Origin of the sequence: Streptomyces sp. NBC_01384, from assembly GCF_045040035.1 — a bacterium.
In the GTDB taxonomy this organism is placed as follows: Bacteria; Actinomycetota; Actinomycetes; order Streptomycetales; family Streptomycetaceae; genus Streptomyces.
Genome location: NZ_CP109559.1, coordinates 6,127,036 through 6,588,408, shown reverse-complemented (window position 1 = coordinate 6,588,408; position 461,373 = coordinate 6,127,036). Strand labels below are relative to the sequence as shown.

The 461,373-nt window shown below is 70.2% G+C and carries 403 protein-coding genes, 7 tRNA genes, 10 pseudogenes and 1 riboswitch (2 of these 421 cut by a window edge); of the genes and pseudogenes, 184 read left to right on the top strand and 236 right to left on the bottom strand.

Features of this window, described 5'->3' with window-relative positions; all coding sequences use genetic code 11:
- Positions 1-321: the start of an acetyl-CoA C-acetyltransferase gene (locus OG747_RS30285; protein ID WP_405882536.1), read on the bottom strand. 882 nt of this gene lie to the left of the window's left edge; 321 of the gene's 1,203 nt are visible here — the first part of the coding sequence; it begins with the start codon at positions 319-321; its stop codon lies beyond the left edge, outside the window.
- Positions 322-468: 147 nt separating this feature from the next.
- On the opposite strand from OG747_RS30285, the gene mce reads away from it, so the two are divergent.
- The 7 genes from mce (at position 469) to OG747_RS30250 (ending at position 10,320) form a co-directional block, all read left to right on the top strand.
- Positions 469-909 (top strand): methylmalonyl-CoA epimerase, encoded by a 441-nt coding sequence (mce, locus tag OG747_RS30280; RefSeq protein WP_405882535.1) that lies wholly within the window; start codon positions 469-471, stop codon positions 907-909.
- 266 nt (positions 910-1,175) lie between these two features.
- Positions 1,176-5,027, top strand: coding sequence for a polarized growth protein Scy (gene scy, locus OG747_RS30275; RefSeq protein WP_405882534.1), 3,852 nt, complete (start codon positions 1,176-1,178; stop codon positions 5,025-5,027).
- Between the two features lie 183 nt (positions 5,028-5,210).
- Positions 5,211-6,146: a cellulose-binding protein gene (locus OG747_RS30270; protein ID WP_099920630.1), complete on the top strand. Its 936-nt coding sequence runs from the start codon at positions 5,211-5,213 to the stop codon at positions 6,144-6,146.
- A 183-nt stretch (positions 6,147-6,329) separates the two neighbouring features.
- Positions 6,330-7,280 carry an ABC transporter ATP-binding protein gene (locus tag OG747_RS30265; protein ID WP_405882533.1) on the top strand — a complete coding sequence of 317 codons (951 nt, stop codon included), beginning with the start codon at positions 6,330-6,332 and terminating at the stop codon, positions 7,278-7,280.
- 2 nt (positions 7,281-7,282) lie between these two features.
- The gene (locus OG747_RS30260; protein WP_405882532.1) at positions 7,283-8,053 is read left to right on the top strand and encodes an ABC transporter permease; all 771 of its coding nucleotides are present in this window, start codon (positions 7,283-7,285) and stop codon (positions 8,051-8,053) included.
- Positions 8,054-8,239: 186 nt separating this feature from the next.
- On the top strand, positions 8,240-9,478 hold the full coding sequence (locus OG747_RS30255; protein ID WP_405882531.1) for an ABC transporter ATP-binding protein: 1,239 nt from the start codon (positions 8,240-8,242) through the stop codon (positions 9,476-9,478).
- Positions 9,475-10,320 (top strand): ABC transporter permease, encoded by an 846-nt coding sequence (locus tag OG747_RS30250; RefSeq protein ID WP_405882530.1) that lies wholly within the window; start codon positions 9,475-9,477, stop codon positions 10,318-10,320. The genes OG747_RS30255 and OG747_RS30250 overlap by 4 nt, the downstream gene beginning before the upstream one ends.
- A 57-nt stretch (positions 10,321-10,377) precedes the next feature.
- Here the strand turns inward: OG747_RS30250 and OG747_RS30245 are convergent, their stop codons facing one another.
- A complete protein-coding gene (locus OG747_RS30245; protein ID WP_405882529.1) occupies positions 10,378-10,710 on the bottom strand; it encodes an ATP/GTP-binding protein in 333 nt (110 codons plus the stop codon).
- Positions 10,711-10,929: 219 nt separating this feature from the next.
- Here OG747_RS30245 and OG747_RS30240 point away from each other — a divergent pair, with 219 nt between their 5' ends.
- The gene (locus OG747_RS30240; protein WP_405882528.1) at positions 10,930-11,958 is read left to right on the top strand and encodes an LLM class flavin-dependent oxidoreductase; all 1,029 of its coding nucleotides are present in this window, start codon (positions 10,930-10,932) and stop codon (positions 11,956-11,958) included.
- A 270-nt stretch (positions 11,959-12,228) separates the two neighbouring features.
- Here the strand turns inward: OG747_RS30240 and OG747_RS30235 are convergent, their stop codons facing one another.
- Positions 12,229-12,621, bottom strand: coding sequence for an SCO5389 family protein (locus OG747_RS30235; RefSeq protein WP_101400700.1), 393 nt, complete (start codon positions 12,619-12,621; stop codon positions 12,229-12,231).
- 300 nt (positions 12,622-12,921) lie between these two features.
- On the opposite strand from OG747_RS30235, the gene nucS reads away from it, so the two are divergent.
- Positions 12,922-13,593: an endonuclease NucS gene (gene nucS, locus OG747_RS30230; RefSeq protein ID WP_405882527.1), complete on the top strand. Its 672-nt coding sequence runs from the start codon at positions 12,922-12,924 to the stop codon at positions 13,591-13,593.
- Between the two features lie 62 nt (positions 13,594-13,655).
- On the opposite strand, the gene OG747_RS30225 is transcribed toward nucS, so the two are convergent.
- The 3 genes from OG747_RS30225 to OG747_RS30215 form a co-directional block, all read right to left on the bottom strand.
- A complete protein-coding gene (locus OG747_RS30225) occupies positions 13,656-16,205 on the bottom strand; it encodes an ATP-binding protein (RefSeq protein ID WP_405882526.1) in 2,550 nt (849 codons plus the stop codon).
- Positions 16,206-16,474: 269 nt separating this feature from the next.
- A complete protein-coding gene (locus tag OG747_RS30220; RefSeq protein ID WP_261707178.1) occupies positions 16,475-16,798 on the bottom strand; it encodes an STAS domain-containing protein in 324 nt (107 codons plus the stop codon).
- A 199-nt stretch (positions 16,799-16,997) separates the two neighbouring features.
- Complete coding sequence (locus OG747_RS30215; RefSeq protein WP_405882525.1) at positions 16,998-17,846, bottom strand: 3-hydroxyacyl-CoA dehydrogenase family protein; 849 nt, start codon at positions 17,844-17,846, stop codon at positions 16,998-17,000.
- Positions 17,847-18,254: 408 nt separating this feature from the next.
- Between OG747_RS30215 and OG747_RS30210 the strand changes: the two genes are divergently transcribed.
- Positions 18,255-18,827: a cob(I)yrinic acid a,c-diamide adenosyltransferase gene (locus tag OG747_RS30210; RefSeq protein ID WP_405882524.1), complete on the top strand. Its 573-nt coding sequence runs from the start codon at positions 18,255-18,257 to the stop codon at positions 18,825-18,827.
- A 45-nt stretch (positions 18,828-18,872) separates the two neighbouring features.
- Here the strand turns inward: OG747_RS30210 and OG747_RS30205 are convergent, their stop codons facing one another.
- Positions 18,873-19,136 (bottom strand): hypothetical protein, encoded by a 264-nt coding sequence (locus tag OG747_RS30205; RefSeq protein ID WP_405882523.1) that lies wholly within the window; start codon positions 19,134-19,136, stop codon positions 18,873-18,875.
- A gap of 514 nt (positions 19,137-19,650) precedes the next feature.
- Between OG747_RS30205 and OG747_RS30200 the strand changes: the two genes are divergently transcribed.
- Entirely contained in the window at positions 19,651-21,492 is a 1,842-nt protein-coding gene (locus OG747_RS30200) for a glycosyl hydrolase family 18 protein (RefSeq protein WP_405882522.1), read from the top strand.
- 64 nt (positions 21,493-21,556) lie between these two features.
- Here OG747_RS30200 and OG747_RS30195 read toward each other — a convergent pair whose 3' ends face one another.
- The 27 genes and pseudogenes from OG747_RS30195 to OG747_RS30065 form a co-directional block, all read right to left on the bottom strand.
- Positions 21,557-22,003 (bottom strand): DUF2550 domain-containing protein, encoded by a 447-nt coding sequence (locus tag OG747_RS30195; RefSeq protein ID WP_405882521.1) that lies wholly within the window; start codon positions 22,001-22,003, stop codon positions 21,557-21,559.
- A 160-nt stretch (positions 22,004-22,163) separates the two neighbouring features.
- A complete protein-coding gene (locus tag OG747_RS30190) occupies positions 22,164-22,538 on the bottom strand; it encodes a F0F1 ATP synthase subunit epsilon (protein ID WP_405882520.1) in 375 nt (124 codons plus the stop codon).
- Between the two features lie 133 nt (positions 22,539-22,671).
- Complete coding sequence (gene atpD, locus OG747_RS30185) at positions 22,672-24,108, bottom strand: F0F1 ATP synthase subunit beta (protein WP_405882519.1); 1,437 nt, start codon at positions 24,106-24,108, stop codon at positions 22,672-22,674.
- Positions 24,108-25,022 (bottom strand): F0F1 ATP synthase subunit gamma, encoded by a 915-nt coding sequence (locus tag OG747_RS30180; protein ID WP_405882518.1) that lies wholly within the window; start codon positions 25,020-25,022, stop codon positions 24,108-24,110. Before OG747_RS30180 ends, atpD begins: the two co-directional genes overlap by 1 nt.
- A 21-nt stretch (positions 25,023-25,043) precedes the next feature.
- Entirely contained in the window at positions 25,044-26,633 is a 1,590-nt protein-coding gene (gene atpA / locus OG747_RS30175; protein ID WP_405882517.1) for a F0F1 ATP synthase subunit alpha, read from the bottom strand.
- Between the two features lie 124 nt (positions 26,634-26,757).
- Entirely contained in the window at positions 26,758-27,582 is an 825-nt protein-coding gene (locus OG747_RS30170; protein ID WP_405882516.1) for a F0F1 ATP synthase subunit delta, read from the bottom strand.
- The gene (locus tag OG747_RS30165; protein WP_405882515.1) at positions 27,579-28,121 is read right to left on the bottom strand and encodes a F0F1 ATP synthase subunit B; all 543 of its coding nucleotides are present in this window, start codon (positions 28,119-28,121) and stop codon (positions 27,579-27,581) included. The genes OG747_RS30170 and OG747_RS30165 overlap by 4 nt, the downstream gene beginning before the upstream one ends.
- A gap of 41 nt (positions 28,122-28,162) precedes the next feature.
- A complete protein-coding gene (gene atpE, locus OG747_RS30160) occupies positions 28,163-28,393 on the bottom strand; it encodes an ATP synthase F0 subunit C (protein ID WP_405882514.1) in 231 nt (76 codons plus the stop codon).
- A 74-nt stretch (positions 28,394-28,467) separates the two neighbouring features.
- Positions 28,468-29,289: a F0F1 ATP synthase subunit A gene (gene atpB, locus OG747_RS30155; RefSeq protein ID WP_405882513.1), complete on the bottom strand. Its 822-nt coding sequence runs from the start codon at positions 29,287-29,289 to the stop codon at positions 28,468-28,470.
- A 225-nt stretch (positions 29,290-29,514) separates the two neighbouring features.
- Positions 29,515-29,928, bottom strand: coding sequence for a hypothetical protein (locus OG747_RS30150; protein WP_405882512.1), 414 nt, complete (start codon positions 29,926-29,928; stop codon positions 29,515-29,517).
- Positions 29,929-30,212: 284 nt separating this feature from the next.
- The gene (locus OG747_RS30145) at positions 30,213-31,583 is read right to left on the bottom strand and encodes an MraY family glycosyltransferase (protein ID WP_405882511.1); all 1,371 of its coding nucleotides are present in this window, start codon (positions 31,581-31,583) and stop codon (positions 30,213-30,215) included.
- A 126-nt stretch (positions 31,584-31,709) separates the two neighbouring features.
- Entirely contained in the window at positions 31,710-32,951 is a 1,242-nt protein-coding gene (gene glyA / locus OG747_RS30140; RefSeq protein WP_405882510.1) for a serine hydroxymethyltransferase, read from the bottom strand.
- 131 nt (positions 32,952-33,082) lie between these two features.
- The gene (locus tag OG747_RS30135; RefSeq protein WP_405882509.1) at positions 33,083-33,748 is read right to left on the bottom strand and encodes a protein-tyrosine-phosphatase; all 666 of its coding nucleotides are present in this window, start codon (positions 33,746-33,748) and stop codon (positions 33,083-33,085) included.
- Positions 33,745-34,392, bottom strand: a complete 648-nt coding sequence (locus OG747_RS30130; RefSeq protein WP_405882508.1) for an L-threonylcarbamoyladenylate synthase — start codon at positions 34,390-34,392, stop codon at positions 33,745-33,747. Before OG747_RS30130 ends, OG747_RS30135 begins: the two co-directional genes overlap by 4 nt.
- A 53-nt stretch (positions 34,393-34,445) precedes the next feature.
- Entirely contained in the window at positions 34,446-35,291 is an 846-nt protein-coding gene (gene prmC / locus OG747_RS30125; protein WP_405882507.1) for a peptide chain release factor N(5)-glutamine methyltransferase, read from the bottom strand.
- A 50-nt stretch (positions 35,292-35,341) separates the two neighbouring features.
- Positions 35,342-36,418, bottom strand: coding sequence for a peptide chain release factor 1 (gene prfA, locus OG747_RS30120; RefSeq protein WP_405882506.1), 1,077 nt, complete (start codon positions 36,416-36,418; stop codon positions 35,342-35,344).
- 173 nt (positions 36,419-36,591) lie between these two features.
- Entirely contained in the window at positions 36,592-36,813 is a 222-nt protein-coding gene (rpmE, locus tag OG747_RS30115; protein WP_010984345.1) for a 50S ribosomal protein L31, read from the bottom strand.
- Between the two features lie 237 nt (positions 36,814-37,050).
- A complete protein-coding gene (locus OG747_RS30110; protein ID WP_405882505.1) occupies positions 37,051-38,214 on the bottom strand; it encodes an LCP family protein in 1,164 nt (387 codons plus the stop codon).
- A 211-nt stretch (positions 38,215-38,425) separates the two neighbouring features.
- A pseudogene (locus tag OG747_RS30105) lies at positions 38,426-38,917 on the bottom strand (FG-GAP repeat domain-containing protein); the annotation flags it as partial.
- Positions 38,886-39,044, bottom strand: coding sequence for a hypothetical protein (locus OG747_RS30100; protein ID WP_405882504.1), 159 nt, complete (start codon positions 39,042-39,044; stop codon positions 38,886-38,888). The gene OG747_RS30100 and the pseudogene OG747_RS30105, both read right to left, overlap by 32 nt.
- Before the next feature lie 170 nt (positions 39,045-39,214).
- Positions 39,215-41,320 (bottom strand): transcription termination factor Rho, encoded by a 2,106-nt coding sequence (gene rho / locus OG747_RS30095; RefSeq protein WP_405882503.1) that lies wholly within the window; start codon positions 41,318-41,320, stop codon positions 39,215-39,217.
- Between the two features lie 386 nt (positions 41,321-41,706).
- On the bottom strand, positions 41,707-42,639 hold the full coding sequence (thrB, locus tag OG747_RS30090; protein WP_405882502.1) for a homoserine kinase: 933 nt from the start codon (positions 42,637-42,639) through the stop codon (positions 41,707-41,709).
- A 433-nt stretch (positions 42,640-43,072) separates the two neighbouring features.
- On the bottom strand, positions 43,073-44,131 hold the full coding sequence (thrC, locus tag OG747_RS30085; RefSeq protein WP_405882501.1) for a threonine synthase: 1,059 nt from the start codon (positions 44,129-44,131) through the stop codon (positions 43,073-43,075).
- Positions 44,132-44,137: 6 nt separating this feature from the next.
- Entirely contained in the window at positions 44,138-45,430 is a 1,293-nt protein-coding gene (locus OG747_RS30080; protein WP_405882500.1) for a homoserine dehydrogenase, read from the bottom strand.
- Between the two features lie 185 nt (positions 45,431-45,615).
- The gene (gene lysA, locus OG747_RS30075; RefSeq protein WP_405882499.1) at positions 45,616-47,007 is read right to left on the bottom strand and encodes a diaminopimelate decarboxylase; all 1,392 of its coding nucleotides are present in this window, start codon (positions 47,005-47,007) and stop codon (positions 45,616-45,618) included.
- A gap of 7 nt (positions 47,008-47,014) precedes the next feature.
- Entirely contained in the window at positions 47,015-48,127 is a 1,113-nt protein-coding gene (nrtL, locus tag OG747_RS30070) for an ArgS-related anticodon-binding protein NrtL (protein WP_405882498.1), read from the bottom strand.
- A gap of 137 nt (positions 48,128-48,264) precedes the next feature.
- Entirely contained in the window at positions 48,265-48,876 is a 612-nt protein-coding gene (locus OG747_RS30065) for a response regulator (protein WP_405885756.1), read from the bottom strand.
- A 181-nt stretch (positions 48,877-49,057) separates the two neighbouring features.
- Between OG747_RS30065 and OG747_RS30060 the strand changes: the two genes are divergently transcribed.
- Both OG747_RS30060 and OG747_RS30055 read left to right on the top strand, forming a co-directional pair.
- Positions 49,058-49,129 (top strand) — tRNA-Arg (locus OG747_RS30060).
- Between the two features lie 238 nt (positions 49,130-49,367).
- Positions 49,368-50,117 carry a hypothetical protein gene (locus OG747_RS30055; protein ID WP_405882497.1) on the top strand — a complete coding sequence of 250 codons (750 nt, stop codon included), beginning with the start codon at positions 49,368-49,370 and terminating at the stop codon, positions 50,115-50,117.
- A gap of 107 nt (positions 50,118-50,224) precedes the next feature.
- Here OG747_RS30055 and OG747_RS30050 read toward each other — a convergent pair whose 3' ends face one another.
- The 10 genes from OG747_RS30050 to OG747_RS30005 form a co-directional block, all read right to left on the bottom strand.
- Positions 50,225-51,598, bottom strand: a complete 1,374-nt coding sequence (locus tag OG747_RS30050) for a tyrosine-type recombinase/integrase (protein ID WP_405882496.1) — start codon at positions 51,596-51,598, stop codon at positions 50,225-50,227.
- The gene (locus tag OG747_RS30045; RefSeq protein WP_405885754.1) at positions 51,595-51,765 is read right to left on the bottom strand and encodes a helix-turn-helix transcriptional regulator; all 171 of its coding nucleotides are present in this window, start codon (positions 51,763-51,765) and stop codon (positions 51,595-51,597) included. Before OG747_RS30045 ends, OG747_RS30050 begins: the two co-directional genes overlap by 4 nt.
- The gene (locus OG747_RS30040; RefSeq protein ID WP_405885752.1) at positions 51,765-53,075 is read right to left on the bottom strand and encodes a replication initiator; all 1,311 of its coding nucleotides are present in this window, start codon (positions 53,073-53,075) and stop codon (positions 51,765-51,767) included. Before OG747_RS30040 ends, OG747_RS30045 begins: the two co-directional genes overlap by 1 nt.
- A 166-nt stretch (positions 53,076-53,241) precedes the next feature.
- Entirely contained in the window at positions 53,242-53,490 is a 249-nt protein-coding gene (locus tag OG747_RS30035; RefSeq protein WP_405882495.1) for a SpdD protein, read from the bottom strand.
- A 25-nt stretch (positions 53,491-53,515) separates the two neighbouring features.
- Positions 53,516-53,710: a hypothetical protein gene (locus OG747_RS30030; protein WP_405882494.1), complete on the bottom strand. Its 195-nt coding sequence runs from the start codon at positions 53,708-53,710 to the stop codon at positions 53,516-53,518.
- Positions 53,711-53,725: 15 nt separating this feature from the next.
- On the bottom strand, positions 53,726-53,917 hold the full coding sequence (locus OG747_RS30025) for a mobile element transfer protein (protein ID WP_030673588.1): 192 nt from the start codon (positions 53,915-53,917) through the stop codon (positions 53,726-53,728).
- Positions 53,918-53,929: 12 nt separating this feature from the next.
- Complete coding sequence (locus tag OG747_RS30020) at positions 53,930-54,556, bottom strand: DUF2637 domain-containing protein (protein ID WP_405882493.1); 627 nt, start codon at positions 54,554-54,556, stop codon at positions 53,930-53,932.
- An 88-nt stretch (positions 54,557-54,644) separates the two neighbouring features.
- Positions 54,645-56,024, bottom strand: a complete 1,380-nt coding sequence (locus OG747_RS30015; protein WP_405882492.1) for an FtsK/SpoIIIE domain-containing protein — start codon at positions 56,022-56,024, stop codon at positions 54,645-54,647.
- Entirely contained in the window at positions 56,024-56,380 is a 357-nt protein-coding gene (locus OG747_RS30010) for a hypothetical protein (protein WP_405882491.1), read from the bottom strand. The genes OG747_RS30015 and OG747_RS30010 overlap by 1 nt, the downstream gene beginning before the upstream one ends.
- Positions 56,381-56,557: 177 nt before the next feature.
- On the bottom strand, positions 56,558-57,346 hold the full coding sequence (locus tag OG747_RS30005) for a GntR family transcriptional regulator (protein WP_010985167.1): 789 nt from the start codon (positions 57,344-57,346) through the stop codon (positions 56,558-56,560).
- Between the two features lie 107 nt (positions 57,347-57,453).
- Between OG747_RS30005 and OG747_RS30000 the strand changes: the two genes are divergently transcribed.
- The 6 genes from OG747_RS30000 to fxsT (OG747_RS29975) all read left to right on the top strand — a co-directional run bounded on the left by OG747_RS30000 (position 57,454) and on the right by fxsT (OG747_RS29975) (position 62,494).
- On the top strand, positions 57,454-57,861 hold the full coding sequence (locus tag OG747_RS30000) for an NUDIX hydrolase (protein ID WP_037644753.1): 408 nt from the start codon (positions 57,454-57,456) through the stop codon (positions 57,859-57,861).
- Positions 57,862-57,907: 46 nt separating this feature from the next.
- Positions 57,908-58,336: an ATP-binding protein gene (locus OG747_RS29995; protein WP_405882490.1), complete on the top strand. Its 429-nt coding sequence runs from the start codon at positions 57,908-57,910 to the stop codon at positions 58,334-58,336.
- On the top strand, positions 58,330-58,677 hold the full coding sequence (locus OG747_RS29990; RefSeq protein WP_405882489.1) for a hypothetical protein: 348 nt from the start codon (positions 58,330-58,332) through the stop codon (positions 58,675-58,677). The genes OG747_RS29995 and OG747_RS29990 overlap by 7 nt, the downstream gene beginning before the upstream one ends.
- Positions 58,674-59,051, top strand: coding sequence for a hypothetical protein (locus OG747_RS29985; RefSeq protein ID WP_405882488.1), 378 nt, complete (start codon positions 58,674-58,676; stop codon positions 59,049-59,051). Before OG747_RS29990 ends, OG747_RS29985 begins: the two co-directional genes overlap by 4 nt.
- A 624-nt stretch (positions 59,052-59,675) precedes the next feature.
- Positions 59,676-60,056, top strand: coding sequence for a hypothetical protein (locus OG747_RS29980; RefSeq protein ID WP_405882487.1), 381 nt, complete (start codon positions 59,676-59,678; stop codon positions 60,054-60,056).
- Entirely contained in the window at positions 60,053-62,494 is a 2,442-nt protein-coding gene (gene fxsT / locus OG747_RS29975) for an FxSxx-COOH system tetratricopeptide repeat protein (protein ID WP_405882486.1), read from the top strand. Before OG747_RS29980 ends, fxsT (OG747_RS29975) begins: the two co-directional genes overlap by 4 nt.
- A 162-nt stretch (positions 62,495-62,656) precedes the next feature.
- On the opposite strand, the gene OG747_RS29970 is transcribed toward fxsT (OG747_RS29975), so the two are convergent.
- The 5 genes and pseudogenes from OG747_RS29970 to OG747_RS29950 all read right to left on the bottom strand — a co-directional run.
- Positions 62,657-62,736 (bottom strand) — tRNA-OTHER (locus OG747_RS29970).
- A 13-nt stretch (positions 62,737-62,749) separates the two neighbouring features.
- Positions 62,750-63,853: an IS110 family transposase gene (locus OG747_RS29965; protein WP_405882485.1), complete on the bottom strand. Its 1,104-nt coding sequence runs from the start codon at positions 63,851-63,853 to the stop codon at positions 62,750-62,752.
- Positions 63,854-64,078: 225 nt separating this feature from the next.
- Positions 64,079-64,240 (bottom strand): annotated as a pseudogene (locus OG747_RS29960) (transposase); the annotation flags it as partial.
- A 901-nt stretch (positions 64,241-65,141) separates the two neighbouring features.
- Entirely contained in the window at positions 65,142-65,537 is a 396-nt protein-coding gene (locus OG747_RS29955; RefSeq protein ID WP_405882484.1) for a hypothetical protein, read from the bottom strand.
- A 115-nt stretch (positions 65,538-65,652) separates the two neighbouring features.
- A pseudogene (locus OG747_RS29950) lies at positions 65,653-65,988 on the bottom strand (site-specific integrase); the annotation flags it as partial.
- 261 nt (positions 65,989-66,249) lie between these two features.
- Here OG747_RS29950 and OG747_RS29945 point away from each other — a divergent pair.
- The 12 genes from OG747_RS29945 (at position 66,250) to sbnA (ending at position 85,939) form a co-directional block, all read left to right on the top strand.
- Positions 66,250-68,058 (top strand): HSP90 family protein, encoded by a 1,809-nt coding sequence (locus OG747_RS29945; protein ID WP_405882483.1) that lies wholly within the window; start codon positions 66,250-66,252, stop codon positions 68,056-68,058.
- On the top strand, positions 68,055-70,136 hold the full coding sequence (locus OG747_RS29940; protein WP_405882482.1) for a hypothetical protein: 2,082 nt from the start codon (positions 68,055-68,057) through the stop codon (positions 70,134-70,136). Before OG747_RS29945 ends, OG747_RS29940 begins: the two co-directional genes overlap by 4 nt.
- A gap of 83 nt (positions 70,137-70,219) precedes the next feature.
- Entirely contained in the window at positions 70,220-70,600 is a 381-nt protein-coding gene (locus OG747_RS29935; RefSeq protein ID WP_405885750.1) for a type II toxin-antitoxin system VapC family toxin, read from the top strand.
- Positions 70,601-70,701: 101 nt separating this feature from the next.
- On the top strand, positions 70,702-70,836 hold the full coding sequence (locus tag OG747_RS29930) for a hypothetical protein (protein ID WP_405886104.1): 135 nt from the start codon (positions 70,702-70,704) through the stop codon (positions 70,834-70,836).
- 73 nt (positions 70,837-70,909) lie between these two features.
- Positions 70,910-71,143 carry a hypothetical protein gene (locus OG747_RS29925; RefSeq protein ID WP_405882481.1) on the top strand — a complete coding sequence of 78 codons (234 nt, stop codon included), beginning with the start codon at positions 70,910-70,912 and terminating at the stop codon, positions 71,141-71,143.
- A 678-nt stretch (positions 71,144-71,821) separates the two neighbouring features.
- Positions 71,822-73,468, top strand: coding sequence for a M1 family metallopeptidase (locus OG747_RS29920; RefSeq protein WP_405882480.1), 1,647 nt, complete (start codon positions 71,822-71,824; stop codon positions 73,466-73,468).
- 334 nt (positions 73,469-73,802) lie between these two features.
- Complete coding sequence (locus OG747_RS29915; protein WP_405882479.1) at positions 73,803-75,755, top strand: N-acetylmuramoyl-L-alanine amidase; 1,953 nt, start codon at positions 73,803-73,805, stop codon at positions 75,753-75,755.
- Between the two features lie 769 nt (positions 75,756-76,524).
- Positions 76,525-79,194 (top strand): Pls/PosA family non-ribosomal peptide synthetase, encoded by a 2,670-nt coding sequence (locus OG747_RS29910; protein ID WP_405882478.1) that lies wholly within the window; start codon positions 76,525-76,527, stop codon positions 79,192-79,194.
- Between the two features lie 18 nt (positions 79,195-79,212).
- Entirely contained in the window at positions 79,213-82,542 is a 3,330-nt protein-coding gene (locus OG747_RS29905) for a non-ribosomal peptide synthetase (RefSeq protein WP_405882477.1), read from the top strand.
- Positions 82,543-82,565: 23 nt separating this feature from the next.
- Positions 82,566-83,570, top strand: a complete 1,005-nt coding sequence (locus OG747_RS29900; protein ID WP_405882476.1) for a TauD/TfdA family dioxygenase — start codon at positions 82,566-82,568, stop codon at positions 83,568-83,570.
- Complete coding sequence (sbnB, locus tag OG747_RS29895; protein ID WP_405882475.1) at positions 83,567-84,637, top strand: 2,3-diaminopropionate biosynthesis protein SbnB; 1,071 nt, start codon at positions 83,567-83,569, stop codon at positions 84,635-84,637. The genes OG747_RS29900 and sbnB overlap by 4 nt, the downstream gene beginning before the upstream one ends.
- Positions 84,638-84,850: 213 nt before the next feature.
- Positions 84,851-85,939: a 2,3-diaminopropionate biosynthesis protein SbnA gene (gene sbnA, locus OG747_RS29890; protein WP_405882474.1), complete on the top strand. Its 1,089-nt coding sequence runs from the start codon at positions 84,851-84,853 to the stop codon at positions 85,937-85,939.
- A 138-nt stretch (positions 85,940-86,077) separates the two neighbouring features.
- On the opposite strand, the gene OG747_RS29885 is transcribed toward sbnA, so the two are convergent.
- Positions 86,078-86,212 carry a hypothetical protein gene (locus OG747_RS29885; protein ID WP_405882473.1) on the bottom strand — a complete coding sequence of 45 codons (135 nt, stop codon included), beginning with the start codon at positions 86,210-86,212 and terminating at the stop codon, positions 86,078-86,080.
- A 128-nt stretch (positions 86,213-86,340) separates the two neighbouring features.
- Positions 86,341-87,471, bottom strand: a complete 1,131-nt coding sequence (locus tag OG747_RS29880; RefSeq protein WP_405882472.1) for a Ku protein — start codon at positions 87,469-87,471, stop codon at positions 86,341-86,343.
- Between the two features lie 123 nt (positions 87,472-87,594).
- Here OG747_RS29880 and ligD point away from each other — a divergent pair, with 123 nt between their 5' ends.
- Positions 87,595-88,476, top strand: a complete 882-nt coding sequence (gene ligD / locus OG747_RS29875) for a non-homologous end-joining DNA ligase (protein ID WP_405882471.1) — start codon at positions 87,595-87,597, stop codon at positions 88,474-88,476.
- Between the two features lie 109 nt (positions 88,477-88,585).
- On the opposite strand, the gene OG747_RS29870 is transcribed toward ligD, so the two are convergent.
- Positions 88,586-89,389, bottom strand: a complete 804-nt coding sequence (locus OG747_RS29870; RefSeq protein WP_405882470.1) for a nuclease-related domain-containing protein — start codon at positions 89,387-89,389, stop codon at positions 88,586-88,588.
- 97 nt (positions 89,390-89,486) lie between these two features.
- Between OG747_RS29870 and OG747_RS29865 the strand changes: the two genes are divergently transcribed.
- From OG747_RS29865 to OG747_RS29825, 9 genes are all read left to right on the top strand, one after another.
- Positions 89,487-89,993 (top strand): dual specificity protein phosphatase family protein, encoded by a 507-nt coding sequence (locus tag OG747_RS29865; RefSeq protein WP_405882469.1) that lies wholly within the window; start codon positions 89,487-89,489, stop codon positions 89,991-89,993.
- A gap of 171 nt (positions 89,994-90,164) precedes the next feature.
- Positions 90,165-90,929 (top strand): hypothetical protein, encoded by a 765-nt coding sequence (locus tag OG747_RS29860; protein WP_405882468.1) that lies wholly within the window; start codon positions 90,165-90,167, stop codon positions 90,927-90,929.
- Positions 90,930-91,051: 122 nt separating this feature from the next.
- A complete protein-coding gene (locus tag OG747_RS29855; RefSeq protein WP_405885749.1) occupies positions 91,052-92,302 on the top strand; it encodes an ATP-binding protein in 1,251 nt (416 codons plus the stop codon).
- A gap of 101 nt (positions 92,303-92,403) precedes the next feature.
- Complete coding sequence (locus tag OG747_RS29850) at positions 92,404-92,901, top strand: SH3 domain-containing protein (RefSeq protein WP_405882467.1); 498 nt, start codon at positions 92,404-92,406, stop codon at positions 92,899-92,901.
- A gap of 94 nt (positions 92,902-92,995) precedes the next feature.
- Positions 92,996-94,387, top strand: a complete 1,392-nt coding sequence (locus tag OG747_RS29845; protein WP_405882466.1) for an FtsW/RodA/SpoVE family cell cycle protein — start codon at positions 92,996-92,998, stop codon at positions 94,385-94,387.
- A complete protein-coding gene (locus OG747_RS29840; protein WP_405882465.1) occupies positions 94,384-95,841 on the top strand; it encodes a penicillin-binding transpeptidase domain-containing protein in 1,458 nt (485 codons plus the stop codon). The genes OG747_RS29845 and OG747_RS29840 overlap by 4 nt, the downstream gene beginning before the upstream one ends.
- A 43-nt stretch (positions 95,842-95,884) precedes the next feature.
- Positions 95,885-96,367 (top strand): DUF3291 domain-containing protein, encoded by a 483-nt coding sequence (locus OG747_RS29835; protein ID WP_405882464.1) that lies wholly within the window; start codon positions 95,885-95,887, stop codon positions 96,365-96,367.
- Between the two features lie 86 nt (positions 96,368-96,453).
- Positions 96,454-97,494, top strand: coding sequence for a permease (locus OG747_RS29830; protein WP_405882463.1), 1,041 nt, complete (start codon positions 96,454-96,456; stop codon positions 97,492-97,494).
- Entirely contained in the window at positions 97,491-98,267 is a 777-nt protein-coding gene (locus OG747_RS29825) for a TIGR03943 family putative permease subunit (RefSeq protein ID WP_405882462.1), read from the top strand. Before OG747_RS29830 ends, OG747_RS29825 begins: the two co-directional genes overlap by 4 nt.
- A gap of 266 nt (positions 98,268-98,533) precedes the next feature.
- Here the strand turns inward: OG747_RS29825 and OG747_RS29820 are convergent, their stop codons facing one another.
- A complete protein-coding gene (locus tag OG747_RS29820) occupies positions 98,534-99,640 on the bottom strand; it encodes a ferritin-like domain-containing protein (protein WP_405882461.1) in 1,107 nt (368 codons plus the stop codon).
- A 138-nt stretch (positions 99,641-99,778) separates the two neighbouring features.
- Here OG747_RS29820 and OG747_RS29815 point away from each other — a divergent pair, with 138 nt between their 5' ends.
- The 4 genes from OG747_RS29815 to OG747_RS29800 all read left to right on the top strand — a co-directional run bounded on the left by OG747_RS29815 (position 99,779) and on the right by OG747_RS29800 (position 103,237).
- On the top strand, positions 99,779-100,708 hold the full coding sequence (locus tag OG747_RS29815; protein WP_405882460.1) for a diiron oxygenase: 930 nt from the start codon (positions 99,779-99,781) through the stop codon (positions 100,706-100,708).
- Between the two features lie 206 nt (positions 100,709-100,914).
- Complete coding sequence (locus tag OG747_RS29810) at positions 100,915-101,640, top strand: TetR/AcrR family transcriptional regulator (RefSeq protein ID WP_405882459.1); 726 nt, start codon at positions 100,915-100,917, stop codon at positions 101,638-101,640.
- Between the two features lie 25 nt (positions 101,641-101,665).
- Positions 101,666-101,974 carry a hypothetical protein gene (locus OG747_RS29805; protein ID WP_405882458.1) on the top strand — a complete coding sequence of 103 codons (309 nt, stop codon included), beginning with the start codon at positions 101,666-101,668 and terminating at the stop codon, positions 101,972-101,974.
- Between the two features lie 102 nt (positions 101,975-102,076).
- A complete protein-coding gene (locus tag OG747_RS29800; protein WP_405882457.1) occupies positions 102,077-103,237 on the top strand; it encodes an NlpC/P60 family protein in 1,161 nt (386 codons plus the stop codon).
- Between the two features lie 170 nt (positions 103,238-103,407).
- Here OG747_RS29800 and OG747_RS29795 read toward each other — a convergent pair whose 3' ends face one another.
- From OG747_RS29795 to OG747_RS29735, 13 genes are all read right to left on the bottom strand, one after another.
- The gene (locus OG747_RS29795; protein ID WP_405882456.1) at positions 103,408-104,646 is read right to left on the bottom strand and encodes a tyrosine-type recombinase/integrase; all 1,239 of its coding nucleotides are present in this window, start codon (positions 104,644-104,646) and stop codon (positions 103,408-103,410) included.
- 89 nt (positions 104,647-104,735) lie between these two features.
- Positions 104,736-104,981 (bottom strand): helix-turn-helix domain-containing protein, encoded by a 246-nt coding sequence (locus OG747_RS29790; protein ID WP_405882455.1) that lies wholly within the window; start codon positions 104,979-104,981, stop codon positions 104,736-104,738.
- A gap of 445 nt (positions 104,982-105,426) precedes the next feature.
- Positions 105,427-106,908: an ATP-binding protein gene (locus OG747_RS29785; RefSeq protein ID WP_405882454.1), complete on the bottom strand. Its 1,482-nt coding sequence runs from the start codon at positions 106,906-106,908 to the stop codon at positions 105,427-105,429.
- Positions 106,901-107,743 (bottom strand): bifunctional DNA primase/polymerase, encoded by an 843-nt coding sequence (locus OG747_RS29780; RefSeq protein ID WP_405882453.1) that lies wholly within the window; start codon positions 107,741-107,743, stop codon positions 106,901-106,903. Before OG747_RS29780 ends, OG747_RS29785 begins: the two co-directional genes overlap by 8 nt.
- Positions 107,744-107,894: 151 nt before the next feature.
- Positions 107,895-108,455 carry a hypothetical protein gene (locus OG747_RS29775; protein WP_405882452.1) on the bottom strand — a complete coding sequence of 187 codons (561 nt, stop codon included), beginning with the start codon at positions 108,453-108,455 and terminating at the stop codon, positions 107,895-107,897.
- Positions 108,456-108,474: 19 nt separating this feature from the next.
- The gene (locus OG747_RS29770) at positions 108,475-108,957 is read right to left on the bottom strand and encodes a hypothetical protein (RefSeq protein ID WP_405882451.1); all 483 of its coding nucleotides are present in this window, start codon (positions 108,955-108,957) and stop codon (positions 108,475-108,477) included.
- Between the two features lie 205 nt (positions 108,958-109,162).
- On the bottom strand, positions 109,163-111,280 hold the full coding sequence (locus tag OG747_RS29765) for an ATP-binding protein (RefSeq protein WP_405882450.1): 2,118 nt from the start codon (positions 111,278-111,280) through the stop codon (positions 109,163-109,165).
- A 102-nt stretch (positions 111,281-111,382) separates the two neighbouring features.
- Positions 111,383-111,700 carry a hypothetical protein gene (locus OG747_RS29760; protein WP_405882449.1) on the bottom strand — a complete coding sequence of 106 codons (318 nt, stop codon included), beginning with the start codon at positions 111,698-111,700 and terminating at the stop codon, positions 111,383-111,385.
- Between the two features lie 2 nt (positions 111,701-111,702).
- Positions 111,703-111,888 carry a hypothetical protein gene (locus tag OG747_RS29755; RefSeq protein WP_405882448.1) on the bottom strand — a complete coding sequence of 62 codons (186 nt, stop codon included), beginning with the start codon at positions 111,886-111,888 and terminating at the stop codon, positions 111,703-111,705.
- On the bottom strand, positions 111,888-112,760 hold the full coding sequence (locus OG747_RS29750) for a protein spdB (protein WP_405882447.1): 873 nt from the start codon (positions 112,758-112,760) through the stop codon (positions 111,888-111,890). Before OG747_RS29750 ends, OG747_RS29755 begins: the two co-directional genes overlap by 1 nt.
- Positions 112,757-113,206: a Pycsar system effector family protein gene (locus tag OG747_RS29745; protein WP_405882446.1), complete on the bottom strand. Its 450-nt coding sequence runs from the start codon at positions 113,204-113,206 to the stop codon at positions 112,757-112,759. The genes OG747_RS29750 and OG747_RS29745 overlap by 4 nt, the downstream gene beginning before the upstream one ends.
- The gene (locus tag OG747_RS29740) at positions 113,203-113,469 is read right to left on the bottom strand and encodes a DUF6284 family protein (RefSeq protein ID WP_405882445.1); all 267 of its coding nucleotides are present in this window, start codon (positions 113,467-113,469) and stop codon (positions 113,203-113,205) included. The genes OG747_RS29745 and OG747_RS29740 overlap by 4 nt, the downstream gene beginning before the upstream one ends.
- A 132-nt stretch (positions 113,470-113,601) precedes the next feature.
- Positions 113,602-113,766, bottom strand: a complete 165-nt coding sequence (locus tag OG747_RS29735; protein ID WP_405882444.1) for a hypothetical protein — start codon at positions 113,764-113,766, stop codon at positions 113,602-113,604.
- Between the two features lie 819 nt (positions 113,767-114,585).
- On the opposite strand from OG747_RS29735, the gene OG747_RS29730 reads away from it, so the two are divergent.
- Complete coding sequence (locus OG747_RS29730; protein WP_364559779.1) at positions 114,586-115,248, top strand: NUDIX domain-containing protein; 663 nt, start codon at positions 114,586-114,588, stop codon at positions 115,246-115,248.
- On the top strand, positions 115,245-115,658 hold the full coding sequence (locus OG747_RS29725) for an NUDIX hydrolase (protein WP_405882443.1): 414 nt from the start codon (positions 115,245-115,247) through the stop codon (positions 115,656-115,658). Before OG747_RS29730 ends, OG747_RS29725 begins: the two co-directional genes overlap by 4 nt.
- A 52-nt stretch (positions 115,659-115,710) precedes the next feature.
- Here OG747_RS29725 and OG747_RS29720 read toward each other — a convergent pair whose 3' ends face one another.
- Positions 115,711-116,013: a hypothetical protein gene (locus OG747_RS29720; RefSeq protein ID WP_364559785.1), complete on the bottom strand. Its 303-nt coding sequence runs from the start codon at positions 116,011-116,013 to the stop codon at positions 115,711-115,713.
- 35 nt (positions 116,014-116,048) lie between these two features.
- Entirely contained in the window at positions 116,049-116,540 is a 492-nt protein-coding gene (locus tag OG747_RS29715; RefSeq protein ID WP_364559788.1) for a nucleoside-diphosphate kinase, read from the bottom strand.
- Between the two features lie 202 nt (positions 116,541-116,742).
- Here OG747_RS29715 and OG747_RS29710 point away from each other — a divergent pair, with 202 nt between their 5' ends.
- Positions 116,743-116,979, top strand: a complete 237-nt coding sequence (locus OG747_RS29710) for a hypothetical protein (protein ID WP_405882442.1) — start codon at positions 116,743-116,745, stop codon at positions 116,977-116,979.
- Positions 116,980-118,515: 1,536 nt separating this feature from the next.
- On the opposite strand, the gene OG747_RS29705 is transcribed toward OG747_RS29710, so the two are convergent.
- The 5 genes from OG747_RS29705 to OG747_RS29685 are packed head-to-tail and all read right to left on the bottom strand — an operon-like array spanning position 118,516 to position 124,253.
- Entirely contained in the window at positions 118,516-119,769 is a 1,254-nt protein-coding gene (locus OG747_RS29705) for a styrene monooxygenase/indole monooxygenase family protein (RefSeq protein WP_405882441.1), read from the bottom strand.
- 24 nt (positions 119,770-119,793) lie between these two features.
- Complete coding sequence (locus OG747_RS29700; protein WP_405885747.1) at positions 119,794-120,429, bottom strand: GTP-binding protein; 636 nt, start codon at positions 120,427-120,429, stop codon at positions 119,794-119,796.
- Positions 120,430-120,466: 37 nt separating this feature from the next.
- Complete coding sequence (locus OG747_RS29695) at positions 120,467-120,874, bottom strand: DUF742 domain-containing protein (RefSeq protein ID WP_075028888.1); 408 nt, start codon at positions 120,872-120,874, stop codon at positions 120,467-120,469.
- Positions 120,871-121,374 (bottom strand): roadblock/LC7 domain-containing protein, encoded by a 504-nt coding sequence (locus OG747_RS29690; protein WP_405882440.1) that lies wholly within the window; start codon positions 121,372-121,374, stop codon positions 120,871-120,873. The genes OG747_RS29695 and OG747_RS29690 overlap by 4 nt, the downstream gene beginning before the upstream one ends.
- Positions 121,371-124,253, bottom strand: a complete 2,883-nt coding sequence (locus tag OG747_RS29685) for a nitrate- and nitrite sensing domain-containing protein (protein ID WP_405885746.1) — start codon at positions 124,251-124,253, stop codon at positions 121,371-121,373. The genes OG747_RS29690 and OG747_RS29685 overlap by 4 nt, the downstream gene beginning before the upstream one ends.
- A 416-nt stretch (positions 124,254-124,669) precedes the next feature.
- Between OG747_RS29685 and OG747_RS29680 the strand changes: the two genes are divergently transcribed.
- Positions 124,670-125,488 (top strand): hypothetical protein, encoded by an 819-nt coding sequence (locus tag OG747_RS29680; protein ID WP_405882439.1) that lies wholly within the window; start codon positions 124,670-124,672, stop codon positions 125,486-125,488.
- A gap of 66 nt (positions 125,489-125,554) precedes the next feature.
- On the opposite strand, the gene OG747_RS29675 is transcribed toward OG747_RS29680, so the two are convergent.
- From OG747_RS29675 to OG747_RS29660, 4 genes are all read right to left on the bottom strand, one after another.
- Positions 125,555-126,073, bottom strand: a complete 519-nt coding sequence (locus OG747_RS29675) for a MarR family winged helix-turn-helix transcriptional regulator (RefSeq protein ID WP_405882438.1) — start codon at positions 126,071-126,073, stop codon at positions 125,555-125,557.
- A gap of 283 nt (positions 126,074-126,356) precedes the next feature.
- The gene (lon, locus tag OG747_RS29670; RefSeq protein WP_405882437.1) at positions 126,357-128,783 is read right to left on the bottom strand and encodes an endopeptidase La; all 2,427 of its coding nucleotides are present in this window, start codon (positions 128,781-128,783) and stop codon (positions 126,357-126,359) included.
- A gap of 225 nt (positions 128,784-129,008) precedes the next feature.
- Positions 129,009-129,206, bottom strand: a complete 198-nt coding sequence (locus tag OG747_RS29665) for a hypothetical protein (RefSeq protein WP_405882436.1) — start codon at positions 129,204-129,206, stop codon at positions 129,009-129,011.
- Between the two features lie 49 nt (positions 129,207-129,255).
- Positions 129,256-130,191: a rhomboid-like protein gene (locus tag OG747_RS29660; protein ID WP_405882435.1), complete on the bottom strand. Its 936-nt coding sequence runs from the start codon at positions 130,189-130,191 to the stop codon at positions 129,256-129,258.
- A gap of 474 nt (positions 130,192-130,665) precedes the next feature.
- On the opposite strand from OG747_RS29660, the gene OG747_RS29655 reads away from it, so the two are divergent.
- From OG747_RS29655 to OG747_RS29640, 4 genes are all read left to right on the top strand, one after another.
- Positions 130,666-131,343 carry a spermidine synthase gene (locus OG747_RS29655; RefSeq protein ID WP_405882434.1) on the top strand — a complete coding sequence of 226 codons (678 nt, stop codon included), beginning with the start codon at positions 130,666-130,668 and terminating at the stop codon, positions 131,341-131,343.
- Positions 131,344-131,456: 113 nt separating this feature from the next.
- The gene (locus OG747_RS29650; RefSeq protein WP_405882433.1) at positions 131,457-132,194 is read left to right on the top strand and encodes a response regulator transcription factor; all 738 of its coding nucleotides are present in this window, start codon (positions 131,457-131,459) and stop codon (positions 132,192-132,194) included.
- A 181-nt stretch (positions 132,195-132,375) separates the two neighbouring features.
- On the top strand, positions 132,376-133,431 hold the full coding sequence (locus OG747_RS29645) for an ATP-binding protein (protein ID WP_405882432.1): 1,056 nt from the start codon (positions 132,376-132,378) through the stop codon (positions 133,429-133,431).
- A gap of 282 nt (positions 133,432-133,713) precedes the next feature.
- Positions 133,714-137,547, top strand: a complete 3,834-nt coding sequence (locus OG747_RS29640; RefSeq protein ID WP_405882431.1) for a multifunctional oxoglutarate decarboxylase/oxoglutarate dehydrogenase thiamine pyrophosphate-binding subunit/dihydrolipoyllysine-residue succinyltransferase subunit — start codon at positions 133,714-133,716, stop codon at positions 137,545-137,547.
- 107 nt (positions 137,548-137,654) lie between these two features.
- Here OG747_RS29640 and fxsT (OG747_RS29635) read toward each other — a convergent pair whose 3' ends face one another.
- The 8 genes from fxsT (OG747_RS29635) to OG747_RS29600 all read right to left on the bottom strand — a co-directional run bounded on the left by fxsT (OG747_RS29635) (position 137,655) and on the right by OG747_RS29600 (position 151,578).
- Positions 137,655-140,666 carry an FxSxx-COOH system tetratricopeptide repeat protein gene (gene fxsT / locus OG747_RS29635; RefSeq protein ID WP_405882430.1) on the bottom strand — a complete coding sequence of 1,004 codons (3,012 nt, stop codon included), beginning with the start codon at positions 140,664-140,666 and terminating at the stop codon, positions 137,655-137,657.
- A gap of 140 nt (positions 140,667-140,806) precedes the next feature.
- A complete protein-coding gene (locus tag OG747_RS29630; RefSeq protein ID WP_405885744.1) occupies positions 140,807-142,294 on the bottom strand; it encodes an aKG-HExxH-type peptide beta-hydroxylase in 1,488 nt (495 codons plus the stop codon).
- Complete coding sequence (locus OG747_RS29625; protein WP_405885742.1) at positions 142,294-143,502, bottom strand: FxsB family cyclophane-forming radical SAM/SPASM peptide maturase; 1,209 nt, start codon at positions 143,500-143,502, stop codon at positions 142,294-142,296. The genes OG747_RS29630 and OG747_RS29625 overlap by 1 nt, the downstream gene beginning before the upstream one ends.
- Positions 143,503-143,699: 197 nt before the next feature.
- A complete protein-coding gene (fxsA, locus tag OG747_RS29620; protein ID WP_405882429.1) occupies positions 143,700-143,891 on the bottom strand; it encodes an FxSxx-COOH cyclophane-containing RiPP peptide in 192 nt (63 codons plus the stop codon).
- 27 nt (positions 143,892-143,918) lie between these two features.
- Positions 143,919-147,311: an SAV_2336 N-terminal domain-related protein gene (locus OG747_RS29615; RefSeq protein ID WP_405882428.1), complete on the bottom strand. Its 3,393-nt coding sequence runs from the start codon at positions 147,309-147,311 to the stop codon at positions 143,919-143,921.
- A 7-nt stretch (positions 147,312-147,318) separates the two neighbouring features.
- Positions 147,319-148,452, bottom strand: coding sequence for an AAA family ATPase (locus OG747_RS29610; protein ID WP_405882427.1), 1,134 nt, complete (start codon positions 148,450-148,452; stop codon positions 147,319-147,321).
- A gap of 217 nt (positions 148,453-148,669) precedes the next feature.
- A complete protein-coding gene (locus OG747_RS29605) occupies positions 148,670-151,072 on the bottom strand; it encodes a trypsin-like peptidase domain-containing protein (protein ID WP_405882426.1) in 2,403 nt (800 codons plus the stop codon).
- Positions 151,069-151,578, bottom strand: coding sequence for a CU044_2847 family protein (locus OG747_RS29600; protein WP_405882425.1), 510 nt, complete (start codon positions 151,576-151,578; stop codon positions 151,069-151,071). Before OG747_RS29600 ends, OG747_RS29605 begins: the two co-directional genes overlap by 4 nt.
- A 170-nt stretch (positions 151,579-151,748) precedes the next feature.
- On the opposite strand from OG747_RS29600, the gene OG747_RS29595 reads away from it, so the two are divergent.
- Positions 151,749-151,931, top strand: coding sequence for a DUF6104 family protein (locus OG747_RS29595; RefSeq protein ID WP_005312030.1), 183 nt, complete (start codon positions 151,749-151,751; stop codon positions 151,929-151,931).
- Positions 151,932-152,005: 74 nt separating this feature from the next.
- Here the strand turns inward: OG747_RS29595 and OG747_RS29590 are convergent, their stop codons facing one another.
- The gene (locus tag OG747_RS29590; RefSeq protein ID WP_405882424.1) at positions 152,006-152,833 is read right to left on the bottom strand and encodes a hypothetical protein; all 828 of its coding nucleotides are present in this window, start codon (positions 152,831-152,833) and stop codon (positions 152,006-152,008) included.
- Positions 152,834-153,080: 247 nt separating this feature from the next.
- On the opposite strand from OG747_RS29590, the gene OG747_RS29585 reads away from it, so the two are divergent.
- A complete protein-coding gene (locus OG747_RS29585; RefSeq protein WP_405882423.1) occupies positions 153,081-154,094 on the top strand; it encodes a DUF4097 family beta strand repeat-containing protein in 1,014 nt (337 codons plus the stop codon).
- Between the two features lies 1 nt (position 154,095).
- Complete coding sequence (locus OG747_RS29580) at positions 154,096-155,259, top strand: helix-turn-helix transcriptional regulator (protein WP_405882422.1); 1,164 nt, start codon at positions 154,096-154,098, stop codon at positions 155,257-155,259.
- Positions 155,260-155,376: 117 nt separating this feature from the next.
- Here the strand turns inward: OG747_RS29580 and OG747_RS29575 are convergent, their stop codons facing one another.
- From OG747_RS29575 to OG747_RS29560, 4 genes are all read right to left on the bottom strand, one after another.
- The gene (locus OG747_RS29575) at positions 155,377-155,958 is read right to left on the bottom strand and encodes a Clp protease N-terminal domain-containing protein (RefSeq protein ID WP_405882421.1); all 582 of its coding nucleotides are present in this window, start codon (positions 155,956-155,958) and stop codon (positions 155,377-155,379) included.
- Complete coding sequence (locus OG747_RS29570; protein WP_010984411.1) at positions 155,958-156,167, bottom strand: helix-turn-helix domain-containing protein; 210 nt, start codon at positions 156,165-156,167, stop codon at positions 155,958-155,960. The genes OG747_RS29575 and OG747_RS29570 overlap by 1 nt, the downstream gene beginning before the upstream one ends.
- A 170-nt stretch (positions 156,168-156,337) precedes the next feature.
- Complete coding sequence (locus OG747_RS29565) at positions 156,338-157,303, bottom strand: zinc-binding dehydrogenase (RefSeq protein WP_405882420.1); 966 nt, start codon at positions 157,301-157,303, stop codon at positions 156,338-156,340.
- A gap of 414 nt (positions 157,304-157,717) precedes the next feature.
- Complete coding sequence (locus OG747_RS29560; protein WP_405882419.1) at positions 157,718-158,941, bottom strand: NADP-dependent malic enzyme; 1,224 nt, start codon at positions 158,939-158,941, stop codon at positions 157,718-157,720.
- 542 nt (positions 158,942-159,483) lie between these two features.
- On the opposite strand from OG747_RS29560, the gene OG747_RS29555 reads away from it, so the two are divergent.
- The 3 genes from OG747_RS29555 to OG747_RS29545 are packed head-to-tail and all read left to right on the top strand — an operon-like array spanning position 159,484 to position 162,203.
- Positions 159,484-160,443, top strand: a complete 960-nt coding sequence (locus OG747_RS29555; protein ID WP_405882418.1) for an ABC transporter substrate-binding protein — start codon at positions 159,484-159,486, stop codon at positions 160,441-160,443.
- A gap of 33 nt (positions 160,444-160,476) precedes the next feature.
- Complete coding sequence (locus OG747_RS29550; RefSeq protein ID WP_405882417.1) at positions 160,477-161,406, top strand: amino acid ABC transporter permease; 930 nt, start codon at positions 160,477-160,479, stop codon at positions 161,404-161,406.
- A complete protein-coding gene (locus OG747_RS29545; protein WP_405882416.1) occupies positions 161,403-162,203 on the top strand; it encodes an amino acid ABC transporter ATP-binding protein in 801 nt (266 codons plus the stop codon). The genes OG747_RS29550 and OG747_RS29545 overlap by 4 nt, the downstream gene beginning before the upstream one ends.
- Before the next feature lie 305 nt (positions 162,204-162,508).
- Here the strand turns inward: OG747_RS29545 and OG747_RS29540 are convergent, their stop codons facing one another.
- Positions 162,509-163,297: a class I SAM-dependent methyltransferase gene (locus tag OG747_RS29540; protein ID WP_405882415.1), complete on the bottom strand. Its 789-nt coding sequence runs from the start codon at positions 163,295-163,297 to the stop codon at positions 162,509-162,511.
- Between the two features lie 110 nt (positions 163,298-163,407).
- Here OG747_RS29540 and OG747_RS29535 point away from each other — a divergent pair, with 110 nt between their 5' ends.
- Positions 163,408-164,037, top strand: coding sequence for a CGNR zinc finger domain-containing protein (locus tag OG747_RS29535; RefSeq protein ID WP_405882414.1), 630 nt, complete (start codon positions 163,408-163,410; stop codon positions 164,035-164,037).
- Here the strand turns inward: OG747_RS29535 and sodX are convergent.
- Entirely contained in the window at positions 163,941-164,375 is a 435-nt protein-coding gene (gene sodX / locus OG747_RS29530; protein WP_405882413.1) for a nickel-type superoxide dismutase maturation protease, read from the bottom strand. The two genes, OG747_RS29535 and sodX, sit on opposite strands and share 97 nt — an antisense overlap.
- A gap of 144 nt (positions 164,376-164,519) precedes the next feature.
- Between sodX and sodN the strand changes: the two genes are divergently transcribed.
- Positions 164,520-164,915, top strand: coding sequence for a superoxide dismutase, Ni (sodN, locus tag OG747_RS29525; protein ID WP_023546844.1), 396 nt, complete (start codon positions 164,520-164,522; stop codon positions 164,913-164,915).
- Between the two features lie 165 nt (positions 164,916-165,080).
- On the opposite strand, the gene OG747_RS29520 is transcribed toward sodN, so the two are convergent.
- Both OG747_RS29520 and OG747_RS29515 read right to left on the bottom strand, forming a co-directional pair.
- Positions 165,081-165,899, bottom strand: coding sequence for a class I SAM-dependent methyltransferase (locus OG747_RS29520; protein WP_405882412.1), 819 nt, complete (start codon positions 165,897-165,899; stop codon positions 165,081-165,083).
- Positions 165,896-167,233 (bottom strand): helix-turn-helix transcriptional regulator, encoded by a 1,338-nt coding sequence (locus tag OG747_RS29515; protein ID WP_405882411.1) that lies wholly within the window; start codon positions 167,231-167,233, stop codon positions 165,896-165,898. Before OG747_RS29515 ends, OG747_RS29520 begins: the two co-directional genes overlap by 4 nt.
- Before the next feature lie 104 nt (positions 167,234-167,337).
- Here OG747_RS29515 and OG747_RS29510 point away from each other — a divergent pair, with 104 nt between their 5' ends.
- From OG747_RS29510 to OG747_RS29485, 6 genes are all read left to right on the top strand, one after another.
- The gene (locus tag OG747_RS29510; protein WP_405882410.1) at positions 167,338-167,799 is read left to right on the top strand and encodes an ATP-binding protein; all 462 of its coding nucleotides are present in this window, start codon (positions 167,338-167,340) and stop codon (positions 167,797-167,799) included.
- On the top strand, positions 167,793-168,269 hold the full coding sequence (locus OG747_RS29505) for a hypothetical protein (protein WP_405882409.1): 477 nt from the start codon (positions 167,793-167,795) through the stop codon (positions 168,267-168,269). Before OG747_RS29510 ends, OG747_RS29505 begins: the two co-directional genes overlap by 7 nt.
- Positions 168,270-168,297: 28 nt before the next feature.
- Complete coding sequence (locus tag OG747_RS29500) at positions 168,298-169,413, top strand: hypothetical protein (protein WP_405882408.1); 1,116 nt, start codon at positions 168,298-168,300, stop codon at positions 169,411-169,413.
- Positions 169,410-169,766: an ASCH domain-containing protein gene (locus OG747_RS29495; RefSeq protein WP_405882407.1), complete on the top strand. Its 357-nt coding sequence runs from the start codon at positions 169,410-169,412 to the stop codon at positions 169,764-169,766. The genes OG747_RS29500 and OG747_RS29495 overlap by 4 nt, the downstream gene beginning before the upstream one ends.
- Positions 169,767-170,000: 234 nt before the next feature.
- Positions 170,001-170,441, top strand: coding sequence for an NUDIX domain-containing protein (locus OG747_RS29490; protein ID WP_405885741.1), 441 nt, complete (start codon positions 170,001-170,003; stop codon positions 170,439-170,441).
- A gap of 725 nt (positions 170,442-171,166) precedes the next feature.
- Positions 171,167-173,764 (top strand): ATP-binding protein, encoded by a 2,598-nt coding sequence (locus tag OG747_RS29485; RefSeq protein WP_405882406.1) that lies wholly within the window; start codon positions 171,167-171,169, stop codon positions 173,762-173,764.
- Between the two features lie 465 nt (positions 173,765-174,229).
- Here OG747_RS29485 and OG747_RS29480 read toward each other — a convergent pair.
- Positions 174,230-174,457: pseudogene (locus OG747_RS29480) on the bottom strand (hypothetical protein); the annotation flags it as partial.
- Positions 174,458-174,554: 97 nt separating this feature from the next.
- Here OG747_RS29480 and OG747_RS29475 point away from each other — a divergent pair.
- The 7 genes from OG747_RS29475 (at position 174,555) to OG747_RS29445 (ending at position 179,073) form a co-directional block, all read left to right on the top strand.
- Positions 174,555-174,731 carry a hypothetical protein gene (locus tag OG747_RS29475; RefSeq protein WP_405882405.1) on the top strand — a complete coding sequence of 59 codons (177 nt, stop codon included), beginning with the start codon at positions 174,555-174,557 and terminating at the stop codon, positions 174,729-174,731.
- A 108-nt stretch (positions 174,732-174,839) separates the two neighbouring features.
- Positions 174,840-175,187: a GntR family transcriptional regulator gene (locus OG747_RS29470; RefSeq protein WP_405882404.1), complete on the top strand. Its 348-nt coding sequence runs from the start codon at positions 174,840-174,842 to the stop codon at positions 175,185-175,187.
- On the top strand, positions 175,184-176,197 hold the full coding sequence (locus OG747_RS29465; RefSeq protein WP_405882403.1) for a DUF1648 domain-containing protein: 1,014 nt from the start codon (positions 175,184-175,186) through the stop codon (positions 176,195-176,197). Before OG747_RS29470 ends, OG747_RS29465 begins: the two co-directional genes overlap by 4 nt.
- A gap of 185 nt (positions 176,198-176,382) precedes the next feature.
- Complete coding sequence (locus OG747_RS29460; RefSeq protein WP_405882402.1) at positions 176,383-176,808, top strand: helix-turn-helix transcriptional regulator; 426 nt, start codon at positions 176,383-176,385, stop codon at positions 176,806-176,808.
- Between the two features lie 10 nt (positions 176,809-176,818).
- Entirely contained in the window at positions 176,819-177,235 is a 417-nt protein-coding gene (locus tag OG747_RS29455; RefSeq protein ID WP_405882401.1) for a VOC family protein, read from the top strand.
- A 138-nt stretch (positions 177,236-177,373) separates the two neighbouring features.
- A complete protein-coding gene (locus tag OG747_RS29450) occupies positions 177,374-178,228 on the top strand; it encodes a hypothetical protein (protein WP_405882400.1) in 855 nt (284 codons plus the stop codon).
- A 20-nt stretch (positions 178,229-178,248) separates the two neighbouring features.
- Positions 178,249-179,073 carry a VOC family protein gene (locus tag OG747_RS29445; RefSeq protein WP_405882399.1) on the top strand — a complete coding sequence of 275 codons (825 nt, stop codon included), beginning with the start codon at positions 178,249-178,251 and terminating at the stop codon, positions 179,071-179,073.
- Between the two features lie 27 nt (positions 179,074-179,100).
- Here OG747_RS29445 and OG747_RS29440 read toward each other — a convergent pair whose 3' ends face one another.
- The 4 genes from OG747_RS29440 to OG747_RS29425 form a co-directional block, all read right to left on the bottom strand.
- Positions 179,101-179,340 carry a hypothetical protein gene (locus OG747_RS29440; protein ID WP_405882398.1) on the bottom strand — a complete coding sequence of 80 codons (240 nt, stop codon included), beginning with the start codon at positions 179,338-179,340 and terminating at the stop codon, positions 179,101-179,103.
- Positions 179,341-179,426: 86 nt separating this feature from the next.
- Positions 179,427-180,044 carry a GNAT family N-acetyltransferase gene (locus OG747_RS29435; protein ID WP_405882397.1) on the bottom strand — a complete coding sequence of 206 codons (618 nt, stop codon included), beginning with the start codon at positions 180,042-180,044 and terminating at the stop codon, positions 179,427-179,429.
- A 245-nt stretch (positions 180,045-180,289) separates the two neighbouring features.
- The gene (locus tag OG747_RS29430; RefSeq protein ID WP_405882396.1) at positions 180,290-181,342 is read right to left on the bottom strand and encodes a family 2 encapsulin nanocompartment cargo protein polyprenyl transferase; all 1,053 of its coding nucleotides are present in this window, start codon (positions 181,340-181,342) and stop codon (positions 180,290-180,292) included.
- A 137-nt stretch (positions 181,343-181,479) separates the two neighbouring features.
- Positions 181,480-182,886: a family 2B encapsulin nanocompartment shell protein gene (locus OG747_RS29425; protein WP_405882395.1), complete on the bottom strand. Its 1,407-nt coding sequence runs from the start codon at positions 182,884-182,886 to the stop codon at positions 181,480-181,482.
- A 267-nt stretch (positions 182,887-183,153) separates the two neighbouring features.
- Here OG747_RS29425 and OG747_RS29420 point away from each other — a divergent pair, with 267 nt between their 5' ends.
- The 3 genes from OG747_RS29420 (at position 183,154) to OG747_RS29410 (ending at position 185,217) form a co-directional block, all read left to right on the top strand.
- Positions 183,154-183,387, top strand: a complete 234-nt coding sequence (locus OG747_RS29420; RefSeq protein WP_405882394.1) for a hypothetical protein — start codon at positions 183,154-183,156, stop codon at positions 183,385-183,387.
- Positions 183,388-183,587: 200 nt separating this feature from the next.
- Positions 183,588-184,178, top strand: a complete 591-nt coding sequence (locus OG747_RS29415) for an N-acetylmuramoyl-L-alanine amidase (protein ID WP_405882393.1) — start codon at positions 183,588-183,590, stop codon at positions 184,176-184,178.
- Between the two features lie 151 nt (positions 184,179-184,329).
- Positions 184,330-185,217 (top strand): 1-aminocyclopropane-1-carboxylate deaminase/D-cysteine desulfhydrase, encoded by an 888-nt coding sequence (locus OG747_RS29410; protein WP_405885739.1) that lies wholly within the window; start codon positions 184,330-184,332, stop codon positions 185,215-185,217.
- A 16-nt stretch (positions 185,218-185,233) separates the two neighbouring features.
- On the opposite strand, the gene OG747_RS29405 is transcribed toward OG747_RS29410, so the two are convergent.
- Positions 185,234-186,829 (bottom strand): Na+/H+ antiporter, encoded by a 1,596-nt coding sequence (locus tag OG747_RS29405; protein WP_405882392.1) that lies wholly within the window; start codon positions 186,827-186,829, stop codon positions 185,234-185,236.
- Between the two features lie 61 nt (positions 186,830-186,890).
- On the opposite strand from OG747_RS29405, the gene OG747_RS29400 reads away from it, so the two are divergent.
- The 3 genes from OG747_RS29400 (at position 186,891) to OG747_RS29390 (ending at position 189,042) form a co-directional block, all read left to right on the top strand.
- Positions 186,891-187,151 carry a UBP-type zinc finger domain-containing protein gene (locus OG747_RS29400; RefSeq protein ID WP_405882391.1) on the top strand — a complete coding sequence of 87 codons (261 nt, stop codon included), beginning with the start codon at positions 186,891-186,893 and terminating at the stop codon, positions 187,149-187,151.
- A gap of 308 nt (positions 187,152-187,459) precedes the next feature.
- On the top strand, positions 187,460-187,873 hold the full coding sequence (locus OG747_RS29395; protein ID WP_054228129.1) for an anti-sigma regulatory factor: 414 nt from the start codon (positions 187,460-187,462) through the stop codon (positions 187,871-187,873).
- Positions 187,874-187,890: 17 nt separating this feature from the next.
- Positions 187,891-189,042 carry an RNA polymerase sigma factor SigF gene (locus OG747_RS29390; protein ID WP_405882390.1) on the top strand — a complete coding sequence of 384 codons (1,152 nt, stop codon included), beginning with the start codon at positions 187,891-187,893 and terminating at the stop codon, positions 189,040-189,042.
- A 127-nt stretch (positions 189,043-189,169) separates the two neighbouring features.
- On the opposite strand, the gene OG747_RS29385 is transcribed toward OG747_RS29390, so the two are convergent.
- Positions 189,170-189,619: a hypothetical protein gene (locus OG747_RS29385; protein ID WP_405882389.1), complete on the bottom strand. Its 450-nt coding sequence runs from the start codon at positions 189,617-189,619 to the stop codon at positions 189,170-189,172.
- Between the two features lie 217 nt (positions 189,620-189,836).
- Between OG747_RS29385 and OG747_RS29380 the strand changes: the two genes are divergently transcribed.
- Together OG747_RS29380 and OG747_RS29375 are read left to right on the top strand one after the other, a co-directional pair.
- On the top strand, positions 189,837-190,805 hold the full coding sequence (locus OG747_RS29380) for a diacylglycerol/lipid kinase family protein (RefSeq protein WP_405882388.1): 969 nt from the start codon (positions 189,837-189,839) through the stop codon (positions 190,803-190,805).
- Positions 190,806-191,124: 319 nt separating this feature from the next.
- A complete protein-coding gene (locus OG747_RS29375; RefSeq protein ID WP_006380970.1) occupies positions 191,125-191,382 on the top strand; it encodes a WhiB family transcriptional regulator in 258 nt (85 codons plus the stop codon).
- Between the two features lie 180 nt (positions 191,383-191,562).
- On the opposite strand, the gene OG747_RS29370 is transcribed toward OG747_RS29375, so the two are convergent.
- Positions 191,563-193,029: a sensor histidine kinase gene (locus OG747_RS29370; RefSeq protein WP_405885737.1), complete on the bottom strand. Its 1,467-nt coding sequence runs from the start codon at positions 193,027-193,029 to the stop codon at positions 191,563-191,565.
- Between the two features lie 435 nt (positions 193,030-193,464).
- Entirely contained in the window at positions 193,465-194,106 is a 642-nt protein-coding gene (locus OG747_RS29365; RefSeq protein ID WP_405882387.1) for a TetR/AcrR family transcriptional regulator, read from the bottom strand.
- Positions 194,107-194,202: 96 nt separating this feature from the next.
- On the opposite strand from OG747_RS29365, the pseudogene OG747_RS29360 reads away from it, so the two are divergent.
- Positions 194,203-194,301 (top strand): annotated as a pseudogene (locus tag OG747_RS29360) (short-chain dehydrogenase); the annotation flags it as partial.
- Between the two features lie 130 nt (positions 194,302-194,431).
- On the opposite strand, the pseudogene OG747_RS29355 reads toward OG747_RS29360, so the two are convergent.
- Positions 194,432-195,202, bottom strand: a pseudogene (locus OG747_RS29355) (SIS domain-containing protein); the annotation flags it as partial.
- 156 nt (positions 195,203-195,358) lie between these two features.
- Between OG747_RS29355 and nagB the strand changes: the two are divergent.
- On the top strand, positions 195,359-196,144 hold the full coding sequence (gene nagB, locus OG747_RS29350) for a glucosamine-6-phosphate deaminase (RefSeq protein ID WP_405882386.1): 786 nt from the start codon (positions 195,359-195,361) through the stop codon (positions 196,142-196,144).
- 160 nt (positions 196,145-196,304) lie between these two features.
- Here nagB and OG747_RS29345 read toward each other — a convergent pair whose 3' ends face one another.
- The 4 genes from OG747_RS29345 to OG747_RS29330 all read right to left on the bottom strand — a co-directional run bounded on the left by OG747_RS29345 (position 196,305) and on the right by OG747_RS29330 (position 201,612).
- Entirely contained in the window at positions 196,305-197,873 is a 1,569-nt protein-coding gene (locus tag OG747_RS29345; RefSeq protein WP_405882385.1) for a glycoside hydrolase family 3 protein, read from the bottom strand.
- A 9-nt stretch (positions 197,874-197,882) separates the two neighbouring features.
- Positions 197,883-198,728: a carbohydrate ABC transporter permease gene (locus OG747_RS29340; RefSeq protein WP_405882384.1), complete on the bottom strand. Its 846-nt coding sequence runs from the start codon at positions 198,726-198,728 to the stop codon at positions 197,883-197,885.
- The gene (locus OG747_RS29335; RefSeq protein WP_405882383.1) at positions 198,725-199,714 is read right to left on the bottom strand and encodes a carbohydrate ABC transporter permease; all 990 of its coding nucleotides are present in this window, start codon (positions 199,712-199,714) and stop codon (positions 198,725-198,727) included. The genes OG747_RS29340 and OG747_RS29335 overlap by 4 nt, the downstream gene beginning before the upstream one ends.
- Positions 199,715-200,325: 611 nt before the next feature.
- On the bottom strand, positions 200,326-201,612 hold the full coding sequence (locus OG747_RS29330; protein WP_405882382.1) for an extracellular solute-binding protein: 1,287 nt from the start codon (positions 201,610-201,612) through the stop codon (positions 200,326-200,328).
- Positions 201,613-202,081: 469 nt separating this feature from the next.
- On the opposite strand from OG747_RS29330, the gene OG747_RS29325 reads away from it, so the two are divergent.
- From OG747_RS29325 to OG747_RS29285, 9 genes are all read left to right on the top strand, one after another.
- Positions 202,082-202,846 (top strand): GntR family transcriptional regulator, encoded by a 765-nt coding sequence (locus tag OG747_RS29325; RefSeq protein WP_405882381.1) that lies wholly within the window; start codon positions 202,082-202,084, stop codon positions 202,844-202,846.
- A gap of 320 nt (positions 202,847-203,166) precedes the next feature.
- The gene (locus OG747_RS29320; protein ID WP_405882380.1) at positions 203,167-203,430 is read left to right on the top strand and encodes a DUF3311 domain-containing protein; all 264 of its coding nucleotides are present in this window, start codon (positions 203,167-203,169) and stop codon (positions 203,428-203,430) included.
- Positions 203,427-205,037: a monocarboxylate uptake permease MctP gene (gene mctP, locus OG747_RS29315; protein WP_405882379.1), complete on the top strand. Its 1,611-nt coding sequence runs from the start codon at positions 203,427-203,429 to the stop codon at positions 205,035-205,037. Before OG747_RS29320 ends, mctP begins: the two co-directional genes overlap by 4 nt.
- A gap of 172 nt (positions 205,038-205,209) precedes the next feature.
- Entirely contained in the window at positions 205,210-205,716 is a 507-nt protein-coding gene (locus OG747_RS29310; RefSeq protein WP_405882378.1) for a GNAT family N-acetyltransferase, read from the top strand.
- 87 nt (positions 205,717-205,803) lie between these two features.
- Positions 205,804-205,896: riboswitch (cobalamin riboswitch) on the top strand.
- A gap of 140 nt (positions 205,897-206,036) precedes the next feature.
- Positions 206,037-208,448, top strand: a complete 2,412-nt coding sequence (locus OG747_RS29305; RefSeq protein WP_405882377.1) for a ribonucleoside-diphosphate reductase subunit alpha — start codon at positions 206,037-206,039, stop codon at positions 208,446-208,448.
- Between the two features lie 2 nt (positions 208,449-208,450).
- The gene (locus OG747_RS29300; protein WP_405882376.1) at positions 208,451-209,458 is read left to right on the top strand and encodes a ribonucleotide-diphosphate reductase subunit beta; all 1,008 of its coding nucleotides are present in this window, start codon (positions 208,451-208,453) and stop codon (positions 209,456-209,458) included.
- Positions 209,459-209,911: 453 nt separating this feature from the next.
- Complete coding sequence (locus tag OG747_RS29295; protein ID WP_405882375.1) at positions 209,912-211,996, top strand: putative Ig domain-containing protein; 2,085 nt, start codon at positions 209,912-209,914, stop codon at positions 211,994-211,996.
- Between the two features lie 169 nt (positions 211,997-212,165).
- Positions 212,166-212,624 (top strand): hypothetical protein, encoded by a 459-nt coding sequence (locus OG747_RS29290; RefSeq protein WP_405882374.1) that lies wholly within the window; start codon positions 212,166-212,168, stop codon positions 212,622-212,624.
- Positions 212,625-212,847: 223 nt separating this feature from the next.
- Positions 212,848-213,810, top strand: a complete 963-nt coding sequence (locus OG747_RS29285; protein WP_405882373.1) for a GlxA family transcriptional regulator — start codon at positions 212,848-212,850, stop codon at positions 213,808-213,810.
- A gap of 78 nt (positions 213,811-213,888) precedes the next feature.
- Here OG747_RS29285 and OG747_RS29280 read toward each other — a convergent pair whose 3' ends face one another.
- The 10 genes from OG747_RS29280 to OG747_RS29235 form a co-directional block, all read right to left on the bottom strand.
- The gene (locus OG747_RS29280) at positions 213,889-215,259 is read right to left on the bottom strand and encodes a cytochrome P450 (RefSeq protein ID WP_405882372.1); all 1,371 of its coding nucleotides are present in this window, start codon (positions 215,257-215,259) and stop codon (positions 213,889-213,891) included.
- Positions 215,256-216,362 (bottom strand): epi-isozizaene synthase, encoded by a 1,107-nt coding sequence (gene cyc1 / locus OG747_RS29275; protein WP_405882371.1) that lies wholly within the window; start codon positions 216,360-216,362, stop codon positions 215,256-215,258. Before cyc1 ends, OG747_RS29280 begins: the two co-directional genes overlap by 4 nt.
- A 307-nt stretch (positions 216,363-216,669) precedes the next feature.
- Positions 216,670-217,320, bottom strand: a complete 651-nt coding sequence (gene def, locus OG747_RS29270) for a peptide deformylase (RefSeq protein ID WP_405882370.1) — start codon at positions 217,318-217,320, stop codon at positions 216,670-216,672.
- Positions 217,321-217,484: 164 nt separating this feature from the next.
- Positions 217,485-218,465: a tetratricopeptide repeat protein gene (locus tag OG747_RS29265; RefSeq protein ID WP_405882369.1), complete on the bottom strand. Its 981-nt coding sequence runs from the start codon at positions 218,463-218,465 to the stop codon at positions 217,485-217,487.
- Between the two features lie 153 nt (positions 218,466-218,618).
- Positions 218,619-219,905, bottom strand: a complete 1,287-nt coding sequence (locus OG747_RS29260) for an HD-GYP domain-containing protein (RefSeq protein WP_405882368.1) — start codon at positions 219,903-219,905, stop codon at positions 218,619-218,621.
- Positions 219,902-221,389: an HD-GYP domain-containing protein gene (locus OG747_RS29255; protein WP_405882367.1), complete on the bottom strand. Its 1,488-nt coding sequence runs from the start codon at positions 221,387-221,389 to the stop codon at positions 219,902-219,904. Before OG747_RS29255 ends, OG747_RS29260 begins: the two co-directional genes overlap by 4 nt.
- 169 nt (positions 221,390-221,558) lie before the next feature.
- Positions 221,559-221,861, bottom strand: a complete 303-nt coding sequence (rsrA, locus tag OG747_RS29250; protein WP_405882366.1) for a mycothiol system anti-sigma-R factor — start codon at positions 221,859-221,861, stop codon at positions 221,559-221,561.
- Positions 221,858-222,541 carry an RNA polymerase sigma factor SigR gene (sigR, locus tag OG747_RS29245; protein ID WP_405885735.1) on the bottom strand — a complete coding sequence of 228 codons (684 nt, stop codon included), beginning with the start codon at positions 222,539-222,541 and terminating at the stop codon, positions 221,858-221,860. Before sigR ends, rsrA begins: the two co-directional genes overlap by 4 nt.
- 317 nt (positions 222,542-222,858) lie before the next feature.
- Positions 222,859-223,542, bottom strand: a complete 684-nt coding sequence (locus OG747_RS29240; RefSeq protein ID WP_405885733.1) for an alpha/beta family hydrolase — start codon at positions 223,540-223,542, stop codon at positions 222,859-222,861.
- 37 nt (positions 223,543-223,579) lie between these two features.
- Positions 223,580-224,395 (bottom strand): SOS response-associated peptidase, encoded by an 816-nt coding sequence (locus OG747_RS29235; protein ID WP_405882365.1) that lies wholly within the window; start codon positions 224,393-224,395, stop codon positions 223,580-223,582.
- A 50-nt stretch (positions 224,396-224,445) separates the two neighbouring features.
- On the opposite strand from OG747_RS29235, the gene OG747_RS29230 reads away from it, so the two are divergent.
- The 4 genes from OG747_RS29230 to OG747_RS29215 all read left to right on the top strand — a co-directional run bounded on the left by OG747_RS29230 (position 224,446) and on the right by OG747_RS29215 (position 228,181).
- The gene (locus OG747_RS29230; RefSeq protein ID WP_405882364.1) at positions 224,446-225,168 is read left to right on the top strand and encodes a M50 family metallopeptidase; all 723 of its coding nucleotides are present in this window, start codon (positions 224,446-224,448) and stop codon (positions 225,166-225,168) included.
- A 173-nt stretch (positions 225,169-225,341) separates the two neighbouring features.
- Positions 225,342-226,682 (top strand): 3-phosphoshikimate 1-carboxyvinyltransferase, encoded by a 1,341-nt coding sequence (aroA, locus tag OG747_RS29225; protein WP_405882363.1) that lies wholly within the window; start codon positions 225,342-225,344, stop codon positions 226,680-226,682.
- Positions 226,683-226,698: 16 nt separating this feature from the next.
- Complete coding sequence (gene rsgA, locus OG747_RS29220; protein WP_405882362.1) at positions 226,699-227,709, top strand: ribosome small subunit-dependent GTPase A; 1,011 nt, start codon at positions 226,699-226,701, stop codon at positions 227,707-227,709.
- A 148-nt stretch (positions 227,710-227,857) separates the two neighbouring features.
- On the top strand, positions 227,858-228,181 hold the full coding sequence (locus tag OG747_RS29215) for a DMT family transporter (RefSeq protein WP_405882361.1): 324 nt from the start codon (positions 227,858-227,860) through the stop codon (positions 228,179-228,181).
- 7 nt (positions 228,182-228,188) lie between these two features.
- Here OG747_RS29215 and OG747_RS29210 read toward each other — a convergent pair whose 3' ends face one another.
- The 4 genes from OG747_RS29210 to OG747_RS29195 all read right to left on the bottom strand — a co-directional run bounded on the left by OG747_RS29210 (position 228,189) and on the right by OG747_RS29195 (position 232,694).
- Positions 228,189-230,012 carry a dipeptide ABC transporter ATP-binding protein gene (locus tag OG747_RS29210; RefSeq protein WP_405882360.1) on the bottom strand — a complete coding sequence of 608 codons (1,824 nt, stop codon included), beginning with the start codon at positions 230,010-230,012 and terminating at the stop codon, positions 228,189-228,191.
- The gene (locus OG747_RS29205; RefSeq protein WP_405882359.1) at positions 230,009-230,950 is read right to left on the bottom strand and encodes an ABC transporter permease; all 942 of its coding nucleotides are present in this window, start codon (positions 230,948-230,950) and stop codon (positions 230,009-230,011) included. Before OG747_RS29205 ends, OG747_RS29210 begins: the two co-directional genes overlap by 4 nt.
- Positions 230,947-231,933, bottom strand: a complete 987-nt coding sequence (locus tag OG747_RS29200; protein ID WP_405882358.1) for an ABC transporter permease — start codon at positions 231,931-231,933, stop codon at positions 230,947-230,949. The genes OG747_RS29205 and OG747_RS29200 overlap by 4 nt, the downstream gene beginning before the upstream one ends.
- Positions 231,934-232,076: 143 nt before the next feature.
- Positions 232,077-232,694: a TetR/AcrR family transcriptional regulator gene (locus OG747_RS29195; protein ID WP_405882357.1), complete on the bottom strand. Its 618-nt coding sequence runs from the start codon at positions 232,692-232,694 to the stop codon at positions 232,077-232,079.
- A 316-nt stretch (positions 232,695-233,010) separates the two neighbouring features.
- Here OG747_RS29195 and hisN point away from each other — a divergent pair, with 316 nt between their 5' ends.
- A complete protein-coding gene (gene hisN, locus OG747_RS29190) occupies positions 233,011-233,811 on the top strand; it encodes a histidinol-phosphatase (protein ID WP_405882356.1) in 801 nt (266 codons plus the stop codon).
- A gap of 232 nt (positions 233,812-234,043) precedes the next feature.
- Positions 234,044-234,445 (top strand): cyclic nucleotide-binding/CBS domain-containing protein, encoded by a 402-nt coding sequence (locus tag OG747_RS29185; protein WP_405882355.1) that lies wholly within the window; start codon positions 234,044-234,046, stop codon positions 234,443-234,445.
- 111 nt (positions 234,446-234,556) lie between these two features.
- On the opposite strand, the gene OG747_RS29180 is transcribed toward OG747_RS29185, so the two are convergent.
- Complete coding sequence (locus tag OG747_RS29180; RefSeq protein WP_405882354.1) at positions 234,557-236,017, bottom strand: catalase; 1,461 nt, start codon at positions 236,015-236,017, stop codon at positions 234,557-234,559.
- Between the two features lie 144 nt (positions 236,018-236,161).
- Between OG747_RS29180 and OG747_RS29175 the strand changes: the two genes are divergently transcribed.
- Complete coding sequence (locus OG747_RS29175; protein WP_405882353.1) at positions 236,162-236,578, top strand: Fur family transcriptional regulator; 417 nt, start codon at positions 236,162-236,164, stop codon at positions 236,576-236,578.
- 119 nt (positions 236,579-236,697) lie between these two features.
- On the opposite strand, the gene OG747_RS29170 is transcribed toward OG747_RS29175, so the two are convergent.
- The 4 genes from OG747_RS29170 to OG747_RS29155 form a co-directional block, all read right to left on the bottom strand.
- Positions 236,698-236,771: transfer RNA gene (locus tag OG747_RS29170), tRNA-Met, on the bottom strand.
- Positions 236,772-237,095: 324 nt separating this feature from the next.
- Entirely contained in the window at positions 237,096-238,937 is a 1,842-nt protein-coding gene (locus OG747_RS29165) for a sel1 repeat family protein (RefSeq protein WP_405882352.1), read from the bottom strand.
- Positions 238,938-239,202: 265 nt separating this feature from the next.
- Positions 239,203-239,276, bottom strand: a tRNA-Met gene (locus tag OG747_RS29160).
- Positions 239,277-239,330: 54 nt separating this feature from the next.
- Complete coding sequence (locus tag OG747_RS29155) at positions 239,331-242,303, bottom strand: UPF0182 family protein (protein ID WP_405885731.1); 2,973 nt, start codon at positions 242,301-242,303, stop codon at positions 239,331-239,333.
- Between the two features lie 163 nt (positions 242,304-242,466).
- Between OG747_RS29155 and OG747_RS29150 the strand changes: the two genes are divergently transcribed.
- On the top strand, positions 242,467-243,009 hold the full coding sequence (locus OG747_RS29150; RefSeq protein ID WP_405882351.1) for a PPA1309 family protein: 543 nt from the start codon (positions 242,467-242,469) through the stop codon (positions 243,007-243,009).
- Between the two features lie 108 nt (positions 243,010-243,117).
- Here OG747_RS29150 and OG747_RS29145 read toward each other — a convergent pair whose 3' ends face one another.
- From OG747_RS29145 to OG747_RS29130, 4 genes are all read right to left on the bottom strand, one after another.
- Positions 243,118-244,215: a PDZ domain-containing protein gene (locus OG747_RS29145; RefSeq protein ID WP_405882350.1), complete on the bottom strand. Its 1,098-nt coding sequence runs from the start codon at positions 244,213-244,215 to the stop codon at positions 243,118-243,120.
- An 81-nt stretch (positions 244,216-244,296) separates the two neighbouring features.
- On the bottom strand, positions 244,297-244,524 hold the full coding sequence (locus tag OG747_RS29140; RefSeq protein WP_405886103.1) for a hypothetical protein: 228 nt from the start codon (positions 244,522-244,524) through the stop codon (positions 244,297-244,299).
- A 149-nt stretch (positions 244,525-244,673) separates the two neighbouring features.
- The gene (locus OG747_RS29135; RefSeq protein WP_405882349.1) at positions 244,674-245,135 is read right to left on the bottom strand and encodes a molybdenum cofactor biosynthesis protein MoaE; all 462 of its coding nucleotides are present in this window, start codon (positions 245,133-245,135) and stop codon (positions 244,674-244,676) included.
- A 234-nt stretch (positions 245,136-245,369) separates the two neighbouring features.
- Positions 245,370-246,485 carry an SDR family oxidoreductase gene (locus OG747_RS29130; RefSeq protein WP_405882348.1) on the bottom strand — a complete coding sequence of 372 codons (1,116 nt, stop codon included), beginning with the start codon at positions 246,483-246,485 and terminating at the stop codon, positions 245,370-245,372.
- Positions 246,486-246,676: 191 nt separating this feature from the next.
- Between OG747_RS29130 and OG747_RS29125 the strand changes: the two genes are divergently transcribed.
- Both OG747_RS29125 and OG747_RS29120 read left to right on the top strand, forming a co-directional pair.
- A complete protein-coding gene (locus OG747_RS29125) occupies positions 246,677-248,107 on the top strand; it encodes a zinc-dependent metalloprotease (protein ID WP_405882347.1) in 1,431 nt (476 codons plus the stop codon).
- Positions 248,104-248,631, top strand: coding sequence for an NUDIX hydrolase (locus OG747_RS29120; RefSeq protein ID WP_405882346.1), 528 nt, complete (start codon positions 248,104-248,106; stop codon positions 248,629-248,631). Before OG747_RS29125 ends, OG747_RS29120 begins: the two co-directional genes overlap by 4 nt.
- A 91-nt stretch (positions 248,632-248,722) precedes the next feature.
- Here the strand turns inward: OG747_RS29120 and OG747_RS29115 are convergent, their stop codons facing one another.
- The 4 genes from OG747_RS29115 to OG747_RS29100 all read right to left on the bottom strand — a co-directional run bounded on the left by OG747_RS29115 (position 248,723) and on the right by OG747_RS29100 (position 252,597).
- Complete coding sequence (locus tag OG747_RS29115) at positions 248,723-249,478, bottom strand: AIM24 family protein (RefSeq protein ID WP_405882345.1); 756 nt, start codon at positions 249,476-249,478, stop codon at positions 248,723-248,725.
- A 16-nt stretch (positions 249,479-249,494) separates the two neighbouring features.
- Complete coding sequence (locus tag OG747_RS29110; protein WP_405882344.1) at positions 249,495-250,175, bottom strand: AIM24 family protein; 681 nt, start codon at positions 250,173-250,175, stop codon at positions 249,495-249,497.
- A 10-nt stretch (positions 250,176-250,185) separates the two neighbouring features.
- On the bottom strand, positions 250,186-251,865 hold the full coding sequence (locus OG747_RS29105; RefSeq protein WP_405882343.1) for a TerD family protein: 1,680 nt from the start codon (positions 251,863-251,865) through the stop codon (positions 250,186-250,188).
- Positions 251,866-252,000: 135 nt separating this feature from the next.
- Positions 252,001-252,597: a M48 family metallopeptidase gene (locus tag OG747_RS29100; RefSeq protein WP_405882342.1), complete on the bottom strand. Its 597-nt coding sequence runs from the start codon at positions 252,595-252,597 to the stop codon at positions 252,001-252,003.
- A gap of 216 nt (positions 252,598-252,813) precedes the next feature.
- On the opposite strand from OG747_RS29100, the gene OG747_RS29095 reads away from it, so the two are divergent.
- Genes OG747_RS29095 through OG747_RS29085 form a run of 3 tightly spaced genes read left to right on the top strand, consistent with a single transcriptional unit; the run spans position 252,814 to position 255,891 of the window.
- Positions 252,814-253,995, top strand: a complete 1,182-nt coding sequence (locus tag OG747_RS29095; RefSeq protein WP_405882341.1) for a TOMM precursor leader peptide-binding protein — start codon at positions 252,814-252,816, stop codon at positions 253,993-253,995.
- Positions 253,988-255,364: an ABC1 kinase family protein gene (locus OG747_RS29090; RefSeq protein WP_405882340.1), complete on the top strand. Its 1,377-nt coding sequence runs from the start codon at positions 253,988-253,990 to the stop codon at positions 255,362-255,364. The genes OG747_RS29095 and OG747_RS29090 overlap by 8 nt, the downstream gene beginning before the upstream one ends.
- Before the next feature lie 41 nt (positions 255,365-255,405).
- Positions 255,406-255,891 (top strand): hypothetical protein, encoded by a 486-nt coding sequence (locus tag OG747_RS29085; protein WP_405882339.1) that lies wholly within the window; start codon positions 255,406-255,408, stop codon positions 255,889-255,891.
- Positions 255,892-255,967: 76 nt separating this feature from the next.
- Here the strand turns inward: OG747_RS29085 and OG747_RS29080 are convergent, their stop codons facing one another.
- From OG747_RS29080 to OG747_RS29060, 5 genes are all read right to left on the bottom strand, one after another.
- Positions 255,968-256,192, bottom strand: coding sequence for a hypothetical protein (locus tag OG747_RS29080; protein WP_405882338.1), 225 nt, complete (start codon positions 256,190-256,192; stop codon positions 255,968-255,970).
- Positions 256,193-256,310: 118 nt separating this feature from the next.
- Complete coding sequence (locus OG747_RS29075) at positions 256,311-256,634, bottom strand: hypothetical protein (RefSeq protein WP_405882337.1); 324 nt, start codon at positions 256,632-256,634, stop codon at positions 256,311-256,313.
- Positions 256,631-256,999 carry a WhiB family transcriptional regulator gene (locus tag OG747_RS29070; RefSeq protein ID WP_054228178.1) on the bottom strand — a complete coding sequence of 123 codons (369 nt, stop codon included), beginning with the start codon at positions 256,997-256,999 and terminating at the stop codon, positions 256,631-256,633. The genes OG747_RS29075 and OG747_RS29070 overlap by 4 nt, the downstream gene beginning before the upstream one ends.
- Before the next feature lie 175 nt (positions 257,000-257,174).
- Positions 257,175-257,459 (bottom strand): hypothetical protein, encoded by a 285-nt coding sequence (locus OG747_RS29065; protein WP_405885729.1) that lies wholly within the window; start codon positions 257,457-257,459, stop codon positions 257,175-257,177.
- 210 nt (positions 257,460-257,669) lie between these two features.
- Complete coding sequence (locus tag OG747_RS29060) at positions 257,670-259,865, bottom strand: ATP-dependent DNA helicase UvrD2 (protein ID WP_405882336.1); 2,196 nt, start codon at positions 259,863-259,865, stop codon at positions 257,670-257,672.
- Between the two features lie 226 nt (positions 259,866-260,091).
- Here OG747_RS29060 and OG747_RS29055 point away from each other — a divergent pair, with 226 nt between their 5' ends.
- Positions 260,092-260,349, top strand: a complete 258-nt coding sequence (locus OG747_RS29055) for a glutaredoxin domain-containing protein (protein ID WP_405882335.1) — start codon at positions 260,092-260,094, stop codon at positions 260,347-260,349.
- Between the two features lie 66 nt (positions 260,350-260,415).
- On the opposite strand, the gene OG747_RS29050 is transcribed toward OG747_RS29055, so the two are convergent.
- The 6 genes from OG747_RS29050 to OG747_RS29025 all read right to left on the bottom strand — a co-directional run bounded on the left by OG747_RS29050 (position 260,416) and on the right by OG747_RS29025 (position 270,907).
- A complete protein-coding gene (locus OG747_RS29050) occupies positions 260,416-260,595 on the bottom strand; it encodes a hypothetical protein (protein WP_405882334.1) in 180 nt (59 codons plus the stop codon).
- Between the two features lie 120 nt (positions 260,596-260,715).
- On the bottom strand, positions 260,716-261,666 hold the full coding sequence (nudC, locus tag OG747_RS29045; protein ID WP_405882333.1) for an NAD(+) diphosphatase: 951 nt from the start codon (positions 261,664-261,666) through the stop codon (positions 260,716-260,718).
- Between the two features lie 119 nt (positions 261,667-261,785).
- Positions 261,786-263,198, bottom strand: coding sequence for a dipeptidase (locus OG747_RS29040; RefSeq protein WP_405882332.1), 1,413 nt, complete (start codon positions 263,196-263,198; stop codon positions 261,786-261,788).
- A gap of 10 nt (positions 263,199-263,208) precedes the next feature.
- Entirely contained in the window at positions 263,209-266,799 is a 3,591-nt protein-coding gene (locus tag OG747_RS29035) for a UvrD-helicase domain-containing protein (RefSeq protein ID WP_405882331.1), read from the bottom strand.
- 122 nt (positions 266,800-266,921) lie between these two features.
- Positions 266,922-270,293 (bottom strand): ATP-dependent helicase, encoded by a 3,372-nt coding sequence (locus tag OG747_RS29030; RefSeq protein ID WP_405882330.1) that lies wholly within the window; start codon positions 270,291-270,293, stop codon positions 266,922-266,924.
- Between the two features lie 248 nt (positions 270,294-270,541).
- Positions 270,542-270,907, bottom strand: a complete 366-nt coding sequence (locus OG747_RS29025; protein WP_405882329.1) for an MGMT family protein — start codon at positions 270,905-270,907, stop codon at positions 270,542-270,544.
- 186 nt (positions 270,908-271,093) lie between these two features.
- Here OG747_RS29025 and OG747_RS29020 point away from each other — a divergent pair, with 186 nt between their 5' ends.
- The 3 genes from OG747_RS29020 to OG747_RS29010 all read left to right on the top strand — a co-directional run bounded on the left by OG747_RS29020 (position 271,094) and on the right by OG747_RS29010 (position 277,265).
- Complete coding sequence (locus tag OG747_RS29020) at positions 271,094-273,892, top strand: lysylphosphatidylglycerol synthase domain-containing protein (protein WP_405882328.1); 2,799 nt, start codon at positions 271,094-271,096, stop codon at positions 273,890-273,892.
- A 155-nt stretch (positions 273,893-274,047) separates the two neighbouring features.
- Complete coding sequence (locus OG747_RS29015; RefSeq protein WP_405882327.1) at positions 274,048-275,592, top strand: alpha/beta hydrolase; 1,545 nt, start codon at positions 274,048-274,050, stop codon at positions 275,590-275,592.
- 116 nt (positions 275,593-275,708) lie between these two features.
- Positions 275,709-277,265: an alpha/beta hydrolase gene (locus tag OG747_RS29010; RefSeq protein ID WP_405882326.1), complete on the top strand. Its 1,557-nt coding sequence runs from the start codon at positions 275,709-275,711 to the stop codon at positions 277,263-277,265.
- A 152-nt stretch (positions 277,266-277,417) separates the two neighbouring features.
- Here OG747_RS29010 and moeZ read toward each other — a convergent pair whose 3' ends face one another.
- The 7 genes from moeZ to OG747_RS28975 all read right to left on the bottom strand — a co-directional run bounded on the left by moeZ (position 277,418) and on the right by OG747_RS28975 (position 286,264).
- Positions 277,418-278,596: an adenylyltransferase/sulfurtransferase MoeZ gene (moeZ, locus tag OG747_RS29005; RefSeq protein ID WP_405882325.1), complete on the bottom strand. Its 1,179-nt coding sequence runs from the start codon at positions 278,594-278,596 to the stop codon at positions 277,418-277,420.
- A 63-nt stretch (positions 278,597-278,659) separates the two neighbouring features.
- Positions 278,660-279,409, bottom strand: a complete 750-nt coding sequence (locus OG747_RS29000) for a spherulation-specific family 4 protein (RefSeq protein ID WP_405882324.1) — start codon at positions 279,407-279,409, stop codon at positions 278,660-278,662.
- On the bottom strand, positions 279,397-280,356 hold the full coding sequence (locus OG747_RS28995) for an NAD-dependent epimerase/dehydratase family protein (RefSeq protein ID WP_405882323.1): 960 nt from the start codon (positions 280,354-280,356) through the stop codon (positions 279,397-279,399). Before OG747_RS28995 ends, OG747_RS29000 begins: the two co-directional genes overlap by 13 nt.
- A gap of 204 nt (positions 280,357-280,560) precedes the next feature.
- A complete protein-coding gene (locus OG747_RS28990; protein ID WP_405882322.1) occupies positions 280,561-281,679 on the bottom strand; it encodes a hypothetical protein in 1,119 nt (372 codons plus the stop codon).
- Complete coding sequence (locus OG747_RS28985) at positions 281,679-283,490, bottom strand: DUF3492 domain-containing protein (protein ID WP_405882321.1); 1,812 nt, start codon at positions 283,488-283,490, stop codon at positions 281,679-281,681. Before OG747_RS28985 ends, OG747_RS28990 begins: the two co-directional genes overlap by 1 nt.
- A gap of 198 nt (positions 283,491-283,688) precedes the next feature.
- Positions 283,689-285,266 carry a DUF3152 domain-containing protein gene (locus OG747_RS28980; RefSeq protein WP_405882320.1) on the bottom strand — a complete coding sequence of 526 codons (1,578 nt, stop codon included), beginning with the start codon at positions 285,264-285,266 and terminating at the stop codon, positions 283,689-283,691.
- Positions 285,267-285,274: 8 nt separating this feature from the next.
- On the bottom strand, positions 285,275-286,264 hold the full coding sequence (locus OG747_RS28975; protein ID WP_405882319.1) for an alpha/beta fold hydrolase: 990 nt from the start codon (positions 286,262-286,264) through the stop codon (positions 285,275-285,277).
- A gap of 183 nt (positions 286,265-286,447) precedes the next feature.
- Between OG747_RS28975 and OG747_RS28970 the strand changes: the two genes are divergently transcribed.
- The 4 genes from OG747_RS28970 to OG747_RS28955 all read left to right on the top strand — a co-directional run bounded on the left by OG747_RS28970 (position 286,448) and on the right by OG747_RS28955 (position 288,321).
- Positions 286,448-286,669, top strand: a complete 222-nt coding sequence (locus OG747_RS28970) for a hypothetical protein (protein ID WP_405882318.1) — start codon at positions 286,448-286,450, stop codon at positions 286,667-286,669.
- Between the two features lie 198 nt (positions 286,670-286,867).
- A complete protein-coding gene (locus tag OG747_RS28965; RefSeq protein WP_405882317.1) occupies positions 286,868-287,509 on the top strand; it encodes a TetR/AcrR family transcriptional regulator in 642 nt (213 codons plus the stop codon).
- Positions 287,510-287,645: 136 nt separating this feature from the next.
- Entirely contained in the window at positions 287,646-287,873 is a 228-nt protein-coding gene (locus tag OG747_RS28960; protein WP_365443291.1) for a DUF3107 domain-containing protein, read from the top strand.
- A 178-nt stretch (positions 287,874-288,051) separates the two neighbouring features.
- Positions 288,052-288,321 (top strand): hypothetical protein, encoded by a 270-nt coding sequence (locus OG747_RS28955; RefSeq protein ID WP_405882316.1) that lies wholly within the window; start codon positions 288,052-288,054, stop codon positions 288,319-288,321.
- Between the two features lie 229 nt (positions 288,322-288,550).
- On the opposite strand, the gene OG747_RS28950 is transcribed toward OG747_RS28955, so the two are convergent.
- On the bottom strand, positions 288,551-289,339 hold the full coding sequence (locus OG747_RS28950; protein ID WP_405882315.1) for a ferritin-like fold-containing protein: 789 nt from the start codon (positions 289,337-289,339) through the stop codon (positions 288,551-288,553).
- 463 nt (positions 289,340-289,802) lie between these two features.
- Here OG747_RS28950 and OG747_RS28945 point away from each other — a divergent pair, with 463 nt between their 5' ends.
- Entirely contained in the window at positions 289,803-292,322 is a 2,520-nt protein-coding gene (locus OG747_RS28945; protein ID WP_405882314.1) for a DEAD/DEAH box helicase, read from the top strand.
- A gap of 191 nt (positions 292,323-292,513) precedes the next feature.
- Here the strand turns inward: OG747_RS28945 and OG747_RS28940 are convergent, their stop codons facing one another.
- Together OG747_RS28940 and OG747_RS28935 are read right to left on the bottom strand one after the other, a co-directional pair.
- Positions 292,514-294,559, bottom strand: a complete 2,046-nt coding sequence (locus OG747_RS28940; RefSeq protein ID WP_405882313.1) for an NAD(+) synthase — start codon at positions 294,557-294,559, stop codon at positions 292,514-292,516.
- A complete protein-coding gene (locus OG747_RS28935) occupies positions 294,556-295,515 on the bottom strand; it encodes an SMP-30/gluconolactonase/LRE family protein (protein WP_405882312.1) in 960 nt (319 codons plus the stop codon). Before OG747_RS28935 ends, OG747_RS28940 begins: the two co-directional genes overlap by 4 nt.
- 159 nt (positions 295,516-295,674) lie before the next feature.
- Between OG747_RS28935 and OG747_RS28930 the strand changes: the two genes are divergently transcribed.
- Together OG747_RS28930 and OG747_RS28925 are read left to right on the top strand one after the other, a co-directional pair.
- The gene (locus OG747_RS28930) at positions 295,675-296,127 is read left to right on the top strand and encodes an Lrp/AsnC family transcriptional regulator (RefSeq protein ID WP_405882311.1); all 453 of its coding nucleotides are present in this window, start codon (positions 295,675-295,677) and stop codon (positions 296,125-296,127) included.
- Positions 296,128-296,289: 162 nt separating this feature from the next.
- Positions 296,290-297,159, top strand: a complete 870-nt coding sequence (locus tag OG747_RS28925; protein ID WP_405882310.1) for an alpha/beta fold hydrolase — start codon at positions 296,290-296,292, stop codon at positions 297,157-297,159.
- Between the two features lie 90 nt (positions 297,160-297,249).
- Here OG747_RS28925 and OG747_RS28920 read toward each other — a convergent pair whose 3' ends face one another.
- Positions 297,250-298,146: an NYN domain-containing protein gene (locus OG747_RS28920; RefSeq protein WP_405882309.1), complete on the bottom strand. Its 897-nt coding sequence runs from the start codon at positions 298,144-298,146 to the stop codon at positions 297,250-297,252.
- Positions 298,147-298,372: 226 nt separating this feature from the next.
- Here OG747_RS28920 and OG747_RS28915 point away from each other — a divergent pair, with 226 nt between their 5' ends.
- Complete coding sequence (locus OG747_RS28915) at positions 298,373-298,525, top strand: hypothetical protein (protein WP_095936476.1); 153 nt, start codon at positions 298,373-298,375, stop codon at positions 298,523-298,525.
- 150 nt (positions 298,526-298,675) lie between these two features.
- On the opposite strand, the gene OG747_RS28910 is transcribed toward OG747_RS28915, so the two are convergent.
- The 3 genes from OG747_RS28910 to OG747_RS28900 form a co-directional block, all read right to left on the bottom strand.
- A complete protein-coding gene (locus tag OG747_RS28910; RefSeq protein WP_405882308.1) occupies positions 298,676-299,281 on the bottom strand; it encodes a MarC family protein in 606 nt (201 codons plus the stop codon).
- A gap of 184 nt (positions 299,282-299,465) precedes the next feature.
- Positions 299,466-300,323: a PHP domain-containing protein gene (locus OG747_RS28905; protein WP_405882307.1), complete on the bottom strand. Its 858-nt coding sequence runs from the start codon at positions 300,321-300,323 to the stop codon at positions 299,466-299,468.
- A gap of 322 nt (positions 300,324-300,645) precedes the next feature.
- Positions 300,646-301,287: a DUF6758 family protein gene (locus tag OG747_RS28900; RefSeq protein ID WP_405882306.1), complete on the bottom strand. Its 642-nt coding sequence runs from the start codon at positions 301,285-301,287 to the stop codon at positions 300,646-300,648.
- A 162-nt stretch (positions 301,288-301,449) separates the two neighbouring features.
- Here OG747_RS28900 and OG747_RS28895 point away from each other — a divergent pair, with 162 nt between their 5' ends.
- Positions 301,450-302,703, top strand: coding sequence for an MFS transporter (locus OG747_RS28895; RefSeq protein ID WP_405882305.1), 1,254 nt, complete (start codon positions 301,450-301,452; stop codon positions 302,701-302,703).
- Between the two features lie 101 nt (positions 302,704-302,804).
- Here OG747_RS28895 and OG747_RS28890 read toward each other — a convergent pair whose 3' ends face one another.
- Positions 302,805-303,389: a suppressor of fused domain protein gene (locus OG747_RS28890; protein WP_405882304.1), complete on the bottom strand. Its 585-nt coding sequence runs from the start codon at positions 303,387-303,389 to the stop codon at positions 302,805-302,807.
- A gap of 584 nt (positions 303,390-303,973) precedes the next feature.
- Between OG747_RS28890 and OG747_RS28885 the strand changes: the two genes are divergently transcribed.
- Both OG747_RS28885 and OG747_RS28880 read left to right on the top strand, forming a co-directional pair.
- The gene (locus OG747_RS28885) at positions 303,974-305,086 is read left to right on the top strand and encodes a magnesium and cobalt transport protein CorA (RefSeq protein WP_405882303.1); all 1,113 of its coding nucleotides are present in this window, start codon (positions 303,974-303,976) and stop codon (positions 305,084-305,086) included.
- 43 nt (positions 305,087-305,129) lie between these two features.
- On the top strand, positions 305,130-305,675 hold the full coding sequence (locus tag OG747_RS28880; protein WP_405882302.1) for a hypothetical protein: 546 nt from the start codon (positions 305,130-305,132) through the stop codon (positions 305,673-305,675).
- A 47-nt stretch (positions 305,676-305,722) separates the two neighbouring features.
- On the opposite strand, the gene OG747_RS28875 is transcribed toward OG747_RS28880, so the two are convergent.
- Complete coding sequence (locus tag OG747_RS28875) at positions 305,723-306,481, bottom strand: hypothetical protein (RefSeq protein ID WP_405882301.1); 759 nt, start codon at positions 306,479-306,481, stop codon at positions 305,723-305,725.
- 247 nt (positions 306,482-306,728) lie between these two features.
- Here OG747_RS28875 and OG747_RS28870 point away from each other — a divergent pair, with 247 nt between their 5' ends.
- Genes OG747_RS28870 through OG747_RS28860 form a run of 3 tightly spaced genes read left to right on the top strand, consistent with a single transcriptional unit; the run spans position 306,729 to position 309,818 of the window.
- Entirely contained in the window at positions 306,729-308,066 is a 1,338-nt protein-coding gene (locus OG747_RS28870; RefSeq protein WP_405882300.1) for a magnesium transporter MgtE N-terminal domain-containing protein, read from the top strand.
- Entirely contained in the window at positions 308,056-308,640 is a 585-nt protein-coding gene (locus OG747_RS28865; protein WP_405882299.1) for a DUF1003 domain-containing protein, read from the top strand. The genes OG747_RS28870 and OG747_RS28865 overlap by 11 nt, the downstream gene beginning before the upstream one ends.
- A gap of 44 nt (positions 308,641-308,684) precedes the next feature.
- Complete coding sequence (locus OG747_RS28860; protein ID WP_405882298.1) at positions 308,685-309,818, top strand: Mrp/NBP35 family ATP-binding protein; 1,134 nt, start codon at positions 308,685-308,687, stop codon at positions 309,816-309,818.
- A gap of 91 nt (positions 309,819-309,909) precedes the next feature.
- Here OG747_RS28860 and OG747_RS28855 read toward each other — a convergent pair whose 3' ends face one another.
- The 5 genes from OG747_RS28855 to sigE form a co-directional block, all read right to left on the bottom strand.
- On the bottom strand, positions 309,910-310,566 hold the full coding sequence (locus OG747_RS28855; RefSeq protein WP_405882297.1) for a hypothetical protein: 657 nt from the start codon (positions 310,564-310,566) through the stop codon (positions 309,910-309,912).
- Between the two features lie 213 nt (positions 310,567-310,779).
- Entirely contained in the window at positions 310,780-311,250 is a 471-nt protein-coding gene (locus OG747_RS28850; protein WP_405882296.1) for a sec-independent translocase, read from the bottom strand.
- 210 nt (positions 311,251-311,460) lie between these two features.
- Positions 311,461-313,170 carry a trypsin-like peptidase domain-containing protein gene (locus tag OG747_RS28845; RefSeq protein ID WP_405882295.1) on the bottom strand — a complete coding sequence of 570 codons (1,710 nt, stop codon included), beginning with the start codon at positions 313,168-313,170 and terminating at the stop codon, positions 311,461-311,463.
- A 144-nt stretch (positions 313,171-313,314) separates the two neighbouring features.
- Entirely contained in the window at positions 313,315-314,295 is a 981-nt protein-coding gene (locus OG747_RS28840) for an anti-sigma factor family protein (protein WP_405882294.1), read from the bottom strand.
- Positions 314,292-314,993, bottom strand: coding sequence for an RNA polymerase sigma factor SigE (gene sigE, locus OG747_RS28835; RefSeq protein WP_405885728.1), 702 nt, complete (start codon positions 314,991-314,993; stop codon positions 314,292-314,294). The genes OG747_RS28840 and sigE overlap by 4 nt, the downstream gene beginning before the upstream one ends.
- A gap of 263 nt (positions 314,994-315,256) precedes the next feature.
- Between sigE and OG747_RS28830 the strand changes: the two genes are divergently transcribed.
- Positions 315,257-315,955 (top strand): O-methyltransferase, encoded by a 699-nt coding sequence (locus OG747_RS28830; RefSeq protein WP_405885727.1) that lies wholly within the window; start codon positions 315,257-315,259, stop codon positions 315,953-315,955.
- Positions 315,956-316,100: 145 nt separating this feature from the next.
- Here the strand turns inward: OG747_RS28830 and OG747_RS28825 are convergent, their stop codons facing one another.
- Positions 316,101-316,268, bottom strand: coding sequence for a DUF3117 domain-containing protein (locus OG747_RS28825; protein ID WP_003966491.1), 168 nt, complete (start codon positions 316,266-316,268; stop codon positions 316,101-316,103).
- Between the two features lie 144 nt (positions 316,269-316,412).
- Positions 316,413-316,577, bottom strand: coding sequence for a hypothetical protein (locus tag OG747_RS28820; protein ID WP_405882293.1), 165 nt, complete (start codon positions 316,575-316,577; stop codon positions 316,413-316,415).
- A 64-nt stretch (positions 316,578-316,641) separates the two neighbouring features.
- Here OG747_RS28820 and OG747_RS28815 point away from each other — a divergent pair, with 64 nt between their 5' ends.
- Positions 316,642-317,445: an enoyl-CoA hydratase/isomerase family protein gene (locus tag OG747_RS28815; RefSeq protein ID WP_405882292.1), complete on the top strand. Its 804-nt coding sequence runs from the start codon at positions 316,642-316,644 to the stop codon at positions 317,443-317,445.
- Between the two features lie 106 nt (positions 317,446-317,551).
- Here OG747_RS28815 and OG747_RS28810 read toward each other — a convergent pair whose 3' ends face one another.
- Together OG747_RS28810 and OG747_RS28805 are read right to left on the bottom strand one after the other, a co-directional pair.
- On the bottom strand, positions 317,552-318,133 hold the full coding sequence (locus OG747_RS28810; RefSeq protein ID WP_405882291.1) for a DNA-3-methyladenine glycosylase I: 582 nt from the start codon (positions 318,131-318,133) through the stop codon (positions 317,552-317,554).
- Positions 318,130-318,480 (bottom strand): DivIVA domain-containing protein, encoded by a 351-nt coding sequence (locus OG747_RS28805; protein ID WP_405882290.1) that lies wholly within the window; start codon positions 318,478-318,480, stop codon positions 318,130-318,132. The genes OG747_RS28810 and OG747_RS28805 overlap by 4 nt, the downstream gene beginning before the upstream one ends.
- A gap of 177 nt (positions 318,481-318,657) precedes the next feature.
- On the opposite strand from OG747_RS28805, the gene folP reads away from it, so the two are divergent.
- A complete protein-coding gene (folP, locus tag OG747_RS28800; RefSeq protein WP_405882289.1) occupies positions 318,658-319,518 on the top strand; it encodes a dihydropteroate synthase in 861 nt (286 codons plus the stop codon).
- A 51-nt stretch (positions 319,519-319,569) separates the two neighbouring features.
- On the opposite strand, the gene OG747_RS28795 is transcribed toward folP, so the two are convergent.
- Both OG747_RS28795 and dapE read right to left on the bottom strand, forming a co-directional pair.
- Entirely contained in the window at positions 319,570-320,328 is a 759-nt protein-coding gene (locus OG747_RS28795) for a TIGR00730 family Rossman fold protein (RefSeq protein WP_405882288.1), read from the bottom strand.
- 107 nt (positions 320,329-320,435) lie between these two features.
- Positions 320,436-321,515 carry a succinyl-diaminopimelate desuccinylase gene (gene dapE, locus OG747_RS28790; protein WP_405882287.1) on the bottom strand — a complete coding sequence of 360 codons (1,080 nt, stop codon included), beginning with the start codon at positions 321,513-321,515 and terminating at the stop codon, positions 320,436-320,438.
- Positions 321,516-321,612: 97 nt separating this feature from the next.
- Between dapE and OG747_RS28785 the strand changes: the two genes are divergently transcribed.
- Together OG747_RS28785 and OG747_RS28780 are read left to right on the top strand one after the other, a co-directional pair.
- The gene (locus tag OG747_RS28785) at positions 321,613-322,611 is read left to right on the top strand and encodes a heavy metal transporter (protein WP_405882286.1); all 999 of its coding nucleotides are present in this window, start codon (positions 321,613-321,615) and stop codon (positions 322,609-322,611) included.
- 347 nt (positions 322,612-322,958) lie between these two features.
- The gene (locus OG747_RS28780) at positions 322,959-323,405 is read left to right on the top strand and encodes an ATP-binding protein (RefSeq protein WP_405882285.1); all 447 of its coding nucleotides are present in this window, start codon (positions 322,959-322,961) and stop codon (positions 323,403-323,405) included.
- Between the two features lie 82 nt (positions 323,406-323,487).
- Here OG747_RS28780 and OG747_RS28775 read toward each other — a convergent pair whose 3' ends face one another.
- Both OG747_RS28775 and fdxA read right to left on the bottom strand, forming a co-directional pair.
- A complete protein-coding gene (locus OG747_RS28775; RefSeq protein WP_405882284.1) occupies positions 323,488-324,582 on the bottom strand; it encodes a bifunctional succinyldiaminopimelate transaminase/glutamate-prephenate aminotransferase in 1,095 nt (364 codons plus the stop codon).
- Between the two features lie 133 nt (positions 324,583-324,715).
- A complete protein-coding gene (fdxA, locus tag OG747_RS28770) occupies positions 324,716-325,036 on the bottom strand; it encodes a ferredoxin (protein ID WP_018089397.1) in 321 nt (106 codons plus the stop codon).
- Positions 325,037-325,176: 140 nt separating this feature from the next.
- On the opposite strand from fdxA, the gene OG747_RS28765 reads away from it, so the two are divergent.
- Both OG747_RS28765 and OG747_RS28760 read left to right on the top strand, forming a co-directional pair.
- Positions 325,177-326,280 carry a GNAT family N-acetyltransferase gene (locus OG747_RS28765; protein WP_405882283.1) on the top strand — a complete coding sequence of 368 codons (1,104 nt, stop codon included), beginning with the start codon at positions 325,177-325,179 and terminating at the stop codon, positions 326,278-326,280.
- A gap of 17 nt (positions 326,281-326,297) precedes the next feature.
- Positions 326,298-327,149: a transglutaminase-like domain-containing protein gene (locus OG747_RS28760; RefSeq protein ID WP_405882282.1), complete on the top strand. Its 852-nt coding sequence runs from the start codon at positions 326,298-326,300 to the stop codon at positions 327,147-327,149.
- Between the two features lie 139 nt (positions 327,150-327,288).
- On the opposite strand, the gene OG747_RS28755 is transcribed toward OG747_RS28760, so the two are convergent.
- From OG747_RS28755 to mshB, 7 genes are all read right to left on the bottom strand, one after another.
- Positions 327,289-327,903 (bottom strand): response regulator, encoded by a 615-nt coding sequence (locus OG747_RS28755; protein WP_405882281.1) that lies wholly within the window; start codon positions 327,901-327,903, stop codon positions 327,289-327,291.
- A complete protein-coding gene (locus OG747_RS28750) occupies positions 327,900-329,075 on the bottom strand; it encodes a sensor histidine kinase (protein ID WP_405882280.1) in 1,176 nt (391 codons plus the stop codon). Before OG747_RS28750 ends, OG747_RS28755 begins: the two co-directional genes overlap by 4 nt.
- Positions 329,072-329,812: an ABC transporter permease gene (locus tag OG747_RS28745; RefSeq protein WP_405882279.1), complete on the bottom strand. Its 741-nt coding sequence runs from the start codon at positions 329,810-329,812 to the stop codon at positions 329,072-329,074. Before OG747_RS28745 ends, OG747_RS28750 begins: the two co-directional genes overlap by 4 nt.
- On the bottom strand, positions 329,809-330,735 hold the full coding sequence (locus tag OG747_RS28740) for an ABC transporter ATP-binding protein (RefSeq protein ID WP_405882278.1): 927 nt from the start codon (positions 330,733-330,735) through the stop codon (positions 329,809-329,811). Before OG747_RS28740 ends, OG747_RS28745 begins: the two co-directional genes overlap by 4 nt.
- 136 nt (positions 330,736-330,871) lie before the next feature.
- The gene (locus OG747_RS28735; protein ID WP_405882277.1) at positions 330,872-333,124 is read right to left on the bottom strand and encodes a hypothetical protein; all 2,253 of its coding nucleotides are present in this window, start codon (positions 333,122-333,124) and stop codon (positions 330,872-330,874) included.
- A gap of 160 nt (positions 333,125-333,284) precedes the next feature.
- Positions 333,285-333,704 (bottom strand): DUF6113 family protein, encoded by a 420-nt coding sequence (locus tag OG747_RS28730; protein WP_405882276.1) that lies wholly within the window; start codon positions 333,702-333,704, stop codon positions 333,285-333,287.
- Positions 333,701-334,627 carry an N-acetyl-1-D-myo-inositol-2-amino-2-deoxy-alpha-D-glucopyranoside deacetylase gene (gene mshB / locus OG747_RS28725; protein WP_405882275.1) on the bottom strand — a complete coding sequence of 309 codons (927 nt, stop codon included), beginning with the start codon at positions 334,625-334,627 and terminating at the stop codon, positions 333,701-333,703. The genes OG747_RS28730 and mshB overlap by 4 nt, the downstream gene beginning before the upstream one ends.
- Before the next feature lie 291 nt (positions 334,628-334,918).
- On the opposite strand from mshB, the gene OG747_RS28720 reads away from it, so the two are divergent.
- Positions 334,919-335,422 carry a hypothetical protein gene (locus OG747_RS28720; protein ID WP_405885725.1) on the top strand — a complete coding sequence of 168 codons (504 nt, stop codon included), beginning with the start codon at positions 334,919-334,921 and terminating at the stop codon, positions 335,420-335,422.
- 734 nt (positions 335,423-336,156) lie between these two features.
- On the opposite strand, the pseudogene OG747_RS28715 reads toward OG747_RS28720, so the two are convergent.
- From OG747_RS28715 to OG747_RS28705, 3 genes and pseudogenes are all read right to left on the bottom strand, one after another.
- Positions 336,157-336,336, bottom strand: a pseudogene (locus OG747_RS28715) (hypothetical protein); the annotation flags it as partial.
- A 73-nt stretch (positions 336,337-336,409) separates the two neighbouring features.
- A complete protein-coding gene (locus OG747_RS28710) occupies positions 336,410-337,291 on the bottom strand; it encodes a helix-turn-helix domain-containing protein (protein ID WP_405882274.1) in 882 nt (293 codons plus the stop codon).
- Between the two features lie 199 nt (positions 337,292-337,490).
- The gene (locus OG747_RS28705; RefSeq protein ID WP_405882273.1) at positions 337,491-337,976 is read right to left on the bottom strand and encodes an ATP-binding protein; all 486 of its coding nucleotides are present in this window, start codon (positions 337,974-337,976) and stop codon (positions 337,491-337,493) included.
- Between the two features lie 31 nt (positions 337,977-338,007).
- On the opposite strand from OG747_RS28705, the pseudogene OG747_RS28700 reads away from it, so the two are divergent.
- Together OG747_RS28700 and OG747_RS28695 are read left to right on the top strand one after the other, a co-directional pair.
- Positions 338,008-338,214 (top strand): annotated as a pseudogene (locus OG747_RS28700) (transcriptional regulator); the annotation flags it as partial.
- A complete protein-coding gene (locus tag OG747_RS28695; protein ID WP_405882272.1) occupies positions 338,211-338,417 on the top strand; it encodes a DUF397 domain-containing protein in 207 nt (68 codons plus the stop codon). The pseudogene OG747_RS28700 and the gene OG747_RS28695, both read left to right, overlap by 4 nt.
- A 69-nt stretch (positions 338,418-338,486) precedes the next feature.
- On the opposite strand, the gene OG747_RS28690 is transcribed toward OG747_RS28695, so the two are convergent.
- On the bottom strand, positions 338,487-338,681 hold the full coding sequence (locus tag OG747_RS28690) for a hypothetical protein (protein WP_405882271.1): 195 nt from the start codon (positions 338,679-338,681) through the stop codon (positions 338,487-338,489).
- Between the two features lie 176 nt (positions 338,682-338,857).
- On the opposite strand from OG747_RS28690, the gene OG747_RS28685 reads away from it, so the two are divergent.
- The gene (locus tag OG747_RS28685; protein WP_405882270.1) at positions 338,858-340,999 is read left to right on the top strand and encodes a prolyl oligopeptidase family serine peptidase; all 2,142 of its coding nucleotides are present in this window, start codon (positions 338,858-338,860) and stop codon (positions 340,997-340,999) included.
- A gap of 162 nt (positions 341,000-341,161) precedes the next feature.
- Here OG747_RS28685 and OG747_RS28680 read toward each other — a convergent pair whose 3' ends face one another.
- From OG747_RS28680 to OG747_RS28660, 5 genes are all read right to left on the bottom strand, one after another.
- Positions 341,162-342,202 carry an ABC transporter ATP-binding protein gene (locus tag OG747_RS28680; RefSeq protein ID WP_405882269.1) on the bottom strand — a complete coding sequence of 347 codons (1,041 nt, stop codon included), beginning with the start codon at positions 342,200-342,202 and terminating at the stop codon, positions 341,162-341,164.
- Positions 342,195-343,196: an ABC transporter ATP-binding protein gene (locus OG747_RS28675; protein ID WP_405882268.1), complete on the bottom strand. Its 1,002-nt coding sequence runs from the start codon at positions 343,194-343,196 to the stop codon at positions 342,195-342,197. The genes OG747_RS28680 and OG747_RS28675 overlap by 8 nt, the downstream gene beginning before the upstream one ends.
- Before the next feature lie 4 nt (positions 343,197-343,200).
- Entirely contained in the window at positions 343,201-344,208 is a 1,008-nt protein-coding gene (locus OG747_RS28670; protein ID WP_405882267.1) for an ABC transporter permease, read from the bottom strand.
- Positions 344,201-345,124 carry an ABC transporter permease gene (locus OG747_RS28665; RefSeq protein WP_405882266.1) on the bottom strand — a complete coding sequence of 308 codons (924 nt, stop codon included), beginning with the start codon at positions 345,122-345,124 and terminating at the stop codon, positions 344,201-344,203. The genes OG747_RS28670 and OG747_RS28665 overlap by 8 nt, the downstream gene beginning before the upstream one ends.
- 75 nt (positions 345,125-345,199) lie before the next feature.
- Positions 345,200-346,837: an ABC transporter substrate-binding protein gene (locus OG747_RS28660; RefSeq protein WP_405882265.1), complete on the bottom strand. Its 1,638-nt coding sequence runs from the start codon at positions 346,835-346,837 to the stop codon at positions 345,200-345,202.
- Between the two features lie 182 nt (positions 346,838-347,019).
- Here OG747_RS28660 and hemC point away from each other — a divergent pair, with 182 nt between their 5' ends.
- Positions 347,020-347,955, top strand: a complete 936-nt coding sequence (hemC, locus tag OG747_RS28655) for a hydroxymethylbilane synthase (protein ID WP_405882264.1) — start codon at positions 347,020-347,022, stop codon at positions 347,953-347,955.
- A 70-nt stretch (positions 347,956-348,025) separates the two neighbouring features.
- Here hemC and OG747_RS28650 read toward each other — a convergent pair whose 3' ends face one another.
- Together OG747_RS28650 and aroA (OG747_RS28645) are read right to left on the bottom strand one after the other, a co-directional pair.
- Positions 348,026-349,243, bottom strand: a complete 1,218-nt coding sequence (locus OG747_RS28650) for a beta-ketoacyl-[acyl-carrier-protein] synthase family protein (RefSeq protein WP_405882263.1) — start codon at positions 349,241-349,243, stop codon at positions 348,026-348,028.
- 133 nt (positions 349,244-349,376) lie between these two features.
- Positions 349,377-350,612, bottom strand: a complete 1,236-nt coding sequence (gene aroA / locus OG747_RS28645; RefSeq protein ID WP_405882262.1) for a 3-phosphoshikimate 1-carboxyvinyltransferase — start codon at positions 350,610-350,612, stop codon at positions 349,377-349,379.
- Between the two features lie 372 nt (positions 350,613-350,984).
- On the opposite strand from aroA (OG747_RS28645), the gene OG747_RS28640 reads away from it, so the two are divergent.
- Positions 350,985-352,856, top strand: coding sequence for a glycoside hydrolase family 3 protein (locus OG747_RS28640; protein ID WP_405882261.1), 1,872 nt, complete (start codon positions 350,985-350,987; stop codon positions 352,854-352,856).
- Positions 352,857-352,968: 112 nt separating this feature from the next.
- Positions 352,969-353,601, top strand: coding sequence for a hypothetical protein (locus OG747_RS28635; RefSeq protein ID WP_405882260.1), 633 nt, complete (start codon positions 352,969-352,971; stop codon positions 353,599-353,601).
- A gap of 16 nt (positions 353,602-353,617) precedes the next feature.
- Here OG747_RS28635 and OG747_RS28630 read toward each other — a convergent pair whose 3' ends face one another.
- The 4 genes from OG747_RS28630 to OG747_RS28615 all read right to left on the bottom strand — a co-directional run bounded on the left by OG747_RS28630 (position 353,618) and on the right by OG747_RS28615 (position 360,046).
- A complete protein-coding gene (locus tag OG747_RS28630) occupies positions 353,618-353,995 on the bottom strand; it encodes a hypothetical protein (protein WP_405882259.1) in 378 nt (125 codons plus the stop codon).
- Between the two features lie 143 nt (positions 353,996-354,138).
- Complete coding sequence (locus OG747_RS28625; RefSeq protein ID WP_405885723.1) at positions 354,139-357,876, bottom strand: ABC transporter ATP-binding protein; 3,738 nt, start codon at positions 357,874-357,876, stop codon at positions 354,139-354,141.
- 83 nt (positions 357,877-357,959) lie between these two features.
- Positions 357,960-359,054, bottom strand: a complete 1,095-nt coding sequence (locus tag OG747_RS28620) for an esterase-like activity of phytase family protein (protein WP_405882258.1) — start codon at positions 359,052-359,054, stop codon at positions 357,960-357,962.
- Positions 359,055-359,107: 53 nt separating this feature from the next.
- On the bottom strand, positions 359,108-360,046 hold the full coding sequence (locus OG747_RS28615) for a serine hydrolase (protein WP_405882257.1): 939 nt from the start codon (positions 360,044-360,046) through the stop codon (positions 359,108-359,110).
- 544 nt (positions 360,047-360,590) lie between these two features.
- On the opposite strand from OG747_RS28615, the gene OG747_RS28610 reads away from it, so the two are divergent.
- The 3 genes from OG747_RS28610 to OG747_RS28600 all read left to right on the top strand — a co-directional run bounded on the left by OG747_RS28610 (position 360,591) and on the right by OG747_RS28600 (position 364,627).
- A complete protein-coding gene (locus OG747_RS28610) occupies positions 360,591-361,208 on the top strand; it encodes a hypothetical protein (protein ID WP_405882256.1) in 618 nt (205 codons plus the stop codon).
- A gap of 94 nt (positions 361,209-361,302) precedes the next feature.
- Positions 361,303-363,630, top strand: a complete 2,328-nt coding sequence (locus tag OG747_RS28605; RefSeq protein WP_405882255.1) for a glycosyltransferase family 39 protein — start codon at positions 361,303-361,305, stop codon at positions 363,628-363,630.
- A gap of 193 nt (positions 363,631-363,823) precedes the next feature.
- Positions 363,824-364,627: an endonuclease I family protein gene (locus OG747_RS28600; RefSeq protein ID WP_405882254.1), complete on the top strand. Its 804-nt coding sequence runs from the start codon at positions 363,824-363,826 to the stop codon at positions 364,625-364,627.
- A 119-nt stretch (positions 364,628-364,746) separates the two neighbouring features.
- Here the strand turns inward: OG747_RS28600 and OG747_RS28595 are convergent, their stop codons facing one another.
- From OG747_RS28595 to OG747_RS28580, 4 genes are all read right to left on the bottom strand, one after another.
- A complete protein-coding gene (locus OG747_RS28595; protein WP_405882253.1) occupies positions 364,747-365,958 on the bottom strand; it encodes a globin domain-containing protein in 1,212 nt (403 codons plus the stop codon).
- 241 nt (positions 365,959-366,199) lie between these two features.
- Complete coding sequence (locus OG747_RS28590) at positions 366,200-367,882, bottom strand: thiamine pyrophosphate-binding protein (RefSeq protein ID WP_405882252.1); 1,683 nt, start codon at positions 367,880-367,882, stop codon at positions 366,200-366,202.
- Positions 367,879-368,883: an agmatinase gene (gene speB / locus OG747_RS28585; protein WP_405882251.1), complete on the bottom strand. Its 1,005-nt coding sequence runs from the start codon at positions 368,881-368,883 to the stop codon at positions 367,879-367,881. Before speB ends, OG747_RS28590 begins: the two co-directional genes overlap by 4 nt.
- Before the next feature lie 177 nt (positions 368,884-369,060).
- Complete coding sequence (locus tag OG747_RS28580) at positions 369,061-370,542, bottom strand: sodium:solute symporter (protein ID WP_405882250.1); 1,482 nt, start codon at positions 370,540-370,542, stop codon at positions 369,061-369,063.
- A 203-nt stretch (positions 370,543-370,745) separates the two neighbouring features.
- Here OG747_RS28580 and OG747_RS28575 point away from each other — a divergent pair, with 203 nt between their 5' ends.
- A complete protein-coding gene (locus tag OG747_RS28575) occupies positions 370,746-372,281 on the top strand; it encodes a PucR family transcriptional regulator (protein ID WP_405885721.1) in 1,536 nt (511 codons plus the stop codon).
- A gap of 98 nt (positions 372,282-372,379) precedes the next feature.
- Complete coding sequence (locus OG747_RS28570; RefSeq protein ID WP_405882249.1) at positions 372,380-373,165, top strand: phosphatase; 786 nt, start codon at positions 372,380-372,382, stop codon at positions 373,163-373,165.
- Between the two features lie 183 nt (positions 373,166-373,348).
- On the opposite strand, the gene OG747_RS28565 is transcribed toward OG747_RS28570, so the two are convergent.
- The 4 genes from OG747_RS28565 to OG747_RS28550 form a co-directional block, all read right to left on the bottom strand.
- Positions 373,349-374,332, bottom strand: a complete 984-nt coding sequence (locus tag OG747_RS28565; RefSeq protein WP_405882248.1) for a cation diffusion facilitator family transporter — start codon at positions 374,330-374,332, stop codon at positions 373,349-373,351.
- Positions 374,333-374,349: 17 nt separating this feature from the next.
- Positions 374,350-375,222 (bottom strand): acyl-CoA thioesterase II, encoded by an 873-nt coding sequence (tesB, locus tag OG747_RS28560; protein ID WP_405882247.1) that lies wholly within the window; start codon positions 375,220-375,222, stop codon positions 374,350-374,352.
- 60 nt (positions 375,223-375,282) lie between these two features.
- Positions 375,283-376,440 (bottom strand): acyl-CoA dehydrogenase family protein, encoded by a 1,158-nt coding sequence (locus tag OG747_RS28555; RefSeq protein WP_405882246.1) that lies wholly within the window; start codon positions 376,438-376,440, stop codon positions 375,283-375,285.
- Positions 376,441-376,542: 102 nt separating this feature from the next.
- Positions 376,543-377,133 carry a TetR/AcrR family transcriptional regulator gene (locus tag OG747_RS28550; protein ID WP_405882245.1) on the bottom strand — a complete coding sequence of 197 codons (591 nt, stop codon included), beginning with the start codon at positions 377,131-377,133 and terminating at the stop codon, positions 376,543-376,545.
- 98 nt (positions 377,134-377,231) lie between these two features.
- Between OG747_RS28550 and OG747_RS28545 the strand changes: the two genes are divergently transcribed.
- Genes OG747_RS28545 through OG747_RS28530 form a run of 4 tightly spaced genes read left to right on the top strand, consistent with a single transcriptional unit; the run spans position 377,232 to position 382,940 of the window.
- Complete coding sequence (locus tag OG747_RS28545; protein WP_405882244.1) at positions 377,232-378,848, top strand: carboxyl transferase domain-containing protein; 1,617 nt, start codon at positions 377,232-377,234, stop codon at positions 378,846-378,848.
- A 14-nt stretch (positions 378,849-378,862) separates the two neighbouring features.
- Positions 378,863-380,797 (top strand): acetyl-CoA carboxylase biotin carboxylase subunit, encoded by a 1,935-nt coding sequence (locus tag OG747_RS28540; RefSeq protein WP_405882243.1) that lies wholly within the window; start codon positions 378,863-378,865, stop codon positions 380,795-380,797.
- Positions 380,794-381,768: a hydroxymethylglutaryl-CoA lyase gene (locus tag OG747_RS28535; RefSeq protein ID WP_405882242.1), complete on the top strand. Its 975-nt coding sequence runs from the start codon at positions 380,794-380,796 to the stop codon at positions 381,766-381,768. Before OG747_RS28540 ends, OG747_RS28535 begins: the two co-directional genes overlap by 4 nt.
- An 11-nt stretch (positions 381,769-381,779) precedes the next feature.
- Positions 381,780-382,940, top strand: coding sequence for an acyl-CoA dehydrogenase family protein (locus OG747_RS28530; RefSeq protein ID WP_405885719.1), 1,161 nt, complete (start codon positions 381,780-381,782; stop codon positions 382,938-382,940).
- 29 nt (positions 382,941-382,969) lie between these two features.
- On the opposite strand, the gene OG747_RS28525 is transcribed toward OG747_RS28530, so the two are convergent.
- Together OG747_RS28525 and OG747_RS28520 are read right to left on the bottom strand one after the other, a co-directional pair.
- Positions 382,970-383,167: a DUF397 domain-containing protein gene (locus OG747_RS28525; protein ID WP_405882241.1), complete on the bottom strand. Its 198-nt coding sequence runs from the start codon at positions 383,165-383,167 to the stop codon at positions 382,970-382,972.
- Positions 383,164-383,994: a helix-turn-helix domain-containing protein gene (locus tag OG747_RS28520; RefSeq protein WP_405882240.1), complete on the bottom strand. Its 831-nt coding sequence runs from the start codon at positions 383,992-383,994 to the stop codon at positions 383,164-383,166. The genes OG747_RS28525 and OG747_RS28520 overlap by 4 nt, the downstream gene beginning before the upstream one ends.
- A 221-nt stretch (positions 383,995-384,215) precedes the next feature.
- Here OG747_RS28520 and OG747_RS28515 point away from each other — a divergent pair, with 221 nt between their 5' ends.
- The 6 genes and pseudogenes from OG747_RS28515 (at position 384,216) to OG747_RS28490 (ending at position 391,498) form a co-directional block, all read left to right on the top strand.
- A complete protein-coding gene (locus OG747_RS28515; RefSeq protein ID WP_405882239.1) occupies positions 384,216-385,268 on the top strand; it encodes an ABC transporter substrate-binding protein in 1,053 nt (350 codons plus the stop codon).
- Between the two features lie 511 nt (positions 385,269-385,779).
- Positions 385,780-386,238, top strand: a pseudogene (locus tag OG747_RS28510) (siderophore-interacting protein); the annotation flags it as partial.
- Between the two features lie 197 nt (positions 386,239-386,435).
- Positions 386,436-387,902, top strand: coding sequence for a lysine decarboxylase DesA (desA, locus tag OG747_RS28505; protein ID WP_405882238.1), 1,467 nt, complete (start codon positions 386,436-386,438; stop codon positions 387,900-387,902).
- A 4-nt stretch (positions 387,903-387,906) separates the two neighbouring features.
- Positions 387,907-389,178 carry a lysine N(6)-hydroxylase/L-ornithine N(5)-oxygenase family protein gene (locus OG747_RS28500; protein WP_405882237.1) on the top strand — a complete coding sequence of 424 codons (1,272 nt, stop codon included), beginning with the start codon at positions 387,907-387,909 and terminating at the stop codon, positions 389,176-389,178.
- A complete protein-coding gene (locus OG747_RS28495) occupies positions 389,175-389,729 on the top strand; it encodes a GNAT family N-acetyltransferase (protein WP_405882236.1) in 555 nt (184 codons plus the stop codon). The genes OG747_RS28500 and OG747_RS28495 overlap by 4 nt, the downstream gene beginning before the upstream one ends.
- Positions 389,726-391,498, top strand: coding sequence for an IucA/IucC family protein (locus OG747_RS28490; RefSeq protein WP_405882235.1), 1,773 nt, complete (start codon positions 389,726-389,728; stop codon positions 391,496-391,498). The genes OG747_RS28495 and OG747_RS28490 overlap by 4 nt, the downstream gene beginning before the upstream one ends.
- Before the next feature lie 87 nt (positions 391,499-391,585).
- Here the strand turns inward: OG747_RS28490 and OG747_RS28485 are convergent, their stop codons facing one another.
- Positions 391,586-393,184: a beta-N-acetylhexosaminidase gene (locus OG747_RS28485; RefSeq protein WP_405882234.1), complete on the bottom strand. Its 1,599-nt coding sequence runs from the start codon at positions 393,182-393,184 to the stop codon at positions 391,586-391,588.
- 73 nt (positions 393,185-393,257) lie between these two features.
- Between OG747_RS28485 and OG747_RS28480 the strand changes: the two genes are divergently transcribed.
- Positions 393,258-394,127 (top strand): DUF4429 domain-containing protein, encoded by an 870-nt coding sequence (locus OG747_RS28480; protein WP_405882233.1) that lies wholly within the window; start codon positions 393,258-393,260, stop codon positions 394,125-394,127.
- A 69-nt stretch (positions 394,128-394,196) separates the two neighbouring features.
- On the opposite strand, the gene OG747_RS28475 is transcribed toward OG747_RS28480, so the two are convergent.
- On the bottom strand, positions 394,197-395,762 hold the full coding sequence (locus OG747_RS28475) for a purple acid phosphatase family protein (protein WP_405885717.1): 1,566 nt from the start codon (positions 395,760-395,762) through the stop codon (positions 394,197-394,199).
- A gap of 164 nt (positions 395,763-395,926) precedes the next feature.
- Here OG747_RS28475 and OG747_RS28470 point away from each other — a divergent pair, with 164 nt between their 5' ends.
- The gene (locus tag OG747_RS28470; RefSeq protein WP_405882232.1) at positions 395,927-396,184 is read left to right on the top strand and encodes a hypothetical protein; all 258 of its coding nucleotides are present in this window, start codon (positions 395,927-395,929) and stop codon (positions 396,182-396,184) included.
- Positions 396,185-396,255: 71 nt separating this feature from the next.
- Positions 396,256-398,073, top strand: a complete 1,818-nt coding sequence (gene glmS / locus OG747_RS28465) for a glutamine--fructose-6-phosphate transaminase (isomerizing) (protein ID WP_405882231.1) — start codon at positions 396,256-396,258, stop codon at positions 398,071-398,073.
- Positions 398,074-398,254: 181 nt separating this feature from the next.
- Here glmS and OG747_RS28460 read toward each other — a convergent pair whose 3' ends face one another.
- The gene (locus OG747_RS28460; RefSeq protein WP_405882230.1) at positions 398,255-398,824 is read right to left on the bottom strand and encodes a GPR1/FUN34/YaaH family transporter; all 570 of its coding nucleotides are present in this window, start codon (positions 398,822-398,824) and stop codon (positions 398,255-398,257) included.
- 176 nt (positions 398,825-399,000) lie between these two features.
- Positions 399,001-399,528 (bottom strand): universal stress protein, encoded by a 528-nt coding sequence (locus tag OG747_RS28455; protein WP_405882229.1) that lies wholly within the window; start codon positions 399,526-399,528, stop codon positions 399,001-399,003.
- Positions 399,529-399,945: 417 nt separating this feature from the next.
- Here OG747_RS28455 and OG747_RS28450 point away from each other — a divergent pair, with 417 nt between their 5' ends.
- From OG747_RS28450 to OG747_RS28430, 5 genes are all read left to right on the top strand, one after another.
- Complete coding sequence (locus OG747_RS28450; RefSeq protein WP_405885716.1) at positions 399,946-400,326, top strand: hypothetical protein; 381 nt, start codon at positions 399,946-399,948, stop codon at positions 400,324-400,326.
- 378 nt (positions 400,327-400,704) lie between these two features.
- Complete coding sequence (locus OG747_RS28445) at positions 400,705-401,940, top strand: helix-turn-helix domain-containing protein (RefSeq protein ID WP_405882228.1); 1,236 nt, start codon at positions 400,705-400,707, stop codon at positions 401,938-401,940.
- Positions 401,941-402,080: 140 nt separating this feature from the next.
- Entirely contained in the window at positions 402,081-402,683 is a 603-nt protein-coding gene (gene orn, locus OG747_RS28440) for an oligoribonuclease (RefSeq protein WP_405882227.1), read from the top strand.
- A gap of 129 nt (positions 402,684-402,812) precedes the next feature.
- Positions 402,813-402,885, top strand: a tRNA-His gene (locus tag OG747_RS28435).
- Positions 402,886-402,997: 112 nt separating this feature from the next.
- Positions 402,998-403,504: a GNAT family N-acetyltransferase gene (locus OG747_RS28430; RefSeq protein WP_405882226.1), complete on the top strand. Its 507-nt coding sequence runs from the start codon at positions 402,998-403,000 to the stop codon at positions 403,502-403,504.
- A gap of 2 nt (positions 403,505-403,506) precedes the next feature.
- On the opposite strand, the gene OG747_RS28425 is transcribed toward OG747_RS28430, so the two are convergent.
- Positions 403,507-404,340 carry a serine/threonine protein kinase gene (locus OG747_RS28425; protein WP_405882225.1) on the bottom strand — a complete coding sequence of 278 codons (834 nt, stop codon included), beginning with the start codon at positions 404,338-404,340 and terminating at the stop codon, positions 403,507-403,509.
- 36 nt (positions 404,341-404,376) lie between these two features.
- Positions 404,377-405,432 (bottom strand): LacI family DNA-binding transcriptional regulator, encoded by a 1,056-nt coding sequence (locus OG747_RS28420; RefSeq protein WP_405882224.1) that lies wholly within the window; start codon positions 405,430-405,432, stop codon positions 404,377-404,379.
- Positions 405,433-405,837: 405 nt separating this feature from the next.
- On the opposite strand from OG747_RS28420, the gene OG747_RS28415 reads away from it, so the two are divergent.
- From OG747_RS28415 to OG747_RS28400, 4 genes are all read left to right on the top strand, one after another.
- Positions 405,838-407,172 (top strand): extracellular solute-binding protein, encoded by a 1,335-nt coding sequence (locus tag OG747_RS28415; RefSeq protein ID WP_405882223.1) that lies wholly within the window; start codon positions 405,838-405,840, stop codon positions 407,170-407,172.
- 233 nt (positions 407,173-407,405) lie between these two features.
- Complete coding sequence (locus OG747_RS28410) at positions 407,406-408,428, top strand: carbohydrate ABC transporter permease (RefSeq protein ID WP_405882222.1); 1,023 nt, start codon at positions 407,406-407,408, stop codon at positions 408,426-408,428.
- Positions 408,429-408,440: 12 nt separating this feature from the next.
- On the top strand, positions 408,441-409,349 hold the full coding sequence (locus tag OG747_RS28405) for a carbohydrate ABC transporter permease (RefSeq protein WP_266413721.1): 909 nt from the start codon (positions 408,441-408,443) through the stop codon (positions 409,347-409,349).
- Between the two features lie 123 nt (positions 409,350-409,472).
- Positions 409,473-410,909, top strand: a complete 1,437-nt coding sequence (locus OG747_RS28400) for a GH1 family beta-glucosidase (protein WP_405882221.1) — start codon at positions 409,473-409,475, stop codon at positions 410,907-410,909.
- Between the two features lie 83 nt (positions 410,910-410,992).
- On the opposite strand, the gene OG747_RS28395 is transcribed toward OG747_RS28400, so the two are convergent.
- Positions 410,993-411,427, bottom strand: coding sequence for an ATP-binding protein (locus OG747_RS28395; protein ID WP_405882220.1), 435 nt, complete (start codon positions 411,425-411,427; stop codon positions 410,993-410,995).
- A gap of 245 nt (positions 411,428-411,672) precedes the next feature.
- Here OG747_RS28395 and OG747_RS28390 point away from each other — a divergent pair, with 245 nt between their 5' ends.
- From OG747_RS28390 to OG747_RS28375, 4 genes are all read left to right on the top strand, one after another.
- On the top strand, positions 411,673-412,554 hold the full coding sequence (locus OG747_RS28390; protein WP_405882219.1) for a Scr1 family TA system antitoxin-like transcriptional regulator: 882 nt from the start codon (positions 411,673-411,675) through the stop codon (positions 412,552-412,554).
- A gap of 11 nt (positions 412,555-412,565) precedes the next feature.
- Positions 412,566-412,763, top strand: a complete 198-nt coding sequence (locus tag OG747_RS28385; protein ID WP_405882218.1) for a DUF397 domain-containing protein — start codon at positions 412,566-412,568, stop codon at positions 412,761-412,763.
- A 28-nt stretch (positions 412,764-412,791) separates the two neighbouring features.
- On the top strand, positions 412,792-412,998 hold the full coding sequence (locus OG747_RS28380) for a DUF397 domain-containing protein (RefSeq protein WP_405882217.1): 207 nt from the start codon (positions 412,792-412,794) through the stop codon (positions 412,996-412,998).
- 68 nt (positions 412,999-413,066) lie between these two features.
- Entirely contained in the window at positions 413,067-414,179 is a 1,113-nt protein-coding gene (locus tag OG747_RS28375; RefSeq protein ID WP_405882216.1) for a hypothetical protein, read from the top strand.
- A gap of 185 nt (positions 414,180-414,364) precedes the next feature.
- Here OG747_RS28375 and OG747_RS28370 read toward each other — a convergent pair whose 3' ends face one another.
- Complete coding sequence (locus tag OG747_RS28370) at positions 414,365-414,709, bottom strand: winged helix-turn-helix domain-containing protein (RefSeq protein WP_405882215.1); 345 nt, start codon at positions 414,707-414,709, stop codon at positions 414,365-414,367.
- On the bottom strand, positions 414,706-415,173 hold the full coding sequence (locus OG747_RS28365) for a hypothetical protein (protein ID WP_405882214.1): 468 nt from the start codon (positions 415,171-415,173) through the stop codon (positions 414,706-414,708). The genes OG747_RS28370 and OG747_RS28365 overlap by 4 nt, the downstream gene beginning before the upstream one ends.
- 786 nt (positions 415,174-415,959) lie before the next feature.
- On the opposite strand from OG747_RS28365, the gene OG747_RS28360 reads away from it, so the two are divergent.
- Entirely contained in the window at positions 415,960-416,691 is a 732-nt protein-coding gene (locus tag OG747_RS28360; RefSeq protein ID WP_405882213.1) for a class I SAM-dependent methyltransferase, read from the top strand.
- 17 nt (positions 416,692-416,708) lie between these two features.
- Here OG747_RS28360 and OG747_RS28355 read toward each other — a convergent pair whose 3' ends face one another.
- From OG747_RS28355 to OG747_RS28345, 3 genes are all read right to left on the bottom strand, one after another.
- Entirely contained in the window at positions 416,709-418,190 is a 1,482-nt protein-coding gene (locus OG747_RS28355) for a cellulose binding domain-containing protein (protein WP_405882212.1), read from the bottom strand.
- 184 nt (positions 418,191-418,374) lie between these two features.
- Entirely contained in the window at positions 418,375-419,751 is a 1,377-nt protein-coding gene (locus OG747_RS28350) for an ATP-binding protein (RefSeq protein ID WP_405882211.1), read from the bottom strand.
- Complete coding sequence (locus tag OG747_RS28345) at positions 419,748-420,449, bottom strand: response regulator transcription factor (RefSeq protein WP_405882210.1); 702 nt, start codon at positions 420,447-420,449, stop codon at positions 419,748-419,750. The genes OG747_RS28350 and OG747_RS28345 overlap by 4 nt, the downstream gene beginning before the upstream one ends.
- A 119-nt stretch (positions 420,450-420,568) precedes the next feature.
- On the opposite strand from OG747_RS28345, the gene OG747_RS28340 reads away from it, so the two are divergent.
- The gene (locus OG747_RS28340; protein ID WP_405882209.1) at positions 420,569-421,141 is read left to right on the top strand and encodes a hypothetical protein; all 573 of its coding nucleotides are present in this window, start codon (positions 420,569-420,571) and stop codon (positions 421,139-421,141) included.
- A gap of 129 nt (positions 421,142-421,270) precedes the next feature.
- Here OG747_RS28340 and OG747_RS28335 read toward each other — a convergent pair whose 3' ends face one another.
- Positions 421,271-422,203 (bottom strand): spermidine synthase, encoded by a 933-nt coding sequence (locus OG747_RS28335; RefSeq protein ID WP_405882208.1) that lies wholly within the window; start codon positions 422,201-422,203, stop codon positions 421,271-421,273.
- A gap of 120 nt (positions 422,204-422,323) precedes the next feature.
- Positions 422,324-422,755, bottom strand: coding sequence for a hypothetical protein (locus tag OG747_RS28330; protein WP_405882207.1), 432 nt, complete (start codon positions 422,753-422,755; stop codon positions 422,324-422,326).
- Between the two features lie 300 nt (positions 422,756-423,055).
- On the opposite strand from OG747_RS28330, the gene OG747_RS28325 reads away from it, so the two are divergent.
- Positions 423,056-424,513, top strand: coding sequence for a hypothetical protein (locus OG747_RS28325; RefSeq protein WP_405882206.1), 1,458 nt, complete (start codon positions 423,056-423,058; stop codon positions 424,511-424,513).
- A 32-nt stretch (positions 424,514-424,545) separates the two neighbouring features.
- On the opposite strand, the gene OG747_RS28320 is transcribed toward OG747_RS28325, so the two are convergent.
- Positions 424,546-425,142 (bottom strand): histidine phosphatase family protein, encoded by a 597-nt coding sequence (locus OG747_RS28320; RefSeq protein WP_405882205.1) that lies wholly within the window; start codon positions 425,140-425,142, stop codon positions 424,546-424,548.
- Positions 425,143-425,403: 261 nt separating this feature from the next.
- Here OG747_RS28320 and OG747_RS28315 point away from each other — a divergent pair, with 261 nt between their 5' ends.
- The 7 genes from OG747_RS28315 to OG747_RS28285 all read left to right on the top strand — a co-directional run bounded on the left by OG747_RS28315 (position 425,404) and on the right by OG747_RS28285 (position 432,107).
- A complete protein-coding gene (locus tag OG747_RS28315; protein ID WP_405882204.1) occupies positions 425,404-426,417 on the top strand; it encodes a phosphatase PAP2 family protein in 1,014 nt (337 codons plus the stop codon).
- A complete protein-coding gene (locus OG747_RS28310; RefSeq protein ID WP_405885714.1) occupies positions 426,368-427,576 on the top strand; it encodes a hypothetical protein in 1,209 nt (402 codons plus the stop codon). The genes OG747_RS28315 and OG747_RS28310 overlap by 50 nt, the downstream gene beginning before the upstream one ends.
- Positions 427,567-429,171, top strand: a complete 1,605-nt coding sequence (locus OG747_RS28305; protein ID WP_405882203.1) for a hypothetical protein — start codon at positions 427,567-427,569, stop codon at positions 429,169-429,171. Before OG747_RS28310 ends, OG747_RS28305 begins: the two co-directional genes overlap by 10 nt.
- Positions 429,168-430,502 carry an AAA domain-containing protein gene (locus OG747_RS28300; protein WP_405882202.1) on the top strand — a complete coding sequence of 445 codons (1,335 nt, stop codon included), beginning with the start codon at positions 429,168-429,170 and terminating at the stop codon, positions 430,500-430,502. The genes OG747_RS28305 and OG747_RS28300 overlap by 4 nt, the downstream gene beginning before the upstream one ends.
- Positions 430,503-430,607: 105 nt before the next feature.
- Complete coding sequence (locus OG747_RS28295) at positions 430,608-430,994, top strand: hypothetical protein (RefSeq protein WP_405882201.1); 387 nt, start codon at positions 430,608-430,610, stop codon at positions 430,992-430,994.
- Positions 430,995-431,320: 326 nt separating this feature from the next.
- Positions 431,321-432,043: a bifunctional DNA primase/polymerase gene (locus OG747_RS28290; RefSeq protein WP_405882200.1), complete on the top strand. Its 723-nt coding sequence runs from the start codon at positions 431,321-431,323 to the stop codon at positions 432,041-432,043.
- A tRNA-Lys gene (locus OG747_RS28285) sits at positions 432,034-432,107 on the top strand. The genes OG747_RS28290 and OG747_RS28285 overlap by 10 nt, the downstream gene beginning before the upstream one ends.
- Positions 432,108-432,525: 418 nt before the next feature.
- Here OG747_RS28285 and OG747_RS28280 read toward each other — a convergent pair.
- Positions 432,526-433,968, bottom strand: a complete 1,443-nt coding sequence (locus tag OG747_RS28280) for a M6 family metalloprotease domain-containing protein (RefSeq protein WP_405885712.1) — start codon at positions 433,966-433,968, stop codon at positions 432,526-432,528.
- Between the two features lie 473 nt (positions 433,969-434,441).
- Between OG747_RS28280 and OG747_RS28275 the strand changes: the two genes are divergently transcribed.
- Positions 434,442-436,346, top strand: coding sequence for a putative bifunctional diguanylate cyclase/phosphodiesterase (locus OG747_RS28275; RefSeq protein WP_405882199.1), 1,905 nt, complete (start codon positions 434,442-434,444; stop codon positions 436,344-436,346).
- Between the two features lie 138 nt (positions 436,347-436,484).
- Here the strand turns inward: OG747_RS28275 and OG747_RS28270 are convergent, their stop codons facing one another.
- Positions 436,485-437,582: an LLM class flavin-dependent oxidoreductase gene (locus OG747_RS28270; RefSeq protein WP_405882198.1), complete on the bottom strand. Its 1,098-nt coding sequence runs from the start codon at positions 437,580-437,582 to the stop codon at positions 436,485-436,487.
- Positions 437,583-437,880: 298 nt separating this feature from the next.
- Here OG747_RS28270 and OG747_RS28265 point away from each other — a divergent pair, with 298 nt between their 5' ends.
- The 4 genes and pseudogenes from OG747_RS28265 (at position 437,881) to OG747_RS28250 (ending at position 440,140) form a co-directional block, all read left to right on the top strand.
- Positions 437,881-438,861 (top strand): D-2-hydroxyacid dehydrogenase, encoded by a 981-nt coding sequence (locus tag OG747_RS28265; RefSeq protein WP_405882197.1) that lies wholly within the window; start codon positions 437,881-437,883, stop codon positions 438,859-438,861.
- 20 nt (positions 438,862-438,881) lie between these two features.
- Positions 438,882-438,983: pseudogene (locus OG747_RS28260) on the top strand (L-cystine ABC transporter ATP-binding protein YecC); the annotation flags it as partial.
- A gap of 216 nt (positions 438,984-439,199) precedes the next feature.
- Positions 439,200-439,958, top strand: coding sequence for an IclR family transcriptional regulator (locus tag OG747_RS28255; protein ID WP_405882196.1), 759 nt, complete (start codon positions 439,200-439,202; stop codon positions 439,956-439,958).
- Positions 439,959-440,066: 108 nt separating this feature from the next.
- Positions 440,067-440,140, top strand: a tRNA-Lys gene (locus tag OG747_RS28250).
- A 33-nt stretch (positions 440,141-440,173) separates the two neighbouring features.
- Here OG747_RS28250 and OG747_RS28245 read toward each other — a convergent pair.
- From OG747_RS28245 to OG747_RS28190, 12 genes are all read right to left on the bottom strand, one after another.
- The gene (locus OG747_RS28245; RefSeq protein ID WP_405882195.1) at positions 440,174-442,798 is read right to left on the bottom strand and encodes an amino acid adenylation domain-containing protein; all 2,625 of its coding nucleotides are present in this window, start codon (positions 442,796-442,798) and stop codon (positions 440,174-440,176) included.
- Between the two features lie 20 nt (positions 442,799-442,818).
- Positions 442,819-443,658, bottom strand: a complete 840-nt coding sequence (locus OG747_RS28240) for a mycofactocin-coupled SDR family oxidoreductase (RefSeq protein ID WP_405882194.1) — start codon at positions 443,656-443,658, stop codon at positions 442,819-442,821.
- On the bottom strand, positions 443,655-444,368 hold the full coding sequence (locus tag OG747_RS28235; RefSeq protein WP_405882193.1) for a thioesterase II family protein: 714 nt from the start codon (positions 444,366-444,368) through the stop codon (positions 443,655-443,657). Before OG747_RS28235 ends, OG747_RS28240 begins: the two co-directional genes overlap by 4 nt.
- A 117-nt stretch (positions 444,369-444,485) precedes the next feature.
- The gene (locus tag OG747_RS28230; protein WP_405882192.1) at positions 444,486-445,778 is read right to left on the bottom strand and encodes a M18 family aminopeptidase; all 1,293 of its coding nucleotides are present in this window, start codon (positions 445,776-445,778) and stop codon (positions 444,486-444,488) included.
- A gap of 6 nt (positions 445,779-445,784) precedes the next feature.
- Positions 445,785-451,400: a MupA/Atu3671 family FMN-dependent luciferase-like monooxygenase gene (locus tag OG747_RS28225; protein WP_405882191.1), complete on the bottom strand. Its 5,616-nt coding sequence runs from the start codon at positions 451,398-451,400 to the stop codon at positions 445,785-445,787.
- A gap of 23 nt (positions 451,401-451,423) precedes the next feature.
- Positions 451,424-454,684, bottom strand: a complete 3,261-nt coding sequence (locus tag OG747_RS28220) for a type I polyketide synthase (protein WP_405882190.1) — start codon at positions 454,682-454,684, stop codon at positions 451,424-451,426.
- Complete coding sequence (locus tag OG747_RS28215) at positions 454,638-455,912, bottom strand: MFS transporter (RefSeq protein WP_405885710.1); 1,275 nt, start codon at positions 455,910-455,912, stop codon at positions 454,638-454,640. Before OG747_RS28215 ends, OG747_RS28220 begins: the two co-directional genes overlap by 47 nt.
- A gap of 326 nt (positions 455,913-456,238) precedes the next feature.
- Positions 456,239-457,993, bottom strand: a complete 1,755-nt coding sequence (locus OG747_RS28210) for an AMP-binding protein (RefSeq protein WP_405882189.1) — start codon at positions 457,991-457,993, stop codon at positions 456,239-456,241.
- A gap of 26 nt (positions 457,994-458,019) precedes the next feature.
- Complete coding sequence (locus tag OG747_RS28205) at positions 458,020-458,514, bottom strand: DUF3592 domain-containing protein (RefSeq protein WP_405882188.1); 495 nt, start codon at positions 458,512-458,514, stop codon at positions 458,020-458,022.
- A 203-nt stretch (positions 458,515-458,717) separates the two neighbouring features.
- Positions 458,718-459,329 carry a lytic polysaccharide monooxygenase gene (locus OG747_RS28200; RefSeq protein WP_405885708.1) on the bottom strand — a complete coding sequence of 204 codons (612 nt, stop codon included), beginning with the start codon at positions 459,327-459,329 and terminating at the stop codon, positions 458,718-458,720.
- Positions 459,330-459,481: 152 nt separating this feature from the next.
- Positions 459,482-460,663, bottom strand: a complete 1,182-nt coding sequence (locus OG747_RS28195) for an SPFH domain-containing protein (protein ID WP_405882187.1) — start codon at positions 460,661-460,663, stop codon at positions 459,482-459,484.
- A 292-nt stretch (positions 460,664-460,955) separates the two neighbouring features.
- A protein-coding gene (locus OG747_RS28190; protein WP_405882186.1) for a peptidoglycan-binding protein crosses the window boundary here: on the bottom strand, positions 460,956-461,373 show its 3' end. 530 nt of this gene lie beyond the right edge of the window; the window shows 418 of its 948 coding nt (coding positions 531-948); its start codon lies off the right edge, out of view — the gene reads right to left on this strand; the stop codon is at positions 460,956-460,958.

Sequence of the window (461,373 nt, the reverse complement as noted above, 5' to 3'; positions counted from 1 at the left end):
GATGAGCTGGTCCGCGAGCGCGATCGCGTCGAGCCCGGACAGGCACACCTTGTTGATCGTGAGCGCCGGGACGCTCATCGGGATGCCCGCCTTGACGGCGGCCTGGCGTGCCGGGATCTGCCCTGTCCCGGCCTGCAGCACCTGCCCCATGATGACGTACTGCACCTGGTCGCCGCCGATACCCGCACGGTCGAGGGCGGCCTTGATCGCGAAGCCACCGAGGTCGGCTCCGGAGAAGGACTTCAGCGAGCCGAGCAACCGTCCCATCGGGGTGCGGGCACCCGCGACGATCACGGAAGTCGTGCTGTTCGTTCCAGACATGAGGTGCGATCCCCTTCCAGCTTGTGACAGCTGAGGAGTGAACGAGGGTTTACTTGAATGTACTGAGCGGTAGGCCACCCGTCATCCGGCTGTCGGTGTGATCGCGCGCACGTTGCGTAACCGCCGCGAGAGCGCTGCACTGACTCCATGCTGACGCGAATCGACCACATCGGGATCGCCTGTTTCGACCTCGACAAGACTGTCGAGTTCTACCGGGCGACGTACGGCTTCGAGGTGTTCCACTCCGAGGTCAACGAGGAGCAGGGCGTGCGCGAGGCCATGCTCAAGATCAATGAGACCTCGGACGGCGGTGCCTCCTACCTCCAGCTGCTCGAACCGACCCGCGAGGACTCCGCCGTCGGGAAGTGGCTGGCGAAGAACGGTGAAGGCGTCCATCACATCGCGTTCGGAACAGCGGATGTCGATGCCGATGCCACCGACATCCGGGGCAAAGGCGTACGAGTCCTCTACGACGAGCCCCGACGCGGCTCCATGGGGTCCCGAATCACCTTCCTCCACCCCAAGGATTGCCACGGTGTCCTGACAGAACTGGTCACTTCGGCGGCTGTTGAGTCACCTGAGCACTGACCTCCGTATATCTGGGCCGGTAGGGTTGGGGGCGGCCGCTGCCATTTCGGGGTGGCCGAGGGCCCGTCCGAACGACGGGCCCTGAGGTCATGCCGCCCTCAGGGCGGCGTGGCCAAGGGCCGGGGTCCAGGTTTCGGGGGACGAGCGTCGGGGCGGCAGCCCGTGCTCCGCTGTTGATCTGACACCATTCCCCGGGGGTCCCGTTCGGCCGATGGACGGGGCTCGTTTGGAGAGACTTGCGACCAGGGGACGGATGGGACCGCGCAGTGCGGGGCTACGAACGCCAGGAGCGAGAGCCGGCGGCTGACGTCGACCACCTCTCTCGGTTCGAGGCCGAGATGGAACGGCTGAAGACCGAGCGGGAGAAGGCCGTCCAGCACGCCGAGGACCTCGGCTATCAGGTCGAGGTGCTGCGCGCCAAGCTGCACGAGGCGCGCCGCAGTCTGGCGACCCGGCCTGCCTACGACAGCGGCGGCGACCTCGGCTATCAGGCCGAGCAGTTGCTCCGTAATGCCCAGATCCAGGCCGATCAGCTGCGCGCCGACGCCGAGCGCGAGATGAGCCAGGCCCGGGCGCAGACGCAGCGCATCCTCCAGGAGCACGCCGAGCAGGCCGCCCGCCTGCAGGCCGAGCTGCACCAGGAGGCGGTCGCGCGCCGCCAGCAGCTCGACCAGGAGCTGGCGGAGCGCCGCCAGACCGTCGAGTCGCACGTCAACGAGAACGTGGCGTGGGCCGAGCAGCTGCGCGCCCGCAGCGAGCAGCAGGCCCGCCGGCTCCTGGAGGAGTCGCGTGCCGAGGCCGACCAGGCGCTGAGCGCCGCCCGCGCGGAGGCCGAGCGGGTCGCCGCCGAGGCCCGTCAGCGGCTGACGAACGACGCCGAGTCGGCCCGCGCTGAGGCCGAGGCGCTGCTGCGCCGGGCCCGCACCGACGCCGAGCGGCTGCTGAACGCGGCCTCGACGCAGGCGCAGGAGGCCACCGACCACGCCGAGCAGCTGCGCAGCTCCACGGCGAACGAGTCGGACGCCGCCCGCCGCCAGGCCACCGAGCTGAGCCGGGCCGCCGAGCAGCGCATGACGGCGGCCGAGTCGGCACTGCGCGAGGCGCGGGCCGAGGCGGACAAGGTCGTCACCGAGGCGAAGGACGCCGCGGCCAAGGCCCTGTCGAGCGCCGAGTCGGCGAACGAACAGCGCACGCGGACGGCGAAGGAACAGGTCGCCCGGCTGGTCAGCGAGGCCACCAAGGAGGCCGAGACCACCAAGTCCGAGGCCGAGCAGGCCGTCGCGGACGCCAAGACCAAGGCCGAGAAGATCGTCGCGGAGGCCGAGGAGACCGCCCGCAGTCTCACCGCCGAGGAGACCGCCTCCCAGCTCTCCAAGGCGGCCCGGACCGCCGAGGACGTTCTCGACAAGGCGTCCGAGGACGCCAAGGCGACCCGGAAGGCGGCGGCCGAGGAGGCCGAGCGCATCCGCACCGAGGCGGAGTCCGAGGCGGACCGGCTGCGTGCCGAGGCGCACGACATCGCCGAGCAGCTCAAGGGCACGGCGAAGGACGACACCAAGGAGTACCGCGCCAAGACGGTCGAGCTGCAGGAGGAGGCGCGCCGGCTGCGCGGCGAGGCCGAGCAGCTGCGCTCGGACGCCAATGCCGAGGGCGAGCGGATCCGCAGCGAGGCCCGGCGCGAGGCCGTCCAGCAGATCGAGGAGGCGGCCAGGACCGCCGAGGAGCTGCTCGCGAAGGCCAAGGCGGACGCGGACGAATTCCGGAACACGGCCACCACCGACAGCGAGCGCGTGCGCACCGAGGCCATCGAGCGCGCCACGACGCTGCGCCGCCAGGCCGAGGAGACCCTGGAGCGCACCCGCAAGGAGGCCGAGCGCAACCGCGAGGAGGCCGTCGAGCTCTCCGAGACGATCAAGGCGGAGGCCGAGCGGGCCGCCGAGGGGCTGCGCGAGGAGACCGAGCGGGCCATAGCGGCCCGCCGGGCGGAGGCCGCCGAGGAGCTGACCCGGCTGCACACCGAGGCCGAGCAGCGGCTCGCCTCGGCCGAGCAGGCGCTGAGCGACGCACGGGCGGAGTCCGAGCGGATCCGCCGCGAGGCCGCCGAGGAGACGGACCGGCTCCGTTCCGAGGCCGCCGAGCGGATCCGCACCCTGCAGGCGCAGGCCGAGGCGGAGGCGGAGCGGCTGCGCAACGAGGCCGCCGCGGATGCCGCCGCGTCGCGGGCCGAGGGCGAGAACATCGCCGTACGACTGCGGTCGGAGGCCGCGGCGGAGGCCGAGCGGCTCAAATCGGAGGCCCAGGACAGCGCCGACCGGGTACGGGCGGAGGCCCAGGCCGCGGCCGAGCGGCTGGCCATCGAGGGCGCGGAGACGCTGGCCGCCGCCCAGGAGGAGGCCGCCCGGCGCCGCCGCGAGGCCGAGGAACTCCTCGGCTCCGCGCGCCAGGAGGCCGACCAGGAGCGCGAGCGGGCCCGCGAGCAGAGCGAGGAGCTCCTCGCGTCCGCCCGCAACCGTGTCGAAGAGGCTCAGGCCGAGGCCGTACGGCTGGTCGAGGAGGCCGACCGGCGCGCGACCGAGATGGTCTCGAACGCCGAGCAGACCGCGCAGCAGGTGCGTGACTCCGTGGCGGGGCTGCACGAGCAGGCCCAGGAGGAGATCACGGGCCTGCGCAGTGCCGCCGAGCACGTGGCGGACCGGACCAGGACCGAGGCGCAGGAGGAGGCGGACCGGGTCCGCGCCGACGCGTACGCGGAGCGGGAGCGGGCGTCCGAGGACGCGAGCCGGATCCGGCGCGAGGCGGCCGAGGAGACGGACGCCGCCAAGTCGCTCGCGGAGCGCACGGTTTCGGACGCGATCGCCGAGTCCGAGCGGCTGCGTTCGGAGGCTGCCGAGCACGCCCAGCGGGTACGCACCGAGGCCTCCGACACCATCGCGAACGCCGAGCAGGACGCTTCGCGCACCCGTGCGGACGCCCGGGAGGACGCGAACCGGATCCGTTCGGACGCGGCCACGCAGGTGGACACGCTCATCAACGAGGCGCGCTCCGAGGCGGAGCGGCTGACGAACGAGACCAACGCCGAGGCCGAGCGGGTTCGCGCGGAATCCGTGGCCAAGGCCGATCAGCGGATCTCGGAGGCGACCGGGGACGCGGAGCGGCTGCGCGCCGAGGCCGCCGAGACGGTCGGTTCCGCGCAGCTGCACGCCGAGCGGATCCGCACCGAGTCCGAGCGGCTCAGGGCCGAGACCGAGGCGGAGGCCGAGCGGCTCACCTCGTCGGCGCGCGAGGAGGCGGACCGGACGCTGGACGCGGCGCGCCGGGAGGCCAACAAGCGGCGCTCCGAGGCGGCCGAGCAGGTCGACACCCTCATCTCCGAGACGGCGTCCGAGGCCGACAAGCTGCTCTCCGAGGCGCAGCAGAGCGCGCAGAAGACCACGGCGGACGCCGAGGCGCAGGCCGACAGCATGGTGGGCGCCGCACGCAATGAAGCCGAGCGGCTGGTCTCCGAATCGACCGTCGAGGGCAACTCCCTTGTGGAGCGGGCTCGTACGGACGCCGACGAGCTGCTGATCGGCGCGCGCCGGGACGCGACCGCCATAAGGGAGCGGGCGGAGGAGCTGCGCGACCGCATCACCACCGAGATCGAGGAGCTGCACGGGCGGGCCCGCCGCGAGTCGGCCGAGGCGATGAAGACGGCCGGCGAGCGCTGCGACGCGCTGGTGAAGGCCGCCGAGGAGCAGCTCGCCGAGGCCCAGGCGAAGGCGAAGGACCTGGTCTCGGAGGCCAACTCCGAGGCGAGCAAGGTACGCATCGCCGCGGTCAGGAAGGCGGAGGGGCTCCTCAAGGAGGCCGAGCAGAAGAAGAGCTCGCTCATCGCGGAGGCGACGGAGATCAAGGCCGAGGCCATCCGCGAGGCGCGGGCCGCGGTCGAGGAGGGCAAGCGCGAGCTGGAGGTGCTGATCCGCCGCCGCGAGGACATCAATGCCGAGATCTCCCGTGTCCAGGACGTCCTGGAGGCGTTGGAATCCTTTGAGGCCCCGTCCGGCAACAAGGACGGTGGGGTCAAAGCGGGCGCTGCCGCCGGCGCGACACGTTCGAGTGGCAAGTCGTCGGAGGGCTAGCCAGAAGCACCCATTCCGTGCTTTGTGCGGACCTTTGTCACAGGTCCTGGCAAGCCCTCTGACAGTTAGCCACCCAAAAGGAGTCTCATTCTCCAGATCAAACACGCATCCGCTCGATGACACACCGCTTTGGCCCCTAGGATTCCCCCTATCACCTCACCGGTCTCATTCGACAGGAACCCCATGAGCGACACTTCCCCCTACGGCTTCGAGCTTGTGCGGCGTGGGTACGACCGCGCTCAGGTGGACGAACGCATTTCGAAGCTCGTCTCCGACCGTGACAGCGCTCTGGCCCGAATCACTGCTCTCGAAAAGCGCATCGAGGAGCTCCACCTCGAGACGCAGAACGCCCAGGCCCAGGTCAGCGACGCGGAGCCGTCGTACGCGGGTCTCGGCGCACGCGTCGAGAAGATCCTCCGCCTCGCCGAGGAGGAGGCGAAGGATCTGCGCGAGGAGGCCCGTCGCGCGTCCGAGCAGCACCGTGAGCTCGCCGAGTCGGCCGCCCAGCAGGTCCGCAACGACGCAGAATCGTTCGCTGCGGACCGCAAGTCCAAGGCGGAGGACGAGGGCGTCCGGATCGTCGAGAAGGCCAAGAGCGACGCCTCGCAGCTGCGCCAGGAGGCGCAGAAGGACGCGCAGTCCAAGCGCGAGGAGGCGGACGCCCTCTTCGAGGAGACCCGTGCCAAGGCCGCGCAGGCCGCCGCCGACTTCGAGACGAACCTCGCCAAGCGCCGCGAGCAGTCCGAGCGCGACCTGGCCTCGCGCCAGGCCAAGGCCGAGAAGCGCCTCGCGGAGATCGAGCACCGTGCGGAGCAGCTCCGTCTGGAGGCCGAGAAGCTGCGCACGGACGCCGAGCGCCGCGCCCGCCAGACCGTCGAGACGGCCCAGCGCCAGGCCGAGGACATCGTGGCCGACGCGAACGCCAAGGCCGACCGCATCCGCTCGGAATCCGAGCGCGAGCTGGCGGCGCTGACGAACCGTCGCGACTCGATCAACGCGCAGCTCACGAACGTCCGCGAGATGCTCGCGACGCTCACGGGCGCCGCGGTGGCCGCCGCGAGCACGCCGGCCGAGGACGAGCCGATCTCGCGTGGGGTTCCGGCCCAGCAGACCCGGTAGTTCCGGTAGTAGTTCCTGGCATCGGCTGCGGCCCGCACCCTCCTCGGGTGCGGGCCGCAGCCGTACGTACGAGACCGGTGGCGCGCGCAGCCCCCACGGCGCAGCGGTCGAACTCGGTGAACAAGCGGCGAACACCTGCCCGCTCAAGTGGCACGGCCCCACGCGTCGTCCTACCGTGACCGCATGATCGAGCTCGAGGGGCTGACCAAGCGGTACGGCGAGAAGGTGGCGGTCAACCATCTGACCTTCACCGTCAGACCCGGCATCGTGACGGGGTTCCTCGGACCGAACGGCGCGGGCAAGTCCACGACCATGCGGATGATGCTCGGCCTCGACCGTCCCACCGCGGGTGACGTACGGATCGACGGGAAGCACTACGACCACCTCAAGGACCCGTTGAAGTACATCGGCGCCCTGCTGGACGCCAAGGCCATGCACGGCGGCCGCAGTGCCTTCAACCACCTCCTCTGCCTCGCCCAGAGCAACGGCATCCCCACGGCACGCGTGCACGAGGTCCTGGACACCGTGGGCCTCACCACGGTCGCCAGGAAGAAGGCCAAGGGCTTCTCGCTCGGCATGGGCCAACGGCTCGGCATCGCGGGCGCGCTGCTCGGCGACCCGCGGATCCTGATGTTCGACGAGCCGGTGAACGGCCTCGACCCCGAGGGCATCCACTGGATCCGCAACCTGATGAAGTCGCTGGCCGCCCAGGGCCGTACGGTCTTCGTCTCCTCGCACCTGATGAGCGAGATGGCGCTGACCGCCGACCACCTCGTCGTCATCGGCCAGGGGCGGCTCCTCGCCGACACCTCCATGGCCGACTTCATCCAGCAGAACTCCCGCAGTTACGTCCGTATCCGCTCACCCCAGCGCGAGCGGCTGCTCGACATACTGCACGGCGCCGGGATCACGGTCGTCGAGACGGGCAGCGGGATGCTGGAAGTGGACGGCTCGAAGTCCGAGCACATCGGCGAGCTGGCCGCGCAGCACCAGATCGTGCTGCACGAGCTCAGTCCGCAGCAGGCCTCCCTGGAGGAGGCGTTCATGCGGCTGACCGCGGAGTCGGTGGAGTACCACGCACACACCGAGGCCCCGCCCCAGGAGTGGGGCGACGGCTGGAACAAGGAGACCTGAGCATGGCGGCGACCCAGGTCCTCAAGTCCGAGTGGACCAAGATCCGGTCCGTCGCGTCCACCGTCTGGACGCTCAGTCTGGCCGCGGTGGTCACGATCGCGCTCGGCATCCTGATCTCGCTGCTGTCGAAGAACGAGTTCGACAAGATGAGCGAGAAGGACCGGCTCTCCTTCGACCCGACGTTCATCAGTTTCGCGGGGATGAGCCTCGGTCAGCTCGCGATGATCGTGTTCGGGGTGCTCGTCGTCGGCAACGAGTACAGCACCGGAATGATCCGCACCTCGCTGGCCGCGGTCCCGCAGCGCGGCACGTTCCTCTTCGGCAAGATCGCGGTGGCGACGGGGCTCGCCCTCGTCGTCGGCATGATCACCAGCTTCATCGCCTTCTTCCTGGGACAGGCGGCGCTCGGCACGCACAGCGCGTCGATCAGCGACTCCGGAGTGCTGCGCGCGGTGATCGGCGGCGGGCTCTACATGACGCTCATCGCGGTCTTCTCGATGGGCGTCGCGACGATGCTGCGCAGCCCGATGCTCTCGCTCGGCATCCTGATGCCGTTCTTCTTCCTGATCTCCAACATCCTCGGCGCGGTCTCCGCGACCAAGAAGATCGGCCGCTATCTCCCCGACCAGGCCGGCAGCAAGATCATGCGGGTGGTGACCCCGATCGGCGACGACACCCCGTACGGGCCCTGGGGCGGCCTCGCGATCATGGTGCTGTGGGTGGTCGCGGCACTCATCGGCGGCTACGCCCTGCTCAAGAAACGGGACGCGTAGCGACGGGTACCTGACAAACACAAGGATGCAGGTAAGACGCCGAGTAAGACCCTTACTCGATCTCTCCCCCGCGTGACCTGCACACTTTTACTTTCTCTTGAGTGGAACCGTCAGCGCCCCGATATCCTCCTAACCCTTACGGGGGCGTGTGCCCCGACGTCCTGAACCTTTCGATGGGTGCGGAGCATGATCGAGGCAGTCGGCCTGACGAAGCGCTACGGCGCCAAGACGGCCGTGTACAACCTTTCCTTCCAGGTGCGGCCGGGCGCCGTCACCGGCTTCCTCGGGCCCAACGGCTCGGGCAAGTCGACGACGATGCGGATGATCCTCGGCCTCGACAACCCCTCCTCGGGGCAGGTGACCATCGGCGGCTTCCCCTACCGCAAGCTGCCGAACGCGCCCCGCCAGGTCGGCGCCCTCCTCGACGCCAAGGCCGTGCACGGCGGCCGGCACGCCCGCAACCACCTGCTCTGCCTCGCCCAGCTGTCCGGCATCCCGGCCCGGCGCGTGGACGAGGTCCTCGGTGTCGTCGGACTCCAGGACGTGGCGAAAAAGCGCTCCAAGGGATTCTCGCTCGGCATGGGGCAGCGCCTCGGCATCGCGGCCGCCCTCCTCGGCGACCCCCAGGTGCTGCTCTTCGACGAGCCGGTCAACGGCCTCGACCCCGAGGGCATCCTCTGGGTCCGCAACCTGATGAAGGCGCTCGCGGCGGAGGGCCGTACGGTCTTCGTCTCCTCGCACCTGATGAGCGAGATGGCGCTGACCGCCGACCACCTCATCGTGATCGGCCGCGGCCAGCTGCTCGCCGACCAGAACATCAAGGACTTCATCTCGCACAACTCCGCCGACTTCGCCCGGGTCCGCACCCCGGAAACGGAGCCGCAGCAGCGCGAGAAGCTGACGGCCGCCCTCACCGAGGCGGGCGGCCAGGTGCTGCCCGAGCAGGACGGCGCGCTGCGCGTGATGGGCCTGCCGCTCCCCCGTATCAGCGACCTCGCACACTCCGCCGACGTACGCCTGTGGGAGCTGTCGCCGCACCAGGCCTCGCTGGAGGAGGCGTACATGCGGATGACTCAGGGCGCCGTCGACTACCGCTCGACCATCGACCAGAAGGCCGGACTCCAGCAGGAGCTGCCGCCGGGCGCCATGCCGCCGCCGCAGCTGCCGGTACCGGGACAGGGCCAGCCCGGCTGGTACGCCCCGCCGCCTCCCCAGCAGGGCGGCCGGCCGTTCGCGATGCCGCAGGGCGCACCGCAGGCGGGCCCGTACGGCGCTCCGGCCGCGCCCGGCGCCACGGACGCCAACCCGTACGCCCGGCCCGCGTCCCAGGCCTCCGCACAGCCGCCCGCGGCCCCTGCCGCGCCCACTGAGCCTGCCGCCCCCGCCGCCGCTCCCGACCTGACCAAGCCCGAGGACGCCCGATGAGCACGCCCCAGCCCCCGATGCCGCAGCAGGCCGCCGGTGCCCCCAACTGGCAGGCGGCGCCCGGCACTTCGTACGCCTCGCCGATCCCGATCACCCGCACCCACCTCGGCCACGCGCTCAACTCCGAGTGGACGAAGATCAAGTCGGTGCGTTCCACGATCTGGACGCTCGGCACCTTCCTGCTGCTGGTGATCGGCATCGGCTTCCTGGTCGCCGCGCAGACCCGGGACTCCGACTTCAGCGACGTGCCATACACGATTCCGGCCTTCTTCGGGCTGATCCTCGGCCAGATCTGTCTGATCACGCTGGGCGTCCTGGTGGTCTCGTCCGAGTACGGCACGGGCATGATCCGGACCACCTTCACCGCCTCGCCGCAGCGGTACCGGGTGCTCACCGCCAAGCTGATCATCTTCTTCGCGGTGGCGTTCACCGTCTCGGTGTTCTCCATCGTCCTGGTCGGCCTCATGACCTCGGCCATGCACGGCGGTTCCTCGAACGTCTCGTGGGGCGGCACGGTCATCAAGGGCGCGCTGTACGTCTCGCTGCTCGGGGTTCTCTCGCTCGCGGTGGGCTCGATGCTGCGGCACTCGGCGGGCGCGATCACCACGATGCTCGGTGTCGTCCTGGTGCCCTCGATCCTGCCCGCGTTCCTGATGATGTCCCAGAGCATGCGCACGATCGGCGAGAAGATGCAGGAGTACGCCGCTCCCAACGCCCTCGCCAGGATCTTCGCGCTGAACAGCGAGAACGGGAACGGCGGCGCGCAGCTCGGCCTGCTCGCCGGGGTGACGGCGGCGGCGATCGCCGGTGCGTACGTCCTGCTGGAGCGCCGGGACGTGTGAGGTCGCCCCGCCCCGCCCCGACCTGACCTGACCTGACCTGACCTGACCTGAAGTCGCCTAGAACCTGGGCGCGTTACGGGACCGCTGCACCCGCGAGGTGCGGCGGTCCTTCGCGTTCCAGCAGGCCTTGTGCCAGTGGCGGCGTTCGTCGACGCCCGAGTGCTCGGGCCAGGCCACCACGTGCGGGAGGCCGGAGGGGATCATCTGGTCGCAGCCCGGGCAGCGGTAGGTCTTGCCCTCGGCGCTGGCGCCCGCCACATGGCGCACGCTCCACTCCTCGCCCCGCCAGCTCTCCGTGGACTGCCAGCCGCCGTACCGCCCGGAGCGGTCGTCTTCCGCACTCGGGCCGGAGGAGTCGGAACCCTTGGGACGGTTGCGACGCGGGGACACAGGACACCTCACGGAGCTGTACAGGGGGCAGGGTCTTCTCCAGCCTACGCGGAGCAGACAGGGGTAGTCGTACTCCACCAACCCCCACAGATTGCCCTCCCGTCGGCCCATTCTGCAGACAATCCGCAAATCTCTCCGACAAGCCGTGTCCTCGGCACGTGTCGGGCGGTTATGCCGGTGGGGGAGCTCCGCGTCGGAGCCGAGGAAGCGGGAAGCACCATGCACGTTGGAAGTTTTGTACTGGCGGCCCAGTTCCCGGGCCAGGGTCAGGGGGAGGCCCTGCACCGCGCGGTACGCACCGCCGAGGTCGCCGAGGAGGCGGGGCTCGACGCGGTGTGGCTGGCCGAGCACCACTTCGTACCGTACGGGACCTGCCCGTCGGCCGTCACCCTCGCCGCCCTGCTGCTCGGCCGCACCCACCGCCTCCGCGTCGGTACGGCGGTGAGCGTACTGCCCACCGTCCACCCCGTGGCCCTCGGCGAGCAGGCCGCGCTGCTGCACGTGACGTCCGGCGGCCGCTTCACGCTCGGCGTGGGGCGCGGCGGGCCCTGGGTGGACCTGGAGGTCTTCGGCTCAGGACTGGAGGCGTACGAGAAGGGGTTCCCGGAATCACTCGATCTGCTGGTGCGCTGGCTGCGCGAGCCGTCCGTGGCGGGCCTGGGCGAGCGGTTCAGGTTCCGCGAAGTGCCCGTCGTACCCCGGCCGTCGGAGGCGCTGAGCGGCTCCCCCGACCCCGAGGTCGTCGTCGCCTGCACCTCACCGGCGAGCGTACGGCTCGCGGCCGAGCGCGGGCTGCCGATGCTCCTCGGGATGCATGTCGGTGACGAGGAGAAGGCCGAAATGGTGGCCCTGTGGCGGCAGCATGCGCGTGTGGCGGGCCGCCCGGCCGACGAGATCTTCGGCGCCGCCCATGTCTCGGCCGGGGTCTGCCAGATCGCGGACCGCCGCACCGACGCCGTCGAGGCGCTCCTCAAGGCGATGCCGGGCTGGCTGAAACAAGGGCTGGACGCGCATGTGACGGTCGACGGCCGCGCCCGCGCGATGCGCGACCCGCTGGCGTACACCGAACTGCTCTGCGGGCTGCACCCCGTGGGCACGCCGCGCCTGTGCGCCGACCGCCTCGCGGCGACATCGGAACGCACCGGTATCTCCCGCTTCGCCCTCCTTGTCGAGGGCTCGGGCGACCTGGCGGCGACGGAGGAGAACGTACGGCGGCTGGGCGCCGAGGTGCTCCCCCACCTCGGCTGAGCCGGGTGACGGGGGTGGTACGGGCCCCGGGTGAGGGCGAGGGCGCCCCGGGCCCGGTTGAAGGTCCCCAGGGCCCCGTACGGGTGCCTCGCGGGCGAACGGCCCCCATCCGGAGGAGGGGCGCCAGAACCCCAACGAGCCTCCCCCACAGCCGAGTTGTCCCGCCCCGCGTCCCGCTGTCGGCTCGGCGAACCCGTGGGGGCCTGCCGCCCCGTACAAATGCACCTCCCGCGTACGGAGCGGCAAGCGATGCGGCATCAAGGCGCCACGTCAGCAGTCTCGGAACTCCGGCGACTGGTTCAGCAGCTGACTGCGCACCGAGGTGAAGCGTGCCAGCGTGTCGTCCACTGAGGCGTCCAGTGGGAACACCGCCACCCGATGGCAGTTCTGGAAGGCCAGCCGCACACCGAAGTGCCGCTGCAGCGCGCCGCGTATCGCGTCACTCGCGAGCGCACGCAGCAGCTGGCCACGCGCCTGCTCGTCCGGCGGAGGCGTCTGGTTGTCGGCGAAGTTGCCGCCGTCCACCTTCAGCTGAGCCACCAGGGAGCTGATCATCTCCCATGCGTAGGGCAGGGAGGTCCGGACGCAGTCGACGAATTCAGCTTCGTCGACCTCGCCTCGCTCGGCCTTTTCGAGTAGGGCCGGTGAGACGTCGAGCGACATGGGTTCTCCTCTCGCACCCCCAGACCTCGGGGGTTGCCGGACAGGTACGGGAATTCGCGATATCGAACACTCTCAGTACATGCATCGCGACCTCCCGTTTATACGGTAAGCAGCGGACCGTGACGGCACCAGGAGAATGCGCACATAGCGAACTCTCAGTAGGCACACAATCAGCCACGACCGAACAGGCGTCTTTCAGGATCAAAGGGGTGGGCCCGCAGGGCCCTCGGTTGAGGGTGGTGGTGGGAGACGGGCGGGCGAATCGCGTGGACCTCTGCCCGTCGAGTAGCGTTGCCGACCATGCGTCTCGTCATTGCCCGCTGCTCCGTTGACTACGCGGGCCGGCTCACCGCCCATCTCCCGTCGGCCCCCCGCCTCATCCTGGTGAAGGCGGACGGCAGCGTCTCGATCCACGCGGACGACCGGGCCTACAAGCCCCTCAACTGGATGTCGCCGCCCTGCACCCTGAAGGAGGGGTCCGGCGACGAGGAAGGTGTCTGGACCGTCATCAACAAGGCGGGCGAGAAACTCATCATCACGATGGAGGAGATCCTCCACGACTCCTCGCACGAACTCGGCGTGGACCCCGGCCTGATCAAGGACGGCGTGGAAGCGCACCTCCAGGAGCTCCTCGCCGACCGCATCGAAACCCTCGGCGAGGGCTACACGCTCATCCGCCGCGAGTACATGACGGCCATCGGCCCCGTCGACATCCTGTGCCGCGACGCCGAGGGCCAGACCGTCGCCATCGAGATCAAGCGGCGCGGCGAGATCGACGGCGTGGAGCAGCTCACCCGCTACCTCGAGCTGCTCAACCGCGACCCGCACCTCGCGCCGGTCCGCGGCATCTTCGCCGCCCAGGAGATCAAGCCGCAGGCCCGGGTCCTCGCCACGGACCGCGGCATCGGCTGCACCGTCCTGGACTACAACGGGCTGCGCGGCATCGAGGACGACAAACTGCGGCTGTTCTGACCCGACGACAGGAGGGAGGGCCGGGTCCGCGTCGGACCCGGCCCTCCCTCTTGTCACACTCCTCAGATCACCGAGCCACCCGGCGACCCGGCGGCGCCGCTGCTCGCCGGGACGCTCGCCGCGCTGCTCTGCGGCGCGCCGGCGGTGGTGCTCGCCGGGATGCTGGAGGCGGGGCCGCTGGCGGAGTTCGACGTGGTCGGCGTCGTCGACGGGGTGGGTGAGGCGGAGGGGGACGGCGATGTCGTAGAGCCCGTCGGGCTCGTCGACGAGGACGGACTCGTCGACTTCGAAGGCGTCGGCGACGGGCTCTTGGACGGCGACGTCGAAGCCGACTTGGACGGCGACGTCGACGTACCGCCACCCGACTTCGTCCCAGTCGGGTTGTCCGACGGCTGCCGGCTCGTGCCGGCCGGCGGTGTCGGGTCGTCCGAGGTCCCGTACGTGCCGTCAGGGCCCGGATCCGTCGGCACGGTCACCACGCCCGTGTCGCTGCCGCCGCCCTTCTTGGCCTTGTCCGCGCCCAGGCTGTCGTCCTGGCCGCCCTGGCTGGCCGAGGGGTTGACGCCGACCTTCTCGGACGGGGTGTCGTTGTTGTTGTTCGAGGTCGCGCCGAGCGTCACCACGGTGCCGAGCACGGCGGCGAGGAGCGCGCCCGCGCCCGCGGCGACCAGGTTGCGCCGGGTGCCGCTCACCAGCCGTCCGGCGACGCTCACCCGCTTCGACGCCAGGCCCGGTTCGACCCGGTTGGTGACCAGCGTCGAGGCCTCCCCGGCCGGGGCGGGCAGGCCGAACGCGGCCGGTACGCCACCGGGCGGCGACGCCGACTCCTCGTGCCGCGCGTCGGGCACCTCCTCGCCCGCCGCCGTACGCCCGCCGGGCAGGACGGCCCCGGAGCGGTCGGCGACCAGCGCGAGGGCGCGGCGGCCCGCGACGGTGCCGCGCTTGTCGGCGAGGGCGCCGCGCAGCCCGATGGAGGCCTCCAGCTCGGCGCGGGCCCGGTCCAGCTGGCCGTCGCAGAGCGCGAGGATGCCCAACTCGTGGTGGAAGTAGGCCTGTTCGCCCACGTCATCGGCGAGCCGGGAGGCCTCGGCACCGGCCCGCAGCGCCCGCTCCCAGGCACTCCAGTGCAGCCCTCCGGCGAACGCGGGCGCCGCCGTGCGGGCCAGCTGCACGGCGATGCTCTCGTCCTGCTCGTCGAGGGGCGGCGTGGTGAGCGGAACCAGGACGGTGAGCGCGGCGAGCACGGCGTCGGCCTCGGCGCAGACCCGCTCCGGGGTGACCGAGGGGTGCCCGGCCCACCAGGTGTAGTGCCGGGCCGCGGTACGGGCCTGCTCCTCCAGCCCGTCGGCGTATCCGGCGGCCTCCAGCTGGGCCTGCACGCCGGCCGCGAGCCGGTAGCGGGAGCCGACCGGGGAGACCAGCGCGCAGTTCGCCAGCTCGGCCAGCGCGGCGTCGGCGTGGGTGTCGTCCACGAGGGCGGGCAGATGCGTCTGGTGCGGCACCTCACCGCCGAGGGCGACCGCGAAGCGCAGGGTGGCGCGGGCCCACTCGCTGAGCCGGGAGGCGAGCAGCGCGGCGGGCGCGGCCCCTTCGGCGAGCGAGGGCAGCGGTACGTCATGGCCGACGCCGGTGTCGAAGGGCGCGTCGACCGGCACGTCGACCGGGGCGTCCTGGAAGACGCCGAACTCGTCGAAGGCGTCCTCGTCGGCCTGCATCTGGTCGCGATGTCGCAGCAGCGCCCCGGCCTGCATGAAGCGCAGCGGCAGGCCCTCGGACTCGAACCAGAGGTCGCCCGCCCAGTTGGACTCCTCCTCGGTCAGCACGCGGCCGACGGCCCGTTCCAGGAGCTCCAGACCGCCGCTGCGGTCGAGTCCGCTGAGGAACACCTCTTCGAGGAGGGAGTCGGTGGACGGCGCGGGGACGTCGGGGGTCGCGGCGATGAGGAAGGCGCACTCGGGTGTGGCGTCGAGGAGTTCGTCGAGCGCGCCGCCTCCGATCTCCACGTCGTCGAGGACGACGACCGCGCCGATGCCGTGGACGAGTTCGAGCAACTCGTCCCGTTCCGGCCGGTGCAGGGGCGCGTTGTAGACGGCGGCGAACAGGTCGTGGAGCAGGTCGCTCGCGGTCCGCCGGTATCCGGACAGGCGGACGACGCCGTCGGGGGCGAGGTCGGCGCAGTCCTCGGCGACGGCTTCGAGCAGGCTGGTGCGGCCTGAGCCGGCGGGACCGGTGAGGCGTACGGAACGGCCGCGCGCCAGCAGGCGGACGAGCCGCTCGCGCTCCTCCTGGCGTTCCAGGAGCGGCAGCCGGGGCTGGGCCGGTCCCGGCGGTACGGGCGGCTGAGCGGCGCGGGCCAGTTCGGCGCGCTCGGTGGCACTGAACTTCGTGGGCCGCTGCGGCCGCTCTCCCGGCGGGCAGGCCTCTATCTCGCTGCCGTCGACGGGGTTGACAGTGAGCAGGAAGTCGCCCGAGACGAGCTGGACGGTACGGGCGAGTGCGGGCGTGTGCTGACCCAGGTCGGCGGTGAGCGGATCGCGTGGCGGGCGCGAGCGAGGCGCCTGGCCGTCGTCGTCATGGCCGTACTTTTCGGGTCCCGGGTTGATCGGTTCCATGTTCCAAGCCCCCCAAAAGCGTCGTGTGCGAGTTCTGTCGCCGGGAGTCCGGTGACAGGACCCAGGCCCCTCCCGGCCTTGCTGCACACCGCGCTGTCGCTTCTGGTCCGGTGCCCGCCCGTAGGGTTTCGGGTGGCGGGCAGCCGAACCCTAAACCTTTGCACAGTATCTACGAGCAGCCGGGGTACCGCGCCGTCCGAGACGTCACAGTCTCGTGAGGATTGCGCGCGAGGTGCGTTTCGTACGCTGTTCAGGACGCGTACGCCGGGTCATACCCGGGGCAGTGATTCGACCCCGATGCCGCCCTCGATCGCCAGGATCCGGTGCAGTCGGGTGGCCACCAGCAGGCGCTGCATCTGCGGTGGTACGCCGCGCAGCACGAGCCGTCGGCCGCACCGCCCGGCCCGTCGGTGGGCCCCCATGATGACACCGAGGCCGGTGGCGTCCCAGGAGTCCAGCTCGGACAGGTCCAGCACCAGGTCGCCGGCTCCGTCGTCGACGGCCGAGTGCAGGACCGTACGGGCGTCCGCCGCGCTGCGTACGTCGAGGCGGCCCCCGACGACCAGTTCGGCGTGGTCGCCCCTGATGTACATATGCGCTCCCCGAGAGTGCGTCTCGTACGCTGCGTCAGTCTGCGTTTTGCGTGTGCACCGTCTGACTGCCTTGAGGCCGCAGAGGTTGCCGTCTGTGAGCGAACCGATACCGAATTCACCTCATGGGGTGACACCCCAGAGGCACGTGCGGTTTCCGCGACGGATGATGCTTGATTCAGTGCGTGATGCAGTGCGTGATTCAGTGCTTGTAGAAGCCCTGCCCGCTCTTGCGCCCGATGTCACCGGCATCAACCATCCGGCGCATCAGCTCCGGCGGGGCGAACTTCTCGTCCTGGGTCTCGGTGTAGATGTTGCCGGTGGCGTGCAGGAGGATGTCGACGCCCGTGAGGTCGGCCGTGGCGAGGGGGCCCATGGCGTGACCGAAGCCCAGCTTGCAGGCGAGGTCGATGTCCTCGGCGGTGGCCACGCCGGACTCGTACAGCTTGGTGGCCTCGACGACGAGCGCCGAGATGAGGCGGGTCGTCACGAAGCCGGCCACGTCACGGTTGACGACGATGCAGGTCTTGCCGACGGACTCGGCGAACTCCCGCGCGGTGGCGAGGGTTGCGTCGCTCGTCTTGTAGCCGCGCACCAGCTCGCACAGCTGCATCATCGGCACGGGTGAGAAGAAGTGCACACCGACGACCCGCTCGGGGCGCTCGGTGGCCGCGGCGATCTTGGTGATCGGGATGGCGGAGGTGTTGGAGGCGAGCACGGTGTCGTCCCGCACGATCTTGTCGAGCGCGCGGAAGATCTCGTGCTTGACCTCAAGCTTCTCGAAGACGGCCTCGACGACGACGTCCGCGTCGGCGACGGCGTCGAGGTCGGTGGTCGCGGTGATCCGGGCGAGCGCGGCATCGGCGTCGTGCGCCTCCAGCTTGCCCTTGCTCACGAACTTGTCGTACGAGGCCTTGATCCCGTCAAGGCCACGCGTGAGCGCCTCGTCGGTGACATCCCGCAGAACGACGTCCCAGCCCGCCTGCGCGGACACCTGGGCGATACCGGACCCCATGAGCCCGGCTCCGATGACGGCGAGCTTCCCTGCCACTGTGCGACTCCCCTGACGCGCTGTTTATATCTGCTTCTCGGGCGGACACTAGCGCTCGTGAGGGCCCGTGTGACCCCTAAGTAATGCGTGTCACGGTCTCACGCCCTGAGACGGTCGTCACGTCTCGACCGACGGACTTGGAGATCCTCCCCCGGCCGGAGCCGAAGGAATTCCGGCCTCGGCGGTCGGGGCGTCAATCCCCTGCGGTTTCAAGCTGGTTGGCGCTTCGCGGACCGAATGCCGAGGTCTCCACGACCTGTGACCCGCATACCCGCAGACGGGTCACGTCGTTGTTCGAGCCCGAGGTTCCACACGGCCCGGGAGCGTGCGGGATGAGAGATGCAGAGGCGCCGAAGGAGTGCTCAGTCATACGCCGGCGCCCGTCCTGAGACCGTCTAAATTGGCCTCATGGTCAATCTGACGCGCATCTACACCAGGACCGGCGACCAGGGCACCACCGCCCTCGGCGACATGAGCCGGGTCGCCAAGACCGATCTGCGGATCTCGGCGTACGCGGACGCCAACGAGGCGAACGCGGTGATCGGGACGGCGATCGCGCTGGGCGACCTCGACGAGGAGATCGTCACGGTCCTCACGCGCGTGCAGAACGACCTCTTCGATGTCGGGGCGGACCTGTCGACGCCGGTGGTCGAGGCCCCGAAGTTCCCGCCCCTTCGCGTCGAGCAGTTCTACATCGACAAGCTGGAGGCGGACTGCGACCGCTTCAACGACGAGCTGGAGAAGCTCCGCTCCTTCATCCTGCCCGGCGGCACACCCGGCGCGGCGCTGCTGCACCAGGCGTGCACGGTCGTACGCCGGGCCGAGCGGTCGACGTGGGCGGCCCTGGAGGTCCACGGCGACATCATGAATCCGCTGACCGCCACCTACCTCAACCGGCTCTCCGACCTCCTCTTCATCCTCGCCCGCACGGCGAACAAGGAGACCGGGGATGTGCTGTGGGTGCCGGGCGGGGAGCGCTGACCACCAGGGCGGCTGGGACCACTAGGACTGTGGGGACTATAGGGACTACAGGGAGTGCGGGGACTCCTCCAGTACGCCGTCCGCGGTGAGGCGCAGCGCCGCGCTCAGGTCCCGGTCACATCCCGCCGCCCGCCGCCCGCCGCCGCAAGGTGAGGTGCGGGCCTCGTCCAGCTCGGGTGCGCCCTGCGGGCCCGAGAGCTGGATGCGTACGCTCGGCCGCCGTTCGTCGAAGCCGTCCGCCGGGTGCAGCGACACGTGCACCAGGTCGCCGTACACGCGCGGCGCCCCGCTCTCGCAGAGCATCCCCATGCACAGCCGGTACGAGGAGTCCTGGCCGTAGGGGAGGTCGTCCGCCCCGCCAGGTCACGGAGACCTCGGGGACGACCGCGAGCGGCTCGCACGCCTGCGGCTTCCCGCCGCAGGCCGTCAGTGACCAGAGCACCGCACCGACGGCACCGACCGTCAGAAACGGCCGCCTGACCAGCGTGCCGCCCTGTTCCCCCGCCCGGACCCGATGCCGATGGACGCGTTCGCGGCGAAGCCCGTACGGGAGCCGAGTTCGTTCGGACAGGGCGGAGGCGACGGTGAAGACCCACGTCAGCCGTCCGCCGAGGAAGCTGGAGCTGCGCGGCCGGGTCCAAGCCGCCGTGCCCGCACAGGAGTTGGGGGTCCGACCCGACGCGCGGGCGCACTGGTCCAGACCTATTGACCTATGGTCCAGACCTTTCTATTCTCGCCGCACCGCGCTTAGCCATGCCCACGACATCCCTCCCTCGCCAAAGGGGCGCGCCGGAGGCGAAACAAACAAAAGAGGAGAGGCAGCATGCGCTTCAGAACCAGAGTCCGACAGCGAACCGTGGCAGGGCTCACCACTCTGCTGCTTCCGCTCGCCGCCCTCGTCGGGCTCGCGAGTCCCGCCTCGGCGGCCACGTCCGCGACCGCCACGTACACCAAGACCCAGGACTGGGGTACGGGCTTCGAAGGCAAGTGGACGGTCACCAACACCGGTACCACCAGCATCAGCTCCTGGACGATCGCGTGGGACTTCCCCTCCGGTACGTCCGTCACCTCCGCCTGGGACGCGGACGTCACGTCCTCCGGCACCCACTGGACGGCCAAGAACAAGTCCTACAACGGCACCCTCGCCGCGGGCGCCTCCGTCTCCTTCGGCTTCAACGGCGCCGGTACCGGCTCGCCCTCCAACTGCACGCTCAACGACGGGAGTTGTGACGGCGGGACCACCGTGCCCGGCGACAACCCGCCCTCCGCGCCCGGCACCCCGACCGCCTCCGCGATCACCGACACCTCGGTGCAGCTGTCCTGGAGCGCGGCCACCGACGACAAGGGCGTCAAGAACTACGACGTCCTGCGTGACGGCACCAAGGTCGCCACCGTGACCACGACCTCGTACACGGACACCGGTCTGACCGCCGGCAGCGACTACTCGTACACCGTCCAGGCCCGTGACACCGCCGACCAGACCGGTCCGGTGAGCGGCGCGGTCGCCGTGCACACCACCGGCGGCACCACCACTCCCCCGCCGTCCTCCGGCTCCGCCGTCAAGCTCGGCTACTTCACCGAGTGGGGCATCTACGGCCGCAACTACAACGTCAAGAACCTGGTGACGTCCGGCTCGGCGGCGAAGATCACGCACATCAACTACGCCTTCGGCAATGTCACCGGCGGCAAGTGCGCGATCGGCGACTCCTACGCCGACTACGACAAGGCGTTCACCGCCGACCAGTCGGTCAGCGGCGTGGCCGACACCTGGGACCAGCCGCTGCGCGGCAACTTCAACCAGTTGCGTGAGCTGAAGGCCAAGTACCCCAACCTCAAGGTCATCTGGTCCTTCGGCGGCTGGACCTGGTCCGGCGGCTTCGCCGAGGCCGCCGCCAACCCGGCCGCCTTCGCGCAGTCCTGCTACGACCTGGTCAAGGACCCGCGCTGGGCCGACGTCTTCGACGGCATCGACATCGACTGGGAGTACCCGAACGCCTGCGGGCTCTCCTGCGACACCAGTGGCGCGGCCGCGTACAAGAACCTGATGGGGGCCCTGCGCGCCAAGTTCGGCGGCAACAACCTCGTCACCGCGGCCGTCACCGCCGACGGCACCTCCGGCGGCAAGATCGACGCCGCGGACTACGCGGGCGCTTCGCAGTACGTCGACTGGTACAACGTGATGTCGTACGACTTCTTCGGCGCGTTCTCCCCGCAGGGCCCGACCGCCCCGCACTCCCCGCTCACCTCGTACAGCGGCATCCCGACGCCCGGCTTCACCACGGCCGACGCGATCGCCAAGTACAAGGCGAAGGGCGTGCCCGCGAGCAAGCTGCTGATCGGCATCGGCTTCTACGGACGCGGCTGGACGGGCGTCACCCAGGACGCGCCGGGCGGCACGGCGACCGGGCCCGCGGCGGGCACGTACGAGCAGGGCATCGAGGACTACAAGGTGCTCAAGACGTCCTGCCCGGTCACCGGCACGATCGCCGGGACGGCGTACGCGCACTGCGGCAGCAACTGGTGGTCCTACGACACCCCGGCGACCATCGGTACGAAGATGGCGTGGGCCAAGAGCCAGGGGCTGGGCGGCGCCTTCTTCTGGGAGTTCAGCGGGGACACCAGCAATGGCGAGCTGGTGAGCGCCATCAACAGCGGACTGGGCTAGAAGTCACTCCACCGGGCGTCACGCCACATTGACGCTCCCCCGGACAGTGAGTAGATGCGGCCTTTCAGGCCACATTCACTCGCTGTCCGGGCGGGGCTGCCTCCAGCCACGCGAGGAAACCGGTCAGCGCGTCCTCGCTCATCGCCAGTTCCAGGCGCGTGCCCCGGTGGACGCAGGCGAGGATGATCGCGTCGGAGAGCAGCGCGAGCTCCTCCTCGCCGTCCGGGGTACGACGGCCGGCCACCTCGATCGCCGAGCGTTCCAGGACACGGCGTGGGCGGGGGGAGTACGAGAAGACGCGGTACCACTCGATGCGGTCGCCGTTGTAGCGGGCGACGCCGTAACCCCAGCCTTTGCCGTTGGGGTCGCTCTTCTCCGGGACGTCCCAGCGCAGGCTGCAGTCGAAGGTGCCGCCGGAGCGCTGGATCAGCCGGCGGCGGAGGCCGAAGACGAACAGCCCCACCAATACGAGCGCCACTACCAATCCGCACACAGTCAGAGCGAGGACCATCGACACCGACCTCCTCGTCTCCTAGGTAACGGAAAAGAAAAAACCTCCGCATTTGCCTCAGCCGCGACGGGGGCCGGAGTCATCCGGTCCCCGCCGCGGCTGAGGCAAAGCATCACACGACACTCCCCCAGTGCCTAAAGGGCCTGGGAGGTACCCCCAGTCAGCGAGCCGACACCGCTCGCAGTCGGACGTCCGCGCGACGCTCGGCGGACTCGTCGCCCTCCGCCTTCGCGCGCTCGAGCTCCCGCTCCACGCGCTGGACGTCGATCTCGTCCGACAGCTCGGCGATCTCGGCCAGCAGCGACAGTTTGTTGTCGGCGAACGAGATGAAACCGCCGTGCACCGCGGCGACGACCGTTCCACCATCACTCGTACGAATGGTCACCGGGCCCGACTCCAGCACACCGAGCAGCGGCTGGTGACCGGGCATGACGCCGATGTCGCCGGACGTGGTACGCGCGACGACCAGGGTGGCCTCGCCGGACCAGACACTGCGGTCCGCGGCGACGAGCTCGACATGCAGCTCAGCAGCCAAGGTGGGCTCCTCGGGTCACCACCCGGCATGGCCGCCGGGTGTTGGGTCAAAGTCTAATGGGCGTACGGAGGGGGACGGACCGCACCCCGCGAGGTGCGCTCCCGCCCCCCTCAGTACGAACAGGGGACTCGCGTCAGGAGACGCCGAGTTCCTTGGCGTTGGCCTTGAGGTCCTCAATGCCACCGCACAGGAAGAACGCCTGCTCCGGGAAGTGGTCGTACTCGCCGTCGATGATCGCGTTGAAGGCCACGATCGACTCCTCCAGCGGGACGTCCGACCCGTCGACGCCGGTGAACTGCTTGGCGACGTGGGTGTTCTGGGACAGGAAGCGCTCCACGCGACGGGCACGGTGGACGGTGAGCTTGTCCTCCTCGCCCAGCTCGTCGATACCGAGGATCGCGATGATGTCCTGGAGGTCCTTGTACTTCTGGAGGACCGACTTGACGCGCATGGCGGCGTTGTAGTGGTCCGCCGCGATGTAGCGCGGGTCCAGGATGCGGGACGTGGAGTCCAGCGGGTCCACGGCCGGGTAGATGCCCTTCTCGGAGATCGGACGGGAAAGAACCGTCGTCGCGTCGAGGTGGGCGAAGGTGGTGGCCGGGGCCGGGTCGGTCAGGTCGTCCGCGGGGACGTAGATCGCCTGCATCGAGGTGATCGAGTGACCACGGGTCGAGGTGATGCGCTCCTGGAGGAGACCCATCTCGTCGGCCAGGTTCGGCTGGTAACCCACCGCGGAGGGCATCCGGCCGAGCAGGGTCGAGACCTCGGAACCGGCCTGGGTGAAGCGGAAGATGTTGTCGATGAAGAACAGCACGTCCTGCTTCTGCACATCGCGGAAGTACTCCGCCATGGTCAGACCCGCGAGGGCCACGCGCAGACGGGTGCCCGGGGGCTCGTCCATCTGACCGAAGACAAGGGCGGTCTTGTCGATAACCCCGGAGTCCGACATCTCCTCGATGAGGTCGTTGCCCTCACGGGTGCGCTCACCGACACCGGCGAACACGGAGACACCGTCGTGGTTGTTGGCGACGCGGTAGATCATCTCCTGGATGAGCACCGTCTTGCCGACACCGGCACCACCGAACAGACCGATCTTTCCACCCTTGACGTACGGGGTGAGAAGGTCGATGACCTTGACGCCGGTCTCGAACATCTCGGTCTTCGACTCGAGCTCGTCGAAGCGCGGGGCCTTGCGGTGGATGGACCAGCGCTCGCCCGTGTACTTCTCGTCGGAGTTCAGCACGTCACCGAGGGTGTTGAACACCTTGCCCTTGGTGAAGTCGCCGACCGGGACGCTGATGCCCGCGCCGGTGTCGGTGACCGCGGCCTGGCGGACCAGACCGTCGGTGGGCTGCATGGAGATCGTGCGGACCAGGCCGTCACCCAGGTGCTGGGCGACCTCCAGGGTCAGGATCTTCTTCTCGCCGGCGTTGGCCGGGTCGGCCACCTCGACGTGAAGGGCGTTGTAGATGTCCGGCATCGCGTCGACGGGGAACTCCACGTCGACGACCGGGCCGATGACCCGGGCGACGCGGCCCGTGGCAACGGCCGTCTCAGAAGTCGTCGTCATTACTTGTCACTCCCCGCGGTCGCGTCGGCAAGGGCACTGGCGCCACCGACGATCTCGCTGATTTCCTGGGTGATTTCGGCCTGGCGGGCCGCGTTGGCAAGACGGGAGAGCGTGTTGATCAGCTCGCCCGCGTTGTCGGTCGCCGACTTCATCGCGCGGCGGGTGGCGGCGTGCTTGGAGGCAGCCGACTGGAGCAGCGCGTTGTAGATCCGGCTCTCGACGTAGCGCGGCAGCAGGGCGTCGAGGACGTCCTCCGCCGACGGCTCGAACTCGTACAGCGGAAGGATCTCGCCCTTGGGCGCCTCCTCCGCAACCTCTTCGAGGCGTAGCGGCAGCAGGCGGCCGTCGACCGCCGTCTGCGTCATCATCGAGACGAACTCGGTGTAGACGATGTGGAGCTCGTCCACGCCGCCGTTCGCCGTCTCCTTCTCGATGGCCTCGATCAGCGGAGCCGCGACCTTCTTGGCGTCCGCGTAGGTGGGCTCGTCGGTGAAGCCCGACCACGACTGCACGACCGCGCGCTCGCGGAAGTTGTAGTGGGCCAGACCCCGGCGGCCGACGATGTACGTGTCGACCTCCTTGCCCTCCGCCTCGAGGCGCGCCGTCAGCTGCTCGGCGGCCTTGATGGCGTTGGAGTTGAAGGCGCCGGCCAGTCCGCGGTCGCTCGTGAGGAGCAGCACCGCGGAACGGGTCGCCGTCTCCGCCTCCGTGGTCAGCGGATGCCTGGTGTTCGAGCCGGTACCGACCGCCGTGACCGCGCGGGTGAGCTCGGTCGCGTACGGCGTGGAGGCCCTCACCTTGCGATGCGCCTTGACGACGCGCGAGGCGGCGATCATCTCCATCGCCTTGGTGATCTTCTTGGTCGCGGTGACGGATCGGATGCGACGCTTGTAGACCCGGAGCTGGGCTCCCATGAGTCAGGTCCCTTCCTTACGTCACTTGGCCGCGGCCGGAACGTCTTCGCCGAGCAGCTTGCCGTCCGAGGTCTCGAACTGCTTCTTGAAGTCCGCGATGGCGTCCGCGATGGCGGTGAGGGTGTCGTCCGACATCTTCGCGCCCTCCTTGATGGAGGTCATGAGGCCCTGCTCCTTGCGGTGCAGGTACTCCAGGAGCTCCTTCTCGAAGCGGCGGATGTCGGCGACCGGTACGTCGTCCATCTTGCCGGTGGTACCGGCCCACACGGAGACGACCTGGTCCTCGGTCGGCATCGGCTGGTACTGAGCCTGCTTGAGCAGCTCGACCAACCGCTGACCGCGCTCCAGCTGGGACTTCGACGCGGCGTCCAGGTCGGAACCGAAGGCGGCGAACGCCTCCAGCTCACGGTACTGGGCGAGGTCCAGGCGGAGTCGGCCGGACACCTGGCGCATCGCCTTGTGCTGGGCGGAGCCACCGACGCGGGAGACCGAGATACCGACGTTCAGGGCCGGACGCTGGCCGGCGTTGAACAGGTCGGACTCCAGGAAGCACTGGCCGTCGGTGATGGAGATGACGTTGGTCGGGATGAACGCCGACACGTCGTTCGCCTTGGTCTCGACGATCGGCAGACCCGTCATCGAACCGGCGCCCATCTCGTCGGAGAGCTTCGCGCAGCGCTCCAGCAGACGGGAGTGCAGGTAGAAGACGTCACCGGGGTAGGCCTCGCGGCCCGGCGGGCGGCGCAGCAGCAGGGACACGGCGCGGTAGGCGTCGGCCTGCTTCGAGAGGTCGTCGAAGATGATGAGGACGTGCTTGCCCTCGTACATCCACTGCTGACCGATGGCCGAACCGGTGTACGGCGCCAGGTACTTGAAGCCGGCCGGGTCGGACGCCGGGGCGGCGACGATGGTCGTGTACTCCAGCGCGCCGGCATCTTCGAGGGCGCCACGCACGGAGGCGATGGTCGAACCCTTCTGACCGATGGCGACGTAGATGCAGCGGACCTGCTTCTTCGGGTCGCCGGTGCGCCAGTTGTCGCGCTGGTTGATGATCGTGTCGACGGCCAGGGCGGTCTTGCCGGTCTGACGGTCGCCGATGATCAGCTGACGCTGGCCGCGGCCGATCGGGGTCATCGCGTCGACGGCCTTGTAGCCGGTCTCCATCGGCTCGTGCACCGACTTGCGGACCATGACGCCCGGGGCCTGCAGCTCGAGGGCGCGGCGTCCGGTGGTCTCGATCTCGCCGAGGCCGTCGATCGGGTTGCCGAGCGGGTCGACGACGCGGCCGAGGTAGCCCTCGCCCACGGCGACGGACAGCACCTCACCGGTGCGCTGCACCGGCTGGCCCTCCTCGACACCGCTGAACTCGCCGAGGATGACCGCACCGATCTCGCGCTCTTCCAGGTTCAGCGCGAGACCGAGGGTGCCGTCCTCGAACTTCAGCAGTTCGTTCGCCATGGCCGAGGGCAGACCCTCGACCTTGGCGATACCGTCGCCGGCGACGGTGACCGTACCGACCTCCTCGCGCGAGGCCGCGTCCGGCTTGTACGACTGGACAAAGTTCTCCAGCGCGTCCCGGATCTCCTCCGGCCGGATCGTGAGCTCCGCCATCTGGGTTCCCTGCTCTCCTTGTTGGGCCCGAAGTTTTCTTGGGGGGTCTGGGGTCAGCCCCCAGGAATCCTCTGCACGGCCCAACCAGGGCCGTAAGTACTACGTGGTAACGCGTATTGAGTTGCTACTGGCCGACGATGCGGCGGCGGGCGTCCTCAAGCCGGTCCGCGACGGCGCCGTCGATGACCTCGTCGCCGACCTGCACCCGGATCCCGCCGATGACCTCGGGGTCCACGTCGAGGTTGAGGTGCATCGGGCGGCCGTAGAGCTTCGCCAGGGCGGCGCCGAGGCGCTGCTTCTGTCCGTCGCTCAGCGGGACCGCCGAGGTGACGACGGCGACCATGCGGTTGCGGCGCTCGGCGGCGAGCTTGGACAGGGACTCGAGTCCCGCCTCCAGGCTACGTCCCCGGGGCACTGCCACAAGGCGCGTCACCAGACGCTCGGTCGTCGCCTTGGCCCGGCCGCCGAGCAGGCTGTGCAGCAGCTCGCTCTTGGCCGCCTTCGAGGCGGTGCGGTCGGTCAGCGCGGCGCGCAGCTCGGTGCTCGAAGAGACGATCCGGCCGAACCGGAACAGCTCGTCCTCGACGTCGTCGAGCGTGTTCGCCCGCTGGGCGGCCGTGAGGTCGGCGATGCTCGCCAGCTCCTCCAGCGTGTCCACCAGGTCACGCGACTGCGACCAGCGCGAGCGCACCAGGCCGGCCACCAGGTCCGCGGTCGGCCCGCCGACCTGGCCGCCGAGCAGGCGCTGGGCCAGCTCGGCCTTGGCCTCGCCGGGCTGCGCCGGGTCGGTGAGGACCCGACGCAGCGAGACCTCGCGGTCGAGCAGCGCGGTGACGGCGGCCAGCTCGTCGGCGAGCTGGACGGCGTCCACGGACGTCGAGTCCGTCAGCGCGTCGAGACGCTCACGGGCTGCTGCGAGGGCCTCGCGGCTCGCTCCGTGTGCGGTCATCGAGCCGCCTCGGCCTTCTCCTCGAGGTCCTCGAGGAAGCGGTCGATGACGCGGCTCTGCCGGGCGTGGTCCTCGAGGGACTCACCGACGAGCTTGCCGGCCAGGTCGGTGGCGAGCTTGCCCACGTCCTGACGCAGCGCCTGCGCGGCGGCCTTGCGGTCGGCCTCGATCTGCGAGTGACCCGCGGCGATGATTTCCTCACGCTGCCGCTGGCCTTCCGCGCGCATCTCGGCGATGAGCGTGGCACCCTGCTCCTGCGCCTCCTGGCGCAGACGCGCGGCCTCGTGCCGGGCCTCGGCGAGCTGGGCCTTGTACTGCTCCAGCACGCTGTGGGCTTCGGTCTGAGCGGCCTCGGCCTTCTCGATACCGCCCTCGATGGCCTCGCGGCGCTCCTCCAGAACCTTGTTGATGTTCGGGAGGAGCTTCTTGGCGAGGAAGCCGAAGACGATGACGAAGGCGATCAGGCCGATGACAAGCTCGGGGATCGGCGGGAAGAGAGGGTTCTCCTTCTCGGCCGCCAGAATGAGCAGCTGGCTCATGTCAGTGCCTTTCGTCTAGTGGGCTGTCGCTGATCGGTGGATCAGGTGCCGTAGACGAACGGCATGACCAGACCGATGAGGGCGAGCGCCTCACAGAAGGCGAAGCCGAGGATCTGGTTGGCGCGGATCAGACCGGCGGCCTCAGGCTGGCGGGCGAGCGCCTGGGTGCCGTTACCGAAGATGATGCCGACGCCGACGCCGGGGCCGATCGCCGCGAGGCCGTAACCGATCGAGCCGAGCGAACCGCCGACGGCGGCAAGGGTCTGGGACATGCCAGTTCTTCCTTTTCTTTACGGACCGGTGGGGGTTGGCCACCGGACGAGTGCGGGGTCGGAGGGGGCGGCGCTCAGTGGTGCTCGGCCAGCGCGCCCTGGATGAAGGTGCAGGTCAGGAGGACGAACACATACGCCTGCAGGGCCTGGATGAACAGCTCGAAGGCGGTCATGATCAGCACCATGATGAACGAGACGCCCGCGTAGGCGATCCCGATGCCATTGAGCAGGTACCAGCTGGCGATCGTGAACAGCAGCAGCAGGGTGTGGCCCGCGAACATGTTCGCGAACAGTCGCACCGCGTGCGTGAAGGGCCGGACGATCAGGTTCGAGAGGAGCTCGATGAACATGGCCAGCGGGAGAACCGCGCCGAGCGATTTGTCGTAGCCGGTGAAGTTCTTGAACGCACCGACGAATCCGTGTCGCTTGAAGGTCAGCGAGACCCAGGTGATGTAGACGATCGCCGCGAGGACCGCCGGGTAGGAGATGATCGCCGTCACCGGGAACTGGGCGACCGGAACGATCGACCAGAGATTCATCATCCAGATGAAGAAGAACAGCGAGACGACCAGCGGTACGTACTTCTCGCCCTCCTTCTTGCCGATCGTCTCGTAGACGACACCGCGGCGGATGAAGTCGTAGCCCGTCTCGGCGACCATCTGCAGCTTGCCGGGGACGACCTTCGGCTTACGGAAGGCGGCCCAGAAGAAGCCGACAACGACGATCGAGCCGAGCAGCGCCAGCAGCATCGTCTTGTTGAAGTACAAGTTGCTGTCCCCGTCCCCGAGGAGGGGCTTGAACAGGAACGAGTGCAGGCCGGGAGCCGGGAAGCCACAGCCGTCGAAGATGTGGCAGTCGGTCTCGAAGGCGAGCACCTGCGTCGGGTCAGCACTCACCGCGGGCTCCTTCAGCGTGGCGCATAGGTACGGCAACCTCGTTGTGTCGGCGCGGCGCGCAGCCGCGGTTCGGCACTGGACTGGTGTTACGGATGTGGGGGCGGCTGTGGGGCATCAAGCCTCGCGATTGAGCAGGCGTCAGCTCAGATGCCCGCGCCCGCGATGCCGCAGTTGGCACCGGACGATAGCAGGATCTCTTGCGCGCTCTTATCCCGGCCCTACCCCTCACGACGAGTGCCCCGACTTCTCGGGCTCGACGTAGAGGATCTTGGCCTTCATATGAGCACGCGTCTGCGCGACGATCCAGATGATGGTGTCGGCGAGCAGCGTGAACGCGAAGGCCCTGGGGTTGAACAAGGTGGTGTGCTTGAACGCGGCCATGAAGATGAAGAGCAGAAGGATCTGCGCCGCGAAGAGCATCAGGCCCATCGCCTGGAAGAGATGCGGAAGCGATTTGGCAGTGCGCTGCAGTACGTAGAGCCCGATTCCCATGAAGAGGATCACGATCAGCGTCGCGACGACTGCCCCAATGGCTCCCTTGCCGCCGGCGACCACACCACTGACGACGGCGGCAATCGCGCCGACGGCAGCTGTGGGCACAGCGGCCTGAAGGAGAATCCGGGCGTCATTGGACGGCATGGCGGCAACTCCGCTTGCTTCGGGGGCAGGGTGTCGTCATGGACGAGCGTAGTCCCGGGCTGAGAGAGAACCTCGCGCCAAGGGGCCGTCTCATTGCGGTCCCTCGGCTCTGTCCCGGGTTCTCGTGAACCGTATCACAAACTATTTGATGCGGTCTTTACCTAGAAGGTGTGCTCGCCGTCACACATGAGACTGAACATGCGCGTTTGTGCAAGATCAGGGGCAACTTGTCTGGTATTAAGGCGGTTTGCCAATGATCCCTCTTGCGGAATTCTTACTTTGCGTCAGCGTGAAGATTCCGCTTTGCGCCGATCCAGGAAGCGCGCACGGGTGCCAATCGCCGTCGCCCCGTTGACTCCTGAGACACCCGCGGCGACCGGGGCACGGTGCTCGCGGACGCCCTCTTGCGGCTCCTGAGCCGCCTGCGCCTCGTACGCGACGGCCGCCTCCATGGCCGCCTCGGCCTCGGCCACCAGGGCGGCCCTGCGACGGCGGCGGTAGCGCGGCGGGACGAGGCTCTCGGCCCAGCGCGGGGCACGCGGCGTGAAGCGCGGCAGCAGGAGCAGCACAAGACCCACCGCGCTGAGCGCGGCGATGCCGAGCACGATCCACATGGACGCCGAGTTCACCGAGAAGGCGAGGGTTCCGAAGGCGATCAGCGCCGACCAGAAGTACATGATCAGGACGGCCCGGCTGTGCGAGTGCCCGACCTCCAGGAGGCGGTGGTGCAGGTGGCCGCGGTCGGCGGCGAAGGGCGACTGGCCGCGCCAGGTGCGCCGCACGATGGCGAGCACCAGGTCGGCGGCCGGGACCGCGATGATCGTCAGCGGCAGCAGCAACGGGATGTAGACGGGCACCATCTGGTGCACGGTGTTGCGCTCCGAACCGGAGAACAGGTTCATCGCGTCGGGGTCGATCTGCCCGGTGATGGAGATCGCGCCGGCCGCCAGCACCAGGCCGATCAGCATCGAGCCGGAGTCGCCCATGAAGATCCGGGCGGGGTGCATGTTGTGCGGCAGGAAGCCCAGACACATGCCCATGAGGATCGCCGCGAAGAGGGTCGCCGGGGCGGCGGCCTCGATGCCGTAGCTGTACCAGATGCGGTACGCGTACAGGAAGGACGCGGCGGAGGCGATGCACACCATGCCGGAGGCGAGGCCGTCGAGGCCGTCGACGAAGTTCACGGCGTTGATCGTGATGACGACCAGTGCCACGGTCAGCAGGGTGCCCTGCCACTGGGTGAGCGCGACCAGGCCGACACCCGGGATGGGCAGCCACAGGATCGTCAGACCCTGCATGACCATCACACCCGCGGCGATCATCTGGCCGCCGAGCTTGATCAGGGCGTCGATCTCGAACTTGTCGTCCAGGACGCCGATCAGCCAGATCAGGGCCGCGCCGGAGAGCAGGGCGCGCGGTTCGTTGGAGTTCGAGAAGACCGCGTTGAGGTTCCGCAGGTGGTCGGCGACCAGCAGGCCCGCGCACAGGCCGAAGAACATCGCGATGCCGCCGAGCCGCGGCGTGGGTTCCCGGTGCACGTCACGTGCCCGGATCTGCGGCATGGCTCCGGCCACGATCGCGAATTTCCGTACCGGCCCTGTCAGCAGATACGTCACCGCGGCCGTGATACAGAGCGTCAGCAGATATTCACGCACGGGCTTCCCCACAGGTCTCGCTGGCCATCTCAGCCCCACACCCTAGCGATGCGCACATATGGTTGGGGACTTCCGGGTAGCGACGATGGTTGCACGAGTGGCTGTGCACACGAGTGCGCGTCCCCCTCACTCGTCCGGATAGGGCGGAAATCTTCCGGTCAGCTCCCGCACTTCTTCACGTGCTCGCTTGCTGTCGACCTCGTCCCGCAGCACCGCCGCGAACAGCTTCGCGACCTGCGCCATCTCGGCCTCGGCCATCCCCTGCGTGGTCAGCGCCGCCGTACCGAGGCGCAGGCCACGGGCATCGCCGTGAGGCAGCACACAGGTGTCGAGGACCATCCCGGCAGCGGCGAGACGGCCGCGCGCGCTGCGCCCGTCGACACCGAGCGGTGCCGTGTCCGCGACCAGCAGATGGGTGTCGGTGCCCCCGGTGGTGAGGGCGAGCCCCTCCGCGGCCAGAGCCTCCGCGAGGGCTTTCGCATTGGCGACCACCTGATGGGCGTACGCCGTGAAGGCGGGCGTGGCCGCCTCGCCGAACGCGACGGCCTTGGCGGCGATGGTGTGCATCTGGGCGCCGCCCTGGGTGAACGGGAAGACAGCCCGGTCGACGCGCTCGGCCAGCTCGCTTCCGCACAGGATCATGCCGCCGCGCGGCCCGCGCAGCACCTTGTGCGTGGTGGCGCAGACGACATCGGCGTACGGCACCGGATTGGGCGCCGCTCGCCCGGCGACCAGCCCGATGGGATGGGCGGCGTCGGCGATGAGATAGGCACCGACCTCGTGGGCGATCTCCCGGAAGAGCGCGTAGTCGATGTGCCGAGGATAGGAGATCGACCCGCAGACGACGGCTTTCGGCCGATGCGTACGAGCCAGCGCGCGCACCTGCTCGTAATCGATGAGCCCGCTCTCCGCGTCCACCCCGTACCCGACGAAGTCGAACCAGCGGCCGGAGAAGTTCGCGGGCGACCCGTGCGTGAGGTGACCGCCGAACGGCAGCCCCATGGCCAGCACGGTGTCACCGGGGCGCAGCAGGGCGGCGTACGCGGCGAGCATGGCCGAAGACCCCGAGTGGGACTGCACGTTGGCGTGCCGGGCGCCGAAGAGGGCCTTGGCGCGTTCCATGGCGAGGCGCTCGGCGACGTCGACGATCTCGCAGCCGCCGTGATAGCGGGCGCCGGGATACCCCTCGGCGTACTTGTTCGCCAGCGGCGACCCCAGCGCGGCCAGCACGGCCGGCGAGGTGAAGTTCTCCGCCGCGATCAACTGCAGCGTCGTCGACTGCCGCTCCAGCTCCCCGATCAGGATCTCGGCGAGCTCAGGGTCCTGCCGAGGCAGAACATCCGCTTCCAGCGTTTGTGCGACCGGCATGGTGGACTCCGGACCTCGGCGGGTGCGATATGTCCAATGTAGAACCGGGACTGGTGGGACGCCCGGTATTGACCGGTGGGACGCCCCGGTATTGCGGCCTGCCGAGCCGCTGCCACGCGCACACCCCCGCGTCAGGCCCGCGCCCGCACCCCCGTCAGCGCCGTCACCACCGGGTCCAGCGCCTCGTTGATCTCGTCCCCGATCGAACGGAAGAACGGCAACGGGGCGCCGTACGGGTCGAAGACCTCGTCCGCCTCCGCCGTGGGGGCCAGCAGCCACCCGCGTAGAGCGGCGGCCGCCCGGACCAGGGCGCGGGCACGCTCGACCACGCCGTCCTCCAGGGGCGGGAGCGTCGCCGTGTCTATAGCGCGCACCAGTCTCGTGAACTCCTTGAGGGTGAAGGTGCGCAGGCCCGCAGAGTGGCCCATGGAGATGACCTGGGCGCGGTGGTCGCGGGTGGCCGTCAGGACCAGGTCGGCTCGGATGACGTGGTCGTCGAGGAGTTCGCGGCCGACGAAGCCGGAGGCGTCCGCGCCGAAGTCGGCGAGGACCGTCTCGGCGTTGGCCTCCATGGGCGCGCCCTCGTGCCCCCACGTACCCGCGCTCTCGACGATCAGGCCACCCCACAGGGGGTCGCCGAGCCGGTCCGCGAGCGCGTGGCGGGTCAGCCGCTCGGTGATCGGCGAGCGGCACACATTGCCGGTGCTGACGTGGAGGATGCGGAAGGACCCCCTGGGGGACCCATGGGTCCCCGTGATCCCCGTGCCTATGCCACGCCCCGCGTCAGGGGCTGTCAATTCGCCACCTCGAGGTCGGGTACGACCTTCCGGAGCTCCTCCGCCGACAGGGCACCCGCGCGCAGCAGGACCGGCACCTTGCCGGTGACGTCGACGATCGAGGAGGGAACGTTTGCGGGGGTCGGACCGCCGTCCAGGTACACGGAGACGGAGTCGCCGAGCATCTCCTGCGCGGCGTCACAGTCCTCCGGCGCCGGGTGGCCCGTGAGGTTCGCGGAGGAGACGGCCATCGGGCCGACCTCCGTGAGCAGTTCGATGGCGACCGGGTGCAGCGGCATACGGATGGCCACCGTGCCCCGGGTGTCCCCCAGGTCCCACTGCAGGGACGGCTGGTGCTTGGCGACGAGGGTGAGGGCGCCCGGCCAGAACGCGTCCACGAGCTCCCAGGCCATCTCGGAGAAGTCCGTGACGAGGCCGTGCAGGGTGTTCGGGGAGCCGATGAGGACGGGGGTGGGCATGGTGCGGCCCCGGCCCTTGGCCTCCAGGAGATCGGCGACGGCCTCCGAGGTGAACGCGTCGGCGCCGATGCCGTACACCGTGTCCGTCGGGAGGACGACCAGCTCGCCACGGCGGACGGCGGACGCGGCCTCACGCAGACCGGTGATGCGGTCGGTCGCGTCGTTGGTGTCATATCGCCGTGCCATTTAGCGGGCCTCCTCGTACACGTACTGCTGGCGGGGGAACGGGATGCGCGTACTCACGGCATCGCCTTGCGGGCGGTCGCGAACCGCGGCCGGTTGTTGAGGTCCGGGTGGTCGGCCGCGTCGGCCCAGCCCCGCTCCTCGGTGAAGATCCACGGCACCTGCCCGCCCTGGGTGTCGGCGTGCTCGATGACGACGACGCCGCCGGGACGCAGCAGCCGGTGCGCGGTGCGCTCGATGCCGCGGATGAGGTCGAGTCCGTCCTCCCCCGAGAACAGGGCGAGTTCGGGATCGTAGTCCCGTGCCTCCGGCGCCACGTACTCCCATTCCGTGAGCGGGATGTACGGCGGGTTGGAGATCACCAGGTCCACCTGGCCGTCGAGGTCGTGGAAGGCGTCCAGGGCGTTTCCCTGGCGCAGGTCGACCCTGGACCCCTCGACGTTCTTGCGCGTCCACTGGAGGGCGTCCTCGGACAGCTCCACGGCGTGTACGCGGGAGCGCGGGACCTCCTGCGCGAGGGCGAGCGCGATGGCGCCCGAGCCGGTGCAGAGGTCGACGATCAGCGGCTCGACGACATCCATCGCCCGTACGGCGTCTATGGCCCAGCCGACGACGGACTCCGTCTCCGGGCGCGGGACGAACACCCCGGGACCCACCTGGAGTTCCAGGTAGCGGAAGTAGGCGTGTCCGGTGATGTGCTGGAGCGGCTCGCGGGCCTCACGGCGCGCGGTCACCTCCCAGTAGCGGGCGTCGAAGTCCGCGTCCTTGACGGTGTGCAGCTCGCCCCGCTTCACGCCGTGCACGAAGGCGGCGAGCTCCTCCGCGTCGTTGCGCGGCGAGGGCACGCCGGCGTCGGCCAGCCGCTGGGTGGCCTGGGCCACTTCCGCGAGCAGCAGGTTCACGCTGGTCCTCCGGGGCTGAGCTGTTGTCGTACGGCTTACAAGTACAGCCTTTACGCGGCCGCGAGCTTCGCGGCCGAGTCGGCGTCGACGCAGGCCTGGATGACCGGGTCGAGCTCGCCGTCGAGCACCTGGTCCAAGTTGTACGCCTTGAATCCGACGCGGTGGTCCGAGATGCGGTTCTCCGGGAAGTTGTACGTACGGATCTTCTCGGAGCGGTCGACGGTGCGGACCTGGCTGCGGCGGGCGTCCGCGGCCTCCCGCTCCGCTTCCTCCTGCGCCGCGGCGAGGAGCCTGGAGCGCAGGATACGCATCGCCTGCTCCTTGTTCTGCAGCTGGCTCTTCTCGTTCTGGCAGGAGGCGACGACTCCGGTGGGAAGGTGCGTGATGCGCACCGCGGAGTCGGTCGTGTTGACGGACTGGCCGCCGGGCCCGGAGGAGCGGTAGACATCGATGCGCAGATCGTTCGCGTGGATCTCGACGTCGACCTCCTCGGCCTCGGGCGTGACCAGCACACCGGCCGCGGAGGTGTGGATGCGGCCCTGCGACTCGGTCGACGGCACGCGCTGCACGCGGTGCACCCCGCCCTCGTACTTCAGCCGCGCCCAGACACCCTGACCCGGCTCGGTGGCGCCCTGGCCGCCCTTGGTCTTCACGGCGACCTGGACGTCCTTGTAGCCGCCGAGCTCGGACTCGGTGGAGTCGATGATCTCGGTCTTCCAGCCGACGCGCTCGGCGTAGCGCAGGTACATGCGCAGCAGGTCGCCGGCGAACAGGGCCGACTCGTCGCCGCCCGCGCCCGCCTTGATCTCGAGGATGACGTCCTTGTCGTCGCTGGGGTCGCGCGGGACCAGCAGCAGACGGAGCTTCTCGGTGAGCTCCTCGCGCTGCTTGTCCAGCTCCTTGACCTCGGCGGCGAAGTCGGGGTCGTCGGCGGCGAGCTCCTTCGCCGTCTCGATGTCGTCCCCGGTCTGCTTCCAGGAGCGGTACGTCGCGACGATCGGGGTCAGCTCGGCGTAGCGCTTGTTCAGCTTGCGCGCGTTGGCCTGGTCGGCGTGGACCGACGGGTCAGCGAGCTTCTTCTCCAGATCGGCGTGCTCGCCGATGAGTTCCTCGACCGCCTCGAACATCTCCGGCTCCAATGGACTGTCCCCAGCTCCATGATGGGCTCGGGGACGTAGGTAAGACATGGGGGTCCCCCCGGCTCGAGCGAAGCCGAGAGTTGGGGGAGGGGGCTGCACCGCAAAGCGCCGGTCCCGGCGCCCCCGTGCCGGGGACGCCGAAGACCGGCGCTGTGGGCTCGCTACTTCTTGGCAGCGGCAGCCTTGCCGAAGCGGGCCTCGAAGCGGGCCACGCGGCCACCGGTGTCGAGGATCTTCTGCTTGCCCGTGTAGAACGGGTGGCACTCGGAGCAGACCTCGGCACGGACGGTGCCGCTGGAGATCGTGCTACGGGTGGTGAACGACGCGCCACAGGTGCAGCTGACCTGCGTCTCGACGTACTCGGGGTGGATGTCGCGCTTCAAGGTGTCTCCTAGTTTCGGGAGGGCGCCGGGTCGCCACCGCGGATTGCGGGAGCGTGAACCGGAGCCGACGTACCAGTCTGCCAGGACTGGGCGCATCCCCCAAAACCGGGGGGATGGATTATCTATTCCCCGGCCTGTGCACGAGGGGCCTCCGGGGCCCGTGCAGGGGGTTCCCCGGGCCTGTGTACGGGGCTCGGAGCGGCCTCGGACGGGCCTCGGACCGGCCTCCGTACGGCTTCAGGACCCGCTGACGACGCCCTTCGCGGTGCCCGTGGCCGTGCCCTTGGTGGCCGCCTTCGGGATCGCCTGGTCGTCCTTGAGGGCCTTCCAGACCAGCTTCGCCTTGGCCTCGTCGACGAGGACCCGGTTGGCGTTCGCGCTGTCGTACTGCACCGGCATCGTCACCATGTTCATGTGCGACGAGCTGATGCCCTTGAGGCCGTTGGCGAAGGACGCGAGGTCCCTGACGGAGCCGAGGTCGGAGTCGGTGGTGACGGTCTTGGTGGCGGTGTCGGCGAGGTCGTACAGCTTCGTGGGGCTGGACAGGAGGCCGATGTGCTTGACCTGGTTGACCAGGGCCTTGATGAACGCCTGCTGGAGCTGGATGCGGCCGAGGTCGGAGCCGTCGCCGACGCCGTGCCGGGTGCGGACCAGGCCGAGCGCCTGCCGGCCGTCGAGCGTGTGCGTGCCGGCCTTGAGGTTCAGGTGGCTGTCGGCGTCCTTGATGTCCTTGGTCGTGGTGACCGGGACACCGTCGAGGTCGTCGATGAGCTTCTGGAAGCCGCTGAAGTCGACCTCGATGTAGTGGTCCATGCGGACACCGGTCATGGACTCGACGGTCTTCACGGCACAGGCGGCGCCGCCGGTGGAGTACGCGGAGTTGAACATCACGCTGGTGGCGGCGTCGTGGGTGACACCCTTGGCGTCGGTGCAGGAGGGGCGCGGGACGAGGGTGTCCCGGGGTATGGAGACCACACTGGCCTTCTTGTGGCCCTCGTATATGTGCACGATCATCGCCGTGTCCGAGCGGGCGCTGCCGTCGTCGGTGCCGCCGCCGAGGCTCTTGTTGCTGCCGGAGCGGGTGTCGGAGCCCAGGACCAGGATGTTCTCGGAGCCGTTGTCGACCTTCAGCGGCCGGTCGGTGCCGAGGGCCTGGTTGATGTCGACGGTCTTGAGGTTGCTGTTGAGCTTGAAGTACAGGATCCCGACGCCGGTGCCCCCCAGTACGACGATGCCCGCCGCGGTCCAGGCCGTGATGAGCAGGGCCTTGTTTCGGGTGCTGCGGGTCCTCCGGCGGCGGCCCTTCGCGCGGTGACTCGGGACGCTCGTGCCGGGCTCGCCCGGTGTGCCGGGTTCGGGATCGCCCGGTGTGCCGGGTTCCGGCATGCTCTCGGCAGGCATGTGCTCCTCTTGTCCTCGTTGCGGTCGGTTACCCCCTGCTTTCAGGGCCAAGCCCGGTCCATCGGCGTGACGCATACGGCCTCATGGCCACTCCGTACGGTCAGACGGGGAAACTGGGCAAAGGGTTGCACAACGCAGCGTGCCCACCACGTGGTGCGGTGGGCACGCTGCGTGACCGGCGAGTTCGGGGGAACCCCGCTCACCTGCGATGTCAGCCGAAGATGTCGTACTGCTTCAAATCGGTACCGATGGTGATCCTTGTGGCAAAGATCTCACTGGTGGCCTTGCCGGTGCCCGGGTACAGGTAGAGCGCGCCGGCGGGCGTACGGGCCAGGAAGTCGGCCTTGCCGTCGCCGGTCACGTCGCCGACCGCGTCGAAGGCGTTGTAGCCGCCCCAGGCGCGCACCTTGATACGGCTGGAGAACGCCCCGCTGCCCGCCTTGCCCCTGCCCTTGTAGAGGTACATGTACGAGCCGGTCTTACTACGCGCGATCAGGTCGGCCTTGCCGTCGCCGGTGAAGTCGCCGTGGCCGCGCAGGACGTTGCACTGGTTCCAGCCGGAGCCGACCTTGACGCGGGCCCAGAAGGTGCCGTTGCCGTTGCCGGGGTAGATCCACAGGACGCCGCCGGAGTCGGCCGAGAGGAGGTCGGGCAGGGCGTCGCCGGTGACGTCACCGGGGGCGACGATGCGGGTGCGGGCTCGGCGAGGAACTGCTCGCCTTGGCGACCGGCGTCGGCTGCGCGGTGGCGGCGTTCGCGGACGACATCAGGAGCGCACCGCCGACGGCGGCGGCCGGGGTCGCCGCCGCGACAGGCACGGCGATGCGCATCCGGCGTCTGTGACGACCGCGCCCGGACATCGACGTATCCACTCAAGTCCCCCCTGAGACTCATACGTTGAAAGAGAGCGCCGTCGTACATGTGTCCCAGGCAGCACAAAGGGCCGCCCCCGTCATCTGCGTGACGGGGGCGGCCCTTGGCGTTACTGACCCTGCTGACCTCAGTCGTTGCCGTTGCCCGGCATCGGCGTCGTCTTCTGGATCTGCAGCAGGAACTCGGCGTTCGACTTCGTCTGCTTCATCTTGTCGAGCAGCAGCTCGATCGCCTGCTGCTGGTCGAGCGCGTGCAGCACGCGACGCAGCTTCCAGGTGATGGCGAGCTCGTCGCTGCCGAGCAGGATCTCTTCCTTACGCGTACCGGACGCGTCGACGTCCACCGCCGGGAAGATGCGCTTGTCGGCGAGCTTCCGGTCGAGCTTGAGCTCCGCGTTGCCGGTGCCCTTGAACTCCTCGAAGATCACCTCGTCCATGCGGGACCCGGTGTCGACGAGCGCGGTCGCGAGGATGGTCAGCGAGCCGCCGTCCTCGATGTTGCGCGCGGCACCGAAGAAGCGCTTCGGCGGGTACAGCGCGGTCGAGTCGACACCACCGGACAGGATGCGGCCGGAGGCCGGGGCGGCGAGGTTGTACGCACGGCCCAGACGCGTGATCGAGTCGAGCAGCACGACGACGTCGTGGCCCAGCTCCACGAGGCGCTTGGCGCGCTCGATGGCGAGCTCGGCGACCGTGGTGTGGTCCTCGGCCGGGCGGTCGAAGGTCGAGGAGATGACCTCGCCCTTGACCGACCGCTGCATGTCGGTGACCTCTTCCGGACGCTCGTCGACCAGGACGACCATCAGGTGGCACTCGGGGTTGTTGTGCGTGATCGCGTTGGCGATCGCCTGCATGATCATGGTCTTGCCGGTCTTCGGCGGGGCCACGATCAGACCGCGCTGGCCCTTACCGATGGGCGCGACAAGGTCGATGATGCGGGTGGTCAGCACACCCGGGTCCGTCTCCAGGCGGAGGCGGTCCTGCGGGTACAGCGGCGTCAGCTTGTTGAACTCCGGGCGGCCACGGCCGTGTTCGGGCGCCATGCCGTTGACGGAGTCCAGGCGCACCAGCGCGTTGAACTTCTCGCGGCGCTCGCCCTCCTTGGGCTGACGGACCGCGCCGGTGACGTGGTCGCCCTTGCGCAGGCCGTTCTTGCGGACCTGGGCGAGGGAGACGTACACGTCGTTCGGGCCCGGCAGGTAGCCGGACGTACGGATGAACGCGTAGTTGTCGAGGATGTCCAGGATGCCCGCGACGGGGATCAGGACGTCGTCGTCGGCGAGCTGCGGCTCGTTGGTGGCGAACTCCTCACGGCCACGACGGCCACGACGGTCGCGGTAGCGCCCCCGACGGCCGCGACGGCCGCCATCGAAGTCGTCGTCGTCCTGCGGCCCGTTGTCGCGCGGCTGGCGATCCTGACGGTCCTGACGACCGCCGCCCTGCTGCTGACGGTCCTGGCGGTCCTGACGCTCCTGGCGCTGCTGGCCGGCGCCGCCCTGGCCCTGGCCCTGGCCCTGGCCCTGGCCCTGAGCCTGGCCCTGAGCCTGACCCTGCTGCTGCTCGTCGCTCTTGCCACCGCGGCGGTCGCGGTCACGGCCGCCCCGCTCACGGTCACCGCGCTCGCCGCGGTCACGGCGGTCCCTGCGGCCCTGCCGGCCGTCGGCGCCGTCACCGGCGTCGGCCCTGACGTCGACGGAAACCTCGGCGGCGACCTTCGGCTCGCTCTGCGCCTCGGCGACAGTGCTGGTCTGCGGATCGGGGCTGCCGGCCTCGGCAACGGCACGACGACGACGGCGCTCACTGGCGGGAGCGTCGTCGCTGGCCGGCTGGCCGGGGATCTCGATCTGCTGCTGGGCCACGGCCTTCTCGGCGGCGGGCTTCTCGGCGGCCTTCTTCTCGGCGGCCGGAGCTGCGTCATCGCCGGTACGGGCCTTGGAGGTGGCCCGGCGCTTCGGCTTGGTCTCGGCGGCGGCCTCGGCCTTGGCCGGGGCTCCCCCGCCCGCCTGCGCCTCCTTGATGACCTCGATCAGCTGGCTCTTGCGCATCCGCGCGGTGCCCCTGATACCGAGGCCGGACGCGACCTGCTGCAGCTCGGCCAGCACCATGCCGTCGAGGCCGGTACCGCGGCGCCGCCGGGAGCCGGCACCGGAGGCAGGCGCGGCAGAGGCGTCCGTGGCGGGCGCGGCAGCGGTCTCCTCGACACGTGCGCCCATCAGATCGGTGGTGTCGCTCACGAAGGGTCCTTCCCTGGAGCGGACGTCGGCCTGTCTGGCTCGGCGACCGGTTGTGCTGTCCGGCTTCGGTCCTTGCTGTGTGGACCGTGCCGGGGCGGTGGTCCGCCAAAGAGGCGGAAGAGATATCTGGTGATGACGATTCCGGAGCCGTGGCACTGAATTGCGGTGTCATCGGCACGGTCACGCCGGTTTCCGGAGCGTGCTCAGCACTGCTCAGCGCATAGCACCCAATGCATGGCACAAAGCAGTTTGGGAGGCTCCCGGAAGAATGGTTGTCCCGGACGGGGACACGAAGCACCTCGCCATGGTGGGGTCGGGTGCAGACTTGAGGTTAACACTACCGGATCCAACAAACATTCCCCCTCTCCAAATCCGGCAACCGCGCGCTATTGATGGACACCCGCCGGGGCGAGTGGCAGTACGCACGCTCCCGCGGCGTCGAGGTCCAGCCGATTGGCGGCCCAGCCCTGACCTGCGAGATGAGCGACCTTGTCGGCGGATTCCTCATCCGCGAGGGCGAGGACCGTGGGGCCCGCGCCGGAGATCACCGCGGGGATGCCGTCGGCGCGCAGTCGCTCCACCAGCGCCGCGCTCTCCGGCATGGCCGGGGCGCGGTACTCCTGGTGCAGCCGGTCCTCGGTGGCGGGCAGCAGCAGCCCGGGGCGCCTGGTGAGGGCCTCGACGAGCAGTGCGGCGCGGCCCGCGTTGGCGGCGGCGTCGACGTGCGGCACGGTGCGCGGCAGCAGACCGCGCGCGGTCTCGGTCAGGACCGGCTTTCCGGGGACGAAAACCACCGGAACGATGGAATCGGCGGGGTCCATCCTGATCGCCCGCGCGGCGCCGGCCTCCATCCAGGAGAGCGTGAAACCGCCGAGCAGACAGGCCGCGACATTGTCGGGATGGCCCTCGATCTCGGTGGCGAGCTCAAGCAACGCGGTGTCGTCGAGCTTGCTGTCGCCGCCTATGGTCACGGCACGCGCGGCGACGATTCCGGCGCAGATGGCGGCCGAGGAGGAGCCGAGGCCCCGCCCGTGCGGGATGCGGTTGGCGCAGACGATCTCGAGGCCGCGCGGTTGTCCGCCCAGCAGATCGAAGGCGGTGCGCAGGGAGCGTACGAGGAGGTGACTCTCGTCACGGGGCAGTGTCTCACTGCCCTCACCTGCGATGTCGATATGCAGCCCGGAGTCGGCCACCCGGACGACCACGTCGTCGTACAGCCCCAGTGACAGGCCGAAGGCGTCGAAGCCCGGCCCGAGGTTGGCGCTGGTGGCGGGGACGCGCACCCGGACGGCGGCGGCGCGGAACGCTGGACCGGCCATCGCTCGATGACTCTCCTTGAGCTGCGTGATGTACGAGATTGTCGATGTACTGCGAGATGTACTGCGGGATGTTCTGCGGGATGGACTACGAGACGGCTTCGATGAACTGCGACGGACTGCGATACGTACGGAAGACCCGGAGGCCGCAATGACTGCAATGACGGCGCGGCACCGCGGCATATGCGGCGGGCGGGTTCAGTACAGCCTATCGAAGGAAGGTTCTGTGGCGACATAGGGCGCACAGGAGGCGCACGATGCGTGTCGTAAGCCCCCCGTGCACCCCCTGTCGGGTTGCCGTAGGGATGGCCGCGGAGGTGGGCGGTTTCGGCCGACTTTCCGGCACCTTCCGCCCGCCTTTGGCTACCACTGACACTGCGCTGACGTGCTACTGACAGGCCCCGCCGTCCCGCCGGCGGGACGGCGACAGGCGGTTTTACGCCAGTCCGAGCCGCTCCGCCGCCGTGGCCGCGTCCACGGGAACGGTGACCGGCTGTGGGGCGCCCGCGACGGCCCAGTCCGGATCCTTGAGCCCGTTTCCGGTGACCGTGCAGACGATCGTCTGGCCGGGGTCGACCTTGCCCTGCTCGGCGGCCTTCAGCAGACCGGCGACGGAAGCGGCGGACGCGGGCTCCACGAAGACACCCTCCTGCGCGGCCAACAGCCGGTAGGCGCGCAGAATCTCACGGTCCGTCACCTCGTCGATGAAACCGCCCGATTCGTCTCGCGCGGCCAGCGCGAACTTCCACGAGGCGGGATTGCCGATGCGGATCGCGGTGGCGATGGTGGACGGGTCCTTGACCACCTCGCCGCGCACGATGGGCGCGGAACCGGAGGCCTGGAAACCCCACATGCGCGGGGTCCGCTTGGCGATGCCGTCGGCGGCGTACTCCGTGTAGCCCTTCCAATAAGCCGTGATGTTGCCCGCGTTGCCGACCGGCAGTACATGGATGTCGGGCGCGTCGCCGAGCATGTCCACGATCTCGAACGCGGCGGTCTTCTGGCCCTCGATGCGCACCGGGTTGACCGAATTGACCAGCGCCACCGGGTAGTTGTCGGACAGCGAGCGCGCCAGCGTCAGACAGTCGTCGAAGTTGCCGTCGACCTGGAGGATCTTCGCGCCGTGGATGAGGGCCTGGCCCATCTTGCCGAGCGCGATCTTGCCCCGCGGGACGAGGACGGCGGACACCATTCCCGCCCGTACGGCATACGCGGCGGCGGAGGCGGAGGTGTTACCGGTCGACGCGCAGATGACGGCCTTGGCACCCTCCTCCTTGGCCTTCGAGATGGCCATGGTCATACCGCGGTCCTTGAAGGACCCGGTCGGGTTGGCGCCCTCCACCTTCAGGTGGACCTCGCAGCCCGTGCGCTCGGAGAGCACCTGCGCGGGCACAAGCGGCGTACCGCCCTCACGGAGCGTGATGACCGGCGTACTGTCGGACACCGGCAGCCGGTCCCGGTACTCCTCGATGATTCCGCGCCATTGGTGGGTCATTGCTGGTTACTCTCCTTCAACCCGCATGATGCTGGCGACACCCCGCACGGTGTCGAGGCTGCGCAGCGCCTCGACGGTCCCGCTCAGGGACGCGTCGGACGCACGGTGGGTGACGACGACGAGGGAGGCCTCGCCGTCCTTCCCCTGCTGACGCACGGTATCGATGGAAACCCCGTGCTCGGCGAAGACGGTGGCCACCTGGGCCAGAACACCCGGTTTGTCGGCCACGTCGAGGCTGATGTGGTAACGGGTGACGACCTCGCCCATGGGCGAGACGGGCAGGGCGGCGTACGCCGACTCGCCGGGCCCGGTCGAGCCACTGAGCTTGTTGCGACAGACGGCGACGAGGTCACCGAGCACGGCGGACGCGGTGGGGGCGCCGCCGGCGCCCGGCCCGTAGAACATGAGCTGACCGGAGGCATCCGACTCGACGAACACGGCGTTGTACGCGCCGCGCACGGAAGCGAGGGGGTGGCTCAGCGGAATCATGGCGGGATGCACGCGCGCCGTCACGGACCCCCCGTCGGCGGCCCGCTCACAGATGGCGAGCAGCTTGATGGTGCAGCCCATGTTCTTGGCGGAGGCGAAGTCGGAGGCGGTGACCTCGGTCATGCCCTCGCGGTAGACGTCGTCGAGCCGCACGCGCGTGTGGAAGGCGATTCCGGCGAGGATGGCGGCCTTGGCGGCCGCGTCGAACCCCTCGACGTCGGCGGTCGGGTCGGCTTCGGCATAACCGAGCGCGGTGGCCTCGTCGAGGGCTTCCTGATAACCGGCGCCCGTCGAATCCATCTTGTCGAGGATGAAATTCGTCGTCCCGTTGACAATCCCCATCACTCGATTGATCTTGTCACCGGCGAGGGACTCGCGCAGCGGCCGGATCAACGGAATGGCCCCGGCGACGGCGGCCTCGTAATAGAGGTCCTTGCCGTGCTCATTGGCGGCGGCGTGCAGGGCGGCGCCGTCCTGGGCGAGGAGCGCCTTGTTGGCGGAGACGACGGAGGCGCCGTGCTCGAAAGCGGTGGTGATGAGGGAGCGGGCGGGCTCGATACCGCCGATGACCTCGACGACGACGTCGATGTCCCCGCGTTTGACGAGGGCGGTGGCGTCGGTGGTGACGAGCTCGGGGTCGATGCCCTCGCGCACTTTGGAGGGCCGGCGGACGGCCACGCCGGCCAGTTCGACCGGGGCCCCGATCCTGGCCGCGAGGTCGTCGGCGTGCGTCGTCATGATGCGCGCCACCTCTGAGCCGACAACCCCACAGCCCAGCAGCGCCACCTTCAGCGGACGCGTACGCATCATCCGACCTCGTTTCCTCATACCGTCTACGGTTGGACCAGTCTCACTCACCGGACGGGGGTTTCTATCCCTGGTCCGGATCGTGAGACATCTATTTCATTTTTCTGCCAGGTGGACGCAGGAGATCTTCCACCTGAGTCATATGACGTCACGCGACGTCATGCGAAGTCATGCGAAGTCATATGACGTCATCCGACATCGAGACGCAGGAGGTCCTCCTCCGTCTCCCGGCGGACGATGACCCGGGCCGCACCCTCACTGACCGCGACGACGGGCGGACGCAGGGCGTGGTTGTAGTTGCTGGCCATGGACCGGCAGTAAGCACCCGTGGCGGGTACGGCGATGAGATCGCCGGGGGCCAGGTCGGAGGGCAGAAAGGCATCCTTGACCACGATGTCCCCGCTCTCGCAGTGCTTGCCGACGACGCGGACGAGCATCGGCTCGGCCTCGGAGGTGCGCGAGACGAGGGCGACGCTGTACTCGGCGTCGTACAGCGCGGTCCGGATGTTGTCGGACATGCCGCCGTCGACGGAGACATACGTCCGCAGCCCGTCCAGCGGCTTGATGGTGCCGACCTCGTAGAGCGTGAAGGCGGTCGGCCCGACGATGGCGCGCCCCGGCTCGACGGAGATCCGAGGCGTCCGCAGCTTGGCGGCCTCGCACTCGCGCGTCACGATCTCGCTCAGCGCCTTGGCGATCTCGTGCGGCTCGCGGGGATCGTCGTCACTCGTGTAGGCGATGCCGAGACCACCACCGAGGTCGATCTCGGGCAGCTCGACCCCGTGCTCGTCACGAACGGCGGCCAGCAGCGACACGACGCGCCGGGCGGCGACCTCGAACCCGGCCATGTCGAAGATCTGCGACCCGATGTGGCTGTGGATGCCGACGAGTTCCAGCCCGTCGAGGGAGAGCGCGCGTCGTACGGCCTCCGCGGCCTGCCCGTCGGCGAGCGCGATCCCGAACTTCTGGTCCTCATGGGCGGTGGCGATGAATTCGTGGGTATGCGCCTCCACACCCACCGTCACCCGGATCTGCACACGCTGCCGCTTGCCGAGGGACCGGGCGATGTGGGCGACGCGGACGATCTCCTGGAAGGAGTCGAGGACGATCCGCCCGACACCGACCTCGACGGCGGTGGTGATCTCCTCGGCCGACTTGTTGTTGCCGTGGAAGGCGATGCGGTCGGCGGGCATCCCGGCGGAGAGGGCGGTGGCGAGCTCACCACCGGAGCACACATCGAGATTGAGCCCCTCCTCGTGCAGCCACCGCACGACGGCGCGGGACAGGAAGGCCTTCCCGGCGTAGAAGACGTCGGCGTCGTGCCCGAAGGCGGTACGCCAGGCCCGCGCACGGGCCCGGAAGTCGGCCTCGTCGAGGAAGTAGGCGGGGGTGCCGAACTCTTCTGCGAGCGTGGTGACTTCGACCCCGCCGACGCTGACGACTCCATCATCCGTACGGCTGACGGTGTGCGCCCAGACCTTGGGGTCGAGGGCGTTGAGGTCGGCGGGCGGCGCGAAGTAGTGGCCCTCGGGGAGGACATCGGCGTGACGGGGCCCGGCGGGGTGTGCGGAACGGCTCATTCTTCTCTCACAGATAGTCGGGTGCGCTGATGCCGAGCAGGGACAGGCCGCCGGCCAGCACCGTCCCGGCGGCTTCGGCGAGCGCGAGCCGGGCGCGGTGGGCGGCCGAGGGTTTCTCGTCACCGAGCGGCAACACGGTGTGCTGAAAGGCGAGGAGGGCGTCGGCGACGGTGACAAGATGCCGAGCGAGCCGGTCGGGCGCGCGATGGACGGCAGCCTGGGTGAGCACGGCCGGGTGATGCGCGAGGGCGCCCACGAGATCGTCGCTGCCGTCGCTATGGGGTACGTCACCGGGGGCGCCGCTGTAACCGAGCGCGGCGGCGTTGCGGCCGAGAGCCCGGGTACGGGCGTGGGCGTACCGGACACGGAAGAGAGGGTTGCTCTCACGCTGGACGAGGTGATCGGCACTGATCCGCGGCCGGTCATGGGGTGCGGGGTGGAGCAGGGCCCAGCGGGCGGCGTCGGGGCCGAGGGGGGCGGGGTCCTCGGGGGCGGGCACGGGCCGGAGGGTCACGGGGTCGGCGTGCGGGGGCTGGGCGTGGGGCCCCTTGGCGGGCGGCGGCTCGGCGGGCTGGACGTTGGCAGTGTGCTGTACCCCTGCGGCGTTCTGCACCCCCGCCGTGTTCTGCACCTCTGCCGTGTTCTGCACCACTGCGATGTGCTGTACCTCTGCGCGGCCGCCCTGGGTGGCGACGATCCGCACGAGTGCGTCGGCGACGACTTCGGCCCGGATGTCGTACGGGATCCACAGCGGGACGATCTGCCCGGCGAGGGTGTCGCCGTGCCCGTAGGAGTCCCTCTGGATGTGGATGTCGCGTACGAGGGAGGGGACCGCACTTCCCCCGAGCCGAATATTGAGGAACCCGGGCCCGGTGATCGCGACGTCGGCGACACCGTCGGTACGGGTGAGATGGGGCCGCAGGATCTCGGCGACCTGGAGAGGCGGCCGCCCGGCGGCCCGCGCCAGCTGCAGGGCGATGTTGGTGGCGTAGTCCCCGCACCCGCCCGGCCCCGGCGGCGTCACCACCGCCCGTACCGGCACGGCCACACTCAGCTCCCCCTCGTCCACGGCACGACGCACCGCGCGCAGCACGTTACGGGAGAGCTCGACGGGGGTCACGGGACAAGCGTAGGGGAGAAGGGGGGTGGGTAGGCGAGCCGATTTGGCAGGGGTCCGGGATGTGGACGGGGGTGCCCGCGGCGGCTGGCCAGGGGGCGGGGCGCTCCCATTGACCGACTGCGACTGGCCCGGTCATCTCAGTGGCCGGCGCGCTGGGTCTCCTCAGCACCGAACTCCTCCGGACCGAACCCCTCCGGGGGAAATACGTCAGAGGGAAAGGTCTCCGGGGAAAATCCCCCCGCATCGAGGGCCCCTTCAAACGGCGCCTCGCGATCGTCACCACCACCGCCACCCCGGCGCCCCCCTCCACCTCCGCTCCCTCGCCGCTCCATCAACTCGCGTACGAGCCGCACGAGTTCGGCAGGCTCGAAGGGCTTGGCGAGAAACGCGTCAACGCCCACATCAAGCCCACTCTCGACCTCGTACTGAGTGCAGGCGCTGACGATGACGAGGGGAAGATTGCGGGTCCGCGGATCGGCACGCAGCCGGGCGGCGGTGCGCAGCCCGTCGAGCCGAGGCATGACCACGTCCAGGGTCACGACATCGGGCCGCACGTGATGCACGACGTCCAGGCATTCGGCACCGTCGGCCGCGGTCACGACCTCGATGCCCTCCAGCTCGAGGTTGACCCTGATCAGCTGCCGGATGACCTTGTTGTCGTCCACAACAAGCACCCGGCCGGACGCGCCTGGCACAACTCGAGAGTAGGTCCGCGCCGGCCACGGCGTCCGGGTTTTCCCTACTCCCACCCCCACGCGGGGGTCCCAGGCATCGGGTGGGGTCCCGCACCAGATGCCCGAGGGAGGCCCCCGAGGCCGGCTCGTCTCCCCCTCCCCAGAACACCGCCCCTCCCCCACATAAAACCGTGCCAGTCACCCCCGAAAGAGCTGGTAGGGTTCTACCCGTCGCCGCGAACACCGCGCCCGACACGCCCCCGTAGCTCAGGGGATAGAGCAACGGCCTCCGGAGCCGTGTGCGCAGGTTCGAATCCTGCCGGGGGCACCCTGTAAGAGGTGCCCAAAGACCCCGTCACCAGCGGAAACGCTGAGGCCGGGGTCTTCGCGTATGTGCAGGCGGACGCAGCCCGAAGCGGCCGTATGTCGGGGTCCGTGGACGAGGCGTGGACGAGGCGTGGACGGGATCTTGGGACATGGCCGCAGGTCACTGTCGGATTCCAGAGACGGCCGGCGAACGCGACCTCCCCGGTATCGTGCCCCGCTCGGCTGCTTAGATCATCGGCATGACGGACTGGTCTCGGCTCCACCACGCCTACGGCACGGCAGAAGACGTCCCCGGCCTGCTTGACGCAGTGGGCCCGGACACGCAGGACCCCAGCTGGGACAAGCTCTGGTCCCGGCTGTGTCATCAGGGCACCGTCTACTCGGCGAGCTACGCGGCCTTGCCCGCTCTGACGGAAATGGCGCGTCAGTGGTCAGCGGTGGACCGGAGGGCGCCCCTCTACCTGGCCGGCTCCATTGTGGCCAGCACAGATCAGCCGTACGGCGATGAGGATCCCCAAGTCACCTACGCCCCCCAGATATCCGACCTGACGCAACTCACCGAGGAAGCCCTACAGGACCCAGGACTTGCCGACGACCCCACGAATTACGTCGACTTGCTGGGCACACTGCTGAGTTTCCAGAGCGTCGAGATCTGGGGCGAGCAGCTCGACGGGCTGAACGATGAGGAGTACGAGGTGCCCTGCCCCTCGTGCAGCGCGGAGAACTTCATAGCCTTCGGCAAGTACGGCTTCTTCTCAACCACCGACAGCATGTACATGGAGCCTTCCACCACGGCGAGGCAAGTGCCGCTGCGACCTCAAGCCCCCGCAGCTTTGGAAGGGCTCGCCCAAAGGCTCTACTCCCGCGCACTCTCAGACGGCCATCCGGACATCGCGCGTAAATTGACCCACGTCTTCGGTGACGCGCAGTGCGCCGAGTGCGATGCGATCTTCAGCGTCGAGGAAGCCATCGTCTCCCGGTGGGGCTGATGACACTGTGGTCGCCAAGCGCCACAAGTCGAACCGATGGAGTCCGCCCGGGAACAGCGAAGCCCCTGAACAAAAGTCCAGGGGCTTCAATCTTGGGACAGGCCGTGTCACTCGTATTCGCGAAGCAGGGCCTCAATACGCCGGTTGGCTACGTCCTGCCGCCCATCGAGACACTTCGCGTAGCGGGTCAGCAGGACCTCAACGCTGTTGCCGGCGCGCTCGGCCACCTCGGTGGGGTCGACGCCAGCGTTGAGCCAGGTCGACAGCGCCGAGTGCCGAAGATCGTACGGACGACTTGCAAGCGGTGAGGCCGCAGCAGGCGGCGGGAGAGCGAGGAGCCGAGCTTCCTGCCAGACGCGGTAGTAGGTGGAGGACGGGACGACCGAGCCCTTCTCGCTGAAGAAGAGCCGCCCGTCATCCGCCGTACCGAAGGTGGCCAGGTGCTCGCGAAACACGGCTACGAGGTGAGGCGGGATAGGTACCCGCCTGACGTCCTCGGACGGTCGATTCTTGAGCCCTCGGTCGTCGTGGGTCTCCCCCGAGTCGGTCCACTGCTTGCCGACCGACGGACGAGTCCGATGGAGCAAAGCCGATCCCCAGCCATGCTCGGGAAGGACTAGATCCGTCTCAACGAGGCCGACCGCCTCAGCCGGCCGAAGACCGCCGAAGTACATGGCAGCGAAGAGACCCACCAGGCGCCGACCACGAGCACGCCGGTAGCCGCCCACGTAGGAGACGGCCGCCAGAAGATTGCGAGCCTGCTCAGGGTTCGCGACAACGCGAGGGTCGACCTGGTTGGAGATCTTCGGTTTCTGCCAGCGGACGGCCGTAATCGGGTTCTCGCGCAGCTCCCCCAGGTCAACCGCGTAATTGGCTGCATTGACGAGCGTCCGCCGCTTGCGCCGCACGGTTTCGGCTGCCGCGGCCGTGCCGTCGAGCTTGAGTTTCAGCGAGTCCAGCACCGCACGAGCCGTGGCTGGCTCAGCGAGATCGGCGAGCGGCCGCGACGCCTTCGACACCCAGTGAAGGACGTTCCGCACATCGTCCGGGACGTCTCGGTCGTCGGGACCCGGCAGTACGAAGGCCCAGTTGCGGAGCGCTCTACGGATTGCCTCGTCAGACGGCCGTCCAGCTCGATCGTCAAGGAGCTCCACGGTGACGCTGGTAAGCGATTCGTTGATGCCGCTCCGCGTATTCGGGGCGGCATGAGGCCACTTCATGGCGAGGTACCTGAGAGCGAAGTCGTACCAAGACACGGCCGACTTCTTCTGTTCCATCGAGGCCGGGAGGCCGGACTCCCTATCGAACTCCTCGCCGTCGCGCATCGCCCGCATGAGCTTCGTCCGGTAGTGATCGGCAAGCGCCTTGGTGCGGAAGGAGTCGGAGAAGACGTTGCCCGCCACAGACCAGCGGACGCCGTATGAGGGCGTTTTGGTATCGCGCTTGCGCACGGCCCAGACCTTCACGTCGAGAGACTTCACGCCGCGGCCTCCAGCTGTCGCAGCCACGTGGTGAAGTCACTCCGCCACAGTCGGAGCTCCCCGTTGGGCAGCTTGAAAGCTGCCGGCCCATATCCCAACTCACGCCAGCGGTAGAACGTCCGGCGAGAGACTCCGCCCAGTTCTTCCAAGACTTGGCGGACGGTCATCAGCTCGTCGCGACGCGGGTCCACGTCGGTTCTCCTTCCGTGCCAGGGGCGGGTTCGAGGGATGCGGCAAGCCAGGCTTCGGCGGAGGACAAGCCGGTTCCGGCGAAGACCCAGTGCGAGAGGACAAGGGTCGTGTCGGGCTCGGTCTCGGTGGCTGTTGCGGCTTGGGCGCGGCGCCATTCGGCGCGGGCGGTACGCAGAGCGCCGAGGGTGGTGGAGTAGCGGCGGGACTTGGTGGAGAAGTGGCCGCGGAAGCCGAGCATGTGGGCCCAGGCGCGGAGCCGGAGGTCTTCCAGGTCCTTGCGTGCGCCGAGGGTCCAGGCGGTGCGGATCAGTCGGCGAGCGTGGTCGGTGATGTCGAGCTGGGCCAGTTCGGCGAGGAACTTGAGGGGGCGGTCGAGAGCTCCCGTGGCGGTCTCGGCGCCCTTGGTGGCGTACTTGGCGATGCAGGAGGCGACGGCCCGCTCTGTCAGCTCCTGGCCGCCGTCGAAGTCAGCGGAGCGGATGGTGCGGACGTCGAGTTGGCGGCCGAAGGTGAAGGTGTGGGCGCGTCCGTCGATGACCGGGCCGTCCACGCGGACGTGAGCAGCGGCGACGCGTATGGCATCGGTGAGCAGCTCGGCGGTGGCCCAGGCCGGTGGCGAGGTGTCGCCGCCCTCGGGGCCGTCGATGCGGATGACGGCGTGGAAGTGGACCGCTCCGCGCTTCTGGTACTCGGCGACCTTGGCGAAGGACACCCGGGCGTACCGGCGGAACGCGCGCTGTGAGAGTCCGGCCCGCTTGGCGACCTCGCGGCGCAGGTAGGTGGAGAAGCGGCGCCAGAGCGGACCAGCGTGGGCATTCCAGAGGACGGCCGCGTCGTAGTCGTAGGTGTCTGGGTTGAGCGGGGTGCCGAGCGCGGCGTCGTCCTGGTCGTGGAGGACGCCGCAGCGGCAGCGGCGGACTGAACCGGCCGAGCCGGAGGGGCGGTTGTGGACGGGGCCGAAGCTGGGTGCGGTGAAGGTGGCGAAGACGCGGGGGTGGGCGGCGACGCGTTCCGGGATGCCCTTGCCGCCGCGCAGGCCGGAGGTGATCAGGTGGAAGGTGTCGCGGCGGTAGACCTCGGCGCAGGCCGGGCAGCGGGTGGTGCGGCGGTTGTTGCAGCGGACCAGGAGGTGACCAGCCGGGAGGCTGGAGGAGTCGAGGCGGTGGAGGAGGTTACCGATCTCGCCGGTGCGGGTGTTCACGCCGTACTCGGTGCGGTGGCCGTCGAGGCGGATCGGGTGGGTGCAGCCGCCGAGTCCGGAGAGCTGGCGGAGGATACCGGGCAGGGTGCCGTGCTGGGCCAGCTTGGCGAGTTCGGGCAGTGGGGGCGGGGTGGGGCGGGTGAAGATGGCGTTCTCCTTCTGGCTGGCTTGCTGCGCTGGTCAGGAGGGATGAGCCCCGGGGCGGTGGATGCTTGGCCGTGTCGAACCGCCCCGGGGCATCAGGCGCCGTTCAGCGCCGGTGGTGGTCGCGGAGCATCGAGCGCAGGACCACGGCGGCGATAGCGACCGAGATGGCCGTGACGGCGACGGCGGCCAGGAGTGCGGTCAGGACGACTCCGCCGACGAGGACGGCCGCGACCGCTCCGGGGCTGATGGAGATCTGCGGGAGCGTCGTGCGTGGTACGGGGGCCGGATCGGCCGGGGCGTGGGTGTGTGCGGGCGGCGGCGTCGGGTTGTCGGGGTACTTGGGCAGGAACACAGCGAAGCTCTCCTTATCTACTCGTCTAGTCATGTGAGCCGTTGACAATGCCCACGCCGGAACGCGTGCCGGAGTCGATGGCTGGGGCCATGAAGGTGTGCGAGAGCAGGAAGCCGAACAGGGCGATCACGACGACGATCCAGGTGCGGACACCGAGGAAGTTGATCGCTCCCCAGGCGATGAGGCCGAGCACGAGAACGAGCGGCAGGCTGACGGTCACGGGGGTCAGGTCCTTTCAGCGGACGGGGCAGCGGTGGGTGCGGGCGGCCAGTTCGGCGGCGGCGCGGCTGTCGTAGTCGGCAGAGAAGCCACAACGCGGCGCGGTGCAGGCGGCGGTGTGCTTCTCACGGCCCCGGCCGTCGTAGGACGTGCCGACCTGAACGGGGCCGATGCGGGTGACGGAGCGGAAGCGGCGGTTGGCGGTCACGCGGATCTCCTTTCAGAGCTGAGCGGCGATGACGTCGGCCATGGGGGCGGGGACGCCGAGTCGGGCGCGGAGCGTCGGGGTGTCGATAACCGCTCCTGTACGGGTCCGGTGCTCGGCGGCGACCTTTCGGGCGTGCTCGACCAGGGCAGCCGGGACGGATACGGCGGGCGGAGCAGGGGGCGGTTCGGGTGTCGGTTGCGCGGGGAGCTCCGGGGCGGGATCGGGCGCGTCCTCCTGGTCGTGCACGTCCTCGGTGTCCTCGTGCGGGGCCGGACCTGGGGCCGAGTGGGCGAGGAGGGTTCCGCCGAGGAAGGCGACCGCGGGCCAGCCTGCGACGAGGATGCGGAGCCATGCCGGCACTTGGTCCAGGTCGAGGAGTCCGGCGGTGGCGACGTTGGCCCCGAGGGAGGCGGTGAGTGCGATGACGAACCAGCACCACCCAGCCGCTTTCGTGTCGCCGGTCCGCAGTCGGCGCCAGGCGGCGACGAGCAGCAGGTCGACGGAGATGGGATACGCCCAGGCCTTCCATCCGTCCTGACCGGCCGCCGAGGCGACGTCATGGAGGTGGGCGAAGGACAGTGCTGCGGCGATGAGCGCTTGGACGAGTACCGCGTCGATACGGGCCAGTTGGGCGCGCATGCTGCGGCTCCTTCCGGATTCAGGCATGGCAGGGGTAGGGAGTTGGCGCGAGGCGGTCACGCCGACCGGGATGGGGAGGGGGCGAGTGTCAGTCTGTGACGGGGCGCGGCTGGAGTACCGGGGTCGTCGCCGTCTCGACGGGGCGTTCGGGCACGTCGGGCCGGAAGCGCTTGAGCGCGGGCAGGTCGGGCACCAGGTGGGCCGACTCACGGCAGATCTCGGCGGCGTCACTGAGGGAGAGGTACGGGGTGCGGATGCGGGACCAGCCGCCGGAGGTGTCACCGGCCACGGCCAGGTCGGGCCGTTCGGGAGCGATGGCGCACGCGGCGGAGACCGCTTCGGGGGCGATGTCGCCGAGCGCCATCTTGGCGGAGGCTTCGTCGTTGACGCGGTGGCAGACGCGGCCGGTCAACTGGGCCCGGAGCATGGTCGCTCCCTTGCCCAGTTCGGAGCCGAACCGCTGCCCGCAGACCTCCAGGTAGATACCGGCGGCGCGGCCGAGCTGGGCGAGGCGGATGAGTTGGGTGACCATCTCGTCGCGCCGGTCCTCGTCCTTGCGGGTGGCGACGAGGAAGAGTTCGGCCACCTCGTCGACGAACAGCATGATGGGCACGGGGCGTTCATGCTCGGGCAGTCCCCAGATGTCGGAGGTGATCTCCTCGTCGGGGGCGTCCGGCGCGATCCCTTGCCGGGCCTTGATCAGGTCGTATCGGTCCTCCATTTCCTTGACGAGCACCGGCAGCAGCTCGGCCGCCTGCTCCGGGTCGGTGGCCAGTGCCGAGAGCCGGGCGGCAAACGGTGCCAGCTCCACACCGCGCTTGCAGTCGATGCCGACCAGGGCGACGGGTTGCGGGGCGAGTCCGGTGACGAGATGCCGCAGGTACATGGACTTGCCGGACAGCGTTGCGCCGAGGGTCAGTTGGTGAGGAACGGTCCGGTAGTCCCGTACGAACGGGGTGGCGTCCTCCCGCAGCGCCACGGGCACCTTGAGGAACCCGGACACGACCTTGCGTGGCATCCGGACCCGCCGCAGGACATCGAAGCCGACGAGCCGCAGTTCGACCACACCGGGCTTGACGGTCGTGACGTACACGGCGTGGACGCCCCAGGCGTGCCGCAGCCGTTCGGCCGAGGCGGCGACGTCGGCGGGTTCCTGCCCGGGGGCGAGCCGCAGGCGAAGCCGTAACCCGGTCGAGGTGGGCCGGATGATTCCCCGACGCGGCGGTACGGGGCGTATCTCCCGTCGGGTTGTGGCCTTGACCGCCAGGACCCGCAGCCGGGAGGGAGCGACGGTCAGGCCGCAGGCCTCCATGACGGAGCTGTAGGAGCTGAGCAGCCGGGCCGTGGATATCGGGAGGCCGACCGTGGACCAGTAGACGCCGGGGTGCTTGGCCCGGGTGTAGGCAGCCCCGCCGCCGAGCGCGGCGACAGGACCACTCACCTCCAGAAGCGTTGCCAGATCGGTCATCAGGCCGTGGCCCCCATGGCGGCCGGGAACGCGGCCGGGGTGACGGCGGCGGAGCGGTAGGCGATGCCGTGCCGCTGCTGGCCGTTGAACACGCTCTCCCAGGGCCGGGCCACGAGCCCCGGCAGCGAGATCGGAGCGCCGAGCGCGAGCCCCTCGGAGACCCCGCTCTCCGGAACGGTGACCTTGATCAGGGAGGACTCCCCTTCCTCGATGTAGACGACGCCGATCGTCATCAGGGCCTCGCCGGTGTTGATGTCCTTGGCGATCTCGCCGGTCTGCCGGTCGCGGACCTTGGGCTCGGGCGCCTCGGTCAGCAGGATCGTTGCGGCCGAGGTCTCCACACGGATGGTGCGCAAGAGTTCTTCCTATCTACTCGTCTATACAAGGTGCAGCCTTCGAACCCGCTCTCCGGGAACGACGACCACCCTGCCACACAACTTGCCCACTCGTCTATACGAGTATGCCTGTTGGCGTGTACGAGTTCCGGGAAGCGGCCCCGCGCACCACCGCGGATCACCCGTTCCTCGCGCCGATCACGTCGCCGGGAGCTGGTACGACAGGACGTACGCGTCCGCCGCCATGACCGTGTCGCAGACCTCCACGGCCCGCCCCTCGGTGTCATACGCGGTGCGGATCAGGTGGATCACGGGCACGCCGGAGGCCAGCCGGAGCGTCTTGACCTCGGACGGCGAGGGCATCCGGGCCCGGATCTCCTCCTCAAAGTGGTCGAGTCGGTGTCCGAGTTCCTCAAGGCGAGCGTAGATGCCGCCGGGGCCGGGGTTGGGCTCGGCGATCGGGGTGTCCCGGGCGATGTCGAGCGGGAGGTACGAGGTGGCGAACTCGACCGGACGACCGTCGAGCAGATAGCGGCGCCGGCGGGCGAGCACGCGCCGCACGGAGCCGAGCCGGGTGGAGATGTCCTGGCTGGCCTTCTCCTCCTTGACCTCCAGGCTGTCCACCTGCGGGTGACTTCCGGCGGCGTCGGCCTCGACGATGAACGCGGACTTCCCCTGTTCGCGGTGGCGCCGGGCGAACCGGTCGGAGGCGAGCCGCCGCACAGGTGGCCGTGGTCGTACGAAGACGCCTTTCCCGTGCTCGGCATGGACGAGCCCCTCGCCCTGGAGGATGGAGAAGGAGTTCCGGACGGTCATCCGGGACACTCCGTAGTGCTCGACGAGCTCAGCTTCCGAGGGGAGCTTTTCGCCCTCCTTGAATCGCCCACGGTCGATGGCCTCGCGCAGCTGGTCGGCGATCTGCCGGAACACCGCACGATCGCTCGTGGGGTCCAGGTCGCCGAGCAGACTGGTCGGGAGTGAGGTCACGAGTACTCCTTTAGGTATCTAGACGAGTGGGCGAGTGTTGTTGCTACGGTGGAGAGCCTAGCCATCCGAGAAGGCCGAGGAACGTGACCACTGACCGCCCGCACTCCGTGAGCGTTGCCGGAGTCATTGTCGACGACCAGGGCCGAGCCCTGCTGATCAAGCGTCGCGACAACGGTCACTGGGAACCCCCGGGTGGCATCGTCGAGCGGGAGGAAACCCTCCCCGAGGCGCTTCAGCGCGAAGTCCTCGAAGAAACCGGAATCAAGATCGCGCTTCCCGCGACCCTCACCGGCGTCTACAAGAACATGACGGGCCTGATCGTCTCGCTGGTCTTCCGATGCGAGGCCGCCGACGGCACACCCACCACCGGGGACGAGACCTACGCACTGCGCTGGGCCACCCGCGAAGAAGTCACCGAACTCGCCGACGAGGCGTACGCGATCCGCGTCCTGGACGCACTCGACGCGGCGTCCCCGCCGGCCATCCGCGCCCACGACGGCGTGAAACTCGTCTAGCCCGAACCCGCTGCACATGGCGGCCTACCAGCACGAAGGAACTTGTATGCACGAGTATACGAGCACGGCGCGGGTCTGGGGACTCACTTGCCCAGGTTTCCCTGAAGAGGTCAGCAGGGCCCGCCGCTGGACGCGCGACATCTTGCGCGGCTCACCGTTAGCCGAGGACGCCGAACTGATTGTGAGCGAGCTGAGCGCGAACGCGATCCTGCACACCGCCAGCGGACAGCAGTCGGGCAGCTTCCATCTGGCCCTCGCGGTCTCCTCCCAGGTCGTCGCCCTGTCAGTCACGGACGACGGCGGCACCCGGACGGCGCCGAAGGCCGAGCATGCCCACCAGGACGCCACACACGGGCGAGGCCTCGGCATGGTCAGCGCGATCGCACACCGGGTCGTGATCCACGACAGCCAGGCCGGCCACACAGTCACCGCGGAACTCTTCACGAGCGCCCGCCGGGGAGGCCACCCGTGCTGACGTCGACCACTCCCGAGGACTTAGCCGCAGCGGGGCAGGGCGGCGCGTACCGCTGCTGGGCCACGGCCTACCCGCTGCACGAGACCAGCTCCATCCCCCTGGGAGCGCACGATGCGACGAGCCCACGCCTGGCGCTGCGGTGGCTTCGCGAACGCACGAGGAACGTCACGGACCAACTCGACATGGCATACGCCCAGCCGGGCCGCTACTGGCTCAGGGACGAGGCCGAGCACGAACGAGCCCTCGCCTACCTGACCACAGGCACGGCCTACCAACTCACCCTGCACGACGAGAACACGCGCTACGTCCTCGTGGCCTACCCGCCGGGAGCGACCTCGTGAACGGATACACCCGCGGCTTCTGGTGCGAATGCTGGACCGAAGACCTCACCGAGACGCGACAGCCGACCTTCCGCGGCTCCTTCGACGCCCACTCGGCCGGACAGGCAGACCGCTGGATAGCGATCGCACTGCGCACCATCACGCCAGCGCTGGACTCCAGAGCCTCAGACGAAGCCTGGGAGTGGCTGTACGAGGGCCGCATCGAGACGAGGAGAGCTCTCCTGTGCTCGGAGCCCTGCACGGTCACCATCAACCAGGGCGGCACACGCATCACTTGGACGGCCCGACCAGCGCTCTTCCTACCCCTGGCGCACCGTCGAAGCCTTGAACTTCCTTCCTGCGCATACGACTTCAAGCCCTACACCGAGTACTGAGTTACAACTTTCTCTACTGGTTCAAGGGCGGCTCGCTCCGCTCCCCGCGCGCGGCCCGGTCCCCGGCCGGGCCTGCGCTCCTGTCTCCGCCCCGCTCCAGCCCGGCCGACGCCCGTGCCGCGCGCACAGCGATCAACCGCTTGCCCTGAGACAAGGGGTACGTCGTGGCTCGAGGGCAGTTGGCTCCACGACCGGCCTTGAAAGTCACAGGCGAGCCCAGTCGCTATGAAAGTACGCCGACAACGCTCGGCCGGAGTAGGGGGCCGTGACGCGTCGAAGCAACGTGGCTGAGGCCGCCACGGGGTTGCTGGAAACACACGTGGCGGGTGCTCGTTCGACGCACCCACCATCGTGGCTGACTTTCGGTGGCTGATGCCAGAACTGCGCTTCTATTTGTCCACGCCCCATCCCCAACCACACAGGACACGGGCCAAGGCCACTTTGCCGACCGCGCGCTTCCGTCCGCCCCAACGGATTTTCCGCGCACCCGGCGCACTGGGGTACAAGGGCCTATCCTGGGGCGCGCAAATGCTTGGGGATGTTCCGTAACAGACGAGTCCGTGACGGGGGTTGGGCATATTGAGTGCGGAGATTGCGCAGTGGGTACAACAGGCCGCGCCTGCCGTGACGGCGGCAGTGAGCGCTTACGGGGCGGCAGTGCTGACCCGGGCGGAGGGCGCCGCCGCCGACGTCACGGTTGGTCTCGGGCAGCGGATTCTCCAGGCAGTGTGGCGACGCCGGGGCGAGGCGGGCCGGGCCGAGCTGGAACGCGTGGTGGACGAAGCCGCCGACGAACAGGACGACACATACACCGCGGCAGTACTGAGCAGGCTACTCAAGCACGCGTTGCAGGACGACCCCGAGCTGCGGAAGGAACTGGCCGCCATGCTACCCATCCCGGCCGCGGGCACGGTCAACATCACGGCTTCCGGCGAGCGCTCGATCGCCGCCCAGCGCATCGGCACCGCGATCACAGGTGACGGTCACGCCCCGCCACGGCCATGAGTTCGGACGACACCGTGTCCAGGCTGCGTATCGAGACTGCCGGGCACCGGTCGATAGCGGCCGAGCAGATCGGCAACGCCTTCACGGGGAACGTGCTGCTGCCCGTCGAGGCGCTGCACGCGCCGGAGAAGGTCACGGCGGCCCCGAACACCTCGAACCTGCCCCCAGCTGGCCTCTGCCTGGGACGTGAAGAAGAGCTGGCCTGGCTGCGCCGCGTCCTGTCTGACCAGCGGGAAGGTGCCATCACCCAGAGCGGGGCGATACACGGGCTCGGCGGGATCGGCAAGAGCACCCTCGCCCTGCACTACGGCCATCGCCACCGCGGCGACCACACCCTGATCTGGTGGATCAACGCGGCGTCCCCCGACGAGATCGAAACCTCCCTCACCAGCCTCACGCACACGCTGGTTCCCGTATGGGCCGCCAAGGCAGAACGCTCTGCCCAGGTGGCTTGGGCGATGCAATGGCTGACCTGGCATCCAGGCTGGCTGCTGATCTACGACAACGTCGAGGACCCCCACGACCTCGCCCCGTACACCGGGGCACTGCACCAAGGGCACCACCTGGCCACCAGCCGCCGCACCCTCGGCTGGCCCGACAGTGCCCCCACACTGGCCCTGGGAACCCTCGACCCTGACGACGCCACCACCCTGCTGTGCCAGCTCGTCTTCAAGGACACCGCTCCCACCCCCCGGCAGCAGGCCGAGGCCCGCGCCCTAACCTCCGACCTGGGACACTTTCCTCTGGCGATCAAACAGGCTGGCGCCTACCTCGCCCAGAATCGCGGCATCAGCCTCGCCGCCTACCGGCGCCGCCTAGGCACCAAACTCGGCAAGACCGCCCACGGCATCGACGCCGAACGCACCATCGCCCGCATCTGGCACGTCACCCTCCAGGCCCTGGAGGGTGATAACCCGCTGGCCGTCGAAGTGCTGTCCACCGCCGCCTGGCTCGCCCCCGACGACATCCCGCACACCCTGCTGACCCCGCCCGATACCGACCCGGACGACACCGCGGAAGCCATCGGCACCCTGGCCGCCTACAGCATGGTCACCGACACAGGCACCACCGTCAGCATCCACCGCTTGGTCCAAACCGTCCTACGCATCCCAGAGATCACGGACGCCAGCCAGCTGTCCCGGCACCTCCGAGGACGCGACCACGCCGAGCAAACAGTCCTCCATCACCTGGCGCCACCTCCGGGCCAGGACAGCACCACCGAAGGCCAATGGGACGCCCTCACACCCCACCTAGTCACCCTTGCGGCCACCACCCCGCCAGGACACCACAACACCCCACTCACCGACGCGTATAACACCGCTGCCTACCGTCTCCACCAGCAAGGCCACACAGCCCGCACCATCCCCTTGTACGAGAGCGCCCTCGCTCAGCGCGAGCAGGTCCTTGGCCACACGCACCCAAGCGTCCTGATCACCCGCAGCAACCTCGCCAGCGCCTACAAATCGGCGGGGGATCTGGAGCGGGCCATCCCCCTGCACGAGACCACCCTCGCCCAGCGCGAGCAGGTCCTCGGCGACACCCACCCCCGCACCCTGGTCAGCCGCAACAACCTCGCCCACGCCTACGAGGAGGCAGGGGATCTGGAGCGGGCCATCCCGCTGTACGAGACCACCCTCGCCCAGTGCGAGCAGGTCCTCGGTGACACCCACCCCGACACCCTGGTCAGCCGCAACAACCTCGCCCACGCCTACGAGGAGACGGGGGATCTGGAGCGGGCCATCGCCCTGTACGAGACCACCCTCGCCCAGTGCGAGCAGGTCCTCGGTGACACCCACCCCCACACCCTGACCAGCCGCAACAACCTCGCCGGCGCCTACACGGGGGCGGGGGATCTGGAACGCGCCATCCCGCTGTACGAGACCACCCTCGCCCAGCGGGAGCAGGTCCTCGGTGACACCCACCCCGACACCCTGGTCAGCCGCAACAACCTCGCCAGCGCCTACAAATCGGCGGGGGATCTGGAGCGGGCCATCGCCCTGTACGAGACCACCCTCGCCCAGTGCGAGCAGGTCCTTGGCGACACCCACCCCCACACCCTGACCAGCCGCAACAACCTCGCCGGCGCCCACACGGGGGCGGGGGATCTGGAACGCGCCATCCCCCTGTACGAGACCACCCTCGCCCAGCGGGAGCAGGTCCTCGGTGACACCCACCCCGACACCCTGGTCAGCCGCAACAACCTCGCCCACGCCTACGAGGAGGCAGGGGATCTGGAGCGGGCCATCGCCCTGTACGAGACCACCCTCGCCCAGTGCGAGCAGGTCCTTGGCGACACCCACCCCCACACCCTGACCATCCGCAACAACCTCGTCAGCGCCCGTGAGGCTGCCAAGGCCGTACAGCAACCAGATGCAGCAACCTCAGCATCCGCCGCCGACCTTCTGCATTCGCCAGACACTGCCACGCAACCGGAATGACCCTCAGAAACCGATCCAGATAGAGCTACGGATCAGAACGTGCCCGTACCCCTGCCGTGCCCGATCACCCGGTAACTGACGGGGAACCACAGTGGTTGACGGTCAGCACACATGAGAACGGCCCCCGAACGAGTTACCTGGTCAGGGGCCGTTCATCTGCGGTGGGTGTGGGATTTGAACCCACGGTGGCATCACTGCCACAACGGTTTTCAAGATCGTGTACCACTTGACTCGTCCATTAAGACTCCGCCGACCTTATCTTGTTGCCTCTCGCCCGTCCTCGCTGAAATTAGCCATGAAGTCCAGAAGGGAAGCTCGACCGTCTGCCTCGAAAAGAGGATACTGCGGAAAGTGTAGGTGATTTGCTTCGATTCCCGAGGATCGGTAGAGAGCTTGAACGTTCATTCCATGAAGCTCAAGGACACGGGTGCGTTCGTCGAAGCGCATGCGGGTGAGCACGATGGTGTGCAGGGCGTTGTTCGCGGCCCGGTCGCCGCCGCGGTTGAGGCGGTGGCGGTGGGTGCGGCCGGACGAGGCCGGGATCGGAGCGACCCCGGCCAGGTGCGCGAACGCACTCTCGGACCGCATCCGTTCCGGGTTGTCCCCGGCCGAGGCCAGCAGCTGCCCCGCAGTCTCGGGCCCGACGCCGAACAGCTCCAGCAGCGCGGGGGCGGCCTGCTTAACCAGCGGGCCGATCTCGGTGTCCAGCTCGGCAATCTCGGCGTCCAGCGCCTGGTGACGGCGGGCGAGCCGCCGCAGTGACGCCCGGGTCGCCGCCAGCGGGCGGGACAGGTCGTCCCCGGGCCGCAGGCGGGCGAGCGTGCGTATCAGCGCGGCCCGCTCCAGCCCCGCGACCTGCTCGCGCAGCATCGCCGGTGCCGAGACCAGAAGGCCGCGGATCTGGTTCATCGCCTGGGTGCGGGCCTTGACCGCGCTGCGGCGGGCGATCCGCAGCACCCGCACCGCCTCGACCACACCGTCCCGGCTCTTGGGGATGCCGGTGGCCCGGCCGGACAGCACGGCCGTCGCGGCAGCGTACGCGTCGATCGGGTCCGACTTGCCCTTCATCCTGCGCGTTTTGCGGTCCGGGCGGTCCACGTCGACGACAGTGACGCCGGCGGCGGTCAGGACCCGGGCCAGCTCCGCTCCGTAGGCACCGGTGCCCTCCACTCCGATCGCGGTGACAGTGCCGTGGCCGCGCATCCAGTCCAGCAGGTCCCGGTAGCCGCGGATGGTGGCGGGGAACTCCCGGTCGGCCAGGCGCCGCCCGATCTGATCGATCACGGCGGCGTGGTGGGTCAGGCCGTGGGTGTCGACTCCGCCGGTGATCTGCGGGCCGTCGTGCGTCATGCTGGTCATGTCCGTCCTTGCGAGTCCGTTCCGAGGGCGGCACGCGCCGGTCGGGCGGGTGGACAAGACAGTGACGGGGCTTCTGGACCAAGCTCCTATAAGGTCACAAACGCCCGTCCGGCCACGTGCGTGGTGACGCCCGGCGAGCCGACAAATCCCAAACAGGACAGTCGAGACGTCAGTCAGTCGGAGGGTCAGACCCACCCGCAGCGTCACCACGTCACATCCTCACTGTCAGTCGGGGTTCGGGAGGGCGTGCAGCCGTTCGATCGCGTCCGTGATGAGGTCGGTCCAGGGCCAGTGGGCCGCGAACCTCAGGTACTGTCGGCGGGCGGTGGTGACGAGTTGGGTCGCGGTGGAGAACAGCCGCAGGCGCAGGTGTCGGGGCTCCCACCTGCGGGCAAGCCTTGACCGACGGGCCTCACGCCCAACTGAACGGCGTTGCTACTCGGGCGCCAGTACTACACCATCTTTCCCTTTTCTTCCGTGACGTCCCGTCCTCCCATTGGGCCCATCGTCCCCATCGATCCCGTCTCTCCCGGCCCGCGCGTCCGTCCCCTTTCTGCCCGGCGGGCCGGTGGGGCCGGGCGGACCGGGGGGACCGGAGCGGCCTGGCGGACCGGAAGGGCCCACCTCGACGCCGTGCGTCTGGAGCTCGACGTTCCGTGCCCACATATCGTCGATCTGCATTTGATGGGCGACGAGCGCGCCCGACTGTGCGACAAGCGCGACGATCAGGGCGGCACCAAGCACGAGGGGGCGCCACTTAAGCAGTTTCTCTTTTACGTTTCTCACATTATCCCTCACGCTACGCGACGGAAAGGTGTAAATGGCAAGGAGTGGACAAGGCTGTCCTCCTCGTCGCGCGCCTGCCCCAGAGCGACCCCGAACGCCGCGAGCTTGTCGATCACCGCACGAGGCACTGAAGCCCGTCATCGAGGCGAAGCGCGAGCGAGGGTGAGCGCCGCCCAAGGCCCCGAGGCGGCACTAGAGGCTGCTCGACCGAGGGCCGTCCTGCGGAAGTTGATGGAGGAAGGGCGACTCGCACCACTAGCGCACCAGATCCCGCGGGGGACGGTGGAACGGTAGGGGCTAAGGGGCTCGCGGACGCGTTCCCTACGCGCGGCATACGCGCTCGTCCGCGGGGTACCGGTGCTGGTTCCGCGCGGTTCGTCGTGTATTGCCGGCCGCAATCGCAAGTTACCCCGTCCGGTTATACGCTGGTTGAACATCCAGGCGTGACGGAGGAAATGCCCGAGAGAGCCCATCCTTGACGTCCCCATTGTGACCGTGGGGCTCAGCTGTGCTGGGTGACGGTGACGGTGACGGTAGGCCTTGGAGTGGCAACAGCGTCCTTGCCGTCCTTGCCGTCCTTGCCGTCGCTGCCGTCCTTGCCAGGCCTCCCCTCCTGCCCGTTCCTCCCCTCCTGCCCGTTCCTCCCATCCTGCCCGTTCCTTCCTACCGGGCCAGCAGGGCCGGCCGGACCCGACGGGCCTGGCGGGCCGGAGGGGCCGGCTACGACGCTTTGTGTCTCGAGGTCGACGTGCTGTGCCCGCAGATTGTCGATCTGCGTGTCCTGGGCGATGAGCACAGCCGACTGCGCGACGAGCGTGGTGATAAGCACCGCACGGAGCACAAGGGGGCGTGGGGGCCTACGCATACGCATACGCAGCATTTCGTTTATCTTTCTCACGTCATCTCTTTCGCTGTGTGACGGCGAAAGTGTAAAAGGCCAGGCGTCGGAGAAGGTGAACCTCCTCGTCGCGTGTCCGTTCCGGGACGACCCCTAGCTGGGCCGTATCGCCGTCTTCTTCCAGCGCCTTTGTGATCTTCGCGTTGGCCGCTTCTTCGTGGCCATCGATGCAGCCGTGGTAGCGGCGGTGGATCACCTCGGGAGAGTTGCCGACCCGCCGGGCTACCTCGGCGATCGGCACCCCCGCATTCAGCCACCGTGTGATGCAGGCGTGGCGCAGGTCGTACGGGCGCCCGGCCAACGGCGAGTCGACGCGGTCAGGTGGGAGTGCGTACTCCCGCGCTTCCTCCCACACCCGCCAGTAGGTAGAAGAGCCGACCACGCCCCCACGTTCGTTGCCGAACACTCGCCCTTCCTTGGCCGTGCCGAACGCGTCCAGGTGAGCCCGCAGGGCAACCGGAGCGGTGTGGCAGGTCCGTTCGTCGAACCAGCGGGCCGGAGGGCGACATGTGGACGCGGATCGCGCGAGGCCGACCGGACGGGTGGACGGGTGGATGGACGGTGCGGGCGGACCCGGTGATCGGACCCGGTGATCGGACCCGGCGATCGGACCCGGCGATCGGACCCGGCGATCGGACCCGTGGACGATATTCGTTCTGCAGTGTCAGTCCCCGGCCCTAAGGTGCTAGCCAGTCCAGAACGGGGAGAGTCCGTGAACCAAACCTTCCGCGTCGATCTGCGCGGGATCGTCGACCTGTTGAGCCACCACCTCTACACCAGCCCGCAGGTATACGCCCGCGAGCTGCTGCAGAACGCGGTGGACGCGATCACCGCCGCACATGGTCCCGACGCGGCCGCTCGGAAGTCCGGCCGGATCGTCATCTCATCCGCCGACTCCACCGACTCCACCGGCGACGGATCACTGACCGTCAGCGACAACGGAATCGGGCTGTCCGAGGTGCAGGTCCACGAGTTGCTGGCCACCATCGGCCGCAGCTCCAAGCGGGACGAACTCGGGTTCGCCCGGCACGAGTTCCTGGGCCAGTTCGGCATCGGACTGCTGTCCTGCTTCATGGTCTCGGACTCCATCGAGGTGACCACCCGCCGTGCGGACGAGCCCACCGTGCTGTGGCACGGCAGCTCCGACGGCAGCTACACAGTGCGCCCGGCCACGTCCGGGGAAGAGCGCGCCGAGCCGGGCACCACGGTCACCCTGCGCCCCCGCCCCGGCTGCGAACACCTGCTCACCCGGGACGCCGTCACCGAGCTGGTGACCCACTACGGTGCCCATCTGCCGCACACCGTCACCGTGGACGGCGTGCGGATCACCGGTGGCCCCGCGCCCTGGGACCGCCTTGAGAACGAGGATCCGGCACAGCGCCGCGCACGGCTGGAGGCCTACTGCGAGCGGGTCTTCGGCTTCACCCCCTTCGACATGGTGGACCTGGCCGCCGCCGAGGCGGGCCTGCGCGGCGTCGCCTTCGTCCTGCCGATGCCCGCCAATCCGGCGGTGCCCGCCGCGCACCGCCTCTACCTCAAGCAGATGCTGCTGTCCGAGGGCGCCGAGCGGCTGCTACCGGAGTGGGCCTTCTTCGTACGCTGCGTCGCGGATACCGCGGAACTCCGCCCCACCGCGAGCCGGGAAGCCCTCTACGAGGACTCACTGCTGGAGAACACCCGCGACACGCTCGGCGACGGACTGCGTGCGTGGCTGGTCCGCCTCAGCCGGCAGGACCCGGCCCGGCTGCGCGAGTTCCTGCGTGTTCACCACCTGGGCGTGAAGGCACTGGCGCTGCACGACGACGAGATGCTCCGGCTGGTCACGGACTTCTGGCCGATGGAGACCAATGTCGGCCCGCTGACCCTCGCCGAGTTCCGGGAGCGGTACGGCGTGCTCAGGTTCACCCCGCTGGTGGACGAGTTCCGTCAACTGGCCCCCGTCGCGGCGGCCCAGGGCCTCGCCGTCGTCAACGCCGGTTATGTGTACGACGCCCAGATCATCGACCGGCTGGTCACGGTGGACCGGGAGCTGGAGGCCGAGACGCTGCGCGCGGCCGATCTGACCACGCACCTGGAGCGGCTGACCGCCGCCGAAGAACAGGCCATCGCCCCCGCCCTCGCCGCATCGGACCGCGTCCTGGCACGGCTCGGCTGCGACCTTCTCGTACGGTCGTTCGAACCGTCCGGACTCCCGGCTCTCTATCTGCTCGACGACGACACCGCGTTCCAGGTCGACCTGCGTGGGGCCGCGGAGCAGGCGGACGACGTCTGGGCGTCGATCCTCGGCAGCTTCCAGACCACCGAGGACCCCCGCCCCCGCCTCGTGCTCAATCACCGCAACGCACTCGCCCGCCAAGTGCTGGCGCTGGACGACGCCGAACTGCGTGCGACCTGTCTGGAAGGCCTGTATGTGCAGGCGCTGCTGCTCGGACACCATCCGCTGCGCCCGACGGACACCGCCGTCCTCAACCAGTCCTTCCTCGGCCTCATCGGCCGCGCCGTCGCCGGAGGTGCCCGGTGAGCCACACCGAACAGGAGCTCCGCAAGCTCTACCAGGACACCTTCAGCATGCCGAGGGGCGCGGCGAAGTTCGCGGCGCTGGAGGAGGTGGTGCGTCACGCGGACGCGCTCGGTCTGGTGGAGTTCGCCTTCGATGTACGAATGCAGGCGACCTCGGTGTTCCAGCACAGCTGGGTCCCGGCCAAGGCGCTCCTCTCCTACTCCTGGTGTCTCGCGGCGTACGACCGTGAGCCCGAGCGCTTCGGAGCGCGGGCCGAACACAAGTTGCTGTGGAACATCAAGTGGATGATCTACAGCGTCCACCAGTTCCCGGAGATCCCGCTGCAGCGCGCCTTCGACCTGCTGGACGACATGGAGCGCCGCTACCGGCGCGGCGGCCACAGCATGCACGCCGTGCTGCAGCACCGCGGCCTGATCGCGGAGAGCGTGGGCGAACTGGAGCAGGCCCAGGACTTCTACGAGCAGATGGCCCGCACCCGGCGTGACTCGCTGTCGGACTGCTCGGGCTGTGTCCCGAGCAGTCAGGTGCGCACCCTGGTCGCGCTGGGCCGTGACGAGGAGGCGATACGGATCGGGGAGCCGGCCCGCACCTCGTTCTGCAGCGAGCAGCCCCAGTGGATCAACTCCGAACTGCTGCTGCCGTACGTACGCACCGGCCGTGGGGAGAAGGCGCTCGAGGCCCACCGCAGTGCGTACCGGCGGATCCGCGACAATCCACACCACCTGGCCGAGCTCGCCCTGAATCTGCTGTTCTGCGTGCACACCGGCAACCCAGGCCGCGGCCTCGACCTGATCGAGCGCCATCTGTCCTGGCTGGACCGTGCCCGGACGCCGCTGGCGGAAGTGGAGTTCGCGGCTGCGGCGGTGGCCGTCCTGACCGCGCTGGAGAACCAGGGCGAGGGCGAGCTGCCCCTGCGCTTCCCGGCCGCGGAGGGCCGGCGCCGCCCGGACACCACCGTCACCGCCCTCGCCGCCGAACTCCGGGAAAGGGCACTGGGCTGCGCGGCACGGTTCGACACCCGCAACGGCAACGACTACCAGAGCAACCGGATCCGGCGGTGGATGGCGGCCGGGCCGATCGGTGAACCCGTACCCATGTCCGTGTTCTCCACACGGGCGCACACGCGCGGCGGCGAACGCGTCCGAGGACTGATCGAGCAGGTGGCCGCCTCAACCGCCGCAGGTGACGCGAAGGGCGCGGCCCGCGCGCGGCTCGCCGCGGCCGAAGCCCTGCTGGAGACCGAGCGCCCGGCGGAGGCGGTGGAAGCGGCGGAGGAGGCGATCCGCGAACTGGAACGCCTCGGCATGGCCGAGGACGCCACCCGCTGCGAGGTGCTGCTGGCCCGCGCCTACAAGCAGGACGGCCATCGGGGCGAGGCCGTCCGCCGACTGCGTGAGCTGCTGGAGAAGCAGCACGGGGAAGTCCCTGGGTCGCCCGACCGCCCGGAATGGGAGGTCACGCTCGGCGAGTGGCTGGGGTATGGCCCAGAGGCGTCACGCTGGTACTCCTCGGCGGCACGGGGCTTCGCCGCCTCCGGTCGCACCGCGGAGCGGCTGTCCGCGCTGCGGCAGGCGCTGCTGCGCAACCCCGCCCCCGCGGCGGTGGCCGAGCTGCTGGCCGAGGCGGAGTCCGCACTGGCCGAGCCGCACACGCCGGTCGGGACGAGGGCCGGGCTTCTGCACGCCTGCGCCCGGATGCTGTACCGCGACGGGCGGCTGGCGGAGGCCGCGACGCACCTGTCGACCGCCCGCGGTCTCCTCATAGGGCCTTCCGCCGCGCAGTCCGCCGAGACCGCGGAACTGCTCGGCGAGATCCTGACCGCACTCGCGGGCGTCCATCTGCGTCTCGATGCCCCAGGCGCCGCGGAGGAGGCGGCCCGCGCGGCACTGGACCTCCTGACGGACTCGGACTCCGACGACCCCTGGAACGGCACCCGCTGGAACGCGGTCGTGGTACTGGTCCGATCCCTGCGGGCACGCGGCGCGGGGACCGAGGCCGAGCAGCTGATGGCCGACCATGGGCTGGACGAGGAGGATCTGAAGGAGGACCTGGACGAGGGGGACGGCTGGGACGGCTGACCGTTCACACCGGCTGACCGTTCGACCGACTGCCCGGGGATCCGGCCGCGTGAAGAACATGAACCGCAGTCCCCGGCGGCACCCTGGTCCTCGACAGCGAGGGACTGGCCAAGGCCGTCCTGCGCGACCGCACGGTCACCGGCCGGCTCGCCCTGGCCCGCGCCGACGACCTGCGCGTGATCACCTCCGCGGCCACCCTCGTCGAGGTGATCCACCCTCGCATCAACCGCCCCGCCCTGGAATGGACCCTCTCCCGCCTCGTCGTCGAACCGGTCACCGAGCCCATCGCCCGCCACGCCGCCACCCTCCTCGCCGACGCCGGACTGCACGGCCACAAGTACGCCGTCGACGCCATGCTCAGCGCCACCGCGCCGGCCGCCTCCGGCCCGGTCACGATTCTCACCTCGGACCCCGAGGACCTCACCGCCCTGTGCGGCGGACGCGTCACCGTCATCAAGATCTGACGAGACAACGCCCAAGCGCGATTCGTTCCGAGCCGCACACCTACATGTTGAAGGCGTAGCGGGCCTCGGGCTCATCGTCGCCGGGAAGGTCGCGCAGGATCATGCCCCGCTGGACCTTGTCGACGCTGGACCTCACCGTCGGCGCGACCCAGGTATACGCTCAGATTGTGCGCGGTGGGCAGGGCGCGGACCTGTACGACGTCTTCCTCAAGGACTACGCGCCCGGGAAGTGGTGAGCCACCACTTCTCACGTAGGCCCTGGCGTCCGCCGGGTCTCCGGCTCTGATGAGCGCCGCGCAAGGAGTTCTCATGAGCAGTTCACACGACATCGATCCGCGCGCTTTCGAAGATCCGCGCAACGTCTATCCGACCGACGAAGAGTTCTACGCGAGCGGACGCCCGGCCCACCCCGCACTGCCGGAGGACCGGCCACGTGGAGGCGGGGCCGCCACGCCGCTGAGGCACCGGGGGACGTGGGCTACTGTCGCGCTCGTCGTCGGCATCATCCTGCTGGTCCTCGTCGGGATCGCATTGTTCCCGTGAGTGATCGCGAGTGATCGAGAGTGACCGAAAGCCGCCGTCACGAATGAGGTGGTGCGCATCTCACCCCACACAGACATAGGACACGTTCTCATCCAAGGAGTCGCCCGTGCTCCTTCCGTCGGTCGTGGACCATCTGTCGGCAGGGTCCGTCCGACGAACCACACGTGAGGGTCTCCAACGCTAGGACCTGCTGCGGCGTCGGGGAGCCAAGGGGTCGCGGAGCCTTCTGCGCAGGTTCGAATCCTGTCGGGGGCACTCCGGAACAAGGCTCTGGCCAGCAGAAATGCCGGTCAGGGCCTTTTGGGCCTGCCAATTCCCGCAAGGCCAACGGCTCGTGCGCACCCCTTCCTCCAACAGTGCCCGGTCCCTCCCCGCGCTTATGTCTGCCGCGCGAGCGTATCGACGCCGATATGTGAGGAAATGCGTCACTATGAGGATCTCGTGCTGACATAGTGCGGCCATGGAGATCCACGACCGCCGGCGGCCGACTCGGTCGTGCTGCCGGAAGTCGCGTGCGTCAACCGTCCCGCAGTCGCATGCGTCGACCGGCCGGCAGCCGCATCCATCGGCCGTTGAGCAGCCGTGTGCGCCGGGCGTTGCCCAGCCGTGTGCGTCGGCCGATGAGCAGCCGTGTGCCCTGCCGATCCGTGCATCCCGCGACGCCCACCGGTTCCTCCGGTGAAGGCGTCATTCACGCGGTCCCCACAGGAACCGGCCCGGAGGGGGCGCCCCCGCCGTGGCCTCCGCGGCCTCAGTGACCTCAGTGACCTTCGTGGCCCCCGTACCCGCCGTACGGCCCTCGCCCTCGCCCTCGCCGGTGCCGCCGGCATCACCGGTGCCGCCGTCCTCGTCGGCGCCCTCCCCCACGGGGACCACGGCTCCCCCGCCCACCCCGGCACCCCCGCCGCCGGCCCCTCCGCCGCCCTGTCCGGCGCGGCCCCGTCCCCCGGCGCCCCGGGCATCGGCGACCCGCTCCTGCCGCTCGACGGCAACGGCGGCTACACGGTCCGCCGCTACGCGCTCGCCTTCGACTGGCGGGCACCCAGGACACCCTTCGACGCCGGCACCACCATCAGCGCCACCGCCACGCAGGCCCTGTCCCGCTTCGACCTCGACTTCGCGGGCAACACGCTGCACACGGTCACCGTCGACGGCGCTCCGGCGACCGCCGTACGCGACGGCGACGAACTCGTCGTCACTCCCGCGAAGCCGATCCCCCAAGGCAGCGCTTTCACCGTGCGGATCGCCTACACCGCCGACCCGACGCAGCGACGGCACCGCGGCGACGCGATCGGAGACTACGGCTGGGTGCCCACGCCCGACGGCACCGTGCTCTATCCGCAGCCCAACGGCGCCAAGATGATCTTCCCGGCGAACGACCACCCGAGCCTGCGGGCGCCGGTCACCTTCCGCATCACCACTCCACCGGGCCTCAGCGCGGTGGCCAACGGCCGGCTCGTCGAGCGCGTCCGGCGGCCCGACGGACGGGTCCGGTGGACGTACGACTCCGAACAGCCGGTCGCGGCGCAGCTGGTCCAGATGGCGATCGGGAAGTTCACGTTCGCCGAAAGCACCGGCCCGCACGGGCTGCCCGTCCGGGACGTGGTCCCGGACGGCCTGGTCACCGACACCGAGGCGTACCGCTCGCTCACCCCCGAGCACCTGGCCTGGCTGGAACGGCGGCTCGGCCCGTACCCCTTTCGCCGCTACGGCGTGCTGGTGGGGGACACCGACCTGCCGGTGGCGCTGGAGACGCAGTCGCTGTCCCTCGTGCCGAGGGGCGACCTGCAGGGTGACCGGGTCGACGCCGAGCGCGACCTCGTGCACGAGCTGACCCACCACTGGACCGGCGACAGCGTGGCCATCCGGCGGTGGTCCGACCTTTGGCTGAGCGAGGGGCACGCCCGTTTCTACGAGCGTCTCTACTCCGACGCGCACGGCGGCGACAGCATCGAGTCCGCGATGCGGGCGGCGTACGAGCAGCACGACCGGTGGCGTCACGACGACGGGGCGCCCGCCGAACCCAGCACCGAGGCGACCCTGTTCAAGCGGATGCGGTACGACGGTTCGGCGCTGGTGCTCTACGCCCTCCGGGAGAAGGTCGGCGAGGGGACCTTCGAGAGGATCGAGCGGTCCTGGGTGACGAAGTACCGGGGCCGGGCCGCCGGCACCCGGGACTTCGTCGCGCTCGCCTCCGAGGTCGCCGGCGAGAACCTGAACCCGTTCCTGACCCCGTGGCTGTACGGGGCCCACACCCCGCCCATGCCGGGGCACCCCGACTGGCAGGTGGACCCGGTCCAAGAGGCCCAGGAGGCCCAGGACTGAGCCATCACGCCGCCGAAGCCTGACCGCACCGCGCCGAACGAGGGGACTTGCGCTGCGGTACGGGGGCTTGCCCTGAGGTACGGGGGCCTTCGGCGACTCCGCGCCGGGGCGGACGTTCTGCCGCCGACCGGGTGGCCTCTGCCGGACTGCTGGGCCACACCGGTGACGCTTGGCGCGACGTGGCGTGTCGGGCACGGAAACGTACGAGAGGTGATGCAAAGGGCAACTCCTTTGTCCTGCAATGCGACGAGCATGATTGGAGACCCTTGCGATGAGAAGACGTGTCGCCCCCCGTGTCCCCAACGCCGTACGCGGGCGCCGCCGGACAGTCCGAATGACCGCGTCGGCGGCGCTCCTGATGCCGCTGCTGGCCGGCCCGGCGGCCTGTGCCGGCGGGACGGCGGCCGACCGGCACCTGCAGAACGCCTTCACGGACGCCGCGGACGAGTACCACGTGCCGCGAAGTGTGCTCATGGGCGTGTCCTACCTGCAGTCGAGATGGGACTCCCGGCCGGGTAGACCGAGCGTCGTCGGCGGCTACGGGCCGATGCACCTGGTGGACGCCCTCCAGGCCAAGACCCGGACACCGGCTCCGACGGAGTCGCACCGCGGGAGCGCCCGGCCGCCCGCGGCCGCGGCGGGGCCGTCGGCCTCACCCGGGGAGAACTCCTCGGGCAGCCGCTCCGCGCAGCCGGCGGACCTGCGGCGGGCCGCACGCCTGATCGGGGCCCCGGCGGGGCGGCTGCGGACGGACGCCGCCGCCAATGTGCGTGGGGGTGCGGCACTTCTGGCGGAGACGCAACGACAGCTCGGCAAACCGCTCAGCGCCGACCCGGCGGACTGGTGGGAGGCGGTGGCGCGCTTCCCGGGCACGGACGACACCGAGTCGGCGGCGACGTACGCGAACGACGTCTTCGCGGTGATCCGCAAGGGCGCGCGCCGCACCACCGACGCGGGGCAGCAGGTCACCCTCCCCGCCAGCCCGGGCGTGCGCTCTGACACCTCCGGCCCGCAGGGCGCACGGCGGCCGAAGGAGGTCGAGTGCCCTGCGGAGCTGTCCTGCGACTGGCTCGCCGCGCCGTACGTCCAGTTCGACGACAACGGCGACTACGGCAATCACGACCTGGCCGACCGGCCCCGGGACGAGAAGATCGAGTACATCGTCATCCACGACACCGAGGCGGACCTGCCGTCCATGCGCAAGACCGTGCAGGATCCGACGGAGGTGTCGTGGCACTACTCGATCCGCTCCAAGGACGGCCACATCACCCAGCACATCAGGACCAAGGACGTGGCCTGGCACTCCGGGAACCAGTTCGTGAACGCCCGCTCGATCGGCATCGAGCACGAGGGATTCCTCAGGCAGCCGGACGCCTGGTACACGGAGGAGATGTACCGTGCCTCGGCCCGCCTGGTGCGCTATCTGGCGAAGAAGTACGACATCCCGCTCGACCGGCAGCACATCTTCGGCCATGACAACGTGGCAGGTCCGACCGCCTCGTCCATCCCCGACATGCACGACGACCCCGGCCCCTTCTGGGACTGGCGGCACTACTTCGACCTCCTCGGCGCGCCCCTGCGTGCCACGGCCGGACCGGACAGCGACCTGGTGACCGTGCTGCCGGACTTCGCCACCCACAAGCCGGTGTTCACGGGGTGCACCAAGAGCGGTGTGGAGTGTGCGCCGCACGGCTCCAGCGCCGTCCGTCTCCACACCGAGCCGGACGAGCGCGCCCCACTGATCCAGGACCCGGGCCGGCGCCCGAACGGCGACGACTCCACGGAGGACGTCAACGACCTGGGGTCGCGGGTTTCCGCCGGCCAGACCTACGCGGTCGCCGGGCGCAGTGGCGACTGGACGGCGATCTGGTACCTGGGCCGGGAAGCGTGGTTCAGGAATTCGAAGACGCACCCGACGGCCGTCGGTGCGAGCGGCCAGTTCGTCACTCCGAGGGACGGCTTGAACGAGATCCCGGTGTACGGGCGTGCCCTCCCGGAGAAGGACGCCTACCCGGCAGAAGTGCCGCAGCAGCACCAGTCTCCGCTGCCGTACAACCTCCTCGCGGGCCAGCGGTACGTGGCACAGTCCCGCCCCGTCGGTTCCTACATCGACAGGTCGTCCTTCAGCGACACACCGGGCCTGGTGGTGAAGGGCCAGGAGGAGTACTACGAGATCCAGTTCGGCCACCGGATCGCCTACGTCCGGGCGAACGACGTGGACGTGGTGCGCGTACCGGCCGCGGCGACAGCGCCGTCGGAGCACGCGGCGCCCCCTCCCCGGCGGTGACAGGGCCGAAGCCGGAGGCCGCCTCCAGGGCCGCCGGTGGCCGATCCGCATAGAGATCATCCCCTTTGGCGACCCGGCTGCCCCGTACGCGCGTGGGTGATGGAGAGTCTGGTGCGCGACGGGTTGGGGGAGTTGAGGGGAGTTGTTTCGGCCGGTGGCACCGGTGGTACCGGAGGCGCCGACGCGGTCGCGGGGTGGCGGCCGGAGGCGCTGTGCGGATCGCGAGGTGTCAGCCAGGCGCTCGAAGCCCTCGCCCGCGGCATCCCGCACCGCATCACCCGCGGAGGCGTCGAGTCCTCCGAACGGCGGGGCCGCCCCGCCGGACCATCGAACGCGCCATGGCCCGGCCCTTCCCCGTACGTCGTGTCCAGGCGCTTGTGCGGGCTTCTTGCGCACGGCTCTGTCCCGGCTCAGGTACACGCCACTCGTATGCAGTAAGGCGTGACCCGCGCGCAGTTCATCGCCTTCCCATTGGGCGGAATCGTGGAGGAGGAAGGAAAGCGGGTGGCGAGGGCTCCGTATTGCCGATGCCGGGCGTCGGACAGCGAGACCCCCTGGCTCCGTCGAGAGCCACTGCCGCGCCAACGCGATCGAGTTCGAGTGGCAGGCGCGACGGTGGACAGCTAAGACTGAGGCAACGGTTTTGTGACCGGACAACAGATCGCAACCTCATGACTTCCGGATTACTCGCTCCGGCCATCGAAAAGTATGAGTGCAGGGCGTCGACCGTAAAGTCCGGCGGCGCTCGAAAGTTCCTCAAGGAGCTCGTATGGAGGAGAAATCCGTCGAAGTCCTGATGCCCGGCCCGGGTGAATCTGCGAGCGCCAAGCGCAGCTCCACCGGCTCGGAGACCGGCATCGAGAGAGACCTCGCCGAGGTGCTGGCTGACGTAATATGCGTCGAACGAGTGTCGGTCGACAGCCACTTCTTCGACGACCTCGGTGCCAACTCGTTGGTGATGGCCCAATTCTGTGCACGGGTCAGAAAGCGGGCGGACCTTCCCTCGGCGTCGATGAGGGACATCTACCGGAACCCGACGATCCGAAGCCTGGCGACGGGACTCGCGGACGCCGCGCCCACCCCTGCCGAGTCGTCGGTCCCGGCGCCGTCGGCGCCGTCCGAGGTGGTGACCCCGTCCGGCACAGGGCGGTACGCCCTCTGCGGAACGCTGCAGTTCCTGCTTTTCCTGGGATATTCCTTCCTCGCCGGCCTCGTCACCGACCGGGGCTATACATGGGTCTCCGCCGGCTCGGATGTGATCGGCATCTACCTGCGGTCGCTGGTCTTCGGCGGCGTCTGCTTCGTCGGTCTGTGCACTTTCCCGATCGTGGCCAAATGGCTCCTCGTCGGACGGTGGAAGCCGCGTGAGTTCCCGGTCTGGGGACTGACCTATCTGCGCTTCTGGACCGTCAAGGTGCTGATCCACGCCAACCCGATGATCTTCTTCGTCGGCAATCCCCTGTACGTGCTGTACCTGCGAGCCCTGGGCGCACGGATCGGCAAGGGGGTCACGATCCTCTCGCACAACGTTCCGGCCTGCCCCGATCTGCTCACGATCGGCGCCGGCACGGTGATCCGCAAAGACTCGTTCCTCCTCTGCTACCGGGCGCACGCCGGCCGTATCCAGACGGGCCGGGTCACCCTTGGCCGCGATGTGTTCATCGGCGAGAAGACCGTGCTCGACATCGACACATCGATGGGCGACGGGGCGCAGCTCGGTCACACGTCCACGCTGTACAGCGGCCAGGCGGTCCCGGACGGCCAGCGCTGGCACGGATCCCCGGCACAGCTCACGGAGCAGGACTACGTGAGGATCGGGCCGGCCAAGTGCGGCACGCTGCGCCGGGCCGGCTTCGGCCTCGTCACCGTGCTTCAGCTGCTCTTCCTCTACGTGCCGCTGACGGTCGGGGGTGCGTACATGCTGCTGACCCTGGTTCCGGCGCTGCGCAACCGGCTGGGCCCGGGCTCGGTGGGGTTCACCTCGCCGGCTCTCTACGTCGACGCACTGATCCTGTCCTTCGTGCTGTTCTTCGGCCTCGTCGTCGTGGGCCTGGCCGTACTGTGCACCGTTCCGCGTCTGATGAACCTTTTCGTCAAGCCGGACAAGGTCTATCCGCTGTACGGCTTTCACTACTCGATGCACCGTGCGATCGGGCGCATGACCAACGTGAAGTTCTTCAAATGGCTGCTCGGTGACAGCTCCTACATCGTCCACTATTTGCGCGGCCTCGGATACGACTTGTCCCGGGTCGAGCAGACCGGGTCGAACTTCGGCACGGAAGTGCAGCACGAGACCCCGTATCTGGTTTCCGTCGGCAGCGGAACGATGGTCGCCGACGCGCTCTCCATCGTCAACGCCGACTTCTCCAGTACGTCCTTCCGGGTGTCCCGGGCCTCGATCGGGCCACACAACTTCCTCGGGAACAACATCGCCTTTCCCTCAGGGGCCAGGACGGGCGAGAACTGCCTCCTCGCGACGAAGGTGATGATTCCGCTCGACGGCGAGGTACGTGAGGGGGTGGGCCTGCTCGGCTCTCCGTGCTTCGAGATTCCCCGGTCGGTCGAGCGCGACTCCCGGTTCGACCATTTCCGGACCGGCGACGAGTTGCGCCGCAGCCTCGCCGCGAAGAACCGCTACAACATCCGCTCGATGGTCTTCTTCCTGCTCGTACGGTGGCTGCACTTCTTCGTACTCACGGTGGTCGGCCTCGCGGACGTCGATCTGTACGATTCTTACGGTCATGTAGGGATCGCCGTGTTCCTGGTGTTCAGCCTTGGCTTCACCGCTGTCTACTTCGTACTGGTGGAGCGCTGCATCGCGGCATTCCGCATGCTGCGACCGCAGTTGTGTTCCATCTACGACCCGTACTTCTGGTGGCACGAGCGCCTCTGGAAGGTGCCTGACGAATACCTCGACATTTTCAACGGCACCCCTTTCAAGAACGTGATCTGGCGGATGCTGGGTGTCCGGATCGGCAGCAGGGTCTTCGACGACGGCTGCTATCTGACGGAGCGGACGCTCACCACCATCGGGAACGACTGCACGCTCAACGCGGGAAGCAAGATCCAGTGCCATTCGCAGGAGGACGGCACCTTCAAGTCCGACCGCAGCACGATCGGCGTCGGCTGCACCCTCGGTGTCGCCGCCCACGTCCACTACGGCGTGACGATGGACGACGGCGCGGTGCTCGCCCCCGACTCCTTTCTCATGAAGGGCGAGGAAGTCCCGGAGCGCGCTCGATGGGGCGGAAACCCCGCCGCGGAGATGCGAGGCGCCCCCTATCAGCCGGCCGCGTCGGCACCGGAGGCCCGGCGGGACCGCCTCGGTCAGCAAGCCCGACCGGCTGAACAGCACGGTCGGCCCGTAGATCTGCCGAGAAACCCACGCCGACTGTGGCGCCGCCCCGACCGGCGGACCACAGCGCCGTGGCGACCGTGAGTGGACGGGGAAGATTCGATGGGAGTACACGTGGAAGCCGACCGGGAGTTCTGGCGCGGTGAGCTCGTAGCCGGTGGATTCACCGCGATCCCGCGGTGGACGCTCCATCCGGTTTCGGGCGTCGCCGACCATGAGACGACGGTCCGGGAAGACGTCGTAGGGCCGCTGCGGCGGCTGGCCGAGGATCTGGCGGTGCCGCTCGACTCGGTGCTGCTGGCCGCGCATGCCAAGGTGCTCGCCGCGCTGTCCGGTGAGCGCGAGGTCGTGTCCGGCTACGTCGCCGCCGACGGCGGCCGGCCGCTGCCCTGCAGGCTGACGACCGAACCCGGCACATGGCGGACGCTGCTGCTGAACACCCGTCACGTCGCATCGGAACTGCTGTCGCACCAGGACTTTCCGGTCGACGACCTCAGGCGCGAGCTGGGGCTGACCGAACCACCGTTCGAGACCGTCTTCGATCCGGGCGGCGTCGGCGGAGAGCTGGCCGAGGACACCGTGTTGTGGGTGGGGTTCTCGCGGCAGGGCGGCCGGCTCGTGCTGCGGCTGCGGTACCGGACCGACGTGCTCGACGCGGACTGCGCTGCCAGGATCGCCGGTTATCACGTCACCGCGCTCGCGCTGATCGCCGCCGATCCGGATGCCGAGCACAGGCTGCAGAGCCTGATCAGTGCCGAGGAGCTCCACTTCCAGCTCGAAGGGCTCGCCGGACCGCGCCGGGAGCTGCCGGACCGCCGGTTGCACGAGCTGTTCGAACAGCGGGTGCGGGCACACCCGGACGCCGTCGCGGCCGTACACGGTGAACGGCGGTGGACCTACCGCGAGCTCAACTCCCGCGCCAATCGGCTGGCACGCGCTCTGCTCGCACGGGGGCTGCGCCGGGAAGGTGTGGTCGCGGTCGTGACCGAGCGCAACCTGGACTGGCTGGCCGCCGTCCTGGCGGTCTTCAAGGCCGGGGGCGTGTACCTGCCCATCGAGCCGCATTTCCCGTCCGGTCGCATCGCCACCACGCTCTCTCGCGCCGAGTGCGCCCTCGTGCTGACCGAACACGGCAGCACCACCACCCTCGACCACGCCCTCGCATCCCTGCCCGGGACCGGAACGGTCTTCATCGACACGGCTTACGCGCAGGACCATGCCGACGATGATCTGGGCCTGCCCGTCGCAGCGGACCAGCTCGCCTACATCTATTTCACCTCCGGCTCCACCGGGGAGCCCAAGGGCGCGATGTGCGAGCACGCGGGCATGCTCAACCACGTCTACGCCAAGATCGACGACCTGGAGCTCGGCGAGGGACAGGTGGTCGCCCAGACCGCACCCCAGTGCTTCGACATCTCCCTGTGGCAACTGGTGTCCGCCCTCCTGGTCGGGGGGCGGACCCTGCTGGTGGAGCAGGAGGTGATCCTGGACGTCCAGCGGTTCGTCGACAAGATCGTCGAAGGCCGGGTCGCCGTCCTCCAGGTCGTCCCTTCCTATCTGGACGTCGTCGTGTCCTTCCTGCGGCAGCACCCCCGCGAGCTGCCGGACCTGCGGTGCGTGTCGGTCACCGGCGAGGCGCTGAAGAAGGAGCTCACGCAGCGCTGGTTCGCCGCCCAGCCCGGGATCAAGCTGGTCAACGCCTACGGGCTGACCGAGACCTCGGACGACACCAACCACGAGATCATGGACCGCGTGCCCGACGGAGACCGGGTCCTGCTGGGTCCCGCGGTCAACAACGTGCACGTGTACGTCGTCGACGAGCACCTGACCCCGGTGCCGCTCGGCGCCCCCGGCCTGATCGTCTTCTCCGGCGTCTGCGTCGGCCGCGGATACGTCAATGACCCCGAGCGCACCCGACAGGCCTACCTGGCCGATCCGCACCGTAAGGGCGCCCGGCTCTACCAGGGCGGCGACTACGGCCGCTGGCAGCCCGGAGGCAAGCTGGAGTTCCTGGGCCGCCGGGACACCCAGGTGAAGATCCGTGGCTTCCGGATCGAGATCGGTGAGGTCGAGAACACCCTGTTGCGGGTGGCGGGGGTGCGCGACGGTGCGGTGGTGGTCGCCGAGCGGGCCGATCAGAGCAAACACTTGGTGGCGTTCTACTCCGGCCCGCGGCCACTCGAAGCCGACGTCCTGCCGGCCCGGCTCGGTGAGTCGCTGCCCGAGTACATGGTCCCGTCGGTCTTCCACTGGCGGGAAAGCCTGCCGCTGACCGCCAACAGCAAGATCGACAGGAAGACCTTGCAGGCGCTCGCCGGCGAACTCGACGTCGTCCAGGACGACTACCACGCGCCGAACACGCCGACCGAACAGCAGTTGGCGGCCGCGTGGGCGAAGGTGCTCGGCATCCCGCAGCACCGGATCGGACGGCTGGACCACTTCTTCGACCGGGGCGGCACATCGCTGTCGGCGGTGAAACTGGCGATCACCCTGGACCGTGCGGTGTCCCTCAAGGACGTCACCCGTCACCCGGTCCTCGCCGATCTGGCCGGGCTGGTCGACGGCAGGTCCGAGCGGCGCTCCGAGCTGGTGCACCCGCTGTCGGAGTCGGACGGCGCGCAGGCCGGGGCCCTGGTGTGCTTCCCGTACGCCGGCGGCAACGCGGTGAACTTCCAGCCGATGGCCAGGGCACTGCCGGACGGCGGGCCGGCGGCCTACGCCGTCGAACTGCCCGGTCACGACGTGGCCGCCGAGCGCGAGCCGTTCGCGCCGATGACCCAGGTGGTCGAACAGGTCGTCGCCGAGATCATCCGGCGTGGCCTGACCAGAGTCATGCTGTGGGGCCACTCCTCGGGTACCGCGCCCGCCCTGGAGACGGCCAGAAAGCTGCAGGAGCGCGGGGTGGACGTCCAGCGGGTGTTCCTCGGCGCGCAACTGCCCGGTGACGCCGCCGACCGGCGCGCCACCATCGACGAGCTGACCGGGTTGAGCAACGCCGAGATCGCCGCGAAACTGAGCGCGGACGGTGGGTACACCGAACTCGGTGAGCTGGATGCGCCGCACGCCGAGCACATCGGTGCCGCCTACCGGCACGACTGCGTGTCCGCGCACCGCTATTTCGCCGACGCCCTGGACAGCCCGCCGACGCCGAAGCTGTCCGCGCCGGTCACCGTGGTCGTCGCGGCCGACGATCCCAGCACGGCGGACTACCCGCGCCGGTACCGCGACTGGCAGCTCCTGGCCGAGCAGGTCGAGCTGCACGAGCTCGCCGACGGCGGCCATTACTTCCTGCGCACCCGTCCGACCGAGGCGGCACAGGCCGTACTACGCGCTGCCGAATTGTCCGCTTCTTCCGAAGTGGCTTCCTCCCAGGTGGCTTCCTCCCAAGTGGCCTCTTCCCGAATGGCTTCTTCCCGAGTGGCTTCCTCCTGAGTGACAACCGAAAGGAAATCGAGATGTCGTCCATTTCCACGGCGTCGCTGGTCGACGTGGAACTCAAACCCGGCAAACCCCCGCTCCTGCGGGCCGAGGCCACCGGTGGCACGCCGAGCTGGGCAGCCGAGCACCGGGACGCGCTGCGCGCTGTCGTCGCCGAACACGGCTGCGTCCTGGTCCGCGGCCTCGGGCTGCGCGACGCGGCCGAGACCGGCGCCGTCTTCTCGAGCCTGGCCACCGGTCTGATGACCGACAAGGAGGTCTTCGCGCCCCGGCGGACCTACTCCGACGGTGTGTACTCCTCGACGAAGTGGCCGCCGAACCAGCCGATGTGCATGCACCACGAACTGAGCTACACGCTCGAGTTCCCCGGCCTGATGATGTTCGCCTGTCTGAGCGCGCCCACCGACGGCGGGGCGACCGCGGTGGCCGACGCACCGACCGTGCTCGACGCGCTGCCCGCCGAGTTGACCGAGCGTTTCGAGCGGGAGGGCTGGCTGCTCACCCGCAGCTACAACGACGAGATCGGGGCGTCCGTCGCCGAGGCGTTCGGCACCGAGGACCGTGGCGCCGTCGAGAGCTACTGCCGCGCCAACGCCATCGCGTTCGAGTGGGGGCCCGACGGTGGGCTGCGCACCAGACAGCGCCGCAGCGCCGTGGTGCGTCACCCGGTCACGGGACAGCGCTGCTGGTTCAACCAGATCGCGTTCCTCAACGAGTGGACGATGGCCCCCGAGGTGCGTGAGTACCTGCTGGACGTCTACGGCCCCGACGGGCTGCCGTTCAACACCCGCTTCGGCAACGGCGACCCGATCGGCGAGGACGTCGTGCAGCTGCTCAACAACGTCTACGAGGCCATCACCGAACGCGAGCCGTGGCAGGCCGGCGACCTGATGCTCGTCGACAACGTCCGCACCGCGCACAGCAGGGAGCCCTTCGAGGGACCGCGCGAAGTGCTCGTCGCCCTGGCCGACCCGGTCCGTCTGGCCGACTGCTCTCCGACCGTCGAGGTGACCGCAGCATGACCACCATCGGTTCCACCGCAACGCGGTCCGCGATGGCCGCACCGATCACCGTGCCACCGTTCGCGGTGATCTCCGGTGCCCAGGTCCAGCGCGCGCTGCACGGACGCGAGAAGCAGATCGTGGAGTTGGTCGAGGCCACCTACCAGGTGCACGGCGCCGGTGATTCGGTGAACCCGCCGTCGTACTTCCTGCGTTTCCCCGACCGCCCCTCCTCCCGGATCATCGCGCTGCCCGCCTCGGTCGGCGGGGACGTGCGGGTGGACGGCCTGAAGTGGGTCTCCAGCTTCCCGGAGAACGTGGCGGCCGGGTTCCCGAGGGCCTCGGCCGTGCTGATCCTCAACGACCACGACACCGGCTACCCGTTCGCCTGTCTGGAAAGCTCGATCATCAGCGCCACCAGGACGGCCGCGTCGGCAGCGGCGGCGGCCGACCTGCTCAGCCGCGACCGGCCGCGACCGGCGCGTGTCGGGTTCTTCGGGGTGGGCTTGATCGCCCGCTACATCCACACCTTCCTGGCCGGCACCGGCTGGTCGTTCGACGAGATCGGCGTGCACGACCTGTCCGCCGACAGCGCGGCAGGCTTCCGGTGCTACCTGGAGCAGTCGGGCACCACCGGCCGGATCACCGTGCACGACAGCGCCGAGCAGTTGATCCGAAACAGCGACCTGGTCGTCTTCGCCACCATCGCCGGTCAGCCGCATGTCAGCGACCCGTCATGGTTCGCACACCACCCGCTGGTGCTGCATGTGTCGCTGCGCGACCTCGCGCCGGAGATCCTGCTCGCCTCGACCAACATCGTCGATGACATCGAGCACTGCCTGAAGGCCGACACCTCGCCGCATCTGACCGAGCAGCTCACGGGCAACCGGGACTTCGTGCACGGCACGTTGGACGACGTGATGGCCGGGCGGGTGACGGTGCCGGCGGACCGGCCGGTGGTGTTCTCGCCCTTCGGCCTCGGGGTGCTCGACCTCGCGGTCGGCAAGTACGTCTACGACGAAGTGGTCCGCTGCGGGGAGTTGCGCGTCGTCGACGACTTCTTCCACGAACTGAGCCGGTACGGATGAGCCGGCCGACAGCGCAGGGGGCTTGCGCAGGGCTGATCCCAGGAGAGATCACCGGTCAAGTCGCCGCGGATCGGGCCGCACGAGACAGCGGCCGCTGGCGCAGGGCCCCGTCCGGCTCGGTTGGACACGGGCTTGCGCCCGCACAAGCCAGAAGCCCGCCCATGGTCGGACGGACATTCCGAAAGTGCTCTGCTCCAGATAGAGGAGACCGTCGTGCCCGTCATTTCCGTTCCCCACGCCTACAACGAAGAGGATCTCTATGTCGACCTTCGGTCGATCTTCGGGCACTCGCTCTTCCTGAAGTGTGAGGGCTTCAACTTCGCCGGCTCGATCAAGTTGAAGGCCGCGATCGAGATGGTCGAGGCCGCAGAGCGGGATGGAGTCCTGACGCCGGAATCGATCCTGGTCGAGTCCTCGTCCGGCAACCTCGGCGTGGCGCTGAGCATGATCGCGGCGAGCAAGGGCTACCGGTTCCTGTGCGTGACGGACTCCCGCGGCAACCTGTCGACCAGGATGATGATGGAGGCGTTGGGCAGCCAGGTGCACATGATCGCCGGGCAGGAGGCCAACGGCGGTTATCTCGGCGCGCGGATCGACTACGTCCGCGCGCTGTGCGCCTCCGACGAGCGGTACGTGTGGCTCAGCCAGTACACCAATCCGAGCAACTGGAAGGCGCACTACCGCAAGACCGCGCCGGAGATCGCCCGCCAGTTCCCGCGGCTGGACGTGCTGTTCGTCGGGGCCGGCACCACCGGGACCCTGATGGGCTGCGCGCGCTACTTCCGGGAGTGGCACCGGCCGGTGCGGATCGTCGCGGTGGACAGCGTCGGCTCGGTGTCCTTCGGCGGTCCGCCGGGCCGCCGGATGATTCCCGGCCTGGGGATGAGCATGCGCCCGCCGCTGCTCGACGAGTCCTATGTGGATGAAGTGATGCGTGTCGAGGAGGCGGACACCGTCCGTACCTGCCATCGTCTGGCCAGGCGCGGATTCCTGTTCGGCGGCTCCACCGGCACGGTGGTCAGCGGCGCGACGGACTGGCTGGCCCGGCATGACGCACACGAACTCACCGCGGTGGCCGTCGGCCCGGATCTCGGCGAGCGCTACCTCGACACCATCTACCAGACCAGTTGGCTGCGGGATCTCTACGGCGACGACGTGCTCACCCCCGACGAGGTGGCCGCCGGTTCCTGGGCAGCCTCCCCCGCGCCATCGACACGCTGGGGCCGACGGTTGGACCTGAAGCCCGGTGACCTGGACCTCAACGGCAACCAGCGCCATCAGCTCCAGGATCGTAAGTCCTAGGTGCTCCGTCCACGGTCTGAGAGACGCCGATGAAGGGGCCGACCGGTCCGGCCCCGGAGAGGAGGATGCCGAGGACGTCGAAACGGTGACGGGCGGGCGGCGCCGCGTCCATGGCCGCGCGCGGGGGGGGCGAGGCCATCAAGTGACCGTGGCCTGCCACCGGATGGATGTCGCGGGAATTCCCGAGATCACTTCCACCGCTCGCGGCAGCCCGGCTCGGGCGCGGGTGATGTCGTACGACATGGTCGTCGCGCCCCGCCGGTTCGCGGTCATGCGTTGCGGCGTACGGGGTGAACCATACGAGTAATGGGGCCCGGGATCTTACGGGCCCGCAGGTGCGCCCGTTTCGGACAGGGGGCTGCTGGAGCGGGCCGCACACGCCATCGACGGCCCCGGAGTGATCAGGCCGAGGCGCGCTTGCGCGGGGTGGCCTTCCTCGTGGTCGCCTTCTTCGCGGCCGTTTTCTTGGCCGTCGTCTTCTTGGCGGTCGTCGTCTTGGCTGTGGCTGCCGCTGCCGTCTTCTTGGCGGTGGTCTTGGTGGCCGAGGTCCTGGTGGCCGACCGGCCCGTCGACTTCGCCGTCGACTTCGCCGCCGTCTTCCTCGCCGCCGTCTTCCTCGTGGTCGACGTGGACTTCTTCCCGCCGACCTCCTTGGGAGCCGTACGCGCCGACTTACGGGCCGGCAGCGGGGTGACCCCGGCGGGCTCGCCGCGCTCCTCGCCGGGCTCCTCACCGGTCTTCTCGCCCCGGGACTCCTTGGCCGCGCGCACGCTCTTCTCCAGCGCGGCCATCAGGTCGAGCACCTTGCCGCCGGGCTTCTCCCCGGCGGAGGGCGCGGGCGCGAGCTCGCCGGAGGCCTTGGCGGCGATGAGTTCCTCAAGGGCCTCGCGGTAGTCGTCGTGCAGATCGGTGAGGTCGACCTCACCGAGGGTGTCCATGAGTGCGTCGGCCAGGTCGAGTTCCTTGTCACGGACGGTCACGCCGGTATCCGGGGCGACCTCGTCCGTGGCACGGATCTCGTCCGGCCAGAGCAGCCCGTGCATGGCGATCACGTCGTCCACCACCCGCAGCATGCCGAGCCGCTCCCGTCCGCGCAGCGCGAACTTCGCGATGGCGACCTTCTGACTGCGCTTGAGGGCCTCGCGCAGCAGGACGTACGGCTTGGTCGCGGGGACACCGTTCACGGACAGGTAGTACGCGGTGTCCATCTGCAGCGGATCGATCCGCTCGGCCGGTACGAAGGCCACGATCTCGATCGTCCTCGCGGTCGGGATCGGCAGCGAGGCCAGGTCCTCGTCCGTGACCGGGATCAGCGTGCCGTCCGCGTCCTCGTACGCCTTGCCGATCTCACCGGTGGTGACCTCGTGGTCCTCCAGTTCGCAGAACTTGCGGTACCGGATGCGGCCACCGTCGTCCAGGTGGATCTGGCGGAAGGAGACCGAGTGGCTCTCCGTCGCGTTCACGAGCTTGATCGGGATACTGACCAGGCCGAAGGAGATGGCGCCGTTCCAGATGGATCGCACGTGCAGCACCTTCCTGACTGAGACGGATGCGTCGGGTGCCCTTGAAAGCCAGGCTAAACGGGTGTTTGCCGCATCACCTCCGCAAGCAGCCAATAAGGCATCTTCGCCCTGATTTCATGCGACTCTCGACGCATGACGCCGATCACGGAGGTGGAGGGGCGGCGGCTCGCGCTCACCAACCTGGACAAGGTGCTGTACCCCGCGACCGGCTTCACCAAGGGTGAGGTGCTGCACTACTACGCGACGGCCGCCGAACCCATGCTGGCGCACCTCCGCAACCGGCCCGCCTCCTTCCTCCGCTACCCCGACGGGCCGGACGGGCAGGTCTTCTTCACCAAGAACGTGCCACCCGGCACACCCGACTGGGTCCGGACTGCCGAGGTCCCCCGGTCGGAGGGCCCCGCGCGCATGGTTCTGATCCAGGACCTCGCGAGTCTGATGTGGGCGGCAAACCTCGTCACGGAGTTCCATACGCCCCAGTGGCAGGTGGACGCGCCCGGTCTGGCCGACCGGCTCGTGTTCGACCTCGACCCGGGGGCGCCCGCGACGGTCGTCGAGTGCTGTGAGGTCGCGTTGTGGCTGAGGGAGCGGCTCGGGGCGGACGGGATCGAGGCGTACGCGAAGACGTCCGGGTCGAAAGGGCTGCATCTGCTGGCGGCGCTGGTGCCGGCGCCGTCCCGGGACGTCAGTGCGTACGCCAAGAGTCTGGCCGTGGAGGCGGAGCGGGCGCTGCCCGCCCTCGTCACTCACCGGATGACGAAGAGCCTGCGGCCCGGGAAGGTGTTCGTCGACCACAGCCAGAACGCCGCGCGCAAGACCACGGCGACTCCGTACACGCTGCGGGCCCGGCCCGCACCCACCGTGTCCGCCCCTGTCACCTGGGACGAGGTCGCCGGCTGTTCGGATGCGGAGGGGCTCGTTCTCTACGCCGGGGACATCGCTTCACGGCTGGAGCGGTACGGCGACCTGCTGGGCCCCCTGCTGGACCCCGCCCAGGCGCACGCCTTGCCGTAGCCCCAGCCGTTCCTCGCGGACGGGCCGGCCGGTGCGGGCCTGCACGCCCAGCCTCGGCCCAGGGGCGTGGGGAACTGCGGGACGGGTAGGGGCGGCGGGGGCGGGCAAATCACACCCTCAGCCAGGTGTGGCGGTCGCGGGCCATGGCGTGCAGGGCCTCCACGTCCGCCGGTTTCAGGACGCCGCCCAGGCGGGACAGCGACGCCAGGTCGGTGTCCTGGAGGACGCGGACCTCGCGGAGCGGGGTCAGGACGTCGAGGTCGGCGGGGCCCGCCAGGGCCAGCACGGGGTGGACCTCGGCGGTCAGGGCGTACGAGGCCCGGTCGGCGTCGGCGCGGACCTGGCGGAGCAGCGGACGGGGCTCGCGGCGGCCGACGGTGACCATGGGGTCGGTGACGAGGACCCGCTGTTTGCGGGCGTACAGCGCCCACAGGGCGAAGAGGCCACCGGGGCCGATGAGCAGGTGGTGGAGGCGGTCGCCGCCGGGGAGTGGGATCGAGTGCAGGGTGTGCCAACCCGCGCTTTCCATCCGGTCCAGGGCCTCGCCCACCGTCTGCTCGGCAGCGAGCAGACGGCGCCGCGGGTCGGGACGCAGCCGGTGCGCGGGGCCCGGGTCGCGGTCGAGGTCGATCACCAGTGCCTCACCGGGCCGGTTCGGCGCGAGGTCGTCGTCCGGGTGGAGGGTCAGCCGGGCCAGTTCGGCCGGGGTGGGGACGGGCGGTGGCCCCACTGTCACGGGACCCGTCAGGAACGGGCCGAGCGCGTCGAGCACGTCCTCCCGCCGGTCCTCGCTGAGCAGATTGACGCGGGCTGCCTCACGGTCGTACCAGGCGACGCTCCTCCCGTCGGTCAGGCACACGTACAGGCGCTCCTGCCCGTGGCGCCAGGTAGGTATGACACGCAGTCCGTTCATGCACCACCACCCCACGACCATGGGAACAGTCGGGGTGCTCCAGGGGCAAGAACCCGGTTACCTTTGTGAGGAGTTGGGGGAGTTGTGGGAGGCGCTGTTGCGGACTCGCAGAAAGCAACCCGAGGTGCCCGCTCCGGACAGCCCGTGGAGCGAGATCGTGCCTGGCCTGTGGATGGGCGGGCACGCCTTCGCGGGGCACTCCGGCGAGCCGGAATTCGCGGTCGTACGGAATGAGTTCGACCTGGTCCTGACGTTGCTGCGGCTGCCGGGGCACGGTCCGGACCCGGGTGTCGAGCACCATGTGTGGCCGATCCCGGACGGCCCCCTGGACGGGACGCAGCTTGCGGGCGTGATCCGTCTGGCCCGGGCCGCGGACGACGCGCTGGAGGACGGGCGCCGGGTCCTCGTCCGCTGCTATCACGGCTACAACCGCTCGGGACTCGTCGTCGCACACGCGCTCGTCCTCGCGGGGCACAGCTCCGACGAGGCCATACGGCTGATACGGAGTCGCCGCTCCCCCTGGGCCCTGCACAATGAGCTGTTCGTGGAGTACCTGCGGTCCGGGCTGCCCACGGCCCGCCTCCTGGAGGAACTGGCCGAGTAGCCGAGCCGACGCGCGGCACAACGCGTAGCACGAGCGTCACGACCATCAGCACGACCAGGGGCACAAACAGAGGGTATCCCCGGCGATCTCTCGCGCGCACAAAAAGGACTTCCCTACGAATATGGCGTCTAAGGTGTACGGCGTCGGTTTCATCGAGACGCAGGGAGTGCAGTGACCCCCATCCGGCCCAGCCGTCTCGCGCTCGGGGCCCTCGTCGCCGTGCTGGCGGCCGTGGCGGGCTGTGGCGACTCCGGTGCCCTGCGCGGCGCGGGGGCGACGCCCACCGCCGTCGGCCCGGCCCGGCTGTGGCCCGAGCTGCCGCCCGCGTCGACGGCGGCTCTCGACTACGGCGAGGCGGACACCGAGACGGTCCAGGGCATCACGGCGCCGGGCGACGACCTCCACAAGGTGGACCCGGTCGCCGTGTTCCGCGCCGAGGTCGCCCGGCACCCGGCCGAGTACACCGCCGTCCACGCCCCGTACCGGGCGACGGCCCAGCAGCTCACGTACTGCACCGGCAAGGGCGCGCTCGGCGGGAAGTGCCCGATCCTCCAGGCCTACTACCGGGACCTCACCGGCGACCGGAAGGACGACCTGGTGCTCGGCATCCGCTTTCCGCGGAACCAGCTGGCTGTGCGCGTGTACGCCTTCGAGCACCACGAGCTGGTCCAGATCATGGGCACCGCGGACAGCACGATCAGCGTCGAGGTCGCGGGCCGGGACGTGATCATCCGTTCGCCCTCGACGCTGCCGGGTTACGAGTACCGCACGGTCTGGGCCTGGGACCCGCACCAGCACGCGATGCTGGCGACCCGCGACGAGATCCTCCGCGTGGGCACCCCCGGCCCGACTCCGCCGAGGCCCTCCCTCTCCCTCTCCCCCGCCCCCTCACCCTCACCCTCACCCTCCCTCTCCCCTTCACCGAGCAGCTCATGAGAGAGCCCCTCCCCCGCCGCCTCCGCCTCCGCCTCCGGACCTTCCGACGCCTCCGGTCCCTCCGCCGCCTCCCCGGCTGGACCGCCACCCTCACCTGGAAGGCCGCCGCCTTCATCACGGTGATGTGCTGCGGTCTCGCCGCCCTGCTCGGCGTCCTCGTGCATGTCTCGGTGACCCACCAGACCGTCGGCGAGGCCCGTGGCCGGGCGCTCGACCGGCTGACCGAGGTGACGGCGGAGTACGAGGCGGGCGACCGGCTGCCGCCCGGCGCGGGCATCGATCTGCCGGGGCTACCGGCCCAGCTGCGCGAGCTGGCCACGGACGGCCACCGCGGCACGATGGTCGGCGACAACGACCCGCACCCCACCATGTGGGCGGCCGGGCCCGCGAGCGGCGGACGGGCGCTCGCCGTGCAGCTCGACTACTCACAGGGCGCGCACGCCATCGAGGCCCTGGACCGGTCGATCGTGTGGTCCTCGGCGCTGGCGATCGGCGCGACGCTGCTGGTGGGGGCGTTCGCGGTGACGCGGGTGACCCGGCGGCTGCACGCGACGGCGCGGGTGGCCCGGCGGATCAGCGCCGGCGACCTGGACGCGCGCGTCAACGACCCGCGCGCCGTCGCCGACGCCCGTACGCAGGACCCGGCGCGTCCCCAGGACGAGGTGGCGGCGGTCGCCGGGGCCCTCGACACGATGGCGTCCTCGCTGCAGAGCAAACTGATGAGCGAGCAGCGCTTCACCGCGGACGTGGCGCATGAGCTGCGCACCCCGCTGACCGGGCTGCACGCGGCGGCCGAGCTGCTGCCGCCGGGCCGTCCGACCGAGCTGGTCCGCGACCGGGTCGCCGCGCTGCGCACGCTCACCGAGGACCTGCTGGAGATCTCCCGTCTGGACGCCGGGCGGGAGCGGCTGGAGCTGGACTCGGAGCCGCTGGTTCCGCTGGCCGAGCGGGTGGTGCGGGCGTCGGGCACCGAGACCGGGGTCCGGGTCGTGCGCGACACCCGGGTGGAGACCGACCGGCGCCGCCTGGAGCGGGTGCTCGGGAATCTGGTGGCCAACGCGCACAAACACGGCGCGGGGCCGGTGGTACTGACCGTCGACGGCCCGGTGGTGACCGTGCGGGACCACGGCGGCGGCTATCCGGCGTATCTGCTGGAGCACGGGCCGCAGCGGTTCCGTACGGAGGGCGGTTCGAAGGGGCACGGGCTCGGGCTGACGATCGCGCTCGGCCAGGCGGAGGTACTGGGCGCGCGGCTGGTCTTCGCCAACGCCCCCGACGGCGGCGCGGTGGCGACTCTGACGCTCCCTCAGTACGAGCAGGGCGGACCGGGAGATCTCGCGTCCCGCGAAGAAGGGCCAACCGGGGCACTCTGAGCGCCCGCACATCCCCGATGGCGCAGTGCGGCCTGCACCCGCCCGACCCCCCTCCTAATGTGGCGATTAGTCAGATTAACCACCTTTCCGGAGGAGCCTTCATGTCCCTGCGCCATACCCTCCCCTGCACCGGGACAGCGCTCGTCGCCGGCATGCTCATCGCGGTCGCCAGCGCCACCCCCGCCCTCGCCCACGCCCCCGCCCCCGCCCCCGCTCACGCCCTCGCCCTCGCTCACGCCCACGCCCACGCCCACGCCGACACCGACGGCGACTGGGACGACGACGGCCGGTTCGACGACGGCCGGTTCGACGACGACAGCGGGTTCGAGGACGGTCGGTTCGGTGACGACAGCCGCGACGACCGCCGCTTCGAGGGCCGGATCACCTCCCGCGACGGCCTCGCGCTGCACACCCGCCCGGACCGCGGCAGCCGGATCATCCGCATCGCGCCCTTCGGCGAGCGGGTCCACATCTTCTGCAAGACGTCCGGAGCGCGTGTCGGCGGCAACCCGATCTGGTACCTGCTCACCGACGGCACCTGGGCCTGGGGCGCGGCGCGCCACATCGACATCATCGGCCGGTCCCCGCGCTGGTGCTGAACCCATGACGGCCAAGCCCCGAGATATCCACCGGAACGGCCCGTTTGTGGCCACATAACAGGACATCAGATTCACCGCTTGCTACGTTCCGGGCATGATCCAGCCCGGAATGCCCGGACCCGGACCGGCCGGAACGGCCCTGGCGGCGGACCCACCCGCCCCCGCTGTCCGCCTGCCCCGGCGCCGTGGCATCGAGCTCACCCTCATCGTCATGGCCGTACTCCTGTCCGTGTACGGCTACTGCGCGGTCGGATTCGCCCGGCACGGCACCGTCCCGCCCGGCGCCGCGGTCTACGGTGCCGGGCTCGGTGTGCTCGCGCTCGTCGCCCACCTCGCGGTGCGGCTGCGGGCGCCGTACGCCGATCCGCTGCTGCTGCCCATCGCCGTCCTGCTCAACGGCCTGGGCCTGGTGCTGATCTACCGCCTCGACCTGGAGACCCCGGGCGACCGGGCCGCCCCCATCCAGCTCGTCTGGTCGACGCTCGGCGTCACGCTCTTCATCGTGGCCGTGCTCCTGCTGCGCGACCACCGCGTCCTGCAGCGTTACACATACGTCTCGGTTGTCACATCGCTGGGCCTCCTGGTCCTGCCGATCCTCTTCCCCGCCGTGAACGGCGCCCGGATCTGGATCCGGTTCGCCGGATTCTCCATCCAGCCGGGCGAGTTCGCGAAGGTGCTGCTCGCGGTCTTCTTCGCGGGCTACCTCGCGGCCAACCGCAACGCGCTCGCGTACGCGGGCCGCCCCGTCTGGCGGTTCAAGCGGCTCCAGCTCCCCACCGGCCGCGTCCTCGGACCGATCGTCGCGATCTGGCTGCTGAGCGTGCTGGTCCTGATCCTGGAACGGGACCTCGGCACCTCGTTGCTGTTCTTCGGCCTCTTCGTGATCCTGCTGTACGTCGCCACCGGCCGCAGCGGCTGGATCGCCGTCGGCCTGCCGCTCGCCTGCGTCGGCGCGGTGGCCGTCGGCTGGCTGGAACCGCACGTCCACTACCGGGTGCAGGACTGGCTGCACCCCTTCGCGTCCATCGACGCGGGCCAGGGACCGAACCAACTCGCCCAGTCCCTCTTCGCGTTCGCCGCCGGAGGCGTGCTCGGCACCGGCCTCGGCCTCGGCCACTCCATCCTCATCGGCTTCGCCGCCAAGTCGGACTTCATCCTGGCCACCGCGGGCGAGGAACTGGGCCTCTTCGGACTCTGCGCGATCTTCCTGCTCTACGGCCTCCTCGTGGAACGCGGCTACCGCGCGGGCCTCGCCCTGCGCGACCCCTTCGGACGGCTCCTCGCCATCGGCCTCGCCTCGATCGTGGCGCTCCAGGTCTTCGTGATCGCGGGCGGCGTGACCGGCCTGATCCCGCTGACCGGGATGGCGATGCCGTTCCTCGCCCAGGGCGGCTCCTCCGTCGTCACCAACTGGATCATCGTGGCGCTGCTGATCCGCATCAGCGACTCGGCGCGCAGCCAGTACGACGGGACGGCGGCGCCATGACCAAGTACATCCGCCGGGCCGCCGCCCTCTGTGCCGTGCTGCTGCTGGGCCTCCTGGTCAACGCCACCCGCGTCCAGGTCTTCCAGGCCCGGGCGTACGACGACAACCCGGCCAACCGCCGCCCGACGATCGCCCGTTACGGCCAGCCACGCGGCGACATCCTCGTCGGCGGCCGGCCGGTCACCGGCTCCAAGGACAGCGGCGAGCAGCTCCGCTACGAACGGACGTACACGGACGGCCCGTTGTACGCGCCCGTCACCGGTTTCGCCTCGCAGGTGTACGGGACGGCGTTCCTGGAGAACTCGGAGGACGACACCCTCTCCGGCACCGACCCGCTGCTCTCGCCGTTCCCCCTGTGGAACGACGCCACGCGCGCCCGGAACCCCGGCGGCAAGGTGGTCACGACGCTCAACCCCGCCGCACAGCGCGCGGCGTACAAGGGGCTCGGTTCGCGGCGCGGGGCGGTGGCCGCCATCGAGCCGGCCACCGGCAGGATTCTCGCGCTGGTCTCCACACCGTCGTACGACCCCGGGGAGCTGTCCGGGACGGGCACGGCGGTGGCGCACGCGTGGAAGCGGCTGAACGGAGCGGTGGACAAACCCATGCTCAACCGGGCGATCCGGGTGACCTATCCGCCCGGGTCGACGTTCAAGGTGGTGACGGCCGCGGCCGCGCTGGAGGCGGGGGTGGTGACGGACGTCGACACGTCGACCACCTCCCCGGACCCGTACCGGCTGCCCGGCAGCACGACCCGTCTGACGAACGAGGCGGACGGCTGCGAGAACGCCTCGCTGCGGTACGCCTTCGAGTGGTCCTGCAACACGGTCTTCGCCAAGCTGGGCGTGGACGTCGGGCTGCGCGACATGACCCGTACGACGGCGGACTTCGGCTTCAACGACCGGGGGCTGCGGATTCCGTTCTCGGTCGCGCCCAGCAACTTCGACACGGCTCTCGACAAGGCACAGCTGGCGCTCTCCTCCATCGGCCAGTTCAACACCCGGGCCACTCCCCTCCAGATGGCGATGATCTCGTCGGCCGTCGCCGACGGCGGATACGTCACATCGCCGTACCTGGTGGAGAAGACGACCACACGGGGCGGCCGTACGGTCCAGGCGACCAGTCCGCGCACGCTCCACCAGGCGATGAACCCGGTGACCGCCGCGCGGATGCGTGAGCTGATGACGGACGTGGTGACGGAGGGCACCGGCACCAACGCCGCGATTCCCGGGGCGACGGTCGGCGGCAAGACCGGGACCGCCCAGCACGGCATCGACAACCACGGGCTGCCGTACGCCTGGTTCATCTCCTGGGCCCAGGCGGACGGCGCCATGGAGCCCGCGGTGGCGGTCGCGGTCGTCGTCGAGGACGCGGCGGCCGACCGCGGGGACATCAGCGGGGGCGGGGACGCGGCGCCGATCGCCAAGGCGGTGATGAAGGCGGTGCTCGGGTTCTGAGACGGGGGTTGGGGTACTCATCGGGCCGACCTATCGTTCGGTCATGACCTCTATCACAGCCGCGTACGAACTCGCCCAGGTCAACATCGCCCGCCTCAAGGCCCCTCTGGACTCACCGCAGTTGAAGGACTTCGTGGAGGCACTCGACCCGGTGAACGCGGTCGCGGACGCGGCGGACGGGTTCGTGTGGCGGTTGCAGAGCGACTCGGGCAACGCGACGGACGTGGCTGTCTTCGGCGACGACTGGCTGGTCATCAACATGTCCACCTGGCAGGACATCAACACACTGACGGCCTTCATGTACCAAGGGCAGCACCGTGAGCTGCTGTCCCGCCGCCGGGAGTGGTTCGAGCGGCTGGAGGAGGCGGTCACCGTGCTGTGGTGGGTTCCGGCGGGGCACCGGCCGACGGTGGCGGAGGCGGAGGCGCGGCTGCTGCATCTGCGGGAGCACGGGGCGACGGAGTACGCGTTCACGTTGCGCAGGTCCTTTCCGGCGGGTCCTGCGGAAATGAGCGGCCCCGCCTGAACGGGCGTACTGATACGGGCGTATTTATGGGGAGGGGAACCCACCCACGAGATCCCAGCCCGTGCCCTGCCGGAGGTACCTCGCCCGTGAGCATCACCAAAGCGGCCCCGCCCGGGGCCGACCACCGCGACGCGGACGCACCGGACGGTCCACGGGAGCAGGCGGCCGCATCCCAGGGCTGGCAGTTCAACTCGCCGCTCGTCCTGATCATGCTGCTGCTCGTACTGGTGGTGGCACAGGGGCCGGTCCGCCGGGCGCTGTCCGCGCCGGTGATGCAGAGCTGGATGACCGTGTTCGTCGCGGTGGTCGTCCAGGCGCTGCCCTTCCTCGTGCTCGGTGTGCTGCTGTCGGCGGTCATCGCGGTGTTCGTGCCGCCGACTTTCTTCGCCCGGGCGCTGCCGAAGCGGCCCGCACTGGCCGTGCCCGTCGCGGGGTTGGCCGGGGCGGTGCTGCCGGGCTGCGAGTGCGCGTCCGTGCCGGTGGCGGGGGCGCTGGTACGGCGGGGGGTCACGCCCGCGGCGGCGCTGGCGTTCCTGCTGTCGGCGCCCGCCATCAACCCGATCGTGCTGACGGCCACCGCCGTCGCGTTCCCCCGCAATCCCGAGATGGTCCTCGCCCGGTTCGTGGCGAGCCTGCTCGTGGCCTGCGCGATGGGGTGGCTGTGGCAGCGGCTGGGGCGCGCCGACTGGCTGCGGCCGCCGGCCCGGCCCTCGCACGAGGGGCTCGGCAAGGGGGCCGCGTTCTGGGGGTCCGTGCGGCACGATGTGATGCACGCCGGCGGGTTCCTCGTCATCGGGGCGATGGCGGCGGCCACACTCAAGGCCGTCGTACCGGCGACCTGGCTGCACGCCGCCGCGGCCAACCCCGTGGTGGCGATCCTCGCCCTGGCGGTCCTCGCCGTGCTGCTGTCCATCTGCTCCGAGGCCGACGCGTTCGTCGTCTCCTCGCTGACCCAGTTCTCGCTGACGGCGCGGCTGGCCTTCCTCGTGGTGGGACCCATGATCGACCTGAAACTCTTCGCCATGCAGGCGGGCACGTTCGGCCGCGGGTTCGCCCTGCGGTTCGCGCCCGCCACCTTCGCCCTGGCCATCCTCGGCTCGGTCCTGGTCGGGACGGTACTGCTGTGAACCGGCAGGCACAGGCGGCGGTCCTGTTCCTCGTCGGCGCGGCGGTCCTGCACGCCGGGTTCACCGACCTCTACCTGCGATACGTCAAGGCGGGGTTGCGGCCGCTGCTGCTGGCCGCCGGGGTCGTACTGATCGTGGCGGCGCTGGCCACGGTGTGGTACGAGCGGCGGGGCGCGAAGGCTTCACAGGCTGAGGACCACGACGGACACGGGCACGGGAACGTGGCCGGGGAAGGCGACGACGGGCACGGACACGGGCACGCCCACCGGGAACCCCGTATCGCCTGGCTCCTCGTCCTCCCCCTCTTCGCCCTCATCCTGGTCGCCCCGCCCGCGCTGGGCTCCTACAGCGCCATGCACGCCGGTACGGCCCTGCAGGCGCCCCTCGCCTACCCGTCCCTGCCGGCCACCGACCCGCTCCCGCTGGGCGTCGTCGACTACGCGGGCCGCGCCGCCTACGACCACGGCCGCACCCTGGCCCACCGGCGGGTCGAGGTCACCGGCTTCGTCGCCCTCGCCAAGGACGGCACCCCCTACCTGGTCCGGATGGCCCTCAACTGCTGCGCCGCCGACGCCCAGCCGGTCAAGATCGGCCTGACCGGCCACATCCCGCCCGTCCTGCAGCCCGACACCTGGCTCCAGGTCACCGGCACCTACACCGCCAAGCAGACCAAGGACCCCGTCAACGAGGGCCGCATCCCGTTCCTCGACATCACCGAGGCCAAGCCGGTCCCGACCCCGCACGACCCGTACGACGAGAGCTGGAACAACTGACGACGAGGGTGGCCTAGGCGGCGCCGGGTGCACCGGGCGCGGATCTCCTCGTACGCCTGGGTGCGGTCCCGGAAGAGCGGGAACCAGCGTTCGCCGAAGGCGTCGCCGAGGGCCAGGCCCTCCAGGCCCCGACGGGCGGCGGGACGGTCCGAAGGCGGGGGGTGCGGGGTGGACGTCATGGGTCGATCATGTCGTTCGGCGTGGTGGGGAGGGTACGGTTCCACCGGAGTGGTGGGGCGGTGCTGTTCTACGAGGTCGCGGGGGGTCTACGAGGTCGCCCCTCTGTCGATCATTTCCTCGACTTCCGCCACGCGTTCCCTTTCCTCCGTCGCGAACCGCTCCTTGTCCAACCGCTCCGCGATCTCCTCGTCCTCGGCCATCAGCAGGTCGAGGTTGGAGTTGCCCATCTCGAAGACGCCCATGTCGACGTACGCCTGCTGGAGGCGTTCGCCCCACAGGCCGATGTCCTTGACGCAGGGAACGATCCGGCTGAAGAGCAACCGGCGGAAGAGGCGGAGGAATTCGGACCGCTCGCTGTATTCCTCTGCCTCGGCCTTGGGGATGCCGAAGTTTTCCAGGACCTCTACGCCGCGCAGCCGGTCCCGCATCAAATAGCAGCCCTCGATGACGAATTCCTCCCGTTCGCGGAGTTCCGCGTCGGAGAGCTGTTTGTAGTAGTCGCGCAGCGCCATCCGACCGAAGGCGACGTGGCGGGCCTCGTCCTGCATCACGTACGCGAGGATCTGTTTCGGGAGGGGCTTGTCGGTGGTGTCGCGGATCATGCCGAAGGCGGCCAGGGCCAGGCCTTCTATGAGGACCTGCATTCCGAGGTACGGCATGTCCCAGCGGGAGTCCCGGAGGGTGTCGCCGAGGAGGGACTGGAGGTTGTCGTTGATCGGATACAGCATGCCGATCTTTTCCTGCAGGAAGCGTGCGTAGATTTCCGCGTGGCGGGCCTCGTCCATGGTCTGGGTGGCCGAGTAGAACTTCGCGTCGAGGTCGGGGACCGATTCGACGATCCGTGCCGCGCAGACCATCGCCCCCTGTTCGCCGTGCAGGAACTGGCTGAACTGCCAGGACGCGAAGTGCCGGCGCAGCTCGCCCTTGTCCCGGTCGGTCATTTTCGCCCAGTACGGGGTCCCGTAGAGGGTCATCGCCTCTTCGGGGGTGCCGAGCGGGTCGTAGGGGTCGACTTCGAGGGTCCAGTCGATTCTTTTCCGGCCGTCCCACTGTTTGTCCTTGCCCTTCTGGTACAGGGCGAGGAGGCGTTCGCGACCGTCTTCGTACTCCCAGCTGAACCGTGCCGCCCCTGAGGCCGGTATCTGCCAGAGGGGGTCTCCCGGGTCCTTGGCGTACAGCTCATTCGTCGGCATACCTCGCAGGCTCACATGGGGTAGACGTGTCGTCAACAAGTCGCGCGCAGGGGATTGACGGGCTTGCTGACAAGCAGTCTCATAAGTGCTGACCGACGGTAACCCTTGTAGATCCCGTACGACGAGGTGGGAACAGTCATGACGACGGTGACGGAAGTGGATGTGCTGCGCGATGCGCTCGGTCTGCTCAAGGACCGGGAGCAGGTCGCCGCGCGGCTGCTCGACTCTGCCGCCAAGCACTCCTTCGACCCGGACAAGGAGCTGGACTGGGACGCGCCGCTCGAGGACGGCAAGTGGTTCTGGCCGCCGGAGCTGGTGTCGCTGTACGACACCCCGCTGTGGCAGCGGATGGGCGAGGAGCAGCGGCTGCTGCTCTCGCGGCACGAGGCCGCGGCGCTCGCCTCCCTGGGCATCTGGTTCGAGATCATCTTGATGCAGCTGCTGGTGCGGCACATCTACGACAAGGCGGCGACGAGTGCGCATGTGCGCTATGCGCTGACCGAGATCGAGGACGAGTGCCGGCACTCGAAGATGTTCGCCCGGCTGATCTCGCGCGGTGGCACGCCGTACTACCCGGTGAGCCGGGCGCACCTGAATCTGGGGCGGGTCTTCAAGACCATCTCGACCACGCCCGGGTCCTTCACCGCGACGTTGCTCGGCGAGGAGATCCTGGACTGGATGCAGCGGCTGACCTTCCCGGACGAGCGGGTGCAGACGCTGATACGCGGGGTCACGCGCATCCACGTGGTGGAGGAGGCGCGGCACGTGCGGTACGCGCGGGAGGAGCTGCGGCGGCAGATGGTGATGGCGCCGCGGTGGTCGCAGGAGTTCACGAGGGTGACGTCGGGGGAGTTCGCACGGGTCTTCTCGGTCGCCTTCATCAACCCGGAGGTCTACTCGAACGTGGGCCTCGACCAGCGGGAAGCCGTGGCACAGGTGCGGGCGAGCGGGCATCGGCGGGAGGTCATGCAGACCGGGGCGAAGCGGTTGACCGACTTCCTGGACGACATCGGTGTGCTGCGGGGGGTCGGGCGGCGGCTGTGGAAGTCGTCGGGGCTGCTGGCCTGAGGGCGCGACGCCGGGTGCCGGTGGCGGGTCGGGGGCGTGGCGGTACGTCGAGCCCGTCGCCGCCGGATCAGGCGTGGGCCGGGCAAGCGAGCCGCTGCTCGATCCGAACGTGAGCGACGGGCTTGCGACGTACCGCCACGACCCCTTCCGTGCGTACGCGGCTGCGGTTGAGCGGAGGCTTGTGTCCCGGCCGTTACGCTGCCGATATGACCTCGCAGGCTCCCACCCCCGCATACCGCCGGCTGAGTGTCGAGGAGCGGCGCTCGCAGCTCCTCGAGGCGGCGCTGTCCCTCTTCGCGCACCGGGCTCCCGAGGAGGTCTCGCTCGATGACGTGGCGGAGGCGGCCGGGGTGTCGCGGCCGCTCGTGTACCGGTACTTCCCGGGCGGCAAGCAGCAGCTGTACGAGGCCGCCCTGCGGTCCGCCGCGCAGGAGCTGGAGCACTGCTTCGCGGAGCCACCACAGGGGCCGCTGAGCGAGCGGCTGTCCAGGGCTCTCGACCGGTATCTGGCGTTCGTCGACCAGCACGACGCGGGGTTCACCGCGTTGCTTCAGGGGGGGAGTGTCGTCGAGACGTCCCGGACGACGGCCATAGTGGACGGCGTGCGGCGGGCCGCGGCGGAGCACATTCTGGATCATGTGGGCGTGAAGGATCCGGGGCGGCGGCTGCGGATGACCGTACGGATGTGGATCACGGCTGTGGAGGGTGCCTCGCTGAGCTGGCTGGACGGGGGCAAGGAGCCGCCGTTGGACGAGCTGCGGGACTGGCTCGTGGAGCAGTTCGTGGCGATGGTCGTGGTCAGTGCCGGGCGTGATCCGCAGACCGCGGAGGTGGTGCGGGCCGCGCTCGCCCTGGAGGCGAGGGAAGGGGCCGTGGGTGGGCTGGCCCGGGCGGTTCTTCCGGTGATCGGTGACGCCGCGCGGCTGCTGTGACGGGTGTGTTTGTGACACTGGTGGCGTGAAGAGCGAAGACACCCCCTTCGAGGGCGGCCCGCTGGACGGGCGTGTGCTGCCCGTCCTGCTCGGCCTGACCGGACACCCGCCGAAGGTGTACCGGGTTCCGGTTCCGGACGCCGAGGGCGGGCCGCCGACCGTGCTCGTCTATCGGCGGGTCCAGGCGCGGGTGAGCAAGCTGGGGCTCCATCAGGGGTGGAAGTACGCGTACGACCCCTCGGGCGACGCGGGGAGCGGCGGGCGGAAGTGGCCCTGGTCCAAGCCGGGCGCCAAGGGCGAGGGAGCCACGCCGGAGTCCCACGCCGACGAGTGACCTTCTTGGGCCAAGGCGGCCAGTCGGCGCGCTCTCGGGATGCGCTGCCCTGATCCTGCCGGTGCGAGGTGGAGATACCACCACAGCACCGGAGGTGATGACGTGTCAGGAAGGCTTCTGCGCCTGGTCTGTACGGCCGCGGTGACGGCCGGGGCACTGCTCGTGCCCGCGACCGCGCCTGCGGTGGCCGTCCCGGATCCCGGGCCCGAAGGACGTTCCGTGGCCGAGTTGCTGACGGACTTTCAGCGGCTGCACCGGGACGCCGAGCGCGCCACCGAGACGTACAACGCCACCGAGGAGAAGCTGAAGAAGCAGCGGGCCGAGGTCGACCGGCTCAACCGGAATCTCACCAAGGCCCGCCTGGCGCTGCACGACAGCCGCGACGAGGCGGGGCGGCTCGCCCGGCAGCAGTATCAGAACAGCGGCGAGATCTCGTCGTACGTACGGCTGCTGCTCGCCCGTGATCCGCAGCACGCGCTGGACGAGGGGCATGTGATCGGGCAGTTGTCCCGGGAGCGGGTCGAGACCGTGGACCGGCTGGTGAAGCAGGAGAAGGAGACCGATGCGCTGGCGCGCGAGGCCCGCAAGGCCCTCGACGGTCAACTCACCCTCGCGGAGCGGCAGCACAAGGAGCGGGACGAGGTGGGCGGGCGGCTGAAGTCGGTCGAGGAGCTGCTTGCCTCACTCAGCGCCGAACAGCTGGCCAAGCTGGCCCGGCTGGAGAAGTCCGGGCTGGCCGAGACCCAGCAGAAGCCGGTGACCTCGGGGGCGCCGAGCAGTGCGCGGCCGCCCTCGCGGGAAGGCGAGGAGGCGGTCCGGTACGCCGTACGGCAGCTCGGGAAGCCGTACGAGTGGGGGGCCGTGGGACCGGCCTCGTACGACTGCTCGGGGCTGACCTCCCAGGCCTGGGACCACGCCGGCCACCCCATCCCCCGCACCAGCCAGCAGCAATGGGCCCAGCTCCCCCGGATTCCACTGAGCGAGCTGCGCCCCGGGGACCTGGTCGTCTACTTCCCCGAGGCCACGCATGTCGCCCTGTACGTGGGGGACGGAATGGTCGTGCAGGCCCCGAGACCGGGAACGAACATCAAGGTCTCCCCCATCGCCGCCAACCCCCTGCTGGGCGCCGTCCGCCCGGATCCGACCGGCAGTCCCCTGCGCCACTACACACCGCCGAGCCTCTCGGAGGGGTTCAAGAAGACTGCCTCTCCAGGGGCACGGGGAATCGCGCGACCGGCCACGACCGCCCCGCACCCGAAGTAGACCGGGCAGCGCACCCGGAGGGACCGGGGCTCAGGCCCCGGTCACCGAGGCGAGGTACGCCTCCGTCTTCTCCGGCTCAGAGAAGTCATCCCACGGCCTCGCGGGCTCACTACCTGCTGGTTCTCCCCAACCAGCTTGCCCGAAAGGAGCCGTGGGCCGTCCCTGGGCCGTCAGACCGGGCGTTGGGCCTCGTCGTAGACGGTCGTGATCGCTGTGCGCGTGCGCTCCTGACTGCTCGGCATGAGATGAGCGTAGATCCGGAGCGTCAGCGCTGCATTGCTGTGTCCCAGGTACTCACTGACCGCCTTGATGTTCTCCCCGCCGTCCAACAGTGCCGACGCGTAGAAGTGCCTCAGCGCGTGCATGCCGTGCTCGCGCGCGGCGGCGTAACCCTCCTCCTTGGTTTCAGGTTCGGGAATGACTCCCGCCGCGACGAGAGCGGGTTTCCACGCTTCCTGGTTCAAGGAGGTGCGCCACACATGGCTGCCGCGCAGTGCGGTGAAGATGAGTCGCTTGGTCACCTTCGGACCGTCGACCGTCTTCCAGGGCAGCGTGATCTCAACCGGCGGGAATTGCTTCATGTGGGCCCGCAGTGCGTCGGCCACGGGCCCGGGAAGCGGCACGTCCCGCGTCTTGCCGCCCTTGGGTAGGGCGAACACGGGCTTACTCCGGCTGAGCTTGAGCTGCTGGACCACGTGAAGGGTGTCGGAGTCGAAGTCGATCGCGTCTACAGCTACCCCCAGGATTTCCCCCTGCCGCATGCCGCAGCCCGCCCCGAGGTCGACCATCGCCCGGTATCGCTCAGGCATCGCTGCCTGTACCCCGAACACCCGCCCCGCGGTCCACGGGACCACTCGCCGGGGGTCAAGCGCCGGCGGCTTCACGGAACGCGCGGATACGGGGTTGCGGCTCAGGTAGCCGTCGTCCACGGCGGCACTCAGGGCGGCGCGTACGTTTGCGTAAATGATCCGGCCGTACGAGCCGGGCACGCTTCCTTCGAGCGCTGCCACCCACTCACGGATGTGCTCCGGCTTGAACGACCCGAGCGGGCGAGAGCCGATGTGCGGGAAGGCGTGCAGCCGGAGTTGGGAGTTCATGGACTCGATGGTGTTCGGGTCCGCCCCGAGCGTCTTGAGCCACTTCTCGGTGTACTGCTGGAACGTCATCTTGGCCGCGCGCGGGTCGACGTACTGACCACTCGACATGTCCGCCTCGATGTCCTTCAACCACTGTTCGGCGAGGCGTTTCTGTCCATCCCGGAAGCTCTTGGACTTCTCGGTGCCGTCGGGGCCGATGTACCGGGCGCGGTAGCGCAGGCCGGTCCCGTAGCGGTCGGATTTGACCTTGCCGGTCTTGCCGGCGGGCGTGGTCTCGGTCTTGTACCAGCGGTCTTGGATGTGACCTGCCATGCGGTGGCGTTCCCTTCTGGGCATGGAGAAGCGAGGGCCACGGGTGTGGCCCTCCCTTGGGAAGCGGTGTGGTGCGGTGTCTGGTGCCGTCAGGCGGCGGCCTGGTCGGCGCTCTTGCGTTCGCTGACGTAGGCGCGGACGTCGGCGGGGTCGTATCGGAGGTGTTTGCCGATGCGGAAGCCGGGCGGGCCGGTCCGCTTCTTGCGCCACTGGTAGACGGTCTCGATGGGCACCTCGAACATCTCGGCGATGTCGTCGGGTGTGAGGTACCGATCGGGCAAGGCGCTACGGAGGGTCCTTCGGGGGTCGGGTTGAGCGGGATGGGATCGGCTCATAAGGGGCCTCGGCATCGAGTCGGGATGGCTCGGGGGCTTCTCTCGGTGCGCTTCTGTCCGAGGTTCGGATTTCTGCGTCACCGCGTCATCAGCGTCACTTGAGGCTCTGACCTGCTGTTTTGGGTGACGCGGAGGATGTGGGCTGCGTCACCGCTGCGTCATCGGCTGCGTCACCGGGTGACGCAGGTGACGCAGGATGACGCAGAGCCAGCCGTCTGCGTCATCGCTGTTGTCGCAGGTCAGCGGCCGTTTTCCGAGCCGGGTGACGCAGGTGACGCAGCGTCTTCCCTCTTAGGACAAAGAAGGGGCTGCCTGTTGTAGTTCGGTGCGCCTCACAGAGCGAAGAAGGGGCCGCTGCGCGGCGCGACCTTGGGGCGGCGTTCCGCCGAACAGCAAGAGGAGCACGTGCTCCTCTTGCTGTTCGCTTGAGCGTGCGGATCGCGGATCAGAACGCCCGCGTCTGCTCGTGGGGAGGCAGGGTTAGGACGACCGTGCGGGTCATTTCGAGGTAGCGGCCCGCCTTGGTGCGGCCCGAGTCGATGAGGACACCCCGGGCCGCCAGCGTCGGTTGGAGGCGCTTGAGGCGGTCGGAGAGGACTTTGCCCGTGGTCGGCCATCCCTTGGGCAGGGGACGGCCGTCCTCGCCGCTGTAGAGGCGGCTGAGGCAGGACAGCCACTCGGTGGAGGTCATCTGCTGCGCCGCGCCCGGCTCGATGGTGTCGGCGTGCCTGAGGACGGTTTGCGCGAGGAGGTCACCCTCGATCACGTCGTCGTTCAGGTCGTCCAGACTGGCCCGGTATGCGGGGAGCGCTCCGAGGCCGGTTGCTGCGTCGAACTGCGCGCACAGGTGCGCGAAGTCCGCCATCCGCAGGTCGGTGGGGGTCTCCGCGTCCACCGCGCGGACCTTGACCGTAAGGTCGAGGAGCGAGCCGAGGACCACGGGCAGGACTTCCGCGTAGTCCGCCCAGAGTTCGGCTTCGGTGCGGCGGACGCGGGGCCGCTCCATACGCAGAGGCAGGAGCCTCTCCGCTAGGTCGGGGCGGATGACGCCGACGTCGATGCCGGTGAGGAGCAGGGGGCGGCGGTAGCCGACGCGGAACACGTCTCCGTCGGTGAACAGGGCGCGCTTGACGCTCTCGGCTCCGGTCACGATGCAGCACATCGCGTCCGACAGATCCGGCGTCATGTGCGACAGGTTGTCCAGCGCGGTGATCCATCCCGCTGCCACCGCCGCAATGAGGTTCTCCTCGTCCTTCGGCGCTCGTCGCAGGTCACCGCTCATCCCCTCGATGATCCGGGTGAGCATCCGGCCTCCGGTCGACTTCCCCGCCCCCTGCGGCCCGGTGAGGAACGGTGCCGGTACCGGCACGGACGGCCCGAGACAACCGATCAGCCAAGCGATGGCCAGGCATTCGGTTTCGGCGTTGGCGAAGTTGCACAGCCGCATCAGCAGGTCGATGCCCTTGCCGTCGGTGTCCTTGGCCGGCAGGGGAAGTTCCCCGGTGAGCTGCGTGCGCCGCCAGCACACCTCACGCGGGTCGGGGACGAGGACTTCCCAGCCGGTGGGGTGGATACGGACGGACTTCCCGTCATCGCGGCCCAAGTCCAGCCACGTCGCCCCGTCGAAACCGGGAGCGACACGGATGTGCACGGCGTGCGTGTCCGCGTCCAACGCGAGGGCTTCGATCAAGTCCAACGCCTCCTTCATCGCCGACCCGTTGAACACGCCGCGCCCGTCCTTGAACAGGCCGACCATGAGTTCCTGCCGGTGGCTGCCCGTGGTGCCCTGCGAGCGCATCGGGCGGGCCACGGGGTGGCCGTTCTTCTGCGCGTACACGGTCCCGTCGGCGGTGCGGAAGTACCGGAAGTGGGACTGTGCGTAGTCCGCGATGACTTCGCGGGCGGGGTTCTTCTCGTCCTCAGACATGGCTCAGTCCCAACGTGGTCAGGGCGTTGGTCCACGCGTCGGTGCAGTGCCGGGGCGACTCGCCCTTGGCCTGTGCGGCGGTGAACAGCCGCGCGGTGTGGGCGTCGGTGAGGCAGCCGCACCGGCCGTGCGTGGACAGCACAGCGAGGAACGTTCGGTAGACGGTGGCGTGCACCGCCTCACGGGCATCGGTGATGCGTTGCTCCGCCATGGCGATGCCGCGATCGAGGTAGGTGGGCGTGCGGTGCGGGCACGCGCCGCCCCCGACCGGCGCGGGCACCGTGACGGCCACCGGTCGGACCGTGGCCGGCTCCTTCGCGGCCAAGGAGCGCACGACGTCCGGCAGGGCCGTCATGGTTCCGGTGCCGGGCCCGAGCCACCGGGCGTACTGCATGGACGACTTGACGTCCACGCCGGGCCGTACGGCGTTGGCGGACTGCATGACGCCCTGGTAGAGCCAGTGCTCACCCCGTGTCGTCGGCACGGTCCGGGTGACGGGCAGGCTCGCATGGGCCCACGCGATGGCGTCGGCGTTGTCGAGATCCACCACGGTGAGACCGGCGCCGCCGGGGTGGTACGCCACCCCAGCGGCTTCCCGCCACGCTCGCGCCCACGTCGGTGCGTTGATGACGCTGCGGTCGGTGGTGGCGGCGGCCCAGCCGTGGCATGGCGCCGGGCAGGTGCAGGGGCCGGGGGTCTTCATGTTCGGCCGGCCCCCACAGGCGTTCTTGGCGCAGGCCGGGCAGTTCCCGAACGGCACCTTCCCAGCCCGTAACGGCAACGGGGGCACGCCGTGGGCCGCGAGGCTGAGCGCGGTGCGCAAGTGCTCGCTCACGCCGCCACCTCCAGCCGGGGGGCGAGGGTGGCGAGGGCTCGCCGGATTTCGTTCGGTTGGGTCATGCTGGTTGTCTCCAGTTCCTGGGTTGGGTGCTGGTTGGCAAGGGCGGTCCCGGACTTTGGCGAGACGGGGGCCGCCCTTGGCGTAGCTACTGGTTCTCGGCCCAGACGGCGTATTCCTGGCGGACGTAGCCGCGCGGGTGGGCGAGCGTGGCCGGATGATCCGGCCAGTACGGGGCGCCGCTGTGGTCGCCCTCGCTGTCCTGGTCGACCTCGATGAGCCGGCGAGCGGCGTTGGCCGCGATCTCGTCGGTTCCGTTGCGGACGCCGTCGGCCGCGTACTCCAGCGCGATGCGGTCCAGCAGGGCGGCTTTGCGCAGCCAGTACTCACGGTCCACGTCGCCCCGGTGCGGGTTCTTGGCGAGCGTCCTGGCGGTGGAAGCAGTCCATGCGATCTCGTAGGTGATGCCGGGGGCGGTGGCGTAGGCGTCTTCCGGCGTGGGCCATGCTGTCGGCCCCGCCTCGGTCGCCTCGGGGGCGTCGTTGAGCAGCGCGGCGGGGTCGGGGTGGAAGGCTTTGGTGTAGAGGCGGACGCGGTGGCCGTTGTGGGCGGGGCGGCGCTGGATGGGGTCGCAGTCGAACGCGGCGGTCAACGCGCGGGTGATGGCCTGCTCGTCGGCGGGGTCGCAGATGATGCGGATGTCGAACACGGTTCTCCTCCGGGGGTGTTCAGCCGTGGAAGTGGCTGCGCTTGATGACGGCTTTGCGGATGTTGACCGTGCTGCCCTTGCCGCCGGTGATGGCGCGGGCGGGGGTGCGCAGGGCGAGGACGACGAGGGCGATCCAGATCAGTGCCCCGCCACTGAAGCCGGCGGCGGCGTTGATGACTTCGCCGATGCCGTATCCGGCCCCGGCGGACAGGGCGCCGCCACCGATGCCGGCGCCCATGAGGCGCTGCGCGACGGGGTCAAGGAGCGGGAGCGGGGTCAGGTCTCGGGGCGCGGGGGCGACGACGGCGGGCGGGGCGAGGTGCTTGGGCATGGGGACCAAGCGGCCGTAGGCGTCGGGCACCCACACCACCGGCTGACGCTCGGTGTACGGGTCCATGGCCACCGGCGCGGCAAGGTCGTAAGGGGCGAGGGGCTGGGGCTGGGGCTGGTGGATGGTCACGGCCCGTTCGGCGGGCAGGTGGCCGATGTTCTCGGGGTACATCCGGAATCCCTTCTCGGAACGGTTCAGGGAGGCGGGGACACCCCCTTGCGGGGGGGCGTGTGGAGGGGGTTTTCGGGGGTCTGACCTGCGGGCCTCCCTGCCTCCCTGATGGATCATTCGTGCAGCTCAGGGGCAGGGAGGCGGGTCAGGGAGGGGTTCAGGGAGTTCTCCCTGCCTCCCTGACCCGTCGGGGGTCGGCTCCCTGTCATCCGTCGGCGGAAGCGGAACCTTCTGTGTCGCGGTTGGCGAGGGCGCGGGTGAGGCGGTCGCGGCTGACGACCATGACGCCGTCGGACTTGTACGGCTCCGCGTCGGCGTCGTCCAGGACGCGCTTGAGGTCGATGAACGACCAGCCGCCGTAGGCGTCAGCGTTCAGGGTGGCGAGCCGGGCCAGGACGTCCTTTGTACGCACTCGGGGCGCGTCGCCGACCACGGCGGCGATGTCGACGAGCGGGTCGCGTTCCTCGCCCCGCTCGATGACGTGCAGGGTGGTGACCCCGTCACGCATTGCCTTGGCGCGGGCCGCGATCTCCTTCGCATCGTCGGTGCTGATGTAGTGCGTGCGCACCGTGATGGACGACTGCCCCTTGGGAATCTCGATGCCGTCCGAGGCGACGACCAAGGTGCCCTGGTCCAGCCCCGGGCGCAGCAGGTTCGGCGCGGCGCCGCCGTCAACGGCCTTGTCCCCCAGGGCCATACGGGCCTGCGACTCGGTGCCCAGGGCGAGCGAGGCGCGGGTGTGGGCGCCCTCGCGGACCAGCTTGGGAAGGTTCTGATCAGTCGGGTCCTGCGTGCCCTGCCACAGCAGCACGTTCACGGCCCGCCCCTGGTTGTGGATCTTCCGCGCGGCCATGAAGTACCGGGAGGTCGAGCTGGAGCCGCCGTAGGGCCGCTTGTCCTCGTCCTTGACCGGACACATGAACGCGACCTGCGCCTCGTCCACGATGACGATGAGCGGCGGGAACGTTGTTCCGGGCGGCGCCTGGATGCGGCGGTTCATCTCCTCAACGGCGTCTTCCACCATCTCGGTGACCTGGATGACGTGGTCATCGGTAGGCCCCTGGATGAGGCGGGTGGCGAGCCCGTCGAACATGGCCCAGTCGCCCACGCCCTTGAGGTCGCCCATCCAGAACTCGACCGACCGGTCCAGGGAGAGCCACAGGGCGATCGAGCGCAGGGCGGCGGTCTTGCCCTGGTTCGACAGACCGGTGATGAGCAGGTGGCGCTGGTAGACGCTCAGCGCGGCGGCGTCGCCGCGCAGGTCCTGACCCCAGGGGGCGCGGCCCTTGGTGTAGTCGGCGGTCATCGTTTCGTCGGTGACCAGCGGGGACGGGCCGATCGGCTGGTCCAAGGCCCCCGAGTCGGCGACCCACAGGCGGACCGTGCGGGCGGCCTCGGGGATGGTGATGAACACCTCGTGCTCGTGCCGGGTCAGGTTCTCTGCGAGCTTGCGCCGCTTGCCCTGCACCTCGTTCGTCGACACCCCCGAGGGCAGGGTGACGTCGACTTCCACGCCGTATCCGGCGATCCGGATCGGACCGAGCATCGAGGCGCCGGCGTCGCCCATCTCCTTGATGGCGTTGCGCAGCGCGGGTATTCCCAGGTCGCGCAGGGCCTTGACCACGATGGACGGGGTGATCGGCTCGCCCTCACCGGAACGGACGTTGGCGGGCAGGGCCCACTGGGGTGCGGCTTGCTGCTTGCTGCCGACGGTCCACAGGGCGAGCAGGGCGAGGAACGGGCCGATCGTGAGGGCCGGTCCCCAGACGACCTGCACGATCCGGATGAGCAGGGCGATGAAGTCGATGGTCGCCCGGAGTGGGGTGATGACGTCGGTGACGTCGTGGTTGTTGATGGCCATGACGACCCCGAGGGCGACCAGGACCCCGATGCTCACCCCGGTGCCGACCGCGAGGCCCTTGGCGGCCTCTACGGGCGAGTGGAGCAGGTCCATGCGGCGGTGGTGGCGGGCGGCGCGGAAGCGCTGCAACCGCTCCTCCCACTCCTCGGCCGCTTCCAGGTTCCCCGCGGCTTCGGCGGCGCGGATCATGCGCTCGTAGCGGGCTCCGGTCTTGCCGTCCCAGGTGCGGCGGGCCACGATCCGGCCCCCGTTGAACGTGTAGAGGCCGTGCCGGGCGATGGCGCGGGCGGTTGTCTTGGTGGTCTCGTGCGTGACCGCGGTCTTGACGGCGCGTCCGGAGCGCACCCACAGCGGCACCGCGGGCGCCGGCGGGGCATCGGGCACGACGGTCAGCACCGTGGGCGCCGGGTCGTCGGTCGGGGGGTCGGTGGGCTTGTGGAGGTGAACGACGTTCTCAGACATGCTGAGATTTCTCCTGACTGCCCCTTCGGGGCGGGAGTTGTGGAGGGCGCCGGGGTGGCCGTGTGGCAGGGGGCGGTCACCCCGGCGGGTTGTGCAGGCTGGTCAGAACCAGCGGGAAGACTTCTTCGCGGCCTTGGCGCGGGCGGCCTCAGTGATGAGGCGCTGGCGCTCGCCGTGCAGGGCGGTCAGCTCCGCGTTCAGCCGCATCTCAGCCGCCGAACCCGTGCTGTCCATCTGCTCCTCGGCACGGCACGTGCTGCGGCCGCGGGAGGCGCGGTAGGCGCCGCCGGCCAGCGCGCGGGCCATAGCGCGGCGCTCCGAGCCGTTCAGCGGCCACCACTCGCCCCGGCGGACGGCTTCCAGCTTCTTCTGTGTCTGCTGGATCTCGCGGTCCAGACGGCGGATGTCGGAGTTGGCCATGGTCATCCCCTCCTGGGGTAGGTGTGGCCGGCGGGCGGCTGGTCGCACCGGTTGGCGTACAGGGCGCGAGCGATGGTCTGTTCGAACTGGTCCGGCTCGCGGTCGGGGGGCAGGGAGTCGCCGAGTGCGGCCATCAGGCCTACGGTGCGGGCGCAGTCGTCGGCGGCGGTCTCGCGGCGGATGCTCATCAGGCGACCACGCGCTTCCACGCCGCCCGCAGCCGTACTTCGGATGCGGAGTGGCCGGCCGAGCGGAAGCGGCTGGCCATCTCGCGGTATGAGAGGGCGGGGGTTTCGCTGTGGCGGATCTCGTCGACCAGCGCGTCGAGCGCTTCGTTCGTGAGGGAGGGTGCCGCGTCCAGCGTGAACGTGGATACCGGTTCGGTGGGTCCCCAGACGGGCAGTTGCCAGCGGGGTGTGACGTCGGGTGTGACGCGGTTCGTCACGCTGGTCAGTGCCCTGCTGGTGTCCTCGCCGTCGCGTGCGGTCTCCAGCGTCGACCAGGCCCGGGAGAGGGTCTGTGCGGTTTTGGCCTGGACGCGTGCGACGCGGGCGCCGGCCTGCGTCACGGCCGTCAGCCGGGTCTCCTCCGTGGTGGCTTCGGCCCGCAGGCGGGCGCGGGCCACGGCCGCTTCGTCGCGGGCCTCTTGCTGGATTCCGCGGATCGCCCCGAGCGCGTTCGGGGTGAGTGCGGTCCGCTCCCACAGTCCGTGGACCAGCCACAGTGCCTTGGCAGCGATGGGCAGCCAGGCCACGGCCAGCCACGCGCCGGCAGACGCCTCGGCGGTGAGCGCGTGGGCGATCAGGACGCCGGCGGCGATCAGGCCGAAGGACCAGCCGACACCGGTGACCGCGTGGCTGTGGTCGCCCTGGGCGGCGAGGCGGCGTTCGTAGGCGAGGGTGGCCAGCCATCCGCCGTCGATGCCGAGACCGACGACCAGGGCGACCGGCCACGGCATCGCCGTGCCCAGCCACATCACCACCACGGCCAGAGTGAGCACCATGGACACCGCCGTCATCGCGACGGCGGGAAGCACGGTCTTGGTGGTCCTGCCGTTCATACCGCACCTCCGAGGGTGAGCAGGGCGGCGAGGATGAGCAGGGCGCCGACGGCGTAGGTGAGATCGATGGCGCGGCGCAGGCAGGTGAACTTGGCGACCGCGAGCCGCGCGAGTCCGGCGATGTCGGCGGCGAGATCGGCCGAGAGGGCGCCGGGGATCTCCTCGGCCGTGAGGGTCGCCCACAGCGGGAAGCCGTGCCGGCCGCGCAGGTTCGGGCGGACCGACCGCAGCAGCAGACCCGCCGCGACGACCAGCAGCCCCATACCCGCGATGCCGGCCGCGAGGGCGGGGCGGGTCAGGGGGAGGTCGTGCCCGACGGTCCACGTCCCGGCGAGGACGGCGCCGACGAACGCCAGCAACAGACCAGTCTTCGTGTCGGTGCGGGCGATCTCCGCCTTCACCTCCGCGTGTGCGGCCGTGAGGCTCTGACCCGTGGTGGCGCTCATGCCGCGCCCCCGGTCGCCTCGTCGGCGGTGCGGTTGGCGAGGATCCGCCACTCGGTGAGCACCCGCGCGAGGGCGCGGCGGACACGGCGGGTGTCGACCTCGTTCGGGGTGTGGTCCATGGCGATGATCTGCGCGTCGATCAGGTCGACGTCCGCCAGGATCAGCGGGAGCTCCGACTCGATCGCGGCGAGTTCCGCGTCCGTCGGCTCGTTCCAGTCAGCGAACGCGGTAACAGCTTCCTGAACAGTGACGATGTCCTTCATTGGGTCGTGTTCTCCCTAGTCGGTGGTACGGCCCGAAAGCGCCCCCCGGAGCGGCTACTCCGGGGGGCGTCTCGTTGATGGTGGAAGGCCGTGTGGGCTACACGCGGCGTGGTGGTGGGGCGAGTACGGGTCCTACTCGTCGTCGGTGTTCTCGGTCTTGCTGCTGGAGCCCATGACCACGTCGCCGTGGACGACGCCGCCGGACACGGCCACCTGGTCACCCAGGACCACGGATCCGCCGAACGTGATGTCGCTGTCGCCGAAGTTGAAGACGGCGCCGCTCTCGCTGTCGCTCATGTGCTTCTCCTCTGTGCGTGCCAGATGTGCAGCGGTCGGTCGGTGGTGTCGTTCAGCGGCGTTGGGCCACTAAGCAGACGGAGGCGAGGGGCTGACCCTCGCGAAGGTGCTGCGGAGCTCAGATCAGGCAATGCCAGTCACCACCCCGTGGGGCAGATCCGGGCAGGTCATCCGGCCCGACATGGGCGGTCGGGATGATGACCCGCACCCATCGACCACCCGAGTTCAGGTGGCTGGGCCGGCACTCTGTTGAGTTGTCAAGTAACAGGCACCCAGGGCGTCGAATACAAGCTCGTGTTGTACTCGATGCCAGGAAGCTACAACTTGATGTTGTATTCCCGCAAGGCCTGCGCTCCCGTAGGCTTGTTCCGATGTCTGAGACGACGACCAGCGAGCAGCCCGAGGGGCCACTGCCAGATGACTGGTGGACGACGGCTGACGTGCTCGCCTTCCTGAAACAGGCCGGCGCCCCGATCAGCCGCGCTACGTGGAACGCATATGTGTCTCGTGGTCAGGCGCCCGCAGCCGACCGGATGTTTGGCCGATCACCGGTGTGGCAGCCGGACTCGATCCGGAAGTGGCAAGCGGCCCGCCCTCGGCGCGGCTCCCACCACGGTGGGTGACCTCCTCTCTCGATGCCTCAAGTCAACATCGATCCAGGGGCGAAGACGACGAGGTGCAGGTGCAACCACGGTGCAACGACAGTGCACTTCGCGTGCCTTCAGGCCAACCTGTGGCTCACCAGCCATCTTTAAGCGGTCAGAGCCGCTCGCTAGACTCCACTACTCCACAATCGCGTGTTGTACGGGGGCGTCGCCGATGGATGTGGTCGACCAGTGGACGGGCCGTCATGCGACTGCTCTGCAGTTCGCGCTACGCATGAGCCACGACGAGCTAGCCTCTCGACTTGGCGTCGCTCGCCGAACCGTAGCCGCATGGCATGAAAAGGCAGACACAATTCTGCGCAATGAGCTACAACAGGCGCTCGATACGCTCTTTGAGCAAGCGCCCCAGTCTGCGAAAGTGCGCTTCGCACGTCGATTGCAAGAGGCAGACGCCGACGACATCGAGACCGCGAAGGAAGCAGCAGTTCGCCTGACTGCTGCAATTGCGGTCGTTCTACATGAGACCAGTGTCTTATTGGTCTGTCGTCGAGATTCCGAACCGAGTGGCATTTCATGGCAATTTCCGGCCGGCATTGTTAAGCCCGGAGCCGCCGCAGCAAATACTGCCGTGCGTGAAACACTCGCTGAGACGGGCGTACACTGCAAGATTCGAGAGAGTTTGGGAGACAGGATCCACCCACTCTCGAAGGTGCGTTGCGAGTATTTCTTGTGTGACTACCTAACTGGTGGGGCAGAGAATCGCGATGAAGAGGAGAACATCAGCGTACTCTGGTCACCTGCGAAGGATGTCACCAATTTTATTGCAACCGACACCATTTTCCCTCCCGTTCTGCGAGTCCTGAAAGGATTAACATGACAGAAGAAGAAAAGAACGAGTCCGCTCCAATTGCTGCGGCCATTATCGCCTCTGAGGGGCGCGTGCTAATGGTCCGCCGCCGCGTGAAAGAGGGGAAACTCTCGTGGCAATTTCCTGCCGGTGAAGTGGAAAAGGGAGAACGAGGCGACGAGGCCGCAGTGAGGGAGACGCGGGAAGAGGTCGGCGTTGAGGTCTCAGCGATCCGAGTTCTCGGGGAGCGAGTGCACCCAAACACCGGTCGAACCATGGTCTACGTCGCCTGTGAACTGAACGGGGATCAGACTGCGCAGGTAGTCGACACCGAAGAACTTGCTGAACTCGCATGGTGCGACCATGCTCTGCTCAACGAGTACGTCCCGTACCCGTTCTTTGAGCCGGTACAAGATTACCTAAACACAAAGCTCAAGTAGTAACCAAATAGGGCGCCCTGTACTCCCTACAGGGCGCCCTATTTTTCTGACCTCAGCGAAACTCTAGCAGTCCCGCAAACTTCATTTGGACTACCCCGTCATGGAACTTCTCGGGCAGCGGGACTCCCCCAAGCGACAGCTTGTCAACCGAGACCGCCTCCAGGGTATCCGAGGGCAACCGTTGGGAAATTTTGAGGCATTCCTCGGCATAACCGCGCGCTTCAGCAAGCCTACCCTCTGAGCGAAGTCGCTCAACGATCACGTAGGAATACTCCGCTGATCCACGGTCATCGCCAATGTTGCGACGCCTCTCGAATTCCGCCACCAGCTCATCGAGCTTTTCGACGTGAGTCACTGCTGCCCCATCTCCCTGGGTTGTTTTTGATAACACTAGAACGTAAACCGCTCGGCGAGAGTTTCATATGCGAAAAGTTCATCCGAGGAGAACCAAAGGTCAACCTCATACTTAGCCTCGTCTGAGTTACCCGAGGCATGGATCAAGTTAGCCACTACCTTACCCTCAGCCTCGGAATGCGCCTTGGAGGTGTGTGCAAAGTCGCCACGGATCGTTCCGATTGGAGCCTCGTTAGGGAACGTATTTCCTACGATCCGCCTCACGCTAGGAACGGCCTCAACCCCCTCAAGTACGAGGGCGATGACAGGGGCACGTTGCATAAATTCCGCGGTTGCTTCGTAGACGCTCTTCCCGAACCGCTCCTCCAGATCGAAGTAGTGCTTCCGGGTGAACTCTGCGTCCATCTGCTTCATTTTGACGCCGACCACCTTGAGGCCAGCATCTTCAAACCGCTGCAGGATCCTGCCCGCCAGGCCTCGTGCCACGGCGTCAGGCTTAAACAGGACGAGAGTTCGTTCGACAGCCACCGGGTTGGGCTCCTCTCCTGGATCTACGATGCAATGACAGTCCGACGCTCTTTGGCGCTAGCCCTCTCATGGCTCCAACCTGCAGCGTAGCGTCTCCAGTTAGTGATCCGCCTCAGAGCCTGCTCGCAATGGAGGAAGCGCTATGCCCATGTCTCACGCGGAAATCTTGGTACCGGCGGAGAGTGCTGGCGGTTCATGGAACATGCAATGGCAGCTCAAGTGTCCGGCCTGCGGCGACGGCGCGGTCGAACGAGCGGACGTCACTGGCGACCATGAGGCGGTGACCGTGCAGCCCGACCGAGACGACTACGAGAGCCCGCTGGGGACCCGTGGCGGATACCTCCGCGTCGATCTTGTGTGCGGCGACGGGCACGGCTTCGCCTTCATCATGGGCAACCACAAGGGGGCGGAGTTCGTCGGAGTCGTACCCCGCACGTGAACTGAGCCGAGCCCTGGCGTCCTCGCTCCGTCTCAGCTTCCGTCTCGTTCATCGCCGTACGCGGCCGTCCGAGAGGCGGTCTCTTCGACAGCTCAGCGCTCGCAGTCGCCCACGACTCGATGGACGCACGAAGGGAGGGCGGACGAGGGTCGCCCGCCCGGAGGGCGGTCCTTCGAGCCTTCCCAGGGCGGCTAACGGACCCCACGGCCGGCCCCCACCGATAGCGCTCCGGCAGCAGGCTTCCAAGTGGTCACATCGAGCCGACTTTTAGGGCTGCGCAGATCGGACGCTAACCGCTAACATGCTGCTCAGGTCAGGTTTTGTCCGCTAGCGACGCTGCTAACGTTAGCGTCATCACCGCTAGCATCGGCAGGCCGAGTGGCCACAGTACGACGATCCTGACTCGCCGCTCTCGTCGTCCAATTCGATATCTGACAGTGCAGCCCGATGCATTGCCAAGACATGCCGATGGCTTACGATGCAGTGAACGCACTAAGCCTCACCGAGACTCGCCAAGGCTCACTGAACCTCGACGAGCTGGGAGAGGCCAAGAAGGGCCCAACGCTGTGCAACCAGCGTCAGGCCCCTCAAGGGTGCCGCAGTCACGAGCCCGGCCGTCTTGCACTCGGCCGGGCTCACTGCTGCCCGTGCCGCACACGTCCGGAACTCTCTTCTGGTCAAGACCAGAACGACCGCACCACCGTGATGACCGCGATGATCACCGGCATCCAGTCGACCATCGCCTGCCTTATCGACAGGCGCTGCTCGCACCGTGCACAGTGATCACCCGGAGAAGACTCCTGGGCCACCTGGTACCCCTCCCTTCGATCCCAGTAGGGGCCCTGAGCTGCTGCTCAGGACTTCGCCTCACGCCGAGGCGAAAATCTCGGGCGGGACCTCCGGAAGGAAGCAGCCCCAAGCATAGGCCAGTTCACGTACCCCAAGGACCCGGGGGACCACAACTTCTGGGCTGCTACAGCAATCCAACCACTAGATGTGGGGATTGACGCGTAAATTCGCCTAGGGCCCGCGTGTCGCACACGAAAGCACACGTGCCGCAAATGCAGACTGGTGCGGCGCGTGCACTCATAGGGCGCAGCCCGCAAAGAGCGAGGTCAACGCGCCGAGGCGACACGCCTAGCAGCGGCTTACTCCGCGCATGACGCGGGCGCTGACCCAGGGCTAGCCCATACCCGCCTAGCCAACCGCGCCTCCGCATCCGCAACTTGCCACTCGAACGCGTGTTTGGCGCAACCTTTCGAAAGCAACTACCGTTGCCTGCCAGCCCTAGAGAGGGGCCGACGTGACCACCACCGCAGACAGTGCCACCATCACTGCCCCAGGCACGTACGGCGGCTGGTTCATCAGCCGATGAGACGTACGGCTCGACATCGTGGTGGGCATCCCCACTGGGCTGTGGGGATACCCACCACCTGCGGTGCGAAAAATGCTGGGCCGTCTGTGGGCCGTCCGAGGACGGCCCACGACGGCCGACAACAACCAATGACGACCGCCGGACCGCTGGTCAGGACCTCATCAGGCTCCGGCGACCGAGGCGAGGTACGCCTCCGTCTTCTCCGGCTCATAGAAGAAGTTCTCGAAGTCCGCCGGGTCGTTGAAGCCGTTGGCGAAACGATGGGCCACCGCCGGGATCTGACCAGCCGCGCCGATCAGGTTCAGGACGTGCTCCGGCGGCACGCCCAGCATGGCGTTCGTCCACTTCGTCACGTGCTGGGCCGTGTCCCAGTACCGGTCGAACGCGGACCGCATCCACGCCTCGTCGAACTCCTTGTCCTCGTGCTCGAGGATCGCACCGAGGTACGCCGCCGCGCACTTGGAGGCGGAGTTGGAGCCCTGGCCGGTGATCGGGTCGTTGGCGACGACCACGTCGGCGACGCCCAGGACCAGGCCGCCGCCGGGGAGGCGGCCGATCGGGTTGCGGACGGTGGGGGCGTAACGCCCGGACAGGGTGCCGCCCTCGTCGGTGAGTTCGACCTTGGTGGCCCGGGCGTACTCCCACGGCAGGAACTTCTCCATGAGTTCCAGGGTCAGGGAGAGGTGTTCGGCCGGGTCCTTGACGCCGGTGAAGGCGTCGACCGGGCCGCCGGGTATGCCCTCCCAGAAGAGGATGTCCGCGCGGCCGGACGTGGTGAGGGTGGGCATGACGAAGAGCTCACCGACGCCGGGGACCAGGTTGCAGCGGACCGCGTCGTAGTCGGAGTGCTCGGGGCGCGGGCCCAGGCCGTGGACGTAGGCGACGGCGAGGGCGCGCTGCGGCGACGCGTACGGGGAACGGGAGGCGTCCCGACCGAACATGGAGACCAGTTCGCCCTTGCCGGCCGAGACCAGGACCAGGTCGTACGTACGGGAGAAGTAGTCCAGGTCGGAGACCGCGGCGCCGTGGATGACCAGCTGGCCGCCGCGCTGGGCGAAGGTCTCCATCCAGCCGGCCATCTTCACCCGCTGGTCGACCGACTGCGCGTAGCCGTCGAGCCGGCCCACCCAGTCGATCGCGCGCTGCGAGGGACCCGGGTCGAAGGAGCCGGGGGCCGCGACCGAGACGCCGAGTCCCTCGATCTTCGGGGCCTGGGACTCCCAGAAGTTCAACTGGAGATCACGCTCGTGCTGGAGTGCCGTGTCGAACATGCACTGGGTGGACATCACCCGGCCGGTGCGGATCTCGTCCGCCGTCCGGTTCGACATCAGGGTGACCTCGTACCCGTGCGACTGGAGGCCGAGGGCAAGCTGGAGTCCGGACTGACCGGCTCCGACGACGAGTATCTTCCGCATGCGCGTCCTAACTCCGTGTACGTCTTATTCGGGGCTCACGTCGAGCGCGTGCCCCACCAGCGCGAGCAGGGTCTCGACGACCGAGATCCGGCGCCTGGCATCCATGATCATGACAGGTATGTGCGAGGGCACCGTGAGGGCCTCGCGCACATCCGCGGCGTCGAACCGCTCGCTGCCGTCGAAGTGGTTGACCGCGACGACGTACGGCAGTCCGCAGCTCTCGAAGTAGTCGAGCGCCGGGAAGCAGTCCTTGAGGCGGCGGGTGTCGGCGAGGACCACCGCGCCGATCGCGCCGCGCACCAGGTCGTCCCACATGAACCAGAACCGCTGCTGGCCCGGCGTACCGAACACATAGAGCACCAGGTCGTCGTCGAGCGTGATGCGGCCGAAGTCCATCGCCACGGTCGTGGTCAGTTTGTCCGGGGTGCCGGTGAGGTCGTCCGTCTCCTCGCTGGCCTGGGTCATCAGCGCCTCCGTCTGGAGGGGCGTGATCTCGGAGACCGCGGTGACCAGCGTGGTCTTGCCCGCGCCGAAGCCGCCCGCCACCACGATCTTCGTGGCGACCGGGGCGCGGGTGCGGTCCGTCTGCCAGGCCTGGAGGTTCTCGTCGGACTCGGGCACCGGCACCTGGGCCGGGGCCGGGGCCGGGGCCGACGGCATCGGAGCCGTGGCGGGGAAGGCCGTTCTCGGCGCGCCCTCAGAGACGACGGAGTCCATTCAGCACCCTTTCCAGCAGAGCGCGGTCCGGCTGTCCCGGGCCGTGACCTGTTCCGTACACGCGGATCTTTCCCTGGTCCGCCAGGTCGCTCAGGAGGACGCGGACCACGCCCAGCGGCATCCTGAGGAGGGCGGCGATCTCGGCCACCGTGCGCATCCGGCGGCAGAGTTCGACGATGGCCTGCATCTCGGGCATCACCCGGGTCGCGAGCGAGCCGTTGGTCAGCTCCTTGCGCTCCTCAGGTGCTTCGAGCGCCGCCACGAACGTCTCGACGAGCAGTACGTGCCCGAAGCGGGTGCGGCCGCCGGTGAGCGAGTAGGGGCGCACGCGGGCCGGTTTGCGGTCCCCGCCGCGTATGGGGAGCTTGGGCGCGGAGGAAGAACTCACTGGGCACTCCCCGTCGGCTCGGCTTCGAGTGACTGGCGTAGCTCGCTGTGGAGTTCGGGGGTCAGCACATGGCCGGCCCGGCCGACGAAGAGCGCCATGTGGTACGCCACCACGCTCATGTCGCAGTCCGGGGCGCCGTGCACGCCGAGCAGCGAGCCGTCGCTGATCGACATGACGAAGAGACTGCCCTCGTCCATCGCGATCATCGTCTGTTTCACCCCGCCCGCGTCCATCAGACTGGCGGCGCCGATGGTGAGGCTGCCGATGCCGGAGACGATGGTGGCGAGGTCGGCGGCGGATCCCTTGGGGCCGGTGGGGCGCGCCTCCGCCCCGGTGCGGACCTCCGCGTTCCTCCCGGGATCGGAGGAGAGCAGCAACAGACCGTCGGAGGAGACGACCGCGACCGACAGGAGGCCCGGCACCTCCTCGACGAGATTCGTCAGCAGCCAGTGCAGATTGCGGGCTTCACTGCTCAGACCGAAGGTACTGGGCGCGGTCAACTGCTTGCCTCCTCGACTGTGCCCCCCGATGCGTCTACTGCGTCCTGCGTGCGGTCAAACGCGGTGTTCTGTGCGGTGCCGTGTGCGGTGCCGTGTGCGGTGCTGCGCGCGGCGTCGTGCGCGGTGTTCTGTGCGGTGGGCGTCTGCGTCTGGGCCGTCTGTTCGGCGATCTCCGCCTCCACGTCGCGGCGGCCTTCCGTGGCACCCCGGTGGAAGCCGCCGAGCCGGCGCCGCAGCGCCTCGGCATCCACACCGCCGACGCGCGGCCGCGGGACCGGCGCGGGCGCCGAGATCTTCGGCGTCCGCTTGGGCAGGCCCTTGTCGGTGACCGGCTCCGGTTCCTCGTCCGCCACCCGTTCGTGGGCGTCGGGGCCGATGGCGTAGGGGTCGGCGGGGGTGGTCCGGGCGGGCGGGACGACGTCCGGGGCGAAGGGTGTCTCGGATGCGCCGGGCTCGTCCGGCGGGGCCACCGGTGCCAGGAGCAGCATGGTGGTCTCGGACGTCGTCGGCTCGGGGACGCGTACCGGCTCCTGCGCGGCGGCGTCCGCCCGTACGGCCTGCTCCGCGGCGGCGATCAGCGGGTCCTCGTCCCCGGCGGGACCGGACGGACTGGCCGGACTGGCCGAACCGGGCGGACCGGCGGGCTTCCTCGCCGTGAGGGCCGAGCGGCCGCGCAGGACGTTGGAGTTGGCCTCCGCGTCGGCGCCCGGGAGGGTGACCGAGGGGGCGACTCCGGGGACCGGCGTGGCCGAGGGGACCGTGACGGCGGGGGCGGTGGCGAGCAGGGTCTTCGGGAGGACGACCACGGCCGCGGTGCCGCCCTGCTTCTGCTCGCGCAGCTGCACGCGGACGCCGTGCCGGTGGGCCAGCCGGGCCACCACGTACAGCCCGAGCCCGAGGCCCTCGCCGCTCTCCTGGTCGTAGGCGTCGTCCGGATCGAACGCGGAGAGGCGGGCGTTGAGCTGGACCATCCGCTCGGCGGCCATGCCGATGCCCTCGTCCTGCACGGAGAGCATCACCTCGCCGCTCTGCAGCAGCCAGCCGGAGACCTCGACGGACAGGTCGGGCGGCGAGAACGACGAGGCGTTCTCCAGGAGCTCGGCCAGCAGGTGCGAGAGGTCGTCGGCGGCGAACCCGGCGAGGTGCGCGTGCGGCGGCAGCGCGGCGATGCGGACCCGCTCGTAGCGCTCGATCTCGCTGACCGCGGCGCGCACGACGTCGACGAGCGGGACGGGGCCCGCGTGGTGCTGGACGTGTTCATGGCCCGCGAGGACGAGCAGGTTCTCACTGTGGCGCCGCATGACGGTCGCGAAGTGGTCCAGCTTGAAGAGCGTGCCCAGGCGGTCCGGGTCCTCCTCGCGCTCCTCCAGACCCTCGATGACACCGAGCTGGCGCTCGACCAGGCCGAGGGTGCGCAGCGCGAGGTTGACGAAGGTGCCGTGGATGGTGCCGCGCACCTGCTCCAAGCGGGCGGCGGCGTCGGCGAGTTCGGCGCGCAGCTGGTCGCGCTCGTCGGCCATCAGCTGGCGCTGCCCGATGAGGTGCTTGCGGTCCGCCTCAAGGGTGGTGAGCCGCTCGTGGAACGCGGCGGCGTGCGTGTGCAGCGCGTTGACGGAGCGGACGACCTGGGCGAACTCGTCGTTGCGGCCGGTGAACTTGACCGGCTCCCCGGCCCCGGGGTCCGCGGCGAGGCGGGCCGAGCCGAGCCGCAGTACGGCCAGCGGGCGGGTGAGCGAGCGGGCCATCGCCATCGAGACGCCGACCGCGACCAGCATCAGGGTGCCGATGAGGGCGACGCGGATCTCCAGCGCGGTGACGTCGTCGTCGCGCAGCCGCTCCAGGGACTTGGTGCGGTGGTCGTTCAGGGAGGCCTCGGCGCCGCGCATCAGCTCGACGCGGGCGGAGAGCGCCGCGTCCACCTTCTTCGCGCTGGTGTCCAGCTCGGAGTCGGAGAGCGTCGGCTGGTCGGTGAGGTCGGTGAGGTACTTGTCGGCGGCTGTGACGTCCGGCCCCGTGACCGTGGAGTCGTACGAGGCCCTGGCGGCCTCGGGCGCCGTCTCACGGAAGTTCGCGAGGGCCGCCTCCGAGCGCAGCCGGGCCTGCTGGGCGGCGGCGCTGAGCACGTCGCGCTGCTTGGTGTCCGAGGCGGAGGAGCCTGTGACGGTGGTCGCCAGGCCGGTGACCGGGCTGATGACCGTCTGGGTGGTGACCGGGATGTTGAGCGCCGCGAGGAGCAGTCCGCGGGCGGCGGCGGACTGCTGGACGGCGGAGTCCAGCTCGGCGAGGGCGTGCGCACCGGAGCCCGCGCGGGGCGGCAGCTGCTCGGCCAGGTCCTCGGCGAGGCCGTGGAGATCGGTGATGACGGCGGAGTACGCCTCGTGCGCTTCGAGAGCGGTGCTCTTGCCGGTGAGCGCCGCTCTGCGGACGGTGCCGATGTCGTTCAGGTCCTTCAGCAGTACGGCGGGCGCGTCCTCGTCCGCCCGCAACTCCTCGACCTGCCGGTCGACCCGGGCGCTGCGCTGCTCGGAGGGTGCCTTGGACTTGGGCCGGCCCGCGGCGATGTACGAGGTGACGTCGTCGCGCTCGTCGGCCAGCGCGTGGGCGAGCGTCAGCGCCTGCTGGGTGCGCCCGGCGAGCGTCACCAGGTTCTGGGAGTCGTTCAGTTGTTCCGAGGCCGCCATGACCGTGGGGGCTCCGGCGCCGGCGATGGCGGCCGCGACGACCGCCACGGCGACGATCAGCCGATTGCGGACATGAGCGGGACGACCCCTGCCCGCGGGGGTCTCCCCCACGGCACCCGGCGTGCGCTCCGCGCCCCCGTCGGAGGCCGACTGCTTGCCTCCGGAGGCCGACTGCTTGCCTGTGCGCCGAGACCGCATCTTCTGCACCGGTGCTCGCATTCCTGACTCGTGTACCCAAGGGTGCGGGTGACGTTCCGTCAACTGGGGCGTCCACCCTCCCCCAAGCTCTCGACTTCGCTCGAGCAGGGGGTGCCCCCATCGGTTCCCGACCCTCCCAGTGCCGGTGGGCAGTGGTCCCGCATCATCCGGCCGGCCACCCGAAGGAGTGAACCCCGGACGGGAGTTGCCGGGCAAGTTCCTCTGGCGTGCGCGACCCCCTTGCGCGGCGGGTCGGTTGGACGTCGACGGCGCGCTTTGGCAGTATTCGCCGCCACGCCTTGCCGGAGTCGATCATTCCATGCCAAACCCGGCGGCTGAGCTGCGGCTCCGTACCCATCCTGCGACCGTTGCCAGGCTTTCGTGCACCTTGTGAAAGGGTCGTGCAGACTGGCCGAATGCGTACCGAACTCGTTTCCGAGCCGGGTGACCCGGCCCGCCCCAATGAGGACTTCGCATCAATCGGACTTCCGGCGTCAGGGCAGGGGGGATCACTGGTCGTCCTCGACGGCGTGACGCCCCCCGCGGGTGACGACGGCTGTCTGCATTCCGTCCCCTGGTTCTCCGCGCGCCTCGGCGGAGCCCTGACCGAACTGTCCGCTTCCCGCCGGGATCTGACCCTGGCGGAGATCCTTTCCCGGTCGATCCGGCGCACTTCCGAGGCCCACTCCGACACCTGTGACCTTTCTCACCCGCGTACGCCCCAGGCAACCGTGGTCCTCGCCCGGTGGTCCGCCGACCTCGTCGAGTACCTGGTCCTGTCGGACTCGGCCCTTTTGCTGGAGTCCCCCGCGGGCCTGGTCACACCGGTCCTGGACGACCGCCTCATCCGCGTCCCCCGCGCCTCCCTCGCCTCGGACGCGATCGCCGACGCGACCGTCCGCAACAAGGAGGGCGGCTTCTTCACGGCCGCCGCCGACCCGTCGGTCGCGGCCCGGGCGGTGACGGGCACGGTGCCCCGGGCCGAGGTCCGCGCCCTGGCCGCCCTGACGGACGGCGCGACCCGCTGGGTGGAGAAGTTCGACGAGGGCGACTGGGGCAGCCTGTTCACCGTCATACGCAAGGAGGGCGCACAGGCCCTCGTGGACCGCGTGCGGGCGCTGGAACGGGCGGACGCGGTGGAGCGGACGCGGCTGCGGCGGAGCAAGACGCACGACGACGCGACGGTGGTGTTCGTGGAGTGCGAGCACCGGGGCATCCTCACAGGACACGGGTGAACGGAGGCGTGCCCGCCGGGTCATTTCCCCCTTTGCCTCCCCTGACCGCCCCCTTTATTTCTTCATCTATCTCTCCATGCCGAGGTTCAGTTGGTGCAGCAGCCGTGCCAGTTCCTCGACCTCGTGGGGGTCCCAGTGGGCGAGCTGGCTGACGTAGCGGGCGCGGCGGGCCTCGCGTACCTGGCTGACCCGGCCGCGGCCCTCCTCAGTGAGGTGGACGAGCCAGGCGCGGCCGTCGGCGGGGTCCGGCTCGCGGGCGACCAGGCCGAGCTCCTCCAGTGCGCGCAGTTGGCGGGACATGGTGGCCTTGCCGACGCCGATGTAGGCGGCGAGCTCCGTCGCACGCTGGCGACCGCACTCGTCGAGGCGTACGAGGAGCCCGTACGCGGCGGACTCCAGGTCCGGATGGACCTCGCGTGCCATCTCCCCCTGGTTGGCGCGGGCGCGGCGCAGGAACACGGTCAACTCCCGCTCCAGGGACAGGAACTCCCGTTCCTTGCCGTCGTGCGCGGCGGGCCGGTCCACACCACTTCCCGACGCCTCGGCTTCGGCACCCCGTCCGTCACCGTTTCCGCCCTCGCGCACGCCAGACCCCTGACCCGGTTTCCCGATCCTGAAAGCTTCCGCCAAAACCAGCCGTTCCAGCAGCTCCGTCAGTATTTCGCAGGCGTATACCAACGGCATCCCCTGGTCACCCTTACCTCTTACCCCTTCCCGCGCCGACCGCCGACCGCCGACTTCTAGCCGCCGACCGCCGACGCCTTCCGACTCGGGGCTCGGCCACGGCGGTCCGGCCCCTCCCCGCAACAGGGCGAAGGCCCGGGCCTCCCTCACGGGACCCGGGCCTTCCCTCATCCGGCAACGTCCGTCACGCCGCTACCGGAACCTCCGCCGTCGCGCCGTTCGTCGCCGGCGACAGCGCCAGCTCCAGGACCTGGCGGACGTCCGTGACGGCGTGGACGTCGAGCTTCTCCAGGACCTCGGCAGGGACGTCGTCCAGGTCGGCCTCGTTGCGCTTCGGGATGATGACCGTGGTGACACCCGCCCGGTGCGCGGCGAGCAGCTTCTGCTTCACCCCGCCGATGGGCAGGACACGCCCCGTCAGCGAGACCTCACCCGTCATCGCCACGTCCGTGCGGACCAGCCGGCCGGACAGCAGCGAGGCCAGCGCCGTCGTCATCGTGACGCCCGCGCTCGGACCGTCCTTGGGGACCGCGCCCGCCGGGAAGTGGATGTGCACGCCCCGGTCCTTCAGGTCGCCGACCGGCAGTTCCAGCTCGGCGCCGTGCGAGCGCAGGAAGGAGAGGGCGATCTGCGCCGACTCCTTCATCACGTCACCCAGCTGACCGGTCAGGGTCAGACCGGCCGCGCCCGTCTCCGGGTCGGCCAGCGACGCCTCCACGAAGAGGACGTCACCGCCCGCGCCGGTGACGGCCAGACCGGTGGCGACACCGGGCACCGCCGTACGGCGCTCGGCCGGGTCCTGAGCGGACTCGGGCACGTGGTGCGGCCGCCCGATCAGCCCGCGCAGATCGGCGTCGGTCACCGTGAACGGCAGCTCCCGCTCACCGAGTTCGTGCTGCGCCGCGACCTTGCGGAGCAGCCGGGCGACGGCCCGCTCCAGGTTGCGTACGCCCGCTTCCCGGGTGTACTCCCCGGCGAGCTTGCGCAGCGCGCTCTCGTCGAGCGCGACCTCGTCCTTCTCCAGACCGGCCCGCTCCAGCTGACGCGGCAGCAGGTGGTCACGGGCGATGACGACCTTCTCGTCCTCGGTGTACCCGTCGAGCCGGACCAGCTCCATACGGTCGAGCAGGGCCTCCGGGATGGCTTCGAGCACGTTGGCCGTCGCCAGGAACACCACGTCGCTGAGGTCGAGCTCGACCTCCAGGTAGTGGTCCCGGAAGGTGTGGTTCTGGGCGGGGTCGAGGACTTCGAGCAGCGCCGCGGCGGGGTCACCGCGGAAGTCGGAGCCGACCTTGTCGATCTCGTCCAGCAGGACCACCGGGTTCATGGACCCGGCCTCCTTGATGGCGCGGACGATACGGCCGGGCAGCGCACCGACGTACGTACGCCGGTGTCCACGGATCTCCGCCTCGTCCCGTACGCCACCGAGAGCGACGCGGACGAACTTGCGGCCCATGGCGTGCGCGACGGACTCACCGAGGCTGGTCTTGCCGACACCGGGCGGACCGACGAGCGCGAGCACGGCACCGCCGCGTCGCCCGCCGACCACGCCGAGCCCACGCTCGGACCGCCGCTTGCGCACGGCCAGGTACTCGGTGATGCGCTCCTTCACGTCCTCAAGACCGGCGTGCTCGGCGTCCAGGATGCTCTTGGCGCCCTGGATGTCGTACTCGTCCTCGGTGCGCTCGTTCCACGGCAGTTCCAGGACGGTGTCGAGCCAGGTCCGGATCCAGCCACCCTCGGGCGACTGGTCGCTGGACCGCTCCAGCTTGTCGACCTCCTTGAGCGCGGCCTCGCGGACGTTCTCGGGGAGGTCGGCGGCCTCGACGCGGGTCCGGTAGTCATCGGACTCCTCGCCCTCCTTGGCGTCGCCGTTCAGCTCGCGCAGTTCCTTGCGGACGGCTTCGAGCTGGCGCCGCAGCAGGAACTCGCGCTGCTGCTTGTCGACGCCCTCCTGGACGTCCTTGGCGATGGACTCGGCGACATCCTGCTCGGCGAGGTGCTCACGCAGCTGCTCGGTGGCGAGCTTGAGCCGGGCCACCGGGTCCGTGGTCTCCAGCAGCGTGACCTTCTGCTCGGTGCTCAGGAAAGGCGAGTAACCGGAATTGTCGGCGAGGGTGGACACGTCTTCAATGGCCTGTACGCGGTCCACGACCTGCCAGGCGCCGCGCTTGCGCAGCCAGCTGGTGGCGAGGGCCTTGTACTCCTTGACCAGTTCGGTGACATGGCCGGGCAGCGGGTCGGGCACGGTCTCGTCGACCCGGGTGCCCTCGACCCACAGGGCGGCACCCGGACCGGTCGTCCCGGCGCCGATCTTCACGCGCCCACGGCCGCGGATCAGCGCACCCGGGTCGCCGTCGGCCAGGCGGCCGACCTGCTCGACCGTGCCGAGCACACCGGTGCTCGGGTACTCCCCGTCGATACGTGGCACCAGCAGCACCTTCGGCTTGCCGGGCTCCGTCCGTGCGGCGGCCTGGGCGGCCTCCACCGCGGCGCGGACATCGGCATCGTTCAGGTCAAGCGGGACCACCATTCCGGGCAGCACGACCTCGTCGTCGAGCGGCAGCACGGGCAGGGTGAGGGGGGCGGACTTCGTGGAGTCGGCAGCCATGATCTTCCTCTCGACAAGCAAGTTGAGCTATGCCGACTCAATGCTTGTGAGCCCCCGAATGTTCCCCACGGGGTGTTCGCTCTCAGCGATCGCCCCGTGACGGGGCGATGGCCCGCGATTTCCGCTGGTCCGCCTACGTGTACGTGTCGGAGGTGCACGTGTGAGGTGTGCCGGCACGCGCGTAGGTATCCGGCACACGTGTAGGTATAAGGCGCGGTCCTCCGATCATGTTCCGAGGCGTCGGGTGAATTCCTGCGCCAGTTCGTCACCGGCCGCGGTGACCGCGCGGGTGACCAGGGGGCCGAGGAAGAAGCGGTGCACGGACCCGGCGACCAGCTCGGCGTGGGCCGCGAGCTCGGCGGGACTGCGATCCGGGGCGGCCGCCCACTGCGCCAACCGCTTCCCCTGGTCACCCTTGGTCACCCTTGGCCGCTCCTGGCCGCTCCTGGCCGCCCCAAGACGCCGCGAGGCGCTACGCGGCGATGGCGCCGGGTGCCTGAGCGGTGCGGACGACGGCGGGGGCGCCGGGATTCCGGGCCGCCCCCGTACGCGCGCGCCTCCAGCCCCGTACCAGCGGCCAGGTCGAGACGCCGATCGCCAGGGACATCAGGTGCCCCCAGTCCGTCATCGGGTCGGTGAAGGCGAGCAGATCGCCGACGAGCATCCCGCCGAAGCCGATCAGCATCGGCCAGCGCAGCCACGGCGTCAGCAGCCCCGTCAGCGCGCCGAGGCTCGCGGCGACGCCAAAGCTGATGCCGTAGTCGAGGCGGTGCAGCGAGCTGTCGGGAAGGTGTCCCGCCAGTACCAAAAGCCCGACGGGCACCTCGGTGGCCAGCGTGGCCACGCCGTGCCCGAACAGGAAGACCCCGGCCGCCCGCAGCCCGCCTATCCGCCGCTCCAGAGCGGTCAGCACCAGCAGGAACCCGATCGCGTACGACGAGGTGACCCCGCCCACGATCCACAGCGCACTGGCCACCAGCACCAGTACCGGATTCCGTACGAGGTGCGCGACGTCCGTGCTGGAGCCCTGATGCAACGCGTGCACCAGGGACGGGTCCGCGTAGTCGGCCACCACCGAGGTGACGATGAGCACGGCCGCGTACCCGAAGGTGAAGGGCGTCCCGGTGGGGGTGGGGAACAGCCGCCAGGGGCGGAGGGAGCGCAGCGAACGAAGCCTGGCGCGGGCCCGTACGGCAGCCGGGGCCGATACGCAGGCCGGCACCGCGACGGGAGGCGGCACCGCGACGGGGGGCATACCGCCGCGCTGTCGCGGCATCCCGTCCAGCAGAAGCGTGCCCGTCTCCGGGTCCCTGGGCGCGGCATCGGCCGAGGAGGCCGCCGTGGCCGTAGCCGTGGCCGTGACCCTCGCGGTCGTGGCCGTTGCCGTCGCGGTCGTGCTCCGGTCCAAGATGAAGTGCTCCTTCCGTCTCCGCCCCACCCTTGGTGTCCTGGCGTATCGCTGTCTATGACCGACGCCACGTGCAAGGGGATTCATAGCAACCCGACAGGCGTGACCGGCGTCCGCGATCTCCACGTCCGCACGCACGTCCGAGCCGGTCCGTACGCGCGTCCGAGGGGAGCCCGAGGGCAGTCCGAGGGCAGTCCGAGGGCAGTCCGAGGGCAGTCTGGCGCCGAAGAGGTGACGAGCGCGGCAGCCGGTCGGAACAGCGCCGCAACGGACGGCCATGTCGACACGCCGGGGTCGAGACGCCGCCGCAGTTCGAACTGCCGTACCCCGCGGCCGCGATGGAGGCGGCATGGCCCGGCGTCCCCCAACAGCGCCGAGAGGGTCCGGTGTTTCCCTACGGGCACGGGCTGAATCTCCGGCCCCCTCAGAATTAATTCGGCTGCCCTTCCTGGTGAAACTGTCAGGATGGGAGTCATGACTGCCTCGTACGACATCCCTGTAGTCATCGATCGCCGAGAAGGCCCGTACGGTGAGGTCGTGTTGCGGCGGCACGGGGAGCTGCTGCAGATCATCGCCAACGGGTGCTTCCTGATGGACACCTCCGACGGCCGCTCGGAGCGGTTGCTCGTCGACGCCGCGTTGGACGCCCTGGACGGGCGGGCGGAGCCGAGTGTGCTGATCGGGGGCCTCGGCGTCGGGTTCTCGCTCACCCATGCCGCGGCGGACCCGCGTTGGGGGCGCATCACCGTCGTCGAACGCGAGCGGGCCGTCATCGAATGGCACCGCGACGGGCCGTTGGCACAGCTCTCCGCGGCGGCGTTCGCCGACCCGCGGACCGACATCGTGGAAGCCGACCTGCTCGCTCACGTCAATGAGATTTCCGCCACGTACGACGCACTGTGCCTGGACATCGACAACGGGCCCGACTGGACCGTCACCGAGGACAACGACGGCCTGTACGGACCGGCCGGACTGGCAAGCTGCGCAAGGGCGTTGAGGCCGGGCGGGGTACTCGCCGTGTGGTCGGCGCAGCCCTCTCCGGAATTTGAAGTTACCTTGCGGAATGCCGGATTCCGTCGGGTGCGTACCGAAGAGATCCCGGTTGCCCGGGGCGTTCCGGACGTCGTCCATCTCGCGATCAGGCCTGGATAGCCGAGCGAAGGTCACTGCCCGTACCCTGCTTCCCTGGCGCAGATGATTCAAGCGTCAAGCGCAGTCATGGGATCACCCCACGGATTCCGGAAAGCACACCTCAGGGGCGGGCGATGGAGCAGACCCACACATCCCACAACGGCACGGCGGCGACGCCGGGCGCTCAGCGCCGGGTGCTGGTGGTCGAGGACGACCCGACGATCGTCGACGCCATCGCGGCCCGCCTGCGAGCCGAGGGATTCCTCGTGCAAACCGCGGGCGACGGACCGGCCGCCGTCGACACAGCGGAGGCCTGGCAGCCCGACCTGCTGATCCTCGACATCATGCTGCCCGGCTTCGACGGCCTGGAGGTCTGCCGGCGCGTGCAGGCCCAGCGCCCGGTGCCGGTGCTGATGCTCACCGCGCGCGACGACGAGACCGACATGCTGGTCGGGCTCGGCGTCGGCGCCGACGACTACATGACCAAGCCGTTCTCGATGCGCGAGCTGGCCGCGCGCGTGCACGTCCTGCTGCGCCGGGTCGAGCGGGCCGTGGTGGCCGCCTCGACGCCGCGCACCGGGATCCTGCGCCTCGGCGAGCTGGAGATCGACCACGCGCAGCGCCGGGTGCGGGTGCGCTCGGAGGACGTGCACCTCACTCCCACCGAATTCGACCTCCTGGTCTGCCTGGCCAACACGCCGCGCGCGGTACTCTCCCGCGAGCAGTTGCTGGCCGAGGTCTGGGACTGGGCGGACGCCTCGGGCACGCGGACCGTGGACAGCCACATCAAGGCACTGCGCCGGAAGATCGGCGCCGAGCGGATCCGTACCGTCCACGGCGTGGGCTACGCGCTGGAGACCCCGGCTCCCTGAGCGGGGCCTCTTCAGGGACCTGTTTGAGGGGGCTGATCTCATGAGCGGACCGGAAGAGCGCGGAACCGGAACCGGAACCGGAGCCCGTGTCGGGGCCGGAGCCGGGACAGGAACCGGAGTCGGGCCCCCGACAGGAACCGGAGTCGAGGTCGGGACCGGGAGCGCGGGGTCCTGGGGCTCCGTGCGCCCGTTCTCGATCAAGACGAAGCTGGGCACGCTGGTCGTCGTCTCGGTCTTCATCACCACCGGTCTGCTGATGATCGCGGTGCGCACGCAGACGGAGCTGCGCTTCATCACGGTCTTCTCAATGATCGCCACACTGCTGATAACGCAGTTCGTGGCCCATTCGCTCACCGCGCCGCTGGACGAGATGAACGCCGTGGCCCGGTCCATCTCGCACGGCGACTACACGCGCCGGGTCCGCGAGAACCGCCGCGACGAGCTCGGCGACCTGGCGCAGACGATCAACCTCATGGCCGACGAGCTGGAGGCCCAGGACCGCCAGCGCAAGGAGCTCGTGGCGAATGTCTCGCACGAGCTGCGCACCCCCATCGCGGGTCTGCGCGCGGTCCTGGAGAACGTCGTGGACGGCGTCTCGGCCGCCGACCCCGAGACGATGCGTACGGCCCTGAAGCAGACCGAGCGCCTCGGCCGGCTGGTGGAGACGTTGCTGGACCTCTCCCGGCTGGACAACGGCGTCGTACCCCTGCGCAAGCGCCGTTTCGAGGTGTGGCCGTACCTGTCCGGCGTGCTCAAGGAGGCCAATATGGTCGCCTCCGCGCGCGCGGGCATCGCCTCGGGCTCCGGCGTCCACACCCGCACGGACGTCCATCTGCACCTCGACGTGTCCCCGCCGGAACTGACCGCGCACGCGGACCCGGAGCGGATCCACCAGGTCGTGGCGAATCTCATCGACAACGCGGTCAAGCACAGCCCGCCGCACGGCCGGGTGACGGTGAAGGCGCGGCGGGGCGACCTCCCGGAGTCGCTGGCCCTGGAGATCCTGGACGAGGGCCCCGGCATTCCGCAGTCGGAGTGGCACCGCGTCTTCGAGCGCTTCAACCGCGGCGGGGTGCCCTCGCCGCACGGCCCGGGCAGCGACGGCGGTACGGGCCTCGGGCTCGCGATCGCCCGCTGGGCGGTCGATCTGCACGGCGGACGGATCGGCGTGGCCGAATCCCAGCGGGGCTGCCGGATCCAGGTCACCCTTCCAGGGCTTCCATCTCTTCCAAGTTGACGTAAAGTTCGAACCGGAGCCACAAGATCCATCGGTGTCCCGTGCTCGTGGACACGTGTGATCAGGCAGAGGGCCGTGTGAGGCGTACCGCGACCCTGAATCGGCGTACCCGTTCCGGACCGGAACCCCGCTTGTTTCCCGCCATTTCCCTCCCCGAAACACGCTTTCTGATGTGACTTACGTGACGTTGGACCGGCCCGGCCTGACCTTCTCGGCCATGGAGGCGTAGCCTTTATTTCCGCTGTCCATAACCTTGTGAAGCGGAAGAGGGCGGTTGCCGCCGTGTCGCCACAGTCCCCCAGTAACTCGAGCATCTCGACCGATGACCAAGCCGCCGGGAAGAACCCCGCGGCCGCGTTCGGTGCGAACGAATGGCTCGTCGACGAGATCTATCAGCAGTACCTCCAGGACCCGAATTCGGTAGACCGAGCCTGGTGGGACTTCTTCGCCGACTACAAGCCGGGGGCTCCTGCCGCCTCGGCTCCGGCGGGTACTGCGGCCGCGGGGGCCGCAGGGACCACCACCCCGTCGGCAGCGCCTCCGGCCGCGCCCGCCGCGCCCGCGGCTCCTGTCGCGCCCGCAGCCCCGGCTCAGGCCGCTCCCGCGGCTCCTGTCGCCCCGGCGGCTCCCGCGCCCGCTCCTGCGGCTGCTCCGGTGCCGCCGAAGCCCGCTGCCGTCGCCCCGGCTCCCGCGAAGGCCGCCCCGGCCGCCGCCAAGCCGAAGGCCGAGCCCGCGACCGGGGCCCCCGAAGGCCCCGAGGTCGTCCCGCTGCGCGGGCCCGCCGCCGCGGTCGCGAAGAACATGAACGCCTCGATCGAGGTGCCCACGGCCACGTCCGTGCGCGCGGTCCCGGTGAAGCTGCTCTTCGACAACCGCATCGTCATCAACAACCACCTGAAGCGCGCCCGGGGCGGGAAGATCTCCTTCACCCACCTCATCGGCTACGCGATGGTGCAGGCCATCAAGGCCATGCCGTCGATGAACTGGCACTACGCGGAGAAGGACGGGAAGCCGACCCTCGTCAAGCCTCCGCACGTCAACTTCGGTCTCGCCATCGACCTGGTGAAGCCGAACGGTGACCGCCAGCTCGTCGTCGCCGGCATCAAGAAGGCCGAGACGCTGAACTTCTTCGAGTTCTGGCAGGCCTACGAGGACATCGTCCGCCGCGCCCGCGACGGCAAGCTCACGATGGACGACTTCACCGGTGTCACGGTCTCCCTGACCAACCCCGGTGGCCTCGGCACCGTCCACTCGGTCCCGCGTCTGATGCCCGGCCAGTCGGTCATCATGGGCGTCGGCTCCATGGACTACCCGGCGGAGTTCCAGGGCACCTCCCAGGACACCCTGAACAAGCTCGGCATCGCGAAGGTCATGACGCTCACGTCGACCTACGACCACCGGGTGATCCAGGGCGCCGCCTCCGGCGAGTTCCTGCGGGTCGTCGCGAACCTCCTGCTCGGCGAGAGCGGCTTCTTCGACGAGGTCTTCGAGTCGCTGCGCATCCCCTACGAGCCGGTCCGCTGGCTCAAGGACATCGACGCCAGCCACGACGACGACGTCACCAAGGCCGCCCGTGTCTTCGAGCTGATCCACTCCTACCGGGTACGCGGCCACGTCATGGCCGACACCGACCCGCTCGAGTACCGCCAGCGCAAGCACCCCGACCTCGACATCACCGAGCACGGCCTCACCCTGTGGGACCTGGAGCGCGAGTTCGCGGTCGGCGGCTTCTCCGGCAAGTCGATGATGAAGCTGCGCGACATCCTCGGCGTGCTGCGCGACTCGTACTGCCGCACCACCGGCATCGAGTTCATGCACATCCAGGACCCGAAGCAGCGCAAGTGGATCCAGGACCGCGTCGAGCGCCCGCACTCCAAGCCGGAGCGCGAGGAGCAGCTGCGCATCCTGCGCCGGCTGAACGCGGCGGAGGCCTTCGAGACCTTCCTGCAGACGAAGTACGTCGGCCAGAAGCGCTTCTCCCTGGAGGGCGGCGAGTCCGTCATCCCGCTCCTGGACGCCGTCATCGACAGCGCCGCGGAGTCCCGCCTGGACGAGGTCGTCATCGGCATGGCCCACCGTGGCCGCCTGAACGTCCTCGCCAACATCGTCGGCAAGTCGTACGCGCAGATCTTCCGCGAGTTCGAGGGCAACCTCGACCCGAAGTCGATGCACGGCTCCGGCGACGTGAAGTACCACCTGGGCGCCCAGGGCACCTTCACCGGCCTGGACGGCGAGCAGATCAAGGTCTCGCTGGCGGCCAACCCGTCCCACCTGGAGACGGTCGACCCGATCATCGAGGGCATCGCCCGCGCCAAGCAGGACGTCATCAACAAGGGCGGCACGGACTTCACGGTCCTGCCGGTCGCCCTGCACGGTGACGCGGCCTTCGCGGGCCAGGGTGTGGTCGCCGAGACGCTGAACATGTCGCAGCTGCGCGGCTACCGCACCGGCGGCACGGTCCACATCGTCATCAACAACCAGGTCGGCTTCACGGCGGCCCCGGAGTCCTCTCGCTCGTCGATGTACGCGACGGACGTGGCGAGGATGATCGAGGCCCCGATCTTCCACGTGAACGGCGACGACCCCGAGGCCGTCGTCCGCGTCGCTCGCCTGGCCTTCGAGTTCCGCCAGGCGTTCAACAAGGACGTCGTCATCGACCTCATCTGCTACCGCCGCCGCGGACACAACGAGTCCGACAACCCGGCGTTCACGCAGCCGCTGATGTACGACCTGATCGACAAGAAGCGCTCGGTGCGCAAGCTGTACACCGAGTCCCTGATCGGCCGCGGCGACATCACGCTCGAGGAAGCCGAACAAGCCCTCCAGGACTTCCAGGGCCAGCTGGAGAAGGTCTTCACCGAGGTCCGCGAGGCCGTCTCGCAGGCGGCCGAGGTACAGATCGCGGACCCGCGGGCCGAGTTCCCGGTGGCCATGCAGACCGCGGTCTCCCAGGAGGTCGTGAAGCGGATCGCCGAGTCCCAGGTCAACATCCCCGACCACGTCACCGTGCACCCGCGGCTGCTGCCGCAGCTGCAGCGCCGGGCGGCGATGATCGAGGACGGCACGATCGACTGGGGCATGGGCGAGACCCTCGCCGTCGGCTCGCTGCTCCTCGAGGGCACCCCTGTCCGTCTCTCCGGCCAGGACTCCCGCCGCGGCACCTTCGGCCAACGCCACGCGGTGCTGATCGACCGGGTCACGGGCGAGGACTTCACCCCGCTGCAGTACCTCGCGGACGACCAGGCCCGCTACAACGTCTACGACTCCCTGCTCTCCGAGTACGCGGTCATGGGCTTCGAGTACGGCTACTCGCTGGCCCGTCCCGAGTCCCTCGTGATGTGGGAGGCGCAGTTCGGCGACTTCGTCAACGGCGCGCAGACGGTCGTCGACGAGTACATCTCGGCGGCGGAGCAGAAGTGGGGCCAGACGTCCGGCGTCACGCTGCTGCTCCCCCACGGCTACGAGGGTCAGGGCCCGGACCACTCGTCCGCGCGCATCGAGCGCTTCCTCCAGATGTGCGCCCAGAACAACATGACGGTCGCCCAGCCGACACTCCCGTCGAACTACTTCCACCTCCTGCGGTGGCAGGTGCACAACCCGCACCACAAGCCGCTGGTGGTCTTCACCCCGAAGTCGATGCTGCGCCTCAAGGCCGCCGCGTCGAAGACGGAGGAGTTCACGTCGGGTCAGTTCCGCCCGGTGATCGGCGACGAGTCGGCCGACCCGGCCGCCGTCCGCAGGGTCGTCTTCTGCGCCGGCAAGCTGTACTACGACCTCGAGGCCGAGCGGCAGAAGCGCGGCGTCACGGACACGGCGATCATCCGCATCGAGCGCCTGTACCCCCTCGCGGGTGCGGAGCTCCAGGCGGAGATCGCCAAGTACCCGAACGCCGAGAAGTACCTGTGGGCCCAGGAGGAGCCGGCGAACCAGGGCGCGTGGCCCTTCATCGCCCTCAACCTGATCGACCACCTCGACCTGGCGGTCGGCGCCGACGTCCCGCACGGCGAGCGCCTGCGCCGCATCTCGCGTCCGGCGTCCTCGTCGCCGGCCGTGGGCTCGGCGAAGCGGCACCAGGCCGAGCAGGAGCAGCTGGTGCGTGAGGTGTTCGAGGCCTGAGCCTCTGAACCCGCCTGCCGAAGGGCCCGGCCCCCAGTCTTCGGACTGGGGGCCGGGCCCTTCGGTGCGCGAGGGGTTATGCGCACCCGGGGGCGGACACCCGGGGATCAGGTCGAGATGGGCTCGAAGTCCCAGTACGGGCGGTTGCGGGAGCGGGCCGAGATGGTGTGGACGTGCTGGGGGCCCAGGGTGGCGGCCAGGTCGGTGAGGGCTGCCTGTTCGACCTTTTCGGCCTGTTGACGGTCCCGCAGCCCGCGCAGGTCGGCGGCGAGGGCGATACGGGCCGAGAGGGTCAGCGGGTGGGTGCGCCCCAGGGACTCGGTGGCCCGGGTGACCGCGTCCTGGCTGAGCGCGGCGGCCGACTCGGGGTCGCCGATGAGGTTGCGCAGCGCGGCGGCGTCGATGGCGCAGCCGAGCGTCCAGGGGTGGTGCTCGCCGACCGCCGCGGTCATGTCGGCCAGCGCCTCTTCGATGACGACGTGCGCGTGGTCGCGTTCGCCGACGCTGCGCAGGACCAGGGCATGGTTGGCCCGTACACCGGCGATGTAGGGATGGCCCTCGGCGAGCATCACCTCGTAGCGGGCGATGACGGATTCGCCGAGCTCCCGTGCCTGGTCGATGTCGCCGTGCTCGCGCACGAAACAGGCGGTGGTGGCCGCGAACCTCAGCGTGTCCGGGTGAGTCTCGCCCAGCACGCGCTCACTGCGCTCCAGCACCCGGGCGAACAGCCGCCCCGCCGCCCGGCGGTCGCCGCTGCGGTACTGGCACTGGGCGAGGTTGTGTTCGGCGTCCAGAGTCTGCGGGCTGTCGTCGCCCATGACGATGCGGTGTTCGCGCAGGCTCTCCGTCTGGCTGGACGCCGCCTCCTGGTAGCGGCCCAGGAGCCGCAGATCCGTCGCGTACGAGATCCGCGAAGAGAGAGTCCAGGGGTGCCGGCCACGGAGGAACTGCTGTCGCGACTCCATGGTGCGCCGGTCGATGTCCAGGGCCTCCTCGTAGCGGCCGAGCAACCGCAGGGACACCGCCAGGTTGTTCTGCGCGCCCAGGGTGCGCGAGTCCTGTTCACCGAGAAGGTCGTGGTACGCCGTGAGAATCCACTGGCAGAGCTCCAACGCCTCGTCGTAGCGGGCCAGGCCCCGCAGGTCCGCGGCGAGACCGGTGGCGGCGCGCAGGTGTTCCAGGTCCTGGGGTCCGCGTTCCTCGCGCAGGTGCTCGACGGCGGCGCGCTCGATGGCCTCGGTGCGCTGGTAGTCGCCGACCGCGCGCAGCAGGTTGGCGTAGTGGTGGGTGAGTTCCCAGATCCGGGGGTGGTTCTCGCCGAGCAGCGTCCGCCAGGCCTCCATGGCCCGTTCGGCCAACTTGATACCCGCGTTGTACTCGCCCGAGATGTACATGTAGCGAAGACAGTTGAAGACCAGCCCCTGCACGGCGGAGTCCTTGCTCTGCAGCACGTCCGCGTACTTCAGGTGCGGCACGATCTCCGCGTATCCGGGCCACAGCCGGGTGTCCGTGGGGCGCCGCGGATCGGCGGCGGCGAGGGCCCGCCGCACCACGTCGACGAACTCGCGGCGGTCTTCGTCCGGCATGTCCTTGTGGACGATCTGGTGGACCATGCGGTGCAGGTAGAGAGACTCTCCGGAGGACGCGGTCTCGTCCGTGCCCGTCTCGTGGGACTCCAGGCGCACGACCGAGTACTGGCGGAGCTGGTTGATCGCCCTGTTCCACAGCAGCGGGTCGTTCAGGAGGCCCGCGATCTGCTCGGGCAGCTCGTCGTGCGGCATCTCCTTGAGGAGGCGTACGGGGATGAAGCCGGGGGCGAAGAAGGTGCACAGGCGCAGCAGGTCGACGGACTCCGGGACGGTGTCGCGGAGTTTGTTCAGCAGTATCGACCAGGCGGTCTGGAAGGCGACCGGGAAGTCCGCGGACACCTTGACGACGTCCCCGTCGATGCCGCCCTCCAGGAGGGCGATGTAGTCCTGCACGGAGAGGTCGGAGTCGTTGAGCCAGCCCGCCGTCTGGTCGAGGAGGAGGGGCAGGTCCTCCAGGGCCTCGGCCAACTGGTCGGCCTCGGGCTCGGTGAGCCGGGGCGCTCTGCGGCGGATGAAGGCCACCGACTCGTCGCGCGCGTAGACCGGTACCTCCAGCAGTTTGCTGTTGTGCTCGCTCCACTCCGGGTTGCGGGAGGTGATCAGGACATGGCCGGGACCGGTCGGTACGAGGTCCCAGATCTGGTCCGGTTCGTCCGCGCCGTCCAGGATGAGCAGCCAGCGGGAGTACGGCTCACCGCGACGCAGCGAGTCCCGTACCGCGCGCAGCCGTTCGCCGTACTCGGCCCCGGTGGACAGCCCCAACTGCGGTGCCAGTTCGGCCAGTCGGCGCCGGTAGGTGACCCGCTTCTCCGCGTTGACCCACCACACCACGTCGTACTCGGACCCGAAGCGGTAGACGTACTCGGCGGCGAGCTGTGTCTTGCCCACCCCCGACATGCCGTGCATGGTGACCACGCCCGCGCCGGCCTCGGCGCCCTGGAACAGGTGGTAGGCCTGGTTCAGCAGCCGCTCGCGGCCGGTGAAGCGGGTGTTGCGACGCGGCACGCCGCCCCATACCTCGGGCATGGCCGCCGGGAAGCGGGGGCCTCTCAGGGCGCTGTCCGCGGACTCGGGCAGCGGGTCGCCGGGCAGGTCGAGGCGTTCCAGGACGCGCCGTTCCGCCTCGTCGGCGCCCGTGTTGGTCAGGTCGACGGCGGCGAGCACCGCGGCGGCGCTGGGCACCGAGGCCGTGGTGACCGAGACGGCCGCGAAACGCGTCGGGTCGGGGACGACGACCTCGCGCAGGGCCGCGTTCCACTCCTCGTGGGTGCGCGGGCCGAGCTGGAAGTACCACTCGCTGACGACGACCAGGATCCGGCCCTCGGCGAGTTTCAGGTCGCGCAGCAGTTCGACGAGGGGAACCTCGGCCGGAGACTCCCACAGCAGGAAGTTGACGCGCAGGCCGCGCCGCTTCAGACGATCCCCGATCCAGGCCGCCCAGGCCCGGTTGAAACCGGCGAAGCTGATCGTGACGGTCTGCCTCGCGGCCCCCCTTTCGGTGGGCCCGACCGGCGTACGAGCTCCAGACATGCAGCGGCCTCCCCGCGCGTGATTTTAGAACCTGGGTGAAGCCCCGCGATAGGCACTGTCGGAAACCAGTCGCTCACTCCACGGTTCCTTTTCAAGCGACGATCTTGGCGCAAGGATCGCTCCACGTCCGGCAACCCGGATTATTCGGCGGGTGCATGACGCTGCGTCCACAGTGCGCGGGCCGCCCGGACGTACGCCGCCGCCCGTGCCGCCTGTCCGCGGGGCGCCGGATGCTCGGCCATCCGTTCGTACACCACGACCATCTGGTCGACGAACCGGCGCCCTTGCCCGGTGAGATCGCCCGATCCGACGAGGGCCGGCAGTACGGCGCCGACCTGCTCCCGGTAGCGGGCGTGCTGGGCCCAGGCGGAGTCCCGGTCGGCCGGGTGCGTACCGACGAGCGCGCGGCGCTGGAAGAAGTCCGCCAGGGCGAGGTGGGAGTAGGCACCTTGCAGCAGCCCGTCGTACGGGCGCGGATCGGGGCGCCAGGGCGCGAAGTAGCGTGCCTGGGGTCCGGCGTGATGGAGCGTCAGCATGTCGCTCAGCGCGGCGAGTTTGGTGTGCTGCAACTCGTGCACCAGGGTGGCCGCGAAGGTCGTGGGGCTGGGCGGGGTGCTGCTGAGGACGGCGCCGAAGGCCTCGCGCCGGGTGCCGCTGCAGCTGCCGGTGGTACGGCCGCCGGGAATCGAGCCGGGCGGCGCGGACAGCGGGACCAGACAGCGCAGCAGGGCTTCGGCCTCCGTGACGCGGTACTCGCCACCGAGCCGCAGCGCGGACGCGACGCCCGACCAGGAGTGCAGCCAGCGCTTGCGCTCGGCGTCGTCGAGGGTGACCGGCCCGCTCAGCGTGTGGTGACCGGGGGCGCCACGCGCGGTGCGGTACGGGTCGAGGTCGTCCAGCGGTACGGGGTCGGAGCCGGGCAGCAGGCCGGGCAGCGCGTGCGCGGGGGTCCAGGCGGCGGCGTCGGACCACGCGCCGAAACCGCTCTGCAGGCGCACGACGACGTCCGTCTCACCTGGTTGACGCAGGGTCAGGCTCTGGCGACGGTGGACGACGTCGACCGCGGTGTCGCCGGGCACGGCCGTGCGCAGCGTGCCCAGGGAGGGCAGCGTGAGCGCTCCGTCGCGTGCGCGCAGCCGTACCGCGTAGGAGAGCCCGGCACGGGCGGCGGCAACGGCGGCGAGGGCGCTGAAGTGGGCGAGGTCCTGGCTCGGTTCGCGCGTGTCCCGCTGCGCACGCGGCCCGTTCCCCGCGGCGAGCCCGCGCAGACACTGCCGGGCCCACGGTCCGACGAGGGGGTGCAGGAGGCAGGTGCGGACGGGTGAGAGCGTGGAGCCCCCGGCCGCGACGGCCCCCTCCGCCCCCGCTCCGGGGTACGCCGAAGACCACGGTCGGCCGGGCCTCGCCCCTCTGTCCGCCTCCTCCAGCAGCGCCCAGTCCTCCCGCAGGCGGACCTTGGCCTCGACGGGGCAGACCGCGGGGTCGGCCGCCTCGGCGGCGTCGAGCACCGCGCGCAGCAGGAGCAGCCGCCGGGTGTGCTGATCGCGTACCAGCAGCCCGAGGGTCTCGGGGCTGCCTTCGGTGCGGCCGAGTTCACCCAGGGCCTGCTCCGGGACCACCGGAAGGATCACAGGACACCCCCTTCGAAAGAGGCACGGGAGGAGGCGGGAGCGGTCGCGGCGAGCCGCCCGGCCACATGACGGATCAGGCGCTGCAGGTCACCGCAGTACACAGAGGGGTTGGCGAAGCCGTCCCCCGCCCGGTATCGATGCGCGTAGTGTCCGCCGCCGCAGACGGACAGCAGTGGACAGGCCCGGCAGCGCGCGGCCAGCGCGGTGGCGCCCGCCTGCCGGGCCGCGACACCGGGGTGGCGCAGTGCCTCGTCGAAGGGGTGGCGGAAGACGTCGAGGCCGGTCTGCGCGGCCCCCTCGTAGCAGGACTTGAGGGAGTCCACCTGTTCGATCGAGCCGTCCGTCTCCACGACCACCGCGTCGAACGGGGCCAGGCCCAGCGACTCCGTCGCGGCGGGCAGACCGAGCAGCAGGGCGATGCACTCCTCGAAGAGCCGCACCCGGGTCTCGCGCCGTCCGGCGCCCCACCAGCGGTCGAAGACGGCGCACAGCCAGTCGCCGTACGGGGCGCCCGTGGGCCGCCAATGCGGTGGCGGGGCCGACCAGTTGCCGTGCGGCAGCAGCAGGTCGAGGGCCGGTGGCCGCAGGGCGAGCAGGGACTCGTACGTCTCGACCGGGTCCGTCGCCGGGTCGACGACCGTGAGGATTCCGGCGTACGCCTCGGGGAAGCGGTCGGCGATCAGGCGGGCGCCTCGCGAGGCGGCGGGCCAGGACGGGCGGCCGGCGTGGTCGGTGCGCCGCGTGTTGTGGGCGGACAGGCCGCCGTCGAGGCTGATGCCGACGCGGATGCCGTGCCGGGCCAGGGTCGCGAGCCGCCGCTCGGTGAGCAGGGTGGCGTTGGTCTGGACGGTGGCGTGGACGGCGCGGGGGTCCGGGACCAGGTCGCGGACGCGGTCGGTGAGGCGGGCGAGCGTGTCCACGCCCGCGAGCAGGGGTTCGCCGCCGTGCAGGACGAGGGAGAGGGCCGTCAGGCCGTGCGCGCGGGCGTGCTCGGCGACGCGGTCCGCGGTGCGGTCCAGGACGTCGGGCGGGGCGGCGGCGGGGCGGGTGCGCCAGGTGTGGTCGGGGCCCTCGTAGAGGTAGCAGTAGCGGCAGGCGAGGTTGCAGCGGCCGTGCACCTTGACGATGAACTGCCGGAACGGGAACGGTGGTTCCGGCGCCCGGGGTGGGGCGGCGGCCGGTTCGGGTGCCGGGACGGAGGTCACCTCTTCAGACACTCCGCACCCCCATGCCGTACGGCCCGCGGTCCCGCGCCACGGCCCCCTGCCGTACGGGGCCGCATTCCCTGACGGGGCCCCGGCACAAACGCGACCCGATGGAAGTTGTCCGGTTCAACCGCCGGTCAGACCGGAACTGTCTTTCTCCAGGCGCGTACTGACCGCCTTTTCTTCTGCTCTCTGCGTCAGAAGGCGTTGTTGAACCCCCACAGCATCTCGCCCGGCTGCCCGGCCCGCTCTGTCAAATCCTCCAGCACCTCGGCCAGCACCGGGTGTTGGATCGTCCTCAGATCCGCCAGATCCAGCCCGAGCAGATCCAGCCCGAGCAGATCCGGGAACCGCTCCTCGGCACCCGGTGGTTCGTCCCGTACGTCCATGCCCTGCCCCTCGTGTATCGGCCTCGGTCACTCCAGCTCGGCCAGCCGCCGCGCCGTCTCCCCGGCCGTCGGCTCCCCCGTACCCACCGCACCCTCCGGCATCCTCGCCCACTCCGCCCGCGCCGCCCGATACTCCTCGCGGGCCGCGCGGGGGCGGGACGCCGCCTGGTAGGACATACCCCGCCAGTGGTGCGCCTGCGCACTCAACTCCACGGCTTCCTGACGGCGCCGGTCGGTTTCCGCCGCCTGCTCCGCCTCGCGCGCGGACTCCGCGGCGCCGCGGAAGGCGTCGACGGCCTCGTCGAGCCGCGCGGGCCGGCCCAGGCTCCGGTATGCCTCGAACTGGGCCTGGCCCAGTTCGAGTGAGCAGCGGGCGGCCAGCAGCGGATCGTCCGCCTCGGTCGCCTCGGCCGCCGCGAGCCCGAACAGGTGCTCGGCCTCGCGCAGGTCGACGCGGTCGCCCCGGGTCCGGTGGCGCAGCATCAGCGCCCTGCCGAGCAGCAGCAGGCGGTACGCCAGTTCGCCGCTGCCAGCCGGGGTCTCCGTACGGCAGTCGCGCAGGACCCTGATCGCCCGGGACAGCGACTCGCGCGTGGCGGCGCCGTTGTCGAGCACCGCCCGGCGCAGCAGTACCTCACCCCACTCGGCGAGGACGTCGGCGTGTGCGGGGGCGTCACGGGGCACCCCGCGCGCGGCCCGCTCGAAGTGGTCCGCGGCCTGCTGGAGCTCGCGCGGGTCGCCCGTCTCGGCGTACCGCGCCACCCGGATGCGCCCCGCGCGCACCCGCAGCGAGGCGCGCAGCCCCTGGTCGCGGGTGAGACCGAGGGCCTCGTCGACGCGGGTCTGCGCCTCGTCCAGCGCGCCGCCCGACTTCAGGATCGCGTCGACGAGGTCGAGGAGGATGCGGACGCGGTCGCGGGAGGGCTCGCCCGAGACGGGCAGGGTGGGCTCGGGGCCCGGTGCGAGGGCGTCGCTGAGCGAGTGGACGCCCTGTTCGGCGTAGAGGCGGGCCTGTTCGGGGTCGGCCGTGGCGCTGGAGAGGCGGAGCAGGACGCGGCCGTGGGCCAGCGGGAGTTCGGGCGGGCGGCTGCGCCGGTCGGGCCAGGCGTCGGCGAACGCCTCCAGCATGCCGACCGCTCCCTGCAGCAGCGCGCTGTCGCCGCCGAGCCGCCACTGGGCCTCCAGCGCGCGCACCCGTTCCAGGGTGAGCCGCAGGGCCTCGGTGGTCTCCAGCTCGGGTGCCGCGCAGGCGACGGCGTACTCACGGTCGGCACGGCGCAGCAGGTCGAGCGCGCCGTGCCGGTCGCCGCGCCGCCTGCGGTCGGTGGCGGCGGCGTACAGCACCCGGGCCAGCACGGCCCGTTCGCGCAGGGCGCGCGGGTGCGCGACGGCGCGCTCGGCGGCCGCCTCCGCCTCCCTCAGCAACTCCGCACCCCCCTGCACCTCCCACAGACGCAGCAGACAGTTGGCGTACTCGGCCCACAGTTCGGGGTCGGCACCGGCCGGCCGCTCGTGCTCGGTGGCGCCGCGCAGCAGCTGGACGGCGTCGATGAGGTCCTGAACCATGCCGTCCGTGTCGAACTGGGCGACCAGGGTCCGGGCGCGGATCACCGCCGTGTGCGTGGGCCGGTCGTCGGCCAGGTCCGCGCGCCCCCGGCCGCCGTAGGGCGCGAACTGCTCCGGCAGCGGCATGAAGCGCTCCAGGACGCGCGCGGCGACCTCGGCGAAGGGCTGCGGGACCAGGGCGGCGCCGCCGTTGTCGCCGTTGTCGCCGTTCTCGCCGGGGTAGGCGGCGCCCGGCGCGTACGGACGCCCGGAACCGCCGTCTCCGAGCTGCGCGAGCGCCAGGGCGGGGAAGTTGGGTCCGCCCTTGCCGAAGCGCTGCTCGATGTACTCGGAGCAGTGCTTGAGCACGAGCATGGCCTCGTCCCGGCCGAGCGGCGACAGGAGCGCCTCCTGCACGCCCGGCGCGAACTCGTACCACTGGGCGCCGTCCGCCCCGTACTCCTCCGCCTTGGCCCGTGAGATCAGGCCGCTGAGCAGCACCTCGGCCAGTTCGGACGGGCCGGAGTCGGGGAGCATGGTCCGCTGGACGAGCTGCATCACGGGCAGGCTGAGCGGCGCCGCCGCGAGGTAGCCGGCCAGCCGTCCGGCGGTCTTGGAGGCGTTGGAGCGGAAGCGGCTGACCAGTTCGAGCGCGGACAGCCGGCGCCCTGGACGGGCGGCCGCGGCGGGCGGGTGGTCCGGGCGCACCCAGCCGACCGCGCCGGCCACCGGACCGGCACCGGTCCCGGACAGCAGCCGCGCCCAGGCGCCGAGCGCGGTGGGCTCCGGCGGCAGCACCGGCACGGGGAGGGCGCCGCCGCGCGCGTCCGGCGGGCTGCCCGTCGGGAGGCGGACCTTCAGCGTGGCCGCGCCCGCGAGGCCCTCGCCGCGGGTCAACTCGCCGTACGACACGGACAGTCGGGTCCGGTTCCACATGCGCTGCGGCAGCGGCTGGAGTACGGCGGCGGGGCCCTGCCGGGACAGGTGGTACAGCAGCCGGTGGGCGTGGCCGCTGTGCCACAGCGGGCCCGCGCAGTCGCTGACCAGGAGGGTGATCCGGCGGCCCGTGGGATCGCTCAGCCGGTCCGCGGAGTGCAGTGGGGCGGCCCCCGCCTCCGGGCTGCGGCTGACCGCCGGTTCGCCGTCCGGGCCCTGGTGCAGATGGCTGACCTGGATGTCCCAGAAGGCGCCCAACTGGCCGAAGACCTGCTCCAGTTCGGCGAACATCCGGTCCCACACCCGCATCGAGGAGGACGCGTCCATCACCAGCTGGAGCGCCGCGTCGGCCCGGGTCACCCCGCGGAAGACGGGCAGCACCAGGCCCCCGGCGCGGGCGCTCAGCTCCGCCGTCGCCGTCTCGTCGAGGGTCGTGCGCAGCGGCGGCGCGGCGGTCCGATAGCCCTGCAACGGCCGCAGTGCGCGCTGGAGTTCGAGCGGGGAGGGGAACGCGGGCGCGGCGGGCACCCCCACCGGGAGCGCCGTCGCCCGGCCGGGGCCGCGCGTCCGCGCCCCGCCGCCCCGCGGCAGCGGGTACAGCGCCACCCGCCGGTCCGTCCCCGTGACCGGCGGCGCGGCGGCCCGCTCGGCGGGCGGCACCGGGGCGGTGTCGGGTGCCGTCGGGCGCTGCCCGGCGAAGTCGCGCCCGGCGGGCACGTCACCGGAGGGAAGCCCGCCGTCCTCCCCCGCCTCGGCGCCGTCCGTGGGGCGCGCCCAGCGGGCCAGCCAGAGCGCGTCGCACAGCTGGTCGGCGTCGGGATCGAGCCCGATCTGCCGCAGCCGGGCGACGAGTTCGGCGATGGGGTCGCCGCCGCTCCCCCCGAGGTCGGGCACGTCGGGAGGCAGGGAGGGTCCGTGGCGCGCCGCGGCGTCGGGCATCAGCACGTCACCTCGGGCGGTCGAGTCGCTGGATGAGCAGGTCCGCGAGCCGGTCCCGGCTGGGCGGGGCGGCCGCGTCGGTGAGGTAGATGGCGTTCAACAGCTGGTCGGCGGCGACCAGTTCGCTGCGCGAGCGCTCCAGGAAGTGGGTGATGAGGTCGTCCCCGGCGCGCGCCGCCTCCAGGCCGAGATGGGCCCGTACGAAGGTGGCAAGCCGCTGGTGGTCGGGCCGGCCCAGCTCCAGGTGGATGCAGCGGCGCATCAGCGGGGCCGGGAAGTCGCGCTCGCCGTTGCTGGTGAGCACCACGAACGGGAAGGCGCGGCAGCGCACCCGGCCGTCGCGCACCCGCGCCTTGGTGCCGTCGGCGGTGAGCACCTCGGCCTCGCCGCCGGGCAGCCGGTCGGCGATGCGCTCCAGCTCGGGGATGGCGAACTCGCCCTCCTCCAGCACGTTGAGCAGGTCGTTCGGCAGGTCGATGTCGCTCTTGTCGAGCTCGTCGATGAGCAGCACGCGCGGGGTGTCGGAGGGCAGCAGCGCGGTACCGAGGGGGCCGAGCCGGATATAGCTGCCGATGCCCTCGACGGAGCCGGGCGCGACCGCCCCGGGCGTCTGAGGTGCCTGCGGCGGCGTCTCAGGTGTCTCAGACGCCTCAGGTGTCTCAGGTGTCTCAGGCGCCCGATACGTCCGAGGTGCCCCGCCCGCCGCGATCTGCACGTCCTGGAGCCGGGCGATCGCGTCGTAGTGGTAGAGCCCGTCCTGAAGGGTGGAACGGCTGACGATGGGCCAGCGCAGCACCTGGCCGAGACCCAGTTCGTACGCCACCGAGTGCGCGAGCGTGCTCTTGCCCGCGCCGGGGCTGCCGGTGACGAGCAGGGGGCGGCGCAGATAGAGCGCCGCGTTGATCATCTCGAGCTCCTCGGCGCCCGGCCGGTGCAGTTCGGCCAGGTGCCGGTGCGCGCCGAGCCTGCGGTCCTGGGAACCGTCCCCGTCGCCGTTCGCGCCGCCGTTCCCCTCGCCGTCCTTCCCGGCCGCGTCCCGGCTCGCGAAGTCGCGCCAGGGGGGTGGGGCCGGGAGGCGGTCTATGCCGTCGTGGGGCTCACCGGCGCCGCGGTAGATGAGCCACTCGCTGGATTCGGTCATTGCCCAGTCCACCCAGTCCTCGTCGTCACTCGTCGCACCTCTCGGCGCGGACGACCATGGCGGTCCTCGTCACGCCCCTCGGCGCCGACGACCACGGCGGTCGTCGAACGTGCATCACGGTATCGACCCTCGCCACACCTCGTAAGGGCCTCGCCACACCTCGTAAGGGCCTCACCACACCTCGTGCGAGCCCGTCGGCGCGGCGCGCCTGGTGATCTCATGGCGCCTCCAACAGATCGCCCGTGCCGGGCAGCGGCCGGCGCGGATCGTCGTAGAACAGGGCGATGCCGTCGGCCCAGTACGTCTCCGCGCGGCCGGCCCGTACCCCTGCCCGCAGGGCCCGCACCAGCTCCGGGAGCCGCTCCGCGCTGCCCGCGCCCGCCACGGTGTCACCCGCCCTGCGATGGAACTCCCCGCACACGGCATCCGGCTTCCCCCGCCAGCGCCGCCACAGCGCGACCCCGAACCCTCCGTGCACGATCCGCACCAGCGCCACCGGATCGTCCTCGAACCGCTGGTCGCCGTAGCGGCAGAGCACCGGAACCGTTCGGTGCGGCAGCCCGCGCAGCGACTGCGCGGGCGGCACGGGTACCCGCAACCCGTCCTCACAGTCCAGAACTTCGGCTTCCGCCCCGTAGGAGTGGATCCACCGCCAGCGGGCCTCACGTTCGAGATGATCCTCGTCGCGGTCCTCACCGTGTCCCTCGCCGTGCCCCTCGCCATGCCCCTGCCCCGGTACGTGGCCCGGTACCTGGCCTTCTCCATGGTTCGGTACGTGGCCCCGCGCCCGGCTCTGCCCCTCGTCGCCCTCGTCGGCGGTCTGTTTGCTCCCGAAGGCGGCCGCGTCCTCCCCGTCGGGCAGCTGCTCGCGGTCGGCGCAGCGCACGACGACCGGCCGGTGGGCGCCGAGCGGCGGCTCGTCCGGATGGAGCTGCCAGGCGTCGACCTCCAGGCCGAGCAGCAGATGGGGCAGCGCGACCTGGAGGACGGCGGGCAACCCGGGCTCGTCGCAGCGGCGGAAGGCCTCCGCGAGGGGGGCCGCGAGGGTGGCGGGGAGCTCGGCCAGCGGGGTGCGCTCGGCCTCGTGCAGCCGTACGACCTCTCCGTTCGGGTGGGCCACCGAGACCCGCCAGTCGCAGCGGTCCGGTTCCCAGCCCCGCTGCACCAGTTCGAGCAGCGCGGACAGACCCGGCGCACGGTCGGCGCCGTGCGCCGGCGCTACCTCGGCTCCTCCGGCCGAGTCGGGTACGGCGTCCCGGCCGCCCGGCGCGTCATGGACCACGTCGACGGTGTCCCTGGCGTCCCTGACATCCCTGGCATCCCTGGCGTCGTACCGCCCGGGACCCGGCGGCCGCTGGTCCAGCCCCTGGAAGCGGTGCGGCAGCCGGAGCAGCTCGATGCGCCGCTGCGCGAGATCGCGCCGGTAGCGCAGACCGAGTCCCTCCGCGGCCTGCCGCACCCACTCCCACAGAGCCCGCTCCGCGCTCTGCGTGCCGGGCGCCACGAAGGGGCGCTCGGCGGACATCACGCGCATCGCGTAGTCGAGGACGAGTTCCAGCGCGCCGTCCTGGCGCGAGCTCTCGTACAGCGCCCCGAGGCCGTCGCGCCAGCCGCGCGGCGCCGGATGCGGGATCGCGGCCTGGCTGCCGAGGAGGGATTCGAGCAGACCGAGCAGGGCGCGGGTGCTGACCGGGGGCGGAAGGTCGGCGAGCCTGCCGAGCAACTGGGTCCGCTCGTCCGGACTCAGCGCCCGGCCGGGCCGGGCACCCAGCTGACCCTGGACGTCGGCCCAGGTGCTGCGATCGGAGTCGGGATGCCGCTGCCGGTCCCGGTGGTAGCGGTCGTGGGCATGGAAGACCGCCTGGTACACGTCGTCGTGCTCGGCCCGCACCCCGTCCGCCGGGACGGGCAGGGACCGTAACTGCTCCACCCCCGTGGAGGTGCCGCCCAGCCCCCGGTCCGCCTGCGACTTCAGGACGCCGACGACCTCCCCGCGTACGGGATCCACCACCGGCCCGCCGGAGACGCCGGGCGGCAGGACGTCGCCGCCCAGCCGTATCTGCTCGTCCGTGGACCAGCCGCCGAGGGTGCCCTGCACCGAACAGGTCCCGATCAGCCGGCGCAGCTCCCCGCCCACCACGGACCAGCCGGAGTAGAGGACGGTGGCCTCGCCGTAGTAGGACGCCGGGCGTTCGGTGATGTACGCGCAGTCGTGGTCGACGGGCTCGCGGAGCTGGACGAGCGCCAGGTCCGGAGACGGCCAGTTGCCCCGCGGGGCCCGCCCGGAGTGCCGGGCGAGGGCCTTCGAAAGAGCCTCCGGAGGAGTCTCCGGAAGGACCGTCGCCACCTCACCGGCGACGGCGGACGTACCGCGCCCCGGCCCGGTCTCGTAGACCACGGTGACCTCGCCCCCCTCCCCACTCCGTGCCACGTGTGCGCAGGTGAGAACCCAGTTCGGAGCGATGAAGAATCCGCTCCCGAGGAACGTGCCGGGTTCCTCCAGGTCATACCCGGCCCCCGCGCGATGGATGCGCACCGTGGCCGCCATGACGAGATCACGCAGCGCACGGTGAGCGTTCTCGGGGCCACCCGGTGCGCCCCGGGCGTGCCCGTCCGTCATGCCCGGCCCCCGACGGAGCCGTCGCCTGTGCCCCCGTGCGCCCGGGCGCCGGAGGACGCGCCCCCGCCACCACCGCCACCACTGCCGTCGGGGCCCCCGGGATCCGCGGGACGCACAGGGTCCCTGGTGTCCCTGGTGTCCCCGATGTCATCGAGGTCGGGTGGACCGCCGTTCCAGGTGAGCGTCACCGTGAGCCCGGCCTTGGCCTCGCCGTCCGCGAGGAGGCCGACCACCTTGCCGGCCTTCGCCGTCAGCTCGATCCCGAACTCGACGCTGACCTCGTCGGGCCGCACGGCGCGCAGCGGCGCCGCCAGCGAGCGCGCGACGCTCGTGATCACCGACTGCAGGCTCTCGACCTGCGCCTCCACCCGCTCACCGAACCCGACGTCCGTGAACGACAGCTCTCCGGACGGCTCCTCCAGCTCCTCGGCCCCCGATATCCGGGCCCACACCGGCGTCCCGTCCGGCATCTCGATCCGTGCGATCCGGGTCACTTCATCACCCATGACATCCCCCGTTTCCCCGTTCCCCCACGCCCCCGTGGTACCGCTCGTCGGTTGCCGCAGGGTAGCCGCAGGGGGGCGCCCGCGACAGAGGACCTCCGCGCTCCGTGCGCCCCCCACCTATCCTTTTCTTCCCACCCTTCCACTTCAATTTCACCGACGGAGCACCATCCATGTACTTCACCGACCGTGGCATCGAGGAACTGGAGAAGCGGCGCGGCGAGGAGGAGGTCACCTTCGAGTGGCTCGCCGAGCAGCTGCGTACGTTCGTCGACCTCAATCCGGACTTCGAGGTCCCGGTGGAGCGGCTGGCGACCTGGCTGGCCCGGCTGGACGACGAGGACGACGAGGAGTAGATCCGCGCGTACGGGGACTCGTGTACGGGGACTCGCGTACGGGGACCGTTGGAGGCTCACCGGGCCGGTGAGCGTCAGTCGAAGGCGCGCAGCTGGTCGTACGCGAGTCCGAGCGCGCCGTGGAGTGTCAGGAGTGCCCCCCCGACGATCCACCCGCCACTGCGGCGCCGCAGGCCCCACAGGGTGAGCGGCAGCCCGACGGCCAGCTCCCCGGCCGCGAGAACCCGGGCCCGGGGCCCACGCGCCCAGGAACCGAAGGTGCTCCCTTCGACGGCGTCCAGTTCGGCGCGGACCGCGGCACGCCACCCATTCCACTCGATCTGCTCGGCACCGGGCTGGATCCGGGCCACGTCACGGAGCCGGTCGGTGGACTCCCCGGGACTGAGCCCGGCCGGAAGCACCACCCCCGCGCGCGTGAGGACGGCGAGCAGCCCCCGCATGCGCGCGCGGGCGTCCGCCGCCGAGTCGGGCTGGGTCAGCGCGTTGAGCGCCTGCACGTCGAGGACCGGTTCGAGGCCGAGCCGCGCGGCGAAGGTGCGCATCGCCTCGTCCTCGCCGACCGGGGTGCCGTTCGCCAGCCATTCGTAGCCCACGCTGCGGCGGAACCCCGAGGCGAGCGTGAGTCCACTGCGGTCGGCGTCCCACCAGAGGGCCAGTACGGGCCAGGGGACGCTGACGGCGAGGGCGGAGGCCCACCCCGTGACCACGCGGTCGACGGGTTCGGCGCCGTCCAGCCAGGGCCTCCCCTCGGGAACCAGCACGCTCCACTCCGGGCCCGCCCTGGTGAGCAGCATCCGCTCCCGCAACAGCTGGGCGGCGGGGCCGACGGACTCGGGCCCGGCCCGGCAGAGCAGCAGGGCGCCGGGGGCCTTGGCGTGCGGCGCGTCGGGCGTCGTGGACATGGTCATACGTTAGGTCGCCCGCGGAGCGAATCGCCCCTTTTACTCCCCCATGCCCTGACCGTTCACTCTCTTACGCCCCGGCCATCGACGCCCCGCACCCCCGAACGAGTGCCTCGCACACCCCGAACGAGTGTCTTGACTTTCCGTAGCCGCGATATATCGTGAATAACGGAAGACGCGATATGGCGCGTCGAGTCCGGCTCCGCGCCCCGGCGTGGTCCGGTCCGGTCGTTGGGAGGTCTGCACCATGTCCGAGTGGTCCGTCGCAGAGCCGAGGAAGCTCACCTTCGACGCCCCCGTGACGACACTCCATGTGCGCGTGGTCAACGGAACGGTGAACGTCGTGGGCACCGACGAGGGTTCCGCCCGACTCGAGGTGTCCGAGCTGGAGGGCCCGCCGCTGCAGGTGACCCAGCAGGACGGCACGCTCACGGTGGCGTACGAGGATCTGCCCTGGAAGGGCTTCCTCAAGTGGCTCGACCGCAAGGGCTGGCGCCGCAGCGCGGTGGTCTCGCTGGCCGTCCCGGCGGGCACGCGCGTCGAGGTGGGCGTGGTCGGTGCCGCCGCCATGGTCTCCGGGATGGAGAGCCTGGTGGACGTCAAGGGCGTCACGGGCGACACGACACTCGTACGCGTGGCCGGCCCCGTCCGGGTGGACACCGTGTCCGGAAGCCTGGAGGCCCAGGCCGTCACCGGCGACCTGCGCTTCAACTCCGTCTCCGGGGACCTGACCGTGGTCGAGGCCTCGGGCTCCTCCGTGCGGGCCGAATCGGTGACCGGCTCGATGATCGTGGACCTCGACCCCAAGGGCACCCCCACCGACGTCCGCCTGACGAACGTCTCGGGGGAGATCGCCATCCGCCTCCCCCACCCCGCGGACGCCGAGGTGGAGGCCAACACCGCGAGCGGCACGGTCTCCAGCGCCTTCGAGGACCTCCGGGTCAGCGGCCAGTGGGGTGCCAAGAAGATCACCGGCCGACTGGGCGCGGGCAACGGCAAGCTGAGGGCGATGACCGCCTCCGGCTCCATCGCCCTGCTCCGCAGGCCACCGACGGAGGACGAGCCGTACGAGGACAAGCTGTACGAGGACAAGCCGTACGGGGACGAGCCGCACAAGGATGATCCGTACGGCGGCGATCGGCACGAGGACGATCCGGCACGGCAGGACACAGCCGACACCTCACCCACACCGCAGGCCCCGACCGACACGCCCGCGTCCGGCCCGACCGCGTCCGGCCCGACCGACAAGAAGGTGCTCTGACATGCCCCCCGTCTTCGCCCACGGCCGTCTGCGCCTCTATCTGCTGAAGCTGCTGGACGAGGCCCCGCGCCACGGGTATGAGGTGATCCGACTCCTGGAGGAGCGCTTCCAGGGCCTGTACGCGCCTTCAGCGGGCACCGTCTACCCGCGGCTCGCCAAGCTGGAGGCCGAAGGCCTGGTCACCCACACCACCGAGGGCGGCCGCAAGGTGTACGCGATCACGGACGCGGGCCGCGCCGAACTGGCCGACCGAAGCGGCGAACTGGCCGACCTGGAGCTGGAGATCCGCGAGTCGGTCGCGGAACTCGCTGCGGAGATCCGCGCCGACGTACGGGGCGCGGCCGGCGATCTGCGCCGCGAGATGCGAGCGGCGGCCTCGGAGGCCCGGCGCGGCACAAGAGGTACGGCGGGCACCACGGGCAAGTTCGGAGCTGGGGAAAGCGGCGGAGACACCGGAGCCGGCGGGAACTCCGGAGAATACGGGGGCTTCGGGGACTACCACGACAAGGAAGCGTGGCGGGTCGCGAAGGAGGAGATGCGGCGCGTCAAGCAGGAGTGGAAGGAACAGGCCCGGCGCGCGAAGGACGAGAGCCGGCGTGCCCGCGACGAGGCCCAGCGCGCACGGCGCCAGGCCAAGGAGGCCCAGGAGAAGGTCCGCGCCCAGGCCCAGGAAGAGATGCAGCGCATGGCCAAGCGGGTTCAGGACCAGGTCCAGGACCACTTCGCGCGCGGCGACTGGCCGACGGGGGTCCGCGAGGGCCTGACGGAACTCGCCAAGGAGTTCGGCGACTTCGGCAAGACCTTCGGAAAGGACTTCGCCAAGGACTTCGGCTCAGGCCGCACAGGACCGACGGAAACTCCCACCGACCACTCCGGTGCCCCGCGTGCCGCCGGTGCCTCGGGGGCCGCCGGGAAGCCCCAGGACCCCGGCTACACCTTCACCCCCGAGGACTTCCCCGCCGACTACGAACCCTCCTGGGCCCACGAGGACTCCACCGGCGACCCCGCCCGCGACCTCGACCGCCTCCTGGACCGCTTCCGCGACGACATCCGCGACGCGGCCCGCGACCACGGGGTGACGGAGGACCAACTCCGCTCGGCCCGCCGCCACTTGTCGACGGCGGCGGCCCATATCGGGGCGACGTTGCGCACCCAGAAAGACTGAGTCTCGCCATCGCGACACGGGGGGGGTGGGCGGGCCGGGGCAGAAGCGAGACGGAACCCCCATCCCCCGGTCTCAGCCACCCGCGGTCTCACCCACCCCGGTCCCGCCCACGCCACCTCACCCCGCCTTGGCCCCCCCACCGCCGTACAGGACCCGCGTCACCGTCTCGAACGTGACCCTGTGATCGGCGAGCACCTCCGCAAGCACACCGGGCCGAACGGTGAGAGCCATCAGCAGATGCTCGTCGCCGATATGCCGGTCATGACGGGCAAGCGCCACCCGAAGGGACTGCGTCAGCACCTCCTTGGCCCCCCGGGCGAACGGCCGGCGCCTGGACCACCGGGCCCCTCCACCGCTCATCCCTCCACTCCGCCGTCCCGCCCCCAACGCCCCGGCCCCATGCGCCTCTTCAACCCGGGAGACGATCTCCGAGACGTCGATCCCGAGCCCCGACAGCGCATCCGCATCGGCGCGGGAGAGTCCACCCCGCCGACGCGCCTCGGCAAGCGCCCGCTCCACCGCGTCACGACGCCCGGCCATCCCGAGCGACGCCAACGCGAACGACCCACGGCCGCCCTCCCGTTCCAGGAGGGCAAGCAGCAGATGCTCCTCGTCCACCGTCTCGGCACCTGCCCGTTCGGCGTGCCCGACCGCCCCCTCGACCACAGCCCGGGCATCCTTCGTGAACCGCTCGAACATCACTGCCTCCCGTACTTCTTGTGCACGGCCTGCCTGCTCACTCCGAGTTCCGCGGCGATCTCCTGCCACGACCAGCCCTGATTGCGCGCGCTGCGCACCTGTACCGCTTCCAACTGCTCCAGCAGCCTCCGCAGCGCGGAGACGGCCCGCAGCCCGATCCGCGGATCGCGGTCACCCGCACGCTCGGCGAGATCCGTTGCTTCGGTCATATCTGTCAACCTACATTGACACCTCGATGACGTCAACCACGATTGACAGCCCTTCCTGCCCGGACACGCAGACGGCGGGCTCGGGAAGATCCCGAACCCGCCGCCGAAAGCCCCGCGGCCCCCGCCCCGCTCCTCAGCCCCGCCCCCCAGCCGTGCGTCTCAGCCGCGCCTCAGCCCACCGCAAGCACGATTTTCCCGAACTGATCGCCCGCCGCCAGCCGCTCAAACCCTTCCCGGGCCCGATCGAGCGGAAGCACCTCGTCGATGACGGGGCGCACCCCCGTGGCGGCACAGAAGGACAACAGATCCTCCAGCTCGTCCTTGGTGCCCATCGTGGAGCCGACGACCTTGAGTTCGAGGAAGAAGATGCGGGTGAGCTCGGCGTGCGCGGGACGGTCGCCACTCGTGGCGCCGGAGATGACCAGAGTGCCGCCGGGCCGCAGCGACTTGACGCTGTGCGACCAGGTGGCCGCACCGACGGTTTCGATGACCGCGTCCACCCGCTGCGGCAGCCGCGCGCCGGATTCCAGCGCTTCCACGGCCCCCAGTTCGACGGCCCGCTTCCGCTTGGCCTCGTCACGGCTGGTGGCGAAGACCCGAAGCCCGGCGGCCTTGCCGAGCACGATCGCGGCGGTCGCCACGCCGCCGCCGGCCCCCTGAACGAGGACGGAGTCGCCAGGCCGTACCCCGGCGTTGGTGAAGAGCATGCGATACGCCGTCAGCCACGCGGTCGGCAGACAGGCGGCCTCCTCGAACGACAGTTCCCTGGGCTTCGGGATGACGTTCCATGTCGGGACGGAGACCTGTTCGGCGAACGTGCCCTGGTAGCGCTCGGTGAGGATGGAACGGGGTTCCTTGGGGCCGACCCCGTGCCCCGTCTGTCCGATGACGGAGTGCAGCACCACCTCGTTGCCGTCCTCGTCGACCCCGGACGCGTCGCACCCGAGGATCATCGGCAGCTTGTCCTCGGCGAGGCCGACTCCGCGGAGGGACCAAAGGTCATGGTGGTTCAGGGACGCGGCCCTGACGTTCACGGTGGTCCAGCCCGGCCGCTGTTCGGGGGCCGGCCGCTCCCCCAACTCCAGGCCATTGAGCGGGTGGTCACGGTCGATCCGGGCGGCGTAGGCAGCGAACATGACCTTGACGATAGGCTCCGCCCCCTCCCGACGGAACCATGTCCCCCTGTGACACGCATCCCGCCACCCCTACCCGTCCCGTCCCGTCCCGTCCCGTCCCGTCCCCCGGAGGCTGCGCCCCCAGGCCCCGCCAGGTAGTTCTTCGGCCGCGGGTGGGGGGGTGGTCGCGCAGTTCCCCGCGCCCTCGGGCGGGGCTTCGCCCCGAATGCCCGCCCACCCCGATGTGCTCGGCTGCGGGACGGTGGGGCTGCGCCCGGCCCAACCCCCGAGTAACCCCCGAGTAAGCCGGGGCAAGCCCGAGTAAGCCCGAGTGAGCGTGGGTGAGCGTGGGTGAGCCCGGGTACGAAAATGGCCCCGCCGGAGAAACTCCCGGCGAGGCCACAGGAACCGCGCGTAAGCGGTGAACCCTCCGCGTCAGCGGCGGGCGACACCCTCCGCCCGAGCAGCCGCGGCCACCGCCGCGGTAACCGCCGGCGCCACCCGCTCATCGAACGGCGACGGAATCACATAATCCGCGGCAAGGTCGTCCCCGACGACCGAAGCCAACGCCTCCGCCGCCGCGATCTTCATCCCCTCCGTGATCCGAGACGCCCGCACCTGAAGCGCCCCCGCGAAGATCCCGGGAAACGCCAGCACGTTGTTGATCTGGTTGGGGAAGTCCGACCGCCCGGTGGCGACCACGGCCGCGTACTTGTGGGCGATCTCGGGGTGCACCTCGGGATTCGGGTTGGCCATCGCGAAGACGAAGGCACCCTCCGCCATCGACGCCACCGCCGGCTCCGGCACCGTACCGCCGGAAACGCCGATGAAAACGTCCGCACCCGCGAGCGCCGACTCCAGCGAACCCGTGAGCCCCGCCTTGTTGGTGATCTCGGCGAGCTCCCGCTTGACCTCGGTCAGATCCTCCCGGTCCGCCGAGACGATCCCCTTGCGGTCGGCGACGGCGACGTCCCCGATTCCGGCCTTGAGGAGGAACTTGGCGATGGCCACCCCGGCCGCACCCGCGCCCGAGATCACCGCCCGCAGATCCGCCAGCGTCCGCCCGGTCAGCTTCGCGGCATTCCGCAGCGCCGCCAGCGTCACGACCGCGGTCCCGTGCTGGTCGTCGTGGAAGACGGGGATGTCCAGCCGTTCCTGAAGCTTCCGCTCGATCTCGAAGCACCGCGGCGCCGAGATGTCCTCCAGGTTGACGCCCCCGAACGAAGGAGCGAGCCGGACGACGGTCTCGACGATCTCGTCGACGCCGGTGCAGTCCAGCGCGATCGGCACGGCGTCCACCCCGCCGAACTGCTTGAACAGAATCGCCTTCCCCTCCATGACCGGAAGGGAAGCCTCGGGACCGATGTCCCCCAGCCCCAGAACAGCCGTCCCGTCCGTCACCACAGCGACGACGGACGACTTCCACGTGTAGTCGTAAACGAGCTCGGGCTGCTCGGCGATGGCGCTGCACACCTTCGCGACGCCGGGCGTGTACGCCAGGGACAGGTCGTCCTTGTCACGGATGGGCACGGTGGCCCGCACGGCCATCTTGCCGCCACGGTGCAGCGCGAACGCAGGGTCGAAGGAATCGAGGGGCTCGGCCCCGCCCTCCTGATCGGTACTGCTGTCGCTGCGAGGATTGACGATCTCCGCTGCCACTTTGTTTTACCCCTTAAGTCTTCATTGATTTGAGGGTGACCACTCCTGGTTGAGGGGTGGGCGGGCACCGCGTATGCCCAACCGCCGTGGTTGCGTACGGGCGGATACGCGACGGGCGCGCCGCACACGCGCCCTGAGCCCCGGATGAGGGGTGTAAAGAACCTTCTTACCGGACGGGCAGTGCCGAGGACGAGTACATAGTGCGAAGCTCACACTCCGATGACATGACTCATACCTGAATGTGTGGACAAGTCCCGGACATGACCTCAGAGCGCCGCACGTGCGGAGTAGCGGCAGCTCGCATCGTGAGATGCGCCGAAGATCCTCCGGCCGGAAGGGGAGATTCCCGCACAAGGTCCGGCCCTGATGGAGCCGTCCATGGTGGGTCGGGGGTCACCCGTTATCCGATTTTGACATAGCGGGTCCCCTGAAGTGCGTAGTCCGAATGGCAAGATGCCGTCATCACACGAGGTCGCGACACCCGATGGTGTGTGTTCTCGTCGACCCATCGGCAATTCCCTCACCCGCCGGAGGAACCCACCATGACCGCAAGCTCCACCCGTCGTACGACCGCCGCGCAGTCCCGGATAGCAGCGGTCGGTGCGATCGCGGTCGTCGGGGCCCTGGTCCTCACCGGCTGCGGTGACCAGACCGACAAGAGCAGCAACAGCTCGAACACGTCGTCCTCCTCGGCGCCGCTGGCCGCCAAACTCCCCTCGGACATCCGCAGTGCCGGTGTCATCAAAGTGGGCTCCGACATCGCATACCCGCCGGTCGAGTACATGGAGAGCGGCAAGGCCGTCGGCATCGACCCGGACATCGCAGACGCCCTCGGCAAGCAGCTGGGCGTGAAGGTGGACTTCCAGAACGGCAAGTTCGCGCAGCTCATCGTGGGCCTGCAGGCCAAGCGGTTCAACATGATCATGTCTGCGATGAACGACACCAAGGACCGCCAGAACGGCATCGACTCGGACACCGGCAAGAAGGTCGGCAACGGTGTCGACTTCGTCGACTACTTCACCGCCGGCACCTCGATCCTGGTCCAGAAGGGCAACCCCAAGGGCATCAAGTCCCTGGACGACCTCTGCGGCAAGGTCGTGGCGCTCCAGCAGGGCACCACCTCCGAGGGCATCGCCAAGACGCAGAGCACGAAGTGCAAGACGGATGGCAAGAAGGCCATCACGCTGCAGACGTTCGACACCGACCCCGAGGCGCTGCTCCGCCTCAAGCAGGGCGCGTCCGTCGCGGACCTGAACGACTTCCCGGTCGCGGCCTACAACGCGAAGACCTCGGGCGGCGGCAAAGACTTCGAGGTCGTTGGCGACCAGATCGAGGCCGGCCCGTACGGCATCGCCGTCAGCAAGGAGAGCACCCAGCTCCGGGATGCCCTCCAGGCTGCCATGAACGCCATCATCAAGAACGGCGAATACACGAAGATCCTGCAGAAGTGGAACGTCACGCAGGGCGCGGTGACCGAGTCGAAGATCAACGGCGGCTCCTGACCTTGCCTGACGGAACGCTGAAGGGCAGTCACCGTGACTGACACTCTCGACAAGGTCCCGGCACCGTCGGTGCCTCCGGAGCAGATCAAGGCCATCCCGGTGCGCCACTACGGCCGCTGGGTGGCCGGCGTGGCGGTCATCGCCGTCCTGGTACTGATCGGGATCGCGTTCTCCAACGCCAAGATCAACTACAGCATCATCCCCGACTACCTCACAGACGGCACGATCCTGTCCGGCGCCTGGCACACTCTGTACATCTCCGTGCTCGCGATGCTGCTCGGTCTCGTCCTGGGCGTGATTCTCGCGGTGATGCGGATGTCGGCGAACCCGGTCACCAGAACCGTGGGCTGGTTCTACGTCTGGTTCTTCCGCGGCACACCGGTCCTGGTCCAGCTCCTCCTCTGGTACAACATCTCGCTCGTGTTCCCCATCCTCAACCTGGGGTTCTACAAGAACGAGATGAACCAGGTGATGACCCCGCTGCTCACGGCTCTGCTGGGTCTCGGCCTGAACGAAGCCGCGTACATGTCGGAGATCGTCCGAGCCGGCATCCAGTCGGTGGACGAGGGACAGACGGAGGCCTCGCACGCGCTGGGCATGACACAGGGGCAGACGCTGCGCCGGGTCATCCTCCCGCAGGCGATGCGAGTGATCGTGCCGCCGACCGGCAACGAGTTCATCAACATGCTGAAGACCTCGTCGCTCGCCTACGTGGTCCAGTTCAACGAACTCATCAAGCGGGCCCAGGACATTTCCAGCACCTCGCTGGCGGTCGTCGAGATGTACTTCGTGGCGTCGATCTGGTACCTGATCCTGACCAGCGTGTTCAGCGTCTTCCAGTACTACCTGGAGCGCCGTTACGCCCGCGGTTCGTCGCGGAACCTGCCGCCGACCCCCCTGCAGCGCCTGAAGAAGAACCTCCGTCTGTTCGGTTCGTTCCGCCGCCCGGAGGTGGCCCGATGAGTGGCATCAGCAAGAGCCTCGGCAAGCCCACGAGCGGCCACCCGATGGTCAAGGCAGAGGGAGTGCACAAGTCCTTCGGTCTTGCGCACATCCTCAAGGGCATCGACCTGGAGGTGAACCCGCGCGAGGTGTTCTGCCTGATCGGCCCGTCCGGCTCCGGCAAGTCCACCTTCCTGCGGTGCATCAACCACCTGGAGAAGATCAGTGCCGGCCGGCTGTCCGTCGACGGTGAACTGGTCGGCTACCGGCAGAAGGGCGACCGGCTCTACGAGCTGAAGGAAAAGGAAGTGGCCGCCCAGCGGCGGGACATCGGCATGGTGTTCCAGCGCTTCAACCTCTTCCCGCACATGACGGCGCTGGAAAACGTCATGGAGGCGCCCCTCCAGGTCAAGCGCGAGTCCAAGGCCGTCGCCCGGGAGCGGGCGCAGCGACTGCTGGACCGCGTGGGCCTGGGCGACCGGACCGGCCACTACCCGGCCCAGCTCTCCGGTGGCCAGCAGCAGCGGGTCGCCATCGCTCGCGCGCTGGCGATGGAGCCGAAGCTGATGCTCTTCGACGAGCCGACCTCGGCCCTCGACCCGGAGCTCGTCGGCGAGGTCCTCGACGTGATGCGGGACCTCGCGGAGGACGGCATGACGATGGTCGTCGTCACCCACGAGATGGGCTTCGCCCGTGAGGTCGGCGATTCCCTGGTCTTCATGGACGACGGCGTGGTGGTCGAATCCGGCCATCCGCGTGACGTACTGACGAACCCTCAGCACGACCGCACGAAGTCGTTCCTGTCGAAGGTCCTGTAGGGAAACGAAGGTGCTGTGAAGAACGAAATGGGCCTGCCATGTCCTTCCGACATGGCTGGCCCATTTTCAGTAGCTGAAGGTATCCAAGAGCATCTGTTCAGCAGGCACGAGAACTCATGGACCCAGGAAGGGAATCAGCCCACCCAGCGGTTGTTCCACTTCCCGCCGTAGTACACCTGCCACCCTTCGTTCACCAACTCTGAACCCCGGGCGCAGAAGTCGGTCCGCTGGTTCCGCGCGTGACGGAGGGACCGTAATTGATGCCGGACCCGCCGAGTGCCGGCCTCAACCAGTCCCCCCGGGGCCTACTTCACCGCGAGCACCAGCGCGTCGGACGGCGAGCGCCACACCGGCCGGGCCTCCGCGAAGCCCTTTTCGCGCAGCACGCGCGCGTGCCAGTCGGCGGACGGGGTGTCGCCCTCGGCGTGCTCGCCGTAGATCTCGAAGCGGCGGGCGGTCGGGGCGGCGAGGGCGGGGTCCTGCGCGGCCAACTCCCACCATCCGGCCCAGTCGAGCACCCCGCTCGCCCTGGCCTGATCCATACGGGCGTGCCGCTGGGCGCGGTCGGCCGCGTTGATCCGGGGCGTGGACTCGTCGATCATGTGGTCGGCGTTCATGAAGACACCGCCGTCGCGGACGAGCTCCGCGACCTGACCGTAGAGGGCCGCGAGGGGTTCGCTGTGCAGCCAGTGGAGGGCGGTGGCGGTCAGTACGGCGTCGTACGAGTCGTACGGCAGCCGGGTCGCCCATCGCGGGTCCTTGAGGTCGGCGGTGACGAAGGAGACCCGGTCGTCGCCCGCGAAGGTGCCCTCGGCGATGGTGAGCAGCGCCGGGTCGAGGTCGACGCCGGTGCTGGTGGCCTTCGGGAAGCGGGCCAGCAGCCTGGCCGTGACGGTGCCGGTGCCGCAGGCGAGGTCGAGGACGCGCGGCTCGGGGCCGACCAGGGCCCCGACCATGTCGAGCATCACCCGGAAGCGTTCCTCACGGTCCGGCATGTACCACTCCTGCTGCCGGTCCCAGCTCTCCTGCCAAGCGTGCCAGTCGGTTCCGCCGGCGTGGGTCTCGTTGCTGTCGATTCCGGTCCCGACGGTCATGGAAGCCCCTTCTTCGTTCGTCTTCACTCGCCCGCGTAATACCCTGGAAGTGCAATCAGCCGTTACCTGACCGCACGCACGACGATAGAGCGCCCCCGTAAGGACTACAAGTGGAACTGGCCTATTACTCGGATTACGCGGTACGCCTCGTCAACACCGAGGAGCCGACCCGGGGCAAGGACTCGCTCACCTCGGTCGAGGCGGTCCGGGACCTCTTCGGAGGGAGCTCCTCGGCCGCCCGCCGCGCCACGGACGCGGACGTGACGCGCTTCCGCTCGGTACGAGCCCGGCTGCGCGCGGTCTTCGAAGCCGCGGACACGGGCGACGAGACCCTGGCGGTGGACCTGCTGAACTCCCTGCTCCTGGAATTCCCGGTGAGCCCGCAGATCTCCGGCCACGACTTCCGGGACGACGACGGGCGCCCGCTGTGGCACATGCACCTGGCGGACCACCCGTCGAACGCGACAGCGGGCTACGCGGCGATCGCCGCGATGGGTCTGGCGTTCCACCTGACGGAGTACGGCGTGGACCGCCTCGGCCTGTGCGAGGCGAGCCCGTGCCGCAACGCGTACCTGGACACGTCGACGAACCGCTCCCGGCGCTACTGCTCGGACCGCTGCGCGACCCGCGCCAATGTGGCCGCCTACCGGGCCCGCAAGCGCCTGGAGGCGGACCGGTCGGAGAGCACGGGCCTGGCGGCGCCGAGCGCCCAGCGCACGAGCGCGAGCGGCGACCGCTGACTCGACTGGTGGGGCCGATACCGGAACCGCACCTTCCCGAGGACGAGTTCCTCGGGCACGGTCCCGTAATCGGTACTGTCCCCGCCGGCGTAGGCGTTGTCACCGAGCACCCACCACCCCCCTTCCCTCCTCTCCGCCACCCGCTTCACGACCAGCAGGTCCTGCTGGAACGGATGACGCAGAACGACCACGTCACCGGGCCTGACCCGGGCCCCGTACTGCACGACGAGCCGATCCCCGTGCTGGAGCGTGGGCACCATCGAGGGCCCCGTCACCTCGGCGCCCCCGAACGGCAGCACGGCCCTCCCACGCTCGGTCTCCTGCGACAGCTCCGGCATCACCGGCACCTCCCCGGTCCATCCTCCACCAGTCCCAGTCTCACCCTGGACTTTTGTCCTAAGCCCATGGGGGCACTCGAGAAAAGACGTCTCCCACGGAGTAATGTCCCACCTGAGAAGACGATCACGAGGAAGGACAGCTCAATGCTCTCCCGCCTGTTTGCCCCCAAGGTCAAGGTCAGCGCGCACTGCGACCTGCCCTGCGGTGTGTACGACCCGGCCCAGGCCCGCATCGAGGCGGAGTCGGTGAAGGCCGTCCAAGAAAAGATGGCCGGCAACGACGACCCGCACTTCCAGGCCCGCGCCACCGTCATCAAGGAGCAGCGCGCCGAGCTCGCCAAGCACCACGTCTCGGTGCTGTGGAGCGACTACTTCAAGCCCCCGCACTTCGAGAAGTACCCGGAGCTGCACCAGCTGGTCAACGACGCCCTCAAGGCCCTCTCGGCCGCCAAGGCGTCCACGGACCCGGCCACGGGCCAGAAGGCGCTGGACTACATCGCCCAGATCGACAAGATCTTCTGGGAGACCAAGAAGGCCTGACGCAGGGCTCGTTACCAGTTCGCCACGACCGGCGAGCGGTGCACCCTCGCAGGTCAGCGAGCGTTCTGAAGGGGCTCGGCCGGACGTCCGGCTGGGCCTCTTCTGCGCCTCGAAACGCGAGACGGCGATCGACTCACCTCGAAGACGCCGCCCCTACGCCACCGCTCAGCGACGGCAGACCAGAATCCCGCCCAGGCAGGTGATCTCGAACACCCCATGCTGAGCGATGCGGTCGACCAGGATGGTGCGGGCCCGCTCGATCGTGGCCTCGAAGGGCACGTCATGCTGGTCCGCCCACGCCCGGTAGGAGGCCATGTGCGCGATGACCGGTTCGGCGGCGCGGACCGTGATGGTGCCGGGCAGTTCGATCGTCTCCACGCGGCCGAACTCCTCCCCCAGGTAGGCCGGGGCCTTCTCCAGAGAGAAGCGGGCACTTAGCGAGATACGGGCCGGGCCGCGTCCGGTGCCGAGGACATCACCCGCGGCCCGTTGCCACAGGTCGTCGAGTTCGGCCTTGTCCTGGTCGCTGTTGGTGGAGGCGATCACCAGCCCGTCACGGGCGACGACGCGGGACATCTCCCTGACCGTCTGAGGGATGTCGGGGACGTGGTACAGCATGTGCAGTGCCAAAGCGGCGTCGACGCTCTCCGTGGCCAGCGGCAGGCGGGTGGCGTCCGCCACGGCGACCGGGCCGGGGACACCGGCGAGGATGCCGGGAGCGATGTCCAAGCCCAGCAGGGCCAAATCGGGCCGGTCCTCGCGGAGCCGCTGGATGAACTTGCCGTTGCCGCAGCCGACATCGACCACACGCCCGCGCACGCCCCTCAGCTGCTCGGCGACAATACCGGGAAGGTCATAACGGGGCGCCTGCCACTGGTAGAGCGACTGGCGGGCGGCGAGATCCCGGTCGTTGCTGTAGGCGCTTCCGGCGAGGCGGCCCCGGTCGGTGACGGCGGCGGCGTGGGCGGCGGACAGTTCGGTCACGTCGGCAGCTCCGGAGGACGGGCGGCGGGTGAGGCCGCGAGGACGGCCGTGTGCTGGAGTCGTTCGCGCAGGTGTGCAGCCTGCGCGGCTCCACCGTACTGCGGCTCGCTCAGCTCCCGGCCCAGAGCGGTGAGCCGACGCACGATGCTGGCCGACATGCGCTCCGGCGCGGAGTCGAGGACGAAGCCGAGCATCGCCTCCGTGCCGTCCAGATCGCCCAGGAGCAGATGGCCGCGAGCGAGATCGACATGCGCGGCGAACAGGTCTCCCACCGACTGGTCGTCGTCCTCGGCGCTGCGGTAGAGCCGGATCGCGGTGTCCGCGCTGACGATGGCCTGCTGGATATGCTCCCGCCCACCCACCGCCAAGTGGCTAGTCCCGGCGTACGTGAACTGCTTGGCGGCAGGGAAAGCGAAGATGCCCGGCACCTCATCGGGACCCAGCATCGCGCCGCGAGAGCTCTCGGCATCCGCCAGCGCGGCCACCACACCCGCCCGGTCTCCGACTATGGCCAGCGCCCGCGCCTCCAGGCTCGCCAGCCGAGCCCCGATGCTCCCGCCCGCCCGGTGCTGACGACCTGCCTGTGCCAGCCGCGCCGCCTGCTCGTATCGTCCAGTCCAGTAGGCGATCAAGGACTCAACGGCTCGCACCCAGGCCAGCATCCCTTCATGGCCGGCAGCTTCGGCGCATGCCCGGGAAGTGCGAGCGTGTGTGGCTGCGGAGTCGTAGTCGCCCAGGTCCAGGCACACGTGAGCGGACAGGCCGCACAGGCGGGAGGCTGCGACGTACAGGTCGGTGGTCTGCCGGGGGTGCTGCCGTCCGCGCAACAGCTCGAACACCCCGTTCCGCAGTCGCTTGATCTCGACGTACAGCTCCAGCAGCGGGTGACTGACGTAGCTACGGGCGAGCCGAGCGATATCGGCCTCCAACTGCTCTACGACAAACTCGTCGGCGTTCCGCTGCGCGATGAACCGGGCGAACTCCGCCGAGTCCACGGCATCCACCGACACAGCCCCCACTGCGGTGCGCGGATGCGCCATGGGCTGCGCGGGCAGCGTCTGTTGCGCATCTGCCGGGCCGCCGCCGTTCCGTCGGCTCTTGCTGATCACAACCGCTCGGTCGAGTTCCCCTGCATCGACGCCGAACACCTGCGCCAGGTATTTCCGCGTGTACGGCACCGGGACGCGTACCTCGCGCTCGTAGCGCCCGATCTCCTTGCCCGTCTTGGTGGCACGCCCCTCCAGGGCGTTGTACTCGTCGGCCACCCGTTGCTGGGACCAGCCACGCTCGGTACGCAGCCTGATGAGCAGCGCACCGATCCCCGTGTCGCTCATCCCCTCTCCCTGCAGCACGTGAATTCTGGCCCCCATAGTGGCCCCTGGCATGGCCCCCGTGCTGGCTCCCGACCCAAACGAGCGACAGCGGTTGGCTGTTGGCCATGCCCAGCAGACTGCCCGGCGAGCCGGACACCCTCGCACCGGACCAAGCCCTCGACGGCGCCGTCGAGCACGAATCGATGCTCTTCGACCGACGCCGGACCACCCCAGGTGCCGCCCGCTCCTTCGTCGCCGAGACCCTTACCCAATGGGGCCGGACCGAACGCCTCGACGACATCCGGCTGTGCACCTCCGAACTCGCCACCAACGCCGTCCTCCACGGAGCCCCCGCAGGCGGTCAGGTCCTCGTACGCGTCGAACTGCACGCCGCCGTGCTGCGCATCGAGGTGCACGACGGCGGCAACGGCACACCCACCAAGCGAGAGGCACGGAGCACTGACGCCGATGGCCGCGGCCTACTCCTCGTATCCGCAGTGGCCGACCACTGGGGCGTGAAGGAACGCCATGGCCCCGGCAAGTGCGTCTGGGCCGCCTTCCACCACAGCGCGGTGCCCACATGCTGACGCCTGCCCACACCGAGTCCTTCAGGCCGTCCGCCGGCCTGATCGCCTCCCTGGCCACCACCACGTGGTTGGACACCACGCCGACCGGCGCCACTCTTTGCTGCCTCCTTCTGGTGCCCCAACCGCCGCGCAGCTTCTACGAGACGCCAGCCGTCATCGAGCAACGCATGCGCGCGGTCGCCGAGGCTCTGCGCCTCGGCCCCGCCACCGCGCCCCCGCCGGACATCGGGCCACGCCTGCGTCTGATCACCCCAACCGAGGTAGTCCTGCGCTTCGACGGCACCCCCTACCGCAAACGCATCCCCACCGGCCGCCCCTGGTCCCTTCTACTCGGCCAAGGAACCCCGGTGGCCCTCGTCCTGGGCCTCGACCCGCTCTCCCGCAGCGCCACACCAGCACAGATCGACACCTACCTGGACCGCGCCACGCTCCGCCAGCGACTCCTCTTCGGTCACACCCGAACCGAATGAACCCCAACCCATCCCAGGGGGACATCCCGTGACGCCCCACCCCGTCTCACCGAACACCGTCCTGGCCAACGCCCTCCACCACGCCGAGGACGTCCTGACCCCACGCATCCTGGCCACCCCGCCCGACAGGATCGTGCTGGTCGTCGGCACCCAGATCAACGGCGCCCCGCACATCGGTACCTCCCTCGTGCAGTCCCTGGCCTTCGCCATGGCCACCCGCCTGCGCGACCGCTTCGGCATCCCCACCGAAGTCCTGTTCAGCGCCCTGGACAATGCCCCCTACGAACTGACCACCGACCCGGCAAGCGGCCACCGCTACCAGCGCGCCTACGCCCAAGCCCTCGGCCACGAGGCCCTGACCGACCTCGTCACCGCCCTCTACCGACCCCTGTTCACCGCACTCTCCCGGCGCCTGGGCATCCCCTATCGGGTCGAGACCTACAGCCAGCAGCAGGCCGGCGAGCACTTCCGCCGCACCTGGCTGCGACTCCTGCCCCGCCTTGACGCCGCCCGCTGGTGGCTCGCTCCCTCCACCGGCACCCCACACCTGCGCGTCCCTTGCTCGCACCCCGGCTGCGGCTGGGCCGAGAAACACGCCGAACGCACCCGAGTCCACCTCCTCGACCGCGAGACCGCGCAAGTCGCTGCCGTATGCCTCCACCACGGTCCCTACCAGGCGACCATCACCCCAACAGCAGGCGCCTACCTCGACCTGGCCACCCTGTACCGCAACGCGATCAAGGAACTCGCTCTGTCCAACCCCCATGGGACCCTGCACGTCATGGTCAAGGGCGGCGACTGGGTCTTCGGCTCCCACCTCGTCGACGAAGCCCTCCATGCCGTCGGTCTCACCCGCGCCCAACTGCCCGCCCGATTGTTCTGCCCGCAGATCGTCACCGACACCGGCGCCAAGCTGTCCAAGTCGCTGATCCGCGAGAGCCGCGCTCCCTTGCCCGAGGGCACCGCCCACTGGATGCTCGACACCCGACAGTGGCCCGGCACCGTCGCGCAGTATGCCGAGCAAGTGCTGGCCATGACCGATACCTTCCTGTCCGACCCGCGCCACTTCTTCCGCTCGTATTCGGCCGCCGAGATCGGCCGCATGATGACTGCCCCAGCCACCAGGAGCGTTCCCGCACCATGACCGACGTCACCGCCCGCATCCGCGAACTCAATCTCTACCGCGAGTACTTCGACCTCGTCGCCGCGGGCACCAAGACCATCGAGGTGCGGGTGAAATACCCGCACCTCGCTGACCTCGCCGCCGGCGACACCATTCGCTTCCGCATCAAGGGCACCAATGAGACCTGCGATGTGAGGGTCCTGCGGGTCACCGAGTACTCCGCTTTCGAGGCCCTTCTCGACGGCGAGGGACCGGCGAACGTCAACCCGACCGCCACCCGCGAGCAGCAGCTCGCCAACATCCGCACTATCTACCCACCCGAGAAGGAAGCCCTCGGCGCCCTAGCCATCGAGATCCAACGCACTGCCGCATGATGCGACCTGAGCTGGAGGGCAGCTGCTGCCCTCCAGCTCCGGCTGCCCTGCGTACAGTGGCTCGGCCGCGAACGCACAAACACATGGCTTGCCAGGGGCGCCTGGGGCGCGGTGGCCCGTTGTGCTCGCGAAGCACTGGCCCAATCTACCCAAAGCGGCCGACGAAGGGACGTAACCGTGACTCAGCCGCAGACCGACCACCAGCCCAAAGCCCTACCTCCTGCCCTCGAATCCATGACCCTGCTGGTCGCCGCCGTCATCGTCCACGACAAGGCCACCAACCGCGTCGTCCTCCTCCAGCGCAGCCAGAACGCCAAATTCGCCCAGGGCATGTGGGACCTCCCCGTGGGCAAGAGCGAAGCCGGCGAGCCCATCACCGAGACCGCGGTGCGCGAGCTCTACGAGGAGACGGGTCTGACCGTGAAGCCCGAGTCCTTGAAGGTCGCCCACATCATCCACGGCGCCTGGGGTGTCGAAGCCCCCAACGGCTTCCTCACTGTCGTCTTCGTCGCCCACGAATGGACCTGTAAGCCCGAGAACCGCGAGCCACGCAAGCATGCCCAGGTCTGCTGGGTCGACATCGACACGATCCCCGAGGAATTCGTGGAGACCACCGCCAGCGCCCTTCACCGGTACCTCGCCGACGACCCGGGAGTCTCCCTCGACGGCTGGTGAAAGAGGCACCGATGCGACTCGACCGGTTCCCAGGGCAGGCCTCCCCAACTCGTACTCGACAACCAAGACCGGCCGCTGGCGTGTTTGGCTCACTCCCTGGCTGTGGCTACCTGGCCGCCAGCCAGGACAACGCGATGTGCCTGACCACAGCCATGCTCCGACTGCGCCAGGTTGTGAGAGCCCTACCTCGAAACGAGGCTTTTCAGACACCTTCTCGCCGGAATGCACGCGATGCAGACAAGTTCCGGAAAGCGTTCGCAAGGCAGCGAGCCATGCGATAGACACATGCCCGTTCAGGCTTGTAGCGATCGGATCAGAGGATGCGTGTGTCGAGCTCAGCCAAGCGGGGAGGCGCTGCAGCACTTACCGTCGTTGTAGCTGCTGCAAGCGGGGTCGTAACCAACGCTGCAACGAGCAGGCCCACTTGGGGCTGGTGCATAGCACTCGTGGTGCTCGTGATCGTAGGGGCCGGGCTTCAGCTGTATCTGACCTTGCGACCGAACCAGGATGGACACGTGCCCGTGGCAGCGCAGGGTGCCGGATCGGTGGCGATCGGTGGGTCATCGCGGGGCGAGAAGATAAAAACCCGGTCGAGCGGCACTGCATCGCCCTCTAGTACACCGAGTGGCGGAGTCATTGCCCAGGGCCCAGGATCGGTTGCCATCGGAGGAGACAATGAATCCTCTATCGAAACCGAGGCGTAAAGAGCACAGGGGTAAAGACAAATGCGCACCTCAAAGACCATAGCGAGCGCTACAGGAGCTGTAGCTGTCGGCAATGACAACAACGGCTATATCTTTACCGGACCAGTGACCTTTCAGAATGAGGTCGGTCACAGTAGAGCGTGGAATTCGCCTCATTCCCTGCCGCCTGAAATTCCCGACTTTACAGGCCGCAACCGAGAGATCTCCGAGATTGAAATCGGGATCTCCTCGGTAAACCGAATGGTCATACTGGTGACAGGTAAGCCTGGTGTCGGTAAAACGACACTAGCTCTACACGTAGCCTACAAGGTGGCCAGTCAGTACGAGGATGGCGCGCTCTATGCGGACCTCCGAGGGGTTGAGAGCAATCCAACACTCCCTGAGGAAATTATGGGTCGATTTCTCGCAGGGGTTGGGGTTGCTGAAGACGAGATCCCGGCGAGTAATGATGCAAGGCTGGACCGATATAGACGCGAGTTCGCCCGTCGCAAAGTAGTAATAATCCTGGACAACGCTGGCAGTGAAGCTCAGGTGCGCCCTCTTATTCCCCCAGGGGGCGAAGCCCTTGTGTTAGTCACTAGCAGGTCTAATCTGAGCGGCCTTGAGGCCGCCCATCACCTCTTCCTTGACATCTTTGATGACGACTCATCTCTGGCTTTCCTCCGCAAGACCGTCGGGGCTGAGGTTGTAGATGGTGATGTATCCAGTGCGCGCAAGGTCGGGACCCTCTGTGGCCATTTGCCGCTCGCTCTCCGGATTGCGGGAAATCGGTTGCGAACAGCAACGATGACCGATTTAGTGGAGGAGCTGACTGATCAGCGAAATCGACTGGGGGCCCTGGAAGCGGGCGACCTTGCAGTTCGCGCGGCCTTCAACCTGTCTTTTCGTAATTTAGGGAAGAGTACTAGAAACTCGCTAAAGAGACTTTCATTGGCGCCAGGAGGAGACTTCGGCGCCACTCTGTGTGCTGCGTTGAATGATTCAGACGAGCGAAGCGCAAAAAGTGTGCTCCGCAAGCTCTCTGAGGCGAATTTGATTGAGGCGTCCCCGCGCGCAGGTCGATACCGGCTTCACGACCTGATCAGGCTCTACGCCCAAGAGCAGTTCGAGCGCGACTCGCCCAAGAAGACCGCAGCTGCATCTTCTCGAATGCTTGACTGGTTGTCCTATTCTGCACTGAAGGCGAACCTCACCCTGAATGGCCAGATCGGAAGATTTGAATTCCCTTCTGTGCCCGTGGCTGAGATTGGTTCAATCGAGGAGGCAGCTGCCTGGATTGCAGACGAAGCTGCAAACGCCTCAGCAGCAATCGATTTGCTGCTGAGAGCTGGCGATACGGATAGAGCAAAGGCACTTGCCATCCAACTCTCTTTCGCTTGCGAAGTCGTTGGGGATTGGCAGGCGTGGGAGGATGTAGTGAATCGGGGAATCTCGATCACAGAATCGCACCCCGACCCATTATTCGACGTGCCGATACTCAGCTCCAGAGCGAATCTTCTGCGCTATCGGAGAGAGTTCCAGCCAGCTCTGGATTTGGCTTCAAAGATCTATCCCAGAGCGCAAGAGGCGCAGGACAAGATGCTCATTGCGAATGCCGCAAAACTTCTCGGCTGCCTACGCGTGGACGTTGGGGATGTAGCAGGGGCACAGCCGCTACTTGAAGAGAGCCTTTCACTAAGCAGAGAGCTTGGGCTGCGCCATGAAATGGGACAGGCTCTCTATAACCTGGGGACGGTACACCGGGCTTCCGGGCGCGCTCACGAGGCTATTGAACACTTCAAACAAGATCTAGAAATCTGCATCGAGGTTGGTGATGCGTCAGGTGCGGCCGAGACAATGAACACACTTGCACTAACCCATATGGAGATTGGCGAATTCTCCAAATCTGAGAGCTATCAGCGCGAAGCGCTAAAAATATTCGAGAGTGTCGGAAACCCTCACAAGGTGAGCATGGTCTGCAACGACCTTGCTATTAGCCTGAGACATCAGCATAAAGCGCAAGAAGCGCTTAGCCTACACCTTGAAGACATAGAGCGATCTCGCGCATGTGGAAATGTGTCCGGGGAAGCACTCGCGAAAGCGAACGCGGCAGTCCTGTTGGTGGAGCTCGACAGGGATGCGGAGGCTGAGCGACTTTTTGAGCAGGCCGTTTCGGTGCTCAGCGCTCTTGGGGATGAACTCCGGCTTGCTCGTACTCTGCTGGGACAAGTTCCGATGCTCTTCAAGGCAGGGAAGGCAGACCTTGCCCTGGATGCAGCCAACAAGGCAATCGAAGTCTTCCTCAGGCATGGGGAAGTGAGAGACGCGGTGAGCGCCCACGAGAACCTCTCACTTGCTTTTAAGGAAATAGACGAGAACGAGCGAGCTCTTTTCCATGCTGAAGAGGCTATGCGAATCGGAGATGGGGTTGTATCTCCCTATCTTCGGGGTGCTTCATGCCTTGCAGCAATGATTATATGTGACGATTTGGATCGTCCTGATCTCGTCGCAAAGTACGTAACTGAGTTACGTACAATCGCCGATAAGTACCCCGAGATGGTCTCGCACCTCCGGAAAGAATACGAGGGCGAAGGGTGGGCCGTCCCCGACGATTCGATTGGCGATGGAGCCGCTGAATAGGACTCGCCGGGACGCCTCATTCACGGCAAGCCCAAGCCAAGACTCATTCCCGAGAGTGCTCGCTCCTGACACGGTGGTGCGTGTCGGCCACCACTCACGGACCGCTGGACTTGGCCTACAGAGGCACAGGCGTCATGGGTCACAAGACCGAACACATGTGCCTGGACAGCCGAACCGTTCAAGTTCAGCGCACGCTGCCCTGCACGGCTTTCGGGGTGTGGATGGCGTCGCCGACACCGACCAGCCAGCCGCCGCACAGCTGAAGGCCACGCCGCTTTACGCACCGAGGTAACTGTCATCCCGCACGTCAGAGTTCCAGAGCGAACTGGCCAGCAGCCCTGCAGTCCGCACACAGTCCGCAAGACACCCAATCAAGACCGTCGCCCCCCATCACCACCCATCACCAAAAGGCCAGGTCAGCGGCCCACAGGGAAGATCCCCGCAGGTCACCGACCCGGCCCATTACTAGGAGACCAAGAAGGCCTGACCCTTGGTCATGCCGCTCGACCTGAGCCCTTCTTGGGTCGCGTGGTCTTCCTTTCCGCACCCGGTCCGCAGGCCGCCGAGAACGGCGTCCATGTCGGTCCGGGTGCGGTCTTCTTCGCCCGGCCACAGGTGCGCGTAGATCCGCAGTGTGATGACGGCGGACGCATGGCCGAGGACGAGCTGGACCTGCTTGACGCTCGCTCCGCCCCGGCAACCGGTCACCGCTACCAGCGCGCCTACGCCCAGGCCCTCGGCGAACAGGCCTTGACCGAACTCGTCGGCGCCCTCTGCCACGTTCACCGCCTTGCCCCGCCGTATGGGCATCCCGAACCGCGTCGAGACCTACGCCCAACAGCAGGCCGGCGAGCACTTTCGCCGCGCCTGGCTGCGGCTCCTCCCCCGCCTCGACGGAGCCCGCTGGCGGCTGGCCCCGTCCACCGGTACCCCGCGGCGATGGGGAGCTCCAGTCCTAGGCGTCTGACGCCACCATCCCGCGTCGGTCGTCGACTTCCTCGGCGCCCCGGAAGACGTCCCGGTCGACAGCACCACTACCCACAATCAAGTGGTTGGTGCTAGCTTCATTAGCACCATGTTGCTGCGTTTGGACAAGCGAGACACTCGCCCCCTGCACGAGCAGGTGGCAGGCGCCGTCCGCCGCGCCATTGCCGAAGGTGAATGCCGGCCGGGGGATCGTCTGCCGTCGGCACGTGACCTCTCCCAGGCGCTGGACGTCAATGTCAACACCGTCCTGCGGGGCCTGCGCAGCCTCCGGGACGATGGCCTGCTGGAGTTCCGCAGGGGCCGGGGAGTGACCGTGGCCGAGGGCGCCGACCAGCGGTCGGGTCTGCTGGACCGAGTCCATGCGCTGATGGCCGAGGCTGCACGCCTGGGCTACAGCAGGACCGAGCTCATCGAGATGATCAGGGGGATACCGTGAGCGACCGCACAAGGGCCGAACATGGGGCGCGCTGGGGCACCGTGGCATGGACGGCGGGCACCGCGGCTTTGATCGCCGCGCTGCCCTGGGCCGCGAGCGGACGGCTGCCGGACCGGCTGGCCACCCATTGGAGCCTTGGGCGGAGTACACCTGACAGCTCGATGCCCGTCTGGGCCGCGTCTCTCTTCCCGACCCTGATGTGGGTGGTGCTGGCAGCAGCCGTGGTCCTCGCGCTACAACGGGGCGGAGAAGCCGCACGTACGGCGTGGCGACCGTGGACCACCACCGCGCTGCTGTCCGGAGGCGTCCTGCTGTGCGGCGCTCAGGCGTCTGTCGTCCGTTCCAACCTCGACCGTACGGACTGGCATCAGGCGCATCAACCGACCCCGTGGCTTATTGCCACCCTCGTGGCGACGGTTGTCGCAGGAGTCGCCGGATGGCTGGTGAGCACGCGCGGACGGACCGCTACCACTACCGCTACCGTCGGACCTGACCGTCGTGAAGAACCGGCCCTGGAGATCCCCGAGGGGCAGCGTCTGGTGTGGTTCTCCCGCACCGCCAACCCCTGGCTACAGCTGCTGGCGGCCGCAACCGGCCTGGTCGCCATTGCCGCGGTCGTCGCCCTTGTCAGTGGCCTTGCCGCCCCCGGCCCGTTGTGGGCACTGTTCACCCCGTTCACGCTCGCATCCCTCGCACTGGCCGGCTGCACGGCGGTGCAGGCGCGCGTGTCGGAGCAGGGCCTGGAAGTGGCGTTCGGCCCGCTCGGCTGGCCGGTGCGGCACTGGCCGACTGCGGACATCGAATCCGCCCGCGCCGAGAACCGCACACCCGCACAGGTCGGCGGCTGGGGTTACCGACTCAGCGGCCTCGGCACCACGGTCATGCTGCGCAGCGGAGAATGTCTCGTCATCCGCACGCGGGACAAGGGAAAGGAATTCGCCGTCAGTGTCGACGACGCCGAGCGCGGCGCGGCTCTGCTGAACGCACTGAACACACCTCAGCCTGGCTGAACAACTGCCGTCAAGATTACGGGCGTACCGACCCACTACGACTGGCTACCTCACTGTGTGCAAGGGCACCAAGGACACGACCTCCTGCGCACCGTGGCAGAGCGTCTCCGGCCGCTCGCCCGGCCACAGGGGCCACGTACGACAGTGGCACCTTCGCTGTCAGTGGCCCGTGCCATCCTGATGACATGACCGTGGAGGATCTGGTCCGGCTACGCCGGGCACGCGACCAAATGGACCGCGAGTACGCGGAGCCACTGGACGTCGCCGCGCTCGCGCGCACCGCGCTGATGTCGCCCGGGCACTTCCAGCGCAGTTTCCGCGCGGCGTACGGGGAGACGCCGTACAGCTATCTGATGACCCGCCGCATAGAGCGGGCCAAGGCCCTCCTGCGCCGCGGCGATCTGACGGTCACGGAGGTCTGCCTCGCCGTGGGCTGTACGTCGCTCGGTTCGTTCAGCTCCCGCTTCACGGAGCTCGTCGGCGAGACCCCGAGCGCGTACCGGGCCCGCCCGCACGACCACGGGGCCCCGATCCCGCCCTGCGTGGCCCAGCGCCTCACCCGCCCGGCCCGCCGCCGCAATCCGGAAGCGGAACCGGGCTCGCGCCTCTAAGTTGAAGACCATGGACCTGAAACTCTCCCAGTGCTTCATCGCCGTGGACGACCACGACAAGGCGCTCGCGTTCTATCGGGACGTCCTGGGCCTGGAGGTCCACAACGACGTCGCGTTCGAGGGAATGCGCTGGGTGACGGTTGCCTCCCCGCTCCAGCCGGACGTGGAGATCGTCCTGGAGCCCCCGGACGCGAGCCCGGACGCCTCTCCCGCCGACAAGCAGGCCATGGCCGAGCTCCTCGCCAAGGGCGTGCTGCGCGGCGTCATCTTCTCCACCGCCGACTGCGACGCCCTCTACGAGCGCGTCCGTGCCTACGGCGCCGAAGTCCTCCAGGAACCGATGGACCAGCCGTACGGCGTCCGCGACTGCGCCTTCCGCGACCCGGCGGGCAACCTCCTCCGCTTCAAAGAACGCCCACGTGCCTGACCCCGGCTACCGTCACGTCGGCCCCGCCGACCTCTTCACCACCGGCTCCGCCGGACACGCCGGACACGCCGTCCCACCGTCCCGAAACACTGCGAGCCCGGAACGTCCTGCCGGCCCCGCACGTCCGAGGAGTCACCCATGACGTCCGCGCGCCCCCGCGTCCTCTACGTCAGTGACCTGGCCTATCCGGCCAAGGGGCGGCGGTACTGCGACGAGGACATCTTCCTCACCTCCCGGCTGCGCGAGGAGTTCGACGTCGCCGTGTGTCACCCCCTCGACGCGGCCGCGCTGATGGACGGCTTCGACGTCGTGGTCGTACGGAACAGCGGGCCGGTGCTGCACTACCAGGCGGAGTACGACGCGTTCCGCGAGCGGGCGGTCACGGACGGCGTACGTGTGTACAACCAACTGTCGGGCAAGGGGGACATGGCGGGGAAGGGGTACCTGCTGGAGCTGACCGCGGCCGGCTACCCGGTCATCCCCACCGTCGACCGCGCCGCCGATCTGAACCGGTTGCCGGAGGTCGACACATACGTCGTGAAACCGAAGCTGGGGGCGGACTCCATCGGCCTGGAGTTCGTACCGCGCGACCGACTGACCGAACTGTCGTACGACAACCTCCTCGTCCAGCCGCGCATCGACTTCCGCTACGAGGTGTCCTTCTACTTCGTCGACCGCACCTTCCAGTACGCCCTCTACGCGCCCCGCCCGGACGAACGGTGGGCCCTGGAGCCGTACGAACCGAGCGACGAGGACCGGACATTCGCGCAGCGCTTCGTCGACTGGAACGACATCGCGTACGGCATCCAGCGCGTCGACGCCTGCCGGGCCCCTGGCGGCGAGCTGCTCCTCGTAGAGCTGGAGGACCTCAACCCGTATCTGTCCCTGGATGTCCTCTCCCCCGACACGCGGAACACCTTCGTCGCGCGCGTGACAACGTCGTTGCGCGGACTGATCGGGCAGGAGACGGTGCGAGCCGTAGACGGCGTCTGACAGAGAGCGGGAAACGACCCATGGCCGAAACCATCCGGTGGACCTACGCCTTCATCGACCGGCCCAGGAAGGACTTCGCCCGGGCCTGCGACTTCTGGACCGCCGTCACAGGCACGAAGCCGTCCGCACCGCGCGGCGACCAGGACGAGTTCGTCACCCTGTTGCCGGACGGAACGGACCCCTGTCTGAAGGCGCAGGGCATCGACACGGGCGAGGGCGGCGCACATCTCGACCTCGCCGTCGAGGACGTACCGGCGCTGGTGGAGTCGGCCCGGCGGCTCGGCGCCGAGGTCGTCGCCGACCACGACGACGAGGGGTGGGCCGTGCTGCGCTCCCCCGGCGGCCAGTTGTTCTGCGCGGTCGGCCGGCACGGCGAGTCGGCACGGCCACCCGTGATCCAGGGACCGACCGGCGCCACCAGCCGTCTCGACCAGGTGTGCGTCGACGTGCCACCCGCCCGCTACGAGGCCGAAGTCGCCTTCTGGAGCGCCCTCACCGGATGGGAGTCCCGCCCCGGGGCGCTCCCGGAGTTCCACCTGGTCAAACCGCCCGCCGGGCTGCCCGTCCGCATCCTCCTGCAACGCCTCGGCACGGCCGGCCCCGCTTCCGCACACCTCGACCTCGCCTGCTCGGACATCGAAGCGGTCCGCGCCCACCACGAAGGCCTCGGCGCCACGGCCGTCAGCCGCGGGGCGCGCTGGATCGTCATGCGGGACCCGGTCGGCGGCACGTACTGCCTGACGGGCCGCGACCCGGAAACGGGCGGTCTCCCGGCCCAGGCGGAACTCCTCGCCCCCGGGCCGCACGGCCCTTCGGGACCCGGTGCCTCGGTGAGCAGTGGATGAAGCCCTCCTCCTGGAGGCTGCGTCCCCTCAGGATTCGTCCGCGACGGACTCCTCGGGATGGTCCCGGGGGTGGACCTGGCGGACCTGGTGGGTCTGGTGCCCTCGGCCGGCCCTGGCCCCGGACGGGTCGGCGTACGCCTCGCACTTCGGGTTCCGGCATGGCCCGGGGCCCCAGACGGGGACGAACGCGCCCAGCGTCTTGTGGCGCCGTACGACCGTGGCGACCGGCTGCTTGCAGACGGGGCAGACATGCTCATCGGTGCCCATGTCTTCAGGGTAGGGCGGGAGAGGGCTCAGCGCTTCCGCTCTACGCCGGAGACCCGCTACGGACGTCGGGACTGCCAGGAAGACTGTCAGGACACCCCGAACTGCGGTTCGCGCCACATCGGCCACATCCGCGGGCCGTCCGGCAGGTCGAGGGGGGCGCCGGTGAGGTCGAAGCCGAGACGCTCGTACAGCTTGCGGCTGTCGGCGTTGCTCGCCTCCAGATAGGCGGGCACGCCCTCGCGGTCGCAGCGGTCGAGGACCGACCGGACGAGCGCGGTGCCCAGGCCCTCGCCCTGCCGCTCCGGCGCCACGCCGATCATCCACAGGTACTCGTGGGCGCGGCCGACGGGATGGATCCCGGCGGTCAGCCGGCCGATCAGCTCGACGCGTTCGTTGTCGGGGCCGACGGCCTCGCGCAGCCGTACGGAACCGTCGTCCTCGTCCTCGGCGTGGTCGGCGTGGTCGGCGTCGGCGGGCACGGACAGCCACAGTGCGCAGGCCGTGCCGTCCTCCGTGACGTCGATGCGGCCCTCGGCGAGCACGATGTCGACGAACACCCCCATCAACAAAGGGTGCCTGCTACGACGGCGCGCCGCGTCCGGAAAGACCCAACCGCTCACCGGGTCGTCCTGGAACGCCTCGTCGAGCAGCCGGGTGACCAGCTCGCGATCGTCCTCGCCCGCCGTCCGGATCGCCACGTCCATATCCCGCCCCTTCGCTTCAACTTCCCTTGATCGTAAGGCCATTGCAGCCCAGGCCCTGCCGCGGGGGCCCGGAGGAAGAGTGGCTCGGGAAAAGAGGGGCGGGCCCCGCGCGCCGTGGGGATGCGCGGGACCCGCTCCGGCCGGAGCCCGGGGCCGTACGGAGGTCAGATGCCGTACGGCCCCGGCGGCCCCGGGGCTTCAACCGCCCTTCCCAACGGGTTGAACGGTTTGAAGGGGCTGACGGTTCAGTTGTTGCGCCGCGTCACGAACTCCGCGAGCGCGAGGAGGCCGCCCGCCGCCTCCGGGTCGGGGACCGCCCGGGACAGCTCATGCATCGCCCGGGACATCCGGTCGGCCGCCTGGAGCTGCGCCCAGTCACGGCCGCCCGCCCGCTCCACGGCCAGCACCGTGCGCTCCAGATCCCCTTCCACTTCCGTGTACGGCACTCCGTACAGCTCGGCGAGTTCCGTCGCCGCCGGGGTGCCGGAGGCGAGCGCGGCGACCACGGGCAGGGACTTCTTACGGGCGACGAGGTCCGCCCCGGCCGGCTTGCCGGTGCGGCTCGGGTCCCCCCAGATCCCGATCACGTCGTCGATCAGCTGGAAGGCGAGCCCGGCCTCCCGGCCGAACGCGTCCAGCGCGTCGACGTCCTCGTCGTCCGCCCCCGCGTACAGCCCGCCGAGCGCGCAGGCGCAGCCGAGCAGCGCGCCCGTCTTGGCCTCGGCCATGGCGAGCACTTCGTCGAGGGTGACCTCGGCGGGGCCGAGCTTCTCCATGGAGGTGTCCGCGTGCTGCCCGGCGCACAGCTCGACGACGCAGGACGCGAGCCGGGCGGCAGCGGCCTGGGACGCCGGGTGCGGGTCCTCGGCCAGCAGCCGCTGAGCGAGCGCCTGCAAGGCGTCCCCCGCGAGGATCGCGTCGGCGTCGCCGAACACGGTCCACGCGGTGGGGCGGTGTCTGCGGGTGGTGTCCCGGTCCATGACGTCGTCGTGCAGCAGCGTGAAGTTGTGGATCAACTCCACAGCCGCCGCCGCCCGTACGGCCGTCGCATGCTGCCCGCCGAGCGCTGCGGCGGCGGTGAGCACCAGGGCCGGGCGGATCGCCTTGCCCGCGTTGCCCGCCGCCGGGGTACCGTCCGCGTGCTCCCAGCCGAAGTGGTAGAGCGCGATCCGGCGCATGGAGCCCGGCAGCGAGTCGACGGCCCTGCGCAGCTCGGGGTCGACGGACGCCCGGGCGCGCTCCAGGATGCCGGCCGCCTCCAGCCCGTCGAGCGGACCGGGCGGGACCATCCGTTCCATGGGCCCGCCATCCGTAGGCCCGCCATCCAAGGGCCTGCCGATGGGGCTGCGCCCGCCACGGGGCCCGGCCGGGCTCTGTCCCGTCCCCGGTGTTCCCGCCCGGTCGGGCGGGAACACGGCGGCCGGTGTCGGGAAGGTCATCGCCAGCGACCGATCTCGACGTTCTCCAGGATGCCGAGGGCGTCCGGCACGAGCACCGCGGCCGAGTAGTACGCGGTCACCAGGTAGGAGATGATCGCCTGCTCGTTGATGCCCATGAAGCGCACCGACAGGCTCGGCTCGATCTCGTCCGGGATGCCCGCCTGCTGCAGGCCGATGACGCCCTGCTCGGCCTCGCCGGTACGCATGGCGATGATCGAGGTCGTACGGGTGTCGCTGACCGGGATCTTGTTGCACGGGAAGAGCGGCACGCCGCGCCAGGTCGGGATGCGGTTGCCCGCGATCTCGATGCTCTCGGGGACGAGTCCGCGCTTGTTGCACTCGCGGCCGAACGCGGAGATCGCGCGCGGGTGGGCGAGGAACAGTTTGGTGCCGCGCCGACGGCTGAGCAGCTCGTCCAGGTCGTCGGGGCTGGGCACGCCGTCGTGCGGCTGGAGCCGCTGGTCGTACTCGCAGTTGTTGAGCAGTCCGAACTCCCGGTTGTTGATGAGCTCGTGCTCCTGGCGCTCCTTCAATGCCTCGACGGTGAGGCGGAGCTGCTGCTCCGTCTGGTTCATCGGCTGGTTGTAGAGATCGGCCACGCGCGTGTGCAGGCGCAGGACGGTCTGGGCGATGCTCAGTTCGTACTCGCGCGGCGCGGCCTCGTAGTCCACGAAGGTGCCGGGGATGTCCGGCTCGCCGGTGTGGCCGGCCGCGAGGTCGATCTCCTTCTCGCCGTACTTGTTGGTGCGCTGCTCCGGAACCGCGCGCAGCTGTGTGAGGTGGGTGCGTAGGGACTCGGCGCGCTCCGCGACCTGTTCGAGGTCCTGGCGGGGCAGCGTGAGCACGGTGACCGCGGTGACGGCGCGGGCCGTGTACTCCCAGATGGCGTCCGGGTCGATGAGCGCCTGCTCGCCGAAGTAGGCGCCGTCGGCGAGGACGCCGAGGACCGCGTCGTCGCCGTACGGGCCCGTGCCGATCTTCTCGACCTTGCCGTGCGCGAGCAGGAACACCTCGGCGGACGGGCTGCCGAACGAGGCGAGCACTTCGCCAGGTGCGAACTCCCGCTGCTGGCAGCGCTGGGCGAGCTCGCCGAGCACCTCCTGATCCTCGTACGACCGCAGGACGGACAGCTCGCCGAGCTCCGCGGGGATGACCTGCACACGGTCACCGGTCTTCACGAACGTCACACGGCCGTCGCCCACGGAGTAGCTGAGCCGCCGGTTCACTCGGTACGTGCCACCCTGCACGTTCACCCACGGAAGCATGCGCAGCAGCCATCGTGAGCTGATCTCCTGCATCTGGGGTGCGGACTTGGTGGTGGTGGCCAGGTTCCGCGCGGCCGATGTGCCGAGACTCTGCTGCGGCTTGCCCTGACCCGCACGGACCTCTTCGCCTACCGACATGAAAATTGCCCTCCCGGTCGTGCACTGATCTGCGCCGACCAGCCTTCCATCACGGAGCGTGTCGGTGCTATTACACGAATGAGCGGGAATGGATCACGGGGGGATTGGGCAGAGGGCACGCTTTTGTCGATCGGCCCCGACTGTTCGATGCCGCGATATCGAACAGTCGGGGCCGTCGCCATCGAACAGCGCGGTGCCGTTGCGGTCGGGAACTCCACGATCCGGCCAACCGTTTGACGCGGTGACGGACGACGACAGGAGACGGCAATGGCAGGCTTCCTGGACCGCGCCAAGGAGCAGGCGCAGCGAGGGCTCACACAGGGCAAGCAGAAGCTCGACGAGGTGCAGGCCCAGCGCGCGGGTAACGACCTCCTCAAAAGACTGGGCGCGGCGTACTACGCGGAGCGGCGCGGCAGCGGCTCCCCCGCCGCGACCCAACAGGCCCTTCAGGCCCTGGAAAGCCACATCGCGGCGAACGGAGACGCGTTCCTGCACTCCTGACAAGCCCCACAGGCCCCACAAGTCCTACCGCCCTACGAGCCGAACGCGCCGCGAACGCGCTGGTCGGACGTGCCCGCACCCCTGACCGGATCGGCTCGCACGCCGTACGAACGACTGAGCCGGAGTCTCCAGTTCCGGGTACAGCTGCCGTACGAGTCGGTCGCGCCCGGTGGCCGGCGTGCAGCGCGAAGGAGGCGGTCATGGCCCCACCCATGTCCGCGGGCAGTTTCCTCAACCGCCTGAGGGAGGAAGGCGTCACCGTCGTCGAGATCGGCGACTGGGAGCATCACAACCGCAATCACAAGGGTCCGTGGGGTCCGGTGCACGGCGTGATGATCCACCACACGGTGACCTCGGGGAGCGAGCGCACCATCGACATCTGCCGCGAGGGCCGCTCGGACCTGCCCGGTCCGCTGTGCCACGGCGTCATCACCAAGGACGGCGTCCTCCATCTCGTGGGGTACGGCCGGGCCAACCACGCGGGCGCGGGCGACGACGACGTGCTGCGCGCCGTGATCGCGGAGAAGGCGCTCCCGCCGGTCAACGAGGCGAACACCGACGGCAACCGCCTCTTCTACGGCTTCGAGTGCGAGAACCTGGGCGACGGCAAGGACCCCTGGCCCGAGGTCCAGCTGGAGACCATCGAGAAGGTCGCGGCCGCGGTCTGCCGCCACCACGGCTGGACGGAGCGCTCGGTCATCGGCCACCTGGAATGGCAGCCGGGCAAGGTCGACCCGCGCGGCTTCACGATGGCCTCGATGAGAGAGCGCGTCCGCGACCGCCTCAAGTGACGGCCGGACGCGGGGCGGCTGCCCGCATACCGGACAGCTGTCCGACAATGGTGGGGTGCCCAGCCCCCACACTCCGGATACTCCGAAACGCCGGGACACTCCGGACCGCCCGGACACCCCGCTCGTTCCCGGCGTCCCCGACGCGCTCGACCTGACCGATCTGCGGCCGCGACTGCCCTCGCCGCTGCACCCGGTCACGGACGAGCGTTTCGCGCGCCACGGCGTACGGCTGGTCCTCAAGCGGGACGATCTGATCCACCCGGATCTGATCGGCAACAAGTGGCGCAAGCTGGCCCCGAACCTCCGCGCGGCGGCGAGCCGCACGGTCCTCACCTTCGGCGGCGCGTACTCGAACCATCTGCGCGCCACGGCCGCCGCGGGCCGCCTCCTCGGGCTGACGACCGTGGGGGTGGTCCGTGGCCAGGAGCTGGCCGACCGTCCCCTCAACCCCTCGCTGACCCGGTGCGCGGCCGACGGCATGCGACTCCACTTCGTCGACAGATCGACGTACCGCCGCAAGACCGAGCCGGAGACACTGGCCGCCCTGCTGCGCTCGGCGGACGCCGAGGACGCGTACGTCGTCCCCGAGGGCGGCAGCAACTCCCTGGCCGTACGTGGCTGCCAGGAGCTCGGCGCGGAGTTGCGCGGGCACGATGGTGTCGACGTGGCCGCCCTGGCCTGCGGCACCGGCGGCACCCTCGCGGGCCTGGCCGCCGGACTCGCCCCCGACCAGCGGGCCCTGGGCATCCCGGTCCTCAAGGGCGGCTTCCTGAGCGCCGGCATAGGCGCCCTCCAGGAGTCCGCCTTCGGCGGCCGCCGCGGCGCCTGGAGCCTCGACGACCGCTTCCACTTCGGCGGCTACGCCCGCTCCACCCCCGAACTCGACGCCTTCGCCCAGGATTTCGAGCAACGTCACGGCCTGCCCGTCGAGCATCTCTATGTCGCCAAGATGCTGTATGGACTTGTCGCTCTGGTGGAGGAGGGGGCGTTCGCGCCGGGGACGACGGTGGCGGCGGTGATCACCGGAGCACCCTTCTGACCCTTCGTGCGGCGCCTCAAGCCGCCTCCCGATAGGCGGCCGCTTCCTCCAGGTCCAGGCGTCTGAGCAGCGTGCGCAGCATTTCGTCGTCGATGTAGCGGTGGTCGCGGAGCTTCACGAAGACCTCGCGCTCGGCGCTGATCATCTCGCGGGAGAGGCGGCGGTAGGTGTCGTCGGCGGTCTCCCCGGTCACGGGATTGACGGCGCCGAGCCGCTCCCAGACCGCGTTGCGGCGGCGCTCCAGGACCGAGCGGAGCCGGTCGGCGAGCGGCGGGGGCAGGGCGTTGCGCTCGTCGGCGAGGAGCTCGTCGAGGCGCCGTTCCGCGGCCCGGGACGCCTGCGCCTGGGCGTTCGCCTCGGCGAGCGTCTCGGCCTGGGGGTCGCGGCCCGGCAGCTTCAGGAGGCGGATCAGCGGGGGCAGGGTCAGTCCCTGTACGACCAGGGTCCCGATGACGGTGGTGAAGGTGAGGAAGAGGACGAGGTTGCGGTCGGGGAAGCCGGCGCCGCCGTGCACGGTGAGCGGGATGGAGAAGGCGATGGCCAGCGAGACCACGCCACGCATTCCGGCCCAGCCGACGATGAACGGCCCCTTCCAGGTGAGGGTCTCCTCGCGCTCCCGGATGCGTGCCGAGAGGATCCGGGGCAGGAAGCTGGCGGGATACACCCACACGAACCGGGCGGCGACCACTGCCAGGAAGACGGCCACCGCGTACCAGCCGACGGTGGCGCCCTCGTACTGGCCGAGGCCCTTGAGGACGACCGGCAGTTGCAGACCGATCAGGGCGAACACCGCCGACTCCAGGACGAACGCGACCATCTTCCAGACCGCCTCCTCCTGGAGCCGGGTCGCGAAGTCCACCTCCCAGGCACGGTGTCCGAGGTAGAGCGCGACGACGACCACCGCGAGCACCCCGGAGGCGTGCACCTGCTCGGCGATCCCGTACGCGACGAAGGGGATCAGCAAGGAGAGGGTGTTTTGGAGAAGTGCCTCCTCCAGGTGGGTGCGCAGCCAGTGGATCGGCACCATCAGGACGACGCCGACGGCGACACCGCCGACCGCCGCCAGCAGGAACTCGCGGATGCCGCCCGCCCAGGTCGCGCCCTCCCCGACCGCCGCGGCGAGGGCCACCTTGTAGGCGGTGATCGCGGTCGCGTCGTTCACCAGGGATTCGCCCTGCAGGATCGTGGTGATCCGCGAGGGCAGCCCCACCCGGCGCGCCACCGCAGTGGCCGCGACCGCGTCCGGCGGCGCCACCACCGCCCCGAAGACCAGCGCCGCGGGCAGCGGCAGGCTCGGCACGATCAGGTACGTGGCCCAGCCGACGACCAGCGTCGCGAAGAGCACGTACCCGACCGACAGCAGCGCGATGGGCCGCAGATGCGCCCGCAGATCGAGGTACGAGCTGTCGGTGGCCGCCGTGTACAGCAGCGGGGGCAGCACGAGCGGGAGCACGACCTCGGGGTCGAGCTCGTACCCGGGCACTCCAGGGACGTACGAGACGACCAGGCCCGCCGCGACGAGCAGCAGCGGCGCCGGTACCGGGGTGCGGCGGGCGAGCCCGGCGACCGCGGCGCTCCCCGCGACCAGCAACAGCAGTGGCAAAACGTGCATCGTCTTCCGCCCGCCCTCATTTTCGCGCGGCATCCCGCACGCCCGACGTAACCTGGCAATCATGAAACAGTGCACGCATGCCGACGAGCTGCAGCACCCCGAGCCCGAGCCGTTGAGCGAGACCTGCCTGGAGTGCCTGGCCGCCGGTACGCACCCGGTGCAGTTGCGGCTGTGTCTGAGCTGCGGGCACCTCGGCTGCTGCGACTCCTCGCCGCTGCAGCACGCGACGGAGCACTTCAAGGAGACCGGACACCCCGTGATGCGTACCTTCGAACCCGGTGAGAGCTGGCGCTGGTGCTTCGTCGACCATGTCCTCGTATGACGCGTCGACGGCATACTGATACGACCCGTGGATCACGTACGCGTGTGACCCTCGGTCCGGACGGTTCGACCGTCTGACGCCTGGGTACGTCAACCCGGCGCACGCTCTTCCTATTTGGGGCCGCAGACCCCTAGCCACTGTCCGTACTCATAGGCTTACTATGAGTGACAGCAAGGGGCGGGGTCCCCAGGACAGGAAACTTGGGAGCGCGGTAGCGTCACCGCTGAACCACCTAGCGCGTTACCCCCGGGGGGCGACCCTCGGCCCCGAAAGAGCTCGAATGAGCTTGTACCACCTTGGAGGTGAGGGTGTCCCAGATCGCAGGCGAGCCCGCGACGAAGGACTTCGTGGAAGTCCGGCTGCCGGCCGCGGGTGCCTACCTGTCGGTGCTGCGTACGGCCACGGCCGGCCTCGCGGCGCGTTTGGACTTCACCCTCGACGAGATCGAGGACCTGCGCATCGCGGTGGACGAGGCCTGCGCAATCCTGTTGCAGCAGGCCGTCCCCGGCTCGGTGCTCAGCTGTGTCTTCCGGCTCATCGACGACTCGCTCGAGGTGACGGTCTCCGCCCCGACCACGGACGGTCACGCTCCGTCACGGGACACGTTCGCGTGGACCGTCCTGTCGGCGCTCGCGGGCAAGGTCGACTCCACCGTCGCCGAGGACAAGACCGTTTCGATCAGCCTCTACAAACAGCGCGGCGCGGGACCCGGGCCGGCGTGAGGAACGGGGACGGGCCGGTGCGGGACGAAGAGCGCGGCACACGGGAGCTTCCCGCCGGGCGTGTCAACGGGCTCGACGGGCCGCGGCACGCGGTGGATGGCGTCGACGGCATCCCCGAACAGGCCCGGCCGCACCCGGAGGACGGCGCAGCGTCCGAGAATGGGGGTTCCCCCGGTTCAAGCGAAGCCGAGAGCTCGGGGGAGACGCCGGTCGACGAGGAAGAACAGGAGAAGCTCTCCGGCCAGGACGACGGGCAACGGGATCCGGAGGGTGCCGCGCGGAGCACGTCCTCGGAAGGACGGCGGCTGGTGACGGGCGGGACTATGAGCGAGCACGAGCAACACGACAAGCCAGGGGTGCAGAGCGTGCAGGGCACGCAGCAGGGGCCGAGCGCCCAGCACATCCAGCACGACCCGCAGGACCGCAGCGGAGCGCGAGCGATGTTCATCGAGCTGCGCAAGCTGCAGGACGGCAGCGCGGAGTACGCGGAGCTGCGCAATCAGCTGGTCCGCATGCACCTGCCGCTCGTCGAGCACCTCGCGCGCCGCTTCCGCAACCGCGGGGAGCCGCTGGACGACCTCACCCAGGTCGCGACCATCGGCCTGATCAAGTCGGTCGACCGCTTCGACCCGGAGCGCGGCGTCGAGTTCTCGACGTACGCGACCCCGACGGTCGTCGGCGAGATCAAGCGGCACTTCCGCGACAAGGGCTGGGCGGTACGGGTGCCGCGGCGGCTGCAGGAACTGCGCCTGGCCCTGACCACGGCGACGGCCGAGCTGTCCCAGCAGCACGGGCGCTCCCCCACGGTCCACGAGCTGGCCGAGAAGCTGGCCATCTCGGAGGAGGAGGTCCTGGAAGGCCTGGAGTCCGCCAACGCGTACTCCACGCTGTCCCTGGACGTCCCCGACACGGACGACGAGTCCCCGGCCGTCGCGGACACGCTGGGCGCGGAGGACGAGGCCCTGGAGGGCGTCGAGTACCGCGAGTCCCTCAAGCCGCTCCTTGAGGACCTCCCGCCCCGCGAGAAGCGGATCCTTCTCCTCCGATTCTTCGGCAACATGACGCAGTCCCAGATCGCCCAGGAAGTCGGCATCTCCCAGATGCACGTCTCCCGCCTCCTGGCCCGCACCCTCGCCCAGCTGCGCGAGAAGCTGCTGGTGGAGGAGTAACCCGACGCCGCGAGCAGCACGTGGTGAGGTGCGCGCCACCGGAGGCTCGCGTCGGATCTACTCGGATCTAGTTGGATCTAGTTGGATCTAGTTGGATCTAGTTGGATCTAGTTGGGACCGCCGGGGACTACTTGGGGTCCTCCACGCGGCCAGGGCCGCGGATGCCCAGCGCGCGGGTCGTTTCGGCGTTCACGAGCAGGACCAGAGCGGTGATCGCGACCACCGCGAGCACGATCCCCGCGGGGATGGCGATGCTGTCGGCCTGGAGCAGGTTGTAGGCGACGGGCAGGGCCATGATCTGGGTGATGACCGCGGGGCCCCGGCTCCAGCTGCGGCGCAGCAGCAGACCGCGGGCGGCCAGCAGGGGCAGCAGCGCGAGCACGATCAGCGTCACGCCCCCGGTGACCGCCTGCTGCCGGTCGTCCGGGTCCCCGGTGAGACCCAGTACGAGCATCCACGCGCCCCCCACGGCCAGGGCGAGCCCCTCCAGCGCGGCCAGCGCCGCCGCGGCGGTCAGCCGCCCGGGGCGGGGTTCCGCGGTGGGGGTGTCGGAGGTGGGGGTCTGCTCAGCGCTCACCCCTGAAGGGTAGCCCTCGGGTACGGGCACACCGCCGGACCCCGGCCGCTCGCCTGCCGCTCGCCTGCCGCTTCCCGACCGCTTCCCGGCCGGCCTCCGTGGACCGGCCTCCTCACCGCCTCCCGCACCTCACCGTGTCGAGACTCACGCCCCGATCTCTTACCTGATCCCTAACTCGGTCTGGGACGAGTACCCCTCGGTAGGTACGCTGCTTCGCATGCGTGCACTTCTCGTGGTCAATCCGGCAGCAACCACCACAAGTGCGCGCACGCGCGACGTCTTGATCCACGCGCTGGCGAGCGAGATGAAGCTCGAGGTGGTCACCACCGAGTACCGCGGGCACGCCAGGGACCTCGGCAGGCAGGCCGCGGAGAGCGACGACATAGAACTGGTGGTCGCGCTCGGCGGCGACGGCACCGTCAACGAGGTCGTGAACGGCCTGCTGAACAACGGCCCCGACCTGGACCGCCTGCCCCGCCTCGCCGTGGTCCCCGGCGGCTCCACCAACGTCTTCGCCCGCGCCCTGGGCCTGCCCAACGACGCCGTGGAGGCCACCGGCGCCCTCCTCGACGCGCTCAGAGAGGACCGCGAGCGCGCGATCGGCCTCGGCCTCGCCGCGGGCACCCCCGGCACCGAGGACGAAGCCGTCCCCTCCCGCTGGTTCACGTTCTGCGCGGGGCTCGGCTTCGACGCCGGGGTGATCGGCCGGGTCGAGCAGCAGCGCGAGCGCGGCAAGCGCTCCACGCATGCCCTGTATTTGCGCCAAATGGTGCGTCAGTTTTTGGACGAACCTCACCGCAGACACGGAATGATCACACTGGAGCGCCCCGGCCAGGACCCGGTCACCGATCTTGTCCTGTCCATAATCTGCAACACCTCACCCTGGACGTTTCTCGGCAATCGTCCGGTGTACGCGTCGCCTAAGGCTTCGTTCGATACCGGGCTCGACGTACTCGCTCTCAACCGCATGTCGACAGCCGCGGTTGCCCGGTATGCCACCCAGTTGCTCACTTCGTCCCCCGAGCGTGGTCCCCACGGCAAGCACGCCCTCTCCCTGCATGACCTGACCGACTTCACCTTGCATTCGAAGGTGCCGCTCCCCCTCCAGATGGACGGCGACCACCTCGGACTGCGCACCAGCGTGACGTTCACAGGCGTACGCCGTGCACTGCGTGTGATTGTGTGAGCGGAAGGCCTCAAAGTCCTTTCACTCGAACGTTTAGACCAGGGTCCACCCCATGGAAGTACGGCTGTGACCTAGTCGACACCGAGGAATCAAAAAAAACTTTCCGGTAGGGGTTGTATCCGCCGCCGAGGTTTGCGAGTCTCTACGTGGCGATCGGGACGGCCCGCAACATCGGCCCCACAGAGAGCCAGAACCCCTCCTCAAATCACAGGACCACGTCAGGGAAACCTGGCAGTCGGCCCTTCACTTGTTGAGGGATTCGTGAAAGCGTTCACATTCACAAGCAACGTGCATGTAATACCAAGGAGAGGTAGCAGCCATGGACTGGCGTCACAACGCCGTTTGCCGCGAGGAAGACCCCGAGCTCTTCTTCCCCATCGGCAACACCGGTCCTGCGCTGCTGCAGATCGAGGAAGCCAAGGCCGTCTGCCGCCGCTGCCCCGTCATGGAGCAGTGCCTGCAGTGGGCGCTTGAGTCCGGCCAGGACTCCGGCGTCTGGGGTGGCCTCAGCGAGGACGAGCGTCGCGCCATGAAGCGCCGCGCCGCCCGCAACCGGGCTCGTCAGGCCACCGCCTGACACCCCACCCCGCACGAGCCTGAGCTTGGCGGCGCGTACAGCGAGTACGCATCTCCCGCCCCCGAGCCGCAGCGCGCAGTACCCCCGATGCGCATAGCAACGTAAGCAGAGGCCCCGGACCGAAAGGTCCGGGGCCTCTGTCATGTGCCAGCGGGGGCACGGTTACGTACTACTCGTTCGCTACTTGTTCGCCCGTACCGGGATGTCCAGGATGACCTGCGTACCGCGCTCCGGGGCCGCCACCATGTCGAACGTGCCCCCCAACTCCCCCTCCACCAGGGTCCGTACGATCTGCAGGCCGAGATTGCCCGAGCGGTGCGGGTCGAAGCCCTCCGGGAGGCCGACTCCGTCGTCCTGGACGGTGACCAGCAGGCGGGCCTCCTTGCTGGTGCCGCCACGGACCGCCGAGACCTCGACCGTCCCCCGGTCGCCCTCGCGGAAACCATGCTCCAGCGCGTTCTGCAGGATCTCGGTGAGAACCATGGAGAGCGGGGTCGCGACCTCGGCGTCCAATATTCCGAAGCGACCGGTGCGACGCCCGATGACTTTGCCGGGCGAGATCTCGGCGACCATCGCGAGCACGCGGTCGGCGATCTCGTCGAACTCCACCCGCTCATCCAGGTTCTGAGACAGCGTCTCATGCACGATGGCGATCGAGCCGACCCGCCGTACGGCCTCCTCCAGGGCCTCCCGGCCGCGCTCCGACTCGATACGCCGGGCCTGCAGCCGCAGCAGCGCCGCCACCGTCTGGAGGTTGTTCTTCACCCGGTGGTGGATCTCCCGGATGGTCGCGTCCTTGGTGATCAACTCGCGCTCGCGGCGCCGCAGTTCGGTGACATCGCGCAGGAGGACGAGGGAACCGACGCGGGTGCCCTTGGGCTTGAGCGGGATCGCACGCAGCTGGATCACCCCTTCGCTGCTCTCGATCTCGAACTCGCGGGGCGCCCAGCCGCTGGCGACCTTGGACAGGGCCTCGTCCACCGGGCCGCGGGACGGAGCGAGTTCTGCCGTGGTCACGCCGAGGTTGTGGCCCACCAGGTCGGAGGCGAGGCCCAGGCGGTGGTACGCCGACAGCGCGTTCGGAGAGGCGTACTGGACGATGCCGTCCGCGTCCAGACGGATCAGCCCGTCGCCCACCCTCGGCGAGGCGTCCATGTCGACCTGCTGGTCGGGGAACGGGAAGGCGCCCGCGGCGATCATCTGGGCCAGATCGGACGCGCTCTGGAGATACGTCAGCTCCAGCCGGCTCGGGGTGCGCACGGTGAGGAGATTGGTGTTGCGCGCGATGACACCGAGGACGCGCCCCTCCCGCCGTACCGGAATGGACTCGACCCGTACCGGAACCTCTTCCCGCCACTCTGGATCGCCCTCGCGCACGATCCGGCCCTCGTCGAGCGCGGCGTCCAGCAGGGGGCGCCGACCGCGTGGGACGAGGTGACCGACCATGTCGTCCTGGTACGAGGTCGGGCCGGTGTTGGGCCGCATCTGGGCCACGGAGACATACCGGGTGCCGTCACGCGTGGGGACCCACAGCACGAGGTCGGCGAAGGAGAGGTCGGAGAGCAACTGCCACTCCGAGACCAGCAGATGCAGCCACTCGAGGTCGGAGGCACCGAGATCGGTGTGCTGGCGGACGAGGTCGTTCATGGAGGGCACATGTGCGAGCCTACCTGGGGCTTTGACCCCGGCCCGAAAACACCCGCGGGCCGCGGCGCCTGGGAGGGACCCTCAACCCTCCCGGCACCGCAGCCCGGAGCAGCAACGGCCACGGGGTGTGCGGTCCCGCCGGCCGAAGGAGAGGACCCGGAGCAGTCAGGGCAGAGAGCACCGGTTCCTCGGTCCGCCTTCCTGTGCGGGGAAGACGGAGGCTTGTTTGAATCAACCCTTCGGTCGATCCATTGCTTTACCTGCACATTGTGGACTAGACCATCTGTCACGTCCATGCGTCGGCGGATGTTTGTTGTTGTCTCTTTATCGAACTTCCAACAGCATCCACCACGCAGACTAGCCCGCTTCGGCCCCCGGTGGGGGCCGGATCGACTCATGAGTGGGGCCGAATGAGGGGCATGGCGGTCATGGACGTCACGGCCGGGGCCAGATCGTCATGGCGAGTTCGGCGAGGGCCTCCAGCTCCGCCCGGGTGGCCCCGTCGCGGGCCTGCTGGGACATTCCCTGGATGAGCGCCCCGGTGTGCCGGGCGAGGGCCGCGGCGTCGGCGTCCGCGGGCAGTTCGCCCGCGGCGATGCCCGCCCTTATCCGGCTCTCGAGGGCGCCGATGTTGGCATTGCGCCGCGCACGCAGGGACTCCTCCACCTCGGGAGTCGTGCAGTTGATGGCCGCGTGGATGACCAGGCAGCCATGCGGGTGGCCCGGGTCCGTGTACTCGATCGCGGCCTCGCGCAGCGTCCGCTCCACCGCGCCGCGAACCGTGGGCTCCTCGGTGAGGGCGCGTTCGCCGAACGAGCTGTACTTCGCGCCGTACTCGCGGACGACCTCCTCGAAGAGCGACCGCTTGTCACCGAACGCCGCATAGAGGCTCGGCGCACCGATACCCATGACACGGGTGAGATCGGAGACGGAGGTCGCCTCGTAGCCGCGCTCCCAGAAGGCGAGGATCGCCTTCTCCAGCGCGGTCTCGCGATCGAAGGAACGCGGACGACCGCGCCGTTTGGCCTGCCCGCTCACTTGTCTGTCCACCCGCTTGTCCACCCGCTTGTCCACCACAGGGTGGATTTTATAGCGGATACTAGAGAAATGTCGGCAGCCCGTTGTACGGTTTTTCTGTAGCAACCACTATGAAAATGTGGAGGGGGAGCCGGTATGGACGTGTTCGCGGGTAGGACGGCACTTGTCACAGGTGGCAGCAGGGGCATCGGGCGGGGCATCGCCGAGCGGCTGCGGCGGGACGGCGGGCGCGTCATCTACATATCGTCGGGGCTCGCACGCAGCGCGGTGATGCCCGACAGCGCCGCCGGCTTCCTGAACGGGAGCGAGGAGGGCTGGGCGGACGGCCCGGCGCCGTGTCCAGGCCTGGCCGGCAGCCCGGCGGTCAGCGGGTCTCCGTCACCTTCGCCAGGGCGCGCGGCGCGTCCGGGTCCTGGCCGCGGGCGATGGTGACCTCGTAGGCCAGGAGTTGGAGCGGAAGGATCTCCAGGATCGGCTGGAGCTCTTCGGGCACGCCCTCGGTGGGCAGGACGAATCCGGCCGAGGCCTGTTCGACCTGGGCCCTGGGGCCGATGACGACGAGGTCGGCGCCACGCCCTCGCAGCCGGTCGAGCACGGGCTGGAGCGCCTCGCCGCCCTTGCCGTCGGTGACGACCGCGATGACCGGGGAGATGTTGTCGACCATGGCTAGGGGGCCGTGCAGAAGATCGGCGCCGGAATAGGAGAGGGCCGGGATGTAGCTGGTCTCCATCAGCTTGAGGGCGGCTTCCTTGGCCGTGGGGTAACCGTAGCCGCGTGAGGTGATCACCATGCGCTCGGCGAAGCGGTAGCGGGAGGCGAGGGTCCGCACCTCGTCCTGGCGGGTGAGGAGATGCTCGGCGAGATCGGGCAGCGCCTTGGCCGCGACGCCGTCGCCGCCGTGCAGTCCTTCGACGAAGAGATAGAGGGTGAGGAGGGAGGCCGTATAGGTCTTGGTGGCGGGAAGGGCCTTCTCGGGTCCGGCCAGGATGTCGAGGTGGTACTCGGAGACGGCGGCCAACGGCGAGTCCGGGTTGTTGGTCACCGCGAGCGTGATGGCGCCGGCCTCGCGGGCGGCCCGGGTGGAGGCGACCAGGTCCGGGGAGCCGCCGGACTGGCTGACGGCGATCACCAGGACGGCCAAGCGGTGGAGCTCGGTGCGCCGGAGGGCCGCAGGAGGGCCGCAGCAGGGCTGCCGAGGGGTCATGGGTGGACCATCTTTGCTAGATTGGTCTACACCACACGTGCTCCCCACGGTTCCCGGCGAGCCCCTCTCCAGATCGGCAGGCCCAGCGTGGAAGTTGTCATCGTTCCGGACGCCAAGGCGGGCGGCGAGCTGATCGCCGAGGCCATGGCGCAGCTGCTCCGGCGCAAGCCCGACGCCCTGCTCGGCGTGGCCACCGGCTCGACCCCGCTGCCCATCTACCAGGCACTCACGGCGAAGGTGCGCTCCGGTGCCGTGGACGCGTCGCGGGCCCGCATCGCGCAGCTCGACGAGTACGTGGGGCTGCCCGCCGAGCATCCCGAGTCGTACCGTTCGGTGCTGCGGCGCGAGGTGCTCGAACCGCTCGGCATCGGCATGGACGCGTTCATGGGGCCGGACGGCACCGCCGAGGACGTCGCCGCCGCCTGCGAGGCGTACGACAAGGCGCTGACCGAGGCCGACGGGGTCGACCTCCAGCTGCTCGGGATCGGGACGGACGGGCACATCGGGTTCAACGAGCCCTGTTCCTCGCTGGCCTCCCGCACCCGGATCAAGACGCTGACCCAGCAGACCCGGGTCGACAACGCGCGGTTCTTCGAGGACGACATCGAACAGGTGCCGCACCACGTCATCACGCAGGGCATCGGAACCATCCTGGAGGCCCGGCACCTGGTGCTGCTCGCGACCGGCGAGGGCAAGGCGGACGCGGTCGCCGCGACCGTGGAGGGGCCGGTGGCCGCGGTGTGCCCGGCCTCCGCGCTGCAACTCCACCCGCACGCGACCGTCGTCGTCGACGAGGCCGCCGCGTCCAAGCTGAAGCTCGCCGACTACTTCCGGCACACCTATGCCAACAAGCCCGACTGGCAGGGGATCTGACGGCGCGGACACGGACTGGCACGGGCCGGAGCGGACCGGCGTGGACTGGCATGAACTCGCACAGTCCGGCATGGACCGGCACAGACCTGCACGGACCGGCACAGACACCTGAAGGTGCCGGGTCTCCCACAGGGGGCCCGGCACCTTCACATGAACGGGGCTACTCCCCCGCGACCGCCTCCGCGACCGCCTCCGCGGCGCCCTCCCCCACGATGACCTCCGCCGCCGCCCGGCCGCACACCCTCGCCGCGCCGTGCGTCGCGATGTGGAGGGCGCCCCGGGGCGGGGCCTGCGGGATGCCCATCTCGACTACGACCGTGTCTGGGCGTTCCCGCAGCAGCGTGTCCAGGGCGGCCGCCATCCACGGGTGCCGGTGCTCGTCGCGGACCACGGCGACGATCCGGCGCCGCCCGGCCGCCTCCAGCACCGCGCGCCCCGCTTCCTCCCCCGCGAAGCCGCCCGTCCGGGTGCCGGGGAGCAGGCGGGCCAGTTCCGCGGCCACGCCCCAGGGGGTCTCGTCACCGACGGCGATGTTCGCCGCCGGTGTGAACGCGGCGACGTACGGGGGTTCACTCACCGGTTCGTACGACCGGGCGTGCGACGGCGCGTACGTCAGCGTCAGCGCGCGCCGGGCGGCGACGAGACCCACATCGGTCCGCTCCTCCCCCGCGTCCAGGGGGGTGGCGGCCGATGAAGCCGTAGCCGTCCAGCGGGCCAGACTCCGTACCCGCTCCGCCGCGTCCGCGAGGCGCTCCTCGGGGAGTTCGCCGGTGCGGACCGCCGTGACGAGGGCGTCGCGGAGCCGCCGTACCGTCTCCTCGTCCGCGAGGCCGCCGCCCACGCAGATCGCGTCCGCGCCGGCCGCGATGGCGAGGACGCTGCCCCGCTCGATGCCGTACGTCGCGGCGATGGCCTGCATCTCCATGCCGTCGGTGACGATGAGGCCGTCGTAGCCGAGTTCTTCGCGCAGCAGCCCGGTGAGAATGCGGCGGGAGAGGGTGGCCGGACGGTCCGGGTCCAGGGCCGGGACCAGGATGTGCGCGCTCATCACGGCGCGCGTGCCCGCGGCGATCGCGGCCCGGAACGGGGCGAGTTCGCGGGTCTGGAGGACCGACAGCCCGGCATCGATGCGCGGCAGCGCGTGGTGCGAGTCGACCGCCGTGTCGCCGTGCCCGGGGAAGTGTTTGGTGCAGGCGGCGACGCCCGCGGACTGCAGACCGTGGACGTAGGCGGCGGTGTGCCGGGCCACCAGGTCGGTGTCGGCGCCGAAGGACCGTACGCCGATGACCGGGTTGTCGGGATTGGAGTTCACGTCCGCGGACGGGGCCCAGTTGAGGTTGACGCCACAGGCGGTCAGCCGGTGGCCGAGTGCCGAGGCCACCTCCCTCGTCAGGTCCACGTCGTCGACCGCGCCCAGGGCGTGGTTGCCGGGGTAGGAGGAGCCGGTGCGGACCTCCAGGCGGGTGACGTCGCCGCCCTCCTCGTCGATGGCGACGAGGACGTCGTCGCGCTCCGCCCGCAACTGGGCCGTAAGGGCGGACAGTTGTTCGGGCGAGGCGATGTTGCGGCCGAACAGGCCGACGGAGGCGAGCCCTTCGCCGAGGCGGCGGAGCAGCCAGTCCGGGGCCGTGGTCCCGGTGAAGCCGGGCTGCAGGACGGTGAGCGCGTCGCGCGTCAGGCCGTCGTTTCCCGAAGGGGACGCTGTCGTACCACTGGCGAGTGTCGTCATCGGGTGGCGTTATCCCTTCACGGCGCCCGCGGTCAGCCCCGCGGCCATCTTGCGCTGGACGATGAGGAAGAGGACGACGATCGGCACGGCCATCATCGTGGAACCGGCCATCATCGGGGCGTACTCGGTGCCGTGCTTGGTGGTGAAGTTGCCGAGCCAGACGGTGGCGGTCTGGTGCTTCTGGCTCATGAGCATCAGGGCGTAGATGTATTCGTTCCAGGCCTGGATGAATCCGTAGACCGACGTGGCGACCAGGCCGGGGGCCAGCAGGGGGAAGACCACCCGTATGAAGGCGCCGGTGCGCGAGCAGCCGTCGACCATGGCCGCCTCCTCCAGCTCCTTCGGGATGTTGACGATGAAGCCGCGCAGCGTCCACACCGTGAAGGGGAGGATGAAGGTCAGGTAGGTGATGATCAGGCCGGAGAGTTTGTCGTACTGGTTCAGGTCGTTCAGCAGCAGGAAGACCGGGATGATCATGGCGACCAGCGGGACCATCTGGACCGCCAGGATGCCGACGATCACGATCTTGCGGCCGCGGAAGGCGAACCGGGAGATGGCCAGCGCGGCCAGCATCCCCACCACGACACCGATCACGACCACCGCAAGGGACACGATCAGGCTGCGGCCCACGGGGCCCCAGAAGTCCGCGATGTCCAGCGCGCGGCGGAAGTTGTCGAGCGTGATCCCCGTGGGGAACAGGCTCGGATCGGGGTCGATGGCGTCCTTGGCCGGCTTGAACGCCGTGTTCAGCATCCAGTAGACGGGGAAGCCCGCGGTGACGAAGACGAGGAGGCCGAGGAGGTTCCAGCCGAGCTTGGACTTCCGCCGACCGCCGGCCGTCGCGACGGTACTCATTCGACCTCTCCGATCTTCAGCATCTGACGCATGTAGACGGCGACCACGCCCAGCAGCAACACCACGGTCAGCAGGGCGATCGCCGACCCTTGCGCGTAGTCGTCGACCATGAACGCGCGGTCGTACGAATAGGTGAGGAGCAGTTGGAACTCGGCTTCCGGGTGGCCGCCCCGCATCACGAAGACCTGCGGGAAGACGCCCATGTCCCAGATGACGGAGAGCGTCGTGAGCATCACGACGATGGGTTTGAGGATCGGGAGCGTGACGTAACGGAAGACGCCCCACGCGCCCGCGCCGTCCAGCCGGGCCGCCTCCTCCAGTTCCTGCGGCACCTGTGTCAGCCCGGCGCTGAGCGCGATGACGACGAACGGCACCGCGCCCCACACCACCAGCAGCATGATCACGGCCAGCCCCTGGGGGCCGCTGGCGAACCAGTTGTGGCCGATCATGTCGACGCCGGGCAGCTTGCTCAGCAGCGCGTTGAGGATGCCGTAGTCCGAGTCGAAGAGCCACTTGAAGACGGTGGTGGCCACGATGATGGGCATGCCCCAGCTGGCCACCAGCACGATGTTGACGAGCGTCTTGACCCAGCCCGAGACGCGCTGGAGGAGCAGCGCGATCAGCATGCCGGCGACCATCGTGAAGACGACCGACCCGCCGGCGAAGACGATCGTGCGGACGACGACGGTCCAGAACTCGCTGTCCCCCAGCACTGTGCCGAAGTTGTCGAAGCCGACCCACTCGGCCGGCTGGAAGCCCCACAGCTGGGACTGCCCGAACTTCTGGAAGGAGAGGGTGACCATGCGGACCAGGGGATAGCCCATGACCAGCCCGAGGATCAGCAGACAGGGGGTGAGCAGGACCCAGGGGACGGCGGCGCCGCCCGAGACCCGCTTCCCGCGTGGTCGTCGCTGCGGCGCGGGCGGTGGCGGTGCCTGCCGCGGCGGCGGCACCTTGGCAGGGGTGGTCGTGTCTGCGGCACTCATCGCGCGCTCCTCAGCGATCCCTCAGTTCGTACGAAGGCCAAGCCCCGCACGGGGTCGTACGCGGGCGAAACCCGCACGGTCGTACACGGGCGAAACCCGCAGGGTCGTACACGGGCGGGGCCCGCCGCACCGTCGTACGTGCGTGAAACCCGCACGGTCATATGCGGCCGGGGCCCGCACCGTCGAACACGGGCAGGACCCGCACCGTCGTACCCGAGCAGGGCCCGCACGGGTCATACGCGGCCCGGGCCACGCGCGGTCGTACACAGGGGCGAGCCCGGCACGGGTCGTACGCGGTCCGAACCCGGCACGGTCGGTCGTACACGGACGCAAGCCCCCCGGGTCGTACCCCGGCGGAACCCGCCCGGGTCGTACGCGGCCCAGGCCTCGCTCGGCTGTACGCGGCCGGGCCCCGCACGGTCCGTACGAGAGGCAGGACCCCGTCCCCGAGCGCGCCTCGGCAGGACTCCGAAGCCCCCCGAGAACGCCCCCGGCAGGAAGCGGGGGGCGCCCCCGAGCACGCCCCCCGGCAGAACCCCGAGGGCACTCCCGAAATCCCCCCGAAAGCATCCCGGAAGCACCCCCTGGTCCCACAGGGCCCTGCGCTCAGCTCACTTGGTGTTGATGACCTTGTCGATCGCGGCGTCCGCTTCCTTCGCGGCGGCCTCGACCGACTTCTTGCCGGTGCCGATGCTCTGCAGCATCGTCTGCAGAATCTGGGCCTTCTCGACCTGGCCCCAGCCCGGCGCCATCGGCACGAACCAGTTGGACTCGGCCGCGGTGGCCGGGACGACGGTCGCCGGGTCGTTCTTGAGGGTGGCGAGGTCGGTCTTGTTGTTGGGCAGGTTGCCCTTGGCCATCAGACCCTTCTGGCCGGTGGAGCCCGTGAAGGCGTTGATCCACTCGGCGGCGAGCGCCTGCGCCTTGGACTTCACCGGGACGGCGAGGTCGGAACCGCCGAGGAAGACGGGGATGTTCTTGCCGGACGGGCCGGGCATCACGAAGTTCTCGAGGTTGCCCTTGAGCTTGCCGGTCTTGTCGGCCTTCGGGTCGGCCGCGCTCGCACCCTCCCACGCCGCGCCGAAGATCATGGCGGACTTGCCCTGGCCGTAGACGATGTAACGGTCGGACTCGTCCTTGGTCTTGTCACCGTGCATGTACTTGTCGACGACCGTCTTGAAGTCGTTCAGCCCCTTCAGGGACTCGGGGGACGACAGGTTGCCCTTCCACTGGCCGCCGTCCTCCTTGGCGATGGAGCCTCCGGCGTCGTAGACGAAGGACATCGCGGCGTACCAGTCACGGGTCGGCTGGTACCAGGCGCTGAACTTGCTCCCCTCCTTCTTCTGGATCTTGTCCAGGTCGGAGATGAGCTCCGTGTACGTCTTCGGCGGCGTCTTGACACCGACCGAAGCCGCCACGTCCTTGCGCCAGTTGCCGACGCGGCCACCGGCGTAGTACGGCACGCCGTAGGTCTTGCCGTCGTACGTCACGGAGGCCTTCAGGCCGTCCAGCCACGCGGCCGAGTTGTCGAGCTTCGAGGCGTCGATGGGAGCGAAGGCGCCCTTGACCATGTAGCCGAGCATCTCGGTGTTGCCCATCTCGACCACGTCGGGGACCTTGTCGGTGGCGAGGACCGCGTCGAGCTTGGTGTTCTTGTCCGGCCAGCCGTAGTACTCGTGGTTGATCTTGACGCCCGGGTGCGCCTTCTGCACCGCCGCGTCGGCGGCCTTGACCAGCTCGGGCCAGTTGTTCTGCGCGTCCACCGTGAGCCAGACGGTCAGCTCCTTGGCGTCCGCACCCTTGTCCGAGCCCCCGGACTTGTTGTCACTGCCCCCGCACGCCGCGATGGAGACCATCATGCCCGCGATACCGATCGCGGCTGCCAGCTTCCGCTTCACGCCACCCTCCTCAGGGATGCCACAAACCCCCCTGCCCACCGCGGTGACACACGCCGAATCGCTGCCGAGTACTGCCCGTGGGACTGGGACTGGACCAATGGTGTAGACCAGCACGGGGAGCTTGGCCTAGACCTAGAGGGGTGTCAAGGGTGTGTAAGCCCGGCTGACCGTCCGTTATCGGACCTACATATGCAAGGACCTTTAAGTAGGTAAGTCGCATAAATGGCAGGACCTTTCACGGCCCATCGCCGCCCCACCGCCGGCCCATCGCCACCTCGCCGCCGCCCCGGCCGCCGCCCCGCCCCTCCCCCTTCTCCGCGTGATGGACTAGACCAACAGGTGCGCCGACGGTATATAGAGGGGATCACGGAGCGTGCGGGGGACACTCACACACGAAGCCGTGCCACGATGTGAGCCGTGACCGATGGGATGTCGGTCGCTTCGGCACCCGGAGCCGGGAAGGCAGAGCATGAGCACCGACGTCAGCAGTGCGGAGAACGAGGGTGGGGCCCCCATCCGTACCGCGCGCGTGCCCAAGTACTACCGCCTCAAGAAGCACCTGCTCGAGATGACGGAGACACTGCCGCCCGGCACGCCGGTACCGCCCGAGCGCACCCTCGCCGCCGAGTTCGACACCTCGCGCACCACCGTGCGCCAGGCCCTCCAGGAACTGGTCGTCGAGGGTCGCCTCGAACGCATCCAGGGCAAGGGCACCTTCGTCGCCAAGCCCAAGGTCTCCCAGGCGCTCCAACTCACCTCGTACACCGAGGACATGCGCGCCCAGGGCCTGGAGCCCACCTCGCAGCTCCTGGACATCGGCTACATCACCGCCGACGACACCCTCGCCGAACTGCTCGACATCTCGCCCGGCGGGCGGGTGCTGCGCATCGAGCGGCTGCGCCTCGCGAGCGGGGAGCCGATGGCCATCGAGACCACCCACCTCTCCGCGAAGCGCTTCCCTGCACTGCGCCGCAGCCTGGTGAAGTACACGTCCCTCTACACCGCGCTCGCCGAGGTGTACGACGTCCACCTCGCCGAGGCCGAGGAGACCATCGAGACCTCGCTGGCCACCCCGCGCGAGGCCGGCCTGCTCGGCACCGACGTCGGCCTGCCCATGCTGATGCTCTCCCGGCACTCGATCGACCGGCAGGGCGAGCCGGTGGAGTGGGTGCGGTCGGTGTACCGGGGCGACCGCTACAAGTTCGTGGCGCGACTCAAGCGCCCGCAGGACTGACAGGGGCTCAAGCGCCCGCAGGACTGACAAGGGTTCAAGCACCCGCAGGACCAACAGCGGCTCAAGCACCGGCAGGGGGTGCGTACCGCCATCCCCGAACCATCGTCATCCGGACCCTCGTCGCGTCGGCGGGCGCCACGGGCCGGTCCCGTGCTCGCCCTCGCCCAGCGGCCGCAGCCGCTGGGCCGACGCCGTCGACACCGGAAAGACCCTGGCCATTCGCGGACCGAAATCCGGGCGAGGGGTTCCGTTCGCCTGACGCCGTCGCCTAGATTGCCTGCGCGTTACACAGGTGACCACTGAGGGGATGGAGCCGCCATATGTCAGACGCGCCTGAAGTGAAACCACCGGTGGTGACACCGGTCCGCGGAGTGATCGCTCTCTGCCTGCTCGCACCCTTCATCGCGATGCTGTGGGTCGGCTCCTACGCCAAAACAGACCCCGCCTTCATCGGCATCCCGTTCTTCTACTGGTACCAGATGCTGTGGGTGCTCATCTCCACGGCGCTCACGATGACCGCGTACAAGCTGTGGCAGCGCGACCAGCGCGACCGTGCCTCTGCCAAGGGTGGTGCCGGAGCATGAAGGACGGCGTGAACGGCGTCGCACTCGGCGTCTTCATCTTCTTCTTCCTGGCCGTCACGGTCATGGGCTTCCTGGCCGCGCGCTGGCGCAGGGCCGACGACGAGCACAGCCTCGACGAATGGGGCCTGGGCGGGCGGTCGTTCGGAACCTGGATCACCTGGTTCCTGCTCGGCGGCGACCTCTACACGGCGTACACCTTCGTCGCCGTACCGGCGGCGGTCTACGCGGCGGGCGCGGCGGGCTTCTTCGCCGTGCCCTACACGATCCTCGTCTACCCCCTGATCTTCACCTTCCTCCCCCGCCTGTGGTCGGTCTCCCACAAGCACGGCTATGTGACGACCTCGGACTTCGTACGCGGCCGCTTCGGCTCCAAGGGTCTGTCCCTCGCCGTGGCCGTGACCGGCATCCTCGCCACCATGCCGTACATCGCGCTCCAGCTGGTCGGCATCCAGGCCGTCCTGGACGTGATGGGTGTGGGCGGCGGCGACAACACCAACTGGTTCGTCAAGGACCTCCCCCTCCTCATCGCCTTCGGCGTCCTCGCCGCGTACACCTACTCCTCGGGCCTGCGCGCCCCGGCAATGATCGCGTTCGTGAAGGACACCATGATCTACATCGTGATCGCGGTGGCCATCATCTACATCCCGATCAAGCTGGGCGGATTCGACGAGATATTCAAGGCGGCGAGCGACAAGTACACGGCGGCGGGCGCCGGCGGGCTGGTCCCGGCCGAGGCGGGCCAATGGACGTACGCCACCCTCGCGCTCGGCTCCGCGCTCGCGCTCTTCATGTACCCGCACTCGATCACGGCGACCCTGTCCAGCCGCAGCCGTGAGGTGATCCGCCGCAACACCACGATCCTCCCCCTCTACTCCCTGATGCTGGGCCTGCTCGCGCTCCTCGGCTTCATGGCGATCGCGGCCGGAGTGAAGGTCAAGAACAGCCAACTCGCCATCCCCCAGCTCTTCGAGAACATGTTCCCGGACTGGTTCGCGGGTGTGGCCTTCGCCGCCATCGGCATCGGCGCACTCGTCCCCGCCGCGATCATGTCCATCGCGGCCGCGAACCTCTTCACCCGCAACATCTACAAGGACTTCATCAAGCCGGACGCGACCCCGCAGCAGGAGACCAGGGTGTCGAAACTGGTCTCGCTCCTGGTGAAGGTGGGCGCGCTGGTCTTCGTCCTGACGATGGACAAGACGGTCGCGATCAACTTCCAGCTCCTGGGCGGCATCTGGATCCTGCAGACCTTCCCCGCCCTGGTCGGCGGCCTGTTCACCCGCTGGTTCCACCGCTGGGCGCTGCTCGCGGGCTGGGCGGTCGGCATGCTCTACGGCACGCTCGCCGCGTACGGGGTCGCCTCGCCGACCCAGAAGCACTTCGGCGGCAGCTCGAAGGAGATCCCCGGCATCGGGGAGATCGGCTACATCGGCCTGACGGCATTCGTCCTGAACGCCGCGGTGAGCGTCGTCCTCACCTTCGCCCTGCGCGCCTTCAAGGCCCCCGACGGCATCGACGAGACGTCTCCGGAGGACTACACGGCGGACGTGGGCGACCCGGGCGTCGAGGTCGAACTGCCCCCGGCCACGGCCGGGTCGGCCCACTAGGTTCTTCGCCTTCGAACGCAGGTCGAGCCGAGGTTTTCAAGGGGCGCGGGGAACTGCGCGACCACCCCCCACCAGCCCTCACCAACCCTCTCCGGCCCGCAGACAAGGCACCACGGGCCGCCGGACGAAAATCCGGCGGCCCGTTCCCGCACCCTGATGCACACTCACCCGCATGGACATCCGCATCAGACAGGCCCGCCCCCACGAGTACGAACGCATCGGCGAGATCACCGCAGGGGCCTATCTCGGGGACGGCCTGCTCGACTTCGGGGAGAATGACGAGTACCTCGGCGAGTTGCGGGACGTGGCGAAGCGGGCCGCCGCCGCGGAGGTCCTCGTCGCCGTGGAACACGGCAACGTCCTCGGCGCCGTGACCCTCGTACCGCACGGCGGCCCCATGGCCGACATAGCCCAACCCGGCGAAGCCGAGATCCGCATGCTCGCCGTCGCACGTGAGGCCCGCGGCCGCGGCACCGGCGAGGCCCTCGTGCGCGCCTGCGTCGACCGCGCCCGCGCCACCCCCGGCTGCGTACGTGTCGTGCTCTCCACCCAGCGCACCATGCACACCGCCCACCGCATCTACGAACGCCTCGGCTTCACCCGCACCCCCACCCGCGACTGGAACCCGGTTCCCCACCTCGACGACATCACTCTCCTCACCTACGAGTTGACGCTCTGACACCCTCCGAAGCCGACATGACACAACATGTGGGGGTGCCACCGGGGCCCGGCACAAGATGTATGCTCATGCTCGCTGTCGCCGCAGGGGAATCCGGTGCGAATCCGGAACTGTCCCGCAACGGTGTACTTGTGCGTGTTCGCGTACCCGCGTGCCCGCACTCGCGTCAGTCCGAGGACCTGCCGACAGCGCGCCCGGCCGTCCGGCCCGGGTGCATGACGTCCGGGCCTCGCGGAATGGGCCGGTGGACGCGACGCCGCGTGCGCTCGTGAGCTGCCCCGCCCCCGCCAGGCCCCGTGCCGAGCGAGGGAGAGCCCCAAGTGACCATCGCGCCAGCCGACCCGGCTTCAGTTTCCGTGAAGCAGGCCCCGCAGGCCCCGCAGGCCCCGGTGGAGGTGGAGACGGAGGGTCCCGGTACCACGCTGTTGCGTACCCTGACCGATCTCACCGCCGACCTCCCCGACGCCGACCCCGGCCGGGTCGCCGCCGCCGCGCTGCGCGGCCGGTCCACCCACGCGGACGACACGGAGCTGCGCGAGCTGGCCACCGAGGCCGCCGCGGGCCTCATCTCCGAGGATCCCGCGTACTCCCGGCTGGCCGCCAGGCTGCTGATGGTCAGCATCGCGGCGGAGGCCGCCTCACAGGGCGTCAGGACCTTCTCCGAGTCCGTCTCCACCGGCCACCGAGAGGGCCTGATCGCCGACCGCACGGCCGAGTTCGTCCGTCTGCACACGGCCCGTCTGGACGCCCTGATCGATGCCGCCGGCGACGACCGCTTCGGCTACTTCGGCCTGCGCACCCTGCACAGCCGCTACCTGCTCCGGCACCCGATCACCCGCAAGGTCATCGAGACGCCCCAGCACTTCCTGCTCCGGGTGGCGTCGGGCCTCGCCGAGGACGACACGACCCGGGCCCTGGACGAGGTCGCGGCGCTCTACGGGCTCATGAGCCGCCTCGACTACCTCCCCTCCTCCCCCACGCTCTTCAACTCCGGCACCCGGCACCCGCAGATGTCGTCCTGCTACCTCCTCGACTCCCCGCTGGACGAGCTGGACTCCATCTATGACCGCTACCACCAGGTGGCCCGCCTCTCGAAGCACGCGGGCGGCATCGGCCTGTCGTACAGCCGTATCCGCTCCCGCGGCTCCCTCATCCGCGGCACCAACGGACACTCCAACGGCATCGTCCCGTTCCTGAAGACGCTGGACGCCTCGGTCGCCGCCGTGAACCAGGGCGGTCGGCGCAAGGGCGCTGCCGCGGTCTACCTGGAGACCTGGCACTCCGACATCGAGGAGTTCCTGGAGCTGCGCGACAACACCGGCGAGGACGCCCGCCGTACGCACAACCTGAACCTCGCGCACTGGATCCCGGACGAGTTCATGCGCCGGGTGAACGCGGACGCCGAGTGGTCCCTGTTCTCCCCGTCGGACGTGCCCGACCTGGTCGACCTGTGGGGCGAGGAGTTCGACGCCGCGTACCGCGAGGCCGAAGCGGCGGGCCTCGCCAAGAAGACCATCCCGGCCCGCGACCTCTACGGCCGCATGATGCGCACCCTCGCACAGACCGGCAACGGCTGGATGACCTTCAAGGACGCCGCCAACCGCACCGCCAACCAGACCGCGGAGCCGGGCCACACCGTCCACTCCTCGAACCTCTGCACCGAGATCCTGGAGGTCACGGACGACGGCGAGACCGCGGTCTGCAACCTGGGCTCGGTCAACCTGGGCGCGTTCGTCGACCGGGCGGCCGGGGACATCGACTGGGAGCGGCTGGACGAGACGGTCCGCACCGCCGTCACCTTCCTCGACCGCGTCGTCGACATCAACTTCTACCCGACCGAGCAGGCCGGCCGGTCGAACGCGAAGTGGCGGCCCGTCGGCCTCGGCGCGATGGGCCTCCAGGACGTCTTCTTCAAGCTGCGCCTGCCCTTCGACTCGCCCGAGGCCAAGGCCCTCTCCACCCGTATCGCCGAGCGCATCATGCTCGCCGCGTACGAGGCCTCGGCCGACCTCGCGGAGCGCAGCGGCCCGCTCCCGGCCTGGGAGAAGACCCGTACCGCGCGCGGAGTCCTCCACCCCGACCACTACGACGTCGAACCGACCTGGCCGGAGCGCTGGGCGGCCCTGCGGGAACGTATCGCCGCCGTGGGCATGCGCAACTCCCTCCTCCTCGCCATCGCGCCCACCGCCACCATCGCGTCCATCGCGGGTGTGTACGAGTGCATCGAGCCCCAGGTCTCGAACCTGTTCAAGCGCGAGACGCTCTCCGGTGAGTTCCTCCAGGTCAACTCGTACCTGGTGGACGAGCTGAAGAAGCTCGGCGTGTGGGACGCGCAGACCCGGGAGGCACTGCGCGAGTCGGGCGGCTCGGTGCAGGGCTTCACCTGGGTGCCGCAGGACGTCCGCGACCTGTACCGCACCGCGTGGGAGATCCCGCAGCGCGGTCTGATCGACATGGCCGCCGCCCGTACCCCGTTCCTGGACCAGGCCCAGTCCCTGAACCTCTTCCTGGAGACGCCGACCATCGGCAAGCTCTCCTCGATGTACGCGTACGCCTGGAAGCAGGGCCTGAAGACGACGTACTACCTGCGCTCCCGCCCGGCGACCCGTATCGCCCGCGCCGCCGGTTCCTCTTCGGCGGCGGCCGCCCTCATCCCCCAACAGCAAACCACTGACCCGGATGCGGTGGCCTGCTCCCTTGAGAACCCCGAGTCCTGCGAGGCCTGCCAGTAATCATGAGTGACAAGAACCTGCTCGACCCCGGCTTCGAACTCACCCTCCGCCCCATGCGCTACCCGGACTTCTACGAGCGCTACCGGGACGCCATCAAGAACACCTGGACCGTGGAGGAGGTCGACCTCCACTCGGACGTCGCCGACCTCGCGAAGCTCTCACAGGGCGAACAGCACATGATCGGCCGGCTGGTCGCGTTCTTCGCCACGGGGGACTCGATCGTGTCGAACAACCTGGTGCTGACCCTCTACAAGCACATCAACTCACCCGAGGCGCGCCTGTATCTCTCCAGGCAGCTGTTCGAGGAAGCGGTCCACGTCCAGTTCTACCTGACCCTGCTGGACACGTACCTCCCCGACCCGGAGGACCGCGCCGCCGCGTTCTCCGCCGTCGAGAACATCCCCTCGATCCGCGAGAAGGCCGAGTTCTGCTTCAAGTGGATGGACTCGGTGGAGAAGCTGGACCGCCTGGAGACCAAGGCGGACCGCCGCCGCTTCCTCCTCAACCTCATCTGCTTCGCCGCGTGCATCGAGGGCCTGTTCTTCTACGGTGCCTTCGCGTACGTCTACTGGTTCCGCAGCCGGGGTCTGCTGCACGGTCTCGCCACCGGCACCAACTGGGTTTTCAGAGATGAAAGCTGCCACATGGACTTCGCGTTCGCGGTCGTGGACACCGTGCGCAAGGAGGAACCGGACCTCTTCGACGACGAACTCCAGCAGCAGGTCACAGACATGCTCAAGGAGGCTGTTACGGCCGAACTGCAATTCAGCCACGACCTGTGCGGCGACGGCCTGCCCGGCATGAACACCGACTCGATGCGCCAGTACCTGGAGTGCGTCGCCGATCAGCGCCTCCAGCGCCTGGGCTTCGCCCCGGTGTACGGCTCCGAGAACCCCTTCTCCTTCATGGAGCTCCAGGGCGTCCAGGAACTGACCAACTTCTTCGAGCGCCGCCCCTCGGCGTACCAGGTGGCGGTGGAGGGCTCGGTCGGCTTCGACGAGGACTTCTAGTCCTCGAACCGTCCTCGAACAGCCCTCGAGCAGACCTCGAGCAGACCTCGAAGTCACGGCTTCCAGTCCCCGAAGTCGCGGTCTGGCAAGGTCTTCTGACAGTGCGACACCGATGACGCCGGGCCGGCGCGTACGGCCCGGCATCATCGCGTCTCGTCCATGGACGGTCCATGGACCGTCCATGGACCCCCTATGGGGCGGCAAAGTTCTTCGAGCGCGACTATCCGGGCGTCATCGGCCCCGGCTAGGTTCTGGCCGTCCTGGCATGTCATGCACGGCGGCATGAGAGGACGACAGATTGGCATGCCCATGACATCCCTCTCTCACGCTCACGCTACGCGCGTCACGGGCCTGCCACGCAACGCCGAGAACCCCACTCCCGGCTGTGGAGCCGTGCGCGGCCCTACCCCGGCCCGCGCGGCACCGGCCTCAAACCGATGGAGGCAGCACCTCATGCGTGAGACACCCCCCAGCAGGCCCACCCGGCGGCTGCGAAGACTTCTGACCGCCGCCGCGCCCGCCCTCGCCCTCACGGTCGCCGGACTCATGGCGGCCCCGGCCGCGAACGCGCAGCCGGCGCCCGCCACCGCGAAGCCCTCCCGGGTCACCCAGAACGCGAAGGCCCTCACCGCCCCGGCCGCACAGGCCGTGCACTCCACGGGCAAGGCGGGCCAGAAGGTGCCGACCACGCACCTGTGCGGCGCCCCGACGGCCGGTCACGCGGCCTGCTTCGCGCAGCGCCGCACCGACATCAAGCAGAAGCTGGCCGCCGCGATATCCCCGAACGCCGCCGCCGCGGTGTCCGGCCTCAGCCCGGCCAACCTGCACAGCGCCTACAACCTGCCCTCGACCGGCGGCTCCGGCCTGACCGTCGCCGTGGTCGACGCGTTCAACGACCCCAACGCCGAGTCGGACCTCGCGACCTACCGTTCGCAGTTCGGCCTGTCGGCCTGCACCAAGGCCAGCGGCTGCTTCAAGCAGGTCAGCCAGACCGGCTCGACCAGTTCCCTGCCGACCAACGACACCGGCTGGGCGGGGGAGGAAGCGCTCGACATCGACATGGTCAGCGCGGTCTGCCCGAACTGCAACATCGACCTCGTCGAGGCCAGCTCCGCCACCGACTCCGACCTCGGCACCGCCGAGAACGAGGCCGTGACGCTGGGCGCGAAGTTCGTCTCCAACAGCTGGGGCGGCTCCGAGTCCTCCTCGCAGACCAGCGAGGACACCTCGTACTTCAAGCACCCGGGCGTCGCCATCACCGTCTCCTCCGGTGACTCCGCCTACGGCGCCGAGTACCCGGCCACGTCCCAGTACGTGACCGCCGTCGGCGGCACCGCGCTGTCCACCAGCTCCAGCACCCGCGGCTGGACCGAGTCCGTGTGGGAGACCAGCAGCACCGAGGGCACCGGCTCCGGCTGCTCCGCCTACGACACGAAGCCGAGCTGGCAGACCGACACCGGCTGCTCCACGCGCATGGAGGCCGACGTCTCCGCGGTCGCCGACCCCGCCACCGGCGTGGCCGTCTACGACACCTACGGCGGCTCCGGCTGGGCGGTCTACGGCGGTACGAGTGCCTCCTCGCCGATCATCGCGGGTGTGTACGCCCTCGCGGGCACCCCGGGCTCCAGCGACTACCCGGCGAAGTACCCGTACTCCCACACCTCGAACCTGTACGACGTGACCAGCGGCAGCAACGGCTCCTGCTCGACCTCGTACTTCTGCACCGCGGGCACCGGCTACGACGGCCCGACCGGCTGGGGCACCCCCAACGGCACCACCGCCTTCGCCTCCGGCACCAGCACCGGCAACACGGTGACCGTCACCAACCCGGGCAGCCAGTCCACCACCACCGGCGGCTCGGCCAGCCTGCAGATCTCGGCCAGCGACAGCGCGGGCGCGACCCTCACCTACAGCGCGAGCGGGCTGCCGACCGGTCTGTCGATCAGCAGTTCCACCGGTCTGATCTCCGGCACCGCGAGCACGGCGGGCACCTACAGCGTCACCGTCTCCGCCTCCGACAGCACCGGCGCCTCCGGCTCGGCCTCCTTCACCTGGACCGTCAGCAGCTCCGGTGGCGGCGGCACCTGCACCTCGGCACAGCTGCTCGGCAACCCCGGCTTCGAGTCCGGCAACACCACCTGGACCGCCAGCAGCGGCGTCATCACCAACTCCACCAGTGAGGCCGCGCACGCCGGTTCGTACATGGCCTGGATGGACGGCTACGGCTCGACCCACACCGACACGCTCTCCCAGTCGGTGACGATCCCGTCCGGCTGCAAGGCCAGCTTCACCTTCTATCTGCACATCGACACCGCGGAGACCACCACCAGCAGCCAGTACGACAAGCTGACGGTCACCGCCGGATCGACCACCCTGGCGACGTACTCGAACCTCAACGCCGCCTCCGGCTACACCCAGAAGACGTTCGACCTGTCCTCGTTCGCCGGGTCCACCGTCACCCTGAAGTTCAGCGGTGTCGAGGACTCCTCGCTCCAGACCAGCTTCGTCGTCGACGACACCGCCGTCACGACCAGCTGACCATGACCGGCTGACCGGCTGACCGGCTGACCGGCTGGCCGATTGGCCGATTGGCCGATTGGCCGGCTGACCATGACCAGCAGGGCCCTGACCGGCGTCGCGGTCAGGGCCCTGTCTGTGGATCCTGATGCGGGGGTGGTACGTCCAAGCGACAAGGAGGTGCCACCCCATGCACCGTACGACCCACCATCGGATCATCGCCCTCACGGCCCTGACGCTGCTGCTCGCGGGCTGCGGCACACAGGGCGGGGGTGACGCGGGCGGCAGCAAAACCGTTTCGTCGTCCCCCACGACGACCCACCAGGGCTGCGACACGGCTCCGGCGGAGCTCGGAGCCGCCGACACCGGCCACACGTACTGCCTCACGACCGGCGGCGTACTCCGCCTCACCCTGGCCGGCACCGCCGCCCGCCCCTGGACTCCCGTCAAGGTCGGCGGCACCGGCCTAGAGGCCACCAACAGCGGCGTTGTCCTCCAGGCGGGCGACGCGAGCTCCGCCTTCAAGGCGGTCTCGGCCGGAACGGCCCACCTCACCTCGTCCCGCCCCCTCTGCGCGACCGCCCCGGGCAAGGTGTCGTGCAAGGGCATTCAGGAGTGGACGGTCACGGTGCTGGTCACGAAGCCCTAGCTGACGGTCGACACGGCGCTCGTGGGCCAGGCCGATCAGCGCGGGCAGGGCCAGGACCACGAAGATCCCGAGGACGGTGAGGACCGCGACGAGGTTGTCGAACTCGATGGAGTCGGTGAGTGTCTTCATGAACACCACTGTCGTACCGTTCGCTCCTCACCGTCAGTGGCAGGACTGCCGTGCGCCCTCGAATTCCTGCCAGTCGCGAGGCACACTGGACACCATGCTGAAGAACGTGGCCGCAGTGCTGCTCGACGGTGTGCACCCCTTCGAACTCGGCGTCGTCTGCGAGGTGTTCGGCACCGACCGAAGCGACGACGGGCTGCCGGTGTACGACTTCGCGGTCGCCTCCGCCGAAGGACCGACCCTGAGCACCCGCGCGGGGTTCTCGCTGAGCACGGAGCACGGCCTGGAGCGGCTGGAGAGCGCCGACCTCGTCGCCCTCCCGGCCGGGAACTCCTACGTCTCCCGCGCCTATCCGCCCGAGCTGCTCGACGCCCTGCGCCGCGCCGTCGATCGCGGTGCCCGGGTGCTCAGCGTCTGCTCCGGTGTCTTCGTGCTCGGTGCGGCCGGACTCCTCGACGGGCGGCGCTGCGCCGTGCACTGGCACCACGCGGACGAGCTCGCCCGGCAGTACCCGAAGGCGATCGTCGAGCCGGACGTGCTGTACGTGGACGAGGACCCGGTGATCACCTCGGCCGGCACCGCCGCCGGTATCGACGCCTGTCTGCACATCGTCCGCAAGGAGCAGGGCCCCGAGGTCGCCAACGCCATCGCCCGGCGCATGGTGGTGCCCCCGCACCGGGACGGCGGGCAGGCCCAGTACATCGAGCGCCCGCTGCCCCGCTCGACCTGCGACACGGTCGGCGAGGTGCTGGTGTGGATGGAGCAGCACCTCGACGAGGAGGTGACCGTCGAGCAGCTCGCGGCCCGCGCCCACATGTCCCCGCGCACCTTCGCACGCCGCTTCCAGCAGGAGACCGGCACCACGCCGTACCGCTGGATCCTGCGCCAACGGGTGCTGCTGGCACAGGAGTTGCTGGAGGTGACGGACGAGACGATGGACGCGATCGCGGGCCGCACCGGGTTCGGCACCGCGGCCGCGCTGCGCCACCAGTTCATCCGGAGTCTGGGGACGACCCCGCAGGCGTACCGGCGTACGTTCAGGGGCCCTCGGGCTGCCTGAACGTACGCCGGTACGGACACGGTGTCAGCGACGCACGTCAGAGGCGCACATCAGCGGCGCGCACCGGACGCCGCGCGGTCACCGCGGCAGGGCCCGCAGCAGCAGCCGGTACGGCCGCAGCGTGATGCCGACGCGGGTCGCGTCGTTGGACTCGGGTACCTGCTCGAAGCGCCACCGGGACGCCACCGTGGCCGTGATCAGGCTGAGCTGCGCCATCGAGAAGTGATCGCTCGGGCACTTCCGGTTGCCCACACTGAAGGGGCTCATGGCGTGCTTCGGAACGTCCTTGGAGCGTTCCGGAAGCCAGCGGGCGGGGTCGAAATCCAGATGCCCGTCGTACGAGCGCGGATCGCGCTGGATCGCGTAAGGGCTGTAGACGATGTCGGCACCGGCCGGAATCCGATAGCCGCCGAGTTCGGTTTCGGTCACCGCCCGCCGGGTCAGAATCCAGACGGCGGGGCGCAGTCGCATCGACTCGACGACGACATTGTTCGTGTACGACAGCTTCCGGACGTCGTCGAATGCGACGGGTCGGTCCCCCGCGACGGATTTGACCTCCTCGGCCACCCGGACGGCGTGTTCCGGGTGTTCGGTGAGGACTTGCAGGAGCCACATGACCGTGGAGGCGATGGTTTCGCTGCCGGGTGTGAGTATCGCTACGACTTGGTCGTGGACCTCCTGTTCGCCGATCGGCTCGCCGTTCTCGTCCTTCGCTTCGAGCAATGCCGTCAGCAAATCGTCCGGCTTTTGACCGGATGCCCGGCGTTCGGCCACGATCTCGTCGACCAGGAGATGCAAATCGGCCAATGCGCGGTCGAATTTACGGTTGGCCGGAAGCGGCAGCCGATAGAGCGGGCCCGCCGGGATCACCATGCGCCGGTACATGCCGCGGAACACGGTGGTGAGCGCGACGCTCAGACGCTCGGCGCGTTCGTCCATGAACTCACCGCGCAGCAGGCAGCGGGCCGCGATGCGCACGGCGACGCGGAACGACTCCGAGGTGCAGTCGATGGCCTCGCCCGAGCCCATGCGCTCGGCGAACGCCCGCGCCTCCTGCTCCATGATCGGCCCGTACTCGGGGATGATGTCGAGCCGGAACGCGGGCTGGATGGTGCGCCGCTGGCGACGGTGCCGGGGCCCGTTGGCGGTGGCGACCCCCTCCTTGCCGACCAGGCCTTCCAGGGACTCCCAGAGCGGCCCGGCGATCTTGAAGTCGGGGCTCAGCGCCATCGCTCCGGTGAGTGCCGGCGAGGTGAGCGCGTACACCGTCTTGGGACCGAGCTTGAGCCGTACGACATCGCCGTGGTCGCGCAGCCGGGCGAGGAAGCCCAGCGGGTCGCGGACGAGTTTCCAGCCGTGGCCGAGGACGGGTACGCCGCCCCCGGCCAGGGGTGGGATGGGTAGTTCCGGTGCCGCGGGTTGCGCGGACCTCACGGACTCGACGGTCATGACTCACCTGCCGCTTCGTTGGTGACGCACGGGGGTGTGTTGTTGACGTACGGGGGTGTGGAGCGGTCGTCCCAGCTGTCGACGGTGTACCGGCCGGACTCGTGGTGGAACCAGTACACGGAACTGAACCAGTTCCGCATATTGCCGAGGCACGCTTTCACGGCGATGCTCAATTCCTTGCCGTGCACGGTGCCGTCCGCGAGCGTGTCGGCGAACCGGTCGAGTTCGTCTTCCGCGTCGAGGAATTCGATGATGCATTCCTCGACGCGCCGCCGGACTTCTGTGACCGCTTCTTCGAGAGTCAGCCCCTCGTGGTGAATGAGACTGATTCCGAGATTGTGGACCTCATCGCCCGCGATTTCTTTCGGGAGCGAACAGAGGTCGTTGTACCAGGCGGCGAATTCCTGACTCAGCAGCGCCGCCCGCCGATATGCGGAATGGTTCCGCACAGCGGTGGGGAGTTCTCGGCCGGCGCTCGGCTCCAGAAGATCGGTCCAGATCCAGTGCGCGAAGGTGAGCCGCCGCAGTTCGAGATATTCGTCGACCGTGGGAACGGCGCCCGTCGTACGGTTCCGGAATTCCCGGTCGTATGCCTCGATCACCGCGTGGAAGTGCCGGGCGAAGCGCGCGTTCCACTTCTTGCTCAAAAACGCGTACAGCCGCACCATGCTGTCCGCGAACCCCGCGACCAGGGGATCCTGGTGGTGCAGGTGTTCCCGGGGGGAGTCGAGAGCCGCATGGAGCTGGAACCTGAGCCTCCGCCAGGCCGCGGGCCGGCCGTGGATGACATCGCGGTCGTGCCGGTCGTCCCAGACGAAGAACCATGCGCTGTAGTCCGCTATCGCCTGCATGACCTGGTCGGAGGCGCCCATGTAGTAGCCCGCCATCAGATCCGTATAGCAAAGGCCGTCGGCATATTCCTCGACCTTGTCCGCCGACATGAGCTGCTTTTCCCGCAGCCACGAACGTGTGTTCTCCTGGAGCCTCGGCCAATACGGATGCAGTTGACGGGGAAACGCGGACTCGATCACCGGGAGAGAGAGCGCCGGTGGAACCGCGACCACGGTCGGTGTCGATGAAGTGCCGTGTGCGAAAGCATGCACGAACAAACCCCTCTCAGCCGCCAGTTGACGCTACGCCCCTCCCCCCGTGCCGGGCGTGCGCCGTTGCGTATCCCCGCACTTCCCATTCAGCACCACAACTGACCGTTATGGGAACGGATTTGCTCCACTCACTACCCCACAGTGCTGAGAATCCCCCCTTGTGTGACTGATTATGGATCACAGGAAGAGCACAAGGGGGCGAACGTGCGACGCGCATGCGAACGGCGCCTGGTCAGGGGTGTTCCCTGATCAGGCGCCGCTCGGTCGTGCTCGTGAGTGATCGCGAGCCCCAACTGCCCTTTCCGACTCAGTCGTTCGCGACGATCGGGTAGCGGGGCTCGTTCTCGGCCATCTGCCGCAGCGCGTCCTTGCGCTCACGCTTGGAGAGCCGGTCGATGTACAGGTACCCGTACAGGTGGTCGGTCTCGTGCTGCAGGCAGCGCGCGAAGTAACCGGTGCCGCGCACCTTGATCGGGTTGCCCCTCTCGTCCTGCCCGGTGACCTCGGCGTAGTCGGGGCGGGCCAGCGGCGCGTACGCGGTCGGCACCGAGAGGCAGCCCTCGTTGCTGTCGTCCAGGCGGCGCTGATCGGCGGGCAGTTCGACAAGGACGGGGTTGCAGACGACACCGACGTGCCGCTTGCCCTCGTCGTCCTGGCAGTCGTACACGAAGACCTTCAGGTCCACGCCGATCTGGTTGGCGGCCAGGCCCACGCCCTCGGCGGTGCGCTGGCTGGCGAACATGTCCGCGACCAGCTCGTCCAGCTCCGCGCCGAACTCGGTGACGTCCTTGCACTCCTTGTGCAGCACCGGGTTGCCGACGACCGTGATCGGCCGCGAGGTGCCGCGCTCGCGATAGGCCGCCTCGCGCTCCTCGCCGTCCTCGGTGTCGATGACGAAGCCCTCGTCGTCCACGGGGAGCACGCCCGCGTGCTGCTGATCGGTGTCCTGCTGCGCCATGACCGACGTACGCCTTCCTGGAATCCATGTGTGTGGTGCCCATACAGCCTACGGGGCCCGAACGCACCGCTCGGCAGACCTCTCGACAGACCTGTCCGCGGACCTCTGTGCAGACATCTCTGCGGACCTCTGTGCAGACCTCTCCGCGGACCTCTCGGCAGACGTCAGCAGACCTCTTCCAGGTCCCGCCAGTCCCGCGAATCCGGACTGTCCGCGACCCACCCGTCCAGCAACCCCCGCACCAGCCCGGCCGGCGCGGCGATCCCGCATTCGCGCTCGGGCACCCACAGCTGCCCGTCGGTGCGGTGCCCGAGGGGGCCCGGGTGGCCCGGTTCGCTGTGGTCGTGCGGGTCGAGGTGCTCGCCGTCGCCCTCGTCGGACGGCATCCGGGACTCGGAGCACATCCGGCAGAGCAGCCGTACGGAGGACGACCAGTCCTCGGCGGCGAAGCCGGCGTCGGCGGCGAGCCGCTCCAGGGCGTCCCGGTCCTCCTCGGCGGCGGCTTCCAGCAGGACCACCCAGGTGGGAACGGGCGAGGGCGCCCACAGCTCGATCTCGTCGAAGACGGGGTAGGCGTGCCCGGCAGCCGTGGTCCGCTCCCCATGGGGCACTCCGTCGTGCAGCACGACCTCGCCCCAGCGCCGCCCGGAGGACGGCAGCGGAATGGACAGCACCTCGACCCGGGCCGGATCGAGCCTGCGCCCCCATACGACCTCGGCCTCGCCCTCCGGCGACAGCCGTACGGCCGCGCTGCCGAGGTCCATGCCCGCCGGCTCCCCGGAGACGGCGGCCCCGCCGGGCACCCGCAGCCCGTACGCCTGCCAGGCGCGGCGGGCCAGCGGCCAGTCCTGCAGGGCGGTGGCGGCGATGCCGACGTTCCACCAGTCGGGGGCGCCCGCCTCCCGGTCGAGCAGCGCGACGGCGCGCAGCCCGGCGGCCCGGGCCTGCTCCCAGTCGTGCCGGAACTTGTGCAGCAGGGCCAGGTTGAACCAGGACTCGGACAGCCAGGGCTCCAGGTCCGCGGCGCGCGTCAGCAGCGCTCCCGCGTCCTCGTACCGGCCGTCGCCGATCAGCGTGAACGCACGGTCGGTGGCCTGCCGCCATGAGGCGGAGGGCCGGTGTCGTCCCTTGCCGAAGATCCTCACGATTCCCGCCTGCCAGTTCCTTGCGATTCCCGCCTGCCGGTTTCTCGAAGAGTCCCTTGAAGACAGCGCGGCCACGGGCTGGCCCGTGCCCCCGAATACCCTCTTCCTCGCATCCAACCACGGACGGTCGGACGGCCGCTCATTACCCATGGGTTACCCAGCCTGGGGCAGGGTAAGGCTGTCCCGCAACAGGACCCTGGCCAGCGACTCCACGACCTCGGGCTGATAGTCGCGGGCGGTGGCCAGCCGGAGCTTCTCCAGGGCGGTGAGGGGCCCTCCCGGCCCTGCTTCCCGGGCCAGCTCCTCGTATGCGTTCACGGCCCGTACGATCCGCGCCGTGACCGGCTGCTCCCGGTAGGGATCGGCCTGCCGCTCCACGACCACCGCGACCTCCGCGTCCACCCCGGTCTGGCGTACGACGGCCCCGCCGAGCAGGGCGATGCGCCGCTGCTCCTCGGCGGAGAGCACGGAGGTGGCTCCGGCCGGCACGGGGTCGACGAGGCTGAGCTGTCCGATGTCGTGCATGAGCGCCGCATACTCCAGGACGGTCAGATCGGGCTCGGACAGCCCCAGCTCGCGCCCGACGGCCCGGCTGAGCGCGGCCACCCGCCGGGCATGCCCCGCGGGGGTGTACCCGGCGATCTCGGTCGCTCGCGCGAGTGAGGCGATGGTCTGGCGATAGGTGACGCGCACGGCCGCGTACCGGCGGAAGGACAGCTGGGTGAGCAGCAGGGGCAACGAGAACACGGGCAGCGCCCACAGCCCCACGACCGCCACGGCGAGCGACATCACGGCGCCGGTCGCGCAGACCGCGGACCCGATGCCGAGCATGGCCCGCAGCTCGTCCCTCAGCAGCGGTCCGAACGGCCAGCGGGTGCGGGCGTGCGCCATCGCCGCCGCGAGCACGGCGTCGCACAGCGCGGTGAGCACCAGCAGGGCGACCAGCAGCAGGGCGTACGAGGGTCCGCCCCGGCCCATCAACCGTCCCTGGCTGTACAGGGGTTGGAAGCAGACGGCGGCGAAGGCGACGGTGAGGACGCGGCGGGTGAGGTGATCGGCGGTGGGCCCACGGCCGCGTGCCACGTGCGGCACACACCCCAGCAGCGCGGCGGCGCTCACGACGGCTACGACTTGGGGAACGCCATGGTGGGTGGGCCGCCCGGCCTGCTCCGCGAGCAGCGCGTACGACAGCGCGCCCGCGGCCCCGAGAGGAGCGGACTCGCGTTCCTCGGCGCCGCTCCAGCGGGTGAGTTCCCCGACGGCTATGAGGATGCCGAAGGCGAGGGCGGTGCCGCGTTCGTCGAGACCGTGCCAGCAGGTGGCGGCCAGGGAGAGGAACGTGAGGACGAGGGCGGTTGCGTGGACGAGGGTGAGGGTGAGCGGGGCGCGGGGCCGGCTCACGGGGCCGTATCCGGGGACCTCCGTACCGGCGACGCTCACGGCCTCCCCCGCCCGACGCCGTCCGCCGACTGCCCGCCCGAGCCCGCCGCGCCACCGTCCACGCTCGTCGCGCACCCGTCTTCTTCGCTTGCCGGGTGACTTTCCGTCCGACTGGACGCAGGTGATGGGGGTCCCCCCTGTACCGGCGAAGCCGGGAACTTGGGGGAGGGCGGGTGAACACCCGCGGTCACCGCGGGATGCCAGCCATGTCGATCCAACGCCCGCACCAGCGCCGTTACCATCCCGGGATCGAACTGCGCCCCCGCACACCGCTCCAGCTCCTCCACAGCCACCGGCACCGGCCGGGCCCGACGATAGGACCGAGTCGACGTCATCGCGTCGAACGCGTCCGCGACAGCCACCACCCGCGCGAACTCCGGAATCTGCCGACCCACCAGCCCGTACGGATACCCGCTCCCGTCCAGCCGCTCATGGTGGTGCAGGATCGCCGACCGGGCCTCGCCCAGAAAACCGATCCCGCGCACCATCTCGTGCCCGTACTCGGGATGCAGTTCGATGATCCGCCGCTCCTCCGGCGTCAGCGGCCCGTCCTTGCGCAACAGCCGCGTGGGGACCCCCAACTTGCCCACGTCGTGCAGGATTCCGGCGAACCGCAGCGCTTCGACCCGCTCGTCGTCCATGCCCAGCTCGCGCGCGATCATCATGGACGCCTGCCCCACCCGCTCACTGTGCCCGCGCGTGTACCCGTCCTTGATGTCGACGGCCTGCACGAGGGCCCGGATGGTGGCCTGATGGGCGGCCCGCTCGCGGTGGTACTGGGCGAACGCCCAGCAGGAGACGTACATCGGCAGCAGCACGAGCAGCGCGGCGAGGGGACCGTACGGGCTGCGCCACAGCACCGCCATCATCAGCCCGGCGAGCCCGTGCACGGCGACGGAGGCGAGGGAGCGCGAGAAGAGCCCGCGCCAGGCCCCGCGCACCGGCACCCGTTCGGCCAGCGCCAGGATGCCGCCGTCGAGGACGGTCAGTACCAGGCAGAAGGTGAGCACCGCGGCCCCGGCGGGCACGAGGGCGTACGGGAAGTGGGGCGCGACGACCGCGTCCCTGCCGCCCAGCGCCCAGTGCACCCGGGACGCCGCCCAGATCGCGACGGCGAGCTGGGCCGCGCGCCAGACGCGGCGCAGCCGGCGCGGCCGCTGTTCCACGCGTGCGAGCAGCGCCCCCGGCAGCGCGACGAGCGCGGCGGCGGGCGGCGGCAGCAGAAAGGCCCCGGCGAGCAGCACGGGGAGGAAGGTGCCCATGGCCCTGGGGCCCTCACGGCCGTCGCGGGTGTCACGACCGGGCGCGCCCGCGCCCCTCGGCCCGCGCGGGAGGGTGATCCGCTCGCACCCGGCATAGAGCACGGCGAGCAGTGCGACGATCCACCACGGAACGTGGAGGTGCGGCAGGGAAGTCAGACAGGCCAGGGCAGCGAGAACGACACAGGCCACGTACACCCGGGCCCACGCCGGAACCGACCCCATCCTCGTCCCCTCCCCCGAGTCCCGAGTACAGGCTCCGGAGCCTAGGACGGCGGGGTCGATACGGGGACGGGTACGGCCGAATCCGCGGGCTCAGAGCCCGCGGATTAGCACGTTCGGGTGATAACCGGACGATCCATGACCGATCCACGACCGATCCACGACCGGGAGCTCAGGACTCCTGAGGCGTCGCGGTGACGTCGTGGTCGGGCACGGTCTGCCCGGAGCGGACCAGGTCGATACGGCCCATGACCTTGGCGCGCAGGTCGGCCGGCACGTCGTCCGACCCACAGCACCGCTTGACCAGCTTCTTCACGGCCTGCTCGAGCCCGTACTTCTCGAGACACGGAGAGCACTCCTCGAAGTGCACCTCGAACTTGGTGCAGTCCGCGTCCGGCATCTCATGGTCGAGGAACTCGTACAGATGGTCGAGTACCTCACTGCAATCCGTCTCGTGCGGCTCTCCGCAGCTCATGAGCCCGAGCCTTTCGCTTCGTTCGACTCTCCGGCGCCGGCCGGGACCAGCCCGCGGTCACGGGCGTAGTCCTCGAGCATGCCGCGCAGTTGGCGACGGCCCCGGTGCAGCCGGGACATCACCGTACCGATGGGTGTCCCCATGATGTCCGCGATCTCCTTGTACGCAAAGCCTTCTACGTCAGCGAGATACACCGCGATGCGGAATTCCTCGGGGATCGCCTGCAGCGCTGACTTGACGTCCGAGTCGGGCAGGTGGTCGAGCGCCTGCGACTCGGCGGAGCGCAGACCGGTCGACATGTGCGACTCGGCGCGCGCCAGCTGCCAGTCCTCGATCTCCTCGGCCGCACTGCGCTGGGGTTCGCGCTGCTTCTTACGGTACGAGTTGATGAAGGTGTTGGTGAGAATGCGATACAGCCATGCCTTGAGGTTGGTGCCCTCTCGGAACTGGTGGAAGGACGCGTACGCCTTGGCGTACGTCTCCTGCACGAGGTCCTCGGCGTCGGACGGGTTGCGCGTCATGCGCAGCGCGGCCGAGTACATCTGGTCGAGGAATTCGAGCGCGTCCCGCTCGAAGCGCGCGGTGCGCTCGGCGGACGACTCCGTGCCCGTGCCCTGGCCCTCGGGCTGCTCCGCCTGGCCGTGATCGGTCCCTGCGTCGGTCCCAGTGACCGGACCCACCTCCTCCAGCGACTTGGTGGGACCGAAACCGGTCCCACTCGAATCGGAGGATAGACGAACATCCATACCCGCCGCCGCCCGAACGGGGGCGGTCTTCGCCGCGGGCAGCACCGTCCAGTCCAGCTCAGCGCTGCTGCTGCGGCTCGGGCAGATGGTCGAACCCATGCGGCGGACTTCCTCTCGTTCGAACGGATCAGCACGGTTTCCCTGCTGTCTGCTCGGCACAACAGTGGTCCGCCGCCCAACATTCCCGGGCGCCTCCCGAGTGACGCGATCCACTGTCACTCGTGTCACCTATGCCATCTATGCCACCGGTGTCACCAGTGTGACGCGGTCCACTTCACCACGCCATCGGTGATGATCTTCAGGGCCTCGTCCTGGCCGAGCGGCGCACGTTTCGGCACGGCGAAGCCATGATCGCCGTACGGCACCTCGATCAGCTCGTACGAGCCCTTCGGGAACTCCTCCGGCTTGCCGAACGGGTCGTTGCCACCCTGGACGACGAGGGTGGGCGCCCCGGAGCCGAGCAGTTCGTCGGCGCGGGACTTCTCGGGCCTGCCCGGCGGGTGCAGCGGGAAGCCGAGGGCGAGGACGGCGGCGGCACCGAGTTCCGTCGCCGTACGGCAGGCGACGCGGGCTCCGGCGCTGCGGCCGCCCGCGACCACGGGCAGCCCGGCCTCGGCGATCGCGGGCCACAGACCCCGCCATCCGGCGTCCAGCGTCTTCGGCGCGGGCGCCACCTTCTTGCCGGCCACCCTCCAGGGCTGCTCGACGAGTGCGACGCTCACCCCGTGGCGAGGCAGCACCGAGGCCAGCGCCTGAAGATCACGCGCCTCGATTCCGCCACCCGCGCCATGACTGACGGCGAGCACTAGCCGCGCCTTCTTGGCCCGGTGCCAGGTGATGCGGGCGGTACCGGCGTCGGTCTCGACGTTCTCCGTCACACCCGTCTCCGCCACGTCCACCTCCGTCACCTCCGCCACTTCCATCACATCCGTCATATGCGTCACGTCCGTCACATTCATCACATCCGTAACGTCAGAAGAGGGTGCCCTCTTCGGGCCCCTCCAGCTCCTTCAGCAGCTCCGGCCCGTTGTTGCGGACGTTGCTGACGGCCGTGGAGACGGGGTACGCGCGCATCAGCCCGGGGGGCGGCGGCGCGAGCAGTTCGCGCAGGCCGTCGACGTCCGTACGGGCCGGGTCGAGCCAGGCGTCCCAGCGGTCCTGCGTGAGCATCAGAGGCATCCGCGGGTGGATCTCGGCGAGGGCGTGCGGACCCTCGGCGGGCGCGACCGCGAGGGGCGAGGTCTCCGCCTCGGTCGTGATGACCGAGCACGTCACCCACCAGGCCAGGGGGTGGTCGTCGGAGAGCGTCTTGTCGCGCCAGAACTCGTACAGCCCGGCCATCGCGAAGACCGAGCCGTCGGCGGGGAGCACGAAGTACGGCTGCTTGCGCGGCCGCTTCTTCTTGCCCTCGACCTCCAGATCGCGCTCGCCGGCCCCGGTGACCCACTCGTAGTAGCCGTCGGCGGGGATGATGCAGCGCCGGGCGGCGAAGGCGCGGCGGTACGAGGGCTTCTCGTGCACGGTCTCCGCGCGGGCATTGATCATCCGGGCGCCGCCCTCGGGCGTCTTGGCCCAGGACGGCACGAGCCCCCACCTGAGCCTGCGCAGCTGGCGAACCGGTTTCGGGCTGTCGGCGTCCTTAAGGGGACGGTCCAGGACGGCGTAGACCTCCTTGGTCGGGGCCACGTTGTAGTCGGGGGCCAACGTCTCCTCGGGCTCCCACTTCTCGACCTCAAAGATTCCTGCGAGATCCTCGGGCCTACGACTCGCTGCATACCGTCCGCACATACGTGCCACACTGCCAGATTCCGCCACACCTGAGGGAGCCACCGCAGACAATGGACAGCACCGCATCCACCTCGCTGGCCTCGCTCTGGGACCAGGTCTCCGGCACCCAGCCGGACCCGGATCTGTGGGTGGTGATCGCCACCATGGTCGCCGCCCTCGCGGTGATCGTCCCGCACGGCGTGTGGCGCGTCTCCCGCAACGCCATCACCATCGCGCACGAGGGCGGCCACGGCCTGGTGGCGCTGCTGACCGGGCGCAGCCTCAGCGGCATCCGGCTGCACTCCGACACCAGCGGCCTCACCGTCAGCCGCGGCAAGCCCACCGGCCTCGGCATGATCCTCACCGCCACCGCGGGTTACACCGCTCCCCCGCTGCTCGGCCTCGGCGGTGCCGCGCTGCTCGGCGCGGGCCGCATCACCCTGCTGCTGTGGCTGGCCACGGCGCTGCTCATCGCGATGCTGGTGATGATCCGCAACGCGTACGGGGCGCTCACCGTGATCCTCACCGGCGGCATGTTCCTGGTGGTGTCCTGGCTCGCCGGACCCCAGGTGCAGGCGGCGTTCGCGTACGCCGTGGTGTGGTTCCTGCTGCTCGGTGGCGTCCGCCCGGCCTTCGAACTCCAGGCCAAGCGCAGCCGCGGCGGCGCCGGCGACTCCGACGCCGACCAGCTCTCCCGCCTCACCCACGTCCCGGCGGGCCTGTGGCTGTTCCTGTTCCACACGGTGTCCCTGTGCTCACTGATAGGCGGCGGCCGCTGGCTGCTGCGGGGCTGACTTTTCACACGCCCCGCAAAGGCGCCCCGTAAAGGGCGCGGGGCTGTGACATACGCGGCGGCATATGCGGCTCCGCCGCGCGGGCGCGACCAGCCACGATGCACCCGCAGCAGCGGACGACCCGCATTCCCCGGCCAAACCCGGCGGAGCGAACCCCCACTAAAGTGGAGCCCATGACCGCGAACCCCGCCCACACCGCCCTCTGGCCCGCCCCGCACGCGAGCGGAGCCGTCGACGCGACGGTCCACGTGCCGGGGTCCAAGTCGGTCACCAACCGCGCCCTGGTCCTCGCCGCGCTCGCCTCGGAGCCGGGCTGGCTGCGCCGCCCGCTGCGCTCCCGCGACACGCTGCTGATGGCGGGCGCGCTGCGCGCGATGGGCGTCGGCATCGAGGAGACGGTGGCGTCCAGCTCCACGGTCGCCGCGGGTCCGGACGCCTCCGGCGAGGCCTGGCGGGTCATCCCCTCGGGCTTGCAGGGCCCAGCCACGGTCGATGTCGGCAACGCGGGCACCGTGATGCGCTTCCTGCCCCCGGTCGCCGCCCTCGCGGACGGCCCCATCCGCTTCGACGGCGACCCGCGGTCGTACGAGCGCCCCCTGAACGGCGTGATCGACGCGCTGCGCCTGCTCGGCGCCCGGATCGACGACGACGGCCGCGGCGCGCTGCCGCTGACCGTGCACGGGGGCGGCGCCCTGGACGGCGGCCCGGTCGAGATCGACGCGTCCTCGTCCTCGCAGTTCGTCTCGGCCCTCCTCCTGTCCGCGCCGCGCTTCAACCAGGGCGTCGAGGTCCGGCACATCGGCTCGACGCTGCCCTCCATGCCGCACATCCGGATGACGGTCGACATGCTGCGCGCGGTCGGCGCCCAGGTGGACACCCCGGAGTCGGGAGGCGAGCCCAACGTCTGGCGCGTCACGCCCGGCGCCCTGCTCGGCCGCGACCTGATCATCGAGCCGGACCTGTCGAACGCGCAGCCGTTCCTGGCGGCGGCCCTGGTGACCGGCGGCACGGTCGTCATCCCCGACTGGCCCGCGCGCACCACCCAGCCCGGTGACCGGCTGCGGGAGATCTTCACCGAGATGGGCGGTTCCTGCGGACTGACCGACAACGGCCTGGAGTTCACCGGTTCGGGTGCGATCCACGGCATCGACGTGGACCTGGGCGAGGTCGGCGAACTGACCCCGGGCATCGCCGCGGTCGCGGCCCTCGCCGACTCCCCCTCCACGCTCCGCGGCGTTGCCCACCTCCGGCTGCACGAGACGGACCGGCTGGCCGCGCTCACCAAGGAGATCAACGAGCTCGGCGGTGACGTCACCGAGACCGCCGACGGCCTGCACATCCGCCCGCGCCGACTGCACGGCGGCATCTTCCACACGTACGACGACCATCGGATGGCCACCGCCGGTGCGATCATCGGGCTGGCGGTGGAGGGCGTCCAGATCGAGAACGTGGCGACGACGGCCAAGACCCTGCCGGACTTCCCTGACATGTGGTCCGGAATGCTCGGGAACTGACGGGCGGACCGGGATCATGCGCCGCTACGGCAAGAACACCGACGAGGACGACATCCGCCAGCGCCCGAACCGCAAGGGCAACCGTCCCCGTACGAACATCCGCCCCAAGCACGAGGAAGCCGTCGAGGGCATGGTCCTCACGGTCGACCGGGGCCGGCTGACCTGCCTCGTCGAGGACCGCGTGGTCATGGCGATGAAGGCCCGCGAACTGGGCCGCAAGGCCGCGGTGGTCGGCGACCGCGTCGCCATCGTCGGCGACCTGTCCGGCGAGAAGGACACCCTCGCCCGTATCGTCCGCATCGAGCCGCGCAACTCGGTGCTGCGCCGCACGGCCGACGACGACGATCCCTACGAGCGCGTGGTCGTCGCCAACGCCGATCAGCTCGCCATCGTCACCGCCCTCGCCGACCCCGAGCCGCGCCCGCGCCTGATCGACCGCTGCCTGGTCGCGGCGTACGACGGCGGCCTGGAGCCCTTGCTGGTGCTCACCAAGTCCGACCTCGCCCCGCCGGACGAACTCCTGGAGCTGTACGGGGCGTTGGGCGTCCCATACGTCGTGACGAGCCGCGAGGAGCTGGAGAGCGGCGCGGCGGTGGACCGGGTGCGCAAGCAGCTCGACGGCAAGATCACGGCGTTCGTCGGACACTCCGGCGTCGGCAAGACGACCCTGGTCAACGCGCTGGTCTCGCAGGAACGGCGGCGCAGCACCGGCCACGTGAACGCCGTCACGGGCCGCGGCCGGCACACCACGACCTCGGCGCGCGCCATCCCGCTGCCGGGCAGCGAGGGCTGGGTCATCGACACCCCCGGCGTCCGCTCCTTCGGCCTGCACCACGTCGACCCGTCGCGGGTCATCCACGCCTTCCCCGACCTCGAACCCGGCACCGAGGGCTGTCCGCGCGCGTGCAGCCACGACGAACCGGACTGCGCGCTGGACCAGTGGGTGGCGGACGGGCACGCGGACCCGCAGCGGCTGTACTCCCTGCGTCGGCTGCTGGCGACGCGGGAGCGCACGGAGGGCGACTGAGTCCCTTGAGCCTTGTGACCTCCGCGTTGTTTGCGTGGGCGGCCCGTCGGTAAGTGCTTAGCCGGTCGGTAAATGCATAATCGCACCAAGCCGGACCCAAGCCAGACCAGACGAAGCAGTCGACGTGCGGACGCGGGAGGAACGAAACATGGCGTGGCTGCTGGTCGTTGTGGCGGGACTGCTCGAAACCGGCTTCGCCGTCTGCCTCAAGCTCTCGCACGGCTTCACCAGACTCTGGCCGACGGTCGCCTTCTGCGTCTTCGCCCTCGGCAGCTTCGGTCTGCTGACCCTCTCCCTGCGGAAGCTCGACGTCGGCCCGGCGTACGCGGTGTGGACCGGCATCGGCGCGGCCGGCACCGCGATCTACGGCATGATCTTCCTCGGTGACCTGGTCTCCGTCCTGAAGCTCATCTCCATCAGCTTGGTGATCATCGGCGTCATCGGCCTGCAGCTGTCGGGCTCGGCCCACTGACCCCGCCTCAGATCACCTTCCGTACCCGCGGGAAGTGGCAGGCGGCCCCGTCTCCCGCGAGGACGGGCACGTCATGGGCGCACCGCCCCCGATCCTCCTCGGCGAGTGCGGCATGCAGCGGGCAGCGCTCCCGGAACCGGCAGCCGTCGTAGCGGCGCGTCGGGCTGGGCGGGTCCCCGGCCAGCAGGATGCGGGTGCGCTGCCGCCGCCGCTCGCGCTCCGGGTCGGGCAGCGGTACGGCGGACAGCAGGGCCTGGGTGTACGGGTGCCGGGGCCGCTCGAAGACCTCCTCGACCGGGCCCGCCTCGACGGTCCGGCCGAGATAGACGACGCTGACCCGGTCCGCGATGCGCCGGACGACGGACAGGTCGTGCGAGACGAAGAGATACGCGAGCCCCAGCTCGTTCTTCAGCCGGTCCAGCAGGTCGAGGACGCCGGCCTGGACGGAGACATCGAGCGCCGACACCGGTTCGTCCAGTACGAGCAGTTCCGGCTCGACCGACAGTGCCCGCGCGATGCCGACGCGCTGGCGCTGACCGCCGGAGAACTCGTGCGGGAAGCGTTCCGCGTGCGCCGGGTCGAGCCCGACCTGGGTGAGCAGTTCGGGGACGCGCCGGGCGACGGTGGCCCGGTCGGCGCCCTGGGCGCGCAGTGGCTCGGCGACGATGTCGCCGACCGGCATGCGCGGGTCGAGGGAGACCATCGGGTCCTGGAAGACGATCTGCACCCGGCGCCGCAGCGCCTTCAGCCCGGCCTTCCGCAGGGTTCCGAGCCGCTGCCCGAACAGTTCGACCGTCCCGCCCTCCGGCGCGGCGAGTTCGAGCAGTTCGAAGAGGGTCGTGGACTTCCCGGACCCGGACTCCCCGACCAGGGCGAGCGTCTCCCCGCGCCGGATGTCGAGGTCGACGCCGTCGACGGCGTACACACTTCCGACGCGCCGCTTGAACGCGCTCCCCTTGAGGAGGGGGAAGGTCTTGGTGAGACCGCGCACCTTCAACACGGGCTCGGTCTGCGGGAGTTCGGTACGGGGGCGGGCGCCGGGCTCGGGACGGGGGCGGGCGTGGTCGAGGCGCGGTACGGCCCCGAGCAGCTTGCGTGTGTACGCCTCCCGCGGCCGCCCGAAGACGTCGACGGCCGTCCCCGACTCGACCACCTCCCCCTCGTACATCACCGCCACCCGGTCCGCCATCCCGGCGATCACCCCCAGGTCGTGGCTGACCAGCAGCACGGCGGCGCCGGTCTCCCGCTGGGCCGTGCGCAGTACGTCGAGGATCTGGGCCTGGATGGTGACGTCCAGGGCGGTGGTCGGCTCGTCCGCGAGGATCACGTCCGGTTGGTTCGCCATCGCCATGGCGATCATGGCGCGCTGGCGCATCCCGCCGGAGAACTCGTGCGGGAACGCCCGCGCCCGGGACGCGGGGATACCGACGAGGTCGAGCAGTTCGCCGGCACGTTCCCGGGCGCGCTCCCTGGACACGTCCTGATGCGCCCGTACGGCCTCCGCGATCTGGTCGCCGATCCGGTACACGGGGGTGAAGGCGGACAGCGGGTCCTGGAAGACCATGGCGACACGGCTGCCCCGGATGCGGGTCAACTCCCTTTCCCGGGCTCCGAGCAGCTCCTGTCCGTCGAGGCGTACGGACCCCCGTACGGTCGCGCCCGCGGGCAGCAGCCCCAGGACGGCGAGCGCGGTGGCGGACTTCCCCGACCCCGACTCGCCCACCAGGCCGAGGACTTCGCCCCGGGCCAGCGAGAAACTCACGTCACGGACGGCGGGCCGGCCGTCGAAGTCGACGTCCAGAGAGACCACTTCGAGCACCGAGGGCGTCACCGGCCCAACTCCCGCTTCTCCTTCTTCCTCCCCTTCAGTGAACGCTTCTTCCCCTTCCGTGAACGCGCGGTCGGGTCCAAGGCGTCCCGCAGCCCGTCCCCCACCAGGTTCACCGCCAGCACGAACACCACCAGCAGCCCGGCCGCGTAGAAGAACATCCAGGGGTACGTCACCGCCGCCCCGGTCCCCGAGGCGATCAGCGTGCCGAGCGACACGTCGGGCGGCTGCACCCCGAACCCGAAGTACGACAGCGCCGTCTCGCTCATCACGGCCCCGCCCACCGCGATGGTCGCGTCGATGATGAGGAAGGAGGCGACGTTGGGCAGCACATGCCGCCAGATGATCCGGAACGGACCGACCCCCATGAACCGTGCCGCGCGCACGAATTCGCGCTCCTTCAGGGACAGCGTCATCGACCGCACCACCCGCGCGGTGATCATCCACCCGAAGACGGCGAGCAGCCCGACGAACGCGACCCAGCCACCACCGCGCAGCCGCGGCGAGATGATCGCGATGAGGAGAAAGGACGGGAAGACGAGCAGCAGATCGACGAAGAACATCAGCACCCGGTCGGTCCATCCGCCGAAGTACCCGGCACAGGCGCCGACGAGCGAGGCGAGCCCGGTCGAGAAGACCGCGACCAGTAACCCGATCAGCAACGACTTCTGCAGCCCCCGCACGGTCTGCGCGAACACGTCCTGCCCGATCCGGTTGGTCCCCCACCAGTGCTCGGCGCTGGGCCCCGAGCGCAGCGCGGTGTAGTCGATGTGGCTGTACGACCACGGGGTGACGTACGGCCCGACGAAGGCCAGCAGGAAGAGCAGCACGAGGACGACGGCCCCGGCGAGGGCGCCCCGGTCGCGTACGAAGCGGCGCAGCACGACGGTCCCGCGCCCCACCGGACGTACGGCCGCCGTGGGAGTGAGCGTGGCCGTCATGACACCTGCCGGATGCGCGGGTCGAGCGCGGCGTGCAGCACGTCCGCGAAGAAGCCGGACAGCAGGACGGTCACCGCGGCGAACACATTGACGGCGACGACCGAGTTGACGTCGTTCTTGCCGACCGAGGACACGAACCACTCCCCCATCCCGTGCCACCCGAAGATCGTCTCAGTGAAGGTGGCACCGGTGAAGAGCGCGAGGAAGCCGTACGAGAAGTACGTCGACATGGGGATCAGCGCCGTCCGCAGCCCGTGTTTGAGCAGCACCGCCCGCCGGCTGAGGCCCTTGGCCCGCGCGGTGCGCAGATAGTCGGAGCCGAGGACGTCGAGCATGGTGCTGCGCTGGTAGCGGCTGTAACTCGCGATCACGCCGAGGGCGATGGAGATCGTGGGCAGCAGCAGATGCACGCTTCTGTCCCTGAGGACCGTCCAGAAGCCCGAGTCGACTCCGGGGCTCTTCTCGCCGGTGAACCGGATGAGCTCGGTGCCGGTCTCCTGGTTGAACCAGATGGCGCCGGTCTTGAGCAGCACGGCGAGCAGGAACACCGGGGTCGACAGCAGCACGAAGGAGCCGAGGGTCAACAGGCGGTCGGAGAGCCGGTACTGGCGTACGGCGGTCCAGGCGCCCGCGAGGACTCCGAGGGCGGTACCGGCGAGGGTGCCGGCCAGGAGCAGCCGCAGGCTCACGCCGATCCTGCGGCCGAACTCGGCGCCCACCGACGTACCGTCGATCGTCTTCCCGAGGTCGCCGTGCAGCGCGCCGCCCGCCCAGTGCAGGAAGCGGCCGAGCAGCGGCTGGTGGTCGTTGACGCCGACGGCCGTGAGGTGGTGGTCGACGGCTGCCGGGGAGAGCGGGGGCTGCCGCCCCTCGTAGTACGCGCGTGGGTCCAGCGCGAGCGAGGCCAGCAGGTAGGAGAGGCAGACGGCCGCGAGCAGCAGTACAGCGTAATAGCCGAGGCGTTTGGCCAGGAAGGCGGCCACGGTGCTGTCCTCCCGGGGCGTCGGTGTCCACGGTCAGCTTGACCGTGTTCTGCCGCAGCCGCACAAAGAGTGCATGACAAGGCCGGAATTCGACTCCTCCGGGGCCGGACCGACGTGGCTCGACGACTCAACGACTCAACGACTCATTGCACTCCCAGCCGGTGCGGCGCGAGCAGCGCGGCCTTCACCAGGTCCGTGACCCCGCCCTCGGCGGGCGGCGCCGCCACGCAGGACAGGGCGAGCCGGACGACGAGTTCGCAGGAGCGGGCCAGCTCGCTCGCGTCCGGCCTGGAGGTGGCGGGCCCGGAGAGCGTGGCCACCGCACGGTCGCGGACCAGCGCCACGAAGTCCGCGGGCGACGGCAACGGCCCGTCCGCCCGCCGCTGCGCCGGCACCGCGGACGACGACGGCACCGCCGACAGCGTCGGTGAGGGCAGCCGCTCGCTCCAGCACCCGGTCAGCATGGCCCGTACAAGTGCATTGCTGCGCGCCGCCGACGTGATCCACTCCGCGGTCGCGACCAGCCGCTCGCGCGCGTCCGCGTGGGCGGCCAGCGCACGCTCGACACCGGCGAGATAGCCGTCGGCCTCCCGCCGTACGAGGGCGCGTGCGAGTCCTTCCTTACTGCCGAACTCGTTGTAGAGCGTCTGGCGGGACACACCGGCCACGGCGGCGACGTCGACCATCCGCACCATGGACCACGGGCGGCGTGCGAGCGCCGTATAGGCGGCGTCCAGAAGGGATTCCCGCGCTGCAGGCATCTTTCGCCTCCCTGGGGCGAGCGGGCGGCACTGCAGCTCAGATTTGACGCGCACACGAGCACTGTCAAGGGTTCGCGGCGGCGTTGAGGGGCGTACGGCGTCGGCCGCGCGCCGCGGTGATCAACCGGACCGTACGACGGGGGCGACCACAGGGCGCGTACGACCGCGCCCCGATGCGCCCCGGGCTCCCTGACCGCACCCGATGATCCCCCGGCCCCCTGACCGTGCCCGATGATCCCCCGGACTGTACGGCTGTGGCCCGATGATCCCCCGGGCCGTATGGCTGTGGCCCGAGTGGGCCATATACGGTGCAGTCATGCCCGACTACCGCGATGACCTGCGCCTGGCCCATGTCCTGGCGGACGCCGCCGACGCCGCGACGATGGACCGGTTCAAGGCGCTCGACCTCAAGGTCGAGACCAAGCCGGACATGACGCCGGTGAGCGAGGCGGACAAGGCCGCCGAGGAGCTCATCCGCGGCCATCTCCAGCGGGCGCGCCCGCGTGACGCGATCCTCGGCGAGGAGTACGGCATCGAGGGCACGGGCCCGCGCCGCTGGGTGATCGACCCGATCGACGGCACCAAGAACTACGTCCGCGGGGTACCCGTCTGGGCCACGCTGATCTCGCTGATGGAGGCGGGTGAAGGTGGCTATCAGCCGGTCGTCGGGGTGGTCTCCGCGCCCGCGCTCGGCCGCCGCTGGTGGGCGGCGAAGGGACACGGCGCCTTCACCGGCCGCAGCCTCTCCGCCGCCTCCCGCCTCCAGGTCTCCCGCGTCTCCCGGATGGCCGACGCGTCCTTCGCGTACTCCTCCCTGTCCGGCTGGGAGGATCAGGGCCGTCTCGACGGCTTCCTGGACCTGACGAAGGCGGTCTGGCGCACCCGCGGATACGGCGACTTCTGGCCGTACATGATGGTCGCCGAGGGCTCGGTCGACATCTGCGCGGAGCCCGAGCTGTCGCTCTGGGACATGGCGGCGAACGCGATCGTGGTGACCGAGGCGGGCGGTTCCTTCACCGGCCTCGACGGCCGCCCGGGCCCGCACAGCGGCAACGCCGCCGCGTCGAACGGCATGCTCCACGACGAGATGCTGGGGTATCTGAACCAGCGGTACTGAGGGCGATTCCTGGGTAAGCCCGACTGGCGTGGGGCTCCTGAGTAACCCCGGGCGCCCCGAACTCACCACACGCGCCCCCTTGTTGACTCTCCCTTTAACTGCGACTCTGAGAGTCCCCCCACTTGTGAACATGTGAATCCGTGCGCAAGCCCATCGGCCCTGCCCATTGGCTCTGTCCATTGGCCCTGCCCGTTGGTCCTGCCCAGCGGATTCGTAGGAGGTGGCTCCGACCATGCTCGTCCGCGACGCCATGAGCACGGTGATCCTCACCATCGGCCCAGCACACACGCTCCGCCAGGCGGCCTGCCTGATGTCCTCCCGCCGCGTGGGCGCGGCCGTCGTGCACGACGAGGACGCCGGCGGCCTCGGCATCCTCACCGAGCGCGACATCCTCAACTCACTCGCCCTCGGCCAGAACCCCGACACCGAGACCGCCGACACCCACACCACCACCGACGTCGTCTTCGCCGCCCCCGTCTGGACCCTGGAGGAGGCCGGGGCGGCGATGGCACACGGCGGCTTCCGCCATCTGATCGTGCTCGACGGCAACGGCCCGGTCGGCATCGTCTCGGTCCGCGACATCATCCGCTGCTGGGCGCCGACGCGGCAGCGCGCAGGTGCCCTGACGGGCTGAAACGCGACGGTGCCTGTACGGACAAGGCCCGCACAGGCACCGCACGAAACCGCAACCATCAATTGAGGAACCCCCACGGCGAGCAACCACATCCGCGAGAGCGGCGCCGGTTCAGGCGCAAAGGGGGCGCAGGGCCTGGACCGCGGCCTCCAGCCGCTTGCCGAAGTCGCCGTCCGCCTGACGGAAGTTGTTGATCGCGCGCTCGGCGATGTCGTCACGGGAGACCTTGGCGATGAAGCCCGCCAGGCTCTCGATCAGACGGCCCCGCTCGTCCTCGGACATCAGGCGGTAGAGGTTGCCCGCCTGCACGAAGTCGTTGTCCTCGGCGTGGGTCGGAGCCTCGGTGGCGCCGGTGTGGCCGGTCACCGCGATCGGCTGCCACAGCGGCCTGTCCGTCTGGAACGGGCCGCCGAAGCTGTTCGGCTCGTAGTTCTTCGCGCCCTTGTGGCGGCCGTCGTACAGGAAGCCGTCCCGCGAGTCGGTGCGCGCCTCGGTGGCGTGCGGGCGGTTCACCGGCAGGTGGTCGGCGTTGATGCCGACGCGGTAGCGGTGCGCGTCGCCGTACGCGAACAGGCGCCCCTGCAGCATCTTGTCGGGCGAGGGGCCGATACCCGGCACGAAGTGCGCGGGCGAGAAGATGGACTGCTCGACCTCGGCGAAGATGTTCTCCGGGTTGCGGTTGAGCTCCAGCTTGCCGATCTCGACCGGCGGGTAGTCCTCGTGCGGCCACACCTTGGTGAGGTCGAACGGGTTGAAGCGGTAGTTCGCCGCCTCGGCCGCCGGCATGATCTGCACCTGCACGGTCCAGGACGGGAACTCACCGCGCTCGATGGCCTCGCGCAGGTCGCGCTGGTGGGAGTCGGGGTCCTCACCGGCGAGCTTGTTGGCCTCGGCCTGGGTGAGGTTCTTGATGCCCTGGTCGGTCTTGAAGTGGTACTTGACCCAGAAGACCTCGCCGGCCTCGTTGTTCCACTGGTACGTGTGCGAGCCGTACCCGTTGAGGTGCCGGTAGGAGGCGGGGATGCCACGGTCGCCGAAGAGCCAGGTCACCTGATGCGTGCTCTCCGGGCTCAGCCCCCAGAAGTCCCACACGTTGTCGGCTTCCTGTGAACCGGTGTACGGGTCGCGCTTCTGCGTGTGGATGAAGTCGGGGAACTTGATGGCGTCCTTGATGAAGAACACCGGGGTGTTGTTGCCGACGAGGTCATAGTTGCCCTCTTCGGTGTAGAACTTCAGCGCGAAGCCGCGGGGGTCACGAACGGCGTCCGCGGAACCGAGGTTGCCGGCCACCGTCGAGAACCGCAGGAAGGTCTCGGTCTGCTTGCCGACCTCGGAGAGGAACTTCGCGCGCGTCCACTGCGAGACGTCACGGGTCAGCGTGAAGGTGCCGTACGCGGCGGCACCGCGGGCATGCACGATCCGCTCCGGGATGCGCTCACGGTTGAAATGGGCGAGCTTCTCCAGCAGCAGCTGGTCCTGAACGAGCACCGGGCCGCCGACGCCCGCGGTCTCGCTGTTCTGATTGTCGGCCACCGGCGCGCCGGCCTCCGTCGTAAGCGGTCCCTGCGTCACGTGCGCCTCCTGCGTCGTCCCAGGCCAGTCCTGCCCCTTGGCCAATACCGAACTCGATCCTACAATGGACAATGTCTAAGTCAAGCTGGCATCTAAAGTCACACCCATTCGGGATCTGGTCCCCTTGCTGTTAAGCTGCTCTGTATGAGTGACCTGTTGGAACGACTGCGCGGACGCGGCTGGCGAATGACCGCGCAGCGGCGTGTCGTGGCCGAGGTCCTCGACGGCGATCACGTCCATCTGACGGCCGACGAGGTGCATGCGCGCGCCGTCGCCAAGCTGCCCGAGATCTCCCGGGCGACCGTCTACAACACGCTGGGTGAGCTGGTCTCACTGGGCGAGGTGCTGGAAGTCGCCACGGACAAGCGCGCCAAGCGGTACGATCCGAACGCGCACCGCCCGCACCACCACCTGGTCTGCGCCCGGTGCGGCGCGATCCGCGACGTCCACCCGAGCGGCAACCCGCTCGCCGACCTCCCCGACTCGGAGCGCTTCGGCTTCACGGTCTCGGGCGTAGAGGTGACGTACCGGGGCATGTGCCCCAACTGCGCAGCAGTCTGACCTTCTGATTCTGAAGCCCCGGCTCCCTTGACGGACGCCGGGGCTTCTCATTGAGCGCTTGCGCGCACGGGAACGCCGAAGGGCCCGGATCTTAACGATCCGGGCCCTTCGGGCTTGAGTAGCGGGGACAGGATTTGAACCTGCGACCTCTGGGTTATGAGCCCAGCGAGCTACCGAGCTGCTCCACCCCGCGTCGGTGAACTGAACATTACGTCAACCGGGTGGACAGTGCAAATCGCATATCCAAACCCCTCACAGCCAACAGCAGCCCCGCCAACCATCCCATCAGCCACTCCACGGCCCGCCCGGCCCACCCTCCGGCCCACCCCGGCACCATTCTCGGCGCAGGCCTGCACCATCGAGCCCGTCCGGCACTTGAGGACGAGCCCTTCGGGCGAGCGGGAGGCCAGGGGGCGCAGCCCCTTGGCGAGGTCCGGGGCGCAGCCCCTTGGCAGGGATGGGACGGGTAGGGGCGGCGGGGGCGAAACCCGGCGCATCCCCACTCAGCGATGCACCGTCACGCGGACAACTCCTGCCGCAACGCATCCCGCAACCGAGCCGCCCGCTCAGCCACCTCCGCAGGCCCCAGCGTCACCGCCCGATCAGCCCACCGCTGCCCCTCCGCCAACTCCCCCCGCCGCGCATACACGAGGGCAAGCCGAAGCGCCGCCCGCCCATGCCCCGCATCCGCGGCCCGAGTCCACCACAGCGCCGCCTCCGGCTCGCTCCCCTCCCGAGCCAGCAGCAGCCCCAGATTGAACGCCCCGTTCCGAGACCCGGCCTCCGCGGCCGACCGGTACCACCGAGCCGCCTCCACCACGTCACCCCGAGCCGCGGCGAGCATCCCGACCCGCACCTGCGCCCGCCGATGCCCCTGGGAGGCAGCCCGCTCGTACCACTCCTCGCACTCGCTCTTCTCCTGTGCGGGCTCCCCGAGCTCATGCGCGGGCGCCGGCGGCCGCCGAGCGTCGAGCACGGCGGCCAGCCGGTACGCGGCCTCCGCGCTGCCACCCCCCGCCGCGCACCGCAGATGCCGCTCCGCCTCCCGCTCGTCCCCGTCCCGCAACCGCGCGATACCGACCTGCAGCGCCGCCTCGGTGTGCCCGGCGGCAGCCGCCCGCTCGTACCAGCGCAGCGCCGCCTCCTCGTCCTCCTCGGCCCCCCGCCCGGCATGCAGAATCCCGAGGTTGAACGCGGCGTCCACGCTCCCGGCCTCCGCGGCCTTGGAGAACCACGGTTCGGCCCCGGCCGAGTCCCCGACCTGGAGCAGCAAGATCGCCAGAGCGTTCGCGGCCTCACGGTGCCCGGCGTACGCGGCCTGCCGGTACCACTGCTCGGCCTGCGCGGTCCGCCCCTGCTCGGCACAGAGCAGCCCGAGGTTGTACGCGCCGTTCACATCACCGGCGTCCATGGCGGCGCGGTACCACCGCTCGGCGGTCTGTGTCTCACCGCGCTCGGCGTGCAGCGCGCCCAGCGCGTTCGCGGCGTTCCCGTCCCCGTCCTGCGCGGCCCGCAGCCACCACACGGCGGCGCTCTCCGTGTCCCCCGCGTCGCGCAGCAGGAAGCCGAGCGCGCAGGCGGCCCGCGCCTCACCGTCCTTGGCGGACGTCAGATACCAGCGCCCGGCCTCCTTGAGGTGGCCCCGCTTCTCCAGGATCGCCCCGAGGTGCAGCGCGGCCCGCCGGTGCCCGCGCGCGGCGGCCTGCCGGTACCACTGCTCGGCCTCTTCACCGGCGGCCCCTATGACCCCGATGACACCGTTGTCAGCCCTGCCCTCGCACGCGTCCGCGGCCTTGCGGTCGAGCGTGCGCGCGAGCCGGTACGCGGCCTCGCGGTGCCCGCGCTCGGCGGCCGCCCGCATCCACTGCTCCGCGCCGACGTCACTGCGGTGCTCCAGCAGATCGGCGAGCGCGTACGCCCCGAGCGCGTGGCCCTGCTCGGCGGACTGGCGCAACCAGTACTCGGCGGCGGGCTCGTCGCCCCGCTCCCGGTGGTAGCGCCCGAGCGCGTGCGCGGCGGCCGCGGAACCGGCGACGGCGGCGATCCGCCACCATCCGGCGGCCTCGTCGGTGTACCCGCGCTGGTGCAGGAGGACACCCAGATTGTTGGCGGCGGCGCGGTCACCTGCGGCGGTGGCAGCGCGCAGCTGCGGCTCGGCTCCGTCGAGATCACCGCGGCGCAGCAGCATCGCCCCGAGGACACTCATCGCCTCGACGTCGCCGGCTTCGGCGGCGAGCCTCTGGCGCGCTTCCTCCGCAGCCTCGCCGGTCTCGTCCCGGCCGGAAGGCTGCGCAATGCCCGAAGGCTGCACAAAACGCCCTGTCTCCAACAGAGTTGCCTTGTCCCCCATAACGTCCATCGTCGCACCACCTGCAACCTGGGTACACCTGGTATACCGCAGTCAGTGAGGTCACTTCAGCGTTTTGTCGACATGCCCACAGAGAGACAAGTCAAACACAGTTTTCCCAACTCCCCACGGATGGAGGAGTCTTCGGGCGCGTCGCCGATCACCCCCGTACGTACTGCGCGTACGCGTCGTCCGCACGTCGTCATACGGCCGCAGTACACGCGTCCACACATGGCGAAGGCCCGGATCCTGGAGGATCCGGGCCTTCGCGTTTCAGTAGCGGGGACAGGATTTGAACCTGCGACCTCTGGGTTATGAGCCCAGCGAGCTACCGAGCTGCTCCACCCCGCGCCGTTGTGTTTCAACCGTACCACGGCGCGGAGTGGCCTCTGACCAGCAGCTGGATCAGCCGCCGCCCGAGCTGCTACCGCCGCTGGGACTACTACTCGGACTGCTGCTCGGACTACTGCTGGGGCTGCTACTCGTGCTGCCGCCCTTGCTGCCGCCGCTGCCGCTGGTCTTGTCGGCCTTGGTCTGTGCGTCCTCGGCCCGCTTCAGCGCGTCCTGAAGATCCTTCTGCGCCTGGCCGTACGCCGTCCAGTCCCCCTTCTGGAGGGCTTTCTGGCCCTGGTCGAAGGCTTTCTGGGCGTCATTGAGCGCCTGTTGGACCGTGGGATTGCTCGACGTAGGCGGATTGCCGGTCCCCTGATCGGAGGACGGGGCGGTCGAACCGTCCGCCCCGAAGACCTTGTTGAGCGCCTTGTCGAGCGTGTCCTCGAAGGCGGTGCTGCCTCCGTAGGTCACCAACACCTTGCGCAGCAAGGGGTACTTGAGGTCACCACCGCGTACGTAGACGGGCTCCACGTAGAGCAGTCCTCCGTCGAGCGGAACCGTCAGCAGGTTGCCGTACTCGACCTTGGAGTCGCCACGCTCCAGGAGGCTGATGGACTCGGCGATGGACGGCTCGGAGTTGAACTGGCTCTGTACCCGTTTGGGTCCGTCGATGGTTTTGCCGGTCGGCAGCTTCAGGATGGTGATCTTGCCGTAGTCGCTCGTGCCCGCCTCGGCGTTGACGGACATGAAGGCGCTCAGGTTGTCCCGGCCGTTCGGCGTCATCGTCGTCGTCAGAGAGAAGGCCTGGGAGTTCTCGCCCGGCAACTTCATGCTCAGGTAGTACGGCGGCACGGCGTCGCCCGACTTGTTGGTCGGTTCATCCGGGATCTGCCACACCTCACTGCCGCTGAGGAACGTCTGCGCGTCCTTCACGTGGTAGCGGGTGAGCAGCTCGCGCTGGACCTTGAACAGGTCCTGCGGGTACCGGAGATGGTCCATCAGCGAGGCGGAGATGTCGGTCTTGGGCTTGACCGTGCCCGGGAACGCCTTCATCCAGGTCTTCAGGACCGGGTCCTGGGTGTCCCACTGGTAGAGCTTGACCTCGCCGGTGTACGCGTCGACGGTCGCCTTCACCGAGTTGCGGATGTAGTTCACCTGGTTCTGCTGGGCCACCACCGCGCGCTGGTTGTTGGCCGCCGTCAGCGAGTCCGCCGTCGTGTCACCGAGGGTGGTGCGGGAGGCGTACGGATAACCGTTGGTGGTGGTGTACGCATCGACGATCCACTGGATCTTCCCGTCGACCACGGCCGGGTAGGCGTCGCCGTCGATGGTCAGCCAGGGGGCCACCGCCTCGACCCGTTCCTTGGGAGTGCGGTTGTAGAGAATCCGCGAACCCTCGCCGATCGCGCCCGAGTACAGGATCTGCGGCTCGCCGAACGCCACCGCGTAGGCGGCCCGGTTGATCGGGTTGGAGAGGCTGACCCCGCTCTTGCCCTGGTAGCTGGTGGTCTTCTCACCGCTGTCGTCGGAGTAGTCGATCTCCTTCTGGGGACCGCCGACGATCGAGTACTGCGTGGTCTTCTCGCCGTAGTAGATCCGCTGCCGGTACGCTCCGAGGTCGCCCTTGGACGGCAGGTCGTACTCGGCGAACACCGGGCGGCCCTCAGCGTCGGCTTCGGTGCCGTTGGCCGCGACCACGCCGTACCCGTGGGTGTAGCGGAAGTGGTCGTTGATCCAGTTGTGCTTCGGAATGCCGTTGAGGTTCAGCTCACGCAGTCCGATGACCGTGTCCTGGGCCTTGCCGTCCTTGGTCTTGTAGCGGTCGACGGCGAGGTTCTGCGGAAACCCGTAGTAGTTGCGCACCTGCTGGAGCTGCTGGAACGTCGGTGAGACGACGTTCGGGTCCATCAGCCGGATACTCGCGACGCTTTCGGCGTCGTCGCGCAGCTTGGTCTTGTCCTTGGTGTCGCTCGTACCGGAGTAGTCGGTGACCTGGGCGTCGTCGATGCCGTACGCCTGACGCGTCGCCTTCAGGTTCTTCTCGACGTACGGCGCTTCCTTGGCCTGCTCGTTCGGCTGGACCTGGAACTTCTGCACGATCGCCGGGTACAGGCCGCCGATGAGGATCGCCGAGAGGACCATCAGGCCGAAGCCGATGACGGGAAGCTGCCAGGTACGCCGCCACAGGGTGGCGAAGAACAGCAGCGCACAGATGACGGCGATGCAGAACAGGATCGTCTTGGCGGGCAGATAGGCGTTGGCGTCGACGTACCTGAGGCCCGTCCAGTTTCCGGTCGCCTTGAAGTCGCTGGACTTCACGGCGAGTCCGTACCGGTCGAGCCAGTAGGCGACCGCCTTCAGAGCGACGAAAATGCCCAGCAGCACCGACAGATGCCCGGTCGCCGCGGCCGTGGCGCGCGCTCCCGGGGAGGTGATCCTGAGCCCTCCGTAGAGGTAGTGCGTAAGCGCGGCGGCGATCAGCGAGAGCACGGCGGCGGCGAAGCCGAAGCCGAGCAGGAAGCGGTACCAGGGCAGGTCGAAGGCGTAGAAGGAGACGTCGAGGTGGAACTGGGGGTCCTTCTGGTGGAAGGGAACCCCGTTCACCCACATCAGCCACGTGCGCCACTGGCCCGAGGCCGACGCGCCGGCGATCAGCCCCACCAGGGAGGTGATGGAGAGAAGCAGCCACCTCTTGTAGGGCGCGATGCCCATCCGGTAGCGGTCGAGGCTCTGCTGCTCCATCGACATGGCGCTCAGCGGCGGACGCAGCCGGTGGGCCAGCCAGATGTTCACGCCGACCGAGGCCGCCATGATCAGGCCGAAGACGAAGAAGAGCCCGATCTTGGTCCACAGGGTGGTCGTGAAGACCGACGAGTAGTGAACCGACCGGTACCAGAGCCAGTCCGTCCAGAACCCCGCGAACATGACGAAGGCCATGGCCAGCACGGCCAGCACGCCCAGTGTCACGAGCAGGGTCCGGACACGCCGGGAGGGTCGGCCCACTCTGATCCGTGGCCCCGTCGGGCCTCCGCCGCGGTCCGGCATCTGGAAAGCCAAGGTGCGCACCTCGAAGTCGCTGTTGATCCGTCAGGCCCCCGTGAACGCGGACCATAGGTCAGGCTCCGTGATCGTGGAGCCTCATCTATGCAACTTACTCACGCTTTACTCGGTTCCCGGTTCCGGGTACGAACGAGGCAGGATTGTGACCATGTCCAACACTCCCATGGCAGCGAGCCCGCTCACCCGGGCCGTACTCGAGATCGACGAGTACGCCTCCGGCCTCGGCTGGGACCAGCCCGCTCGCCTCTTCGCCCTCGTAGACACCGCACGGCTGCGGGCCCAGGAACCCGGCCTCGCGGCCCAGCTCGGCCTGCAGGACGAGCCCGAGACCACCGGTCTCACCCCCATCGAGCAGGACGAGATCCCTGCCGACAAGCCGCTGGACGAGTTCCTCGGCACCATCGCCTGGCCGGACGCCGTGGTCGGCTGCGCGCTCACCGTGGAGCGGCTGATGCTGCCGCCGTCCGCGGAGGCCTCCGTTCCGGAGGGCCTGAGCGAGAAGAAGCTCACGAGGTGGGTCGCCGAGCACCCCGACCGCCAGGAGGTCCGCATGACGGTCGGCGTCCTGCGCAACGGCACCCGCGACTCGGCACTGCGCCTGCGCGAGAAGGACGCGCCGACCGAGGTCCTCACGGGGGCGGGTCTGGTGCCGGGCCTGGCGGAGGCACTGTCGGCGACGTTCGCGGACTGACGTCCGGGTGCACGTGGAGGGGGGCGCCCCTCAGGTTTCGGGGCGCCCCCCTCTACGTACGGCCCAGACCTGTCCCTGTATGCCTTCGTCGTACGCCCTCGTCCGTCCTCAGCCCTTGGTGGTGCACTTCGGCAGGTCGGCGGTCTTGCCGGAGCTGATGTCCTTGAGGGCGTTCATCGCGTCGTCGATGGTGTTGACCTTGACGAGGGTGAGGCCCCCGGGGGTGTCCTTGGCGGCGGCCGCGCAGTTGTCCTTGGGCGTCAGGAAGTACTGGGCGCCCTTCTCGCGGGCGCCGATCGTCTTCAGCTCGATGCCGCCGATCGGGCCGACGGTGCCGTTGTCGTCGATGGTGCCGGTGCCGGCCACGAACTTGCCGCCGGTGAGGTTGCCCGGGGTCAGCTTGTCCACGATGCCGAGCGAGAACATCAGCCCGGCGCTCGGGCCGCCGACGTCGGCGAGCTTGATGTCGATGCTGAACGGGAACGTGTGGTCGGTGCCGGCCGAGATGCCGACGATGGCGCGGGACGCACCGCTGTCGGTGGACTTCGCCGTGGTGATGGTGACGTCCGTGGTCGTGGTGGCCGTCTTGCCGGCCTTCGCGGCGGCGGCCTGCTCCTTGGCGGGCACGACGGTGAAGACGACCTTCTCGCCGGGCTTGTGCTTGGTGACCAGCTTGGCGACGTCGTCGGGCGCCTTGACGGCCGTACCGTCGACGCTCTTGATGACATCACCGGCGTGCAGCCGCCCCTCGGCCGGGGAGTCCTTGACGACGGTGGAGACGATCACCCAGGACTTCACCGGGATGCCCAGTTCCTTCAGAGCGGCCACCTTGGCGCTCTCCTGGGACTGGCTGAACTCCTCGGCGTTCTCCTGCGTCGACTGCTGCTCGGTCTTGCCGTCCGGATAAAGCGTGTCGTGCGGCACGACCTTATTGTCATGCGCAAGCCACCCGTAAACGGCCTCTACAAGGTTCATCTTGTAGTCGGCGCTGGTGACCCGGACGGTGGTCATGTTGAGATGCCCGGTGGTCGGATACGTCTTGTGCCCGGAGATCTGCAGCACCGGCTCGCCGTCGTGCTGGCCCAGCGTGTTCACCGTCGGCCCCGGTGACATCTCCGCGTACGGCACATTGATGAACACTCCCGCGCACAGGAGCGCGATCAGGATCAGGGTGGAGGCGAGCATCGTCGCGGTGCGGCGTGGCATGCCACGACAGTACGGGACGGCGCTGTCAGCGCACCGTCGGGGCCGCCCGTACGGGGCCCGGACGCCGTGGGCGGCGCGGCCTCAGACCGCGTCGGAGTGCGGCTTCTCCCCGGCCCCGGGCTGCACCATGACGGCCTCGGGCTGCACCATGACGGCCTCGGACCGCTCCATGGCGGCACGGAAGCGCGCGTAGCCCTCGAGCTCGGCACCGTCTCCCGCGGTCTTGCGGTTCCGGCCGGCCCAACTGCCCCACAGTCCGGCACCGATCGCAGCCAAAAGCGGAATCAGCAACCAGGCGAGCGACGCCATGCCGACCTCCCAACCCTATAAGCGACCGCAACTGACTGATCAGCAGATTAGCCATCCGTCCTGTTAACGCTCACGCCAGGGGGTCGGTTACGCAACCGGAGCCCAGGTGAGAAATTGGCGAGGCCGGGCTCTCCCGCCGGGCCGGCTCCTCAACAGGCTCCGACCCACTCCTCCGTACCGTCGGAGAACTTCTGGTGCTTCCAGATGGGCACTTCGTGCTTGAGATCGTCGATCAGCCTGCGACACGCCTCGAAGGCCTCACCACGGTGCGGACACGACACGGCGACGACGACCGCGAGATCACCGACGGCCAGGTCACCGACGCGGTGCACGGCGGCCAGCGCCCGCACCGGATACTCGGCGACGACCTTCTCGGCGATCCGCCGCATCTCCGCCTCCGCACTGGGATGGCACGAATACCCCAGCCCGTCGACGTCGACGCCCCCATCATGATTGCGCACGGTCCCCACGAACAGCGCGGTCCCTCCGGCGGCGTCGTCCCCGACCGCCCGGAAGACCTCGTCCAGGGAGAGCGGTTCGTCCCGGATCGCCAGCAGCCGAATCGGATCCTGCGCGCCCTGCTCACCGGGGTGGTCAAAGGTAGGTGCCATACGCCCATCGTGCCGCACCCCACCGACCCCACGAAATACGCCCTTCACCCGGCACGCACGCGTGAACCTTTGAAGCGTCCTGGAGAGCGCGTCCCCCGCTCAGCCCGTCCGGCGTTTGAGGACGAGGCCGTTCAAGGCCGATCCGGCCGATCGGGCCGATCGGGGGGTCTGGGGACGCCCACTGGACCCCAGCCACCCGCACCCGTGACACCCGAATGGCACCCGGCCACAGCCTCAGATCCGCCGCCGGGCCTTCCGAGCCCGCCGGACCAACGCAGCCGTACCCAGAAGGGCAACCGTCGCCCCCGCGGCCCCCGCAGCCGTCGCATCCTTCCGCCCCAGCCGCCGCCCAGCCACGGTGTGCCGCCCGGCAACCTCCTCCAGCAGCTCCGCGAGAACCTCCTCGTTGGTCCACTGCGGCCGCCACCCGGCGTCATGGAGCCGGCTCCCGCTCACCACCCAGGGGTACATCGTGTATGCCAGATCCCCGGCAGGCGAAGGAGTGAGCCCAATCCGGTGAAGTCGCGCGGCAGCCCCCAGCGCGACGGCGGACGGCAACTCCATCCGCCGAATCCCGCTCAGCTCCTCGACCTCCTCCTGCTCCAGCCATCCGTCACACCCGACAGCCAGCTCCCCCTCCACCTTCTCCAGGACGGCGTACTCCAGAGCACTGCACAGGTCCTCGACGTGACAGAACTGCCAAGCAGGCCGGGACCCGGCCACCACAAGCAGCCGAGGAGACTCGAAGTACCTGGTCAGCGCGGTATCAGTACCACCGCCGACCAACACCCCCGGGCGTACGACCGTGACATTGAGCCCCGGGTGCGCTCGCGGCGCCCGCCGAGCGAGCCGCTCGATCTCAAGCAGGTCACCGACCCCCGTGGCCTCGGCGGTCGCCCGCAATTCGGCGTCTTCGGAGAGGGGCAGTTCGTTGTCGGGCAGAGCTCCGTAGACCATCGCGGAGGTGCAGAGCACGACCCGGTGCACCCCGACCGCGGCGGCCGCCGTGAGCACGGTCTGCGTCCCCCGGACGTTGTACGCCGTGCGCGCCGCCGCGTCCGTCTCCAGGTCGAGGTCGAGCGCGAGGTGCACCACGACGTCCGCGCCGCGCAGCTTCTCGGCGATCGCCGGGTCCCGGACGTCGAGGATGTGCCACTGGACGCCCGCGCACTCGCCACGGCGCTCGTCGATGGCGATGACCTGCTTGATCTCCTCGCTGGCGGCCAGCCGCTCGGCGAGCATCGCGCCCACGCCGGACGCGGCGCCGGTGACCGCGACGACGGGCCCGCGCAAGGGCGGGCTGGTTGAGTGGTTTCGCGCTGCGCGAACCTGTGGATCTGGGGAACTCACCGGGCGTCTCCAGCGGTTGTCTTCAGTAACGGACGCGCGTTACGCGTACGTACCAGGTGGCATCCATCCTGCCGCAGGCGAAGAGTCGGCGAAGCACCGAGGCCCGATCGGGCTCGGGTGTCTACGCTGGGTGGTGTTGTCGGGCAGCCGCCGTCGGAACGAACCGGCGGCCTTACCAGCCGAGGAATCCCGTGAGTGACACCCCATTCGGATTCGGCCTTCCGCCGGAGGAGCCGGAGAACGGCGACGAGGGCAAGAAGAAGGACCAGCAGAGCGGCGGTGGTCAGGGCCCGTTCGGTTTCGGGCTGCCCGGAGCCGGCGGCCCCGGCGCCGACAATCCGCTCGCAGCGATGTTCGGTTCCATGAACCCCAACGATCTGGGTGCCGCGTTCCAGCAGCTGGGCCAGATGCTCTCGTACGAGGGCGGCCCGGTGAACTGGGACATGGCCAAGCAGATCGCCCGCCAGACGGTCTCCCAGGGCGCTTCCGACGGCTCCAAGGACGCGAGTGTCGGCCCCGCGGAGCGCACCGCGGTCCAGGAGGCCGTGCGCCTGGCCGACCTGTGGCTGGACGACGCGACGTCCCTGCCGTCCGGCGCCGGTTCCGCCGTGGCCTGGAGCCGCGCGGAGTGGGTCGAGGCGACCCTGCCGGTGTGGAAAGAGCTCGTCGACCCGGTCGCCGAGCGGGTCGGCGCGGCCATGGGCGACGTCCTGCCGGAGGAGATGCAGGCCATGGCGGGCCCGCTCATCGGCATGATGCGCTCCATGGGCGGCGCCATGTTCGGTACGCAGATCGGGCAGGCCGTCGGCGTGCTCGCGGGCGAGGTCGTCGGCTCCACCGACATCGGCCTGCCGCTCGGCCCGGCCGGCAGGGCCGCGCTGCTACCGCTGAACATCGAGTCGTTCGGCAAGGACCTGGGCATCCCCCAGGAGGAGGTGCGGCTCTACCTGGCCCTTCGCGAGGCCGCCCACCAGCGCCTCTTCGCGCATGTGCCGTGGCTGCGCTCGCACCTGTTCGGTGCGGTCGAGGGCTACGCGCGCGGGATCAAGGTCGACACGGCCAAGCTGGAGGACGTGGTCGGCCAGCTCGACCCGCAGAACCCGGAGCAGCTGCAGGACGCCCTCCAGCAGGGCATGTTCCAGCCGGAGGACACGCCCGAGCAGAAGGCCGCGCTGGCCCGTCTGGAGACGGCGCTCGCGCTCGTCGAGGGCTGGGTGGACGCGGTCGTGCACGCGGCCGCGAAGCCGCGCCTGGGATCCGCGGACGCGCTGCGCGAGACGCTGCGCCGCCGACGCGCCACCGGCGGTCCCGCCGAGCAGACCTTCGCCACGCTGATCGGCCTGGAGCTGCGCCCGCGCCGGCTGCGGGACGCCTCGCGCCTGTGGGCGTCGCTCACCGACGCGCGCGGTGTCGACGGCCGCGACGGCCTGTGGGCCCACCCGGACATGCTGCCCACGGCGTCCGACCTGGACGACCCGGACGGCTTTGTGCACCGTGAGCAGCTGGACTTCTCCGAGCTCGACAAGATGCTCGGCGAGGCGGCGAGCGGTTCCGCCGAGAAGCCGAACCTGAAGAAGGACGACGACGACTCCGACGACTCCAAGGACGACGGCGCCGAGTGAGCCTGTACGACGACACGGTCCTCGTACTGAAGAAGTACGAGGACCAGGAAGAACTGCGCCAGACGTATCTGGACCACCTGTCCGAGCACCCCGACGGCATGTGGAAGTCGTGCACGGCGGGGCACGTCACGGCGAGCGCGCTGGTCATCGACCCGGCGCGCGGCCGGGTCCTGCTGACCCTGCACCGCAAGCTGCGGATGTGGCTGCAGATGGGCGGCCACTGCGAGCCGGGCGACGTGACGCTGGCGGCGGCCGCGCTGCGCGAGGCGACCGAGGAGTCGGGTATCGAGGGTCTGACCCTGCTGCCGGGCGGCCCCGTGACCCTGGACCGGCACGCCATCCCGGCGCCGTGCCACTGGCATCTGGACGTCCAGTACGCCGCGCTGGCCCCGGCCGACGCCGAGGCGGCGATCAGCGACGAGTCCCTGGACCTGCGCTGGTTCGGCTACGAGGAGGTCGCGGACGTGGCGGACGCATCGGTCGTACGCCTGCTGGCGGCAACCCGCGCGAGGCTCTCGGCCTGAGGCATACGTTGGCCTGAGGCATATGTAAGGGGCGACCGCCACGGCGGTCGCCCCTTACATATGCTTCCCGGACCGTCGGCCGGTCGCCCCGTCAGCTCCAGACGTTCCCCTGGTTCTGCGCCCGTGCCCCCTGCTGCCCCATCCCGTACTGGGCGCGCAGCCCCGAGCCGATCTGCGCGTTCTGCGGCGGCAGCAGTTCGCTGGGCTGGACGAGCGCGAAGCCCTGGCCCAGGAAGCTGAGCTCCCAGCCCTCACCGGTGTTGCCCCGGCGCCGCCACACCCCGGAGGAGTGCGTCTGGGCCTGCATCTGGACGCGCAGGCCGGTGGACCAGGCGACGATCGCGTCGGCGTCGCAGTTGACGTACTTGTCGGGCGTGACCTGCATCATCAGGGGCGCCCCGGAGGTCATCAGAGCGACCTTGCCCCGGCCGGTGATGTTGAGCTGGTACTTGCCCGAGCCCGAGATGCCGTACTGGCTGTCCACGGCGATGACCTCGTGGTGCAGTGCGGAGTCCATCGCCAGGACGTAGCTGCTGTCGACGGTCAGCCCGTCCTGATCCACGTCGACCACGTGCACGTGCTGGGCGAGGTTGGCGAGGTAGACCGTCCCCTGCCCGTGGCAGCGCATCAGGTCGAGGCCCTCACCGGTGTACGCACGCGCACGGTGCTGGCTGTTGTTCTGGTACTCGGCGTCGAACTCGACGAGCCCCTGGTAGGCGACCATGGTGCCCTTGCGGGCCAGGATGTCGTCGTGGCCCTCCATGACGACCCGCAGCATCTGCGAGTTCTGCAGGCTGTAGCGCTCCTGGGTCTGCTGCTCGTTGTAGCCGAAAAGCGGGCTCTGCATGATGTCGTGCTCCCCCTCAGCCCCGGATCCGGAGGCGGTCGGTGCTGTCCTCGCTGGGCTGGACGACGACGATGCCCTGCCCGGAGAACGCCATCTGGTAGGCCTCGCCGCTGCCGCGTCCGATCAGCGACTGCGCCTTGAAACTGCGCTTGCCCTTCACCTTGAGGTTCGGGGACCAGGCGACGAGCGCGTCCGGGTCGACGTACGTCTCGTCCTCACCACCGCCGCAGTCGACCACGATCGGCGTGCCGCGGGAGGTCAGCGCGACCCAGCCCTGGCCGGAGATCTTGGTGTTCCACAGGCCCTGCCCGGCGAACTTGGCGAGCCCCTTGACTCGCTCGACGCCCCAGGTGAGGTGCGCGTCGAAGGCGAGCAGGTTGGTGGCGTTGACGGAGATCGCGTCCCCGTTGAGGTTGATCACAACGACGTTCGCCCCGTAGTCGGCAAGGTAGAGCAGGCCGTCACCGTGGCACTTCATGAGGGGCGCGCCCTCACCGGTCATCCAGTCCCGCGCGATCTGGCGTACGGCGGGCGGGTTGGGCTCGTACTGGACGAACCCTTCGTAGGCGACCATCGAGCCCACGCGCGCGAAGAGGTCGTTTCCGGTCTGCATGGCGACCTTCAGCATGTGGTTGCCGTGGTTCTCCATGCGGGCGGTGACAGGTGCCGGGGCAAAGCCCCCGAGTGGCTGGTTCATGACGGGGACCTCAGACCTCGTACGGCTGGACGACGATGAAATTGCCGGGCGCGCCGCGGAACTGGAGGTTCACACTCTCTCCGGTGTCACCGGGGTAGGCGTTGCGGCGCATCCGCACCTGGCTGGAGACGATCACCTGGGAGGCCGCGGACCAGGCGACGACGGCGTTGCAGTCGGCGAAGGTCGTGGGCGTCACCGGCAGCACGACGGGTGCCCCGTGCGTCTTCACGACGATCGTGCCGGTCCCCTGGAACTGCATGGTGAACAGCGCGCCGCCGGGGATGCCGTGTCCCTCGATGCGGCGGACCTCGTGCTGGAGGGACTCGTCGAAGGCGAGCACGCTGTCCGCGGAGACGCAGATCGCGTCACCCTGGAGTTCGATGGGGTGTACGTGGGTGGAGTTCTCGGCGAGGAACACCTGGCCGCGGCCCGAGCAGCGCATCAGCTGCATCTCCTGGCCGGTCGCGTTGCCCACGATCCGTCCCGCGAACCCGGCGCCCTTGTAGCTGAAGTCGACCTTGCCCTGGTAGAGCACCATGCTGCCCTGACGGGCCAGCACGGGCTGGTCACCGATACCGAGGTCGACCCGGATGAGCTTCTTGTTCTGCTGGGTCCACCGCTGGCCGGTGGGCGTCTCCTTGAAGGCCCCCAGCGCGGCCGCCACACCGGCGCCACCCTGCGGGGCGCCCTGGGGAACGCCGTACGGGGCGGGCGTACCGGCCTGGCCCGGATACTGACCGGGCGCCTGGCCCGGGACCTGGCCGTATGGCGGCTGCTGACCGTAGCCGGGGGGCGCGGCCGGGACCTGCTGGCCGTATCCGGGCGGCATGGGTGCCGTCTGGCCGGGCGGCTGCTGGCCGTAGCCCGGCGGTGGACCGGGCGGCCCGGGCGGCTGGACGTACGGCGCGGGGCCCGGCGGCGGCACGGGGCCGCCCGGTGGGGTGTGCAGCGGCGCGACGATGGTCGGCGCGGCGTGTACCGAGGGTGCGGCGGGCGCCGGGGCGGGAGGCTGTGCGAACCCCTGTGCGGCGGACTGCGGCACGGGCGCGGGAGCCGGGGCCGGCGCGGCCGGGGTGCCGAACGCCGGCGGCGCGGTGGCCTGGGCGGGCGGCGCGAAGGCCGGTGCGGCGGCGGCCTGCGGCTGCGGGGCGGCGGGCTGCTCCTCGGCGACCTCACCGCCGAAGTTCTTCAGCAGCGCCTCGAGGCCGCCGTCGAAGCCCTGCCCCACGGCGGCGAACCGCCAGACGTCCTTCAGGTAGAAGTCGCCCAGCATCACGGCACGCTCCGTGGAGAATTCCGCGCCGCTGAACGAGTACCGGGCCACCTCCTCGCCTCCCGCGACGACACGGAGGTACCCGGGGGCGATCTGCGACATCTGCCCGGCACCGTCGATCGTCGCCGTGAACGACAGTTTCTGGATCTGCGCCGGAATCCGGTCGAGCGTGACGCGGAAGGACTCCGTGTCGCCCGACTGGGCGCCGAGGAGCTGGATGGATTCTTCGGGGGTCTTCGGCTGGTTGAAGAAGACGAAGTACCGGTCGTCCGAGAGCCGTTCGTCGGCGTCCAGACCGAAGCAGCTGATGTCGAAGGTCAGTCCGGGGCCGGTGATCTGCACACCTACGTACAGATCGGTGCCCGCGGTGAGGTCACTGATCCTGGCCTTGTGGCCGCGTTGGAATTCCCTGGCCATGCGTAACGACCGTCCCCCATCCCGAATGCGATTGCGTCGCGTCAGGCTAACGGGAAACTCTGGGAGCGGACGCCGCCGGTACAGACCCGGTACACAATCACCCCTCGGCGGGAACGGACCGCCGCCACCCTGCCACTACTCGTCGCGCGCGGCGGGCAGATGGGGCAGCCGGTCGGCCGCGACCACCCCTTCGAGGTAGCCGCGCGCACGCTCCGTCCGCGGATAGGCCTCCAACAGCCGCCAGAAGCGGGGCCCGTGTCCGGGCACCAGAAGGTGCGCGAGTTCGTGGACGAGGACGTAGTCGACGACATACTCGGGCATGCCCTGCAACCGGTGCGAAAGACGGATACTGCCCTCGGCCGGGGTGCACGAGCCCCAGCGCGTGTTCTGATTGGTGACCCAGCGGACCGAGGTAGGCCGGGCCCGGCCGTCGAAGTACTGGTCCGACAGCCGCGCGGCGCGCTCGGTCAGCTCGGCGTCGCCGAGCACCCGTTTGCTCTCCTGGGCGGCCAGCTTGTTGAGCATGACGGTGACCCAGCGCTGTTCCTCCGCCTCGGACATGCGGGCGGGGATGAGCACGACGGTGCGATCGCCCTCGCGGTACGCGGAGACCGTTCTGCGCCGGCGCGCGCTCCTGCGAACCTCGATCGCGCTCGCCCCCGAGCCGCTTGGCGGCAGGCTCGTCGTGCTGCGCTGTGGTTTTCCGGCGCGGTGCAGTGGGTCGGCGGGCACGCCCCGACGTTACCCGCTGCGCACGGGGGAAGTCCCGTCCCCGGACGGTTCGGTGCCGATCCGCACCCCGCGCGCTTGATTCATACGACGAACACCACAGCCTGTGGACAACCTTCCGCACCGTTCCGCCGAGCCGGGCATGCTGGCATTCGAGCGGCGGGACCAGGACGGACCCCGCCGACACACGGGGATGCTCTATGGGTACGGGGGTCGGTCATGCATCCGATGGTGAAGCCCGCGCTGCGGCGCGGCTGGCGGGATCTCAACACCGTGCAGTTCGGGATGGCACCCGCGCACGCGATGGTGCTGGGCCCGGTGGACACGGCGACGGGCAGCTTCCTCGACCTGCTCGACGGCACCCGCGGACTGCCGCTCCTGCGCGACCAAGGACGCGCAATGGGCCTGCCCGACGGACACGTCGACGCACTCGTGGAGCGGTTGGCCCGCTCCGGCCTGCTGGACGACGCGACGGCCGGCGGCCCGGCCGCGGACGCCCTGCGCGAGAAGAAAGCGGTCCTGGACCGGCTGCGGCCCGACCTCGCCGCCCTCTCCCTCCTCGCCCCCGCACCCGGCGACGCGATGAAACACCTGGCGGCTCGACGCTCCCTGCGGGTGCAGGTGCGAGGCGCGGGCCGGGTGGGCGTCGTGCTGGCCTCTCTGCTGGCCGGCGCGGGCGTGGGCGAGGTCGAGGTGCGTGATGTCGGCCGCGTCGAGCCGTGGGACGTGGCACCGGGCGGACTGCCCACGCAGTCCATCGGCGAACGCCGGGAGGAGGCCGCCCGGCGGGCGGTGCGCCGAGCGGCACCGGACCGACCACCCCGGCCCGCCACCGAAGGCGAGGAACTCGGACTCTCTCTGGTGATCATCGCGCCTCGGGACGGCCTGGCCGTGCACGCCCCCGATCCGATCGCCGCCGAGCCCCTGATCACCTCCGGCACACCGCATCTGTACGCGGGAGTCGTGGAAGGAACGGGCGTCGTCGGCCCCCTGGTCCTGCCCGGCGATACCGGCTGCGCCGGCTGCCTGGACCAGGGGCGCATCGACCGTGATCCGACCTGGCCACGCCTGATCGCCCAGTGGCGCTCCGGCTCGTCCCGTCATGTACCGGCGTGCGACCTCGCCTTGGCGACCGGCGTCGCCGGACTGGCCGCGGGACATGCGCTCGCCTTCCTCGACGGACAGCTGCCCTCCACCGCGGGGGCACGCTGGGAGTCCTCGGTACCCGGGCTCGACTGGCATGAGAAGCCGGTGTGGTCACATCCGGCATGTCCGTGCGGTGCCGCGGAGAAAAGTAAGAAGGGGGAGCGCGCTGCCGAGGACGGGGAACCGCACGAGACAATGGCGGGGCAACAGCCGCACGCGGCACGGCTGTCTGGGACTTGGAGGGCGCATGTCTGATCTTCCCCGGAAGGCAGTCACCCGTACTGCCAAACTCGCCGCGCTACCGCTCGGCTTCGCCGGGCGCGCGACCTGGGGGCTGGGCAAGCGGATCGGCGGGAAGTCGGCGGAGATCGTGGGCCGCGAGCTGCAGCAGCGCACGGCCGAGCAACTCTTCAAGGTGCTCGGTGAGCTGAAAGGCGGTGCGATGAAATTTGGGCAGGCCCTGTCCGTCTTCGAATCGGCGCTGCCGGAGGAGGTCGCGGGGCCGTATCGCGCGGCGCTGACGAAACTCCAGGAGGCGGCGCCGCCCATGCCGACGCGCACGGTGCACTCCGCTCTGCGGGAGCGGCTCGGCGAGGACTGGTCCGAGCTGTTCCTGGAGTTCGAGGACAAGCCGTCCGCGGCGGCCTCGATCGGCCAGGTGCACCGGGCGGTTTGGCACGACGGACGCGAGGTCGCCGTCAAGGTGCAGTACCCGGGGGCGGGCGAGGCCCTGCTGTCCGATCTGACGCAGCTCAGTCGTTTCGCCAGACTCCTGGGCCCCCTCATCCCCGGCATGGACATCAAGCCGCTCATCGCGGAACTGCGCGACCGGGTGTCCGAGGAGCTCGACTACGCACTGGAGGCGCAGGCCCAGGAAGCGCATGCCGCCGAGTTCGCGGACGACCCGGATGTCCTCGTACCGGCCGTGGTCCACCAGTGCGACCAGATCCTGGTGACCGAATGGATCGACGGAACACCTCTGTCTGAGGTGATCGCCGACGGCACCCAGGTGCAGCGCGACCGTGCGGGCCAGCTCCTGGCCCGCTTCCTCTTCTCGGGCCCCGCCCGCACCGGCCTGCTGCACGCCGATCCGCACCCGGGCAACTTCCGCCTCCTGCCGGACGAGAAGAGCGGCTGGCGACTGGGCGTCCTGGACTTCGGCACGGTCGACCGGCTCCCGGGCGGTCTGCCCTCGCCGATCGGCGACTCCCTCCGTATGACCCTCGACGGCGAGGCCGAGGCGGTCTACGAACTGCTCCGCGAGGAGGGCTTCGTCAAAGAGTCGATAGAGCTCGAACCCGACGCGGTCCTGGACTACCTCCTGCCGATCATCGAACCGGCCCAGGCCGACGAGTTCACCTTCACCCGCGGCTGGATGCGCAGCCAGGCCGCCCGGATCGCCGACCCCCGCTCCCCCGCCCACCAGTTGGGCAGGCAGCTCAACCTGCCACCGTCCTACCTCCTCATACACCGCGTGACCTTGAGCACCATCGGCGTCCTGTGCCAGCTGGGCGCGACGGTCCGCCTGCGCGACGAACTGGAGGAGTGGCTGCCGGGGTTCGTGCCAGGAGAAGACCCGACGGAAGAGCTGCTGAACGAGGAGGGATCAGCAGCCGAAGCGTGACTTGGGCTGCCTTCGGGCGGGACGCCGGGGAGCGTGGCGGGGTGCCTGATCTGCTGTGGGCTGATGTCAAGTACTTCTTCGACCCTGACGAGATGGGGTCGCTGCCGGACATGCGTGTCCCTGATGCCTCGGTGGAGGACTGGCAGGCGGTCCTCGATCTGTTCAGCGCGAGCGGCTGGACGTGCCAGTACTCCGAGGGCGGTGCCGTGATGCCGCTGCCTCGTGCCGAGGCAGTGCTTTCCCGCCCGGCTGACGCCGAGTACCCGGAGCTGCGGGTCTGGCCGGTTGCCGATGTACTGGCGATCTTCCGCTTCCATGCTGCCGGCGAGATCGACTTCGATGTTGATCTGCGGGAGCTGCAAGGTCAGGAGCGGCTGGATGTGTTCTGTGGTTTTCTGCGGGCGATCGGACAGCGGCTGGGTAAGCCGGTGCTGATGGATCCAGAGGGCCATCACGGGCATCCGGTGCTCGGGTTCCATGTCGCGGGGGACCGTGTCGTGCTGCTGGCCGAGCCTCCGGTCACGTGATCGCTGTTGTGGACGTGAGCAGCCGGGACGGCGGTGAGCGATCCGGCTGGGCCGGGCGTTCGACCCGGGGCGTGGCCTACCACCAGGCCGAGTCCAGCCGCCCCTCGATCGCCCTGAGGTTGCTGCGGGCGCAGCTGTCGCAGAAGTAGTGGCGGGTGCCGTTCTCCATGGAGCAGGTCCAGGTCGGCTGGGGGCCGTCAGCCAGGGTGCCGCAGCGGGCGCACACGATGTACTGGGCCGCGGCCGCATCGGGCCGCTGCGTAGAGCCGGTGGTGTCGCTGTCCCCGGGAAGACTCGTCACTCGGCGACGATAACGCCGTTGTCGGCGGTTCGCCCGGCGCAACGCACCGCGGGGGCCGGCCCGAACGGACCGACCCCCGCGAGGAATCACTGCCTGGTACTGCTGCGACTGCCTTCGGCTACTGCATGACCGCCATGGCCAGCGCGCGCCGGGCGCGCATCGAGGCGCGCTCGGCCCGACGCTGCATCCGGCGGGCAGAGGCCAGGCGCACGGCCTGGCGTTCCCGCTCGGCCTCGTGCAGTCGCTCGTGCATATGCGCACGAGCCAGGGCTTCTGGGATGAGTTGCATCTCTCGGGTCCTGTTCTGGCGCGAGTCGTTCGCGCCGGTGGTGGTGAAGTCTGGGATGGCGGAGCCTGCGGGCTCGCTGGTGGACGGCTTCATCGGGGCCTGTTTCTTGGGGTCGTGCGTCAGGGGGCGATCGATCGTTCCTACGGTGTTCATGCCGCAACCGGGTTCTTGCGCGGGCGGCCACGGGGCCGCTTGCGGGCCACGACGACACCCTGGACGAAGAGCTCGCCGCCCCAGACGCCCCAGGGCTCACGCCGCTCCTTGGCGCCGGCGAGGCAGGCCTCGATCAGCGGGCAGGTGCGGCAGAGGGACTTGGCGTACTCGACATCGGCCGGCGACTCGGCGAAGAAGACTTCCGGGTCGTAGGAGCGGCAGGGGACGGGTACGCCGAGGTTCTCGATGGCGTCGTCGAGCGCGGTGAGCGCAGTGAGCGGGATCAAGGTGGAGTCCTCCGTGAGGCCGGGCGGGGGGATCGTTTCGGAAGGCGGTACGGACGGGGCGTGCGCTTCGAGTTGCACGGTTCGTCTTCCTCGTCTGGTCGTGCCGGCCGGGTTGGCCGGTTGGCGGCTGGTACCGGGTTCTTTTCTTGTCCCGAGGCCCCTTCGCTCTGCCATCCCCGTTCGGGGACAAACAGAAGGGCCGCGGATCCCGGGTGGGGTTCCGCGGCCCTGAAGGCGCCGGCCTGATCGAGGATCAGGCTGGATCACTCCAGGGTTCAGGCCCACGGAAGGCCCACATCGTGTGGTGCTGCGTCGTCTGCTTCTGGGATCCGGCACCGGCTGCCGCAATGGCATAGGCCTGAGCCTCTGCCACTACTGCTGCTTCCAGTGCCTTCATCGGTCGCTCATTGCGCTCACGGATGGGAAGACCCGCGAGAGACACGGAGGACGCCGGCCGGACGGCAGGGATGCCGGACAGACCGGTGCCCGGGTTCGAGACGCCGAGCGTGCACAGGGAGACGACAGAGCGATCGGTCATTTTGACGGTGCTGATGGAGCTGGTGCTGATGCTGATGCTGATCACTGGAATCGCCTCCTCTCGGCGTCTTGAGGGGACCGGGGTGAGCCAGTCCGACGGTTATTAAGTACAGCACGGAACCAGGGCCTTGGAGAAGGCCGCTGCTGCCGTGGTTAAGAACCTATGGGGATTGCTGGGGCATGCGCAAACTATTTTTTCGACGAGTTTGCGTCAGTCGCTTTCGCCATCTCCTCCAGGCTCTTGACCTGCACAGATGGCCAGAACATCGACTCCGAACCGGTTGAGCTTGCGCATGCCGACCCCGGGGATCCGCGCCAGCTCGCCCTCGTCGTCCGGCACGGTCTCCGCGATCGCCATGAGTGTCTTGTCGGTGAAGACGCAGAACGCGGGCTGGCCGCTGCGCTGCGCCTGTACCGCCCGCCACTCGCGCAGTCGCTCATAGAGGCCTTCGTCCATGTCGGAGGGGCAGTCCTCACAACGCATCAGTTTCATCTCGCCGGCGTCGGTCAGGGTGCGGCCGCAGATCCGGCAGCGGGCCGGGGTCCGGCTCGTCCGCCGGACGACGGTGCCGCCGCTGCTCCCGATGCCGCGCTCGATGCCTCCTGGGCCGCCGCCGCTGCTGCGGCCCGCGGTCGCGACGGAACCTGGGCGCAGTCCGTCGAGGAAGCGGCTGGGCCGGCGGTTGGGTCTGCCGCCGGGTGAGCGGGACAGGGACCAGGAGACGAAGAGGTGTTCCCTGGCGCGAGTGACTCCGACGTAGAGGAGGCGGCGTTCCTCCTCGATCTGCTCGTCGGTCTTTGCGTAGGTGATCGGCATCATGCCCTCGGCGACGCCGACCAGGAAGACGACGTCCCACTCCAGTCCCTTGGCGGAGTGCAGGGAGGCGAGGGTGACTCCTTGGACGGTCGGGGCGTGCTGGGCGCTCGCGCGCTCGTCGAGCTCCGCCACCAGGTCCCCGAGGGTGGCGCCCTGTTGGGCGGCGGCGAAGTCCTGGGCGAGGTGAACGAGGGCGGCGAGTGATTCCCAGCGCTCCCTGACCGCGCCGGAGCCGGCCGGGGGTGTGCTGGTCCAGCCTTCGCCGGACAGCACCGCGCGGACCTGGGAGGGCAGGTCGACGGCGTCGTCGAGGAGGGAGTCGTTGGCGCCGAAGCGGGCGGCTGCGCGCAGGGCGGCACCGGCTTTGCGCACCTCGGGGCGGTCGAAGAACCGTTCGGCGCCGCGCAGCTGGTAGGGCACTCCGGCGTCGGCGAGGGCCTGTTCGTAGATCTCGGACTGGGAGTTGGTGCGGAAGAGGATCGCGATTTCGCCCGCGGGGATGCCGGAGGCGATGAGGTCGCGGATTCGGCGGGCGGCGCCTTCGGCCTCGGCGGGTTCGTCCGTGTATTCGGCGTAGACGGGCTCGGGGCCCGGGGCGCGCTGGGAGATCAGCTCCAGGCGGTGGTCGGCGGCCCGGCCGCGGGCCTGGGCGAGCAGGCCGTTGGCGAGATGCACGACTTGGGGTGAGGAGCGGTAGTCGCGGACGAGCTTGACGACGGTGGCTGCGGGGTGGCGGGTGCGGAAGTCGAGAAGGTGGTCGGGAGTTGCACCGGTGAATGAATAGATCGTCTGGCTGGCGTCGCCGACGACGCAGAGGCTGTCGCGCTCGCCGAGCCACAGTTCGAGGAGGCGCTGTTGGAGGGGGCTGACGTCCTGGTACTCGTCGACCACGAAGTGCTGGTACTGGGAGCGGACCTGTTCGGCGATGTCGTGCCGGTCCTGGAGGATGGCGACGGTCAGCAGCAGGACGTCTTCGAAGTCGATGACCGCGCGGTCGCGCTTGAGGTCCTCGTAGGTGGCGTAGAGCTGGGCGATCTCGGCCGGGTTGCGGGGGGATTCACGGCCTGCCTTGGCGGCGGCTGCCGCGTAGTCGGTGGGGATGGTCTGAGTGACCTTGGACCATTCGATCTCGGCGGTGACGTCGCGCAGTTCGCCCCGGTCGAGGCGGATGCGGCAGGCCGCGGCCGCGTCGGCGACGAGCTGTATCTTGCGGTCGACGAGCCGGGGCAGGCTGCCGCCGACTGCTTTCGGCCAGAAGTACTGGAGTTGGCGCAGTGCGGCGGAGTGGAAGGTGCGGGCCTGGACTCCGCCGGCGCCGAGCTGGCGGAGGCGGCCGCGCATCTCGCCGGCGGCTCGGTTGGTGAAGGTGACGGCGAGCACACTGGAGGGCTGGAGGATCCCGGCTCGCACGCCGTAGGCGATGCGGTGGGTGATCGCTCGCGTCTTGCCCGTGCCGGCGCCTGCCAGCACGCACACCGGACCGTGCAGGGCGGTGGCGACCGCGCGCTGCTCGGGGTCGAGCCCGTCGAGCACCGCGTCGGCCGTGTCCGGAACCTGCGGGAAGAGGGTGGAGTGCGTTGCTGCTGTCACCCCGCCATGCTGCCAGGTCGCCGGGGACGGATGAGCCGGTTGTCCACAGGGAGACCCTTGCTGTCGTACTAATACGGCAGACGCCGAGGGTGCTCTTGCTCACGCGGCGGCCGCCAGGGGCGCTCGTGTACGGGGCCGGGGTACCCGCGTGCGGGAATGGCGGACCTCTTACATACGTTCCCCCTCTGCGACGACGCACCCCCAGCAGCAGAAGGAGCGCGAAGACATGTCGGGCACTGTGACGATGTACAGCACCACGTGGTGCGGCTACTGCACGCGACTGAAGGGCCAGATGGACCGCGCGGGCATCGCGTACAACGAGATCAACATCGAGCAGGACCCGGAGTCCGCGGCGTTCGTGGAGAAGGCGAATGGCGGAAACCAGACGGTTCCCACCGTTCAGGTAGTTCCCCTCAGTGGAGGTCCTGAGGTCGTGATGACGAACCCCAGCCTTGCCCAGGTGAAGCAGGCGCTCGGCGTCTGACCCGGGAGTAGGCGCACGAGACCCCGCCCAAGAATGACGGACGGGGTCTCGTCTCCGTGCGGCTGCTCAGCAATAGGGCTGCTGGTCGGTCAGTGACGCCGCTACTCGCATGAAGACACCGAAGAGCCGGTAGAGCTGCGGAACAGGCCCGGCCACCTCGACGGTGCGCGAGTCCCGCAGGCTGACTCCGGGAACACTTCGCCGGCGCAGGTCAAGCAGAAGATCGGTGCGTAAGCGGTTCGCCATCGGAGCGCGCCCGAGCGGTTGCTGCGGGCGGTGACAGGGGCGGTCCTTGAGCCTGACTCAAGGACCGCCCCTGTTGTGTGACTTGCGCCACTCGCGCGAATGGTGTGGCGTGCGCCTCGGTCAGGCGGCTGCCGCTCCCGGGCGCGGCAGGGGCTTGCCGTACCAGAGTTCGATCAGGCGGGCCGCGATGGAGATGCCGTACGGGGGCAGTACCTCGCCGGACTCGAAGGCTGTGCGCAGCTCCTCGCGGGAGAACCAGCGGGCCTCGTGGATCTCCTCGCCGTCGACGTTGATCTCGGATGAGGTGGCGCGGGCCATGAAGCCCAGCATGAGGCTGGAGGGGAACGGCCAGGGCTGGCTGGCGACGTATTCGACCTCGCCGACCGTGACGCCCGCCTCCTCGAAGACTTCGCGGCGCACCGACTGCTCGATGGACTCACCGGGTTCCACGAAGCCGGCGAGCGTGGAGAAGCGGCCTTCGGGCCAGTGAACCTGGCGGCCGAGCAGGATGCGGTCGTCGTCGTCCGTGACGGCCATGATCACGGCCGGGTCGGTGCGCGGGTAGTGCTCGGCGCCGCAGGCGGGGCAGCGGCGGATGTGGCCGGCCGCCGCGATCACGGTGCGCTCGCCGCAGCGCGAGCAGAAGCGGTGCAGCCGCTGCCAGTTCTCCAGGGCAACGGCGTGCACCATCAGGCCCGCGTCGCGGGGGGAGAGCAGGAGTCCCGCCTCGCGCAGGCCGGCCGGGCGGGCGGACTGGTCGATGCGGCCGGGCAGTGCGTCCTTCTGGAGTGCGAAATAGCTCACACCGTCGTCGTCCGTGCCCAGGAAGTAGCGGTGCGCCTCGGTGAGCGGGGCTTCGAAGGAGGGGGTCATGACGAGTTCGGTGGTGCCGTCCGCGTTCTCGTCGATGAGTACCTGACCGCCGGAGACCACGAAGGCGCGGGTGGTGGGGTGGCTCCAGGCCGCCGCGAGCCAGGCCTCGTCGAGCCGGTGGTGGGCGGCCCGGTCGATGCCGCTCGGGGCGGTGAGCGAGATGGGACGGTCGGCGGTGCGGTCGGTCCAGGTGGTCACGGGTGCTTCCAACTCCCCCGGTGGAACGGAAATTTCGGCGGGCGGTTCGGCAGGGCGGGTGCGGAGGGCGCTGTTCAGGGTGGGGACGGGCTGTCCGGGCAGGGCGAGGAGGGGCTTTTTCAGTCTGCCTCGCGCCAGTTCTCGGCAAGGTCGCCCCATAGATAGGCGCTGGTTTCGACGCCTTTCAGGAGGAGGTCGAGTTCGACCTTCTCGTTGGGGGCGTGCCAGCCGTCGGAGGGGACGGAGATACCGAGGAAGAGCACGGGGGCGCCGAGGACTTCCTGGAGGTCGGCCGCGGGTCCGGAGCCGCCCTCGCGGGTATAGCGGATCGGCTGTTCGAAGGCGCGGCCCATGGCACGCACGACGGACTGCAGGGCCGGGTGGTCCAGCGGCGTGAGGCAGGGGCGGGTGGCCGCGCCGAATGTGATCTCGTGCCGGATGCCCGCGGGCAGCTGGTCGGCGGCCCAGCCGCGGACGGCCTTCTCGATGTGGTCCGGGTCCTGGCCCGCGACCAGTCGGAAGGAGAGCTTCAGCGTGGCCGAGGACGGGATGATCGTCTTGCTGCCGGGGCCTTGGTAGCCGCCGCCGATGCCGTTGACCTCGGCGGTGGGACGGGCCCAGATGCGCTCCAGGGTGGTGTGTCCGGCCTCTCCCTGGGTGGCTGTCGACTTGGCGGTGCGCAGCCAGCGCTCCTCGTCGAAGGGCAGTTCGGCGAAGAGTTCACGCTCACGGTCGGTGAGTTCGGTCACTCCTTCGTAGAAGCCGGGGACGGCCACGCGTGCGTGCTCGTCGTGCAGGGCGGCGACGAGGCGGGCAGCGGCGGTGGCCGGGTTGGGCACGGCGCCGCCGAAGGAGCCGGAGTGGATGTCCTGCTGCGGCCCGTGCAGCTCGATCTCGCACTCGGCGAGGCCGCGCATGCCGGTGCAGACGGTGGGGGTGTCCTCGGACCACATGCCGGTGTCGGAGACGATCACCGCGTCGGCGGCGAGCCGGTCGGCATGCGTTTCGACGAGGTCGCGGAAGTGCGGGGAGCCTGATTCCTCCTCGCCCTCGATCAGGAGCTTGAGGTTGACGGCCGGTGCGCTGCGTCCGGTGGCGGCGAGGTGGGCGCGGACGCCGAGTGTGTGGAAGAACACTTGGCCCTTGTCGTCGGCGGCACCGCGCGCGTGGAGGCGGTTTCCGCGGATCACCGGCTCGAAGGGGTCGGTGTCCCAGCCGTCCTCGCGGGTGGCCGGCTGTACGTCGTGGTGGCCGTAGACGAGGACTGAGGGGGCCTCGGGGTCCTCGGCGGGCCATTCGGCGAAGACGGCGGGGGCGCCGTCGGTCGCCCAGACCTCCGCGGTCGGGAAGCCGGTCTCCTGCAGCTTGGCGGCGAGCCAGTCGGCGCTACGCCTCACGTCCGCGGCGTGGTCGGGCTGGGCCGACACCGAAGGGATGCGCAGCCACTCGGCGAGGTCGTCGAGGAAGGCCGTGCGGTGGTTCTGGATGTACGTGCGGACGGTGCTGACGGCGTTGTCAACGGGCTTGCTCATGCTTACGAGCCTATCCGCCCACGGAGGCGTGTTCGTCCGGCGGTTCCCCGGGCGACGCTTCCCGTGGGTCTGCTGAGTCTGCGGGGTCTTGTGTGAGCAGCCGTTCCAGTGCGGCACGGTCCGGGAGGTGGTCCGGGCGGACCGTCTCGCCGCTGCGGACGTACAGGAACGCGGCCTTGACGGACTCCAGGGGCACGCCCTGCTGCTCGGCCCAGGCGAGCCGGTACAGCGCGAGCTGGAGGGGGTCGGCGGTGCCGGTCCGGCCGGTCTTCCAGTCGACGATCTCGTACGTCGTGCCGTCGCCGTCCTCCGCGCGGTAGACGGCGTCGACACGGCCCCGGACAACGCGTCCGGCGATGGCGAGCTGGAAGGGGGCCTCGACACGGTGGGGCGTGCGGTGTGCGTAGGGAGTGCGTTCGAAGGCGTCTTTGAGGGCCTCCAGGTCGCGCTCGTCGGCGATCTCGGCGTCGCCGCCGGGCAGCTCCTCCGGTTCCAGCATCGGCAGCCGCAGCTCTTCGAAACGGGACTCCACCCAGGCGTGGAAGCGCGTCCCGCGGCGCGCGGCGGGCTGTGGGGGGCGTGGCATGGGGCGCGCGAGCTCCTGTGCGAAGCCGTCCGGGTCGGCGGCCAGGTGCATGAGCTGCGTCACGGTGAGCGAGGCGGGCAGGGGTACGTCGGTGACGCTCGCGCGGGCGCGCAGGAGCTCTCCGGTCAGCGCATCGAGGTCACGGTCCCAGGAGGCGAGGGTGCGTGCCTCGTCAGGAGTGAGGTGCACCGGCTCCTCGGGGTGCGGACGGGCCTGAGGGGCCGGCGCCTGGTGCGGAACCGTCGGGCGGTCCACAGGGGTGCCGGTCGGTCGGTCCTTCGGACGGTCGGCCGACCAGGAGTCCCAGTCGGAGTCATCCCCGTCGGGGAAGTCCGGGGAATCAGGGAAGTCCGGGGAATCGGGGGAATCGCCCTCCTCGTAGGGCGGCTCGTCGTACGCGGATGCGCCGTCCTCGGGTGGGGGTGGCCAGTCCGGGTCGTCGTACGAGGAGGGGTCGTGGTCGGCCGCGTGCCGGCCCCCCTCGGCTCCTGGGTGGGGCTCCTCGTGGGACGCCACCCGCTCCAGGTGGGCGAGTACGGTCTCGGCGGCCGCGCGGCGCCGGGCCAGTGCCGCGTCGTCGAGCGGGAGCGGCCACGCGTGGTCGGCGGCCGCCGCGTGCAGTGCGGGGTTCTCCTCGTCCTGCACGGGCTCGTCCGCCCAGACCTCGATCTCTCCGTGTCCGGCGGCGCAGTGCTCGTAGAGGGCGTGCAGGAAGTCCGAGGGGCCGCGCGGTTTCTTCTGGGAGGGGCCCCACCAGTGGCCGGAGCCGAGCAGGAGGGAGCGGGGGCGGGTGAAGGTGACGTAGCCGAGGCGGAGCTCTTCGGTGTGCTGGTGGTCCTTCATGGCCTCGTGGAAGGTCTTGATGCCCTTGGCGTCCCAGGTGTCGATGTCGGGGAGCGTGTCGGCGTCTCCGCGCAGCTCGTGCGGGAGGACCTTGCCCTGGGCGGTCCATTTCTCGCGGCCTTGGGTGCTGGGGAAGGTGCCGGTGACGAGGCCGGGGACCACGACGACGTCCCACTCCAGGCCCTTGGACTTGTGCGCGGTGAGCACCTTGACGGTGTTCTCGCCGCCGGGCAGGGCGTTGTCGAGGCCCTTCTCGTACTGGGCGGCGGTGCGCAGGAAGCCGAGGAAGGCCAGCAGGGTGGCCTCGCCGTCGCCCGCGGCGAAGGACGCGGCGACGTCGAGGAAGTTCGACAGGGTCTCGCGGCGGCGGGCGGCCAGCGCGTGCGGGGACGCGGAGAGCTCGACCTCCAGTCCGGTGACGGCGAGTACCCGGTGCAGGACGTCCATCAGGGGGTCGGCGAGCGAGCGGCGCAGGTCGCGCAGTTCGGCGGCGAGCCGCGCGAAGCGCACCCGTGCGTCCGGCGAGAAGGGCAGCCCGTCGTCGTCCCCTTCGGCCTCGATGGGCATCTCCAGGAACGTGTCGAGAGCGTCGGCGAGCGATATCACCTCGGCGGGGTCGACCCCTTCGACGGCCGCGGCGAGGCGGCGGTCCGGGTCGTCGTCGGCTCCCACGCGCACATGGGACACGAGGAGCCGGGCCCGCCGTCCCAGGAGGGCTAGGTCGCGCGGGCCGATCCGCCAGCGCGGGCCGGTGAGCAGCCGGACCAGGGAGGCGTTCGCCCCGGGGTCCTGGAGGACTTCGCAGACGGCGACGAGGTCGGCGACCTCGGGCAGGTGCAGCAGCCCGGAGAGACCCACGACCTCTACGGGGATGTCGCGGGCGACGAGTGCGCCCTGGATCTCGGCGAAGTCGCTCGCCGTGCGGCACAGCACGGCGATCTCGCCGGGCGCCTTTCCGGTGCGTACGAGGTGGGCGATGGAGTCGGCGAGCCAGTCGATCTCCTCGGCGTGGGTGCGCAGCAGCGCGCAGCGGACCTGGCCGTCGTGCTCGGCTCCGGGGGCCGGGCGGAGGGCTTCCACGCCCGCGTGCATGGCGCGCAGGGGCTCCGCGAGGCCGTTGGCGAGGTCGAGGAGGCGGCCGCCGCTGCGGCGGTTCTCGCTGAGCGCCTGGCGGGCCGCGGGGCGGCCGTCGGCGTGCGCGAAGTGTTCGGGAAAGTCGTCGAGGTTGGCGACGGAGGCGCCGCGCCAGCCGTAGATCGCCTGGCAGGGGTCACCGACCGCGGTCACGGGGTGGCCGGTGCCGCCGCCGAAGAGGCCGGCAAGGAGGATGCGCTGGGCCACCGAGGTGTCCTGGTACTCGTCCAGCAGCACCACCCGGAACTCGTCGCGGAGGATCTCGCCGACCTCGGGGCGGGTGCGGGCCAGGGTGGCCGAGAGGGCGATCTGGTCGCCGAAGTCGAGGAGGTCGCGCTCGCGCTTGGCGGCCCGGTAGCGGCCCACCAGCTCGGCGAGTTCTCGCCGGGCCGCGGCCGCCTCGGGGACCTTGCGCAGGTCGGCGTTGGTGAGTTTGGCGCCTTCCAGGAAGCGCAGCAGCTCGGCGTCGTGCGCGCGCAGGTCCTCGGGCCGTACGAGGTGTTCGGAGAGCTCGGAGTCGAGCGTGAGGAGGTCGCCGACGAGGTCCGGGAAGGACCGGGTCAGCGCCGGGTACGGTCCCGGGGCCTCGCGCAGCACGCGTGCGGCGAGCTGGTAGCGGGTGGCGTCGGCGAGCAGGCGGGACGTCGGTTCGAGTCCGATACGCAGTCCGTGGTCGGTCAGCAGACGGCCCGCGAAGGCGTGGTAGGTGGAGATGACCGGCTCGCCCGGCGGGTTGTCGGGGTCGATCACGTCCGGGTCGGTGACACCGGCCTTGATCAGCGCCTTGCGGACGCGCTCGGCGAGTTCGCCCGCCGCCTTGTTGGTGAACGTCAGACCGAGGACCTGCTCGGGGGCAACCTGTCCGGTGCCGACGAGCCACACCACGCGTGCCGCCATCACCGTGGTCTTGCCCGAACCGGCTCCGGCCACGATCACCTGCGGGGCGGGCGGTGCGGTGATGCAGGCCGTCTGCTCCGGGGTGAACGGGATACCGAGGAGCTCTTTGAGCTGCTCGGGGTCGGTGATACGGGCGGGCATGTCGGAGAGGCTAGCGGCGCCCACTGACAGTGGGGGCCACATCGGCCGCCGGGACGGAAGAAGCGCTGGTCAGCATGTGTGGTGCCGTACGTCACTCGATAGCGTGACGTCCCCTTGGGCCCTCACTCGACTACGTGGTGTCCCTCCGGCCGAGCGCTACACGATGCCCGGAATGCGCAGTGAGTACAGTGTTGTCCCATGGTTGGCGAGAACCGTTCGTCGAGGACCTTCCCAGCGGCGGTGGCCAGCAGGTCGCCGACCCACTCGCCCTCCAGGGGAGGCTGGGCCTGCACCTTGGGGAGGGTCTCGCCGCCGTTCTTCTTGGCGGCACCCTGGCGCAGCTGCACGAGTTCGGCGCCGCCCGATTCGGGGCGTGCGCCGTCGAAGGCGTCATCGACGGCGCCCTCGCGGACGGCGAGCTGGTAGACGGCGAGCTGCGGGTGGTGTGCCACGTCGGCGGCGCTGGGCGCCTGTTTGCCGGTTTTGAAGTCGACCACGTAGGCGCGGCCCTCGGCGTCCGCCTCGACGCGGTCCATGGAGCCGCGGATGCGCACTTCGTAGTCGCCCGCTGCCAGGGTCACGTCGAAGTCGTGCTCGCTGGCCACCGGCTCACGTCCCGCACGGACACCATTGGAGTCGACGTGCCACTTCAGGAAGCGTTCGAGCGCCACGCGCGCGTGCTCCTTCTCCTGCGCCGACTTCCAGGGCGCGTCGAAGGCGAGCGCATTCCACACGGAGTCCAGGCGCTCCATGAGGACGGCGAGGTCGGCGGGGGTGCGTCCGGAGGCGACCTCGTCGGCGAGAACGTGCACCACGTTGCCGAAGCCCTGGGCGGCGGTCGCGGGCGCGTCGGCCTTCACCTCGCGGCCCAGGAACCACTGCAGGGCGCAGGTGTTGGCGAGCTGGTCGAGGGCGCTTCCGGAGAGCACGACGGGCTGGTCGCGGTCGCGCAGCGGCACCTTGCTCTCGGTCGGCTCGTACATGCCCCACCAGCGGTAGGGGTGCGCCGAGGGCACAAGGGGGCGGCCGTCGTCGTCGCCGAGGGCGGCGAGCTTGGCCAGGCGGTGGGCCGCGGCCTGCCTGAGGGTGTCCGAGACACGCGGGTCGACGGTCGTGGCACGCAGTTCGGCGACCAGGGCGGCGACGGACAGCGGGCGGCGGGGGCGGCCGGTGACGTCCTTGGGTTCGACGCCGAGTTCGGTGAGGAAGCGGGAGGGTTGGTCGCCGTCGTCGGCGGGGGCCTTCACGGCGGTGACGATCAGGCGTTCACGCGCGCGCGTGGCAGCCACGTAGAACAAACGGCGCTCTTCGGAGAGCAGCGCTCCGGGCGTGAGGGGTTCGGCGAGGCCGTCGCGTCCGATGCGGTCGGCCTCCAGCAGGGAGCCGCGGCGGCGCAGGTCCGGCCACAGGCCCTCCTGGACACCCGCGACGACGACGAGGCGCCACTCCAGGCCCTTGGAGCGGTGCGCGGTCATCAGGCGTACGGCGTCGGGGCGTACGGCCCTGCGAGTAAGGGTGTCGGCGGCGATGTCCTGCGCCTCGATCTCCTCCAGGAAGTTGAGGGCGCCGCGCCCGCCGGTGCGCTCTTCGGCGCGGGCCGCGGTCGCGAACAGCGCGCAGACGGCGTCGAGGTCGCGGTCGGCGTTGCGCCCGGCCGCGCCGCCGCGCCGGGCGGCCCGCTCCAGGCGCTGCGGCCACGGGGTGCCCTCCCAGAGGTCCCAGAGCGCCTCCTCGGCGGTCCCGCCGCCCGCCAGACGCTCCCGCGCCTTGCGCAGCAGTGCGCCGAACCGCTGGGCTCCTCGGGCGTACGCCGGGTCGTGGGCGACGAGCCGCTCCGGCTCGGCGAGCGCGCGGGCGAGCAGTTCGTCGGAGGGGGGCGGTACGTGGTTGCCGGCGGCGCGCTCCTCCTCGCGCAGCGCGCGCCCCAGGCGCCGCAGGTCGGCGGCGTCCATGCTCGCGAGGGGCGAGGCGAGCAGGGTGAGCGCGGTTTCGGTGTCGAGCCAGGCAGCGGCTTGTACGTCGGCGTCTTCAGGTACGTCGACGTCTTCAGGGGAATCGGCGGGTACGCCGCTGTCGGCGCCGGAGGCCGAGTCCGCACCCGACTCCGCGCGCGCCACCGCCCGCAGTGCCGTCAGCAGGGGCGTCACCGCCGGTTCGTGCCGCAGCGGCAGATCGTCGCCGTCGATGTCGAGCGGCACGCCCGCCGTGGTGAGCGCCCGCCGGATCGCCGGGATGGTGCGGGAGCCGGCGCGCACCAGGACGGCCATGTCACCCCAGGGGACGCCGTCCTCCAGGTGGGCGCGGCGCAGCAGGTCCGCGATGTTGTCCAGCTCCGTGCCCGCCGTCGGGTACGTGTAGACCTCGACACCTCCGCCGCCGCGTACCGGTGACAGCTCGCGGTGGGCGCGTACCTTCTCCGCCGGAAGACGGGTCAGCGGCATGCGCTGGGTGAGCAGGCGGGTGGCGGCGAGGAGAGCGGCGCCGGAGCGGCGGGAGGTGCGTAGTACCTCGACCGGCGCCGGGTGGCCGTCCGGGCGCGGGAAGGCGTCGGGGAAGTCCAGGATGCCGTTCACATCCGCGCCCCTGAAGGCGTAGATCGACTGGTCGGGGTCACCGAAGGCGACAAGGGTGCGGCCGCCGCCGGCGAGGGCGTGCAGCAGTCGTACCTGAGCGGGGTCGGTGTCCTGGTACTCGTCCACGTAGACGGCGTCGTACTGCGCGGCGAGGCGTTCGGCGACGCCCGGACGCCCGGCGAGCAGGACCGCGCGGTGGACGAGTTCCGCGTAGTCGAGCACTCCTTGCAGGTCGAGAACGTCGAGATACTCGGCGAGGAAGGCCGCTGCCGCACCCCAGTCGGGGCGGCCGATACGCCGGGCGAAGGCGGTCAGGGCGTCGGGGCTCAGTCCCAGTTCGCGGCTGCGTGCCAGCACCGCGCGGACCTCGTCGGCGAAGCCGCGCGTGGTCAGGCAGGCGCGCAGCTCGTCCGGCCAGCGCACGTGGGCGAGGCCGAGCCGCTCCAGGTCGGGCTGGCCCGCGAGCAGTTCGCGCACCGCCACGTCCTGTTCGGGGCCGGACAGCAGCCGCAGGGGCTCCACGAACAGTTCGCTGTCCTGGTGGGCGCGGACCAGGGCGTAGCAGAACGAGTGGAAGGTGGTCGCCCGGGGGGCACGGGCGGCCCCTATGCGCAGCGCCATACGGTCGCGCAGTTCGACGGCAGCCTTCCGACTGAAGGTCAGCACCAGGATCCGCTCCGGGTCGCCGCCGCGCGCGATCCGGGCCGCCACCGACTCGACGAGCGTGGTCGTCTTGCCGGTGCCGGGGCCCGCCAGCACGAGCAGCGGGCCGGTGCCATGGTCAACCACCGCGCGCTGCCCTGCGTCCAGACGAGGGGGACCCACCCGGACCGGCGCGGTACGCACCAGCCGGTACGCGCCGCGGGTCCCCCGCCGCATCTGGGGGTGCGGCAGGCGCCTGGTGGAAGAAGAGGAGCTCACGTGGTTCGCCGGTCCTGGAGGTCGTACTGGTGGGCGGAGCGCCGCGCGTTCGGGGCGGTGGCCGCGGGGTGAGGGGGATGCGCGCCGTCGACGCTACGCCGGTGAGCGCCATGGAAGGAGGGCTTCCCCTTCTTCCCTCACACCACGTGCGTCCCCCGGTTCTCGAACGTACGGCATGTCACGGACGTGCCTCGCTTCCCCCGTGCGGGCCACAGGTTCCCCATCCGTCCGTCCGATGCCGGAAGCTGTCAGGTGTGAACCTGCGCGCGTTCGTCGCCGTCCCATCGTGCCCGTCTCATGTCGACGCGCGGCAGATGCCCCTCGGAGGCCCTGCTCGCCTCCTTCAGGGGCGTGCCCTCGTCGCGGTAGTGGCCCAGCGCGTCCAGTTCGTGGCCCGGGAGCAGCACGCCGTCCGCGCGGACGACCCGCCACCACGGGACCGCTCCTCCGTAGAGGGCCATCACCCTGCCCACCTGACGCGGCCCGCCCTCCTCCAGCCACTCCGCGACGTCCCCGTAGGTCATGACGCGCCCGGGCGGGATCAGCTCGGCGACCTCGAGGACCCGCTCCGCGTACTCCGGCAGGGCGTCCGCCGGAAGGCTCTGCTCGCTCATCCGACCCATCCTGCCCCACCCCACCGACAGTGTGACGCGGCGGCGACTGTGCGTATCCTTCGCCCCGCCGGCGCGCTTCGGGCAGACTGTGCGCCCCCGTATTTGCACCCTGATGCCCCCGTGTGTCGGTCGGGCATGCCACCATCGTGCGGGCGGTGACTGGTGATACGAGATCAAGAAGAGACGATGAGAGAGCAGGGCGTGCACCCCGAAGACGCGGAGAGCACCTCCGCGGCCTCGTCGCGCCCGGACACCGGCGACACCGACCCGAAGGACCCGGACAAGGCGGCGAGCGAGCCCACCGCGACGGTGGACGAAGCCCCCGCCCCTGACACGCACGGAAGCGCCGAGCAGCGGGTCGCCCCGGACGACGACTGCGGTGACGAGGTCCACAACGACGAGGTCGAGGGCGACGAGCCGCTGTCCCCCGCGCGCGTACACCGCCCGTCGGACCTGATGCGGCTCATGGTCGGCTTCCTCGCGATCGTGGTGCTGCTCGCCATCGCCGCGTTCGCCCACGGCACCACCTCGGGACTCGAACAGGACATCAACAAGGGCACCGGCCAGGCACCCGATCTGCTGATCAAGATCGCGGGTCTGGCGTCGAGTATCGCGATCCTCCTGGTGCCGGTCGCCTTCGCGATCGAGCGGCTGATCAAGCGGGACGGGCTGCGCATCGCCGACGGCGTCCTCGCCGCGGTCCTCGCGCACGGAGTGACGCTCGCCACCGACCTGTGGGTCGCCAAGGCCGCCCCGAGCTCCATCCAGGAGGCGCTCACCCAGCCTTCGCCAGGTGACATCCACGCCCTCACCGATCCGGTTCACGGCTATCTCGCGCCGGTCATCGCGTACATGACGGCCGTCGGCATGTCCCGCAGACCGCGCTGGCGCGCGGTGCTGTGGGTAGTGCTGCTGCTGGACGCCTTCTCCATGCTGGTCACCGGCTACACCACCCCGTTCTCGATCATCCTGACGGTGCTGATCGGCTGGACCATCGCCTACGGGACGCTGTACGCGGTCGGCTCGCCGAATGTCCGCCCGACCGGGCGGACGCTGATGGCCGGCCTGCGGCACGTCGGTTTCCACCCCGTCAGCGCGGCCCGGGAGGAGACGCCGGACACGACGGAGAACGGCGACCGCGGCCGGCGCTACTTCGTCACCTTGGAGGACGGCCCGCCGCTGGACGTCACGGTGGTCGACCGCGAGCAGCAGGCACAAGGATTCTTCTACCGGGTGTGGCGCAACATCACGCTGCGCGGCCTCGCCACCCGCCGCAGCCTCCAGTCGCTGCGCCAGGCTCTGGAGCAGGAGGCGCTCCTCGCGTACGCGGCCATCGCGGCCGGGGCCAACGCGCCGAAGCTGATCGCGACCTCCGAGCTCGGTCCGGACGCCGTGATGCTCGTCTACGAGCACACCGGTGGACGCACCCTGGACTCGCTACCCGACGAATTCATCACCGACGATCTCCTGCGCGACACCTGGCACCAGGTACAGGCCCTGCAGTCGCGGCGCATCGCACACCGCAGGCTCGCGGGTGACGCGATCTTGGTGGATCGTTCCGGCACGGTGATCCTCACTGATCTGCGCGGCGGCGAGATCGCGGCCGGCGATCTGCTGCTGCGGATGGACATCGCCCAGTTGCTGACCACGCTGGGGCTGCGCGTCGGCGCCGAGCGCACGGTGGCGTCGGCGGTCGGCGTGCTCGGTCCGGACGCGATCGCCGACTGCCTGCCGCTGCTGCAGCCCATCGCGCTGACCCGCTCCACGCGCGCGACGCTGCGAAAGCTGGCCCGGGAGCGCGCACAGCGCGAGCGCGACGCGGTCCTGGACGCCTCCCGGCAGGACAAGCTCGCCCGTGCGGAGCAGGCCCAGCACGCCGAACCCGGGTCGGAAAAGCCCGGCAAGAAGGCCGTACGCGCGGAGCAGCGGGCCGAGAAACGAGCGATCGACGAGGCGCTGGACGAGGCGCGCGAGGAGGATCTGCTCACTCAGATCCGCCACCAGGTGCTGCTGATCCGGCCGCAGGCGCCGGTCGAACCGGCCCGCCTGGAGCGGGTCAGGCCGCGCACACTGATCAGTTTCATCGCCGGTGCCATCGGCGGATACTTCCTGCTGACGCAGCTCACCCACATCGAGTTCGCCACCCTCTTCGAAGACGCCCAGTGGGGCTGGGTCGCGGCGGCCGTGCTGTTCTCGGCGCTGAGCTACTTCGCGGCGGCGATGGCCCTGCTCGGCTTCGTCCCGGAGCGGGTGCCGTTCATGCGGGCCGTGGCCGCGCAGGTCGCCGGCTCGTTCGTGAAGATCGTGGCGCCCGCCGCGGTCGGCGGTGTCGCCCTGAACACCCGCTTCCTGCAGCGGGCCGGGGTGCGGCCGGGGCTCGCGGTGGCGAGCGTCGGCGCGTCGCAGCTGTTCGGGCTCGGCTGCCACATCCTGATGCTGCTGTCCTTCGGCTATCTGACCGGCACCGAGAAGACGCCGTCCCTGTCGCCGTCCCGCACGGTCATCGCCGGTCTGCTGACGGTCGCCGTGCTGGTCCTGGTCATGACGTCGGTGCCGTTCCTGCGGAAATTCGTCGCCACGCGCGTGAGGTCGCTGTTCGCGGGCGTCGTGCCGCGCATGCTCGATGTACTGCAGCGGCCGCAGAAGCTGATCACCGGCATCGGCGGCATGCTGCTGCTGACCGCCTGCTTCGTGATGTGCCTGGACGCGTCGATCCGCGCCTTCGGCCACGACCAGACCACCACACTCAGCCTCGCCAGCGTCGCCGTCGTCTTCCTCGCCGGAAACGCGCTCGGCTCCGCGGCGCCGACCCCCGGCGGCGTCGGCGCGGTCGAGGCGACCCTCACGGTCGGTCTGATCGCCGTCGGGCTCCCCAAGGAGGTCGCCGCGCCCGCCGTGCTGCTCTACCGGCTGTTGACGCTGTGGCTGCCGGTGCTGCCGGGCTGGCTGTTCTTCAACCACCTGACACGCAAGGGCGCGCTCTAGAGCCACACACGGGGGCCGTCCGCACGGGCCCTCCGCGGTCATCCCGTACGAGCGTCCCGTACGAGCCTGCGCACGTCGTACGAACCTCCGCGCGCCCTCACCCGCACGGCCCGCGCCCCAAGCGCCCCGCCCCCTACGGGCGCAGGATGGGAAATATGCCGAACCCGTCCCGGCTGCGCGCCGCTGCCCTGACCGTCACCGCCGTACTGCTGTCCTGTGTGGTGACGGGCTGCAGCGACAACTCCAAGGGCGGGGATCTGACCGCGCAGAAGCTGACCTGGAAGGACTGCCCGGCACCGTCCGAGTCCGAGGGCGGCGGCAACTCGCCCTCACCCCTGCCGAGCGGTACGCGGTGGCAGTGCGCCACCTTGAAGGCGCCCCTCGACTGGGCCGAGCCCAAGGGCGACACCATCAAGATCGCGCTGATCCGGGCGACGTCGAGCGGCGACCCGAGCAAGCGCATCGGCTCGCTCCTGTTCAACTTCGGCGGCCCCGGCGGCTCCGGCGTCACCGCCCTGCCCGCCTTCGGCGAGGACTACGCGAAACTGCGTACCCGCTACGACCTGGTCAGCTTCGACCCGCGCGGGGTCGGCCGCAGCGCGGGCGTCAAGTGCGAGGACGACAGCCAGCTCGATGTGTTCTTCCAGCAGGACGCCACCCCCGACAACACCACCGAACAGAAGACGTACCTGAACAACACCAAGGCGTTCAATGCAGCCTGCGAGAAGAACTCCGGCCGGACCCTCCCGCATGTGCGCACCACCGACGCGGCCCGCGACATGGACCTCATGCGCCAGGTCCTCGGCGACGCCAAGCTGCACTACTTCGGCATCTCATACGGCACCGAACTCGGCGGCGTGTACGCCCACCTGTTCCCCAAGAACGTGGGACGCGCCGTCTTCGACGCGGTCGTCGACCCGACACAGAACCCGGAGCAGAGCTCGCTCGGACAGACCAAGGGCTTCCAGCTCGCGCTCGACAACTTCGCCAAGGACTGCACCTCGAAAACCGAACCCTGCCCCATCGGCGACACCCCGCAGGATGTCAAGAACCGCATCGCCAAACTCCTCAAAGACCTGGACAGCAAGCCCATCCCCGGCGTCTTCCCGCGCCAACTCACCCAGACCGCCGCGACCAACGGCATCGCGCAGGCGCTGTACTCCAAGGACTTCTGGGAGTACCTGACGGAGGGCCTGGACCAGGCGTACAGCGGGGACGGCAAGGTGCTGATGCTGCTGTCCGACACGATGAACGGACGCAACCAGGACGGCCAGTACAGCAACATCACCGCCGCGAACGTCTCCATCAACTGCGCGGACGAGAAGCCGCGTTACACCCCCGCCGACGTGAAGGCACGGCTGCCGCAATTCCGGGCCGCCTCACCGCTGTTCGGCGACTTTCTGGCCTGGGGCATGGTCAGCTGCACCGGCTGGGCCGTCCCGGGCGCCGCCGACCACCCGGACGTCAGCGCCTCCGGGGCCGCACCGATCCTCGTGGTCGGCAACACCGGCGACCCGGCCACGCCGTACGAGGGCGCGAAGAAGATGGTGGACGCACTGGGCAAGGGTGTCGGCGTCGAACTGACGTACAAGGGTCAGGGGCACGGCGCCTACGACAGCGGGAACAAGTGCGTGCACAACGCGGTGAACGGCTATCTGCTGAACGGGACCGTGCCGCCCGCCGGAACCGTCTGCACCTAGAAACATGCAGGTCAGAGCGTTATTCACAGGCCTCCGCAGTGGCTGCCCGCCGACGCCTAATATGGCTTGCAGGTGATCCGCGACATCCGGCGGACCACGGGCGAGGGGGGAAGCTCATGACGCGTTTCGCACGGTGGACGGCCGCGGCCGCCGCCACGTTGCTGGTGGCCGGCTGTGGCAGCGGCTCGTCCGGTGACGGCAAGGACGAGGGGAAGAACCGCGACCCCGCGTCGGCCGCCGCACCCTCCTCCGACTTCGCCTCGGGGCTGCCCGCCTCACTCACCTCGCAGAAACTCGACTGGGGCCGCTGCAAGAGCAGGTCGGACTCCCCCGGTCCAGGCAGCGGCTGGCAGTGCGCGACGCTCAAGGTGCCGCTTGACTACGCGAAGCCGGACGGCGAGACGATCGGCCTCGCCCTGATCCGCTCCAAGGCGACCGGCAGCCAGAGCAAGCGCATCGGCTCGCTCCTGTTCAACTTCGGCGGCCCCGGCGGCTCCGGCGTCGCCACGATGCCGTCGTACGAGAGTGTCGTCGGCCCACTCCATGAGCGGTACGACCTGGTCAGCTGGGACCCGCGCGGCGTCGCCGCCAGCGAAGGCGTGCGCTGCCGCAGCGACAAGGCGATCCAGGCCGCCGAGTCGGTGGACGCCACCCCGGACGACGCGGCCGAGGAGACGGCGTACTTCAAGGACGCTGCCGACTTCGGCAAGGGCTGCGCGAAGGCCGCCGGAAAGCTGCTGTCGCACGTCTCGACGACCGACACGGCCCACGACATGGACCTGATGCGCCAAGTCCTCGGCGACCCGAAGATGCACTACCTCGGCTTTTCGTACGGGACCGAACTCGGCGGCGTGTACGCCCACCTGTTCCCCAAGAACGTGGGACGTCTGACGCTGGACGCCGTCGTCGACCCGACTGCCGACACGGTGGGCCACGCCAAGAACCAGACCCTGGGCTTCCAACGCGCCCTGGACGACTACCTCAAGTCCACGGGCCAGGACCCCAAGCAGGGCTCCCAGAAGATCGTGGACCTGCTGAACCGGATCGACGCCCACCCCCTGCCGACGGCCGGCGGCCGCAAGCTCACCCAGACCCTCGCGCTCACCGGCATCGTCCTGCCGCTGTACAGCAAAGAGGGCTGGCCACGCCTGACCAACGCCCTCAAGGGTGCCGAGGAAGGGGACGGTTCGGAGCTGCTGGCGCTCGCCGACGGCTACAACGACCGTGACTCCTCGGGGCACTACGGCACGACGACGCATTCCCAACGGGTCATATCGTGCTTGGACGACAAGCAGCGGCCCGCTCCCGAACAGACGAAGAAGCTGCTGCCCGAGTTCGAGAACATCTCGCCCGTCTTCGGGGACTTCATGGGCTGGGACACGGCGGGTTGGTGCCACGACTGGCCGGTGGCCGGCCAGTACGACAACCCGCGGGTCAGCGCACCCGGTGCCAAGCCCATCCTGGTCGTCGGCAACACCGGGGACCCGGCGACTCCGTACGAGGGCGCCCGCAGGATGGCCGACGAGCTGGGCAAGGGCGTCGGAGTGGAGCTCACCTGGAAGGGCGAGGGCCATGGGGCGTACGGGAGTGGCAGCGACTGCGTCGACTCCACGGTGAACAGCTACCTGCTGGACGGGACGGTGCCCAAGGACGGGAAGGTCTGCGCGTCGTAGCCGGCGCGGCGGGCGGGCAGGGGGCGCTGTCCGGGCTCAGTGGGCCGACAGCGCCCACCTGGCCGACGGAGCCCACCCGCCCAACGGAAAGGGGCCCAGCACGCGTGGTGCCGAGCCCCTCCCGAAAAGCCGTACGCCCAGTACACGGGCGCCTAGTACACCGGCTTCTCCGGCTCGATCTGGTTGACCCAGCCGATCACGCCGCCGCCGACGTGCACCGCGTCCGAGAAGCCCGCGGACTTCAGAACGGCGAGGACCTCCGCGCTGCGGACACCCGTCTTGCAGTGCAGGACGATCTTCTTGTCCTGCGGGAGGGTCTCCAGGGCGGTGCCCATGAGGAACTCGTTCTTCGGGATCAGCTTGGCGCCGGGGATCGAGACGATCTCGTACTCGTTGATCTCGCGGACGTCGATGATCTCGATGTTCTCGCCCTCGTCGATCCACTCCTTGAGCTGCTTGGGAGTGATCGTCGAGCCGGCCGCCGCCTCCTGGGCCTCCTCGGACACGACGCCACAGAAGGCCTCGTAGTCGATGAGCTCGGTGACGGTGGGGTTCTCGCCGCAGACCGCGCAGTTCGGGTCCTTGCGGACCTTGACCTGGCGGTACTGCATCTCCAGGGCGTCGTAGATCATCAGGCGGCCGACGAGCGGCTCACCGATACCCGCGAGGAGCTTGATCGCCTCGTTGACCTGGATGGAGCCGATGGACGCGCACAGCACGCCCAGGACGCCGCCCTCGGCGCAGGAGGGGACCATGCCCGGCGGCGGGGGCTCCGGGTAGAGGCAGCGGTAGCAGGGGCCGTGCTCGGACCAGAAGACGGAGGCCTGGCCGTCGAAGCGGTAGATCGAGCCCCACACGTACGGCTTGTTGAGGAGCACGCACGCGTCGTTGACCAGGTAGCGGGTCGCGAAGTTGTCCGTGCCGTCGACGATCAGGTCGTACTGGCTGAAGATGTCCATCACGTTCTCGGCCTCGAGCCGCTCTTCGTGAAGGACCACGTTCACGTACGGGTTGATGCCCAGCACGGAGTCGCGCGCCGACTCGGCCTTGGAGCGGCCGATGTCCGCCTGGCTGTGGATGATCTGGCGCTGCAGGTTCGACTCGTCGACCTCGTCGAACTCCACGATGCCGAGCGTACCCACGCCCGCGGCGGCCAGGTACATCAGCGCCGGCGATCCGAGGCCGCCGGCGCCCACACACAGCACCTTGGCGTTCTTCAGCCGCTTCTGCCCGTCCATGCCCACATCGGGGATGATCAGGTGGCGGGAGTACCTGCGGACCTCGTCTACGGTGAGCTCGGCAGCCGGCTCGACCAGGGGTGGCAGCGACACGGGGACTCCGTTGGTCGGTCAATCACTACGGTTGTTCTTCCCGTAACACTGCCACGCCCTTCTTCATTCCGAGACACCCGTTCCGATCCGCGAGACGATTTCGTCCCAGTAGCCGGGCATCGTCTCCCAGGGGTCGGCCCGTCCGCCGTGGTCCGTGCGGTCGGTGAAGTAGATCGTGGCGGCCCCCTGCCAGCGGGCGATGCGCAGCGCCTCGTCGAGATGGCCACGCGGTACACCGTGCACGAAATGGCAGAAGCGCTCGGGCGGATAGTCGGCGGTCCACTCGGCGACCTGCGACCAGCGGTAGTCGCTCCAGGCACCGGAGAAGGTCACCAGTTGGTCGGCGTTCTCGGCATAGCCGGGGTGCGGGTGGGTGCCGTGGCCGAGGACGATGTGCGCGTCGTCGAGGAGCGTGCGCAGTGTGCCGATCGTGCGGCGGACCTCGGGCAGCGCGGCGCGCTCGGCGGGGCAGCGGTGCAGGAGGAAGCCGCCGACGCGGTACCAGTCGCGATACCGGTGCGCGTCGGAGATCACCTCGCCGAAGCCGCGTGCGCCGTACGTCGCATCCAGGTGGCCGAGGACGCGCACGCCCGCGTCGCGGAGTCGGCCGGCGGCCTCCAGGCAGTGCGGGTCGGGGCGGGTGCCGGGACCGCCCGCCACGTTCAGGACGACCCAGTGCACCGGGGCGCCGGGGCGGGCGAGCTCGCCCCATTCCGCCGGAGCGACGAGGGGGTGCGCATAGCCGGGGATGCCGAAGCCCGCCTGTAAGTCCGTGCTCGCGGTGCCGGCCGCGGTGCTGGTCAGATGCGGCATGCCGCCTCCATCCAGATGTCGGCGAGGGATTCCTCGAGGTTGATCCGGGGCCGCCAGCCGAGCCGGTCGCGGGCGGTGCGCACATCGGCCTGCTGCCAGCTGCCGCAGCCGTCCGGGTAGGGGTAGGCGACCGGGGACGCGTGGTCCGGATCGGGGCGGGGGTGGCCGATGGACGCCCTCATGGGTCCGGACGGGCCGTCGAGTTCGTGCAGGGCGCCGCCGTAGCCGGCCACGCGCGCGAGGACGGAGGCGATGTCGCGCAGCCGGACGGCGCGACCCGAGCCGATGTTGATGACGCCCTGTGCGGCGGAGAGCGAGGCGGCGTGCACGGCGCGGGCGACATCGCGGACATCGATGAAGTCGCGCTGGACGCCGAGTCCGCCGAGCTTGAGTTCGCCGTCGCCGGACTGCATGGCGCGCCGCATGGCCTCGGCGAGGCGGCCGAGCGGGGATCCGGCGGGGGTGCCGGGGCCCGCGGGCGAGAAGACGCGCAGGACGACGGCGTCGAGGCCGGAGCCGAGGACGAGCTCGGTGGCGGCGAGCTTGCTGACGCCGTACGGGCCGCCGGGGCGAGGTACTGCGTCCTCGGCCGTGGAGGAGCCGGGCTGGCTGGGCCCGTACTCGGCACCGCAGCCGATCTGTACCAGGCGTGCCCCGCAGCCGCTGCGGCGCAGGGCCTCGCAGACGGTGGCGACGGCGACGGTGTTGTGCCGGGTCAGTTCGCGGGCGCCGCCGCGGGTGGCGCCCGCGCAGTTGATGACGACCCCGGGGTGCACCGCGTCCAGGAAGCGGGTGAGGGCGCCGGGGCTGCCCGAGGCGAGGTCGAACCGTACGTCGGCGTCGTCACCCCGGCCGAGGGCGGTGAGCTGCACGGCCGGGTCGGCGAGCAGTCTGTCGGCGACGAAACGGCCGAGGTATCCGTTGGCTCCGATCAGCAGGACCCTCATCGGGCGGCTCCCGGGGCGGATTCTCCGGTTCGGGAGGTGATCATCTGGCGTTCTCCTTCAGGGTGGTGCCGTGGGTCGGACGGAGCGCCCGCGGTGTCGGCCCCGCGGGAGGGGTGCACCCGGTGCGAGGGCTGGGCCCTCGGGCGCCGGTTGCGGCTCGCGGCGGTGGGGGGCGGCGCCGTGGGCCGGGTCTCGGGTCGGGGCTCATGGCGTCCCCTCGGGTGTGGCGTGGGCCGAGGCCCGGGTCAGGGTGCGGGTCGCGTGGACCAGGAGGACGGCGGCGGCGGCGCCGCACACCAGGGCCGGGACGGCGCCCGGGCCCCAGGCGTCCACGACGGTCTCGACGGGCGTGGCCAGGAGCGAGCAGCCGGGCAGGCGGCCCGCGAAGACCGTGGCCAGGGCGATCGTCTCGACGGCTCCGGCGGCACCGAGGACGACAGCTGGGGCGTGCGTGAAGGCGCGCACGGTGAGCAGGCGCGAGAGGAGGAGCAGCGCGCCGAGGGCACCCGCTCCGGCGTACGCGGCGGGCTCACCCAGCACCGCCCCGCACAACGCGAGCAGCGTGCCGAGGGCGCACAGGAACAGGGCGAACACCGCCAGGAGCAGGGGCCGTACCGAGACGGCGAACTCCTCCAGGCCGCGGCTGGCGGTCAGCCTGCGACGGGCGTGTACGGCGAAGAGGTGGGCGCACCAGGCCGCGGGGGCGCACGCCAGGGCGAGGGCCAGCACAGGCGCCGTGGCCAGGGACCAGGGGCCGTCGGGGCCGCCGTCGAGTGCGGTGCTCAGCAGTCCGTCGCCGAGCAGGGCGTAAGCGATCAGCCAGCAGGTCCACGCGCGCGTGCCGTTCGTCGTGCGGTGCGTGGTCCTCAGGGGGCCGCGGCGGAGGGCGGTGCGCAGGCCCAGCGTCACGGCGAGGGTGCCGGTCGCGGCGACCGCGAGGCGCGGCTGTCCTTCGGTGACCCGCAGACCGGCCACGGTTGCCGCGCACAGGGCGCCCGGCAGCAGGGTGAGCGCGGCCCAGGCGGCGCGCGCGTCGGGGTGTTCCGGGGCCGCGGGTCGCGGCACCGGTTCCGCGTCGCGGGCCACGCGCGCGTACATCTCCTCGGCGAGCGAGAACACGTCCCGGTGCCGGAACCGTGCGGCGGTCCGGTCGGTCACCCCGTGCGCCTCCAGGCCCGCCGCGATCTCCAGCGGGTCGACGGCGCGCTCGCAGAGCTCGCGGTGCCGGTGCATCAGCGCCTTCACGGGGTCCACGGCACCGCGGCGACCGGCGCCTCTTGCCCGAGGCGGAGCTTCGGGCCGCGCATGGCCGAGTTCGCTCATCACGCGCCCTCCCCCGCCGGCAGCGAAGCCGTGGCGCGTACCGGCGCACCGGCCGCCCAGCGCGGCCGACCCGCGGCCCTGAGGCGGGCCTCGGTCCAGCGGCCCGGCACGTGTGCCTCGGCCGGTACGCCGAAGGGCAGTGGGGCTCCCTCGTCGTCCACGACGAGCCGCCGGACCGGGGAGTGCGAGACGATCTCCAGGTAAATACCGCGAAATGCCGCGACGTTCTGCTCGACGGTGAAGAGTTCGAGGGCTCGCGCGCGGGCCGCCGCGCCCAGGCGTGCGCCGCGTTCGGGGTCGCGCAGCAGTGCCACGCACGCCTCGGCGAGCGCTCGCGGGTTGCGCGGCGGTACCACCAGCCCCGTACCGCCGATGACTTCGACGACGGCGCCCACATCCGTGGACACAGTGGCGCGGCCACAGAACATGGCCTCGACGAGACTGATCGGGAAGCCTTCGACGACGCTGGAGAGGACGACGACGGCGCCGGACGCGTAGGCCTCCGCGAGGCTGGGAACCTCCGGGCCGCCTATCTCCTCGAAGGACACCGGGTTGTCGCCGACCGCGTGCACGCCCTCCGCCTCGTCGGGGAAGAGCTGTGCGGCCAGCGCCTTGCAGTGGGCCAGGTAGAGGGCGCCCTCCGGCCCGTCGGCGGGCGCCCCGACGATCCGCAGCCGGGTCTTCGGCTCCTCCTTGCGGATCTCGGCGAAGGAGTGCAGCAGCGAGATCAGGTCCTTGGCCGGTTCGATACGGCCGACCCAGACCAGCGTGTCCGGGTCCGCGCACCCGGCATCTTCCGCTCGCTCACCCACCTCCGCGAAGCGGGACGCCTCCATGCCGGGGTAGACGGTGCGCAGTTTGGCGCGGTCGGCGCCGCAGCGCTCCTGCCAGCGGCGGGCGTGGGTGTTGCCGGGCGTGATGAGCGCGGCCCGGCGGTAGACCTCGGCGGCCAGCCCGCCGTGGAAGGCGGCGAGCAGCGCCCGTACCGCGGGGGGCTCCTCGACGACGGCGGAGGCCAGGTAATGCGCCCGCAGCTGCACGCCGTACTCCGTGACCAGCAGCGGCACCCCGGCGAAGTGCCGGACGAGCAGGCCGGGCAGGGCGGCCGCGCCACCGGCGGCCGCGTGGCAGAGGTCGACCGAGCCGAGCCCGTCGTTCTCGTACCAGTCCAGTGAGAGGGGGCGCAGGGCCCGCTCGATGTGGGCGGCGACGGCGAGCAGATCGGGTACACGGGCGGTGCGCGCGGCACGCAGTGCGCCGGGCGCGCGACAGGCGCGCTCCAACGCGCGCACGGCGCCCTCGGAGCGCAGTGCCCCGACCAGCCCGCCCTCGTCGCGGGCGAGCTCCGCGAGTCCGTACAGCGCGCTGCCGAAACGGTCCGCCTCAAGACCGCAAGAGCCCTCCGATTGACCGCGAGAGCCCTCCGAGCCGCCGGAAACCCCTGAACCGACCCCCGAACCAGCCCCCGTACCAGCCCTCGTATCAGCCCCCGAACCGGCCTCGGAAAGCGCCCCGGAAGGAGCCCCGCAGACGGCCGTCGCCAACTCCCCGAAGCACTCGGCGAACCGTCGGCGCGCCCGCCGCCCGTACACCACGCCGTCGTCCTCGGCCGTCCACAGCGGGGCCGTCCGCACCCGGCTGACCTGCGGCGGCAGCTGGATCCAGCCCTCGTCCTCCTGCCGCTGGCTGCGGCTGAGCGCGTAGATGTCGAACTCGTGCTGCCCAAGCCCGCGCACGAGCCGGTCGCACCAGAGTCTGGCGTCACCGCTCACATACGGATAGCCACCCTCCGTAAGCAGTCCGATGCGCACGAGTGCACCCCCGATCTCCCTATGGGGAGCCGCCGTTGACCCGACGGCTCGCAGCGGGACGAAGGTACGCGGACTTGGCGGTGGCGCGACGGACGGTTGTCCATCACGCCACCAAAAGGGGTGAACGGGCGTAACTTTCCCGTGCAGGTCGCGTTCCGTCGCGCTACGGGATCAAGCAGTTACGTTTCGCCCCTCCCGTCAACTCGCCGGATAGGGCCAGGGGTTGGCCAGACAGTGAATTCCGTCATGGTCGAGGAACTTGGTCTGCTGCTGCATGACGGGCGCGAGTTCGCCATCCTTGTCACAGGTCACATGGCCGTATCCGAGGCGGTGGCCGACCTCGTGGTTGATGAGCATCTGCCGGTAGGGGTGAATTGCGTCACCGTAGGTCTTGGAGCCCTGGGCCCAGCGGTACGCGTTGATCATCACGCGCTCGGTGGAGGCCGAGTCGCACGACACGTTGTCCTCGGTCGTGTCCAGTCCGGACTTGGCGCACCACTCGGCGGTGGTACCGGGGCTGGCCAGCGTGATCACGAAGTCGGGCTTGCCGGAGTAGATCCGTTCGAAGGTGCGGGCGCCGTTGTGGGCCCAGCTCCGTTTGTCGTTCAGCGTCTTCTGCACGGCCTGCGCGAAGAGCTCCGCATCGAGGCCGAGCCCCTGCTCGACGTCCACCCGATAGGTGTACTTCCGCCCCTTTCCGGGCGCTTTGTCGAACCCGGTGACGGCGGCGAACTTGCCCGAGCCCTTGAGTGTGGCGCCGAGCTTGTACTTCTCACCCATCTCCTGGTCGTACGTCAGCGGCGTCACGCTCGGCGTCTCGGACGGGGTCGCCCCGGTGTCGCCGGGCGAGGCGGAGGCGAGGGCGTCCAGTCCACCGCCCGCGGCGGACTGCGTCCGCGCGGTGTCGTCGTTCCGCCCGGCAACCACGTGGCCGACCACCACGACGGCGAGCACGGTGGTGACGGCGGCCGCGGCGATTCCGGCGAACGTCCGCCCCTTGGCGCCTTTGCCCTTGCCCGCCTCCTCGGCCCCCGGCAGTGGGTCCTCGACGGCCTCCGGGGTCCGGTGGGCGACAGGGGCGTGGAGATCGCCGTTTCTGCCCCTTCCCCTGCGCCTGCCCTCGCTCTCGCCGTTGCTCTCGCTCTCGTCGAAGGCATCGACGTAGGCCTGCCGGGGTCCCGGTCCGGACCCGAGCCCGGCGTCGGTCTCCTGCCGCTGCTGGGGGATACGGGGTCCGGGAGGCGCACTCTGGGGCGCACCCTGCGGCATCGTTCGAGGACCGCCGTACCCGACCCCCGCCGACTGCGGGCCGCCCCTGAACTCGCCCCAGCCACCGCCGGGTTCACGCTGCTCGGGGTGTCCCGCACGCGCCTGGGGCACACCCCGGGCAGGGGTACCGTCCGGCAATCGCGGCACACCACCGGCAGGCGTGCCGCCGGTCATACGCGGGACACCGTGCACCGGCGTCCCGTCGGGAAACCGGGGGATGCCCTGTACCGGGGTCCCGTCCGGAAGACGCGGCACACCGTGGGCCGGGGTCCCGTCCTGGAAACGCGGGTCGACGGGCGTCGGAGTCCCGCCCGTCGAGGGGCGTCGGGGCTGCGGTGGCTGCGGCCCCAGGGCGCCGCGCGCCGCACCCTGCGGCGAGGTCGCCCCAGGACCCTTGTCCTGCGCCACCCCCCGAGCCGTGCGCGGTGCGGCACCGGGTGCCGGAACCGCCGGCGTCTCCCCCGTGTCGCCCTTCCCTGCCCGCCCCCGGCGACTGTGACGTCCCACGCCCCGCCTCAGCTCCCCGCGCCGGTGGCGGCCGAGGCGGTCGACTCGTCTGTTTCCGCGAGGAGTTCGCGGAACGCCGAGGCTACCGTCTGCGGGTACTCCATCATCGCGACGTGCCCCGCGTCCGGCAGCGACAGCAGCCGGGAGTCACGGAAGGCGCGCGCCGCGCGCTGGGCCATGCGGTAGGCGACGAGCTGGTCACGGCCGCCGTAGACGAGGAGCGTCGGCGCGAGCACCCGCTCGGCCTGCCGCCACAGCCCGTGCTGGCCGCCCAGCGTGTAGGCGTTCACGAGACCGCGCGACGATCGGGCCATGGCGTCCCAGAAGTAGGGCAGGGCGAGCCGCCGCTCCATCTCCTCGACCGCGTCACGGAACCCCTCGGGCGTCACCATGCCGGGATCCCCGTAGCAGAGTGCCGTGACCCCGCGCACGCGCTGCTCGGCGCTCCAGTCCTTGGTGAGCTTGGTGAACAGCCGTGCCACACCGGGCACCGAGAGCAGCGCGGTGGGCCACGCGGTGCGCTGCGCGCGGATCTCCGGGAGCGCGGGCGAGATCAGGGTGAGCGTACGAACGAGGTCCGGGCGCACGGCCGCGACACGTGTCGAGACCGCTCCGCCGAGCGAGTTGCCGAAGAGATGCACCGGGCCGCGCTCAGCCGCGTCGAGGTATCGGATGACCGCGCGCGCGTGCCCGGTGATGGAGTAGTTCCCGTCGTCCGGCGGCGGCGAGTCGCCGAAGCCCGGCAGATCGAGGGCCTCGCTGTCCACGAGCCCGTCGAGCAACGGCATCAGCGCCGACCAGTTCTGCGAGGAACCGCCCAGGCCATGGACGTACAGGGCGGGCGGCAGTCCCTCGCGCGCGGGCTGTCTCGAGCGCACGGTCAGGGTGATCCCGGGCAGACCGACCGATCGCAGGCGCTCCCCCTCCGCGACCCGGACGGTCCCGACCCTCGGCGTGACGGTGGTGGCCAGCGCGGCGGGCAGCTCGGTCGAAGACATGCGGCAATGTTACGAGACGATCACGCAGTGGCTCATGTGTTCGGCTGTGTTGGCTGTCACAGATCGAACGCGGATCATCTAGCGCCTCGATCGGGTGTCTCCTAGGCTTCGAACGAGGGCACTCGTACGTACATCAGGAGCCGTACATCTGGAGCGCACTCGCACCGCTCGGGAAGAGGAACCATGACAGTCGACCCGACAGACCCCGAGACCTTCAACGACCGGTTCCGGGAGATCCTCGACGCGGAAGCCCCGGAGGCGGACCTCGCCGAGCAGTTCAGCGAACTGGATCCGGTGGACGACATCGACCCGGAACCCCCTGGCGACCCCCTCAACGCCAACGAGGCCGACCTCGCCGAGCAGGCCAGGGTCGTCCGGCTCAACGAGGACGACTACAGGGGATGACCACATGTGACCGGACGCCGCTGACCAGCGGTATCCGGAGCGATGTCGCGCCCTTCTCGCCGCTTTCGTCACTCTCTGTGCCGTTATCGCACGCGTCCGGTCCGTGAAATTCTGCGCTCTCACCGCGCGCAGCGGGGTTACCGAAAAGTACGATGGCGGCGCGGCGCACACCGCATGTGGACAATTTTGGGAGGCGGCGTGACAGCCATCGAGCAGACAGAGGCGGCACGCCCGCGGGGCACTCGCCTGCCGCGCCGTGCCCGACGCAACCAGCTCCTCGGCGCCGCCCAGGAAGTATTCGTTGCGCAGGGGTATCACTCGGCCGCCATGGACGACATCGCCGAGCGCGCGGGCGTCAGCAAGCCGGTTCTCTACCAGCACTTCCCGGGCAAGCTCGACCTCTACCTCGCGCTGCTGGACCAGCACTGCGAATCCCTGCTGCACGCCGTCCGGACGGCGCTCGCGTCCACCACGGACAACTCACTGCGCGTCCGCGCGACGATGGACGCCTACTTCGCGTACGTCGAGGACGACGGCGGCGCCTTCCGGCTGGTCTTCGAGTCCGACCTGACGAACGAACCCGCGGTCCGCGAGCGCGTCGACAAGGTGACGCACCAGTGCGCCGAGGCGATCTGCGAGGTCATCGCGGAGGACACCGGGCTCTCACGCGCGGAGTCGATGCTCCTCGCCTCGGGCCTGGGCGGCCTGGCCCAGGTGGTGGCCCGCTCCTGGCTGCACAGCGACCGCAGCGTGCCGCGCGACCAGGCGGTCCAGCTGCTGACCTCACTGGCCTGGCGCGGCATCGCGGGCTTCCCGTTGCACGGCACCGATCACCACTGACCACCCGTTTGTTCCCATCCGCTGTTCGCTCCTGGCGTTCTTGAGCGGAGCGTGTACCTCCCCTCACCGGGCTAATGTGTGCTGCGTACGGCGCGGACACAACGCGCACATCACTGACCGTCGGAGGGACAAAGCCGTGGAGGTCAAGATCGGCGTGCAGCACGCGCCCCGCGAGATCGTTCTGGAGAGCGGTCAGACCCCGGAAGAGGTCGAGCGCGCGGTGTCCGATGCGCTGGCCGGCAAGTCGCAGCTGCTGAGCCTCGTGGACGACCACGGCCGCAAGGTCCTGGTTCCGGCCGACCGCCTCGCGTACGTGGAGCTCGGCGAGCCCACCCAGCGCAAGGTGGGATTCAGCGCGCTGTAGTTCAGGCGAGCGGAAGCGGAAGGGGCCCGGTGACACTGTCACCGGGCCCCTTCGCATCCGTGGTCCCGTGACCACGGATGGAGCACAGAACATCCACAGAGGAGGGTTGCGTTCCGCAGGTCAGGGGTAAGACCGGCTAGGACCGATTTGCACCGGCCGTGCGGGAGGGACCCCCACCATGTTCTTGGAAGCGCTCGGCTCCACGATGCTCGGTCTGGCCCTGGCGTGGGGGGCGGCGTACCGCCTGCCGCACCGTCTGCCGAGCCGCGGCCTGGTCCTGTCGACCGGTGTCGCCGGAGCGCTGTTCGGGGCCCTCCTGACGCACACGGCGCTGGGCTCCGGCCACTTCCTGGTGATCCTGGCCGGCGCCGCGATCGTCTCCGTGGCGCTGCTGTCGCTCCTGCTGCGCCCGGCGGAAAGATTTCGCCGCCGCTCGGCGACGGCGTGACCGAACCGGGCGACGGCGAAACCCCTAGGGACCGCGGGAAACCTGGAGACCACAAGACCCCCGAAGACCACGGGGAACCCGGGGAACCCGGCAACCACAAAGCCCCCGGCGACCGCAGGGACCAGAACCACAAGGCCCCGGGAGACCCCAGGGACCAGAACCACAAAGCCCCCGGAGACCCCGGGGACCATAGGGACCACGGTGACCCCAGGGCCAAGAGGGAGCGGGTCTAGGCCGCCAGGCCCAGCGCCGCCATCCGCTTCGTGTGGGCCTCGGTGATCCGCGAGAACATCCGGCCGACCTCCGCGAGGTCGAAGCCGTCCGCCACGCCGCCCACGAGCATCGTCGACAGCGCGTCGCGGTCCGCGACCACCCGCTGCGACTGGGACAGCGCCTCGCCCATCAGCCGCCGCGCCCACAGCGCGAGCCGCCCGCCCACGCGCGGGTCCGCGTCGATGGCGGCGCGCACCTTCTCGACGGCGAAACTCGCGTGCCCGGTGTCGTCGAGCACGCTGAGCACGAGCCCGCGCGTGTCGGAGTCGAGGCGCGCCGCGACCTCCCGGTAGAAGTCACTGGCGATCGAGTCGCCGACGAACGCCTTGACCAGGCCTTCCAGCCAGTCCGAGGGAGCCGTCTGCCGGTGGAAGCCGTCGAGCGCGGCGACAAACGGCTCCATGGCCTGCGTCGGCTCCGCGCCGACCGCCCCGAGCCGGTCCCGCAGCCGCTCGAAGTGGTGGAACTCGGCCGACGCCATCTTCGCCAGCTCCGCCTTGTCACTGAGCGTCGGCGCCAGCTTGGCGTCCTCGGCGAGCCGCTCGAACGCCGCCAGCTCGCCGTACGCGAGCGCTCCCAGCAGGTCCACGACCGCGGCGCGGTACTGGGGGTCGGCGGCGGCCGTGTCCCAGTTCTGCGCGGCGACTCCGGTGGCCGCGGGAGTGGTGGCGTCGGTGGCCTTGGCGGACGTGTCAGCGGCCTGGTCGGGCTTCGCGGCATTGTCAGGAGTCGTCATGAAGCGCACAATAGCCCGCTGACCGCAACACGGAAGTCCCTGGTCAATCAGTGTGACGACGACTACGTGACGAAACCGGCCATCGCATATGCGCGATTCCGGGGTATGGTGGTAATGCGCCCGGCGAGTATTCGACGGGCCGCACGAATGAGGATGCCCGGTCGGTGGCCCGATCGGCTCCGACCCGACAGCCCTCCTCGTCCGTACGGCACTCTGCGTACGACTTCCGGAGGGACCCTCAGCGGTACGAGAGCTCGAGCGTCGGCAGTGGTCCCATGCCACTCGGCCCGCCCGTCAAGAGCGGCTGACGTCCCCGGCACGGTCCCCAGACACGACCCCCGCGCTCGCCTCGCACCGCGTACACAGAAGAGGCAGCACCCTGACTACGACTTTCCGAGAGCTCGGGATCCTTCCCGAGACGGCCGAGGCCCTTGAAGCCGTCGGCATCATCACCCCCTTCCCCATCCAGGAGATGACGCTCCCCGTCGCCCTTTCGGGCAGCGACGTCATCGGCCAGGCCAAGACCGGCACCGGCAAGACGCTGGGCTTCGGCCTCCCGCTCCTCGAGCGCGTCACCGTCCCCGCGGACATCGAAGCCGGCCGGGCCCAGCCCGAGCAGCTCACCGACGCCCCGCAGGCCCTCGTCGTCGTCCCGACGCGCGAGCTGTGCACCCAGGTGACCAACGACCTGCTGACCGCGGGCAAGGTCCGCAACGTACGCGTTCTCGCCATTTACGGCGGCCGGGCGTACGAGCCCCAGGTCGAGGCCCTCAAGAAGGGCGTCGACGTCGTCGTCGGCACCCCGGGCCGGCTGCTGGACCTCGCGGGCCAGAAGAAGCTCAACCTCAAGCACGTCAAGGCGCTCGTCCTCGACGAGGCCGACGAGATGCTCGACCTGGGCTTCCTGCCCGACGTCGAGAAGATCATGAACATGCTGCCGGCACGCCGTCAGACGATGCTGTTCTCGGCGACGATGCCCGGCGCCGTCATCGGTCTGGCCCGCCGCTACATGTCGCAGCCCACGCACATCCGCGCCACCGCGCCGGACGACGAGGGCGCGACGGTCGCGAACACCGCGCAGTTCATCTACCGCGCGCACAACATGGACAAGCCCGAACTGGTCGCGCGCATACTGCAGGCCGAGGGCCGTGGCCTGGCCATGGTCTTCTGCCGCACGAAGCGCACGGCGGCGGACCTCGCCGACCAGCTCCAGCAGCGTGGCTTCGCCTCGGGCGCGGTCCACGGCGACCTCGGCCAGGGCGCCCGCGAGCAGGCGCTGCGCGCCTTCCGCAACGGCAAGGTCGATGTCCTCGTCTGCACCGACGTCGCCGCCCGCGGCATCGACGTCGAGGGCGTCACCCACGTCATCAACTACCAGTCCCCCGAGGACGAGAAGACGTACCTGCACCGCATCGGCCGTACGGGCCGCGCGGGCGCCAAGGGCATCGCGATCACCCTCGTCGACTGGGACGACATCCCGCGCTGGCAGCTCATCAACAAGGCGCTGGATCTCGGCTTCAACAACCCGCCGGAGACGTACTCCACCTCCCCGCACCTCTTCGAGGAGCTGAACATCCCGGCCGGCACCAAGGGTGTCCTGCCGCGTTCCGAGCGCACCCGCGCCGGGCTCGCGGCCGAGGAGGTCGAGGACCTCGGCGAGACCGGCGGACGTGGTGGCCCGCGCGGCCGCGGTGGCCGTACGTCGGCGCCGGCGCCCGTTGCCGAGCGTGAACGCCCGGCGCGCACGCCGCGCCGCCGTCGTCGTACGCGCAACGGTGCACCGCTGGAGGAGACCTCCGGGTCCGCCGCTGCGGCTGCGGAGCCGATCACCGAGTCCACCTCCGCGGAGGCCACCGAGTCCCGTACGCCGCGCCGCCGCCGTCGTACGCGTGGCGGGGCAGCGGAGCAGGTCGCGGCCGTGACGCAGGTCGAGGCGTCGGCACAGACCGCTGTGGACACGGCCGAGGCGCCGGCGAAGACCGCTGTGGACACGGCCGAGGGCGTCGTCGAGGAGGCGGCCAAGCCGCGTCGTCGCCGGACCCGCAAGGCCGTGGAGACGGCGGCGACGGCCGAGGCCGTGATCGAGAGCGCCGCCACGGAGACCGTCGAGGCCGCCGAGACCCCGGCCAAACCGGTGCGTCGCCGGACCCGCAAGGCCGCCGAGGCTGTCGTCGACACGGTTGAGGCCGTGGCGGAGGCCGCCGAGGCAGCCGAGGCCCCGGCCAAGCCCGCGCGTCGCCGGACCCGTAAGACCGCCGAGACCGCGGTCACGCCCGAGGCCGTGATCGAGAGCGCCGCCACGGAGACCGTCGAGGTCGCCGAGGCCCCGGCCAAACCGGTGCGTCGCCGGACCCGCAAGGCCGCCGAGGCTGTCGTCGACACGGTCGAGGCCGTGGCGGAGGCCGCCGAGGCCGCCGAGGCCGCCGTCGTCGCCGAGACCAAGCCGCGGCGCACGCGGGCCAAGGCCACGACCGCCGCTGCCGCCGAGGCCGCTGTGGACACCGCCGAGGCCGCGGACGCCAAGCCGGTACGTCGCCGCACCCGCAAGGCCGCCGAGGCTGTCGTCGCAGCCGAGATCCCTGCCCAGGCGGCCGAGGAGGCCGAGGCTCCGGCCAAGCCCGCGCGTCGTCGCACCCGCAAGGCCGCCGAGACCGCGGAGGCCACTGTCGAGACGGCGGAGGGTGTAGCCGAGGCTCCGGCCAAGCCGCGACGGACTCGTAAGGCTGCGGTGGCGACTGCCGTCGAGGCCACGGCCGAGGTGGCCGAGGCCAAGCCGCGGCGCACGCGGGCCAAGGCCACGACCGCCGCTGCCGCCGAGGCCGCTGTGGACACCGCCGAGGCCGCGGACGCCAAGCCGGTGCGTCGTCGCACCCGCAAGGCCGTCGAGGCCGCCGAGATCCCGGCCCAGACGGTCGAGGAGCCCGAGGCCGCCAAGCCGCGTCGTCGGACCCGTAAGGTCGCGGCGGCTGCCGTGGAGCCCTCGGAGGGCTGATTCCCCGCTTGATCCTGTTGGCCCGGTCCCACCGTCTTCCCGGTGGGGCCGGGCCATCGGGGTTTTTCCCCGCCGCTGCGTCGTCCCGTCCCGAACCCCCCGTCCCGAACCCCGGGGACACCGTCGGGTTCCGCGGGGCGGTGTGCTCGTACCCTCCGCGGAACCCGGGACCCTACGGGCGACAACGCCGGCTACTGCCCGTCCCCCGGTATGTCCCATCGGGCGAGGTCCCGCAGCCAGGCCCGGGCCGTGCTGTCGGACGGCGCGCGCCAGTCGCCGCGCGGTGAGAGGGAACCGCCGGCCGACACCTTCGGGCCGTTCGGCATGGCTGAGCGCTTGAACTGCGCGAACTGGAAGAAGCGGCGGCAGAAGTACTCCAGCCAGTGCCGGATCTCCGGCAGGTCGTAGGCCGCTCGCTTGGCGGCGGGGAAGTTCGGCGGCCACACGCCGGCGTTCTCGTCGCGCCAGGCGTGCCAAGCCAGAAAGGCGATCTTCGACGGCCGGAAGCCGTGGCGCAGCACATGGAAGAGCGTGAAATCGTGCAGCGCGTACGGGCCGATTTTGGACTCGGTCGACTGCAGTTCCTCGCCCGGGACCAGCTCCGGGCTGATCTCCGTGTCCAGGATCGCGGCCAGCGTCTCGCCGGTGTCCTCGTCGAACTGGCCGCTGCCGATGACCCAGCGGATCAGGTGCTGGATGAACGTCTTCGGCACACCGGAGTTCACGTTGTAGTGGCTCATCTGGTCGCCCACGCCGTACGTGCACCAGCCCAGCGCCAGCTCGGACAGGTCACCGGTGCCGAGCACGATGCCGCCGCGCTGGTTGGCCAGCCGGAACAGGTAGTCGGTACGCAGCCCCGCCTGCACGTTCTCGAACGTGACGTCGTACACCGGCTCACCGGACGAGAACGGGTGTCCCATCTCCTGGAGCATGAGCCGCGCGGTCGGCGAGATGTCCAGCTCGGCCGCGGTGACGCCGAGCGAGCGCATCAGGTCATGGGCGTTCTTCTTCGTGTGTTCACCGGTCGCGAAGCCGGGCAGCGTGAACGCCAGGATGTCGCTGCGCGGGCGGCCCGCACGGTCCATCGCGCGGGCGGCGACGATCAGCGCGTGCGTGGAGTCGAGGCCGCCGGACACCCCGATGACGACCTTCGCGCCGCCGGTCGCCACGAGCCGCTGTTGCAGGCCCGCGACCTGGATGTTGTACGCCTCGTAGCAGTCCTGGGCGAGACGCTCGGGGTCGGCGGGCACGAACGGGAACCGCTCGACCCGGCGGCGCAGGCCGAGATCGGTCGTCGGCGCGCCGAGCCGGAACGGCACCTGCCGGAAGCCGTCGGTGCGTGCCGCGTGGGTGCGGCGGTTGTCGTCGAACGTGCCCATCCGCAGGCGCTCCTGCCGCACCAGGTCGAGGTCGACGTCGGCCACCGCGTACTGCTCGTCGAGCGGGAACCGGTCGGTCTCGGCCAGCAGGACCCCGTTCTCGTAGATCAGGGTCTGGCCGTCCCAGGACAGGTCGGTGGTCGACTCGCCGAAACCCGCCGCCGCGTAGACGTAGGCGGCCAGGCAGCGCGCGGATGCCGAGCGGCACAGCAGCTTGCGGTCCTCGGCCCGGCCGACCGTGATCGGGCTGCCCGAGAGGTTGACGAGCACGGTCGCGCCGGCCAGTGCCGCCTCGGCGCTCGGGGGCACCGGCACCCACATGTCCTCGCAGATCTCCGCGTGCAGCACCAGACCGGGGACGTCTTCGGCCGCGAAGAGCAGGTCCGCCCCGAACGGCACGTTCGCGCCGCCGATCCGGATCGTGCCGCCGCGCTCGTCCTCGCCCGTGGCAATCTGCCGCCGCTCGTAGAACTCCCGGTAGTTCGGCACGTACGACTTGGGCGCGACGCCGAGGATCCGCCCACGGTGCACGATCACCGCGCAGTTGTAGACGCGGTGGCGATGGCGCAGCGGGGCACCGACGACGAGCACCGTCAGGAGGTCGGCCGACCCGGCCACCACGGCTTCCAGCGCGGCCTCGACCTCGTCGAGCACCACGTCCTGCAGCAGGAGGTCCTCGATCGAGTAGCCGGTCAGACAGAGTTCGGGGAAGACGGCGACGGCGACGCCGTCCTGGGCCAAGCTGCGCCCTTGGCGCAGGACCGCCTCGGCGTTGGCGGGCGCGTCGGCGATGGCGGTGTGGCCGGTGCACGCGGCGATCCGCGCGAAGCCGTGCTGATAGATCGACGGGAAGTTCATCGGGACTCCGCGTCCAGCCAGGGCCGGCGCCCCGGTCCGGTCGGGTGGGTGCCCGTGACGCCCATGACCACGGAGTAGAGGCTGGTCTCCGCGGCGATGAACAGACGGTTGCGCTTGGCGCCGCCCCAGGAGATGTTGGCAACCGCCTCGGGGACGTCGAGACGCCCGATCAGGGTGCCGTCGGGGTCGTAGCAGTGCACTCCGTCGTCCATCGCGGCGACCCAGAGCCGGCCGCCGTCGTCGAAGCGGATGTTGTCGAAGCGAGCCTTCTCGCGGGCACTCGCTTCGGCGAAGATCCTGCCCTCGGACAGCGTGCCGTCATCGCGTACGTCGAAGACCCGGACGAAGCCCGCCCTGGTGTCGGAGACGAACAGGTGCCGCTCGTCGTCCGAGAAGACCAGGCCATTGGGCGCGCCGAAGCAGTCGGCGACCAGGCGCACTTCGCCGGTGGCCGGATCGATGCGGTAGACGTTGTTGGAGCCGATCTCGCTCTGCGCGCGATAGCCCTCGTAGTCGCTGGTGATGCCGAAGTCCGGGTCGGAGAACCAGATCGAACCGTCGGACTTCACGGCAGCGTCGTTCGGGCTGTTGAGGCGCTTGCCCTTCCACCGGTCCGCCAACACGGTGATGGTGCCGTCGTGTTCGGTTCGTGTCACTCGGCGGTTGCCCTGCTCGCAGGTGATCATTCGGCCCTGGCGGTCGAGGGTATTGCCGTTGGTGTACCCGGCGGAGCGGCGAAAGACGCTGACAGCGCCGGTCTCCTCCTCCCAGCGCAGCATGCGGTCGTTGGGGATGTCGCTCCAGATCACCTGCCGCCACGCGGGCAGGTAGATCGGGCCCTCGGCCCAGCGGCAGCCGGTGTACAGGACCTCCAGCCCTTCATCGCCGTTCATGCACCGCCCGGTACGGAACCGGTCGTCGAGCATCTCGTACAGCCCAGGACGCTCACCGCTCATGGGGCCCTCCCCTTCCCACAGATGACGTACGCACGGATGACGTACACGCAGCTGACATACACATAGCGTGCACCTGGCGTACACCGAACCACATATGGCCTGAGTCGAAGATTGCAAGATGAGCTATGGTCGCTGCAAGAAGATTTCGAACGGAGAGTCGTGGATCACATCGACCGTGCCCTGCTGGCGCAGCTTCAGCAGGACGCCACCCAGTCCTACGCCGCGCTGGGCCAGGCCGTCGGTCTCTCCGCCGGTGCCGCTCATGAGCGCGTACGGAAGCTGCGGGAGCGCGGCGTCATCCGACGCACCGCGACCGAGGTGGACCCGGCCGCGGTGGGCAGCGCCGTGCTGGCGTATGTGATGGTCGACTCGACCTCTTGGATGGGTGAGGCGGCGAAGGACTTCGCGGCGCTCCCCGAAATCCTGGAGGCGCACATCATCGCCGGCAGCGCTTCGGTGCTGGTGAAAGTCAGGACCGCGACCACCGGGCAACTGCAAGACGTGTTGCGCCGGATCCACGCCATCGACGGGGTGAGCGGGACGCAGGCCACGGTGGTGCTGGAGACCTTCTTCGAGCGGCCGGTCTCCCCATGGACTGCCGATCAGGCGTGATGTCGCCCGACCCGGTGATCAGGGCGACCGCACGGCTTGCGAGCGCCGGTGCCGATCCAGCGGAGCATGTCCGCCTCCCCGGGTATGTCCGCTCCCCAGGAACGGAGGGGGCGAGCAGGGGCGGCGGGGGCGAGGAACCCCCGGGGCCGCTAGCCTCGTGGCATGAGCAGGCCTCCCACCTTCGTCCCGCCCGCCGGAGTCCGCGCATACCGGCTTCCCACCGCACGCGGTGAGTTCGCTGTGCTCGACGCGGTGCCGGAGGGGCCGCTGAGGGGGACGGCGTTGTTGCTGCCGGGGTTCACCGGGAGCAAGGAGGACTTCATCGCGCTGCACGAGCCATTGGCGGCGGCGGGGTATCGGACGGTGGCCGTGGACGGCCGCGGGCAGCACGAGACCGACGGGCCGGAGCACGACGAAACGGCGTACGGGCAGGACGAGTTGGCGCGGGACGTGCTCGCGCAGGCGGCGGCCGTCGGCACCTCCGTGCACCTCGTCGGGCACTCACTCGGCGGTCAGATCGCCCGCGCCGCCGTCCTCCTCGACCCGGCCCCCTTCGTCTCGCTCACCCTCATGTCCTCGGGCCCCGCCCAGATCTCCGCCTCCCAGCAGCAGCGCGTCAAACTGCTCCGGGACGCGCTCGCCGTGATGGACATGGCCCAGGTGTGGGACGCGATCCAGGCGATGGAACCGCCGGAGGAGACCGACACCGGTGGCATCGACGCGGGGCTGGACGATCGCGCAGACCTGCGGCGCCGTTGGCTGGGCACCCGCCCCGCCCAGCTGATCGCGACGGGCCGCCAACTGTGCACCGAGCCCGACCGCGTCGCCGAACTGGCCACCGTACGCCTGCCGAAGCATGTGCTGTCCGGGGCGTACGACGACACCTGGCCGGTGCCGCTCCTGGACGACATGGCCGTACGCCTCAAGGCCCGGCGTACGGTCGTACGCGGAGCGGAGCACTCCCCGAACACGGACCAGCCCGAGCAGACGGTCCTCGCCCTCGCCAAGTTCTGGGACCACACAATCCGGTGACCGACCACACAAACCGGCAACCAGGGCGGACCGGTAACTAGTACTGCTAGTACTGACTGCCGGTACTGACTGCCAGTACTGCTGGTACTGCTAGTACTGCGCCTGCAAGTGCTCCCAGAAACCGTCCCTGAGTGCGCGGCGCAGATCCGCCTGCCCCCGCAGGGAGTACTGCAACAGCCCCTCGGCCTCGACCAGCAGATCCTGGTCGACCGAGCCAGGAAGGTAGGGGTGGCCGGGCAGCAGGTCCACCAGCGCCTCGCGCCCCCGCGCGGCCAGCCACTTCGCGGCGATCTGGGCGCCCACGAACCGCACGTCCTCGCGCGTGGGCCGGCTCGCCGCCGTGGCGTCGTAGGTCGCGGAGGTCCGCCGGGACACGTACGGCTTGAAGAAGTCGAGGTCGAACGTGCGCTGGCTGTCGACCTCCCACAGCAGTGGCTCGGCCTGGTTGCGGCCTTCGGGCGCCTCGATGCCCCAGAGGTGGACCCGCGCCCCGTACCCCTGCGCCGCCTCGACCGCCGACACCAGGTCCTCGTCACCGCCGAGCAGCGCGGCGTCGCTGATGGCGCGGTGCCGGGCGAGGGACTCCAGGTCGGAGCGGATGAGGGAATCGACGCCCTTTTGCTGGTTGTTGGCGTTGAGGTTGCCCAACCGGACCTTCACGTCCGGCAGTTCGGCGATCGACTGCTGTTCCGCGGTATGGATGCGGCGGCGGGCGCCGTCGTACCAGTAGACGCGCAACAGCCTGCTGTCGGCGAAGATGGTGCGGGCCTTGTCGATGAGCGCCTCGATGAGGCCTTCGGCGTCGAGGTCGAAGGCGCGGCGGTCCTCGGTCCCGGCGACGAGCCGTCCCGCGGCCGCGTACAGGTATCCGGCGTCGACGAAGATCGCATGGGTCGAGGGCGTCTTCGCCACCTCGGCGAGCATGCGCTGGAGCAGCTCGTTCGTGCGGTCGATGCGGGCGCCGAGCGCCGCGTGGTCGTCGTTCATCACCTCCATTGTCCCGGCGGTCACGCTGCGAACACAACTGGTCCCGTTCAGTCTCCTCAATACTTCTTACCCGTCAGTAATTAGGTTCTCGAAAAATTTCCTTAGCGTAGGGAATGTTTGTAACACGCACCCCGTTGACTATGAACGGAAGCGAGGGCACTGCCGCCTCGCGCACCACGCACGAGTAGTTCTCCTCAGGAGGATGACCAGACGAAGGGAGAAGCCCATGCGCTTCGAAATCATGCGACTCGACGATGTCGACGGCACGCCCGTGGACAGCACTGTCGTAGACGCCGCCTCCGTCAACCGGATCGTTCAGCAGGCCGCCGCCATCGGGCAGCGACTGTGGATCCGCCCGGCCGAATCGTCTGCTTCATAACAGTTCACGGCTGTCCATAACAGTTCATGGCTGTTCATGGCTGTTCATGACAGTTGACAGCTGTTCATGACTGGGCGGACGCCTTCAGACTTCAAAGCCCCGTACGGCACGATGCCGTACGGGGCTTTGCGCGTCCTCAACCGCACACGGTCAGCTCGCCCGGATCACCTGGGTGACCCCATTGATGATCTGCTGGACCGCGATCGCCGAGAGCATCATGCCCGCGAGCCGGGTCACCAGCACGACACCGCCGTCCTTGATGACGCGGATGATCAGCAGCGAGTAGCGCATGACCAGCCACAGCACGACATGGATGGCGAGGATCGCGGTCCACACGGACACCTGCGTGGCGACGGTGTCGGCCTTCTGCACCGCGAGGATCACCGACACGATCGCGCCGGGGCCGGCGAGCAGCGGCATGCCGAGCGGTACGAGGGCGACGTTGACGTCCTTGGTCTGCTTGGGCTCGTCGGTCTTGCCGGTCAGCAGGTCGAGGGCGATCAGCAGGAGCAGCAGCCCGCCCGCGATCATCAGCGCGGGCACGGACACATGCAGGTAGTCGAGGATCTGGTGGCCCAGCAGACCGAAAACGGTGATCACTCCGCCGGCCACGCAGACGGCCTGGAAGGCCATCCGCTTCTGCACCTTGGAGGGGCGTCCCGCGGTCAGCGCGAGGAAGATCGGGGTGATCCCGGGGGGATCCATGATGACAAAGAGGGTCAGGAAGAGGGAGCCGAAGACGGCGACGTCGAACATGGGTGAGGCCTTGCGAGGGTGGGGAAAGCAGCACGGCGGGTACTCCCGCTACCGCTGTGGGCAGGCGCTCCCGGAGAGGGAACGGAGGTTCCCCGAGAGGGAACGGATGGGCACGACCGGCAGCGCCGAGTGCCTGACAACAAGCCCGGAAGGAAGAACGGGCCTGGAAGGACGAACGTAGGCGTCAGGCTCCGCCTGCACCCGGCACCGGGAACGCCCCGGTCGCCCGTCGGGTGATCTCCCCGTACACCTCGGGGTCGGTGGTGAACTCTCCGAGCACGCAGGTCTTGCGGCTGCCGTGGTAGTCGCTGGACCCCGTGGCGAGCAGCCCCAGGTCGGCCGCGAGCCCCCGCAGCCGTGCGCGGGTCGCGGGCTCGTGGTCCATGTGGTCCGCCTCGATGCCGTCGAGGCCGGCGGCGGCGAGCTCGGCCATCGCGGACTCCGGCACGGTCCGGCCCCGCTTGGCGGCAGCCGGGTGCGCGAAGACGGTCACGCCGCCCGCCGCCTTGACCAGGCGGATCGCCTCGAAGGGGTCGGTCTCGTGCTTGGGGACGTAGGCCCGGCCGCCGTCGGCCAGCCAGTCCGCGGTGAAGGCGTCGGAGACGCTGTCCACGACCCCCAGCTCGACCAGCGCGGAGGCGACGTGCGGCCGTCCCACGGACCCGTCGCCCGCGATGCGCGCGACCTGTTCCCAGGTGACCGGTACCCCCAGCTCCTGGAGCTTGGCGACCATGCCCTGGGCGCGCGGCACCCGGTCGTCGCGCACCAGCTCGCGCTCGGCGAGCAGGTCGGGCTCCGCGGGGTCGAAGAGGTAGGCCAGCATGTGCATGCTGATGCCGTCGAGACGGCAGGAGAGCTCGGCGCCGGTGACGAGGGTGAGCCCCGCGGGCAGCGCGGCCACCGCCTCCGCGTATCCGCGGGTGGTGTCGTGGTCGGTCAGCGCGACGACGTCGAGACCGGCCGCGGCGGCATTGCGCACCAGCTCGGCCGGGGTGTCCGTACCGTCGGAAGCGGTGGAGTGGGCGTGCAGATCGATGCGCACTACGCGACTCCAGGCGGCATGGGAACGGACGGGACCGCTCAAGGATAACGGGATTCCAGAGCACCTCCGTCACACCCGCACCCATCGAGCACCCCCTACGCGCGCCCCGCGAGCGCCCCGCGAGCGCCCCATGAGTCGAGCGCCCCGTAAGGGGTGCGGGGCTGCCGCATCGTGCGGGGCTGCACGCACCACGCCGGACCGCCGCACCACGCCGGACCGCCGCACCACACGGGGCCGCCGCATCACGCGGGGCTGCCGCATGGGCGCGCCGAGCCCAGAACAACCCGCACCCATCCGCCGACCGCAGACACCCCGCCAAGCGTCACGGTTCCAAGATCCGTGGCGACAACGCCCCGCACGGCAACAGATCCACCTCCGCTCCCGCATCCCGCAGATCCGTCAGCACCAGCTCGTCGTACATCAGCAGCCCCGACTGCTCGGGCCACACCACCGCCCACAGCCACAGCCCGCGCGCCTCGCCCGCGAAGACGGCGCGGTCGTCGGGACTGCCGGAGACATGCCAGAGCGGGGTCGGGCGGCCGGCCGCGAGAACCTTCGCCTGGGGCGGTTTCTCGACACTCATGTACGGTCCCGGGTCGGGCCCGTCGATGCCGGCGTACCGCGATCCGAGGCCGACGCCGAGCTCCTCGGCGACGAGGATCAGCTCCCCTATGCCGCCGAGCGGTCCGGGGCCCGAGCAGGCCACGGCGGTCGCCCGCCCCCCGCTGCGGTCGTCACCGGCGAAGGCCGCACCGGTGAAGAGCCAGCCGACCGGCAGCGGCCACGGCATCCACACCGGCACCCGGGCGCGGTGCACCACCACACCGAGGGCCTCGACACTGGGCGGGATCACGGGCTGCAGCGGATGCACGGTCCCGTGCACATCGCACTGCCAGGAGTCGGCAAAGAGGCCGGGAGCCCTGACCCGGCCACCACACTTCGGGCAACTGGGTTCGCCCCTCATAGGGCCCCACGGTCCTCCCCGTCTTTCGCCGCGTCAAGGACGATCACCCGTCCGCAGCGTGCCGTCACCTGGCGAAACTAGATGCAGCTTGCATTAATTAGCCCACCTAACTCATTATGTGTATACGCCAACGATCTCTCCACACGCCGTCGAGGAGCGAACATGATCAGCAGCACGGGAGGCCCCGCCGAAGGGGACACATTCGACACCGGTGCGGGCGGCATCCTGCGCCAGCCGAAGGCCGTCTGGGCGACCGCCGGAGCATCCGTCGTCGCCTTCATGGGCATCGGGCTCGTCGACCCGATCCTGCCGTCCATCGCCAAGGGCCTGGACGCCACGCCGAGCCAGGTCTCGCTGCTCTTCACCTCCTACTTCCTGATCACCGCGGTCGCGATGCTGGTGACCGGCTTCGTCTCCAGCCGCATCGGCGGCAAGAAGACCCTGCTGCTCGGCCTCGCGCTCGTGGTGGTCTTCGCGGGGCTCGCGGGCACCTCCGGCTCGGTCGGCGAACTCGTCGGCTTCCGGGCCGGCTGGGGCCTGGGCAACGCGCTGTTCGTGTCCACCGCCCTCGCCGTCATCGTCGGCGCGGCGGCGGGAGGAAGCGCCGCGGCGATCCTGCTGTACGAGTCCGCGCTCGGCCTCGGCATGGCGTGCGGGCCGCTGCTGGGCGCACTGCTCGGCAACGCCAGCTGGCGCTACCCCTTCTTCGGCACCGCGTTCCTGATGGCGGTCGGCTTCCTGTGCGTCACGGTGTTCCTGAAGGAGCAGCCGAAGCCCGCGAAGAAGACCTCGCTGCTCGACCCGATCAAGGCGCTCGGCCACGGCGGTCTCGCCTCGGCGGCCGTGTCGGCGTTCTTCTACAACTACACGTTCTTCACCGTGCCGGCCTTCACCCCGTTCGTGCTGAACATGACCCCCTACAAGTCGGGCGCCGTGTTCTTCTGCTGGGGCGTGCTGCTCGCCGTGTTCTCGGTGATCGTGGCGCCGCGCATGCAGGCGCGGTTCGGCTCGCTCAAGGTGCTGGGCGGCTCCCTGGTGCTGCTCGCCGCCGATGTGCTCGTGCTCGGATACGGCAACCACACCGCGGCCGTCGTCTGCACGGTCCTGTCGGGCGCCTTCATCGGCGTGAACAACACCGTCTACACCGAGCTGGCACTCGGCGTGTCGGACGCGCCGCGCCCGGTGGCGAGCGCCGGCTACAACTTCGTCCGGTGGTTCGCCGCCGCGGCCGCGCCCTACTTCGCGCCGAAGATCGAGGAGTGGAGCGACATCCACATGCCGTTCGTGGTCGCCGCGATCACCGCGGTGACCGGCGCGGTGGTGGTCTTCGTACGGCGCGACGCGCTCACGCACGAGGCCGAGGAGCTCCAGCCGAAGCACGCCACCGAAGACAGTGTGACCGTGTTTGCCAACTGACTGTGTTTGTCAACTGACCGTTTTCGGTCAGGAAACTGACCCGACCTCAGACAGGTGCAAAAGGGCGGGAAAGGGGCGGGAAGGGGCGGGAAAAGGACGACTCAGTCCAGCGGAACGGACTTGCGCAGCGGATCGCGCAGGTCCGTTCCGCCGTTCAGCCAGCGCTCCTGGAGGGCCCCGGCGCCGTGCACGCGCTTCCACGCGGCCTCGTTCGGCGTCATCGGGAGCAGCGGCAGGAAACGTACGGGATCGGCGGGCTCGTCCAGCTCCAGGTCCTCGATCAGACCGCCGGACTCCGCGACCAGCACGGAGGTGAACGGCGCGCCGGGCCACAGCGGTTCACCCACGTCGAGCGAGGCGCCGGGGGCCACGATCAGCCCCTCGACCTGCGGGGACGCGGCGAGCACGGCGAGCGGGCGGAGCACCTTGTCAGTGTCGGCGTCACCCGCGCGCACCGAGAGGACCAGCTCCGCGCGCGGGCCCTTCACCGGGTCGGCGAGGACCGCCGTGGGGTCCGCCATCGGCTGGGCGGACATGCCGAGCGTGGCGTAGCGGACGATGTCGCCCTCCGTGAAGCGCAGCACTTCGATGCGGTCGGTGCCGAGGAAGGTGACCGCGGCGCGTGCGTCGGGTTCGCCCAGCGCGGAGCGCAACCGGGCCTCGACCAGAGGAAGAACATCAGCCATGACCCGAGCATAGAACTCGTCAGTAACGGGCAAAGCGGCGGCTTGACGCTTCCGGGCGCTGATAGTCTTGGCCGCTGGTCGGGGCAGCATGCAGTGGGGGCACCGCCCAGGCCCTTAAGGCACTGGGGGAGTCGCTCTCGAGCTCCGACGCACTGAGACTGACTGACTCCTCCACGGGGGGAGGCAGCTCCCCCACGGGGGATGGATCGTCCCTCACGGGGGACCGGCCGGAGGAGGTGGGGCTGCAATGGACCGAAGTCGACCGTGCAGTACCACCCGCTCTTCCGGTCGCTGAAGTTCTGTAGCTGGTTTCAGCCCTCTTCCACAGCTCCCGTAGCTCTGTCGGCTGCTTCCTCCTGCGAACGTGTGCATACGTGTCAGCGTTGTCCCGGTGCACCACGGAAGAGCGCTTCGTTTCCGCCTGATCCATCCGATCTGTCTGATCTGAATCAGTAGCGAAGCCGCCACCGCGACGGTGCGGTGCTCCCCGCTTTGTGGACGTGCCAAACATCCGCAGTCAGGACGTCCCCATTCCGGGTAGTTTCAACCGTCACAGGCGCCTCCGTTGCGAAAAGGAGCCTGCCATGTCGATGATCCGTGACCTCCGTGCCGCGGTCCGCCCCCGCCCTTCGATGCGCAAGGACAGTGGCTCGTACGACCACACCCGCGCCCCCGGGACCAACTCCGCCGTGGTCGACTGCGCGGTCTACCGCGACGGCGCCCGCGTCCAGACCCGCGAGCCGCTGACGCCCCAGGAGGCGATGCGCCTGGTGCGCCGCGACGGCGGGTTCGTGTGGATCGGCCTGCACGAGCCCACAGAGGCCGAATTCGCCGGTATCGCCGGTGAGTTCGGACTGCACCCGCTGGCCGTCGAGGACGCCGTACAGGCCCACCAGCGGCCCAAGCTGGAGCGCTACGACGACTCCCTGTTCACCGTCTTCAAGACCATCCACTACGTCGAGCACGACGAACTCACCGCCACCAGCGAGGTCGTGGAGACCGGCGAGGTCATGTGCTTCACCGGGCGGGACTTCTTCATCACCGTCCGGCACGGCGGACAGGGCTCGCTGCGGGCGCTGCGGCACCGGCTGCAGGACGACCCCGAACTGCTCGCCAAGGGCCCCTCCGCCGTGCTGCACGCCATCGCCGACCACGTCGTCGACGGGTACATCGCGGTCGCGGACGCCGTGCAGGACGACATCGACGAGGTGGAGACCGAGGTCTTCTCGCCGGGGCGCAAGGGCACCCCGCGGGGCACGGACGCCGGCCGCATCTACCAACTCAAGCGCGAGGTGCTGGAGTTCAAGCGCGCTGTCTCCCCGCTGCTGCGCCCCATGCAGTTGCTGAGCGAGCGGCCGATGCGGCTGATCGACCCGGACATCCAGAAGTACTTCCGCGACGTCGCCGACCACCTCGCCCGCGTCCAGGAGCAGGTCCTCGGCTTCGACGAGCTGCTCAACTCGATCCTCCAGGCCAACCTCGCGCAGGCGTCCGTCACGCAGAACGAGGACATGCGCAAGATCACGTCCTGGGCCGCGATCATCGCCGTACCGACGATGGTGTGCGGCGTGTACGGCATGAACTTCGACTACATGCCGGAGCTGCACTGGAAGTTCGGCTACCCGCTGGTGCTCGCCGCCACGGTCGGGATGTGTCTGTCGATCCACCGGATCCTGAAGCGCAACGGCTGGCTCTGAGCGCGTCGAGTGAGCGCCGAGTGCCCGTGGATAGGCTGGGGCCATGACGGAACAGCTGCTCGACCGGGCCCTCGTCGAGGAGGCCACGAAGAAGTCCGGGCTGATCTGGGTGCGGGGCAGCGGCGCACCGGCGCCGGGCGCCCCGGGCCCCGAGGCACCCACCCAGGCCCTGTGGCACGTGTGGCACGACGGTGCGGCCTGTCTGGTCGGCGACGGACCCGGTGAGCAGCCGCTGCCCGGGCTGGTCGACGGGGGCGACGCGGTCGTCATCGTACGCAGCAAGGACAAGGGTGGGCGGGTGGTCGCCTGGACCGCGAAGGTGGTCGAGCTCGCGCCTGCCTCCCCCGCGTGGGAGGCGGCGGTAGCCGAGCTCAAGGGCAAGCGCCTGAACGCGACCGACGGCGAGGAGATGCCGGCCCGCTGGGCCCGCGAGTGCCGGGTGCTGCGCCTGGAGCCCCAGGTCGGCACGCTGCCCCTGCCGGACGGCTCCCTGGCCGCCGTACCGTTGCCGACCTCGGCGACGACCCGCCGGCCGATCCCGGCCGCCGTACCCCGGCTCCTCTTCAAGAAGCGGGGGCGCCGCCGGTAGGGCCCCAAACGGGGTCCCGGTGGGGTCCTGGTGGGGCCCCGGCGTGACTAGGACGTCGGCAGCTGCTTGCCGTAGTCCACGGTCTCGTCCTTGGCGGGTTCCGCGAGCGCGAAGTCCTTGCCCCAGTCGCTGAGGCGCAGGGTGCCGGCGTCGCCCGCGCGGACCAGGAGCAGGGGGTAGGGGGTTCCCTTCAGGGAGACGTCCAGGGTGCCGCCCGCGCCCTTGTCGCCGGTGATGCGGATGGTGCGGACGCCGGACTGCTCGTGATGGCCGTCCGTGGCGAGCGTGCCGTGCAGCGTCAGGAGACCGTCCAGAAGGACATCCTTGTCCGTGAAGCTGATGAAACGCTTGTACGCCGGGTCGCCGCTCGGGACCTTCACGTACATGCCGTCGAGCTTGTCGGCGGCCGCGGTGTCCGCCGAGGTGGTACCGCTCTTGCCGTCCTGGTGGCTCCAGAACTCCGCGTCGGCCTTCAGGAAGAGGTGCCTGCCGACCCGGAGCAGGTGGAAGCTCGCCCCCTCCGAGGTCACCGAACCGGTGCCGCCGTCCGACTTCAGGCGCATGTCGAGCTTGTACGTGCGCCCGTTCGACACCACGGTCCCGGCGAGCCGTACCGTCTCGGCGGACGTGGCCGCCTTGCGCGTCTTCGACTGGATCTCGGCGGCGGCCAGCTTGCCCACCCCGTTCGTGCCCGCGTCCGGATCCTCACTACTGCACCCCGTCAGCCCCGCCCCCGTCACGACCAGTGCGCACATCGCGCCCACCAGTGCGGCCCTGCGGGTACGGCCCTGGGGAATTGCGGTCACAGGTGGGGCTGCCTTTCGTGTGGGTGCCCATACGAGTGTCCGTATGGACTGTCCATACGGACTGTCCATACGGATGTCCTCAACGGCGTACGGCAGCGTACCGGTGCCGCCCCCGCCCGGCGGAGCCAGTCCGTCCGGACCGCTCACCAGGGCGTATCCGACCGGGACGGGCTAGCCTGAAGCCCACCCGAGCGGACAGAGCAGGATCAAACACGCACAGGGCGCTCACAGCGAAGGAGACGCGGGCATGGCCGCTGCCACCCCCCGGATCTTCGTCTCGCACCTCGCCGGTGTCGCCGTCTTCGACCCGAACGGCGACCAGGTGGGCCGCGTGCGGGACCTGGTCGCCATGCTGCGCGTCGGCCGGCGCCCGCCCCGGCTGCTCGGGCTGGTCGTCGAACTGTCCACGCGGCGGCGCATCTTCCTGCCCATGACCCGTGTGATCGGCATCGAGTCCGGCCAGGTCATCACCACCGGCGTCCTGAACGTGCGCCGCTTCGAACAGCGGCCCACCGAGCGGCTCGTGTTCGGCGAACTGCTCGACCGGCGGGTACGGCTCGTCGAGACGGACGAGGAGGTCACCGTGCTCGACGTGTCCATCCAGCAGCGTCCGGCCCGCCGGGAGTGGGAGATCGGCCGGGTCTTCGTGCGCAAGGCCCGCAGCGGAACGTTCCGGCGCACCAAGGGCGAGACGATGACCGTCGAGTGGTCCGCCGTCACCGGGTTCTCGCTGGAGGAGCACGGACAGGGCGCCGAGAGCCTCCTCGCCACCTTCGAGCAGCTGCGCGCCGCCGACCTCGCCAACGTCCTGCACCACCTCTCCCCGAAGCGGCGCGGCGAGGTGGCCGCCGCGCTCGACGACGAGCGCCTCGCCGACGTCCTCGAGGAACTCCCCGAGGACGACCAGATCGAGATCCTCGGCAAGCTCAAGGAGGAGCGCGCCGCCGATGTCCTGGAGGCGATGGACCCGGACGACGCGGCCGACCTGCTCGCCGAGCTGCCCGAGGCGGACGTGGAGCGGCTGCTGACGCTGATGCGGCCGGACGAGGCCGCCGACGTACGACGGCTGTTGGCGTACGAGGAGCGGACCGCCGGCGGTCTGATGACGACCGAGCCCATCGTGCTGCGGCCCGACGCCACGATCGCCGACGCGCTCGCCCGGGTCCGCAACCCCGACCTGTCCCCCGCGCTCGCCGCCCAGGTGTACGTGTGCCGCCCGCCGGACGAGACGCCGACCGGCAAGTACCTGGGCACGGCGCACTTCCAGCGGCTGCTGCGCGACCCGCCCTACACGCTGGTCAGTTCGCTCCTCGACAACGACGATCTGCAGCCGCTCGCCCCGGACGCCGAGCTGCCCGTCGTCGCGGGCTTCTTCGCCACGTACGACATGGTCGCGGCGCCCGTCGTCGACGAGAGCGGCTCGCTGCTCGGCGTGGTGACCGTGGACGACGTACTGGACCACATGCTGCCGGAGGACTGGCGCGAGACGGAGTTCCACCTCGAGGAGCCCGGGGCGTCCGAGGCGTCCGAGGCCGAGGCCGAGGCGTCCCAGGCGTCCGAAGAGGGGGAGCCTCATGGCCCCTGAGCGCGAGACCCGCGAGCGGGCCGCCACCGGGGCGACCGCCACCACCCGGCCCCGCACCCGCCTCGACCAGCCGAAGCCGCCTCACCTCAGGCTGCTGCCCGAGTGGGACCCGGAGGCCTTCGGGCGGCTGTCGGAGCGGATCGCCCGGTTCCTGGGTACCTGGCGATTCATCGTCTGGATGACGGTCGTCATCATCCTGTGGGTGGTGTGGAACGTCAGCGCCCCGCGCGACCTGCGCTTCGACAACTACCCGTTCATCTTCCTCACCCTGATGCTGTCGCTGCAGGCCTCCTACGCCGCCCCGCTGATCCTGCTCGCCCAGAACCGCCAGTCCGACCGCGACCGGGTCAACCTCGAACAGGACCGCCAGCAGAACGAGCGGTCGATCGCGGACACCGAGTACCTCACCCGCGAGATCGCCTCCCTGCGCATGGGCCTCGGCGAGGTGGCCACCCGCGACTGGATCCGCTCCGAACTTCAGGACCTGGCCAGGGACCTGGAGGAACAGCACGTCGACGGCCATGTCGTATTCCCGGCAGAACGGTCGCCCGGACGTGACGTAGACGACCGCTGACGGGGCTTTCCGGGCCCCCTGCCGGGCGCCGTACCATCGTGGTTATGGCTACGGAAGACGCGGTGCGCGAAGCACTGGCGACGGTGAACGACCCCGAGATCCAGCGACCCATCACCGAGCTGGGGATGGTCAAATCGGTGGAGATCGGTGCGGATGGTGCGGTCGCGGTCACCGTGTATCTGACCGTCTCCGGCTGTCCCATGCGCGAGACCATCACGAAGAACGTGACGGAGGCGGTCTCGAAGGTCGAGGGCGTCACGCGCGTAGACGTGACCCTGGACGTGATGAGCGACGAGCAGCGCCGGGAGCTGGCGAGCGCGCTGCGCGGCGGCCAGGCCGAGCGCGAGGTCCCCTTCGCCAAGCCTGGCTCGCTCACGCGCGTGTACGCGGTCGCCTCCGGCAAGGGTGGTGTCGGCAAGTCCTCGGTGACGGTGAACCTGGCGGCGGCGATGGCGGCCGACGGTCTCAAGGTCGGTGTCGTCGACGCGGACATCTACGGCCACTCGGTGCCCCGCATGCTCGGCGCCGACGGCCGTCCGACCCAGGTCGAGAACATGATCATGCCGCCGTCCGCGCACGGTGTGAAGGTCATCTCCATCGGCATGTTCACCCCGGGCAACGCGCCGGTCGTCTGGCGCGGCCCGATGCTCCACCGCGCCCTCCAGCAGTTCCTGGCGGACGTCTTCTGGGGAGACCTGGACGTCCTCCTCCTGGACCTCCCGCCGGGCACGGGCGACATCGCGATCTCCGTGGCCCAGCTGGTCCCGAACGCGGAGATCCTGGTGGTGACGACCCCCCAGCAGGCCGCCGCGGAGGTCGCCGAGCGCGCGGGCTCCATCGCCGTCCAGACCCACCAGAAGATCGTCGGCGTGGTCGAGAACATGTCCGGCCTGCCCTGCCCGCACTGCGGCGAGATGGTCGACGTCTTCGGCACGGGCGGCGGTCAGACCGTCGCCGACGGCCTGACCCGCACCACCGGCGCCACGGTCCCGGTCCTCGGCTCCATCCCGATCGACGTCCGCCTCCGCGAGGGCGGCGACGAGGGCAAGCCGGTCGTCCTCACGGACCCGGAATCCCCCGCGGGCGCCGCCCTGCGCTCCATCGCGGGCAAGCTCGGCGGCCGCCAGCGAGGCCTGTCGGGCATGTCCCTGGGCATCACCCCGAGGAACAAGTTCTGAGCGGGAGCGCCCCGAAAGGGGCGCAGTCCCCGCCCCGCCCGTCCGAGGGCATCGACTAAAAAATCAGCGGAGGGATCAGCGGGAGGATCGACTACGCGTACGCCGAGATGTCCTTGATCATGGCGAAGCCCAACCCGTACGCACTCATGCCCCGCCCGTAGGCCCCCACATGGACGCCCTCCTGGGTGGACCCCGCGAGGACCCAGCCGAACTCGGACTCGCGGTAGTGGAAGGGCGTCGGCACGCCGTCCACGGGGAGGGACAGCGAGGACCAGTCGGGCCCGTCGAGGTCGTCCGCGAGGACCCACGCCGTCTCGGTCTGCTGGTCCAGCCAGTCGTCCCGCAGGGTGTGGTCCATCTGTCCCGGCCAGGTGAAGGCCAGCAGCCCCACCCCGGCCAGCCAGGCCGCGGAGGACACCGAGGTGGCCTCCAGCAGCCCCGTACCGTCCGCGCTGCGGCGCGAGGGGCTGGCCGCGACGGTCACCACGACCGCGAAGCGCTCCTTGTCCTCGGTCGACTCCCCGCGCACCGAGGGCTCGTCCCCGTGCCCGATCGAACCGTGCTCGACGGCACCGTCCGCCGACGTACCGACCTGCATCAGCCAGCGCGGCCCCGTGAAGGCCTCATCGAGGCCGTACCACGGGAAGTGCGCCGGCAGGTAGCTGTCGACCGTGCGCCGGGCGAAGGGGGCCTGTTGTCCGCCCTCCGCGGCCGGCGCCTGCGCGCCTACCCGACTTGTCGTCTCCATCTGCCCGGACGCCTCCTTGTTCTCGTCGGACCGGGCGGCCCGCCCCCCTCGGGCGTCCTCAGCAGTCCGCACAACAACTGGGCAGCATAGCCACACCGCTCCGAGCAGCAGGGAAAGCACCCGGCGCGTGGGTCGTGCACGCGCCGTTTTCGGACCGCCCACGGCCCGAATCGCCCAGAACCCGGATCGCCCGGAAGGCGAACCGGGTACGGCTCAGGTGGCGTCCGCGTCGAAGGGCGGACGCTCGTCCGGGTCGGGCTTCTCGGGCTTCTTGGTCATGTCGACGGCACCACCGGAAGAACCGGAAGAACCAGAAGTACCCGAGGAACCAGAGGCCCCGGACGAGGAGGACGACTCCGGGTCACGACCGTGCACCGCGTCCGTGACCTCGGCCATCTCCTTATTCAGGTCGAAGCCGTTGCGGATCTCCTTGAGCCCCAGCTCGTCGTTGTCCAGCTGCTTGCGCAGGAACGTCTTGGGGTTGAGGTCCTCGAAGTCGAAGTCCTTGAAGTCCGGGCCGAGTTCCTCGCGGATGTCCTGCTTGGCGCTCTCCGAGAATTCGCGGATCTTGCGGATGGTGCGCGTGACATCCTGGATCATCTTCGGGAGCTTCTCCGGACCGAAGACGAGCACGGCAAGGACTATGAGCGTCACCAGCTCAAGCGGTCCTACGTCATTGAACACCTGAAACTCCTTGCGATGTCCTCGGTCCTCGGCCCTCGGCGGTTTTCCTTGGTCCGGGCACGGTCCACGGTACCCGCCGATCCCGTCCGTCCGGAACTGTCCCGGGCCTTCCGGGTGCGTGTACACCCTGAGTTTTCCCGGATGTTTGCCGCTCAGGAAGGGGATCGACCCCGCTCCTGTGAAGTTCATGTCAGTTGCTGGCTACAACGGTCAGGTGCCGTCCGCGGAGCCGAGGACCAGGGTGACCGTCTTCTCCGTACCGCCCCGCTGGAGCGTCAGCCGGAGCCGGTCGCCGGGGCGGTGCGCGCGGGTCTTCACGATCAGCTCCTCGCCCGTGTGGACGCGCCGGCCGTCGACCGCGGTGATGACGTCGCCCGCCTTGATGCCCGCCTCGGCACCAGGGCCTCCCGCGGTGACCGGCGGGCTGCTGCCGGAGCCCTTGGTGCCGACCCGGGCGCCGTCGCCCGCGTAGTTCAGGTCGAGCGTCACCCCGATCACGGGGTGGGTGGCCTTGCCGGTGTTGATCAGCTCCTCGGCGACGCGCTTGGCCTGGTTGACCGGGATGGCGAAGCCGAGCCCGATGGAACCGGCCTGACTCCCCTGCGCGTCGGTGCCGCCGTCGGCGGAGCGGATGGCGCTGTTGATGCCGATGACCCGCGCCCGGGAGTCGAGCAGGGGGCCGCCGGAGTTGCCGGGGTTGATGGCCGCGTCGGTCTGCAGGGCGTCCACGTACGAGACGTCGCTCCCGTCGCCCTTCTCGCCGCCCGCCGTGATGGGCCGCTCCTTGGCGCTGATGATCCCGGAGGTGACGGTGTTGGCGAGGTCGAAGGGCGCGCCGATGGCGACGACGGGGTCGCCCACCTGGACGTTGTCGGAGTTGCCCAGCGCCATGGGCTGGAGCCCGCCGACCCCGGACACCTTGACCACCGCGAGGTCGTATCCGCCGTCGTGTCCGACGACGGTGGCCTTGGCGCTCTCGCCGCCGCTGAACGTCACGGTTATCTCGCCGCCGGTGCCGGCCGGCTGGACCACGTGGTTGTTGGTGAGGATGTGCCCCCGGGCGTCGAGCACGAACCCGGTGCCGGTGTCCTCCTCGCCGGAGCCGCGCACATGCAGGGTGACGACGCCGGGCAGCGCGCGGGCGGCTATCCCCGCCACGCTGTCCGGAGCCCGCCCGGGCGCCTCCTTGGCGGCCTGCGGCAGCGTTACGCCACCCAGCCCGCCGTTGCGCTCCAGATAGGCCCCTACGGCGCCGCCGACGCCTCCGGAGACGACGGCGATCAGCACGGCACCGAGGACCAGCACCTTCTTCGCCCGCTTACGCCGCTGGGCCTTCGTCGCGACGGCCGCCCCGTTCTGCTGGAGCGGTCCGGGCGCGGCCCAGGGGTCGTAGCTCTGCCAGGGGGTGGGGGCGGTGGGGTGGGGGCTGCTCGCGTACGGGGCCGACGGCGGGCCTGCGGGCATGGGGGTGCCGTGTGCCGGCGTGCCGTACACCGGGCCGGCCGCCGGATGCTGGACCGGCGGAGCGGGCGCCCAGGGGCCCGGCTCGCCGTACGGCGGGGTGCTGTAGGGATCGGGGTCGTGCAGGGGCATGGAACGGCCGGAGGAGGCCCGCTCCGCAGATACGGCATCGACGGGAGGCCGGTCCGCGGGCAGGACGCCGGACGAGGGGCCTCCGGGCACCTCGGCACCCGGCACACCGCCCCCACGAGCCGCGGCGGGACGTTCCAGCTCGTAGTCCCCTTCGGACCTGTAGTCCCCCTCGGGCCTGTAATCCCCCTCGGGCCTGTAGCCGTCCTCCGACCTGTAGCCGTCCTCGGACTCGGAGATGCCCTCGACCGGACCCACCGCGCCGGCCCCCGGAGGGACCGGACGGGGCCGGCTCCACCACTTCGCCTTCGTGGGCTTCCCCTCGTTCATGCTCTCCCCGCACCTGGCCCTGGCCCGCGGCACAACTCACCGGCGGTCACAGCAGATCGTCGACTCCGCGTCCGGGAATCCCTCCGGCGGACGCGGCCCACCCCGGATTCAACCAGGTTCCGGGGCCGCGGCGCAGAGGGCGGGTCAGCGGGCGGTACGGGGGGAGGGAGACGGGGAGGAAGAGGGGGACGGGGTGGCGGCGGGGGCGGCGAGCAGGCCCGGAGCCGTGAGGCCGGGCGTCGTCGGCCAGGAGGTCAGCGCGACCGGCTGGGCCTCGGTGAGCGGACGTATGAGCGGGGACATCGCGGCGGCGCCGGCGACCACGGGGGTCGTCAGCGTGTGCATGACGTCGTCGCCCTGGGACGCCGGAGCGGGGACTCCGGGCAGCAGGGGTGCGGACATCGAGGTGGGGACCACGGGCGCCACGCCGAGCGAACGCTCGCCCTGGGCGAGCAGCGGCCCGTCGGAGCGGCGGCGCTGCGTCTCGGGAGCCGTCGCGGCCCCCGAGCCCGGCGTGCGCGCCGGTGTCACATTGCTTCCGCCGGGGCCGCCGCGCGCGTCCGCGGTGTCGCCCGGCACCCCGGTCGACACCCCGCCGAGCGCGACCGCGGCCAGCGACACCGCACCGGCGGCGACGAAGGCGAAGCGCAGTCCGCGCGAGGCCGATCTGTCGGCCTCGTGGCGGCTGACGTCATGGATGCGGAAACCGCGCCCGGTGGAAGGGGGCAGTACGTCGGCGTGCGGCCCCGCGGGCACGTACCCGAAGGGTTCGCCGCGCACTCCGAAGACCCCCGTCACGGAGGACCCGGAGGGGAATCCGCCGCCGAATCCTCCCCCGCCGAGCGGTGAGCCATCACCGCCGTCGAAGTCACCTCCCCCCGGAAGTCCCTGGAGACGGGCCAGGAAGCTCTCGGAGGGGGGCGGAGGAGCGACTTCCGCGAAGACGTTCTTCAGTCGGCGCTGGGCGTCCGCCTCGGCCTTGCACTTCGCACAGGTGACGAGGTGGGCCAGGACGCGCTCGCGCGACTCATGACCGAGCTCTCCGTCCACCAGGGCAGAGAGTCGATCTCCAAGATGCTGGTCGGCAACACGCCGCTCCGTAGAGTTGGGCCGGGATCCACTCACGCGGTCGCGCCCCCTCCTCCCAGCGCCGGAACTCGCGGGATCGCGAAGCCGCGGCGCTCGGCACGAGCCTCGGGAGACCGGTGCGCGAGGGCCTTGCGCAGCTGCGAGCGGCCACGGTGAATCCGGCTGCGGACCGTACCGAGCTTGACGCCCAGGGTCGCGGCGATCTCCTCGTACGAAAGTCCCTCGATGTCACAGAGGACGACCGCGGCGCGGAACTCGGGCGCGAGGGTGTCCAGCGCCTGCTGGACGTCCGCGTCGAAGTGCGCGTCGTTGAAGACCTGCTGCGGGGACGGCTCGCGGCTGGGCAGGCGCTCGGCCGCGTCGTCGCCAAGGGCGTCGAAGCGGATGCGCTGCTTGCGGCGTACCATGTCCAGGAAGAGATTCGTGGTGATGCGGTGCAGCCAGCCCTCGAAGGTGCCGGGGGTGTAGGTCGACAGTGAGCGGAAGACACGGACGAAGACTTCCTGAGTGAGGTCCTCGGCGTCGTGCTGGTTTCCCGTCAGGCGGTAGGCGAGCCGGTAGACCCGGGCGCTGTGCGTGCTGACGATCTCCTCCCAGGTGGGCGGAGTCCACGCCTGCGACTCCGCGTCGGTGGTGAACGTCGCGGTCTGCGCTGGGGCAGCAGCATGGCACTTGTCAGCGATGTCGGTCACGGATTTCGGCTCACCCGCCGATCTGAGCAGGCGCCGCAGCACCCGCCCTCGATCCACAGGCGCAGCCGCACCTCCCCTGTCGGCTCTGGTGGTGTCCAGTGGAGCCCCTACCATAGCCACCTCGCCCGTTAGCTCCGGATAAGCGGTTTTACGAGAAATTGATACGCGCTCATATGGCTGCGTCAGCACTTGCTCGCCGCCCTGCTCTGCATCCTGCTCTACGTCCTGCTTTGTGTCCTGCCCTACGTACTGATCCATCCGCTTCCCCCCGCTCTGTCTCCCCACCTCTCTAAACGCCCGGTCCCATCTGCGGGTTCCCGGCACCAACGGATACAGTCACGCCCAGGCAACCACGGGGACAGGAGAGGGTCATTACCGGCAACCGGCAGACGAGCTGGGCGTTCGCCGACGCCTTTGTCGCCGAGGGTGAGGCGCTGCGCTGGGCCCGGGACCGGGCCCGCGAGGCAGGGCTGCGCCCGGTGTCGCCCGGCACGGGCGCAGCCCTGCGGTTGCTCGCCGCCTCCGTGGACGCGAAAGCGGTCGCGGAGATCGGGACTGGGACCGGCGTCTCCGGAATTCATCTGCTGCACGGCATGCGGCCGGACGGGGTACTGACTACCGTGGATCCGGAGCCGGACCGCCAGCAGTTCGCCCGCCAGGCTTTCCGCGCGGCAGGCTTCGCGAGCAACCGCGCCCGCTTCATCCCGGGCCGCGCGCTGGATGTCCTGCCCCGGCTCGCGGACGCCGGTTACGACCTCGTCTTCTGCGACGGCGACCGCCTGGAATGCCTGGACTATCTCGCTGAATCGTTGCGCCTGCTGCGTCCGGGCGGGCTGGTCGTCTTCGAGGGCGTCTTCGCGGACGGCCGCACGGTGGACTCGGGCCCGCAGCCCGCGGAGGTCGGCCGGCTGCGCGAGCTGCTGCGCGCGGTGCGCGAGAGCCAGGACCTGGTGCCTTCGCTGCTGCCGGTGGGCGACGGGTTGCTGTGCGCGGTCAAGCGCTGACCCGTATACCCCTTATGCGCGTCTGTCCACGCTTCTGACCTGCGCCGACACCAAAGGGGTACGCCGATGACGCACCCCTGGAAAACCACCGCCCCGGCACCGATTACGATGCCGGGGCAGCTGAAAAGGTATGGTCGCTTCCGCGTCAGCCGACGACCTTCTTGAGGGCGTCGCCAAGCGCGTCGGCCTCGTCAGGGGTCAGCTCGACGACGAGCCGACCGCCGCCTTCGAGCGGAACGCGCATGACGATGCCCCGCCCCTCCTTGGTCACCTCGAGCGGGCCATCGCCCGTCCGCGGCTTCATGGCCGCCATGCTCGTTCCCCTTCCTGAAACCAGCTCATCGTCGCCGACGGCCCCTTGAAGGGCACGCACGTCCCCTCATAGGACACACGTCACCGGCATCGAACACATTGCTTCCAGGCCATTATCCCGCATCTCAGGACCCGATGACCAACATCAGTCGGCATCGCTTACGCAACGCGCTTGAGCAAAACCACTCATTTCGGCGGTGTGACTGCGATACTGCGCCGCCGCATGGACTTCCACGCCGCGGAATTCTTTGACGCAGGTCACATGTCCTGTCCACGCCCGGACCGTGATCTCCGCCATGCTGTCCTGCATGCTGTCCTCGGACCCAGGACGTACCGGCCGGTACGTCGGAGCCGCAACACCGGAGGGACCCGCCATGGCCGACACCGTGCTCTACGAGGTGAGCGACGGACTCGCGACGATCACGCTGAACCGCCCCGAGGCGATGAACGCGATGAACACCGAGACCAAGGTCGCCTTCCGGGACGCGGCACAGGCCGCCGCGGCGGACGACGGCGTACGGGCGATCCTGCTCACCGGCGCCGGTGACCGGGCGTTCTGCGTCGGCCAGGACCTCAAGGAGCACATCAAACTACTGGCCGCCGACAAGGAGTCGGGCTCGGGGCACACGATGAGCACCGTGCGCGAGCACTACAACCCGATCGTGCGCGCCCTGACCGGCGCCGCGAAGCCGGTGGTGGCCGCGGTGAACGGCGTCGCCGCCGGGGCCGGCTTCGGCTTCGCCCTCGCCGCGGACTATCGGATCGTCGCCGACACCGCCGCGTTCAACACGTCGTTCGCCGGGGTCGCGCTGACCGCCGACTCGGGGATGTCGTGGACCCTGCCGCGGGTGGTCGGCCCCAGCCGGGCCGCCGACCTGCTGCTCTTCCCGCGCAGCATCACCGCCCAGGAGGCGTACGAGCTGGGGATCGCGAACCGGCTCGTCCCGTCGGCGTCGCTGCGCGGCGAGGCGGAGGAACTGGCCCGGACGCTGGCCGCGGGCCCGACGGTGGCCTATGCCGCGCTGAAGGAGGCCGTGGCCTATGGGCTCACCCACTCCTTGGACGAGACCCTTGAGAAGGAGGACGAGCTGCAGGCTCGGGCGGGGGTGTCCGAGGACCATGTGATCGCAGTGCAGGCGTTCGTCAACAAGGAGAAGCCGAAGTACTTGGGGCGGTGACGCTTCGCTGGATTCGGCGGTCGGAGGCCGGTACGGGAACTGCGGGCCGTCTGTGGCTGGTCGCGCCCACGCGGCGGAGCCGCACAATGTCACAGCCCCGCGCCCCTTAAGGGGCGCTCCTGGCCGCGCAATCCTCCAAGTGATCGTTCACCAGGCCGCACGCCTGCATCAGGGCGTAGGCCGTGGTCGGGCCGACGAAGCGGATGCCGCGCTTCTTGAGGGTCTTGGAGAGGGCCGTCGACTCGTCGGTGACGGCCGGGACCTCGGCCAGCCGCTTCGGAGCGGGGCGGGTGGCCGGGTCGGGGGCGAAGGACCAGATCAGCTCGTCCAGCTCGCCCGGCGCCCAGTCGGCCAGCACACGCGCGTTGGCGACAGTCGCCTCGATCTTGGCGCGGTTGCGGATGATGCCCGCGTCGCCGAGCAGGCGCTCCTTGTCGGCGTCCGTGAAGGCTGCCACCGAGACGATCTTGAAGTCGGCGAAGGCGGCCCGGAAGCCCGGCCGGCGGCGCAGGATGGTGATCCAGGACAGACCCGACTGGAAGGCCTCCAGGCAGAGCCGCTCGTACAGCGCGTCGTCGCCGTGGACCGGGCGGCCCCACTCCTCGTCGTGGTACGAGACGTACTCCTCCGTGGACAGGGCCCAGGGGCAGCGCAGCGCCCCGTCGGGCCCGGCCAGCGCGTCGCTCACTGCTGCTCTCCCTCCACGGGCTTGGTCAGGGAGGTGGTGGAGGCGGCGCGGGCACCGGCCAGCGCGTCCTCCAGGTCGGCGATCCGGGCGTCACGCTCGGCGAGCTCGGCGCCGAGTCGGCCGAGGGCGTCGTCCACGTCCGCCATCCGGTAGCCGCGGGCGGCGAGCGGGAAGCGCAGGGACTCCACGTCCGCGCGGTTCACCGGCCGGTCCAGGGGCAGCGGGTCCGCGAGCCGCTCGGGCTCGGCCTCGGGAAGGGGGGCGCTCTCGCCGCCGCCCACCACGGACAGTGTCACCGCGGCGACCACGACGGCGAGCGCGACGACCAGGAACAAGAACATGAACATCGCTGAGGTCCCCACGCTCTGGTGCCGACGCGGGTCGCGCCGGCGCGAAAGTACTGAAGCTGCCTGACTCTGAAAGTCCTGACTCCGAAAGTGTCAGGTCCGATCGTGCCATGCGAGTCTGGCAGTTAAGGTCGCAGGCGGCTAAGCAGCGGGACTTACTAGGAGAGGTCACAGGGGATGCTCAGGCTGGGCAGGCACGAATTCGACCCGCACGAGCCGGTGATCATGGCCATCGTGAACCGGACCCCCGACTCCTTCTACGACCAGGGAGCCACCTTCCGCGACGAACCCGCGCTCGCCCGCGTGGAACAGGCGGTGGCCGAGGGCGCCGCCATCATCGACATCGGCGGGGTCAAGGCCGGGCCGGGGGAAGAGGTGACCGCCGAGGAGGAGGCGCGCCGTACGGTCGGTTTCGTCGCCGAGGTGCGGCGGCGGTTCCCCGACGTGATCATCAGCGTCGACACCTGGCGGCACGAAGTCGGGGAGGCGGTCTGCGAGGTGGGGGCGGATCTGCTCAACGACGCGTGGGGCGGCGTCGATCCGCGGCTCGCGGAGGTGGCCGCGCGGTACGGGGTGGGGCTGGTGTGCACCCATGCCGGGGGCTCCGAGCCTCGTACGCGGCCGCACCGGATCGCGTACGACGATGTCATGGCCGACATTCTGCGGGTGACCTTGGGGCTGGCCGAGCGGGCGGTGTCGTTGGGGGTGCCGCGGGAGTCCGTGCTGATCGATCCTGGGCACGACTTCGGAAAGAACACGCGGCACAGCCTTGAGGCGACGCGGCGGCTGGGCGAGATGGTCGAGACGGGGTGGCCGGTGCTCGTCTCCCTCTCCAACAAGGACTTCGTCGGGGAGACGCTGGACAAGCCGGTGAAGGAGCGGGTGGTGGGGACGCTGGCCACGACGGCCGTGTCGGCGTGGTTGGGGGCGCAGGTGTACCGCGTGCACGAGGTCGCGGAGACGCGGCAGGTGCTGGACATGGTGGCGTCGATCGCGGGCCACCGCCCTCCGACGGTGGCCCGACGGGGGCTGGCGTAGGGCTTTCCTCGCCCCCGTCGCCCCTGCGATCTTCGGGTGAGCCCCGGCCCGCTAGCGGCCCGCCTCCTTCGAGACCAGGGCCACGGCCTCCTCCACCTCGTCCGTGAGGTGGAAGAGGAGCAGATCCTGTTCGGAGGCCTTGCCCTGGGCGATCAGGGTGTTCTTGAGCCAGTCGACGAGACCGCCCCAGTACGCCGTCCCGAAGAGAACGATCGGGAAGCGGGTGACCTTCTGGGTCTGGACGAGGGTCAGCGCCTCGAAGAGTTCGTCGAGGGTGCCGAGGCCGCCCGGGAGGACCACGAAGCCCTGGGCGTACTTGACGAACATCATCTTGCGGACGAAGAAGTACCGGAAGTTGAGGCCGATGTCGACGTACGGGTTGAGGCCCTGTTCGAAGGGGAGCTCGATGCCCAGGCCTACGGAGATGCCCTTGGCTTCGCAGGCGCCCTTGTTCGCGGCCTCCATGGCGCCGGGACCACCGCCGGTGATCACGGCGAAGCCCGCCTGGACCAGGCCGCGGCCGAGGGCGACTCCCGCCTCGTACTCGGGCGAGTCCACGGGCGTACGGGCGGAGCCGAAGACGCTGATCGCGGGCGGGAGTTCGGCGAGGGTGCCGAAGCCCTCGATGAATTCCGACTGGATGCGCAGGACCCGCCAGGGGTCGGTGTGCACCCAGTCGGAGGGGCCGCCCGCGTCCAGCAGCCGCTGGTCCGTGGTGCTCGCCTGCACCTGGTCCCGTCTGCGCAGCACCGGCCCCAGCCGCTGCTCCTCCGGTGGGCGCTTCTTGCCCTCGGGGTTGCCAGTAGCCATGTGCGCTCCCTCCGCTTGCCATCGTTCAGCTCCAGCGTAGATCTCCGCTGGTTACGGAGGGGGGACATGCGCATGTCCGCCGTGCACCAGGGCGGTTCGGGCAGGCCTCAGGACGTCAGCCAGGCGCGCAGGCGCTCCTCCGCCTCCGGGATCGCCGACGCCCGCACCCGCTCGTCGACCTTGTGCGCGAGGAGCGGGGCGCCGGGGCCGTAGTTCACCGCGGGCACTCCGAGCGCGCTGAAGCGGGCGACGTCCGTCCAGCCGAACTTGGGGCGCGCCTCGCCTCCGACGGCCGCCACGAAGGCGGCGGCGGCCGGGTGGGTCAGGCCGGGCCGGGCCCCGCCGGAGTGGTCGTCGACGATGAACTCGTCCACGTCGCAGTCCGCGAAGAAGTCGCGCACGAAGGCCTCCGCCTCCTCCTCGCTACGGTCGGGCGCGTAACGGAAGTTGACGACGACGGTGCAGGCGTCGGGGATGACGTTGGTGGCCACGCCGCCCTCGATGCGGACGGCGTTGAGGCCCTCATGGAACCGGAGACCGTCCACGACCGGCGTGCGGGGCTCGTACGCGGCGAGCCTGGCCAGAATCGGGGCCGCCGCGTGGATCGCATTGGAGCCCATCCAGGCGCGCGCGGAGTGCGCGCGCTCCCCCTTGGTCTTCAGGAACACCCTGAGCGTGCCCTGGCAGCCGCCCTCCACCTGGCCGTCCGTCGGCTCCAGGAGGATCGCGAAGTCGCCCGCCAGCCACTCGGGGTGGGCCTCGGCCACGTGCTTCAGGCCGTTCAGATGGGCCGCGACCTCTTCGTTGTCGTAGAACACGAAGGTGAGGTCGCGGTTGGGGGCGGGGACCGTGGCCGCGACGCGCAGCTGTACCGCGACGCCGGACTTCATGTCGCAGGTGCCGCAGCCCCAGAGCACGCCGTCCTCGTCGAGGCGGGAGGGCACGTTGCCGGCGATGGGGACCGTGTCGATGTGGCCGGCGAGGATCACGCGCTCGGCCCGCCCCAGGTTCGTCCGCGCCACGACGTTGTTGCCGTACCGGTCGACCGTCAGATGCGGCAGGGCGCGCAGGGCGGCCTCGATGGCGTCCGCGAGCGGCTTCTCGTTGCCGCTCTCCGAGGGGAAGTCGACGAGCCGCGCGGTGAGCTCGGCGGCGTCCAGCGTGAGGTCAAGCGAGGTGTCGGCCATGCCCTCGACCCTAACGCCCCGTGGCCGGCGGTTGACCGCGCGTCGGTTGTCCACAGTCCCACACGCCACCAACAGTCACCTCCAGTACCTTGTACGCGTGCCAGAGCCGTCCCCCACTCCTGTCCGGCGCGGCCGCCTCTTCCGTTTCGGGGCGGCCGTGGTAGTCCTGCTCGCGCTCGCGGGGTATCTCGCGGTGCAGTACCTCACAGGAGGGACGGGTGCGCCGCGGTGCAAAGTCGTCTCCGGAAAGGGGGACGGCGCCTCGTACGAGTTCACGCCGGAGCAGGCGGTGAACGCGGCGACGATCTCGGCGGTCGGCACCACCCGCGGCCTGCCCGAGCGCGCCGTGGCCATCGCCCTCGCGACCGCGCTCCAGGAGTCGGGGCTGCGCAACATCCAGCACGGCGACCGGGACTCGCTCGGTCTGTTCCAGCAGCGGCCCTCGCAGGGCTGGGGGACGACGAAGCAGATCATGGACCCGACGTACGCGGCGGGGGTGTTCTACGAGCATCTGGTCAAGGTGCACGGCTATAGAAGTATGCCGCTCACCGTCGCCGCGCAGCGCGTGCAGCGCAGTGGCTATCCGCAGGCGTACGCGAAGCACGAGCCGGACGCCACGCTGCTGGCGGCGGCCCTGACCGGTCGCGCGGCGGCCACGCTGACCTGTGAGGGTCGCCCCGGGGCGACCCCGGTCGGCGGTCCCGACTCGGTGCGGGCCGCGCTCGTACGGGACTTCGGGCGTGAGGTGCTGCAGGAGGCGGGGGCCGACGTGGTTGCCGCGGGCACCTCCGCCTCCCCGGCGGCGTCCCCGACGGCCTCAGCGGCGCTCGCCCCGTCGCCGACCGTCTCCGGGCGGACCGTGACCGTTCCACTGCGCAAGAAGTCCGCTGCCGGGACCAGCGTGCGGCAGCGCGGCTGGGAACTGGCGCACTGGGCCGTGGCCAACTCCTCGACACTGCACATCGAACGGGTCTCCTACGCGGGGCGGGAGTGGACCGCGGGGAGAACGAACGGCGAGTGGCGCACATCGGACGCCAACGACGGTTCGACGGCCACGGAGTCCGCAGCCGAGGTCCGCATCGTCACCGCGCAGTAGTACGGGCCCTCACCCTGGCGGGGGACGTGTGGCGTCCCCGCGTCGACGCTGGGCCCAGCTTTTCGCCTGCTCACTTCAGAATCCGCCGGACCCCTTGAAAACAAAGGGCCGTAAGGATTCGGCAGACTTTCCGACAGGACGCCCTTTGCCCGCTTTTATCCACAACCGATAATGCGACTCATTGCCAACTCTTTACGTCGGGCCACCGCAACCTTCGCGGGTTTCGAGCGGTAGTCACTGCGTCCGAGCCCGGAACGATCAACGGGGCGGCCGACAGCCGGTCGGCAGCCGGTCAACTCCCGGGCACGGTCGGACACTTCACCGTTCTCTTCCGTCTAAGGAGCATCATGTCCCTCCCCCTGACCCACCGGATCGCCCGTGCCGCGCTGCTCATCGCAGCGGGAGCGGCGCCTGTGGTCGGTGCGGCCGGCTCCGCCAGTGCGGCGGCCGAACTCCCGGCCACCCCCGACCTCGGCGGGCTGACCGCCCTCGACGGGGCGAATGTCGGCACCACCCTCGACGGTGCGACGCAGCATGTCACCGGGCTCGCGGGCACGACCGGCGGCGACGCGCTCAAGAAGGCCGTACCGGCAGCGGGCAAGACCGGTGGCAAGGTCGCCAAGACGGCGACGCCCGCCGCCCAGAAGGTGGCCGGGGACGCGGCGGGGCAGGCCGGGGGTCTGCTCGGTGACACCGCGAAGACGGCGACCGGTGGCGGTCTTCCGACGGACGCGGTGACCAAGGGCGGCCTCCCGACCGGGCAGCTGCCGCTGAAGGGTCTGCCGGTCGGCTAGCCGCCGGGGCTGTACCGGCGAGGGGTCCAGGGAGTTTCCCTGGACCCCTCGCGCATGCCCGTTCGTGATGTGCGGGCGTTCCTCAAGCCAGGCGCCCTACTGCCGCCGCTACGCGCTCGTCCGTCGCCGTCAGGGCCACGCGGACGAACTTCTCGCCCGCCTCCCCGTAGAAGTCGCCCGGCGCCACAAGGATGCCCAGCTCGGCCAGGTGCGCCACCGTGTCCCAGCAGGACTCGTCGCGGGTGGCCCACAGGTACAGGCTCGCCTCGCTGTGTTCGATGCGGAAGCCGTGCCGCAGCAGGGCATCGCGCAGGGCGGTGCGGCGGGCGGCGTAGCGCTCGCGCTGTTCGCGGACGTGGGTGTCGTCCGAGAGGGCGGCGACCGCCGCGGCCTGGGTCGGCGCGGACGTCATCATGCCGCCGTGCTTGCGGATCTGGAGGAGGTCGCCGAGGACGGCGGGGTCACCGGCGAGGAACGCGGCGCGGTAGCCCGCCAGGTTCGAGCGCTTGGAGAGCGAGTGGACCGAGACGATCCCCTCGTACGAGCCGCCGCACACGTCCGGGTGAAGCACCGAGACCGGGTCGGCCTCCCAGCCCAGCTCGATGTAGCACTCGTCGGAGAAGACGAGGATGCCGTGCTCGCGGGCCCACGCGACGATCCGGGTGAGCTCCGCGGCCGAGAGGACCTTGCCCGTCGGGTTCGACGGGGAGTTCAGCCACAGGAGCTTCAGGTCGGTCGGGTCCAGCTCCGTGGGGTCGTCGTAGACCACGTGGTCCGCGCGGGCCAGGCGCGCGCCGACCTCGTACGTCGGGTACGCAAGGCGCGGGTACGCCACCTTGTCGCCGGGGCCCAGGCCCAGCTGGGTGGGGAGCCAGGCGACGAGTTCCTTGGAGCCGACGATCGGGAGCACGTGGTGGTGAGTGACGCCCCGCGCGCCGAGCCGCCGCTCCACCCAGCCGGTGAGCGCGTCCCGCAGCTCGGGCGTGCCCCACACGGTGGGATAGCCCGGCGAGTCCGCGGCGGCGACCAGAGCTTTCTGGATCAGCTCGGGCACCGGGTCGACCGGGGTGCCGACGGACAGGTCGACGATGCCGCCCGGGTGAGCGGCGGCCGTCGCCTTGTAGGGCTCCAGCTTGTCCCAGGGGAAGGTGGGAAGCCGGTCGGAGACTGCGGACACGGGATCGGGCTCACTTTCTCTGTACTCGCTGGTACGGCAAACGCCTCGCCGGTACGGCAAACGCCTCGGTCCCGTACGGCGATCAAGGCGATCAGGCCATACGGGACCGAGGCGGCGCGTTGTGCGGGCCGCTTTACTGGTTCTGCGGCGGCAGCGCTGCGATGAAGGGGTGGTCGCGCTCGATCAGGCCGAGCTTGCTGGCGCCGCCGGGCGAGCCGAGCTCGTCGAAGAACTCGACGTTCGCCTTGTAGTAGTCCTTCCACTCTTCGGGAGTGTCGTCCTCGTAGAAGATCGCCTCGACCGGGCACACCGGCTCACAGGCTCCACAGTCGACGCATTCGTCCGGGTGGATGTACAAGGACCGGGAGCCCTCGTAGATGCAGTCGACCGGGCACTCCTCGATGCACGCCTTGTCCTTGACGTCGACACAAGGCTGCGCGATGACGTAGGTCACGCTGTCGTTCCTCCTCGATAGGGCGCTGGCGGGCCTCCATAGGCTCCGCCGCCTGGCGCGCGGGAGCGCGGCGTCGTCGATGCCCGCACCTAGTATCTCCGTTCCGGGGCGTGATCCATACAGGAGGGGTGAACTGACCTGTGGAAATCTCTGCGGCTGGACGTCTCGAGGTCCGAATCACCGCTGCTGACGTGGGCAAACGTGTCTCTGTTCGGCGGATGATCAAAGATATCGAAGGTGTCGCCGGGGGTGAGAAGTTCACCGACACGGTGGGCGTTCTCACATCATGGGACAAGGGTGTGCTGCTGATCACACGGCGGGACGGCGAACGTGTCCGTATTCCGGAATCCTCGCTGGTGGCGGGCAAGGTCGTACCGGCCGCCCCGGCGCGTCGGCGGGGCCCCGCGGCCTCGTACGAGGAGCTGGCGCCGGTCGCGGCGCGCGCCTGGCAGCCGGTGGAGAGCGAGCGACTGGGTGAGTGGGAGCTGCGGGCGGCCTCCGGTTTCACCCGGCGCGCCAACTCCGTGCTGCCGCTCGGCGACCCCGGCGTCCCGCTGGACGAGGCGCTGACGTACGTACGCGACTGGTACGCGGCCCGTGACCTGCCCGCCTACGTCCAGACCGCGACCGGGGCGGAAGGCACGCAGGAACTGCTGTGCGCGGAGCTGGAGGCGCGCGGCTGGGCGAGTGAGGTGAGCGCCGAGCTGTGGATCGGCGCGCTCGCGCCCCTCGCCGACCGCGAGGCTCCCGAAGTCCCCGGGGTCCCCGGGGTCCCCGAGGTCGTCCTCTCCCGCTCGGCGGACGCGGCGTGGCTGGGCCGCTACCAGCGCAAGGGGTTGAGCGAGGTCGCGCTGCACGTCCTGGGCAGCGGGCCCTCGGTGTGGTTCGCGACGATGCCCGGCGCGGAGGGTGAGCCTCCGGCCGCGATCGGGCGGTGTGTCGTCGACGGGCGGTGGGCCGGTTTCGCGGCCGTCGAGGTCGACCCCGCCCAGCGGCGCCGGGGCCTCGCCACCGCCGTCATGGCCGCGCTCGCCCGCCGCGCCCTGGACGAGGGCGCCTCGGCGGCCTGGCTCCAGGTGGAGACGGACAACGCGGGCGCGCGGGCGCTGTACGCCGGGATGGGCTTCGCGGCGCATCACGCGTACCACCACTACCGCGCGCCTCAGGCACCACAGACGCCACAGGGACCTCAGAAGCCTCAGGAACCTCAGGTGTCCGGCGGCGACCGCCGTCGGCCGGCGTGAAGGGGTACAAGGCTGCCATGCGTCCCCCGCATCCCCCGGAGCCGGAGCGAGCCGCCGACGTACGGCGGAGGTTCGCCGAGGAGGCACGGTCCGAACGGCCCGATCTGGCGGCGCTGTGTCTGCTGGTGGGGGCGGCGGCGGACGGGGCGCTGGACGAGGCCGGCATGGACGCGGCGCAGATCGAACTGGACCGGCTCGCCGGGCAGCTGCCGTTCCGGCCCGGTGGCCCGCGGTCCTGGGCGACCGCGCTCGCCGAACTGCTCGGCGGGCGCTGCGGGTTCCGGGGCTCGCCCGGGGACTATCAACGGCTCGAGTCGTCGTTGCTGCACGAGGTGCTGCGGCGCCGGCGCGGGCTGCCCATCCTGCTCTCCGTGGTGTGGATGGAGGTGGCCAGGAGAGCCGGTGCACCGGTGTACGGGGTCGCGCTGCCCGGGCATTTCGTGGTGGGCTTCGGGCCGACCGAACAACAGGCGCTCGCCGATCCCTTCGACGGGGGGCGGGTGCTGAGCGGCTCCGATGCCGAGCTGCTCGTGCAGGGGGCCACCGGTGCGCCCCTCCAGCCCTCGATGCTCGTCCCCGCCCCTCCGCTCGACGTGGTCGTGCGGATCCTGAACAACATCCGAGCGTGGGCGGCCGCGCGGCCGGAGCGGTCGGATGTCTCCCTGTGGGCCGTGGAGTTGTCGCTGCTGTTGCCTTCGCATCCCGCGCGGTTGCGGTACGAGCGGGCTCAGCTTCTTGTGCAGCGCGGGGATTTTTTGGGCGGGGCCTCGGAGCTGGACGCCTACGCCGATGTGGTCGCTGCGGTGGATCAGGCCGCGGCGGAACGGGTTCGGGGGCAGGCCCTTGCGGCGCGGGCGATGCTGAACTGAGCTCGCCTCGGCGCCGCGGGGCTTTTGACATGGGGCGACTGCGGGCTCGATCGGGCTGAGCGCGCCCACGCGGCGGAGCCGCATGATGTCACAGCCCCGCGCCCCTGAAGGGGCGCTCCTCGCTCCTCTGCCCGGGGTTTTACAGCCAGCCCTTTTCCCTTGCTATCCGCACCGCCTCCGCGCGATTGCGGACCGCCAGCTTCTGGATCGCTGTCGAGAGGTAGTTGCGGACCGTGCCCTGGGAGAGGTGGAGGGCAGTGGCCAGTTCGGCGTTGGTGGAGCCGTCGGCTGCGGCGCGCAGGATTTCACGTTCCCGGTCGGTCAGGGGGTTGGCGCCCTCGGCGAGGGCGGCTGCCGCGAGGGTGGGGTCGATGACCCGTTCGCCGGCGAGCACCTTCCGTACCGCTTCGGCGAGTTGGGCGGCGGGGGCGTCCTTGACGAGGAAGGCGTCGGCGCCGGACTCCATGGCGCTGCGCAGATATCCGGGGCGGCCGAAGGTCGTGAGGATGACCAGTTTGATGCCGGGGAGTTCCTTGTGGACCTCGGCCGCCGCCTCGATGCCCGTCCTGCCCGGCATCTCGATGTCGAGAAGCGCCACGTCCACGTCATGGGCACGGGCCGCGGCCAGCACCTCGTCGCCGCGCGCCACCTGGGCGACCACCTCGATGTCCGGTTCGAGGCCCAGCAACGCGGCCAGCGCCTCGCGGACCATCGACTGGTCCTCGGCGAGCAGGACCTTGATCGTGCGGCTCATGCACCGGATCCTACGGGGTGCCCGGCGGCCTCGAACGGGGCCTGCGTCGGCACCCGTGCGACCAGCCGGAAGCCGCGCCGCACCCGGCCCGCCTCCAGGGTTCCGCCCGCCTTCTCCAAGCGCTCGGTCAGGCCCGTCAGACCGTTGCCGTGGCCCTTGACGGCGCCGCCCGAACCGTCGTCCTCCACGCTCAGTTCGAGCACCAAGCCCTCCAGCGTCTGGCGGCGGACGAGCTCCACCGTGCAGCGCCGCGCCCCGCTGTGCCGTACGACATTCGTGACCGCTTCCCGAAGCGCCCAGGCGAGCGCGGACTCGCTCTCCTCGGCGACGTCGGTGAGGTCCGGCTCGGCGGGCAGGTCCGCGGTGACCCCCGCCGCCGTCAACGCGACCTGGGCGCCCGCGAGTTCACCGGACAGCCGGGGCCGCCGGTAGCCGGTGACCGCTTCGCGCACGTCGACGAGGGCCTGGCGGCTGACCTGTTCGATGTCGGCGACCTGCTGGGCCGCCTTCTCGGGGTGGTCGGGGAGCATCCGCCCGGCCAGCTCGCTCTTGAGAGTGATCAGGGAGAGCGAGTGGCCCAGCAGGTCGTGCAGGTCTCGGGCGAGGCGCAGGCGCTCCTCGTTCGCGGCCAGTTGGGCGACCGTCGCACGGGCCTCGCGCAGCGCGATCGTCGTACGGATCAGTTCACGTACGCCGGTCATGGCGAACCCGCCGAGGAACGCCGGGATGAGCAGCCCCGCCAGATACGCCTTGCCGCCCGGCACGGTCAGGGCGATCGCCGTCAGCAGGGCGGCCACGGCCGGGACGGCCCAGCGCGCCATCCGCAGCGGGAGCACCGCGCCGGACGCGGTCGAGACGTACACGAACAGGACGAGCCACTCCCGCCCCAGGGTGAAGGAGAGAAGGGCGGCCTCGGCCGCGAGGACCGCGAGTGAGGCGAACACGAAGGGGGTCGTGTCGCCCCGGCCGGTGCGGAAGACCAGCGCCCCGTACCACCCGACGAAGGCCACCAGGCCGAACCAGCCGAGCACGACGACACCGGTGCTGTGCCCGCCGTGCACCAGGTCACTGACGGGCGCGCTCAGATAGACGAGCCAGATGCCGGTCCAGACGGCCTTGACCGTCCTCTGCTTACGGTTCTGCGGGCGCTGCCCGATGCCGACACCGCTCACGCCTTCAGCGCGTCCTTCCGGTACAGCCATGCCGCGCCGCCCGCGAAGAGGAGGAAGGAGACGACGAGGATGGCGAGGTCCTTCGCGTGCGGGGCGTCGCCCAGTTCGATGGACCGCCCGAGGGCAGCGTACGCGTGCGTGGGCAGCCAGGAAGCGATCCTCTGCAACCAGCCGGGGAAGGTGGTCGTGGGCATCCACAGGCCACCGAGCACCGAGAGCCCGAGGTACAGGATCATCGTGATCGGACGGACCGCGTCGCCGCTCGCCAGATAGCCGATGGCCACGCCGAGCGCGGCGAAGACGAGGCTGCCCACCCAGATCGCGCCGGTGAGCGCGAGCCACTGCCAGGCGTCCAGCCGTACGTGCTTGACGGCGGCGGCGACCGCGAAGACGACCACGATGGACGGCAGGCTGATCACGGCGGCGCTGGCGGTCTTCGCGAGCACATAGCCGCGGCCCGGCAGGGTGGTCAACCGCAACTGCCGTACCCAGCCGCTCTCGCGCTCCTTCGCGATGCGCTCGCTGTTGCCCATCAGTGCGGCTGTCAGGGCGCCGAAGGAGGCCATGGAGACCATGAAGAAGGTCGGCAGGGTGAGCCCGGTGCCGCCCACCTTGGTGGTGCTGTCGGCACCGCCCGCGATCAGCAGGAACAGGGCCGAGGGGTAGACGACCGAGAAGAACAGGAACTTCTTGTTGCGCAGGGCTCGGGTGATCTCGAGCTTGATGAGGCTGTTCACTGCGACTTCGCCTCCTCGGCGGCCGTGATGGCGACGAAGGCCTGCTCGAGCCCGAGCCCGGCGACTTCGAGATTGCGGGGGTAGAGGCCGAGCCCGTACAGCGCGTGTACGGTCGCGTCGGCGTCGGAGGACTGGATGCGGACGGTGTGCCCCGACACGTCTATCGAGGTCAGGAAGGGCAGGGCGCGCAGCGGGGCCTCGTCGATCGGGCCCTCCAGGTCGAAGGCGATCCGGCGGGCGCCGGCCTTCGCCTTGATCTCGGCGGCGGTGCCGTCGGCCAGGAGGCGTCCTCGGTGCAGCACCAGGACCCGGTCCGCGATGGCGTCGGCCTCCTCCAGGTAGTGCGTGGCGAACAGGACGGTGCGGCCCTGGTCGGCCTGCTCGCGCATGGTGGCCCAGAAGGCCTGGCGGGCGGAGACGTCCATGCCGGTGGTGGGTTCGTCGAGGACGATGAGGTCGTTGGCGCCCGCGGTGGCGAGCGCGAAACGGACGCGCTGCTCCTGGCCGCCGGAGAGCTTGTTGACCTTGCGGTCGGCGATCGGTGAGATACCCGCGCGGGCCAGCACGTCGGTGACCCGGAACGGCTTGGGGTGCAGGTCGCAGGCGAGCTTGACCAGCTCACCGACCGTCACCTCGTCCATCAGGCCGCCGCTCTGCAGCATGGCGCCCACCCGGCCGGCGACGATCGCCTCGCGGGGGCTGGTGCCGAACACCCGGACCGCGCCGCTGTCGGCGTGCTTGAGGCCGAGGAGCAGGTCCAGCGTGGTCGACTTCCCCGCGCCGTTGGGACCCAGCAGGGCGACCGTCTCGCCCGGGTGCAGGTCGAGCGTCAGCCCGTCCACGGCCCGAACGCTGCCATAGCTCTTGGTCACCGATTCGAACCCGACCACCGGGGTGGTGGGCGGTGCCGCTGTCGTTGTCATGGCATCCATGCTGGCGGCGGGGGCCCTGGGCCCGGCAGTGTCGGCGGTCCTGAGTGCCGGATGACAGATGTCATGCGGATCGGGTGACAGACACGACAAAGGGGGCGCCCGGTGGACGCCCCCCTCCGTGGTCGGACTAGCTCGGGTTCGTGTCGATGACCGCGACCCGGTTGGTCTTGCTCATCAGCGCCTGGCGCAGGGCGAGGTAGACGTCCTGGGGTGTCACGGGCGTCTTCTTGCCGTTGGCCCGGGTGATGAGCACTTTGTCGAACGCCTGACCGTAGAGCACCTTCAGAGCGGCCAGGTCGGGCTTGTCGACCAGTTTTCCGTCAACAGCCGTCACCCTGAGGAACTTCCACAGCGACTTCTGCGGACTCATCAGGATCGAGTGCGCCGCGTCCGTCCGCACGATCACGGCGGCCGACATCGCGGGCTCGGCAAAGCTCTTCATCATCCGGTCGACCTCGGTGTTCGAGACCGTCGACTGACGGGTCGTGGTGGCGACCTTCACCGGGGTGGTGGTGCCCGTCTCGACCTGGGCGCGGTACGCCGCCTCGACGGCCTGCATCGAGGCACCGACGTCGATGCCCTTGCCCGCCTTGCCGTACACGGCGACGGCCTTGCCGGCCTCGAACTTGATGGTGCCGTCGCCGGCCGAACCGGAGCCGCCCGCGGCGTCCTGCAGCGCGGCCTGCAGCTTCTCCTCGTCGACGGGCATCTTCGGGTCGACGACGCGCTGCTGGCCGAACAGCGAGCCGATCACGGAGATCGGGTTGTAGTCGCTGCCCGCGGCGGAGCGGACCGTGTCCTGGGTGTCGAGCTGGAGCCCGGCCTGGTCCGGCTTGAGCGAGACCGTGGTGCCGTCCACCGACAGCTTGAGCGCCTGGTGCGAATGGGCGCCGAAGGCGTCGTCGAGCTTCTTGACGGCCTCGTCGCGGGTGCCGCCGCCGATGTCGACGCCGAGCACCGTCGTGCCCTTGGGCACGTCGGAGCGGTTCATGAGCAGTCCCGCGCCGTAGACGCCACCGCCGATGAAGACCACGCCGACGACCAGGAGCGTCAGCTTGCTGCGGCCCTTCTTCTTGGCCGGCTTCTTCGAGGAGGCCGCGGGCTTCGGGGCCGGCTCCGGCGCCTTCGGCGGGGTGTGCGGAAGCGGTCCGTCGCTGCGCGCGCCCGGCCCGAACGGGGAGTTCTGGGCGCCCGGCACGACGGGGATGCCACTGGTCAGGGTGTGCCCGGAGACGTTGTCCCCAGGGCCGCCGTAGCCCTGGCCGCCCGGTTCGGGCGCGGGCTTCTGCGGAGTGAGGATCGCGGTGTCGTCGCTGAGGCCGCCACCGGGGTATCCCGATCCCGGGCCACCGGGCCTCGCGGCCAGACTGCCCGGAGCCGCGCCCGGACCGGTCGGCGGCACCAGCGGGCCGTCCCCGGTGACCGGACCGCCGGTCGGGCCCGAGGGGCCGCCCAGGCCGTTCCCCGAGAAGTTCTCCGCGAAGTAAGGGAGGTCGTCGCGGCGCGGTTCGCCGCCCGGTCCGCCAGGTCGACCCGGTCCGCCGGGCCCGCCCGGGCCCTCGCTTCCTATGGCCGGGAAGGCGGCCGTGTTCCCCAGCGCCGCGGAGACGTCGAACGAGCCGGTGCCGCCGCCGTGGCCGGGCGCCACGGGTCCGGCGCCGGTGGCACCGGGCAGCCCGGCACCGTTCGTACCGCCGCTCCCGGGGCGGGGCGCGTTCGCCCCGCCGGGCCGGGCACCGCCCGCGGCACCCAGCGGACCCGTGCCGTTCGCGCCGCCGGAAACCCCGGGGCCCTTGCCGCCCGGAGCACCCTGAGCGCCCGGACGCGTACCGCCGGCACCGGTGCCGCCCAGCGTGCCCGCGCCCTGCGGCGCCGCGGGCCCCGTGGGTCCCGAACCGCCCGGCAGGCCCGCTCCATTGGTGGACCCGCCGCCCGGCGCACCGGACTTGCGGGGTGCGAACCAGTCGCTGGCCTTCTCTCTGGCCGGAGCACCGCCCGCGGCGGCGGCTTCGGTCGACGTCTCGGTGGCCGTGGCCGCGGCCACGGGCGCACTCACGGCACGCTGCACATCCGCGGGGGCTCCCGCGGCTCCCGCTGCTCCCGCGGCACCGGCGGACTCGGCGGACGACTCCGCGTCCCCGACCGGTGTGCGCACGACGACCGGCGGGATGGGCCGCGATCCGGGGATGTTGATCCGGATCCGTGTCGTCAGCGTGGTCTCGGTCTTGCGCTCCTCCGGCGGGGCGCCGGTGGCCGAACGGCCCGCGTCGGCACCGTTTTCGGAAGCCGTGGGGGTCCCGTAGGGGGGCGTCCCCGACGGGTACGCGGCTCCACCGCGCCCGTTGGGCCCGGAGGACGAACTGTCAGTTTCACGACTCAAGGCAGGTTCTCCCGGTTGGCTCCGCCGCCCGTTTACCAGACCTCATCTCGGGCAGCTCGGCGGCGCGCACCACCATACTGGCCGTATTCGGCGCGCAAACCTCGCCCGCCCAGGAAACTTGCACGGGACCCGCACCTGTCCGATACGGCGAAGTGGTACGTCACTTCCCAAGTCGGACGAAGGAGTCGTCCGGTTGCCGCCCCAGACCAAGCGTGGCGCACATCACAGCCACCGCCATCCCGCCGAGCAGGAAGAGGTAGGAGCCAAGGCCCGCACCGAAGAGGAAGTCCCCTTCCGGACGGGTGGAGGTGAGCAGTACGACGGCGACCATCCAGCCCGCTCCGGGCGCCACGGCCCCGGCCCGGGAGCCGGTCGCCCGCGCTCCGCCCAGGAAGAGGCCGGCCGCGCCCGCGAGGGCGAGCAGCAACCCGCCCGGGAACCAGGCGGCTTGCACCAGCGTCCCGGCGGCCCCGACCACCGCGCCGAGCAGGAACAGGCCCAGGTAGGCCGCGATCCGCCCGGCCGAGGGCCGCGGCAGTGGCTGGGCGAGCACGCTCCCCCGCTGTCCCGAGATGCTCATCGCGCGTCCGCCTTTCCCTGCTCGGTTCCCGTGGATCCCTGTTCGACGCCTGCGAAGAGGTCGGTCTCACGACCGGGTCCCGCGCGCTGCCCGCGCACCAACTCGTAGTACTCGGTGGTGAACAGTGGTTGTGCGAGAGTGTTCGAGAGCGCGAACCAGGGTTCGACCACCTCGATCTGAGTTGCGTGCGCCCGCATCGCGGCGGCCTTCGCGGCGGCATACGCGTTCCCGTCGATCTCGGTTGTGACCACCGTGTCGTCGACCACGCCGGGTACGTCGTCCACGGCCGCGGACTCCTCGAACGGCAGCCCGGGCAGGGCCTCGCGCAGCCGCCGGAAGCCCTCCTCGGCGACCGTGCGCGGGACGCGGTTCCAGTAGACCTTGGCGATCCCCCAGGGCGCGCCGAGGTCCGGGCGGAGGCCGGGGTCGGCGGCCAGCTCGGCGGCGCGCACGGCGACGCGGTGGGCCTGGATGTGGTCCGGGTGTCCGTAGCCCCCGTCGGGGTCGTAGGTGACGAGCACCTGGGGGCGTACCTCGCGGATCACCTCGACCAGGTATTCGGCGGCCTCGTCGATGTCGGCGGACCAGAAGGCGCCCGCGCGGTGGTTCTGCTCGACGCCCATCATCCCGGAGTCACCGAAGCGCCCGGGGCCGCCGAGAAAGCGGTGGTCGGTGACCCCGAGCTCCTTCATGGCGGCGGCCAGCTCACCGATCCGGTGCGGGCCGAGTCCGCCCTCGCGGTCGGGCGCGAGGTGCGCGAGCCCGGGCGGGATGACCTCGCCCTCCTCGCCGAGGGTGCAGGTCACCAGCGTCACATGGGCGCCCTCGGCCGCGTACCTGGCCATGGTCGCGCCATTGTTGATCGACTCGTCGTCCGGGTGCGCGTGCACCAGGAGCAGACGCCGGTCGGGCAGTTCCGTCATGGAACCCACCCTACGAGGCACCCGGCCCCCTTCCGCCACCTCCTGGCCGTCTGCCCCCCTCGTCACAGCAGCCATGCCGGCTCCGTAACGACTTCCGCACGTCCGTACGCTCCACACCAAAGTCCTGACAAGCGGCCGCCATGATCACCGGTGTGCGCCACCCGAAGAGCAAGCTCAAGTGGGCTCTCCGGGCCGCGTCGGCGTCAGCCGCGGCGGTAGCCCTCACCGGGGGAATCACCACCAGCGCCAGCACCGCCGAGAACACCCTCGTACAGAACGACGCTTGGACCTATTTGTCTCGACTCCGGCGATACCGGCAAAGTGTACATTTCATACCGCAACAGGAACGATCAGGGTCAGCTGTGGGATCGGCGAGGAAGCAATATCGTCCGGGCCCATACGAATCAGTGCCCGGACAGCAATAGCGCCGGCCAGGTCTACTGGATGGAATGCAACGGCGGCCGCTACCACCAGATGTGGGATTTCCGCTCCGACGAGTCGGTGGTGAACGTGGCGACCGTCAAGTGGCTCAACGCTCACCACGACTGCAACACGTCGCCGTCGTCGTGCCTCGTGCTGGAGACCACTGATACCCCGTACGGGTGGGAGCACGGCACGACGCATTGGTGGTTCGGATTCCCGAGCAACAGCCGATCGCTCACGCTCTGTGGTGACGGCTCTGGCCCCTGCCCGGTCTTCGGACGCTGTTGGCGCATCCACTGCGGCCGGGTAGGTGGCCGCGGGAATGTGACACTCGCCGCCCAAGTGTCACATTCCCGCGGCCACACACCATGACCCCCAGGGCACCGGCCGGACCGCCCACCACGCCGACCGGGATTCACCAACAGCGTCCCGGTCGTCGGATGGGGCCAGGTCCCTGACGGATGAGCAGATCCAGTCATGGTCCGAGGGGTGGCCGGGCGCCTGGAGCGCACCGGAGATCCGGTCTTGTTGCGCCCGGTGATCTCCGGATAGCGACTGCGAAGCTTCTTCTCGGTCAGCGTGGTACGGCCCTGGAACAGGTCATTGACTTTCTTCTCCGTCACGAGCTTGAGTACCTCGGAAATCTTCGATCACGATTCCCGAGCCGCACGGGGGCCAGTCAAGCCGGCGGGCAAGCCCTGGACAAAGGTGGACGATTCCGGCCTGTACGTTTCCGGATCCCACTCCTCCGGCCAGCCGGCGACCTCGCCTGTCCAGGACTCGCCCGACCGATCGGCAGTCGCGGCACAGTCTCCAGGGGCTGATGAGCCGACGGTTCAGAAACCCAGATACGTGATCTGAACGACGTAGACGCGCTCGCTCCGCACGACGACCTGATACGTGAACACGTGAACACGTGAACATCCCGCCGGGCACGATGATGTCGCCCCCCTTCGGGTCGCCCCCGTCGTGGGACCGGCCGTGAACGTGGAAAGCTTCAGCCGCCCTGACCAGCTCGTCCGCCTTCGCTTCCACCTTGGCGAGGAAGTCGGCCGGAGCGGTACGAGCGACTTCCTCCGCCCCGAAGGCGTACTCCCACTTCCAGCTCACGCGCGGACTGCCTTCATGGCCTCGTCCAGGACGGAACTCAGTTCTCGCAGGGCTTCCTGAGCGGTGGCCGGGTCCTCGTGTTCCAGCTGAACCTTCGCGTGGGAGCAACGGGCGGACAGATCGGGGCGGCGGGCGATTTCGATGTCCCTGGCCCAGGTCAGGACCCAGCTCTGCACGGCGGTGGAGCCCGGAACCTTTCCTGTCGCAAAGCCGGTGCTCTGAACGTCTGACTACCTGAACAAGCGTGTGTCAGGTGGCCGCGGGAACGGCGGCCCGACAGTCGCGGCAGCGGCCGGGCTCAGGTGCCCGGAAGGCACGGTCACAGCCGTCGCAGGTCTGGAGCGGGTGCTGGACGGCCGATGGCGGGGCGGGGACTCGGAACGGAGGCGGCGGTGGCAGCTGCGCGGCAAGGCGGTGGGCCAGGAGGGCGGCCGGGCGCCGTGGTCCTTCGGGCGGCAGGTCGGTGGTGAGTGCGTGGCGTACGGCGGTGGGGCTGACGTCGCGCTCCAGCCAGGCGGCCACGCCAGGGGCGAGGTGGGCGCTGTCGCGGGCGGAGAGGAGCAGGCAGGGGTCGTCGCGGCGCAGGTCCGCGAGGAGATCGGCAGCGGCCTGGAGGAGGGCGGGGGCGGGGCAGGCGGGGTGCGGTACCGCAGGGAGCGGCTTACGGGGTGCACGCGTCCTGGGATGCCCCGGGGTGGGGTGCGCGGGCCGTGTGGGTTCGGGGGCGGCCTCGTGGCCCGTACGGCGTCCGGGCTGGTTGCAGGAGACCGTGCGGGTGACGATACGGCCGCCGGGGACGCGTTCGCGGGCGCGGCGCAGGTAGCCGTGGTCTTCGAGCTCGCGCAGCGCGGCGGCAATGCGGGTCGCGCCCTCGGGGAAGCGGGCGGTGAGGGTCTTGATGTCGACCCGGGCGCCCTTCGGCAGCGACTGGACGTGCACGGCCAGCCCGATCGCGAGGAGCGAGAGCTCCGGGTGCTGGGCGAGGTGGTTGCCGATCACCGTGAAGCGGGTGGTGTGGCGGGTGTTGTCGTGGACGAGGCCGCCGCCGGAGCGGGGGTGCCGCTTGGGGTGTTTGTCGCCCGCAATACGGGACTGGGCGTGCGGGGGCGCGCTAGGGTTCTGCGTATCCATCGGGAAGTCCTTCTCTTCCTCGGTGGTCAGGCCCTCGCATTGGGATTGCCGTCCCGGCGGGGGCCGTCGCATGTCTGCGGTTGTGTTGCGCTGAGCGTAGGGCAGGCAACCGGTCCCGAATCCAGCCGAGTTGGTGATGTTCACCCGAGCGGGTGAGTTTGCGCGGCGGGCGGGAGGGGTGGGGTTTGGTCGGGTTCTTTCACCCTTGTGTTTCTTGAAAAAGACCGCCCGTCGCACCGGAGCACGGGCGGACGGGTTCCGGTGCGAGGTCCAGCTCGGCCCATACCGTTTTGCGCGGGGGCGGCCCCGGGACCCGGCCCCAGCGGTCGGCGAAGGCGTCGACCAGGACGAGACCGCGGCCGGACTCGGCGTCAGGGGTGAGGGGCTGGGGCCGGAGCAGGCGGTCACCGCGGGTGTCGGTGACCTCGATCCGGAGAGTGCCTGCGACGACGGAGAGCATGAGCCGGAAGTCGCGGCCCGGGACACGCCCGTGCGTCGCCGCGTTGGCCGCCAGTTCGGCGACGATGTGCGTTGCCGGTCCCAAGGGGAGTCCCCGCGTGCGGAGTTGCTCAGTGGCGAGAAGACTGCCGAGGCGGGCGCCGCGTGGCGTGGGCGACAGGAGCACGCTGAAGTTGCGGAGGGGAGTGCCGGGTTGGGCCTCGGGGGTGACGGTTTCTTGATTCACGTCACTCAGCGTGGCGGCGTGCACCTACCGTGAACCTGGAGGGGTAGGCGGGATCGAGGTGCTGAAGTTCGCGGAGGGTTCGGCAGTCGGGCGTTCTCCTGCCCTGACCAACGGCAGTCCGGTCGCCGAGCCCAGGCAACTCCGCATCCTAGAACTGCGGTATGGCATCATCCGGGCTCAGGCTCTCACCCCACGGGAGTCGATGGCCTTCGTCGAGCAACTGCTGGGGGAAACATGACGCGCAACATCCCGGCCAGGGATTTCCCCGAACTGGACTGGTTCAAGAGCAGCTACAGCAGCAGTGAAGGCGATTCCTGCGTCGAGATCGCCACCACCCCCGACACCGTGCACGTCCGCGACTCGAAGAACACCGCCGGCCCCCAGCTCGCGCTTACGCCGAGGGCGTGGGCCGACTTCGTACCGTACGCGTCAAAGGGCTGACAACCTCGCGCCCAGGACGGGCTGGTACCCGTACAGGTGCCCGGAGCCGGGCACCCGACCCGGCACCCGTCAGAACTTGAAGCTGCCGATCATGTCCGCCACGTTCGTAGTGAGGCTGCTGATGGTGGGGGCCATCGTCGAGGAGGCCAGGTAGAAGCCGAACAGGACGCAGACGACCGCGTGCCCGGCCTTCAACCCGGACTTCCTGACCAGGATGACAACGATGATCGCCAGCAGCACCACCGCCGAAATCGAGAGTGCCACGGCGGCTCACCTCCAAAGATCCCAGGGACACGGGGCGTCGGACATGGGGGTCGGTAAATCCATACAGCGGCCAGCGGGTTCATACCCACGCACCGCCAGTGATCATAACTATCCATACGCGCGCATCGATCGGCGCACGGCCGCACAAGGGGGCGCATGGCCAATATGGTCGGGGCATGACGACCGAGCCTCTTTCCTTCCCGCGCCGGTACGCCCGGACGCAGCGTTTCACCCTCGGAGCGCCCCGCGCGTTCACCGTGTCCCCGGACGGTTCCCGGGTCGTGTTCCTGAGGTCCTCCTCCGGGACGGACCGGGCGAATCAGCTGTGGGTCCTCGATGTCGCGGGGGGACAGGAGCGCGTCGCGGCCGACCCGGGGGCGCTGCTCGGCGGCGCCACGGAGCACCTCTCGACGGCGGAGCGGGCGCGCCGCGAACGCAGCCGTGAGGGCAGCGCCGGGGTCGTCGGCTACGCCACCGACACGGCGGTCGAGTTGGCCTCTTTTGCCTTGTCAGGGCGGCTTTTCACGACGGAGCTACGGGCCGGCACGGCACGCGAACTACGCGTCCCGGGGCCGGTGATCGACCCGCGCCCCTCCCCCGACGGACGGCTCGTCGCGTACGTCTCCGGGGGCGCCCTGCGGGTCGTCGGCGCCGAGGGGGAGGACGACCGGGCGCTCGCGGAGCCGGAGCCCGCGGCGGAATCGGGGACGGTTTCCTATGGATTGGCCGAGTTCATCGCGGCCGAGGAAATGGGGCGTACGCGGGGCTTCTGGTGGTCTCCGGAGGGGGACCGGCTGCTCGTCGCGCGGGTCGACGACGCACCCGTTCGGCGCTGGTGGATTTCCGATCCCGCACAACCGGAACGTGCCCCTCAGCAGGTCGCATACCCGGCGGCCGGAACGGACAATGCGGACGTAAGACTCTTCGTGATCGCCCTCGACGGGGTGCGCACGGAGGTCGTCTGGAACCGGGCGCGCTACCCGTATCTGGCACATGTGCACTGGTCAGCGGCGGGTGCGCCGCTGATTCTGGTACAGGCGCGGGACCAGCGCAGCCAGCTGTTCCTGGCCGTCGACCCGGACACCGGGGTGACCCGGATGGTGCACGCCGATGAAGATCGACAATGGCTGGATCTTTTCCCTGGCGTACCGTGCTGGAGCCCCTCCGGACAGCTCGTACGGATCGCCGACGAGGGCGGGGCGCGGGTGCTGGCCTTCGGTGAGCGCCCGCTGACGGGACCGCAGTTGCATGTGCGCGCGGTGCTGGATGTCTCGGACGACGACGTGCTGATCTCGGCGGCGGCGGGCGAGGCGGCGGCCGCCCCGGAAACCGGCGAGGTGCATGTCTACCGCGTCAACGAGCTCGGTGTCGAGCGTCTCTCCCAGGAACCCGGCGTGCACTCGGCGGTGCGCGGCGGGGGCGTGACCGTACTGATCTCCTCGGTGCCGGACCAGCCGGGCGCCCAGGTGCAGGTGCTGCGGGACTTCAAGCGAGTAGCGACCGTCCCCTCGTACGCGGAACATCCCGGTCTGTCCCCGCGCGTGACGCTCACCGAGGGGGGCGCACAGAAAATCCCATGCGCCCTGCTTATGCCTACTGACTACGACGGTGACACTCCCCTCCCCGTCCTCATGGACCCCTATGGCGGTCCGCACGGCCCCCGGGTGCTGGCGGCGCACAACGCGCACCTCACCTCGCAGTGGTTCGCCGACCAGGGCTTCGCGGTGATCGTCGCCGACGGCCGCGGCACCCCGGGCCGCTCCCCCGCCTGGGAGAAGGCGATCCGCGACGACTTCACGCTCACCCTCGACGACCAGATCGAGGCGCTGCACGGTCTCGCGGAGCGATTCCCGCTGGACCTGTCCCGGGTGGCGATCCGGGGCTGGTCGTTCGGCGGCTGGCTCGCGGCGCTGGCCGTGCTGCGCCGCCCCGACGTCTTCCACGCGGGCATCGCGGGCGCCCCGGTCACGGACTGGCGGCTGTACGACACCCACTACACGGAGCGGTACCTCGGTGACCCGACGGCGGCGCCGGAGACGTACGCGAAGAGCTCGCTGATCACCGACGAGGGGCTGTCCGCAGCCGCCGAGCCGCACCGGCCGCTGATGATCGTGCACGGCCTCGCGGACGACAACGTGGTGGTCGCCCACGCGCTGCGGCTGTCCTCGGCACTGCTGTCCGCGGGCCGGCCGCACGAGGTACTGCCCCTTTCGGGCGTCACGCACATGACCCCGCAGGAACAGGTCGCGGAGAACCTGCTGCTGCTCCAGGTGGATTTCCTGAAGCGCGCCCTCAAACTGAGCGCGGCGCCGGCTTAGGCGCAAAGAGAGTGGGCCGGGGCGACATGGCGCGCCCCGGCCCATCTACGGCACCCGCACGGCCGTACGCTGATTACCTTGACGCGTCCGTATATCGGTGCCGCTTCCGCAAAGTTGCCTGCATGTTAACGAAGTTCGTCAGTATTTGCGGGGTTATGTCGCTCACTCGGGCGGTTCCTCCGGCGGTACGACCTGCTTCTCCTCGGCGAAGTGACACGCCGAGTCGTGTGCGGCCGGACCCTCGCTGAGGCGGAATTCCGCGGGCACCGCGAGCAGCGGCACCTCCAGCGTGCAGCGCTCCTGCGCCTTCCAGCAACGGGTGCGGAAGCGGCAGCCGGAGGGGATGTTCGCCGGGGAGGGAACGTCTCCGACGAGGATGATCCGCTCCCGGCGCTCGCGGGCCTCCGGGTCGGGGACGGGCACGGCGGAGAGCAGTGCCTGGGTGTACGGGTGCGTCGGGTGGTCGTAGATCTCGGCGTCCTTGCCGGTCTCCACGATCCGCCCGAGGTACATCACGCCGACCCGGTCGGAGATGTGCCGCACGATGGAGAGGTCGTGCGCGATGAAGACATAACTGAGGTCGAACTCGTCCTGGAGCTTCTCCATCAGGTTGATCACCTGGGCCTGCACCGAGACGTCGAGCGCGGAGACCGGTTCGTCGGCGACGATGATCTCGGGGTGCAGCGCCAACCCCCGGGCGATGCCGATGCGTTGGCGCTGGCCTCCGGAGAACTGGTGCGGGTAGCGGTTGATGTACTCGGGGTTGAGTCCGACCACGTCCAGCAGATCCTGGACGCGCCTCCTGCGGTCGCCTTTGGGCGCGACCTCGGGGTGGATCTCGTACGGCTCCCCGATGATGTCGCCTACGGTCATACGGGGGTTGAGCGAGGTGTAGGGGTCCTGGAAGACCATCTGGATGTTGCGGCGTACGGCCTTGAGCGCCTTGCCGGTCAGCCGGGTGATGTCCTCGCCCTTGTACTTGATCGTTCCGGCGGTCGGCTTCTCCAGGTTGACCAGCATCTTCGCGACCGTGGACTTGCCGCAGCCGGACTCGCCGACGATGCCGAGGGTCTCGCCGCGGCCGAGGTGGAAGTCGACGCCGTCGACGGCCTTCACCGAGCCGACCTGCTTCTTGAAGAGGATCCCCCGCGTCAGCGGGTAGTGCTTGACCAGGCCGCTGACCTCCAGAATCGCCTCAGCCATCGAGGCACTCCCGCCAGAAGAAGCAGGCGCTGGTGCGGTCCCCTTCTTCATGGTCCACATGGTCCACATGGTCCACCTCGAACAGCGGCGGCACCTCGGTGCGGCAGATGTCCTGGGCCATCGGGCAGCGCGGGTTGAAGGCGCAGCCGGGCGGGATGTGCATGAGGTTGGGCGGCAGGCCCTTGATGGCGTAGAGCTCCTGACCCTTCTGGCCGAGGCGCGGGATCGACTCCAGCAGGCCCTTGGTATAGGGGTGCGCCGGGGCTTTGTAGAGGGCGCGGACCGGCGCGGACTCGACGATCCGGCCCGCGTACATCACGGCGATCCGGTCGGCGACGTCCGCGACCACGCCGAGGTCGTGGGTGATGAGGATGAGCCCCATGTCGAGCTCGCGCTGGAGTTCGGCGAGCAGGTCCATGACCTGGGCCTGGACGGTGACGTCGAGGGCGGTGGTCGGTTCGTCGGCGATGATCAGCGCGGGTTCCAGGGCCAGCGCCATGGCGATCATGATGCGCTGGCGCATACCGCCGGAGAACTGGTGCGGATAGTCGCGCACCCGGTCGGCGGCGGCCGGAATCCGTACCCGGTCCATCAGCTCGATGGCCTTGGCGCGGGCGTCCTTCCTGGACATCCCGCGGTGCACGGTGAACATCTCGCCGAGCTGGTCGCCGACGCTGAGCACGGGGTTGAGGGAGGACAGCGCGTCCTGGAAGATCATCGCCATCTCGGCGCCGCGGACCTTGCGCCGCTCGTCCTCCTTGAGGGTGAGCAGGTCCCTTCCCTGGAAGAGGATCTCGCCGCCGGTGATCTTCCCGGGAGGCATGTCGAGGATGCCCATCACGGCCTGCGCGGTGACCGACTTGCCGGAGCCGGACTCGCCGAGGACGGCGAGGGTCTCGCCGGCGTCCACGCCGTAGTTCACTCCGTTGACGGCCTTGGCCACCCCGTCCCTGGTGCGGAACTCCACGTGCAGATCGCGCACTTCGAGCAGCACGGCGTCACCTCAGCTTCGGGTCGAGGGCGTCGCGCACCGCGTCGCCGAGCATGATGAACGCGAGCACGGTGATCGCGAGGGCGCCGGCGGGCCACAGCAGCATGTGCGGGGCCGTGCGGATGTAGGCGGAGGCCGAGGAGATGTCGATGCCCCAGCTGACCGTCGGGGGCTTCAGGCCGACGCCGAGGTAGGAGAGCGTCGCCTCCAGCGAGATGTACGTACCGAGCGCGATGGTGGCGACGACGATGACCGGCGCGACGGCGTTGGGCGTGATGTGCCGCAGCAGGAGCCGTGAGTGGGAGGCGCCGAGGGCGCGGGCGGCCTGGACGTAGTCGTTCTGCTTGGTGGTGATGACGGAGCCGCGGGCGATCCGGGAGATCTGCGGCCAGCCGAGCAGCACCATGAACCCGATGACCGGCCAGATGGTGTTGCTGGTCACGACGGAGAGGAGGACCAGGCCTCCGAGCACGACGGGGATCGCGAAGAAGATGTCGGTGATCCGGGAGAGGACCGAGTCACCCACCCCGCCGAAGAATCCGGCGAGCCCGCCCAGTGCCGAGCCGAGGATCGCGACGCCTAGGGTGGCGCAGACGCCGACGCTGATCGAGACGCGGGTCCCGTAGACCGTCCGCGTGTAGACGTCGCAGCCCTGCCCGTCGAACCCGAAGGGGTGCCCCGGCTGCGAGCCCTCCTGGGCCTTGGCGAGGTCGCACTTGAGGGGGTTCTGGGTGGTGATCAGCGAGGGCCGGATCGAGATGATCACCAAAAAGAGGATGACGAGCGCGGAGACGATGAAGACGGGGTTGCGCCGCAGATCGCGCCAGGCGTCCGACCACAGGCTCCTGGGCTTCTCCTGGGGGCCCGTGCCCTGCGGACCGCCGGGCGTCCTCTGCAGGGTCGCCCCCTCGCTCGTGGCGAGGTCCATGGCGCCGCCCGCGCCGGTCGCGGCGATGGCACCCTCCGACTGGTACGGCGGCTGGTACGGCGGCTGGTACGGCGGCTGCTCAGGCATAGCGGATCCTCGGGTCGAGTACGGCGTAGAGGAGGTCGACGAGCAGGTTGGCGACCAGGAAGACGAGGACGAGGACGGTCACGAAGCCGACGACGGTCTGGGTGTTCTGCCGGAGAATCCCCTGGTAGAGCTGGTAGCCGACGCCGTGGATGTTGAAGATCCGCTCGGTGACGATCGCGCCGCCCATCAGCGCGCCGATGTCCGTGCCGATGAAGGTGATCACGGGGATCAGTGAGTTGCGCAGCAGGTGCTTGATGATCACCCGGTGCCGGGGCAGGCCCTTGGCGACGGCCGTACGGACGTAGTCGGACCGCTTGTTCTCCGCGATGGAGGTCCGGGTCAGCCGGGTCACGTAGGCGAGGGAGACGGAGGCGAGGACCAGCCCGGGCACGATCAGTTCGCCGAAGGTGGCGTCCGTGGAGACGGAGGGTTTGATCCAGCCCCACTCGACGCCGAGCAGCAGCTGCAGCAGCAGACCGGTGACGAAGGTCGGCACCGAGATGACGACGAGGGTGAGCAGCAGCACGCCGGTGTCGACGGGCCGGCCGCGACGCAGCCCGGTGACGACGCCCAGCAGGATGCCGATGACGATCTCGAAGAGGATCGCGACGATCGTCAGCCGGATGGTGACCGGGAAGGCGGTGGCCATCAGCTCGGTGACCGGCTGCCCGTTGAAGGCGGTGCCGAAGTCGCCGGTGAAGACATTGCCCATGTACGTCAGGTACTGCTGCCACAGCGGTTTATCGAGGCCGAACTCCCGGCGCAGCTGGGCGGCGGTGGCGGGGTCGCACTGCCGCTCGCCGCACAGGCCCGCGATGGGGTCGCCCATCACGTTCACCATCAGGAAGATCAAGAGGGTGGCGCCGATGAAGACCGGGATCATCTGCAGCAGGCGCCGGATCACATACCGTCCCATGGGGGGGGCTCCGGAGGTAGTACGGGGCGAGCCCTCGGGTGCGCCTAGGCGCCGGCGGCTCGCCCCGTGGACGGCTCAGCTGACCGTGATCTCGTTGTAGACGGGCACGCTGAACGGGTTGAGCGCCACGTTGGAGAGCCTGTCCGAGTAACCCGCGCTGCCGTTCTGGTACCAGAGCGGGATGGCGGCCATGTTGTCGCGGACGACCCCTTCGGCCTGCTGGAAGAGCTGGATGGCCTTGGTCTTGTCGGTCTCGGCGTTCGCCTGGTCGACGAGCTTGTCGAAGTCCTTGTTGGACCACTTGCCGTCGTTGGAGGAGGCGTTCGTGTAGTAGAGCGGCTGCAGGAAGTTCTGGATCAGCGGGTAGTCCATCTGCCAGCCGGCCCGGAAGGGACCCTGCATCTTGTGCTGCCCGATCTGGTTGCGGAAGTCGGCGAAGGTGCCGACGGGGTTGCCGACGCAGGCCTTGTCGTTGCCCATCGCGTTGTTGATGGAGTTGCAGACGGCGTCGATCCACTCCTTGTGCGAGCCGGTGTCCGCGTTGTACGTGATCTTGATCTGTCCGCCGGGCAGTCCACCGCCGTCCTGGATCAGCTTCTTCGCCTGCGCGGGGTCGTAGGTGCAGGAGGCGCCGCACAGCCCGTCCTGGAAGCCACCGTCCTTGCCGAGCACCGGTGAGGTCCAGTCGGTGGCCGGGGTGCGGGTCTTCTGGAAGATCGTGCTGGTGATCTGGTCGCGGTTGATCGCCATGGACAGACCCTTGCGGACGTTCTCCATCCCGCTCCTGTCCCAGTCCTTGTCGTAGAACGGGAAGGCGAGCGTCTGGATGATGCCGGCCGGGGTGTTGATGTACCGGTCCCCGAGGTCGCTCTTCACGTTCTTGAGCTGGGAGGCGGGCACGTCGTCAACGAGGTCGAGGTTGCCGGCCATCAGGTCGGTGTAGGCGGTGTTGCCGTCGGTGTAGACCTTCAGGTCCACCCCGCCGTTCTGCGCCTTGTCCGTGCCGGGATACGCGTCCCACTTCCGCAGAGACATCATCGAGCCCTTGGTGTAGGAGTCGACGGTGTAGGGCCCGTTGCCGATCGGCTTCTTAAGCCAGGCCGCGTGGTCGCTGAAGAACGCCTTGGGCAGCGGCGCGAAGGCCACATAGCCGAGGGTGTTGGGGAACGTCGAGAACTTCTGGTTGAGCTTGACGGTGAAGGTGTGGGCGCCGGTGACCTTCAGCCCCGACAGCGTGTCCGCGCTCTGCGTGCCCGTGTCGGGGTGGACCTTGTCGTAGCCCTCGATGTACCCGAAGAAGTACGCGTTCTTCTGGTTGTTCTTGAGACTGGCCCCGTAGTTCCAGGCGTCCACGAAGGACTGGGCGGTGACGGGCTCTCCGTTGCTGAACGTCCAGCCATCCTTGACGGTGATCGTGAAGTTCTGCGAGTCCGAGGTGTCGATCTTCTGCGCCAGCATGTCCTGGGCCGCGCCGGTCCTGGCGTCGTACCGCTTCAGACCCCGGAAGATCATGTCGAGGACCTTGCCGCCCTGCACCTCGTTGGTGTTGGACGGCTCCAGCGGGTTCTGTGGGTCTCCCCAGGAGGAACTGAGGACCCCGGAGCCACTGCCGCCACCGCCACCCCCGCCGCCGCCTCCGCCCCCGCAGGCGGTCGCCACGAGGGCCACCGCCGCCGCACCCGCGGTCCACCTGGCATGCGTCGCTCCACGCATGGAGTGCCTCCTCAAGAGTGCGCTGTGCCGCCGGCGGCGGGGCGCTGTTCCATTACCGGTCAATATCGACCCGTACGGCACATGACGCACATTCAGGCCACCCGAACGTGGGACGGGGAACCCCGAATGGGCCGAATACCGTACCCCCGCCTCCACCCACCCGACGCGCTATCGTGGAGCTCATGGCCGCCCCGGAACTGATCCGTATCGTCTCCCGCGACTCGCCGATGGCCCTGGCCCAAGTGGAGCGCGTCCGCGCCGAGTTGGGCGCACTGCATCCCGGCATCCGCACCGAGGTCGTGCCCGTGAAGACGACGGGCGACAAGTGGCTGGGCGACCTGGCCACGGTCGAGGGCAAGGGCGCGTTCACCAAGGAGGTGGACGCGGCACTGCTGGCGGGCGAGGCGGATCTCGCGGTGCACTGCGTCAAGGACATCCCCGCCGACCGGCCGCTTCCGGCGGGGACGCTGTTCGCCGCGTTCCTGGCCCGGGACGACATCAGGGACGCCCTCGTCCACCCCGGTGGGCTCACCCTCGACGAGTTGCCGCCGGGCACCCGGATCGGTACGTCCTCGGTGCGCCGGGTCGCACAGCTCGCCGCCTCGCACCCGCACTTGGACTGCGTACCGTTCCGCGGCAACGCCAACCGGCGGCTGGAGAAACTGGCGGCGGGCGAGGCGGACGCGGTGTTGCTGGCGGTGTCGGGGCTGGAACGGATCGGCCGGGCGGACGTGATCACCGAAGCCCTGTCGCCGGAGACGATGATGCCGCCGATCGGCGCGGGCATTCTGGCCCTTCAGTGCCGCGAGGGCGACACCGCCGTGATCGAGACCGTCAGCGACCTCGGCGACCCGAACACACACCGCGAGGCCACGGCGGAGCGCATGTTCCTGCACGTCCTCCAGGGTCACTGCAACTCACCGATCGCGGGCTACGCGCGGGCCGAGCGCGGCGGCGAACTCTCCCTGCGTGCCTGCGTGTTCACCCCCAACGGCAAGACCGTACTGAACGCCCACGAATGGGCGGGCCGCCTCGACGCCGCGACCCTGGGCACGTCGGTCGCCGTCGCCCTGTTGCGCCAGGGCGCACGGGAACTGATCGACGACATCCCCCACTGAACAACCTCTGACCGGCCTCGCTGAACAACCTCTGACCAGCCCTACCGGGCAACCGGGATTCCGGCGTGGGTCACGGGGTGGTGAACGCCAGCACCGCGTTCTGGCCGCCGAAGCCGTACGACGTCGTCAGCGCGGCCCGCATCCGGTGTGGGCGGGGGACCTTGCTGACGACGTCCAGGTCGATGTCCGGGTCCTGACGGTCCTGGTTGGCGGTCGGCGGGATGAGCTGGTGGCGGAGCGTCAGGACCGTGCAGGCGGCCTCGATGGCGCCCGCCCCGCCGATCGCGTGCCCCAGCACGCTCTTGTTGGCGGTGACCGGCGGCGGCCACCCGAAAACGCTGTGCAGGGCGCGGAATTCGGCGATGTCATTGAGGGCGGTGCTCGTGCCGTGCGTGTTGACATGGTCGATGTCGGAGGGGACGAGGTCCGCGTCGGCCAGGGCCGCCCGGACGGCCTCGGCGGCTCCCCGCCCGTCGGGGTGCGGGGCGATGAAGTGGTGGGCGTCACACCCGGCGCCGTACCCGGCCAGCCGGGCCTGGGCCTGCGCGCCCCGTGCCCGCGCGTGCTCGACGCGTTCCAGTACGAGCATGGCGGCGCCCTCGCCGAGCACGAACCCGTCCCGGTCGGCGTCGAACGGCCGGGAGGCGGCGGCCGGTTCGGCGCGGCGCACGGACAGCGCGCGCATCTGGCCGAAGGTGGCGGCGGGAATCCGGGAGCACACGGACTCGGCACCGCCCGCGACGACGACATCGCACATCCCGGCGCGCAGCATCAGCAAGGCGGTGCCGATGGCCGTGGTGCCCGAGGCGCACGCGGTGCTGGTGACCAGGTTCGGGCCGCGGGCGCCCAGGTCGAGGCCGACCTCGCCGGCCGACATGTTGGGGACGGTGCGCGGCACGGAGAAGGGGTCGACCCGCCGGTGCCGCCCCTCGGCGACCTTGGGGACCTCGGTCAGATAGCTGGCCATGGCCGCCGTACCGGTGCCGACGACCACCCCCACCCGGCGGGCCGGCCACTCGGCGGGGACCAGGCCGGCCGCCGCGACCGCTTCCCGTGCCGCGAGCACCGCCATCACTGTGAACCGGTCCAGGCGGCCCGCGAGGCGGCGGCCGAGCAGGGCACCGGCGTCGAAGCCGGGGACCCGACAGCAGAAGTCGGTCGGGAGTCCGGCGAGCTCCGGGTCCGTGGCCGCGGTGGACAAACCGGCGAGCAGGCCGTTCCAGGTGGCGGCCGTGCCGATCCCCGCGGGGGTGATCAGCCCGATGCCGGTGATCACGACTTCGTTCATGGGGCGAGAGCGTAAGTCGAACGGGCCGGGCGCATGCGAGCCCGAATGCGGCTCATCCCAGGGGAATCGCCGTCTCACAGCGAAAGCGGGCGCCAGACCCTCACACGTTCGAGAAACCCGCCACCATGCACGCTCACCGATTCGAGTGAAATTCCGCGAACTTCTCATGGAAACCCGGAAACGTCTTCCGTACGCATCCGGGGTCGTCGAACGACATCCCCGGCGCCCTCAGCCCGGTCACCGCGAAGGACATGACGATGCGGTGGTCGCCGTACGACGTGATCTCCGTGCCGGCGACGGGAGCCGTACCGGGGTGGATCTCGATCCAGTCCGGCCCGGTCTCCACCCGTACGCCCAGCCGCCGGAGGTTCTCCGCGCAGGCGTCCAGGCGGTCGCACTCCTTGACGCGCGTGTTGGCGACGTCCTCGATGCGGACCGGGCCCGAGGCGAAGGGCGCGATCGCGGCGAGCGTCGGCATCGTGTCGGAGATGTCCCGCATGGTGACCGTGGCGCCGGTCAACTCCCCTGTACCCGTCACCGTGGTGGCGTCGCGGCCGACCTCCACCCGCGCCCCCATCCGCCGCAGTACGTCGACGAAGCCCAGGTCGCCTTGGAGCGCGCCCGTCCCCAGGCCCGGGACCGTCACCTCGCGGCCCGTCACGGCGGCCGCGGCGAAGAAGTAGCTCGCGGTGGAGGCGTCGGGCTCGATGGCGTAGGTGGTGGCGCGGTAGCCGCCGGGCTCGACGACGAAGACGTCGCCCTCCCGTCGTACGTCCGCGCCGAACGTCCGCATCATCGCGAGCGTGATCTCGACGTACGGCGCCGAGACCAGGTCCGTGACGGTGATCCGCAGGCCGTTGCGGGTCAGCGGGCCGAGCAACAGGAGGGCCGTCAGGTACTGGGAGGACTGACCCGCGTCGAGTGTCACGTCACCGCCCTCCACCCCCGACGCCGCGATCCGCAGCGGGTGGTGGCCCTCCGCCTCGTCGTGCCGCAGGTCGACGCCGAGGTCGCGCAGGGCGCGGGTCAGCGGGAGCAGCGGGCGGCGGCGCATCTGCGCGGAGGCGTCGAAGCGGTAGGTGCCGTGTCCGGCGGCGGCCAGGGTCGGCAGAAAACGGGCGGTGGTCGCGCCGTCCCGGCAGTACACGTCGGCGTCCGTGGCCGCCGGGCCCTGTGGGCGGCCGTCGACCTGCCAGGCGTGCGGGGTGCGGCCGACGCGGTAGCCGAGCCGGGTCAGGCCCTCCGCGAAGCCCTCCGTGTCGTCCGACCGGAGCGGCCGCAGGAGGGTGGTGACCCCGTCGGCCGCGGCTGCCAGGAAGAGCGCACGCGCGGTGATGGACTTGGAACCGGGAATGTCGACTACGGCCATGTCCTCATGCTGGCTCCCCGACCCGCTCCGGCGCCGGACCGTCCGCCAAATGGACCCGACCCTCGGCGTCGGCCCATCCCTCCCATTCGGCACACCCGCACCAACTTCTCTGAACCTCCGGAAACCGGGGAACCCCGGTGCGCGCCGGTTCGTCCAATCCGCATGCTGCCGGATGAGTCTCCGCAGTGCGGTGTCGGCCTCGCTGCTGGCTGCGATCGCTGACCACCCTCTCCGCCGCCTGCGGCCGGCAGCACGCCGTCACCGGCGCGCCCCCTCCAACTGCGCCGGTGACGGCCCCTCAGCGGGTTACTGTGCACACCCTTGACTGGAAGAAACTTCCCGGATATTCGTGACTCCTCGGAAGTTTCCTTCATGAGGGAAGGAGCGCACGTGCGCGACTCCAGCACGGGAAGCACCGCACACCGACTGTCCAGACGCACGGTTCTCGCCGCGACCGCGGGCGTCACCGCCGTGGTCGCCAACGGCGCCCGTGCGTATGCCGACGACCAGGCACTCCACGACAAGGGACTCCGCGACAAGGAACTGCTCGCCCTCCTCTCCCGTATGACGCTGGAGGAGAAGGTCGGCCAGCTCTTCGTGATGCGGGTGTACGGGCACTCGGCCACCGCTCCCGACCAGGCCGACATCGACACCAACCTGAAGGAGCTCGGCGTCAGGACGGCCGCCGAGCTGATCGCCAAGTACCGCGTCGGCGGGATCATCTACTTCACCTGGACGCACAACACCCGCGACCCGCACCAGATCGCCGCCCTCTCGAACGGCATCCAGTTGGCGTCCCTCGACCAGCCGCGCGGGCTGCCCGTCCTCATCTCCACCGACCAGGAGCACGGAGCGGTGACACGCGTGGGCAAGCCCGCGACGCTGTTCCCCGGCGCGATGGCGCTGGGGGCGGGCGGCTCGCGGGAGGACGCCCGTACGGTGGCGTGCCTCAGCGGCACGGAACTGCGCGCGCTCGGCATCCGCCAGGACTACTCCCCGGTCGCCGACGTGAACGTCGACCCGGCCAACCCGGTCATCGGCGTACGGTCCTTCGGCGCCGACCCGGACGCGGTGGCCGGGCTGGTGGCGGCCGAGGTGAAGGGGTATCAGAGCGCGGGCGTGGCGGCCACGTCCAAGCACTTCCCGGGGCACGGGGACACCGCCGTCGACAGCCACTCCGGCTTCCCGGTCATCACGCACAGCCGGGAGCTGTGGTCCGCCCTCGACGCCGTGCCCTTCCGGGCCGCGATCCGCGCCGGCATCGACTCGATCATGACCGCGCACATCATGGTCCCGGCGCTCGACCCGGCCGGTGACCCCGCCACCCTCTCCCACCCGATCCTCACCGGCATCCTGCGCGGAGAGCTCGGCTACGACGGGGTCGTGGTGACGGACGCGCTGGACATGAAGGGGGTCCGGACGAAATACGGCGACGACCGCGTCCCCGTGCTGGCGTTGAAGGCCGGTGTCGACCAGCTCCTCAACCCGCCGTCCATCGACGTCGCCTGGAACGCCGTTCTGAACGCGGTGCGCGGTGGCGAGCTCACCGAGGCCCGCCTCGACGAGTCCGTCCTGCGCGTCCTGCGCCTCAAGGCGAAGCTGGGCCTGCTGGAGAATCCGTACGTCACCGACCCCGGCGTCGACCGCGCGGTCGGCACCCCGGCGCACCGCACGGCGGCCGACCGGATCGCCGAGCGCACAACGACGCTGCTGGTCAACAAGGAAGGCCTGCTCCCGCTGTCACGGCGCACGCACAAGAACGTGCTCGTCGTGGGCGCCGACCCCGCCTCCCCCTCCGGCACCGACGGACCGCCCACCACCGTCCTCGCGAACGCCCTCACCGAGCTGGGTTTCGCGGCCACGGCGCTGTCCACCGGTACGGCGCCCTCCGCCGCGACCATCGACAAGGCGGTGGCGACGGCGGTGGCCGGGGGCGTGGACGCGGTGGTCGTGGGGACGTACAACGTGACGGCGACCGGCTCGCAGAAGACCCTTGTCGACCGGCTCGTCGCCACCGGCGTCCCGGTGGTCGCGATCGCGATCCGCAACCCGTACGACGTGGCTCACCTTCCCTCCGTGGGAGCCCACTTGGCCGCATACTCCTGGACGGACGTCGAACTGCGCGCGGCGGCACGGGTGATCGCGGGCAGGGTCCGGCCCCGCGGCAAGCTCCCCGTGCCGGTGCGACGGGCGGACGACCCGGCGCGGGTGCTGTATCCGATCGGGTACGGATTGACGTACTAGGCCCTACGTCGCACACCCCGCGCACCACCCCCAAAGGACGCAAAGCACCCCGGATGTCTGGCGTGTGCCCGTCGCAACGGGTCACGCTGGGCTGGGGTATCGGGGGGAAGCCATGCGAGCCAGCTCGTCGAGTCGGCGTTCCGTAGGGGTGGCGTGCGCGCTGCTGCTGGCCGTGGCCACGCTGACGGGATGTGACCGCTGGTCGAGCTCCGGGAGCGCCGAACCCAGCCCGGGGACGACGTCTACGCAGCCCTCCGGCTACGGCGCGGTGTTCCTCGCGGTCGACGAGTGCAGTTCCTTCGGGACGACCAGCTTCACCGAGGTGCCCTGCACCAGCGAACGGGCCGCCGCGCGCGTGATCGCCCGTTACGACGGCAAGGTCGCCGACGGGCCGCTGTGCCCCGCGACCACGGACTTCGTCCTGCACATCAGCGAGACCCGGCCCGCCTCGGACGAGAACGGCGACGGGGTCGTCCCCCAGGGCTACGCCTGCATGCGCAAACTGGAGCCCCCGCACCCCGGCGACCCCGGCGGTGGCGGCGGCCCCCGCACCATCGTCGGCGACTGTGTCTACGGCGCCGGCAGCGGGCAGGTCCGCGAGACCGCGTGCGACGGAAAGGGCAAGAAGCCCCCGGAGTACAAGGTGACGTCGGCGGTCGTCGATCGCGCCGAGTGCCCGTCGTCCACGGCCCTCTATGTCCAGCTGGGCGGCAAGAAGCCGGTGGGCTGCGCCCGCCCGGTGTAGTCGACGGGCGGGCGCCTCAGCAGAGAATCCAGCCCGAGCTCACCGAACCCGAGCCGACCGAGCCCGCGATACGGACGCAGCGGTGGCCCGCGTGGATGGTCACCGGGCCCGCGTTGCGCGCGAAACTGCCCTTGTCGACCACCGGTCGGCTGCCGCGCGCCTGCACGCTGATGGACATCGGCCGTTTGTTGGGCTGCTGCCTCTTGGGGATGGTCACCGCGCAGACGTAGCCGTCGCGCTTGTAGATCTCGACGGAGCCGGTCGAGAAGGCGAGCGTACGGACTTTGCGCCCCGAGCAGTTGCCGTCGGCTGCCTGCGCGCTGCCCGGGCTCACCAGCGCGAGCAGCCCGGACGCGGTCAGCACCGCCAGTCCGAGCACAAAGCGTCGACTCATCGCACCACCAAGGTCCACTGTCGTCCCTCCCCCGGTCATCAGCGTACTGGTGTACGGACGCAGGACGTACGTCGGATGGTTCCCTTCACCCGCCGGCCGTCCGACGGGGGAGAAGCGCGAGCACGCCGACGGGGTGCGGAGCGTCAGGCCGATGAAGCCACCGGCTCCTCCTGCTCCGGCGCCCCTACGAACGTCCTCCACAGCTCCGCGTAGCGGCCGTCCAGTTGGAGGAGTTCGTCGTGAGTGCCGTCCTCGGCGACCCGGCCGTGGTCCATGACCACGACCCGGTCGGCGCGGGCGGCCGTGGTCAGCCGGTGGGCGACGACCAGCGTCGTACGGCGGCCGGCGAGGCGGTCGGTGGCCTGGTTGACCAGGGCCTCCGTCGCCAGGTCCAGCGCCGCCGTGGCCTCGTCGAGGAGCAGGACGTCGGGGTCGACGAGTTCGGCGCGGGCCAACGCGATCAGCTGGCGCTGGCCGGCGGACAGGTTCCGGCCGCGCTCGGCGACCTCGTGGAGGTAGCCGCCGTCGAGCGTGGCGATCATGTCGTGGGCGCCGACCGCGCGGGCGGCGGCCTCCACCTCGGCGTCGGTGGCGTCGGGGCGGCCGTAGGCGATGGCGTCGCGGATCGTCCCCTGGAAGAGGTATGCCTCCTGGGGGACGACGCCGAGCCGGTGCCGGTACGAGGTCAGGTCGAGGGAGCGCAGATCCGTGCCGTCGACCGTCACCCGCCCGCCCGTGGGGTCGTAGAAGCGGGCGACCAGCTTCACCAGGGTCGACTTGCCCGCGCCGGTCTCGCCGACGAAGGCGACCGTCTGCCCGGCGGGGATGGCCAACGACACCCCGCTGAGCGCCTCCTCATCGTCGCCGTACGCGAAGTCGACGTCCTCGAAGGCGATGTCGCCGCGCAGGGACAGCACCTCCACCGGCTCGTCGGCCGCCTTCGTCGACGTCGGCTCCTGAAGCAGTTCCTGGATGCGGCCCAGCGAGACCGTGGCCTGCTGGTAGCCGTCGAAGACCTGGGAGAGCTGCTGCACGGGGGCGAAGAACAGGTCGATGTAGAGGAGGTAGGCGACCAGTGCGCCGGTCGTCAGGGTGCCCGCGTCGACCCGGTGCGCGCCCACGATCAGCACGGCCGCCGCGGCCACCGACGACAACAGCTGCACGAACGGGAAGTAGATCGAGATCAGCCACTGCCCGCGGATACGCGCCTTGCGGTAGCTGTCGCTGCCCTCCGCGAACCGCCGTCCGCCCGAGCGCTCGCGCCTGAACGCCTGCAGGATCAGCAGCCCGGAGACCGACTCCTGCAGATCGGCGTTGACCGCCGACACGCGTTCGCGGGCGAGTTCGTACGCCTTGACGCTGGCCCGGCGGAAGAAGAACGTGCCGATGACCAGCGGCGGGAGCGTCACGAAGACGACCATCGCCAGCTGTACGTCGATCACCAGCAGCGCGGCCATAATGCCGAAGAAGGTGACGACCGAGACGAACGCGGTGACCAGGCCCGTCTGGAGGAAGGTCGACAGCGCGTCGACGTCCGTCGTCATCCGGGTCATGATCCGACCCGTCAACTCCCGCTCGTAGTAGTCGAGTCCGAGCCGCTGGAGCTGCGCGAAGATCTTCAGACGGAGCGAGTAGAGCACCCGCTCGCCGGTCCGGCCCGTCATCCGGGTCTCGCCGATCTGCGCCGCCCACTGGACGAGCACGGTGACCAGCGCCAGCGCGGCGGCGGCCCACACCGCGCCGATCGCCATCCGGGTGACGCCCTGGTCGATGCCGTGCCGGATCAGCACCGGCAGCAGCAGGCTCATACCCGCGTCGACGGCCACAAGCCCCAGGCTGATGAGCAACGGGGGCCCGAAGCCGCGCAGCAGCCGGCGCAGTCCGTACGACTCCTCGGGCCGGACCGCGCGTGCCTCGTCGATGCCCGGGGTGTCGGTGGCCGCGGGCAGCGCCTCGACCAGGGCGAGGAGTTCGGGCGTGGCGGGCATGCCGGACAGGGCGTTGTCCTTGGGCTCGCGGTCGCCGGTCCACAGGTGGGGAGTGACCCCGCGCTCGGCGTCGAACTCGGCGTCCAGCTCGTCCCGTACGGAGGTGTCCTCCTGGGGTGCCGCGGGCTGGGCGTGGCCGGGCGAGACGCCGCCCAGCTCGTCCGGGTCGGTCAGGAGCCGGCGGTAGAGCGGGGAGCGCGCCTGGAGTTCCTCGTGTGTGCCGATGTCGGCGAGGCGGCCGCCGTCGAGGACGGCGATGCGGTCGGCGAGGTTCAGGGTGGAGCGGCGGTGGGCGATGAGAAGGGTGGTCCGGCCCTCCATGACGTGCGTCAGCGCCTCGTGGATCTCGTGCTCGACGCGGGCGTCCACGGCGGAGGTGGCGTCGTCGAGGACGAGCAGGCGCGGGTCGGTGAGGATGGCGCGGGCGAGGGCGACACGCTGGCGCTGCCCGCCGGAGAGGGTGAGTCCGTGCTCGCCGACCTTGGTGTCGTAGCCGTCCGGCAGCTCGGCGATGAAGCGGTCCGCCTGGGCGGCACGGGCGGCGGTCTCGATCTCCTCCTGGGTCGCCTCCGGGCGGCCGTAGGCGATGTTGGCGCGCACGGTGTCGGAGAAGAGGAAGGAGTCCTCGGGGACCAGTCCGATCGCGGCGCGCAGCGACTCGTGCGTCAGCTCGCGGACGTCGTGGCCGCCGATGAGGACCGCGCCGTGCGTCACGTCGTAGAAGCGGGGCATCAGGAGCGAGACCGTCGATTTGCCGGAGCCGGACGAACCGACCACGGCGAGGGTCTCGCCGGGCCGGATCTCGAAGCTCAGCCCGTCGAGAACCGGCCGCCCGTCCTCGTACGCGAAGGACACGTCGTCGAACTCGACGGTCGCGGGCGCGTCGGCGGGAAGGTTCTTCGTGCCGTCCTTGATCGACGGCTCGGTGTCGATGAGTTCGAGGACGCGCTCGGCGCCCGCGCGGGCCTGCTGCCCGACGGTCAGGACCACGGCGAGCATCCGTACGGGTCCGACGAGCTGGGAGAGGTACGAGGAGAACGCCACGAAGGTGCCGAGCGTGACCTGCCCGCGTACCGCGAGCCAGCCGCCCAGCGCGAGCATCGCGACCTGGCCGAGAGCGGGCACGGCCTGGAGGGCCGGGGTGTACTTGGCGTTGAGCCGGATGGTCCGCAACCGCCCCGCGAAGAGCCGCCGCCCGACCTCCCGGAGCTTCCCGGTCTCTTGTTCCTCCTGCCCGAAGCCCTTCACCACGCGTACGCCGCTGACGGCACCGTCGACCACACCCGCCACGGCGGCGGCCTGCGCCTGCGCGTACCAGGTGGCGGGGTGCAGCTTGGAGCGGCTGCGCTTGGCGACGAACCAGAGGGCGGGGGCGACGGCGAGCGCGACCAGGGTGAGGGGGAGGGAGAGCGAGGCCATGATCCCGAGGGAGATCAGGAAGAGCAGCACGTTCCCGATGGTCATCGGGAGCATGAAGAGCAGGCCCTGGATCAGCTGAAGGTCGCTCGTCGCCCGGCCGACGACCTGGCCGGTGGACAGCTCGTCCTGGCGCCGCCCGTCGAGCCGGGTGATCGTCTCGTACATCTCGGTCCGCAGGTCGTGCTGGACGTCGAGGGCGAGACGGCCGCCGTAGTAGCGGCGGATGTAGGTGAGGACGTAGACGAGGACGGCCGCGGCTATCAGCGCGCCCGCCCAGGGCGCCATGGCCTTGCTGTGGTTGCCGATGACATCGTCGATGATCACCTTGGTGATCAGCGGGACCACCGCCATCACGGCCATGCCTCCGAGCGAGGAGCCGAGCGCGAGCAGGACGTCCTTCGGGTACCGCCACGCGTACCCGGCCAGTCGCCGTGCCCAGCCGGGCGTCCCCTGCCCGGCCCCACCCTCTTCCACTGCCACGCCGGTGCCTTCCGTAGATCTCACTCCGCCGGAAGGCACCAACGCTGAACGAAGCGGATTTCATCCCTCCGCAATAATCAGCCGTTCACCGTGTGTGGCAGGCGGGCGAGCAGGGAGTACAGGCGGGTGGTCTGGACGACGTTCTGGTTGTCGTCGCTGACCAGGAGGAGCTTGAGACGACCGTCCGGGGTGCGGCCCGTGATGGTCAGGCCCTCGATGTTGTCGAGCAGGGGGTTGGGCTGGGGCTGCTTGGCCTGGGCGCCCAGTGAAGGACAGTTCACGAGATCGGCGAGCAGGGTCTTGCGGGCGAGCCCCACGCCGTCCTGGCCGGTGAGGGTGTCGATGTGGCTGGTGTCGGTGGCGTGGCGGAGGTCGGCGAGGTAGAGGCGGACCGTGTTGCCGAGGCCGGAGGTGAAGCCGCGCTCCAGAACGAGCAGGCGGCCGTCCGGGGTGGCCTGGGCCTCGGAGACGCCGAGGCCGGTGTCGGTGCGGTAGCCGTACTGGGCGGAGAGCCGGAAGTCGCTGTGCTCGGTGCCGCGCTCCCAGGTCTGGAAACGCACGATGCCGGTGGTGTCGCCGCTGAGGGCGCCCTCCATGGCGGCGAGCAGAGTATGTCCGCCGGGGAGGAGGGTGAGCCCCTCGAAGGTCTGGTTGGAGGTGGCGCGACCGGCGGGCGCGACCTTGAGCGCGTCCGGTACGGGGAGGCCCCCGACCAGGGTGCCGTCCCGCTCGTAGCGGCGTACGGACGGCTCGGTCTCGGAGGTGACGAGACGGGTGCCGGTGGGGGTCCCCCCGCTCGAGCGAAGCCGAGAGTGGGGGAGGTCGACGACCAGGCCCTCGGAGTCGAGCGCGGCGCCCTTCTCGTCGGTGAGGTTCACGACGCTCGTCGGCTTCAGCGTCTTCCGGTCCAGGGTGAAGAGGGAGGACCGGTCGGAGAGCGCGGCGATCCGACCGTCGCGGTCGACGGCGAGCGCGGAGAGGTTGCCGACGAAGGTGTTGTCGTACGTCGTCTTGTCGAGGGCGTCGGAGTAGCTCTCGATCGAGACGGCGGGCGAACAGGCGTTGGCGCTCGGGGCGGCGACAGGTCCGGCGACGGCAGGCCCGGCGGCGGTCAGGGAGGTGGCCGCCGCCAGGCCGGCGGTGACGGTGGCGAGTACGGATCTCAGGCGCATGCCGGTCACGGTAGGGCGACTCGGTGACGCGCGGGAGGCCGTCTCATGAAGCGTCAGCCCGCGGACGGCACCGCCGGGATCGCTTCCTGGGGGTTGCTCGTGGGCACGTACCGCTGCACGCTCGCGCTGCTCGTGGAGGTGGTCGGCACCAGGTCCTTGTGGATGGCCTTGGCGACGGCCTGGATGGTGTTGACGCCGTACTGCATGGTGCTGTTGCCGTGCGTGAGCACGGTGATCATGTAGTCGTGCCCCGCACCGTTGAAGGTGCCGACGCTGTGCACGCGCCAGCCGTGCGTGGAGCGTGACAGCCAGCCGTTCTTGACGTGCACGGCGACCGAGGAGGGTGCTCCGGCCGGGGTGCCCCAGCGCTGCGAGGAGATGACCTTGCTCATCAACTTCAGCTCGTAGGCACGGGCGTTGTCGCTCAGCACGGAGTTCTTGGCGGTGAGGAGCGCGAGCAGCTTCTGCTCGTCCCGGACGGTGATCTGGGTGAGACCCCAGTAGTTGTTGGCGCCCGGCTTGGTCTGGGTCATCCCGGCGGCGGTGAGGAAGCCCTTCACCTTGGTCACGCCGAGCTGCTTCCACAGCGTGCTGGTGGCGGCGTTGTCCGACTTGGTGATCATGGCCGTGGCGAGGCTCTGCTCACGGCTGGTCAGATACCGGTCGTGCTTCTTGGCGTCCCACAGCAGCGTGGCCAGCACGGTGACCTTGACGACGCTGGCGGAGTCGTAGGCGGTGGTGCTCCGCAGGGTGCAGGTGGTCTTCGTCGTCCGGTCGTAGAGACCGACGGCGACGGTGCCGGCGCGGCCCTTGAGCGCCGTGGTGATGTCCGTCTGCAGCTTGGTGGCCAGGCCCGCCTTGCTCGACGTACAGCTGACCTGCGGCGCCGTGGCGGCGGTGGCCGGTGCGGCAGCCGCCGCAAACGGCACGATCACCCCGGCACCGAGGCTCGCTGCGAGCACACGGGCACGCCGGGACATCCGGTGAGTCATGGAGGCTTCCCATCCCCTTGAACCGATACGAGCGCGCCCATGGCGCACCCGCCTCTCATGACTCGTTCGAGTGGCCGAAAGTTGTACGCGCGTTCTGCGGACGGGGGTACGGGAAGGCGGGCGACTCGGTCATACGGCACGCGAGGAAGCGGAGTTGCGCGGCGGTGGCCCTGTGGTCGGCCAACATGTCGGCCGCGTCGTCCAGGAGTTCGCCGCCATGCCGAGCCGCACGCTCTCGATGGTGTCGGCGACGCGGGAGAGGTAGCCCGCGCCGGACCATGGGAGCAGTCGCGCCGCTCTCCAAAATCCCGCACGGCCCCGCGCCGGTCTTCTCCGCCACCGATGGGTCGGCGTTCGTCACATCCGTCAAAGCGGCACGTACTCCAGCCGACCCGTACCGAGCGAGCCCACCACCCCCCGCGTCGGCACTACCTCCGCCGGAAACCGTGCGCAATCCCGCCCCCACCGCTCACAGGTCGCTCGTTTGAGTGCATGAGAGACAATCACCCCCCGACTGCTCACGTCTTTTTGCACAGTGGGTGCCATGAGCCCTGGATTCCCGTACGAGCGCAACCCTTACGGCACGGCCCAGGTGGTCTCCGTAGTGCGCGAACTCATGCGCACCGACGGCCTGGACGTGCCCCTCGCCGCCATCGCCCGCAGCTGTGGCACGTCACGTAACTTCCTTTACGCCAACTGGAAGTCCGCCTCCGCACTGCACCTGCGCGCGCTGAAGGCCGAACTCGCCCACGCCTTCGACGCGACGCACCGCACCCGCCCCAGCGACGGGACCGTTCCAGGGATCACCGACCACCTGACACAGGTTGTTCGCAGCATCCGCCGCCATCCGACCACAGCCGCCGTCGCCCGCTCCTCACCCAAGGCCTTCGCTACGGCGCACACAGCGACCGAGGGCCTTTTGGTACGGCTCGCGCTGGAACGGATCAGCGATCTGCTGCACCCGCTCGTCCCGAACGGCGGGATCTGGGGCGACCCCGCGCTGAACGCCGGCACCTGGAAGATCCTCTGGATCGCGCGCCCTGCCGCCCTCTGCCCCGAAGCAGTGGGCGACCAGCGCAGGGAAGACACCCTGGACGGTGCCTTCGCCGCATTGATGAGCGACGTGCTCGCCCCTTGGCTCTCCCAGCCGGACCGCGGTTAGGGCACGCCGTTCTCTTACCGGGATCTCATCCATCCACAGCTTGCCCCCAGGCAGACCACAGCCCCCGCCCATCGGCCGTATGCATGGTGCACTGGTGACATCTGCCACCGACCCACTGCCCCCGGCCCCCGGCCACTCCGTGGCCCCCGGCGCACCGAGCGTCGAGCCACCCCAGGGGCCGTCCCCCACGCCCACCGAGCCCACCGCACCGCGCTGGTCACTCCCCGCCCTGATCGCGATCATGGCGCTGGCCACCGCGTTGTACTCCTGGAACCTGTCCTCCTCCAGCCTGAACAGCTTCTACAGCGCCGCCGTGCTCAGTGGCACGCACAGCTGGAAGGCGTGGTTCTTCGGCTCGCTGGACGCGGGCAACTTCATGACCGTCGACAAGCCGCCACTCGTTCTCATGGTCATGGGCCTGTTCTGCCGTGTCTTCGGCTTCGGCACCTGGCAGATGATGCTGCCACTGATCGCCGCCGCGGTCGGCACGATCTGGATCCTGCACACGTCGGTGAAGCGGGTGTTCGGGCACGCGGCCGCCGCCATCGCCGCACTGGTGCTCGCGCTCACCCCGATCACCGTCGCGATCAACCGTGACAACAACCCCGACTCGCTGCTGGTGCTGCTGATGGTCGGGGGCGCGGCTCTGGCGCTACGCGCCGGCCGCGACGGCAAACTGGTGCCGCTGCTCGGCTCCGCGGTGTGCTTCGGACTCGCCTTCAACACCAAGATGCTCCAGGGCTACATCGCCCTGCCCGCCGTGTTCGCCATGTACCTGTACGCGGCCCGCCTCCCCCTGGTGAAGCGGATCATCAACCTGCTGCTCGCGGGCGTGGCCCTGGCCGTCTCCAGCTTCTGGTGGGCGGCGGCCGTGTCCCTGGTGCCGGCTTCCGAACGGCCGTACATCGGCGGCTCGACCGACGGCACCGCCTGGAACCTGATCATGGGCTACAACGGCCTGGGCCGGGTCTTCGGCGGCGACGGCAACGGCGGCGGTGGGGGTGGGGGTGGCGGTGGCGCCAACTTCGCCGGTACCGCCGGTCTCGGCCGGATGTTCAACGACATCCTCGGCGGCCAGATCTCCTGGCTGCTGCCCTTCGCCGCGATCGCCCTCGTCGGCGGTCTGATCCTGCGCGGCCGCGCCCCGCGCACCGACCTCACCCGCGCCGCGCTGATCCTCTGGGGCGGCTGGACCCTCTTCCACTACCTGACCTTCGCCATGGCCGAAGGCACCATGCACCCGTACTACACGACCGCGCTCGCCCCCGGTATCGCGGCCCTGTGCGGAGGCGGCGGGGTCATGCTGCTGCGGGCCTTCCGGGACGACAAGAGGTGGGTGTGGGTGCTGCCCGTCGCCCTGGGCGCCACCGGCATCTGGTCGATCGTGCTGCTGCGCCGGGCCTCCGGCTGGAACACCTGGCTGTGGCCGACGATCGCCGTGCTCATGGCGCTGGCGATTGCGGGGCTGCTGGTCTTCCGCTCCGGTCGGCGCGTACAGCTGTTCACGGCCTCGGTGGCCGCCGCGGTCGTCGCGTCCCTCGCGGGGCCGACCGCGTACGCCGCGTCCGTACCCTCGGGCTCGGGCGGCGGCATGGGCGGCACCAACCCGACCGCCGGTCCGACCACGGGCAACGGCATGGGCGGACCCGGTGGCGGAGGGAACCGCGCGGGCGGCTTCCCCGGCGGCAACGGCGGGGGCGAGATGCCCGGCGGCCAGCAGGGTGGCCAGCAACAGGGCGGCCAGAACGGTCAGACAGGTACGCCGCCGAACGGAGCCCCCAGTGGCGCGCCCACCGGTGGGATGCCGGGCGGCCAGGAGGACGGTCAGCAGCAGGGCGGCGAGGCCATGGGTACTCCCCCGGGTGGTACCGGTACCGGTGGTGACCAGGGCACCGGTGGCGGCGCGACGCGCGGCGGCTTCGGCGGTGGCGGCATGGGCCGCGGCATGGGCGGCGGCGCCGACAGTGAGCTGGTCACGTACCTGAAGAAGCACCGGGACGGCGCCAAGTGGCTGCTCGCGGTGTCCAGTTCGCAGAGCGCCGCGCAGCTGATCGTCAGCACCGGGCAGCCCGTGATCTCCATGTGGGGCTGGTCCGGCACCGACAAGGCGATGACGCTCGCCAAGCTCAAGGAGCTCGTGAAGAAGGGCGAGTTGCACTACATCCAGCTCGGCGGAGGCATGGGCGGAGGCGGCGGCATGGGCCAGGGCGGCTCCGACAGCGTCAGCTCGGAGGTCACGGCCTGGGTGCAGAAGCACGCGACGGTGGTGAAGGAGAGCGCGTACAGCAAGAGCACCTCCACCTCGTCGACCTCCAAGACCTCGGCCAAGACCTCGACCAAGACCTCGACTGAGTCCGACTCGCAGGCGCAGAGCGGCCAGACGTCCGCGCTCTACCGCCTGGACCCCTCCGACCTGAACTGACCGACTCCCCTCAGGGCCCCTGACCGACTCCCCGTCGGGCAGGGGCCTTTTGGTGTGTCACATCGCGGGCAGAGCAAGCGACTTGCCGGTTTCCGACACGCAACCGACACGTCCTGTTCATTCCCTGAAACGCATGTCCATGTCACGCTCCGGTGCCCGCTCATTCAACCCGCGTAGAACGGACGCCCCCACCATGCCCGCCACGCACATACGCCGCTGGAAGACGCTGGCACTGACGACCTCAGCCCTCCTGGTAGGCCTCACCCTGCCGACGATGACCGCAACTCCCGCGAGCGCCACGACGACCGCGTACGACAGCACGTACTACAAGAACGCGGTCGGGAAGACCGGCAGCAGCCTGAAGTCCTCGCTGCACACGATCATCAGCAGCCAGTCGAAGATCTCGTACTCCGCGGTCTGGGACGCGCTGAAGGTCACCGACCAGGACCCGAACAACAGCAACAACGTGATCCTGCTGTACAGCGGCGCCTCGCGCGCCAAGTCCCTCAACGGCGGAGACACGGGCGACTGGAACCGCGAGCACGTGTGGGCCAAGTCCCACGGCGACTTCGGCGAGGTGACCGGCCCGGGCACGGACCTGCACCACCTGCGTCCCGCGGACGTCCAGGTCAACAGCATCCGTGGCAACAAGGACTTCGACGACGGCGGCAGCGCGGTCAGCGGCGGGGGCGGCAGCCTCACCGACTCCGACTCGTTCGAGCCGCGCGACGCGGACAAGGGCGACGTGGCCCGCATGATCCTCTACATGGCGGTGCGCTACGACGGCGGCGACGGCTTCGCCGACCTCGAGCCCAACGAGAAGGTGGACAACGGAAGCAACCCGTACATCGGCAAGCTCTCCGTGCTCAAGGAGTGGAACGACGAGGACCCGCCGAGCGCCTTCGAGGAGAAGCGCAACCAGGTCATCTACGACACCTACCAGCACAACCGCAACCCGTTCATCGACCACCCGGAGTGGGTCGACGCGATCTGGTAGACGGCCGCGCACGGGTTGGACTCTCGATGGAACTCCCGGTACGTCACCGGGAGTTCTGTCACATCCCCCGTCGTAGCGCCGGCATCGGCGCCTACGCCCACCCAGCCGAGACGGGGAGGTCAGTCCAGGTCCGCCTGCCACAGGTCGGGGCCGAACACCTCGTACTGGACGTCGCGGGCCCCGACGCCCCGTTCGAGCAGCCTGCTGCGCACCGCCTGCATGAACGGCAGCGGGCCGCACAAGTAGTACAGGGCGTCCTCCGGCAGGTCGACAGCCGCCGGGTCCATCATCCCCGCGAAGACCCCGTTCACCGGCTCCATGCTCTCGACGCCCTTCTCGTACCAGACGTACAGCTCCGCGTGCCGCAATTCCAGGACGTCGCTCATCACCTGGCGACGCAGGGGGAAGGAGGCCTCGTCGAGATCGGCGTGGAGCAGCGTGATGTGCAGCCCGGACCCCGCCTTGGCGAGGTGCGAGAGCATCCCGGCGATCGGGGAGATCCCGATGCCCGCGGTGGCGAACACCACCGGCCGTCCCGCGTCGTCGAGCACGACGTCGCCGTAGGGCAGCGAGAGCGTCAGCACGTCGCCCACGTCCACCGAGTCGTGCAGGAGCGTCGACATCTCGCCGTCGGGCTCTCCGTCGGCGCCCTGAACCCGCTTGACCGAGAACTGACGGTGCTCCCCGTCGTCGGCCCGCGTCAGACTGTACTGGCGGGGCTGGCGCACCCCGTCCGGCATCGTCATCCGTACCGTGACGTACTGGCCGGGCAGCGAGGTCTTCACCAGGCGGTCGTCGATCCGCTTGACGACGAAGGTCACGACGTCGTGGGTCTCCCGGATCTTCTTCTCCACCTCCCACTGCCGCCACACCGTCTCCGGCCTGACCCCGCGCGCGCTGTAGAGGCCGCGTTCCTGGTTGATCAGGGCGTTGGCCATCAGCCAGTAGACCTCGTCCCAGGCCGCGGCGACCTCCGGAGTGACCGCCTCGCCCAGGACGTCGGCGATCGCCCACATCAGATTGTCGTGGACGATCTGGTACTGATCGGGACGGATGCCGAGGGACGCATGCTTGTGCGCGATCCGCGAGAGCAGATGCTCCGGAAGCTGCTCCGGTGTTGCCACCAGTCCACTCGCGAACGCCGCCACCGATCCGGCCAGCGCCTTCTGCTGCTCCCCGTGGGCCTGGTTGGCACGGTTGAAGATGCCGTCCAGGAGTTCGGGGTGCTCGGTGAACATGTGCCGGTAGAAACGCTGGGCGATTTCTCCGATGTGCTCGGCGACGACCGGTAGCGTCGCTGTGACGACCGGCCGCGACGTGTCTGAGAGCATGACCAGTTCCTCCGCTGAGGATGTGCGGGGACTGACGGGGGTGCCGGGACCCCCTGGCGGTCCGCGACGAGGCCGATCCAGGGCCTGGCAGCCCTTGCCCGCAGGTGGCTGGATGCCGCGGCCAGGATCTGGGGGATCTCCCTCCAGGTTATGGCGACCCTCATGGCCGGGCTACTCGGCCGGTTCTGCCGGCCTCCGCGCACGGGGCGGCCCGGGCCGCCTCCACACGTTCGCGTCGACCTCAGAGGTGGGTGGGCGCGAACATCCGCAGCACCGCCGGGAGTAGCACCACGGACGGGCCGGGGCTCGCGAAGGCCTTCGACAGGTCCTCCTCCAGCGTCTCGGGGGTCGTACGGACCCCTGGGACGCCGAAGGACTCGGCCAGGGCCACGTAGTCGGGGCGGACCAGCTCCGTCGCCGTGGGCCGGCCGAAGGCGTCGGTCATGTACTCGCGCAGGATGCCGTAGCCGCCGTCGTCGATGATCAGCCAGGTGACGTTCAGGTCGTGCTGCCTCGCCGTGGCCAGTTCCGCGATCGAATACAACGCGCCGCCGTCGCCGGAGACCGCGAGGACCGGGCGGGTGGGATCGGCCGCCGCCGCGCCGATGGCCGCCGGGAAGCCGTAGCCGAGGCCGCCCGCGCCCTGGGCGGAGTGCATGGTGTTCTTCCCGCGCGGGTCGAAGGCGGACCACGCCCAGTACGCCAGGATGGTCATGTCCCAGAAGGACGGGGAGGTGGACGGGAGGGCCCGGCGGACGGACGCCAGCACTTCCTGTTCCAGGGTGAGTTCCTGTGCGGCGATACGCTCCCCCACCCGGTCGAGCAGCACGCGGACGCGGTCCGCCGCCGCCGGGTCGGGGCGGTCCTCGACGGTCTCCAGGAGCGCGGAGAGCGCGAGCCTGGCGTCCGCGTGGATGCCGATCGCCGGGTGGTTGGACTCCAGCTTGCCGAGGTCGGCCTCGATCTGGATGACCCGGCCGCGGGGCTTGAACGTGTGGTAGTTCGAGGACAGTTCGCCGAGGCCGGAGCCGACGACCAGGAGGACGTCCGCGTCCTCCAGGAAGTCCGTGGTGTGCCGGTCCTCCAGCCAGGACTGGAGCGAGAGCGGGTGGGTCCAGGGGAAGGCGCCCTTGCCGCCGAAGGTGGTGACGACCGGCGCGTTCAGCTTCTCCGCCAGCGACTTCAGCTTGCCGGACGCGTCCGACCGTACGACCCCGCCGCCCGCGATGATCGCGGGGCGGGCCGCCGTGGACAGCAAGTGGGCCGCCAGCGCGGTCAGTTCGGGGCGCGGGACCACGTCCTCCGGGGTCGCGTCCATCGCCGTGACCTGCGGCAGGTGGGTCTCGGCGAGCAGGACGTCCTGCGGGATCTCCACCCAGACCGGGCCGTGCGGGGCGGTCAGGGCCGACTCCCAGGCCGCCGCGATCGCGGAGGGGATCTGCGACTGCGTACGGACCGTGTGGACGGACTTGACGACACCCCTGAACGACGCCTGCTGGTCAGGGAGTTCGTGCAGATAGCCGTGGCGTCCGCCGCCCAGTCCCGCGGTGGGGATCTGGCTGCTGATGGCGAGGACGGGGGCGGAGGCCGCGGCGGCCTCCTGGAGCGCGGCCAGGGAGGTCAGCGCTCCCGGGCCGGTGGAGAGCAGCAGGGGCGCCGCCTCACCAGTGATGCGGCCGTACGCGTCGGCCGCGAACCCCGCGTTGTTCTCCACCCGCAGGCCGATGTACTGCAACGAGGAGCGGCGCAGGGCGTCGAACATGCCAAGGGCGTGCTGGCCGGGCAGGCCGAAGACGGTCGTGGCGCCGAGACCGGAGAGGGTCTCCACGACCAGGTCTCCGCCGTTGCGGCCGGGGGGCGGATTCAGCGCGGCCTCCGTCTGTGCCGCCGACGGACGGAGCACCAGGTCGTGGTCGTGAGTCACTTGTTCCCGGCCTCCTGAGCCCTGGCCGCCGCGATCTGGCGGGACATGATCGTCGTCAGTTCGTACGCCGTGTGGGACGCGGCCACCGCCGTGATCTCGGCGTGGTCGTACGCGGGCGCGACCTCGACCACGTCCGCGGAGACCAGGTTGCAGGAGGACAGTCCGCGCAGGATCTCCAGCAGCTCGCGGGAGGTCATGCCGCCGGCCTCCGGCGTGCCCGTGCCGGGGGCGTGCGCCGGGTCGAGGCAGTCGATGTCGATGGAGATGTACAGCGGGCGGTCACCGATGCGCTGGCGCAGCTGGTCGGCGACCTCGTCCGCGCCACGCCGGTAGATGTCGGCGGACGTGACGATGCCGAAGCCCATCTTCTCGTCGTCCGTGAGGTCCTGCTTGCCGTACAGCGGGCCGCGGGTGCCGACGTGGGAGAGGGCGGAGGTGTCGAGGATGCCCTCCTCGACGGCCCGGCGGAACGGGGTGCCGTGCGTGTACTCGGCGCCGAAGTAGGTGTCCCAGGTGTCGAGGTGCGCGTCGAAGTGGAGCAGGGCCACCGGGCCGTGCTTCTTGGCGACGGAGCGCAGGAGCGGGAGGGCGATGGTGTGGTCGCCGCCCAGCGTCATCAGGCGGGCACCCGTGCCGAGCAGCTCGTCGGCCGCGGCCTCGACCGCCTCGACGGCCTCGTTGATGTTGAACGGGTTCGCCGCGATGTCACCGGCGTCGGCGACCTGGGCGAGGGCGAAGGGGGAGGCGTCCTGCGCCGGGTTGTACGGGCGCAGCAGGCGGGAGGCCTCACGGATGGCGTTGCCGCCGAAGCGGGCGCCCGGCCGGTAGGAGACCCCGGAGTCGAAGGGCACGCCGACCACGGCGACGTCGGCGCTGCCGACCTCGTCGAGGCGCGGCAGCCGGGCGAAGGTCGCGGGGCCCGCGTACCGCGGGACGCGGGACGAGTCGACGGGGCCGCGTGGCTGGCTGCCGCCTGCTGCCGGGTACTCGGTGCTGCTCATCGTCGGACTCCTCCAGGTGGTACGGGTGATGCGTGATACGGGTGATGCGTCGTACAGGTGATGCGTCGTACAGGTGGTGCTTTTCCAGTGTCGCGGACCCCACTGACCGGGGGCCGCCCGGCCCGGACGCCGTGTGGCGGCCGGGCCGAAGTTCTTCGGGGGCTGGGGGTGCGGCGGCTAGGCGCCCACGGTCGCCGCCTCCGCCGCGGCCTCGGCATTCGCGCCGTGCCCGGCCAGCCGCTCGCGCCAGGCGGCCAGGACCGCCGGGTCGGTCGCGGGTGTGGCCAGGGAGACGATCACGTACGCGACCAGCGAGGAAAGCAGCCCGTAGTAGACGGGCTCGTTCGCAAGGATGCCGTACGTCGCCATCAGCCCGATGACCGCGAGCCCGCCGACGACGACGGAGGCGAGCGCGCCGTGCACGGTCCCGCGCTTCCACAGCAGTCCGCCGAGGATCGGGACGAGCAGACCGCCGACGAGCAGGTTGTACGCGACGGTCAGCGCCTCGACGACGTTGTTGAGGGCGATGGCGGTACAGATCACGGCGATGCCCATGACCAGGATGAAGACACGGTTCCCCTTGACCTCGTCGTGCGCCTCGCCGTCACGCACCTCGCCGTCGCGCCGTACGGCCCCGCGCAGCTTGGCCCAGATGTCGTTGTTGGCGACGGTGGCGCAGGCGATGAGGGCGCCGGATGACGTGGACATCACGGCGGCGAGGGCGGCGGCGAGCACGAGGCCCCGAACGCCGACCGGGAGTTCGTCCTTGACGATGGTCGCGAAGGCGGTGTCGGCGCTGGGCAGCGTCGGGTAGAGCACCTTGGCCGCCGTGCCGATGACGGCGCCGGCGAGGGCGTACACCAGGCAGTAGGTGCCGGCGACGGTGCCGCCCCACTTGGCGGTCCTGTCGCCGCGGGCGGTGAACACGCGCTGCCAGATGTCCTGGCCGATGAGCATGCCGAAGGTGTAGATCAGCACGTAGGTGAAGATCGTCTCGCCGCCGATGCCCAGCGGGTCGAAGTACTCCGTGGGCAGCTTGGCCTTCATCTCGCTGAACCCACCGGCCTTGATCACCGCGATGGGGAGCAGGAGCAGCAGCACACCGACGGTCTTCACGACGAACTGCACCATGTCGGTGAGGGTGATCGACCACATGCCGCCGAGCGTGGAGTACGCGACGACGATGGAGCCGCCGATGATGATCGCGAGTGTCCGGTTCATGTCGAAGAGGACGTCGAAGATGGTGGCGTACGCGATGGTCGAGGTGACCGCGAGCATCAGGGTGTACGCCCACATGACGACACCGGAGATGACACCGGCCCGGCCGCCGTAGCGGAGGTCGAGCATCTCGGAGACGGTGTAGACCTTCAGGCGGGCGATGCGGGCGGAGAAGAAGACGGAGAGGGCGAGGAGCCCGAGGCCGATGGTGAACACCATCCAGGCGCCGGAGAGCCCGTACTGGTATCCGAGCCCGACGCCGCCGATGGTGGACGCGCCGCCGAGGACGATCGCGGCCATGGTCCCGGAGTACATCGCGGGGCCCAGGCGCCGCCCGGCCACCAGGAAATCACTCTTCGACTTGGCGCGGCGCATGCCCCACCAGCCCATGGCCAGCATGCCGGCCAGATAGACGACGATCACTGTGTAGTCGACGGCCATAGGGGGCCCTCCTTCGCGCACTCGTCGGTGGCGTGTCGTGCAGATGGACGTGGGGACGCGGGCCGGGCGAGCGATACCCGGCCGGGAGTCCGGCAGCTGATCGCGGGGACATACGCCCGTACCCGCGGCTGCCGACGGCACTGACCTTAGGTGGCCGGAAGATGACTCTGAAGTGTACGTTTCATCCATTGCAGCCGATCCGGATGGAGGGAACGTCCACCGTGTCGGACACATCCGCCACACCAGTCCCGCCCACCCCACCGGTCCCACTGTCCGCACTCCTGGCCCGGGAGGATCTCGGCCTGCGCCACATCGCGGGCCCCTCCGACCTGGACACGGTGATCCACTGGGCGCACACGTCGGAGATGGCGGACCCGTACCCGTATCTGCTGGGCGGTGAGCTGCTGCTGACCGCCGGGGTGCACATCCCGGAGGCGGCGGGCTCGGGCACGTACTTCGACGACTACGTCTCCCGGATCGTGGCGGCGGGCGGTGCGGCGCTCGGCTTCGGCCTGGCGCCGGTGCACGACACGGTCCCGCGCGCCCTGGTCGCGGCCTGCGACACCTACGGCCTGCCCCTGCTGGAGGTCCCGCCCCAGACCACCTTCTCGGGCGTGGCCCGCGCGGTGTGGCAGCTGATGGCGCAGGCCCGACTGGCGGAGCTGCGGCGCGTCACGGAGGCCCAGCAGAGCCTGGCGGCCGCCGCGGCGCGCCCGGACCCGGTGGCGGCGGTGCTGCGGCGGCTGGCCCAGCGGGTGAGCGGCTGGGCGGTGCTGTACGGCCCGGAGGGCGCGGAGCTGGCCCGGGCGGGGAGAACACCGGAGGACGGCCCCGTGACCGCCCTCGGCGCCCTGGCCGCCGTCGTACGCCCCGGGGCAACCCAGACCGCAGGCCCCCAGGATCCCACCCCTTCCCCCACTCCCACCCCCTCCTCCGCCACCGACACCGTGGGCGGCACCCACCTCGCCGCGTACGCCCTCGGCGGCGGACGGGGCTTCGTCCTCGGGGTCGCGGCGCCGCGCCGGGACCCCGGGGACCACACCATCGCCTCCGTCGCGGCCGTCCTCCTCTCCCTCCTCACCGGGGAGCAGCAGAGCGGGAGCGGCGCGGCGCGCTCGGCGGCGCTCGTACGCCTCCTGCTGGGCGCCACGCCCGAGGACGTGGCCCCGCTGCTCGGCGGGGACCGGTGGACCGTCGTGCACGCCCGCCCAACGGCAGACGGCCCGGCGCCGGACGCCGTCGCCGCGTCCGCGCTGGGGGCGGCGCTGGGCTCCGTGCTCATCGACACCGGCGGGGGTGTCGTACGCGTCCTCGTCCCCGGCGACCGCGAGCCGACCGCGCAGGAGGGCTGGATCTGCGGGGTCAGCGCGGCGGTCGGCCCGCACGAGTGGGCGTCCGCCGACGCGCAGGCGGCCCGCGCCCTGGCCCGCGCCCGGGCGACCCGCACGCCCCTCGTCCGCCACGGTGAGCGCCCCGCCCTGGCGGACCTTGTGCCCCCGGCCGACGCCGAGGCCCACGCCCGCGCCCTTCTCGCGCCCATCGCCGCGACCCCCGCCCTCACCGAGACCCTCCGCACTTGGCTATCCCTGCACGGCAGTTGGGACCGCACGGCCGTCGCCCTCGCCGTCCACCGCAACACCGTCCGCCAACGCATCGCACGGTGTGCGGCGTTGCTGGAGGCGGACCTCGACGACGCGGACGTACGGATGGAGTTGTGGTTCGCGTTGCGGGAGGGGTGAGCCGGTACCGCCGAAGTCCCGGTACCCCCCGAGTGACCCATGTCCCAGCGCTCGGGACACCCGCCCCCCGAACGGAGCGCCCCGGCACAATGGGAGGCATGCCGATATCCGGGACCCCCAGCCGCGCCGAGCTTGTCGACCACCTCGTCAGGACCCGTATCGCGGGCGACGTCGCCACGCCCCGCGAGAACAACCTCTCCCACTACCGCAAGCTCGCGAACGGCGACCGCAACTTCTGGCTCGGCCTGGAGCTCGGCGACCGTTGGAGCGACGAGCAGGACGTCCTCGCGGTGATGGCGGAGCGCTGCGGCGTGAACGACGACCCGGAGTACCGCTACGGCCAGGACACCATCGACCCCGAGCTGACCGTCGACGCGCTGGACCGGATGGCGGCGCGGTTGCGCAAGGCGGCGGAGAGTGAGCAGCGGGTGCTGTTCGCCACCGGCCATCCCGGTGGACTCCTCGACGTGCACCGCGCGACCGCCGCCGCGCTGCGCGGCGCCGGCTGCGAGATCGTCGTCATCCCGGACGGGCTGCAGACGGACGAGGGGTACGTCATGCAGTTCGCGGACGTGGCGGTGCTCGAACACGGCGCCACGTTGTGGCACACCCACTCGGGCGAGCCGATGCGCGCGATCCTCAAGGGCCTGGAGGGCGCGGGCAGCCCCCTGCCCGACCTGGTCGTCGCCGACCACGGCTGGGCCGGCTGCGCGGGCCAGCTCGGCATCGACTCCGTCGGCTACGCGGACTGCAACGACCCCGCGCTGTTCCTCGCCGAGTCCGAGGGCACGGTCCAGGTGACGGTGCCTCTGGACGACCACGTCACGAGCCCCCGGCTCTACGACCCGATGACGGCGTACCTGCTGTCCGCGGCGGGTCTGTAACCGGTTCTTCGCCCCCGCCGCCCCTACCCGTCCCGTCCCGACCTGGGGGCTTCGCCCCCGGACCCCGGGGTCCGTTTTCGGCTACGGGTGGGTGGGGGCCGTTCGCGCAGCGCCCCTGGCGGGGTGCGGGGGCGGAGCCCCTGGGGGTGGGACGGGTACGGGCGGCGGGGGCGCAACGGCCCGTCACGGCCGCGGGTCCAGGCCCTCCTCGCGGCGCTGGGCACGCCCGGGCGTCGGGTCGAGGTACACCCGGCTCACCACGGGGAACACCTCGCGCAGCCGCTGCTCCGCCTGTTCGCAGGCCCACTCGATCTGCCCTGCCGTCGACACGTCCCGGAAGTCGACCTTCGCCGCGACCAACGCCTCGCGCGGCCCCTGCACCAGCGTCGTCAGCTCCAGTACGGCCTCCACGTGCTCCACGGCCAGCAGTTCGGCCCGAATCCGCTCCCGCACCGACTGGGGAAGCGGGCGGCCGATCAACAGCTCCGCGTTGGAACGGCCGAGGACCCAGGCGACGTACAGCAGGAGTATCCCGATGAGCAGGGACGCGATGCCGTCCCAGACGCCCGAGCCGGTGAGCTGCCCGCCGAGCAGACCGCCCGCGGCGAGGACCAGCCCGATCAGCGCGGCCGAGTCCTCCAGCACCACGGCCTTCACCGCGGTGTCCGGGGTGTACCGGAGGTAGCGCTTGAAGGACGCCCCGACCCGCTCCGCCTCGCCGCGCGCCTGGCGTAGGCCGGTGCGCAGCGAGTAGCCCTCCAGGACGAAGGCGACCGCGAGGACGATGTACGAGATGAGAGGGTCGCCCAGTTCCTCGCCCGCTGCGAGGGTGTGGATGCCGTCGTACATCGAGAAGACCGCACCGCCGACGAAGGTGGCGACGGCGGCGAGCAACGCCCAGATGTACCGTTCGGGGCCGTAGCCCAGCGGGTGTTCCTCGTCGGCGGGCTTCTCGCTGCGTTTCAGCGCGGTCAGCAGCAGCACCTCGGTGACCGTGTCGGCCACCGAGTGCGCGGCCTCGGACAGCATCGCGCTCGATCCGCTGATGACGCCCGCGACCGCCTTGGCCACCGCGATCCCGAGATTGGCGAGGGCGGCGACGACCACCGTGGCGGTGCTCTCGCCGCCGCCGTCCTCCTGTGCGACTTCCGCTTCAGTCGTGACCATGCCCCAGTCTTACCGGGCTACCGGGGAATGCGGACCACGCCCTCCTGGATCACCGAAATGGCCAGCCGGCCGTCCTGCGTGTAGATGCGGGCCTGACCCAGGCCCCGGCCGCCGGAGGCCGACGGCGACTCCTGGTCGTACAGCAGCCATTCGTCGGCGCGGAACGGGCGGTGGAACCACATCGCGTGGTCCAGCGAGGCCCCGACGACGTCTCCGGTCACCCAGCCGCCGCGTCCGTGCGCGAGCAGGATGGAGTCGAGGAGCGTCATGTCGGAGACGTACGTGGCGAGGACGACGTGCAGGAGGGGATCGTCGGCCAGTTTGCCGTTGGTGCGGAACCACACCTGGGAGTGCGGTTCGCGGGGCTCGCCGACGCTGCCGTACGGCGGCGCGTCGACGTAGCGCAGGTCGACGGACTCGCGTGATTCGAGGAGGCGCTCCACGACGACGGGGTCCTTGATGACGTCGGCGTACAGCGGCAGCAGTTCGGCGGCCGTGGGCAGCGTCTCCGGGTCGGGCGCGGGCGGCATCGCCGCCTGGTGCTCCATGCCCTCCTCGTACGTCTGGAAGGACGCGGAGAGGTGGAAGATCGGCTGTCCGTGCTGGACGGCGACGACCCGGCGGGTGGTGAAGGAACGGCCGTCCCTGATGCGGTCCACCGAGTACACGATGGGCGCGCCGGGGTCCCCCGCACGCAGGAAGTACGCGTGCAGGGAGTGCGCGAACCGGTCCTGGGGGACCGTGCGCCCCGCGGCGACCAGCGCCTGGGCCGCCACCTGCCCGCCGAAGACGCGCGGGACGACGGCGGACTGGGACCGGCCGCGGAAGATGTTCTCCTCGATCCGCTCGAGGTCGAGCAGATCGAGGAGAGACTGAAGTGCCTGACTCATGGTGTCAGTTGTACCGTGCAGTAATTTCGCCGGCCTTACGAGCCCGTGTCGCGGGCCAGGTCACAGACCCATGTCCTTCGCGATGATCATCTTCATGACCTCGCTGGTGCCGCCGTAGATGCGGTTGACGCGGTTGTCCGCGTACAGGCGGGCGATCGGGTACTCGTTCATGAAGCCGTAGCCACCGTGCAGCTGGAGGCAGCGGTCGATGACGCGGTGCGCGACCTCGGTGCAGAACAGCTTGGCGCTGGCGGCCTCGGCCGGGGACAACTCGCCCGCGTCGAGGGCCTCCAGGGCGCGGTCGACCACGGCCTGCGCGGCGTCCACCTCGGCCTGGCAGGCGGCCAGCTCGAACTTGGTGTTCTGGAAGTGGGCGACCGGCTTGCCGAAGACGGTGCGCTCCTGGACGTACTCCTTGGCGAACCGGACGGCCGCCGCGGCCTGCGCGTACGCGCCGAAGGCGATGCCCCAGCGCTCGGAGGGCAGGTTGCCGCCGAGGTAGTAGAAGCCCTTGTTCTCCTCGCCGAGCAGGTCCTCGACCGGCACCTTCACATCGACGAACGCCAGCTCGGCGGTGTCGGAGGTCTTCAGGCCGAGCTTGTCGAGCTTGCGGCCGACGGAGTAGCCCTCGGACTTGGTGTCCACGGCGAACAGGGAGATGCCGAAGCGGCGGTCCTCGGCCGTCGGCGCGGAGGTGCGGGCGCAGACGATGACACGGTCGGCGTGCACGCCACCGGTGATGAAGGTCTTGGCGCCGTTGAGGACGTAGTGCGTGCCGTCCTCGGAGAGCTTCGCGGTGGTCTTCATGCCCGCGAGGTCGGAACCGGTGCCCGGCTCGGTCATCGCGAGGGCCCACATCTCCTCACCGGAGACGAACTTCGGCAGCCACTTCTTCTTCTGCTCGTCGGTGGCCAGCATCTTTATGTACGGCAGGCCGAGCAGCACGTGCACGCCGGAGCCGCCGAAGGAGACACCCGCGCGGGCGGTCTCCTCGTACATCACGGCCTCGAACTTGTACGAGTCGATGCCGGCGCCGCCGTACTCCTCGTCCACGCGGATGCCGAAGACGCCGAGCTCGGCGAGCTTGTAGTAGAAGTCGCGCGGCGCCTGGCCCGCGGCGAACCACTCGTCGTGGACCGGAACGACCTCGGCCTCGATGAAGGCCCGCAGGGTCTCCCGGAACGCCTCGTGGTCCTCGTTGAACACAGTACGGCGCACCGCCGCCACCTCCACCTGGGATTTCTGTCTAAGCGCTTGCTCAGATGGCAGGTTACCCGCCGGTCATGACGGTCGTCCAGACCAACCAGTCCATGACGCTCGTCACGCCCCGGCGGCCCGGAAGGCCCCCCTCGCCATCCGGTGCAGCAGCTCGGCGGTCCCCGCGCGTCCCGGCAGCGCGCCCGGTCGTCCCAGGTGCGGTGTGGAGTTCAGCAGGCCGAAGACCGAGTGCACGGCGGACCTGGCCGTGGGCTCCGCCAGGGACGGGTACACCTCGCGCACGACCTCCACCCACAGCTCGACGTACTGCCGCTGGAGCTGTCGTACGAGCTTGCGGTCGCTGTCGCGGAGGCGGTCCAGCTCGCGGTCGTGCAGGGTGATCAGCGGGCGGTCGTCGAGCGCGAAGTCGATGTGCCCCTCGATGAGCGAGTCGAGGACCGCCTCGGCGTTCCCGTCCGCCTCCGCCACCCGCCGCTTGCCACCCGTGAGCAGCTGCCCGCTGATCCCCACCAGCAGTTCGGCGAGCATCGCATCCTTGCCCGCGAAGTGCCGGTACAGACCGGGGCCGCTGATGCCGACCGCCGCTCCTATCTCGTCCACCCCGACGCCATGGAAGCCGCGCTCGGCGAACAGCCGGGCGGCCTCCTTCAGGATCTGCTCGCGTCGGGTGGGGGCGTCGGTTCTCGTGGCCATGGAAGCAATTCTAGACAGGGAGGTTAGCGGTCGTTAACCTTGAGGAAATGCGTTAACGCTCATTAACTGGTGGACCACTGGTGAGGGGACCGCAGGACATGCGAGAAGCACCGGAGCTGACGAGCGCGGCAGACCCCGCGTCGGAGGCCTGGCGGGCCAACGAGGCGGCCCATCGCGCCCTCGGTGAGGAGCTGCGCGCCAAGCTCGCCGAGGCGCGGCTCGGGGGCGGCGAGCGGGCCCGGCAGCGCCACACCGCGCGCGGGAAGCTGCTCCCGCGCGAGCGCGTGGACACGCTCCTCGACCCCGGCTCCCCCTTCCTGGAGCTGGCCCCCCTCGCCGCCCACGGGATGTACGACGGGCAGGCACCGGCCGCCGGAGTGATCGCCGGGATCGGGCGGGTCAGCGGGCGCGAGTGCGTGATCGTCGCCAATGACGCCACCGTCAAGGGCGGCACGTACTACCCGATGACGGTGAAGAAGCACCTGCGGGCGCAGGAGGTGGCGCTGGAGAACCGCCTCCCCTGTGTCTATCTCGTCGACTCCGGAGGGGCCTTCCTGCCCATGCAGGACGAGGTCTTCCCCGACCGCGAGCACTTCGGGCGGATCTTCTACAACCAGGCGCGGATGTCGGGAGCGGGAATCCCGCAGATCGCCGCCGTCCTCGGCTCCTGCACGGCCGGCGGCGCGTATGTCCCGGCCATGAGCGACGAGGCCGTGATCGTGCGCGATCAGGGCACGATCTTCCTCGGCGGGCCCCCGTTGGTGAAGGCCGCCACCGGTGAGGTCGTCACCGCCGAGGAGCTGGGCGGCGGCGAGGTCCACGCACGCGTGTCGGGCGTCACCGACCACCTCGCCGAGGACGACGCGCACGCGCTGCGGATCGTACGGAACATCGCGGCCACGCTCCCCGCGCGCGGCCCCCTGCCCTGGGCGGTCGAACAGTCCGTGGAGCCCAAAGTGGACCCGTACGGGCTGTACGGCGCCGTGCCGGTCGACTCCCGCACGCCGTACGACGTACGCGAGGTCATCGCGCGCGTGGTGGACGGTTCGCGCTTCGCCGAGTTCAAGGCCGAGTTCGGGCAGACGCTGGTGACCGGCTTCGCCCGCGTCCACGGCCACCCGGTGGGCATCGTCGCCAACAACGGCATCCTGTTCTCCGAGTCCGCCCAGAAGGGCGCCCACTTCATCGAGCTGTGCGACCAGCGCGGCATCCCCCTCGTGTTCCTGCAGAACATCTCGGGCTTCATGGTGGGGCGTCAGTACGAGGCCGGGGGCATCGCCAAGCACGGCGCCAAGATGGTGACGGCCGTGGCCTGCACCCGCGTGCCGAAGCTGACCGTGGTGATCGGCGGTTCGTACGGAGCGGGCAACTACTCGATGTGCGGCCGGGCGTACTCGCCGCGCTTCCTGTGGATGTGGCCCGGCGCCAAGATCTCCGTGATGGGCGGCGAGCAGGCCGCGTCCGTCCTCGCGACCGTCAAGCGCGACCAGCTGGAGGCGCGCGGCGAGTCCTGGCCCGCCGAGGACGAGGACGCCTTCAAGGCCCCGATCCGCGCCCAGTACGAGCGGCAGGGCAGCGCCTACTACGCGACGGCCCGCCTCTGGGACGACGGTGTGATCGACCCGCTGGAGACCCGGCAGGTGCTGGGGCTCGCCCTGACCGCCTGCGCCAACGCGCCACTGGGTGAGCCCCAGTTCGGCGTCTTCCGGATGTGATGAGGGTGCCCGAGATGTTCGAGACAGTCCTTGTGGCCAACCGGGGCGAGATCGCCGTACGCGTCATCCGCACCCTGCGCGCGCTCGGTGTGCGCTCGGTCGCCGTCTTCTCCGACGCGGACGCCGACGCCCGGCACGTCCGGGAGGCCGACACGGCGGTACGGATCGGTCCGGCGCCGGCCGCCGAGAGCTATCTGTCGGTACAGCGGCTGCTGGAGGCGGCCGCCCGGACGGGGGCGCAGGCGGTGCACCCCGGGTACGGCTTCCTCGCCGAGAACGCCTCGTTCGCGCGCGCGTGCGCCGAGGCCGGGCTCGTCTTCATCGGCCCGCCCGTCGACGCGATCGCGCTGATGGGCGACAAGATCCGCGCCAAGGAGACGGTGAAGGCGGCCGGAGTGCCCGTGGTGCCGGGGTCCCGCGGCAGCGGGCTCACGGACGCGGAACTGGCCGACGCCGCACGGGAGATCGGCATGCCCGTGCTGCTCAAGCCATCGGCGGGCGGCGGCGGCAAGGGCATGCGGCTGGTACGGGACTCATCGGCGCTGTCCGACGAGATCGCCGCCGCCCGCCGTGAGGCCCGCGCCTCCTTCGGCGACGACACCCTCCTCGTGGAGCGCTGGATCGACCGCCCCCGGCACATCGAGATCCAGGTCCTGGCCGACGGCCACGGCAATGTCGTCCACCTGGGCGAGCGCGAGTGCTCCCTCCAGCGCCGCCACCAGAAGATCATCGAGGAGGCGCCCAGTGTGCTCCTGGACGCCGACACCCGGGCCGCGATGGGCGAGGCGGCGGTCCAGGCGGCCCGCTCCTGCGGGTACGAGGGTGCGGGCACGGTCGAGTTCATCGTCCCCGGCTCCGACCCGTCCTCGTACTACTTCATGGAGATGAACACCCGCCTCCAGGTGGAGCACCCCGTCACCGAGCTGGTCACGGGGCTCGACCTGGTGGAGTGGCAGCTGCGAGTCGCCGCGGGCGAGCAACTCCCCTACGAACAACAGGACATCACGCTCACGGGGCATGCGGTGGAGGCCCGCGTCTGCGCCGAGGACCCGGCGCGCGGCTTCCTGCCCTCGGGCGGCACGGTGCTCGCCCTGCACGAGCCGCAGGGCGACGGGGTACGAACCGACTCGGGACTGAGCGAGGGCACGGAGGTCGGCAGCCTGTACGACCCGATGCTGTCCAAGGTCATCGCGTACGGGCCCGACCGCGCGACCGCGCTGAGGAAGCTGCGCGCCGCCCTCGCGGAGACGGTCACGCTCGGCGTGCAGACCAACGCCGGGTTCCTGCGGCGGCTGCTGGCCCATCCGGCCGTGGTGGCGGGCGAGTTGGACACGGGGCTGGTGGAGCGGGAAGCGGACTCACTGGTCTCGTACGAGGTGCCGGAGGAGGTGTACGAGGCGGCGGCCGCCGTACGCCTCGACGGGCTGAAACCCCGGGGCGAGGGCTGGACCGACCCGTTCTCGGTGCCGAGCGGGTGGCGGCTCGGGGGCTCGGCCGAGCCGGTCGGATTCGACCTGCGGGTGCCGGGACTCGACCCCGTGCGATACGTCGCGACGGGCACCGCCACGGTCTCGGTGGACCGTGTCTCCGTCACCCTCGACGGCGTACGCCACACCTTCCACCGCGCCGGCGACTGGGTGGGCCGCGACGGCGACGCCTGGCAGGTACGCGACCACGACCCCGTGGCCGCCTCCCTCACCGGTGCCGCGCACTCCGGGGCCGACTCGCTCACCGCGCCCATGCCCGGCACGGTGACCGTCGTGAAGGTGGCCGTAGGGGACGAGGTGGCGGCCGGACAGAGCCTGTTGGTGGTCGAGGCGATGAAGATGGAGCACGTCATCTCCGCCCCGCACGCCGGGATCGTCAGCGAACTGGACGTCACGCCGGGCACAACGGTCGCCATGGACCAGGTGCTGGCCGTGATCACGCCGTACGAGGAGACGACATGAGCACCCCCGAACTCGGCCTTCCCATGGTCGTACCGGCCCCGGACCTGCCCGCCCGGGTGCGGATCTACGAGGTCGGCGCGCGCGACGGGCTGCAGAACGAGAAAGCGACCGTGCCGACGGAGGTGAAGGCCGAGTTCATCCGGCGGCTCGCCGACTCGGGCCTGGCCACCATCGAGGCCACCAGCTTCGTGCACCCCAAGTGGGTGCCCCAACTGGCGGACGCGGAGCAGTTGTTCCCGCTCGTGAGCGACCTGGGCAACCGGAGCCACCGGAGCGATCCGCCGGGTGTGCACCTCCCGGTCCTCGTACCGAACCAACGGGGTCTGGACCGGGCGCTGGCCCTCGGCGCCCGCCAGGTCGCCCTGTTCGCCAGCGCGACGGAGTCCTTCGCGAAGGCCAACCTCAACCGGACCGTCGACGAGTCCCTGGCCATGTTCGAGCCGGTGGTGGAGCGGGCCAAGGCGGACAAGGTGCACGTCCGCAGCTACATCTCCATGTGCTTCGGCGACCCCTGGGAGGGCCCCGTCCCCATCCACCAGGTCGTGCGTGTCTGCAAGGCCCTGATGGACATGGGCTGCGACGAGCTGAGCCTCGGCGACACGATCGGCGTGGCGACGCCGGGCCACGTCCAGGACCTGCTGTCGGAGCTGAACGAGGAGGGCGTACCGACCAGCGCCCTCGGCGTGCACTTCCACGACACCTACGGCCAGGCGCTCGCCAACACCCTGGCCGCGCTCCAGCACGGTGTCACGACCGTCGACGCGTCCGCGGGCGGCCTCGGCGGCTGCCCCTACGCCAAGTCCGCCACCGGCAACCTCGCCACCGAAGACCTCGTATGGATGCTCCAGGGCCTCGGTATCGACACCGGGGTCGACCTCGGCCGCCTCACCGCCACCAGCGTGTGGATGGCCGGACAACTGGGCCGACCCAGCCCGTCCCGCACCGTCAAAGCCCTCTCCCACCAGGAGTGATCCCCATGTCCCTGGACCACCGTCTCTCCCCCGAACTCGAAGAACTCCGCCGTACGGTCGAGGAGTTCGCGCACGACGTCGTGGCACCGAAGATCGGCGACTTCTACGAGCGGCACGAGTTCCCGTACGAGATCGTGCGGGAGATGGGCCGCATGGGTCTGTTCGGACTGCCGTTCCCCGAGGAGTACGGCGGCATGGGCGGCGACTACCTCGCCCTCGGTATCGCCCTGGAGGAACTCGCCCGCGTCGACTCCTCCGTGGCCATCACCCTGGAGGCGGGCGTCTCGCTCGGCGCGATGCCGATCCACCTCTTCGGCACGGAGGCCCAGAAGCAGGAGTGGCTCCCGCGCCTGTGCTCCGGCGAGATCCTCGGCGCCTTCGGCCTGACGGAGCCGGACGGCGGCTCGGACGCGGGCGCGACCCGTACGACCGCCCGTCTCGACCCGGACACCAACGAATGGGTGATCAACGGCAGCAAGTGCTTCATCACCAACTCCGGCACGGACATCACGGGCCTGGTCACGGTCACCGCGGTCACCGGCCGCAAGCCCGACGGCAAGCCGCTGATCTCCGCGATCATCGTCCCGTCCGGCACCCCTGGCTTCACGGTCGCCGCCCCGTACTCGAAGGTCGGCTGGAACGCCTCCGACACCCGTGAGCTGTCCTTCGCCGACGTCCGCGTCCCGGCCGCGAACCTGCTCGGCGAGGAGGGCCGCGGCTACGCCCAGTTCCTGCGCATCCTGGACGAGGGCCGCATCGCCATCGCGGCGCTGGCGACCGGCCTCGCGCAGGGCTGCGTCGACGAGTCGGTGAAGTACGCCAAGGAGCGGCACGCCTTCGGACGTCCGATCGGCGCGAACCAGGCCATCCAGTTCAAGATCGCCGACATGGAGATGAAGGCCCACATGGCCCGCGTCGGCTGGCGCGACGCAGCATCCCGTCTCGTCGCGGGCGAGCCCTTCAAGAAGGAGGCGGCGGTCGCCAAGCTCTACTCCTCCACCATCGCCGTCGACAACGCCCGCGACGCCACCCAGATCCACGGCGGCTACGGCTTCATGAACGAGTACCCGGTGGCCCGCATGTGGCGCGACTCCAAGATCCTGGAGATCGGCGAGGGCACGAGCGAGGTCCAGCGGATGCTGATCGCGAGGGAGCTGGGGCTCGTGGGCTGAGGTGCCACGGGACCACCCGTGCCGGCCCGTTACTTGACGGCTCCCCCGATGAACGACATCCACGCCCCCGCGGACACCAGGACCACCGGCCCGCCCGGGTCCTTGCTGTCCCGCACGGGCACGACGCCGGGGAAGCCGTCGGCGACCTCGACGCACGAACCGCCGTCCGCGTTGCTGTACGACGACTTGCGCCAGTGGGCGGACGGCAGATCACGCGTGCTGTTCATGGTGTGTAGTCCTCCGTGAGTCGGCCGATGAAGTCGAGGGACGCCTCCGGGGACATGGCGGCGGCCCTGGCCAGATCGTAGGACTGTGCGATCTGTGTGACCAGGGCCGGGTCCTCGATCAGCTGCCCGGAGTAGGCACTCTCGGTGTAGGCGACCGGCGGCTCCTCGGCAAAGGCCATCAGCGTCATCTGGCCGTACAGGAGCGGGTTCACCCCACCGGAGAAGGGCATGACCTGGACGATCGCCCGATGCTCCCGGGACACCTCGGCGATGTGCTCCAACTCCTCGCGCATGACCTCGTCCCCGCCGACCGGCACCCGTAGCGCGGCCTCGTGGATGACGAACCACAGCTCGGGATCGGTCGGGTCCTTGAGCAGCGCACGGGCGCGTTCCTGCCGCGTGCCGACATGTCGTTCGATCAGCTCCTGGGCGACCAGCGGCCGGGCGGACCGGATGAGGGCACGGGTGTACGACTCGGTCTGCAACAGGCCGGGCACCACCGTCGTGGCGAAGTCGCAGACGGTCCTGGCTCGCCGCTCCAACTCGGCCGCGGCGGCGAAGTAGTCCGCAAACTTGGACGAGTTGAGGATGGCCGCGCACAGCCGCCGGAAGAACCCGTCCGCCCGCAGCACGCCGTCGATCCGCTCGGACAGGTCCAACTGCGGCCTGCGGATGGCGATCTCCATCTGCCCGATGTAGGGCCCCGAGCAGTACACCAACTCCCCGAGCCCGCCCTGCGTCAGCCCCGCGTCCTCGCGCCGCCTGCGCAGCTCCGCGCCGTAGAACTCCCCCATGGACGCGGGGTCCAGATGCTTCGGCTGAGACATGTCGGCTCCCTCCCCGCCGCGACGCCGTCGTCACGGCTCACCGACAACAAGGATAGATACGCAAAGGAGTCACATGGACACACTCCGTGAAACATCCACCTCGCGAGGCGGGCTCCAGGCCGACCCCGCCCCAACCCTCTGGACAGTTAGTGAGGTTAGGCTAACCTACCTTCGAACTTGTCCGGCGGGCGCTCCGCCCCGTGCCGAAAGCAGCCACTCTCATGCCCAACGCCCGTGCCACCCACCTCACCCGTCGCGGCGTCCTGGCCGCGGGCGGCGCCCTCGGCCTCGGTGCCGTCCTCGCCGCCTGTGGCGAGGACAACGACGCGAAAAGCGGTGGCGCGGACGCGACGAAGGCCGCCGCCGCCCAGTCCGGCCCCTGGACGTTCAAGGACGACCGCGCTACGACGGTGAAGCTGGACAAGATCCCCGCGAACATCGTCGCCTTCACCGGTGTCGCCGCCGCGCTCCACGACTACGGCATCGAGGTCAAGGGCGTCTTCGGCCCGACCACCACCAAGGACGGCAAGGCCGATGTCCAGGCCGGCGACATGGACGTCAGCAAGCTGACCGTCCTCGGCAACGAGTGGGGCCAGTTCAACATCGAGAAGTACGCGGCCCTCGCGCCCGACGTGCTGATCTCCACGATGTTCGACGCCGCGGGCACCCTCTGGTACGTCCCCGAGGAGTCCAAGGACAAGATCCTCAAGCTCGCCCCGAGTGTCGGCATCTCCGTGTACGACCGTCAGCTGCCCGCGTCACTGCAGCGCATGCTCGCGCTCGCCGTGTCGCTGGGCGCCGACGCGAAGTCCGCCGCGATCGTCGAGGCGAAGAAGAAGTTCGAGACGGCCGCCGAACGGCTGCGCGCCGCGGCCAAGGCCCGCCCGGAGATCAAGGTGCTCGCCGGTTCCGCGAGCCAGGACATCTTCTACGTCTCCGGCTCCAACCTCTCCATCGACCTGGAGTACTTCAAGGCGCTCGGCGTGAACCTCGTCGAGCCCTCCGCCAAGGCCCTGAAGGCCAGCGGCGGTTGGTTCGAGAACCTGAGCTGGGAGAACGTCGACAAGTACCCGGCGGACGTCATCGTCATGGACGACCGCAGCGCGACCATCCAGCCGGCCGACATCACCGAGGCCACCTGGAAGAAGCTGCCCGCCGTCAAGGCCGGCCAGGTCATCGCCCGCTCCCCCGAGCCGATCGTGTCGTACGACAAGTGCACCCCGCTCCTCGACAACCTCGCCGAGGCGATCGAGAACGCCAAGAAGGTCGCCTGAAACCGTTCCTATGGACTGAGCGGGAGTGAGCCCGATCAGCCGCGCGCCCCGAACGGTCTTGGGCGCTCCCCCACTGCCTTAAGGGCGTGGGAGGTACCCCCAGGTCCCCGGCGTACTCGACCCCGGGGCGGCGACACGCATCCTGTGCGTGGTCCGGTCCCGGGAGGCCAGTTCCCTACGCGACCCGGCCATATGGGTACGGCCAGAGGCGACGGGGAGGCCCTGAACCATCACTCTGGTGGAGCAGGGGCCCCGCACGCCGGCACCGCACCCGGCGTCCCAGATCGCACAGCCACGCCAACCCGGAGGGCCCAGGGCGCCACAAGCCCAGAAGCCGACCATCACACGATCGAGCTAACGCGACCTCACGCACGCTCCTCGACGAGCAGGTGCCAACCTCCTGTCGTGACCCCCTGCGGTGAACCCATCCATGCCCCCTGACGCCGACTCAGGAGCACTTATGACGACGGCCGTAGCCGCCCCGTTCCGTTTCTTCTCCCTCCAGGTCGTACGGACGAGGCGGCTCGGCCCGGCGATCGAGGACAACCGGGCGATCCGCTTCCGCCCGCCCGCCGACACCGACGACACCGACCTGGTCGTCCTGTGGGCGGACGAGACCGCGCTGCCCGCCGCCTCCGCGATCCTCGAATCCCTGCCGGCCGGCACCCGCGCCCGCGCCTGGCTGGAGGTCCCGCACGCCGAGGACATCCTGGACCTGTTCGTCGCGGCCGACGCGGAGATCACCTGGCTCGTGCGCGACGACGGGGCCCCCATGGCCGTCGACGCCGTACGGGCCGCCCAACTGCCGCCCACCGAGCACCCGTACGCCTGGATCGCGGGCGAGTCCGGGTGCGTGAAGGAGATGCGCCGCCATCTCGTCCGCGAGCGCGGCATCGACCGCGGGCGGGTCGCCTTCGTCGGTTACTGGCGGCGCGGGCTGACCGAGGAGCAGCTGCGCGAGCAGGAGTGACCCACGGAATGTGACACAGCACGGAGATGTGTCACATCGCGAAAGCGAGGGGGTGGAGGGATGGGGTCGCACGATCGACTTAGGTTAGGCTAACCTAAGTTGAACGCCAGGGCCCGCCCGTCTTCTCGTCCCGGCGCACCCCTCACCCGTCCCCCTCACCCGTCCCGCTCGGACTGTCCCGCACGGAGGACCCCCACATGCGCTCGCACCTGCTCAATGACACGACCGCGGAGCGGTACCGCCGCTCCGTGACCGAAGGAATCGAGCGGGTGGCGGCCAAACTCGCCACCACCGACCGTCCGTTCACGGGTGTCACGGTCGACGCCCTCGCTCCTCGTATCGAGCGGATCGACCTGGACCGCCCGCTGCACGACACCACGGCGGTCCTCGATGAGCTCGAAGAGGTCTACCTCCGGGACGCGGTCTACTTCCACCACCCGCGCTACCTCGCGCACCTCAACTGCCCGGTGGTCATCCCCGCCGTGCTCGGCGAGGCCGTCCTGTCCGCCGTCAACTCCTCTCTGGACACCTGGGACCAGTCGGCCGGCGGCACCCTCATCGAACGCAGGCTCATCGACTGGACCAACGAGCGCATCGGCCTCGGCCCGGCCGCCGACGGCGTGTTCACCAGCGGCGGCAGCCAGTCCAACCTCCAGGCGCTGCTGCTGGCCCGCGAGGAGGCCAAGCCGGGGCAGGCGGGGTGGGAACCCGGGGACAGCCTCGCCAAACTGCGTATCTTCGCCTCCGAGGTCAGCCACTTCAGCGTCAAGAAGTCGGCGAAACTCCTCGGCCTCGGCGCGGACTGCGTCGTCTCGATCCCCGTCGACCACGACAAGCGCATGCAGACCCTCGCCCTCGCGCACGAGCTGGAGCGCTGCGAGCGCGACGGACTGATCCCCATGGCCGTCGTCGCCACCGCCGGCACCACCGACTTCGGGTCCATCGACCCGCTGCCCGAGATCGCCGAGCTGTGCGCCCGGTTCGGCACCTGGATGCACGTGGACGCGGCCTACGGCTGCGGACTGCTCACCTCCCTCAAGAACCGCGACCGCCTCGACGGCATCGACCGCGCCGACTCGGTCACCGTCGACTACCACAAGTCCTTCTTCCAGCCAGTGAGTTCGTCCGCCGTGCTGGTCCGCGACGCCTCCACCCTGCGCCACGCCACCTACCACGCGGAGTACCTGAACCCGCGCCGCATGGTTGAGGAGCGCATCCCCAACCAGGTCGACAAGTCCCTGCAGACCACCCGCCGTTTCGACGCCCTCAAGCTGTGGATGACGCTGCGCGTGATGGGCGCCGACGGCATCGGCGAACTCTTCGACGAGGTCTGCGACCTGGCCCAGGAGGGCTGGAAGCTGCTGGTCTCCGACCCGCGCTTCGACGTGGTCGTGGAGCCGTCCCTGTCCACTCTCGTCTTCCGCTTCGTCCCGGCCGCCGTCAGCGACCCGGCCGAGATCGACCGCGCCAATCTGTACGCCCGGGAGGCCCTGTTCGCCTCCGGTGACGCCGTTGTCGCGGGCACCAAGGTCGGCGGCCGCCACTACCTGAAGTTCACCCTGCTCAACCCCGAGACCACGGCCGACGACATCGCCGCCGTACTCGCTCTGATCGCCGGCCATGCCGAGCAGTACCTGGGAGAGTCCCTTGACCGCGCTTCCTGAAGCCATGGAAACGACGTCCGCAGACAAGACGTACGACTTCGTAGGGATCGGTCTCGGCCCCTTCAACCTCGGCCTCGCCTGCCTCACCGAGCCGATCGCCGAACTGGACGGCGTCTTCCTCGAATCCAAGCCGGACTTCGAGTGGCACTCGGGCATGTTCCTGGAGGGCGCGCACCTCCAGACCCCGTTCATGTCGGACCTGGTGACGCTCGCCGACCCGACCTCCCCGTACTCCTTCCTCAACTACCTGAAGGAGTCCGGCCGTCTGTACGCGTTCTACATCCGCGAGAACTTCTATCCGCTCCGGGTCGAGTACGACGCCTACTGCCGCTGGGCCGCCTCGAAACTGAGCAGCGTCCGCTTCGGCACGACGGTCACGGAGGTGACGTACGAGGGCGATCTCTACCACGTACGAACCGAATCCGGCGAGGTGTTCCGCGCCCGCCATCTGGTCCTCGGCACGGGAACGCCTCCATACCTCCCCGAGGCCTGCGCGGACCTCGGCGGCGACTTCATTCACAACTCCCGTTACCTGCAGCACAAGCAGGAGCTCCAGGCCAAAGAATCGATCACGCTCGTCGGCAGCGGTCAGTCCGCCGCCGAGATCTACTACGACCTGCTCAGCGAGATCGACGTCCACGGCTACCGACTGAACTGGGTCACGCGCTCCCCGCGCTTCTTCCCGCTCGAGTACACCAAACTCACGCTGGAGATGACCTCCCCGGAGTACATCGACTACTTCCACGCGCTGCCCGAACCGACCCGCTACCGCCTGCAGAACGAGCAGAAGGGCCTGTTCAAGGGCATCGACGGCGAGCTGATCGACGCGATCTTCGATCTGCTCTACCAGAAGAACCTCAGCGGCCCCGTCCCGACGCGACTGCTCACCAACTCCTCCCTGAACACGGCCGCTCACGAGAACGGCACGTACATCCTGGGCCTTTGCCAGGAGGAGCAGGGCAAGGACTACGAGCTGAGCTCCGAGGGCCTGATCCTGGCCACCGGCTACAAATACGCCGAGCCCGAGTTCCTGAAGCCGGTCCGCGACCGGCTGCGCTACGACACCCGCGGCAACTTCGACGTGGCCCGCAACTACGCCGTCGACACCACGGGCCGCGGCGTCTTCCTCCAGAACGCGGGCGTCCACACGCACAGCGTCACCAGCCCCGACCTGGGCATGGGCCCGTACCGCAACGCGTACCTCATCCGTGAGCTGCTCGGCACCGAGTACTACCCGGTCGAGAAGACGATCGCGTTCCAGGAGTTCAACGTATGAGGACGACCGACACCAGCACAGGCACCTTCACCATCCGCCCCCTCGACCCCACCGAGGACGCCGAGCTGCTGCACGGCTGGGTCACCCACCCCAAGGCCGCCTTCTGGATGATGCAGGAGGCGAAGCTGCAGGACGTGGAGCGGGAGTACATGGCCATCGCGGCCGGCGAGTACCACGACGCGTTCCTGGGGTCGCTGGACGGTGAACCCGTGTTCCTGATGGAGAAGTACGACCCGGCGCACGTCGAACTGGTCGGCCTGTACGAGCCCGCGCCCGGCGATGTCGGCATGCACTTCCTGGTCGCGCCGACGGACACGCCCGTGCGCGGTTTCACCCGGGCCGTGATCACCGCGGTGATGGATCACCTGTTCGCCGACCCGACGACCGCTCGGGTCGTCGTCGAGCCCGATGTGCGCAACACGGCCGTGCACGCCCTCAACGAAGCCGTCGGGTTCGTGCCCGAGCGCGAGATCCAGAAGCCGGAGAAGAAGGCGTTGCTGAGCTTCTGCACGCGGGAGCGGTTCGAGAAGGCGACGGGGGTGGCCTCATGACCCTCGCCGACGCCGTGGCCCACCTCTCCCCCGAGCGCTGGGCCCGCGCCAACCGCCTCCTCATACGCAAGGCCCTCGCCGAGTTCGCGCACGAGCGGCTGATCACGCCGGAGGCCGACCGCGACGGCGGGTACGTCGTCCGCGGCGACGACGGGCTCACCCGCTACCGCTTCACCGCCACCGTCCGCGCCCTGGACCACTGGCAGGTCGACGCCGAGTCGATCACCCGCCACCGGGACGGCGTCGAACTCCCGCTCGCCGCCCTCGACTTCTTCATCGAGTTGAAGGAGTCGCTCGGTCTGAGCGACGAGGTCCTGCCGGTCTACCTGGAGGAGATCTCCTCCACCCTCTCGGGCACCTGTTTCAAACTCACCAAGCCGCAGATCCCGGCCGCCGAGCTCACGAAAGCCTCCTTCCAGGAGATCGAGACGGGCATGACGGAGGGCCACCCCTGCTTCGTCGCCAACAACGGACGGCTCGGCTTCGGCGTGCACGAGTACCTCTCGTACGCGCCCGAGACCGCTCGCCCGGTCCGGCTGGTGTGGCTGGCCGCGCACCGCTCCCGGGCCGCCTTCACGGCGGGTGCGGGCATCGAGTACGAGTCCTTCGTGCGCGAGGAACTGGGCGCGGAGACGGTCGAGCGGTTCGCCGGCACCCTCACCGACCTGGGCCTCGACCCCGCCGACTACCTCCTCGTCCCCGTCCACCCCTGGCAGTGGTGGAACAAGCTCTCCGTGACCTTCGCGGCCGAGGTCGCCCGGCGCCACCTGGTCTGCCTGGGCGAGGGCGACGACGAGTACCTGGCCCAGCAGTCCATCCGGACCTTCTTCAACAAGTCCGCCCCCGAGAAGCACTACGTCAAAACGGCGCTCTCGGTCCTCAACATGGGCTTCATGCGCGGACTCTCGGCCGCCTACATGGAGGCGACCCCGGCGATCAACGACTGGCTGGCCCAGCTCGTCGAGAACGACCCGGTGCTCAAGTCCACCGGCCTGTCGATCATCCGCGAGCGCGCCGCCGTCGGCTACCGCCATCTGGAGTACGAGGCCGCCACCGACCGCTACTCCCCGTACCGCAAAATGCTCGCGGCCCTGTGGCGAGAGAGCCCCGTGCCCGTGCTCCAGGAGGGCGAGAGCCTGGCCACCATGGCCTCCCTGGTCCATGTCGACCAGGCGGGCGCCTCCGTCGCGGGCGCGCTGATCGAGCAGTCGGGGCTGACGCCGGTGGAGTGGCTGCGCCGCTATCTGCACGCCTACTTCACCCCCCTCCTGCACAGCTTCTACGCCTACGACCTCGTCTACATGCCGCACGGCGAGAACGTCATCCTCGTCCTCAAGGACGGCGTCGTGCGGCGCGCGATCTACAAGGACATCGCCGAGGAGATCGCCGTCATGGACCCGCAGGCGGTGCTGCCGCCCGCGGTGGAGCGCATCCGCGTCGAGGTCCCCGAGGACAAGAGACTCCTGTCGATCTTCACGGACGTCTTCGACTGCTTCTTCCGCTTCCTCGCGGCCAACCTGGCCTCCGAGGGCATCGTCGAGGAGGACGTCTTCTGGCGGACGGTCGCCGAGGGCGTACGCGAGTACCAGGAGTCGGCCCCCGAACTCGCCGACAAGTTCCGGCAGTACGACATGTTCGCGCCGGAGTTCGCACTGTCCTGCCTCAACCGGCTCCAGCTGCGCGACAACAAGCAGATGGTGGACCTGGCGGACCCGTCGGGAGCCCTCCAGCTCGTCGGCAACCTGAAGAACCCCCTCGCGGGTCTCTGATACCGCGGGTTCTGATACCGGGTGGGGCTCAGGAGACGGTCCTCCTGAGCCCCGCCTCCGCATCCAGGACCTGGTCCAGGACCTGTCCTAGGCGCTCGGCCAGGGAACCTGGGGTGAGCGGTAGTAGCCGATCCCCAGCGCCTCCCAGCGCGGCCCCTGCGCCGCGAGCCGCACCTTGTACGTGTCCCAGTCGTGCGTCGACGCGGGCGACCAGCCGAGCTCGGCCGCGCCGGGCAGCCGCGGGAAGGCCATGTAGTCGATGTCGGCCCCCGTGACGACGGTCTCGGTCCACAGCGGCGCCTCGACCCCGCGGATCGCCGAACCGGGGGCTCCCGGAAGGTAGGTACCCGGGTCCCAGTCGTACGCCCGTTTCACCTCCACCAGGCCCGCCCAGTCCTGCCCGAGCGGGGTGTCCGCCGTGTACTTCATGTCGAGGTACACCCGGTCGGCGGGCGACAGCACGAGCCCCGTCCCGCTCTGCGCGGCCTTCACCACCTGCGCCTTCTCCGCGGCACTGGTGTCGTCGAGCCCCCAGTACTGCGCGAGCGCGCCCTTCGCCGGGGTCGCGCCGGTCAGCTGGTGCCAGCCGATCACGGTCTTCCCGTACTTGGCGACGACGGGCTGCACCTTGTCCATGAAGGTCACGTAGTCGGCGTGGCTGGTGGAGTGGGCCTCGTCCCCGCCGATGTGGAGGTACTTGCCCGGCGTGAGCGCCGCCAGCTCCCGTACGACGTCGTCCACGAAGTCGTACGTCACCGGCTTCGCCACGCACAGCGAGCTGAACCCGACGTCGGTGCCGGTGTAGAGCGGGGGTGCGGTGCCGTCGCAGTTCAGCTTGGCGTACGAGGCGAGCGCGGCGTTGGTGTGCCCCGGCATGTCGATCTCCGGGACGACCTCCAGATAGCGGGAGGCGGCGTACCGCACGATCTCCCGGTAGTCGGCCTTGGTGTAGAAACCGCCCGCGCCTCCCCCCACCTGCGTCGAACCGCCGTACGTGGCCAGCCGTGGCCAGGAGTCGATCGCGATGCGCCAGCCCTGGTCGTCACCGAGGTGCAGATGGAGCTTGTTGACCTTGTAGAGGGCCAGCTCGTCGATGTAGCGCTTGACCTGGGCGACGGTGAAGAAGTGCCGGGAGACGTCGAGCATCGCGCCTCGGTAGCCGTAGCGCGGGGTGTCCTTGATGGTGCCGCCCGCGACGAGCCAGGGGCCGGGCTGCACGGAGTTCCGCTCGACGGCGGCGGGCAGCAGCTGGCGCAGGGTCTGCACACCGTGGAAGAGCCCGGCGGCCTTCCCCGCGGTGATGGTGACGCCGTCCCGGCCACTGTCCAGCCGATAGCCTTCGGCGCCCAGGGAACCTGCCCCCGACCCTGCCCCGAGTCGCAGTCGGATGCCGCCCGTGCCCTGGGAGGTGACGGGCAGCGAAAAGCCGGTGGAGGGGCGCAGGATGCCGGCCAGGTACGCGCCGACCCGGCGGGTCTCCGGCGAGTCGTCGACCCGGATGCGGGTCGCGTCGGTGATGCGATACGGGGATCCGCCCGCGTCGACCGAGGCGGGAGCCGGGACCACCCGGCCGAGCGGGGTCGCGGTGCGGTCGGCCGCGGAGGCCTCCGCGCCGGCGAGGGAGAAACCGGCGGCCGCCACGAGCAGCAGCGTACCGAGAAGGCGGGGCGTTCTGTGCTGTGTCACATGCGCTCCCTTCGGTGGCCCATCGAATGGGTATAGACCACTGTGCCGCAGAGCCGGTGAAACAATCCCCCTCATGGCGGAAATCATCCAGAAGGACGGAACATGGACCTTCGACGGCGATGCGCTGCGGCTGACTCCGGGGCGCGAGAAGAACGTGAGCCTGCTCCGCAACACCCTGGGTGAACTGACCGTCCCGCTGGGCGCGTTGGCGGGAATTTCCTTCGAACAGGGCAAGAAGGCCGGGCGGCTGCGGCTCAGGCTGCGCGACGGCGCCGACCCATTGCTCCAGGCCACCGGCGGCAAGCTCGCCGAACCGAACGACCCCTACCAACTCACCGTCGAGTCCGACCGCTACGGCGTCGCCGAGTACATCGTGGACGAGATCCGGGACGCGCTGCTCCTCGACCAGGTGCCGGCCGACCCGGTCGACGGCTATCTGCTCCCCGGCCCCTCCGTGCCGCTGTCCGTCTCCGCCGGCGACGGCACCGCGAGCTTCGACGGCGAGCGCGTACGCCTGGAGTGGAACTGGAAGACCGAGGACTCCAAATCCGCCGCCGGCGCCCGCTCCCTCGCCCTCAGCGACCTCGCCACCGTCGAGTGGCACCCCGCGGTCGGCCTGGAGAACGGCTACCTCCGCTTCACCGTCCGCGGTGCGGAGACACAGGCCCCGCCGAAGTACGACCCCAACTCCGTCGAACTCTGGGGCTTCAGGAAGGACCCGCTGATGGCGCTGGTCGCGGCGGCGGTACAGGCACGGCTGCCCCATCCGACGGCGTCTCCGGAAGCGGTGGCGGTGAAGGAGCAGCCGGCGGCGATCGCCCCGGAGGCCGACCACGACGCCCTCCTGCGCCGCCTGCGCGAGCTCGGCGAGCTGCACAAGGAGGGCGTCCTGACGGACGAGGAGTTCGCCCTGGCCAAGCAGGCGGTCCTCAAGCGAATGTAGAAACCCGCTTGAGGACCGCCCGAGGTCGTCACACCTTGCCTTCGAGGCATACGACCAGTGAAGCGCCGGCTAGCGAACTCGGCGCGCCACCGTGAAGTGGTCGACCTCTTCACCCGTCTCGGCGATCCCACGCACCTTCAGCGTGGCCAGCCGGCCCTTGTGCGCAGGCGTGACATCCACCCGCAGGAACGAGTAGTTGAGGTACCGCACCCGCGACCAGGCAACGGTCTCGTTCTGTTTGCCGTCCTTCAGGTTGATGAAGGAGGCGACGGAGTCGACCTCGTTCTCGTGACCCTCGTACGACTGCGGGGCGCTGAACGCGTACAGGCTGCGCCCGGCCGCGCCGGCCGTCACGTACACGACACCGTCGGTCTCCGGGTACGCCGTGCCGCCGATCGGCAGCTTCTTGGTGACCGCGTCGCCCTTGATGACGTCCGTGCGCTCGTACTGGTGGTTGTGGCCGTTGATCACCAGGTCCACCGTGTACTTCTCGAACAGCGGCACCCACTCCTGTCGCACGCCCCCCTCCGAGGCGTGCGCCGTGGAGGTGCAGTACGCGCAGTGGTGGAAGAAGATGACGATGAAGTCGACGTCCTTCGACGCCCGGTACTTCTTGAGCTGGGTCTCCAGCCATGTCGTCTGGGTTCCTCCGGATATGCCCAGGTTCGCCGGGATCTCGAAGGAGATGTCGTTGGCGTCCAGCGAGATGATCGCCGTGTTGCCGTAGACGAAGGAGTAGACGCCGGGCAGGTTCGCCTTGTCGGGGCCGTTGTCCGGCAGCGTCCAGCGGGCCTCTTCGCCGCCGTAGCCGTTGGGCGAGTACCAGGCCTCCATGTCGTGGTTGCCGTACGCCGGCATCCACGGGACCTGCTTGGCGACCGTCTCGGTCTGGGCGAGGAACTGGTCCCAGATGCGCGAGTCGAAGCCGGTGTCCTCCTTCTTGCCCGCGCCGGACGGGTCCGCGTACGCGATGTCACCGGCGTGCAGGTGGAAGGCCGGGTTCTGGCCGAGCAGCAGGGCGTCGTTGGCGAGGCCGTGGTAGCCGACACCCTCGTCGCCGAAGGCCGTGAAGGTGAACGGCTCGGCGCTCGCGGGCGCGGTGGTGAAGGTGCCGAGCGTGCCCAGCAGATGGGGCGCGCACGGGTCGAAGCCCGCGTGGCCGACGCCGTAGTAGTACGTCTTGCCGGGGCGCAGGTGGGTGAGCTTGGCGTGCAGGTAGTACTGCGTGTGGTCGCCGCTCGCGCCGACGCCCGCCGGGGTGTAGAGGGTGCGGACCTCGGCCTCGATCTTGCGGGAGAGGTCCCAGGGGTGGGCGCCGATGCGGATGAACGGCTTCTTCACCAGGGCCGGAACCTGCCAGGAGACCGTGATCTCCGTGCGCGGGTCGTTGCCGTAGGCGAGGTGGCGGCCGAAGGGGGCGACGAGGGCGCCGTCGACCGTCTCGGTCGAGGGGGCGGTGGCCTGCGTCGGTACCGCGGCCTGTGCGACGGCGCCCGGGACGAAGGTGCCGCCCGCGACGGCGCCGAGGGTCACGGCCCCGCCTCTGATCATGTTGCGCCGGGAGAACTTGGCGCGGAGATACTCGTGCTGCTCAGCCATGCTCATGCGCTCAGCGAGCTTCTCCGGTACGCCCATGCGTGGAGTGTCCATGGCCACAGAAGTTGCTCCCGGTAATCGACATGGCACAAGACACAGGATGGACAGCTTGCAAACAGCCCCCCATAAGACCTTCAACAGCCGCTTGCCCGATATCGGGCAGGATTCTTGCGAATCGGCTCCTCGTACTCCAGGATCAACGGGTGCACGACGAACTTGTTGATCATCTGACGCGCTCCACGCCTCTGAACAGGGGCGAGGCACTGCGGGTGGTCCAGGACGTCCTCGCCTACTTCGACGAGACGACCGAGGAATACGTCCGTCGCCGCCACCGCGAGCTCCAGGCCCAGGGCCTGGTCAACGCGACGATCTTCGATCGGATCGAGGCGGACCTGAAGTACCGGGCGGTCGCACCGCCGGAGCTCACGCTCAGGCAGCTGCGACGCATCGTCTACGGCTGATCGCCCAAGGGACCGCCGATCAGCTGATCACGATCATCTTTACCACCTCTACAACCAGGGGCCTTGACTTTATGTGCGGAATCGTCGGATACATCGGCAAGCGTGACGTGGCACCGCTGCTGCTCGAAGGCCTGCAGCGCCTGGAGTACCGCGGCTACGACTCGGCGGGCATCGTCGTCACGACCCCGAAGTCGGCCGGCCTGAAGATGGTCAAGGCCAAGGGCCGGGTCCGCGACCTGGAAGTCAAGGTCCCCGCACGCTTCAAGGGCACCACCGGTATCGCCCACACCCGCTGGGCCACCCACGGCGCCCCCTCCGACGTGAACGCCCACCCGCACATGTCGGCCGACAGCAAGGTCGCGGTCGTCCACAACGGGATCATCGACAACGCCTCCGACCTGCGCAAGAAGCTCGAGGCGGACGGCGTCGAGTTCCTCTCCGAGACCGACACCGAGGTCCTCACCCACCTGATCGCCCGCGCCCAGGCCGAGAAGCTCGAGGACAAGGTCCGCGAGGCGCTCCGGGTGATCGAGGGCACGTACGGCATCGCGGTCCTGCACGCCGACTTCCCCGACCGCATCGTGGTGGCCCGCAACGGCTCCCCCGTCGTCCTCGGCATCGGCGAGAAGGAGATGTTCGTCGCCTCGGACATCGCCGCCCTGGTCACCCACACCCGCCAGATAGTGACCCTGGACGACGGCGAGATGGCCACCCTCAAGGCCGACGACTTCCGCACGTACACCACTGAGGGCACCCGTACGACGTCCGAGCCGACCACCGTGGAGTGGGAGGCGGCCTCGTACGACATGGGCGGCCACGACACGTACATGCACAAGGAGATCCACGAGCAGGCCGACGCCGTGGACCGTGTGCTGCGCGGCCGCATCGACGACCGGTTCTCCACCGTGCACCTCGGCGGCCTGAACCTGGACGCCCGCGAGGCGCGCCAGATCCGCCGCGTGAAGATCCTCGGCTGCGGCACCTCGTACCACGCGGGCATGATCGGTGCCCAGATGATCGAGGAGCTCGCCCGCATCCCCGCGGACGCCGAGCCGGCCTCCGAGTTCCGCTACCGCAACGCGGTCGTCGACCCCGACACGCTGTATGTGGCCGTGTCCCAGTCCGGTGAGACGTACGACGTACTGGCGGCCGTCCAGGAGCTGAAGCGCAAGGGCGCGCGGGTGCTCGGTGTGGTCAACGTCGTCGGCTCTGCGATCGCCCGCGAGGCGGACGGCGGCATGTACGTCCACGCGGGCCCCGAGGTCTGCGTCGTCTCGACGAAGTGCTTCACCAACACCACCGTCGCCTTCGCGCTGCTCGCCCTGCACCTCGGCCGCACCCGTGACCTGTCGGTCCGCGACGGCAAGCGGATCATCGAGGGCCTGCGCAAGCTGCCCGCCCAGATCTCCGAGATCCTGGAGCAGGAGGACGAGATCAAGAAGCTGGCCGCGGAGTACGCCGAGGCCCGCTCGATGCTCTTCATCGGCCGTGTCCGGGGCTACCCGGTGGCCCGTGAGGCCTCCCTGAAGCTCAAGGAGGTCTCGTACATCCACGCCGAGGCCTACCCGGCCTCCGAGCTCAAGCACGGCCCGCTGGCGCTCATCGAGCCCGCGCTCCCCACGGTCGCCATCGTCCCCGACGACGACCTGCTGGAGAAGAACCGCGCCGCCCTGGAGGAGATCAAGGCCCGCAGCGGCAGGATCCTCGCGGTGGCGCACCAGGAGCAGGAGAAGGCCGACCAGACGATCGTCGTCCCGAAGAACGAGGACGAGCTGGACCCGATCCTGATGGGCATCCCGCTGCAACTCCTCGCCTACCACACGGCGTTGGCCCTGGGCCGCGACATCGACAAGCCGCGCAACCTGGCCAAGTCGGTGACGGTGGAGTAAATATCCACAAGACCACCAAAGCGATAATTGAGGAACCCCCGCGGCGAGCAACCACTTCCGCGAGAGCGGCGCCGGTTTAGGCGCAAAAAACAGAGAACGGGTCCCTGTGCCACGCCACCAGCGCACAGGGACCCGTTCTTTCAGGGGGCCGGGGCCGCCCATGCCCCGGCCCGCGCCCGCTTCAGCCGGTGGCCGTCACCCCCCGGCCGGCGGCGCGTCCCGGGAGGGTGGTGGGCCAGTGCGCCATGGCCGCCGTAGCCCCGTACCAGGCCAACAGGCCACCCACGGCGGCGAACCAACCCGCGACCTTCGCAAGCCCACTGGAGTCGCCGAACTGCCCGATGGCGAGCAGAACAAGCGACACGAAGAGCAACGCGTACGTGCCCCGTACGAGCGTCGGGGCGCCGGAGGCCGCGGCGGTCAGGCTCAGCGCGACGAGCGCGAACAGGAGCAGGAACAGACCGGCCGCGTTGGCGGACATCTGCGCGTCGGCCGTGACACCCCAGGTGAACCAGAACGCGCCGAGTGCCGTGAAGGCCGTACCGGTGAAGGCGTCGTGGTCGCGGAGGGCGAACAGGCCGGCGACGAAGAGCGCTATGCCACCGACATAGGTGGCGAGGGAGACGGAGTCGGCCGCTGTCACGCCGTCGATCACTCGGGTGTGCCCGAGGCCGAAGAGCAACAGGGTGAGTCCGAGCGCGAGTTGGCCGAGGGTCGAGGTGATGCTTCCCGCGGAGACGTCATTGTCCACGGCGGGCTCCCTTCATGCATGTGCAGTTGTGCTGCGTGGTACCGGCCGTACGGTTGGTCCGGTGACCGGTACGTACCCTTCACAAGGGCACAAACCACCTCTACGCGTGAGTAGATTCATAACGGTTCACGCACCCGCCCAAGGGAGTTGACGACGGGTCAGCACATGAGGGCGGGTCAGGGAATGACGACCACCGGGCGCTGCGCGCGCTTCGCGAGCCGCCCGGCCACCGAGCCGAAGATGCGCCCGACGATGCCGTGCGTGGAGCCGACGACGATCGCGTCCGCCTCGTACTCCCGCCCCACCTCTTCGAGTTCGTGACAGATGTCACCGCCGCGCTCGACAAGGATCCAGGGCACCTCGGCCAGGTATTCGGCGCAGGCGAGCTCGAGTCCGAGCACCTCGGTGCGATGGTCGGGCACGTCGACGAAGACCGGTGGCTCGCAGCCCGCCCACACGGTGGTGGGCAGCCGGTTGGCGACGTGCACGATGATCAGGCCCGAACCGGAGCGGTGGGCCATCCCGATCGCATAGGCGAGGGCACGCTCGCTGGACGTCGAACCGTCGAAACCGACGACGACGCCGTGCTTGAAGGCGGGATCGCAGGACTGGCGGGGGTCTTCCGCCGCCAGGGGCTCGGCCGCCGTGGGATCGGCGAGCGGGCGCTTGCGGTCCGCGGGATCGAAGAATTCGTGACCGGCCATGGGTATCTCGGCGTTTGGATCCTCGTGGTGGGGACGACAACGATCGGCAGAACGGTGTGCAGAGCTGTGTCCGGGAATCATCTTCCCAACCCCATACCCCCAAGGGTACGGCGGCACGCCTCCTCTGCCCAGATCCCGCGCGCGCTACGCGGCGTTCCCCGGAGCATGCATGAGAGGCGCCCGTAACGCAATGGTTGCTGCCCCGTACAGGCGGTTTGCACAGCGTTCACCCGGGCCCGGGGTCTTTCCCGGGTGACCGGCGGGTCGAACACGCGTTGAACCGTTGAGCCACTGCCATGGAGTGCACTGGAGTACCAGGGAACCAGGAACCAGGGAACCAGGGAGCAGACCGTGCCCGGACCAGAGACCGCCTCCCACCACTCCCCCGCCGCGCCCGCCACGTCACCCTCCGTACCCATCGCGTCACCCTCCGCCCCCGCGCCGGACACGGTGAGCGACGTGGTGCGCTGGGCGGCCTTCAGCTGCGTCCTGGTCCCCGTCGTCCTCGTCTGGTACGGCACCTCACTCGCCGGCGCGACCGGCACGGCGCTCGGCCTGGCGGCCGTCACCGGGGTCTGCCGGGTACTGCTCCGTCAGTCCGAACGGGGCGCGGCCCGCCTGCGCGCCGAGGAGCACATCCCACCCCGCCCCCGCCACGGCAGACCCGGCCCGCTCCACCGTGAAGTCGGCACGCGAGATGTGGCCGACTCGCACATCATGAACGGCTCGCAGGGCAGTAGTGGCTCGGGGGCGCGCAGGGGCGGGTGCCACGGTGGAGGAAAGAAGCCGGTTGACTGACCGGTTTGTGCGCACGCCCCCGCTTCTTTTCAGCCAACTTCGGCCACCCGCGCATCCCTTGCTCGAACGACCCCTCAACCCGCGTTCGACCTGCACCGAAAGGGCCCCGGAGGGCGTACGCACCCTATGGGGATTGGCCACTGGCACGAGGCGCACTTCCCTGCACGGCCCACGAGTGCAACGCTTCGTGATCGAATGCTTCACGCCAAGTTGCCAAGTCGACATTCTGCCGAGTGCCGAACTGGTCACCTTGGCGCCACGGGACACAGTAGATTCGATCTTGACTGTCTTACGGCGGGGGACTCGTGCAGGACCGAGGGGAAACGTGCAGGAGCGACACAACCGAGGAGCCGCGACCACCGAGGGGGGCTTAGCAGTATGAGCCACGACTCCACTGCCGCGCCGGAAGCCGCGGCCCGGAAGCTTTCCGGGCGACGCCGCAAGGAGATCGTCGCGGTGCTGCTGTTCAGCGGCGGCCCCATCTTCGAGAGTTCCATACCGCTGTCGGTGTTCGGGATTGACCGCCAGGACGCCGGCGTGCCGCGCTACCGACTTCTGGTGTGCGGCGGCGAAGAAGGCCCGCTGCGGACCACAGGGGGCCTGGAACTCACCGCGCCGCATGGCCTGGAGGCGATCTCCCGGGCGGGCACCGTGGTGGTGCCGGCCTGGCGCTCGATCACCTCTCCGCCACCGGAGGAGGCGCTCGACGCGTTGCGCCGGGCGCATGAGGAGGGGGCCCGCATAGTCGGGCTGTGCACCGGCGCCTTCGTGCTGGCCGCCGCCGGACTGCTGGACGGCCGCCCGGCGACGACCCACTGGATGTACGCACCGACGCTGGCCAAGCGCTACCCGTCGGTCCACGTCGACCCACGGGAACTCTTCGTGGACGACGGCGACGTGCTGACCTCCGCGGGTACGGCGGCCGGAATCGATCTCTGTCTCCACATCGTGCGGACGGATCACGGCAACGAGGCGGCCGGTGCGCTGGCCCGCCGTCTTGTCGTGCCCCCGCGCCGGAGCGGCGGTCAGGAGCGCTATCTCGATCGATCTTTACCAGAGGAGATCGGCGCCGACCCCCTCGCGGAGGTCGTCGCCTGGGCGCTGGAGCACCTCCACGAGCAGTTCGACGTCGAAACGCTGGCGGCACGCGCGTACATGAGCCGTCGCACCTTCGACCGCCGGTTCCGCTCGCTCACGGGGAGTGCTCCCCTGCAGTGGCTGATCACTCAGCGCGTACTGCAGGCGCAGCGGCTGCTGGAGACCTCCGACTACTCGGTCGACGAGGTCGCCGGGCGCTGCGGGTTCCGCTCGCCGGTCGCGCTGCGCGGGCACTTCCGGCGCCAGCTCGGCTCGTCCCCGGCCGCGTACCGGGCGGCGTACCGGGCGCGCAGGCCGCAGTCCGACCGGCCGTCGGACACGGACGGCTCCGCGGGGCAGGCCGGGCCACCGCCCGCCCTGAGCCAGGAGAGCCCGGTCCCGCTGCAGACCCGCCGCACGGCGGCCGCCTCCGCCCTCGGCCCGTCCACGTCGCTGTCGACGGAGCCGGGCAAGGCGGGCGCGGAGCTGTACGCGGCCGGGCGCCCGAGCCTGCCGGGGCAGCGCAGCGCGCCGTAACGAAGTAGCAGTGGGCGGACCAGCAGGACGGGCGGCCCGGGACCCGACGAGGGTGCCGGGCCGCCCGTCCCGCTGTCCGCCCCAGGTCGGCGCCGTCCCGGATCTGCCCGTGCGCCGGAGCGCGCCGTAGGGTTAGGGGCATGAACGATCGCATGGTGTGGATCGACTGCGAGATGACCGGGCTCTCGCTGTCGGAGGACGCACTCATCGAGGTGGCCGCGCTGGTCACCGACTCGGAGCTGAACGTACTCGGCGAAGGGGTGGACATCGTGATCCGCCCGCCGGAGCGGGCGCTGGAGACGATGCCGGACGTGGTGCGCCAGATGCACACGACCTCCGGTCTCCTCGACGAGCTGGCCGCGGGCACGACCCTGGCGGACGCCGAGGCACACGTCCTCGCCTACGTGCGTGAGCACGTCAAGGAGCCGGGCAAGGCCCCGCTGTGCGGAAACTCGGTCGGTACGGACCGGGGTTTCCTCTCGCGCGACATGCCGGCCCTCGAGGACTACCTCCACTACCGCATCGTGGACGTCTCCTCCGTCAAGGAGCTGGCCCGCCGCTGGTACCCCCGGGCCTACTTCAACAGCCCGGAGAAGAACGGCAACCACCGCGCCCTCGCCGACATCCGCGAATCCATCGCGGAGCTCCGCTACTACCGCGAGGCGATCTTCGTCCCGCAGCCCGGCCCCGACTCGGACACCGCCCGCGCCATCGCGGCGAAGCACGTACTGCCCGCGGAATGAGCCCGGCAGCGAGCCAGATCCGGGGCCCTGACGAACTCCCGAGGGGCGCCGGATAAAGGGGGGCGCGAGCACCCCTTCGGACCCTGTACACTTTTTCTCGGCCGGTCAGGGAAACCAAGACCGGTCGTGGTGGGTGTAGCTCAGCTGGTAGAGCACCTGGTTGTGGTCCAGGATGCCGCGGGTTCAAGTCCCGTCACTCACCCTGATCGACTGAGGCCCGGTCCGCGAAAGCGGACCGGGCCTCAGTCGTGCGCGTCCGGCGCGCGTCCGATGTACGTCCGGTGTACGTCCGGTACGCCCTCTACGCTCGCCCAATGCCGCCGTACGACGACACCATCCGGACCCCCCGCCTCGACCTCCTCCCCCTCCGCGTCGCACACGCCGAGGAAATGGCCGAGGTGCTGTCCGATCCGGCGCTGCACGCCTTCATCGGCGGCGCGCCCGCCACTCCCGAGGCCTTGCGTTCACGCTATGAACGCCTCGTCGCGGGCTCCCCCGACCCTGGGGTCCTCTGGTGCAACTGGGTGCTGCGGCCGCGCGAGGACCGGTGTCTCGTCGGTACGGTCCAGGCGACCGTCGCCGGGGAGGTCGCGGAGATCGCCTGGGTGGTGGGCACGCCCTGGCAGGGGCGGGGGTTCGCCGGGGAGGCGGCGCGGGGGCTGGTCGGCCGGTTGGGCGAGGAGCCCGGGGTCCGTACGGTCGTCGCGCACATCCATCCCGGCCACCGGGCTTCCGCGGCCGTCGCCACCGCCGCCGGGCTGGCTCCGACCGATCGGTACCAGGACGGCGAAGTCCGGTGGGAGCTGACGGTACGGCGGTGACATCACCCGCCCTGCGGGCTGTCGGCGGCCCGCCACGCGTCGGCGAAGTGATGGACGTCCTCGAAGCGGTCGCCGGGATCGGCCCGGGTCGCGCGGACGATCACCGCCTGCTGGGCCGGGGTGCCCCGCCAGGCGCGTTCCTCGTCGCCCGCGTCCAGGAGGAGCCGGGCGGTGCGGCCCAGGGTGAAGACGGTCGTACGGGTGTCGATCACGGAGCCCCGTACGAACTCCTCGGGGGCCATGAACCGGCGGGAACCCGGCAGGCGTTCGTCCTCGACCACGAACGGGCCCGGCCGGTACTCGTCCAGGTCGACCAGGTGGACGACGTCGCCCGCGAAGTCGTACAGCAGCGCGCCGTCGTAGAAGTCGACCGCGACATGACCGGCGTTCTCCACGGCGAGATGGGCGTCGAGGACGCGTTCGAAGGCGGCGAGGACGCGGGCGACCGGCAGGGCGCGGAAGCGGGCCATCGGGCTCTCCGGGCCCGTACGGTCGCGCGGTCCGCCCGCCGTGGCCGGGTACAGCGCCTCGCCCTCCCGCCAGGGCATCACCACCGCCCAGCCGCCACCGCCCCGTACGGCGATGCGGTGGACCTGCGGGACGATCGCCCGGTGCCGTACGGCCCGGTGGAAGGCCCAGGCCCGTTCGAGCGAGCGGCGCCCCTGGTCGGTGGCCGCCTCCTTGACGAACCAGCGCGCCCCGTCGAGCAGCCGCACCCCGTACGACACGCACCCGGAATCCTGCTCCCGGAACACCAGGAACACCTCGCCCACCCGGCCCAGATAGGGCTCCACGGCAGGCACTTCATCGACACCGAGCAAGGAGTGGAGGACCATACCTGTCAGATTGCCCTACCGAAGCCTTATTGCACGTCAGGACGACGCCCGTGCCACCAGTTCGGAGGGCAGTACGACCTGGCGCTTCTCCAGGCCGCGCGAGACCGCCGGGCGGCGGTCCGCGATCTCGCCCAGCAGGAGGTCGATCATGGCGCGGCCCATCTCCTCGATCGGCTGGCGCACGCTGGTCAGGGGCGGGTCCATGTGGCGGGCGATGGCGGAGTCGTCGTAGCCGACAAGGGCCACGTCGTCGGGTATGCGGCGGCCCACTTCCCGCAGGACCTGGCGGGCACCGGCCGCCATCACGTCCGAGCCCGCGAAGACCGCGTCCAGGTCGGGGCAGCGGGCCAGCAGCTCGGTCATCGCGCGCCGGCCGCCCTCCTCGGTGAAGTCGCCGGGGATGATCAGCCGGTCGTCCACCTCGTGTCCGGCCGCGCGCAGGCCCTCGCGGTAGCCGTCGACGCGGCGCTGGGCGCCGAAGACATCGAGACGGCCCGCCAGGTGGACGATCCTGTGCCGCCCCCGGGAGACCAGATGTTCCACGGCCATCAAGCCGCCGCCGTAGTTGTCCGAGTCCACCGACGGCAGCGTCTCGTCCGCCGAGCGGCGACCGCTGATCACCGCCGGGATCTCCAGCTGGGAGAGCAGGTCGGGCAGCGGATCGTCCGCGTGGACGGACACGAGCAGGACGCCGTCCACGCGGTGCGCCGCCAGGTACTGGGCGAGGCGCTGCCGCTCCCGGTCGCTGCCCGCGAAGATCAGCAGCAGCTGCATCTCGGTGTCGGAGAGCTCCGCGCCGACACCGCGCAGCATGTCGGAGAAGTACGGCTCCGCGAAGAAGCGGGTCTCCGGCTCGGGGACGACGAGGGCGATCGCGTCCGTACGGTTGGCGGCGAGGGCGCGCGCCGCCGTGTTCGGGACATAGCCGAGTTCGGCGACCGCCGCCTCGACGGCCGCGCGGGTCGCGTCACTGACCCGTGGGGAGCCGTTGATCACTCGGGACACCGTGCCGCGGCCCACTCCGGCACGCGCGGCGACCTCTTCGAGGGTCGGCCGCCCGCCGCTCCGGCCCCGCGCTCCGTGGCCTGCCATTGGCTCCGCCCTCTCGCCGACCTACGTTGGCCTGGAATCTAACAGTCGCGTTCACGGTCCCGTTCATGGACGGGGACCCGGCCGTGACGGCAGCCTCGCCGGGGCTGCCCGCCGACACCGGGAAGTCGCGCTGACACGAGCCAGTCGACCCGCCGCGCACCACCCGTCGGACCCGTCTCCCGAAGTTAGTTAACGGGCCGATAACTGAACGCGTCTCTCCGCGTCCGCTCCCTTGACACCCCCGCGCGAACCGACGACTCTTCAACACATCACCTGTGGGAGCGCTCCCACGGTACCTGACACATACACATCCCGCACGTTCCCCGCCCGAGCCGCAGCGAGAAACAACGGGCCCAACAGTGCAGTTGGCCGGGGGGTCGGCACGTCAGGCAACAGGAGGACGCAATGCGCACGATTACCCGTCGGTCCCGCAGTCTGGGGGCTCTCGCGGCCGTCGCCGCGCTGACCACAGGGCTGCTGGCCGGCTGTGCCGACGACAGCGGTGGAAGCGGCAGCGGTGGCAGCAGCAGTGACACGGGCGGTGGCAAGGGCAAGACGACGATCACCCTGGGGCTGTTCGGCACCCAGGGATTCAAGGAAGCCGGCCTCTACACCGAGTACGAGAAGCTCAACCCGAACATCAAGATCGCCGAGAATGTCGTCGAGCGGAACGAGAACTACTACCCGGCGCTCGTCAACCACCTCACCACCAACAGCGGCCTGCAGGACGTCCAGGCCGTCGAGGTCGGCAACATCGCCGAGGTCGTGCAGACCCAGGCGAGCAAGCTCGTGGACCTGTCCAAGGTCTCGGGCGTGAGCAAGAGCAACTGGCTGGACTGGAAGTGGCAACAGGCCACCACCCAGGACGGCCAGACGATCGGACTCGGCACCGACATCGGCCCGATGGCGATCTGCTACCGCAAGGACCTCTTCCAGCAGGCCGGCCTGCCCACCGACCGCGACAAGGTCGGGCAGCTGTGGGCGGGCGACTGGAACAAGCTCGTCACCGCCGGCGAGACGTACAAGAAGAAGGCGCCCAGCGGCACCACCTTCATGGACTCCCCCGGCGGTCTGCTCAACGCGGTCATCAGCAGTGACCAGCAGAAGTTCTACGACTCCTCCGGCAAGGTCGTCTACAAGACGAACCCGGCCATCAAGAGCGCCTTCGACCTGACCGCGAAGGCCGCCTCGGAGGGACTGGTCGGCGCGCAGACGCAGTTCCAGCCGGCCTGGGACACGACGATCGCCAACAGCAAGTTCGCCGCGGTGGCCTGCCCGCCGTGGATGCTCGGCTACCTCAAGGGCAAGTCGAAGCCGGAAGCGGCCGGCAAGTGGGACGTGGCCGCCGCGCCCAAGTCCGGCAACTGGGGCGGCACCTTCCTGGCCGTGCCCAAGAGCGGCAAGAACGTCACGGAGGCCGAGAAGCTGGTCACCTGGCTGACCGCGCCCGCCCAGCAGGCCAAGCTGTTCAGCGTGCAGGGCAGCTTCCCGAGCGCACCCGGCGCCTACAACCTGCCCCTGGTGACCGGCGCGAAGAACTCGATGACCGGTGACACACCGATCGGCACGGTCTTCGCCGAGGCCGCCAAGGCCATCCCGACCCAGGTGATCGGCCCGAAGGACCAGATCATCCAGCAGGGTCTGACCGACAACGGCGTCATCCTCGTCACGAAGGGCAAGTCGGCCGCGGAGGCCTGGAACACGGCCACCAAGACCATCGACAACAACCTGGAGAATTGAGCCCTCCCCCAGACGGAGCAAGGGGATTCCTGGCTCACGCCGCTCGGCCACTCAGCAAGCGATCGAGTCTTACGCGATCAACACCAGCCGGGTTGGAACCAGCCCGGTCTACATCGACACCAAGGATCCAGCCGCATGCCTGGTTCTCGCAATGCATCGAGCACAGTTCACCCGATCGTGTGGACGTCCCGCGGACCCCGGCCTGAAGGCCGATACCCACTCGGAGACGTCAGGTGACCGGAACGACACCCCGGCACGACACCGCCGCGCCCCCCGCCGAGGGGGGCGCGGCCCCGGGCCGTCCGCCCGCCGACGTCGTACCCGACGAGAAGGACCAGCGGCGCCGGGCCCGGCTCTCCCGCCGCTGGCAGCGGGACATACGGTGGAGCCCGTACGCGTTCGTCTCACCGTTCTTCCTGCTGTTCCTCGCGTTCGGCCTGTTCCCGCTGATCTACACCGGCTGGGCCTCGCTGCACACGGTGGAGCTGACGGCACCCACCGACATGCAGTGGGCGGGTCTGCGCAACTACACCCGCATCTTCGACGACGACTTCTTCTGGAACGCGGCGAAGAACACCCTGACGATCGGGATCATCTCGACCGTCCCGCAGCTGCTGATGGCGATGGGCCTCGCCCACATCCTCAACTACAAGCTGCGCGGCTCGATCTTCTACCGGGTCATGATGCTCGCGCCGTACGCGACGTCGATCGCCTCAGCCTCACTCGTGTTCGTGCTGCTGTTCGGCCGCGACTACGGCATGATCAACTGGGCGCTGCACGCCATCGGTTTCGACAAGATCGACTGGCAGAACGACAAGTGGCCCTCGCAGATCGCCGTCTCGACGATCGTCATCTGGCGCTGGACCGGCTACAACGCGCTGATCTACCTGGCGGCGATGCAGGCGATCCCGCAGGACCTGTACGAGTCGGCGGCCCTCGACGGGGCCAACCGCTGGCAGCAGTTCTTCCACGTGACCCTGCCGTCGCTGCGGCCGACGATCCTGTTCACCGTCGTCGTCTCGACCATCGGAGCGAGCCAGGTGTTCGGCGAGCCGCTGCTGTTCGACGCCAACAAGGGCGCGTCCGGCGGCGCCGAGCACCAGTTCCAGACACTCGGCCTGTACCTCTACGAGCAGGGCTGGGTGAACCAGCACCTGGGCCGCGCCTCCGCGATCGCCTGGACGATGTTCCTGATCCTCATCGTGATCGGGATCGTCAATTACGTCATCTCGCGCCGGCTGCGCGCCAGTAGTTAAGGAGAACCGGCCGTGACGACGACCCTGACGAAACCCCCGGCGGACGCGGTACCCGAACCGCCGAAGCGTCTGCGGCGCCCCAAGTCGGCGCGCGCGGGCGGCCAGATGCACGCGGGACCCCTCGCGTACGTCATCCTCGCGCTGTTCACGATCGGCTCGTTGGGCCCGCTGGTGTGGACCGCGATCGCCGCCTCCCGCGACACCAACCGGCTGGCGCAGTCCCCGCCGCCGTTCTGGTTCGGCTCGAACCTCTTCCACAATCTCGACGTCGCCTGGACGGAGGCCAACCTGGGCGAGGCCTTCGTCAACACCACGTTCGTGGCGGGTGTCTCGGCGGTGACCGTGGTCTTCCTGTCGACGCTCGCCGGGTTCGCCTTCGCCAAGCTGCGCTTCAGGGGCCGTGGCGCCCTGATGCTGATCGTCGTCGGCACGATGATGGTGCCGCCGCAGCTCAGCGTGATCCCGCTCTACATGATGGTCGCCAAGCTCGACTGGACCGACCAGCTGCAGGCGGTGATCTTCCCGTCGCTGGTGAGCGCGTTCGGGGTGTTCTTCATGCGGCAGTACCTGATCCAGGCACTGCCGGACGAGCTGATCGAGGCGGCCCGTGTCGACGGCGCGAGCAGCTGGCGGGTGATCTGGCACGTGGTGTTCCCGGCCGCCCGGCCCGCCATGGCGGTGCTCGGCATGCTGGTGTTCGTACAGACGTGGAACGACTTCCTGTGGCCGTTCCTGGTGCTCACCCAGACCGGCAACCCGACCGTGCAGGTCGCGGTCGCGGGCCTCGGCCGCGGCTTCACCCCCGACCAGTCCCTGATCATGGCGGGCGCGCTGCTCGGCACGCTGCCGCTGCTCTTCGTCTTCGCCCTGTTCGGCAAGCAGATCGTCGGCGGCATCATGCAGGGCGCCGTCAAGGGCTGACGCCCGACATCCACAGGGGTCCCCCTTCGGGAACCTTCCCGGGGGCCGGGTCACCGCCGCCCCGGCCCCGCCTCCCCCCTCTTCTTACCGTCGGTCTCCACGACCACCTATGGGAGCGCTTCCATGCCTGAACCCGCATCGCCCGTGACCTTTCCCCCCGCCTTCCTCTGGGGCGCGGCGACCTCCGCGTATCAGATCGAGGGGGCGGTACGGGAGGACGGCCGCACGCCCTCCATCTGGGACACCTTCAGCCACACGCCAGGCAAGACGGCCGCCGACGAGACCGGTGACATCGCTGTCGACCACTACCACCGCTTCCGCGACGACGTGGCCCTGATGGCGGAGCTGGGCCTGTCGGCGTACCGCTTCTCGATCTCCTGGTCCCGGGTGCAGCCGACGGGCCGCGGCCCCGCGGTCCAGCGGGGCCTGGACTTCTACCGCAAACTGGTCGACGAACTGCTCTCGCACGGCATCAAACCGGCCATCACCCTCTACCACTGGGACCTCCCGCAGCACCTGGAGGACGCGGGCGGCTGGCCGGAGCGCGACACGGCGCTGCGTTTCGCGGAGTACGCGCAGATCGTGGGCGAGGCGCTGGGCGACCGCGTGGAGCAGTGGATCACGTTGAACGAGCCGTGGTGCAGCGCGTTCCTGGGCTACGGCTCGGGGGTGCACGCGCCCGGCCGGACGGATGCCGCGGCTTCCCTGAGGGCGGCCCACCACCTGAACCTGGCGCACGGCCTGGGCACCACCGCCCTGAGGTCCGCGATGCCGGCCCGCAACACGGTCGCGGTCAGCCTCAACTCGTCCGTCGTCAGGCCCCTTTCCCCGTCCCCGGAGGACCTGGCGGCGGTCCGGCGCATCGACAACCTGGCCAACGGCGTCTTCCACGGCCCGATGCTGCACGGCGCGTACCCCGAGGGCCTGTTCGCGGAGACGTCCTCGATCACGGACTGGTCGTACGTCCTGGACGGCGACCTCGCGGCCATCAACCAGCCCCTCGACGCCCTCGGCCTGAACTACTACACCCCGACGCTGGTGTCGGCGGCTTCGGAATCGTCCGACGGTCCGCGCCCGGACGGACACGGGGCGAGTTCCTACTCCCCGTGGCCGGGTGCGGACGGTGTCGCGTTCCACCAGACCCCCGGCGACCGTACGGAGATGGGCTGGACGATCGACCCGACGGGGCTGCACGACCTGATCATGCGGTACACGAGGGAGGCGCCGGGCCTGCCCCTGTACATCACGGAGAACGGCGCGGCGTACGACGACAAGCCCGACCCCGAGGGCCGTGTCCACGACCCCGAGCGCATCGCCTACCTGCACGGCCACCTGTCGGCGGTGCGCCGCGCCATCGCCGACGGCGCGGATGTCCGGGGCTACTACCTCTGGTCCCTGATGGACAACTTCGAGTGGGCGTACGGCTACGGCAAGCGGTTCGGGGCGGTGTACGTCGACTACGCGACCCTGACCCGTACGCCCAAGTCCAGCGCGCACTGGTACAGGGAGGTGGCGCGGACGGGGTCGCTGCCGCCGGTGACGTCGGCTGCCGCCGAGTAGCCACAGAGTCCATTGCCCGGGGGAAGCGGGGGGAGGGGGCGCGGTGCCTGGGGGGCGCCGCGCCCCCGTCGCGTGCGGCTCGCTCAACGCCCGAGCTCGAACCAGGTCGCTTTGCCCGGCCCGGGCCCGTGCGTGCACACGCCCCAGGCGTCGGAGCCGTACGAGATGAGCTGTATGCCGCGGCCGTCTTCGGCGTCGGGGGTGGGCGTACGGCAGGTGGGCAGACCCGGGGCTTCGTCGTGCACGAGGACGCGGAGTCGGTGGGGGTCGGCCCAGCCGGCGTAGAGCGTCACGGGGGTGGTACAGCCCTTGCCCGCGCAGGCGTTGATGGCGTTGGTGACGGCTTCCGAGGTCAACAGAACTGCGGTGTCGGTGAGTTCGGGGCGGTGGGAGGCGGCGAGGAGAGTACGGACGGTTTCGCGGGCGGCGCGGACCCAGACGGGGTGGGGCGGGAAGACGAGGGAGACGTCGGTGGGGTTGGGGGCGGGGATGGAGATGGGGTGTGGGGGGTCGTCCATGGAGGGGGCTCCTTCAGCGGTTGCGGGCGCGCGCACGCGGTGACCAGGTCCGGGGCCTCAACTGGGGTGAGGGTGGGGGTACTTCCTCGGGGCGCGGGGGTGGGTCGTCTTCGACGGTACGGTCAGTCGTGAGCTGAGTTCAATCGTGAACGCCACTTACGACCCATGTGGGTGACGTCGGAAGCAACGGGTCGACGCCGCTGCCGTGGTCGCGGCACACTGCGCACGGTTCAGAAGGAGGGAACATGCCACCACGGAGCAGCCCCAGCGAACGTCAACGACGTCTGGGCGCGGAGCTGCGCAAACTCCGGCTGCGCGCGCACATGTCGACCGACGACGCCGCCGCGTTGCTGGAGGGCGAGCGCACTCGGGTCAGCCACATCGAGGCCGGGCGGCTCAATGTCTCCCACAATCGGCTGTACAAGTTGCTCCGCGCGTACGACTGCCCAGCAGGACCGTACTTCGACGAGCTCATGAGCATGGCCCAGTCGAGCGGGAAGGGCTGGTGGGACGAGTTCGACGACACGATCGGCCCCACCGCGAGAAACCTGGCAGAGCTGGAGTCACGGTCCGCCGTACTGCGCACGCACGAACCGCTGTTCATCCCCGGCATGCTCCAGACGGAGGAGTACGCACGCACCGTCCTCGGCGAAACCGAGGAGGACCCTCAACGGGCTGACCGTTATGTCGAGTTCCGCCTCGCTCGGCAGCGCATCCTACAAGGCGGTGCGGCCGTGACGTACCGGTCAGTCATCCACGAAGCGGCACTGCACACCCTGATTGGCGGCCCTCAGGTCATGCGCAGGCAACTCCTCCGCTTGATCGAGGTCTCCCGACTGCCCAATGTGACCGTGCAGATCTTCCCGTTCGAGGGTGGTGGGTACTCCGCGTACAGCGGTTCGTTCGCCATCTTCGGAGGAGTGGCGACCGCGTTGGACACTGTCTACCTGGAGCACCCGCGGAACTCTCTCTTCCTCGGCGATGGCAAGCACCTCGACGAGTACGCCAAAATGTTCGAGCGACTTTCCGGGCTGGCCCTGGCTCCTGTAGATCCCCAGTCGGCGCCGGAAACTCACGAGTCCCGCGACTCACTGAGCCTGATCCAGCACGTCATGTACGCCCTCTGAAAGGAAACGCGATGCCCCGACTCACCTGGCAGAAGTCCTCATTCAGCGGCGGCGGCGAAGGCAACTGCGTAGAGCTGGCGGCAGCCGCGACATCCGGTCGGATCCACCTCCGCGAAAGCGACCAACCGTACGAGGTCGCCACCATCACACGCCACGCCCTGGCGGGACTGCTCGGCGCCATCAAAGCCGAACGGATCACCCAACCTTGATTGGGCGGGTACGTCGAGAGGAGCCGCGATGCCCCACCTCACCTGGCAGAAGTCGTCGTACAGCACGGGCGGCGAAGGCGAGTGCATAGAGCTGGCGGCAGCCCCGCCGTCGGGCCACATCCACCTCCGCGAAAGCGACCACCCCACCACCATCGCCACCACCACACCCCACGCCCTGGCCGCACTCATCGGCGTCATCAAGTCCGGCAAGTCCGGGCTGCCCGCACGGCGTTGACGATCCTTAACGCGTCCTTGTTGCCCGGCGCATGGTCGGCTCCGTGAGCGTCGGCGGAGAATGAATCAGTGACGTCCGTACACGACACTTCGTCGCCCGGAAGAGCCGACGATCGACCGCCCAGGAAGAACCGCCCGAGGTTCCTAGGGCTCCTGGCGTTCGCCGGCTCTCTCGTACTCGTCGCCGTGTGGCTGCTGCTGGGGCCCATGCGCGACGCCCTGCACGAGGAGCGGGACTTCAGGGCCGCGGTCGCCTGTCCGGAGCGGACCGCCTCGACCGGCTCCGAGGGCTGCCTGCGTACCGTGACGGCACGGATCGACCGTACCGATCCGGTAGAAGGGACCAGGTCGGCGGCGTACTGGCTGTACGTCACCGAGCCGGGCGGCAAGACCGACCGCGCCCGGATCGACGGTTCCTCCGGTCCGGCGTCCGCGACCGCCTGGTCCGGGGCCCGGATCCAGGTCACCGAGTGGCGGGGGAAGATCCGGTACGTCGCCTTCTCGGACGGGCGCCAGTACACGCACGCCGACCCGCGCGGCAGCTACCGGCCCTACTACTCCGCGGGGCTCGGCCTCGGCCTCTTCGGCGCGGGATTCCTCGTGAGCACGTACTGGTGGGCCCGGATCTCCGCCGTCTCTCCCCTGCGCTACCCCTGGCAGGTGTCCGTTTCGATGACGGGCGCGGTCGTCCTCGCCTGCGCCGGTGCCCTCGCGCCCATGGTGACCGACGGGGTCAGGGCCGCGCTGCTGTTCGTCGCGGGGGCCGCCGGCCTGGTGCTGGTCGGATGCGCCGTGGCCGTCCTGGTTCTCCGGCGGCGGCAGAGCGGTGACGACACCGTCGAGGTGACACCGACCGTCCCGGACACCGAACAGTGCTTCCTGGGCGGCATCGTGGGCGAGGTCCCCTACGGCAAGAACGGCGGTGGTTATCTGGTGGCGGCGCCCGGCCTGCTGGCGCAAACGCCCGATCCGACCGGCGCGTTCGCCCGCCGAGCCGTACCGCCCACCCTGGTCCCCCAGCGCGTGCGCCTGCCCTACTGGTCGGACCGCAGCGACTACGGCGCCGGGACGCTGGTGGTCGAGTGCCGGGACGGCGAGACTCCCGTGCTCATCACGACGAAGAAGGAGAACGTGCCCTGGGTGCTGGGTGCCCTGCAGCCGGTCGCAGCCAGGAGGCCCTAGCTCCGCCGACGCTGTTGGCGAATTCCCGTCGGCGTGGTGGGCGGTCTGGCCGGTGCCCCAGGGGTCACGGTGTGTGGCCCGGCGAATGTGACACTTGCGCGGCGAGTGTCACATTCCCGCGGCCGACCACCCGGCCGCAGCGGATGCGCCAACAGCGTCCGGGCCGGTCGGTCTGGTCGGCCGATTCAGCTTTCCGGGTCGCCTTCGTCGGCTGCTGCCTGGTCGGCGGCGAGTTGAGCGGCGTTCTGCAGCCAGGTGAGGTGTTCGGTGAACGCGGTGCGGCCCTCAGGGGTGAGCCGGAACCATGTTCGTGGACGTCGTCCGATCGCACCCTTGCGTACTTCGAGGTAGCCGGCGTCCTCCAGGATCCGGGACTGCTTGGACAGCACCGAATCGCTCACCCCCACGGTGTCCCGCACGACGGAGAACTCCACCCACTGCGGGCCGGCGGCGAGCAGTCCGCAGATCGACAGCCGGGTCACCGGATGGATGATCTCGTCCAGTCGCCCGCGTCCTTCGGGTCTGGTCATCGCGATACCGCTCGCCCTTGCCGGATGTCGTGACGGATCGCCGCGTTCTGCCACAGCGCAATGCCCACTGCCGCCGCCACCATGACGATTACCAGCGCGATCGCGAGCACGCTATGCCCTCTTCCGAGCAGCACGTGCTCGCCGGCAACGGATGTCAGCGCCCACGCGAGCGTGACCCACATGACGGGTCGGGCCGACGGGTAGGTCGTGTTCCGGCCCCGGTACTTCACACCGGTGGTGCGAACCAGAAGGCGGCTCAGGCCTATCTGGGTCAGGATCAACACCGGCAATGAGCTTTGGCCCACCTCCTCAGAGATGTACCGCGGCTGCAGGAACGGCAGGGCCAGCACCGCAGCTATCAGCACCGCGGTCGCCGCCAGATACCACCACGGAAGCCTCAGCCGCTGAGCTAACGCCGTCCGTTGCTGTTGAAGCTGCTGCAGATCCCGCGAACCGTCGTTCATGACAACCTCCATCGCATGGCATGTACTTTCCACTATGGAAAGTACATGCCATGCGGAAGGACCACAACACCGCAGGCCGCACCCGGAGGTTGGTCAGGTTGAGGAGATGTTCGAGACCGTGGGCCCCGAGGACCGTGCGGGCAGGGAGACGCCCGCGTGGAGGGTTCGCAACGAACTGGCCGCCACAGCGGGACCGGCCTGGGGCGGAGCCGTTGCGGGCCAAGGAGATCGCGGCCGCGCTGGGCATCGACGCCGCGGTGGCAGCGAGGGTCGAAGGGGTGCGCTCGAAGGCGAAACGCCTGACCGAGCCGGGGTGGTTGTTTCAGGAGGCGTCGGGCGCGTTCAGCGCCGGCCGCAGGCTCGTGGCCTCGCCAGGCGGCGGCACCGCGCCGTGCCGTGCCGTACAGCTTCCCGGCCTCGCTGCAGGGCGGCATCAACGCCGAGGTCCGGGACAAACACGCCGGGTACGACGCGCGGGCCCACTGAGGGGCTCAGTGTCCTTCAGGCAGCGTCCTTCAGCGCCCTTCGGAGTTCTTCGGAGTTCTTCAGAAAGGTGCCCCGGCGGCTCCGGGAATGCCTCCGGGGCGGCCTTGGGAGGGGGTGTGGGTGGCCGCGGGCCATGACCCCGGCGGGCGTGGGCGCGCCCTCCGGCCCCGCCTCCCGCAGGGGCCCTTCACGCCTCTCCGCATCCCTCCGCGCATCCGGCCTGACCTGGCCTTTCGTGGAGATCGGGCCTACCGTTTCCCCGTCACGAGCCTTCATGAACCTTCGTGAAAAGGGGAGCGGATGGACCGGAACATACGCACGATCGACGATGTGCTGAACCTCCTGGACGGCCTGTTCGCGCCGGAAGCCGACCGGTGGACGGCGGGCGGGGCCGCCTGGTGGGACGGCTTCTACGCCGACCGCTCCAGGCCCGTACCGTTCTTCGTCGCGAAGCCGGACGAGAACCTGGTCGCGTACCTCGACAAGGACCTGATCGCCCCGGGCCGCGCCCTCGATCTGGGCTGCGGCCCGGGGCGCAACGCCCTTCATCTGGCCGCCTCGGGCTTCCAGGTGGACGCGGTCGACCTCTCCCCGACGGCCCTCGCCTGGGCCGAGGACCGTGCGCGCGAGGCCGGGGCCGAGATCCGTTTCCACTGCAGCGACGCGTTCGCGCTCACCGACGGCGACTGGGGCGGCCCGTACGACCTGATCTACGACTCGGGCTGCTTCCACCACCTGCCGCCGCACCGCCGCATCAGCTACCTCGCCCTGCTCGACCGCACCCTCGCCCCGGGCGGCCATCTCGCCCTCACTTGCTTCGCCGCCGGCGGGATGGGGTCCGAACTCCCCGACGGGGCCTTCTACCAGCAGTCCGCTCTGCACGGCGGGCTCGCCTACACCCCCGAGTCCTTGCGTTGGATCTTCTCCGACCTGACCGAGGTCGAGTTGCGCCGCATGCGTGACGAGCCGCCCGAGTCCGCGCTCTTCGGCGAGCCCTTCCTCTGGACGGCCCTGTTCCGCCGCGGCACGTAACCCCCGTGCGGAGGCGTCTACTTGTACGCGCCGAACGCCTTCGAGAACGCGCCCGCGTCCTGGACGATCGAGCTGCAGATCGCGTCGGCGGAGTTCTTCGCGCCGCCCGCGCACTGCTTGTCGCGGGAGGCGGACCACATCGACAGCCAGCCAAGGCCCTTGGACTGGGCGAAGGCGACCAGCTGCGTCGCGTCGTCGACCTTGAAGATCTCGGACGCGACGTCGTTGACGCCGATCATCGGGGTGATGGCGACGGCCTTCCACGCCGCGCTGTCCGACAGCCCGAGCACGCTCTTCACCTGGGCCTGCGTGGCGGTGGCGGCCTGCTCGGCGTAGGTGCCCATGTCACCGCTGTACGAGGCGCCGTAGTCCATCGCCATGATGTTGACCGTGGAGATCTTCACACCGTTCGCCTTGGCGTTGGACAGGAGGTTCACGCCGTCCTGGGTCAGGCCCTCGGGCATCACCGGGAGCGTGAACGACACGTCCAGGTTCGGGTGCTGCTGCTGGAGTTTCGCGATCGCCTTCGCCCGGTTCGTGTTCGCGGTCGTGTTCGGCAGCGCGCCGCCCTCGACGTCGAAGTCGACCTTGGTCAGGTTGTACGCGTCCACGGCCTTCCCGTACGCCGTCGCCAGCGCGTCCGCCGACGCGCACGTCGTCGCCAGCTCCGAGCCCGAGGCACCACCGAAGGAGACCCGGACGTCACCACCCTTCGCCCGCAGCGCGCCGATCTGCGAGGCCACGCCGTCACTGGCGAGGTCGGTCACACCGCCCCACTTCGGCGTACAGCCGCCGCCGTCGGTGATGAAGGCCAGGTTGTAGTCCTTCACGCCGGTCGCCGTCGCGCTGCCCACCAGGTCGAAGGCCGGATAGAGCGAGGTGTCGACGTACGGCGCGAAGCCCGCGCCGGTCGTCGTGCCGCTGCCGCTGCCGGTGCTCTGCGAGGCGGTGGGTGTGGGGGTGGAAGTGGGGGTGGGGGTGGAGGTGGGGGTCGGCGTCGGGCTTTGAGTAGCGGTGGGTGTCGGGGTCGGCGACTGCGTCGGGCGGCCGCTCGGCTCCGGGGTCGCGCCCTCGTCCACCGAGCACTTGGCGCCGTCGATGACACAACCGGTCGGGTCCGCGGTGCCGTTCACGACGAAGCCGACGGTGGCCGACTCGCCGGCCGCCAGGCCGTCCTTGTCCCAGGACGGCGGCTTCACGGTGACATGCTGCCCGCTCACGCTCGACTCGCCGTTCCACAGCGAGCTGAGCTTCGCGCCCGTCGGCAGGTCGAACTCCAGCGTCCAGTCCCCCTTCGCCTGACCGGTGTCGTTGGTGATGACGTACTGCGCGGTGTAACCCGTCGACCAGTCACTGGTCTTGGTGTACGCGGCGCCGACACCGGCCGCCAACGCGGTTCCGGAGAACAGGAAGGCGCCACCACCGACCACGGCCGCGGCGACGGCGCCGCCTATCACCTTGCTCCTGCCACTGACCTCGCGCCGGTGCGTGCTGCTCATCGCGTGTGCCTGCCTTCAGGGTTCACTGGGGGTGGGGTGCGGCAGCACGCTAGCGATCCGGAATCGGGCAAACCGCCTGATCAGGGCGGCCGTTGGCGATCTTATGGTGCGCTTAAGGAAGGCATCGGGGACGGTTAAAGGTAGAGACCAATTCGGCCCAGGCCTCGGCGCGCATCGGCTCGGATCAGCTCACGCCCGCGCCGCGCCTACGACGCCGTACGGACCCTCTGTGCCCGCGCCGCACCGGCGCCCGCCCGTCCAGCTGGATCCATATCCGTATCTCGGTGCCGCCCAGCACCGATGAACCGATCCGCACATCCCCGCCCGTCGATTCCGCCAGTCGCCGCACGATGTCGAGCCCCAGTCCGGTCGAGCCGTCGCTCCCGGAACCCCTCCCCCGCGCCATCGCCGCCTCCGGGTCCACGATCCCCGGGCCCGCGTCCGACACCAGCACGATCACCGCGTCCCCGCCGTTGTGCACGTCGACCGCGAAGGCCGTGCCCTCCGGGGTGTGCCGGAAGACATTCCCGAGGAGCGCGTCGAGCGCGGCCACCAGGTCGGCCCGGGCGACCGGTATGCGTACGGGTTGGTCCACGCCCGCGACCCGCACCTTGCGCCCCTCGTCCTCCGCGAGTGCCGACCAGAAGTCCATCCGCTCGCGGACGACCTCGGACGCGTCGCACCCGGCGGTGACGCCTATCGTCACCGTCTGCGGCTTGGCCTCCCGGGCCGTCCGGATGATCGTGTCGACCTCCCGCTCCAACTGCGCCACCGCCGCCCGCGTCTGCTCGGCGGCCGGTCCGTCCCCGAGCGAGGCGGTGTTGAGGCGGAGCACGGTCAGCGGGGTGCGCAGGCGGTGGGACAGGTCGGCCGCCAACTCCCTTTCGTTTGCCAGCAGTTGTACGACCTGATCCGCCATCGAGTTGAACGCCACTGCCGCCAGCCGCAGTTCGGACGGCCCCTCCTCCGGCACCCTCGCCCCGAGCTTCCCCTCCCCCAGCTCGTACGCGCCCTCGACCAGCCGCTGGGCGGGCTGCACCATCCGTACGCCCAGCCGGTCGGCGACCGCGACCGAGCCGATGATGAGCGCGACGCCCACCGCGGCGAGCACCGCCCAGGCCGTACCGAGCCCGTTACTGACCTCGGACTCGGGGACGTACACCTCGACGACCGCGATCTCGCCGGAGCTCAGCGCGGTGGGCTGGAGCAGGGTGAAGCCGCCGGGGACCTCCGCGGTGGAGGCCCGGCCGATCTTGCGGGTGGTCGCGATGTCCTTGGTGGCGGCGCGCTGCCGTCCGATGTCGACCGCCTTGGCGCCATCGCCCGCCGGTATGTGCACGGCCATCCCGTCGTCCGAGCCCGCGGAGGCGACGACCCGCTCCAACTGGTCCCGGTCCGTGGTGATGGACAGCGCGGGCGCGATGGCCGCGGCCTGCCGCTCGGCGTTCGAGAACGCACGGTCGCGGGCCATCTCCTTGATGACGAGCCCCAGCGGGACCGCGAAGGCCACGACGACCATCGTGGTCACCGCCACACACACCTTGACCAGCGCCCACCTCATAGCGGCGGCTCCGACCTCGGTGGTTCCAGCTTCACGCCGACCCCCCGGAGGGTGTGCAGATAGCGCGGCCTCGCCGCCGTCTCGCCCAATTTCCGCCGCAGCCACGACAGATGGACGTCGATGGTCTGATCGTCCCCGTACGACTGCTGCCACACCTCGGCGAGCAGCTCCCTGCGCGGGACGACGACACCGGGCCGCCCGGCGAGGAAGGTGAGCAGGTCGAACTCGCGCCGGGTGAGGTCCAGCCGGGCACCGTCCAACTCGGCCTGGCGGCGCAGGGGGTCTATGGCGAGACCGCCGACCCGGATCACCGGCGGCGCGGGCGTACCCCCGGCCGTCCGCGCGCGGCGCAGCACGGCGGCGATCCGCGCGGACAGGTGCTCGACGGAGAACGGCTTGGTCAGGTAGTCGTCCGCCCCGTCGTTCAGCAGGCGGACGATCTCCGTCTCGTCGTCCCGCGCGGTGGCGATGATCACCGGGACGTCGGTGATGCCGCGCAGCATCTTCAGGGCCTCGGCCCCGTCCAGGTCGGGCAGTCCGAGGTCCAGGATGACGACGTCGAAGGGGAAATGGGCGACCTCGCGCAGCGCCTCGAGCGCCGTGCCGACGCTGCGCACGGTGTGCGAGGCGTCGGTCAGATGCCGGATGAGAGCGCTGCGTACGAACTGGTCGTCCTCGACCACGAGCACACTTGCCATGCGCCGCACCGTACGCCATCTGTGCGATGCCGGTCCGGCGCCTGTGGACAACTCCGGCCGCCGGCCCATCTGGAGACACGGGAGACACCCGTGGGGCGTGTGAGGCAGTATGGCCCGCGATGCTCAGAGGACTCGTACACGTACTGGCTTGGTCGCTCGCCACGGGCGCGGCGGTCACGCTGTCGTGGTGGGGTGTCCACACGGTGATGACGGGGACGGCGTACGATCCGCCGCGCGCGCTGCCCGTCACGGTGGGCGGGGCGACCACGCAGGGGGCGAAGCCGCTTGCCTCGTCGACGGGTCGGCCTCCGGCGCCGCAGAGTCCCACCGCGCCGAAGCCGGAGACAAGCCGCAAGCCGACCGCCACTCCCTCTCCCTCGAAGTCGCCGTCCCCCAGCACGAGTCCGGCCACCTCCGGTCAGTCCGGGCAGTCCGGGCAGTCCGGGCAGTCCGGGCAGTCCGGGCAGTCCGGGCAGGTCAAGAGTTACGACACCGATGGCGGGCGCGCCGCCTTCGATCTCGGTACGACCTCCGCCACTCTCGTCTCGGCCACGCCCGGTTCGGGGTGGTCGATGCAGGTGTGGAAGACGGAGTCGTGGATTCGGGTGGAGTTCACGTCGGGGGCGGATCGGGTGTCGGTGTTCTGTACGTGGCATGACGGGCCGCCGCGGGTGGAGATCGGTACGTACTAGCTCCGCCGGCCGTTCGGGAGAGTGCGGGCCGTATGGGGTTGGTCGCGCCCACGCGGCGGAGCCGTATATGTCACAGCCCCGCGCCCCTGTCGGGGCACCCCGGTCGACCGGCGTTCGAAGTTCCCTCTGTCAGCGGAAGACCGATGCCGGTGGTGCTGGTGAGGCCACCGCTGCCGCGTCCAGGACAGGCAGTGCTCCGCCGGTGAAGTCGGTGAGCTGCTTGCCGTGTTCGAGTCGGGCCGGGTGGGGGTCCGAGGCCGCGCGGCGGGTCAGTTCGGCGACGGGGAGTGGGTGGTCGGAGGCGACGAGAACCGCGTTGCCGAAGCGTTTGCCGCGCAGGACCGTCGGGTCGGCGATGAGGGCGAGTTCGGGGAAGACGGTCGCGGCGGTGGCGATCTGGCCGCGCAGGTGGGCGAGCGGGGGGCCGTCGGCGAGGTTGGCGGCGTACAGGCCACCGGGTTTGATGGCCCTGCGGACGTCGTCGAGGAATTCGACGGACGTCAAGTGGGCGGGGGTGCGGGCGCCGCTGAAGACGTCCGCGATCACCAGGTCCGCCCAGCCGTCGGGGACCTTGGCGAGGCCTTCGCGTGCGTCCAGGGAGCGCACCCGGATGCGGGCGTTCGGGTCCAAGGGGAGTTCGCGGCGGACCAGTTGGACGAGGGCTCCGTCGCGTTCGACGACCTGCTGGGTGGAGCGGGGGCGGGTCGCGGCGGTGTAGCGGGCGAGGGTGAGGGCGCCGCCGCCGAGGTGGACGGCGTGCACGGGTCTGCCGGGCGGGGCTGCGAGGTCGATGACGTGGCCGAGGCGGCGCTGGTACTCGAAGCTCAGGTAGGAGGGGTCGTCGAGGTCGACGTGCGACTGGGGGGCGCCGTCGATGAGGAGGGTCCAGGCGCGCGGGCGGTCCCGGTCGGGGATCAGCTCGGCGAGCCCGCCGTCGACCGTCTCGACGACGGCCTCGGTGGCCCCCTGCCCGCGCCGCCCGCCACGCACCGCGTCACGCGCGATGTCCTGCCCGTCGGCGGACCGCTTGTCGGCGGACCGCTTGTTCCTCGACCTTCCCATCCCGCCATTATCAGGGCGTACGGGGAGGTCGGCTCAGCGGCAGCCCTTCGGGCGGCCGCCCGGCGATTCCCGTGTCGGCTGCCCGGTGTTTCCAGTGTCTGCTGTCCGGTGTTTCCGGTGTCAGCGGCAGTTGTCCGCGGCCTCGATCAGCCGGGCCGCCTCGCCCAGCGCCGCCCGCAGCACGGCCGGGTCGGTCGCCAGGTCCGCGTCGCCGGGCGGCAGCAGCCAGTCCGAGCCTTCGACCGGGGGTTCGGGGGCGACCAGGCTGAGGCCGCGGCCGTTGGTCTGGGTGCAGGTGCTGCCCGGCATGTCCCAGGCGTCGGCGGTGCCCGGCGGCACCAGGAAGCCGAGGGTGTCGCAGCCGTCGTCGTGCAGGACGGGCCCGACGCAGTCGCCGGAGCCACGGCGGAGGATGTCGACCGCCTCCAGGCCCTGGCGCGCCGGAACGGTCACGAGGTCGCAGTCGGCGACCGGCTCTGGCGGGGCGCTGCACTCCGGGGACGGCCTGTGCTCGGCGGTCGACAGCGGCGTACGGAACTCGGTGCTCTCCATCCCGGCCTCCAACACGGAACCCCTCCTCCTGCACGAGCGGGTCGGGAGTTCGGGTGCGCTCCCGGTCCACAGGGTTCAACGCTTCGGAACGTCAACGGCTACGGCGTAACACAGCCGCAAAGGATGGCAGTTCATGGCAGATCGTGGATGAGATATCCGTTTTGTAGCCAAACACGGCATGGTGACGCCGTCACAGCCGGTACGTTCTTGCTCCGCCGGGGCAAGGTGAAACAGTGCACGACACGGACAACTCACCTTGAATCCGGCATGGTTCGACGGTTCGCAAGAGAGGGCCCGGCCATGGCGTCGTCAGCGGTGACCTCATCCCAGTCCCCCCGGCCACCACGGCCGAATCTCGCCTTCCGACGGCTGCGCGCACAGCGCTCGCCGGGCGAGTTCGCCGCGGCGGTACGGCGGGCCGCTCGCGAGATCGGCGAGCGGGTCAGCTGTGACGCGCGCTACATCGGGCGGGTCGAGGCGGGCGAGATCCGCTGCCCCAACTACGCCTACGAACGGGTGTTCCTCCACATGTTCCCCGGCCGCACGCTGACCGACCTGGGCTTCTCGCCCCGCTCGTCCGTACGCGGCCGAGGGGCGCACAGCATGGACGAGGCGCCCCCTCCGCACACCACGAGCCTGACGTACGCCACCGGTGAGACGGAGGAGGCGCACGAGACGTATGACACCCAGGACCCGTACGACCCGTACGACCCGCACGAGAACCACGAGGAGAGCGACGTGCAACGTCGCGCATTCATGACTGGAGGCACCGCCACCGTGGCGGCGGCCTCACTGGGCCCCTTCGGGGTCGCGTTCGGCGCCCCGGCCGAGGCCACGGACCGTCGTGTCCACCGAGTGGGGACGTCCGAGGCGGGCGCCCTCGAAGAGGCCGTACGCCGCATTCGGCTGCTCGACGACCGGCACGGGGCCGATGGCCTCTACCGACGGGCCGCGGCGCCGCTGCGGACCGCCTACGAGCTGCTCGACGCGGGCACCGCCCGGCAGACCATCACCGACCGGCTGTACTCGGGGGCGGGCGAACTCGCCATCTCGGTGGGCTGGCTGGCGCACGACTCCGGACGCTTCGACGACGCGCGCTCGCACTACGCGGAGGCGCTGGCGACCGCCCGGATGTCCGGCGACCCGGGCCTGGAGGCACACGCCTTCTGCAACACGGCCTTCCTCGCGCGCGACGCGGGGCGCCCGCGCGAGGCGGTGCGCGCGGCACAGGCGGCGCAGCGCGCGGCCCGCCCGCTCGGCTCCCCGCGGCTGCTCTCGCTGCTCGCGCTGCGCGAGGCGGGTGGCTGGGCGGGCCTCGCCGACCGCCCCGGGTGCGAGCAGGCGCTCGCCCGCGCGCAGACGCTCTTCGAGCGGGGGTCCTCCCAGGCCGATCCCGAGTGGATGTCCTTCTACGGAGAGGCCGAATTGGAGGGTCTCGAGGCGCAGTGCTGGTCTACCTTGGGCGACTGGCCCCGCGCGGCCCGGCACGCCCGGCGCGCCGCGCATCTCCAGGACCCGCACTTCACCCGCAACATCGCCCTCTACACCGCCGAACTCGCCGACGACCTCGCGCGCGGCGGCCGCCCCGACGAGGCCGCCCTCGCGGGCCTGCGCGTCCTCGACCTGCTGGGCGAGGTCCAGTCGTCCCGTATCCAGACCATGCTGGCGGGCACCGCGCGCGTGCTTTTGCCGCACCGCGGGGCGTCGGGCGTCTCGGCGTTCCTGGAGCGCCACGCGAGTCTGCCGCGCACCGCGTGAGCCCAGTCGTCGGCCGGTGTCTACGCGGTTGTCTACGCGGTCAGGTGTCCGCAGTCGTTCCACGCCTCGATCGCGGGCTCCCCGTAGGCCCAGCCGAGCACCGACAACGAGGTCGGGTTGAGGCGGATGCGGGCCGCGAAGTCGAGGGGGAGGCCGAGCCAGCGGGCGCCGATGGAACGCAGGATGTGGCCGTGCGCGAACACCAGCACATCGCGGTCCTCGGCACGGGCCCAGGCGACGACCTCGTCCGCGCGCGCGGTGACCTGCTCCAGGGTCTCGCCCTCGGGGACGCCGTCGCGCCAGATGAACCACCCAGGGCGTACCCCTTGTATCTCGGCCGGGGTCATGCCCTCGTAGGCGCCGTAGTCCCACTCCATGAGCACGTCCCAGGTGGTCGCACGCTCACCGAAGCCGGCCAGTTCGCACGTCTCACGCGCGCGTGCCAGCGGACTGGTGCGCACCTCGACCCCGGCGAGCCCGTCGAGGGGCGCCCGGTGCAGTCGCTCGCCGAGCACCTTGGCGCCGCGCCGGCCCTCTTCCAGGAGCGGGATGTCGGTCCTGCCGGTGTGTTTGCCGGACAGCGACCACTCCGTCTGTCCGTGCCGGGCCAGCAGGATGCGCGGTGCCATGAAGAGGAGCCTTTCCGGTTCGCGTGAAGAACGTCGTGGAGGACCCGGGGACGAGGACCCGGGGAATGGGTCATTCCATCATCGCTCACCCCCGAACCGGGCAACCCGGCGGGCGACCTCTGCGTCTTTGACGACCGGGGGCGCCTCCTTAGGCCATTCACATACACCGTAAAATCGCTTGGTCGCGTCACCGGTACGCAAACGGCTGGTCACGCAAGCGACAACCACAGGTCACACACGCAGATGGGGGAGGACGATCGGATGCCGCAGACCGATGCACGGCGGACCGAGGCGGCACCGCGCGCCCGGCTGCGCCGATGGACCGAGCTGCGCATCACCGCCGCACCGCGCGCCCGGCTGCGCTGGTGGACCGAGCTGCCACTGCTCGTGCTGGTGTACGCGTCGTACTCGGCGGGCCGGCTGCTCGCCCGGGGCGACACCGACGACGCCGTCGACCACGGCCTGGCGATCCTGCGCATCGAGAAGGCCCTCCACCTCAACGCCGAGCACCCGCTGAACCGGTTGTTCACCCGCGAGGCCTGGCTCGGCGTCCCCGCCGACTTCTGGTACGCGTCACTGCACTACCTGGTGACGCCCGCGATCCTCGTCTGGCTCTTCCGCTCCCAGGCCGTGCGCTACCGGGCGGCCCGCACCTGGCTGATGACGTCCACGGTGATCGGACTGCTCGGCTTCACGCTGCTGCCGACCTGCCCGCCCCGGCTGCTCTCGGCCGGCCACGGCTTCGTCGACACGATGGCCCAGTACAGCTCGTACGGCTGGTGGGGCGCCGAGGCGAGCGCGCCCCGCGGGATGGGCGGCATGACCAACCAGTACGCGGCGATGCCCAGCCTGCACGTGGGCTGGTCGCTGTGGTGCGGAGTGATGCTGTGGCGGTACGGCCGCACGCGCGTCGTCCGGCTCGCGGGCATCGCGTATCCGCTGCTCACCACGATCGTCGTGATGGGCACGGCCAACCACTACTTCCTCGACGCGGTGGCGGGTGCCACGGTGATGGGGACCGGACTGCTGCTGACGCCGTTCGTGATGCGCCTCGCCGACCGGGTGAAGCTGCTGCTCGGCGCTCCGTTCACGCGGGTCGCGGGCGCCTCCGGCGGCGCACCTTCCTCAATTGTCAGTGGCGGATGCCAGACTTCCACGGGTGAGCGAATTCCCCGACAGCGCGAGTCCCGAACCGGACCCGGAACCGGGCCCGGAGCCGAGCCGGGTGCCTCCCCCGCCGACGCGGGAGAAGGCGCTGCGACAGCGGCTCGCTGAGCTGCGCGGTCCCGCCGTACCGCCCAAGGCGCTGGACGCGCGCGCCCTCGCGGCGCTCGCCGCGAATCCCGGGTGCGAGCGGCGCGCCCTGTTGGACGGGGCGGGCGTCGACAAGGCGAAGCTGGCGGACGCGCTGGGCTCGCCGTCCGCCTTCGGCCAGTCCCAGTTCGCCTTCATGCGGGGCAACGCGTTCGAGGCGCGGGTCAAAGCCGACGGGGGCGCGGAGCTGCTGAAGCTCGTGCACGAGAAGCTGGACCCGGGCGCCGAGCCGCCCACGGCGGGTTTCGTGCCCGACCTGAGCGCGGTGGGTCCCGAAGGCCGCGCGGCCCGTACGGCGCTCGCCCTGCGCGAGGCCACCACGACCGGGGGCTGGACTCTCCTCGACCACCCCATGCTCGCCCTCGACGTCGCGGGTACTCCCGCCTTCCTGGAGCCGGACGCCGTCGTCGTGCACCCCGACGGCGGCTGGACGGTCGTCGAGATCAAGTCCTTCCCGATGCTGGACGGCTCGGCGGACCCGGCGAAGGTGGGCGCGGCCGCCCGCCAGTCCGCGGTGTACGTACTCGCACTGGAGGAGGTCGCCGCGCGCCTCAACCAAGGAGGCGCCCCCGGCCCCGAAGTCCGCCACCACGTCCTCCTTGTCTGTCCCAAGGACTTCTCCAACCTCCCCACCGCGTCCGCCGTCGACGTCCGCAAGCAGCGCGCGGTCACCCGCCGCCAGCTGGCCCGCCTCACCCGCGTCGAGGACATCGCGGACGCCCTCCCCGAGGGCACCTGCTTCGCCCCCGACGTGCCGGCCGACCGGTTGACGACCGCCGTCGAGTCCGTCCCCGCGACGTACGCCCCCGAGTGCCTGGCCGCCTGCGAACTCGCCTTCCACTGCCGCGACCGCTCCCGCGCCGAGGGCGTGGTGACGGCCCTGGGGCGTTCGCTCCGCTCCGAGTTGGGCGGGCTGACGACGATCGGGGAAGTCCTGGCGGCGGCCCACGGCGCGGCCGGGGACCCCGACGATCCGGCGGTCGCGGCCCTGCGCAGGGCGGCGGCGCTGCGGGCGGAGGCCCTGAGGGCACGCGAGACGCACCCCACCGGACTGGAAGAGCTCCCGAAGGGCCCCGTCACGGGCGACGAAGACCTCGCGGAGGTGGCCCCTTGTCGCTGATCACCACCCTCGCCCGGCTGGAAGCCGTCGAGAGCGGGCGGGCACAGCCCCTCGCCACCGTGCGGCACCGGCACCTCACCGACCGGCCCCTCGTGTTCGTGCCGCTGACCACCGCCGGTGAGGCCGGGGCCCCGCTCGGGGCGCTGGTCGGCACGGACCGGGACGCGCCCCGGCTGCTGGTCGTGCCGCAGCCCCGGGACCGCGACCTGCGCTTCGCGTTCCTCGCGGAGCTGGCCGATGTCGTACTGCCGTACGTGGACTCGTACGCGGACGTCGTCGAGGCGGCCGAGCGCAACGAGACCGATCCGGAGACCGGCAAGCGCGTCAAGGTCGAGGTCGAACTGTGCGCGGACGCCCCGCAGTTGATCGTGCCGAGCCGGGCGGGCGTGGAGTTCGTACGACTGCTCGGGCGCTCCATGCGGTTTCGGCGCACCGCGGAGCAGGAACCGGAGGCACCCCATCCGGCGCCGCCCCGGGTGCCGTTGCTCGGGCGGTGGCTGACGCACTTCGGGGAGCGGGCCCGGGTGCCCGGCTCCGCCCTGCTGCTCGCCCTCACCGACGTGCTGTCCCGGCACTGGGCCACCGGCCAGAGCAGCCTGGAGGACCAGCACCTGGGAGCGCTGCTGGCCTGGATCGACCCGGCGGACGGCGCGTCGGGCGCGCAGGCCGCGCTGCGCGCCGAGCTTCTGCGGGACTCCGACGGCCAGCTCGTCTGCCCGCCCGCCGGACCGGCCACCGATCCCGCCTTCGACAACAGACTGCTGGCCCCGGCCATCGAGCGCTACGACCGCGCGCGGACGGCCCTCGCCGCCGCCGAGGACGGCCTGGAGGCGGACGACCGGCTCGGTGACCTCACCGCCACCGAGCGGGAGATCCGCGCCCTCGTCGAGAAGGTCACCCGGCCCACCTGGGACGCGGTGTGGCACGGCCTCGACCTGCTGCGCACCCCCCCGGAGGGCGCGCACGCGGCCGACCGGTGGACCCGCGACCGCTGGTCGTTCACCGGCCATCGCGACCGGATCACCGCGGGCGAGCCCCCGCAGCCGCGCCGCGACGACGCGGTCACCGCGGCGAACAAGCTGGCCACGCGCGAGCGCGAGCAGGCCCGCCTGGACGCGCAGGAGGCCCTCGACGATCCGCTCGTCATGGCCGGGCGGCGGCTGGTCGGCGAGGCCTTCGCGGGCGAGGTCACGGACGTCGTCATGACGTACAGCGAGGGCAAACGGCCTAGTCCCCGCCCCCTGGTGACCGTGCGCACGGACGACCGGCCGCATCTCGGGGAGCGTACGAAGGTGTACCGGTCGCTGGGCGGGAAGCCGCAGGCGGCGGAGTTCGCCGGGTACGAGGGGTCCGCGGAGGGCGACGGCCTGGTGGTCCTGCGGATCGTCGACAAGATGGGGCGCGGCAAGGAGCCCGAGGCCGGGTCCGTCCCGGAGAAGGGGGACCGCGTCTGCTTCACGCTCTTCGAGCACGAGCAACGCGGCGGCGCGAAGCTGCCCGACCCGGAGGAGACCCCGTGGACGCACGGCGGCCCGCCGGGCGACCCCGACGCCGTACCGCTGCCGGACCCGGTGACCGAGGGGGACATCCTGTGACCACCGTCTTCGATCCCGGGGCCGCGGCCGGCCGCGCCACCGACGCGATCCTGAACGACACCCTGCACGGCACGCACCGCGGAGTCGTGGTCGACTCCCCGCCCGGCGCCGGAAAATCGACCCTGGTCGTCCGCGCGGCGCTCGAACTCGCCTCCGCCGGGCGCCCCCTGATGGTCATCGCGCAGACCAACGCCCAGGTCGACGACCTGGTGCTGCGGCTCGCCGAGAAGGACCCGGAGCTGCCCGTCGGGCGGTTGCACAGCAGCGATCCGGACCCGTACGACAAGGCGCTGGACGAACTGCCGAACGTACGCAAGTCCACGAAGGCCGGCGATCTGGCCGGACTGGATGTGGTGATCTCAACTGCCGCCAAGTGGGCCCACGTCAAGGGGGTCGAGCCGTGGCGGCACGCGATCGTCGACGAGGCGTACCAGATGCGATCGGACGCGCTGCTGGCCGTGGCGGGGCTCTTCGAGCGGGCGCTGTTCGTGGGCGATCCGGGGCAGTTGGACCCGTTCGCGATCGTCGGCTCGGAGCAGTGGGCGGGGCTGTCGTACGACCCGTCGGCGTCCGCGGTGACGACACTGCTCGCCCACAACCCGGAGCTGCCGCAGCACCGCCTCCCGGTGTCGTGGCGGTTGCCCGCGTCGGCGGCGCCGCTGGTCTCGGACGCGTTCTACCCGTACACGCCCTTCCGCAGCGGCACGGGCCATGGTGACCGGCGACTGACCTTCGGCGTGGCGTCGGACGGTTCGGGTCCCGACCGGGTCATCGACGAGGCGGCGGAGGCGGGGTGGGGGCTGCTGGAGCTGCCGGCCCGGCACACGCCTCGTACGGACCCCGAGGCGGTACGGGCGGTGGCCCGGGTCGTACGGCGGCTGCTGGACCGGGGAGGGGCAGCCACCTCGGAGCGGTCGGCCGAACCGGTGCCGTTGACGGCCGACCGGATCGCCGTCGGCACGGCGCACCGTGACCAGGCGGCGGCCGTGCGCGCCGCGCTCGCGGACCTCGGGGTCGCGGACGTCACCGTCGACACGGCGAACCGGCTCCAGGGGCGGGAGTTCGATGTGACGGTGGTGCTGCATCCGCTGTCGGGGCGGCCCGACGCGACCGCGTTCCACCTGGAGACGGGACGGCTGTGCGTCCTCGCCTCCCGGCATCGGCACGCGTGCATCGTGGTGTGCCGGGCGGGGGTGTCGGAGCTGCTGGACGACCATCCGTCGACGGAGCCGGTGCAGCTGGGGGTCACCGTGAAGTTTCCTGATGGCTGGGAGGCCAATCACGCAGTGCTGTCGCATTTGGCGGAGCATCGGGTGGTGTGGCGGCCGTAGCCCCCCGCCCGCATGGTCACTCGGGCCTACTTGCGCGGGCGGGGGAGAATGGACGGTGACCCACCCCCGTAGTGGACCCCCCGAACCGTACGAGGAGGAGAAGACATGGCGGAGCCCACGCCGCGTCGGAACGAACCGCGGCTACGCCCCGCGCCCCTGCTCTTCGAGCCCGCGGAGGCGGCCGGCGACCCGGAGCACTTCTTCGATCTCGAGTCGATCGACGATCCGCAGGCACTGCTGGCGCGCGCCACGGAACTGACGCTCGCGTTTCAGGCGGCGGCCGATCGGGCGCTGGAGTTCCAGGCGATCGCCGCCGCGCAGCTTGCCGATCCTCGCCGTTTCGACCGGCTCACGCCGGCTGCCATCGCCGAGCAGGCCGAGTGGACCGAGGACTACGCGAAGAAGATGGTCGAGTTCGGTCGTGATCTGCTGCGGGGCGGGGCGGACGCGGACGCGGACGGGCACGGGCACGGGGTGGGCGACCACGTCTGAGCCGGGTGGGCCCGGGGCAAGCACCGGGTTCCTCGCCCTCAAAGTCCTCAAACTCCGGACGGGCTGAATGGTGCCGGCCCGCACTGGAAAACGCGCCCCGACAGGAGTGCCCCGTCAGGGGCGCGGGGAACTGCGCGATCAACCCCCACCGGCCCGCGGCCAAGGCACTCCGGGTGGGGGCTCCACCCTGAGCCCCCACCTGGAGCAGGGCCCGGGCGGTGTCTGGCATATGCCGGTGGGGCAAGGTACTCCCTCTCGCCCCCTCCCGTCCCGGTTTTCCGCAACCCTCAGGGGTCGAGTGCTTACCGACGGTAGATCTCATAGGTATGAGCAGCACACGGAACCCGGCAAGCGCCTCCGCCCAGGGCCGGCACGGCCCCGCCGCCCCGTTGCCCGACCAGTTCGACGCGTCCGGCGTCACCACGGACGGGGCCGCCTGGCTCGCCTCGGCAGGAACGTATCCGCGCAGCACCCTCACCCTCTGGAAGGAACGGCCGACCGCCCCGGTCGTACTGCCCTGCGGCACCGCCTTCGACGTCGTCAACGTTCCCGCGATCTTCGGTCGGCGGATGCTCGGCCGGCTGTGGGCGGAGGGGCCGGGATCGGGGCCGGTGGCCGTGTACCGCGGGCGGACGCTGCTGTTCAGCGCGCCGGGCACCGCCCAGAGGCTGCCCTCGCTCCTGGAGTGGGAGGACTGGGGCTCCCCCGGATCGGGGGGATTCGGCGGATCGGACGGACCAGACGGAACAGGGGGATCGGGGGGAACAGGGGGATCAGGAGGAACAGGGCGCGTCGACGCCATTCCTCCGCTGCTCTGCCACGGTCCCGGCGACGCGGTGACCGTCCCCGCACTGAGCCCCGTCGCCCGCCTCGAATCCCGCTGGCTGGTGGCCCCCGACACCCGGCATCCGTGGCTTCCCGGGCCCGAGATCCTGCTCTGGGCGGCGGTCCGCGCGGCCCGCACGGCCGCCTCCGCCGCGGTGCGGATATCGATTTTTCCTCCCGCCGATCAGGATGCTAAGGTCTACGACGTCAGCAGGCGCCGCTAGCTCAGTTGGTTAGAGCAGCTGACTCTTAATCAGCGGGTCCGGGGTTCGAGTCCCTGGCGGCGCACGCTAGCGATGGCGAGGCATGTTCGCGGAAACGCGCGAACGGCCTCGCCATCGTCATTTCTGTCCAGCTTCTGCCCAGCTTCTGCCCACCGTCATTTCTGCCCGGCTTCGCCGCGGCGGGGGTGCCCCTATGACGACGCCGCGCACGACTGAAGTCCTGGCGGATCTTCCGCAGGTCCCGGTGCAGCCCGAATCGAAGTCCTACATGGTCCGAGGTCCTAGGAAGGCGTCAGTCATGCGACTTTCGGTGGATGGTCGTTGGTCCGGTCGTGGGGAAACGTCGGTCGCGGCCGTGGATCGTGTCGGATGAACTGTGGTCGCTCGTCGAGCCGTTGCTGCCCGAGCCGGACCCGGAGGCCGGCGGCCCTCTTGCAGGACCGCGAAGAAGATGACGGGGGCGTGGACGCGACCGCGCATGCTCAGCTGATCGTGATCTTCACCGTCCACGCGCCCGAAGCCGTCCGGCCCTCCACCTCGACGTGGACGTTCTCGCCCGGAACCGTGAAACTCTCCCCGAGCCCGACCGGCGCGTCCGCGAGGGGCGGGTAGACCGAGTCGCCCCAGCAGGACTCGGAGTGCGGGTGGGCGTCGACGACCTCGACCGGGCCGGCGCCGGACTCGGCCTCACTGCGGACGCGGTAGACGAGGACACCCTGCGTACAGGTCGCACCGTCGTTGCCCGTCGAGCCGCGCGCCTCGAAGGCCAGCGCGCTGCCCAGGCCCGTACGGACGACCGCCAGCTTGGTACCGCGGCCGGAGCCGAAGGCCCCCGCGAGCGAGCCGGAGGCCCCCGCGCCCGCCCCGAAAGCCGCTGCCTGGGCCGCTCCCGCCATCGCGCCGGCCGCCGCCGGCACCGGCCCCGCCTCCAACGGCTCCAACGTCAACCGCGTAGTCCCGCGCCCCCGCACACACGCCACCTGACGCGGTTCCAGCCAGCCCAGTTTCCACTTGTGCCAGCCGAACAGGTCGGGCGCGAGGCCGAACTGGCTGCCCATGAGATCCCAGTCGCCGACGTACGTGTCCCAGTCGCCGTTGCCGTCGGAGGGGCGGTGGTAGAGGTCGGGCAGGTCGAAGGCGTGCCCCGTCTCGTGGGCGAGGACGAGGCGGTCCGGCGGATGCTTCTCGAAGACCGTGACGACACGGCGGATGTCCTTGCCGTCGGCCTCGACGGGCGTGTCGAGGTTGACGACCTTCGTCGCGTCGGAGTCGACGCCCGGCGCGTCCGGATCGGCTACGAAGTAGACGACGTCGTAGCGCGAGAAGTCGACCTGCCGGTCGGCCGCGGTGATCGCGTCGCGCAGATAGGCGGCGCGGCGCGCGGCGTTCCAGTCGCGCCGTATGGCGTACGAGGTGGAGGCGTGCGGCATCCGGATCCAGTCGGACTGCGGATGCGGATGGAGCGTGAACTTGCCATAGGAGGCCCGCTCGAAGAACTGACTGGTGGCCGGGAAGTAGTCGGCGGTCAGTTCGGCGGGGGTGGTGTGCGGGCGCGAGTCCGGGAAGGAGAGGAAGACCAGCACCGCGTCGAGGGGGCGAGTGGGGCGCGGATAGGCGGCGTTCCAGGTGTCGAGGCCCTCCGAGTGGTGGGCCTCGGTCCGCTGCAGGGCGCAGGGGGAGAACAGGGGTTCGGCGAGTGCGGGGCCCGTGACCAGGGAGGTCGCGGTCAGCGCCGTCATCGAGGTGACCACGGCCGCGGTACTGCGTAGGCGCGGCGCGCCCGAGCGGACGCGCTCCCGCAGGACGTCACTAGGCGGCCTCCGCGGGACGACCCCACGGGTCAGACCCTGTCGGGCCTCCCGAGCGAGACCCCTCAGGGGACGCTGACGCGGCACGTCGACCTCCGGATGCGGTTTTCGGGATATCGCACCCAGCCTGGTGGAGTTTGGAATACATCGCCCTGTTTGTCTGCACCAGAAGGGTGAGAGATCGCGAGTCACCGAAACCCCGAACGACACCCCGAACACTTACGGAACGTCACGTAGAGTCGAGGGGTGGAGGATCCGGTCCAGATGCAGGCAGAAACGATCTGTCAGAACGGGTGGTTGTTCCGGGACACTGGACAGTGGCTGGAAGGCCTCGAGACCAGCCTCTATGATCGGCACACTTTCCTGCACGGACGCGGCTTGTTCGGCCGTCCAGGACCGGCCGACCACCCCGAAGACCCATACGAAGAACGAGTGCACTGCGGGAGCGAGCGGTGAGCGGAACGTCCGAAGGGCCGGCGCCCGCGGCAGACCCCGTCCGGCCGGCCGTCACAGAGCGTCACACTGACACGTCTCGGCGTACATCACCTCGTACGTCTCACACACCTCGTACGCCTCGTACATCCGCCGAGTTGCCTCCCGGCGCATCCGTCTCCGCCGTTTCCCCTCCCGGCGCATCCGTCTCCGCCGTTTCCCCTCCCGGCGCCCACGCCTCGGCGGAGACGCCACTCGACACACCCGAGTCCTCCCCCGCCCCGGCCCCCGCTCCCGTTCCCGACCCCGCCCTCAACCCGGCTGTCGGGGCGTCGCCCCGTACGTCCCGTGCCGCCTTCGACGCCGCGCCCCTCCCGATGGCCGTCGTCGACCGCGAGGGGCTGGTCGCCGCCGCCAACGAGTCGCTGGGGGCGCTGCTCGGCACCGGATCGGGCGCGCTCGTCGGGCGGATCGCCGCCGATCTGGTGGACCTGGCCTCGGACGCCCGGACTTGGCACGCGTACCTCGAGGTGCTGCGCGGCCGGCAGGCCCGGCTGCGCTGCACGCGCCGCCTCAAACACCCCGACGGGCACTCGCTCTGGGTCCAGGTGGCCGTCGCACCGCTGCCCCCGGAGGAGCGGGCGGTGCTGCTGTCCATCGCGGACATCAGCGCCCGCCGTGAACTCCAGGCGCGGCTGCGGCACTTGCAGATGCACGACCCGGTGACCCGGCTGCCCAACCGCACGCTGTTCTTCGAGCGGCTCTCGTCCGCCCTGGAGACGGAGGCGTACGAGGAGGGCGGCACCGGGCGGATCGGGCTCTGCTATCTGGACCTGGACGGGTTCAAGGCGGTCAACGACACGCTCGGCCACCGGGTGGGCGACCGGCTGCTCGCGGCGGTCGCCGAACGGCTGACGCGCTGCGCCGACGAGGCGGGTCACGCCAGAGGGGCCACTCCCCTGGTGGCCCGGCTGGGCGGCGACGAGTTCGCGCTGCTGGTCGAGGACTCGACGGGAACCGACCAGCTGGCCGACCTCGCCGATTCCGTCCTGAAGTCCCTTCAGGCGCCCTTCGACCTCTCCGGGCAGCGGCTGTCCCTCTCCGCGTCGATCGGGGTCGTCGAGCGGCGCGCCGCCGGGACGACCGCGACCCATCTGATGCAGGCCGCGGACACCACGCTGTACTGGGCGAAGGCGGACGGCAAGGGCCGCTGGACCCTCTTCGACCCGGAGCGCAACGCCCACCGCATGACCCGCCAGGCGCTCTCCTCCACCCTCCGGGCGGCCATCGACCGGAACGAATTCGCCCTGGAGTACCAGCCGCTGGTGGGTATGGAGGACGGCGACGTACGCGGCGTCGAGGCGCTGGTCCGCTGGAACCATCCGCAGTTCGGCACGCTGACGCCGAATCGGTTCATCGGATTGGCCGAGGAAGACGGTTCGATCGTGCAGCTCGGCCGCTGGGTGCTGGCCACGGCCTGCCGTCAGGCCCGCCGTTGGCAGTTGGACCACCCGGACGCGGCGCCGATCTTCGTCAGCGTCAATGTCGCCGTACGGCAGGTGTGGGACTCCGACCTGGTCGCGGACGTGGCGGAGATCCTCGCGGAGACGGGGCTCGCCCCGCATCTGCTGCAGTTGGAACTGACGGAGTCGGCGGTCATGGGTTCGGCGGGTCGCCCTCTCCAGGCCCTGCAGGCCCTCAGCGACATGGGCGTCCGCATCGCCATCGACGACTTCGGCACCGGCTACTCCAACCTCGCCTATCTCAGCCGCCTCCCGGTCTCCGTCCTGAAACTTGACGGTTCGTTCGTCCGCGGCTTCCAGTACGAGGGGCCCGACGGCGATGCCGACGGCGCCCATCCCAACCCCGCCGACGAGGTCATCGTCGAGGCCCTCATCCAACTCGCCCACCGCCTCGGCCTGACGGTCACCGCCGAGTGCGTGGAAACTGCCTCCCAGGCCACCCGCCTGCGCGGCATCGGCTGCGACACCGGGCAGGGCTGGCTGTACTCGCGCCCGGTGGCGCCGGATCGTATCTCCGCACTATTGACGGCGAATCCCTGACAGTGACCGGCTCGCCGGGAGGAGGCGGCCGACGGCGCAGGCAAGCACACAGGCACACAGGCACACAGGCACACAGGCACACAGGCACCGACAAAGGTGCCGCCTCCGCGTCGGGAGGCGGCACCTTCACTCACATGCTCAGGCCTGACCCTTCGGCAGTCCGTACGCGTCCGCGATCAGTTCGTACGAGCGCAGGCGTACGTCGCCGCTGTGGGCGTTGCCCGTGAGCATCAGCTCGTCGGCGCCGGTGCGCTTCTGGAGGTCGTCGAGGCCGGCGCGGACCTCGTCCGCGGTGCCGTGGATGACGTTGGCGTTCCAGGAGTCGACGAACTCCCGCTCCATCGGGCTGAAGTCGTACGCCTCCGCCTCCTCGGGGGTCGGGACGAGACCCGGGCGGCCGGTGCGCAGACGGACCATGTTCAGGGCGGCGGCCAGGACCTGGCGGCGGGCCTCCTTCTCGTCGTCCGTGGCGAGGGCGGAGACACCGATCAGGGCGTAGGGGGCGTCGAGTACGGCGCTCGGCCGGAAGGACTCGCGGTAGAGGTCCAGCGCCGGGACCGTGTTCTGGGCCGAGAAGTGGTGGGCGAAGGCGAACGGGAGGCCGAGGACACCGGCCAGGCGGGCGCTGAAACCGGAGGAGCCCAGCAGCCAGATCGGGGGGCGGTGCGGGGACTGGACGCCGCCGGGGGAGGTCGCCTGGATGGGGCCCGGGACCGCGTGGATGCGGGCGTAGGGGTGGCCGTCCGGGAAGTCGTCGTCGAGGAAGCGGGTCAGCTCCGCGAGCTGCTCGGGGAAGTCGTCGGCGCCTTCGTTGAGGCTGTGGGTGCGGCGCAGGGCCGCGGCGGTCGCTCCGTCCGTGCCGGGGGCTCGGCCCAGGCCCAGGTCCACGCGGCCCGGGGCCAGGGCTTCGAGGGTGCCGAACTGCTCCGCGATCACCAGTGGTGCGTGGTTCGGGAGCATGACGCCGCCCGAGCCCAGGCGGATGCGGTGCGTGTGGGCGGCGAGGTGGGCCAGGATCACCGCGGGGGACGTGGACGCCACGCCCGGCATGGAGTGGTGCTCGGCGACCCAGTAGCGGTGGAAACCGCGGGACTCGGCGAGACGGGAGATCTCGACGCTGGTTCGCAGGGCGTCGGTGGCGGTGCGGCCCGCGCCCACGGTGACCAGGTCCAGTACGGAGAGGGGTACGGGCGCGCTGCCCTGCGCGGTGCCTCGGATCTCGTCCGTGTCATCCACCGGGGTGCCTCCTGTTGCTGACGCGATGCTGTCTTCGGTGTCCTAACAGGAGACAGTCCCCGCTTATTCCCGACCGCCGACGGGGGATTCACGGAGACACGGAGGGGCACGAAGGGGAAACGGACCGTGCTCGCGTTCGTGTTGACGACGGCAGGTTCGGGTGCGAGCGTGGTCAATCCGCGCATCTCAGACGGCTCCGGCCACCCTTACACCCACAGGCCCGTCACGGTTCGTCATGGTCCATCATGGTTCGGTGCGGTTCGTCGCAGTTTGATCCTCTCAGGAAAGCGGACTCGCATTGCGGAACGGTTTCCCACGAACACCACGCCCGGTATCCGGGACCACCCTCCTCGTCCTGGACGCCGAGCCGCTCCCCCGCCTCGGTAAACTCACCGGCCGGGTGCGGATCGAGCACGCCGACGAGTCGACGCTCGCCGACCGGCTGCCGCGCGCGGACGTCCTGCTGGTCTGGGACTTCACCTCGCACGCGGTGCGCCGCGCCTGGCCCGGCGACGGTCCCAGGCCGCGCTGGGTGCACACGGCGAGCGCGGGCGTCGACCATCTGATGTGCCCCGAACTCGCCGCGTCCGACACGGTGGTGACCAACGCGCGCGGCATCTTCGACCGGCCGATCGCCGAGTACGTCGCCGCGCTGGTCCTCGCGATGGCCAAGGACCTGCCGCGGACGTGGGACCTGCAGCGGCAGCGGGAGTGGCGGCACCGGGAGTCGCAGCGGGTGGCGGGCACGCGCGCGTGCGTGGTCGGCTCCGGGCCGATCGGGCGGACGATCGTCAAGACGCTCAAGGCACTTGGCGTCATCACGGCCCTGGTCGGGCGCACCCCGCGCACCGGTATCCACGGCCCCGAGGAGCTCGACCGGCTGATGGCGCGCGCCGACTGGGTGATCTCGGCGGCGCCGCTCACGGAGGCCACGTACGGCATGTTCGACGCGCGGCGCTTCGGGATGATGCAGCCCTCGGCACGCTTCGTCAACGTCGGGCGCGGGCAGCTGGTCGTCGAGGACGCGCTCGCCGAGGCGCTGTCGAAGCGGTGGATCGCGGGCGCGGCCCTCGATGTCTTCCAGGACGAGCCGCTCGGCCCGGACAGCCCGCTGTGGGATGTCCCCGGGCTGATCGTGTCGCCGCACATGAGCGGGGACACGGTCGGCTGGCGGGACGAGCTCGGCGCGCAGTTCGTGGAGATGTACGAGCGCTGGGAGGCGGGCAGACCGCTGCCGAACGTGGTCGACAAGAAGCGCGGGTACGTGCCGGGACACTGAGAATCCCGGCCGGGCTATCGATGTTCGATTCCGGCCATGTCATCGGGTCCGGTCCACCTGAACGGATCTTCACCGATCCGGAGCGCGAACGCACCCGCGAATTTCTCAGCGCGATCCCGTGACTACAAAAAGTGAACGCGACAAGGTCCAAGGTCCGGAGCGCGCGGCATGCCCACCGATTCATGACCTGGGCATATGCCAGAGTGCCGCACTCCTGCTGAGAGAACCGGAGCGCGCCCACAATCTCGTCAACAACCCCTCCCCACCGACCGTTTGACAGTTATCGTGGAGGAGCTCAGCTGTCCGGATCGATGGCCCAAAAAGCGCAGGGGGAAACCGTGGCGCTGATGAACGAGCCGACCGCGCCGTACCACTCGGCCCAGGACGCCCTGCGCGTCCTGGAGATAGTGGCCCGGCACTCCACCGGCGTCACCGACGCCGAGCTCGCCCGCCAGACCCGCCTCGGCGCGGAGCGATTGACCGCGCTGCTGCGGATGCTGCGCCGGGAGGGGTACGTCGAGCAGGTCACCGACGGCGCGTACGTCGCCGGTGCCGCGCTCGGCCGGCTGGGCTCCGCCCACGGCCGCGACCAGGCGCTGCGCGAGAAGCTCCAGCAGACCATCGACCGGCTGCGCGACTCGGTCGGCGCCGCCATCTACATCAGCCGCTACATCGACGGCGAGGTGCACGTCACCCAGTGCGCCGAGGGCCCGGCGACCCCCGCGGTCAACGAATGGGTGGATTTCCGTTCCTCGGCCCATGCCAGCGCCATCGGCAAGAGCCTGCTCGGCCAGCTCGATCTGAACGCCCGCCGCGACCACCTCTTCCGCCACAAGATGGCCCGCCTCACCTCGCGCACCATCACCAACGAGCGGCTGCTGCTGTCCCGGCTCGACGCCCAGCCGCCCACGGTGCCGGTGCTCGACCTCCAGGAGTACGCGATCGGCACGGTCTGCGCGGCGGTCCCCATCACCGCGGGCTCCTCCGTCGGCTGCCTCGCCCTCTCCCTCCCGGTCGAACACGCCCACCGGCTGCGCCGGGCCGCGGACACGCTCAACCGCGGCGCCACCCCCGTACTCCTGTCCCTCGCCCTCTAGCCCGCGCCCACGTGGTCACCAGGTGGTCGCCAGGTGGTCGAAAGCACCCCTGCGGACCAGGTAGTATTTCTTTTGTCGCCGACCGCGAGAGCGGGAGGCGGGAGTCATGCGCCGCTAGCTCAGTTGGTTAGAGCAGCTGACTCTTAATCAGCGGGTCCGGGGTTCGAGTCCCTGGCGGCGCACATGGGAAGGCCCTCCACAGCAGTGGGGGGCCTTCACGCATGCCCCAGCGTCTCGGCCAGGGCACGGACCGTCGGGGTCGTGTAGAGCAGCCGCATCGGGAGCGGGGGCAGACCGCGTTCCCGCAGGGCGGCGCCGAGACGGATGGCGTAGAGGGAGTTCCCCCCGAGCTCGAAGAAGTTGTCGTCGGGCGCTACGGGAACGCCGAGGATCTCCTCCCAGATCTCGGTGAGGGCCGTCACAGGGTCGCCGCCGGGTACGGGCACCGACAGGGGCCGCGCGGCCTCCGGTGCGGGCAGGCGGTCGTGGTCCAGCTTGCCGTTCGGGGTGAGCGGCAGCGCGGGTACGGCGGTGACCGTCGTCGGCAGCATGTGGTCGGGCAGCAGCCGCGCGGCCCGACGCCGTACGTCGCCGGTGTCCCCGTCGGCCACGACGTACGCGTCGATCCGCACCCCCGCCGCGTCCTCGAAGGCATCGCCGCTCAGCACCACGGCCGCCGCCGTGACCAGCGGGTCCTCCAGCAGCACCGCCCGGATCTCGTCCAGCTCGATCCGGAACCCGCGCACCTTCACCTGGCGGTCGATCCGGCCCAGGTGCTCCAGCGAACCGTCGGCCCGCAGCCGCCCCAGGTCACCGCTGCGGTAAGAGCGCCGCCCGCTGTACGGATCGTCCACGAACCGCTCGGCCGTCAGCTCAGGGTCGCCCAGATAGCCGAGGGCGAGCCCGGCCCCGCCCACCCAGATCTCCCCCACCGCGCCCGTCGGCAGCACATGACCCCGCTCGTCGCGCACCGACACCGACCAGCCGGGCAGCGGGCGGCCCACCGAACGGGAGGCGGCCAGGGCCGCGCGCCGGGTGACCGTCGCCGCGGTGACATGGACCGTGGTCTCCGTGATCCCGTACATGTTGACCAGGCGGCAACGGTCCTCCGGGTAGCGGTCGAACCAGCCGAGCAGCGGCCGGGCATCCAGCGCCTCACCGCCCAGCACCACGAGCCGCACCGGCAGCCGCTCCTTCGCGCTCCGGTCCACCGCCCTCAGCTGCCCGAAGGCCGACGGGGTCTGGCTGAGCACGGACACCGACTCCCGTACCAGCAGCGCGTGGAAGTCCTCCGGCGAGCGCGCCACCCAGTGGTCCACGATCACCAGCCGGGCGCCGGTCAGCAGGGCGCCCCAGATCTCCCACACCGAGAAGTCGAAGGCGCTGGAGTGGAAGAGGGTCCAGGTGTCGTCGGCGGTGAGGGCGAAGTCCTCGCGGGTGGCGTCGAGGAGGGCGAGGACATTGGTGTGGGGGACGACGACACCCTTGGGGCGGCCGGTCGAACCGGAGGTGTGGATGACGTAGGCGGGGTCCTGCGGGCTTCCGTCGTGCTGCCCCGCGTCGAGGCGAGTGGCACCCGGGTAGGGCGCGGTGTCGTCCAGGTAGGGCGCGGTGTCCCGGACGACCAGACGTACGTCCGCGTCGCGCGCCGTGCGGTCGAGACGGTCCTCGGGGTGCGCCGGGTCCATCGGCACGTACGCCGCGCCCGCCTTCAGCACCGCGAGCATGGTCGCCACCAGGTCGGCGCCCCGCTCCAGGCGTATCCCGACCCGGTCACCGGGGCGGACCCCGCCGGCCCGCAGCCCGGCGGCCAGCCGCTCGGCACGCTCGCGCAGTGCGCCGTACGTCGTCGTGGTGCCGTCGTGGGTGAGGGCGGGGGCGTCGGGGTGGCGGTCGGCGCGGGCGTCGAAGGCGGTGTCGATACGGGCGGTGTCCATGCGTGCGGTGTCTATGCGTGCGGTGCCGATATGGGCGGCGCCGATGTGGATGGAGTCCATACGGATGGAGTCGTCGGGCCGGGGTTTCCCGGCGGGGTGCGGGAGCAGGCGCTCTGCCTCCTCGCGGGGGATCAGTTCGATCTCCGCGAGGGGGCGGTGGCCCAGCTGACCCCGCACGTGAGTGAGGTGGCGGGCGAAGGCCTGGGCGGAGGCTTCGTCGATGTGCCGGAGCTGGTGGTGCAGCTCGACGGTGGTCCCGCGTGGGACGAGGGTGAGGGGGAAGGGAGCGCTCTGGTGGAGGAGGCCGTGGGTGAAGGCGGGGTCGGGGGGTCCCGCGTCGTCGAGGACAGCGGCGTACGGAGGTAGTTCCCCGGTCGGCTCTCGGTGCTCGTAGCGGGCGAGGACCAGGGCGGCGGCGGCCGGGGAGCCGTGCGAGGGCACGGTGAGGACGCCCGTACGGTCGCCCGCCGTCGCGTCGCCGGTCGCCCAGTCGATGCGGGGTGCCCGTGGGCCTTGCGGGGGCGCGGCGGAGCCGAGCGGCACGCTGAGGCCGTCGGCGGTCCGGGCGCCGCGCAGGACGTGTGCGATGTCCCGCAGCGCGGCCGGAGCGAGGACAGCGTGGTGCGCGACCAGGACCAGATGGGCACCCTGGCCCCCGCCCCCGTCTTCGCCCCCGTCCTCGTACCGCAGCAGGACCGCGCGGAACGCGGGGCCCCACTCGGTGACGGGCCGGCGCAGTTCGGCCCGCAGACGGTGTTCGGCGAACCGCGCGGGCACCAGGTCGTGCCACAACGCGGGCCAACGGTGCGGGAGTTCGGGCCACCAGCCGCGTACGGCCGCGTCGAGGACGGGCCCGGGGTCGGCGGACGCGGGTACGCGCAGGGCGAGGGCGTGACACGTCACGTTCGGTCTCCAACCGTGGGCTAGCGGGCCGAGAAGCCGCCGTCGACCGTGAGGACCGTGCCGGTCACCTGACGGGACTCGTCCGAGGCGAGCCAGAGGGCGGCGGTGGCGACATCGTCCGGTTCGACGAGGGTGTTCATGGGCTGGGCCTGTACGAAGGTCTGCTCGTGCTCGGCGACCGGGACGTCCAGCGCGCGGGCGATCTCGGCGAGCATGCGGCCCTCCACGCGCGGGTCGTCGCGGACCGAACCGGGGCAGACGGCGTTGACGCGGACCCGGCGGGGCGCGTAGTCGAGGGCCACCGCCTTGGTCAGGCCGATCAGACCGTGCTTGGCGGCGACGTACCCGGCGAAGTGGCGGTAGCCGACCAGGCCGGCCGTGGAGGCGATGTTGATGATCGAGCCGGCGCCCCGCGCGGTCATCAGGGCACCCGCCGCGCGCATCGTGCGCCAGGCCCCGGAGAGGTCCACGTCCAGCATCAGCTGCCACTCGTGCTCCTCGATCTCGTGAACGGCCCGGCCGGAGGGCGCGGCGATCCCTGCGTTGTTGACGAGGACGTCGAGCCGTCCGAAGCGGGCCGTCGTCTCCTTCACCGCCGTCTCGACGGCCGCCAGGTCCCGTACGTCGACCCGGGCCGTGCGCGCGGCGGCCCCGGTCTCACGGCACAGCTCCGCCGTGTGCGCCAACTGGCTCTCGGAGCCCAGTGGGTACGGCACGCCCGGGAGGTCCGCCGCGATGTCCACGAGCATCAGATCGGCGCCCTCGCGGGCGAAGGCGACGGCGATCGCCCGGCCGATACCGCGGGCCGCGCCGGTGACGAGGGCGACCTTCCCCGACAGTCGCGGGCCGCCCGGGTTCACAGGGCGTGTCCGGCGCGGAGTTCGACGGCGATCAGGCGGAGGAGGGCGCCCGGGTTCTCCGTCAGGTACATATGGCCGCCGTCCAGCTCCGCCGTGGTGAGTTTGCCGGTGGTGGCGCGGGACCACTCGGCGGCCTCGGCCGCGCTCACCAGCTCGTCGTCGCGGCCGCGCAGAGCGAGGACGGGGGCGGCGAGCGGGCGGTCGGTGGCGGGCCGGTACGTCTCGTGCATCTGTACGTCCGCCCGCAGCAGCGGGAGCAGAAGCTCGCGCATCTCCGGGTGTTCCAGGGCCGGATGCGCATACCCCGCGAAGGTGCGCACCCGGGCCAGGAACTCCGCGTCGGGCAGCCCGCTCGCCCGGTCCGCGCGGCCGGTCCACGGGCCCGGCGCCCCGCTGACGACGAGCGCGTCGAGGCGGACGCCGGGCTCGTCCGCCAGCCGGTGCGCCAGCTCGTAGGCGAGCACCGCGCCGAGGCTGTGCCCGAACACCGCCACCCGCGCGCCCTCCGGCAGCTGCCGGGCGACCTGCGTGTACGCCTCGGCAGCCGCCCGTACCGCGTCCGTGTGCGGCTCCTCGACGAACCGCTCCTCGCGGCCCGGGAGTTGGACGGGCAGGACCCGCAGGCCGGTCGGCCGCTGGTCCTGCCAGGGCTTGAAGAAGGACGCGCCCGCCCCGGCGAAGGGCAGACAGACGAGGTGGGTCTCTTCCACGCTTTTCGTTCTCCCTGTCTTCGTTCCCACGCTCTTCGCTCCCACGGTCTTCGCTCTCACGAGTGAGGTCGGTGCTGCCGCTTGCTCCGCTTACTCCCTTTACGCCGGCTGCTCCGCCTACCCCGTCGTGACGAACTCCGTGAGGACCCGGGCCAGCAGCCCGGGATCCCGCGCCCCGCACAGTTCACGCGCCGAGTGCATCGACAGCCCCGGTACGCCCACATCGATGGTGGCGACACCGAGCCGCGCCGCGGTGATCGGGCCGATGGAGGTCCCGCACGGCATGGAGTTGTGGGAGACGAACGGCTGCCACGGCACCTCGGCGCGCTCACAGGCCGCGGCGAAGGCGGCGATTCCGGTGCCGTCGGTGGCGTACCGCTGGTTGACGTTGACCTTGACGACCGGGCCGCCGTTGGGAAGGGGCTGGTGGCCCGGCTCGTGGCGTTCGGCGTAGTTGGGGTGCACGGCGTGCGACATGTCGGCGGAGACGCAGAGGGCGCCGGCGAGGGCCCGGTTGAAGTCCTCCCCGCTGCCGCCGCGCGCGGCGACGGCCCGGCTCAGCACCCGCTCCAGCAACGGCCCCTGGGCGCCCGACTGGGAGCCGCTGCCGACCTCCTCGTGGTCGAACGCGGCGAGCACGGGGACGTGGGCGGGCGGCCGCACGTCGGTGGCCGCGGCGATCAGCGCGGTGAGGCCCGCGTGCACGGAGACCTGGTTGTCCAGGCGTGACGAGACGAGGAACTCCTCGTCCGCGCCGAGGTATCCGGGCGGCTGGATGTCGTGCAGCATCAGGTCCCAGCCGAGGATCTCCGAGACATCGGCGGCTGCCTCGGCGGCGACCCGGCCCAGCAGGGCGCCGGGCCGGGGCTCACCGAGCCCCCACAGCGGGGTCATGTGCCGCTGCGGGTCGAGCGCGACGCCTTCGTTGACGGCGCGGTCGAGGTGGATGGCGAGCTGCGGCACGCGCAGCAGCGGCCGGTCGATGCGGACGAGACGGGTGGACCCGTCCCGCATCGTCAGCCGTCCCGAGATGCCGAGGTCACGGTCGAGCCAGGTGTTGTGCGGGACGCCGCCGTAGATCTCCACGGCGATCTGCCGCCAGCCCGCGGAGCCGGTGTCGGGCTCGGGCTTGATCCGCAGGTTCGGGGAGTCGGTGTGGGCGCCGACGATCCGGAACGGGGTACTGGCCGGGGCGCCCTCGGGGACGTACCAGGCGAGCAGCGCGCCACCGCGGACGACGTACCGGCCGCCCTCGGCGCCGGCCGTCCAGTCGTCCGTCTCCCGCAGTTCCTGGAAGCCTGCCTTCTCCAGGCGCTGGGCCGTGTTGGCGACCACGTGGTACGGCGAGGGGCTGGTCCGGACGAAGGACAGCAGATCGTCGCTGTGACCGCGGTCAGGTGTGGGGGGCATGGGCGCTCAAGCCTTTCGGAGGGGCTGTACGGGGTTGAGGAGCGGGGCGACGGGATCGTCCGGCCGGGTACACAGGCCGGCGAGGACGGCGAGCCAGTCGTCGAGCAGCCGCTGCGCCGTGGCGGGGTCCCACAGGTCGGCGGAGTACTCCAGGAAGGTGCGGTAGCCCTGGGCCGGGTCGCGGCGCGGGGCGAGACCGAAGGAGAGGTCACCGCGGGACACGGGTGGGGCGAGGTCGGAGACCTCGACATCGAGTCCGGGAACGGGGATCTCGATGTCCGTGTCCAGGGAGTTCTGAAAGGCGATGGTCAGCGGGAAGCGCTCGGGCACCGCACGGGCACCGCTCTCGCGCAGCGCCCGCACGATCCGCGCCGTCGGCAGGACGTGCGCCGTGGCCTCCAGGGCCGCGGCGCCGGTGCGCTCCACGAGGGCGCCGCGTGTCTCGTCCGGGTCCGGGGTCACCCGGACGGCCACACTGGTCGACGTGCACGCGACCAGCGACTCGAACGCGCTGCGCTCGCGGTTCGCGTAGGGCGTGCCCATCACGATGTCCCGGCCACCGGATCGGCGGGCGAGCAGCACCCCGAGCGCGGTGGCCGCCACCGCGAAAGGCGTGGTGCGCCGCGTGGCCGCCAACTCCTCGACGGCGCGCCGGAGTTCACCGGAGGCGGTCCCGCGCAGGGTGTCCCCGCGCCCGCTGGGCACGGCGGGCCGGGACCGGTCGCCGGGGATCTCGACGCCGGCCGGGATTCCGTCCAGATACCGGGTCCAGTACGCCGCCCTGCGGGCCTCCTCGGCCGGGTCGGCGTGCTCCCGCTGCCAGCGCGCGTAGTCCGTGCACTGCGCGGCCGGTTCGGGCAGGCCGTGCGGACGGCCCGCGGCGGCGGCCGTGTAGAGCGCGGCCAGCTCGTCGAGGAGGAGGGAGAGGGACCAGCCGTCGATGCAGATGTGGTGCACGACGAACATCAGGGTCCAGCGGTCGGGCGCGACGCGCAACAGCCGCAGGACGGGCAGGACGGGTCCGGTCAGCCCGATGGGCGTGGCGGCGGCCGCGCGGCACAGCTCATCGGCACGGGCGTCGCGTGCGGACTGTTCCGGCAGGCCGGTGAGGTCCTCGACGGGGAGCGGCGGGGGCGGTACGTCGAGGACTTCCTGCCGCCAGGTCGTCCCGTCGTCCGGGGTGACCGTGTCCGGGGTGACCGTGTCCGGTCCCGGTCCCGGTACGAAGCGGCAGCGGAGCCCGTGGTGGCGGCCGATCAGCTGGGCCACCGCGGTGCGCAGGGCGGCCACGTCCAGGGGGCCGGTGAAACGGATCCGGGTCGGGATGTTCCACACCTCGGGGCGGGGCGCGCTCAGGGCGCCCGCGATCAGGCGGGCCTGCTGATCGCTGACGGGTGCCGTGTCCACCACGGTCACGTCCTCGGGTGGCGCGAGCCGGGCAGTCATCGCACCCAGCGTGGCGTCGGCGAAGAACTCCGCCAAGGGGTACTCCACGCCGAAGGCGTCCCGGACCCGGTTGACCAACTTGATCGCGGCGATCGAATTGCCGCCGAGCTCGAAGAAGTTGGCGTCGTAGGGGAGCGCGTCGACGCCCAGGACCTCCTGCCAGACGTCGTGAAGGGCGCCTGCCGCCCGGGGCGTCAGCTCGCCGACCGTCTCGGCGGCCCCCGTCGTCATCCCGGCCAGCGTCCCCTCCAAACGGTCCAGAAGCCCCCGCACCGTCACCTCGTCGAAGAGGTCGGCGTCGTAGCGGATGCGCAGGCCGAGGTCTCCGTCGGCGGTGCGGGTGGCCATGAGGGCGAGTTCGAGGGGCGCGGACTCCGTGCCGCCGTCGAGGGGTTCGGCGCGCAGCCCCGGCAGGTCGACGGCGGTCAGGGGCGCGGTGTCGAGGTCGGCGGAGACCGTGACGAGGGGGCGCGGGTTGCCCGGGTCGGGGTGGCGGGACGCCAAGAGGGCGTCCAGGTCGACGTGTTGGTGGGCTTCGGCGGCGAAGAGCGTGTCCCGGGTGGCGCGTACGGCGTCGCTCAGCGCGGTGTCGTCCGTGAGGGACCCACGTAGCGGCAGCAATGTGACACTGAAGCCGACAGTGTCACAATTCGCGGGGGTACGACGCCCGAAGGTGGACCCGATGACGAAGTCGTCCTGCCCGGCGTACTGGCGCAGCACGATCCGCCAGGCGGTGAGCAGCGTCGCGAACAGGGTGACTCCCTGCCGCCCGCTCCACTCCCGCAGCCGCCCCGTCCGCTCCGGGCCGAGCCGGACACCCACCGCACCGCCGCGCCCGGCGACGCTGCGGGCGCGCGGCCGGTCCGTGGGCAGCGCGGGCGCGACGGGCCCGGCACCGAGGTGGGCGCGCCACCACGCCAGGTCGTCCGCGCTCCCGGCCACCGGCGCCGGCACCGCGTCGAGCGCGCTCCCGGCGGCTCGCTCGAACCGCGCCGCGCGCCCCTCCACCGCCGCCCGGTAGAACTCCCCCAGCTCGGCGGCGATCAGCCCGGCGGAGTGGCCGTCGGTGACGAGGTGATGCATACCGAGGATCAGCGCATGGTCCTCGTCGGCGAGTCGCAGCAGCCGGGGCGTGAACAGCGGTCCTTCGGCGAGGTCGTAGGCCCGGGTGCTCTCCTCCCGCAGGGCGGTCCGGATCGCGCCGTCGGCGCTCTCTCCGCCCTCGGCGCTCCGGTCCCGGAAGTCGTCGTCGACGATCAGTCCCGGATGCCCCCGATCCTCCCGTACGACCTGGACGACCCCCTCGCCCTCGGCCCGGAACACGGTCCGCAGTCCGTCGTGGCGCCGGACGAGGCCGTCCACGGCGGTGCGCAGCGCCTCGACGTCCAGCGGACCGCGCAGCCGTACGCCCTGGATCTCGTTGTACGCGGCCGGGTTGGCGATCAGCGAGGCGGCGAGCCAGAGGCGGCGCTGGGCGGGGGTCGCGGGAGCCCGCCGTTCCTTCGCCGGCCCGGGGGCCCCGGGATCCACGGACTGCCCGTGGTAGCGGCGGCGCAGTACGTCCAGCTGCTCCAGGCCCGCCGTCATCGCCTCCGGTGGGAGCCCGAAGTCGACCAGGGCGGCGATCTCGTCGACGCCCGCCGCCCGCAGCGCGTCGACGGTGGCCGCGCAGGTGTCCGGGGAGCCGATCAGGGCCCGCTGGTCGCAGTAGCGGTCGTAGGCGCGGTCGAAGAGGTAGGCGAGGTCGGCCTCACTCGCGCCGGCCACGTCCTCGGGGCGGCCGCCGGCGGCGGTCGCGGCGGAACGCATCTGGAGGGAGGAGCGCAGATAGCGGCTCATCGGCTCGCGCGCGGCGGCCCGGGCGGTGGCGTGGTCCTCGGCGAGGTGGGTGTGGAGCAGGACGGTGACGCGGCCCGCGTCGGGGTCGAGGCCGCTCTCGGCGCGGACGCGGCGATAGTGGCGGATGTTCTCCGTGAGCCGCTCGACCGTCTGGTTCATGAGGTTGGTGACGATCCCGAGGTCGCGGCGGGCCGCCTCCTCGTACGAGGCCCGCCGCCCGGACGTCGCCAGATACAGCGGCGGCAGCTCCTGCACGGGTCGCGGATGCACGCGTACGTCGATGGGGTGCCCCTCGCCGGTGTGGCGCGGCACGCTCTCGCCGCGCCACAGCCGCCGTACGTCCTCCAGGTGGCGGAAGGCGATCTCGGTGCGGTCGGTGAAGCGGTCCGGGTGGAGGGCGAAGTCGCTCGCGTGCCAGCCGGTCGCGCAGCCGATGCCGACCCGGCCGCCGGAGAGGTTGTCGGCCACCGCCCACTCCTCGGCGATCCGCACCGGGTCGTGCAGCGGCAGGACCACGGAGCCCGCGTGCAGCCGGATGCGGCGGGTCTCGCGGGCCAGCGCGGCGGCGAGGACGGACGGGTTGGGAAACAGGCCGCCGAAGGAGTGGAAGTGGCGTTCGGGGAGCCAGAGTGTGCTGAAGCCGTGGGCGTCGGCGAAGCGGGCGGTGTCGATGAGCCGGTCGTAGGCCTGTGCGCTGTTCTCGCCGTCCGGGTGGTCGCCGAAGAAGTAGACACCGAAGTCGGGGGCGGGGCGTTCGGTGCGTCCGGTCAGTTCGGTGCGTTCGAAGCCCTTGCCGTGGCGGTGGCGGGCCGTCGTCGGGAAGTAGCCGCCCGCGCGCAGTTCCCGCAGCGAGTCCTTCACCGCGTCCGCGACGCGCTCGACGTCGGTGTCGGTGTGCGCGGTGGAGAGGTAGAAGCTGCGCCACTCCCACACGTAGATGCCGCGCAGGAGGAGGTGGTGGTAGAGCAGTTCCATGTCGGCGCGGTGGGTGAAGCGGAACATGGACCCGAAGTGGGCCGTTTCCAGCGGGAATTCCTCGGCGCGGAAGAAGTGGTCGAGGTCGGCGGCGAGCGCGTCGGTGCGGGCGTTCAGCTTTTCCTGGAGCCCCCCTCCCGCCTCCTTGAGGTGGGTGAGGACCGCGCGGGCCGCGGCCATCGACAGGGGGTGCTGGATGTACGTACCGCCGAAGAAGGTCGTGTCGCGCGACGGCCCGCTGTCGTCCCCGTACCGCCAGAAGCCGCCGTCGACACCGTCCATGAGGTCGGCGCGGCCCGCGATCGCGCCGATGGGGTGGCCGCTGCCGAGGGCCTTGCCGTAGGTGGCGAGGTCGGGGACGACACCGTAGTGGTGCTGGGCGCCTCGCGGGTGGGGGCGCAGCCCGGTGAGCATCTCGTCGAAGAGGAGGACGATGCCGCGCCGGGCCGTCAGCTCCCGCAGCGAGCGGATGAACTCCGCCGGCCGGAGGGCGGGATTGCGGCACTGGACCGGTTCGACGAGGACGGCGGCGATCGTGTCGCCGAGTTCGTCGATGACGTCCAGGCTGTCCTGGGCGCCGTATTCGAGGACGAGGAGTTCGCGGACGGCGCTCGGGGGGATGCCGCGCGAGACGGGGACGGCGTGGCGGCCGTCGGGGCCCGGGCGGCCGAGAACCGAGTCGATGTGGCCGTGGTAGGAACCGCGGAACATGACCACGCGGTCGCGTCCGGTGGCCGCGCGGGCGAGGCGTACGGCGGCGGAGTTGGCCTCGGTGCCGGAGTTCGCGAACGCCACCCGTTCCATGCCGGTGAGCTCGGCGAGCAGCTCGGCGGCCACGCCCGTGTCCTCGGAGCGCGGGCCGAGGCGCAGTCCGTCGGCGAGGTGCCGGCGCACGGCCTGCGTCACCGGCTCGGGCTCGTGGCCGAGCAGCAGCGCGCCGAAGCCCATGGTGATGTCGGTGTAGTCGTTTCCGTCCACGTCCGTCAGCCGGGCGCCGTGTGCCGAGCGGGCCGCGATCGGGTACAGCATCTCCTTCGTCGCCCGCCGGAAGCCGACCACGGCCCGGCTGTCCGCCAGCACCCGGCGGTGCCGCTGGGCCAGCTCCTTCGACGTCCGGGTCCGCTCGGTGAGGCGCCGGACCAGGTCGCCGGCGTGGGCCCGCTGGGCATCGGTCGCACCGGCCGCGGACATGCCGGAGTCAGGAGGAAGGGTGACGTGGGGGCCGTGGTGGAGGGGTGAGGTGGCCTCGGTCCGGTGGCGGGCGGCCGCCAGCAGTTCGTCGAGCCGCCCGGAGAGGGCGACGGCACGGGCGACGGCCTCGGCGTTCGTCTCCGTCCCGGGCCTGGCCTGCGCCGTTGTCATCCCTGTCGTCCCTGTCGTCCCTGTCATCCCTGTCGTCCCTCGGCCGCCTTGCGGTTGCCGTGGTCGGTCAGCAGGGCCACGGCTTCGGTGAGCTGGCCGAGCATTCTGGTCTGAGTCTCGGCCAACTGCCGTATTTGCCTGGCCAGTTCCTCGACCTCGGCGCGGGTGGCGTAGATGGGCTCCTCGTCCGGGGTGGCGTGCACCGGCTCGTCGTCCGCGTCCGGGGAAGCCGTCCGCGCCGCGATCAGCCGCGCCGCGAGGAGGGGCGTGCCCGCCTCCTCCAGGATCTCCCGCATCCCGATCTCCACCCCGAACTCGGCCTCCAACTGCCGGAGCATCCCGATGAGTTGCAGGGAGTCCGCCCCGAGCCCGACGAAGGTCTGGTCCGCCGCGATCTCCTCGGGCGCGTATCCGAGGTGACGTGCGCCGATCTTCAACACCCGGTCGAGCAAGGCCTGTTCGGTCATGCCATCCTCCGTGCTGCGGTCGTCATCGCCGCGGTCGTCCTCGCCGCGGTCGTGGGGCAGGAGCGTGGGCGGTGGTCCGGTCCAGTGGGAACGGTGCTGGAAGGGGTACGGGGGCAGCGGGATCCGGCGGCCGTGGCAGCCGTCGAGCAGGGCCGCCCAGTCGAGGGGCCGGCCCGCGCAGTGCAGCCGGGCGACGGCCGCCCAGAGGGTGTCGAGGCCCCGGTCGGCGCGGCGCTGGGTGGGGACGGCGGTGACGTCCGGCCGGGCCTGGCGGACGAGGCCGGTGAGGGGCGCGTCGGGGCCGACCTCCACAAAGACCGACCGCCGCGACGACGGGTCAGGGGCCCGCTCGGACGTCCGCTCCGGTGTCCGCTGCGGTGTCCCGTCCAGCGTGCGCAGTACGGCGGCGAAGTCCACCGGCCGCCGGGTCTGCCGTACGAGGTAGTCCGCGTCGGGCAGCCAGCCCACCGGATGCCGGACCCCGTCCGGGCCGCTCACGAACTCGACCCGAACGGGCCGGAGTCGAACCTTTCCGCAGGCGTCCCTGAAGTCCTCCAGGACCGGGTCGAGCAGGGCGGTGTGGAACGCGCGGTCGACCGGCAGGGGCCGCGCGGGCGTGCCGCGTTCCGCGAGCCGGGCGCGGGCGGTGGCCACCGCGGCGGGCGGACCGCCCACGACGTACTGCCCGGGCCCGTTGACGACGGCGAGCTCCAGCCCGTCGACGTCGGCGACCAGCCCCCGTACGACGTCCTCGGCGGCGGACACCGCGAGCATGCCCCCGGCGGCGGTGCCGTCCCGCATCAGCCGCCCCCGCTTGCAGACCAGCCGCAGCCCGTCCTCCGGCGTCAGCGCTCCGGCCGCGCACAGGGCCGCGTACTCCCCGGCGCTGTGCCCGGCCACCGCGCCCGGCTCGACGCCGAACCGCCGCCACAGCCGTGTCTGCGCGAGCTGCAGGGCGAAGAGCGCGGGCTGCGCGAAGGCGGTGTCCCAGGCCTCAGCCCCCGCCCCGGCCCCGATCCCGGCCGGAGACAGGGTCGGGGTCGGGGTCGGGGTCGGAGCGCCCAGTAACCGGTCGAGGAACCCGTCCTCCCCCGTCTCGTCCCGGTGGATCTCCGCGCACTCCGCGAGGGTCCGCGCCACCACCGGGAACCGCTCGGCGAGTGCCGCGCCCATCCCGTCGTACCCGCTGCCCTGGCCGGTGAAGAGGAACACCGCCTCCACGCCCGCTTCCTCCTCGGCGACACCCCGCGCATACGCGCCCGGCTCGCCCCGCACGAACGCGTCCAGCGCGGCCACCACGTCACCGGGTGCGGCGGTGACCACCAGCCGGTGCCGCGGTTGCCGCCGTCCCAGCGCAGTGGTGAGGAGCAGGTCGGCGGGGTCGGTTCCGGGGTGTTCGGCGAGGTGGTGGCGGAAGGCGCGGGCCGAGGCGACGAGTGCCTCGGGCGTGTGGCCGGCGAGGGGCAGCAGCGTGGGGGCTGGACTGCGCTCCGGCGGCCGGGGGGCCGGGGCCGGTGCCTCCTCCAGGATCACGTGCGCGTTCGTCCCGCCCATCCCGATGGAGTGCACCCCCGCGCGGCGCGGCCGTCCCTCCTCGGCGGGCCAGGGCAGCGCGCGTAAGGGCAGGGCGAAGGGGCTCGCCGCCACGTCCAGGGCCGGGTTGGGGCGGGCGTGGTTGACCAGCGGCGGTATCTCCCCGTGCCGCAGGACCAGCACCGCCTTGATCAGCCCCGCCAGCCCGGCCGCGCTGTCCAGGTGGCCGATGGCCGGTTTGGTCGAGCCCAGCGCGCAGAAGCCGACCCGGTCGGTGTGCAGCCGGAACGCCTCGGTGAGCGCGGCGAACTCGATGGGGTCGCCCTTGAGCGTGCCGGTGCCGTGCGCCTCCAGGTAGCCGATGGAGTCGGCGGGCACCCCGGCCGTGCGCAGGGCGCCGAGTACGGCGTCGCGCTGACCGGCCAGGCCCGGCGCGGCGAACCCGGTCCGGTCCGCGCCGTCGTTGGTGACGGCGGACCCGGCGATCACCGCGTACACGGTGTCGCCGTCGGCGAGCGCGCGTTCCAGCGGCTTGAGGACGACGGCGGCGACGCCGTTGCCGCCGACGGTGCCGTCCGCGTCGGCGTCGAAGGCGCGCACGGCCCCGGAGCGGGAGAGCGTCGAGCCGCGTACGTGCCGGTGCCCGGTGACCTGGGGCAGGTGCAGTGCGGCCGAGGCGACGACCATGATGTCCGCGTCGCCCAAGTGCAGGGCCTGGCGGGCGAGATGGATGCAGACGAGCGAGGACGAGCAGGCCGTGGCCACGTTCAGGGCGGGCCCGGTCAGTCCGAGCCGGTGGGCCGCCCGCGGAGCCGCGAAGTCCGGATAGGTGCCGACCTGTGTCTGCTTCACCCGCTGCCAGTCCCCCGAACCCGCCTCCTCCGCCAGGTTGTTGGCGAGGTAACTGTGCAGCGAGTACAGCCGGTACCCGGTGCTCGCGCACACGCCGATCCGTACCCCGGCCCGCGGCTGTGCGTACCCGGCGTCCTCCAGGGCGTGGTGCGTGCACTCCAGCAGGAGCCGCTGCTGCGGATCGGTGACCGTCGCCTCGCGGGCGCTCATCCCGAAGAAGGCCGCGTCGAAGCCGTCGATGCCGGGCAGCGGGGCGCTCGCGGCCACGAAATCGGGCGCGCCGTACTCCTCGGGGGTGAACCCGGCCGCCGCCAGCTCGGCGTCGCTGAAGCGCCGTACGTGCGTCACGCCCGCCCGGATGTCCCGCCAGTACCCGGCGGGGGTGTCAGCTCCCGGAAACCTCAGCGCCATTCCGACGACTGCCGTACGCATCGCTCGTCCCCTCCCCGCCGGCGCCGTGGACCGCGTACAACCGGAGCAGGTAGATCCCCGCGACGACGATGGCGAGGCCGTGCGACCAGGCCACTACGGTGAACGCCGAGAACGATTCGAGGGCCGCCGACACCCCGATCATGCCGAGTCCGAAGCCGAGGTTCTCGACGGTCGCCGTGAGCCCGAAGGCGTGGCCGCGCAGGGTTTCCGGCAGGGTCTGCAGATGGGAGGTGTACGACACCTCGGTGAGCCCGTCCGCGGCGCCCGCGACCAGGGCGATCACCACGGTCACCGGCAGCGGGAACCCGGCGAAGCCGAGGATGAACGCGGAGGACATCGCGATCGTGCCGAGGCCGAAGCCGAGCGCCCCGACGAAGCGGCCGGTGCGCTTGACCCAGCGCTGGATGACCTGCTGGACCAGGACGTTGCCCAGCGCCCAGAACAGCCAGAAGCGGCTGACGAACGCCGCCGGGTCGTCCGGGGCGAGGGAGCTCGAATAGACGGGCAGGGCCGCGTTGTGCGAGGAGGAACCCAGGGCGTCGACGGTGCGCAGACACATCATGAGGCCGAGCGCGGGCACGGCGGCCAGCGCCGTCACGGCGACCCGCACGCCCTGCTTCTCGCGGGGTTCGTCCCGCGCCCGCGGGGGCGCGGGGGCGCCTTCCGTCTCCGGCGCCCGCGGGGACTCCGGGGCGCGCTCCGCCCCCGGCAGCCACGCCACCGCCGCCGCGCACACCAGGAAGCTCACCGCGTCGACGAGGAACGCGGCGGTGAAGCCGAGCCAGGGCACCACCACGCCGGACGAGGCGAACCCGGCGACCATGGCCAGCGAACGCCCGCCCACCATCAGCGAGTTGGCCCAGCCGCGCCGCTCCGCGCCGACCAGGTCGGGGATGGAGCTGCGCAGCGCGACCATGAACAGGGTGCTGCACGCCCCCACGGCCGCGGACACCGTGAACAGCACGCCGGTCCGGAACCCCCCGTCCGGCGTCACTACCAGCAGGAACATGACAACGGCCTGGGCGATGTTGGCCCACAGCATGACCGGCTTGACCCCGAACCGGGCCTGGACGCGCCCCGCGACCGTCCCGGCCAGGAACCCCGCGCCGAGCCGCACCGCCATGAACAGGCCGACGGCGAGGGCGCTGTCGGTGGTGGCGTAGACGAACAGGTTGAGCGCCACCATGTTGAGGAAGGTGCCGTACGAGGAGACGGAGTAGCCGGCGATCAGGACGCGATAGCGCCCGTCGGCCGTCACCGGTGCCGCGCCACGAGCCGATCCGGGAGGTCCGGTCGCTCCCACGCGCCGGGGGGCGGTGCGGCGTCGGCGATGTCCACGACCCGGATCAGGTGACGCATGTTCCCTCTTTCCGTTTTCCGCTTTCCTCGACGCGCGCGCTGCACACGCTCCGCACAGGTGTCCGGGGGCATCCTCCCCTCGTCGGGCGGAGGGGATTCCTCTGCTCCTCGCGACCTCTCTCTCCCCGGACCCCGCCCACCCTCTCAGACAGGCCGGTGCGACCGACACCTGCCCACGCGGATCACTCGCCGCCGCTACCTCGCCGGGAACAACTCCTCGCGCCCGCGCGCCCGGTACTCGGCCAGCAGCCCCTCGACGTCCGCCTCCCGCAGCCTGCGGTACGCCGACTCCCCGGCCGGCCGCCACCACACCGGGTCGGCGCACCGGAAGCCCTCCCGCCGCAGCTCCACCCGGTGGATCTTGTTGGTGGCGGTGACCGGCATCCGCTCCACGATCCGGACGAAGCGGGGCGCCATCTTGGTCCCCAGGTCGGGCTGGGCCGCAAGGAACGCGGCGAAGCCGGCCGGATCGAAGGAGACGGGATCGGAGGAAACCGGGTCGGAGGAGGCCGGGTCGGAGGAGGCCGGATGGGAGGAGGCCGGATGGGAGAAGACCGGATCGAAGCCGGCCCCCTCCCGCAGAGCCATCGCCGCCATCACCTGGTCCCCCGCCACCGGGTCCGGCACCGCGTACACAGCCACCGCGGCAGCGCCCCCGTACCGGGCGAGGATGTTCTCGATCATCGCGGCGGCGAGGTTCTCGCTGTCGACGCGCAGCCGGTCGTCCGCGCGCCCGGCGAAGTAGAGGAAGCCGTCGGTGTCGCGGTAGAAGAGGTCCCCGGTCCAGTACCAGCTGTCGCGGCGACGGTCCGCGTCCGCGTCCGGGTTGCGCCAGTAGCCCTCGAAGGGGTTGGGCCCCCGGTTCACCAACTCCCCTATCGACTCGGTCCCGTTGAGCAGCCGCCCGTCCCCGGCGAAGACGGCGGGCGGGCATTCGGCGCGCGTCCGCGGGTCGACCACCGCGAGGTCGTCTCCGGGTGCCGCCCGCCCGATCGCGCCCGCCGGGGTACCGGGCGACCACTGGATGGCGGCGCCGCCCTCCGAGGAGCCGTACCCCTCCACCAGCCGTACCCCGAAGCGTCGCTCGAAGGCGGCCGCGTCGACCGCCCCGGCCTCCGTCCCGAAGCCCATCCGCAGCGGGTTGTCCCGGTCGTCGGGGCGGGCGGGCGTGGCCAGCAGGTACTGCACGGCGCGCCCCACGTAGGTGAAGTACGTCGCCCCGCAGGCCCTTACGTCGGCGAGGAACCCCGACGCCGAGAAGCGCCGCCTGAGCGCGATCCGGGCACCGGCCGCCAGCGCGGGCGCCCAGTCGGCGATCACGGCGTTGCCGTGGAACATCGGCATGCAGATGTAGTGCGTGTCGTCCGGGCGCACCCCGAAGTGGTCGACCAGGGAGCGTCCGGCGGCGGCCAGCCGGCCCTGGGTGCAGATCGCGGCCTTGGGGGCGCCGGTCGAACCGGAGGTGAAGTAGAGGAGGAGCCGGGCGTCCGCCGTGGCGGCGGACGAGGCGTCCGGCTTCGCCCCCTCGTACGGGGCGAGGAGCTCGTCGTACGCCTCCGTGTCGGTCACCAGGACGCGTACGCCGGGCAGTTCGAGTCCGTCGAGCAGGGGCAGGTGGGCGCGCTCGGTGACCAGGAGGCGGCACTCGGTGTGCAGGATGTCACGGGCCAGTTCGGGGCCGCGCCGGGTCGGGTTGATTCCGGCGACGGCGGCACCGGCGAGGGCCGCCGCGCTCAGCCACAGCGGATATTCCGGGGTGTTGTCCAGCAGTACGCCGACGTGCGGCTCGGCGCCCGGCGGCAGCAGGTCGGCGAGCAGCGCCGCCCGCGCCGCCGCGTCGGCCGCCACCCGGTGGTGGCTCAGCACCCTTCCCTCGAACCACAGCCCCGGCCGGTGGTCGCCCCACCGTTCCTGTACGAGTTCCGCGACGGTACGCCTCTTGGACTCCATGGAGACGCAAGGTAATTGACGTACTGTCAGAAGGGGAGGCTTGTTTCCTGGCCGTCGTCGCCCCCCGTGGACTCGTTCCAGATCGAGAAGAACTCGTGGACCCCCACGATGAAGCCGACGCAGAACAGGACGGCCACCCCGCAGATCACCAGGACGACCACGGTTTCCGCCGTCAGCTTGCCCCGGCTCGGCACGTGGGCCGTGGCCTTCTCGGGGCGTTCGGCGATGTAGTGGACGGGGACGATGTCGCCCTCAAGGATCGTCCCCGGGCCGTTCGCTTCCTCGAAGCGGACCGTGCGCCCCTCGCGCGTCCTGAACTCGTACACGTGGTGCAGGGTCGTGCTCACGGAGGTGTCACCTCCGCCACTGGTCGTCGCGTACGACCGCAGACAGCGCGCCTCCGCGGTCAGTCCGCTGCTCCACGCCCGGTTCAGCTCCAGCGAGCGGCGGATCACCTTGACCGCGATGAAGATCGCCACCGTCATGATCAGCCCGGGCACGACATAGAAAAAGACGTCCACGACATTCCCCCGTATTCCCGCGTTGTCCGGTACAGCCGCGCTGTGCGGTACGGCTGTACTCGGTACGGCTGTACTCGGTACGGCTGTACTCGGTACGGCTCCACGCACGCCGTCATGGTCATGTCGACGTGCGTGGAACCTACCCGTGGGGGGTGCGCGAGCGCCTCAAGGAAAGCTCAGACACCGGACCGTGACGTTCGCGACTAGAACGTGACGTCCGCGCAGGAGTAGAACGCGTTCGCGGTGTCGGCGATCGTCCACACGCCGAGGATGACGTGGTGTCCGCTCAGGCCGGAGGGCAGCGTGCCCGTGTGGGTGAGCGTGGACGGGGGGCGCTGTCCGTTGTACGGGACCGTCAGGAACGGTGTGGTGTTCAGGTCCGACCTGGTCAGTGCGTGGTTCTGATTCCAGCCGGGCTTGGTGACGAAGTACTTGAAGTCGGTCGTGGCGTGCACGGCCGTGAACTGCCAGCGGAAGGTGTAGCTCTGCCCGCCTGTGACCTTGGTCGTCGGCCAGGCCGCACCCGAGGGGGTCTTGGGCTGGTCGAGCTGGCTGAAGTTGGTGTGGTTCGCGGAACAGATCTGGCCGTCCGCGGGACCCGCCGCCGGGAAGCCCTTGGGGCCCTCGACACTCTGTGGCTCCCACTGGATGTCACCGCAGCCCGCGACGGTGCCGCCGTTGGCCGCGCACAACTTCTGCCGGCTGAGGGGCTGGTCGGTGTACCCGTGGGCGCCGGCGCTCCCGGTGGAGAGCACGAAGGTGCCGGCGGTGGCGAGGCCGACAACGGCCGCGTACCACTTGGCCTTCCCGGTCATCTGCTTGGTCGTCCGTATGCGCATCCTGCCGCTCCTGGAGGACGTGGGGGAGGTTCTCGTGAGCCGTGCGCGCAGGGTCAGGCACTTTCAGGCAATTTCAGGTCTAGACCAAGTCTCAGATTATGGCGAGGACTTGAACATGTCCAGACCAATCACAAGCCTGTCGGCTCCCGTCCCGACGACGGCTCCCCGCGCCCCGTACAGAACGCCACCGTCAAGTCCTTCACCAGCGCCTTGCGCTCGTAGTCGTCAAGCTCGACCAGCCCTCGCACGGCCAGCCGGGTCACCGTGTCCTCCACCGAGTCGACGACCGAGCTGAGCACGCTGTCGCGGAGCTGGGCGTCCAGAGTCGCGATCCGGCGGCGCTGCATCACGGCCGCGACCTCGGGCGCGTACTCGATCCGGGTCGGCTGTACCGAGAACACCTCCACACCCACCGGCGCCGTGTCCGCCGCGACCAGCCGGGTCAGCGCCTCGCCGACCGCGTCCGTGTTGCGCAGCGTCGCCGCGTCCTTGATGACGGCGGGCGGCACCTCGGCCGGCAGCTGCGAGAGCACCCGCGACAGCGCCGCCTCCACACACTCGCGCAGATACGTCTGGTGGTCCTCGACCCCGAGCGTGGCGCGCGCGGTGTCCTTGACCCGCCACACCACGAGCACCACCACCCGCAGCCCGACCCCGCTCGCGTCGACCACGGACATCGGCTCACTGCGCCAGTGCCGCAGCCGTACGTCGACCCGGCGCCGCAGCACGAACGGGTTGACCCACATCAGCCCGGTGCGCCGGACCGTGCCCCGGTAGCGGCCGAAGAGGCCCAGCACCCAGGCCCGCCCGGTCCGGCCGCGGGTGAGCCCGCCGAACCCGAACAGGCCGAGCGCACCGGACCCGGCGTACGCGGCCCACTGCGCGGACCCGAGCCCGGCGCCCACGGACCAGGGCAGCCCGAGCGCCGCCCCCGCGGTCGGCGGGAGCACGCCCGCCCACCACGAGGTGAGTACACATCCGGCCATCCCGCAGGCCCCGCCCAGCACACCCGCCACTCCCGGCAGCACCCGCGCGGGCCGCTCCACCAGCTCGGGGTCGACCTCCGGCACCGGGCGCGGGGCCCGGCCCGGCACGGGCCGCCGGATGCGGGGCTGCTCGCCGGTGCCGCGCCGGCGGCCCACGACGGCGGGCGCGAGCGGCACGGACACCGGCTCGGGGTCGTCCCGGAAGAGCAGATGGACGGGGATCTCGGTGGTCGCCTCGTTGTGGATGAGCCGGGCGGACCATGGGGCGCCGCCGCCCTCCGGTGTCCCGCCGGGCTCCGGGGTGGGTGAAGTCGTCGTACTCATAGCTGCCTCCATGCCTCCGCGCGTGGAAGTGTGATCCCGGCCGTGTGACAAGCCGCGGTGTGACAAGCCGCCGTGTGACAACCCTTGGTGCGAGCCGTGTGACGAGCTGTGCGGCGAGCCGCCGCGTGACGAACCTTGCTGCGAGCCGTGCGAGAACCTTGCCGCGAGCCCGTATGAGAACCTCTGCCGAACCGCGAGACGAACCTCTCTGCGAGCCGCATGAAGAACCTTTGCTGCGAGCCGTGTGACGAACCTTGCCGCGAGCCTTTTACGAGCCGGGTGACCAGCCCTGTCACGAGAAGAGCCGGCGCCAGGTCTCCGGCCCCGGCAGCCCGTCGGCATCCGCGCCCTTCCAGCCCTGCGCCTGCTGGAACGTCTGGGTGGCCTTCCGGTCCGTGTCCGACCAGCGCGGCCCCGGCCCGGTGGGGTAGAAGCGGCCCGCGCCCCGCTCGACGAGGAGCCGGCCCAGCTGGGTGACGTAGGTGTTGTCCGCGCCGGGGCCGAAGGCGGACAGCCCCGGATAGCCGGTGGCCTTCGCGCTCGACGCCGAGGCGCCCGCGCCGCTCGCGCCCTCGGGCAGCCCCTTGTAGCGGTAGGGCACATAGTGGTCCGAGTTGCTCCAGTACGCGTACGGAGTGGACTGCCTGCGGGTGTGCGGGCGGGTCTGTTCGTAGGCGAGGTAATAGGTGTGCGTGTAGTCCGCCCAGCCG

What these genes read in the sequence shown, in the direction of transcription:
- OG747_RS29370 (WP_405885737.1), bottom strand. Translation starts at nt 193,029, where the DNA reads ATGAACGACCTCGTCCGCCAGCACACCGATCTCGGTGCCTCCGACCTC.
- OG747_RS29595 (WP_005312030.1), top strand. Translation starts at nt 151,749, where the DNA reads ATGTACTTCACCGACCGTGGCATCGAGGAACTGGAGAAGCGGCGCGGC.
- OG747_RS28295 (WP_405882201.1), top strand. Translation starts at nt 430,608, where the DNA reads ATGGCGGAGCCCACGCCGCGTCGGAACGAACCGCGGCTACGCCCCGCG.
- OG747_RS28540 (WP_405882243.1), top strand. Translation starts at nt 378,863, where the DNA reads ATGTTCGAGACAGTCCTTGTGGCCAACCGGGGCGAGATCGCCGTACGC.
- OG747_RS30130 (WP_405882508.1), bottom strand. Translation starts at nt 34,392, where the DNA reads ATGGCACGGCGATATGACACCAACGACGCGACCGACCGCATCACCGGT.
- OG747_RS29325 (WP_405882381.1), top strand. Translation starts at nt 202,082, where the DNA reads ATGAGCACCGACGTCAGCAGTGCGGAGAACGAGGGTGGGGCCCCCATC.
- OG747_RS28955 (WP_405882316.1), top strand. Translation starts at nt 288,052, where the DNA reads ATGTTCTTGGAAGCGCTCGGCTCCACGATGCTCGGTCTGGCCCTGGCG.
- OG747_RS28910 (WP_405882308.1), bottom strand. Translation starts at nt 299,281, where the DNA reads ATGTTCGACGTCGCCGTCTTCGGCTCCCTCTTCCTGACCCTCTTTGTC.
- OG747_RS28730 (WP_405882276.1), bottom strand. Translation starts at nt 333,704, where the DNA reads ATGAGCATCTCGGGACAGCGGGGGAGCGTGCTCGCCCAGCCACTGCCG.
- OG747_RS28550 (WP_405882245.1), bottom strand. Translation starts at nt 377,133, where the DNA reads ATGGCCACGAGAACCGACGCCCCCACCCGACGCGAGCAGATCCTGAAG.
- OG747_RS29155 (WP_405885731.1), bottom strand. Translation starts at nt 242,303, where the DNA reads ATGCCGGACCGCGGCGGAGGCCCGACGGGGCCACGGATCAGAGTGGGC.
- OG747_RS29320 (WP_405882380.1), top strand. Translation starts at nt 203,167, where the DNA reads ATGTCAGACGCGCCTGAAGTGAAACCACCGGTGGTGACACCGGTCCGC.
- OG747_RS28940 (WP_405882313.1), bottom strand. Translation starts at nt 294,559, where the DNA reads ATGAACTTCCCGTCGATCTATCAGCACGGCTTCGCGCGGATCGCCGCG.
- OG747_RS29195 (WP_405882357.1), bottom strand. Translation starts at nt 232,694, where the DNA reads ATGCCTGCAGCGCGGGAATCCCTTCTGGACGCCGCCTATACGGCGCTC.
- OG747_RS29230 (WP_405882364.1), top strand. Translation starts at nt 224,446, where the DNA reads ATGGACAGCACCGCATCCACCTCGCTGGCCTCGCTCTGGGACCAGGTC.
- OG747_RS29650 (WP_405882433.1), top strand. Translation starts at nt 131,457, where the DNA reads ATGGAGCAGACCCACACATCCCACAACGGCACGGCGGCGACGCCGGGC.
- rsrA (WP_405882366.1), bottom strand. Translation starts at nt 221,861, where the DNA reads ATGAGCTGCGGAGAGCCGCACGAGACGGATTGCAGTGAGGTACTCGAC.
- OG747_RS30250 (WP_405882530.1), top strand. Translation starts at nt 9,475, where the DNA reads ATGAGCACGCCCCAGCCCCCGATGCCGCAGCAGGCCGCCGGTGCCCCC.
- OG747_RS28580 (WP_405882250.1), bottom strand. Translation starts at nt 370,542, where the DNA reads ATGGCCGTCGACTACACAGTGATCGTCGTCTATCTGGCCGGCATGCTG.
- OG747_RS28350 (WP_405882211.1), bottom strand. Translation starts at nt 419,751, where the DNA reads ATGAGGTGGGCGCTGGTCAAGGTGTGTGTGGCGGTGACCACGATGGTC.
- desA (WP_405882238.1), top strand. Translation starts at nt 386,436, where the DNA reads ATGCGCTCGCACCTGCTCAATGACACGACCGCGGAGCGGTACCGCCGC.
- hisN (WP_405882356.1), top strand. Translation starts at nt 233,011, where the DNA reads ATGCCCGACTACCGCGATGACCTGCGCCTGGCCCATGTCCTGGCGGAC.
- folP (WP_405882289.1), top strand. Translation starts at nt 318,658, where the DNA reads ATGCTCAGGCTGGGCAGGCACGAATTCGACCCGCACGAGCCGGTGATC.
- ligD (WP_405882471.1), top strand. Translation starts at nt 87,595, where the DNA reads ATGACGCCGATCACGGAGGTGGAGGGGCGGCGGCTCGCGCTCACCAAC.
- OG747_RS29750 (WP_405882447.1), bottom strand. Translation starts at nt 112,760, where the DNA reads ATGAACGGCAGGACCACCAAGACCGTGCTTCCCGCCGTCGCGATGACG.
- OG747_RS28925 (WP_405882310.1), top strand. Translation starts at nt 296,290, where the DNA reads ATGAGCAGGCCTCCCACCTTCGTCCCGCCCGCCGGAGTCCGCGCATAC.
- OG747_RS29965 (WP_405882485.1), bottom strand. Translation starts at nt 63,853, where the DNA reads ATGACCAGCATGACGCACGACGGCCCGCAGATCACCGGCGGAGTCGAC.
- OG747_RS29110 (WP_405882344.1), bottom strand. Translation starts at nt 250,175, where the DNA reads ATGAACCAGCCACTCGGGGGCTTTGCCCCGGCACCTGTCACCGCCCGC.
- OG747_RS29770 (WP_405882451.1), bottom strand. Translation starts at nt 108,957, where the DNA reads ATGTACCCCGAGAACATCGGCCACCTGCCCGCCGAACGGGCCGTGACC.
- OG747_RS30015 (WP_405882492.1), bottom strand. Translation starts at nt 56,024, where the DNA reads ATGACCGATCTGGCAACGCTTCTGGAGGTGAGTGGTCCTGTCGCCGCG.
- OG747_RS28615 (WP_405882257.1), bottom strand. Translation starts at nt 360,046, where the DNA reads ATGACTCACCGGATGTCCCGGCGTGCCCGTGTGCTCGCAGCGAGCCTC.
- dapE (WP_405882287.1), bottom strand. Translation starts at nt 321,515, where the DNA reads ATGGCCGACACCTCGCTTGACCTCACGCTGGACGCCGCCGAGCTCACC.
- OG747_RS29615 (WP_405882428.1), bottom strand. Translation starts at nt 147,311, where the DNA reads ATGCCCGACGCCGCGGCGCGCCACGGACCCTCCCTGCCTCCCGACGTG.
- OG747_RS28610 (WP_405882256.1), top strand. Translation starts at nt 360,591, where the DNA reads ATGAGCCCTGGATTCCCGTACGAGCGCAACCCTTACGGCACGGCCCAG.
- OG747_RS29930 (WP_405886104.1), top strand. Translation starts at nt 70,702, where the DNA reads ATGCCCCGCTGGACCTTGTCGACGCTGGACCTCACCGTCGGCGCGACC.
- tesB (WP_405882247.1), bottom strand. Translation starts at nt 375,222, where the DNA reads ATGAGTCAGGCACTTCAGTCTCTCCTCGATCTGCTCGACCTCGAGCGG.
- OG747_RS28695 (WP_405882272.1), top strand. Translation starts at nt 338,211, where the DNA reads ATGACGCGCAACATCCCGGCCAGGGATTTCCCCGAACTGGACTGGTTC.
- OG747_RS28915 (WP_095936476.1), top strand. Translation starts at nt 298,373, where the DNA reads ATGCGCTTCGAAATCATGCGACTCGACGATGTCGACGGCACGCCCGTG.
- OG747_RS29590 (WP_405882424.1), bottom strand. Translation starts at nt 152,833, where the DNA reads ATGTCCACGACGCCCGACGCGCCGCACGCCAAGGCCCCCGGCGCCCTG.
- OG747_RS28480 (WP_405882233.1), top strand. Translation starts at nt 393,258, where the DNA reads ATGGCGGAAATCATCCAGAAGGACGGAACATGGACCTTCGACGGCGAT.
- OG747_RS28315 (WP_405882204.1), top strand. Translation starts at nt 425,404, where the DNA reads ATGCCGCAGACCGATGCACGGCGGACCGAGGCGGCACCGCGCGCCCGG.
- OG747_RS28990 (WP_405882322.1), bottom strand. Translation starts at nt 281,679, where the DNA reads ATGAGCGAACTCGGCCATGCGCGGCCCGAAGCTCCGCCTCGGGCAAGA.
- OG747_RS28870 (WP_405882300.1), top strand. Translation starts at nt 306,729, where the DNA reads ATGGCCGCTGCCACCCCCCGGATCTTCGTCTCGCACCTCGCCGGTGTC.
- OG747_RS28430 (WP_405882226.1), top strand. Translation starts at nt 402,998, where the DNA reads ATGCCGCCGTACGACGACACCATCCGGACCCCCCGCCTCGACCTCCTC.
- OG747_RS29460 (WP_405882402.1), top strand. Translation starts at nt 176,383, where the DNA reads ATGACCGTGGAGGATCTGGTCCGGCTACGCCGGGCACGCGACCAAATG.
- OG747_RS29730 (WP_364559779.1), top strand. Translation starts at nt 114,586, where the DNA reads ATGGATGTGGTCGACCAGTGGACGGGCCGTCATGCGACTGCTCTGCAG.
- sodX (WP_405882413.1), bottom strand. Translation starts at nt 164,375, where the DNA reads ATGCCGGAGCTGTCGCAGGAGACCGAGCGTGGGAGGGCCGTGCTGCCG.
- OG747_RS28710 (WP_405882274.1), bottom strand. Translation starts at nt 337,291, where the DNA reads ATGGATACGCAGAACCCTAGCGCGCCCCCGCACGCCCAGTCCCGTATT.
- OG747_RS28595 (WP_405882253.1), bottom strand. Translation starts at nt 365,958, where the DNA reads ATGCTCTCAGACACGTCGCGGCCGGTCGTCACAGCGACGCTACCGGTC.
- OG747_RS29725 (WP_405882443.1), top strand. Translation starts at nt 115,245, where the DNA reads ATGACAGAAGAAGAAAAGAACGAGTCCGCTCCAATTGCTGCGGCCATT.
- aroA (WP_405882363.1), top strand. Translation starts at nt 225,342, where the DNA reads ATGACCGCGAACCCCGCCCACACCGCCCTCTGGCCCGCCCCGCACGCG.
- OG747_RS29405 (WP_405882392.1), bottom strand. Translation starts at nt 186,829, where the DNA reads ATGCACGTTTTGCCACTGCTGTTGCTGGTCGCGGGGAGCGCCGCGGTC.
- OG747_RS29335 (WP_405882383.1), bottom strand. Translation starts at nt 199,714, where the DNA reads ATGAGTGCCGCAGACACGACCACCCCTGCCAAGGTGCCGCCGCCGCGG.
- OG747_RS28665 (WP_405882266.1), bottom strand. Translation starts at nt 345,124, where the DNA reads ATGGGACGGTATGTGATCCGGCGCCTGCTGCAGATGATCCCGGTCTTC.
- OG747_RS29015 (WP_405882327.1), top strand. Translation starts at nt 274,048, where the DNA reads ATGCCGAACCCGTCCCGGCTGCGCGCCGCTGCCCTGACCGTCACCGCC.
- OG747_RS30200 (WP_405882522.1), top strand. Translation starts at nt 19,651, where the DNA reads ATGCGCTTCAGAACCAGAGTCCGACAGCGAACCGTGGCAGGGCTCACC.
- OG747_RS28740 (WP_405882278.1), bottom strand. Translation starts at nt 330,735, where the DNA reads ATGACAACGACAGCGGCACCGCCCACCACCCCGGTGGTCGGGTTCGAA.
- OG747_RS29175 (WP_405882353.1), top strand. Translation starts at nt 236,162, where the DNA reads ATGAGTGACCTGTTGGAACGACTGCGCGGACGCGGCTGGCGAATGACC.
- OG747_RS28820 (WP_405882293.1), bottom strand. Translation starts at nt 316,577, where the DNA reads ATGCAGGACAGCATGGCGGAGATCACGGTCCGGGCGTGGACAGGACAT.
- OG747_RS28370 (WP_405882215.1), bottom strand. Translation starts at nt 414,709, where the DNA reads ATGACCAGACCCGAAGGACGCGGGCGACTGGACGAGATCATCCATCCG.
- OG747_RS28520 (WP_405882240.1), bottom strand. Translation starts at nt 383,994, where the DNA reads ATGTCTCAGCCGAAGCATCTGGACCCCGCGTCCATGGGGGAGTTCTAC.
- OG747_RS29925 (WP_405882481.1), top strand. Translation starts at nt 70,910, where the DNA reads ATGAGCAGTTCACACGACATCGATCCGCGCGCTTTCGAAGATCCGCGC.
- OG747_RS28860 (WP_405882298.1), top strand. Translation starts at nt 308,685, where the DNA reads ATGGCTACGGAAGACGCGGTGCGCGAAGCACTGGCGACGGTGAACGAC.
- lysA (WP_405882499.1), bottom strand. Translation starts at nt 47,007, where the DNA reads ATGAGCCGTTCCGCACACCCCGCCGGGCCCCGTCACGCCGATGTCCTC.
- glyA (WP_405882510.1), bottom strand. Translation starts at nt 32,951, where the DNA reads ATGCCGGTCGCACAAACGCTGGAAGCGGATGTTCTGCCTCGGCAGGAC.
- OG747_RS29705 (WP_405882441.1), bottom strand. Translation starts at nt 119,769, where the DNA reads ATGCGGAAGATACTCGTCGTCGGAGCCGGTCAGTCCGGACTCCAGCTT.
- OG747_RS28290 (WP_405882200.1), top strand. Translation starts at nt 431,321, where the DNA reads ATGAGCAGCACACGGAACCCGGCAAGCGCCTCCGCCCAGGGCCGGCAC.
- OG747_RS29900 (WP_405882476.1), top strand. Translation starts at nt 82,566, where the DNA reads ATGTCGTCCATTTCCACGGCGTCGCTGGTCGACGTGGAACTCAAACCC.
- OG747_RS29740 (WP_405882445.1), bottom strand. Translation starts at nt 113,469, where the DNA reads ATGAAGGACATCGTCACTGTTCAGGAAGCTGTTACCGCGTTCGCTGAC.
- atpA (WP_405882517.1), bottom strand. Translation starts at nt 26,633, where the DNA reads ATGGCGGAGCTCACGATCCGGCCGGAGGAGATCCGGGACGCGCTGGAG.
- lon (WP_405882437.1), bottom strand. Translation starts at nt 128,783, where the DNA reads ATGGCTGCCGACTCCACGAAGTCCGCCCCCCTCACCCTGCCCGTGCTG.
- OG747_RS28865 (WP_405882299.1), top strand. Translation starts at nt 308,056, where the DNA reads ATGGCCCCTGAGCGCGAGACCCGCGAGCGGGCCGCCACCGGGGCGACC.
- OG747_RS29510 (WP_405882410.1), top strand. Translation starts at nt 167,338, where the DNA reads ATGCCCAGCAGACTGCCCGGCGAGCCGGACACCCTCGCACCGGACCAA.
- OG747_RS29425 (WP_405882395.1), bottom strand. Translation starts at nt 182,886, where the DNA reads ATGTCGGTAGGCGAAGAGGTCCGTGCGGGTCAGGGCAAGCCGCAGCAG.
- OG747_RS29105 (WP_405882343.1), bottom strand. Translation starts at nt 251,865, where the DNA reads ATGGCCAGGGAATTCCAACGCGGCCACAAGGCCAGGATCAGTGACCTC.
- OG747_RS30235 (WP_101400700.1), bottom strand. Translation starts at nt 12,621, where the DNA reads ATGTCGCTCGACGTCTCACCGGCCCTACTCGAAAAGGCCGAGCGAGGC.
- OG747_RS28945 (WP_405882314.1), top strand. Translation starts at nt 289,803, where the DNA reads ATGACGCTCCCCGTCGCCCTTTCGGGCAGCGACGTCATCGGCCAGGCC.
- OG747_RS29050 (WP_405882334.1), bottom strand. Translation starts at nt 260,595, where the DNA reads ATGGCGAACCGCTTACGCACCGATCTTCTGCTTGACCTGCGCCGGCGA.
- OG747_RS28425 (WP_405882225.1), bottom strand. Translation starts at nt 404,340, where the DNA reads ATGGTCCTCCACTCCTTGCTCGGTGTCGATGAAGTGCCTGCCGTGGAG.
- OG747_RS28805 (WP_405882290.1), bottom strand. Translation starts at nt 318,480, where the DNA reads ATGTTCATGTTCTTGTTCCTGGTCGTCGCGCTCGCCGTCGTGGTCGCC.
- OG747_RS28195 (WP_405882187.1), bottom strand. Translation starts at nt 460,663, where the DNA reads ATGAGTACGACGACTTCACCCACCCCGGAGCCCGGCGGGACACCGGAG.
- OG747_RS29490 (WP_405885741.1), top strand. Translation starts at nt 170,001, where the DNA reads ATGACCCTGCTGGTCGCCGCCGTCATCGTCCACGACAAGGCCACCAAC.
- OG747_RS29215 (WP_405882361.1), top strand. Translation starts at nt 227,858, where the DNA reads ATGGCGTGGCTGCTGGTCGTTGTGGCGGGACTGCTCGAAACCGGCTTC.
- OG747_RS28845 (WP_405882295.1), bottom strand. Translation starts at nt 313,170, where the DNA reads ATGAACGAGGGGAAGCCCACGAAGGCGAAGTGGTGGAGCCGGCCCCGT.
- OG747_RS29755 (WP_405882448.1), bottom strand. Translation starts at nt 111,888, where the DNA reads ATGAGCATCCGCCGCGAGACCGCCGCCGACGACTGCGCCCGCACCGTA.
- OG747_RS30270 (WP_099920630.1), top strand. Translation starts at nt 5,211, where the DNA reads ATGAGCGACACTTCCCCCTACGGCTTCGAGCTTGTGCGGCGTGGGTAC.
- OG747_RS29055 (WP_405882335.1), top strand. Translation starts at nt 260,092, where the DNA reads ATGTCGGGCACTGTGACGATGTACAGCACCACGTGGTGCGGCTACTGC.
- OG747_RS29150 (WP_405882351.1), top strand. Translation starts at nt 242,467, where the DNA reads ATGTCCAACACTCCCATGGCAGCGAGCCCGCTCACCCGGGCCGTACTC.
- OG747_RS29065 (WP_405885729.1), bottom strand. Translation starts at nt 257,459, where the DNA reads ATGACCGATCGCTCTGTCGTCTCCCTGTGCACGCTCGGCGTCTCGAAC.
- atpE (WP_405882514.1), bottom strand. Translation starts at nt 28,393, where the DNA reads ATGTCCCAGACCCTTGCCGCCGTCGGCGGTTCGCTCGGCTCGATCGGT.
- OG747_RS29140 (WP_405886103.1), bottom strand. Translation starts at nt 244,524, where the DNA reads ATGGCGTCGCTCGCCTGGTTGCTGATTCCGCTTTTGGCTGCGATCGGT.
- OG747_RS30255 (WP_405882531.1), top strand. Translation starts at nt 8,240, where the DNA reads ATGATCGAGGCAGTCGGCCTGACGAAGCGCTACGGCGCCAAGACGGCC.
- OG747_RS29470 (WP_405882404.1), top strand. Translation starts at nt 174,840, where the DNA reads ATGTTGCTGCGTTTGGACAAGCGAGACACTCGCCCCCTGCACGAGCAG.
- OG747_RS29420 (WP_405882394.1), top strand. Translation starts at nt 183,154, where the DNA reads ATGGCAGGCTTCCTGGACCGCGCCAAGGAGCAGGCGCAGCGAGGGCTC.
- OG747_RS28795 (WP_405882288.1), bottom strand. Translation starts at nt 320,328, where the DNA reads ATGGCTACTGGCAACCCCGAGGGCAAGAAGCGCCCACCGGAGGAGCAG.
- OG747_RS28535 (WP_405882242.1), top strand. Translation starts at nt 380,794, where the DNA reads ATGAGCACCCCCGAACTCGGCCTTCCCATGGTCGTACCGGCCCCGGAC.
- OG747_RS29840 (WP_405882465.1), top strand. Translation starts at nt 94,384, where the DNA reads ATGACCAAGTACATCCGCCGGGCCGCCGCCCTCTGTGCCGTGCTGCTG.
- OG747_RS28880 (WP_405882302.1), top strand. Translation starts at nt 305,130, where the DNA reads ATGACGGAACAGCTGCTCGACCGGGCCCTCGTCGAGGAGGCCACGAAG.
- OG747_RS29585 (WP_405882423.1), top strand. Translation starts at nt 153,081, where the DNA reads ATGTCCGAGTGGTCCGTCGCAGAGCCGAGGAAGCTCACCTTCGACGCC.
- OG747_RS29240 (WP_405885733.1), bottom strand. Translation starts at nt 223,542, where the DNA reads ATGACGGATGTGATGGAAGTGGCGGAGGTGACGGAGGTGGACGTGGCG.
- OG747_RS28200 (WP_405885708.1), bottom strand. Translation starts at nt 459,329, where the DNA reads ATGACCGGGAAGGCCAAGTGGTACGCGGCCGTTGTCGGCCTCGCCACC.
- OG747_RS30150 (WP_405882512.1), bottom strand. Translation starts at nt 29,928, where the DNA reads ATGCCGTCCAATGACGCCCGGATTCTCCTTCAGGCCGCTGTGCCCACA.
- OG747_RS28355 (WP_405882212.1), bottom strand. Translation starts at nt 418,190, where the DNA reads ATGAGCAGCACGCACCGGCGCGAGGTCAGTGGCAGGAGCAAGGTGATA.
- OG747_RS29765 (WP_405882450.1), bottom strand. Translation starts at nt 111,280, where the DNA reads ATGTCTGAGAACGTCGTTCACCTCCACAAGCCCACCGACCCCCCGACC.
- OG747_RS30020 (WP_405882493.1), bottom strand. Translation starts at nt 54,556, where the DNA reads ATGCGCGCCCAACTGGCCCGTATCGACGCGGTACTCGTCCAAGCGCTC.
- OG747_RS28620 (WP_405882258.1), bottom strand. Translation starts at nt 359,054, where the DNA reads ATGCGCCTGAGATCCGTACTCGCCACCGTCACCGCCGGCCTGGCGGCG.
- aroA (WP_405882262.1), bottom strand. Translation starts at nt 350,612, where the DNA reads ATGGCCGTAGTCGACATTCCCGGTTCCAAGTCCATCACCGCGCGTGCG.
- mctP (WP_405882379.1), top strand. Translation starts at nt 203,427, where the DNA reads ATGAAGGACGGCGTGAACGGCGTCGCACTCGGCGTCTTCATCTTCTTC.
- glmS (WP_405882231.1), top strand. Translation starts at nt 396,256, where the DNA reads ATGTGCGGAATCGTCGGATACATCGGCAAGCGTGACGTGGCACCGCTG.
- OG747_RS29440 (WP_405882398.1), bottom strand. Translation starts at nt 179,340, where the DNA reads ATGGGCACCGATGAGCATGTCTGCCCCGTCTGCAAGCAGCCGGTCGCC.
- OG747_RS29905 (WP_405882477.1), top strand. Translation starts at nt 79,213, where the DNA reads ATGGGAGTACACGTGGAAGCCGACCGGGAGTTCTGGCGCGGTGAGCTC.
- OG747_RS28220 (WP_405882190.1), bottom strand. Translation starts at nt 454,684, where the DNA reads ATGCGTACGGCAGTCGTCGGAATGGCGCTGAGGTTTCCGGGAGCTGAC.
- OG747_RS29495 (WP_405882407.1), top strand. Translation starts at nt 169,410, where the DNA reads ATGACCGACGTCACCGCCCGCATCCGCGAACTCAATCTCTACCGCGAG.
- OG747_RS28680 (WP_405882269.1), bottom strand. Translation starts at nt 342,202, where the DNA reads ATGGCTGAGGCGATTCTGGAGGTCAGCGGCCTGGTCAAGCACTACCCG.
- OG747_RS29075 (WP_405882337.1), bottom strand. Translation starts at nt 256,634, where the DNA reads ATGAACACCGTAGGAACGATCGATCGCCCCCTGACGCACGACCCCAAG.
- OG747_RS28855 (WP_405882297.1), bottom strand. Translation starts at nt 310,566, where the DNA reads ATGGAGACGACAAGTCGGGTAGGCGCGCAGGCGCCGGCCGCGGAGGGC.
- OG747_RS29455 (WP_405882401.1), top strand. Translation starts at nt 176,819, where the DNA reads ATGGACCTGAAACTCTCCCAGTGCTTCATCGCCGTGGACGACCACGAC.
- OG747_RS28500 (WP_405882237.1), top strand. Translation starts at nt 387,907, where the DNA reads ATGGAAACGACGTCCGCAGACAAGACGTACGACTTCGTAGGGATCGGT.
- OG747_RS28565 (WP_405882248.1), bottom strand. Translation starts at nt 374,332, where the DNA reads ATGGTCACGACTGAAGCGGAAGTCGCACAGGAGGACGGCGGCGGCGAG.
- OG747_RS30265 (WP_405882533.1), top strand. Translation starts at nt 6,330, where the DNA reads ATGATCGAGCTCGAGGGGCTGACCAAGCGGTACGGCGAGAAGGTGGCG.
- OG747_RS29555 (WP_405882418.1), top strand. Translation starts at nt 159,484, where the DNA reads ATGACCGCAAGCTCCACCCGTCGTACGACCGCCGCGCAGTCCCGGATA.
- OG747_RS28635 (WP_405882260.1), top strand. Translation starts at nt 352,969, where the DNA reads ATGCGAGCCAGCTCGTCGAGTCGGCGTTCCGTAGGGGTGGCGTGCGCG.
- OG747_RS28630 (WP_405882259.1), bottom strand. Translation starts at nt 353,995, where the DNA reads ATGAGTCGACGCTTTGTGCTCGGACTGGCGGTGCTGACCGCGTCCGGG.
- OG747_RS30240 (WP_405882528.1), top strand. Translation starts at nt 10,930, where the DNA reads ATGCACGTTGGAAGTTTTGTACTGGCGGCCCAGTTCCCGGGCCAGGGT.
- OG747_RS29485 (WP_405882406.1), top strand. Translation starts at nt 171,167, where the DNA reads ATGCGCACCTCAAAGACCATAGCGAGCGCTACAGGAGCTGTAGCTGTC.
- OG747_RS30080 (WP_405882500.1), bottom strand. Translation starts at nt 45,430, where the DNA reads ATGATGCGTACGCGTCCGCTGAAGGTGGCGCTGCTGGGCTGTGGGGTT.
- OG747_RS29815 (WP_405882460.1), top strand. Translation starts at nt 99,779, where the DNA reads ATGACGACGGTGACGGAAGTGGATGTGCTGCGCGATGCGCTCGGTCTG.
- OG747_RS29575 (WP_405882421.1), bottom strand. Translation starts at nt 155,958, where the DNA reads ATGTTCGAGCGGTTCACGAAGGATGCCCGGGCTGTGGTCGAGGGGGCG.
- OG747_RS29435 (WP_405882397.1), bottom strand. Translation starts at nt 180,044, where the DNA reads ATGGACGTGGCGATCCGGACGGCGGGCGAGGACGATCGCGAGCTGGTC.
- nucS (WP_405882527.1), top strand. Translation starts at nt 12,922, where the DNA reads ATGCGTCTCGTCATTGCCCGCTGCTCCGTTGACTACGCGGGCCGGCTC.
- OG747_RS29285 (WP_405882373.1), top strand. Translation starts at nt 212,848, where the DNA reads ATGCTGAAGAACGTGGCCGCAGTGCTGCTCGACGGTGTGCACCCCTTC.
- OG747_RS29280 (WP_405882372.1), bottom strand. Translation starts at nt 215,259, where the DNA reads ATGACCGTCGAGTCCGTGAGGTCCGCGCAACCCGCGGCACCGGAACTA.
- hemC (WP_405882264.1), top strand. Translation starts at nt 347,020, where the DNA reads ATGGCCGCCCCGGAACTGATCCGTATCGTCTCCCGCGACTCGCCGATG.
- OG747_RS29295 (WP_405882375.1), top strand. Translation starts at nt 209,912, where the DNA reads ATGCGTGAGACACCCCCCAGCAGGCCCACCCGGCGGCTGCGAAGACTT.
- mshB (WP_405882275.1), bottom strand. Translation starts at nt 334,627, where the DNA reads ATGACGGAACTGCCCGACCGGCGTCTGCTCCTGGTGCACGCGCACCCG.
- OG747_RS29735 (WP_405882444.1), bottom strand. Translation starts at nt 113,766, where the DNA reads ATGAGCGACAGCGAGAGCGGCGCCGTCTTCAACTTCGGCGACAGCGAC.
- OG747_RS28515 (WP_405882239.1), top strand. Translation starts at nt 384,216, where the DNA reads ATGCCCAACGCCCGTGCCACCCACCTCACCCGTCGCGGCGTCCTGGCC.
- OG747_RS29450 (WP_405882400.1), top strand. Translation starts at nt 177,374, where the DNA reads ATGACGTCCGCGCGCCCCCGCGTCCTCTACGTCAGTGACCTGGCCTAT.
- OG747_RS28415 (WP_405882223.1), top strand. Translation starts at nt 405,838, where the DNA reads ATGCGCACGATTACCCGTCGGTCCCGCAGTCTGGGGGCTCTCGCGGCC.
- OG747_RS29655 (WP_405882434.1), top strand. Translation starts at nt 130,666, where the DNA reads ATGACTGCCTCGTACGACATCCCTGTAGTCATCGATCGCCGAGAAGGC.
- OG747_RS29545 (WP_405882416.1), top strand. Translation starts at nt 161,403, where the DNA reads ATGAGTGGCATCAGCAAGAGCCTCGGCAAGCCCACGAGCGGCCACCCG.
- OG747_RS29785 (WP_405882454.1), bottom strand. Translation starts at nt 106,908, where the DNA reads ATGTCTGAGGACGAGAAGAACCCCGCCCGCGAAGTCATCGCGGACTAC.
- OG747_RS29565 (WP_405882420.1), bottom strand. Translation starts at nt 157,303, where the DNA reads ATGTTCGCTGCCTACGCCGCCCGGATCGACCGTGACCACCCGCTCAAT.
- OG747_RS29910 (WP_405882478.1), top strand. Translation starts at nt 76,525, where the DNA reads ATGGAGGAGAAATCCGTCGAAGTCCTGATGCCCGGCCCGGGTGAATCT.
- OG747_RS28230 (WP_405882192.1), bottom strand. Translation starts at nt 445,778, where the DNA reads ATGCCCCCCACACCTGACCGCGGTCACAGCGACGATCTGCTGTCCTTC.
- OG747_RS29400 (WP_405882391.1), top strand. Translation starts at nt 186,891, where the DNA reads ATGAAACAGTGCACGCATGCCGACGAGCTGCAGCACCCCGAGCCCGAG.
- OG747_RS28320 (WP_405882205.1), bottom strand. Translation starts at nt 425,142, where the DNA reads ATGGCACCGCGCATCCTGCTGGCCCGGCACGGACAGACGGAGTGGTCG.
- OG747_RS30225 (WP_405882526.1), bottom strand. Translation starts at nt 16,205, where the DNA reads ATGGAACCGATCAACCCGGGACCCGAAAAGTACGGCCATGACGACGAC.
- OG747_RS30210 (WP_405882524.1), top strand. Translation starts at nt 18,255, where the DNA reads ATGGTCAATCTGACGCGCATCTACACCAGGACCGGCGACCAGGGCACC.
- OG747_RS29135 (WP_405882349.1), bottom strand. Translation starts at nt 245,135, where the DNA reads ATGGCACCTACCTTTGACCACCCCGGTGAGCAGGGCGCGCAGGATCCG.
- OG747_RS29445 (WP_405882399.1), top strand. Translation starts at nt 178,249, where the DNA reads ATGGCCGAAACCATCCGGTGGACCTACGCCTTCATCGACCGGCCCAGG.
- OG747_RS28825 (WP_003966491.1), bottom strand. Translation starts at nt 316,268, where the DNA reads ATGGCGGCCATGAAGCCGCGGACGGGCGATGGCCCGCTCGAGGTGACC.
- OG747_RS29025 (WP_405882329.1), bottom strand. Translation starts at nt 270,907, where the DNA reads ATGAGCGAGCAGAGCCTTCCGGCGGACGCCCTGCCGGAGTACGCGGAG.
- OG747_RS30260 (WP_405882532.1), top strand. Translation starts at nt 7,283, where the DNA reads ATGGCGGCGACCCAGGTCCTCAAGTCCGAGTGGACCAAGATCCGGTCC.
- OG747_RS29010 (WP_405882326.1), top strand. Translation starts at nt 275,709, where the DNA reads ATGACGCGTTTCGCACGGTGGACGGCCGCGGCCGCCGCCACGTTGCTG.
- OG747_RS28340 (WP_405882209.1), top strand. Translation starts at nt 420,569, where the DNA reads ATGCTCAGAGGACTCGTACACGTACTGGCTTGGTCGCTCGCCACGGGC.
- OG747_RS29850 (WP_405882467.1), top strand. Translation starts at nt 92,404, where the DNA reads ATGTCCCTGCGCCATACCCTCCCCTGCACCGGGACAGCGCTCGTCGCC.
- OG747_RS28920 (WP_405882309.1), bottom strand. Translation starts at nt 298,146, where the DNA reads ATGAACGACGACCACGCGGCGCTCGGCGCCCGCATCGACCGCACGAAC.
- OG747_RS28225 (WP_405882191.1), bottom strand. Translation starts at nt 451,400, where the DNA reads ATGACAACGGCGCAGGCCAGGCCCGGGACGGAGACGAACGCCGAGGCC.
- OG747_RS29885 (WP_405882473.1), bottom strand. Translation starts at nt 86,212, where the DNA reads ATGACCGCGAACCGGCGGGGCGCGACGACCATGTCGTACGACATCACC.
- OG747_RS29115 (WP_405882345.1), bottom strand. Translation starts at nt 249,478, where the DNA reads ATGCAGAGCCCGCTTTTCGGCTACAACGAGCAGCAGACCCAGGAGCGC.
- OG747_RS30220 (WP_261707178.1), bottom strand. Translation starts at nt 16,798, where the DNA reads ATGTACATCAGGGGCGACCACGCCGAACTGGTCGTCGGGGGCCGCCTC.
- OG747_RS29835 (WP_405882464.1), top strand. Translation starts at nt 95,885, where the DNA reads ATGACCTCTATCACAGCCGCGTACGAACTCGCCCAGGTCAACATCGCC.
- OG747_RS29915 (WP_405882479.1), top strand. Translation starts at nt 73,803, where the DNA reads ATGACCGCGTCGGCGGCGCTCCTGATGCCGCTGCTGGCCGGCCCGGCG.
- mce (WP_405882535.1), top strand. Translation starts at nt 469, where the DNA reads ATGCTGACGCGAATCGACCACATCGGGATCGCCTGTTTCGACCTCGAC.
- OG747_RS29090 (WP_405882340.1), top strand. Translation starts at nt 253,988, where the DNA reads ATGTCTGATCTTCCCCGGAAGGCAGTCACCCGTACTGCCAAACTCGCC.
- atpD (WP_405882519.1), bottom strand. Translation starts at nt 24,108, where the DNA reads ATGACGACGACTTCTGAGACGGCCGTTGCCACGGGCCGCGTCGCCCGG.
- OG747_RS28380 (WP_405882217.1), top strand. Translation starts at nt 412,792, where the DNA reads ATGCCCCACCTCACCTGGCAGAAGTCGTCGTACAGCACGGGCGGCGAA.
- OG747_RS30110 (WP_405882505.1), bottom strand. Translation starts at nt 38,214, where the DNA reads ATGCCTGCCGAGAGCATGCCGGAACCCGGCACACCGGGCGATCCCGAA.
- OG747_RS29605 (WP_405882426.1), bottom strand. Translation starts at nt 151,072, where the DNA reads ATGACGGACGGGCACGCCCGGGGCGCACCGGGTGGCCCCGAGAACGCT.
- OG747_RS29820 (WP_405882461.1), bottom strand. Translation starts at nt 99,640, where the DNA reads ATGCCGACGAATGAGCTGTACGCCAAGGACCCGGGAGACCCCCTCTGG.
- OG747_RS29145 (WP_405882350.1), bottom strand. Translation starts at nt 244,215, where the DNA reads ATGCCACGCCGCACCGCGACGATGCTCGCCTCCACCCTGATCCTGATC.
- OG747_RS29790 (WP_405882455.1), bottom strand. Translation starts at nt 104,981, where the DNA reads ATGAGCCGATCCCATCCCGCTCAACCCGACCCCCGAAGGACCCTCCGT.
- OG747_RS29380 (WP_405882388.1), top strand. Translation starts at nt 189,837, where the DNA reads ATGCGTGCACTTCTCGTGGTCAATCCGGCAGCAACCACCACAAGTGCG.
- OG747_RS29795 (WP_405882456.1), bottom strand. Translation starts at nt 104,646, where the DNA reads ATGGCAGGTCACATCCAAGACCGCTGGTACAAGACCGAGACCACGCCC.
- OG747_RS28490 (WP_405882235.1), top strand. Translation starts at nt 389,726, where the DNA reads ATGACCCTCGCCGACGCCGTGGCCCACCTCTCCCCCGAGCGCTGGGCC.
- OG747_RS28650 (WP_405882263.1), bottom strand. Translation starts at nt 349,243, where the DNA reads ATGAACGAAGTCGTGATCACCGGCATCGGGCTGATCACCCCCGCGGGG.
- OG747_RS28970 (WP_405882318.1), top strand. Translation starts at nt 286,448, where the DNA reads ATGACAGTCGACCCGACAGACCCCGAGACCTTCAACGACCGGTTCCGG.
- OG747_RS29600 (WP_405882425.1), bottom strand. Translation starts at nt 151,578, where the DNA reads ATGGGTGATGAAGTGACCCGGATCGCACGGATCGAGATGCCGGACGGG.
- OG747_RS28385 (WP_405882218.1), top strand. Translation starts at nt 412,566, where the DNA reads ATGCCCCGACTCACCTGGCAGAAGTCCTCATTCAGCGGCGGCGGCGAA.
- OG747_RS29165 (WP_405882352.1), bottom strand. Translation starts at nt 238,937, where the DNA reads ATGGACGTTATGGGGGACAAGGCAACTCTGTTGGAGACAGGGCGTTTT.
- OG747_RS28890 (WP_405882304.1), bottom strand. Translation starts at nt 303,389, where the DNA reads ATGGCTGATGTTCTTCCTCTGGTCGAGGCCCGGTTGCGCTCCGCGCTG.
- OG747_RS28885 (WP_405882303.1), top strand. Translation starts at nt 303,974, where the DNA reads ATGTCGATGATCCGTGACCTCCGTGCCGCGGTCCGCCCCCGCCCTTCG.
- OG747_RS28780 (WP_405882285.1), top strand. Translation starts at nt 322,959, where the DNA reads ATGTCCCTCCCCCTGACCCACCGGATCGCCCGTGCCGCGCTGCTCATC.
- OG747_RS29710 (WP_405882442.1), top strand. Translation starts at nt 116,743, where the DNA reads ATGCAATGGCAGCTCAAGTGTCCGGCCTGCGGCGACGGCGCGGTCGAA.
- OG747_RS28935 (WP_405882312.1), bottom strand. Translation starts at nt 295,515, where the DNA reads ATGAGCGGTGAGCGTCCTGGGCTGTACGAGATGCTCGACGACCGGTTC.
- OG747_RS28525 (WP_405882241.1), bottom strand. Translation starts at nt 383,167, where the DNA reads ATGAACAGCACGCGTGATCTGCCGTCCGCCCACTGGCGCAAGTCGTCG.
- OG747_RS28330 (WP_405882207.1), bottom strand. Translation starts at nt 422,755, where the DNA reads ATGGAGAGCACCGAGTTCCGTACGCCGCTGTCGACCGCCGAGCACAGG.
- OG747_RS28995 (WP_405882323.1), bottom strand. Translation starts at nt 280,356, where the DNA reads ATGAGGGTCCTGCTGATCGGAGCCAACGGATACCTCGGCCGTTTCGTC.
- orn (WP_405882227.1), top strand. Translation starts at nt 402,081, where the DNA reads ATGAACGATCGCATGGTGTGGATCGACTGCGAGATGACCGGGCTCTCG.
- rsgA (WP_405882362.1), top strand. Translation starts at nt 226,699, where the DNA reads ATGCGCCGCTACGGCAAGAACACCGACGAGGACGACATCCGCCAGCGC.
- OG747_RS29700 (WP_405885747.1), bottom strand. Translation starts at nt 120,429, where the DNA reads ATGCCGTCGGCCCCGGCCCCGGCCCCGGCCCAGGTGCCGGTGCCCGAG.
- OG747_RS29610 (WP_405882427.1), bottom strand. Translation starts at nt 148,452, where the DNA reads ATGACCGAATCCAGCGAGTGGCTCATCTACCGCGGCGCCGGTGAGCCC.
- OG747_RS29515 (WP_405882411.1), bottom strand. Translation starts at nt 167,233, where the DNA reads ATGAGCGACACGGGGATCGGTGCGCTGCTCATCAGGCTGCGTACCGAG.
- prfA (WP_405882506.1), bottom strand. Translation starts at nt 36,418, where the DNA reads ATGTTCGAGGCGGTCGAGGAACTCATCGGCGAGCACGCCGATCTGGAG.
- OG747_RS29810 (WP_405882459.1), top strand. Translation starts at nt 100,915, where the DNA reads ATGACCTCGCAGGCTCCCACCCCCGCATACCGCCGGCTGAGTGTCGAG.
- OG747_RS29680 (WP_405882439.1), top strand. Translation starts at nt 124,670, where the DNA reads ATGCGTACCGAACTCGTTTCCGAGCCGGGTGACCCGGCCCGCCCCAAT.
- thrC (WP_405882501.1), bottom strand. Translation starts at nt 44,131, where the DNA reads ATGACCCACCAATGGCGCGGAATCATCGAGGAGTACCGGGACCGGCTG.
- OG747_RS28325 (WP_405882206.1), top strand. Translation starts at nt 423,056, where the DNA reads ATGGCGTCGTCAGCGGTGACCTCATCCCAGTCCCCCCGGCCACCACGG.
- fxsA (WP_405882429.1), bottom strand. Translation starts at nt 143,891, where the DNA reads ATGGACGTACGGGACGAACCACCGGGTGCCGAGGAGCGGTTCCCGGAT.
- OG747_RS28670 (WP_405882267.1), bottom strand. Translation starts at nt 344,208, where the DNA reads ATGCCTGAGCAGCCGCCGTACCAGCCGCCGTACCAGCCGCCGTACCAG.
- OG747_RS28975 (WP_405882319.1), bottom strand. Translation starts at nt 286,264, where the DNA reads ATGTCTTCGACCGAGCTGCCCGCCGCGCTGGCCACCACCGTCACGCCG.
- OG747_RS29340 (WP_405882384.1), bottom strand. Translation starts at nt 198,728, where the DNA reads ATGAGTACCGTCGCGACGGCCGGCGGTCGGCGGAAGTCCAAGCTCGGC.
- OG747_RS29540 (WP_405882415.1), bottom strand. Translation starts at nt 163,297, where the DNA reads ATGACCGTCGGGACCGGAATCGACAGCAACGAGACCCACGCCGGCGGA.
- OG747_RS28475 (WP_405885717.1), bottom strand. Translation starts at nt 395,762, where the DNA reads ATGGGCGTACCGGAGAAGCTCGCTGAGCGCATGAGCATGGCTGAGCAG.
- OG747_RS28345 (WP_405882210.1), bottom strand. Translation starts at nt 420,449, where the DNA reads ATGGCAAGTGTGCTCGTGGTCGAGGACGACCAGTTCGTACGCAGCGCT.
- sodN (WP_023546844.1), top strand. Translation starts at nt 164,520, where the DNA reads ATGCTCTCCCGCCTGTTTGCCCCCAAGGTCAAGGTCAGCGCGCACTGC.
- fxsT (WP_405882430.1), bottom strand. Translation starts at nt 140,666, where the DNA reads ATGTCTGGAGCTCGTACGCCGGTCGGGCCCACCGAAAGGGGGGCCGCG.
- OG747_RS30180 (WP_405882518.1), bottom strand. Translation starts at nt 25,022, where the DNA reads ATGGGAGCCCAGCTCCGGGTCTACAAGCGTCGCATCCGATCCGTCACC.
- OG747_RS28365 (WP_405882214.1), bottom strand. Translation starts at nt 415,173, where the DNA reads ATGAACGACGGTTCGCGGGATCTGCAGCAGCTTCAACAGCAACGGACG.
- OG747_RS29310 (WP_405882378.1), top strand. Translation starts at nt 205,210, where the DNA reads ATGGACATCCGCATCAGACAGGCCCGCCCCCACGAGTACGAACGCATC.
- OG747_RS28575 (WP_405885721.1), top strand. Translation starts at nt 370,746, where the DNA reads ATGGAGGGAACGTCCACCGTGTCGGACACATCCGCCACACCAGTCCCG.
- OG747_RS28335 (WP_405882208.1), bottom strand. Translation starts at nt 422,203, where the DNA reads ATGGGAAGGTCGAGGAACAAGCGGTCCGCCGACAAGCGGTCCGCCGAC.
- OG747_RS28755 (WP_405882281.1), bottom strand. Translation starts at nt 327,903, where the DNA reads ATGAGCCGCACGATCAAGGTCCTGCTCGCCGAGGACCAGTCGATGGTC.
- OG747_RS28545 (WP_405882244.1), top strand. Translation starts at nt 377,232, where the DNA reads ATGCGAGAAGCACCGGAGCTGACGAGCGCGGCAGACCCCGCGTCGGAG.
- OG747_RS28660 (WP_405882265.1), bottom strand. Translation starts at nt 346,837, where the DNA reads ATGCGTGGAGCGACGCATGCCAGGTGGACCGCGGGTGCGGCGGCGGTG.
- OG747_RS30055 (WP_405882497.1), top strand. Translation starts at nt 49,368, where the DNA reads ATGACGGACTGGTCTCGGCTCCACCACGCCTACGGCACGGCAGAAGAC.
- OG747_RS29290 (WP_405882374.1), top strand. Translation starts at nt 212,166, where the DNA reads ATGCACCGTACGACCCACCATCGGATCATCGCCCTCACGGCCCTGACG.
- OG747_RS29040 (WP_405882332.1), bottom strand. Translation starts at nt 263,198, where the DNA reads ATGAGCAAGCCCGTTGACAACGCCGTCAGCACCGTCCGCACGTACATC.
- OG747_RS29430 (WP_405882396.1), bottom strand. Translation starts at nt 181,342, where the DNA reads ATGGAACGGATGGTCCCGCCCGGTCCGCTCGACGGGCTGGAGGCGGCC.
- OG747_RS28455 (WP_405882229.1), bottom strand. Translation starts at nt 399,528, where the DNA reads ATGGCCGGTCACGAATTCTTCGATCCCGCGGACCGCAAGCGCCCGCTC.
- OG747_RS28640 (WP_405882261.1), top strand. Translation starts at nt 350,985, where the DNA reads ATGAGGGAAGGAGCGCACGTGCGCGACTCCAGCACGGGAAGCACCGCA.
- OG747_RS29745 (WP_405882446.1), bottom strand. Translation starts at nt 113,206, where the DNA reads ATGAGCGCCACCACGGGTCAGAGCCTCACGGCCGCACACGCGGAGGTG.
- OG747_RS28600 (WP_405882254.1), top strand. Translation starts at nt 363,824, where the DNA reads ATGCCCGCCACGCACATACGCCGCTGGAAGACGCTGGCACTGACGACC.
- OG747_RS28685 (WP_405882270.1), top strand. Translation starts at nt 338,858, where the DNA reads ATGACGACCGAGCCTCTTTCCTTCCCGCGCCGGTACGCCCGGACGCAG.
- OG747_RS29205 (WP_405882359.1), bottom strand. Translation starts at nt 230,950, where the DNA reads ATGACGGCCACGCTCACTCCCACGGCGGCCGTACGTCCGGTGGGGCGC.
- OG747_RS29235 (WP_405882365.1), bottom strand. Translation starts at nt 224,395, where the DNA reads ATGTGCGGACGGTATGCAGCGAGTCGTAGGCCCGAGGATCTCGCAGGA.
- OG747_RS29845 (WP_405882466.1), top strand. Translation starts at nt 92,996, where the DNA reads ATGATCCAGCCCGGAATGCCCGGACCCGGACCGGCCGGAACGGCCCTG.
- OG747_RS29185 (WP_405882355.1), top strand. Translation starts at nt 234,044, where the DNA reads ATGCTCGTCCGCGACGCCATGAGCACGGTGATCCTCACCATCGGCCCA.
- OG747_RS29000 (WP_405882324.1), bottom strand. Translation starts at nt 279,409, where the DNA reads ATGCCGCATCTGACCAGCACCGCGGCCGGCACCGCGAGCACGGACTTA.
- OG747_RS30170 (WP_405882516.1), bottom strand. Translation starts at nt 27,582, where the DNA reads ATGACCGCACACGGAGCGAGCCGCGAGGCCCTCGCAGCAGCCCGTGAG.
- OG747_RS28400 (WP_405882221.1), top strand. Translation starts at nt 409,473, where the DNA reads ATGCCTGAACCCGCATCGCCCGTGACCTTTCCCCCCGCCTTCCTCTGG.
- OG747_RS28360 (WP_405882213.1), top strand. Translation starts at nt 415,960, where the DNA reads ATGGACCGGAACATACGCACGATCGACGATGTGCTGAACCTCCTGGAC.
- OG747_RS28395 (WP_405882220.1), bottom strand. Translation starts at nt 411,427, where the DNA reads ATGGACGACCCCCCACACCCCATCTCCATCCCCGCCCCCAACCCCACC.
- OG747_RS30205 (WP_405882523.1), bottom strand. Translation starts at nt 19,136, where the DNA reads ATGGGGATGCTCTGCGAGAGCGGGGCGCCGCGCGTGTACGGCGACCTG.
- OG747_RS30195 (WP_405882521.1), bottom strand. Translation starts at nt 22,003, where the DNA reads ATGGTCCTCGCTCTGACTGTGTGCGGATTGGTAGTGGCGCTCGTATTG.
- OG747_RS28495 (WP_405882236.1), top strand. Translation starts at nt 389,175, where the DNA reads ATGAGGACGACCGACACCAGCACAGGCACCTTCACCATCCGCCCCCTC.
- OG747_RS29035 (WP_405882331.1), bottom strand. Translation starts at nt 266,799, where the DNA reads ATGCCCGCCCGTATCACCGACCCCGAGCAGCTCAAAGAGCTCCTCGGT.
- OG747_RS30165 (WP_405882515.1), bottom strand. Translation starts at nt 28,121, where the DNA reads ATGAGCCAGCTGCTCATTCTGGCGGCCGAGAAGGAGAACCCTCTCTTC.
- OG747_RS28815 (WP_405882292.1), top strand. Translation starts at nt 316,642, where the DNA reads ATGGCCGACACCGTGCTCTACGAGGTGAGCGACGGACTCGCGACGATC.
- OG747_RS29020 (WP_405882328.1), top strand. Translation starts at nt 271,094, where the DNA reads ATGAGAGAGCAGGGCGTGCACCCCGAAGACGCGGAGAGCACCTCCGCG.
- OG747_RS29345 (WP_405882385.1), bottom strand. Translation starts at nt 197,873, where the DNA reads ATGACGACACTCGCCAGTGGTACGACAGCGTCCCCTTCGGGAAACGAC.
- speB (WP_405882251.1), bottom strand. Translation starts at nt 368,883, where the DNA reads ATGAGCAGCACCGAGTACCCGGCAGCAGGCGGCAGCCAGCCACGCGGC.
- fxsT (WP_405882486.1), top strand. Translation starts at nt 60,053, where the DNA reads ATGAGTTCGGACGACACCGTGTCCAGGCTGCGTATCGAGACTGCCGGG.
- OG747_RS29255 (WP_405882367.1), bottom strand. Translation starts at nt 221,389, where the DNA reads ATGGGGTCGGTTCCGGCGTGGGCCCGGGTGTACGTGGCCTGTGTCGTT.
- OG747_RS29505 (WP_405882409.1), top strand. Translation starts at nt 167,793, where the DNA reads ATGCTGACGCCTGCCCACACCGAGTCCTTCAGGCCGTCCGCCGGCCTG.
- OG747_RS29870 (WP_405882470.1), bottom strand. Translation starts at nt 89,389, where the DNA reads ATGAACGGACTGCGTGTCATACCTACCTGGCGCCACGGGCAGGAGCGC.
- OG747_RS28760 (WP_405882282.1), top strand. Translation starts at nt 326,298, where the DNA reads ATGCGTCCCCCGCATCCCCCGGAGCCGGAGCGAGCCGCCGACGTACGG.
- OG747_RS28895 (WP_405882305.1), top strand. Translation starts at nt 301,450, where the DNA reads ATGATCAGCAGCACGGGAGGCCCCGCCGAAGGGGACACATTCGACACC.
- OG747_RS28390 (WP_405882219.1), top strand. Translation starts at nt 411,673, where the DNA reads ATGCCACCACGGAGCAGCCCCAGCGAACGTCAACGACGTCTGGGCGCG.
- OG747_RS29300 (WP_405882376.1), top strand. Translation starts at nt 208,451, where the DNA reads ATGAGTGACAAGAACCTGCTCGACCCCGGCTTCGAACTCACCCTCCGC.
- OG747_RS29375 (WP_006380970.1), top strand. Translation starts at nt 191,125, where the DNA reads ATGGACTGGCGTCACAACGCCGTTTGCCGCGAGGAAGACCCCGAGCTC.
- OG747_RS30045 (WP_405885754.1), bottom strand. Translation starts at nt 51,765, where the DNA reads ATGACCGTCCGCCAAGTCTTGGAAGAACTGGGCGGAGTCTCTCGCCGG.
- OG747_RS29580 (WP_405882422.1), top strand. Translation starts at nt 154,096, where the DNA reads ATGCCCCCCGTCTTCGCCCACGGCCGTCTGCGCCTCTATCTGCTGAAG.
- sbnB (WP_405882475.1), top strand. Translation starts at nt 83,567, where the DNA reads ATGACCACCATCGGTTCCACCGCAACGCGGTCCGCGATGGCCGCACCG.
- OG747_RS30100 (WP_405882504.1), bottom strand. Translation starts at nt 39,044, where the DNA reads ATGCGCATCGCCGTGCCTGTCGCGGCGGCGACCCCGGCCGCCGCCGTC.
- OG747_RS29760 (WP_405882449.1), bottom strand. Translation starts at nt 111,700, where the DNA reads ATGGCCAACTCCGACATCCGCCGTCTGGACCGCGAGATCCAGCAGACA.
- OG747_RS29855 (WP_405885749.1), top strand. Translation starts at nt 91,052, where the DNA reads ATGTGCTGCGGTCTCGCCGCCCTGCTCGGCGTCCTCGTGCATGTCTCG.
- OG747_RS29570 (WP_010984411.1), bottom strand. Translation starts at nt 156,167, where the DNA reads ATGACCGAAGCAACGGATCTCGCCGAGCGTGCGGGTGACCGCGATCCG.
- OG747_RS28420 (WP_405882224.1), bottom strand. Translation starts at nt 405,432, where the DNA reads ATGGCAGGCCACGGAGCGCGGGGCCGGAGCGGCGGGCGGCCGACCCTC.
- OG747_RS29685 (WP_405885746.1), bottom strand. Translation starts at nt 124,253, where the DNA reads ATGCGGTCTCGGCGCACAGGCAAGCAGTCGGCCTCCGGAGGCAAGCAG.
- OG747_RS28445 (WP_405882228.1), top strand. Translation starts at nt 400,705, where the DNA reads ATGAGCCACGACTCCACTGCCGCGCCGGAAGCCGCGGCCCGGAAGCTT.
- OG747_RS29095 (WP_405882341.1), top strand. Translation starts at nt 252,814, where the DNA reads ATGCATCCGATGGTGAAGCCCGCGCTGCGGCGCGGCTGGCGGGATCTC.
- def (WP_405882370.1), bottom strand. Translation starts at nt 217,320, where the DNA reads ATGGCGCAGCAGGACACCGATCAGCAGCACGCGGGCGTGCTCCCCGTG.
- OG747_RS29995 (WP_405882490.1), top strand. Translation starts at nt 57,908, where the DNA reads ATGCACGAGTATACGAGCACGGCGCGGGTCTGGGGACTCACTTGCCCA.
- OG747_RS28900 (WP_405882306.1), bottom strand. Translation starts at nt 301,287, where the DNA reads ATGAGGGGCGAACCCAGTTGCCCGAAGTGTGGTGGCCGGGTCAGGGCT.
- OG747_RS28210 (WP_405882189.1), bottom strand. Translation starts at nt 457,993, where the DNA reads ATGGAGTCCAAGAGGCGTACCGTCGCGGAACTCGTACAGGAACGGTGG.
- thrB (WP_405882502.1), bottom strand. Translation starts at nt 42,639, where the DNA reads ATGGCCGGTCCAGCGTTCCGCGCCGCCGCCGTCCGGGTGCGCGTCCCC.
- OG747_RS28570 (WP_405882249.1), top strand. Translation starts at nt 372,380, where the DNA reads ATGCCGATATCCGGGACCCCCAGCCGCGCCGAGCTTGTCGACCACCTC.
- OG747_RS29415 (WP_405882393.1), top strand. Translation starts at nt 183,588, where the DNA reads ATGGCCCCACCCATGTCCGCGGGCAGTTTCCTCAACCGCCTGAGGGAG.